A 461,373-nucleotide genomic window follows, 5' to 3' on the forward strand; every position below is an offset into this window, starting at 1 on the left:
TCGAACGGCACCTCCGGCGGCGGCCGTCCCCTGCGGACCGTCGCCGACCCGGTCTATGTGCGCGCGCAGGTGGACCCGATGACGCAGATCGTGCGCGCGCTCCTGAAGGGGCCCACGAGCTGGCTGGACCCGGTGGTCAGGTCGAGCTTCCCGTCGGGCACGGAGCTGAAGAACAGCGACGTGTCGCTGGCGCCCGACGACCGCAACAGGGTCACGGTGCCGCTGAACGACAAGGCGGACCGTGTCGGACTTCCCAAGTGCCGTCAGATGGCGGCCCAACTCCTCCTGACGCTCCAGGATCTGACTCCCACCGGCGTCGACGAGGTGGAGTTCCAGAAGTCGGACGGCACGCAGCTGTGCGTGCTGAACAAGAGTCAGGCCGAGGGCGTCGCCTCGCACGGTACGGGCGAGCACCCGGGGTACCAGTACTTCATCGACCACGAGCAGCGGCTCGTCCGGATGCCCCGCGAGAACAGTGACAAGAAGCCCGAGCCGGTGCCCGGTGCGCTGGGCGAGGGCGGCAAGAAGCTGCGGGCGGCCGCGGTGTCGCGGGACGAGGGCAGTGCGGCCGGGGTGTCGGCCGACGGCCGGAACCTGTACGTCGGGTCGCTGGTGTCGGGCGGTTCGCTCGGCGAGCCGGTGGTGCAGAGCCAGGGCAGGACGGCGGACGACCGGCTGACGACGCCCAGCTGGGACGCGCGGGGCGACCTGTGGGTGGCCGACCGTGATCCGAAGAACCCCCGGCTGCTTCTGCTGCAGAAGGGCGCGGGCGAGCCCATCGTCGTCGGGGCCTCGCAGCTCGACGGGCGCATCGAGGCGGTGCGGGTGGCCGCCGACGGCGTGCGGATCGCGCTGATCGTCGAGAAGGACGGCAAGAGCTCGCTGCAGATCGGGCGCATCCAGCGATCCGGGCCCGACGATCCGCGCGGCGTGTTCGTCTTCGATCCGCGTTCCGTGGCACCTCAGCTGGAAGAGGTCACGGCCATGTCCTGGGCCGGGGACAGCCGGCTCGTGGTGGTCGGCAGCGAGAAGGGCGCCGTGCAGCAGATGCGGTACGTCCAGGTCGACGGTTCCACGCCGCTGGGCACCTCGCCCTCCGCGCTGGCCAACGTGAAGGAGATCGCCGCGTCCGAGGACGAGCAGCTGCCTCTGGTGGCGCACTCGGAGACGGACGGGATCGTGCGGCTGTCGGCGGGGGAGCAGTGGCAGAAGGTGGTCCAGGACGGGACGGCGCCGGTCTATCCCGGGTAGCGCCCCGGGTTCTGCGTCGGCGGGCTCGTCCGGTTTCCGGGCGGGCCCGCCGGCGTTTGCGCCCGCCTGCTCACCGGCTGCCCGTGCGCGGCCCCCGGCCCGGTCGTCCGCCCTGTCGTGTGGCGGCGTACAGCCGCTCCGGGGGTTGTCCACAAGGGTTGTCCACAGGGGTGGCCGAGCGGGGCGGGCGTTGGCACAGTGGTGGCCATGCGGGGGTGGTGGCAGGACCTCACGGATCTGGTGCTGCCGGCCGAGTGCGGAGGCTGCGGGAGGCCTCGCGCGGTGCTCTGCCCCGAGTGCCGTGCCGCCCTGAGCGGGGCCGCTCCGTGCCGGGTGCGACCGGTGCCCGAGCTGGCGGGGTTGCCTGTCGTGCACGCGGCGGCTCCCTACGAGGACGAGGTGCGGGCCGCGCTGCTCGCCCACAAGGAACGCGGTGCGCTGGCACTGGCGGCACCCCTGGGAGCGGCCCTCGCGGGGGCCGTGCGGGCGGGTCTGGGTCCGGTGCGACGTCCTGGTCCGGAAGGGCGGCCCACGGCTTCGCAGGGGCGGCTGGAGCTCGGGAAGGGGGAAGCGTGGGGCGGGCCGGGGCGGCCCGGGACCGGAGGCGCGGTGGACCGGGGTTCGGGAGCGGGACGCGGGCCCGTGCTGCTCGTCCCCGTGCCGTCGGCGCGGAAGGCGGTCCGGGCGCGGGGGCATGATCCGGCGCGGCGGATCGCGCTCGCGGCGGCGGGCGAACTGCGGCGCACGGGAACGCCTGCCCGGGTCCTCGGGGTGCTGCGCCAGCGGCGTGCCGTGGCCGACCAGTCGGGGCTGAACTCCCGGCAGCGGCTGGCCAATCTGACGGGGGCCCTGGAGGTCGTCGCCGGGGCCGAGCGGCTGCTGGCCGAGGGCGGCCGGGTCGTGCTGGTGGACGACCTGATGACGACGGGGGCCTCGTTGGCGGAGGCGGCGCGGGCCGTACGGGTCGCGCAGTCGGGTGTGCGGGCGGTGCGATGGACGGGTGACGGCACGGAACTGTCGGAAGTGGAGGGGCGGATCGTGGGTAGGGAGCAAGCCGGAGGAACGAGCGGTGACACGGTCTGCTCGGCCGTGGTCGCCGCACCTCCGGACGCTTTCGAAATAAACCGGAACTGACCGAGAACTTGCATCGTTGCAGGTAATGAGTGGGTCAATTCACCTGAACGGAGGTACGTCTCAGTAGAGGGTGACGACATCCGTCCAGGCGAGATATGTTCGGTTGTGAGGGAATGGCGCAGGCCGTCTCTCGCGCATCCGAGTGCCGTACCGCGGGTTTTCAGCAATCACCCGCATCGGTGGGGTGGAGATCTTGTCCTTGGGGGAGGAGGAGGTGAAAGTCACCGAGTCCGAGGTTCCGGTGCTCACCGGAACCTGGTGCAAAAGGGAGATGCTCCGCCAGTGGAGCGGGGCTATCCGGGAACGGAGTTCTGCGTGGACATCGTCGTCAAGGGCCGCAAGACCGAGGTGCCCGAGCGGTTCCGCAAGCACGTGGCCGAGAAGCTGAAGCTGGAGAAGATCCAGAAGCTCGATGGCAAGGTGATCAGCCTCGACGTCGAGGTGTCCAAGGAGCCCAACCCCCGACAGGCCGACCGCAGTGACCGGGTGGAGATCACGCTCCATTCCCGCGGACCGGTGATCCGGGCGGAGGCAGCGGCTAGCGACGCGTATGCAGCACTCGACCTGGCCGCGGACAAGCTCGAGGCCCGGCTGCGCAAGCAGCACGACAAGCGCTACACCCGCCGTGGCAACGGCAGGATCTCGGCAGCCGAGGTCGCCGACCGCGTCCCGGGCGCAGCGACGCTGAACGGCGACGGCAGCGTCGTCCACGAGGACGAGCCGGACGCGGTACCGACGAAGAAGATCGGCTCTCTCGAGATCATGGGCGAAGGCCCCTGTGTCGTCCGCGAGAAGACCCATGTGGCCGCACCGATGACGCTCGACCAGGCGCTCTACGAAATGGAGCTGGTCGGGCACGACTTCTACCTCTTCGTCGACTCCGAGACGAAGGAGCCCAGTGTCGTCTACCGGCGGCACGCGTACGACTACGGCGTCATCCACCTCAGCACGGACCCGATGGTCACCCAGGGCGGAGCGGACGCGCCGGGCGGCGCGCTCGGCGGCTGACCACCCCCGGTGACGGCTGAGCCGGTGCCCCTGGAGCGCGAGTGCGCCCCCAGGGGCACCGGTGTGCGACCACTTCACGTTCCGCGATGTCACCGCACTGACGTCCCGGCATGGAATCATGGCCGCACCGGCTCAACCGGTGGGCCGTTGCCTTGGGTTGGCGATGGCACGGAAACACAGGCCACGGCCTTCAGGGGGAGGAACGATGGCGGACAGCTTCGGACCGATGCGTGACCGTGATGCCGACGACGGCGTCGTCACCACCGGCCTGGACGCGGACTCTCCGCGCAAGGAGCCGATCAGGGTCCTTGTCGTGGACGACCACGCCCTCTTCCGCCGAGGTCTGGAGATCGTTCTCGCGGCCGAGGAGGACATCCAGGTCGTCGGCGAGGCGGGGGACGGGGCGGAGGCGGTCGACAAGGCCGCCGACCTGCTGCCCGACATCGTGCTGATGGACGTACGGATGCCCAAGCGCGGCGGTATCGAGGCGTGCACCTCCATCAAGGAGGTGGCCCCCAGCGCGAAGATCATCATGCTGACGATCAGCGACGAGGAGGCCGACCTCTACGACGCGATCAAGGCGGGCGCGACCGGGTATCTCCTCAAGGAGATCTCCACGGACGAGGTGGCCACGGCCATTCGCGCGGTGGCCGACGGGCAGTCGCAGATCAGTCCCTCTATGGCGTCGAAACTCCTCACCGAGTTCAAGTCGATGATCCAGCGGACGGACGAGCGCCGGCTGGTGCCCGCGCCGCGGCTCACCGATCGCGAGCTGGAGGTCCTCAAACTCGTGGCCACGGGGATGAACAACCGGGATATCGCCAAGCAGTTGTTCATCTCCGAGAACACCGTGAAAAACCATGTGCGCAACATCCTGGAGAAACTGCAGCTGCACTCCAGGATGGAAGCCGTGGTGTACGCGATGCGGGAGAAGATCCTCGAGATCCGCTAGGCGTTCCCCGAGGACCCGTTCCGCCAAGAGCTACCCGAGGACGCGGACGAGTTCCCCGATGAGCGGCTCGCGCAGTTCCGGGGCGTCCACCCGCTCGACCCGCACATCCGTGCAGTCCACCCAGCTCGCGGCCTCCGCCAGGGCCTGGGCCACCGCCGGGACCGCCTTGGCGTCGTCCAGGCTGACCTGCCTCGCGACCAGCGTGCGGCCCTCCCGGGCCGGGTCCACCCGGCCGACGAGCCGGCCGCCGGCCAGGACCGGCATCGCGAAGTAACCGTGGATCCGCTTCGGCTTGGGCGTGTACGCCTCCAGACGATGCGTGAAATCGAAGATCCGCTCCGTGCGCGCCCGCTCCCAGATCAGGGAGTCGAACGGCGACAGGAGCGTCGTACGGTGGCGGCCGCGCGGAACCGTCTCCAGCGCCACCGGGTCCGCCCACGCGTCCCCCGCCGGTCTTCCGCCGAGGCTCCTGGCGCCGCCCTTCTGGGCCGTGGGCCTGCCCCAGCCCTCCACCGTCACCGGGACCAGGCCCGAGTCCGCGATCACCGCGTCGACCTGCTCGCCCCTGAGGCGGTGGTAGTCGGCGATGTCCGCGCGGGTGCCGACACCGAGGGACTGGCCGGCGAGGCGGACCAGACGGCGCAGGCACTCCGCGTCGTCCAGTTCGTCGTGGAGCAGCGACTTCGGGATGGCGCGCTCCGCCAGGTCGTAGACCCGCTTCCAGCCGCGCCGCTCCACGCACACCACCTCGCCGTACATCAGCGCGCGCTCGACGGCGACCTTGGTGCCCGACCAGTCCCACCACTCGCTGGTCTTCTTCGCCCCGCCCAAGTCCGTGGCCGTGAGGGGGCCTTCGGCGCGCAGTTGCTTGACGACCTGGTCGTAGGCGCCGTCGGGCAGGTCGTGGTTCCAGTGCGGGCGGGCGCGGTAGGCGCGGCGGCGGAACGCGAAATGCGGCCACTCCTCCACGGGCAGGATGCAGGCCGCGTGGGACCAGTACTCGAAGGCGTGCGGTGCCGGGGGTGTGTCGGCGGCCGGTGACGACGTCCAGTAGGCCTGCTCGACGGTCTTGCGGCCGACGGCGCCGAGACGGGCGTACGGAATGAGTTCGTGGGAGCGGGCGAGGACGGAGATGGTGTCGAGCTGGACCGCGCCGAGGTGCCGAAGGACTCCGCGGACGCCCGCCCTGCGGTCAGGGGCGCCCAGGAACCCCTGGGCCCGCAGGGCGATGCGGCGGGCTTCGTCCGCCGAGAGTTCGGTGATGGGAGGCGGAAGACTCGTCATGCCCACACGTTAGGCGGTGCCACTGACAATGGGGCCCGGCCGGGCGACCGAGCCGATGACCGGACGTCGTGGCCGAGCCCGTGGCCGAGCCTTGTGTCCGAGGACGGCGACCGAGCCGGTGAGCGATGCCGGTGACGGAGCCCTTGACGGAGCCCGGTGACGGAGACCTTGAGCGAGCGCGGTGGCGGAGCCCTTGACCGAGCGCGGTGACTGAGCATGGTGACCGAGCGCGGTCGCCGGCGCTCGTCGCCCGCGCCCGTCGGGCTCACCTGGCCGGCAGGTAAGGCGCCGTCGACGGCAGGCCCAGGTCCGACGGGAGCAGCGAGCCCACCCAGCAGTCCCTGCGAACGCCCTTGTTGTTGATGGCGGAGCGCAGGGTCCCCTCGATGGTGAAGCCGGCGCGTTCGGCGACCGCGCGGGAACCGGTGTTGCCGACTTCGGCACGCCACTCGACCCGGTCGACGGACAGGTCCGTGAAGGCCCAGCGGGAGGCCGCGACGGTGGCTTCGGCGATGTAGCCGTTGCCGCGGTGCTCCTTCGTCGCCCAGTAGCCGACCTCGCCGACGCCCAGGGAGCGCATGGTGACGGAGAGCATGCCCACCAGCTCCCCGGAGGGGAGGAAGACGCCGAACGCGAAGGCGGAGCCGTCCGCCCAGCCCTCGGGCACCATCTGGTCCGTGAAGCCCGTCGCGTGCTCGCGCAGATAGGGCGACGGGATCGTGGTCCAGCGCTGGATGTCGGGATCCTGGGCGGCCTCGTAGACGGCGTCGGTGTCGTCCACCCCCACGATGCGCAGGAGGAGACGGTCGGTGGTCAGCGTGACGGGGTCCATCGGCCGATTCTGCTCGGGCATCCGGACGGACGCCATTCCTTTGCCGTGAGTGAGGGGTTCGCTACTTTTCGCTGTGCGGACGCGGCACCTTCATCAACCCCAGTCCGTTGTCCTAGTGGCTGTCACCGGCAGACCTCCCGGCGCGGTGTGGTCCTCGCTTACGATGGCCGTTGCTCAAGCTGTGATTTGAAACTGCCATTGAAACCGACCGTCCCAGGCCCGACCGGCAAGGAGACAAACCCCCGTGTCCGTCCTCTCGAAGATCATGCGTGCAGGCGAAGGCAAGATCCTGCGCAAGCTGCACCGCATCGCGGACCAGGTCAACTCCATCGAAGAGGACTTCGTCGACCTCTCCGACGCCGAGCTGAGGGCCCTCACCGATGAGTACAAGCAGCGGTACGCCGACGGCGAAAGCCTCGACGACCTGCTGCCCGAGGCGTTCGCCACCGTCCGTGAGGCTGCCAAGCGCGCCCTTGGCCAGCGTCACTACGACGTGCAGATGATGGGTGGCGCCGCGCTCCACCTCGGCTATGTCGCGGAGATGAAGACCGGTGAGGGCAAGACGCTCGTCGGCACCCTGCCCGCGTATCTGAACGCTCTCTCCGGCAAGGGCGTCCACCTCATCACGGTCAACGACTACCTGGCCGAACGCGACTCCGAAATGATGGGCCGCGTCCACAAGTTCCTCGGGCTCGAAGTCGGCTGCATCCTCGCCAACATGACCCCGGCCCAGCGCCGCGAGCAGTACGCGTGCGACATCACGTACGGCACGAACAACGAGTTCGGCTTCGACTATCTGCGCGACAACATGGCGTGGTCCCAGGACGAGCTCGTCCAGCGCGGCCACAACTTCGCGATCGTCGACGAGGTCGACTCCATCCTCGTCGACGAGGCCCGTACGCCGCTGATCATCTCCGGCCCGGCCGACCAGGCCACCAAGTGGTACGGCGACTTCGCCAAGCTGGTCACCCGTCTCAAGAAGGGCGAGCCCGGCAACCCCCTCAAGGGCATCGAGGAGACCGGCGACTACGAGGTCGACGAGAAGAAGCGCACCGTCGCCATCCACGAGCCCGGCGTCGCCAAGGTCGAGGACTGGCTGGGCATCGACAACCTTTACGAGTCGGTGAACACCCCGCTCGTCGGTTACCTGAACAACGCCATCAAGGCCAAGGAACTGTTCAAGAAGGACAAGGACTACGTCGTCATCGACGGCGAAGTCATGATCGTCGACGAGCACACCGGCCGTATCCTCGCCGGCCGCCGCTACAACGAGGGCATGCACCAGGCGATCGAGGCGAAGGAAGGGGTGGACATCAAGGACGAGAACCAGACGCTCGCCACGATCACCCTCCAGAACTTCTTCCGCCTCTACAAGCGCCACGACCACAACGACAAGGAAATGCCCGGTCTCTCCGGCATGACCGGTACGGCGATGACCGAGGCCGCCGAGTTCCACCAGATCTACAAGCTCGGTGTCGTCCCGATCCCGACCAACAGGCCGATGGTCCGCAAGGACCAGTCCGACCTGATCTACCGCACCGAGGTCGCCAAGTTCGAGGCGGTCGTCGACGACATCGCCGAGAAGCACGAGAAGGGCCAGCCGATCCTGGTCGGCACCACCTCGGTCGAGAAGTCCGAGTACCTCTCGCAGCAGCTCGCCAAGCGCGGTATCCAGCACGAAGTGCTGAACGCGAAGCAGCACGACCGTGAGGCGCCGATCATCGCCCAGGCCGGCCGCAAGGGCGCCGTGACCGTCGCCACCAACATGGCCGGCCGTGGTACCGACATCAAGCTCGGCGGCAACCCCGACGACCTCGCCGAGGCGGAGCTGCGCCAGCGCGGCCTCGACCCCGAGGAGCACATCGAGGAGTGGGCGCACGCCCTGCCCGCCGCCCTGGAGCGTGCCGAGAAGGCGGTGAAGGCGGAGTTCGAGGAGGTCAAGGACCTCGGCGGGCTCTACGTCCTCGGTACCGAGCGCCACGAGTCGCGGCGTATCGACAACCAGCTGCGCGGTCGTTCCGGCCGTCAGGGCGACCCGGGTGAGTCCCGCTTCTACCTCTCCCTGGGCGACGACCTGATGCGCCTCTTCAAGGCGCAGATGGTCGAGCGCGTGATGTCGATGGCGAACGTCCCGGACGACGTGCCGATCGAGAACAAGATGGTCACGCGCGCGATCGCGTCCGCCCAGTCGCAGGTCGAGCAGCAGAACTTCGAGACCCGCAAGAACGTCCTGAAGTACGACGAGGTGCTCAACCGGCAGCGCGAGGTCATTTACGGCGAGCGCCGCCGCGTCCTGGAGGGCGAGGACCTCCAGGAGCAGATCCAGCACTTCATGGACGACACCATCGACGCCTACATCGGGGCCGAGACCGCCGAGGGCTTCGCCGAGGAGTGGGACCTCGACCGGCTGTGGGGCGCCTTCAAGCAGCTCTACCCGGTGAAGGTCACCGTCGACGAGATGGAGGAGGCGGTGGGCGACCGTGCCGGTCTGACCGCCGAGTTCATCTCCGAGTCCATCAAGGACGACATCCACGACCAGTACGCGGCCCGCGAGGAGCAGCTCGGCTCCGAGATCATGCGTGAGCTGGAGCGCCGGGTCGTGCTGTCGGTCCTGGACCGCAAGTGGCGTGAGCACCTCTACGAGATGGACTATCTCCAGGAGGGCATCGGCCTGCGCGCGATGGCCCAGAAGGACCCGCTGGTCGAGTACCAGCGCGAGGGCTTCGACATGTTCAGCGCCATGATGGACGGCATCAAGGAGGAGTCCGTCGGCTACCTGTTCAACCTGGAGGTCCAGGTCGAGCAGCAGGTCGAGGAGGTCCCGGTCGACGACTCCGCGCCGTCCCTCTCCAAGCGGGACGCCGTTCCCGCGGGCGCGATGCGGCCCGAGATCCGCGCCAAGGGGCTCGACGCCCCGCAGCGGCCGGACCGGCTGCACTTCTCCGCGCCGACCGTCGACGGCGAGGGCGGCATCGTCGAGGGCGACTTCGCCAACGGCGACGAGCCCGTGCGCTCCGAGGCCGACGGCCTCACGCGCGCGGAGCGCCGCAAGCAGCAGAAGGGCGCCCGTCGGCGCAAGAAGTAGGGCGTGAGGGTCGCGGGCGGGCGGTGACCGCCGCCGCGCGCGACCGGTGACACGTCGGAAGGGCCGGGCACCTGGTGCCCGGCCCTTCGCGTTCGCCGGGGGACGGAGGCGGCGTGAAATCAGTCGCCGTTCAGTCGTTCGGGCGGGGCATGCGGGGGCCGCCGAGTTCGATCGCCGTGCAGCGCCAGCGGAGGTCGGGGCCCTGCTCCAGCCGGAAGGCCATGGCGCGGAGCTGGTCGCCGGCGCCGATGCGGGCGAAAGCCTCGACGGCGCCGGGGCGCGCGACGTAGTAGCCGATGTCCCGGACGACGGGACGGGTGCCGCGGGTACGGAGGGGGCCGCGCTCGGCGAGCCAGGCCAGTTCGTCGTACGCGCGGCCCGCGGTGTGGCGCAGCATGCAGTGCACGGGACGCGCGCCGCTGAGTACGGCCAGCAGACGCTCGGCGAAGACGTCGGTGGGTCGGGGCTGGGGAGCGGGCGGGCGAGGCGCTTCGGTGGACGTCGCGCCGAGCGGCCGGGCCCCGCCTCGCGCCGTTGCCGGGGCCCGGCTTCCGGCCGGTGCCGCCGACGGGCTGCCCGTGGTCCCCGCCGTTCGCGTGTGGCCGGCGGGCCGGGCGGCCGACGGATGGCCCGTGGTCCGTGCCGCCGACGGGTCGCCGGTGGCCGGAGTCGCGTACGGCCCCGGAGTCGCGTACGGCCGGCTCGGGTTTCCTGGCGTCGACGGGCGGCCGGTGGACGGTGTCGTGGACGGGCGGCCTGTGGTCGGAGCAGTGGTCGGGAGGCCCGCGGGGAGTGTCGGGGACGTGGCCGCGTCACCCGGCGCAGGGCTGCCGCCCGGAGGCCTGGCGGGAGTGCCCGTACCCGGGGTGCGGGGTGGGGTGCTGCCGGGGCGGCGGGTGTCCTGGCGACCGGGCGGACGGGTGCCCGGGTGGCGCCGCGTCCTGGTCATCACCTTGTTCATACGTCGTCCCCGCTCGTCGGGACCGGTCGACACCGGTCGCTGGAACCGATCTCTACCGGTCGGTAACTTTCGTGTTGGGGATCTTGTACGAGGCGGGAGCGGCCCTCCGCAAGGACGGCGGGCGCGCGTCACGGTGCCGGGAGAGTTCACCTATCAGGGTGGCCGGGAGAGGCGGAACCCTTGGCGGCACAGGGGTGCACCGGGTGAATCGCGGGCCCGGGGTGGACGTCACGGAGGGTGCGGCCGGGAACTCGAAAGGGGACGCCCGCACGTATCCTGAAGGCCCTCCCCGGAGGCGCGGGACCGCTCTCCCCGGAGCGCCGGGACCGCGGACCCTCGGAGCCCCCGACTACGAAAGCGGCCAGCCATGCGCGTCTACGTCCCCCTGACCCTCTCCGGTCTCGCCGAGGCGTACAAGACGGGAGAGCTGGAGGCGGGACCGTTCGTCGCGTACGCGGTGACGCCCGCCCTGCGCGAGTGGTATCTCTCCGACGACATCGAGGAGCTGGAGTACGCGGCGCTGAGCCGTGCCGCGCTGGCCTCGCTGCGGCTCCTGGCGGTCGACCCCGAGGCCGTGCGGCGCCGGGTCGTCGTCGCGGTCGACGTTCCGGACCGGGCCGCGGTCGCCGACCCCGACCGGGGGCTCGATCCCGTGGCGCTCGGCGAGGTGCGGGTCGCCCAGGCGGTGCCGTTGGCCAAGGCGGCCGCCGTGCACGTGGACTCGGACGACGCGGAGGCGGATGTGACCGCGGCCGCGGCGGCGCTGGGCGCGGCGGACGTCGGGGACGACGACGCCCAGTTCGTGGTCGACGGGGCCGAGGACCACGAACTGCTCTGGTTCGCCAGGCAGGAGATCCCCAACCTGGTCGGGCTCGGGGAGTAACCGCTCGGTCCCGCCCACGATGAGGCGTTGTCGGTGGCGGCGGGTAGTTTCTTGGTATGGGGAAGCAAGGAAACGCGCACATTGTGTGGGACTGGAACGGCACGCTGTTCCACGACAATGTCGCGATCATCGGGGCGACGAACGCGGCATTCGCCGAGCTGGGTCTTGAGCCGATCACGCTGGAGCGGTACCGCGCGATGTACTGCGTGCCCGTGCCGAAGTTCTACGAGCGGCTGATGGGGCGGCTGCCCACGGACGCCGAGTGGCAGATCATGGACGAGACTTTCCATCGGTACTACGCCGAGCACCGCAGAACGTGCGAGCTCACCGCCGGGGTGCCCGCGCTGCTGGCCGGATGGGGAGCGGCGGGTCGCAGCCAGTCCCTCCTGAGCATGTACGGCCACGAGGAGCTGGTCCCGCTGGTGCGGGACTTCGGCATCGAGCCCCACTTCGTCCGGGTGGACGGGCGGACCGGGCCCTCCGGCGGCAGCAAGGCCGAGCACATGGTGCGGCACCTCGGGGCGATCGCGGGTGTCGAGCCGTCCCGCGTGGTGGTGATCGGCGACGCCGCGGACGACGCGATCGCGGCACGGCACGTCGGAGCCGGGGCGGTCCTCTACACCGGCGGTTCCCACAGCCGAGCCAGCCTGGAAGTGGTCGGCGTTCCCGTGGTGGACAGCCTGGAGGAAGCGGTCGAGGAGGCCGAGCGACTGGCGGCCTGAGCGGTCCGAGAGGCCTGACGGAAGCTAGAGGGCGGCCTGAGCGGTCGTGAGGCCTGACGGAAGTCAGAGGGCGGCCTGAGCGGTGGAGAGGCCTGACGGCAGTCAGGGGCGGTCGGAGCGTTCCGAGGCGGGTTCTGGCGAGGGGACCCTCTCGAGCCCCTCGCCCGGTCCGCACGTCCTGCCCGTGAGCCGGCCGTGCCCCCTCAGCTCACCGGGGCCTTCGCGCGCAGAACCTTGAGGAACTCGCGCATCCAGGCGGAGTGGTCCGGCCAGGCACGGGCGGAGACGAGGGTGCCGTCGACGACGGCCTCCGCGTCCTGGAAGGTCGCGCCCGCCGCCTGCATGTCGAGTTCCAGCGCGGGGTACGCCGTGACGCGGCGGCCGCTCAGGCTGTCGACGGCCGCGGTCAGCAGGGGGCCGTGGCAGATCTGCGCCACCGGCTTGTCCGCGTCGAAGAAGGACTTGAGGATCTTGCGGAGCTCGGGGTCGTTGCGGAGGTACTCCGGGGCGCGTCCGCCGGGGATGACGAGGGCGACGTACGCGCCGGGGTCGACCTCCGAGAACGCGAGGTCCGCGGGCCAGGTGTAGCCCGGCTTCTCGGTGTAGGTGTCGAAGCCCGGCTCGAAGTCGTGGACCACGAACTGGAGCTTCTTCTGGGTGGGGGCGGCGATGTGGACGTCGTAGCCCTCCTCGCGCAGGCGCTGATAGGGGTACAGGACCTCCAGTGACTCCGCCGCGTCGCCGGTGACTATGAGGATCTTCGCTGCCATGATGCTGCGCTCCCGTCGGCCGTCTTGCGTGTTCCGTTGGTCGTCCCGGTCAACCTGCCTCCGGGAGAGGTGCTTGCCAAGGGGGCGTGCGCTCTTCGGGGCACCCGCGGTGGGGCCCGCCCGCGCGTCCCGGCCGCCACAGGACTCCGCGGCCGCCGCAGAACACCGCCTGTAGTACGACGGTAGCCCGCAGTCGGCCCGCGCTGCATGTCATCGCCCCATTCGTCCCTGTGCATAGTGTCAAAGTTCCACCCCCGGTTTTGTACACATACGGCTCATGACGGGGGCCGGGTAGGGGGCGATAGCCTGGTGGCGTGATCAGCGCGATATCTCGCGGGGGCATCGTCGCCCCTGCCCCGCGCCCGGAGCGCACGGACGACATCCGTGACCGGGCGTCCATCGCTGATCTTCGCGGGCGGGACGGGATGACGGCGGACGCCGTGTGCGGCTACGCAAACACGGCGAGCGCCGACGGCAAGGCATCCCGTGCGTCGATGGCACCCCGGGAACGGACGTCGCCGAGAGCAGCGTCACAGTCTCCGAGGGCGTCGAGAATGACCGATAACCCCCCGCTCATCTCACCTTGCGGCATAGCGTCGAAGCAGACCGGACACCCCGCGTCACGGCGTTGCGTCGGGAGCGACGAGACCGTACTTCCTTCAACGTCACGCAACGGCGCGCGACAGGAGCCAGAGGACAATGCAGACCAAGCTGGACGAAGCCAAGGCCGAGCTGCTCGAACGGGCCGCCCGGGTAGCTGAGAACAGCCCGGTCGGGGGGCACCTACCGACTGGGACGACGGGCGAGGGCACCCCCGACCGGGACAACGTGCTCGCGTTCCTCCAGCGCTACTACCTGCACACGGCCCCGGAGGACCTCACCGACCGAGACCCGGTCGATGTCTTCGGAGCGGCCTTCTCCCACTACCGACTGGCCGAGAACCGCCCTCAGGGCACGGCCAACGTGCGCGTGCACACCCCCACCGTCGAGGAGAACGGCTGGACCTGCAGCCACTCCGTCGTCGAGGTGGTCATGGACGACATGCCCTTCCTCGTCGACTCGGTGACCAACGAACTGTCCCGGCAGGGCCGCGGCATCCACGTCGTCATCCACCCGCAGGTCGTCGTACGACGCGACCTCACCGGCAAGCTCATCGAGGTGCTGCCCACGCGGCCCTCCGCCGAGGACCTGCCGCACGACGCGCACGTCGAGTCGTGGATCCACGTCGAGATCGACCGCGAGACCGACCGCGCCGACCTGAAGCAGATCACCGCCGACCTGCTGCGCGTCCTGTCCGACGTCCGTGAGGCCGTCGAGGACTGGGAGAAGATGCGCGACGCGGCGCTGCGGATCGCCGAGGAGCTCCCCAAGGAGCCGACCGCCGACGATCTGCGCGACCAGGAGGTCGAGGAGGCCCGCGAGCTGCTGCGCTGGCTCTCGGGAGACCACTTCACCTTCCTCGGGTACCGCGAGTACCAGCTGCGCGACGACGACTCGCTGGCCGCCGTCCCCGGCACCGGGCTCGGCATCCTGCGCTCCGACCCGCAGCACGGCGAGGACAGCCACCCGGTCAGCCCGTCCTTCGAGCGGCTGCCCGCCGACGCCCGCGCCAAGGCCCGCGAGCACAAGCTGCTGATCCTGACCAAGGCGAACAGCCGGGCCACCGTGCACCGGCCGTCGTACCTGGACTACGTCGGGGTCAAGAAGTTCGACGAGAACGGTGACGTCATCGGGGAGCGCCGCTTCCTGGGCCTGTTCTCCTCCGCCGCGTACACCGAGTCCGTGCGTCGTGTGCCCGTCGTCCGCCGCAAGGTCGACGAGGTCCTGCGCGGCGCCGGGTTCTCGCCCAACAGCCACGACGGGCGCGACCTGCTCCAGATCCTGGAGACCTACCCGCGCGACGAGCTGTTCCAGACCCCCGCCGACGAGCTCCGCGCGATCGTCACGTCCGTCCTGTACCTCCAGGAGCGGCGCCGGCTGCGGCTCTACCTGCGCCAGGACGAGTACGGGCGCTACTACTCGGCCCTCGTCTACCTCCCGCGCGACCGCTACACCACCGGCGTGCGCCTGCGGATCATCGACATCCTCAAGGAAGAGCTCAACGGCACCAGCGTCGACTTCACGGCCTGGAACACCGAGTCGATCCTGTCCCGGCTGCACTTCGTGGTCCGGGTCGAACCGGGCACCGAGCTGCCGCAGCTGTCCGACTCCGACAAGGAACGCATCGAGGCGCGTCTCGTCGAGGCCGCGCGCTCCTGGGCCGACGGCTTCGGGGAGGCGCTGACCGCCGAGTGCGGCGAGGAACGCGCCGCCGAACTGCTGCGCCGGTACGGCAACGCCTTCCCCGAGGGCTACAAGGCCGACCACTCCCCGCGCTCCGCCGTCGCCGACCTGGTCCACCTCCAGGCGCTCGGGCAGGAGACGAGCAAGGACTTCGCGCTCAGCCTGTACGAGCCGGTCGGCGCGGCACCCGGCGAGCGCCGCTTCAAGATCTACCGCACCGGCGAGCAGGTCTCGCTCTCGGCGGTCCTGCCCGCCCTGAACCGCATGGGCGTCGAGGTCACCGACGAGCGGCCGTACGAACTGCGCTGCTCGGACCGTACGACGGCGTGGATCTACGACTTCGGGCTGCGTCTGCCGAAGTCCCTGAACGGCAACGGCGACTACCTCGGCGACGACGGCCGCGAGCGGTTCCAGGAGGCCTTCGCCGCCACCTGGACCGGGCAGGCCGAGAACGACGGCTTCAACGCCCTCGTGCTGAGCGCCGGGCTGACCTGGCGGCAGTCGATGGTGCTGCGCGCCTACGCGAAGTACCTGCGCCAGGCCGGTTCCACCTTCAGCCAGGACTACATGGAGGACACCCTCCGCAACAACGTCCACACCACCCGGCTGCTCGTCTCGCTCTTCGAGGCGCGGATGTCGCCGGAGCGCCAGCGCGCCGGTCTCGAGCTGACCGACGCCCTGCTGGAGGAGCTGGACGCCGCGCTCGACCAGGTCGCCTCGCTGGACGAGGACCGGATCCTGCGGTCCTTCCTCAACCTGATCAAGGCGACCCTGCGGACGAACTTCTTCCAGGAGACGGCCGGCGGCACCCCGCACGAGTACGTCTCCATGAAGTTCGACCCGACGGCCATCCCGGACCTTCCGGCGCCCCGCCCGGCGTACGAGATCTGGGTGTACTCGCCGCGCGTCGAGGGTGTGCACCTGCGCTTCGGCAAGGTCGCGCGCGGCGGTCTGCGCTGGTCCGACCGGCGGGAGGACTTCCGCACGGAGATCCTCGGCCTGGTCAAGGCGCAGATGGTGAAGAACACCGTCATCGTGCCTGTCGGCGCCAAGGGCGGATTCGTCGCCAAGCAGCTGCCCGACCCGTCCGTGGACCGCGACGCCTGGCTGGCCGAGGGCATCCGCAGCTACCGGACCTTCATCTCCGCGCTGCTCGACATCACCGACAACATGGTGGCCGGCGAGGTAGTCCCGCCCGCCGACGTCGTCCGGCACGACGAGGACGACACCTACCTCGTGGTCGCCGCCGACAAGGGCACGGCGACGTTCTCGGACATCGCCAACGAGGTCGCGGAGAGCTACAACTTCTGGCTCGGTGACGCCTTCGCCTCCGGCGGCTCCGCCGGGTACGACCACAAGAAGATGGGCATCACCGCCCGCGGCGCCTGGGAGTCCGTGAAGCGGCACTTCCGGGAGCTGGGCGTCAACACCCAGACGCAGGACTTCACGGTGGTCGGCGTCGGAGACATGTCCGGCGACGTGTTCGGCAACGGCATGCTGCTCTCCGAGCACATCCGCCTGGTCGCCGCGTTCGACCACCGGCACATCTTCATCGACCCGACCCCGGACTCGGAGACCTCCTACGCCGAGCGCCGCCGTCTCTTCGAGCTGCCGCGCTCCTCGTGGGCCGACTACAACACCGAGCTGATCTCGGCCGGTGGCGGCGTCTTCCCGCGTACCGCCAAGGCCATCCCGGTCAACGCGCACGTCCGCGAGGCCCTCGGCATCGAGTCCGGCGCCGCGAAGATGACGCCGGCCGACCTGATGAAGGCGATCCTCCAGGCCCCCGTCGACCTGCTGTGGAACGGCGGCATCGGCACCTATGTGAAGTCGGCCGCCGAGTCGCACGCGGACGTCGGCGACAAGGCCAACGACGCGATCCGCGTCGACGGCGCCGACCTGCGCGTCAAGGCCGTCGGTGAGGGCGGCAACCTGGGTCTGACCCAGCTCGGCCGGATCGAGTTCGCCCAGCACGGCGGCAAGATCAACAGCGACGCCATCGACAACAGCGCGGGCGTGGACACCTCCGACCACGAGGTGAACATCAAGATCCTGCTCAACGCGGTGGTGGCCAACGGCGATCTGACCGTCAAGCAGCGCAACAAGCTGCTCGCCGAGATGACCGACGAGGTCGGCGCCCTGGTGCTGCGCAACAACTACGCGCAGAACACGGCGATCGCCAACGCGCTGGCCCAGTCCCCGAGCATGCTCCACGCCCAGCAGCGGTTCCTCCGTCATCTGGTCCGGGAGGGGTACCTCGACCGGGCCCTGGAGTTCCTGCCCAGCGAGCGGCAGATCCGGGAGCGGCTCAACGCCGGTCAGGGGCTGACCGGTCCGGAGACGGCCGTCCTCCTCGCGTACACGAAGATCACGGTCTCCGTCGAGCTGCTCGCGACCTCGCTGCCCGACGACCCGTATCTGCAGAGCCTGCTGCACGCGTACTTCCCGACGGCGCTGCGCGACAAGTTCCGTGAGCAGATCGACGGGCACGCGCTGAGCCGCGAGATCGTGACGACCGTCCTGGTCAACGACACGGTCAACACGGGTGGTACGAGCTTCCTGCACCGACTCCGTGAGGAGACGGGTGCCTCGCTGGAGGAGATCGTCCGGGCGCAGACCGCGGCCCGCGCGATCTTCAACTCCAGCGCGGTGTGGGACGCGGTGGAGGCACTCGACAATGTCGTCGCCGCCGATGTCCAGACCCGGATCCGGCTGCACTCGCGCCGCCTCGTCGAGCGCGGCACGCGCTGGCTGCTCAACAACCGGCCGCAGCCGCTCCAGCTCGCCGAAACGATCACCTTCTTCAGCGACGGTGTCGAGCAGGTGTGGTCGGAGCTGCCCAAGCTGCTCCGCGGCGCGGACCTGGAGTGGTACCAGCAGATCTACGACGAGCTGTCGAGCGCCGGCGTGCCGGACGAACTGGCCACCCGCGTGGCCGGGTTCTCCTCCGCCTTCCCGGCGCTGGACATCGTCTCGGTGGCCGACCGCATGGGCAAGGACCCGATGGCCGTCGCCGAGGTCTACTACGACCTCGCCGACCGACTGAGCATCACCCAGCTCATGGACCGCATCATCGAGCTGCCGCGGGCCGACCGCTGGCAGTCCATGGCCCGCGCGTCGATCCGCGAGGACCTGTACGCGGCCCACGCGGCGCTCACCGCCGATGTCCTCGCGGTGGGCAACGGCTCCTCCACACCCGAGCAGCGCTTCGAGGCCTGGCAGGAGAAGAACACGGCGATCCTCGGACGGGCCCGCACCACCCTGGAGGAGATCCAGGGCTCGGACTCGTTCGATCTCGCCAACCTGTCGGTGGCGATGCGGACGATGCGGACGCTGCTGCGCACGCACTCCTAGGCGGTAGGCGGTAGGCGAACGGGGGCGCACCGGGCCATCACGGCTCGGGGCGCCCCCGTCGCTCGTGCGCCGCATCCGCTGTGCGAACGGAGCCCCTCGAGCACGGGGTGCCTCGCCTCTCTTCGAAGTGCCCGGGCCGTGCGGTCCGGGCACTTCGCCGTTCCCGCGCGCTTCTCTGGCGGTTTTCTGGTGAAACTCCGGCTCGCGATTTACCTATACCTGGTAAATAGGACATTTAGCTTAAGGTGAGTTCGACCGACGGACAGACGTGTGGAGGACCCGGACCCGTGACAGTGCACCTCTCCGAGAGGCCGGCCCCCGTGGCGGCCCTGCCCGTCCTCCACCCCCGGTACGCCCCGAAGGCCCCGAGGGTCCGTCGGCTCGCCCTGGAGGTGGCCCGCTTCTCGGTCGTCGGCGGCAGCGGAGTCGCCGTCAACGTCCTCTTCTTCAACCTGGCGCTGCACGGCCTGATGTGGGCCCCCATGACCGCCACGGTGGTCGCCAGCTGTGTCGCCATGGGGACGAACTACCTCGGCTTCCGCTTCTTCGCCTACCGGGACCGGGCCTCGCGCACCCGGCGCCAGATCGCCCTCTTCTTCGCCTTCAGCGGGCTCGGTGTCGCCATGGAGAGCGCGCTGTTCTATCTCGGCTATCACGGCCTGGGGATGAGTGGCCCGCTCGGCTCGAACCTCGCCAAGGCGCTGTCGATCGTGCTGGCCTCGGGGTTCCGCTTCGTGGCGTACCGGACATGGGTTTTCCAACACGCGAAGAACGCACGATAAGGCTACAAAAAGGGTCACAGTCTCTACGATTAATAGGATGAATGTGGATCAGCACCGCGCGTCCGAGAACGGGACCGAGTTCGACGAACACGGGACCGAATCCGCCGAGCCCGGGGCCCGGTCCGCCGAGCACGGGACCGCGTCCGGCGCGCGACGGCCGGCCGTCTCCGTGATCGTCATCGTCTACAACGACGCCGCCAGGCTGCCCACGGCCGTGCGCTCAGTCCTGCGGCAGACGCTGCACGACGTCGAGGTCGTCGTCGTGGACGACCGGAGCACCGACGGCTCCTACGAGGTGGCGCGGGGGCTGGCCGCCGCGCACCCCGACCGCGTCCGCGCCTACCGGCTGCCCGAGAACAGCGGCGGCTGCGGCGCCCCCCGCAACCGCGGCATCACCGAGGCCCGGGGTGACTACGTCCTCTTCCTCGACAGCGACGACGTCCTGGAGCGCGACGCCTGCCGCAACATGCTGGAGGCCGCCGAGGCCACCGGTGCCGACCTTGTCTCCGGGCTGTGCGTGCGCGTGCACGTCGACTCGCGCGCGGGCAAGGAGGTCAAGTGGTACCCCTGGCTGTACGAGCGCACCCGCACCCTGGAGTCGATCTCCGAGCTGCCCGACCTGATGGTCTTCGACACCCTGTCGACCAACAAGTGCTATCGCCGGCGGTTCCTGCTCGACGAGGGGCTGCGCTTCGCGGTCGGCATCCACTACGAGGACCTGCTCTTCTCCGCCCAGGCGTACGCCACCGCCCGCCGCATCACCCTCATCCCCAACCGGGTGTACGACTGGAGGGTCGCGGACAAGGCGGCGGCGAAGTCCATCAGCAACCGGCGTGACGAGATCGCCAACTTCACGCACCGCATGGAGATCCACCGGCGGGTCGACCGACTCCTCGCGGACAAGGGGCTCCTGGAGCTGAAGTTCGCCAAGGACGTCAAGTTCCTCAAGCACGACCTCGTGCTGCATCTGCGTGAGCTGCCCTTCCGGGATGAGGCCTTCCGCGAGGAGTTCGCGGCGATCGCCCGGCAGTACCTGGAGTCGATCGACCGCGCCGCCTTCGACGAGGCCGAGCCCATCCACGCCATCTGCGCCTATCTCCTCCAGGAGAGCGACTGGGACAATCTGCTGCCCGCCGTGGACACGCTCACCAACCGCGACAAGATCTCCTCGCCGCTCGTCGAGCGCGACGGCCGCGTGTACTGGTGCGCCGAGCATCTCGACGACCCCTTCGGCCGGCACATCCTGGACGTCACCGACCTCGGCCACCACGCCAAGCCGGTCGAGAAGATGTTCCTGCGCAATGTGCTGACCTCGTACGAGAGCACCGCAGCCACCGTCCGGCTCACCGGGCGCGTCACCAACCCGCTCGGTGTGATCCCGCCCGGCGCCCGGCTCGCCGGACAGCTGGAGTTCTACGCCCGCCGCCGCGGGGTGCGCTTCCAGACCTTCCGCTTCCCCGTGGCGAACGTGTGGCACGCGGGCGGGTCCATCGCCTGGGAGGGCTCGGCGGACCTCGCGTCCGTGCGGCCGCTGGGCATCGTGGACGCGGTGTGGGACGTACGGCTCCACCTCGACGTCGACGGCGTGCGCACCACCACCCGGCTCACCGCGGCCGAACCCGGCCTGGCCACCGGCCAGCTGCCCGTCCGGCCCCGGCTCACCCGGCTGGTCGCCGACCGGATCGAGCCGGTCGTCTCCTCGCGCGGGCACCTGTCCTTCCGGCTGGTCCCCGACAAGAAGGCGAACGCGCTCGTGCAGCGAGGCGTGCACGGCCGGGCCGGAACGCTCGCCAAGTCGGGCTACCGCAAGGCCCGTTCCCTGCGCAGGGAACTCACCTCGGGGGAGAGCAAGATCCGCCTCTACCACGAGGTGTTCAGCCGGCTGCCCGTCAGGAAGGGCCTCGTCGTCTTCGAGAGCCACCTGGGCCGCCAGTACAGCGACAGCCCCAGGGCGATCTACGAGGAGATGCGCCGCCAGGGCCTGGAGTTCCAGGCGGTCTGGTCGTACACGGGCGGTCCGGCCGGGTTCCCGGAGGACGCCACTCTCGTACGCCGCTGGTCGCTGCCCTACCTCCGGGCGCTCGCGCAGGCCGAGTTCTGGGTCGACAACCAGAGCTACCCGCTGAAGCTGACCAAGCGGCCGAGGACGAAGTACATCCAGACATGGCACGGCTCCGCGCTCAAGCGGATGGGCTTCGACGAGCCCGAATGGAAGCTCAAGTCCCGTGAGGAGCAAGCCGAGCAGCAGCGCACCCTGGACCGCTTCGACCGGTTCCTGATCCGCTCCGAGCACGATGTGCGCACCCTGGCCCGGGCGTTCCGGCTCCAGGAGCGGACCCTGCTGCGGGTCGGCTATCCGCGCAACGACGCGCTCGCGCAGGCGAGGCGGCGGGAGGAGGCCGAGGGGCGACGTGAACGCGGACCGCTGGCAGCCGAGTTGGGCATCCCCGGGGACAAGCAGATCCTCCTGTACGCCCCGACCTTCCGGCAGCGCGGCAACGGAAAGCGGCGGTTCGAGCTGCCCTTCGACGTGGAGCGCTTCGCCGACGCCTTCGGCGACCGCTACGTCCTCCTCGTCCGCTCCCACTACCTCAACCACGTCGTGCTCCCGCCCTCCGTACGCGGCCGGGTCATCGACGTCACCGCGCACCACGACATGACCCCCCTGCTCGCCCTCGCCGACGGGCTGATCACCGACTACTCGTCCGTGATGTTCGACTACGCCCTCCTCGACCGCCCCATGTTCTTCTTCGTGTACGACTACGACGCGTACGTGCACGAGGGGCGAGGCACCTATTTCGACCTGCTGGAACGGGCCCCCGGACCCGTCGTGCGCACGGAGGACGAACTGCACGCGGTCCTCGGTTCGCTGGAGGAGCAGGCCGTCAAGTACGCGCCCAAGCGTGAGCAGTTCACGGCCGAATTCGGCGAGTACGACCAGGGCACCGCGGCGCGGAGCGTCGTCGACGAGTTCTTCGCGCAATGGAGGCGCTGATGACCGGCCGTCCGCAGCGGGACATCTTCTTCGTCTCCAACAGCGTCGACGAACTGGGCGGGGTGACCAGCTGGTCGCACCAGATGGCCCGCCTGTTCACCGAGCGGGGTCACCGCGTGCACGTCATCGGCGTCACCGAGCCCGCCGTCCCCCAGGAACTGGGCGAAGTCCCGTACCCCACCACGACGTTGTACGACGCCCACCCGCCGCACGTCGGACCGCCGCGCGGACTCAGGGGACGGCTCGACGTCGCCGAGCGGAGGCTGCGCGCCGAACGGGTGGCGGGCATGCGTGAGCGGGCCGCCGAGCTGACCGCGCTGTTCCGGGCCGCGCGGCCCGGCGCCGTCGTGATCGTCACCCAGGTGTGGGCCATGGAATGGGTGGAGCTCGCCGACACCAACGGGCTGACCGTCATCGGAATGAGCCACGAGTCCTTCGCGTACGCCCGGACGACCTCGCGCTTCCGGCGGGTCCTCAAGCACTACAAGGACGTCGACCGGATGCTGGCGCTCACCCGCGAGGACGCCGACCTGTGGATCAGGCAGGGCATGAACAACGCGTCCTTCATGCCGAATCCCCTTCCGTTCGTGCCCGAGGTGCCCTCGCCGCGCACCGGGAACGTCGTCGTCAGCGTCGGCCGGCTGCACGACCAGAAGGGCATCGACATGCTCCTCGACGCCTGGGCCGAGACCGCGCCGCGCCACCCCGAATGGCGGCTGCGGATCTACGGCTCCGGCGAGGACGAGGAGATCCTGAAGAAGCAGTGCACGGCGCTCGGGCTCGACGGTTCCGTGGACTGGATGGGGCGGACGAGCGATGTGCCGGGGGCTCTGCGGGGCGGCTCGGTGTTCGTGCTCTCCTCACGGGGCGAGGGCTTCCCGCTCGCCCTCATGGAAGCCATGGCCGCCGGTCTGCCGTGCGCCGCCTTCGACTGCGCGCCCGGCGTCCACGAGATCGTCCGGGACGGCGAGGACGGCCTGCTGGCCACCCTCGGCAATACCGGTGAACTGGCCCGCCGGCTGGACACGCTGATGTCCGACAAGGCCCTGCGGGACGCCATGGGCGAGGCGGCGCGCGTGAACGTCCAGCGCTTCACGACGGAGGAGATCGTCCGCAAGTGGGAGGAGCTGTTTGCGTTCCTGGAGCGCTGAGCGAGCGCCGGTGCGCGGAACGGCCGGAGGCGGAGCCGACCCACGGCTCCGCCTCCGGCGTCGTTCGAGCACTACTTGCCCGTGAACTTCTCGTACTCCTTGAGAACCTCGTCGGTCGGTCCGTCCATGCGCAGTTCGCCGCGCTCCAGCCACAGCACCCGGTCGCAGGTGTCGCGGATCGACTTGTTGTTGTGGCTGACCAGGAAGACCGTGCCCGCGGTCCTGCGCAGCTCGCGGATGCGGGCCTCGGACCGCTTCTGGAAGGAGCGGTCGCCGGTCGCGAGGGCCTCGTCGATCATCAGGACGTCGTGGTCCTTGGCCGCCGCGATGGAGAAGCGCAGCCGCGCTGCCATGCCGGAGGAGTACGTCCGCATGGGGAGCGTGATGAAGTCGCCCTTCTCGTTGATGCCCGAGAAGTCGACGATCTCCTGGTAGCGCTGCCTGACCTGCTCGCGGGACATCCCCATGGCGAGGCCGCCGAGGTGGACGTTCCGCTCGCCCGTGAGGTCGTTCATCAGGGCCGCGTTGACGCCGAGCAGCGAGGGCTGGCCGTCGGTGTAGATCTTGCCGTTCTCCACGGGGAGCAGACCCGCGACCGCCTTGAGCAGCGTGGACTTGCCGGAACCGTTGGTGCCGATCAGGCCGATGGCCTCGCCCCGGTACGCGGTGAAGGAGACGGACTTGACGGCGTGCACCTTGCGGACCCCCGCCGCCTTCTCGCTCTGCTTGCGGCGCAGGATGCGGTTGAGGGCGGCGGTCGCGCTGCCCCGGCCGGCGCCGGTGCCGTTGACGCGGTAGACGATGTCGACGCGGTCCGCGATGACGGTGGGGATGCGCTCGGCGCCGGTCACGGCGGTGTCCTCGGCCGTGACCTCGGCGCTCCGCGGCCGGATGTCCTGCGTGATGATGTCAGCCACGGCCGTACGTCTCCTCAGCCTTCCAGAAGTAGATGAAGCCGCCGACGCCGGCGAGCAGCGCCCAGCCGACCGCGAGCGCCCAGACGTGGTGCGGCAGCTGGTGCGCGTGGAAGCTGTCGATCAGCGCGAAGCGCATCAGGTCGATGTAGACGGCCGCGGGGTTGCTCTCCAGCAGGACCATCGCCCAGCGCGGCAGGTGGCTGCCGCTGAGGACCTTGTCGATGCTCCACATGACACCCGAGACGTACATCCAGGTGCGCAGCAGGAACGGCATGAGCTGCGCGATGTCCGGCGTCCTGGCGCCCATCCGCGCCACGATCATCGCGACGCCCGCGTTGAACGTGAACTGGAGCACCAGCACGGGCACCGCGAGCAGCCACGAGACGCTGACCGGGACGCCGAAGCAGAGCAGGATGACGGCCAGCGCGGCCATCGAGAACAGCAGCTGCTGGAGCTGCTGGAGGGCGTACGACACCGGCAGCGCGGCGCGCGGGAAGTGCAGGGCGCGGACCAGGCCGAGGCTGCCGGAGATCGCCCGGGTGCCGGCCATGATCGAGCTCTGCGTGAAGGTCCAGACGAAGACGCCGGTGACCAGGAACGGGACGTAGTCCGGGACACCGTGCTTGGTGCCGAGCAGGACACCGAAGATGAAGTAGTAGACCGCCGCGTTCAGCAGCGGGGTCATCACCTGCCACACCTGGCCGAGCTTGGCCTGGCTGTACTGCGAGGTGAGCTTGGCGGTGGCGAACGCGGTGATGAAGTGGCGCCGTGCCCACAACTGGCGGACGTACGCGGGCAGGGTCGGGCGGGCACCGCTGACGGTGAGGCCGTACCGGGCGGCGAGGGCCGCGGCGTCGTCGGCGGGGGTGACCGGCGTCGCTGTCGGGGGCGGGGTGTGGAGGACCTGACTCACATCCGTTGCTTTCGCTCGGGGGTGGGGTGCGCGAGGTCCGTCCGTGACGCTTGCTGCGCCGTTCTTGCCGTTTTCTTACGTCGGGACGGGACCGTATCGTCGCAACGCGAGCGTAGGCCTTCTCGACGTCGGAACGCAACCGTTTCGTCGTAACGGCCTATGCTGGGCCGTATGACGACGAACGCCGACAACGCCGCGAGTGCCGCCACGCCCGCGCCTGCCGCCGGGAAGGCCCCGCGTCGCCGGGCTCCCGCCGGTGCGGCCGTCCTTCGTGAGGATGTGACCGAGGCCATCCGCGCCGCCGTCTTCGAGGAACTCGCCTCCGTCGGCTACGCCCGGATGTCGATCGAGGGCATCGCGCGCCGCGCGGGGGTCGGCAAGACCGCGGTGTACCGGCGCTGGCGCTCCAAGCTCCATCTCGTGCTCGACCTGGTCTCGGCGGTCGCCGTCCAGGGGCTGCCCGCCCCGGACACGGGCTCCCTGGAGGGCGACCTGCGACTGCTGTACGAGGTCACCTCGCGCGCCCTGCGGCATCCGGTGGCCGGCCAGATCATCCCCGACCTCCAGGCCGAGGCGGCCCGCAACCCGGAGATCGCGGACGCCATGCAGAAGGCGCTGCGGGAGGGCCAGCAGGGCGTCGCGAGCGGGATCGTCGCGGCGGCGACCGCCCGGGGCGAGGTGCGCGAGGGCGTCGACCTCGACCTCGCGCTCGACCTGATGTCCGGGCCGCTGTACTGGCGCGCGGTGGTGGTCCGCGGCCCCAAGGTGCCGAAGGGCTACCTGGCGAGCCTGGCCCGCGCGACGGCGGCGGCGCTGAAGGCGCTGTGACCTGGGTGGTGCCGGTCCCGCGGAACTGAGCGCTGCCGGTCCTGCGGAACTGAGCGCTGCTGGTCCTGCGGCCTTGGTGCTGCTGGTCCTGCGGATCTGGGTGCTGCCGGTCCCGCGGACCTTGGCGCTGCTGGTCCTGCGGATCTGGGTGCTGCCGGTCCTGCCGACCCGGGTGCTGCCGGCCCTGCGGACCTGGGCGCTCCGAGGTTCCGGCGCTTCAAGGCCCGGGCGCTCCACGGTCCGGCCGGTTCTCCGGCCGGGCCGGTTCTCTGTTCCCCCAGTTCCCCCAGTTCCCCGGTTCCGCTGGCTCCCCGGTTCTCCGGCTCCGCCGGTTCCTCAGTCCTTCACGGCCGCGAGGCCGAACAGGTCGGGGACTCCGCCCGGGCCCGCCTCGGCGGTGCGCACCAGCCGGAGGCCCGCCGCGGTGGTGGCGTTGAGCAGGTCCGCGAGCGGCAGGTGCCAGGCGCCGACGCGGGCCCGGACGCCCGCCGGGTTCCACGCCTCGAAGCTGCGGGCACGGTCGGCGTACCGCGCGTCGACCACGATCCTCGGACGCTCGCTCCAGTCGGCGAACGAGCCGATGTAGCACGGGTGCACCCCGAGGTGCACGAAGCGTCCGCCGGGCCGCAGCACCCGGGCGACCTCCCTCAGCACGGCGGCGTAGTCCGGCACGTCGGTGTGGGCGAGCACGCACGCGGCGGCGGGCAGGGAGCCGTCACGGAACGGCAGCGAGATCGCGTCGGCCCGCGCCACGGGCAACCGCCCCACGGCATGCCTCAGTTGGCCACCCGACAGATCCACGCCCACGGGTGTCCAGCCCCGTTCGGCCAGCGCGGACGCGTGGGCTCCCGTACCGCAGCAGACGTCGAGGCAGGTCCCCGTGCCGGGGTCCAGCAGCTCCCCGATCGTGGCGTGCACCCGCGCCATGTACTCCCCGGCCGTGCCCGCCGACATGAAGTCGTTGTACCAGTCGGCGTGTGCGTCGTAGGTCGCCCCGGATCCCATGGTGCCGATGGTAGGGAGGCGGCTCCGCGCTCCGAGCGGCGTTCGCTCAGGGCGTGGGCTGCCGGCCGGACCGCCGCTCGGTCAACCGGCCAGCGAGATCGACGAGTTCGGCCGCCCGCAGCACCCGCCCGCCCGACCCCGGCAGGGGCACGTGCAGCACCTCGGTCCACCGTTCGGGGATGGATCCGTCGCCGTGCACCGCTCCGGCGAGCGCGCCCGTGACCGCCGCGACCGTGTCCGTGTCGCCGCCGAGGTCGATCGCCGCGCGCACGGCGTCCTCGTAGGAGTCCGTGGTCCGCAGGGCCCACACGGCCGAGCCGAGACAGGGCCACACGGCGCCGTTGAACTCCGTGGCCCTGTCCGGGTGCCAGTCACCGGCGAGAACGGTGGCGTAGCGGGCCCGGTGGTCCGGGTGGACGGCGTCGAGGGTGTCCGGAAGCGCGGTGAGGGGGTCGTGCCCGAGCAGGGCGACGCGGATCAGTTCGTGGAGGATCGCCGTGCCCTCCCAGGCCGCGCGGTCGCCGTGGGTGAGCGCGGCGATGCGGCGGGCGGCGGACATCGTGGCGTCCCGGCCCTGCGGGGGCGAAGAACACGGCGGACGTCGAGGCCCGCATCAACGAGCCGTTCCCTGCCGCGCGTTGGTTGACCTGGAAGTGCAGGGCGGCCGCCTGGTCCCAGGGGTCGCCGCTGGTGAGGACGGCCTCGGTCTGGAGGCCGATGTCCTTCGGGTCGGACGCCGCCCACCGCCGGAACTCGCCGAAGATGTCGGGGAGTTCGAGGCGGCCGTACCGGATCAGCGACTCACCGACCAGGACGGCCATCTGCGTGTCGTCGGTCGCCTCGCCCGGGTCCCAGCCGCCGCCCCCGCACATCTCGCCGCCCTGCCCGGGTACCGGGAAGCGTTCCGTGAACGCGCCCTCCGGGCCGAACTCGAACGGGGCGCCCAGGGCGTCGCCCACCGCGGAGCCGAGGATGGTGCCGGTGGCGGTCATGGGGCGAGCGTACGGCGGCGACCGGGAGCCCGGTTCCGGGAGTCGGAGCGGGTCGGCCGGTGCACGGGGTGATCCGCCTCCCGCACCGGCCCCGGTCCATGACCGGTGCTACGACCGGCTCGCTCCCGGGTGGTGGCGTACCCAGCCCGACCAGGCCGAGGTGATCATGTCTTCGACGTCGTAACGGGCCTTCCAGCCCAGTTCGGTGGCGATGCGGTCGGCGGAGGCGACGACGCGGGCCGGGTCGCCGGGGCGGCGCGGGGTGGTGACCGGGGGGCGGTCGTAGCCGGTGAGGGCGTTGATGCGGTCGATCATCTCGCGGACCGAAACGCCCTCGCCGCGGCCGATGTTGAGGGTCAGGTCGGTGCCGGGGGAGGACTGGAGGGCGCGGGCCGTGACCACGTGCGCCTCGGCCAGGTCGACCACGTGGATGTAGTCGCGGACGCAGGTGCCGTCGGGCGTCGGGTAGTCGTCGCCGAAGATGCGCGGCGCCGCGTCGTCCGTCAGCTTCTCGAAGACCATGGGGACGAGGTTGGAGACGCCCACGTCGGCCAGCTCGGGGGCGGCGGCTCCGGCCACGTTGAAGTAGCGCAGGGAGGCCGTCGACAGGCCCGTGGCGCGGCCGGTCGCCCGCACCAGCCACTCGCCCGCCAGTTTCGTCTCGCCGTACGGGCTCATTGGCGCGCACGGGGTCTCCTCCGTCACCAGGTCCACGTCCGGCATCCCGTACACCGCGGCCGAGGACGAGAAGACGAAGGCGGACACGGACGCCGCGGTCACGGCCTCCAGCAGGACGCGCAGGCCCTCGACGTTCTCCCGGTAGTAGTGCAGGGGCAGGTCCACGGACTCGCCGACCTGCTTCTTCGCCGCCAGATGGACGACACCGGTGACCGCGTGTTCCGTGAGCGTCCGGGACAGCAGCTCGCCGTCCAGGGTCGAGCCGACCACCAGCGGAACCTCCGGGGGCACGCGCTCGGCGAAGCCCGTGGACAGGTCGTCGTAGACCACGGCCTGTTCGCCCGCCTCGCGCATCGCGCGGACGACGTGCGCTCCGATGTAACCGGCGCCGCCGGTGATCAGCCAGGTCATGTGCGGCCGTTCCCCTCGTCAGTGATCACGTGGTGCTCCGTGGTCCGTGTTCCCTCGTTCCGGGCGGTCGGAGACGGGTGCGCGCTTACGGTGTCCGCGTTCGCGCGTCGCGTCTCCGCGTCCGCGTATCAGTGAAGCAGGCGGCCGAGCCTCCGGTACACCACTTCGGTCATTCCTCGCCAACCGGACGCCGTGCGCAGGGCCAGCGCCCCCGCGTGCGTCCGGTACGGCTGCACGAGGAGGACGCCGGGAACGCCGAGAACCCCATGGTGGACGTCGGGTATCGCGCGGCGGCGCAGCAGTCCGGGGCCGCCGCGCGCGTGCGCCGTCACCTCCCGGCTCGCGCCGTCGCGAAAGCGCACGGTCAGGCGCAGGTCCCAGGTGCCCGCGCCCAGTGCCGGCAGTTCCACCGGTGCCTCGGCCGACCAGGTGTCGCCATGGCGGTCGGCCAGCAGGGGCGCCGTGCCGCGCAGGCCCACCCGTCCGTCGTCCCGGTGGATGAACTCGACGTCCACCGAGGTCGGACCGGCCTCCGCCACCCGCCCGTACAGCTCGTGCAGGCGCAGCCGCAGCAGGGTGCCCCGCGCGCGGGGCCGCAGTTCCGCGTCGACGGCGGCCGGCAGCAGGTGGGCCGGGCGGTGCAGGACGTGGTCCAGGGTGACCTGGGGGAGGTCGGAAGACCAGACGGGGGTGCCGTCGGAGGCGCGGGTGTAGGGCGGGAGCAGCCGTGCGGGGCGGGCCGCCAGCTCCCGGAGGCGGGGCAGGTCGCGCGGGGCGGGGGAGGCGAGGAGCACGCGTGCCACGAGGCGGCCGGGGGCGGCCGGGTTGACGGTGAAGTCGGTCGCGTCGAAGGTCGCCAGGTACGCGCGCGTGAGGTCCCACCAGGCGCGCCGGTACTCGGGAGCGCGCAGTTCCAGTTCGCGCGTGTACATCCGCAGCTCGTGGTCGAGGAACTTGGTGTGCACGGCTCGCGCGAGTTCCTTCTCCCCGGCGCTCAGGAGGATCTCGTAGGCCGCCCGGTTCGCCTCGGTCCGTGCCCGCCAGTTGCCGATGTCGGCGCGGTCGAGCGATATGGACAGGCGGTCGGCGGTGCGCCGGACGTTCCAGACGTACACCGTGTCGGGTATCAGCGCGATGCGCGGCGCGGCGGCCAGCACGCGCGCGGTGAACACGAAGTCCTCGTAGGGGTAGCGGCCTTCGGGGAAGCGGATGCCGTGCTCGCGCAGGAAGTCGGTGCGGTACAGCTTGTTGACGCAGAGGGTGTCGTGCGCGAGACGGAGGCGACGCGAGGGGTGGGGGATCAGGGCGCGCCGCGCGTAGAGCGCGCGCTCCCAGGGCATCTCGCGGCCCGAGGGCAGTTCGCGGCGCACGCACAGCCCGGCCGTGACCGGGACGCCGTGTTCCTCGGCGGCGCCGAGCAGCGCGTCCACCGCGCCGGGCGGCAGGACGTCGTCGCTGTCCAGGAACATCACGTACGGGGCCGTGGCCGCGTCGATGCCGTCGTTGCGCGGGCTGCCGCAGCCGCCGCTGTTGGCCGGGCGGTAGATCACCGTCAGGCGCGGCTCTTCGGCGGCGAGGGTGTCGAGGAGGGCCGCGCTGCCGTCCGTCGAGTGGTCGTCCACGGCGATCACCTCGCGCACGGCCGTGCCCTGCGCGAGCGCCGAGCGCACGGCGTCCGCGACATGGGCGGCGTCGTCGTACCCGATGACGACGACGCTGACCTTCGCGTGGTGAGGGTTCATGGGATCCATGGGGCGAAATCGTAGGTATTGCGGGTAATTCTCTGTTAAGAGGTGCTCACTGTCCTGTTCGGAGAGTGGTCGGAATCCGGTGTGGCTCCGCGCCGGTCCGTCCGGCGCTGTGCGGGGCCGCTGCGGGCAGGCCCGACCGCCACAGCCGTACGAGCGACACTCCCGCCGCCGTGGCCAGCAGGCCGTTGCGTACGAGCATCAGCAGGCAGCCCGTCCAGGTGCTGTGGATCACCTCCCCGTACAGCCCCGGGTACACGGCCGTGCTGACCGCCGTCGCCGCCACGATCAGCGCGGCGACGGGGCGCTGTGTGGTGTGCCGCGAGGTCAGGCAGACGGCGGCGAGGCCCAGCAGCCACACCATGTACTGGGGGCTGATCACCCGGCTCGTCACGGTGAACAGCAGGACGGCCGTGAGCGCCGCGTCGTACGGGGTGGCCGTGGTCCAGCGCCGTGCCCGTACCCGCCACAGCAGCACGAGCCCGAAGGCGGCGACCGTCAGGGCGAGCGAGCCGGCCGCGACCAGGCCGACGTACGGCCCGACGAACTCCATCGCGCCGTACTGGTAGCGGACCGTCCCCGGCCATCCGGCGCGGCGCGCGAAGCCCAGTACGGTGCCGCCGAGGGACTCGATCTGCACGCCCCGGCCGCTCTGCTGGCGCAGGAAGTCGAACGGGCCGCCGAAGGCGGCCGCCAGGACGGCGAGCAGCGCGGCCGCGGTGACCGCCGCCGACGTCGCCGCCTCCCGGGTGGTGCGGCCCCGCGGTGTGCCGATCAGCGCCAGCGCGGGCCAGACCTTCACCAGGGCCCCCATCGCGGCGAACGCTCCGCACGCGCGCGTGGAGCGCGAGAGCGTCAGCAGGGAGACGACGGCGAAGGCGGTGACCTGCACGTCGTACCGGGCGAGCGGGATGTGCAGCAGCAGGGGCAGGCCCAGCACCCAGAGCGCGGCGCCGCGCAGGCTGCGGCCGGGCCGCCTCCCCGCGCGCGTGAGGGCGACGGCGATCACCGCGTCGGCGGCGAGCGTGAGCGTCACGAACGCCGTGAAGTAGGTCAGCGACGGCAGCAGCGCGGGCGCCAGCAGGACCGGCCCGGCGCCCGGCGGGTACTGCCACAGCCGGTCGCCCACCGGGAACGCGCCCTGGGAGAGCACGCCGTACCAGCGGAAGTACAGCTGACCCACCTCGCGTGACACCCCGCCCCGGCCGAGCGGGGCCAGATGGTCGTGGGCGAGGAGCCAGAGCATCAGGGCGCGGGTGGCGAGCCAGGCGGCGGCGAGGGCAAGCGGGCGGTGGTTCCTGAGGGCGCTCATCAAGCCCGGATCGTAAGCCGCATGGATGGGTCATAACGTCAGATACGCCGTCAATACCAGTCGAAGGTTCTTTAATAGCAAAAAATCACGCCCATGACGCATGCATGGGTGAGACGGTCGGCGGCTCGGCGCGCGGAGGCGGTGGCCGTTCTCCTGCCCGTGCTCGTCATGCTCGTGATCGGGCTCTGGGGGCTCGACCGCGGCGGCATGTGGCGCGACGAGGCGGTGACCTTCCAGGTCGCCCGGCGCTCGGTGCCCCAGATCTGGCACCTGCTGCACTCCGTGGACGTCGTGCACGGCCTGTACTACCTCCTCATGCACGCGGTCCTCGCTCCGCACCCGGGCGAGGTCGCCCTGCGCCTGCCCTCCGTCTGCGGCGCCGCCGCGGCCGCCGGTTTCGTGGCAGCCCTCGGTGTCCGCCTGTGCCGCCCGCGCGTCGGCCTGTGGGCGGGGCTGCTGTACGCCGTCACGCCGATGACCAGCCACTTCGCCCAGGAGGGCCGCTCCTACGCGCTCGTCGCGGCCGGAGCGGCGGGGGCGACCCTGCTGCTGGTGCGGGCCGCCCGGTCCACCCGGCCGGGGCCGTGGTGCGCGTACGGAGCGACGGTCGCCGTCACCTGCCTGCTGCACGAACTGGCCCTGCTCCTGCTCCTCGCCCATGCCGGGACGCTGGTGCTCGCCCGCGTACCGGCGCGGGTGTGGCGGGCCTGGATCACGGCCGCCGCGGCCGTGGGCCTGGTGCTGCTGCCCCTCGTCCTGGTCTCCCAGGGCCAGTCCGCGCAGGTCGCCTGGCTGTCACGGCCGGGCCTCGGAAGCGTGAAGCGTCTGCTCGGGCTGTTCACCGGCCCGGCACGGCTCGTGACAGTGCCGTACCTCGCCCTCGTCGTCCTCGCGCTCCGGCCGGCGCGCACCCGGCCCGGCACGTTCTCGCTCCAGGCCGTCGCCCTGCCCCTGGTGACCGTGCCGCCGGCGGTGCTGCTGGCGGTGTCGCGCTGGTGGCCGCTCTACGACGAGCGCTACGTCCTGTACGCCCTCGCCGGGGCCCCGCTGCTCGCGGCCGCCGGGGCCGAACGGCTCGCGGCGAGACTGCCGCGGCTGCTGCCCCACGCGGCCCTCAGCGGCGTCCTCGCCGTGACCCTCGTCTTCGCCGTCCAGCTCCCGCTGCTGCGCCGGGACCGCGTCCCCGACCGCCGTCCCGACAACCTGGCCGCCGTCTCCGTCGTCGCCCACCGCGAACTGCGTCCCGGCGACCCGGTGCTGTTCCTGCCGTCGATCGCGAGGCGCTCGGCCCTGGCGTACCCGAAGGCCTTCCGCGGGATCCGCGACATCGCGCTGAGTGTCCCGGCGCCCGCCTCCGGCACGCTGTACGGCAGGGAGGCGGACCCCGGTGAACTGCGCCGGAGGCTGGACCGGCTCGACCGTGTGTGGCTGGTCGCCGCACCCTTCGCGACGGCCCCGGCCTGGTACCCGGGCAGCGCGACCGAGCGCGCCAAACTCGCCGTGGTCGACGAGCAGTTCGTGCCCCGGGAAGAGGTCGTACGCAAGGGAGTGACGCTGCGCCTCTATGTGCGCAGGCCTACATACACCCCGGTGATTCCGACAGCGCAGCCTCGTCCAGAGCGGCCGTCAGCCGGTCGAGCCGGGCCCGGAGCTCTCGGATCTCCTCCAGGTCCGCGCCGGTAGCGGCCGCGATCCGGCGCGGTACGGACAGCGCGCGCTCCCGGAGCGCGGTCCCCTCCTCGGTGAGCCGCACCCGCACGGACCGCTCGTCCCGCGCGCTGCGCTCCCGCAGGACGAGCCCCGCCGCCTCCAGCCGCTTCAGCAGCGGCGACAGCGTCCCGGAGTCGAGCCGCAGATGCTCGCCGACCTTCTTCACGGGCAGCTCGCCGTGCTCCCACAGCACCAGCATCACCAGGTACTGCGGGTAGGTGAGCCCGAGGTCCTTGAGGAGCACCCGGTAGACACCGCCGAAGGCGCGCGAGGCGGCGTTCAGCGAGAAGCAGATCTGCTCGTCGAGGCGGAGGAAGTCCCCGTCCGCGGGGGCGTGGGGGCTCGGGGCGGGTGTCGCGGTCATGCCCCCAGAATAGCTCTTGTCGCCAATTAAGTTGTGCACAACTGAATTGTGTGCTCTAATTCTCGTCGCGGGTCGCCGGACCGGTGGCCCCGCCAGGTTTTTTTGACTTGAGAGGGATGGTCCCCATGGACGCGATCTACACCGCTGTCGCCACCGCCACCCACGGCCGCGAGGGCCGCGCCGTCAGCTCCGACGGCACGCTCGACCTCCAGCTGGGCATTCCGGTGGAGATGGGCGGCAACGGTCAGGGGACCAACCCCGAGCAGCTGTTCGCCGCCGGTTACGCCGCCTGTTTCGCGAGCGCCCTCGGCCTGGTCGGCCGCGCCGCGAAGGTCGACGTCACCCAGGCCGCCGTGACCGGCGAGGTCGGCATCGGCAAGCAGGGCGAGGGCTTCGGCCTGGCCGTCACGCTTCGCGTCGAGCTGCCCGACACCGTGGACGAGGCCACCGGCCGCAAGCTGGTCGAGCAGGCCCACCAGGTCTGCCCCTACTCCAACGCCACCCGCGGCAACATCCCCGTCGAGCTCGTCATCGAGTAGGACGCACCTTCGTACCGGCCGCCGTGCCCGTGCGGGGGGTGGGAGCGGGGCGGGTTCCGGTGCCCGCGCGGGGGCGGGCACCGGCGTCCGTGACCGGGCCGGCCCCCGTGCCGACCCGGGCCAGCACCTCCCCGGTCTCCCGGCTCCACGCCACCACCGTCGCCTCCTCGGGCACCTGCCGCCAGCGCGTCAGCAGCAGCCAGCGGACGTGGTACCGGCGGGCGACGGCGGTGCGCTCGGCCCGGGTCGAGGACGGGGAGAGGTAGGCGCGGACCGCCGCGAGCCGGCGCAGCCGCTCGCCCTCGTCGAGAGCGGGGTCGGGCCAGGCGGGCGCGGCCAGGTCCGGGCCGTACCCCGCGATCAGATGGACGGAGTAGTACCCGTCCGTGATGACCGCCTCGCCGGGCCGGATGTGCCGGGCCGCCCAGTCGTACGTCGGCCAGCGCGGCGGCTGGTCGAAGCCGACCGGCACCACCGCCCCGGCGTGCACCGTCAGGAAGCCGGTCAGGGCGCAGGCGGCCGCGGTCCCGCCCAGCAGCCGCCGCCCCGGTCCCCACGGCCGCGGCGCCGCCAGTTCCACCCCGAGCGCGAACTGCGGCGGCACCAGCGTGAGTCCGAGGATCCTGCCGTACGTGTAGTGCCCGCTCACCCAGCCGTACGCGACCACCGCGCACTCCAGCGCGAACATCAGCACCAGGGGATCGCGCCACCCGTGCCCCTCGCTCCGCCGGGCGCGCCGGGCCCGCAGCCAGAGCGCGGGCACCCCGGTCAGCGCCAGCCAGAAGTGCCCGGGCATCCCGTCGTACAGCCGCTCGTGCATGGCGTCCACGCTGCGGTCCCCGGTCAGCCCGAAGACGTCGAAGTACGGCCAGCAGGCCGCGACGAGGAGCGCCACCGCGCCCGTGAGCAGCCACCGGGCCGCCACGGCCGGACGCCATCCGCGCTGCCCGCCCGCCACGAACGCCACCGCCCCGAGCACCGCCGCGATCGACGTGATCGGGTGCACGAGCAGGATCAGCCCGTACAGGGCGCCGAGAGCCGCGTACCCCCACCAGCTCCTGAGGCCGCTCGGGCCCACGTACCGGACGGGGCCGCCGGTGCCGGCCGCGCGCGTGGCCGTGAACGCCCAGGCCCAGAAGGCCAGTCCGATGGCGAACGTCGAGGGGTAGCCGAGGTTGCCGGTCATCGACATCAGCCCGAGGTAGCCGCTCCACCAGGCCCGCTCGGTGCCCCACAGCAGCACCATCGCGAACAGGCAGAGGACCGGCGCCCAGGGGCGGGGCGACAGCACCCGCGCGAAGCGGCCGATGCCGGTCAGCAGCACCAGCAGGTTCACGGGGCCGGACAGCCGCACCACCGCCCAGCCGCCGAGACCGGTCAGCTGGGCGAAGGCGCCCTGCGCCACCGCGTACGGCGAGTAGTACGGGCTGCCCGCGCCCGGCAGATCCGCCATCGGGTGCAGCGGGTGGAGCAGGTTCGCCCGCAGGCGTTCGACGACCGCCGCGTGCTGTCCCGCGTCGCAGCACAGCGGGATCCGCCAGTAGGCGAGCGTCATCACCAGCCAGAACAGGGCGCCGAAGAGCTGGTACGGCGTCGGGCGCCAGGTGCCCCTGCCGCGCAGCGCGGTCGAGCCGCGGACGGCACCCCGCCGGGCGAGGACTTCGGCGCTCATCGGGCGGTGGGGGAGGCAGGGGTGGCGGTTTCCGGCATTTGCGGTATATGCCCGCCACGATCGATGCCCTAGCCCAAGATCACCTCATCGGGCGACCCCGGCATTCCTCCGCGACGGCCCCGGAACCGTGCCGGCCGGAGCCCGCCCGCCCGGCCGGACGACCTCGTCGAGGAGCAGCGGAAGGCCCACCACCGGGAGCAGCCACAGCAGCACGATCAGCCGGTCGCCCCAGATGTTGATGTCGGGGTGCCCGGCCTGGTTGAGCACCCCTGTGAAGGCCGCCGCCAGCAGGAACGGGGCGAACGCGCGATGCCGGCGCAGCGCCCCCCATCCGGCCGCCACCAGGGCCGTCAGGAACAGCGGCTCCCAGAACTGGCGGCGCAGCCACTCCACCCAGAAGGCCACCTCCAGATGGAGGAACTCCGACCACGGCCGGGCGCGGTCCGGGCGGGCGAAATGCCCCGTGAGCAGGTCCTGAAGACTCTCCGACTCGGACGGGTAGTGCAGCGCCTTCGCGAGCAGCACGGTGGCCACCGCTCCGCAGCCCGCCACCACCCCGAGCGTGCGCAGCGGCCCGTCCCACCGGCGCCCGCGCACCAGGAGCACCGCGCAGGCACCGGCCAGGCACAGCCCGAGGAAGAGCGACTGCGAGTGCTTCACCGTGAAGAGGACCGCCAGCGAGCCGCCGACCAGCCAGGCCCCGGCCCTCGCACGGCCCTCCAGCACCAGGGCGCAGCCCCACAGCGCGGCCAGGGTCACGGTCAGCAGCAGGCCCTCGGTCATCGGGCGCATCGCCGTCGTCCCGCACGGCAGGACGTAGAAGAGCGCCTGCCCGGCCAGGGCCGCGCCGGTGGAGGCGCGCAGGGTGCGCAGGACGAGGAAGACGAGGACGCCTCCGGCCACCGTGACGACGACGCTCGACGCCCACAGGCCCCAGGTCACCCCCAGCACGGTGACGAACGGCACCAGCAGGACCGGATACCCCGGCCGCACCTCGAAGATCCGCATGAAGCGGGGCGGCATGAACGGCACGGTGTGTCCCGCCGTCTGCCCCGCCCCGAGCCGCGCGGACACCCCTCGCCACTGCTGGCGCCGGCACTCCTCGATGACCCGCCGCGTCGGACTCGCCCGGTGGAAGCGCACCACGTCGACGGCCTGGTTGCGCCGTGCGATCGACGCCTTTCCCGCGCAGGCGTAGTCGATGGTCAGCGCGGCGGCCTCGTGCTTGCTCTCGCCGCGCAGACTCAGCGCGTACGAGAGGTAGTTCTTGGTGTCGGGGGTGTCCCGGCCGGTCAGGTTGGCGAGCTGCAGGACGGCGAAGACCGCGGCGATCAGGATCACCCCGGCGCGGGCGGAACGCGGTCGGCGCAGGGCCCGCGCCCAGGCCCGGGGGGAGCGCGCGGTCACGGGGGCGCTCACGAGGACGCGAGGACGTCGTGTCCCGCCTGCGCGGGCACCGGGGCGGCCGGGGCCGGCTCCTCGGCCCGCTCGCCGAGCATCAGCGTCCGCACCACCCGCTCGGCGGCCCGGCCGTCGTCGAACTCGCAGAACCGCGCCCGGAACCCGGCGCGCAGCCGCGCGGACTCACCGTCCCGCCAGCCTCCCGACGCGAACAGCCACGCCAACTCCCGCTGCGAGCCCGCCACATGGCCCGGCGCGTCGGCCGTGATGTCGAAGTAGGCGCCCCGGCTCGCCGCGTACGCGCCCCAGTCGTCGGCGAGGAGCACGATCGGCCGGTCCAGGTTGGCGTAGTCGAACATGAGGGCCGAATAGTCGGTGAGCAGGGCGTCGGAGGCGAGCATCAGATCCTCGACGCGCGGCTCGTCCGTCGCGTCGACCACGACACCGCGCCGATGCAGTTCGGACAGGCCCATCCCGCGGGCCGGACCGTCGGCGAGCGACGGATGGAGCCGCACGACGACGGTGTGGTCCCCGCCGAGATCGTCCGCGAACCGGGCCAGGTCGAGACGGTCGGCATGGCCGCCGCGGACATAGTCGCGGCGCGTCGGCGCGTACAGCACCACCCGGTTCCCGGCCGGGACGCCGAGGCGTGCGCGGACCGCCTCCCCGTCCTCGGGCCGGGCCCGTACGAGGGCGTCGTTGCGCGGGCTGCCGCTGCGCAGCGAGGTGAAGTGACAGGGGTAGGCGCGGTCCCAGACCAGCTCCGAGTGGCGGTTGGCGACCAGGCTGTAGTCCCAGCGGTCGGCGCGGCGCAGCATCTGCGGCACGTCGAGGCCGTGTCGCGCGCCCGGCTTGTGCAGCAGGTCCGCGGCCATGAACTTCAGCGGGGTGCCCTGATGGGTGTGGATGTGGACGCTGCCGGGGCGCTTGGCCAGGGAGCCGGGCCAGTTGACGTTGTTCACGAAGTACGTCGCCCGCGCGGTGACCTGGCGGTAGCGCAGCGAGTCGAGCAGGACGTGCTCGGTCTCCGGCGGCAGCAGCGCCGCCTGCTCCTCGTCGCGCACCACCCACACGCCACGGATGTGCGGGGCGAGTTCCCGCGCCGCGGCGTACACCGCCGCGGGATCGCCGAGTACCCCCTTGTGCGAGAACGCGGAGTACACGGCCAAGTTCGGGTCCAGCGAACGGTGTTCGTGGAGCGTGGACCAGCCGCGCCCGACGCGCGTGGCGGCCGCCCGGCGCACCTGCCGGCCGCGCCGGACGAGTTCCCGGCCCGCGCGGCCCGCCTGCCGCCGCATCCGGTAGCGCGTGAACCCGCCCTCCAGGACCCGCAGTTCGGAGGGCACCTGACCGCTTCGGTGCTTCCGGAAGAGCGCGGCCGTCAGCCGGAAGAACTCGGCCTTGTCCTCTTCGGGGAGCCGGTCGTTCTTGGAGAGGATGTCGAGGCAGTGCTCGCCCATCTTGTGGTGCAGATACGGGCGCCAGCCCGACAGCTCCGGGCGGGAGTCGACGAACGCGAAGACCCGCTCGTACTGGTCGTGGATGTCGAAGTGCTTGCGGCTGGTGGTGGACAGGATGTTGCCCTGGCGGCGCTGGCGGTAGGCCAGGCAGATCCGGTCCAGCGTCGCGATCCGCTCCGCGCTGAGCATCACCGGGAACGTCCAGGGCGTGTCCTCGTAGTACCCGGGCGGGAAGGCGAAGCCCTCCCGTTCGACGAACGCCCGGCGGTAGACCTTGTTCCACACCACCATCAGCAGGTCGAGGATCTCCGGGTGGTCGGCCGCCGAGAAGGTGTCGGCACCTGCCTCCGTGAGCACCCGCGCCAGGACGTTCCTGCGCGTGCCGCCCCACCAGTAGGTTCGCGCGTAGTCGAAGACCAGCACATCCGGGTCCGCCGTCTCGTCCAGCCGGTCGGCGACGGCGCGCAGCGCCCCGGGCGTGAGGGTGTCGTCGCTGTCCAGGAAGAAGAGGTAGTCCCCGGTGGCGAGCGGCATTCCGGCGTTGCGGGCGCGTCCGAGCCCCACGTTCTCCGGCAGGTGCAGCACCCGTACGCGCGGGTCGCGGGCCGCGTAGCCGTCGAGGATCGCGCCGCAGCCGTCCGGGGAGCAGTCGTCGACGGCGATGACCTCGACGTCCGTGTACGACTGCTCCAGGACCGAGTCGAGGCACTCGCGCAGAAAGCCCTGCACCTTGAAGACGGGGACGATGATGCTGAAGCGGGGCACGTCAGCTCCTTACGAGGGTGGACGCGGCGGGAGCCGGGACACGTTCGGCGAGCGGCAGGACGGGCGGGATCGCCTCGGGGGGTTCGCCCAGCAGCACCCTGCGGACGACCCGCTCGGCGGCCCTGCCGTCGTCGAACTGGCAGAAACGCTCACGGAACCGGGCCCGCAGGTCCGCCGCGGCCGCGGCGGCGTACGAACCGTCCGTGAAGAGGCCGGCCAGCTCGCCCGGGGTGCGCGCCACCCGGCCCGGCGGCTCCTGCATCACGTCGAAGTAGACGCCCCGCGTCTCCCGGTAGACCTCCCAGTCGTCCGCGTACACGACGATCGGGCGGTCGAGGTTGGCGTAGTCGAACATGATCGACGAGTAGTCCGTGATCAGCGCGTCGGCGGCCAGGCACACGTCCTCGGAGGACCGGTGCCCGGTCACGTCGATGATCCGGCCGCCGCTCCGCCCGCGGCCCTCGTCGTAGAAGTAGTGGGCGCGCAGCAGGACGACGAACTCCTCGCCGATCTCCTCGCAGAAGGCCTCCAGGTCGAGCCGTGCCTCGAAGCCGGTGCTGTAGTCGCGATGCGTGGGCGCGTACAGCAGCGCCGTCTTGCCCTCGGGGACCCCGAGCCGCTCGCGGACCCGGGCCACGTCCTCGGCGGTCGCCGTGCAGAAGGCGTCGTTGCGCGGATAGCCGTACTCCAGGGCCTCGTAGGTGCCGGGGAAGGCCCGCTCCCACATCTGGGTGGAGTGCCGGTTGGAGGAGAGGTTGTAGTCCCAGCGGTCCACCCGGGACAGCAGCTTGGTGAAGCTGCCGGACGCGGCGGCCACCACCGGATACGTCGACTGGTCGACGCCCATCTTCTTCAGCGGCGTCCCGTGCTGGGTCTGGACGTGCACGCTGCCGGGGCGTTTGACCACCCCGTCCGCGAAGTTGGCGTTGTTGACGAGGTACTTGGCGCGGGCCAGTACCTCCCAGGCACGCCGGCTGCCGATCACCGCGTGCTCGACGTCCTTCGGCAGCGCCGCCACCGCCTCCGGCTCGACCAGGAACACCGAGCGGATGTGCGGGGCGAGTTCGCGGGCCTTGGCGTGGATCGCGGCCGGGTTGCAGGCGTAGCCGCGGCCCCAGTACGCGCAGTACACCGCGAGGTTCTCGTCGAGGGGGCGGCGCAGCTGGGCCGCGTAGAGCGCGCGGGTGCGCAGCATCCTCGGGCGCGGCACCCGCCGGACCACCCCCGAGGCGGCCCGGTTCGCGCCGCGCAGCGCACGGAACGCGCCGTAGGCGCCGACCGCGAGCAGCCGGTGCTGCACCCCGAGACTGCCCGCCGGCACCCGGAACCCGGCCGGGCGGTGGCGTCGGTAGAGCGTGCCCGCCCGGCGGAAGAAGGCCCGGCGGCGACGCGCGGGCACCCGGGCGGGGTGGGCCGCCGTCTTCAGGACCAGGGAGAAGAGCTGGCCGAACAGCGCCTTCGACCGGGCCGCGGGCACGGTCCGTTCCGACACCCGGGTGAGGACCCGCTCGACCTGGTCGAGGAGTTCGAAGTGGTGCCCGCCCGGCGCGTTGAGCCGGCTGCCCTGGCGGCGCAGGTGGTGCCGTACGCAGACCGTGCGCAGCAGGGCCGACCGCTCGGCCGCCACCGTCACCAGACCGCCCCAGCCCGCGTCCGTGAAATGCCCCTCGGGGAAGGTGAGCCCGTGCTCGGTGAGGAAGCCGCGGCGGTAGGCGGCGCTCCACGCCGGAACGTGCGCGCCGAGGACCTCCGGGGCCTTGTCGAGCGGAGGCGTGCTCGGCTCGCCCTCCCACCAGTGCACCCGCTGATGCCCGAAGTAGAGGACGTCCACGCCAGCCGGGAGCCCCGCGTCCAGGGCGCCCAGCGCGCCCGGCACCAGGTCGTCGTCGCCGTCGAGGAAGAGCAGATAGTCGCCGGTCGCCGCCGCGATCCCGGTGTTGCGCGCCCCGCTCAGCCCGCCCGAGGGCGGCGAATGGACCGGGGCCACCCGGGGGTCCCGCGCGGCGTACGCGGCGGCGACCGCCGCGGCCGGGGAGTCCGGCGCGTCGCAGACCGGGATCAGCTCGACGTCGCCGAAGGACTGGGTCAGGACCGAGTCCAGCGCGCGGGCCAGGTGCCCGGCGACTCCGAAGGTGGGCACGATGACGCTGAAGCGGGACATTCTGCTCTTTCTCTCAAGAGGCGCCGGACGGGCGGTTCATCGCCCGGGGCGCCCGGTCGGCCGCCAGGTGGTGGGCCGGGTGGGCGTGGGCCGCGACGGGCTGGAGGGCACGCGGACTCCGGTTCAGAGGGTCTCGGTCAGGGGAACGGCACCACCCGGAGCCGGAACGGTCGTGCGCGGCGCGGCGGCCGGCGCCCCCTGCGGCGGGGCGGAGCCGGCGGCGCGGGGGAGGGCCGCCGCAGCTGACGGGACCGGGTGGCGCTCGGCGAACGGGACGAACGGCGGCAGACCGGCCGTCTCGCCGAGCACCACCCGCCGTACGACGCGCTCGGCGGCGCGCCCGTCGTCGTACGGACAGAACCGCTCACGGAACGCGGCCCGCAGCTGCGACGAGCGCGAGCCCCGCCAGTGACCGGTGGCGAAGATGTCGATCAGCTCGTCCTCGCTGCGCGCCACCGCGCCCGGCGGGAAGGCGCGCAGGTCGAAGTAGGTGCCGCGGGCCGCCTCGTACGCCTCCCAGTCGTCCGCGTGGACGACGATCGGCCGGTCCAGGCCCGCGTAGTCGAACATCAGGGACGAGTAGTCGGTGACCAGCGCGTCCGAGGCGAGGCACAGCGACTCGATGCTCGGATGGCCGGACACGTCGATGACCCGGCCGCCCGCGGTGTCCGGGAGCGGGGCCCCGAACGTGGGGTGGGCGCGGGTCAGCACCACGAAGCGCGGGCCCAGTCGGCGCAGCACGCGGTCCAGGTCCAGGGTGCCGTGCCGGCTGCTCCGGTAGTCCCGGTAGGTCGGCGCGTACAGCACGGCGATCGCGCCCGCCGGGATGCCGAGCGTCTCGCGCAGCCGGGCCACGTCGGCCGAAATCGCCTTCAGGAACACGTCGTTGCGCGGCATCCCGTACTCCAGCGTCGTGTACGAGGAGGGGAAGGCGCGCTCCCAGACCAGCGTGGAGTGGCGGTTGGCGGACAGGCAGTAGTCCCACTTGTCGGTGCCGCGCAGCAGCTCGGCGAAGTCGGTGCCGCGCGCGGCGGCCGGGCGGTCCTGGAGGTCGAGGCCCATGCGCTTGAGCGGCGTCCCGTGCTGCGTCTGGATCATGATCTGGCCGGGCCGCTTGACCAGCCGCCGGTCGAAGTTGACGTTGTTCACCAGGTACTTGGAACGGGCGAGCGCCGTCCAGTACCCGGCCGTGCCGGGCCGCACCCGGCGCGTCGCGGCCGGGACGGTGTGGTGGTGTTCGAGGTGCGCGATCCACGCCGTGCGGACATGCGGCGCGAACGTGCGGAACGCCGACTCCAGAGCCCCCGGATTGCAGCCGTGGCCCCGGCCCCAGTAGCTGGAGAAGACGGCCCGGTCGGCGCGCAGCGGGAGACGGAGCTGCACGCGGTAGTGGAACTGGAGCACCGCCCCGCGCGCCCCGCGCAGCAGCCCGGTGGACAGCCGCAGGGCTCGCTTCCGCGTCCGCGACAGGAAGGAGAGCAGGCGGTACGTGCGATGCGCACCGAACCTGACCAGCGCGTGCCGCAGCCGGGCACCGCCGCCGGCCGGCACGCCGCCCGGGACACGGTAACGGCGGTAGTGCGCACGGGCCTTGCGCAGGAACTCGGCACGCGCGCCGCGCGGCAGCCGCCCTCGTTTCACGAACACCGTGGAGAGGTGGTCGACCATGCGCCGGAACAGCACCGGGCGCCACCGGTCCAGCTCCGGGTGCGCGTCGACATGCGCGAAGACACGGTCGTACTGCGCGAAGACGTCGAAGTGCTTCCGGCTGCTGGTGCCGAGGATGCTGCCGTGCCGCCGCTGGCGGTAGTGCACGCAGACCCGGTCGAGGGTGGCGATCGTCTCGGCGGACATCAGCGCCGGATAGGTCCAGGGCGTGTCCTCGTAGTACCCGGGCGGGAAGGCCAGGCCCGCGCGCTCGACGAACTCCCGGCGGTACGCCTTGTTCCACACCACCATCAGCAGCCGGAGCAGTCCGGGCCGCTCCTCGAGCCGGAACGGCGCGGGGCCCTCCTCGGTCAGCTGCGCCGAGACCTGGTTCCGTACGACCTCGCCCGACCAGTAGGTGCGCGCGTAGTCGTAGACCAGGACGTCCGGCTCGTCGGTCTCCTTCAGCCGGTCGGCGATCGCGTGCAGTGCGTCCGGGGTGAGGCTGTCGTCGCTGTCCAGGAAGATCAGGTAGTCCCCGGTGGCGCGTTCGAGGCCGGCGTTGCGGGCGCGGCCGAGTCCCACGTTCTCCGGAAGGTGCACGGGGAGCACGCGCGCGTCGCGGGCCGCGAACTCGTCGATGATCGCGCCGCAGGCGTCGGGCGAACAGTCGTCGACCGCGATGAGCTCGAGGTCCGGGTACGACTGTCCGAGCACGGATTCGAGGCACTCGTGCAGGTACGCCTGAACCTTGTACGCGGGGACGATGACACTGAACCTGGGCAAGGGACATCCATGGGTCGGCACGGGCATACCTGCCCGGGAACGGCCGAAGGGGTGACTTGGTTACGCCAGATGTGGCATACGGGGGATGCCCGGTGAACGCCGAGGGGCCGCCCGGTGTCCGGACGGCCCCTCAAACGCTTCTGGAACCCGCTTATTTGACCGCGCCCGCCATCACCCCGGACACGAACTGCCGCTGGAACGCGAAGAACACGGCCAGCGGGATCACCATCGAGATGAAGGCACCCGGCGCCAGCACGTCGATGTTGTTGCCGAACTGGCGTACCTGCGTCTGGAGCGCGACCGTGATGGGCTGGCTCCCCGAGCCGGAGAAGACCAGCGCGACCAGCATGTCGTTCCAGACCCACAGGAACTGGAAGATGCCCAGCGAGGCGATCGCGGGACCGCCGAGCGGCATCACGACCCTTACGAACAGGCGCAGTTCACCCGCGCCGTCCAGCCGGGCCGCCTCCAGGAGCTCCCGCGGGATCTCCGCGAAGAAGTTCCGGAGCAGGAACACCGCGAAGGGCAGGCCGTATCCGACGTGGAAGAGGACCACGCCGGTGATCGACCCGAAGACGCCGATCTTCCCGAAGAGTTCGGCGATCGGGATCAGCGCCACCTGCACCGGCACGACCAGCAGCCCCACCACACCGAGGAACCACCAGTCCCGGCCCGGGAACTCCATCCAGGCGAAGGCGTAGCCCGCGAGCGAGCCGATGACCACGACCAGGAGGGTCGCCGGCACGGTGATCAGCACCGTGTTGACCAGCGAGTCGGTGATGTCGCCGTTCTCCAGGAGCTTCTGGTAGCTGTCCACCGTGAGCTGCGAGGGCTCACTGAGGACCTTCCACCAGCCGCTCGCGCTCATGTCCTCCGGCCTGCGCAGCGAGGACAGCAGCAGACCGATCGTCGGCACCAGCCAGAACAGGCCGACGAGCAGCAGGAAGACGCGGACGACGCCGCCGCTGACAACGCTCGCGAGCCGTGAACCGAGCGAGGGCCCGGCCCGGTCCACCGCCGTGGCGGGTGCCGTCTCCGTCAGACGTCCGGCCTGCGTGGTCATCGCCGCACCTCCCGCCTGAGCCTGCGCACATTGAAGAGCATCACCGGGATCACGAGCAGGAGCAGGAACACCGCGATGGCGCTCGCGACGCCCGGCCGGCCCTCCGAGAAGCCCTTGCGGTACAGCTCCAGGGCCAGCACGTCGGCGTCGTCCTGGGAGGAGCCCGGCGCGATGATGAAGACCAGGTCGAAGACCTTCAGCACATTGATCATCAGCGTCACGGCGACCACCGCGAGGACCGGCGCGAGCAGCGGCACCGTGACCCTGCGGAACACCTGCCACTCGTTGGCCCCGTCGACCCGGGCCGCCTCGAGGAGTTCGCGCGGCACACCGGCCAGACCCGCCGCGATCAGCACCATCGCGAAGCCGGCCCACATCCAGATGTACGAGCCGATGATCGCGGGGGTGACCAGGGACGGGCCGAGCCAGTCGAGGCCGTTGTACGGCTCCTTGAAGTTGCTCGCCGGGAGCCGCAGCCGGGCCCCGTCCGCCTTGTCCGAGAGCGTGAACGTGCCGTCGTCGCCGACCTTCGCCGAGTCGACGACCTTGCCGTCCCTGACCGCCTCGATCCGCATCCCGGAGTAGCCCAGCTCGCTCGGGTCGACCTGCCCGAGTCTCCCCACGCCCTTGCCGCGGGTGAAGTCCTGCCAGGCCGTACCGGTGACCTTGCCGGGCTCGGACCCGGCCTGAACGGCCCTCCCGGCGCTGTCCGGCATCTGGTCCGGGGCGACGCCGACGAGCGGGACGGCGACGGACTGCCCCGTGTGCACGGCCCCCCGGGTGATGAAGCCGCCCTTCTCGGCCTGCAGCGGCGACTGCCGGCCCAGGTGGGCCTTCGGGAACGCCGACGAGGAGGCGAAGGTGTCGTGCACGCCCACCCACACCGCGTTCGCGACGCCCTTGTCCGGGTCCTGGTCGTACACCAGCCGGAAGATGATGCCCGCCGCGAGCATCGAGATCGCCATCGGCATGAAGACGACCAGCTTGAACGCCGTTCCCCAGCGCACCCGTTCGGTGAGCACCGCGAAGACCAGCCCCAGCGCGGTCGCGACCGTCGGGGCGAACACCACCCAGATGACGTTGTTCTTCAGGGCGGTGCGGATGCCGTCGTCGGTGAACAGCTCCTTGTAGTTGTCGAGTCCGGCGAACCCGTCGCCCGACTGGTCGTAGAGGCTGCGGACGACCGAATACCCGATCGGGTAGACCACGAGCGCGCCGAGCAGCACCAGGGCGGGCAGCAGGAAGAGCGCCACCACGGCCTTGCGGGTTCCGGTCACGCTCTTGCGCGTACGGGCCGGAGGCACCGGTGCGGTGCCTCCGGCCGTTGCCGACGTCATCGCCGGATCAGCCCTTGTAGGCGGCTGCGGCGTCCGATTCGAGCTTCGCCTGCGTCCCCGCCACGTTCTTCGGGTTCTTCAGGAAGTCCTGGAGGTCCTTCCACTCGCCCTTGCCGGGCGTTCCGCCGAAGGCCTGGGGGGCCTGGTCGGACATGTCGAAGCGGAAGTCGTCTCCGGCCGCGATCAGCGCCTTGGCCATGGACTGCTGAACGGCGTTCGGATAGGCGGAGTCGGACACGCTCTTGTTCGGTGAGAGATAGCCGCCGAGCTTCGCCCAGATCGTCGCCGCGTCGGGCGAGGCGAGGAAGGTCAGCAGCGCCTGGCCCGCCTCGGACTCCTTGAGCAGGACGGCCGCGTCGCCGCCGCTCACGACGGGCGCCTTGTCACCCACGGCCGGGAACGGGAACACCTTCGCGTCCGTGCCGATCTTCGCCTTGGTCTCCGCGATGTTCACGCCCACGAAGTCGCCCTCGAAGACCATGCCCGCCTTGGGCTGGTCGCCGCCGGTGAACGTCTGCGTCACGGACGCCGGGAACTCCGTCTGGAGCGCGCCGTCCGGGCCGCCCGCGATGTAGTTCTTGTTGCCCCACACCTGGGCGAGCGTGGTCAGCGCGTCCTTCACGGACGGATCCGTCCACTTGATCTTGTGCTGGGCGAGCTGGTCGTACTTCTCCGGTCCCGCCTGGGACAGATAGATGTTCTCGAACCAGTCGGTGAGCGTCCAGCCGTCCGCGCCGCCGACCGAGACGGGCGTGACACCGGAGTCGTAGATCGTCTGCGCGGCGGTCAGGAACTCCTTCCAGGTCTTGGGTTCCTTGGCCCCCGCGTTCTCGAAGACCTTGGTGTTGTACCAGACCAGCGACTTGTTGGCGGCCTTGAAGTAGACGGCGTACTGCTTGCCGTCGACCTTGCCGAGGTCCTGCCAGCCCTGCGCGTAGTTCTTCGTCAGCTGCGCCTGCGCGTCCGCGCCGACGGGCTTGGCCCACTTCTTGTCGACGGCCTGCTTGATCGCGCCGACCTGCGGGAGCAGCGCGACGTCCGGCGGCGCACCGCCCGCGATCTTCGAACCGAGGAAGTTGATGATGGGGTCCTGCGCCGGTACGAAGGTGACCTTCGCGCCCGTGCGCTTCTCGAACTCCGCCAGCACCTTCTTGAAGTTGGCCTGTTCGGCGCCTGTCCACACGGCGGCGACTTCCAGAGTGGCGCCGTCGAGCTTGGGGAGGGTGACGGAGCCCGCGCCGGTGCCGCTGCTCTCCGTGCCCTTGCCGTTGTCGTTTCCCTTGTCCTTGTCACCGTCGCCGCCGCACGCGGTGAGCGTGAGAGCGCCTGCGACGACGGCGGCCGCGGCGGCCTGCGCGGCCCTGCGCGAGCGGTGCGTGGAGTGATTGGGCGACCTGCGTATACGAGGATTGCTGCGCATCACTGCCCCGTTCTTCGTTCTTCGTCGAACGTCCGAGCGGTTGTCCCGTGCGCTCTGGTCTACGCCCGGTCACTCGGGGGCGGCAAGACCGCCGGTACTGTCAAGTGAGCGATCGTGATTGGGTCGTGACGTGGGGTCACCGAGGGTGAAGGGCGCCGACGGGGTGATCCGAAGGGCGGCCGGGCCGCCTGCCGGCGGCGGCCGACCCGGCTTCGCGGCGCGTCGGGCCGCGGCGGCGGCAGCACCGACCCGCGCCGGGCCGGGTGCCCCCGAGCGGCCGCGCAGGGGCCGCCCACCGCACCGGGGCTGCGCACGGCGCCTGGGTCGCCCACCGCATCGGGGCTGCGTACGGCGCCGGGGCTGCGCACGGCGCCTGGGTCGCCCACCGCATCGGGGCTGCGTACGGCGCCGGGGCTGCCCACGGCGCCTGGGTCGCCCACCGCACCGGGCTGCCCACGGCGCAGGGGCCGCCCATCGCACCGGGGCCGCGCACGACGCCTGGGTCGCCCACCGCACGGGGGCTGGGCACGGCGCCTGGGTCGCCCACCGCACGGGGGCCGCGCACGACGCCTGGGTCGCCCACCGCACGGGGGTCGCGCACGACGCCTGGGTCGCGCACGGCGCGGGGGCCGCCCGTCGCACCGGGGCTGCGAACGGTGCCGGGGTCGCCCACCGCGCCGGGGCCGCGCACCGCGCCTGGGTCGCCCACCGCATCGGGGCTGCGTACGGCGCCGGGGCTGCGCACGGTGCCTGGGGCGCCCACCGCACTGGGCCGCGCACGGCGCCGGGGTCGCGCACGGCGCCTGGGTCGCCCACCGCACCGGGCTGCCCACGGCGCAGGGGCCGCCCACCGCACGGGGGCCGTGCACGGCGCCTGGGTCGCCCACCGCACGGGGGCTGCGCACGGTGCCGGGGTCGCCCACCGCACCGGGCCGCGCACGGCGCCGGGGCCGCGCCTGTTTCGGCCCCGGCGCGGTGACGCCCGGGGCCCGAACGAGTCTCGCGCCGCGCGGGCTAGAGCAGGGACGGCACCTCGGTCGCGGAGACGGAACGAGCGGCACGCTCCAGGGCGCTGGCGAGCAGGGCCAGGTCCGTGGGTCCGTTGCCCAGCTCGCGGACCGGGCGGCGGGCCGGCGGGTCGCCCATGCGCTGCCACTCCAGCGGGACGACCGTGGGGCGGAGCGTGGCCGTACGGGGGATGCGCCCCGTGACCCGGCCGCCCTGGAAGGGAGTCTCCCGGCCGTCCGGGCGGAGCAGCCGGCCCCGCCCGGGAGCGGGTTCCTCCGGTCCGGGCGACGGTGTCTCGAGCGTGACGCGCAACGCGGCGGAACGCGCCAGTTCCGATCCCGCCGTACGGCCACCGGTCCCGGACGACGCCACGAGGTGCACCCCGAGCCGGTCCCCTTCCCGGGCGACGGCCTCCAGCGCCCGTACGACCGAACCGGCCGCGGGACGCCCCGGGGACCCCAACGACGGTGACAGCAAGGCGTCCAGGTCGTCGACGACCACGACCAGCCGGGCCAGCGGCGGCCCCGGCTCGATCCGCTGCCGTGCCGCGGCCGGCCGCAGCCGCATGGTCGAACTGGGCGGTGAGTCGAGGTCCGAGGCCCCCAGGGACGAGGTTCCGCTCGACGAGGTGCCGGCCGATCGCTGCGACACGATCCGGCCGGACGCCGCCCGACCGGCGTGCCACTCCGCGAAGCCGAGCCGGCCCAGCAGTTCGGACCGCCGCTTCAGCTCGGCGCTCAGGGACTGGGCGAACTCCCGCATCCGCACGGGGTCGTTGGCCGTCAGGTGCGTGGTGACATGCGGCAGGTCCGTGCAGACCTGGAGCCCTTCCCCGCCGTTCCCCGCGCCATGGCCTCCCGTGCCGTCGCGTCCGTCCAGCAGGACGATCCCGAGCCGGTCGGGCCGTTCGGCGGCGGCGAGGGACGCGGCCACCGAGCGCAGCAGTTCGGTACGGCCGCTGCCCGGCGGGCCCTCGATCAGCAGGTGTGGTCCCTCGACGGGCAGGTCGACGGCGACAGGCCCGCGCGGGCCCGCGCCGAGGACGGCCCGGGCCCGTCCGCCGAGCGCCTCGGTGTCGTCCGCGGCATCCGCCCAACGCGCCATCAGGGAGGCGGGGGTGGCCCGCGCCAGCCCCAACTCGTCGAGCAGGCGCGCCAGGTGAGGCAGCGGTGCGGACACGCGCGCGTGGCGGTCCCCGTGCGCTCCGTCCGTCCGCAGCGGCGCGAGGGCGCGGGCGAACCGCTCGGCCCAGGCGACCGACACGGCGTCCACGGCGGCGACGGTGCCATGCCCCACGGGGCCGCGCGGCAGCTGTCCGGCGGCACCGGAGGCGCGGCCCGCGCGCGGCGCGGCGGCGTGACCGGTTCCGTCTCCGGCTCCGGGGCGAGGAATGCCCGTGTGGGTGGATCCCTCGTGCCGGGGACCGGAGTGCGACGGCCCGGAGCGCGTATGCCCGGCCGGACCCGCTCCGGTGCGGTCGCCACCGGGGGACCCGGCGTGCGGCGCCGCCTCCGGGGCGGGCTCGCCGGTCCCGCCCGGGGCGACCCGCATCAACCGCAGCGCCGTGGCCACGTCCCCGCTGAGCAGCGCCACCGCCCCGCACTCACGGAACGCCGGCGATGCCTGGCAGGCGGCTTCGTAGGTGTCCGTCACCGGAGACGCGGGCGACGCCGCCGCGGTCTCGGCGAGACACACCAGATGGATTCCGGCCCGCGAGCCCTCGTGCGCGAGGCGCACCACGGCCTCCCGTACGTCGGCGCCTCCGGGGTCCCCGTCCACGACGACCACTGTGTACGGACCGTCGTAGCCGTCGTCCGTTTCCTCGGCCCTTGCCCAGGAGGGCCGCCGCGCCGCGCCCCGCGGACCGTCGTCGCCGGCGCGCTCGCCGTCGTGCGTCCCGGACCGGGCGGCCGGAACAGTCGCTCCGGTGCCTGCGGACCGTGCGCCCCGGCCGCCCGGTGCGCCTTCCGTCTCGGCGAGGTGGTCCTCGAGGCGGCGCAGGAGTTCGTCGGTGCGCGCCGCCGCCTGTTCGCGGTCGTACGCGAGGAGGAGACGGCAGTCCTGCCCGTGGGCGGGGCGCAGATGGGGGAGCCAGCCGAGCCAGGACCACTCGGAGCTGCGTTCCTCCACCGTGCGGGCGCGGTCCGTGCTGATGAGGACGATTTCCAGGGTGTCGGGGGAGTGCAGCGCGGCGAGCTGGGCGACGACCGCGCGGGCCAGCCCCGCGAGACGCGCGCGCGGTCCGGCCAGGCCCAGTGAGCCGACCTCCCGCAGCCCCGCGGTCACCGGCACCGCCGGGAGCAGGCCCGAGCCGTCCGGTGCGGCCCGGTCGGCCGTGCCCAGACGCACCGTCAGTGCCTCGGGGTGTCCGGGGCCCCGCTCCCACAGCCGGGGACCCGGTCCCAGCGCGGTGAGCAGCAGGGTCGCCGGGTCGGGCCAGCTCTCGGGCGACCGCCGCACGGCGGGAAGGGATTCCTCCACCGCGACGGTTCCGTCGTCGTACGCCTCCCGCGCGGTCCCCGCCGGTTCTCCGCGGCCGCCGGTCAGCCGCCGGGCCCAGGCGCCGATACCGCCCCGCCTGCGCACCCCCGCCGGGATGTCCGTGCCCCGTGTCGGCGTGCCTTTGCGCGCACCCGGGATGCCCGGTCCGTCGAAGCCGGACGCGTCGGCGGCCCCGGTGCCGAAGGTCTCCGCGGCTTCCGTCCCGGCCCGCCCGTCGGGAGCTCCCGTGGGTCCGCCCGGGCCCCCCGGTGCGTCCCCGCGCGGGGACGCACCGGGGGCTGAGCCGTTGTCCGCCGCCGCCCCGCCGCGCGGCCTGCTCTCGATCCGGGGTGCCCCGCCCTGCTCCGGCACGGCCGGGGGCACCGTCCGTCCGTGTTCCAGCGCTCCGGGGACGCCGCCACCGGAGGCACCCCACTCCGCGGTCCCGTAGGCGTGATGCGTCTCGCCCGAGGGAGGGAGGGCGCCCCGCTGCGCGAGGGAGGCGCTCTCCCCGCGCGCGTGGGGCACGGCGCCGTGCGGGTGGGGCGTGCCCGGTGAGGAGGCCTGCGAGGAGAAGGAGGCCTGCGTGCTCGGACCGGTGGCGGATCCGCCCCGCGAGCCGTTCGAAGGGGAGCCGGCACCCTGCGCGGGGGTGGCGTCCGGCCGGTCGGCGGTGCCCGCCCGGTCGCCGGACCCGGCGAGTCGGAACGCGCCGTCCTCGGCCGCCCCGGCCTGCACCCGTACATGGCCTTCGCCGTCCGGTGCCGTCCGTACGGCGCCCGGTCCTCCGGGCGGCGCGAGGCGCAGGGCGGACTCGCCGACGCGCAGCAGCGCGCCCTCGGTGAGGCGGACCGGCCGGCTGCCCACGCGGGAGCCGTCGAGTGTCGTGCCGTTCGTGGAGCCGATGTCGGCGACCGAGACGCGGCCCTCGGGAGTGACGGTGACCGCGCAGTGCAGGCGGGACACGTCGGGGTCGTCCAGGGGCACGTCGGCGTCCGCGGAGCGGCCGATGTGGATCTGACCGCCGTGCAGCAGGTGGACGCCGCCGGCGTCGGGGCCCGCGACCACGTGCAGCTGGGTGGAGACATCGTCCAGGTCGGGACCCGGCTCGGCGGGTGCGCCGAGGCACAGCACGGCGCCGTCGGTCAGGGGCGGCTCGCCGAGGGTGCAGCGCTGGGCGTCGAGCCGCTCCGCGCCCGCGTAGAGCACGATCTGGCCTCCGCCGGGCTCACGGCCCCGCTCGCCCTGGGAGGTGCCCCCGCTCCCCCCGACCGCCGCGGCCAGCCCCGACGCGACCGCGGCCAGCGCCGTCCCGGCGGGCGCGGTGACCAGCACATCGCAGGCCGTGGCTCGCCCCCGCGGCTCCGATGGCGGGCCCAGCGGGTCTACGACGGTCAGCCGGATCTGCATCGCCGTCCGGGGTCCCTTCCGCGCAGGTGTCCGCGACGAGGACGAGGCTGCGCTGCGGTCCCCCACCGCAGATTTCCCCCACCGCACACGGGCACGTCGGCCAGTACTGGAGGCATCCTCGCACCTGCCACCGACAACACGCCCGCCCCCCACCCGTAAGTGATCTTGATTGGTCGGCTCTGCCCGTAAAAGTGCCTGACCAGTGCCCGCCCGCTGTCCGCTTGAGATCGGTCACGCCCGCCCCGCGGCAACCAAGTGACCGGACTGAGCGTCTTTCCGTCGAACATGAGCGAGCGTCTTTCGGGCGTCTTCCTGTCGAACATGTACGGGAACGCGTACGTAAGCGCTTATGCGGACCACAGGCCTGCATGGGACCTATGGGGAAGCACACGAGGACGACAGCCCGGTGCCGCCTGCAGCGGCACTACAGTGGGTCGGAACACCTGTACCACGGTGATCACGGTGGTCGGACCAGGCAAGCAAGCAACAGGGAGCGCATGACGTGCGGCCGGTAGGGAGCAAGTACCTCCTTGAGGAGCCGCTGGGGCGCGGCGCCACAGGCACGGTCTGGCGAGCCCGCCAGCGGGAGACCGCGGGCGCCGAGGCGGCCGTCGCCGGGCAGCCCGGCGAGACCGTGGCGATCAAGGTCCTGAAGGAAGAGCTCGCAAGCGACGCAGACATCGTGATGCGGTTCCTGCGGGAGCGGTCGGTGCTGCTGCGCCTGACCCACCCGAACATCGTGCGCGTACGCGACCTCGTCGTCGAAGGCGATCTCCTCGCTCTGGTCATGGACCTGATCGACGGGCCCGACCTGCACCGCTATCTGCGCGAGAACGGGCCGTTCTCGCCCGTCGCCGCCTCCCTCCTGACCGCCCAGGTCGCCGACGCGCTCGCCGCCAGCCACGCCGACGGCGTCGTGCACCGCGACCTGAAGCCCGCGAACGTCCTGCTCAAGCAGGACGCCGGCGGCATGCACCCGATGCTGACCGACTTCGGCATCGCCCGGCTCGCCGACTCCCCGGGCCTGACCCGCACCCACGAATTCGTCGGCACGCCCGCGTACGTCGCGCCGGAGTCCGCCGAGGGGCGCCCGCAGACGTCCGCCGTCGACATCTACGGCGCCGGCATCCTGATGTACGAGCTGGTCACCGGGCGCCCGCCGTTCGCCGGCGGGTCCGCCCTCGAAGTGCTCCACCAGCACCTGAGCGCCGAACCGCGCCGCCCCTCGACCGTGCCGGACCCGCTGTGGACCGTCATAGAGCGCTGCCTGCGCAAGAACCCGGACGAGCGGCCCAGCGCCGAGAACCTCGCCCGCGCGCTGCGCGCCGTCGCCGCGGGCGTCGGGGTGCACGCGAACGCCGCGCAGATCGCCGCGGCCGAGGGTGTGGGCGCCCTGCTCGCCCCCGACCCGGCCCCGGCACCCGTCCCGGACATGCCCGGCGCGGCCGACCCCACGCAGGTCCTGCCCCACAACGCGGGCTCCTACGACCCGTACGGCGCGACCAGCGTGCTGCCGCACACCTCCGGCGCCGCCGACGCCACCTCCGTGCTGCCGAACCGCGGCGCGGCCGACCCGACCGCCGTGATGCCGCCGGTGCCCCCGCACCAGCCGGGCGGACAGCCCGGCCAGGGCGAGGACCCGCACCCCTGGCAGAACCAGCTCCGCGCGGCCCGCGACCGCAACGAACAGACGCAGGTCCAGTACCTCGACCCGAACGAGGACCCGCTGCGCCGCCGCCCCCAGCGGCAGGTCGCCAGGCCGCAGCAGCAGCCCCAGCGGCAGCGTCCGCAGCAGGGCCAGCAGCCGCCGCCCGGATACGGATATCCGCAGCAGCAACAGCCGCAGCAGTACGCGCCGCAGCACCAGCAGCCGCAGCGCTACGCCCCGGCGCCCCAGCAGCAGCCCCAGCCGCAGCGGTACGCGCCGGAGCCGCAACGGCCCCAGCAGCCCGCGCCGCGCGAGCCCCGTCAGCGCAGCTCCAACCCCATGAAGATCCCGGGGCTCGGCTGCCTCAAGGGGTGCCTGTTCACGATCGTCATCCTGTTCGTCGCCGGCTGGCTGGTCTGGGAATTCAGTCCTCTCCAGGACTGGATCGGCACCACCAGGTCCTTCTGGGGCCAGCTGACCCACTGGTACAACGACGTGAGCGACTGGATCGGGGAACTCGGCGGAAACAGCCCCTCGGGCAACTGACTCTGGGGATTTGTCGATATCTGACGGGTGATTTCGGTCTCGGGAGTGAAGGTTGGCTCCTCGGGCGCGTACTTTAAGCGGCAACACGCGTCTGTAGGAGCAGTCTTGGCACGCAAGATCGGCAGCCGGTACACCGCGAACCAGATCCTGGGGCGGGGGAGCGCCGGCACGGTGTGGCTGGGCGAGGGACCCGAGGGGCCCGTCGCCATCAAGCTGCTGCGCGAGGACCTCGCGTCCGACCAGGAGCTCGTGGGGCGCTTCGTGCAGGAGCGCACCGCACTGCTCGGTCTCGACCATCCCCACGTGGTGGCGGTGCGCGACCTGGTGGTGGACGGCAACGACCTCGCCCTCGTCATGGACCTCGTACGGGGCACCGACCTGCGTACCCGGCTCGACCGGGAGCGGCGGCTCGCCCCCGAGTCCGCGGTCGCGATCGTCGCCGACGTCGCGGACGGACTCGCGGCCGCGCACGCCGCCGGGGTCGTCCACCGTGACGTGAAGCCCGAGAACGTCCTGCTCGACATGCAGGGCCCGCTCGGCCCCGGCGGTTCCCACCCGGCCCTCCTGACCGACTTCGGTGTGGCCAAGCTCATCGACTCGCCGCGCCGGACCCGCGCCACCAAGATCATCGGCACGCCGGACTACCTGGCGCCCGAGATCATCGAGGGCCTGCCGCCGCGCGCCGCCGTCGACATCTACGCGCTGGCGACCGTGCTCTACGAGCTGCTCGCCGGGTTCACGCCCTTCGGGGGCGGACACCCCGGCGCGGTCCTGCGCCGCCATGTCACGGAGACCGTGGTCCCGCTCCCCGGCATCCCGGACGAGCTGTGGCAGCTGATCGTGCAGTGCCTGGCCAAGGCGCCCGCGTCGCGGCTGCGGGCCTCCGAGCTGGGCGCACGGCTGCGGGAGCAGTTGCCGCTGCTGGCCGGGATGCCCCCGCTGGACGTGGACTCGCCGGACGCGGAGTCCGCGGACGAGGACGAGGAGTACGAGGAGACCGCGGAGCCGGCCGAGCCCGCCGCCGCCCGGGTGCGACGCGGCGCCGTGCCGCTCGTGCCGGGGGCCGCGCCGGACTCGAACCGGGACACGCACACCTCGATGCGGGTGCCCGCGCCCGACGAGCTGGCCGGCGGCGCCCGGGGCACCGCCCGGGCGCCCCGCGCCGCGGGCGCGCCCCGTCCGGGATCCGCCCGGCACCGCGCCTCCGCCCGCCGACGCCGGATCACCCTGGGTACGGCGGCGATCGCCCTCGTCGCCGCGGTGGGCGTCGGCACCTGGCTCGCCACCTCCGGCGACGACGCCGACGCGACCCCCCAGGACACGAAGAACTCGGCCCCGGCCTCCCCGTGACCCCCCAGGGCCGACGGAGGTCCACGGCGGGCGGAGTCACGGCACCGGGGGAGTGCGGAGGCCCCTCAGGGGTGAGGGGCGGGCCCCGGTTGCCGTAGCCGTTACGCTGGAGGCGTGGCAGTCGTCGATGTATCCGAAGAGCTCAAGTCCCTCTCCTCGACCATGGAGTCGATCGAGGCCGTCCTGGACCTCGACAAGCTGAGGGCAGATGTCGCCGTGCTCGAGGAGCAGGCGGCCGCGCCGTCCCTGTGGGACGACCCGGACGAGGCGCAGAAGATCACCAGCAAGCTGAGCCACCTCCAGGCGGAGGTCAGGAAGGCCGAGGCGCTCCGCGGGCGTATCGACGATCTGAGCGTGCTCTTCGAGATGGCCGAGGAGGAGGACGACCCGGACACCCGTGCCGAGGCCGACGCAGAGCTCGTCGCCGTCAAGAAGGCGCTGGACGAGATGGAGGTCCGCACGCTCCTGTCCGGCGAGTACGACTCCCGCGAGGCCGTCGTCACCATCCGTGCCGAGGCCGGCGGCGTGGACGCCTCCGACTTCGCCGAGAAGCTCCAGCGCATGTACCTCCGCTGGGCGGAGCGCCACGGCTACAAGACGGAGCTCTACGAGACCTCGTACGCGGAAGAGGCGGGCATCAAGTCCACCACCTTCGCCGTCCACGTCCCGTACGCCTACGGCACGCTCTCGGTGGAGCAGGGCACGCACCGGCTGGTGCGCATCTCGCCCTTCGACAACCAGGGCCGACGCCAGACCTCGTTCGCCGGTGTCGAGATCCTGCCCGTCGTCGAGCAGACCGACCACATCGAGATCGACGAGTCGGAGCTCCGGATCGATGTGTACCGGTCCTCCGGTCCCGGCGGTCAGGGCGTCAACACCACGGACTCCGCGGTGCGTCTGACCCACCTCCCCACGGGCATCGTCGTCTCGTGCCAGAACGAACGGTCGCAGATCCAGAACAAGGCCTCGGCCATGAACGTTCTGCAGGCCAAGCTCCTCGAGCGGCGCCGGCAGGAGGAGCAGGCCAGGATGGACGCCCTGAAGGGCGACGGCGGCAACTCCTGGGGAAACCAGATGCGTTCGTACGTCCTGCACCCGTACCAGATGGTCAAGGACCTGCGCACCGAGTTCGAAGTCGGCAACCCCGAGGCCGTGTTCGGCGGCGAGATCGACGGCTTCCTCGAGGCCGGAATTCGCTGGCGCAAGCAGCAGGAGAAGTAGACGCGCGAGAAGCGCGGTGCGGACGGGCGGTTTCCGCCCCTCTGAAAACCTCTTTGTCGACAAGGCAACTGCCGTCCACCGGACGGCAGTTGCCTTTGTTGTGGGGGTTGTCTGGGTTTTATGTCACAGTCACAGGTCCACACGGCAGGCAAACGATGTTGTTCCGGACATCGCGTACGCAACGACCTTGACGATGCTTTGGAAACTGGGAAGGGTGACGGGTGGCATGCGTATTACCGGGGCGCATGTGAACCGGGGGGCCGAGCGAAGCCGCCTGTGACGCCGTGGCCCCGGGCGCTGCTCCATTGACGATCAGCTACTGGGGGTAGCAGGCAGATGACCAAGAAGACGCGGATCCGTGTGGCGCGGATAGCCGCCGGCGCGGTGATTGCCGCCGGCGCTTCGCTGACCGCGGCGGGTGCCGCCTCGGCGCTCGACCTCAACGTCGGCGTCAGCGTGAACGGCGCCGACGACCCGACCCCGACGCCCACCGACACGGGCATCCCGACCGAGCCCACGGAGGAGCCGACCGAGCCCACCGAGGAGCCCACGGAGCCCACGGAGGAGCCGACCGAGCCCACCGAGGAGCCCACGGAGCCCACGGAGGAGCCCACCGAGCCCACCGACGAGCCCACCGAGCCGACCGAGGAGCCCAGCTCCGGCAGCAGCTCCACGCCCTCCGAGGGCGGCACCGGCGGTACGGGCGGCGGCGGCAACAACAACGACCCCGACGGTGGCTCCTCCACCCAGGAGGAGGGCTCCTCGGCCCTCACCGACACGGGCTCGGACACCACCGCCCAGGGCAGCAACGACGGCGAGCTGGCCGAGACGGGTGCGGGTCAGACCACGTTCCTGATCATCGGTGCCGCCACGATGATCGCCGGCGGTATCGGCTTCCGCCTGCTGCCGCGCCTCGCGGGCGGCCGCGGCGGCGCCGCCGCCTGACGCACACGCGCACGACGAAGGGCCCGGAGCAGCTCGCTCCGGGCCCTTCCCGTGTCAGGGGCGGTCCGGCGCCGCTGCGCCGTCCGCGTGGCTCTCACACCGTCTGGTGGGCCACCAGCGCCAGCGCCGCGATCAGTACCGCGAGCAGGGCGATCAGTGCCATGGGGTTCATTCCGGCGAAGGGGCTCTCCTGCTGGAGCCGCTCCCGGTTCGCGCGGCACACGCGGCAGCGGCCCTCGCTGACGGGCGACGCGCAGTTAGCGCATACCAATCGGTCGTACGTCATGCGCTGGCCCTCCTTGCGCCGTCTCCGCGTACGCACCGTTCTCGCGTACGCGGCGCTCTCTTAACGCTGCGGGGAACGCAACCGTTCCCCTACCACTGTGCCAGGTTCCGCGGATTTCGGCGCGGCTCGCCTTATCCTGCCCCGCCCGGACGCCCGCCAGCCGCTCGGATCCGAGGCGAAACGCACCTCAGATCCGTGACAAAACGTGCAAGCCTCGCGCAACCCCGTACGCCGACTGCGCTTGCACACCCGGTTCGCGTATGGTCACGCACACCTACCCCCGGCGACCCGTGGTGCATCCGTGATCCGATTCGACAACGTCTCCAAGGTCTACCCCAAGCAGACCCGCCCCGCTCTCAGGGATGTCTCCCTGGAGGTCGAGCGCGGAGAATTCGTGTTCCTCGTGGGGTCCTCCGGCTCCGGAAAGTCCACCTTTCTGCGGCTGATCCTCCGCGAGGAGCGGACCAGTCACGGTCAGGTGCACGTCCTGGGCAAGGACCTCGCGCGCCTCTCCAACTGGAAGGTGCCGCAGATGCGCCGCCAGCTGGGGACCGTGTTCCAGGACTTCCGTCTCCTGCCCAACAAGACGGTCGCCGAGAACGTGGCCTTCGCCCAGGAGGTCATCGGCAAGTCCCGCGGCGAGATCCGCAAGTCCGTGCCCCAGGTGCTCGACCTCGTCGGCCTCGGCGGCAAGGAGGACCGGATGCCCGGCGAGCTGTCCGGTGGTGAGCAGCAGCGTGTGGCCATCGCGAGAGCCTTCGTGAACCGGCCCAAGCTCCTGATCGCCGACGAGCCGACCGGAAACCTCGACCCGCAGACCTCCGTCGGCATCATGAAACTGCTCGACCGGATCAACCGGACGGGCACGACGGTCCTGATGGCGACGCACGACCAGAACATCGTGGACCAGATGCGCAAGCGCGTCATCGAGCTGGAGCAGGGCCGTCTCGTCCGCGACCAGGCACGCGGCGTCTACGGCTACCAGCACTGATCATCGTCCACGGAAAGGTCTGAGGAAGACGCCATGCGCGCGCAGTTCGTTCTGTCGGAGATCGGTGTAGGTCTCCGCCGCAACCTGACCATGACCTTCGCGGTCGTCGTCTCGGTCGCCCTCTCGCTCGCCCTGTTCGGCGGGTCGCTCCTGATGAGCGACCAGGTGAACACCATGAAGGGCTATTGGTACGACAAGGTCAACGTCTCGATCTTCCTCTGCAACAAGAGCGACGCCGAGTCCGACCCCAACTGCGCCAAGGGCGCGGTGACCAGCGACCAGAAGAAGCAGATCCTCGCCGACCTGGACAAGATGTCCACGGTCGTCCAGAAGGTCGCCTACGAGTCCTCGGACCAGGCGTACAAGCACTACAAGGAGCAGTTCGGCGACTCCCCGCTGGCCAGCTCCCTCACGCCGGACCAGATGCAGGAGTCGTACCGGATCAAGCTGAAGGACCCGGAGAAGTACCAGGTCATCGCGACCGCCTTCGACGGCCGTGCCGGCGTGCAGTCCGTGCAGGACCAGAAGGGCATCCTGGACAACCTCTTCGGGCTCCTCAACGGCATGAACTGGGCGGCCCGGGCGGTGATGGCGATGATGCTCGTCGTCGCGCTGATGCTGATCGTCAACACGGTGCGCGTCTCGGCGTTCAGCCGGCGGCGTGAGACCGGCATCATGCGCCTGGTCGGCGCCTCCGGCTTCTACATCCAGGCGCCGTTCATCGCCGAGGCCGCGGTCGCCGGACTCATCGGCGGCGGTGTCGCCTGCGGCTTCCTGCTGATCGCCCGGTACTTCATCATCGACCACGGGCTGGCCCTGTCCGAGAAGCTGAACCTGATCAACTTCATCGGCTGGGACGCCGTGTTGACCAAGCTCCCGCTCATCCTCGCGACAAGTCTGCTGATGCCCGCGCTGGCCGCGTTCTTCGCGTTGCGCAAGTACCTGAAGGTGTGACGCATGCCCCGAGGGCCGTACCGTCAACCGGCGGTGCGGCCCTTCGCGTTGTCCTAGACTCACCGGCATGTCAGGCCGTGACCTGTTCTGCGAGCCCCGCCGCATCCGCCGCGGGGCGGCCCTGACATTGGTGTTCGCGACTGTCCTCGTCGCCGGAGCGGCGACCGGATCCTTCTCCGACTCCGACCGGAAGACCGAGGCCGGCACGCCCCGTTCGACGTCGGCACGCCACCACGACGAGGTCACCGACGCCGCCGCCCGGGCGATGGCCGACGGAAAGTCCCCCATGGAGGCCGCCGCGCGCGCCGTCAGCCGCAGCGGCGACCGCTGGGGCGCCGTCTACTCCCAGGGCGACTACGAGGAGTTCGAGGAAGCCCTCGACGGCCAGTACACCGGCGTCGGTCTGTGGGCCCGCCGCGAGCGCGACGGACGGATCGAGGTCACCCGCGTCAGGACCGGCTCGCCCGCCGCCGCGGCGGGCATCCGCGAGGGCGACCGGCTGCGCACCGTCGACGGCGCGAAGGTGGACGGCCGGCCGGTCACCGAGGTCGTCTCCTTACTGCGCGGCGACGCGGACGACGCGGACGCGGGTACGAAGGTCTCCCTCGGCCTGGAGCGCGGCACGCGGACGTGGAGCAGGACCCTGCGCCGCGCCAGGCTCTCGACGGACTCCGTGACCGTCAGCAGGCTCACCGGCGATGTCACCATGATCAAGGTCGACGCCTTCACCAAGGGCGTCGGCGACGCCGTACGGTCCGCCGTCGGCCGGGCGGGCCGCGCCGGGATCGTCCTCGACCTGCGCGGCAACTCGGGAGGCCTGGTCACCGAGGCCGTCACCGCCGCCTCCGCCTTCCTCGACGGCGGCCTCGTCGCCACGTACGACGTGAACGGCGCCCAGCGCGCCCTGCACGCCGACTCCGGCGGCGACACCACCAGACCCCTGGTCGCGCTGGTCGACGGCGGCACGATGAGCGCGGCCGAGCTGCTCACCGGGGCCCTCCAGGACCGCGGGCGCGCGGTCGTCGTGGGTTCCAGGACCTTCGGCAAGGGCTCGGTGCAGATGCCGAGCCGGCTGCCCGACGGCTCCGTGGCCGAGCTGACCGTCGGCCACTACCGCACCCCCGCGGGGCGCTCCGTCGACGGCCGGGGCATCACCCCCGACCTGGAGGCGGACAAGGAGTCGCTGCAGCGGGCCGAGACCGTGCTGAGCGGACTCGGGGACCCTTCGTGACCCGCGGAGACCGGGCCCGTTAATCGGCTTTCCCCCGAGCCCCTCTGTAGTGCGAAAATGGCCAGCACTATGAGCAAGGGAATGTACGTACCGAAGGAGTCCCAGCCCAAGCAGGGCGGCCAGGGCTCCGGCAAGGCCAAGGACGGCAAGCGCAAGATCGTCGCGCAGAACAAGAAGGCGCGGCACGACTACGCGATCATCGACACCTACGAGGCCGGGCTCGTTCTGACCGGCACCGAGGTGAAGTCGCTGCGCCAGGGCCGCGCCTCCCTGGCCGACGGCTTCGTCCAGATCGACGGGAACGAGGCGTGGCTGCACAACGCCCACATCCCGGAGTACAGCCAGGGCACCTGGACGAACCACACCGTGCGGCGCAAGCGCAAGCTCCTCCTGCACCGCGAGGAGATCGACAAGCTGGAGGCGAAGACCCAGGAGACGGGTCACACGATCGTTCCGCTCGCCCTGTACTTCAAGGACGGCCGGGCAAAGGCGGAGATCGCGCTCGCCCGAGGAAAGAAGGAGTACGACAAGCGGCAGACCCTGCGCGAGAAGCAGGACCGGCGCGAGTCGGACCGCGCGATCGCGGCGGCCAAGCGGAAGCAGCGCGGCGAGTAGAGCGGCGGGCGGAGCCGGACCGCAGGAAGGCGGGCACGGCCGGCCCGCGGGAATAGGCTGGCACCGTCGTGCGTTGGTCACGTACGATGGCAACGCACCCCACAGCGGGTGCGGACCGGTTCCTCCTCGGAGGGGCCGGGCTTTGAAAAATCAACATGGGGATGATCGGTTTCGACAGCGGCTGTTGAAGCAGGGGAAGCGTGTCGAGGAAGCGGCAATGATCTCGTAAACCATATGTCGCAAAAAATAATCGCCAATACCAAGAGCGATTCCCAGTCCTTCGCCCTCGCTGCCTAATAAGCAGTGAGTGAGGGACCCTTAATGGGTGTCAGCCCGGGAGTGTTCCCGACCCGGATCCTGGCATAATCTAGGGGACTAAACCACCGAGCCCGGTCACGGGGTTCGGTGGGAAATCAAACAGTGACTGAGCCCGTCGGCGACTTGTTCGCGTGATCACCGGGGCTGAGAAAATCGCAGCGAACTGCACACGGAGAAGCCCTGATTTTGCACCGTTGGACGCGGGTTCGATTCCCGCCATCTCCACTCATCCCATGTGGGCACAGGCCCCGCCGCTTTCGAGCGGCGGGGCCTGTGTCATGCCGGGTCCGGCGGCGGGACCGTGAGGCGGGAGCGTCCGCCGGACACGACCGGTGAGGGCGCTTCCGGTACGCCGTGAGAGGCATCGAAGACCGGAGGGGACGACTGTGACGGGACGGCAGGAGCCGTACTACCTCTGCTACGACGGGGACTTCGGGCTCAGTGGGCTGGCGGAGGCGTTCGCCCTCTCACCCGCTCCCGAGAACGCCCGCGCGGCACTCGGCCTCGTCACGGCGAAGCTCGACGCGTACGACCGTGAGATGCCCGTGGACACCTTCGACCATCTCAGCGCGGATCAGCGGAGCATCCTCGGCTATGACACCAGCCACGACGAGTGGGGGTACGCCGACGATCTGCGGCACGACGTGCGCACGCTCCTCGAGGCGCGGCTGCCGGACGAGGCGATCCGGACCGTGTGGCGAGTGGCCGCCGGGGGCGTGTGGGATCCGGCGGCGCACGGCATGAGCACCCGTGACTGGCTGCGGTGCGTCGAGGAGACCTGTGCCGCCCGCCCGCCCCGGAAGATCCCCGGGCGGCGCCCGGCACCTTCCCGGATGTGGAACGCCCGGCCGCCGTCGGCCGACGAGGTGCGTGACGACGTCGTCGCGGAGATCCGTTCCTGCCGCGAGCGGCCGGCAGGTTCCCGCCCTTCCCCCGACACCCTGTCGGCCCTCGAGGAGGTGGCCGTCCACGCTGATCCCGAACTCGCCTTCCGGCTCTTCCTGCGCGCGCTGAAGGCGTGCTCCGTGCGCATCGACAAGGAGCGGTACGACCGGTTCCAGGTGCTGGGTGACAGGTTCGGCTACCACGGCTTTCTGATCGACACCGGCCTCGACGTCGCGTGGCCGCCCATCGACACCGCCCGCCGGGATGCCCTCTGGGACTTCGGGCTCTCCCGCCTCGCCGGGCAGGCCCACTGGGAATGGCATGGAAGCCGGGAGGACATCTGGAGGGCAGCCGAGGGCGACGACGTCGGGCAGACCCCGGGCTCCGCGGCGGCCGTCCTCCTGGAGGACGCGCTCCGCCTGCTGCGCTCAGCGCTGCCCGACGCGGCGGTCTCCGCCCTGTGGTCCGGGGCCTCGGACTGGTCAGGGACCGGCGACGGCCGGGACTGGCTTCGGCTGATCGCGGACGTGTGCCGTGAGCAGCTGAGGGAGGCCGTCCCCACGTACAGACCCGTCGTGGCGCCCGCTCGTACCGAACTCGCCGACCTCGTGCTGCGTGAGGTCCGGGAGACAGCGCCCACGGTGGCGGACAAGGTCGTCAGCCCCCACTGGCGCCCCGTGCCCGCGACGGAGGTCATGGACGCGCTGGAACACGTGGTCACCCGGATCGATCCCGATCTCGGATTCCGGTTGTTCCTCCGTGTCCTGAGCCACCTGCGGGTGTCCCTCACGCAGGAGCAGTACGACCGGTACCAGGCGATCGGTGAGCGCTTCGGGTACGGCGCGTATCACGTCTCGGACGTGGACCACCTGATCGGGACCGGTTGACCGGCCCCGGCACAGGGTGAACGTGGTGGGCGGAGGCCGCCGTCGCGCGGTCGTACGGGTTGCCGTCCCGCGCGCCTTCGACCGCCCTCCCTCGTGCCATGGTTCCTCAGGCGTTCAGCGTGCGCGGTGCCGTACTCGCGCGTTCCGTCAGCCGGGGAGTCAGCAGAGTCGCCTCCGCGACCGGCGTGCCCGCCAGCTTCCGCATCAGCAACTCCACCGCCCGCGCGCCCACTTCGGCGGACGGGATGGCGATGGAGGTGACCGGGACGCGCAGGCTCTCGGCGAGCTCGTCCGGGCAGATGGCGGTGACGGACAGATCGGCCGGGACCCGCAGGCCGAGCTGCTCGAAGGCATCGATCAGCGGCTCCAGGACCGGCTCGTTGTGGACGACGACGCCGGTCAACGCGGGCTGCTCCCGCAGAAGTTGCTCGGCGAGCCGGCGTGCGGCGGCGGGCGAGGGCTCGCAGGGGTGGACGGACGAGGCCAGGCCGCTGCGGTCGGCGGCGGCCGTGAAGCCCTGCACCACCCGCTGCGCGAACGCCGTGCCCCGCACATACACCTCGGGCGGCGACCCGACCAGCGCGACGACCCGGTGCCCGAGCCCCGCGAGCCGCTCCACGCACAGCTCACCGGCCGCCTTGAAGTCCAGATCGATGCAGGTGAGTCCGTCGGTGGCGGCCGGGAACCCGATGAGCACCGACGGCCGGTCCAGCGCGCGCAGCAGCGGCAGCCGGGGATCGTGGAGCTGGACGTCCATCACGATCAGCGCGTCCACCAGCGCGGTGTCCGCGACCCGGCGCAGCCCGTCCTCGCCCTCCTCCTGTGTGAGCAGCAGGACGTCGTGGTCGTGCCGGCGGGCCGCCGTCACCACCGACACCGCGAACTGCATCACCACCGGCACATGGATGCCCGCCCGCAGCGGGATCACCAGCGCGAGGACGTTCGACCGGCTGCTGGCGAGCGCCCTGGCCCCCGCGTGCGGGCGGTAGCCCAGCCTGCGGATGCTCTCCTCGACACGCCGCCGGGTCGCCTCGGAGATCGGCCGCTTGCCGCTGAGGGCGTAGGAGACGGTGCTCGGGGAGACCCCGGCGTGCCGCGCCACATCGGTGATCTTGACCATCACTCGGACTCCAGGTCCAGGGAGAGGAAGCCCGTCCCGGCCCGGGCCCGCACCTCGCGCCCGCCCGCGGCCAGCCCCCAGGGCGCCGAGGGATCGGCGCAGGAGGCGCGAAGGGTGTCCCCCTCGCGCACGACGGTGAACGTCACATCGCCGACCGGCACCGTCACCTGGGCACCCCGCTTCAGGCCGTAGGCGCGCAGGGTGACCCCGTCGGCGTGGTCGTAGTCGGGCCGGTCGTCCACCGCGCCCACCGGGATCACCGCGCCCGGCCGCACGAGCAGCGGCACGCTTCTGAAGCCGTGCCGCTCGCGCACCCAGCGTGGCCCGGTCACCGGCGCCCCGCCGAGGTAGGGGGTCCAGGTGCCCTCGGGCACGTAGTACGAGACGTCCCCGTCGTCGCTGAAGACGGGCGCGACCAGCAGATCCGGGCCGAGCATGTACTGCCGCTCCAGATGCGCGCACCCCGGATCGTCCGGGAACTCCAGGACCATCGCCCGCATCATCGGCACCCCCTCCGCGTGGGCGGTGCGGGCGGCCTCGTACAGATACGGCATGAGGCCGAGCTTCAGCCGGGTGAACAGCCGCAGGACGTCCACGGCCTCCTCGTCGAACAGCCAGGGCACCCGGTACGAGGAGGAGCCGTGCAGCCGGCTGTGCGAGGACAGCAGCCCGAAGGCGATCCACCGCTTGAACAGCGCGGGCGTCGGGGTCCCCTCGAAGCCGCCGATGTCATGGCTCCAGAACCCGAACCCCGACATGCCGAGGCTGAGCCCGCCGCGCAGCGACTCGGCCATCGAGGCGTACGTCGCCTCGCAGTCGCCGCCCCAGTGCACCGGGAACTGCTGGCTCCCCGTGGTCGCCGAGCGGGCGAAGACGACGGCCTCGTGCTCCCCTCGGTGTTTGCGCAGCACATCGAACACGGTCTGGTTGTAGAGGTACGTGTAGTAGTTGTGCATCCGCTCCGGATCGGCGCCGTCGGCGTACGCCACATCCACCGGGACCCGCTCGCCGAAGTCGGTCTTGAAGCAGTCGACGCCCTGCTCGAGCAGAGCCTCCAGCTTCGACGCGTACCACTGCCGGGCATCCGCGCTGGTGAAATCGACCAGCGCCATGCCCGGCTGCCACAGATCCCACTGCCAGACACTTCCGTCGGGCCGCCTGAGCAGATGCCCGAGAGCCCGCCCCTCCGCGAACAGCGGGGAGCGCTGCGCGATGTACGGGTTGATCCAGACGCAGATCCGCAGCCCCTTGTCCTTCAGCCGCGCCAGCATCCCCTCCGGATCGGGGAACACCCGCGGATCCCACCGGAAGTCGCACCAGTTGAACTCGCGCATCCAGAAGCAGTCGAAGTGGAAGACGGACAGCGGGAGTTCGCGCTCCCGCATGCCGTCGATGAAGGAGGTGACGGTGTCCTCGTCGTAGGAGGTGGTGAAGGACGTCGACAGCCACAGCCCGAAGGACCACGCGGGCGGCAGGGCCGGACGCCCGGTGAGTGCCGTGTACGTGCGCAGGATGTCCTTCGGGGTCGGGCCGTGGATGACGTAGTACGTCAGCTGCTGGGTCTCGGCGCTGAACTGGACCCGGGAGACCGCCTCCGAACCGACCTCGAAGGAGACCCGCCCCGGGTGGTCGACGAACACGCCGTAGCCCGCGTCCGTCAGATAGAACGGCACGTTCTTGTAGGCCAGTTCGGTGGCCGTGCCGCCGTCCGCGTTCCACATGTCCACGACCTGGCCGTTCTTGGCGAGCGGCCCGAACCGCTCGCCGAGGCCGAAGACCTGCGTGCCGACACCGAGGTTCAGCTGCTCGCGCAGATAGTGGGCGCCCGACGCGTCCCGCATGATGCCCATGCCTTTGGGGCCGCTGCTGGTGAGGACGCGGCCGTGCGCGAGGAAGTCGATGTGCCACGGGGTGGTGCGAGAGACCCGGACGGACAGGGCGCCCGAGGTGAGGGTGGCGAAGCTGTCGTCGTACTCCGCGAGCGGTGTGAACTCGGTTCCGCGCACCTCGAACCGGGGCCCGCGCGGCTCCTCGCCCTGGAAGTGGGTGAACGTCACGCCGATGACGTCGGGCATCGGCGCATGGGCGCTGATCGTCACGACCGGTCCCTTCAGCAGGTCGCCGCGGTGCCGGATGGGCTGCGTCGGCGCGTGGATCTCCAGGCCGCCGGGATCCGAGGTCACGTCGAGGACCTCGACCGGGTGGGCCGCGGTGACGCCCTCGCGCAGCAGCCAGTAGCCGTCCGTGAACTTCACTTTCCTACCCCTTACTTGACTGCGCCGGCGGCGATGCCGCGGGTCAGGGTCCGCTGGAAGAGCAGGAAGAAGACGATGGCGGGCAGGACACCCAGCAGGGCGGCCGCGTTCGTCATCGTGGCGTCCATCAGACGCTGGCCCTGGAGGACACCGAGGGCCACCGACACCGTCTGGTTGTCGTTGGAGATCAGCATGACCAGCGGCAGCAGGAACTCGTTCCAGGTCCAGATGAAGAAGAAGACGAGGAGCACGCCGATCGTGGGGCGGCTGACCGGGACGACGATCCGCCACAGCACCTGCCACCGGTTCGCGCCGTCTATCCGCGCGGCCTCGATGATCTCGCGCGGGAACCGCCCGAGGACGGAGGAGAGGAGATAGGTGCCGAAGGCCGCCTGGATCACCGTGAACACGATGATCACGCTGAGCCTGGTGTCGTAGAGGCCGGCCTGCTTGCTCAGGTAGTAGACCGGGTAGACCAGTGCCTCCTGCGGCAGCGTGTTGGCGAGGACGAAGAAGGCGAGCACCCAGGTGCGGCCCCTGATCCGGCCGATGCCGATGGCGTACGCGTTGAGGACCGACAGGACGGCGGCCCCGACCGCCACCGACCCGGAGATCAGGACCGAGTTGAGGAGCTTCCGCCCGAAGTCCACGCGCTGCCAGAAGTCCTTGAGACCGTCGAGATAGAGGCCGCGGGGGAGGCTGAGCGGTCCGTGCTCGGAGTACTCGGCGGGCGACTTGACCGCGTTGACCGCGACGACGGCGAAGGGCAGCACCATGAACAGCGCGCCGATCACGAGAGCCACCAGCACCGGGTAGCGGCGGAGGGCTGTCATACGCGGACCCCTTCCTCAGCGTCCTCGGCGCGCGTCTGGAACTTCAGCCCGATCAGCGCCAGGGCCAGGATGATCACGGTCAGGACGGTGGAGATCGCGGCGCCGTAGCCGACCTGCGTCTTCTCGAAGAACGTCGTGAAGGAGAAGTACGACGGCACATCGGTGGCGCCGCCCGGACCGCCCTTCGTCAGGACGTACACCGCCCCGAACACCTTCAGCGCGGCGATCGTGCACCACAGGAGGACGACCGAGATCTCCGGGCGGATCTGCGGCAGCGTGATGTGCCAGAACCGCCGCCACCAGCCCGCGCCGTCCAGCTCGGCGGCCTCGTACAGCTGCGGGTCCACGCGTTGCAGCCCCGCCATGAAGACGACGAGCGGGAAACCGATCTGCACCCACACCATCACGCCCATGACGCTGTAGAGCGCGAGGTCGGGGTCGCCCAGCCAGTCCTGCTGCCAGGATCCGAGGCCTACGGCATCGAGCAGTTCGTTGAGCGATCCGTTGTCGGGGGCGAGGATCCAGCTCCACACGATGCCGGCGACGGCGATGGGCAGGACCTGGGGGAGGTAGAAGCAGGCGCGGAGCACGGCCGCCGTCCGCGTCCCGAAGTGCTTGGCGACGAAGTCGAACAGGGCGGCGGCGAGGACGAGTCCGAGGACGGTCGGCACGACGGCCATCGCGACGACCATGAACAGGCTGTGCCGGAAGGACGCCCAGAACTCGGAATCGTCCATCAGCTCGCGGTAGTTGGCCAGACCCGACCAGTGGGGACTGCCGACCCCCTGCCAGTCGGTGAAGCTCACACCAGTGTTCATCAGGAAGGGGACGACGACGACCACGAGGAACGCGATGAACCCGGGGAGCAGGAAGAGAGCGTAGGAGGTGCGGGGACGGCGCGGGCGGGTCGCGTCGCTGTGCTGCCCGCGCACGACCCGGCGGCCCCGCTCGACGGTGACCGTCATGTCTTCGGTACGCCCTTGTCGTACGCCTTCTGCAACGCGGACAGATAGGCGTCCGGGGACTCGCTCCCGGTGATCAGCTTCTGTGTCTCCGAGACGAGGACGTCGTAGAAGCCGGGGACGGGCCAGTCGGGATAGAAGGCGAGACCGTCCTTCCCGGAGAGGGCGTTGAAGTCGGCAATCAGCGTCTTGGCCTGGGGATCGGTGACGGCCTCGGGGTCGGCGGCCACCGGGACGCCGCCCTGGTTGCCCAGCAGGTTCTGGATCTTCTTCGACAGGGTGATGTCGATGAAGTCGTAGGCGAGGTCCTTGTTCTTCGCGCCCTTGGGGACGACCCAGAGGTTCCCGCCGGAGCCGAGGGTCAGATTGCTCCCGGGCCACAGGAAGGTGCCCCAGTCGAAGGTGTTCTCCGTCTTGAAGCGGCCGTACCACCAGCTGCCGGAGAACAGGATCGGGCTCTTGCCCTGGATGAAGGAGACGCCCGCGTCCTCGGCCTTGAGCCCGCTGGACTTCTTGCCGATGTAGCCCTTCTTCACCCAGTCGGCGAACGTGGTCGCGGCGTACGTCCAGGCCGCGTCGTGGAAGTCGGTCCTGCCCTCGTAGAGCTCGTAGCTGTCGACCCAGGACCGGTCGGCCTTGGACAGGGCCAGCTGGTAGAGGTACTGCTGGGCCATGTACTCGGCACCCGCGTTGGCGAGCGGGGTGATGCCCTTCGCGACGAACGTGTCCATGGCGGCCGTGAGTTCGGCCGGCGTGCCGGGCTCCGCGATGCCGTACTTCTTGAAGAGGTCCTTGTTGTAGAACACCATCGTGTACTCGGCGTAGTCCGGCACGCCGTACCACTTGCCGGAGCCCATGACCCCGTTGGTGTCGTACCGGCTGATGGTCCGCACCCCGCCGCTGATCTTCTTGTCCCAGCCGCGCTCGGTCACCTGGGCGGTGAGATCGGTGAGGAGCCCCTGCTTGGACAGGAGTCCCGCGGTCGCGTTGCCCTTGTTGTACTCCATGAGGTCGGGGGCGTCGTTCGAGTTGAGGACCATGGGCGCCGTTTTCTGGATCTGCTCGAAGCCCTTCTCCTCGAACTTCACCTTCACGCCCGGGTGTTGCGCTTCGAATTCCTTGATGGCCGCCTTCCAGGCCACCCCCATCGCGCTGTCCGGCCCTTCGTAGTGCCACAGCTTCAGCGTCTTGCCGTCCGACGAGCCGCCGTCGGAGCCGCCGCAGGACGTCGCCAGCAGGGCGCCCGCCAAGGCCACCGCCACCGTCGCCGCCCCACGCCTTCGTGTCGTCAACATCCACTGCCTCCAGAGGAGTTGGATGGGGATCGGGACCGCCACGCAGCGTTCGTCGAATCGTTTCGATGCGTGACGTCGAAGCGCTTCGACGGGGGAAGGTAGGTGGGGGCCGCGGGTGCGTCAATGGGGTGCGCCGGAATTGGGGCAGGGGTTCGACAGGTCGGACGGTGAGGTGTCCGCCGAGCGGACGTCACGGCGTCTGCCCGGCGGGCGGCCGCCGGGCTTCCGGTCCCGGGGTTACGCCCCGCTCCCCGTCCCCTGCGTGGCAGGAGCGGGGACGGGGGCCTCCCCGGCTCGTTCCGTCCTCACGCCCGGCACGGCGGGGACGGTGCCTCCCCAGCTCGTTCCGTCCTCACGCCCGGCACGGCGGGGACCCGGCGTCGCTCCTGGCGCACCACACGTGTCCCCGCACGCGTCCCCCCACCCGTCCTCGCGCCCAGCGCCGCGATGACGAACGCGACCGCCGCCGCCGTGACCGGCACGGTGTATCCCGCGGCCGCTGAGACGTGCTCGACCATCCACCCGCCGGCCGCCGAGCCCCCGGCTATCCCGCCCAGCAGGCCGGTCACCGCGAGGGTCATGCCCTCGTTCAGCCGGCCCTCGGGCGTGCGCCGCTGGACCAGCGTCATCCCGGTGACCATCGTCGGGGCGGTCGCCATGCCCGCCACGAGCAGCGCCGCCGCGAGAACCGTGAGCGAGCCGGTGAGCCGGACGGCGAGCAGGGGCAGCGTCAGCAGGACCGCCATCACCCCGACGCACAGCACATACCGCCGCACGGGGCGCGAGGCGTCGGAGGAGGCGCTCCCCGCGACGGCTCCGTAGAGCAGACCCGCCCCGCACGACCCCGCCGCCTGGAGGGCGAGGACCGCGCCCGCGGCGGACCTGTGCCCCTGCTCGTCGGCGAACGCGACGGTCACCACCTCCATCGCGCCGAAGACCGCGCCGGTGGCGAGGAAGGAGAGGAGCAGCGGGGGCATTCCGGGCGCGAGCACGGGCGAGGCGGACGTCGTACGCGGCTGGGGCGGCGGCTCCGTCGAACGCTGCGCGGTGAAGAGCAGGACGCCCGTCATCAGCAGGGCGGACCCCACCAGCATGCCCGCCTCCGGGGAGAGCGTCCCGCACAGCAGGGCCGCGAGCACCGGGCCCAGCATGAAGCACAGCTCGTCCGCGGCCTGCTCGAAGGAGTTCGCGGTGTGCAGCGCCGCCGCGTCGCCCTCGAGGAGGTGGGCCCAGCGCGCGCGGGACATCCCGCCCGTGTTGGGGGTCGTGGCGGTGGCGGCGTACGCGGCGAAGAGGGTCCAGTCGGGCGCGCCGAGACGCACACACACCACCAGTCCGATCCCGCCCAGCAGTGCGAGCGCCGTGGCGGGCACGGCCACCCGGGCCTGCCCGTGCCGGTCGACGAGACGCGCGGTCCAGGGAGCGACCACCGCCGTCGCCGCCAGACCGGTCGCCGTGACGGCGCCGGCGAGGGCGTACGAGCCCCGCGAACTCGCGATCATGATGACCGCGCTCACGCTGAACATGCCCATGGGCAGCCGTGCGACGAGATTGCCGAGGGTGAAGGCACGGGTGCCGGGCAGTGCGAAGAGACGGCGGTACGGGGTGAGCGGTGACATGGGTGAACCGTCGCCCGGCACCGCGGCAGCGGTCCAACACTTACTCCGTCGCGATTGACGCACCTGGGTTGTAGGTTCGCGTGATGCCTGGCCATCGCCCCCTCCCCGGTCACCTGGACCCCCGTCTCCTGCGCGCGTTCCTCGCCGTCGCCGAGGAGCTGCACTTCACGCGCGCCGCCGCCCGGCTGTACGTCGCCCAGCAGTCCCTGAGCCGCGACATCCGCCGGCTGGAGCGGGAGCTCGGTGCGGAACTGTTCGTGCGGACGACCCGGCAGGTGACGCCGACGGTGGACGCCGAGCGGCTGCTGCCGTACGCGCGCCGCGTGCTGGAGGCGCACGACGCGCTGCTGGACGCCTTCGCGGGGCGAGGCGGCGAGGAGCGGCCGCTGCTCGTCGATGTCAATACGCCCGGCCTGGTCTCCAGCCGCGTCCTCGACCGGGCCCGCGAGCTCGCCCCCGGCAGTGAACTGATGGCCCGCTACGAGACGGGGCTCACCGGCGCTGCGGCGGAGCTGCTCGCCGGACGCCTGGACGCGTCGTTCGGCCGGTTCGCCGGACTCGACCCGGCCGTACGGGCCCGGCTGGAGCAGCGGATCGTGCGCTACGAGCCGATGGCCGTCGTCCTGCCCGAGGACCACCACCTCGCCGCCCTGGACGCGGTGCCGCTGGCCGCGCTCGCGGGCGAGACGGTGTACGCCGGAGCGGGAAACCCCCGGACGCTGGAGTGGACCGACCTGGCGCGTCACCTGTTCGAGGGAAGAGGGATCACGCTCGCTTCACCCGCTCCGGTGGCTCTCGGAGCCGAGGAATTCCAGCGGATCATGGCGAAGAAGCGGACGCCCGTCCTCGCCGTGGTGGAGTTTCCGGCCATGCCCGGAACGGTGACGAAGCCGCTCGTCGATCCCGTTCCTCTGTCACCCGTGTCACTGGTGTGGCGAAAGGGACTTGTGCACCCAGGGATCGATGCGCTCGGGCGAGCAGCCGTCGAACTCGCGACCGAGGAGAAGTGGCTTCTCAGCCCGGAGGAAGGGTGGATTCCGGCCACCGATGCACTCGTTTTGATGAGCTGTACATGAGACGTAACCACACGAGTCCCACCCATGCGCTACATTCTTCGTCCGGGCACGGTGTGATATTGGGGGCGCTCGGGCCGGGTGGGGGCTCGGTCCGGACGACATGGTGAGTTTTGCCCGGAGTCGTCGCGCACCCGTGAACTGTCCCGTGGGGGGAAGCACGTGCGCGTTGAGAACTGGCGGAAAGACGCCCAACCGGCTCGACAAGATGTCGCTCCGCCGGACGGGCGGCTGAACGATTCGTCACCTGGGCTGGAAGCCAAGGAGTCGATCGCCTGGCCGAAGGCCGGCGGTGAAACGGCTTCGTGGCCGGATATGGGAGTTGGCATCAGTCCTGAGCGTGGGGAACGCGCCGAGCGAGCAACCGGCGGACGTTCCGAGCGAACCCCGGAGCCGGAGACCGAGCTGCTCGCTGGTCTCGTGACGGAGGACGAGGCGTTCTCCGGCCGTGCATCCGAGGCGGGATCGCCCTCCGGCCGCGCGCCCGGGGCGTGGTTCACCTCCGCCGGCTCGGCGGACGCCGGGTCCTCCCTCGCCGCCCGTACGGCGGAGACGCGGCCCTTCTTCGACGACGGCCCGGAGACCGAGCTGCTCTCCGGACCCGTGCCGGACCTCGACGGCCCTCTGTCTTCTTCCTGGGAGCGCCCCGACGACCCGGAGCACACGCACGACCCGCACGAGGTCACGGTCCAGCTCGACGGCGCGGGCCGTCGGCTCGACGACTGGCTGGTCCAGCAGGCCAAGGGCGCCCCGACGACCCAGGAGGCCTCGGACGGCCCCGTCTTCGTCGACGAGTCCGGCCGCCGCAGCCGCCGTTTCCGCCGCCTCGGCATGCTCGTCGCCGTGGCCTGCGCGGTCTACGCCGTCGTGATCGTCGCCACGCTCCTGTCCGGCAACTCCAACGCGCCCTGGCTCCCGGTCCCGGGCCAGGAGAAGGACCAGCCCGCCGGCCAGGTCGACACCTCGCCGCTGCCCTCTCAGTCGGTGGACCCGTCCGGCACCGGCGACGCCACCGCGCCCGGCGCGGTGGCGACGGCCAGTGACGGCACGACGCCCTCGCCCGGGTCGACCCCCGCGCCCGGAGCCTCGGACAAGGCCGCCTCCCCGGGCGCGTCCAGCGACCCCGAGCCGACCACGTCGACGACGAAGAAGCCGAAGCCCGGCGCCACCACCAAGGACCCCGACCCGGACCCCGACCCCAGCAACCCGGTGGTCGACCCGCCCACGGACACCGCCCCCGCCACCACCCCCGGCGCCACGGCCGATCCCACGGAGACCGCGGGCACCGGCGGTTCCGCCGGAGCCGGCACCGACGTGGTGGCCTACTCCGTCGTGGTGGCGCCCGTCGCCCAGATCCGCGGGGAGTCCATGCAGTCGGGCGTCCTCAGCTCCCCGTACGCTCTCTCCCTCTCGTCCCCGGAGAACCTCCTCTGATGTCCCGCACCAGCCGTCACGGTCCTGCGCCCAGCGCGCCGGGCCGTGACTCCCGCACCACCCCGAAGCAGGGACGCAACGCCCGGCGCCGACGTCTGCCCATGCGCTTCCTGCTGCCCACGCTCATCCTGGTCGCGCTGATGGCGATGCTGATGCTGCGCGGCTACGTGCACAGCGAGATCCTCGCCGACCACCGCATCCAGCCCGAGGCGGCCACCGACAAGGTGCCGGAGAAGATCCTCGACGGCGGCCCGGTCATCGACACCCGCAGCGGCCGTACGACCAGCCTGAGCGTCCCGGACCACCGTCTCGTCCTCACCTTCGACGACGGCCCGGACCCCACCTGGACCCCGAAGGTCCTGGACGTCCTCAAGGCGCACCACGCCCACGCGGTCTTCTTCGTCACCGGCACCATGGCCTCGCGCTACCCGGAACTCGTCGAGCGCATGGTGAAGGAGGGCCACGAGGTCGGCCTGCACACCTTCAACCACCCCGACCTGTCGTACCAGTCCAAGAAGCGCATCGACTGGGAGCTGTCGCAGAACCAGCTGGCGCTGGAGGGCGCGGCGGGCATCCGTACGTCCCTCTTCCGCCCCCCGTACTCCTCCTTCGCCGACGCCATGGACGACAAGTCCTGGCCGGTGACGCAGTACATCGGCACCCGCGGCTACATCACCGTCGTCAACAACACCGACAGTGAGGACTGGCAGAAGCCGGGCGTCGACGAGATCATCCGCCGGGCCACGCCCAAGGGCGGCAAGGGCGCCATCGTCCTGATGCACGACTCGGGCGGCGACCGCCACCAGACCGTGCAGGCGATCGACAAGTTCGTGCCCGAACTCCAGAAGCAGGGCTACGACTTCCAGAACCTCACCGAAGCGCTGAACGCGCCGAGCGCGCACACCCCGGTGACCGGCCTCGACCTCTGGAAGGGCAAGGCCTGGGTCTTCCTGGTCCAGGCCTCGGAGAAGACCACCGACGTCCTGGTCGTCGGCATCGCGATCATCGGCGTGCTGGTCTTCACCCGCTTCGGCCTGATGCTGCTGCTCTCCGCGGCACACGCCCGCCGGGTCCGCCGCAAGGGCTTCCGCTGGGGCCCGACGACGATCACCGAACCGGTGTCGGTACTGGTCCCGGCGTACAACGAGGCCAAGTGCATCGAGAACACGGTGCACTCCCTCATGGCCAGCGAGCATCCCATCGAGATCATCGTCATCGACGACGGATCGAGCGACGGCACCGCCCGCATCGTCGAGGACCTGCGCCTGCCGAACGTACGCGTCGTGCGCCAGCACAACGCCGGCAAGCCCGCGGCCCTCAACCGGGGTCTGGCGAACGCCAGCCACGAGATCATCGTGATGATGGACGGCGACACGGTCTTCGAACCGGAGACCGTCCGCGAACTCGTCCAGCCCTTCGCCGACCCGCAGGTCGGCGCGGTCGCGGGCAACGCCAAGGTCGGCAACCGCGACTCCCTCATCGGCGCCTGGCAGCACATCGAGTACGTGATGGGCTTCAACCTGGACCGTCGTATGTACGACATCCTGCGCTGCATGCCGACGATCCCGGGCGCGGTGGGAGCCTTCCGCCGCTCCGCCCTGGAGCGCGTCGGCGGCATGAGCGACGACACGCTCGCCGAGGACACCGACATCACGATGGCCCTCCACCGTGACGGCTGGCGCGTCGTCTACACCGAGAAGGCGCGGGCCTGGACGGAGGCGCCGGAGTCCGTCCAGCAGCTCTGGTCGCAGCGCTACCGCTGGTCGTACGGCACCATGCAGGCGATCTGGAAGCACCGCCGAGCCCTGGTCGAACGGGGTCCGTCGGGCCGCTTCGGCCGGGTCGGCCTGCCACTGGTCTCCCTGTTCATGGTCCTGGCCCCGCTGCTCGCGCCCCTGATCGACGTCTTCCTCCTGTACGGCGTCGTCTTCGGCCCGACCCAGAAGACGATCATCGCCTGGCTCGGCGTCCTCGCCGTGCAGGCGGTCTGCGCGGCGTACGCCTTCCGCCTGGACAAAGAACGCATGACCCACCTGATCTCCCTCCCCCTGCAGCAGATCCTCTACCGGCAGTTGATGTACGTCGTCCTGCTCCAGTCCTGGATCACCGCCCTCACCGGCGGCCGGCTGCGCTGGCAGAAGCTGCGCCGCACGGGCGTGGTGGAGGCGCCGGGATCGGTCCCGCGGCAGCGGGCGTCACAGAGCGGGAACGAACGGAGGCCGGTCGGATGACCACGCACGAGTACCCGGTGGGGGCGACTCCGCCGCTGGGCTCCCCGAGGGCGGCGGTCCCGCATCCGTATCCGGGAGCACCGTCGCAGCCGTGGCTGCCCTCGCAGCCGGAGACCTCGCCGGAGCCGGGCCAGAGGCCGGAGCCGGAGTCGTCGGGCCAGGGGCCGGAGCCGGAGCAGAAGCCGGCTCCGCGCCGCCCCGGCCGTGACCGCTACCTGGACCTGCTCCGCTCCATAGCCCTGGTCCGCGTGGTCGCGTACCACCTGTTCGGCTGGGCGTGGCTGACGGTCCTCTTCCCCTCCATGGGCGTGATGTTCGCGCTGGCGGGCTCGCTGATGGCCCGCTCGCTGAAGCGTCCGGCGTGGGGTGTGATCAGGGGCCGCGTGCGGCGACTGCTGCCCCCGCTCTGGGCCTTCAGCGCGGTGGTGCTGGCCCTGATGTTCGCGGGCGGCTGGAACCCCGTGAACGACCCCGACCACGGCGGCACCTGGGGCCTGGTCGACCTGCTCAACTACATCGTCCCGGTCGGCGCCCCGCCGTTCCCCTGGAAGATCGGCTCCGAGTCGGGCCTGCTGGAGGACACCTGGGCGGTCCAGAGCGCGGGCGTGCTCTGGTACCTGCGCGCCTACCTCTGGTTCGTCGTCGCGTCCCCGCTCCTGCTGTGGGCGTTCCGCCGCGTGCCGTGGGCGACGTTGCTGGCTCCGCTCGCCCTCACGGCCGTGGTCGGCACCGGGATCGTCACCATCCCCGGCGAACTGGGCAACGCCATCACCGACTTCGCCGTCTTCGGCGGCTGCTGGGTCCTGGGCTTCGCGCACCATGAGGGGATGCTCACGAAGATCCCGCGGTACATCGCGATCTCGTGCTCGACCCTGATGATGGCCTTCGCTCTGTGGTGGGCCTCGGGCCATCTGGGCCCCGACGGCTGGGACTTGAACGACATCCCGCTCGCCGACGCGATGTGGTCCTTCGGGTTCGTGGTGATCCTGCTCGTGTACAGCCCGTCCTGGCAGACACTGCCGGGCCGCCTCGCCAAGTGGGACAAGCTGGTGACGCTGTCCAACAACCGCGCGGTGACGATCTACCTGTGGCACAACATGCTCATCATGGCCACGGTCCCGATCCTCGACCAGCTGTACAACCTCCCCTTCATGGAGAACGACCGCGCGGTGGCGGCCCTCGACACGACGTACATGCTGTGGATGTTCGTCCTGGTGTGGCCGTTGATCGGTCTGACCATCCTGGCCCTCGGCTGGATCGAGGACATCGCGGCGAAGCGAAGCCCACGGCTCTGGCCGAACGGCTCCCGCGGCCGCAAGCCCGCGGGACGCTCGACGCGGGGGCGTCGGGCTGGGCGACGGGGCTGAGTAACGGGGCTGAGTTGCGAGGCTGAGCAACGAGGTTCTGCCGGGGGCGGTCGAGCAGGTGACCGCCCCCGGGCGGATCCCGGCATCGGCTTCTGCCGGGGTTTCCAGTTTCCAGTTGCAGTCCTTCACGACCGCGGGGCTTTGCGGTGGCCAACTCGGTGACGCCTCCCACCCGCAGGATCACTCAATCGAAGGTTCTGGCCGACCAGTTGGTCACCCTATGAACCGCTATGACCAACTCCTGTTCCCCGCTTCGCACTGGTGTCGTCACACGGGCCCCCGATAGCGTGTTGTTGCCCTCCCGCACCCCACGCCGCACAGGAGCTCGCCGTGAACCGCCGTCCCCGCCTGCTTGTCACAGCCGCCGTCGGAGCGACAGCGGCGCTGCTTTTGACCGCGTGCGGCGGCGGTGACGAGAAGCCGAAGGCCAATGACAAGATCGCCGGGGCGGACACGGGGGGTGGGGCGTCGGCTTCGGCTGAGGCGAGCGCGACGCCATCGAAGGAGGGCGCGGCAGGCCCCGAGATCGCTTTTCCGTCCGGGGTCGAGAACGTCTTCGAGGGTCAGAAGACGGGCAATGCCACCAAGGACGCGGTACTCGCAGCCAACGCCCTAAGCGTCAACTCCATGGATGACGCGATTTTCCAGGGCAGCGTCGATACGAAGGCGCTCGGCTTTTACAACACCGGCAAGGCTCTTGAGGCGGCGATCGCCTACGTCCAGGGGTACCTCGACAAGAACGACACCTGGGTGGGGACAACCCGGTACTTCAACCGCCAGGTGACCCTGTCGGGGGGTGCTGGGGCGAGCGTCGTCTACTGCTCGGACGAGAGCAAGTCGTTTCTCAAGAACCGAAAGACCAAGAAGGTCAAGAACACCCCGACGACGGCCGACAGTTACGTGCTCTACAACGCCAAGCTTGTGAAGAACGGCCAGGGTGTTTGGCAGACGACGAACATCATCTCGGACCGGGGGGCCAAGGTATGCCAGCCGTGAAGCGATCGTCCAAGGTAGTGACAGCTGCGACGTTGATGGCCTTGGTGGCGTTGACGCCCGGCGCCGCGCACGCCGGTGGACGTGGCGGTGACGGCAACGTGGGCCAGACGGATACGCGTGGCGACTCGGACGGCGACGGCAATCTCTCCGCGACGGCGGGCGCTGTCGTGTTCGATCGTTCGAAGAACGGGTCGGGTGGTTCTGCGGGTCCGGTGACGTCTTCGTCGGGTACGTGGACTCCGCCTGCGTGTTACTACGCTCCGAAGTACACGCCGGATCAGCTGCAGAAGTATCTGGAGCCGATCTGGAATGCGGAGTCGACGGGACCTCAGTGGGACTTGGAGCAGCGCGACAAGTACGTCAATGGCGGCGAGGCGAAGGATTTCAACAAGGCCAAGGCCGGTAAGGGCTATTGGTGGGACTCGTACGTCACTGAGGGTCGTGAGGGTGATCCGGGCGCGTTGAAGTGCACCAAGGACATCTTCTGGGTGGACACGGGTGAGGCTCCGCCGGCGGATGCCCCGGAGGCGATCACCCCGGAGATGTTGGCGCAGCTGGCGTATGCGGAGATACGGGTGCCGTCGACGAAGGTGGACCTCGCTCCGGAGGGCACGACGAAGGTGAATCTGCCGACGTGGGCGTGGCTGGACACCGCGAAGTTCAAGCCGGTGTCGGTGACGGCGTCGGTGCCCCTGCTGAACGTGACCGCGACGACGACCGCGGAGCCGGTCTCACTGGAGATCGACCCGGGGACGGACGACGCCACGACGTATCCCGCCTCGGGCGTCTGCCCGATATCGGGCGATCACATCGGTGAGGCGTACGCGAAGGGCAAGGCGAAGGAGACACCCCCTTGTGGGGTGAAGTACCTCCGCTCTTCGGGCGATGGCTCTTACCAGTTGAGGGCGACGATCACCTGGAAGATCCACTGGACGGGCACCGGTATACCCGACGAGCGAGACCTGCCGGACGGCACGTTCGGGGCCGATCAGGACGTCGTCGTGCAAGAGATCCAATCCGTCAACCGTTGAGTCCGGCCCTCCGGACTCACTGAGATCCGGAAGAGGCAGAGGGCGTGGCGGAGCGGTTGGCCGTTGACGGCGATGAGCTGTCGCACTTCATGAAGATGCTCAGGTTGTCGACCGACTCGTTGAAGGGCCTGCGCAAGGCGTTGGAGGACGCCACGGTCAGCGGTCTGGGCACGGACGATCTCGACTGCGCCTGCGAGGACTTCCAGGACAACTGGAAGTACGGAGCCGATCAGATCGGTGAGCAGACCGAGGACCTGGCCAAGATCATCGGCAAGAGCAGGGACAGCTACCGTGAGGTGGACAAGGCCCTGGAACAAGCCCTGAAGAAGGCCGGCGCCGGCAGCGGCAGGGGCGGCGGTACGAGGTGACGTACCCGCCCGGGGACACAGGGGCGGCGCTCGATCCGCAGTCCCGCACCGACCGCGCGAAGCCACAGGGCCTCAAGTCGGCCCCGCACATCCCCAACCCCGACTACCCGCACCTCGGGTTCAATCCGGTGCCGGGCAGTACGGAGACGGTGAGCGACCTGCGCAAGAAGCTCACGGGATGCGCGAAGGTCCTCGAAGAGACGCACGACCTCGTCACCAAGCTGATGGACGGCAGCTACTGGAAGGGCGACGCCGCCGTCGCCTTCCGCGAGCAGCTGGACGGCGGTCCGCTCCCCCTGAACCTGAGGAACGCCGCACGCTCCATTCGCAAGGCGGCCGGACAACTCGACCGCTGGGAAGGCGAACTCGACGACTTCCAGCGGCGAGCCAAGCGGCTCGAAGAGGACGCGAAGGAAGCGCAGGCCGCCGTGGACCGGGCGAAGGGCCACGCCACCGAGGCGGGTGACAGCCCCGACCTGGACAAGCAGGGTGCGGGGCGCGACGAGGCACAGAAGGCCCTGACCAAGGCGAACGCGGCGGTGGAGGACGCCGAGGACGCCCTCCGGAAGATCCGCGGCAGGGCGCGGAATCTCGCGGACGAACACGAGCACCAGGCCCAGCACCGAGCGGGCAAGATCCGTGACGCCACGAAGAAGCTGGCCCCGCATGAGCCGGGCTGGTTCGACTCGGCACTCGACTGGCTGAGTGAGAATCTGCCGGACATTCTGAGCACGGTAGGTGCCGTGATCGGGCTGGTCGCGTTGTTCGTTGTGTCGGGGGGTACGGCTGCGGCGGTGTTGTTGCTTGCTGCGGGGGCGTTGAGCGCGACGGCGTTGACTCTCCGCATCGCTGAACACCCCACGGTGTGGGCGTCGCTGAGAGACGGCTTCGCCAAGGGCGAGCTCGATACCGACTTCTGGAGCAATCTCGTGACCGTCGGCGGCGACGCCCTCGGCATGGTTCCCGGCATCGGCGCGGTGGGCAAAGGTGCCGCTGCCGGTCTTCGGGCCACCGGCGAGGCGGGAGAAGCGGTCTCGCTCGGGCAACGGGTCATCCGATTCGGAAGCAGCACCATAGAACATGCGAAATCCATTTCGGACCTGGACAATGCGCTGCTCGGTTTCACGATTCGCGGCGCCAGAGCGGCACAGATCACGAAGGCGGTTGAGTTCACCTCCGCCTCGATGGGTGTGGGCACTGCGGGCTTCGGCCTGGTCATGACCGCTGTGGACACCGATGACGATGGGATCAAGGACGGCTCCGTGGCGAGTATCGACGGCGCAAGGCTTGGCCTCGACGTCGGAGGGCTCGCCGATATCGCCCGCCATGTTTTCTGAGATCCGAACAGAGAGAGCCAATGGCATGGACCCGACCGACTGCCCCACCGCATGGGACCACCCGCCGACCAGGAGGGCCTGGACTCAGCACATGGTTTTGATCGTCCTGCGTCTGGTGGGCTGGATCTCTGTCTGGATCGGGTCGTTGGCTGTGCTGGTGGTGTTCCTGTCTCCGGGATTCACCCCGCTCTTCATCCCTTTGCTGGGCTATGCAACCTTCCGAGCCGTCCTCCAACTCGCCTACATCCGCCCCTCCATCCAGATCCAGCGCGTCCTCTGGCAGTACCCCTGGCAATTCCTCACCGGCGTTCCTCGGGGCCGGAACAAGCATCCGCAGGCTCAAGAGGACGAGATGTGGCTGGAGGTGCCCAATCCGGAGGACCCGGGAGAGCAGATCCCGCTGCTGTTCCTTTCCGGCATGCGTACCTTCTGGTGGATGCGACGCTTCGGTACGGCTCGTACGAAGCCGGAACTGAAGGCGCAGATCGAGCCGCTCTGGTTCGCCGGTGACCCCCGCTTCATTGCCGTCATCGCTGCCAGCGGCCGCAACCGCGAGGCACCCAAGAGGCTTCATCTGCTCTATCAGCGCGCAGCGACGGGCCGCCGGGGCGTCGAGCCGACCGACTGGAACGCAAGCCCGGCCGCCCTCGAACGTGCCCGCCGCTCCGGCGCTCATGTTCCCGACGTGGTGCGCCCGCACCCGCGTACGTACTGACTCGTACCTGGCAGGACTCGATGACCACGGTCCCCCATTTCACCGTCGCGGACTCGGCCGAAGACCCCGAGGCCGATGTCTGGTTCGCGGAACCCGCAGGCTTCACCGCCGTGCCTCTCGATGCGCTGCTCCCCTTACCGGACTCCGCAGCTGCCGGTGATCTGCGCACCGCTCTCGCCCCGTTTCTGGAGTCGGCTCCCGACGACGTGGCCCGACAGCGGTTCATCGCTGAGTTCGCACAGGGGCAGCAACTGCTCGGCGCTCTGCGGGAAGCCGGAACCGTCCATTGCTCGATCGGGTTGCACCGCGACGACGTCGATGAGGGGGCTGCGAGCAGCGGCCGGCCGCTCTTGTCGTTCTTCACCGTGTCCTGGCGGGCAACGGCGGTGTCGCCGCGAGCTGTGACAGCCGCTCGGGCGGTGAGCGGCCTCGACGCGCAGGCGCGCGTCGCATACGCCGAACTGCCTTGTGGCCCGGCCACGTTCAGCGAAACCATGCGTACTCCCAGGGCCGGCAGCAGCCTCCCTCAGCTGCCTCTGGTCCAGTTCCATGCCCACCTGCCGCACCCGGACTGCAGACGACTGGCGGTGTTCACGTTGAGCACGACGGCTGTCGGGCACCGTGAGCAGTACCGCGCGATCCTCCGCCACATCACCGCCCTGGCCACCTTCGACAATCCTCTGGCCCCCGGCAGCTGAGGCGTTGCGTGTTCGCAGGTGGGAGGTCATGGCGGTCCGTCAGGAACCGAGAGGACCACGGTTGTTACGCCGAGGGGGCTACTGAACGGAGGGCTTTGCGGACGCCAACTCGGTGATGTGCCTCACGGTGCAGCGTCACTCGATCGAAGGTTCTGAGCGGCCGGTTGGCCACGCTATGAGGCTCTATGTGCAGCCCCTGTGCTCTGCGATGGCGCCATTCGCACTGGTGTCGTCGCACGAGCCCCCGATAGCGTGTTGTTGCCCTTCCGCACCCCACGTCGCACAGGAGTCTGCCGTGAACCGCCGTCCCCGCTTGTTTGTCACAGCCGCCGTCGGAGCGACAGCGGCGCTGCTTTTGACCGCGTGCGGCGGCGGTGACGAGAAGCCGAAGGCCAACGACAAGATCGCCGGGGCGGACACCGGGAGTGAGACGTCGGCTTCGCCTGAGGCGAGCGCGACGAAATCCGCGGGGCGCCCGAAGATCGAGCTGCCGTCGGATCTCCACTACAACTTCGAGTGGCGTAAGACGGGCGACAAGGACAAGGACGCCGTGTTGGCGGACAGCGAGCAGTCCATCAAGGCTGTCGATCTGGCCATCGCCAACCAAGACGCCCTAGACAAGGCATATCTCTTCTACTACGAGGGTGAAGCAGCCGCTGAAACTCAGAAGTTTATCGAAGCCTACGTCAAGGCTAAGGCTCGCACGACTGGGGCCTATCGATATTACGACGCGGCGGTAAACGTGGATAGCTCTGGCAGTGCATCGCTTGTGTACTGCGAGGACCAGAGTAAGGCGTACGACATGTATCTGAAGCCGAAGAAGGTCGATAGGACGGCTGTCACGAAGAACAGCTACGTGCTCTACAACACCCAGCTACACAAGGACGACAGAGGTGTATGGACCATCGAGAAACTTCTTTCCCAGAGGGGGAGTGCAAAGTGCCAGCCCTGAGCGCGGGTTCACGAGTTCTGATCTCCTCTGCGCTGGTCGGTTCCATCTGTCTGAGTGCCGCTCCCGCCATGGCCGATAACAAGATCGGCGGCGGTGCTCAAACGCCTCCTTCCAGTGGCAAAGCATCCGGGGATTCGGACGGCAAGGGCAACCTCTCGGCGACGGCGGGTGCTGTCGTGTTCGATCGTTCGAAGAACGGGTCGGGTGGTTCTGCGGGTCCGGTGACGTCCTCGTCGGGTACGTGGACTCCGCCTGCGTGTTACTACGCTCCGAAGTACACGCCGGATCAGCTGCAGAAGTATCTGGAGCCGATCTGGAATGCGGAGTCGACGGGGCCTCAGTGGGACTTGGAGCAGCGCGACAAGTACGTCAATGGCGGCGAGGCGAAGGATTTCAACAAGGCCAAGGCCGGCAAAGGCTATTGGTGGGACTCGTACGTCACTGAAGGGCGTGAGGGTGATCCGGGCGCGTTGAAGTGCACCAAGGGCATCTTCTGGGTGGACACGGGTGAGGCTCCGCCGGCGGATGCCCCGGAGGCGATCACGCCGGAGATGTTGGCGCAGCTGGCGTATGCGGAAATACGGGTGCCGTCGACGAAGGTGGACCTCGCTCCGGAGGGCACGACGAAGGTGAATCTGCCGACGTGGGCGTGGCTGGACACCGCGAAGTTCAAGCCGGTGTCGGTGACGGCGTCGGTGCCCCTGCTGAACGTGACCGCGACGACGACCGCTGAGCCGGTCTCACTCAAGATTGATCCCGGTACGGCAGACGCGGAGACGTATCCCGCTTCCGGCGTGTGTGAGATCACCGGCGATCACATCGGTGAGGCGTACGCGAAGGGCAAGGCCAAGGAGACGCCGCCCTGTGGGGTGAAGTACCTCCGTTCCTCGGGCGATGGCTCGTACCAGTTGAGGGCGACCATCACCTGGAAGATCCACTGGACGGGCACCGGCGTCCCTGAAGAGCGAGGCCTGCCGGACGGCACGTTCGGGGCCGATCAGGACGTCGTGGTGCAAGAGATCCAATCCGTCAATAGGTAGGGCCGGTTGGCAGCGGAGGTGTGGGCGGACCGTGATGACGGCCCGCCCCCTCTGGGGCGGCATTTCACACACCCCCGCGGGTCGGGGTCTCGCCGATCGGAAGATAATGTTCCGTCTCCGCGGGTGTGCGATCGAGGAGTAGGACGCGTGGCAGAGCGCTTGGCCGTTGACGGCGATGAGCTTGAGCACTTCATGAAGATGCTCAACAAGTCGGCCGATTCGCTGAAGGGTCTACGCAAGGCATTGAGCGACGCGACCGTCACAGGACTTGGTACCGATGATCTGGACTCCGCCTGCGAGGACTTCCAGGACGACTGGAAGTACGGCGCCGAGGAGGTCGGTCAACAGACCGAGGACCTGGCCAAGATCGTGGGCCAGAGCAAGGACAGCTACCGCGAGGTCGACAAGGCGCTGGAGGAAGCGCTGAAGAAGTCCAGGAGTGCGAAGGGAAAGGGTTCGCAGTGACGTACGCCCCGGGGATCGAGACCACCCCGCCCTCCGACTCCGCAGCGCGGCGCAATGGCGATCTCCCGCAGGGTATGAAGTCCACGCCGTACGACCCCGCCATTCCGAACCCCGACTACCCTCATCTGGGGTTCAATCCGGTGCCGGGCAGCACCGAGACCGTACGGGCTCTGCACAAGAAGCTCGCCAACTGCGCCAAGGTGCTCGAAGAGACACATGGCCTCGTCACGAAGCTGATGGAGGGCAGCTACTGGAAGGGTGACGCGGCCGTCGCCTTCCGGGAGCAACTCGACGGCGGCCCGCTGCCGTTGAACCTGAAGAACGCGGCGCACTCGGTGCGCAAGGCGGCGAGGCAGCTCGACTGCTGGGAAGGCGAGCTCGACGACTTCCAACGGCGTGCAAAGCGCCTGGAGGAAGACGCCAAAGAGGCACAGGCCGCGGTGGATTCGGCTCAAGGTCGCGCGAGCAAGGCGGGCGACGATCCCGACCTGGACAAGGCAGGCTCCCGACACGACTCCGCCCAGAAGGCGCTGACCCACGCGAACAGCGCCGTCGACGACGCCAAGGATGAACTGGAGAAGATCCGGGGCAAGGCGCGGAAGCTCGCGGAGGAGCACGAGCACCAGGCTCGCGTCCGGGCCGGCAAGATCCGCGACGCCACGAAGAAACTCGCGCCCCATGAGCCGGGATTCTTCGACGAGGCACTGGACTGGATCACAGACAACCTGCCGGACATCCTCAGTTGGACTGCCGCTGCGCTCGCGATCATCGCGCTGTTCGTGGTCACGGGTGGCACGGCGGCCGCGGTGCTGTTGCTGGTCGCTGCCACGCTGAGCGCGGGAGCGGTTGCCACACGCCTGATGGATCCCGTGGTCTGGGAGTCCTTGAAAGACGGTTTCACCAAAGGTGAGCTCGACGCGGACTTCTGGAGCAACCTGATCGGTGTAACGGCTGATGGGCTCGGAGCTCTGCCGGGAATCGGGGCTGTTGGCAAAGGCGCCTCTGCGGCGTGGCACGTGGCGGGAGAGGCAGGTGAAGTCCTCACCGTCGGACAGAGGCTCGCTACGTTCGGAGGCAAGACGATGGGGGCCGCTCGTGAACTTGCCGACCTGAAGAACCCGTTCACAGAATGGGCGGTCACCAAAGCGCCTCGTCTGACAAAGGCTGTAGAGATGGCCGAGAAATCGGCTCCTTGGGCCGGTCTCGCAACCGCCAGTTATGGGCTTTCCGCGAGCTTGGCGGACTCCTTGGACAACGATACGGTGGCCAACGTCGGTACGGCGATTGACGGCACATTCCTGGGGCCGATTGACGGCGCTGAAACAGTGGATCTGATCCGTCGCTTCTTTCAGTGATGTTCGTATCTGTGGCCCGGATTGTTCTCATCGGATGAGGAAGCGCGCACTGCACATGAATCCTGTCGAGTACCCTACCGCTTGGGATCACCCGCCCACCCGGAAGGCATGGAAGAAGCACATGCTGATGAATGTGATCGGGCAGGCCGGTTGGGTTGCGGCGTTCCCTGGACTCCTGTACGTGATGGTGGTGTTCACATCTCAGGCGTACGTGCTCATTTTCGTGCCATTCCTTCTCTATTCGCTTTACCGGGCTGTCACGCAGATCAGTTATTTTTCTTGGGCCGCACGTATGCGCTGCATTCTGCAACAGTATCCGTGGCAGATTATGAAGGAGATTCCTCGTGGCCTGGCCAAGCATCCTGAGGCAACGGATGAGGCGGCTTGGTTCGAATTCCGGGATCCAGATCATCGTGAGCGGAAGGTGCCGCTGCTTTTCATTCGGCATCAGCGTGCGCACTGGTGGCTGAAGCGCATTGGCAATGTCAGGACCAAGCCTGCCCTGAAGGCCGAGATCGAGCCTCTGTGGTTCGCGGGCGACCCCAGGTTCCTCGGCGTGATCGCGGCGTCCACCGCCGGCGCCGATGAGCCGAGGCGCCTCCACGTCCTCTACCAACGACCGGTGTTCGACAGTCGCCGCCCGCTTGACACCCGGGGAGCAGGGATCGCGGACGTGGATCGGGCGCGCCGTGCTGGTGCCAGGTATCTGGACGGCGCCAGTCAGTCCCCCGCGTAGAGAGGGGAACGTCATGACCACTCCAGCACCTCGGTTCACGGTTCATCCGAGCGCCCGCGAGCCGGGTGACGGCGTCTGGTTCGCCACCCCGGCGGGTTTTCTGGACCTGCGTCTTGACGCCTTCACCGGGCGCCCGGATTCGCCGTCGGCGAGGAGCACCGCCGAGGCATTGGCTTCGGTCCTGAGCGCGGCTCCCGACGATGTTGTCCGAGAGGTATTGGTCACCCAGTTGACGGCCGCCCAACAGATGCTCCGAGCGCTTCGCTCGGAGGGGGCTTCCCATTGCTCCCTGGGGTTGCACCGGGATGACACCGGCGGGGCAGACAAGATGCCGCTCGTATCGCTCTTCACTGTCACGTGGGTAGACGTGGAGTGGGCCCCGCGCGGAATTACTGTGGGCCGTGCCGTGGTGGCGGCCGAGGGGCACACCAATATCGAGTACGCGGAACTGCCCTGTGGTCCGGCCACGTTCAGCGAACTGCTGCGCCTCCCCGTCCAAGAGTCGGGCCTTCCGCAGAATCCTCTGCTTCAGGTCCATGCGCATCTTGCTCACCCGGACGGCAGGTCATTGGTGCTCCTCACGCTGAGCACGACGGCTTTGGCGCATCGCGAGCACTATCGCGCGATTCTCCGTCAGATCGCTCAGTTGGCCAGTTTCGACGACCCATTCGACAGTGCCGTCCCTGAGGTGGCTGACCAGTGGAGCTGAGGACTTCGTGAGTAAACGGCAGATCCGGCAGATGTTCCGGCTGATGGCCGCGGGGGAGGCGGTGCAGCTCACGAGCCCGATGGCCTCCGTGAAGAAGCTGGCCCGACTCGCCTTCATCGCCCAGCAGTTCGGCTACGAGTACGCGGACGTTCGCCAGGGCGGCGGGCGCAACAACGCGCTCACGATGCTCATCGTGCCCGACCCCGGCCCGCAGGCTCAGGCGCGTGCCGCGCAGAACTGGGCGCAGTATCCGCAGGCCGGCGACGGGGTCTCGTTGCCGCCTGTCGTCCCTGACGCGCTCGAACTCCTCAAGGCCCGCATCAACTTCGACCTCACCGGCAAGAACGCCGAGAAGCGGATGGTGTACGCGGCTGTCGGCCTCACCGTCGGGTGCGTCGTGCTCGGGGTGCGGGCGGGCGGGGACTCCGTCGCCTACACCGTGGCCGGAATCCTGTGGGCGGTGGTGATGGTCGTCCTCGGTGTCGGCCTCGTCGTCACGCGCAAGCGGAACGCCAAGTTCGCGGCGCTGCTGCGGGCGGCCGGGTTCGCGCCCGTGACGGAGGAGGGCGGGCGGGTGCGGTATCTGCCGCCGACGGCGGGGTACGGCGCCGCACCGGGGGCTGCCGGTCCGTACGGCCCCTACACCCCGTACGCCCCGCAAGCCCCATACGCCGGTCAGCCCGGCAGTGCCCCGTATGCCGGTCAGCCCGGCAGTGCCCCGTACGCCGGTCAGCCGGGCAGTGCCCCGTACGCCGGTCTGCCGGGGAGTACCCCGTACGCCGGTCAGCCCGGCAGTGCTCCGTACGCCGGTCAGCCCGGTGGTCCGCACGTCGGTCTGCCGGGCGGCCCCTACGCCGGTCCGGCCCAGGAACAGGTCCACCTCCCGGCCCAAGCGCCCGCCCAGCCGCAGAGCCAGTCGCAGAGCCGGCCGCAGAACCAGCCCCCGGCTCCGGCTCCGGGCTCCTACGCGTCCCCAGCACCCGGCCCGCACGGCCCGCAGGCCTCGTACTCAGCCCAGCCCAGTGCCGGTCCTTACGCCCAGCCCGGCGCTGCTCCCTACACCCAGCCCGGCGCTGCCCCTTACCCCCAGCCCGGCGCCGGTCCCTACTCCCAGCCCAGCCCCGTACCGCAGCAGCCGCAACATCCCCAGCATCCCCAGCACCCCCAGCACCCCCAGCACCCCCAGCACCCCCAGCACCCCCACCCCCAGCACCCCCACAGTCACCAGCAGCACCCCCAGCAGCCCCCGTCTCCCAACCCCAACCCCGACCCCCACCAGAGCCCGCCGCAGTCTCAGCCCCAGTCCCAGCCCCCGGCGGAGTAGGCCGCCGCCTAGCTGCCCCAGGCCTCCGGAAGCCCGAATGCCCTGAATACCGTGGGCAGTTGGAAGACCACCGTGTGGCTCACCGCGCCCCGGTCCGTTGTGAAGACCTGCAGCGTGTGGAGGCGGTGCGTGTCGTCGCCCGGTGCGCGGACGTACGCCGCCAGCGCGGGCTGTCCGTTCGCCGAGGTGGGCCGGAGGCGCCAGTCCGTGCCGCGCATCGCGAAGACGCGGGCGATGAAGGCGACATAGGCGTCGGGGCCGATGTACCAGTTGAGGACCGGGGGCATCTCCAGGACGACGTCCTGGGTGAGCAGCGTGCGCAGGGTGTCGAGATCGGCGTCCTCGAAGGCGCGCAGATAGCGGTCGACCACCGCGCGCTGATCCTGGTCCGGCGGCTCCGTCACCTCGTCCTCCGTCAGCCCGGCCTCGGCGAGCCGTGCGCGGGCCCGCTGGAGCGCGCTGTTCACGGACGCGGTCGACGTGCCGAGGGCTTCGGCGACCTCCGCCGCCGGCCAGGCCAGCACGTCCCGCAGGATGAGGACCGCCCGCTGACGCGGGGGCAGCAGCTGCATCGTGGCGATCAGCGCCAGGCGCAGGCTGCCCCGGGCGGCGACCACTCCCGCGGGATCCGGGGCCGCAGCCCCGGTGCCGAAGGCGAGCCCGGCTCCGCCTCCGTCCGGGAACGGTTCCAGCCACGGCACCTCCGTCCCCGTCTTCATCGGCGCCGCCGGATCCTCCAGCGCGCCGACCAGGCCCGACGGCAGAGGTCTGCGGGCGCGTCCGCGCAGAGCGGTCAGACAGGTGTTGGTGGCGATGCGGTACAGCCAGGTGCGCAGGGACGCACGCTCCGCGTCGTAGCGGTCGTACGCGCGCCAGGCCCGCAGCATCGTCTCCTGGACCAGGTCCTCGGCCTCGTGCACCGAACCGAGCATCCGGTAGCAGTGGGCCAGCAGTTCGCCGCGGTAGGGGGCCGTCCGTTCCTCGAAGCCGTCGCGTCCGCCCCGTCCGTCCCGTCCGTCCCGTTCATCGCGTCCATCACGTCCGTTGCGTTTGTCGTGGTCGCGCGTCGTCATGGTCTTCTCCTCGGCGGCTCGGCTTCTTGGCCTGTCGGCCTGTCGGCGGCTCGGTTCCTCGTGTCCGTGTTCTTCGGGACCCGTCGCTCACCGGTACGTACCTCCGGGACCGCCGGAACTCATCGCTCCCGGCACCGATGAGTTCCGGCGTCCGCGGAGGTACGTACCGGCACCGAACGCATCCGAGGAGAAGGATCATCATGAACGCAACGGACCACAGCCAGGACGTCCGCACCGTCCTCGACCGTCTCTACGCAGCCTGGGCGGACCACGACGCCGACGCCTTCGCCGATCTCTACACCGAGGACGCGACGGTCGTGATGCCGGGTGTCTTCCACGACGGCCGGGAGGAGATCCGTGCCTATATGGCGGCCGCCTTCGACGGACCGCTGAAGGGGTCCCGGCCGCTCGACGAGCCCCGGCGCATCCGCTTCCCGCGGCCCGGCACCGCCGTCGTGGTCAGCGAGACCGGGATTCTCCTGGCCGGTGAGAGCGAGCTGCCCGCCGACCGGCTGCGCCGTGCGACCTGGGTTCTCGTCCGCGATCCCGCCGGCGGGAGCTGGGCCATCACCTCGTACCACAACGCCGCCGCCTGAGGGGCGGGCCGGCCGGCCCTGCCCCCGACCTGCCGCACCCGTTCCCGCCCCGTCCTCACCGTCGGGTCCGGGAGCGGGTGAGAGCAACGTTCCCTTCCGGTCATTCACAGGCACAGCGCGGAAACGCGCCCTCCCTACCTTCGGGAAACAGCAGCCCAGTAAGCCCGGAGAACCAACGGAGGCGTGAGATGACTGCCCCAGCCACGAGTACAGCCCCTGCGCGGGGTGGTCGCTGGATCGAGGAGTGGGATCCGGAGGACGAGGTCTTCTGGGAGGAGAAGGGGGAGAAGGTCGCCCGGCGCAACCTGATCTTCTCCGTGCTGTCCGAGCACATCGGGTTCTCCATCTGGACCCTGTGGTCGGTGATGGTCCTGTTCATGGGGCCGGAGTACGGGCTCACCCCGGCCGACAAGTTCCTGCTGACCTCGATGGTGACGCTGGTCGGCGCCGTCGTGCGGGTCCCCTACACCTTCGCGGTCGCGCTCTTCGGTGGCCGGAACTGGACCATCGTGTCCGCGAGTCTGCTGCTCGTGCCGACCGTCGCCGCCTTCGTGGTGATGGAGCCCGGAACCTCGTTCAACACCTTCCTCGTGGTGGGTCTGCTGGCTGGCATCGGCGGCGGAAACTTCGCCTCCAGCATGACCAACATCAACGCCTTCTTCCCGCTGCGGAAGAAGGGCTGGGCGCTCGGCCTCAACGCGGGCGGCGGCAACATCGGCGTCCCCGTCATCCAGCTCGTGGCGCTCGCCATCATCGGGGCGAGCGGCGGGCCCCGGGTACTCCTCGGGATCTACATCCCGCTCATCGTGGTGGCCGCCGTTCTCGCCGCCCTCTTCATGGACAACATCGCCTCCGTGAAGAACGACACCGGCGCCGCCAAGGACGCGGCGAAGGACGCGCACACCTGGATCATGTCGTTCCTGTACATCGGCACCTTCGGGTCGTTCATCGGCTACGCCTTCGCCTTCGGGCAGGTGCTCCAGGTCCAGTTCGGGCGTACGCCGCTCCAGGCCGCCTACCTCACCTTCATCGGCCCGCTGCTCGGTTCGCTGATCCGGCCCGTCGGCGGATGGCTCGCCGACCGCTACGGCGGCGCCAGGATCACGCTCTGGAACTTCGTCGCCATGGCCGCGGCGACCGGGATCCTCGTGTTCGCCAGTATTGAGAAGTCGCTGCCGCTCTTCGTCAGCGTCTTCGTGGTGCTCTTCGTGCTCAGCGGACTCGGCAACGGGTCGACGTACAAGATGATCCCCGGGATCTTCCAGAAGAAGGCCGTGGACAAGGGGCTCGAAGGGGAGGAGGCCGCGCGGTACGGGCGCCGGCTCTCCGGCGCCTCCATGGGGCTCATCGGTGCCGTGGGCGCGCTCGGCGGTGTCGGCATCAACCTCGCCTTCCGGCAGTCGTTCCTCAGCTCCGGCTCCGGCACCGGCGCCTTCGTCACCTTCCTCGTCTTCTACGCGGTCGCCTTCATGGTCACCTGGGCCGTATACCTTCGCCGTCCGGCCGCCTCCGGAGCGCGGGCCACCGCCACCGCCGAGGCGAAGTCCCAGCTCAGCTACGCCGAGGTGTGACGTAACACGCCCGACATCACGTTGATCCGAGCCTGTCACGGTCCGTTGACAGGCTCGGCTCAGCCACGGACGTACGACAGCACAGACCCGTACGACGACTCGACGAGCGCGAGACGAGAGCCATGCACGACGAACAGCAGCGACCCGACCACGGTCCTCTCTCGGGATTCACCGTGGGAGTGACCGCCGCGCGCCGGGCCGACGAGCTCGGCGCGCTGCTCCAGCGGCGCGGGGCCACCGTCGTACACGCGCCGGCCCTACGCATCGTGCCCCTCGCCGACGACAGTGAACTGCTCGACGCGACCAAGGAGTTGGTCGGCAACGCACCCGACGTGGTGGTGGCCACCACCGCCATCGGATTCCGCGGATGGGTCGAGGCCGCCGACGGATGGGGCCTCGGCGAGGACCTGCTCGCCCGGCTGCGCGGGGTGGAACTGCTGGCCCGCGGACCCAAGGTCAAGGGCGCCATACGGGCCCAGGGCCTGACCGAGGAGTGGTCGCCGTCCTCCGAGTCGATGGCCGAGGTGCTCGACCGGCTGCTCGACGAGGGCGTCGACGGCCGCCGCGTCGCCGTACAGCTGCACGGTGAACCGCTGCCCGGTTTCGTGGAGTCGCTGCGCGCCGCCGGCGCCGAGGTGATCCCCGTGCCCGTGTACCGGTGGATGCCGCCGGAGGACATCGGGCCCGTGGACCGGCTGCTCGACGCGGCTCTCACCCGCGGTCTGGACGCGCTCACCTTCACCAGCGCGCCCGCCGCCGCCTCCCTGCTGTCCAGGGCCGAGGACCGCGGCCTGCACGCGGAACTCCTCGCCGCGCTGCACCACGACGTCCTGCCCGCCTGCGTCGGACCGGTCACCGCGCTGCCGTTGCAGGCCCACGGCATCGACACCGTCCAGCCCGAGCGCTTCCGGCTCGGCCCCCTCGTCCAGCTGCTCTGCAAGGAACTGCCCGGCCGGGCACGGACGTTGCCCATCGCCGGGCATCAGGTGGAGATCCGGGGACACGCGGTGCTGGTGGACGGGGCGCTGCGGCCCGTGCCGCCCGCCGGGATGTCACTGCTGCGGACGCTCGCGCGACGGCCCGGCTGGGTGGTGGCGCGGGCCGAACTGCTGCGCGCGCTGCCCGGGGCCGGGCGTGACGAGCACGCCGTGGAGACCGCGATGGCCCGGCTGCGTACGGCACTCGGCGCGCCCAAGCTGATCCAGACGGTCGTCAAGCGGGGCTACCGGCTCGCGCTCGACCCGGCCGCTGACTCCAAGTACGCCGACGTCTGAGGCCGCCGGTACAGGAACAGGGCACGGGCGAGGCAGGCCAGCGCGAGCGTCGACAGCAGGGCCCGTACGACGTTCCAGGCCACCCAGGTGTCCTCGAACCGGTCGCGCACGGCGGCCGGGTCGGCGATCCGCGACGGGTCGCCGGCGTCCGCGAGGCCGTTGTTGAGCGGGATGTTCACGGCCACGGTGACGAGGAACACGAGCGTGTAGGCGGCGAGGGCGGTGAACACCCACCACCGGTTCGGCTCGCCGCGCGACTGCCGGGCGGAGACCGCCGTCAGCACCAGGGCGCCCAGGAAGCTCAGGAAGAACACCGGGTTCTGGATGACGTCATTGATGTTCTGCATGACCTCGATGAAGACGCGGTCGTCGCTGCGGGCGAGCGCCGGCATGATGGCGCAGGCGAAGATGTAGAAGACCCCGGCGATCAGGCCCATCGCGACCGTGGCCGCACCCAGTACACCCGCGGCGGTGCCGCGCCGTTCCGTGCTGTTGTCCGTCATGTCCCTCAGTCAACCGGCGCCGCGGCACAGGTGACATGGCCGAGGCGCGCGGCCGCATACGTGGGCGTCCACGACGTGATCGGCCACGGCTTCCCCCCGTTCCGCCGTGTGTTCCACCGCGCGACCGGCCCGGCGGTCCGCCGCGACGCCGACGCCGACGGCGCCCTTCGCCGCCCCCGGCCGGTGTGCGTCCGGTAAGGGGCGGTACTGAGTCTTCCGGCGGGGCGTCGGGGCATGCACTGTAGGGAGTACGACGGCGGGTAACCCCAAGGCGGTGACAGGCGCATGGCATCGGGCATGGCCACAGCCTCGTACGAGCTGCGGTTCGACTCCGGGCGGATCTGCCTGGATCTGACGGCGACCACCCATCCCGAGGAACGCCTCGACTCGGCCGCCCAGTTGGGTGCCTGGGTCAGCGCGTCCGGGCTGGTGCCCGCGGGAACCCCGCTGACCGCCGTGGACACGGCGTGGCTGCTCGGCTTCCGGGAACTGCGCGGACATATCGCCCAGTTGGTGCGCGGCGAGCTGGACGCGCGGCCCGCCGACAGCGCGCTCGCCCGCGTCAATGCCGTCGCCCTCGCCGCACCGCCCGCGCTCCGGGCCGTCCGCGCCGACGACGGCTCGCTGCGTCGCGCCCCGCACACCCCGCCGCGCTGCGCCGAACTGCTCTCCGTGGTCGCCCGGGACGCCCTCGACCTGCTCACCGACCCTCCGGCGAGGGCTAGTCTGCGACAGTGCGAGGGAGACAACTGCCCGATCGTCTACCTCGACACCTCACGGGGCCGGCGTCGGCGCTGGTGTTCCAGCGAAGTGTGCGGCAACCGGGAGAGAGTGGCCCGGCACCGACGGCGCGCGGCTCTGGCACGCGCCTGATCACACCCGTCCGTGAGGATCCAGTGACGTGAGGTGATCGATACGCATTCTTTTCGGTGTCTACACATCTTCAACAGAAAAAATCCTGAACACTTTGAACACCCGCGTACCAACACACGTACCCGGTGATGAGCGACCGACTGGGGGAACCCCCGGACACCGGAGGTAGGCGTGCGCAAGGATTCAGCCGTGGCTGATGAACACAGGCCAAGGGCCCGACATCGCATGTCTCAGCAGTCCTCGTCGACAGAACCCGACGAGGAGCTGATGCGTGCGCTGTACAGGGAGCACGCGGGGCCGTTGCTGGCCTATGTGCTGCGCCTGGTCGCCGGAGACCGGCAGCGCGCCGAAGACGTTGTGCAGGAAACACTCATCCGTGCCTGGAAGAACGCCGGTCAGCTCAATCGAGCGACCGGTTCGGTACGCCCCTGGCTGGTGACGGTCGCCCGACGCATCGTCATCGACGGCCACCGCAGTCGGCAGGCCCGGCCGCAGGAGGTCGACCCGTCGCCGCTGGAGGTCATCCCCGCGGAGGACGAGATCGACAAGGCGTTGTGGCTGATGACACTGTCGGACGCGCTGGACGACCTGACCCCTGCTCACAGGGAAGTACTGGTCGAAACATACTTCAAAGGGCGTACCGTCAATGAGGCGGCCGAAACGCTCGGCATTCCCAGCGGCACTGTGCGCTCACGGGTGTTCTACGCCCTGCGTTCGATGAAGCTGGCGCTGGAGGAGCGGGGGGTGACGGCATGAACACGTACGGGGGTTACGGAACAGGTGGGCCGGGAGCCATGCAAGGTCCACGCGGACAGCAGGGGTCCGGCGACATCCACGAGACGGTCGGCGCCTACGCCCTCGGCATCCTCGACGACGCCGAGGCGACAGCCTTCGAGGAGCACCTCGCCACCTGCGAGTGGTGCGCCCAGCAGCTCGACGAGCTCGCCGGGATGGAGCCGATGCTCGCCGCGCTCGCGGACCTGCCCGCCTCGCAGGGCAGCCCGGCCATCGGCGAGTCCCTCTCCGCCCGCCCGAGCCCACGGCTCGCGGAGCGGCTGGTCGACGAGGTCTCGGCGCGGCGCGCCCAGAAGCGCCGGCGCGGCATGTACCTGGTGGCGGCCGCGGCCGCGCTGATCATCGGCGGTCCGCTGACCGTCATGGCCGTCAACGGCGGCAGCGACGGCGGGACGAACGTGCCGGAGGCGCACCCCACCAGCCCCGCCAAGGCCGCCTTCAAGGTCATGACCGACAAGACGGAGGCCACGGACGCGAGCACCAAGGTCAACGCCGTCGTCGCCGTCGAGCCGAAGGACTGGGGCACCCACGCGGTCCTCCAGCTGAAGAACGTCAAGGGCCCGCTCAAGTGCTCCCTGATCGCCGTCGGCAAGAACGGCGAGCGCGAGACGGTCACCTCCTGGGCGGTCCCGAAGTGGGGCTACGGCCTCCCCGACGCCAAGACCGAGGAGGCCAAGCAGCCCCTCTACGTGCACGGCGGCGCGGCCTTCACACCGAACCAGATCGACCACTTCGAGGTCATGACCTTCGACGGGAAGCGGCTGGTCGAGGTGGACGCGTGAGCGAACCCCGGGCGCGCACGTAGCCTGTCGGGCCTCCCTTCGCGTACGGTTGACGGCTGCCCAGCACGTCAGAAGGGGGCCCGGTGGCCGCTCAGGCTCAGCAGGAAACCGCGCGCGGCTCGGTCCACTCATCCGTACCGGACGACTCCGTCAAGGACGACTCCGTACGGGACAGTGAGATCGGTGTCGAACAGGAACATCTCGACCGGGTCTACCGGCGCCTCGAGGAGAAGATCCACGAGGCCGAGTTCCTCATGCACGACGCCGCCCAGCGCGGTCACGTCGGGACGCCGGGGGCGCTCGCGGAGCGGGACGCCCAGGTGTTCCGTGCGGGAATTCACCTCAACCGTCTGAACAACGAGTTCGAGGACTTTCTCTTCGGCCGGATCGACCTGCTCCGCGGGAAGGACGGCAAGAAGGGGCCCGACGGCGCCTACACGGCGGTGGAACCCGCCGAGGGCGTGGTCCGCGAGGACAACACGGCCGACATCGCGGAGACGCTCCACATCGGCCGTATCGGCGTCCTGGACGCCGACTACGCGCCGCTGGTCATCGACTGGCGGGCGCCCGCCGCGGCCCCGTTCTACCGCTCCACCCCGGTCGACCCCGGCCGGGTCGTACGCCGCAGGGTCATCCGCTCCAAGGGCCGCAGGGTCCTCGGCGTCGAGGACGACCTGATGCGCCCGGAGGTGAAGGCCTCCCTCGACGGCCGCGAGCTCCCCGTCATCGGCGACGGCGCGCTCATGGCCGCGCTCGGACAGGCCCGCAGTCACACCATGCGGGACATCGTGGCGTCCATCCAGGCCGAGCAGGACATGGTGATCCGTGCGCCCGCCGCGTCCGTGACCTACGTCGAGGGCGGCCCCGGCACCGGCAAGACGGCGGTGGCCCTGCACCGGGCCGCCTACCTCCTCTACCAGGACCGCCGCCGGTACGCGGGCGGCATCCTGATCGTCTCCCCGACCCCGCTGCTCGTCGCCTACACCGAGGGCGTGCTGCCCTCGCTCGGCGAGGAGGGCCAGGTCGCGATCCGTGCGATCGGTTCGCTCGTCGACGGCGTGGGCGCCACGCTGTACGACTCCCCGGCGGTGGCCCGTGCCAAGGGCTCGCACCGGATGCTGAAGGTGCTGCGGAAGGCGGCACGCGGGGCGCTGGAGGCGCCGGCCGGTGCGGCAGGGAACTCTTCCGGCCAGCTCGCTCTCGGGGAGCCCGAGACGGCCCCCGCCGGTCCTCCCACCCGCCTGCGGGTCGTCGCCTTCGGGCGCCGGCTGGAGCTGGAGTCCGCCGAGCTGAACCGCATCAAGAACAACGCGCTCAGCGGGACCGCGCCGGTCAACCTGCTGCGGCCGCGCGCACGCAGGCTGCTGCTCGACGCGCTGTGGGCGAAGTCGGGCGCCGGGACCCGGCACACCGACCCGGAGCTGGCCGCCGAGCTGCGGTCCTCGTTCGACGAGGACGTCACCCTGGAAGACAGCTTCCTGGCCTTCCTGGACGCCTGGTGGCCGGAGCTGACCCCGCGCGGGGTGCTGACCGCCATGGCCGACGAGCGGCGGCTCGGGCGCTGGGCGCGCCGGATCCTCAACCCCGGCGAGGTCCGCCGGGTGGCGCGCTCGCTGAAGCGGGACGGGTTCTCCGTGCACGACGTGGCGATGCTCGACGAGCTCGAGGCGATCGTCGGGACGCCCGCCCGGCCGAGGAAGCGGCGCGATCTGGACCCGCTGGACCAGCTGACGGGGCTCGAGGAGCTCATGCCGGTGCGCGAGGAGACGCAGCGCGAGCGCGCCGAGCGGCTGGCGCAGGAGCGGACCGAGTACGCGCACGTCATCGTCGACGAGGCGCAGGACCTCACGCCCATGCAGTGGCGGATGGTCGGCCGGCGCGGCCGGCACGCCACCTGGACGGTCGTGGGCGACCCGGCCCAGTCCTCGTGGTCCGACCCCGACGAGGCGGCCGAGGCCCGTGACGAGGCTCTCGGCACCCGGCCCCGGCGCCGTTTCACCCTCACCGTCAACTACCGGAACCCGGCCGAGATCGCCGAGCTGGCCGCCAAGGTCCTCGCCCTCGCCATGCCGGGCTCGCAGTCGCCGTCCGCCGTACGGTCCACAGGTGTCGAACCCCGGTTCGCGGTCGTGCGGGACTCCCTCGCCCAGACCGTGCGCGCCGAGGCGGCCCACCTCCTCGACCGCGTCGACGGCACCGTGGGGGTCGTCGTCGCCATGAACCGGCGCGAGGAGGCCGCCCGCTGGCTCGCCGGGCTCGGGGACCGTGTGGTGGCCCTCGGAAGCTTGGAGGCCAAGGGGCTGGAGTACGACGCGACGGTGGTCGTGTCGCCCGCGGAGATCGCGGACGAGTCGCCCGCCGGGCTGCGTGTCCTGTACGTCGCCCTGACCCGGGCCACGCAGCAGCTCACCGTCGTCTCCAGCGACCGCGACGACCCCGACCCGAACGGAGTCCCCGATCTCCTGCGGGACTGACCCGGTCTCCCGCGGGACCGACCAGGTCCCTTCCATGTCCGTGCCCCGGCCGCCCCGTCCCGCCGAAAAGAACTCTCGGGACGGGAATTGCCTTACGAGGATCGTTTGTTACCTTTGACGTGGCACCGGCCCGATCCAAGCCCCCGGGCCCAACCTTCGTCGCTACGAGCGACCACTTGCCGCGAGGCGAGCATGGCGGGTCGGTGTCATTGAACGTCGTCCTTCACCGAAGGACCTGAAGAGGCCCACGTCACCCTGTGACGTGGGCCTCTTTCGTTGCCCGAACCCTTCTCGTAGAGTGGAATCCGTTTTCCGAAACCGCGGGCGCCCCGTGAACAAAACGTTCGCAATCAGGGGCGACTACCCCGTACTCAGGGGTAGGTGCGACGATCGGACGGCACAAAGCAGTGACACGGTGAAAGCAGAGGAAGTCGGCCATGGCAACGGCGCCCAGCGTCTCCTACTCGATGACGGTCCGGCTGGAGGTGCCCGCGAGCGGAACCGCGGTCTCGCAGCTCACCACGGCCGTCGAGTCCCACGGAGGCTCGGTGACCGGCCTCGACGTGACCGCTTCCGGCCACGAGAAGCTCCGGATCGACGTCACCATCGCGGCGACCTCCACCTCGCACGCCGACGAGATCGTCGAGCAGCTGCGTGACATCGAGGGCGTGACCCTCGGCAAGGTGTCCGACCGTACGTTCCTCATGCACCTCGGCGGCAAGATCGAGATGCAGTCCAAGCATCCGATCCGCAACCGTGACGACCTCTCCATGATCTACACCCCGGGTGTGGCCCGGGTGTGCATGGCGATCGCCGAGAACCCCGAGGACGCCCGCCGCCTCACCATCAAGCGCAATTCCGTTGCGGTCGTGACGGACGGCTCCGCCGTGCTGGGCCTCGGCAACATCGGCCCGATGGCCGCGCTGCCCGTCATGGAGGGCAAGGCGGCCCTCTTCAAGCGCTTCGCCGGTATCGACGCCTGGCCGCTGTGCCTGGACACCCAGGACACCGACGCGATCGTCGAGATCGTGAAGGCGATCGCCCCCGGCTTCGCGGGCATCAACCTGGAGGACATCTCCGCGCCGCGCTGCTTCGAGATCGAGGCCCGGCTGCGCGAGGCCCTCGACATCCCCGTCTTCCACGACGACCAGCACGGCACGGCGATCGTCGTCCTCGCCGCCCTGACCAACGCACTTCGCGTCGCGGGCAAGGCGATCGGCGACATCAGGGTCGTCATGTCCGGTGCGGGCGCGGCCGGTACGGCCATCCTCAAGCTGCTCATCGCCGCGGGTGTGAAGAACGCCGTCGTCGCCGACATCCACGGTGTGGTGCACGCGGACCGCGCCGACCTCGTCGAGGCCGCCGCGGACTCGCCGCTGCGCTGGATCGCGGACAACACCAACCCCGAAGGCCTCACGGGCACGTTGAAGGAGGCGGTGCGCGACGCCGACGTGTTCATCGGTGTCTCCGCCCCGAACGTGATCGACGGCGACGACGTGGCCGCGATGGCCAAGGACGCCATCGTGTTCGCGCTCGCGAACCCCGACCCCGAGGTCGACCCGGCAATCGCCCGCCAGACGGCGGCAGTTGTGGCCACCGGCCGCTCCGACTTCCCCAACCAGATCAACAACGTCCTGGTCTTCCCGGGCGTCTTCCGTGGCCTCCTGGACGCCCAGTCGCGTACCGTCAACACGGAGATGATGCTCGCCGCCGCGACCGCGCTCGCGAACGTGGTGACGGAGGACGAGCTCAACCCGAACTACATCATCCCCAGCGTCTTCAACGACAAGGTCGCGGGCGCGGTCGCCGGAGCGGTGCGTGACGCCGCGAAGGCGGCGGGGGCGACGGAAGCGGCCAACGCGACCGTGTAGTACGGGTCGAGCCGGGGCGCACGACCGCGTGAGAACGGTCGTCGTCACGCCTGTGACGGGCGCCACGACCGCCTGGAACCCGGCGCGTCGCGGAACGCGGGGCCAGTGGCCGCCTCTAGGGTGGCGGCCAGGCTCAGGCCTCGCAGGCCTATCCGTGTGACCCCCAAGGGTGTTCGTTTGACTCCCAGGGGTGCCGGATTGGCTTTCCCGCCGCAGGTGGGGGCAGGATGCGTCTTCGGGCGCGACGGTCTGGCTACGGACCCGGGTCCGGGGGCCGACCGAGGACCCTGGCAGCATCGGCTTCACTGTGCCCGATATGCGGCTCCGCCGCGTGGCACGCCTCAACAGCAAGAAGAACACGGGAGTAACAACATGAACCGCAGTGAGCTGGTGGCCGCGCTGGCCGACCGCGCCGAGGTGACCCGCAAGGACGCCGACGCCGTTCTGGCCGCTTTCGCCGAGACCGTCGGCGAGATCGTCGCCAAGGGCGACGAGAAGGTCACCATCCCCGGCTTCCTGACCTTCGAGCGCACCCACCGTGCCGCTCGCACCGCGCGCAACCCGCAGACCGGCGACCCGATCCAGATCCCGGCCGGCTACAGCGTGAAGGTCTCCGCGGGCAGCAAGCTCAAGGAAGCCGCCAAGGGCAAGTAAGGCCGGCCGGTACGTTCCCGCGGGCGCGGGACGCGTACAAGGCACAGCAACGCCAATGGGGCGGCCCCTTTCAGGGGGGCCGCCCCATCGTCGTACGTGCGTCCGCCGCGCGCCCGGCCGAGCACCGTGCCCGGCAGTTCGAGCGTCAGCCCAGTGCCTTGCCCGGCAGTTCGACCTTCGCGCCCAGCTCGACGAGCTTGTCCATGAAGTTCTCGTAGCCGCGGTTGATGAGCTCGATGCCGTGGACGCGGGACGTGCCCTGCGCCGCCAGCGCCGCGATGAGGTACGAGAAGCCGCCGCGCAGGTCGGGGATGACCAGGTCGGCGCCCTGGAGCTTCGTCGGGCCCGAAACGACCGCGGAGTGCAGGAAGTTGCGCTGGCCGAAGCGGCAGTTGGAGCCGCCGAGGCACTCGCGGTAGAGCTGGATGTGCGCGCCCATCTGGTTCAGCGCGGAGGTGAAGCCCAGCCGGGACTCGTACACCGTCTCGTGGATGATGGACAGGCCGGTGGCCTGCGTCAGCGCGACGACCAGCGGCTGCTGCCAGTCCGTCTGGAAGCCGGGGTGGACGTCCGTCTCCAGGGCGATGGACTTGAGCTGGCCGCCCGGGTGCCAGAAGCGGATGCCCTCGTCGTCGATCTCGAAGGCGCCGCCCACCTTGCGGTAGGTGTTCAGGAACGTCATCATCGACCGCTGCTGGGCGCCGCGGACGTAGATGTTGCCTTCGGTCGCCAGGGCCGCGGAAGCCCAGGAGGCGGCCTCCAGGCGGTCCGGGAGGGCCGCGTGGGTGTAGCCGCCGAGCGTGTCCACACCGGTGATGCGGATCGTCCGGTCGGTGTCCATCGCGATGATGGCACCCATCTTCTGCAGGACGCAGATCAGGTCCTCGATCTCCGGCTCCACGGCGGCGTTCGAGAGCTCCGTGACGCCCTCCGCGAGCACCGCGGTCAGCAGCACCTGCTCGGTCGCGCCCACGGACGGGTACGGCAGCTGGATCTTGGTGCCGCGCAGCCGCTGCGGGGCCTCCAGGTACTGGCCGTCCTCCCGCTTCTCGATCTTCGCGCCGAACTGCCGCAGCACCTCGAAGTGGAAGTCGATCGGCCGGCCGCCGATGTCGCAGCCGCCGAGCCCCGGGATGAAGGCGTGGCCCAGCCGGTGCAGCAGCGGGCCGCAGAAGAGGATCGGGATGCGCGACGAGCCCGCGTGGGCATCGATGTCAGCGACGTTCGCGCTCTCGACGTGGGAGGGATCGAGGACCAGCTCGCCGGGCTCCTCACCCGGACGGACGGTCACACCGTGCAACTGCAGCAGCCCGCGTACGACACGCACGTCGCGGATGTCGGGGACATTGCGCAGCCGGCTCGGCCCGCTGCCCAGCAGGGCGGCGACCATGGCTTTCGGTACGAGGTTCTTCGCACCGCGGACACGGATCTCGCCCTCAAGCGGGGTTCCGCCATGGACAAGCAGGACATCGTCGTTGACGGTCATGTATCTCGCGTTCCGATGAGTTGGGCAGGTGTGGGTCGTCGGCAGGCCGGTCGTACGGGAGCCGAACAGCAAGGGTAATGGCCGCCCACCCCGGCGTAGGAAGCCCACGGAGGACTCAGCTGCGTCATAGCTTGGACACAACACGAACCGTTCCGAATCGGGCACACGGGGTCACCGGTCCCGGCGTGCGCGGGCAACGCTTCGTTGCGCCCTGAGCTGCGTTCACTCCCGTACGGGTATTGGGTCCCCACATGAAGGGAATGTGCGGGATCATGTCTGGCATGACCGAGGTGTCCTCGCTCACAGGGCGGCTGCTCGTGGCCACGCCCGCCCTGGCGGACCCGAACTTCGATCGCGCGGTGGTGCTGCTCCTCGACCACGACGAGGAGGGCTCCCTCGGTGTCGTCCTCAACCGTCCGACCCCGGTGGGCGTCGGGGACATCCTGGAAGCCTGGGCCGGTCTGGCCGGGGAACCGGGTGTCGTCTTCCAGGGCGGCCCGGTCTCGCTGGACTCGGCGCTGGGAGTGGCGGTCATCCCGGGCGGCGCGGCCGGTGAGCGCGCGCCACTCGGCTGGCGGCGGGTGCACGGAGCGATCGGTCTGATCGATCTGGAGGCCCCGCCCGAGCTCCTCGCCTCGGCCCTCGGCTCGCTGCGCATCTTCGCCGGATACGCCGGCTGGGGCCCCGGCCAGCTGGAGAACGAACTGGTCGAGGGAGCCTGGTACGTCGTCGAGTCCGAACCCGGAGACGTCTCCTCCCCGTCGCCGGAGCGCCTGTGGCGCGAGGTCCTGCGCCGCCAGCGCAGCGAGCTGGCGATGGTGGCGACCTACCCCGACGACCCCTCCCTGAACTGACCGTCGTACCGGCCCCGGACCGGCACGCGACCCTTCCCTCATCTGATGGCCGTGACCCCCAGTACCCTTGGCTTCATGAGCACTCTTGAGCCTGAGACCCAGCCCCAGCGAGGCACGGGGACGGGGACCCTCGTAGAGCCGACGCCGCAGGTGTCGCACGGCGACGGGGACCACGAGCGCTTCGCCCATTACGTCCAGAAGGACAAGATCATGGCGAGCGCGCTGGACGGCACGCCCGTCGTGGCGCTGTGCGGCAAGGTGTGGGTACCGGGCCGCGACCCGAAGAAGTACCCCGTGTGCCCCATGTGCAAGGAGATCTTCGAGTCCATGGGCGCCGGTGGCGACCAGGGCAAGGGCGGCGACAAGAAGTAACGCCGAGGCTTCTCCCGGCGCAGTACGCCGCGTGGACCGAGCACGGCCGCGACACCCCTGGCGAGGGGCGTCGCGGCCTTGTCGTTCCCGGGGTCGGCCGTGCACCGCGGCGACAGCTCCACGCCCGCCCCTTCGCGCCCGAACAGGACCTCCCCCTGCCGCTCGGCCGCGTGCCCCGAGCGCCGATAGGACGACCCCTCCGAGGAGGGTCCCGCCGGTGACGAGCTCCACCTTCACCGGCGCTGGGGCAGGGCAAGGGCGTCGCGCAGGCCGGTGAAGGCGCCCGCGAAGGCCTCGCGAGAGGTCGCCGGGGGCTGAGCGTTGCACGGAGTGCGTCCCGTGGTCACAGAGTGGTTGAGACCTCTTGTGGGCACGTTCCTGTACTCCTTAGCCTCCGGAGTGTTGTGCAGAGCAAAACCGCCATTGCGCATGTTGCAACGCACCCCACCGGAGGACGCTCGATGAAGCTCTCTGCCCCCACATCCCTCGCGGCCCGGACGGTCACCTCTCTCGCGACCCGGACGGCGGCCGCCCTCGCGGCCCTCGTGGTCGCCACCGCCTGCGCTCCCCAGACCGCCGACAACTCCGGCTCCGGCAAGGACGAGAAGGCCGGCACGCTGCGGGTCTGGCTCTTCCAGGAGGTCGACAACGGGCCCAAGGCGAAGGTCGTCGACGCGGCCGTCGCCGCCTTCGAGAAGGCCCACCGGGGCACCGAGGTCACCGTCGAGTACATCCCCGTCGAGACCCGCGCCCAGCGCGTGAAGGCCGCCTTCAACGACCCGAAGAGCGCCCCGGACGTGATCGAGTACGGCAACACGGACACGGCCGGCTATGTGAAGGACGGCGGACTCGCCGACGTCACCGAGGAGTTCACCGCCTGGAGCGAGTCCAAGGACACCGACCCGACGGCCCGGCAGTCGGTGACGGTGGACGGGAAGATCTACGGCGCCCCCTACTTCGTCGGCGTCCGCGCGCTCTACTACCGCACGGACGTCCTCGAGGAACTGGGCCTCGACGTCCCGAGGACCCAGGCCGAACTGGCGGACACCGCCCGGCGGATCCACGCCGCGAAGCCCGACCTGTACGGGCTCGCCGTGGGCGGCGCCTACACGTACGGCGCGATGCCGTTCATCTGGGCCAACGGTGGCGAACTCGCGCAGGGCAAGGGCGGTTCGTACACCGCCGCCATCGACAGCGCGAACGCCCGGAAGGGCATCAAGGCCTACACCGCGCTCTTCGGGGACGCGAACTGTCCCGCCGCCAAGTGCGCGGGTATGGGCGGCAACGACACGGTGACCGCGTTCGCGTCCGGCAAGGCGGGCATGGCCATCGGCGGCGACTTCAGCCACGCGGCGATCGAGGCGGGCAAGGTGAAGGGCAAGTACGCGGTGGTGCCGCTGCCCGGTGTGAAGGCGGGCTCCGTGGCACCGGCGTTCGCGGGCGGCAACAACATCGGAGTCCTGAGGAGCACCTCGCACCGCACGCTCGCCGTCGACCTGATGGAGCGGCTGGCGTCCAAGAAGACCCAGGGCGAACTCTTCGACGCGATGGGCTTCCTGCCGACCTACACCGACGTCCGTGAGCAGGTCGCCGCCAGGGAACCCTTCGTCGCCCCGTTCGTGAAGACCCTCGCCGCGGGTGCCCGGTTCGTGCCGGCCTCCCCGGCCTGGGCGCAGATCGACGCCTCGCTGGTCCTGCCGACGATGTTCCAGGAGATCGTCAGCGGCAAGAAGGACGTGGCCGGGGCGTCGAAGGACGCGGCGAAGAAGATGAACGACGCGTTCGGCTCCGTGGGCTGAGCGGATGGCGACGCAGGACACACGCGCCGAGCGCGCCGGGCGGGGGACGGCCACCAAGGCGGGCCCCTGCACCCCCGGCTCCCGCATTCCCGGCTCCCGCATCCCCGCCTCCGCCCGCCGGAGCCCCGGGCCCGCGGCCGGTCCCGCCTGGCGCGGGCGCGCCGGCTGGACCCCCTGGCTCTACCTCGCCCCCGCCCTGGTCGTCCTCGGCGGTCTGCTCGTCTACCCGATCTACCAACTCGGCCTGATCTCCTTCCTGGAGTACACGCAGGCACAGGTCAGCGGCGGCGAACCGACCACGTTCCAGGGCTTCGGCAACTACACGGAGCTCTTCGCCGACGAACAGTTCTGGCAGGTGCTCCTCGCCACCGTGCTGTTCGCCGCGGCCTGCGTGGTGTCGACCCTGGTCACCGGATGCGCGCTCGCGGTCCTGCTCACCCGCGTACGGGCCGTCCCGCGCCTCGCCCTGATGCTGGCCGCGCTCGGCGCCTGGGCGACCCCGGCCGTCACCGGCTCCACGGTCTGGCTGTTCCTCTTCGACCCCGACTTCGGACCCGTCAACCGGGTGCTCGGGCTCGGCGACCACTCCTGGACGTACGGCCGCCTCAGCGCCTTCGCGCTCGTCCTGCTCGAAGTGGTCTGGTGCTCCTTCCCGTTCGTGATGGTGACGGTGTACGCGGGAATCCGCGCCGTACCGGCCGAGGTCCTGGAAGCGGCCGCCCTGGACGGCGCCTCGCAGTGGCGGATCTGGCGATCGGTGCTCGCGCCGATGCTCCGGCCGATCCTGGTGGTCGTCACCATCCAGTCGGTCATCTGGGACTTCAAGGTCTTCACCCAGATCTACGTCATGACGAACGGCGGCGGCATCGCCGGCCAGAACCTCGTCCTGAACGTCTACGCGTACCAGAAGGCGTTCGCGGCCTCCCAGTACAGCCTCGGCTCCGCGATCGGCGTCGTGATGCTGGTGCTGCTGCTCGGGGTCACGCTGGCGTATCTGCGGCTGCTGCGCCGACAGGGGGAGGAACTGTGAACGTCCTCGGACGTGTTGTCCGGCGGCCCTGGCGGCTGGCCGCCGAGACGACCGCTCTGCTCGTCGCGGCCGTCGTCGCCTTCCCCCTCTACTGGATGGTGCTCGGCGCCTTCCGGCCGTCCGGGGAGATCCGGTCCACCGAGCCCCGGCCCTGGACGCTTTCGCCCTCCCTGGATTCCTTCCGGCGCGTCTTCGGGCAGCAGGAATTCGGCCGGTACTTCCTCAACAGCCTTCTCGTGGCGGGCTCCGTGGTGGTGGCCTCGGCGCTCATCGCGTTTCTCGCGGCGACAGCGGTGACCCGATTCCGCTTCCGATTCCGGACCACCTTGCTGATCATGTTCCTGGTGGCGCAGATGGTGCCCGTCGAGGCCCTGACGATCCCGCTCTTCTTCCTGATGCGGGACTTCGGTCAGCTGAACACCCTGGGCTCCCTGATCCTGCCGCACATCGCCTTCTCGCTGCCCTTCGCGATCTGGATGCTGCGGGGTTTCGTCAAGGCCGTTCCGGACGCGCTGGAGGAGGCCGCGTACATCGACGGTGCGAGCCGCGCGCGATTCCTCTGGCAGATCCTTTTCCCGCTCGTCCTCCCCGGGCTCGTGGCCACCAGCGTGTTTTCCTTCATCTCGGCCTGGAACGACTTCCTGTTCGCCAAGTCCTTCATCATCAGCGACACCTCGCAGTCCACCCTGCCGATGGCCCTCCTCGTCTTCTACAAGCCGGACGAGCCCGACTGGGGCGGTGTCATGGCCGCCTCCACGGTGATGACGATTCCGGTGCTGATCTTCTTCGTACTCGTACAGCGACGACTCGTCTCCGGCCTCGGCGGAGCGGTAAAGGACTGATGGACATGATGGATACGGGTCTGATTCCGGCGCCGCGCGTCGTCGAGAGCGCCGCGCGCGGGGCGTTCGCGCTGGACGCGGCCACCACCCTGTGGGCCGCGCCCGGCACGGACACCACCGAACGCTGGCTGCGCTCGGCGCTCGGCGCGGCACTCGGACTACCGCTGCGACCTGGGACGCAGGACGCTCCCGGCGGCGTACGGCTGCTCCTCGACGACCGTCTGGGACCGGAGGCCTACCGGCTCGTCGTCGGCGACGACGGAGTCGAGATCCGGGGCGGCGACGCGGCCGGGGTCTTCTGGGGTGCGCAGACGCTGCGTCAACTGCTCGGCCCCGACGCCTTTCGCCGTGCCCCGGTCCGTCCGCGGACGACGTACGAAATCGCGCACCGCGTCATCGAGGACGCACCGCGATTCCGCTGGCGCGGTCTCATGCTCGACGTCTCCCGGCACTTCATGCCCAAGGAAGGCGTCCTGCGCTACCTCGACCTGCTGGCCGCGCACAAACTCAACGTCTTCCACTTCCATCTCACCGACGACCAGGGATGGCGTGTCCAGATCAACCGTTACCCGAGGCTGACGGAGGTCGGGTCCTGGCGCGCCCGCACCAAATTCGGCCACCGGGCCTCACCGTTGTGGGAGGAGAAGCCGCACGGAGGCTTCTACACCCAGGACGACATCCGCGAGATCGTCGCGTACGCGGCCGAGCGGCATATCGCCGTCGTCCCCGAAATCGACATCCCCGGCCACTCGCAGGCCGCCATCGCCGCGTATCCGGAACTGGGCAACACCGACGTCATCGACACGACCTCCCTGACCGTCTGGGACAACTGGGGCGTCTCCAAAAACGTACTCGCCCCCACTGACAACACCCTGCGCTTCTACGAGGGGGTCTTCGAGGAACTCCTCGACCTGTTCCCCGCGGACCCCGCGCGCTTCCCGGAGTTCTCGGGCTTCTTCCACATCGGCGGCGACGAGTGCGCCAAGGACCAGTGGAAGCGGTCGGCCACCGCACAGGCGCGCATCAAGGAACTCGGGCTCGCCGACGAGGACGCGTTGCAGTCCTGGTTCATCCGGCACTTCGACAACTGGCTCTCCGAGCGCGGGCGTCGGCTGATCGGCTGGGACGAGATCCTGGAGGGCGGTCTCGCGCCGGGCGCCGCGGTGTCGTCGTGGCGCGGGTACCAGGGCGGGGTGACGGCCGCGCGCGCGGGCCACGACGTCGTCATGTGCCCCGAGCAGCACGTGTACCTGGACTACCGCCAGGCCGCGGGCGAGGACGAGCCGGTGCCCATCGCCTACGTGCGCACCCTGGAGGACGTGTACCGCTTCGAGCCGGTTCCGCCGCAGCTCACCGAGGCGGAGGCGCGGCACGTGCTGGGCACACAGGCCAACGTGTGGACCGAGGTGATGGAGGACCACGCGCGCGTGGACTACCAGGCGTTCCCGCGGCTCGCCGCTCTCGCGGAGGTCGCCTGGAGCAGCCTGCCGGCCCCCGCGGAGCGGGACTTCGCCGGTTTCGAGCGGCGGATGGGCGCCCACTACGCGCGACTCGACGCCCTCGGGGTCGCCTACCGGGCGCCCGCGGGACCTCGGCCGTGGCAGCGGCGGCCCGGTGTGCTCGGACGCCCGATCGAGGGGGCGCCCCCGAACGTGTGAGACGGCTCACGACGGGCGTGCTCCCGGGCCAGTGCCCTGGCACCGTTGCCCCGCAAGGAAAAAAGGCCCCCAAGGGTCACCGAAGAGTGACAATTCGAGCTCACCGGTGATGCCGTGCGAAAACCGGCCATCTCCCTGGTGAGAGGGGCGAATGCCTCCTAGCGGACCCCCGCGTCGGGGGCCGGGGAAGATGTGCCAGAGTTGCCACGTCCGCCCTGTCAGCACGTACCGTACGGCAGCACAGGTGGGACCAGGTGGGGCAGCGGGAAGGGGCAACCGGTTTGACCACGCACGCACCGCAGGCGGCGCAGGCCGTGACGCTGCCCGTCTCGCTGGACGAGGCGGTGGCGGCACTGTCCGCCATGCCCGCGGCCGTTCCGGTGGCAGGCGGCACCGATCTGATGGCCGCGGTCAACTCCGGACAGCTGAGGCCGGCCGCGCTCGTCGGCCTCGGCCGGATCAGCGAGATCCGCGGCTGGCAGTACCAGGACGGCCACGCGCTGCTCGGCGCCGGCCTCACGCACGCCCGCATGGGCCGCCCCGACTTCGCCGCCCTCATCCCGGCGCTCGCCGCCGCAGCGCGGGCGGCCGGACCGCCGCAGATCCGCAACGCCGGAACCCTCGGCGGCAACATCGCCACGGCCGCGCCCACGGGTGACGCGCTGCCCGTACTGGCCGCCCTGGAAGCCACGCTGATCATCGCCGGCCCGGGCGGAGCCCGCCGCGAGATCCCGGTGTCGCACCTGCTCGCGGGCGTGGACATGCTCCGCGGCGGAGAACTCATCGGCTACGTGCGCGTGCCGCTGCTGCACGCCCCGCAGGTCTTCCTGAAGGCCACCGGGCGCACCGGACCCGGGCGCGCGATCGCCTCCGTGGCGCTCGTCCTCGACCCGGCCCGGCGCGGTGTGCGGTGCGCCGTCGGCGCCATAGCGCCGATGCCGCTGCGGCCCCTGGACGCCGAGGCGTGGGTGGCCCAGCTGATCGACTGGGACAACAGCCGCGCGATCGTCCCGGAGGCGCTGACCGCGTTCGGGGAGTACGTGGCCGCGGCCTGCATCCCTGACCCCGTCCCCGCCGAGGACGGATCCGTGGTGCCGCTCCCGCCCGCCGTACTGCACCTGCGGCGCACCGTCGCCGCGCTGGCCCGACGAGCACTGGGGAGGGCACTTTCGTGACCGACGACCAGCACGAAGAGAGCGCTCCGCGCAGCGGCGGCCGCTGGGATCCGCTGCCCCAGGGCGACTACGACGACGGCGCGACCGCCTTCGTCAAACTCCCCGAAGGGGGCATCGAGGCCCTCCTCGCCGCCCGGGAGCCGCTCGCGGCGCCCGGACACGGCTATGTGCCCCCGCAGATCGCCGTGACGCCCGCGCCGCCCGAGGCGGCGGACCCGGCGGCCACCGGAACGTGGGCCGCCCAGGGCGGCGCCGCCCCGTGGCCGGATCCGAACGCCGCGCAGCCCGGTGCCGACGGTCACGACGACCGGTTCTCGTACCACCCGGGGTCCACCGGGCAGTGGGAGTTCAACGACGCCCGGGACGGCGGCGCCGGACACGACGTCACCGGGCAGTGGTCGATCCCGGTGGCCGGAGGGGATCTTCCGGACGAATCGGGCGAGTTCACCACGTCGGCGCTCGTCGAGCAGTGGGGCGGCACACCGCCCGCCACGCTCCCGGGCGGCGCGTCCGCGCCCTGGGCCGGCGAGATCGGCCAGGCGTGGACCGCCGAGGCGCCCGAAGCGGCCCCTGAGGCCCCCACCGGGCCCGTACCGCAGCCGCAGGCCGAAACGCCCGCACAGGCCGCCCAGCGGCCCGTACAGCCCACCCACGAGGCCCCTGAGCCCGTCGCCGGCCCCGAGCCGGTGACCGCGGGGACCCACGAGGCGCCCGAGGCGGATCCCGCGCACGAGGCGGCGGGCACGGACGACGGGACGCGCGACGCGGACCACCCCGTCCAGGCCCCGCACAACGAACACCCCCTCGCCTCCTACGTCCTGCGCGTCAACGGCGCCGACCGGCCGGTCACCGACGCCTGGATCGGCGAGTCGCTGCTCTACGTGCTGCGCGAGCGGCTCGGCCTCGCGGGCGCCAAGGACGGCTGCTCGCAGGGCGAGTGCGGCGCCTGCAACGTCCAGGTGGACGGCCGGCTCGTGGCGTCCTGCCTGGTGCCCGGCGTCACCGCCGCCGGCAGCGAGGTACGCACCGTCGAGGGCCTGGCCACCGAAGGACAGCCCTCCGACGTCCAGCGCGCACTGGCCAAGTGCGGCGCCGTGCAGTGCGGTTTCTGCGTCCCCGGCATGGCCATGACCCTGCACGACCTGCTCGAGGGCAACCCCGCGCCGACCGAGCTCGAGACCCGCCAGGCCCTGTGCGGCAACCTGTGCCGCTGCTCCGGCTACCGCGGCGTCCTGGACGCCGTGCGCGAGGTCGTCGCCGAACGCGAGGCGCACTCCGCCGCCGCGGCCGAAGCCCCCGAGGCGGACGAGGCCCGCATCCCGCACCAGGCGGGTCCCGGCGCGGGCGGTGTCCACCCGTCCGCGTACGAGGACAATGCCGCGTACGGCTCCCGGGCGCAGCACGAACAGCCGTACGGCCAGGACGGAGGCCAGGCGTGACCAACCAAGCAGCGACCGCGACACCGGCGGTGCCCGAGACGGGCACCGAGCCCCTGCCGCACGGGCTCGGCGTCTCGCTGCCCACGGCCGAGGCCCGCGCCAAGACGGAGGGCACCTTCCCCTACGCCGCCGACCTGTGGGCCGAGGGCCTGCTGTGGGCCGCCGTGCTCCGCTCGCCCCACCCGCACGCCCGCATCGTGTCCATCGACACCAGCCACGCGCGCGAGATGCCCGGCGTACGTGCCGTCATCACCCACGAGGACGTGCCCGGCACCCCGCTGCACGGCCGCGGCCGTGCCGACCGCCCGGTGTTCGCCTCCGAGCTCGTACGCCACCACGGGGAGCCCATCGCGGCCGTCGCCGCCGACCACCCGGACACCGCGCGGATGGCCGCCGCGGCCGTCATCGTCGAGTACGAGGTGCTCGAACCGGTCACCGACCCCGAGCAGGCCTTCGAGGCCGAACCCCTGCACCCCGACGGCAACCTGATCCGTCACATCCCGCTGCGCCACGGCGACCCGGACGCCGTCGGCGACATCGTCGTCGAGGGCCTCTACCGCATCGGCCGCCAGGACCCCGCGCCCATCGGCGCCGAGGCCGGACTCGCCGTGCCCCGTCCCGACGGCGGCGTCGAGCTCTACATCGCCTCCACCGACCCGCACGCCGACCGCGACGCCGCCGCCGCCTGCTACGGCCTGGAACCCGCGCGCGTGAAGGTCGTCGTCACCGGCGTCCCCGGAGCCACCGCAGACCGCGAGGACCAGGGCTTCCAGCTCGCGCTCGGCCTGCTCGCCCTGACCACCGGCTGCCCGGTGAAACTCACCGCTACGCGCGAGGAGTCCTTCCTCGGCCACGCCCACCGGCACCCGACTCTGCTGCGCTACCGGCACCACGCCGACGCCGAGGGCACGCTGGTCAAGGTCGAGGCACAGATCCTGCTCGACGCCGGCGCCTACGCCGACACCTCCGGCGAGTCCCTGGCCGCCGCGGTCTCCTTCGCCTGCGGCCCGTACGTCGTCCCGAACGCCTTCATCGAGGGCTGGGCCGTCCGCACCAACAACCCGCCCTCGGGGCACGTGCGGGGCGAGGGTGCCCTCCAGGTCTGCGCCGCCTACGAGGCCCAGATGGACAAGCTGGCCAAGAAACTCGGCGTCGACCCCGCGGAACTGCGCCTGCGCAACGCGATGGCCACGGGAGACGTCCTGCCCACCGGCCAGACGGTGACCTGCCCGGCCCCGGTCGCCGAGCTGCTCCAGGCCGTACGCGACTTCCCGCTGCCCGCCCTGCCCAAGGACACGCCCGAGGACGAGTGGCTGCTGCCCGGCGGCCCCGAGGGCGCGGGCGAACCCGGCGCCGTACGCCGCGGTGTCGGCTACGCGCTCGGCATGGTGCACATGCTCGGCTCCGAGGGTGCCGACGAGGTTTCGACGGCCACCGTGAAGGTCCACGACGGCGTCGCCACCGTGCTCTGCGCGGCGGTGGAGACCGGCCAGGGCTTCACCACACTGGCCCGGCAGATCGTCCAGGAGACGCTCGGCATCGACGAGGTCCACGTGGCTCCCGTCGACACCGACCAGCCCCCGGCGGGCCCGAGCTGCCGCGGCCGGCACACCTGGGTGTCCGGCGGAGCGGTCGAGCGCGCCGCCAAGATGGTCCGTACACAGCTCCTCCAGCCGCTGGCCCACAAGTTCGGCATGTCCACCGAGCTGCTCCAGATCACCGACGGCAAGATCACGTCGTACGACGGAGTGCTGTCGACCACGGTCACCGAGGCGATGGACGGCAAGGAACTGTGGGCGACCGCGCAGTGCCGCCCGCATCCGACCGAACCGCTGGACGAGGCCGGCCAGGGCGACGCCTTCGTGGGCCTCGCCTTCTGCGCCATCCGCGCGGTGGTGGACGTCGACATCGAGCTGGGCTCGGTACGGGTCGTGGAGCTCGCGCTCGCCCAGGACGTCGGGCGGATCCTCAACCCGGCGCAGCTGACGGCCCGCATCGAGGCGGGCGTCACCCAGGGCGTCGGCGCCGCGCTGACCGAGAACCTCCGTACGGCCCGCGGCCTGGTCCGGCACCCCGACCTCACGGGCTACGCCCTCCCGACGGCCCTGGACGCGCCCGACATCCGCATCGTCAAGCTCGTCGAGGAACGCGACGTCGTCGCCCCCTTCGGCGCCAAGGCGGCCAGCGCGGTGCCGGTCGTGACGTCGCCGGCGGCCATCGCGTCCGCCGTGCGGGCGGCCACCGGCCGACCGGTCAACCGTCTGCCGATCCGCCCGCAGGCGGCGGTGGTGACGGCGTCGTGACCGCGCGGGAGCCGGCGGCCGGCGAAGCCGTGCCGGGCCGTGGACTCCCGTCGAACGCCGACGCCCCCGCAGTGAGCGGCGGCGAGCCCGGACAGCCGCGCTACGAACCCGCGCCCGGCGTCGGGAAGCTGCTGCTCTGGTTGCTGCTCTTCGTCCTGGCGGCCGTGGTGGTCGTCGTGGGCGGCGTCTACTTCGGCTGATCTCCGCCGGTCTCCTGCTTCGGCTGATCTCCGCCGGTCTCCGGCCCACCCTGTTCCGTGGGAAGCCTGTTCCCGCGTGTTTCTGGCGTTGTCAGTGGGGCGGCGTATGGTTCTGGCTCAATGGGGAACTGCCGTGGGACGACCGGCCGTTCATCCGTGGGGGAAGCACAATGCGTTCACATGCGCGGGGGAGCCATGAGTACGACTGACACCGATGTCGGCGGCGCGATCACGCTGGCCGACGACGAGCTGGATCCGTTCATCACGCACGCGGGCACGCGGGACCGCCTCACCGGCCCCGGACTGCCCGGCGACGGCACGCTCCTCGGGTTCGGCGCGCTGCGGGAGCACGGCCTGCGCACCGTCGCCGACCTGGCGGGCGGTGCCGACAAGCTCGCCGAGGAGCTGCGCGACCGGCTCGTCATCGGGGCGCTGCGCAGCCTGGACCGGGACCTGGAGTCGATCGTGCTGGACGGGACGACGGGCGAGGTCTCCTCGACGCACGTCCTGCGGAACCCGGCCCACCTGGACCTCTCACCCCTGGCGCCCTCCCTGGAGGCCCTGCTGCGCTTCGCGGCGGCCACCGAGGAACTGACCCTGTCCCGGGGCGGGCCGGGCCCGTTCGGCCCGAAGGCGGTCGCGGAGGTGTCGGACCGGCTGAGCGCCGTCTTCGAGGACGGTGTGGGCGGGCACGTACCGCCGTACTGGCGGATGGCGGCCCTGATCCGCCCGCTCGCCCGGATCGCCGGACCCGGTGAAGGACTCGTCCTCGGCCTGCCCAAGCGGCTGCTGGACGAGGAGTTCGGCGCGGGCGAGATCATGCGCTTCGAGGACGTCGACTTCCCGCCCGCGCTGACGCACGAACCGACCCGCCGCTTCCTGCGGGAGACCGGCCTGCCCGAGGACGGCTTCCTCTTCCAGCTGGACACGGAGGTGCCGCTGCCGGCCCTCACCGAGTACTACGCGGACGAGCGCCCCGACGAGTTCTCCGCGGGCCTGCTCCCGGCCGCCGCCGACCGCCTGATCCGCCTCGGCTACCTCCTGGAGGACACCAGCCTGGTCGTGGACGGCGTCACGGGCGCGGTGCTGGCCTGGAGCGAGCCGGACCTCACCCTGCGCCCGCTCAACGCGGACATCTCCACGCTCGCGTTCACCCTCTGGCTCCTCCACCGTGAGAAGTCGGTGGACGCGGCCCACGGTCTCAGCGGCTCCTACGAACAGCTCGCCGCCACTCTGACCGAGACCCTCGCCGCCGTCGACCCCGCCGCCTGCGACCCGACCCCGTCCCTCCCGGGCGACGACGGCCGACGCCACTGGCCCGAGATATTCGAAAACCGGGCGGGCGGCACCCTGTACGCCTAGCAGCACCGGCCCCGCTCCGGCGGGCGCGAACCCGGGCAGGGCGCACCCCGCTCGGGCGGCAGCTGCCGCCCGAGGAGACGGACGTCCAAGGGGCGGCACCTTCGCACCAGTTGTGAGCGGAATTATTGATTCTTTGCCGTTTTGCCGAGGAAATAGTTGACCGTGATCCGGTAATTGCTCCAGGTGCTTTCCCGTCTTGCTTGGGTGACAATCGGTATGGACGTACGGCTTCTCTGCTGTGAAATGAGGGAATGCAGTGGACCTCTACACTGACTTGACCGACGCGCAGAAGAAAGCGCTCAAGGAGAACGCGGACGACCTGGAAAATCTGCAACCTCAGCTAGATGAGGTACACGAAAAGGTGCTGTCTCGCCTGGAGAGAGCAGGGCTAGGGAATGGAATGGACATACTGAACTGCCTGGCCTGTATTGCGTGCGAGGGATGGACCCGTGGCAGTAACGGTAGGTGCGGCAGTTGCTCCCATGGCTGGTTCTCTCACAACGTGAAATAGCAGTCCCTGCGGCGACGCCAGGGGAAATGGTGCGTCCCGGCTTCTCCAAGGAGGCGCTGGCGTGCGCTCCGGCCGTCGCGCCGCGAGCCGGTGATCAGCCTTCGGTGGCACGCGCTCAAGGTCCACTGGCACAGGGCAATCGGTTCTGGCCGTCACCCGTCTATTGCCCAGTGTGTCAAGAAGAATTGGCTGGCATCTGTGTACCGGTGATCCTGGGTGGTACCGCCTGTGGCCAGCGTGACCGCACACCCGTCACGGCGCTCACGTAACTGGGACTGCACAGGACACGCTTCAAGCCCTGGCGCGCCCGTATAGGGCGGCGTCAACTGAGACGGAAACTAAGACGGGCGAACAGAAATGGAGGCACCCCCTCGGGGTGCCTCCATTCCATTTTGCCTGTTCAGGCACTGGAGGCCGTGGCGGGAATTGAACCCGCGTAACTCGCTTTGCAGGCGAGTCCCTGAACCACTCGGGCACACGGCCGTTCTCAGGTGCGGCACGGCTCACTCGTTCCGAACCTGATGGCTCGACCGTAGGGGGGTTCGGGGGCGGGCTCAAGGGTTCCGGCGCCGCCGCAACGCGACTGCCACATGCCGTTCATGAACCGCGGTGCGGCCGGGTCGGAGCGGGGAGGGCCGGGGCGCCGGGGGAGTGGTCGTACGACCAAAGGACCGGTTGATCACCGTCTTCGGACAGGAGTCAGTGCGGGCTGCGCACCTTACGCTGGCGGCCATGACAGCAGTGGAAGCGCGCGACGTCGCGACAGCCTTGTCCGAGCGGGCGGGCGGGGTGCTGAGCCGGCCGTACCGGGCGCTCAGCATCGGCATCGTGTCCGTGGTGCTGGTGATCGCGTTCGAGGCGACCGCCGTGGGGACCGCGATGCCCGTCGCCGCGCGGGAGCTCGACGGGGTCGCCCTGTACGCGTTCGCGTTCTCCGGGTATTTCACGACGAGCCTGTTCGGGATGGTCCTCGCCGGGCAGTGGTCCGACCGCGACGGGCCGCTGGCCTCGCTGGCCTCGGGCATCGGCGCGTTCGCGGCGGGGCTGCTGCTGTCCGGGACGGCCGGCGGCATGTGGGTGTTCATCCTCGGGCGGGCCGTCCAGGGACTCGGCGGCGGGCTCGTCATCGTCGCGTTGTACGTCGTCGTCGGGCGGGCCTACCCGGAGCGGCTGAGGCCCGCGATCATGGCCGCGTTCGCGGCGGCCTGGGTCGTGCCGTCCGTGGTCGGACCGCTCGCGGCGGGCGCGATCACCGAGCACCTCGGCTGGCGCTGGGTGTTCATCGGGATTCCGGCGCTGGTCGGCGTTCCGCTCGCGCTCGCGCTGCCCCAGATACGGCGGCGGGCCTCGGGACCCGCGGGGGCGGGCGACCGCGCGCCGCTGGACCGGCGGCGCATCCGGCTGGCGTTCGGGATCGCGCTGGGCGCGGGGCTGCTCCAGTACGCCGCCCAGGATCTGCGCCCGCTCTCCCTCGTACCCGCCGCGGCCGGTGCCGCGCTGCTCGTCCCGGCCGTGCGCGGACTGCTGCCGCACGGCACATGGCGCGCGGCGCGTGGGCTGCCGTCCGTGGTGCTGCTGCGCGGGGTCTCCGCGGGCGCCTTCATCTCCGCCGAGTCCTTCGTGCCGCTGATGCTCGTCACCCAGCGGGGGCTGTCGCCGACGCTCGCCGGACTCTCCCTCGCGGCCGGCGGCGGCACCTGGGCGCTGGGCTCCTGGGTGCAGGCGCGGCCGCGTGTGGAGCCGTACCGGGACCGTCTGATGTTCGTCGGCATGCTGCTGGTCGCGGCGGCCGTCGCGACCGCGCCGAGCGTGCTGATCCCCGCCGTGCCGGTGTGGACCGTCGCCGTCGCCTGGGCGTTCGGCTGCTTCGGGATGGGCCTGGTGATCGCCTCGACCAGCGTGCTGCTGCTCCATCTCTCGGCCCCCGAGGAGGCCGGCAGCAACTCGGCCGCCCTACAGATCTCCGACGCCCTGTCGAACGTGCTGCTGCTCGCCGTGGGCGGAGCCGCTTTCGCGGCCCTGGGCGGCGGCGCGGTGGCCCACGCGACCACCGACGCGGGCTCCGGCGCCCACAGCTCCCACCCGGCCGCCTTCGCCGCGGTGTTCCTGCCGATGGCCGCGGTGGCGCTGGTGGGGGCGTGGGTGACGACACGGTTGCGGGAGCGGTAGGACGTATGACTTCGACCCCCGGGTCCTGGGCCCTGCCGAGCCGGTGTGCGGGCATCGGACGCGGATCGCCGTGCGCCGCTCGGGCGGATCGCCGTGCGCCGCTCGGGCGGATCGCCGTGCGCTGCTCGGGCTGATCGCCTCGCGTCCGGGGGTGCCGTACGAGGCGATGTGACCTCAATCCCATCCGCCGGTGACCCGGCCTCGTCCGCACCTCGGGACGAGCCGGGCGCCGGTAGGGTGGCCCGGTTGTCATACGTAGCCGAGCCGCCCACCCGTCACCGCTGACGCGTCGCGCGTGGACCCGGACGCTCCCATTCGACACCCAGACCGGAGACCGTGACTACCACCGCCGCCAGCGCCTCCTCGCACTCGCATCACCTCTCGCCCGCCTTCCCCGGCCGCGCCCCCTGGGGCACCGCCAACAAGCTGCGTGCCTGGCAGCAGGGGGCGATGGAGAGGTACATCCAGGAGCAGCCGCGCGACTTCCTGGCCGTCGCCACCCCCGGCGCCGGCAAGACGACGTTCGCGCTGACACTCGCGTCCTGGCTGCTGCACCACCACGTCGTGCAGCAGGTGACCGTGGTCGCGCCGACCGAGCACCTGAAGAAGCAGTGGGCCGAGGCGGCCGCGCGGATAGGGATCAAGCTCGATCCCGAGTACAGCGCCGGGCCGCTCAGCAAGGAGTACCACGGCGTCGCCGTGACGTACGCCGGTGTCGGTGTGCGGCCGATGCTGCACCGCAACCGCTCCGAGCAGCGCAAGACCCTCGTCATCCTCGACGAGATCCACCACGCCGGTGACAGCAAGTCCTGGGGCGAGGCCTGCCTGGAGGCGTTCGAGCCCGCCACCCGCCGGCTTGCGCTCACCGGTACGCCGTTCCGCTCCGACACCAACCCCATCCCCTTCGTCACGTACGAGGAGGGGAGGGACGGCATCCGGCGGTCCTCCGCCGACTACACGTACGGCTACGGGTCCGCCCTCGGCGACGGCGTCGTGCGGCCCGTCATCTTCCTCTCCTACAGCGGCAACATGCGCTGGCGCACCAAGGCGGGCGACGAGATCGCCGCCCGGCTCGGCGAGCCGATGACCAAGGACGCCATCAGCCAGGCCTGGCGCACCGCGCTCGACCCGCGCGGCGAGTGGATGCCGAGCGTGCTGCGCGCCGCCGACCAGCGGCTCACCGAGGTGCGCAAGGGCATCCCGGACGCCGGGGCCCTCGTCATCGCCTCCGACCAGGACTCGGCCCGCGCCTACGCCAAGCTGATCCGCGAGATCACCGGCACCAAGGCGACCGTCGTGCTGTCCGACGACTCCGGAGCCTCGAACCGCATCGACGAGTTCAGCCACGGTGACGCCCGGTGGATGGTCGCCGTGCGCATGGTGTCCGAGGGCGTCGACGTGCCGCGCCTGGCCGTCGGCGTGTACGCCACCACCATCTCGACACCCCTCTTCTTCGCACAGGCCGTCGGCCGTTTCGTGCGGTCCCGCAGGCGCGGCGAGACCGCGTCCGTGTTCCTGCCGACCGTCCCCGACCTCCTCACCTTCGCCAACGAGATGGAGGTCGAGCGCGACCACGCCCTCGACAAGCCCAAGAAGGAGGGCGAGGAGGACCCGTACGCCGAGTCCGAGCAGGAGATGGAGGAGGCGAACAAGGAGCAGGACGAGGACACCGGCGAGCAGGAGCAGTTCTCCTTCGAGGCGCTGGAGTCCGAGGCCGTCTTCGACCGGGTCCTCTACGACGGCGCCGAGTTCGGCATGCAGGCCCACCCCGGGAGCGCGGAGGAGCAGGACTACCTCGGTATCCCCGGGCTTCTCGAACCCGACCAGGTGCAGCTGCTGCTCCAGAAGCGGCAGGCCCGGCAGATCGCGCACAGCCGCAAGAAGCCGGACGAGGAGGCGGACCTCCTCGAGCTCCCGGCCGAGCGCCGACCCGTCGTCTCCCACAAGGAGATGCTGGAACTGCGCAAGCAGCTCAACACCATGGTCGGCGCGTACGTCCACCAGAGCGGCAAGCCGCACGGCGTGATCCACACCGAGCTGCGACGCGTCTGCGGCGGCCCGCCGAGCGCGGAGGCCACGGCGGGACAGCTCCGTCAGCGGATCGCCAAGGTCCAGGAGTGGGCCACCCGGATGCGGTGATGTCCGGGCGGAGCTTCTGCCGGATGCGTGCGGTCCGTACGGAGTGAGTTTCGGATCTGTGCGGTCCGGTCGTGGTGCCGTCCGGGTGTGGTGCCGTCCGGTCGTGGTGCCGTCCGGGTGTGGTGCCGTCCGGTCGTCCCATCGTGATGTCGTCCCGTCGTGTTGCCGTCCTGTCGTGATGTCGTCCGGTCGCGCATGACATCAGGGCGTTGTGACGTCCGGAAGTGGTGACGTCCGGACTTGGTGACATCAGGCTTGGTGCGTCCGGTGCGGTGATGTCCGAACGTCGTGACATCCGGATGCGGTGGTTCCGGGGGAGGTGGCCGTTTCCGGGACCGGGCCATGGGCGGGGAGTCCGCCGGGCGGGGTGACATGGCGAACCGGTTACCTCCGGAGCCGCTGGTATCCGGAACTCGTGACACGGGGTGCGAGCCCCGTACCGAGGGGGCGCGCTCCCTCCGGGGAGGCGTGCACCGCGGCCTGTGCGCTGCGTGCATGGGCGGTGTACGCCGCGTGGCGCGCGCCCCGCGTTCTGGGACAAACGGAATCACTCCGTACCAGCTCGTGCCCGGATTCTGGACGGAGGCTTCCGCTGAGCGGGACCGGCTCGCTACTGTCCCGCTACGCACACGCCCCGTGGCAGCGCCGCCGCGGAGCGCAGCCGTGAAGCGACTGCACCCGGGAAGAGCCCGGGTTGCCGGCCGACCGGCGGCCTCTGAAGCGCGTCGCCGACGGGACTCGGTGACGCATCCGCCGAGAGAGGGCCGTCGACCTCACCACTAAGGAGTGGGCGTCGTGACCGCGGAGACCTCTCAGACGCTCGACCGGGGACTGCGCGTCCTCAAGCTGCTCGCCGACACGGATCACGGGCTGACCGTCACCGAGCTTTCGAACAAACTGGGCGTCAACCGGACCGTGGTGTACCGGTTGCTCGCCACGCTGGAGCAGCACGCCCTCGTACGCCGTGATCTGGGCGGCCGTGCCCGGGTCGGGCTCGGTGTGCTGCGCCTGGGCAGCCAAGTGCATCCGCTGGTACGGGAGGCCGCGCTGCCCGCGCTGCGAGCGCTGGCCGAGGACATAGGGGCGACGGCTCATCTGACGCTGGTCGACGGGACGGAGGCGCTCGCCGTCGCCGTCGTCGAGCCGACGTGGACGGACTATCACGTGGCCTACCGCGCCGGTTTCCGGCACCCCCTGGACCGGGGGGCCGCGGGCCGCGCGATCCTCGCCGCCCGGCAGGCGCCGGCGGGGGAGCCCGGGTACACGCTCACCCACGGGGAACTGGAGGCGGGCGCGAGCGGGGCGGCGGCGCCGCTGATCGGGGTGACGGGGGTCGAGGGCAGCGTGGGCGTGGTCATGCTGGCGGACGCCGTGCCCGAGCGGGTCGGACCGCGCGTGGTCGACGCGGCCCGGGAGGTCGCGGACGCCCTGCGCTGACCGCGGCAGCCGGCCGTCGGCACTCCGGCCCACGTGACCCAGCGCCCGTGTTCCACCCCGTGACCGTGCCTCGTGACGCCGACCCGTTGGCTCCGACCCGCGTGAGGTCGGCCCATGTGCCGCCGGCCCACGTGGCATCGGCCTACGTGGCATCGGCCCATGTGCCACCGGCCCACATGGCACCGGCCCATGTGCCACCGGCCCACGTGCCACCGACCCACGTGACGCCGCGGCTCATGACAGGGGCCCACGTGACGTCGCCCACGTGACGCCAAGCCCCACACCGCCGACCCTCAGGACGCCGACCCTCCTGCCGCCGGGCTCATGGGCCGCCCGGTGGGACCTGTACGGAGGGCTCGACCGGCGGTGACGTTAGATTGAACCCGTGCTCTCTCGCCTCACGCGCCCCAAGGCCGTCGCTGTCTGCGCCCTCCCCGTCGTGGCTCTGCTCGCCACGGCGGCGTTCGCGCCGCTGCCGTTCTCCCTGGCGCAGCCCGGCCTGACGGCGAACGTCCTCGGCGAGAACAAGGGCGACCCGGTGATCACGATCACTGGCGCGCCCACCCGGGACACCAGCGGTCAGCTGCGGATGACGACGATCGAGGCCACCGGCCCGGACGCGGACGTCTCCCTCGGTGACGTGCTCAAGGGCTGGTTCGCCACCGACAAGGCCGTGATGCCCCGTGACTCGGTCTACCCGAGCGGCGGCAGCGTCAAGGAGATCGAGCAGCACAACGCGAACGAGATGAAGAAGTCCCAGGACACCGCCACCGAGGCGGCGCTCGGCTATCTGCACGAGAAGGGCGACGTCAAGGTCACGCTCAAGCTCGCCGACGTCGGCGGACCGAGCGCGGGACTGCTCTTCTCGCTCGGCATCGTCGACAAACTGGACGGCGACGGCAGCGGCGGCGACCTCACCGGCGGCCGCGTTGTCGCGGGGACGGGGACGATCGACGCCGACGGCAAGGTCGGTGCGGTCGGTGGCGTGGCCCTCAAGACCCAGGCGGCCCGCCGCGACGGCGCCACCGTGTTCCTGGTTCCGAAGGCGGAGTGCTCGGACGCGAAGTCGGAGCTGCCGAAGGGGCTCCGGCTGATCCCGGTCACCACTCTTCAGGGCGCGGTGAACGCGCTGGTGGCCCTGGAGAAGGGTAAGGGCTCGGTCCCGAGCTGCTAGGGCGAGTCCGCGGACACTAGAACGCGGCCGCCGCCTTCGGCGCGGAGGCCAGCCGGAGGCCGACCTCCACGAGGGTCCAGCCGACGCGGGCGCGCAGCCGGCGGGGGTTCCTGGTCTCGGCCGTGAGCCGGTACGCGTCCGCCTCGGCGCGCAGGTCGGCCGCACGCAGGTGGTGCAGCTGGAGATGGGTGTCCGGGTGCATCAGGGTGACCTCTCTTCGATGTGATCGTGCGAGCTGAGCGGTCGTGCGGGCCGAGCGGTCGTGCGGGCGGAGCGGTTGTGCGGGCCGAGCGGTCGTGCGAGTCGTGTCACGTGAGCGGGCCGGCTGTGAACCGGCCCGGTCAGTCGGAGGCCTGCGGGAACACGTGCGTGTGGAAGCGCACCTGCGCCGCCTCGGGGTCGTCCTCGGGGCGTTCGACGGCGCAGTAGCTGTCGAGCAGGTCGTGCATCTTCTGGATGAGTTCCCGGGACTGCGCCGGCGTCAGACGCATCGTGAAGTCGCTCATGTCGGTGGCGCGGGTCCAGCTCTCGGACCAGTCGTCGCGGGTGCCGAGCCAGGTCGACAGTTCACGGGCGTGGCTGGTGGCGACCTCGTGCAGGAACATGTCGGCCGCCCCGCGCACCGCCGGGTCCGGGTCCTTGAGCAGCTCCTCGTCGAAGCCCAGACCCTGGTCGGCGGCCTGCCACCAGCGCTCCCGCCCCTTGCCCCGCTCCGGCGCGTCCTCGACGAAGCCGTGCGCGGCGAGCTGCCGCAGGTGGTAGCTGGTGGCTCCGCTGGACTCGCCCAGCCGCTCGGCGAGCATCGACGCGGTGGCCGGTCCCTTCCGGCGCAGGGTGCTCAGCAGCTCCATGCGCAGGGGATGGGCGAGGCCGCGCAGTGAGCGGGCGTCGAGGCGGCGGTGCCGTGGGGGCTCGGGTGGCAGGGGTGGCTGCGGGGGTTCCGGGGGAAGCGGGGGCTGCTCCGTCATGCGTACAAAGATAGCGTTGCAAAGAACCCCTTGCAACGGTTTCTTTGCAACTACTTCTTTGGATCAGGGCCAGGCTCACCGGACACTCGCCGGACCACTCACCGGACCGGCGGCACCCGCACCCACCGGACCGATCCGATAGCCCTCGGCGGACCGACCGGCCGTCCTCCATGGACCGACCGGCAACCCTCCATGGACCGACCGGCCACCTTCCAGGGACCGGCCGCCCTCCAGGACTGATCGCCCTCCAGGGACTGGTCGCTCTCCACGGGCCGCGCTCGCCGCCGGATCAGTCCTGTGTCACGAAGCCCTCCGACGTCATCCAGTCCAGTGCCACCTCGTGCGGGTCCTGGCCCTGAACGTCCACCTTGGCGTTCAGCTCCTGCGCCACCGTGTTGTTCAGCCTCTTCGTCACCGGCTCGATGACCTCGGCGATCTGCGGATACTTCTTCAGGGCCTTGGAGTTGATCACGGGCGCCGCGTTGTAGTTGGGGAAGAACTTCTTGTCGTCCTGCATCACCTCCAGGTTCATCGACTTGATGCGCCCGTCGGTGGTGAACACCTCCCCGTACGTACAACTCCCCTTCGCCACCTGGGTGTAGATGATCCCGGTGTCCATCTGCGTGATGTTCTTCGCGGGGATGTCCATCCCGTACGCCTTCTCCATGCCCGGCAGTCCGTCGGCCCGGTTGGCGAACTCGCTCTCCACGCACAGGGTGACCGCGCTCGGGTCCGACTTCGACAGCGCGGCCACGTCGGACAGCGTCTTCGTGCCGTACTTCTTGAAGTTGGCCTGGTTCATGGCGAGCGCGTAGGTGTTGTTCAGGGTGGACGGCGGCAGCCAGGTGACCCCGTTCTTCGGGTCGGCGTCGTGCACGGCCTGCCACTGCTTCATCGGATCCGGGATCGGCTCGCTGTTGCCGAGGTAGGTGATCCACGCGGTGCCCGTGTACTCGTACATGGCGTCCGCGTCACCGTTCTTGACCGCCTCGCGGGCGCCGATCGACCCCTGGATGCCGGTGCGGTCGAGCACCTGGGCGCCGGCCGCCTGGAAGGCGACGCCCATGATCGCGCCGAGGATCAGCTGCTCGGTGAACTCCTTCGACGCCACCGTGAGGCTGGCCCCCTTGAGCGGCTCGCCCCGCCCGATCGTGCCGGGCTTGACGTCGTCGGTCATCGGGGAGCCGCTCGTCAGCCCGCACGCGGACGCCAGGACGAGGACGCCGGCCAGCGCCGCGTGGGCGCGGGTCCTCCTCATGTCCCCACCTCCAGCCCGCGCGGCCTCAACACCAGTTCCGCCAGCGACGCCAGCCAGTCGACAAGGAGCGCGAGCGCCACAGTGAGAATGGCGCCGAGGACCAGGACCGGCATGCGCTGGGTGGTGATGCCGGTGGTGATGAGGACGCCGAGGCCGCCGCCTCCGCCGAAGGTGGCGAGGGTCGCGGTGCCCACGTTCAGGACCAGCGCCGTACGGACGCCCGCGAGGATCAGCGGTACGGCCAGCGGCAGTTCGACACGGGTGAGCACGCCCAGCGGTGACATGCCGATGCCGCGCGCCGCCTCCAGCAGGGTCGGGTCGTTCGCCTTCAGACCGGCGATCGTGTTCGAGAGGACCGGCAGGATCGCGTAGATCGTGATGCCGATCAGGGCCGACTTCTCGCCGGTGCCCAGCCAGATCACGAGGAGGGCCAGCAGACCGATCGCCGGGGTCGCCTGCCCCATGTTGGCGATCGTCATCGCGATCGGGGTCAACTTCCGGAACGCCTTGCGGGTCAGCAGGATGCCCAGCGGGATCGCGATGATCAGCACGAAGAACGTGGAGATCAGCGTCAGCTGGATGTGCTGCCACAGGGCCTTGGACACCTGGCCGTTCGACAGGGCGTTCTTGGAGATCGCGTCGAGGTCCGCCTGCTGGAACCAGATCCAGGTGGCCAGCAGCAGAGCGATCAGCACGGCGGGCAGAAAGGTCAGCTTCTGCCAGCTGATCCGGCGCCTCGGGGGCGCGTGCGGCGGCGGAGCCTCCCGCTCGCCCTCGCCGTCACCGTCGCTGTCGTCGCGGAAGGGGACGCCCTTGACCTCATGCTCGCCCTCGGGGCGCCGGTCCGTCGGCGGCGTGCTCACGCCTTCGCCTCCCCGCCGTCGACACCCTCCTGCTCGAACTGGGTCTGGTGGGCGCGCGCCTCCTCCAGCTCGTGCTGGTGCTCCATGGCCTCCAGCCGGTCGGCCTCCAGGAGTTCGTGCACGGAGTTCATCAGGGTCTCCATGTCCACCACCCCGGTGTACTCGCCGCGCCGCCCGGTGACCGGGACCCGGCCCGAGTTGTCCGTGAGCACCGCCTCCAGGGCGTCCCGCAGGGTGGCGTCCCGCGTCACCGTGTCGTGCACCAGCGTGCCCGCCCGCGCCAGCGAGCCCTTGGCCCGCATCAGATCGCCGCGCCGCAGCCACTTGTAGGGGCGGCCCCGCTTGTCGAGGAGCAGGATCTCGTTCGTACCGCTGGAACGGAGCTTGCCGAAGATCTCCTGGAGCGGGTCGTCGACGGTGACCGTCGGACAGCCGGTGATCTCCACATCCCGTACGCGGCTGAGGTTGAGCCGCTTCAGTGCGGCGCCCGCGCCCACGAACCCCGACACGAAGTCGTCGGCCGGGTTGGTGAGGATCGCCTCCGGGGTGTCGAACTGCGCGATGTGCGAGTGCTCGCGCAGCACCGCGATCCGGTCGCCGAGCTTGATGGCCTCGTCGAAGTCGTGGGTGACGAAGACGATCGTCTTGTGCAGCTCGTGCTGGAGCCGGATCAGCTCGTCCTGGAGGTGGTCGCGGGTGATCGGGTCCACCGCTCCGAACGGCTCGTCCATGAGCAGGACGGGCGGGTCCGCGGCCAGCGCCCGCGCCACGCCCACGCGCTGCTGCTGACCACCGGAGAGCTGGCGCGGATAGCGGCCCTGGAACTCGCCGGGGTCCAGCCCGACCAGGTCCAGCATCTCCTCGACCCGCGCCTTGACCCGAGCCTTCGGCCAGCCGGTCATCTTCGGCACGAGCGCGATGTTCTGGGCGACCGTCATGTGCGGGAAGAGCCCGGACGACTGGATCGCGTACCCGACCTTGCGGCGCAGTTTCACCGGGTCCATGTCGGTGACGTCCTCGCCGCCGATGCGGATGCGGCCGCCGCTCGGCTCGATCAGGCGATTGATCATCTTCAGGGTGGTCGACTTGCCGCAGCCGGACGGGCCGACGAAGACGACCAGCTCGCCCGCCTTGATCTCCATGTTGACGCTGTCCACGGCGGCGTCGCGGCTGCCGGGGTAGCGCTTGGTGAGGTTCTCCAGCTCGATCGTGGCGCCCGTGGTGGACGACGCGCTCCCGGCCGCGGAGTCCTCGGGGCGCTCGGTGGTGTCGGCGGTCTCAGGCACGGATCCCCCTCGGAATGGTCAGCCGGCCGAGCAGGACGTACGCGGCGTCGAAGAGCAGCGCGAGGATGATGATCCCGACCGTGCCCGCGAGCACCTGGTTGAGCGCGTTCTTGCTGCCCAGCGAGCTGATGCCGCGGAAGATCTCGTTGCCGAGGCCGGGCCCGGAGGCGTAGGCCGCGATCGCCGCGATGCCCATCAGCATCTGGGTGGAGATCCGGATGCCGGTCAGGATCGGCGGCCAGGCCAGCGGCAGTTCGACGCGCACCAGCCGGGCCGTCCGCGACATACCGATCCCGGTGGCCGCGTCGACCAGCGAGGGATCGACGCCGCGCAGGCCGACGATCGAGTTGCGCACGATCGGCAGCAGCCCGTACAGCGTCAGGGCGATCACCGTCGGTGGAACGCCCAGGCCCACGATCGGGATCAGCAGACCGATCATGGCGAGCGAGGGAATGGTCAGAATGGCCGAGGTCGTCGTGGTGGCGAGGTTGCCGGCCCAGTCGCTGCGGTAGGTGACGATGCCGATCAGCACGCCGATGAGGGTCGCCACGACCATGCACTGGAAGACCGCGCTGGCGTGTTGGTAGGCGTCCGTGAGCAGCTGCTCGTGGCGGCTGCTCAGGTACTCCCAGAAGTTCACGCCACGTCACCCCGCTCATCGGTTCAGTGCTCGGTCGCCGCCTGTTCCACGAGCGGGATGATCCGCAGCGGAACCGGGTTCTCCATGACGATCGCCGTGGAGGCCCGGACGATGCCATCAAAACCGACAACCCGGTCGATCACACGCTGGAGATCGGCGTTCGAGCGGGCCACCAGCCGGCAGAGCATGTCCCCGCTGCCGGTGGTCGTGTGCAGCTCAAGGACCTCGGGCACGGTCGCCAAGTGGGCCCGTACGTCGGCGCCTTGCCCCTGCCTGATCTGGAGCGTGGCGAACGCCGTGACCGGATACCCGAGCGCCGTCGGGTCGACCTGCGGACCGAAGCCCCGGATGACTCCGTTCGACTGAAGACGGTCCAGCCGGGCCTGCACCGTTCCCCGCGCGACCCCGAGCCGCCGCGACATCTCCAGCACCCCGATGCGCGGCTCCTTCGCCAGCAGCACCAGCAGCCGCCCGTCCAGATGATCGATCGCCATGCGGACCTCCGAGATGGTCATCATGTACAGAAAGCCTGTCGCTACGCACTTCTCACTGCACACATTGTTCAGTCGACAGGCGAACTATTGCGCACCTTGCGGAACGGAGGGAGCCTGCGGCCATGACGCAGACCACACACCACACTCCCGACACCGCCCGGCAGGCCGACCCCTTCCCGGTCAAGGGAATGGACGCGGTCGTCTTCGCCGTCGGCAACGCCAAGCAGGCCGCGCACTACTACTCCACGGCCTTCGGCATGCGGCTCGTCGCCTACTCCGGACCGGAGAACGGCACCCGCGAGACGGCGTCGTACGTCCTCGAGAACGGCTCGGCGCGCTTCGTCCTCACCTCCGTGATCAAGCCCGCCACCACCTGGGGCCACTTCCTGGCCGAGCACGTGGCGGAGCACGGCGACGGCGTCGTCGACCTCGCCATCGAGGTCCCGGACGCGCGCGCCGCCTACGCCTACGCCGTCGAGCACGGCGCCACCTCGATCGCCGAGCCGTACGAGCTCAAGGACGAGAACGGCACGGTCGTCCTCGCCGCGATCGCCACGTACGGCAAGACCCGCCACACGCTCGTCGAGCGGACCGGCTACGACGGCCCCTACCTGCCCGGGTACGTGGCCGCCGTGCCGATCGTCGAGCCGCCCGCCCAGCGGACCTTCCAGGCCATCGACCACTGCGTCGGCAACGTCGAGCTCGGCCGGATGAACGAGTGGGTCGGCTTCTACAACAAGGTCATGGGCTTCACGAACATGAAGGAGTTCGTGGGCGACGACATCGCGACCGAGTACAGCGCGCTGATGTCGAAGGTCGTCGCGGACGGCACGCTCAAGGTCAAGTTCCCGATCAACGAGCCCGCCATCGCCAAGAAGAAGTCCCAGATCGACGAGTACCTGGAGTTCTACGGCGGCGCGGGTGTCCAGCACATCGCGCTGAACACGAACGACATCGTCCGGACCGTGCGGGCCATGCGCGCGGCCGGGGTCCAGTTCCTCGACACCCCCGACTCCTACTACGACACCCTCGGCGAGTGGGCCGGCGACACCCGCGTCCCCGTCGACACCCTGCGCGAGCTGAAGATCCTCGTCGACCGTGACGAGGACGGCTATCTGCTGCAGATCTTCACCAAGCCGGTCCAGGACCGTCCGACCGTCTTCTTCGAGATGATCGAGCGGCACGGCTCGATGGGCTTCGGCAAGGGCAACTTCAAGGCCCTGTTCGAGGCGATCGAGCGCGAGCAGGAGAAGCGCGGCAACCTGTGACCCCGTAGAACGGGCAAGTTCTGAGGGCCCGTTGGGCCTCATGTGTCCGGTGGACGCCCCGGTGGCGTCCCCCGGACACACCTGTTCCCGTGCCTACCGGCACACATGCCCGCGGGGGCGGCGGCACACGTGCCCCGGGGTCGGCGGCACGCACGCTCCCGGCTCGGTGATGCACGTGCCCCGGGGTCGGCGGCACGCACGCTCCCGGCTCGGTGATGCACGTGCTCCGGGGTCGGCGGCAAGCATGCTCCCGGCTCGGTGGCGCACGTGCCCCGGGGTCGGCGGCACGCGTGTCTCGGGGGCCGGCGGCACACGTGCTCCGGGGTCGGCGGCAAACGTGTCTCCAGGGCCGGAGACACGACGCTTGTGCCTACGTCCACCGCCCACGCGTGCTCCGGCGTTCACCGTGCCGCTGAGGGCCTCGAGGCGGGAGCCGACGGCCGCCCCGGCGCGGTCGACGGGGCCGCCGGGCCGGGAGAGCCGGACCCGGGCGACCCCGCCGTCCCGGGAGCCCCGGCCGCGCCCGTCGCCCCCGCCGATTCGTCGGACTCCCCGGACTCCCCGGACTCCCCGGACGGTCCGGACTCCTCGGACCCGTCCGACTCCTCCGACGGCTCCGGCAGGCCCGTGGCCGGTGGCTCGCCCAGGGCCGCCAGGGCCTCCCGGGCCGCGGGTGCCAGCAGCGGCGAGAAATGCGGATTGATCCGCAACGCCTCCGCGAGATGACGGCGGGCCGGCCCGGACCGCCTCAGATCCCGCTCGATCTGCCCCCGGTGATACGCGTACAGCGCGCTCCGCACCTCGCCCCCGTGTTCCTTGTCCATGGCCCGCTCGGCGAACTTCAGCGCCTCCGCGTCGTCCCCGGAGCGGTGCAGCGCCCAGCCCAGCGCGTCCGCCACCGCGATGCCGGGATGCCGCCGCCACTCCACGCGCAGCGTTCGCACCGCGGCCTGCGGATCGCCGTGGTCCGCCTCGAAGACCCCGAGGACCAGCTCGTCGTCCACACCCGCGCTGGCGTCACGCTGCACCAGCTCCCGCACCAGGTCGTACTGCTCGCGCGCGGCCCCGCCGAGCCCCACCTTCTCGTAGAGCTCGCCCAGCTCCAGCGCGTAACGCGGCGCGGGCCGCTTGGCGAGCGCCGCCCGGTACGCGCGCAGCGCCTCCGAGGTGCGCCCGAGCGCCGCCAGCGCGCGCCCCTGTCCGGCGAGCGCGCCGTGCTCGTCGGCGTCGGTGTTCACCGCGGCCCGGTAGTAGTCCAGCGACTCCTTCAGGTCGCCGCGTTCCCACGCGAGATCACCGGCCTGCTGGAGGAACACCGCCCGCTCGGAGGGGGTCGCCGCACCCGCCGCCGCGTCCGAGATCGCCGCCGCGGCGTCCTCACGCCGGCCGCGGTCCCGGAACACGCGCGACGCCACGGCCTGGGCCGCCGGTCCGGAACGCAGGCCGAGCAGCTTGTCGAGGGCCCTGCTCGTGGCCTTGTGGTCACCGAGCCCGGTGTACGCGTCGATGAGCGACGGATACGCCGTCCACCGCTTCGGCGCCAGCTTCACCGCCGCCTCGCCCCACTCCTTCGCGGCCCGGAAGTCACGCCGCGCGGCGGCCAGACCGGCGAGACCGTCCAGCGCCTCCGCGTTGGCCTTCGGCCGCACCCGCAGGGAGGTGCGCAGCGCCTTCTCGGCCCTCGGGTAGTACGCGGCCGCCGCCGTCCGCCGCGCCTGCTCCGTGTACGCGACGCCGAGCACCGCCCACGACCGGTCGTCGCGCGGATGGGCCCGCAGATGGCTCTCGTGGTCGTCGATGAGCGCCTCGAGATCGGGCAGCGCGGCCGGAACCCCGGAGCCCACCGCGGTCACCGCCCGGGCCACCGGACCCGGGGCGGGCCGCGCCGCCCCGTCCCGCCCCAGCGAGGGCAGCAGCACCAGCAGGCCGCCGAGCGCGGCGCAGCCGGCGACCGCGCCGATCAGCGCCCGCCGGGTGAGCGGGGAACGGCGCGGACCGGAGGGTTCCGGGGGCTGCGGGCCGACGGGCTCCGCGGGCCCGGACCCGGCGGGCACCGGCTGTCGCTGTTCGATCTCCATGCCGCTCACTGTGCGTCAATACGAAGACCGCACCCCGGCAGGCCAAGCCTCGCGCGGATGGGGTTCACACCGATGGCCCCGAGTGCGACGCTGTGATCATGAGCCGTATCGAAGCCCCGCGCGACGAAGCGACCGGCAACCTTCTCGACCGTCTGCGGAGCGGTCTGCCGGACGAGGCCGTCCTCACCGACCCGGACGTCACGGCCTCCTACGCCAACGACATGGCGAGTTTCTGCGAGGCGGGCACGCCCTCCGTGGTCGTCCTGCCGCGCACCGTCGAGCAGGTCCAGCACATCATGCGCGTCGCGACCGAACTGCGTGTCCCGGTCGTCCCGCAGGGCGCCCGCACCGGCCTGTCCGGAGCGGCCAACGCCTCCGACGGCTGCGTCGTGCTGTCCCTGGTGAAGATGGACCGCATCCTGGAGATCAATCCGGTCGACCGCATCGCCGTCGTCGAACCCGGCGTCATCAACGCCGCGCTCTCCCGCGCCGTGGGCGAACACGGCCTGTACTACCCGCCGGACCCCTCCAGCTGGGAGATGTGCACCATCGGCGGCAACATCGGCACGGCCTCCGGCGGCCTGTGCTGCGTGAAGTACGGGGTGACGGCCGAGTACGTCCTCGGCCTGGACGTCGTCCTCGCCGACGGGCGGCTGATGTCCACCGGGCGCCGCACCGCCAAGGGCGTCGCCGGATACGACCTCACCCGGCTCTTCGTGGGCTCCGAGGGCTCGCTCGGCATCGTCGTACGGGCGATCCTGGCGCTGCGGCCGCAGCCGCCCCAGCAGCTGGTCCTGGCAGCCGAGTTCGGGTCGGCGCGAGCCGCGTGCGACGCCGTCTGCCGGATCATGGAGGGCGGCCATGTACCGTCCCTCCTCGAGCTGATGGACCGTACGACCGTCAAGGCCGTCAACGACCTCGCGCACATGGGCCTCCCGGAGACCACCGAGGCGCTCCTGCTCGCCGCCTTCGACACCCACGACCCGGCAGCCGACCTCGCCGTGGTGGGCGCGCTCTGCGAGGCCGCGGGCGCGACACAGGTGGTCCCGGCCGAGGACGCGGCCGAGTCCGAACTCCTCCTCCAGGCACGCCGGTTGTCGCTCACCGCGCTCGAGGCGGTCAAGGGCACCACGATGATCGACGACGTGTGCGTGCCGCGCTCCCGGCTCGGCGACATGCTCGACGGCATCGAGCGCGTCGCCGAGAAGTACGCCCTGACCATCGGCGTCTGCGCGCACGCGGGCGACGGCAACACGCACCCCACCGTCTGCTTCGACGCGACCGACCCCGACGAGTCCCGCCGGGCCCGCGAGTCCTTCGACGAGATCATGGCCCTCGGCCTGGAACTCGGCGGCACGATCACCGGCGAGCACGGCGTGGGCGTGCTGAAGAAGGAATGGCTGGCCCGCGAGATCGGCCCGGTGGGCGTGGAGATGCAGCGGGCCATCAAGACGGCGTTCGACCCGCTGGGCATCCTGAACCCGGGCAAGCTGTTCTGAGACGCCAGGGCTACTCACCGTCCGCGGACTCGTCCGACGGCCACGGGTCGCGCAGCCACAGGTCGTCGGGCGACGGGGATCCCCCCTGATCGAGCGAGGGCGAGAGCTTCGGGGACGGCGCGAGCAGCTCGGCCAGGCCGGCGTCGATGCCGAGCCGATCGGCCTCGGAGCCCGGCGGGACCGCCCTGAGCGTGCGCTCCAGCCAGGCCGAGATCTGCGTGGCCGGCGCTTCGAGGAGCGCGTCGCCGTCCGGTGAGCTCAGCGCCATCAGGACGACGCCCCGCCCGGCGACCTTCGTCGGCCACACCCGCACATCGCCGTGGCCGCACGGCCGGAACACCCCCTCGACGAGCAGCTCACGGGCGAAGGTCCAGTTGACGGGATGGTCGGAGCCGATGTGGAAGGTGATGTGGACGGCGTACGGGTCCTCGGTGCGGTAGCTGAGGCGTGCCGCCACAGGGATGCTGCGCTCGGGCGACAGGACGAGCTTGAGCTCCAGCTCGCGTTCCACCACGGTGTGCATGTCGATGCGCTTCCTCTCGTCGTACGGGCTCCTGTGGGCGGGCCCGTACGAGTGGAGAGCGCCTCGCGGCGGAACCATTACGCGGGTTCGGAGAAATTTTTCGGACCCGTTCCGTCCCTCCTTCGGGCACACCGCGCACAGGCTCGGAAGCCCGCTCGCAAGAGGGGGCGGAAGCTTGCCCGAAAGGGGTGGGTACCGCGGGACCGGCCGTGACGCGTGCGCCGGTCTGATAGATGTGGACCCTCAATCAGACCCCCGAGCAGATACGGGACGACGGACATGAGCGCCCCAACCCCGGCCCCCGGTGACGACAAGCCCCGCGAAGGGTATTACCCGGACCCCTCCATTCCTGGATATGTCCGGTACTGGAACGGTGCCGCCTGGGTGCCGGGCACGAGCCGCCCGGCGCCCTCGGGCGGCGAGGCGCTCGCCCCGCCGGCCGGCGTGCGCTCCGCGCATGTGCCCGCTCCGGCGCCCTCCCCCGAGTTCTCGTCGGCGCTCGGACACGGAGGCACCCCCACGGCGGAGGAGACGGGCCCGCACTTCTTCGACGAGGACCCGCAGCCCCGCCGGGCCACCCCCGCCGAGGCGCAGCACGGCAGCCGGCCCGAGCCTGCCACCGCGTGGGGTGCCGACCGCTCCCAGCAGTCCGGCTTCGGCGGCGACCAGGACCGCCGGGTGTCCTGGGGCGCGCCGCAGGGATCCGACCCGCGCGTCGCGCGCGCGACGCAGCCCGCCGACGCGGTGAGCCGCCCCGACGGGGCGGCGGCGCGCACGGACGGTACGGCGACGATCCCGCCCGCCGACTCCGGCGGCCCCCGGCCCCCGGTGTCCGGAGGGCCCGTGGTCTTCCGCCGCCCCACGGGACCGGTGCCGCCCACGGGACCCGAGGGCGCGGCGGACGCGGGCGGTACGGAGGGTACGAGCGGTACGGGTGACGCGGGTTCAGGCGGAGCCGACGGTCTGAGCGGGGCCGGGACCGGGGTCGCCGCGGGCGCCGGGCAGCCCGGCGCCGGACACTCCACCGCCACGCCGGGCGCCCAGAACCCCGTCCCTTCCGGGGGCGCCCCCGATTTTGGTGCGCTCTCCCCGCGCACGGAGCAGCAGAGCGGGGCGCGCGGCGGGGGCACGGGTCCGGCGGCGGCTCCGCCGGGCGCACCCGCCCCGTCCGGTCCGTCGGCCGCGTCCGGTCCGTCCGTCGCGTCCGCCGCGTCGGCCGGAGGCGGCTTCGGAGCCGGGCAGGCGGCCCAGGCATCGGCAGCCCAGGCGCCGAGCGGCCCAGGCGCCGCAGCGGCCCAGGCGCCGGCGGCCCAGGCGGCCGCCGCGCAGGCCGCTCCCGCCCCCGCCGTCCCCCAGCAGTCCGGCGGTTCGACGCCCATGGCCTCCGGAGTCGGCGGCGGTCAGCCCTCCTGGGCGCAGCAGGTGCACCGGCTCGCGGGGGACCCGGCCGAGGAGGGGCAGCGGGTCACGCCGTGGAAGCCGCCCGTCGACGACGTGTTCCAGGCGGCCGCTCGCCGGCACTCGGCGGCCCGTCCGGCCGGCCTCGGCCGACGGCTGGCCGCCCGGCTGGTGGACACCGTCGTCCTCGCCGGTGTCACCGCGGTGGCCGCCGTGCCGCTGGGCACCAGGGCGGTCGACCATGTCAACGAGAAGATCGACGCGGCCGAACTGTCGGGCGAGAAGGTCACCGTCTGGCTGCTCGACGGAACGACCGCCACCTGCTTCGGCATCATCCTCGCCGTACTGCTCCTCTTCGGCGTCCTCTACGACGTCCTGCCCACCGCCAAGTGGGGCCGCACCCTGGGCAAGAAGCTGTGCGGCGTCGAGGTGCGCGACATAGAGGGTCACGAACCGCCGGCCTTCGGACGGGCCCTGGGCCGCTGGCTCGTCTACAGCGTCCCGGGTCTCCTGCTCGTCGGAGTCGTCGGTGTCCTGTGGTGCCTGTTCGACAGGCCCTGGCGTCAGTGCTGGCACGACAAGGCGGCCCACACCTTCGTGGCGGCCTCGGAACGGTGATCCCGTCCCCCGGACGGCCCTTCGCCGGATGCGGATCCGGAGGGTTCGCGGTCGACTCGGGCCATGAGCAGCGAACCGCCGCCCCCGGGCCCCGGCCAGCCACCGGACGACGACCCGTTCAAGAAGCAGCCCCCGCCCGCCGAGGGCGGGGGTTCCCCGTACGACCCGCCGCCTCCCGGCGGTCAGACCCCTCCCTACGGCAGTCAGCCGCCCCCGTTCGAGGGGCAGCCGCCCCCGTCCGGAGGCGGCGGCCCCTACGGAGGGGGCGGTGACCCCTACGGCGGTGGCGGCCCGTACGGCGGCGATCCGCTCGCCGGGATGCCGCCGCTCGCGGAGAGCGGGAAGCGGGTGCTGGCGAGGATCCTGGACATGATCCTGGTGCTCATCGTGGTGTGGCTGCTGTCCTGGGCGTTCGGGGTCACCGAGTACAACGTGGACTCGGACAAGATCGAGTACGGCAAGTCGTTCGGGCAGTCCCTGGTGGCCGCCGTCTGCTTCGTCGCCTACGACACCGTGATGATCAGCAAGTCGGGCCAGACCCTCGGCAAGAGGCTGTTCAACCACCGGGTCGCCAACCTCGACAACGGCTCGACCCCCTCCGTGCAGACCTCCCTGGTCCGGGCCCTGGTCCTGTGGATCCCGTTCGCGTTCTGCTGCGCCTGCATCTGGACGGCGATCGCGGGCGGCTGGAGCTTCTTCGACAAGCCCTACAAGCAGGGCCTGCACGACAAGGCGGCCAAGACGGTGGTGGTCGACTCCAGAGCATGACCGGCCGGGCGGCGACGGCGCACGGACGAACGGCGGGCCCGCGATGCGCGGGCCCGCCGTTCGTGCACGAGGTCGGAGCGTTGCGTGCGCCGGGGCCGCGGCGTCCTGGGTGCCGGGAGTCCACCGGTCCCGAAGGGCACCGCGGCCCGCAGGTCGCGTCGCGGCTTCAGGGACCCGCGGGTTCGCGTACCGGCTCGGGTGCGGAGGAGGCGGAGACGGACGCGGTCTCGAACTGCACCGGTACCCGCTCGCGGACGAGGGGAGCGGCGGCGGACGGTGCGGGCTTCGGCAGCGGGACCGTCATGGCCACGAGCAGTCCGAGCGCGAGCGCCGAGAGGGTGATCAGCACGATCCCCAGGCTCGAACTCGTCTGTGACAGCAGCAGCATGGCGAGGGTGGAGAAGATCACGGTGCAGGAACCGTAGGCGAGCTGTGCGGCGGTCGGACGAGGCATGGCAATCGTGTCCTCGGATGGGGGTTCTCCCCCCGGGGCCTCTCGCGATGGGGGAGGGTGCGGATAGAAATCGGGGGTGAGACAACGGTGTCGACTTGGCTTTTCGCCGACTTCCGACGCTTCGCCCAATCGACTCTATTCGCCTGCATGCCCGAGTGGAACGACCGGTAAGCGTGACCTTACCCACGGTGCCGGTGCACAGGGGGCGCACGGAGTCATCACGTCCACCAAGTGGACATTCGGGCGCGCCCGTTGAGGGGTTTCGGGGGCGTCCGGATAGCGAACGGAGGCTCCGCATAATGCACTTGCCAGGTTCAAGTCAAGATCTGTTTTTTCTTTGGTAACTCCGGTCAACTGTCGTCACTTGAATCGCGATAGCGCGCGCGGACCTCCATGACCCGGAACCCCCTCCGCGTGAACGCACGCGGGGGAGGACATCAAGTGACCAACAGACCATGGACGTTCAGAGCAGCCGCAGTGGGCGTAGCCCTCGCGGCGGCCACCGCCACGTTCTCGACGTACGCCGTGGCGCAGGCCGACTCGGCCGCCGCTTCACCGGTCGTGGACCGCCACGACCCGCAGCCGGTCAAGAACACGGTCGACCACGACCTCGACGGCCCGCTGAGCAAGACCCAGAACGCCCAGCGCCAGGAGGCGCTGAACCAGGTCATATCCGGCGACGCCAAGGTGCAGAACCGCAACGGCTCGCAGGTCGTCCAGCTGAAGAGCAAGAAGGGCGACAGCAAGTACGTCGAGCTGGGCCGCGAGAAGACCGACAAGATCTTCACGATCCTGGTCGAGTTCGGCGACAAGACGGACCCGAAGTACGGCGGCACCGCCGGCCCGAAGCACAACACGATCGCCAAGCCGGACCGCAAGAAGGACAACAGCACGGCCTGGCAGGCGGATTACAACCAGAAGCACTTCCAGGACCTCTACTTCGGCACCGGCAAGAACGTCGAGTCGATGAAGAAGTTCTACGAGACGCAGTCCTCGGGCCGCTACTCGGTGGACGGCGAGGTCGCCGACTGGGTCAAGGTGCCCTTCAACGAGGCCCGTTACGGCAACAACGCCTGCGGCGACACGAACTGCCCGAGCGTGTGGAACGTCGTCAAGGACGGCGTCACCGCGTGGGTCGCCCAGCAGAAGGCGGCCGGCGCGTCCGACGCGGCCATCAAGGCGGACCTGGCCGGCTTCGACCAGTGGGACCGCTACGACTTCGACGGCGACGGCAACTTCAACGAGCCCGACGGCTACGTCGACCACTTCCAGATCGTGCACGCCGGTGAGGACGAGTCCGCGGGCGGCGGTGTACAGGGCGAGGACGCCATCTGGGCCCACCGCTGGTACGCGTTCGGCACCGACGCGGGTGCCACGGGTCCGGGCGACAACAAGCTCGGCGGCGCCCAGGTCGGCGACACCGGCATCTGGGTCGGCGACTACACCATCCAGCCGGAGAACGGCGGACTCGGCGTCTTCGCCCACGAGTACGGTCACGACCTCGGTCTGCCGGACCACTACGACACCGCCGGCGGCGACAACTCCACCGGCTTCTGGACCCTGATGTCCTCGGGTTCCTGGCTCGGCAGGGGCAAGGACTCCATCGGCGACCTCCCCGGCGACTTCAACGCCTGGGACAAGCTCCAGCTCGGCTGGCTGAACTACGACACCGCCAAGGCCGGCAAGCAGTCCACGCACAAGCTGGGTGTCGCCGAGTACAACACCTGGAACAAGCAGGCGCTCGTCGTCACGCTGCCGGAGAAGGCGGTCACGACCACGGTCGTCACCCCGGCGCAGGGCTCGACCCAGTGGTGGAGCGGCAGCGGTGACAACCTGAAGAACACGCTGACCCGGTCCGTGGACCTCACGGGCAAGTCGTCGGCGACGCTGACCCTCGACGGCTGGTACGACATCGAGGCGAACTACGACTACCTGTACACCGAGGTCTCGACCGACGGCGGCGCCAACTGGACCGCTCTCGACGGCACGGTGAACGGCGCCGCGATCCCGCGCGACGGCAGCGACAAGCCCGTCCTCACCGGCACCATCGACTCGTACGCGAAGCTGGCGTACCCGCTCGACGCCTACGCGGGCAAGAAGATCGACGTCCGCTTCCGCTACCAGAGCGACGGCGGTGTGGCGCTGAAGGGCTTCGCGGCCGACGAGATCACCGTCACCGCGGACGGCACCGCGCTCTTCTCGGACAACGCCGAGACGGCCGACGCCGCTTGGACCGCCAGTGGCTTCTCCCGCATCGGCGCCTCCTTCACCAAGGACTACGCGCAGTACTACCTCGCGGAGAACCGCCAGTACGTCTCGTACGACAAGACCCTCAAGGTCGGCCCGTACAACTTCGGCTTCTCGACGACCCGTCCGGACTGGGTGGAGCACTACGCCTACCAGAACGGCCTGTTGATCTGGAAGTGGGACACCTCGCAGGCGGACAACAACACCAGCCAGCACCCGGGTGTCGGCCTCGCGCTTCCGGTCGACGCGCACTCGAAGGCCCTGTGGTGGGAGAACGGCACGCTGATGCGCAACCGCATCCAGGCCTACGACTCCACCTTCAGCCTGTACCGCACGGACGGCATCACGCTCCACAGCGCCGACGTCGCCACGAAGATCCCGTCGAAGAAGGGCGTGTCGGTCTTCAACGACCACACCAGCGACTACTACGACAACAGGAACCCGACCGGCGGCGTCAAGATCACTGACACCAACACCAAGATCCAGATCGTCAAGGAGGCCAAGGACGGCTCGACGATCTCCCTCAAGGTCGGTCCCGCAGTGAAGTAGTCAGTATTTCCGCAGGTCAGAAGCGTATCGGCGGCAACCCTCTGGCGGGTTGCCGCCGATCGTGTTTAGGTGCGTCCTGTGCCCGGCTTATTGACACTGACTCGCACGGGGGTGTGACCGCATGGCCGCAGGAGGTTTCTGCAGATTGCCGAACGGCAGCGTCGTGGTGGCGCTGAACCTGCCCAGTCCGGCAGGTTCCGGCGCCGGCTGCATACGGTTCCTGGTCGTCGCCCAGAACCGTGCCCGCGCCCTGACGCGCCTGCGCAATCTGGGCCTGCGCGCCGTCTACCTGCGGGGCAACGCGTCCCCGCCCACACCCGACGAGATCACCGCGGTCCTGCACCACCCCGACGGGCTCATATGGCGCACGGCACCCGACGCCGGCGTCCCGGGCACCGGCGTCACCGGCATCGGTGTCCCCGAGCTCCCCCAGGAGCTGTGGCACCCGATCAGGACGCTGCTCAGACGCCCGGCACCGCAGCCATGACGAACCGGACGGGACGGCGAGTGACGTCGTACGACCCTGTGTGATGCGCGGGGCGTCCCGGCTAGACCACGGGCTTGCCCGTGAGCTCCACCCCGGCCGCGCGCAGCTCTTCCAGCGCGCGTTCCGTCGTCTCCTCGGCCACTCCGGCCGTCAGGTCGAGCAGGACGGTCGTGCGGAAGCCCTGCTCCGCGGCGTCCAGAGCGGTCGCCCGTACGCAGTGGTCGGTCGCGATGCCGACCACGTCGACCTCGCCGATCCCGCGGGCGCGCAGCCAGTCGCCCAGCGGCATGCCGTTCTCGTCGGCGCCCTCGAAGCCGCTGTACGCCGCCGCGTAGGCGCCCTTGTCGAAGACGGCGTCGATCGCGCCGGAGGCGACGGCCGGGGCGAAGTTCGGGTGGAAGCCGACCCCTTCCGTACCGGCCACGCAGTGCGCGGGCCAGGAGTGCACGTAGTCGGGGTTGTCGGCGAAGTGGCCCCCGGGGGCGATGTGGAGGTCGCGGGTGGCGACGACATGCCGGTAGCCGGCGGGTGCCTGCCCGATCAGCTCCGTGATGGCGGCGGCCACATCGGCGCCCCCGGACACCGCGAGGCTGCCTCCCTCGCAGAAGTCGTTCTGCACGTCTACGACGATCAAGGCGCGGCGCATGGGCGGTGTCCTTCGGCTATGGGTGCGGCAGACAAGGGTGCGGGCCCGGCCGTTGAACTTCCGAGCCTAGAGACTTCGAGCGCGGTGCGGGAGGGGGTATTCGGCTTCCACGGCCCGAGCGGGCACGCTGCCGTTGCATTCCCGCTCACCCGGGGTTCATGCGCGGCGCCACTCCTGCCCCGCCCGCCTCCCGCGCCTCAGACGTATTCGGTGGGAAGCACCGGCTCTCCGCGCGACAACTGTGTCGCCGACAGCGGCAGCCGGGCCCGGACGTCCGCGTGCCGGTCGCGTACGACGTCGAGCGGCTCGCGGGACAGGACCTGTCCGCCCTTGACCAGCTGGACCAGGAGCTGCTGGTCGGCCAGCTCGCCGGGCACCGGCCCGACGCCGATCACCTCGGCCTCCGCGACCCCGTGCTCGTCCAGCCGCCGCGCGGCCCACTTGCGCCCGCCGATGGACGTCTTCCCGCCGGTGGACTTCTTGGCCACCGCCACCATCGGCGCCTTCGGGTCGGCGGACTCGGCGCGGGCGACCAGTTTGTAGACCATCGAGCAGGTCGGATGGCCGGATCCCGTCACCAGCTGGGTGCCGACGCCGTACGCGTCCACGGGCGCCGCCGCCAGCGAGGCGATGGCGTACTCGTCGAGGTCGGAGGTCACGACGATCTTCGTCCCGGTCGCGCCCAGCTCGTCCAGCTGCTGGCGCACCCGGTGGGCGACGAGCAGCAGGTCGCCGGAGTCGATGCGCACCGCGCCGAGCTCGGTGCCGGCCACCTCGACGGCCGTCCGGACCGCCTCGGCGACGTCGTAGGTGTCCACGAGCAGCGTGGTGCCCCGGCCCAGCGAGTTCACCTGGGCCTGGAAGGCGTCCCGCTCGTGGTCGTGCAGCAGGGTGAAGGCGTGCGCGGAGGTGCCCACGGTCGGGATGCCGTAGCGGAAACCGGCGGCCAGGTCGGAGGTGGTGGTGAACCCGCCGATGTACGCGGCCCGCGAGGCGGCCACCGCGGCCAGCTCGTGGGTGCGCCGGGCGCCCATCTCGATCAGCGGCCGCCCGCCCGCCGCGGAGGCCATCCGGGAGGCGGCGGCCGCGATGGCGGAGTCGTGGTTGAGGATCGACAGGATGACCGTCTCCAGGAGCACGCACTCCGCGAAGCTGCCCTCGACCCGCAGGAGAGGGGAGCCGGGGAAGTACACCTCGCCCTCGGGGTAGCCCCAGATGTCCCCGCCGAAGCGGTACGAGGCGAGCCACTCGATGGTCGGCTCGTCCACGATCCCGCGCTCGCGCAGAAAGCCGAGGACGTCCGCTTCGAACCGGAAGTTCTCGACCGCGTCGAGGACGCGTCCGGTGCCCGCGACGACTCCGTAGCGCCGCCCCTCGGGCAGCCGCCGGGTGAAGACCTCGAAGACCGAGCGCCGCTCGGCGGTTCCGGCCGCGAGCGCGGCCTGCAGCATCGTCAGCTCGTACTGGTCCGTGAAGAGCGCCGTAGAAGGAACGTCCATCCGTCGCCCGCCACCACCCTTCTGGGGAAGCGCTTCGCGCCCTTCTTCTTCCGGCAGCCCAAGGTCCGCTGTGTTCATGGCAGGGATCGTACCCCCATCTCGTCACTTTGACGATTTCTGGGGACCCGGAGATTCCCGGGGGAGTCGCCCCCCTTTTCGGGGGTCCGTTTGTGCGGGTGACCCCCTCTGGTGGCAGCATGGGCGATGTGACGGCTCCCGCACCTCTAGAGATCGAGAAGACCGAGTCGGCGGAGGAGGTCTTCGCCGTACCCGAGCCGGACGTCCCCTGGGTCACGATCGTCCACAACGACCCGGTCAACCTCATGAGCTACGTGACGTATGTCTTCCAGTCGTACTTCGGCTACTCCAAGGACAAGGCCACCAAGCTGATGATGGACGTCCACCACAAGGGCCGGGCCGTCGTTTCCAGCGGCACGCGCGAGGAGATGGAGCGCGACGTGCAGGCCATGCACGGCTACGGTCTGTGGGCCACCCTTCAGCAGGACCGGAAGTAGCCGGACCCCTGTCACCCACCCGCGAGCAGGACCGGAAGTAGCGAACTCACTCCATGCCTGGACACTTCGAACCGCTCCCCGGCGGCGGCGCGGCCGTCGCGCTCGACGAGGTCGAGATCTCCATCATCCGCTCCCTCGCCGTCCAGCTCCTGGAGCTCATCGGTCCCGGCCCCGCGGAGAACGCCGCCGCCGACCCGCTCGCCGAGCTGTTCGCGGAGGGCCCCAGCGAGCCGCCGAGCGACCCGGTGCTCAGGCGGCTGTTCCCCGACGCCTACAGCGGCCCCGACGTCGAGGCCGCCTCGCCCGAGCAGGCCGAGGAGCAGCGAGCCCACTCCGCGGAGTTCCGCCGCTTCACCGAGAACGACCTGCGCGCCGGCAAGCGCGAGAACGCCCTCACGATGATCCGCTCGCTGGACGGCCTGACGCCCGGCGGTGACGGCGGAGCGGTCCTCAAGCTGACCACCGCGCAGTCCGAGCAGTGGCTGCGCGCCCTGAACGACCTGCGGCTCGCGATCGGTTCCCGGCTCGACGTCGTCGACGAGGAGGACACCGACCTCCTCTACCGCCTCCCGGACGAGGACCCGCGCAAGCCGATGGTGATGGCGTACCTCTGGCTGGGTGGACTCCAGGAGACCCTGGTCGAAACCCTTATGCCTTGATCTGTCGGGACATAACACCTCTCGTGTTCGCTCAGCGGACGCTCAAATCCGGATAACGATCGCGTCACCGTGACCGCGCCCTATGGGGCGCGGTTCGACGTTTTGTCCGGTTCTTCCTGTGGTCTGCGCGACACGACCCTCAACCGATCAACGCCGCCGCCGTGATAGATCTTCACGACCGCCCGGCAGGACACCACCCATGTCCCGCCGGGTGCGCCACCGAGCCGGCGGACCGCCGGCCAGGCACAGCTCCACCTATCCGGGGGGATCGGAAACCGATCCGAAGCCAAGGGACTGGCTCGGACCGGCATGGAGAAAGGCGCACCAGACATGACCTCATCGCAGGTCGGCAAGCAGTACGACGGCAGTGAGGCCGTGGGCGGCGACGCCCCCGAAGAGGGGTACGAGCGCGGGCTCGGCAGCCGTCAGGTCCAGATGATCGCGATCGGCGGCGCCATCGGCGTCGGCCTGTTCCTGGGAGCCGGGGCGAACATCGCCAAGGCCGGCCCCAGCCTGATCATGATGTACGCCCTCGCGGGCGTGATCATCTTCTTCATCATGCGGGCGCTCGGCGAGCTCCTGCTCTACCGCCCGGTCTCGGGCTCCTTCGCGGAGTACTCCCGCGAGTTCCTCGGCCCGTTCTTCGGCTACTTCACCGGCTGGACGTACTGGCTGATGTGGGTGGTCACCGGCATGGCCGAGCTCACGGCCGCCGCGATCTACGTCCACTACTGGTTCCCGACGGTCCCCCAATGGGTGACGGCACTCGTCTTCCTGGTCGTCCTGTTCGTGGCGAACCTGATCTCCGTCAAGCTCTTCGGCGAGATCGAGTTCTGGTTCTCGATGGTCAAGGTCACCGCCCTGATCGGCATGATCGTGATCGGCCTCGGCGTCCTCACCTTCGGTTTCAGCTCCGCCGGTGACACCGCCTCCGTCGCCAACCTCTGGCAGTTCGACGGCTTCTTCCCCAAGGGCGTCGGCTCGTCCCTGATGACCCTGCAGGGCGTCATGTTCGCCTACCTCGCCGTCGAGCTCGTCGGCGTCACGGCGGGCGAGTCCGAGGACCCCGAGAAGACGCTCCCGAAGGCCATCAACACGCTCCCGTGGCGCATCGCCCTCTTCTACGTCGGTGCCCTCTCGGTCATCCTCTGCGTCGTGAAGTGGACGGAGTTCGCACCGGGCGTGAGCCCCTTCGTCGCGGCCTTCGCGAAGATCGGCATCCCGGCCGGCGCGGCCATCGTCAACTTCGTGGTCCTCACCGCCGCCCTGTCCTCCTGCAACTCGGGCATGTACTCCACGGGCCGCATGCTGCGGAACCTGGCCGACAGCGGCGAGGCCCCGAAGGTCTTCAGCAAGCTGTCGTCGACCAAGACGCCCGCGCTCGGCATCACGATCTCCGTGCTCTTCATGGGCATCGGCGTGATCCTCAACTACGTCGTCCCCGAGAAGGCCTTCGGCTACGTCACCTCGGTGGCCACTGCGGCCGGCATCTGGACCTGGCTGATGATCCTCGTCAGTCACATCCTCTACCGCCGCGCGGTCGACGCCGGCCGGCTGCCGGCCTCGTCCTTCCCGGCCCCCGGCGGCGCGAAGTGCAGCTGGGTCGCGGTCGTGTTCCTCCTCTTCGTCACCGGCCTGATCGCGTACGACTCCGAGTCCCGCATCTGCCTGTTCGTGATGGCCGGCTGGGCCGCCGCGCTGGCCATCGGCTGGGCGATCCTCAAGGCACGCAACCCGCAGGTCACCGAACGTCACGAGCAGGAGTTCGAGACCGTCGGCTGACCGCCCCCACGGACGTCCGGCCGCTCCGGCCACCGCTCAGGACGTCCGGCATTCGGGCCGTCCCGTACCACACCTCGGTACGGGACGGCCCTTCTGTCTATCCTGACCAGCATGCTGACCATCACCGAGGCCCTGTTCGACCAGATCGTCGCGCACGCGCGCCAGGACCACCCCGACGAGGCGTGCGGCGTCGTCGCGGGGCCCGCGGGCACCGACCGCCCCGAGCGGTTCATCCCGATGCTGAACGCGGCCCGATCGCCCACGTTCTACGAGTTCGACTCCGGCGACCTGCTGAAGCTCTACCGCGAGATGGACGACCGCGACGAGGAGCCCGTCGTCATCTACCACTCGCACACCGCGACCGAGGCCTACCCCTCCCGCACCGACCTCTCCTACGCGAACGAACCGGGCGCGCACTACGTGCTGGTCTCCACGGCGGACACGGACGACGCCGGCCCCTTCCAGTTCCGCTCGTACCGGATCGTGGAGGGCGAGGTCACGGAGGAGGAGGTCAAGGTCGTGGAGAGCTACTGATCTCACCCGTCGAACCAAAAGCGTCCGGAATGCGAGATCACACACCGGGACCCGTACCGGGAATCGATACGATGAGCCCATGGTTTTCCACGACGTGAGCGAAAAGACGCCGGGCACGCTGCTCGTGGCGCGGCTGCACGTCGACCTGTGCAGGCTGCAGAGCGCCATCTGTACGCGCTGACCTGCCGCCGCCGTACGGCCGAGAGCCGCGGCACCGCAACCGGCGTACCCCCTGCCTTGCCCGCGCCGCCGCGCGTCTTCCGACCTGACTTTCCTTCCGACAGGAGCCCGCAACCATGGCCATCGAGGTCCGCATCCCCACCATCCTCCGCACCTACACGAACGGCGAGAAGGCCGTCGAGGGCGGCGGGGCGACCCTTGCCGAGCTGTTCACCGACCTCGACACCCGTCACGCGGGCATCCGGGCCCGGATCGTCGACGGCGGCGAGCTGCGCCGCTTCGTCAACGTCTACCTCAACGACGAGGACGTCCGCTTCCTCGACGGCATCAACACCAAGCTGACCGACGGCGACAGCGTCACGATCCTGCCGGCCGTCGCCGGTGGCATGGCCTGATCGGCCGCTGGTCCCCATGCGCTACGACTCCCCGCTCGCCGCGGTGGGCAACACCCCTCTGGTGCGCCTGCCGCGGCTCTCGCCGTCCGCGGACGTCCGTATCTGGGCGAAGCTGGAGGACCGCAACCCGACCGGTTCGGTCAAGGACCGGCCGGCCCTCCACATGATCGAGCAGGCGGAGAAGGACGGCCGTCTGACGCCGGGCTGCACGATCCTGGAGCCGACCAGCGGCAACACCGGCATCTCGCTGGCCATGGCGGCGAAGCTCAAGGGCTACCGCATGGTCTGCGTGATGCCCGAGAACACCTCGCAGGAACGCCGTGACCTGCTCGGCATGTGGGGCGCCGAGATCATTCCCAGCCCGGCCGCCGGCGGTTCCAACACCGCCGTCCGCCTGGCCAAGGAACTCTCCGCGCAGCACCCGGACTGGGTGATGCTCTACCAGTACGGCAACCCGGACAACGCCGGCGCCCACTACGCCACGACCGGACCGGAGATCCTCGCCGACCTCCCGTCCATCACCCACTTCGTGGCGGGCCTCGGCACCACGGGCACCCTCATGGGCGTCGGCCGCTTCCTGCGCGAGAACAAGCCGGACGTCAAGATCGTCGCCGCGGAGCCGCGCTACGACGACCTGGTCTACGGGCTCAGGAACCTGGACGAGGGCTTCGTGCCGGAGCTGTACGACGCCTCCGTCCTCACCAGCCGCTTCTCCGTGGGCTCGGCGGACGCGGTCACCCGCACCCGGGAACTCCTCCAGCAGGAGGGCATCTTCGCGGGCGTCTCCACCGGTGCCGCGCTGCACGCCGCGATCGGCGTCGGCAACAAGGCTCTCAAGGCCGGCGAGTCCGCCGACATCGCCTTCGTGGTCGCGGACGGCGGCTGGAAGTACCTGTCGACGGGCGTCTACACGGCGGCGACGACGGAAGAGGCGATCGAGGCGCTGCAGGGCCAGCTCTGGGCCTAGCACCCCGATGACCCGGACGCAGGGCGTGGAGGCCGAGGAGCGGCCCCCGCGCCCTTCGCCGTTCTTGAGGAGATGCCTCTGTTCCGGTGCGTGCCGCCCGGAACGGCGAGCCCGGCAGGGCCTCGGCCCGGCGGTGCCGGCCCGGTGGTCTCAGCCCGCCAGGTAGCGGACCTGGTCCCACAGGACCGGGTCCATCACACCCACCCGCCGACGGAAGTCGCCCACCGGTACTTCGCGCAGCTCGTCCGTCTCGAGGAAGCTCGGCCGTCCGTGGGCGTCCCCCACGGCTCCCGGGGGCAGCGGGATCACCCCGGGCCGCTCGTCGTGGTACTTGCTGGTGATCTTCGCGACGGTCACCCGTTTCCCGCGCACCACCAGCACCAGACAGGGCCGGTCCTTGGCCCCCGGCCCGTCCTCGTAGGGGACGTTCGCCCACCAGATCTCCGACGCCCGCGGAAGCGGCTCGCCGCGCCGGGTTCCGCCCCGGCGGGGTCCGCGGGGCCGGCTCGGCGGACGCGTCCGCCCGGCCGGCCGACGCCCGCGGCGCCCCCAGCCGTCCACCAGCGTCGCGACCAGCGCGAGCAGTACCACCGCCGCCAGGGCGAGCCACCAGGACGTGTCCATAGCGAAGAAGGTACCGGCGCGCATGTGCCCCCGCCCGCCCCGCGCCGACCCTCTGTGCCCCAAGGTCCATCCGAACCGGTGACAGCACAGGTGAGTTCGCCCACAACAGCCCCTGGCGGAGGAGCGACCGGCCCTTTTGCGCCTTACGCTCGATGGACCGCACGACCCCCGTTCCCGTATCTGCAACCGAGTACCTGCACCCCGCATCTACTCTCTGCACTTCCTGTCAGCGCGGAGGTTCCAGCTCTTATGAAGCTCACCGTCGTCGGCTGCTCGGGGTCGTTCCCGTCCGCGGAATCGGCCTGCTCGAGCTACCTCGTGGAGGCCGACGGCTTCAGGCTGCTTCTCGACATGGGCAACGGTGCCCTGGGCGAGCTGCAGCGCCACTGCGGTCTCTACGACCTCGACGCGATCTTCCTCAGCCATCTGCACGCCGACCACTGCATCGACATGTGCGCGTACTTCGTCGCGCGCTACTACCGTCACGACGGCGGTCGCTGCGACCCGATCCCCGTCTACGGACCCGAGGGCACGGAGCATCGCCTGACCACGGCCTACGCCGACACGCCGTCCGCGTCCTCGATGAGCGAGGTCTTCGACTTCCACACCGTCAAGCCGGGCACGTTCGAGGTGGGCCCGTTCACCGTGCACACGGAGCGGGTGCGCCACCCCGTCGAGGCGTACGGCATCCGGGTGGAACACGACGGAAGGTCCCTGACGTACTCCGGGGACACCGGGGTGACCGAGACCCTGGACGAACTCGCCCGCGACACGGACCTGTTCCTGTGCGAGGCCGCGTTCACCCACGGCAAGGAGGACATCCCCGACCTCCACCTCACCGGCCGGGAGGCCGGCGAGACCGCCGCCCGCGCCGGCGCCCGCCGCCTCGTCCTCACCCACATCCCCCCGTGGACGGACCCCGGGACCAACCTGGCCGACGCCCGCTCGGCGTACACGGGTCCGGTGGAACTGGCGGCGCCCCGGGTGACGTACGAGATCTGACGGCTTCCGCGCACACGAAGGCCCCCGGAACCAGGTGGTTCCGGGGGCCTTCGGCCGTATGGAGGGACGGCTCACGCCTTCGTGAGGTCCTCGATCTCCTCCTCGGGCTCACGGCCCGGGGTGGCGAGGTTGAACCTGATGATCGCGAAGCGGAAGACCACGTAGTAGATCACCGCGAAGACCAGGCCGATCGGGATGATCATCCAGGGCTTGGTGGCCAGGTTCCAGTTCAGGAAGTAGTCGATCGCACCGGCCGAGAAGCTGAAGCCGTGGTGCACGCCCAGGGCCCAGGTGATGGCCATCGACAGGGCGGTCAGGACCGCGTGGATCACGTACAGGACCGGCGCGATGAACATGAACGCGAACTCGATCGGCTCGGTGATGCCCGTGACGAACGAGGTGAGCGCGAGCGACACCATCATGCCGCCGACGACCTTGCGGCGCTCGGGGCGGGCGGTGTGCGTGATCGCCAGGGCGGCGGCCGGCAGCGCGAACATCATGATGGGGAAGAAGCCGGTCATGAACTGCCCGGCGGTCGGGTCGCCGTGGAAGAAGCGCGGCAGGTCGCCGTGCCACAGGGCGCCCGTGGAGTCCTTGTACGAGCCGATCTCCTGCCAGGCCACCGTGTTGACGAACTGGTGCATGCCGACGGGGAGCAGCGCGCGGTTGATCGCGCCGAAGATGCCCGCGCCGACGGCGCCGAGGCCGGTCATCCACTCACCGAAGTTGGTGATGACGTCGCCGATGGGCTCCCAGACCAGGCCGAAGAACACGCCGACGGCGGTGCCGATGAAGGCCATCAGGATCGGGACCAGGCGGCGGCCGTTGAAGAAGCCGAGCCAGTCGGGCAGCTTGGTGCGGTGGAACCGCTGCCAAGTGACGGCGGCTATCAGGCCCATGATGATGCCGCCGAAGACCTTCGGGTCGTTGTACGTCGCGGCGACGTCCGCGCCCTTGGTCACCTTGGCGTCGGTGATGGGGAACGCGGTCAGCACGTTCTTGTAGACCAGGAAGCCGACCAGCGCCGCCAGCGCCGTGGAGCCGTCGGCCTTCTTGGCGAAGCCGATGGCGATGCCGACGCAGAACAGCAGCGGCAGGTTGCCGAACACCGCGTCGCCGGCGGTGGCGAACACGGAAGCGACCTTGTCCCAGCCGAGGCCGTCCTTGCCGAACACGTCGGGCTGGCCGAGGCGGAGCAGAATGCCCGCCGCCGGCAGCACGGCGATCGGCAGCTGCAGGCTGCGGCCGACCTTCTGCAGGCCCTGGAACAGGCCGGATCCCCGCTTCTTTGCGGGTGCCGCCGATGCGGTGGCGGTGCTCATAGTTCCTCCATGTGCTGGCGCTGCCGGGGGACGGGAAGGGCGAAACAGGGGTGGGCAGCGGCCGCGTGGTCTACACCACTCAGTGGTGTAGACCTGTTCTAGCACGGTGAAGGCTGGATAAGGAAGGCACGAATTTTGTGGCCTCGGCCATAACGGGAACAAGTGGTTCCGGTCATGCCGAAGGGCCCCCGGACCGACAGGTCCGGGGGCCCTTCGCCAAGCGGTCTCCGCGGCGGAGGCCCGGGCGGGTCTCCGCCGCGGAGACCGCCGTCCTGGCGCGGAGCTCTACGCCTTGGTGGTGTCCTCGACCTCCTCCTCGGGCTCCCGCCCCGGAGTCTTCAGATCGAACTTCGTGATCGCGAACCGGAAGATCGCGTAATACACGGCGGCGAAGCACAGCCCGATCGGCACGATCGCCCAGGGTCTCGTCGCCAGATTCCAGTTGATGACGTAGTCGATCAGACCCGCGGAGAAACTGAAGCCGTCATGCACGCCCAGCCCCCACGTCACCGCCATCGAAACGCCGGTGAGCACCGCGTGCACCGCGAACAGCAGCGGCGCGATGAACAGGAACGAGTACTCGATCGGCTCGGTGATGCCCGTGACGAACGACGTCAGCGCCACCGACAGCATCAGACCGCCGATCTCCTTGCGGCGATGAGGCTTCGCAGTGTGCGCGATCGCAAGCGCCGCCGCGGGCAGCGCGAACATCATGATCGGGAAGAAACCGGAGAGGAACTGACCCGCGTTCGGATCGCCCGCCAGGAACATGTTGATGTCCCCGTGCACGACCTGGCCGTCGGGCTTGGTGTAACTGCCGAACTGGAACCAGATGGGCACGTTCAGGAACTGATGCAGGCCGATCACCAGCAGCGCCCGGTTGGCCAGACCGAACACGCCCGAACCCCACGCTCCCAGCCCGACCAGCCAGTCGCTGAAGTTCTCCAGCGCGGTACCGATCGGCGGCCAGACCCACACACACAACGAGGCGAACGCGATCGCCACGAACGCCATGATGATCGGCACCAGACGGCGGCCGTTGAAGAAGCCGAGCCAGTCCACCAGCTTCGTCCGGTGGTAGCGCTGCCAGAAGAACGCCGACAGCAGCCCGATGACGATGCCACCGAAGACCCCGGGGTTCTGGTAGGTGAACTCCACGACGGAGTTGTCCTCCAGCTGACAACCCAGCTTGATGGCGGCACTCCCGGACGGACAGTCCTCCGGGAACGCCCGCAGCACGTTGTAGTAGACGAGGAAGCCCACGACCGCCGCGAGCGCCGTGGAACCGTCCGCCTTCTTCGCCATACCGATGGCCACGCCGACACAGAACAGCATCGGCAGCCCGAGCTGACCGTCCAGCAGCGCGCCACCCGCCGCGCCCATCACCTTGGAGAGGTTGTCCCAGCCGAGCCCGTCCGCGCCGAACACGTCCGGCTGCCCCAGCCGGTTGAGGATGCCGGCGGCCGGCAGCACGGCGATCGGCAACTGAAGGCTGCGGCCCATCTTCTGCAGACCCTGGAAGGCCTTGTTCCAGCGGGCGCGCGCTGGCGAGACAGCGCTGACGGCACTCATGGGCGTCCTCCGGGCCGGGCCGGTTTGGCGACTCCAGGCCGACTGGTGTAGACCAGTTGACGACGGGTCGCTCTGTCGTGATCGCCATCATTCGGCACCCACGACACGGCCGCTCGCGAAGATGGGCCAACTGTGGGTTACTGCGACAAAGCGGTTCTGATCAGGGAGTAGGACATGGCCACGAAGGCTGAGAAGATCGTCGCCGGGCTCGGCGGCATCGAGAACATCGAAGAGGTCGAAGGCTGCATCACCCGGCTCCGCACCGAGGTCGCCAACCCGGACCTGGTGAACGAGGCCGCCCTGAAGGCCGCCGGCGCGCACGGAGTCGTCAGGATGGGCACCGCCATCCAGGTCGTCATCGGCACCGACGCCGACCCCATCGCGGGCGAGATCGAAGACATGATGTGAGCGACCGGACCCACTGAAGCCGGCCCGGCCCCCCGCGAGCCACGCACCGCTTCAAACACTCCGGCTCACCCTTGAGGGGCTGTTTCCGCCACCGGCGGGCAGCCCCTCACCCCTGTGCGGATAGGCTCGACGCCATGTCTCGAATCGACGGCCGCACCCCCGAACAGCTGCGCCCCATCACCATCCAGCGTGGCTGGAGCAAGCATGCCGAGGGCTCCGTCCTCGTCTCCTTCGGCGACACCAAGGTCTTCTGCACGGCCTCCGTCACCGAAGGCGTCCCGCGCTGGCGCAAGGGCAGCGGCGAGGGCTGGGTCACCGCCGAGTACTCCATGCTGCCCCGCGCCACCAACACCCGCGGCGACCGCGAATCGGTCCGCGGCAAGATCGGCGGCCGCACCCACGAGATCAGCCGCCTCATCGGCCGCTCGCTGCGCGCCGTCATCGACTACAAGGCGCTCGGCGAGAACACCATCGTCCTCGACTGCGACGTCCTCCAGGCCGACGGCGGCACCCGCACCGCGGCCATCACCGGCGCGTACGTCGCCCTCGCCGACGCCGTCACCTGGGCCCAGGGCAAGAAGCTGATCAGGGCCGGCCGCAAGCCGCTCACCGGCACCGTCTCCGCCGTCTCCGTCGGCATCGTCGGCGGCGTCCCGCTCCTCGACCTCTGCTACGAGGAGGACGTGAAGGCCGACACCGACATGAACGTCGTGTGCACCGGCGACGGCCGCTTCGTCGAGGTCCAGGGCACCGCCGAGGCCGAGCCCTTCGACCGCAAGGAGCTCAACGCCCTGCTGGACCTCGCCGTCGGGGGCTGCGACGAACTCGCCGCCATCCAGCGCGCGGTACTCGAAGAGACCGGTGAGGCAACCGCGCGTTAATCTTTCGCGTTCTTAGGGGTACGGGCGTACGGTCCAGCCGTGCGCCCGCCGGCCCTGTCGGGCGGTCCGGGCCTCCCGCGCAGCGGGGTGCACCGGCCACCGGCGCGGCCGCGCCACTTCATGCCCACGGGGAGGGACCGTTCCATGGCCGCGCGCCACCGCCATCGTCGCCGTACCGCAGCACTCGCCGTCGTCGCCGCACTCGTCGCCCTGCCGGCGGCCGTCGGCTGCGACGCCGTGAGCAAGGCGCTCGACTGCGTACAGACCGCCGACTCGATCGCCGACAGCGTCACCGACCTCCAACAGGCCGTCGAGAACGCGGCGAACGACCCGACGCAGACCGATGAGTCCCTCAACTCGATCGAGAACAACCTCGACAAGATCGGCGACAAGACCGACAACGCGGACGTCAACAAGGCGGTCGACGACCTCAGCAAGGCCGTCGCCAACGTCCGCACGGCCGTCAAGAACGGCGACAGCACCCCCGACATCAGCCCCGTGACGGACGCGGCGGGCGAACTGACGAAGGTGTGCACGCCGTAGCGGGTGCGGGTGGATCGGGCGGACCCCGGGCGTGGCAGGGGGCCTGGCTCGGGACCTGACCCGGGGTCTGGCAAGGGGCCTTGCCCGGGTTCGGACAGAGGCCCTTGCTCGGGGTCTGACGGGGGACCCGGCCGGGGCCCGACGCGGGGTCGAACAGGGCCCGGACTCGGAGATACTGGCGACCATGACCCGCCTGATCCTCGCCACCCGCAATGCCGGAAAGCTCACCGAGTTGAAGGCGATCCTCGCCGACGCAGGGCTCACCCATGACCTCGTCGGCGCGGACGCCTACCCCGACATCCCCGACGTCAAGGAAACCGGCGTCACCTTCGCGGAGAACGCCCTGCTGAAGGCCCACGCGCTGGCGCGGGCCACCGGCCTGCCCGCCGTCGCCGACGACTCGGGCCTGTGCGTCGACGTGCTGAACGGCGCGCCCGGCATCTTCTCCGCCCGCTGGGCCGGCCGCCACGGCGACGACCGGGCCAACCTGGACCTGCTCCTCGCCCAGCTCTCCGACATCGACGCCCCGCACCGGGGAGCCCACTTCGCCTGCGCGGCGGCCCTCGCCCTGCCGGACGGCACGGAACGCGTCGTCGAGGGCCAGTTGCTCGGCACCCTCCGCCACACCCCCGCCGGCACGAACGGCTTCGGCTACGACCCGATCCTCCAGCCCGAGGGCGACACCCGCACCTGCGCGGAGCTCTCCCCGGCGGAGAAGAACGCGATCAGCCATCGCGGCAAGGCGTTCAGGGCGCTGGTGCCGGTGGTGCGGGAGTTGTTGGGCTGACGCAAGCGAGCCGTGGACCCGTCCTTGGCGGACTGGATCCACGGCTCGTCGGCAGTGCGGCCGGTGGGATTCGAACCCACACGGGTGTGAACCCACTGGGACCTAAACCCAGCATGACTGCCATTCCATCACGGCCGCTCAAAAACGGTCACAGCCTTCGACCGGCGGCGTTCAGTCTACGGGGGGAGCAGCTCGCCCGGCGAGTGGCATTCGCCCCTTCTGGCGGCACCACGTCTCCGTCAGGGCATGACAGTTGGGACACAGATACCGCAGATTCTCCCTGCGGTTGTCCCGCCAGTCCCCGTTGACATGGTCGATCTGCAAGGTGATCCGGCGGCCCAACCACTCACCGGTGTTGCCGCAGCTCGTACATGCGTAAGGCACCCCGATCTCGGTCATGGCCCGGTGGAGCCGGATTCTGTTGGTCCGCCCGGCTTTGTTCGGCATGACGACGAGCACCTGGTGCGCGATCGATGGAGGTGCTGGGCGCTCCGGCCGCCCCCAGGCCCGGCGCTTGAAGTGACTGGTGTCGAGACCGAGGCGGGAGGCTGCGCGCCGGACCCGGCGGTGATTGGTGTCCGTAACGTTCATCCCGAGCCTGCGCATGACGTCGGCGTAGCTGGTGGAACGTGCTACGAGACTGCGGAGCTCGTCCTCGGGAATCCGTGCGCGCTGGTGCGAGAAGTGTCCGATGTCGACGCCATGGGCCGCCAGCATGCGGCCCAGTGCCGCTCGCGAGCGGCTGTCGTCCGGGACTCCCAGTACGCGTGCCACACCACGCACGCTGGCGGTCGTGGCTGCGGCGTTCCGCAGTTCTTCTGGGGTGAAGGGCAGATCCGGCTCGGCGCGACCCATTCCGGGGAAGTGGGTGATGTCAATCCCTGCCGCGCTGATGCGGCGTCGGATGTGGGAGAGGGTTCCCGTGGCCAGCGAGGCGCCCAGCTTCAGAGCCACTTCGCGCAGGGAGGACGAGGAGGCGGCAGCTTCGGCGATGGCGGCATCGGGGTATTTGCGCCACGGGCTGCGCTTGGCGAAGTGGCTGGTGTCGAGTCCGTGATTCGCTACTTTCTTCTGGAGCACACGGCGTTGGCCCCCACTCGACCTGAGACCGAGCCGTCGCATCAGATCAGTCCAGTTGCGCGCGCCTCGGCGACGACCGGCGCGAGTTGCTCCCTGCTGTACGGGTCTGGTTTTGGCACGGCACGGCCGGAGGCGGCCGTCGCTGCCGGATCTGCTGTACTCCGCATGCTCATGTACCCCTGTCTCGACTGCGCGTTCGCAGCCTCGTACGGAATAACGAGCCGTTGATCGGATGGTCACCTCCCCTGATGTCCTGCTGACCCGGCGGTCATGCCTCCCGGGGCTTTTGACGCGGCTGCGGCGGGTGCGTCAGTGCCCCGACGTGGCCTTCAGTCCCACCACCGCCACCAGGAGCAGGCAGACGAAGAAGATGCGGGCGGCTGTTGCCGGTTCGCCGAGGATGGTCATGCCGAGGATCGCCGCGCCCGCCGCTCCGATGCCGACCCAGACGCCGTAGGCCGTGCCGATCGGGAGCGACTTCGCGGCGTAGGAGAGGAGGATCATGCTCGCGATGATGCCCGCGCCCGTCAGTACGCTCGGGACCAGGCGTGTGAAGCCGTCGGTGTACTTCATTCCGATCGACCAGCCCACTTCGAGCAGACCGGCGACGATCAACAGGACCCAGGCCATGGGAGCACCTCCGAGAGACAACGGCTGGACGGCGATGCGTCGTCTTTGCGGAGCCCGGTACGGCGCGTCTCGTCGGGGTCCCTCCACGGTAGCAAAAGGATGACAAAAGGGGCCGGTGACCATGGTCACCGGCCCCTCTGGACGACGTATGCCCTACAAATACAGGCCGGTCGAGTCCTCGGACCCTTCGAACCGGTCAGCGGCCACGGCGTGCAGATCCCGCTCGCGCATCAGCACGTAGGCGGTCCCGCGCACCTCGACCTCGGCACGGTCCTCGGGGTCGTACAGGACCCGGTCGCCCGGTTCGACCGTCCGGACGTTCTGTCCGACCGCGACGACCTCGGCCCAGGCGAGCCGACGGCCGACGGCCGCCGTCGCGGGGATCAGGATGCCGCCGCCGGAACGCCGCTCGCCCTCGGCGGCGTCCTGCCGTACCAGCACGCGGTCGTGCAGCATCCGGATGGGCAACTTGTCGTCATGGGTGCTGTGCTTTTCCCGATTGGCGCTCACGCCCCGAACCTACCTGTCCCGGCCGGTTTCGTACGCGGGCGGGTCAGCCCTTGCGCCGCTGCGTGCCCACCACGAGCAGCCCGACGAGCCCGACCGCGACCAGAGCCACCGGCACGATGCGCCCCAGTCTGGGCGCGCCCTCCTCGGTGACGAACTGCCCCTTCACATCGCCGACGACGCGATTGACGCCGACGTAGGCGCGCCCCAGCGTGTGATCGATGTTCGAGGCGACCTTGGCCTTGGCGTCTCCGACGATCGTCTTCGGGTGCACCCGTACGCCGATCTCGTCGAGCGTGTCGGCGAGTGTTGCGCGGCGGGTCTTGATGTCCGCCTCGATCTGCGCCGGAGTCCTGGTATCCGGCGTTCTCGACGTATCCGACACCGCGATGCCTCCGTGGTCGTGTTGTGACTCCCTGATTCGGACAGTCTGTCAGTTCGGACCGGACCGCACCCCTCGGCACCCCCCATTACGCTCGTTCCGTATCCATTCCATCCCCCGGCCACGTGAGGTTCCGATGAGCGAGCGACTCCAGCCCGGCGACACCGCCCCCGCCTTCACCCTGCCCGACGCCGACGGCAACGAGGTCTCCCTCGCCGACCACAAGGGCCGCAAGGTCATCGTCTACTTCTACCCGGCCGCCCTCACTCCAGGCTGCACGAAGCAGGCCTGCGACTTCACGGACAACCTCGACGTGCTGGCGGGCGCCGGCTACGACGTGATCGGCGTCTCGCCGGACAAGCCCGAGAAGCTCGCCAAGTTCCGCGAGAAGGAGTCGCTGAAGGTGACCCTGGTCGGGGACCCCGACAAGACGGTCCTTGAGGCGTACGGCGCCTTCGGCGAGAAGAAGCTGTACGGCAAGACGGTCGTCGGTGTCATCCGCTCCACGGTGGTCGTGGACGAGGAGGGCAAGGTCGAGCGGGCGCTGTACAACGTGAAGGCGACCGGTCACGTGGCGAAGATCATCAAGGATCTCGGGATCTGACCGCGGGGATCCGCCGCAGGAAATGTGACTGCGGGATCCGACCGCAGGAAGGTGACCGCGGGGATCCGACCGTTCAGGGGCTTCCTGGACGGGAGCCGCCATGACTTGCCGGGCGGGAGCCTGCTCAGGGTTTTCTGGACGTGAGCCCGCTCAGTGGGTCCACGCCCGGTGTCGTGCCCGTGGTGCCGCCGTTCGTGGCTCCGCCCGTCGTGCCGCCGCTGGTGGGGGATCCGGTGGTGCCGCCGCCCGTGGTGGCACCACCGGTGGTGCCGCTGGGGGTTCCGCCGGAGCTGTTGGTGCCGCCGTTGGCCGGACTCTGGGTCTGGCCCTGTGTCTGGCCGTTCGTCGGCGCCGGTGTGCTGCCGTTCGTTCCGCCCTGTGTCCCGTCCTCGTCCTCGTCGCCGTCCGTGCCGCCGTCGTCCTGGCCGTCGGTGGCGTCCGGTTCGCTGGGCTCGTAGCTCGGGTAGTCCGGTTCCTCGGCGCCGGGCTGGAGCCGGAGGTCGAAGTCCGCCGCCTCGGTGTCCTCGAGGGCGTCCCCGGTGAACTGGGCCCAGATCTGGGCGGGGTAGCCGCCGCCGTTGATGCGGGGCTGTCCGAGGGCGCCGTACAGGGACTTGTGGGCGCCGGTCTCGGGATCCTGGCCCATCACGGAGACGACGGTGGCGAGGTCGGGGGTGTAGCCCGCGAACCAGGCGGCCGTGTCTTCCTCCGCCGTGCCGGTCTTGCCCGCGGCGGGCCGGCCGGCGGCCTGCGCGGCCTGACCGGTGCCGCCGTCGACGACGCTCTGGAGCATCGAGGTGGTGGTGTCGGCCGCCTCGCGGCTCACCGTCTGCCGGACGCTGCGGGCGGGCAGCTCCACATCCTCCTCGCCGTCCTTGGTGACCTTCTCGACGAGTGTGTACGTGCCGTGCCTGCCGTGGTTGGCGAGCGTGGCGTACGCCTCCGCCATGTCGAGGACGCTGGCGGTGGCCGGACCGAGGGCGATGGAGGGGGAGGCGGTCAGGTCGGGGGTGCCGGCGGGGAGGCCGAGGGCCACGGCGGTCTTCTCCACCTTGGCGGGGCCGACGTCGACGGCCATCTGCGCGTACACCGAGTTGACCGACTTGTCGGTGGCGGTGCGGACGGTGATGTCGCCGTACGAGACGCCGTCCTCGTTCTCCGGGGCGTAGAGGCCGCCGTTCCAGCCCTCCACGGAACGCTGGTCGGTGCCGTCGTAGATCGTGTTCGGGGTGATGGCGCGGCCGTCCTGGGTCTGCGAGTCGTTCTGGACGGCCGAGGTGAAGACGAACGGCTTGAAGGTGGAGCCGACCTGGTAGTCGCGGCGGGTCGCGTTGTTGACGTACTGCTGGGTGTAGTCGATGCCGCCGTACATCGCGAGGACCTTGCCGCTGGACGGGTCGATGGCGACGCCGCCGGCGCGGACGTACGTGTCGACCTTGCGGTTCTTCTTGTCGAGCTGGTCCATCACCTGGTCGTTCACGGCCTTCACGAAGGCGTCCTGCTTGGGCTTCTGGAGTGTGGTGGTGACGCGGTAGCCGCCGGTGGTGAGGGTGTCCTCGTCGATGATCCTGTTCGAGGTCAGATAGTCGTTGACGGCCTGCACGAGGTAGCCGCGCTGGCCCGACATGCCCGCCGAGCCCTTGGCCTGCTTGGGCGGAGCGAAGGTGATGCGGGCGCGTTCCGCCGGGGTCAGCCACTTCTTCTTGACCATGCCGTCGAGGACGTAGTTCCAGCGGGCGAGGGCCGCGGCCTTGTTCTCGGGGTGCGCGATCACGTCGTACTCGCTGGGCGCGTTGAGCAGGGCGGCGAGGTAGGCGCCCTGGGCGGCGGTCAGACGCCGGGCGTCGACGCCGTAGTAGGCCTGCGCGGCGGCCTGGATGCCGTAGGCGTTGCGGCCGTAGTAGCTGGTGTTGAGGTAGCCCTCCAGGATGTCGTCCTTGCTCTTCTCCCGGTCGAGCTTGATGGAGATGAAGAACTCCTTCACCTTGCGGGTGACGGTCTGTTCCTGGCCCAGGTAGTAGTTCTTCACGTACTGCTGGGTGATCGTCGAGCCGGACTGCCTGCCCTTGCCGGTGACGGTGTTCCAGCCGGCGCGGAGCATGGCCTTCGGGTCGACGGCGGACTCGGTGTAGAAGTCGCGGTCCTCGGCGGCGAGGGTGGCGTGCTGGGCGTCCTTGGAGATCTGGGCGAGCGAGACGTTCTCGCGGTTGACGTCGCCGTCGCGGGCGAGCTGGCTGCCGTCGGCGTACAGGTAGACGTTGCTCTGCTTGGTCGCGGCGGCGTTCGCGGGCGGGATCTTGACGAGGAAGTAGCCGAGCGCGAAGAGGCCGATCACGAGCAGCAGCGCGCCGAGGAGCGTGCCGAGCAGCATGCGCCAGGTCGGGACGAACCTGCGCCAGCCGGTCCGTTTCCGCTTCTGCTTCTTGCCGGGCTTGCCCGGTGCTGTCTGTGGTCCCGCCGCGGGGGCCGGGGCCGGGCGGGGGCCCGGTTCCGGTTCCCTGGGTGCCCAGCCCTGGCTGCGTTGCTGCGGCTGCGGCTTGTCGCTCATCTGTTCGCCGAACTCCTGTTTATGGTCGTACGTTCCCATACGGCCTCGTACGCCTGATGCGTCCCCTCTTGAAGACTCTCGCACCATGCGTTCCGTTCCCGGATCCCGGCACGTGTCGCGCCGGAAAATGCCTGGCGGGTCACACGGGGCCGGGGCTAGGCTCCTGCGCTTTGGCTCAACGCGGAGGAAGGGGACGGGTTGTGGGCACAGCGCGGTTGTACGCGTCCGTCGCGGCGAGCGGGTTCCGGCGCTACGCCACCTATCGGATCGCCACCGCGGCGGGTGTCTTCACCAACACCGTCTTCGGGCTGATCCTGGCGTACATCTTCATCGCCCTGTGGGACACCAAGCCGCACCTCGGCGGCTACGACCAGGCGCAGGCGCTCAGCTATGTGTGGCTCAGCCAGGCGCTGCTGATGGTGGTCGCCGTGATGGGCGGCGGCTTCGAGGACGAACTGATCGAGCGAATCCGTACGGGTGACATCGCGATCGACCTGTACCGGCCGGCCGACCTCCAGATGTGGTGGCTCGCCCAGGACATGGGCCGGGCGCTGTTCCATCTGATGGGCCGCGGAGTGGTCCCGCTCGTCTGCGGCGCCTTCTTCTTCGACCTGGCGCTGCCCTCCGATCCGCTGACCTGGCTCGCCTTCCTGGTCGCGGTCGTGCTCGGGGTGGCCGTCAGTTTCGCGATCCGTTTCCTGGTGGCGCTGTCCGCGTTCTGGCTTCTCGACGGGGCGGGCGTGGCGCAGCTGGCGTTCATCGCGGGGATCTTCTGCTCGGGGATGCTGCTGCCGTTGAACGTCTTCCCGGGTGTCCTCGGCGAGGTCGTACGGGCCCTGCCCTGGTCGTCGCTGATCCAGGCGCCCGTGGACGTCCTGCTCGGCACGGCCGATCCCCTGAGCACGTACGTGTCCCAGGCCGCCTGGGCCCTCGGGCTGCTCACGGCCGGGCGGCTGGTCCAGTCGGTGGCGACGAGGAGGGTGGTGGTGCAGGGTGGCTGACCCGGTGGAGCAGGGGGCGCGGGTCGTGGCCGGTCCGGTGGGGGAGGGGGCGGGCCGGTGGGCCGGTCCGGTGCGGGAGGTGGTCCGCGCGGCGGACTTCCAGCCCTTCGAGCGGCAGGGGGCGTACGAGCGGCTGCGCGACGGGCTGCGCGCCTACCGTCTGATCACCGCGATGTGGATCCGCTCCACGATGGCCTACCGGGCCTCCTTCGCGATGACGGCCTTCGGGAACTTCGCGGCGACCGCCCTCGACTTCGTGGCGATCCTGCTGATGTTCTCGCAGGTCGACCGGATCGGCGGCTACAGCCTGCCCGAGGTCGCCCTGCTCTACGGAGCGGCGGGCACCGCCTTCGGGCTCGCGGACCTCGCGCTCGGCTCGATGGACCGGCTCGGGCGCCGGGTGCGCGACGGCACGCTCGACACGCTCCTGGTCCGCCCCGTGCCCGTGCTCGCGCAGGTCGCCGCGGACCGCTTCGCGCTGCGCCGCCTCGGCCGTGTCACCCAGGGGCTGTTCGTCCTCGGATACGCCCTCGCCGTCCTCGACATCCACTGGACGCCGCTCAAGGTGCTGCTGATCCCGCTGATGCTGCTCAGCGGCGGAGCGATCTTCTCGGCGGTGTTCGTGGCGGGCGCGTCCTTCCAGTTCGTCGCACAGGACGCCGCCGAGGTGCAGAACTCCTTCACGTACGGCGGCAGCACGCTCCTGCAGTACCCGCCGACCGTCTTCGCCAAGGACCTGCTGCGCGGGGTGACCTTCGTGCTCCCGCTCGCCTTCGTCAACTGGCTGCCCGCGCTGTACGTGCTGGGGCGGCCCTATCCGCTCGACCTGCCGAAGTGGGTCGCGTTCACACCACCACTCGTGGCGGCGGGCTGCTGCGCGCTGGCCGGGATCGCCTGGCGCGCGGGGCTGCGCGCGTACCGGAGTACGGGAAGTTAGGGGAACGGGCGTGGCCATCGCCGGGGACAGCGAATTCACCGAGCAGGAGCGGGACTTCACCGGTGCGGACCGTGACATCAAGGGTCCGGACCATGACTTCATCGAGCTCGACGGCGTCGAGAAGGTCTTCGACGTGCGCAAGAAGACGGGCTTCCTGCGCAGTGAGCGCCGGCAGGTGCGGGCCGTCGACTCGATCTCCTTCACCGTGCGGCGCGGCGAGATGGTCGGCTACATCGGCCCGAACGGCGCCGGCAAGTCGACCACGATCAAGATGCTGACCGGCATCCTCACCCCGTCCGGCGGCCGGCTGCGGGTCGCGGGCCTCGACCCGTCCCGCGAGCGCACCCGTCTCGCACGCCGGATCGGCGTCGTGTTCGGGCAGCGCACGACCCTGTGGTGGGACCTTCCGCTGATCGACTCCTACCGGCTGATGCACCGCATGTACCGCATCCCGGACGGGCGTTACCGGGAGAACCTCGACCGCTGTGTCGAACTCCTGGAGCTCGGTGACCTGTTGGACGTCCCGGTGCGGCAGCTGTCGCTGGGGCAGCGGATGCGCGGCGACATCGCGGCGGCCCTGCTGCACGACCCCGAGGTGCTCTACCTCGACGAGCCGACGATCGGGCTCGACGTGATCAGCAAGGCGCGGGTCCGGGAGTTCCTGCGGGACCTGAACGCCGAGCGGGGTACGACGGTTCTGCTCACCACGCACGACCTCACCGACATCGAGCAGTTGTGCCGCCGGGTGATGGTCATCGACCACGGGCGGCTGATGTACGACGGTCCGCTGAGCGGGCTGCACGAGGTGGGGGAGAGCGAGCGGACCCTGGTGGTGGACCTGGAGCGGGAACTGCCGCCGATCGAGGTGGAGTCGGCGCGGGTGGTGAAGGTGGAGGGGCCGCGGCAGTGGCTGGCCTTTCCCGCCGCCGGGTCGGCGGCTCCGCTGGTGGCGCGGATCGCGGCGGAGTATCCGTTGATGGACCTCTCGGTGCGGGAGCCGGACATCGAGGCGGTCATCAGCCGCATGTACGCGGGGAAGGCCGGTACGGCGGGGAAAGCGGTCTCGCAGCGGGAGGCGCCGGAAGGGCGGGCCGGATAGCCCACGGGCGGGGGAACTCGTAGGCTGCTGTCCATGACCGACGACGAACTCCCGGAGCTGCGCGCCTCCGACGCCGATCGTGAACGAGTCGCCGAACAGCTGAGGGACGCCCTCGCCGAAGGCCGCCTCGACATGGAGGAGTTCGAGGAGCGGCTGGAGGCGACGTACAGCGCCCGTACCTATGGTGAGTTGACGCCGATCACCCGCGATCTGCCGGGCGCGGCCGCGAGTGCCCCCATATCCATGGTCAAGAAGCCGGTGGGCGACGGGAGTTGGGCTGCTCGTATCGTCGGCGGCGAGGGCTCGTCCTCGTGGGGTGTGGCGATCCTGTCCGGATTCGAGCGCAAGGGCCGCTGGACGGTGCCGAAGCGCTTCAACTCCTTCGCCTTCATGGGCGGCGGTGAACTCGACCTGCGTGAGGCGAACTTCGCGGACCACGAGGTCGTCGTCAACTGCGTCGCGATCATGGGCGGGATGAACGTGATCGTGCCGCCCGGCGTCGAGGTCGTCGTCCGCGGCATCGGCATCATGGGCGGCTTCGACCACCGTGAGTCGGACCAGGCCGGCGAACCCGGGGCACCCCGGGTGATCGTCACGGGCTTCGCCTTCTGGGGCGGTGTCGGCGTCGAGCGCAAACTCACCCGCGCGGAGCGGCAGCGCCTCAAGGAGGAGCGCCGCCAGGAGAAGCTGGAGCGCAGGGCGGCCCGCAAGGAGTTGCAGGGTTCCCGGGGCGGGGGCCTCGACGACGTGTTCGACGTGCTCGACGACGCCCGCGACCTGATCCGGGACCGTCACGAGGAGCGGCACGAACGCCACGAGGAGCGCAGGGAGCGGCACTGGGAACGCCGCCAGCACCGCCACCGGCGGAGCGACGGCGACGGCGACTACTGAACGACGGCGCCGTCCGGGCCGCAGGCCCCGGCGTTGTCCGGTGCCACCGATGTCCGGTGCTGTCCGGTGCCACCGAGACCCGGCGCCGTCCGGTGCCACCGAGGCCCGGTGCTGTCCGGGGCTGTCGAGGGCCGGCGGATCACAGGTCCGCCGGAGCCGTACCCTTCAGGTCTCCCAGGTCGAACACGTCGGCCATCCGCCGGTACCCCTTGTCGCTGGGGTGCAGGTGATCGCCCGAGTCGTAGTCGCTCCGCAGCCGGCGCGGGTTGTACGGGTCCCGCAGGGCCGCGTCGAAGTCGACGACGGCGTCGTACACCTTCCCGGACCGGATCTCCGCGTTCACGGCCCGGCGTACGGCATCCCGCGCGTCCGTGTATCCCCGGTGTCCCTGGAAGGGCATCAGCGTGGCGCCGACGACGCGCAGTCCACGGGAGTGCGCCTGCCGCACCAGGGTCCGCAGGCCGTCGGTGATGGTGCGCGGATCGACCTGGTTCGGGTTGCGCAGGATGTCGTTGACACCGAGGTCGATGACGACAGCCCTGACGTTCGTACGGTCGAGCACGTCCCGCCCGAAGCGGCTCAGCCCGCTGGGGTTGTCGGCCGGCCGGCCGAGTCCGGCGGCGAGGATCTGGTTGCCGCTGATGCCCTGGTTGACGACGCTGTAGCGGGGTGTTTCGCCGCTTCCGGCCGAGGCGCGCAGCCGCTCCGAAAGGACGTCCGTCCAGCGGTGGTTGGCCCCCACGGTGGAGGTGATGCCGTCGGTGAGCGAATCGCCGAGGACGACGACGGTGCCCGCGGCGTCGTCGCTCAGCACGTCGAGCGCGGTCAAGTAGCGCCAGTACGGGCTCTGTCCGGTGTACGGGACACCGCTCACGTCCTCCGTACGGTCGCCCTCGGCGACGTACGAGAGCTGCCGTGCGAACGGGTGGTAGGTGACCGGGCCGGACGGGGTCGGCGAGAAAGTCGTCACCAGGACGTCCGCGCCGTGCGGGATGCGCACCCGCACGGCGTCGCTCATCATCTGTCCGCCGGCCGGGATCACGGCGGTCGTGGCGCCGCCGAACGTGAGGCGGCGCATGGTGCCGACCGCGGCGGTGGCGTTGTTCGCGGTCGCGGCCACGGCGATCGTGGCGTGCGTGACGGTGAGCGGCTGCTGCCCGTAGAGATTGGACAGCGTGATGCGGGCACTCGTACCCCCGGCGGCCGAGTGCACGACGTTGCGCACGGAGCGGCCCGCCAGTCCGCTCGTCTCCGTGCCGGGCTCGGCTCCGGCCGGGGAGGCCGACCAGGCGCCGACCCAGGTGCCGGTCGAGGCGGGGGCGGCGGCGTTGTGCGTCGTGCGGCCACCGGCGACGTCGGACCGGGTTCCGGTGCCGTCGTCGGCCGCGACACCGATGTATATGGCTGCGGAAAGGACCAGGACCACGGCAAGGACCGCGGCGAGCAGGGCATAACCGTGACGCTTGGTCATGCGATGCGTTTCTCCTCCGACGAGTGGGAGCCCGAGACTCCGAAGTGATCACCCCATGATGCGTCATGGAGTGGACGAGCGACGAAGCACCCCCTACGGGACCCCCCGGTCGATTCCCCATCCGAACAGACGCCGGGAACTCCTGTGTCGTTCCAGGAGTCGATCAGGAAGAGAGGGAGAAAGGGACAATGTGCACGGGGTGTGACGCGGCTCGCGAACGGGTGGAGTGAATGGAACGCACGAATTCGGGTGAACCGGACGACATGGAGCAGCATGCCCGTCCCGGCACCGCCGCGAACGCGACGACGGCCGCCGGGACTCCGGGCCGGGCGATGAACACCTTCAGCCCCGCCGACGAGGAGAAGCGCCGCGGAGTACGCCGGATGAAGGCGACCGCCACCGGCCTGCTGCTCTTCGTCGCCCTCGTCTACGTGCTGGCCAAGTGGGCCTCGCACGAGGGCGCGGGCGCCTGGGCCGGCTACGTCGCGGCGGCCGCCGAGGCGGGCATGGTCGGCGCGCTGGCGGACTGGTTCGCCGTCACGGCCCTCTTCCGGCATCCGCTCGGCCTGCCCATCCCGCACACCGCGATCATCCCCACCAAGAAGGACCAGCTGGGCGTCTCGCTGGGCGAGTTCGTCGGCGAGAACTTCCTCTCCGAGGACGTCGTCCGGCAGCGGCTGCGCGCCGTGGGGATCGGCAGCAGGCTGGGCGCCTGGCTCGCCGATCCCGAGCACGCGGACCGGGTCACGGCCGAGCTGGCCGCCGCGCTCCGAGGCGCGCTGACCGTCCTCAGGGACTCCGATGTCCAGGCCGTCGTCGGGGAGGCGATCACCCGGCGCGCCGACGCCCAGGAGATCGCGCCCGGCATAGGGAAGATGCTGGAGAAGATCGTCGCGGACGGCGGCCACAGACGGGTCGTCGACCTGGTGGTCACCCGCGCCCACGACTGGCTGGTGTTCCACGACGAACAGGTCATGGACGCCGTCCAGGGCGGCGCGCCCGGCTGGACGCCCCGGTTCGTCGACAAGAAGGTCGGCGAGCGCGTCTACAGGGAACTGCTCCGCTTCGTCACCGAGATGCGCGACTCCCCGTCCCACCCGGCCCGCGGCGCCCTCGACCGGTTCCTCACCGACTTCGCCTCCGACCTCCAGTCCGACACCGACACCCGCGCGCGCGTGGAGCGCCTCAAGGGCGAGGTGCTGGGCCGGGGCGAGGTCCAGGACCTGATCGCCTCCGCGTGGACGGCCGTACGGTCGATGATCGTGTCCGCGGCCGAGGACGAGCGCAGTGAGCTGCGGCTGCGCGTGCGCGCCTCCCTGCTGTCCCTCGGCGCCCGGATGGCCACCGAACCCAAGCTCCAGGCCAAGGTCGACGGCTGGCTGGAGGGCGCCGCCGTGTACGTCGTGACCACGTACCGCAAGGAGATCACCTCGCTCATCACGGACACCGTCGCGGGCTGGGACGCCGAGCACACGACCAAGAAGATCGAGGCGAACATCGGCCGGGACCTCCAGTTCATCCGGATCAACGGCACGGTGGTCGGCTCACTGGCCGGACTCCTGATCTACGTGGTGTCACGGGCGCTGGGGGCGTAATCGGCCGGGGCGAGGGCACCCGGGCGGGGTTCGCCCGAAGAAGAGGGAGCCCATGTCAGCCCCAGCCTCGCCGGTACCAGCGCCCGCCTCCACCGATACCGTCACGACGAACGTGCCCGCCCGCCTGGACCGGCTGCCGTGGTCCCGCTGGCACTGGATGATCGTGATCGGCCTCGGGACCGTCTGGATCCTGGACGGCCTCGAGGTCACCACCGTCGGCAACATCGCGGGCCGGCTCTCCGAGGAGGGCAGCGGCCTGGCCATCTCCTCGGCGCAGGTCACCGGTATCGCGGCGGCGCTCTATGTGGCGGGCGCCTGCGCGGGCGCCCTGTTCTTCGGGTGGCTGACCGACCGTCACGGCCGCAAGAAGCTCTTCATGATCACCCTCGTCGTCTACCTCTCGGCGACCGCGCTGACCGCGCTGTCCTTCGACGCCTGGTGGTTCTTCACCTTCCGCTTCCTCACCGGCTTCGGCATCGGCGGCGAGTACGCGGCCATCAACTCGGCGATCGACGAACTCATCCCCGCCAAGTTCCGCGGCCGCGTCGACCTGATCATCAACGGCAGCTACTGGCTCGGCGCGATCGGCGGCGCGCTGCTGTCGATCGTCATGCTGAACACGGACATCTTCCCCAAGGACCTCGGCTGGCGGCTGACCTTCGGCCTCGGTGTGGTCCTCGGTCTGGTGATCCTGCTGGTCAGGCGCCATGTGCCGGAAAGCCCGCGGTGGCAGTTCATCCACGGCCGCGGCGAGGAGGCGGAGGGGCTGGTCACATCCGTCGAGCAGGAGATCGAAGAGGAGAAGGGCGCACCGCTGCCGCCCCCCGCGGGCGAGATCACCATCGAACAGCGCAAGAGCATCGGCTTCGGCGTGATCGCCAGGACCGTCTTCGGGCGCTACCCGAAACGGGCCGTGCTCGGCCTCGCCCTCTTCATCGGTCAGGCCTTCCTCTACAACGCGATCACCTTCGGCTTCGGCTCGATCCTCACCACGTTCTTCGACGTGCCCACCGGCGGCACCGGCTACTACTTCGCCGTCATCGCGGCCGGCAACTTCCTCGGCCCGCTGCTGCTCGGCAAGCTCTTCGACACCGTCGGCCGCCGGGTGATGATCTCCTCGACCTACCTGCTCTCGGGTGTGCTGCTGTTCGGCACGGCCTGGCTCTTCGACCAGGGCTCGCTCAACGCGGTGACGATGACGGCCTGCTGGTGCGTGGTGCTCTTCTTCGCGTCGGCGGGCGCCTCCAGCGCCTACCTGACCGTCTCCGAGGTCTTCCCGATGGAGACCCGGGCGATGGCCATCGCCTTCTTCTACGCCATCGGCACCGCCGCCGGCGGCATCAGCGGGCCGCTGGTCTTCGCCGACCTCACCAAGTCCGGCGTCGTCGGCGACACGGTGCTCGCCTTCCAGATCGGCGCCGGCCTGATGTGCGCCGCGGGCCTGGTCGCCGTGTTCCTGGCGGTCAACGCCGAGCGCCGCTCCCTGGAGGACATCGCCGCGCCGCTGTCGACGGCACCCGCCCCGACCGGCACGTCCTCGTCGGCATCGTCCGCGCGGGCGACCTGAGTCGGGCACCGGGCGCCTTCTGAGTATCCCGTTCTGAGTACGCGTACTCTGTCGCGCCCCCGCCGCGCACGGAACCCTCGTACGCATGACCGAGAAGCTGCTCCGCCCCTTGCGAACGTGCCCCTGGCCGGAACGCTGGCTGACGCGCGTGCTCGGCGCCGCCCTGTCCTGCGCGGCGTACCTCATCTGCCTTCCCTGGGACCTGCGCAACCGCCCCGAGACCCCGGACTCCGTCGTGGAGACCACCCCGGTGACCGGCACGGGAGTCCTCGCCCTCGGCGCGGCCCTGCTGCTCCTGGCCGTCCACTTCGGGCACCGGGACGCGCTGGCCTGGCCGTTGCTGCTGGTCGTGGCACCTCCGGCGACCCTGCTGTACGTGTCACTGCGCACCCACCCGGGACCCCCGGACGGCTTCGCCGACGCGTGGCCGCTGACCTGGGCGTTCCTCACCCTGGTGGGGGCTGCCGCCGTGCTGTTCGTGGCCGCGGTGGCACGCCAGTTCCGGGCGGACCTGGCGGACGCGTGGGAGGAGGAGCTGAGTCTGCCCGCCCGGTCGTGAGACGGTTCGTCCCATGGTCCGTGCCGCGCCGGTCGACCGCTCGTCACGCACCGCGCCCGCTGTGCGTCACGGACTTCGGCCGCTGTCTGTCACGGACGTCGGCCGCTGTCTGCCAAGGCGTCGGCCCCTGCCCACGCGTCGCGAGGAGGACACCGGTGACCATCCGCAGGATCGTCCCCGACATCCAGGTCGGGTCCGAGCGGGACATGACGACGAACCGGGACTTCTACGGTCTGCTCGGCTTCGAGGAGGTCATGAACCAGGGCTGGGTCATGACCCTCGCGTCCCCGTCCAACCCCACCGCCCAGATCAGCTTCCTCACCGAGGAACGCACCGCTCCCGTCGTCCCCGACCTGAGCGTCGAGGTCGAGGACGTCGACGCCGTGTACGCGCAGGTGATCGCGTCGGGTGCGGAGGTCCTGCGGGAGCTGCGGGACGAGGAGTGGGGCGTACGGCGGTTCTTCGTACGGGATCCGAACGGGCGGGTGGTGAATGTGCTGGGGCATCGGGGCCCGTAAGTCCCGCGCCCTCACTGGCCGTAGAAGTACCGGGAACCCTTCTCGTTGAAGTACGAGGCGTAGACGCGTCCGAGGACCGGCTTGCCGCGGTACATCCCGACGTACTGGCGCGAACTGTCGACCACGACGGGCCGGGTCATGCAGGCGAACTTGACCCGCTGCTGGGCCTCGGCCCACTGCACGGCCGCCGGATCGACCCGGTCGCTGACCAGCAGCGGGAAGGCGCCGATGCCGTTCTGCATGCCGACGGGCAGACCGCCCTTGGTGTCCTTGGCGTACCGCATCACCTGGTCGGTGAAGGCGGAGACGGCCGGCACGGTTATCTCCGGGACGGCCGCGGCCACCGTGAACAGATGCAGCTTCGTCGCCATCCAGCGCATCCGGAACTCGGCCCGCCGTCCGACGAGTACGGGCACCCCGGCCCAGTCCTCCCACCGCGTGACGCAACCGTCCTCGGTCAACTGACGTTCCACGAAGGCCAGGTAGGTGCCCGGCGCCGACTGATCCTGTTGTGCGTGCATGAGCGGGATCCTAGGCGCCCGGAGGCGGCGCGCTAAGCCCCTGTGGTGGACCCCGGCCGGATGATCATCAGGACGGTGACGGTGGCCCACAGCAGGTTGAAGATCCCGGTGAACATCGCGAGCCGCACGGTCGCCGCACGGTCTCCCGCCCCCTCCGAGGTCAGGCTCTCCGGGGTCAGGCCCTCCAGGATCGCGCTCTGGCGGGGCAGCACCAGCGCGGCGAGGACCACGGCCGCGAGCGCGGTCAGCGCGATCGAGACGATCAGCCAGGTGTCGCCGAGCACGCCCATGGAGCTCGCCGTGGCGAACCCGAAGACGGGGACGACGACGCCCACCACGGCGTACACCCGGCAGATGCGGTGCAGCAGCCGTGTGGTGGCGAGGGCGTCCGCGCCGTCCGGCGCGTCGAGGACCTTGCGCGCGGAGGGCGGGAACATGCTCGCGGCCACCGTGACGGGCCCGATGGCGATGATCGCGGCGATGACATGGACGGCAAGGAGGAACTTGGTCACGGGGTGACGGTAGGGGCCGGGGAGGATCTTGGAGAAGTGGCACTTCTGCCAGGGAGCAACGGATTCCGGCCAGCGCCTGACGACTGTTCCGGGCTGGGTTCCATGGCTGGGCCGAACTGAGCTGAACTGAGCCGAACTGGGCTGTATGGCTGGTCCGCGCCAGGCTCCGGGGCTGGTCCGGGCCGGGCTCCAGGGCTGGTCCGAACCGGGCTCTCGGGTTGCGTGGCTGGTCCGGGCCGGGCTTTGGGTTCTGTTCCTGCTGGTGTATGCCGGGCTGCTCGGTCGCTTCACCGGGTGACGGGAATCCGGCGTAGGCCTAGGCTCCAGCCATGCACACCGTGGCCGTACTGGCACTGGACCAGGTCATCCCGTTCGACCTCTCCGCCCCGATCGACACCTTCGGCTGGGCCCGGCTGCCCGACGGGCGGCCGGCGTACCGGACCCGGGTGTGCTCGGTCACCGCGGACGCGGAGGTGAGCGCGGGCCCGTTCACGCTGCGTGCCCCGTACGGTCTGGAGGCGCTGGCCGAGGCGGACACGATCATCCTGCCCGGGCGGGCCGACCCGTCGCTGCCCCTGCCGCCGGGGGTCGCTGAGGCGCTGCGCGCGGCGGCCGCGAACGGTACGCGGATCGCGTCGATCTGCGTCGGCGCGTTCGTCTTCGCCGCCACGGGCCTGCTGGACGGACTCCGGGCGACCACGCACTGGCTCGCGGCCGGTGAACTGGCAGCGAAGTACCCGGCGGTGACCGTCGACCCGAACGTTCTCTACGTCGACAACGGCCAGTTCCTCACCTCGGCGGGCGCGGCGGCGGCCCTGGACCTGTGCCTGCACATGATCCGCAAGGACCACGGCTCGGCGGTCGCCGCACACGCGGCCCGGCTGTCCGTCATGCCGCTCGAACGGGAGGGCGGCCAGGCCCAGTTCATCGTCCACACACAGCCGCCGGTACCGGCCGGGACGACCATGGAGCCGCTTCTCGTCTGGCTGGAGGAGAACGCGGACCGCGAGCTGACCCTGGAGGACATCGCGGACCACGCCGGCATGAGCACCCGCACCCTCAACCGCCGCTTCCGCGAACAGACCGGCACGACACCGCTCCAGTGGCTCCACCGGGCCCGGGTGCGGCGCGCCCAGTACCTCCTGGAGACGACCACGTACCCGGTCGAACGCATCGCCACCCAGGCGGGCTTCGGCTCACCGACGGCATTCAGGGAACGCTTCAAGAGGGTGGTGGGGACGAGCCCGTACGCGTACCGGCGGGCGTTCCGGGGGGTGGGGGTGTCTTGACGGGTCCCGTGACCGGGCTCCCTGACCCTGATCCCTGACCCGGCTCCCTGAAGGGGGAGGGGAGCCGAGTCGTTCCGGCCCGTCGGCCGACGAAGGGCCCGGCCCGCCGGTCGGCGAGCCGCTCGGGCCCGCCGGTCGGCGGATTGTTCAGGCCTGCCTGCCGTTCGGCGGATGGCCCGGGTGTGTCGGCGGGGCGTCGCAGAGCCCGCCGGTCGGCTAGTTGCTCGGGCCTGCCGGTCAGTAGATCGTTCAAGCCCGCCGATCGGCGAGCTGCTCGGGCCCGCCGGTCAGCAGATCGTTCAGGCCCGCCGGTCGGCGACGGCCCAGGAGGCGACGGCCATGGCCCCGGCGACGCCGAAGACGGCAGGCCAGGCGCCCACCTTCTTGGCCAGCGGGTGCGACCCGGCGAAGGCGGCGACGTACGCGGCGGTCAGCGCCCCGGCGGCCTTCCCGCCGGCCTGCTGCTTCCACTGCTGCGCGGCGACAGCCCCGGCGGCGGCCAGCACGACCCCGCCCAGCTGCCGCTTCCTCGTCCAACGGGCGACGCCGTACCCACCGACAAGCCCGCCGGCGGCCACCATCGCGGCCGGAACCTTCGCCATCACTGCCTCCTCGTTCGTCACTCGAGGCTAACGCCCTGCCGGAGCCCGGCGGGCCCGGCCCCGGGCGCGGAGCTCGGTCACATAGCCCGCGGAGACGGCGCACCCGGCACCGGCGAGGGCGAAGCCCAGGACGGCGGGACCGATGTAACCGGGGACGATGTCGTAACTCCCGCCGTCACTTGTCTCGCACACGAAGCCCGGGGGGACGTAACTCACGGAGTAGCCGGAGATCTCGATTCCCCCCTCATGCCGCTCCAGCCACCCCGACGTACGGCAGGGCCGGGCCGGCGCCGAGTCGGTGCCTCCGTCCTCGGCCTCCATGAGCGAACCGGCGACGTGGAGCAGTCCCCACGCGTACACGGCGATGGCGGCGGCACCCGAGAAGGCGGCAAGCGTCCGAAGGGCCACGGTCGCCTCGATGCGCCGCTCGCCGCGCCGCGCGAGGACGCTACAGCCGTACCCGACGAGGCCGAAGGCGGTGACGGCGGCGATGACGAGGAACAGCAGAGTCAGAAACCACATCGCGGCCCCACATGTCGATCGGTCGGTGAATCCGCCGAGTTCAGCACGGCGATCGCGGCGCACCTGTGGCGGAGCCCACAGTTCCGGCAACAGCGGCGTCACAGTTCACGGGGGTCACCGCCAGGCCGACTGTCGGTGGCACCCGCTTGGATGGGCCGCATGACAGCCCAAGACATCGCCGACGCGCTGCCCGACATCGGCTCCCTGAGAGATCTCTGCCGATCGATGGCCATGGCGGAGGCGATATTGAACCCCGGGGGCGAGTGCTCCTACTCGTACAGCGCGCGATGGTCGGAAACCGAGGAAGCGGCCTCGATGAGAAACGGATCCGGCGACGAGTACGACATCGTCTTCGCCCCCACCGGCGCGTACATCCGCGGCTTCGACCACGAGTCCCCCCTCAGCCCGTACCACCACGAGGACGTGCCGGCTCCCTGGCCAGGCGTACTGGACTCCGTACCGGAGGCCTTCCGGGCCTATGTCGACGAGCCCGCCTTCACGGACGAGGCCGGCTGCCCGGTGGTGACGGTGTGCCTGTGGCGGACCGCGGACGCCCCGTCCTGGGAGGCAGGCCGGATCACCTTCCCCGAAGGACACCCGGACCCCGACGGCTCGGCCTGGCTCTTCCCACTCCTCGTCGACCCGACCCCCGAGGCGTTCCAGGCCTTCGCCGAGGACTACTACGAGACGTCCGTGAACATCGAGGCGGTACGCGACCTCTACGAGCTGCGCCCGCTCGGCCGCTCGCACATCACCGCGCTGAATCCTTCGGCCGGCGTCGAGACGGTGATTGCTGAGGCCAGATCGATCGGCTACCCGCTCGGGACGGACTTGGTGTGATGCCAGGAGAGTCTGCCGCGACTGTCGTGATCTAACCCCGGCGCCGCTTCGGTGCCGACTCCTCTGCGATGCCGGTCTACGCCGTGCTGGAGGAATCGACCGCTGGCCTCATCGCGGATCTGTGAATCAGGGCCCGCAGCGCATTGGGAGTGCGCCAGGATTCTCCGGGTGAGCTCCTGTGGCACATGCGGTGGCAATTGGCGCACAGGCATGCGAGGTCGCTGAGCCCGGTTTCCTGGGGCCCGGATATATGGAGAGGTGTGACGTGGTGCACTTCGATGTAGTCCTCGCCGAGTCGCCCGTAGACGTGAGCAAAGTCGAAGTCGCAGACTTCACACCGAAGTGCCTGGCCCAGGCGCCGCACCTGCTGAATCTTGAGCTTGCGGAGCTTGGGGTCGCGCTCCCGGATGAGGGCCCGGCGGACGAGCAGGCGGCCCTCGATGGCCGTTGTTCCTGTGTCGTCGGCCTCGTCGAGCTGCTTCGGGAGGAGCTGGAACTCACCGGAACCGATGCCGTCCTCGATAGCTTGCGCCGCCTGCAGCATCTCGGTCTCACGCTCAGTGAAGGCTGTGATCATCAGACGCGTGGGTTCGCCGCACCGGGTGCGCTTGCCAGTGTAGGAAGGGTAGTTGGTGGCAAAGTCGGTGGTCTTGCGGCTGACGCTGTCGGGAGACCGGAAGCCTGGGTGGCTCAGGATCTCGGGACCGTGGAGGGGGAGCGCCCGCAGCAACTCGGACAGTGCCTCGACCTCCCGGTCACCGGTCCGCAGTTCATGCCAGCCGTTCTTCACGACCAGCGCTCCAGCCAGCACGAGCTCATCCTCAGTCCACGCAGGGCTCCGCATGGGCAATATCGTATGAGTGTTCGTTGTGGCGGAGGGTGTGTTCAGCGAACCGAGGAGCGTGCTGCACACTTGGTCAGGTCTCGTTGTCAGTGGGGTCTGTCACCCTCAGTGATGGTGGATTGCAAGATGCGTCTGCCGCTGCACGTCTGTAAGGAGGGGGCATGACCCGCACGAACGAACCAGAGCGCTCCGCAGAGGAGATTGAGGGGCCTAAGTTCACCTCGATCGAGATCTGTGCTGGAGCCGGAGGCCAGGCCATCGGCCTGCACCAGGCAGGTTTCGGGCATCTGGCGCTGGTGGAGATCGACAAGCACGCTGTTGAAACGCTCGGGCTGAACATCGACGACCACGAAGTGTGGGCGTGGGAGCGTGAGCACTGCGACGTCCTATCGGCTGACGTCAAGGAATTTGAGCCCTACCGGGACTTGCGCAAGGGCGCCGACCTGCTGAAACAGGACGACCTGGATCTCCTCGCCGGTGGTGTGCCGTGCCCCCCGTTCTCGCATGCAGGCAAGCAGCTTGGCAAGGACGACGAGCGAGACCTCTTCCCTCGCATGCTGGAGCTCGTCGACACCCTCAAGCCGCGGGCTGTGATGATCGAGAACGTCCGCGGGATCATGGACCCGAAGTTCTCGGACTACCGCGACCTGATCAGGGCGAAGCTCCAGGGCGGCACGTATCGGGGCGACGACGGGCAACTCGTCTCTGAGAAGGGACTCGGGTACACCGTTTCCAAGTGGGATGTCTTGGAGGCCAGCGACTTCGGAGTGCCGCAGCTTCGCCCCCGGGCCGTCCTTGTCGCATTCCGGGACGATGTCATCAAGGACCTGAAGTACGAGTGGCCCACGGCTACACACGAGGATCCGGTAAGCGTTGCGGTGGCTCTTGAGCCGTCCATGCGTGAGCGTTACGGCCAGTACTTCACGGGAGTGCACGCGGAGCGGGCTCATAAAACCTTCGATCGCTGGCTCCAGAAGGCAACCGACCGCGACGTCGAACTCATGGGCAGGGGTGGAGGTATTGCGCCCACGCTTGTCGGTGGATCGAAGAAGCATGGCGGCGCAGATCTCGGGCCGAGCCGGGCCAAGGCGGCGTGGAAGCTGCTGGGTGTCTCAGGTCTGGGCGTTGCCAATGACACCGAGACCTGCGCGAAGAAGCAAACCGAAGACCGTGACCTATTCGGTCCTGATGGGCCGATGCTGACCGTGCGGCAGGCCGCCATCATTCAGGGGTTTCCCGCTGAATGGGACTTCGCGGGTGGCAAAACTGCGCAATACCGACAGGTGGGGAATGCCTTCCCGCCGCCTGTTGCCAAGGCTGTAGGTAGGTCGATTATCGACGTGCTGAAAGCGGCGCGAGAGCGCGACCGGAAGCGCTGATTACGTTTCCGTCCTGTTCCTTCTGGTTGTGCTGCGGTGCTTCTCAACTTCGGCAGCAATACGTGCGGCACAGACTTCAGAGGGCTCGTGTTCCCAGAACCGGAGCACCGTCCAGCCGGCTTCTTCCAAGCGCTGGTCGGTGTCCCGGTCCCGGGCCATGTTCCGAGCCACCTTGTCGGACCAGTAGCCCGGGTTGGTCTTCGGCGGAACGTAGTGCTCAGGGCAGCCGTGCCAGTAGCAGCCGTCGATGAAGACCGCCACCTTTGCTGGGCGGAAGACCATATCGGCAGTTCGGCGAAGGCTTGGAAGCGGCTTGGCGGCGACCCGGTAGCGCAGGCCCCGGGCGTGCACGAGCCTCCGGATGAGCCACTCCGGCTTTGTGTCCCGGTTCCGGATGGCCTGCATGTTGCGGCGACGGGCGGCGGACGATGCCCACGAGCCCTCCGGTGGGAGCCATTCGCTGTCCGGCTTCGCCGGTGTACCTGAAGGCGTACTCATAACGCTCTGACTCTTACCAGGTCGTCAGCGTCGTGGCGAGTTCGTCGTACAGCCTGAGGTGTCCCTGGCGACTCTGCCAGGCGCTGGTTCGGCCGTCACAGCAACCAGGTGTGACAGCCGACCGCGTCGATGCCTGCGCACGAATTCCTACTTTGTGTGAGAGGGGAGCGACGGTGCAATATCAGAAGGATCGCTGGGAGCCGCAACAACCCAGGCCTCGCCATCCAGTGTCACGAACCGCGCGTTGCGGTGATGCGGGCCGTACTTAGCGACGCGCACGCTGACAAACTCGCCCTCCCGTGGGGGCAGGATGCCGAGCTGCTCCGCTACCGCGCGGTGACTGTCGTAGTCGCCCATGATGAGGATTCCCTCGGGCTTGAGCGCAGAACGTGCACCCCCGTTACCGCGGACCCGTTTCATGTAGTCCTTCTGCTGGGCCACGGTTCGCACTACGTTGCGGCTTATGCGCCGTTTCTGTGCGCGCCGGAACAGTTCATTGAGACGCTGCTGGCCAGAATGCTGTGCGAAGACAGCCGCGCGGTCTGATGGGTCCATGTGTAGGAGCGTGTTCTCGGGAAGCTCCGCATCGCGCCACAGCCAGAGAATCTTGTCCCGGTGCCTGGCCTTCACCGTCATCTTTGCATCGCGGTTGCTGCCTTGGTTAAGCCACTCCTCCCGTACCCGGAAGAGGCCGGCGCTCCATCGGCTTTCGCTGTCGTTGGCCCATACGAGCAGACAGAGGTGTCCTCTGGCTTCCGGAGGGATCATCCAGCCGCCGAAGCTCTGTGAGTACTTGCAGTCCACCTCGATGCCCGCGATCCGGTAGTCCATTGCGTCACCGTCCGCGAACTTGAACTCACGCTGCAAATTGATCTCGACGAGGGTGCCAGCGTGCGTCCTCTCGGTCTTGTACAAGGATTCCCAGGCGTACCGGCCTGTGGTCTCACCGTTTAGCAGCTGATCGATGGTGTCCCGCAATACGGCCGAAAAGCGCTCCCCGGAGGGATCCACGCCCATCAAATCCGCGTGCACTGCCTGGAGCTCGGCGTCGCGCCTGAGCTCGTCAGTCAGAGTGACGTTCTGTGCTGCATGGACGTCGATGGGCAGCAAGTGGATCCCCCTCAGGATGAACTGGCCGGAATAGTAGCGTCGTTGGTGTGTCGTGAATTCTTGGCACGGAAGCGCACCAGGCGACGGTCCGTGCTCGCTGCCGAAGTCGGCGGGATCAAGGTAAAGGCCATTACGATCTTCGACGGGTCGGCGGCACCGCTCCGGACGACCGCCTGGACGTCGCTGTGGGTGTCTCCCTCCACGACGGGGTACAGCAGCATCACTCCCGTCGTCGAGCCGACCCCGGCGCTGTGAACTGGCTGGATCTCCGGTGACGAGGATGCTCCGTCGATCAGTCGTTGAGCCGCGGTGCGGTGTTCGACGCTGGCGATGCGGCCGAAGGAGATCTTGCCGGTCTGCCGGCTTCGGCGGACGAGAGACAACGGCAGCGAACCGAGCACGCTGGCCTCCACGCGTGTGCTGGCGGCCAGACGAGGTGAAATGAGCAGCCAGTCGTCCACCTTGGCGAGCGTGCCGTCAAGCTGCCTGAGATAGGTCAAATGTGGGTCGAAGTGCCCTTCGCGCTCCCATTCGAGCTGAGAGAGCGCGCTGACAAGCTCGTTGTGGGAGACCGTGCCCGTCAGTGCCTCGAAGGTCCGAGTGAGCGAACTGGAGTCATCCGGTGGATTACTGAAGGTCGTCGGGGATGCGCTGAGCGAGTTCAGCAGGGGACGCCAGCGCTCACTATTCCGCTTCAGCGTCGCATTGTTCACGGGGTACGCCGCAGGTTCAATGGGGCGGCCAGGAGAGCGGATCTCCACCAGCTCGGCATTGAACATCTTGTTGCGGGCCGAGGGCCTGATCCAGGGCAGGTGTTGTGCCACGAGCGGCGGCACCTGCATAGGCGTGAGCTGAGGCTGTCCGTCGACACCCGCGGCGTACTGGGCCAGCTGCTCCCGGAACGTCTCCTCGTCACGGCAGATCGCTTCGTAGGCCTCGTACAGATCGGCGTAACGGTCGCGGCCGAAAGGCTCCTCCCGCCCGATGTAGAGACGGACCAGGTCTCTGTAACCAGGCCGGAAGCCGAACCAGCGTCCCATCTGCATCAGGGTGTCCGCCTGCTGCGTGGTGCGCCGGTAGTAGGTGATGGTCAAGCCCTCCACGGTGAAACCGCGAGAGAGCTTCGTTCCGCCCACGAGGATCTTCCAGACGTGCGGGGTCCGGTCGAAGTCGAGGTTCAGCTGGTCGAAGTAGCGGTCTGAGTCGCCGTTCACGACGATGACCGGCTGACCGCCCGAGCCGATGAGGTGATGCGCCTTGTGCACATAGGTGCGCAGTTCTTCATAAGAGGGGGGAGCGGGGAGATCCGAGGCGCGTGCCTCACTGACCGGAGCGAAGTCCGAAGCCCATAGTGCGGCAAGACGTTCGTGCCCGGCGGCTGAGCTATAGCCCGCCTGATGCCACATGGAGTTGATGAGGAGCGCGAGATCCGCGTGATCGTCCCTCCGCACCGACTGATGAGCGAGCATCGTGTGATGCCGGAACGGACCGTCAGGAACGCCGTGGTCGGCCCGGTACAGCTTCAGCGCGCCGGACAGGACGAAGGCGTCCATGGCTTCCTGCAGACGGTCCCCCGTCGACTCGTAGATGTCTCTGATGTGCGCCTTCTCCTGAGAGTTGGCGTATGTGCGCTCTTCCCTGGGTATCGCCGAATCCAGATCGTGGAAGTCCTGGGCGCCCATGTACCCGGACGGACGAGGAAGGGAGATCAGGAAGTCGCTGGGGAAGATGTCATCGTCGTCGCCGGGATCGATGAAGACGTTGGCGAAGGGCGTGGCCGTGTAGCCCACATATTGCGCGCGCGGGAGCAGCTTCAGGAGCTGAGAGATCAACCCGTTGATGGACGTGCGTTCCGTGCTGCCTTGTTCCCACTTCTTGGGGTCCAGGGTGTTCACGGACGCCTGGTCGGACTCGTCATCGATGACCAGGGCAGGCAGCTCTCCGAGCAGTCCGTGAATCTGCTTGAGGTCCTTGACGAGTTTGGTCAGAACGGACTTGTTCTTCTTCACCACCAGGATGCGGGCGGCCGCGTGGTGGAGGTTCGCTTCATCATGCAGCGGCCGGGTCGGTTCACGCTTCTCGAACTCAAGGGCCCGGATACCTTGTGCCAGGCTCTTGTAGTCGTTGTCCCGAGTCGTGAGCCGCTCGATGTCGAAGGCGCCGAGCACGGACGGGCGTGCTCCGTGCTGGACGAACTCGTGCCAGTCCGAATCGTCGTCGCCGATATAGTCCACGCCGACAAGGGAGTCGAGGTCCGTGATATCGGCGCCCCGCAGGATGTTCTCCTGACCGATCAGCTCCATGTCGAGACGGCGCTGGGTCTGGGCGCGCAGCAGGTTGAGGGTGCCGCCCAGCACGATGACGAGGCGGTAGCCGGCGTCGATAGCTTTGGCGGCGACACCAGTGAAGTTGGCAGTCTTGCCTGACTGGACATATCCGACGACCAAGCCCTTTGCCTGCCGGGCCGTCTCTTGCTCCGGGTCGGTGAGGCGTTCAACGACTGCCCGGCTCGCCTCGTCGAGGCTTGCGACCGCCGCGTCGGACCAGCCCTTGCCGCGCAGTTTCTGCTCGTACGACGTCCAGTAGAAGGAACGGGCGGCGGCACGTTCTGGGGTGTACCAGGGGGTGAACTTACGTGTGATCACGGTGGGGCCCGGGATCTTCGCCACTGGTACGGCGTGGTCCAGCGCCTTCCGCAGGTCACTTCCGAACCGGAGCCGGTCGTACACGGCCGTACGCCGTTCGTCGGTGCGAGCGGGGATGGCCAGTGACCACTGAGGATCCTCGGCGAAGTCCCAGGCTGTGAGGTGGCGACTCCACAGAGCGCTGAGGGCCTCGTGGCCGTCGGCGAGATAAGCGTGAAACAGGTCCTCGCTCAGGTCGGCGTCCGGATAGTCCTCGTCTGCGGCAAGGGCGGCCCAACGCGCGAAGTGCCGGGGGATGCTCCCCATCCCTGCCAGGGCATGGGTGTGAATCTCAAGGAGCACGGTGGCTGGGGTGTCGCTCATCTAAGGTCCTCAGTCCGGATCAGTGGTCAATCAGGATGGCTGTGCCGCAGGTGTCAGGAGAGTGGCTGCGCACGCCGGATGCGCTGCGCTTCCACTGAAGACAGGAGGATGGTGTTCCAGTAGTCCAGGCGGTCTTGACGGCTGCGCTCCCAGCGCCCGAGCCCGAAGCAGTCCTCAAGAAGCAGATACAGCAGGGTCTTTGTCACGGGAGCGTCATTCGCTCCACCATGCCTGCCGTCGTTGAAGTCGTCCCGGTAGATCTTGTTGAGGATGACCGTATTGTCCTCGCGGTCCAGGCCGAAGAACTGGTCGCGGGGAAGAGTGCCCCAGGTGAAGGTGATCGGCTCTTCGCCCGGCTTCTCCGGCAGCTCTTCCTTGATGATGCGCTTGACCCTGGGATCCAGACCCTTCCCCGGGGGAGTGACGGGCTTGCGTACGATCTCGGTACGCCTCGAACCGTCTCTGTAGGCAGTCTCGGCGTCGGCCAGGAAACTCCGGAAGTGGCTTCCCCTGGAGTCAGTTGCCTTGTCCAGGCCGTCAGTGAAGGCCGGGGTGACGGTGACTCTCTCCTTCTTCACATCGAGGCTCAGGACATTGTTCTCGCGAGACGGAAGATCTACGGCGATGCGCGCTAGAACATGGTGACCCTCCGGATTCCGCCAGCCATTCCACCCTCCCGCCTGCACGAGGCGGTCGTTCCGGTAGAAGTAGAATCCTTGCCTTTCGGCGAGCGAGCCGATCTGGCGGAAGCCCGCCTGCTTCGACTTGGCCGGCCAGATATGAGCGGTCAGGCGGAGGTCCCCCAGCCCTTCCACCGGGGCCGTGAAGTCTCTGGGGTAGCCCGCCTTGCCCGGCACCTTGTACCCGAAGGGGTCCAGGGCTTCAACAGCGATGTGATCCACTTCCTCGCCGAGGCCTTGCTCCCCGCTTCCCACGTCCCACACGGCGATGTCGAGCTGGAGGCCCCGCTGCAGATACCGGTGGAGATAGAGGCCGAGGTGGGTCTCAAGGCGAGCAATGGCCTTCGACAGGAACTGGTCGCTCTGGCCGCGCGCGACCGTCTCGAAGGCCCGCACGCCATCCCAGCGCACGATCGTTCCCTGCCACTCGATGATCCCGTCGTAACGGTCTACGAGATCCTGCGCGTAGCGTGGGTCGACGGTGTCGCAGCGGAAGCTGTCTGCGATGCCCTCAGCCGTGAGGCGGCGCCCCGCCGCGCGGCTTCGCCTCGTGCGGCTGGCTATGGTGAGTGAAGAGGCGTGAGAAAGCGAAGCGGCTTTCAGGCCAGTGCCGTACATGCCTAGGGCGCGCTCACCGTAGTCACGGCGGTGCCCCACCGTCATCGCGGCGTCGAGCCCCTTTTCGTCCATGCCCTTGCCGTTGTCGATGACCAGCAGCGTGAGGATCCGGCCGGCGTCACGAAGGAAGTGGACGACGATCTTGTCGGCTTCGGCATCGATGGAATTGTCGATGAGGTCAGCGACGGCGACCTCGAAGCCATAGCCCTGATTGGTCAGAGCCCTTCCGTAGCCGGCATCTGGCGGCAGGTGCGTGCTGCCGGTCGTGGGGACGTCGTACTGCCAGTTGGCGCTGGACTCGTAGGGCATGCTTCCTCAAATGCACAGGTCAGGGCCTGCTTCACGAGTAGCAGCCCCTTACATCCAACAGACGGAGAGTGTGACCGTACTGCAAAGGTTGGACATAGAGGGAGGTGGATGGCGAACGGGGGCGATAAGTCCCTTATTTGGCAGAGGCTTTGGCCATGGATGTTCTTCATTTATCTGTGCTTTGCGGGCATCACGGATCTGTGTCGGAACATGTGGATCCGGCTGATTCTGGGCGGGGTTCGTCAGAGGAGCGCCCATACCGCCAACCCCACCCCGAACAAGCAGAGCAACAACCCGTTCATCACGTACGTTCCGGGGTTGAACGTCTTCTGTGTGCGTACCACGACCACCCGGCGTGGGTCCTGCGGGTCGTATCGCGCCACCACCTCGAAGCCCACCCACAGCGAGTGCTGATCCGCGTTGAGTGGCGCTCGGCGGTAAGTCTGGTTCCTCGGGCCCGCCTGGTAGCGGATCTGGGCAGGGTGAGAGGTCGGGCCCTCGCGGCGGGGCCCGCGGACGACCTCGCCCTTCGTGAGGGAACCCCGCACGCCGAGCAGGCGCACGCCCCGGTGTTCGCGCAGGCCCCGGCGGACGACGCGGAGGCCGTAGGCCAGCCACCCGGCCGCGAAGAGGAGGGCGAACGTCAGCCAAGGCTGGGACATGTCCGCCTCTCCCCCCGGTGCTCCTGAAGTCGGGTGCTGCTACGCCCCCACGCCGTGACACTCCCCATATACCCGCCCTGACCCGCACCAGCACTCGCTCGTCCTCTGCGGCGGCCAAGCCACCGCCAACCCCCGGGCCGCCAGCGTCGTCGCGTACTGGGGGAGCAGGGTCGTGTCCGACGGGGACGAGGCTTCTGAGGCTGCGAAGGCCTCGTAGGACGGGACCGTGGCGGTGACGATGCCGAGGTTCGGGGTGCCGGAGGCGGCCAGTTCGCGCAGGGACGCCTCTATCGTCGCGAGGTGCTCCTCGTGGGAGGGGTACTCGGCGGTGAGATCCGGGTACGCGGCGACCAGTTCCGCGAGTTCGGGCGCCGACCAGTGGAGGACCGCCACCGGGAAGGGGCGGGACAAGGCCTCGCGGTAGGCGCCCAGTTCGGCCTGGAGGCGGGTGATCTCGGCCTGGAGTTCCGCCGGGTTGTCCGAGCCGAGGGACCAGACCCGCTTCGGGTCGTGGAGTTCGTCCAGGGAGATCGGGGACGAGTGGAGGGTGTCGGCCAGGGCGTCCCACTCGTCGTGGGCCGCGCCCAGCATGCGGCGCACGCGATGGCGGCCGAAGAGGAGGGGGAGCGTGGAGTACGGGGGCTCCGGTACGTCCGTCAGGAGCAGGACCGCTCCCTCGGTGAAGGTGTCCTGCGCCGCTTCCAGCTCGTCGTGCGACTCCAGGGCCTCCGCCACGATCACCCAGGGGGCCGGGTCACGGGGGGCCGCGGCCCTGACTCCGTCGATGATCGCGCGTGCCTCGGCCTCGTGGTCGTACTCCCACAGGTTCGAGGCCTTGAGGGCGCGTACCAGATACGGCCCCTCCAAGGGGGTGTCCGAGGCGAGGAGGCGGTCGTAGAGAGTGGTGGCGCCGGGGCGGTCGCCGGCCAGTTCGAGGTGAGCCGCAGCCTGCAGAAGCAGGTGCTCGGCGTCCTCCGGATAGAGGCCGGCGGTCCGCTCCAGGCGAGCCGCTTCGGCGGTGTGGTCGACGTTCTCGGCAGGCGTGTCGGGGCGCATGGTGGACACCGTACTGCCGCCGGGCCGCCAAGAAGAGAGACCTGCAGGCCAGAGACGCGGGAGTCCCCGACGGCATATTCCGGAACGCGTCATCGCGTCATCGCGTTGGCCGGGCGACCGGTCGGCCGACGGGCCGCTGCGGCTCGTGCCGCAGCGGCCCCTCACCCCCGCCTCAAACCACCACCCCGTCCACCTGCACCGTCTGTACCGCCCCCGCCGCGAAGGGCACCGCGAGGGACTTGCCGGTCAGGTAGGTGTCCGAATGGGGTGTGTAGAGGTCGCCGCCGCCGGAGGTCAGGGTGTTCCAGCGGGGGACCAGGCCGCCCGTGCCGCCGGTGACCGTGGTGAAGCGGGAGAGGTCGAAGGTCAGGGTCTGGGCCGACGCGGCCTTGTTCGCCGCGACGATCACCAGACGCTTCGCCGTCGCGTCGTACGCCGCCACCGCGTAGTCCACGCCCGTGTCCACGATCGTCATCCCCGGGCGGATGTGGCGGCTGAACTGGGCCATCACATAGAGCTTCGTCTCCACCGCGCCGGCCGTCAGGGTGCTCGCGTCGTACTTGATCATGCCCCAGCCCGCCGTCGGGTCCATCACCTGCCAGTAGACCCAGGCGGTCGGGTGCAGCCAGCGGAAGTCGAGGAGGAGGTTGCTCGCCAGGGTCAGTCCGGTGCCGTCGCCGTCGCCGTACTCGGAGTTCCACAGCGCCTTGCCGGAGGAGGTCACGGCATCCGTGTAGAGGAGGTCCCGGCGGCCGCCCGAACCCTGGTAGCCGTGCACGTTGACCCGGTTGACCAGGCCCTTGGTCGTCGAGCCGAAGGAGTTCCACGTCGTCCGGGCCAGGTCGTAGCTCGTCTCGTCCGACGCGGAGATCTTGGTTCCCGTCAGGCCCCGCTTGTCCAACTCGCTGCGCAGATAGGGGAGTACGGCCGCCTGGACGGACGCGTCCATGTGGCAGCCCTCCTGCGTGCCGGTGGACGTCCACCAGCTGGAGGCGGGCTCGTTGAACGCCTCCACGGTGGCGAAGTTCACGCCCCAGTTCGTCTTCGCGTAGAGCGCGACCGCCGCGAGGTGGGAGGCGTGCTGGCGGTAGTTCCAGGACTGGAGGTTGTTGCCGCCGCCGGACGCGCCCGACGGATTGTGGTTCAGACACATCCACCACATCGGGGAGTTGGCGAACAGCTCGCTCGACGCGCCGCGTGCCGTCGCCTTGGTGAGGGCGGCGCGCTGGGTGGCGTCCGCCGTCCATTTCCAGGCCGCCGATGTCGGGTCCTCGTTGTTCCAGTCCTGCCAGTAGCCCTCGATCTGCTTGAAGGAGGGGATGTTGGCGGAGGCGGTCATGCTCTCGCCGCCCACGGTGTTCCAGCTGCAGGCGCCGAGGTTGTAGCGGGCGATGGTCATCCCCAGGCCGGGGCGTGAAGCGCCGTTGTACGTGGTCGACTTGGTGGTGAAGAAGAGGTCGGCGAAGTCGTCGCGGGCGCCGAAGACGTTGGCCCACCAGGCCAGGGAAGTGCCCCAGCCCTCCCATTTCCCGTACGTCGTGGCGGGGTTGACGGCGATCGTCGCGTCCGCGCGGGCGGTGCCCGTCGCCAGGGCGCCGCCGAGGGCCGTACCGCCCGCGGCGGCCAGAAGTGTTCTGCGTCGGATCATGGCTGGCTTCTCCGTCCGTCTGAAGCGCAACTCCCGGTCGTCCCACCGGAGTTGGCCGTCGGATTACGACTCGACTTCGGCTCGGCCGCCGGTTCGTCCCCACCGGCGCTCGCCCGTCCCGCTGATGCCATCAGGAAGCATCGGGTGTGGCGTGTGGGGTTGTCGAGAGTTGTGACAGCCCTTTCTAAAACCGGTGGAGAAAGCATGCGCGGGAGCGGCGGCTCTCATGGGGAGGGCTCATCCGTGGGGCGCCGAGCCTCTTCGTCCGGCGGCTCTCCTGGGGGAGGGGCCCGTCCGTGGAGCGCCGAGCCTCTTCGTTCGGCGCCTCTTCGCCAGGAGCCCCGGTACCGGGCGCCGGGGCGTCGCCGCGTACGGATGCCGCGCGGGGCTGGTGAGTTGGCGGGGTGCCGCCTATCGTGCGGCCCGGCGAAGGGGGCGTACGGATGCGGGCTCCGGGGATCGTGCACCACGGCACGCGGCGACGGCGGGCCGCGTACCGGCGCGCGGTCTGGAGCGGCGCCGAGGTGCTCGTCACCGTCGGAGTGGTGCTGCTCCTCCTGGTCGTGCACCAGGTGTGGTGGACCAACCGGCAGGCGCAGCACAACGCGGAGCGCAAGGTGCAGGCGCTGGAGCGGGAGTGGGGGGCTCCGGCCCCGGGGAGCGGCGACCCCGACGCGAGCGCAGGTCCGGGCGCGGGGAAGAACGGGGAGGGGAAGAGCGCGGAGGGGAAGAGCGGTGCCGGGCGGTCGACCGGACGGCTTTCCTCGTCCGGTGCCGGGCGGGCAGGGGCCGACAGTGGCCGGACGCGGCCCCGTTGGTCGCAGGCCTACGCCGTCCTCGGCATTCCCCGCCTCTCCCTCCGGGTGCCCGTCGCCGAGGGTGTCAGCAAGCCGGACGTCCTCAACAAGGGCTACGTCGGCCACTACAAGGGCACCCAACAGCCGGGTCAGGCGGGGAACTTCGCGCTCGCCGGGCACCGGAACACGCACGGGGAGCCGTTCCGGTACCTCCCGAGGCTCCGGCACGGCGACACGATCACCGTCGAGACGAGGACCGCCGTCTACACGTACACCGTCGACCGGACGCTCCCGCAGACCTCCCCGCGGGACGGCGGGGTGATCCGCCCGGTGCCCCGCAGCACCGTCCGGCCGTCGTACGGGTACAGCGAGCCCGGGTACTACATCACGCTCACGACGTGCACCCCCGAGTACACCTCCAGGTACCGCATGGCGGTGTGGGGGAAGCTCACCGCCATGCGGCCCCGCTGACCCGGACCCAGCCCTGCTGACCCGGCCCCGGACCCGGCCTGCTGACCCGGCCCCGCTGTCCCGGTCCCGCCGAGTCAGGCCAGAGCCGCCGACTCGAGCAACCCCGCCGACGCAGGCCAGGCCCCCTGACTCGCGCAGGCCTGCCGACTGACGCGACCCTGCCGACCGACTCCAGGCCCGCCGAATCGCGCCAGACCTCGCGATTCACGCCGGCGCGGCCGGCCTACGCCCGGTCCCGCAGCACCAGCACGCTCGCCGCCGCCAGTGCGGCGAGCCCCGCCGAGACGGCGATCGCGATGTCCGCGCCGTGCGCCGGTCCGCCGGTGGAGGTGACGAGGGCGATCGTGAGGGCGACCCCGGCGCACGAACCGATGTAGCGGAAGGTCTGCTGGGCGCCCGAGCCCATCGCGGCGCGGGTCGCGGGCACGGATTCGACGGCGAGCAGTGGCAGTGCGGCGTTGAGCAGGCCGCTGCCCACCCCGGAGATGACGAAGCCCGGGAGCAGACGGGCCCAGGAGTCGGCCCCGACCGCGCCCAGCATCGTCAGGACACCGGCCGCGTGCAGCGCGAAGCCGAGGGCGAGCTGATGGCGGTGGGAGACCCGGCCGGCGAGACGGCGGGCCTGGAGAGCGACGGTGAAGGAGAGGCCCGACCACAGCAGGAACAGCCACGCGGTGTCCATCGCGGAGAGCCCGAGCGTCCGCTGGAGCAGCGCCGGCAGGAAGCTGAACAGGCCGATCACCGCGAGCCCCATGAAGAGCCCGCCCGCGGACGAGGCGAGGAAACGGCGGTGGCGGAGCAGACCGAGGTCGATCATGGGCGTCCCGGTACGGCGTTCGACGGCGACGAACACGGCCATCAGGACGAGGAACGCCGCCAGCAGCAGGCCCACCGGCGCGCGCAGCCAGCCGTCGCGGCCCAGCGTCAGCGCGGCCACCAGTGACACCAGCGCCAGGCCGAAGGTCAGCGCCCCCGCGAGGTCGGGACGGCCGCCGCGGGGTGCGCGGGACTCGGTCAGGGCCCGGGTTCCGAGAAGGGCGACCACCAGGGCGGCGGCGCCCAGGACGGCGTACGCCATCCGCCAGTTCCAGCCCGCTATGGCCCCCGCGAGGAGCGGGCCCACCGCGATGCCGCCGCTCACGAACGCGCCCCACACCCCCGTCGCGTGCAGTCGGCCCCGCGGCGTCGGGAAGGCGTGCACGATCAGCCCCAGGCTGCTCGCGAGGATCGCCGCGCTCGCCGCGCCCTGCGCGATGCGGGTCAGGGTGAACAGCCAGGTCGAGCCCGCGAGCGCGCCGAGGGCTGTGGTGACGCCGAGGGCGACGGTGCCGGCCAGGAAGATCCGGCGGCGGCCGTAGTCGTCCGCGAGACTCCCCGCGACCAGGAGCAGCGCGGCCAGGCCCAGCGGGGTGCCGTTGAGCAGCCACGCCTGGGCGGAGACCGAGGTGTGCAGCGCGGCCGCGGTGTCCGGGAGCGTGACCATCGGGGCCGTGTACGTCATCAGGGCCACGGCGGTGGCGGCACTGGTCAGGGCGAGGGTCGGGGTGGCCCGCGGAGACCTCTCCGCCGGAGCGGCCACCGAGGACGCCGACGCCGGAGAGGCCGGGGCGGCCGGAGAGGGCGCGGAGCCCGAACCGGTCGGCGGGGTCGCCGTCACGGCGCCCCTGGAGGACGCGGTGGCGTGGTCGGGCTGTGTGCTGGTGTCGGTCCGGTCGAGCCGGGTCATGGCCTGCCCCTTCGAAACGGCGGAACATCCGTACGGTGGCGCTGTAAGTTCGGTCATTGAACCTACCGCTGGAGTAGACCGTAACACCCAAGGTTCGTTCACTGAACCAACATGTCGAAAAGTGGCTACAGTGGGGTCATGGCTCTGGGCAAGGACTACGCGACGCAGGAGTGCTCGATCGCCCGCGCGCTGGAGATCGTCGGCGAGCGCTGGACGCTCCTCGTCGTCCGCGACGCGCTCTACGGCGTACGGCGCTACAACGACTTCCTCGTGCACCTCGGCATCCCGCGCGCCGTGCTCGCGGCCCGCCTCCAGACGCTCACCACCGAGGGCATCCTCGAGAAGCGCCGCTACCAGGAGTCGCCGCCGCGCGACGAGTACGTCCTCACCGATCGCGGCATCGCCCTGTGGCCCACTCTGCGCTCGCTCGGCCTGTGGGGCCGCGAGCACTTCGACGAGACCCGGCTGCGTTACTTCCGGCACGCCGCCTGCGGTACGGAGCTCGGCCCGTACGGCGAATGCCCCGCCTGCGCCATGGTCGTGCCCGTCCCCGACGTCGAGATGACACCGGGCCCCGGGCTCGACCGTGACCCGGCGGATCCGGTCAGCCGGGCCCTGCTGGGGCCGAAGCGGCTGCTGGAGCCGATCGAGACGGACTCCCAGAAGCAGGCCGGGGCGGTTGCCGCCCGGAGGTCTGCCGGGGAGGGGCTTCGGGAATCGGCCGGGGAGGGCCTTCGGGAATCGGCCGGGGTGGGCCATCGGGAGTCGGTCGGAGCGGACCGGCGGGAGTCGGCCGGAACCGCCCACCGGGAGTCGGCCTGAACTGACCAGCCGGTGTCGGTCGGAACGGACCAGCCGGAGTCGGTCGGGGTGGACCGCCGGAAGTCGGTCGGGGTGGACCGGCGGGGGTCGGCCGGGGCCGAATCCGGGGGGTCGGTCGAGAGGCATCCTGTATAACGAACGGAAGGGCACGCGCACCACGTACGAGAGGAGGGGCAGCCGATGATCCGGACCTGGGCCGACGCCCGCCCCGCCGGCGTACTGCTGCTCCTGCTCCTCGAGGTGGCCCTGCTCGACACCGGCAGCCTCACCGCCACCGTCGCGCTCGCCGCCACCGCCGCGGCCGGGTCCGCCTTCGCCGCGTGCTCCCTCATCGTGTCGCGCTGCGCGTCCCCCGTGCCGCCCACCCGGGTGCGCACGGCCATCCGTGACCGCGCCCGACGCACGGCCTTCCTGTCGCAACGCGATCCGGACGCCAGTGGCCGGCCGCGGCCCAGGGCCCCGGGGCACGCCCTCCCGGCGACCGCGTAGGGCACCCCTTCAGCTCTCCACCCCCGGTGACTCTCCACCCGGGTGGGCTCTCCATCCCAGGTGACCCCGCGCGGGTCGTCATGCCGCATTCCGTCATCCCGGCACGACGAGACCCCCGGAGGGCTCACCCATGTCCACGTTCATGTCCGCTTTCGCGCACCTGGTCGAGCGGTTCGCCGACCTGCTCCAGCCGTTGTTCCACGCCTCGTCGGCCGCTGCCGCGATCGTCCTGTTCACCGCGCTCGTGCGACTGCTCGTGCATCCCCTGTCGCGGGCGGCGGCGCGGGGGCAGCGGGCGCGCGCGGCGCTTCAGCCGCAGATCGCACAGCTGCGCAAGAAACACGGGAAGGACCCCGAGAAGCTCCAGAAGGCGCTGATGGAGCTGCACGCCGCGGAGAAGGTGTCGCCGCTCTCCGGATGCCTGCCCAGCCTGCTCCAGATGCCGGCCTTCTTCCTCCTCTACCACCTCTTCTCCAGCTCGACGATCGGCGGCGAGGCCAACGCCCTGCTCGGGCACACGCTGTCCGACGCGCCGCTCGGGGGCCGGTGGGCGGACGCGCTCGGCGACGGCGGGCTCTTCGGGCCGGCCGGCCTCGTCTACCTGGCCCTCTTCGCCGTCGTCGCGGCCGTGGCCACCTTCAATTACTCCCGGACGAAGCGGATGACCGCCTCCGCGCCCGTGGTGGGCGACGGCGAGCAGGTGCCCGGGCTCGCCTCCGTCACCAAGCTCATGCCGTTCATGTCCTTCTTCACGCTGTTCACCGTGGCCGTCGTGCCGCTGGCGGCCGCGCTGTACGTGGTGACCAGTACGACCTGGAGCGCGGTGGAGCGGGCGGTGCTCTACCGGGACATGCCGGGGGCCGCGCCCGCGACCGCGGCTCTCGTCTGACGGGGTTTCCTCGGTGCTGGTCTGACGAGTCTTCCTCCGCAGGCCGGGCGCAGGTGCGGCGCAGGTGCGAGCGGTCCAGTCCGTGAACGGGGTCTTGCGGACTGGACAGCATGCTTGGAGGATCGACCAGTCCTCCGATGGCTGCACCCGTCGGTCGACGGCCCGCGATCGAGGGAGATGGTGACCATGAAGCTGCTGCGAGTCGGTACGGCCGGGGCGGAGCGGCCCGCGTTGCTCGACACCGAGGGGACCCTGCGGGATCTGTCGGGCGTCGTCGCCGACATCGACGGGGCGCTGCTCGCCGACGGCGCGGCGCTCGGTCGCGTCCGGTCCGCCGCCGAGGCCGGTGAGCTGCCCGCGCTGGACCCGGCCGGACTGCGCGTCGGACCGCCGCTGGCCCGGATCGGCAAGGTCGTGTGCATCGGGCTCAACTACCACGACCACGCCCGGGAGATCGGCGCCAAGGCGCCCGCCGAGCCGGTGATCTTCTTCAAGGCCGCGGACACCGTGGTCGGGCCGAACGACACCGTGCTCGTACCGCGCGGGTCGGTGAAGACCGACTGGGAGGTCGAGCTGGCGGTCGTCATCGGCCGTACCGCCCGCTATCTGGAGTCCGAGGAGGAGGCGCTCGCCCATGTCGCCGGGTACGCGGTGGCGCACGACGTCTCCGAGCGCGAGTTCCAGATCGAGCGGGGCGGCACCTGGGACAAGGGCAAGAACTGCGAGACGTTCAACCCGCTGGGTCCGTGGCTGGTGACCGCGGACGAGGTCCCGGACCCGCAGGCCCTGTCGCTGAAGCTCTGGGTGAACGGTGAGCTGAAGCAGGACGGCACGACGGCCGAGCAGATCTTCCCGGTGGCCGAGGTCGTCCGCTACGTGAGCCAGTTCATGACGCTGTACCCCGGCGATGTCATCAACACCGGTACGCCGGCCGGGGTGGCGCTCGGTCAGCCCGAGCCGAAGCCGTTCCTGCGGGCGGGTGACGTGGTGGAGCTGGAGATCGGGGGGCTGGGGCGGCAGCGGCAGGAACTCAAGAACGCGTAAGCGCTCCGCTTGGTTTGCGGTTGGGGTCCGCTGGGGCGGGGGTGTGCTGTCCGCCTCGGGACCGCTGTGGCTGGGTGCGCCGTTCCCCGCGCCCCCTTGGGGGTCTGGTGTCCGCCTTCGGCCACGGGTGTGTTGTGGCTGGGCGCGCAGTTCCTCGCGCCCCTCGGGGGGCCTGGTGGCTGCTTTCGGCCGCGGGTCCGTCGTGGCTGGTCGCGCCGTTCCCCGCGCCCCTTGACGAGGCCGCTGTCCGTGGTGATCTGCGGGCTCCCCGCGCCCCTGGTCGGGGCGCGGGGGTGGCGTGCTAGGCGGAGAGGAACTTTTCCAGGGCCTCGATCACCATCTTGTGGTCCTCGACCTGGGGGAGGCCCGATACGACCACCGTGCCGATGACGCCCGCGTCCGTCACGGCGATCGGGAACGCGCCACCGTGGGCCGCGTACGTGTCGGGGTCCAGGCGCGAGGACTCCTCGAAGGTCGTGCCCTTGGCGCGGAAGCGGGAGCCGACCAGGAGCGAGGAACAGCCGTAGCGCTCGACGACGCGGCGCTTGCGGTCGATCCAGGCGTCGTTGTCCGGGGTCGAACCCGGCAGCGCCGCGTGGAAGAGCTGCTGGCCCCCGCGGCGGATGTCGACGGCGACCGGCGCCTCGCGCTCGCGGGCGAGCTCGACGAGGAGCGTGCCGAGGGCCCAGGCGTCGTCGTGGGTGAAGCGGGGGAGCGTCAGACGGCGCTCCTGCTCCTCCAGCTCGGTGATCAGCTCGGCGATCTCCGGTGCGGGCGCGTTCACAGGGACACCACCACTCCCTCGTGGGCGGAGCGGCGCGCCGCCTCCAGGACGTCGAGGGCGGCCGCGGCCTCGTGCGCGGTCACCGGGTTGGGGCCGCCGTCACGGATGGCGGCGGCGACGGCCGCGTAGTACGCCGGGTACGCGCCCGGGACCGTGGGCTCGGGGCGGCCGCCGCCGGTCAGCGGGGACTCGCCGGAGCCGACGCGGCCCCACAGGGCCTCCGGCTCGATGCCCCACTCGGCCGTGGCGCCGGGCCGCTTGCCCTCGCGCAGGTCGGCCTCCTGCGGGTCGAGGCCGTACTTGACGTACCCCGCCTGCGAGCCGAGGACGCGGAGGCGCGGGCCGAGCTGCGCGGTCGTCGCGGAGACGTAGAGGTGGGAGCGGACCCCGCTCGTGTGCGTGATCGCGAAGAACGTGTCGTCGTCGGTGAGCGCGCCGGGGCGGCGGATGTCCGACTCGGCGTACACCGAGGCCGCGGGGCCGAAGAGGACGAGCGCCTGGTCGACGAGATGGCTGCCGAGGTCGTAGAGGAGACCTCCGATCTCTGCCGGGTCGCCGGACTCGCGCCAGCCGCCCTTCGGCTGCGGGCGCCAGCGCTCGAAACGCGACTCGAAGCGCCAGACGTCGCCCAGCTCGCCCTCGGCGATCAGCTTGCGGAGCGTCAGGAAGTCGTTGTCCCAGCGGCGGTTCTGGAAGACGGAGAGCAGCAGGCCGCGCTCGTCGGCCAGGGCGGCCAGCTCGCGGGCCTCCGCCGCCGTACCGGCGATGGGCTTGTCCACGACCACGGGGATGCCGGCCTTCAGGGCGGCGGTCGCGATCGGGACATGGGTCTTGTTCGGGGTCGCGATGACGATCAGGTCGAGCTCGTCGGCGCGTGCCAGCAGTTCGTCCGGCGTGGCGGCGAAGCGGAGTCCGTCGCCGAACTCGGCGCGGGCCTGCGCCTGGCGCTCCGGATGGGAGGTGACGACCGTGTCGAGGGTGAGGCCCTCGGTCGTGGCGATCAGCGGGGCGTGGAAAACGGAACCCGCGAGGCCGTAGCCGACGAGACCCACGCGGAGGGGCGTACCAGTCATGCCTGTCATGGGTCCTACTTTCGCAACGCTGTTGCCAAAGTGCAAGCGCGGGGGACAATGGGTGATGTGAACAGGACCAAAGTGGGTGGGGCCGGGGTGTCGGGGATTCCAGGGAACCAAGGTGTTCCCGGAAATCCGGGAACCGGCGCGGGTGCCGGGGCGGCCGGGGTGAATCTGCCCGCCCTGCGCAGTCACAACGCCGCGCTGGTGCTCGATCTGCTGCGCACGGCGGGGGCCGCCGGCATCAGCCGTCTCGAACTCGCCGAGCGGACCGGACTGACCCCGCAGGCCGTCAGCAAGATCACCGCGCGGCTGCGGGCGGACGGTCTCGCGACGGAGGCGGGGCGCCGCGCGTCCACGGGCGGCAAGCCCCGTACGGTGCTGCGGCTGGTGCCCGAGGCGGGGCACGCGGTCGGGCTGCACCTCGACCGGGACGAGCTGACCGTGGTGCTCTGTGACCTCACCGGCGCCGTGGTGGCCGAGCGGCGCGCACCGCTGGACCTGGGGGCCGGGGCCGACGCGGTGGTCGATGGGGCGGCCGGGGAGGTCTCGGCCCTGCTCGGCGGGGTGTCGCCGCTGGGTGTGGGGGTCGCGCTGCCGGGGCCCCTCGATCACAGCTCGGGGGTGCTGCACCGGGTCACGGGTTTCCCCGAGTGGGACGGGTTCGCGCTGCGGGACGCGCTGGCCGGGCGGATCGGGCTGCCGGTGGTGGTGGACAAGGACACCAACGCGGCGGCACTCGGCGTCGCGGTGGGGTCCGGCACCGGCGCCGGCACCGGCTTCTCCGGCGGCGGATCCTTCGCGTATCTGCATCTCGGTACGGGCCTCGGAGCCGGGCTCGTGCTCGGTGGGGTCGTGCACCGGGGGACCCGTACCGGGGCCGGGGAGTTCGGGCACCAGGTCATCCAGCTGGACGGGCCGCTGTGCGAGTGCGGGAACCGGGGATGCATCGAGGTGCTGTGTCTGGACGCGGTGGGGCGCGGGACCGTGGACGAGGCGGCCCGGGTGCTCGGCGCCGGAGCGGCGAATCTGGTGGGGCTGCTGGACATCGACCTCGTCCTGCTGGGCGGGCGCACGGTCGCGGCCCACGAGGAGGTCTTCGTGCGCGGCGTCGGCGCCGTCCTGGAGGAACGGGCCCGGCGCGAAGGGGGCGGCGCCGCGGTGCCGGTCCGGGTGGCCCCCGGTGGGGCACGCGGAGTGGCCGAGGGCGCGGCCCAACTCCTGCTGGCCCCGCTGTTCGGCCGGGGAGAGGGCTGAGCGAGGGGGTGCGGGCGGCCGGGCCGGTGGGACGGCCGGGCGGACGAGGATGCGGGCAGCTCGGTGGGGAGCCGACCAGGCGGAGGGGATGTGGGTTGGGCCTCGCGGGTGGCCGGGCGGAGGCCCCGCGCTTGAGCCCCGGGCACGTCGGCTGAGCGGAGGGGATGTGGGCTCGGGGAGGGATGCGGGCGGCCGAGTGCGGGGACGGCCGGGATGCGCGCGGCCGGGTGCGGGGACGGCCGGGATGCGGGTTGAGTGCGGGGCGTGTGGACTGGGCGAGGGGGATGGGGGCCGTGCGGAGGGCGTGTGGGCTGAGCCAGGGGGAGATGGCTGGGCTGAGGCGGTGCGGGGCCGGTGAAGGGGGTCGGGGTCGGGGTCGGTGGAGGGGGATGCGGGCCGGGTGAGGGGATTTGTGCGGCCGAACGGGGTGACTCCGCGCGTGGCGGTCCGCCGGTGGGGGTGACGCGTGGCAGGGTCACGAGGCCATTGCCCGGTACCGACTGACGCTTTCGATCCTCCCGATCCCCGCCCCCTCCGATCGGCCAAAGGCTCCCCATGCGACTGCGTACGTCCCACCCGCTCGCCCCGACCGCCCTCGCCCCGACGGCCCTCGCCCTGTGCGTGACGCTCACGCCGACCCCGGCGCACGCGCTGGAACCCCGGCCCGCCTGCGTCTCGTCCGACACCCGCGACTTCCCGATCAAGACCCGTATCCACGGTGGCCCCGACGCCTACGAGGCCGGCGGAGGCTTCGGGACCTGGTACATCGACCTCACCAACACCACGGCGCACACCTGCGGCGCGATCCATCCGGTGGTCGTCCTCGTCGACGCGAAGCGGACGCTGCGGCCGGAGCAGGCACGGCTGGAGTTCTTCGAGGGGGAGCGGGCGCACGCGGTGACGTTCGTACGGAGCGACGAGGACGAGAACGTGGGGCCGTTCGACGACGGGTTCCCCGGGTTCACCGTGGCGCCCGGCCGCACTCTCACCGTGAAGGTGCGGCTCTCCCTGACCTCCGGCGCGACCGCGCCGAACACCGTCGTCGCGAACGCGGCCGTCGTGCAGCGGCACGAGGACGACGGCGACTGGGTGGGGGAGTCGAACGACTACCGGTTCCGCGTCGAGGACGACGGCACGGGCCAGGGCGAGGAGACGGGCCAGGAGACGGGCGGCGCCGCGGACACCGGTACCGACGCCAGCGCCAGTGCCGGTACGGGCACTCCGAGCGGCGGGACCGGCAGCGGGACGACCGTCGGCGGGACCGCGGGGACCGGTGCGGCGGCGCCGTCCGCCGACCAGCTGGCCAGCACCGGACCCGGTGCCTCGAACCGGCTGGGACTGGCCGCGCTCGCGCTCACCCTGCTCGCCTCCGGAGCCGGACTTCTCGCCCTGGCGCGGCGGGTGCGTCCGCGCCGGCCCTCGGCCTGACCGGCCAGGGACCGCGTGATCCCGGCCGGGCCGGGATCACGCCGCCCTGACTAGGCTGGGGGCGTCGGCACAGCGTCGTTCCGGCGCCCCCGGATCGAGTGCGTACGTACGCCAGGACGGCAGGAGACCCCGTACATGTCAGAGCGCAAGCCCATCGAGTCCTGGCTCACCGACATGGACGGTGTCCTCATCCACGAAGGGGTGCCGATCCCCGGCGCCGACGCGTTCATCAAGAAGCTGCGGGAGTCCGGAAGGCCGTTCCTGGTCCTGACCAACAACTCGATCTACACGGCCCGCGACCTGCACGCCAGGCTCCAGCGGATGGGCCTGGACGTGCCCGTCGAGAACATCTGGACCTCCGCCCTCGCCACGGCCAAGTTCCTGGACGACCAGCGGCCCGGCGGCACGGCTTACGTCATCGGCGAGGCGGGCCTGACCACCGCGCTGCACGACATCGGGTACGTCCTGACCGACCACGAACCGGACTACGTGGTCCTCGGCGAGACCCGTACGTACTCCTTCGAGGCCATGACCAAGGCGGTCCGGCTGATCAAGGGCGGCGCCCGGTTCATCGCCACCAACCCGGACGAGACCGGCCCGTCCACCGAGGGACCGCTGCCCGCCACCGGAGCGGTCGCCGCGCTGATCACCAAGGCCACCGGCAAGCAGCCCTACTTCGCGGGCAAGCCGAACCCGCTGATGATGCGGACCGGGCTGAACGCCATCGGCGCGCACTCCGAGACGAGCGCGATGATCGGCGACCGCATGGACACCGACGTCCTGGCCGGTCTGGAGGCGGGGATGCAGACCTTCCTCGTCCTGACCGGACTGACCACGCCGGAGGAGATCGAGCGCTACCCGTACCGGCCGTCGAAGATCGTCGACTCGATCGCGGATCTCGTCGACCGCATCTGAATCCCGGAGCGCGCCGAGCGGATCCGAAACCCGCACCGCCGCGGACTGACCCGTACGGAGCAGCGGCGGCCCCCTGAAGATGCGGGCCGCCGCCCCGAGGGGGAGTCTCCAGATATCTGGAGGTTTCACGATGCGCTCAATGCGACTCACTCTCTGTGCCGGGGCGGTGGTCGCGGCCGCGTTCACGCCCGCCGCGTACGCGGCCGACGCGGGACCGGCCGGTATCTCCGTGACACCAGCGTCCCCCGGCCCCGGCAGCGACATCCGGTTGCGGGTCATGGGCTGCGCGGGCCGGACGGGCACCGCCGTGTCCGACGCGTTCGTCTCGGACGCGCGGCTGACCGGCGGGGGCGGCGGCGGACTGACCGGGGAAACCCGCGTCCGCACCTCGCTCCACCCCGGCAGCTTCCCCGTCGAGGTCGACTGCGACGGTCACTCCGGCCGGGTCAAGGGCACGGTCACCGTCGCGGCGCCGGACTCCACCCAGAGCGTCTCCCCGCCCGCCTCGCCGATCGCCCCCGTGCACGCGGGCGGCGGCGGCACAGCCCACCTCGCCTCGGCGGACGCCAGGGCGGCCGGACCCGGCACCGGACAGGCCGTGGTCGGCCTGGTCCTCGCGAGCGTCGCCGCGGCCGCCGTCGCGGTCCGCAGCGCGCGCCGGGGCCACGACAGCCGCGACTGACATGGCCGAACGGGAGCGTTCCCCGGGCGCCGGCCGCCTGCTGACCGGCGTGGCCTGGCTGGTGCTGCTGCTCGGACTGTGGCTGTGGGGCCGTCAGGTGACGGACCTGCGGCTGGGGATATCGGCGCCGACCACGGGGGACATCGCGGCCGTCGGACGGCCGCCGGAGGTGCGGCTGCCGCCCGCGCTGAAGCCCCTCGGGAACGCCCGGCCGCAGCGCGTCGACATTCCCTCGATGGGCGTGCAGGCCCCCGTGGTGGCCCGCGGGCTCGACCGGCGGGGCGGGATCGATCCGCCGCCGTACGAGCAGCCGGGCGTCGTCGGCTGGTACGCGGCGGGGGCGAAGCCGGGCGCCGCCGGGACCGCGCTGATGGTCGGGCACGTCGACACCGAGACCCGGCCCGCGGTGTTCTACAAGCTCAGCGCCGTCAAGCCCGGCGACACCGTCAGGGTCGTCCGCGACGACGGGACGGTCGCGGAGTTCACCGTGGACGACGTCCAGGTGCTCGCGCGCGACCACTTCGACGCCCGACAGGCTTACGGTGAAAGGCAGTCGGGCCGGGCCGAGCTGCGGCTGATCACCTGCGGCGGAACCTTCGACCGGACCAGCGGCAGCTACACGGCCAACGTGATCGTCTCGGCGTATCTCACGGGGAACGGGCCGTGAGCGGGGATACGGACGCGGCTACCGGGCCCGGTCGACGACCCGCTCCCCCGAAGCCGCCGACCGGGCTGGTCCTCGACCGCGCGCGCACGGGTTGCGGGAGTAACCCGGCGCCGGCGCGGGAGGTCTGGAGCCCGTCCGCCGGTGCGGGGCGGTCGGGCCGGAGCAACTGGCCGGGGGCCCGGGCCGCTCGAGGCCACCTGGGAACAGGTGAGCGGCAAGGCCCAGAGGCTGTCTGACGCCAAGTCCGAGACGGACGGCGCCGGGTCCTGCCCGCAGGTCGGGCGCGGTCGCTCCGGAAGCCTTCCCGGAACCGCGGATGACTATGCGTTCCGCCCACCCCGGTCCATGGCGCGGTCCGGGACCCGCGTCGCCCGTCCGTGGGGAGCCGGTGCCGGATCGCGCGCCTTCGGAGGCGGGGCTGTAACAGCTCGCCGACAAGGGCCGGGCGGCCTCGTGGGCCGCGCGGCGGGTATGTCACGATTGAGACTTAGGACGGTGCACCCGAGGGGGAGTTGCATGTACGGCAAGAGGGGTGCCGGGGCACGGGCGTCCACGGCGGTGCTGGGGGCGGCACTGCTGCTCGCGGGGTGTTCCTCCGGGGGCGACGGCGACAAGGACGAGGGTTCCGGAGCCAAGGTCACACAGCAGCCGAAGAACGCTGACCCGTTCTGGGTGAACCCGGACGGGAACGCGGCTGAGCAGGTCGCCACCTACGCCAGAGCGGGCAAGGACAAGGACGCCGAGCAGATCCGCAAGATAGCCGAGCAGCCCACCGGTGAGTGGATCGGCGCGGAGAACCCGGAGCAGGAGGCGCGCGGCTTCACCGAGGCCGCCGAGAAGGCCGACCGGGCCGCGATCCTCGTCCTGTACAACATCCCGCACCGCGACTGCGGCCAGTTCTCGCAGGGAGGTGCCGCCGACGGCGAGGCTTACCGGACCTGGATCGACGGGGTGGCGAAGGGGATCGGGGACCGCCCCGCCACGGTGATCCTGGAACCGGACGCCATCCTGCACCTGGTCAACCAGTGCACTCCGGAGGAGTTCCACGAGGAGCGTTACGACCTCCTCAAAGGCGCCATCGGCAAGCTCAAGTCCCTGAAGAACACGAAGGTGTACCTGGACGCGGGCAACGCGGGCTGGGGTCACCCCGACCAGATCTTCCAGCCGCTGCAGTGGGCGGGCATCGCCGAGGCCGACGGCTTCTCCGTCAACGTCTCCAACTTCTACTCGACCAAGGACTCCATCGCCTACGGCAAGCAGCTGGCCGCGAAGGTCGCGGGCAAGCACTTCGTCATCGACACCAGCCGCAACGGCAACGGCCCGTACACGGGCGGCAAGGCCGACGAGAACTGGTGCAACCCGCCGGGCCGCGCGCTCGGGGAGAGCCCGACGACCAAGACCGCCGACCCGCTCGTCGACGCGTATCTGTGGGTCAAGCGGCCGGGCGAGTCGGACGGCACGTGCAAGGGAGGCCCGAAGGCGGGCGAATGGTGGGCGGAGTACGCCCTGAAGCTCGCGAAGGCGTCCAAGTAGCGGCGGTTCGTACGTGAAAGGGGGCGCCCTCCGCTTCTCGCGGAGGGCGCCCCCTTTCACGTACAGGTGCGCAAATCCCCTGGAATCAGGGGACCTTGACCCACTGGGCCTTGCTCGGAGTGCCCTGGTCGTCCGTCACGAACAGCATGTACCAGCCGGACTCGACGAGATTCCGGTTCTTCGGCACCGTCACCGAGATCCCGGTCTTCGTCTTCGTGAAGTCCAGGGCGATGGACCGCTGGTCGACATCGGTGACATGGGTGGACGCGCTCGGCCGGATCAGCCGGGCCGTCTTGATGGACGAGGTGTGCGCCGAGGTGAAGTCCGCCGAGGCGCCGCGGGCGATCGTCTTCGGTCCGCCGGACAGCGAGGGCCGCGAATCCCGGTAGAGGTACGGCGGCGTGTAGATCTCGATGCGCTGCTCGAAGGTGGCCGGCTTGGTGTTGGCCTTGTCCGCGTAGAGCGAGTTGGAGCCGAAGAACATCACGCGCCCGTCGGGCAGCAGGATCGAGCCCGAGTGGTAGTTGCGGCCCACCAGCGGGTCGGCCACCCGGTCGAAGCTGTTCGACCCGGGGTTGTAGATCCGCGCCTGGAGGATGTTGGAGTCGCCGCGCCCGCGGTAGTCCTCGGAGCCGCCGGAGACCAGGACGGTGTCGTCGGGCAGGATCGAGGACTGCGGGTAGCGGGTGCCCTTCTCCAGCTCGGGACCGTCCACGAACTTCGGATTCTTGTCCAGGAGGCCGATCAGCCGGGTCTTCTTGCTGGACAGCTTGGACTCGCCGACCCCGCCGCCGCCGATCACCAGGTACTTCTCGTCCTGCGCGGGCGGCAGCAGGACGGTGCCGGACGTCTCCATCATGTTCGGGTCGCTCAGGCCCTTGAGCTTGCTGAACTTGTTGCTCTCCAGGTCCCAGACGCCGGGGTCGCGGCCCACGTCGTCGGGGCCGTAGCCGGCGTTCGCGCCCGAGTAGAAGAGCTTGCCGTTCTGCATCAGGGAGATCGCCGGGTAGGTCGGGAACTGGCGGATGCCCTTGGCGTACGTCCACTTCTTGGTCTTCGGGTCGAAGACCTCGTTCTTGCCCGGGACGAGCTGGCCGATCTCGTCCAGGCCGGAGAGGCTGAGGATCTTGCCGTCGCCGAGAGTGGTCAGCGTCGGGTACCAGCGCGCCTCGTTCATCGGGTCGACCTTGATGTACTTCTCGGCGACCGGATCGAACTCGTAGGCGTCCCGGATGCCCTGGAAGTCCTTCTTGTCCAGGGCGAGCTTCTGGGCAATGCCGTAGGTGTTGCGGGCGTCGGTCCCGGTCAGCCCCTGGACCCGGTAGTTGTCCTGGGTGCCGGTCTCGTGCTTCTGGCCGCTCTGGTGCGCCTCGACATAGATGCGGCCGAGGCCCGGGTCGTTGCGCACGAACGCGCCGGTCGCCTTGTCGAAGACCTTCTTGGCGCGCGGGACGAGCACCGGGTCCTTCGACACGAAGGTCTTGCCGTTCTTCTTGCCGGTGAACTTGGTGCCCGCGGGCAGCGTGATGGGCTTGTCGGGGTTCTCGTTGTGGACGACCATCAGCCCGCCGGCCTTGGTGACGTCGCCCTTCAGCGTCTCGTACCGCTTGGTGCCGCCGGCGATCAGCAGATTGCCGTTGGCGAGCTGCGTGTGTCCCGTGCAGAACAGGTCGGCGGGCGTCGGGATCTTCTTGATCGTGCCCTTGACCGGGTCCCAGATCCGCGTGTCGAACTTCTTCGCGTCGAAGTTGTCCTGGTTGTTGCCCGAGCCCGCGATCAGCAGGATCTTGCCGGTGTGCAGCAGGGCCGCGTGGATCGTGTTGAGCCGGTACTCCTCCGGGAAATCGATGATGTCCCAGTGGCCGTTGGCGGCTTTGTACTCCGGCTTGTTGATCGTGTACTGGTGGTACTTGTTCGTTCCGAAGCGATACAGCCACGGCCCGTTCATTCCGGCCAGCGCGAGCACCACCACCCCGGTTATGCCGAGGCGGCGGGCGCGGCGGCGACGGGCACCGTCTTTCATTTCTTACGTCCCCCAAGGGCGATCTGCATGGTCTGGTCGTTCCCCCCGTTCGCGGCGGCCCAGCTGGGCTTCTGCTGCGCGTGCGGGGCGTGTTGTTCCTGCTGCGGCGCGGGGGCCTGCTGCGGAACGTGGACGTCCTCGGGTGCCGCCGGCGGCTTCTTGCGCTCCTGGCGCATGGACCAGCGCCAGGCGAAGATCGGCGAGGCGGTGATCAGCAGGGCGAAGATCCCCCAGGTGATCATCGCGGGGTGGGAGTGCCCGAAGACGAAACCGGCGGTGATCGAGCCGGCGAAGACCAGGATGAAGAACAGGTGGATCCGGAAGGTCCCGAACAGCGTGTCGGGGCTCGCCGAATCGCCCTTGGGCGTCACCACGAACTTGCTCTTGCGGCGCAGCACGGCGTCCATGAGCGACCGCGCGTAGATCGGTGCGGACAGCGCCGACATCACCATGCCGGCGACACCGCCGGAGCCCTCCGGCTCGTGCGGCGAGACGTTGTGCCGGCGGTTCCAGATGTACAGGCCGATCTGGAGCGCCGAGGCGTTGCCGTACAGCATCAGCCAGACCGTCGGGTCGATGTTCACGCCCGATGCGCCGAGCCCGAGGAACAGGGCGCAGCTCAGCGCCGCGAGGATCCAGTTGAGCGCGGACATCGGGTAGAAGATGATCATCATCGTGTAGTTGAAGAGCTTGCCCGGAGGCATCGAGAAGAAGCCCTTCCAGTACTGCTTGAGGATCGTCTCGTAGGTGCCCCGCGACCAGCGCAGCTGCTGGGTGAAGAAGTCCGTCCAGGCGCCCGGCCCCTCACCGACGGCCAGCACGTCCGGTGTGTACACGGACTTCCACTTGCGGCCCGTCGCCGGGTTCTTGGCGCGGTGCATCTCGAAGCCGGTCGCCATGTCCTCGGTGATCGAGTCGTACAGGCCGCCGATCTGCTTCAGCGCCTTGATGCGTACGGCGTTGGAGGTGCCCACGAACATCGGGGAGCCGTAGAAGTTGCCCGCCCGCTGGATGAGGGCGTGGAAGAGGAACTGCTGAGACTCCGCGGCCTTGGTGATGGGGTTGTCGTAATTGCCGTACACCTGCGGGCCGATGACGAATCCGACATTCGGGTCGCGGAAGAAGCCGAGCATCCGCTCCAGGTAGTTGGGCAGCGGCACGTGGTCGGTGTCGACCGAGGCGAAGTAGTCGTAGTCGTCGCCGTGGGCTTCCAGCCAGGCGTTGTAGTTGCCGTGCTTGGTCTTGGCGCGGTGCGGGCCCTTGGCCTGGTTCCACTTCGCGACGCCCTTGCGGGAGAAGTGGTGCACGCCCAGGCGCGCGCAGACCTCCTTCACCTCCGGGTCGTCGCCCTCGTCGAGGAGCCAGATGTGCAGAAGCCCCCGGTGGCGCAGCTTGACGGCCGCCTCCAGGGTCTTCGTCACCATGGCGAGGGGTTCCTTGCCGGGTACGAAGGAGGTGAGGAAGGCGACTCTCGTGCCGGTTTCGGGCACCACCGGGACCGGGTCGCGGGCGACCAGGGTGGCGTGCGCGTTGGACAGCACGTTCATGCAGCGGAAGAACTCGATCAGGCCGATCGAGACCAGCATCACGATGTCCAGCGCCGGCAGGAAGTCGTAGGCGGGATAGTCGCGTTCGGTCCAGTGCTCGGGCTGGAGCAGCCAGCCGAGCAGGACCAGCGAGAGAAGCGGTGCGGCGCCCAGCATCAGGGCCGCGCGTATGCGGTGCGTCTCCTGCGACAGCAGGGAGCGGTACTGCACCTTGTACGGCTTGCCCGGATCGGGCTGCGTGAGGGGTCCCGCGAGTCGGCTGTAGTGCTCGTAGTCGTACCTCGGCAACGACTTCTTGATCCTGCGGAAGCTGCCCGTCCGGTGCGATGGCACACGAAGCTGGGTCGTCTCCGATCCGTCGAAATCCTGCCGGGCGCCCGTCGGCGTCGACGTCATGAGTCATCCCCCCGCACGCACCGTCGGGTGCGTGTTCGTCGGTTCTTTCGTTCGCTCGGGTCCCCCTCGACCCTCACGGACGCAGTCACTGGCCGGCCGGCGTCACCACATCATTCACACCATATAGACATGGAACTATGGCCTTCCGGTTGCATGATGCCCCCCTCGGCATCGTTCACGAATGGGCCCCCAGCCCCTCGTGGCCGCAACCGGTCCCGCCCCCACCTGTCTCAACTGCCGTAAATCGACAGTCTTTTGAAGCCCAGGGTTCTACGCCGTCCGTCATGATCGCAAGATGCGAAACGCGGTGTTAACCGGTCATACGCGCTCATTGGGATGTGAGTGCGAAAAGAGGATCGGCGTCCGGTCCCGGTGGCGGACATTCCGGTATGACGACGGGCCCCCTCGTCGCTGCGAGGGGGCCCGTCGGTCTGTGCGCCGCCAGGGACTCGAACCCCGGACCCGCTGATTAAGAGTCAGCTGCTCTAACCAACTGAGCTAGCGGCGCCTGCTGACGCGAAAACTGTACCCGACCCGCGGGGGTGCTCCCGACCGGGAGGGGTGCTCCGTGGCAGGTGGGAGCGGTCCCGTACATCATTCGGACCGTCAACGTGCGACACCGGATGACAGTTGAGAAACTGACGAATGTGCAGAAATGCGGACATTTCCATCTGGAGTGTGAGGGGCAGCGCATGGAGACTCCGGTATTCGAGGAACTCGATCCCGCGAGTGACTGCGACTGCCCCGGATGCGTTCACTGGCGGCGCGTCCTGCCCTTTTCCTCACGATCCGGGCCGTCCGGCCCGGTGGGCCATCCGGCGGCCCTCGCCCATGTTCGCGGCCTCGCCCGGGTGGGGCGGGCCCCCATGGCCCTCGCGCTGGCCGCCACGGCGGGCACCGTCCTCGGCGCGGTGCCCGCCGTGGCGGCCGTGCACGGTCCCGTCCGGCCCGGCCTGCCCGCGGCCGACGAGCCCGACACCCCCCAGGGCAGCAAGGAACCGCTGCACGGCCCCGCGGGGAAGCCGGCGCAGCCGGGGCAGACGGTCAAGCTGCCCGCCACCACCCGGGCCGAGATCATCAACCGGGCCAAGGCCTGGATCGACGCGCGGGTGCCGTACAGCATGAGCGAGTACTGGCGGGACGGGTACCGCCAGGACTGCTCCGGCTTCGTCTCGATGGCCTGGAGCCTGCCGGGCAACGAATGGACGGGCAGCCTCGACAGCTTCGGGGTGCGGATCACCCGCGACGAGCTCCAGCCGGGCGACATGCTGCTCTTCCACAATCCCGCCGACCCGGAGAAGGGCTCGCACGTCGTCATCTTCGGCGGCTGGACGGACTACACGCACAGCTACTACGTCGCCTACGAGCAGACCCCGCCGCAGGCCAGGAAGCAGTCCACCCCGTACGCCTACTGGACGAACTCGAGCCACTACGTGCCCTACCGCTACAAGGGGCTGAGCACGGGCGCGGGCGGTCCGGCGCCGAGCACGACGACCCGCTATCCGGGGGCCGCGTACTTCGGGCCCGGCGCGAACAACGCGTACGTCACCCAGCTCGGCCGGCTCCTGGTGGACCGCGGCGCGGGCCGCTTCTACACCACGGGACCGGGGCCGCGCTGGTCGAGTGCGGACCAGCGGGCCACCCAGGCGTTCCAGCGGGCGCAGGGCTGGACGGGAGCTGCCGCGGACGGGCTGCCGGGGCCGACGACCTGGTCCTACCTGGTCGGGAAGAAGGGCAGGAACATCCCCGGAGCGACGGGGAGCCCCGGGTCCCCGGCGCCGTCGGTGCCCGGCACCTCGCCCACCGTGCCCGCCTATCCGGGACGCGCGACGTTCCGGCCCGGAGCGAACAGCGCCCAGGTCACCCAGCTCGGGAAGCAGCTGGTCAAGAAGGGGTTCGGCACGCACTACACGACCGGTCCCGGGCCGCGCTGGGGCGAGGCGGACCGGCGCAACGTCGAGGCGTTCCAGCGGGCGCAGGGCTGGCGCGGCGGGGCGGCGGACGGCTATCCGGGACCGGAGACCTGGCGGCGGCTCTTCTCCTGAACCGGCGGTCCCGCACGGCTCGTGAACACACTTCCAGGCGCGGAGGCATGGAGGCAGCTATGAGTACGACGACGTCACACACCCCGGAGTCCGAGGGGACGCCCTCGGCGGAGCCCCGGTCCGAAACGGCGGCCGAGGGCGGCGGTCCGCGGTCCGCCCGGCTCATCCAGAACGAGGCGACCACCGAGATCCCTGTCCACCTGCTCTTCCGCGACGACCCCGAGCCGGTGTCCGTGCCGCTCGCGCCCGCCGTCGTGGGCCGCCGGCGCGGCACCGGCGAGCAGCCGAGGGTCCGGCGGCCCGCCACCGGCAGACCCCCGCGCCCGGTGCCGGAGGTGGACCCCGAGCTGGTGGAACGGCCCGCACGGGTGCTGCCCGGAGCGGCGGGTGCGCTGGCCGGGGCCTGTGGTGTGGCCGGATGCGCCCTCACCACGTGGTGGGCGGGTGTGCTGCCGCCTCCCGTGCTGGAGGCGCTGGACCTGCCCGGGGCCGCGGGTGCCGGGCTCGGGCCCGCGCAGTGGGCGGCGTACGCAGGGGCGGGCGCCCTCGGCCTGTTCGGCTTCGGCGGTCTCGCCCGCGGCCGGACCGGGCGGGCCTGGGTGCTCGGTCTGTTCGGACGCTATCGCGGCACGGTCCGGCGCACCGGTCTGATGTGGGTCAACCCGCTGGTGCTGCGCCGCCGGGTCGACGTACGGCTGCGGCACTGGCGCAGCGAGCCGATGTCCGTGGTCGACGCGAACGGGGTCGCGCTGCGGGTGGTGGTGCTCGTGGTGTGGCGCGTGAAGGACACCGCGCGCGCCACCCTCGCGGTCGACGACCATCAGGCGTATCTGCGCGAGTGCGTGGAGGCCGCCCTCTCGCGGGTGCTCTCGCAGCTGCCGGCCGAACTGCCGCCCTCCGTGGTCAAGGACCTGACCCTGCGCAACACGGACGCGGTCGGTGAGTCGCTGACCCGGATGGTGGCCGCGGACACGGCCCCGGTCGGTCTGGAGGTGTTCTCCGCGCAGCCGACCCGGATCGAGTACGCGCCCGAGATCGCCGCGGTGATGCAGCGCCGCCGGATCGCGGCCCTGGACGCCCAGCACCGCGACAGCGTGCTCGGCTCGGTCGTCGACTCGGTGGAGGACACGGTGACCCGGCTGACCCTGCGGGGGCTGGTGGAACTGGACGACTACGAGCGCAAGGCGTTGGTGAAGGACCTGACGGTGGCGTTCTGCACGGGACGCGGGGAGGTGTCCTCGTAGCGCCACCGGCGGGACGGACAGGTTCGCTATTGGTATGGACATGTTCAACTACCCGCAATAATCTGGGACTTGGTCTAGACCTGAACGACGCGCGCACAGCTCACGGGAACATCCCCCACGTCCTCCAGGAGCGCCAGCATGCGCATTCGGACGAACCAGTCCCTCACCAGCAGAAAAGCAAGGATGTACGCGGCGGCGCTCGGCCTCGCCACGGCGGGCACCTTCGTGCTCTCCACCGGCGGAGCCAGCGCCCACGGCTACACCGACCAGCCCCTCAGCCGGCAGAAGATGTGTGCCAGCGGCGGAAGCGTCGCCAACTGCGGTGACATCCAATGGGAGCCGCAGAGCGTCGAGGGCCTCAAGGGCTTCCCGGCGGCGGGCCCGGCCGACGGCCGGATCTGCTCGGCGAACCACACCAACTTCAGCCAGCTCGACCAGCCCAGGACCCCCGCGGGTACGGCCTGGCCGACGACCAGGGTCAGCGCGGGGCAGAGCTACAGCTTCCGCTGGCAGTTCACCGCGATGCACGCGACGACCGACTTCAAGTACTTCATCACCAAGACCGGCTGGAACCAGAACCACGCGCTGACCCGCGCGGACCTGGAGACCACCCCGTTCCTGACGGTCCCCTACAACGGACAGCGCCCGCCGTCCACGCTCTCGCACACCGGCACCCTGCCGAGCGGCCGGAGCGGACACCACATCATCCTCGGGGTGTGGACGGTCGCGGACACGACGAACGCGTTCTACTCCTGCGCGGACGTCACGTTCTGAGGCCCGCACGCCCAACGCCCCGGTTCTGAGCCTTCTTTGAGGCGCGGACGCCTCCGGTGCGGGTATGGTCCCCGCACGCCGACTCGACCAGGTCGGCGTGCGGGGAGCTGTTTCCGACCGACGGGGGATCGTCATGAGTGTGCTCTTCTATGTCCCGCCCAGCCTGATCATCGCCTTGATGCTGTTCGTGGTGGCCAAGCTGGTCCGCCGCACACTGGAGGTGCGCAGCGCCTGGAGCAGCGGACTGACCGCGGAGGCGCGCTGTCTGCGCTCGTACACGACGGTCAGCGGGGGCGGCCACGACACCTCCGTCACCACGACCCTGCACCACGTCTACGAGTTCACGACACGCGACGGCCGCGCCATCCGCTTCGAGGAGAGCAACGGACGCCCGACGGTCCTCGAGGGCGACATCGTCACCGTGCACTACACCGCCCAGCATCCCGACAAGGCCACGGCCCACGCGCCGAGACCGGTCAGGGCGGCCGTGGGCACCATCGTCCTGGTGGCGTTCTGCGGTGTGATCGTCGCCTTCTGCGTCGGCTTCATGGTCGTATACCACGAGATGTCCGCAAGCGGTGACGCGCTCTTCGGCGGGATCTGAGGCGCGCGCACCTGAGCTGAGGCGCGTACATCTCTCTACATCTGACGATCCGTCAATTATTGTGCGCTGCCATGGATTCCAGCAGGCGCACCGTCGGGGAGCTGGTACGGGAGCGGTGGGGCGACCACCGGCCGGGGCTGTGGTTCGAGGGCCGGGTCATCAGCCACCACCAGGTGGCGGCGGGCGCGGCGGCGCGGGCGGCGCTGCTCGCCGAGCTGCTGCCGTCCGGCGCCGAACCGCATGTGGGGGTGCTGCTCGACAACACCCCCGAATATCCCCTGTGGTTGAGCGCGGCCGCCCTCGCCGGTGCCGCCGTCGCCGGGATCAACCCGACCCGGCGCGGCCCCGAACTGGCCCGCGACATCCGGCACACCGAGTGCCGCGTCCTGATCACCGAGCGGGCCCACCTGCCCCTTCTCGACGGACTCGAACTCCCCGGCGTACGCGTCCTGGTGACCGGCACGGACGCCTACGCCGACCTCCTGAAGCCCTACGAGGGCGCGAAGCCCGGCGGCGGCGGGGCCGGCCCGGACAGCCGCTTCCTGCTGCTCTTCACCTCCGGTTCGACCGGCGCGCCCAAGGCGGCGATCTGCACCCAGGGCAGGATCGCCGCGGCCGGACTCTCGCTCGTCGACCACTTCGGGGTGCGCTCGGACGACACCCACTACATCTGCATGCCGATGTTCCACGGCAACGCGGTGATCGCCGACTGGGCCCCCGCGCTGGCGGCAGGCGCCAGGATCGCGCTGCGCCGCCGCTTCTCGGCCTCCGGGTTCCTGCCCGACGTACGGGCCTGCGGGGCCACGTACTTCACCTACGTCGGCCGTGCCGTGCAGTATCTGCTGGCCACGCCCGCCCGTCCCGACGACCGCGACAACCCCCTGCGCACGGGATTCGGCACGGAGGCCGGCGCGGTCGACGCGGCCGCCTTCGAGAAGCGCTTCGGGGCGCGGCTGATCGAGGGGTACGGCTCCTCGGAGGGCGGCGCCGCCATCCAGCGCACGCCCGGCACCCCGGCCGGGGCGATCGGACGGGCGGCGCCCTCCGACGACCTCGCCGTGATCGACCCGGCGACCCGGCGCGAGTGTCCGCCCGCCGTCTTCGCCGAGGACGGACGCCTGCTCAACGGCGCCGACGCGATAGGGGAGTTGGTGAACCGCGGGGCCAGCCCCTTTGAGGGGTACTGGCGTAATCCCGACGCCGACGCGGCCCGCCGCCGGGGGGAGTCCCCGCGGCAGGGTGACGCCGGGGCGGAAGAGGACTGGTACTGGACCGGAGACCTCTTCTACCGCGACGCCGACGGTTTCCTCTACTTCGCCGGCCGCACCGACGACCGGCTCCGCGTCGACAGCGAGAACCTCGCCGCCGCGATGATCGAGAACATCCTCGCCCGGTACGAGGACGCCGCCGCCGTCGCGGTGTACGCCGTGCCGGACCCGGTGGCGGGCGACCAGGTGATGGCGACCCTGGCCCTGAAGGAGGGGGCCCGCTTCGACCCGCTGTCCTTCGCGGAGTTCCTGCGTGCCCAGCCCGACCTGGGCACGAAGATGGCACCCCGGTTCGTGCGGATCGTGGAGCGGATGCCCGTGACGGCCACCAACAAGATCCACCGGGTGGGCCTCAGACGCGAGGGCTTCCGCTGTCCGGACCCGGTGTGGTGGCGGCCCCCGGGGGAGCCGGCGTACCGGACACTGCCGGCGGCGGACGTGGACGGACTGGTGGCCCAGTACCGGGCGCACGGGCGGGAGGAACTGCTGGCGCGGTAGGCACCGGGCGGGCGGGCCGGGCGGGCAGGTGCCCGACGGGTGGGCGGCCGGACGGACGGGAGCCGGTTCGGGCAGATGGTCGGCCGGGCGGTTGTCCGGTCGGCCGGGCGGCGGGCAGGCAGGCGCTCGGGCAGGGGGTTTCGAAGGCAGGTGGGTGCCCGGCGAACAGGTGCCAGGACAGGGCGGCCCCGGGACAGGTAGGGCCGGCCCCACCCCGCGGACACCCCCTGGCCGGATGGTCCGCGGTACCGGCGCGCGCCTACGGTGGCCGCATGATCCGTCCGGTGGCGTACGCGGGATATCTCGTGGGCGGGGTGCTGGTCGGCGCCCCCCTGTCGGTGGGGCTGCTCGCCCTCGGTGCCGTCGGCGCGGTGCTCACCCCCCTCCTCGTGGGGCTGCCCCTGCTCGGGCTGCTCGCGCTGACCGGCATACCCGTGGGAGTGGTCGAACGGTGGCGGCTGCGACAGGTGGACGCACCGGCCGCGACGGGCCCCGCCACCACGTCCTCCCCGAGCCCGGGAGACCCGCACCGCACCCCGGACCGGCCCGGACTGGCGGCCTGGGCCGGACTCCGGTTCGCCGAGCAGGCGACCTGGCGGGAACTGGCGTACGCCGTGCTGCTCGCGTTCGTGCTGTGGCCGCTGGACCTGGTGGTCCTGGCCGTGGTCCTCGGCATCCCCGGCGCCATGATCGGAGCACCGGTCCAGCTCGCGCTCCTCGGCGGCGAGACCCGGATCGCCAAACTGTGGCTGGTCGACTCCTACGGGACCGCGTTCCTGTGCGCGGCCTGCGGACTCCTGCTGCTCCTCGTCCTGCTGTGGCCGCTCACGCTCTACGGCCGGGGCCGCGCCGCCCTCGCCCGGCTGCTGCTCGCCCCGCGCGAGGCGGAGCAGCGCCTCGCCGAGGTGACGGAGTCCCGGGCCCGGCTGGTCGCCGCCTTCGAGGCCGAGCGGCGGCGGATCGAACGGGATCTGCACGACGGGGCCCAGCAGCGGCTGGTCGCCCTGAGCATGACGCTCGGGCTGGTCCGCCTCGACGCCCCGCCCGAGCTGGCCGGCCGGCTCGCGGCCGCCCACCGGGACGCCGACCAGGTCCTCGGCGAACTGCGGGAGTTGATTCACGGCATCCATCCCCAGGTGCTCGCGGACTACGGTCTCGCGGACGCGATCGCGGATGCCGCCGACCGGTCCGCCGTACCCGTGGAGGTGGCGGTCGCCCTGCCCCGGTTCTCCGAATCCGTCGAGTCCGCCGCGTACTTCGCGGTACGGGAGGCGCTCGCCAACGTGGGCAGGCACAGCGGCGCGGACCGGGCGTGGATCAGCGCCGGATGCGGGGAGGGGGACCGGCGGGGGCGGCGGCTGTGGATCGAGGTGCGGGACGACGGGCGGGGAGGCGCGCCGCAGCCCGGCACCCGTCATGCCACGGGCTCCGGCCTCACCGGACTCGCCGACCGGCTGGCCGTCCTCGGTGGAACACTGACCGTCGACAGCCCACCGGGCGGCCCCACCGTGCTGCGTCTGGAGATCCCTTGCTGAGAGTCGTGCTCGCCGAGGACAGCGTGCTGCTGCGGGAGGGGCTGGTGGGGCTCCTGCACCGCTTCGGCCACGAGGTGGTGGCGGCCGTCGGAGACGCGGAGGCACTGCGGGACGCCGCCTCGGCGTACGCCCCCGACCTCGTCGTCACCGACGTACGGATGCCGCCCGGTTTCCAGGACGAGGGGCTGCGCGCGGCCCTCGCGCTGCGCGCCGCCGACCCGCGCCTTCCGGTGCTCGTGCTCAGCCAGTACGTCCAGCGCGCGTACGCCGCCGAACTCCTCGACACCGGGGACGGCACAGGCGTCGGCTACCTCCTCAAGGACCGCGTCGGGCAGGTCGAGCAGTTCGCGGAGGCGGTGGAGCGGGTCGCGGCGGGCGGGACGGTCGTGGACCCCGAGGTCGTACGGCAGTTGCTCCGCCGGCGGCGTGACCCGCTGGAGGCGCTGACACCCCGCGAGCGCGAGGTCCTCGCCCTGGTCGCCGAGGGCAGGTCCAACGGCGCGATCGCGCGGGAACTGGTCGTCACCGAGGCCGCCGTCGGCAAGCACATCGGCAACATCCTGGCGAAGCTGGAGCTGCCTCCGGCCGAGGGCACGCACCGCCGGGTGCTGGCCGTACTGGCGTATCTGCGGGGGTAGTCGAGGCCCGCCCGACATCTTTCGAACGACGTCGCGGCGAGGCATCCCGGCCGCTTCCCGCGGGGAGGATATCCGGGCACGTGTGCCGAGGAGGGCCGTGCGCGGCGCGCGAGCCGACACGAGCGCGAGCCGGGGAAGGCCCGAGCCGAGGGAAGAAGGACCTGCGTTGCCAGATCCGGGTCGCGGACACGGAAGCCGACGGGCCGTCCCGCCCCGGCTCATGTCCGGACCGGTGACGACGGGGACCGGGACCGTCCACCAGCTTGTCATGCCCCTGAAGGTCAGACCGCCTCCCGCGCCGACCGCCTCCCGCGCGGACCGTCGCCCCGGGCGGACCGTGCGCCGGCCGGGCGGTCCGACGGCACCCGCCCCCACCCTCGACAAGCACCCGAAAGGCACTCATGTCCCCCACGCATGACACGCTCGACCGCGGACACAACGACGATCTGCTCACCTTCGTCAGAGCCAGCCCCTCGCCCTATCACGTGGTCGCGAGCGCGGCGCAGCGCCTGGAGAAGGCGGGCTTCGCGGAGTTGCGTGAGCGGGACGACTGGACGGCCGGAGCGGAGGGAGGCCGGTACGTCGTCCGCGGGGGAGCGCTGCTCGCCTGGTACGTCCCGCCGGGTGCTCCCGCCCGCACCCCGTTCCGGATCGTCGGCACGCACACCGACTCACCGAACCTGCGGGTCAAGCCCACGCCGGACACCGGCTCGGCCGGGTGGCGGCAGATCGCCGTGGAGGTCTACGGCGGCGTGCCGCTCAACACCTGGCTCGACCGCGATCTGGGCGTCTCGGGGCGGCTGGCCCTGCGCGACGGTTCGACCCGGCTGGTCTGCGTCGACAAGCCGCTGCTGCGGGTGCCGCAGCTCGCCATCCACCTCGACCGGACCGTCAACGAGGGACTCGCCCTGGACCGGCAGCGGCACATGGCCCCGCTGTGGGGGCTCGGCGACCCGCGGCCCGGCGCCCTTCTCGGCCGGATCGCCGACGAGGCCGGCGCCGACGCCGCCGAGGTCCTCGGCTGGGACCTGATGCTGCACGACATCCAGCCGCCCGGGTACCTGGGCGCGGACGACGAGTTCATCGTCGCTCCGCGCCTCGACAACCAGATCTCGGTGCACGCGGGCGTCACCGCACTGGTCGCCGCCGCGGGCGCCGAGATGCCGCCCGCGCACATCCCGGTGCTCGCCGCCTTCGACCACGAGGAGGTCGGCAGCGGATCGGAGTCCGGCGCCCAGGGACCGTTCCTGGAACGGGTGCTGGGCCGCGCCGTGACCGCCCGGGGCGGCGGGGCGGAAGACTTCCACCGTGCCCTCGCCGGCGCGCTGTGCGTCTCCTCCGACATGTCCCACGCCGTCCACCCCAACTACGCCGAGCGCCACGACCCGGATCACCGCCCGCTGCCCAACGGCGGTCCCGTGATCAAGGTCAACGTCAATCAGCGGTACGCCACCGACGGCACCGGTGCCGCGGCCTTCGCCGCGGCGTGCGAACGGGCCGATGTGCCGTGGCAGCCGTTCGTCTCCCACAACGCGATGCCGTGCGGGACGTCGATCGGCCCGATCACCGCGGCCCGGCTCGGCGTGCCGACGGTCGACGTGGGGGTGGCCGGACTGTCGATGCACTCGGCGCGGGAGCTGTGCGGGGCGCGTGATCCGGGGCTGCTGGCGCGGGTGCTGACCGAGTTCGTCACGTCGGAGTAGGCCGGGCGTTCCGGGGATCGTGCGAGATTCCCGGGAATGCGTGAAGGCCCCCCACATGCGTGGAGGGCCTTCACCAAGGTGCGCCGCCAGGGACTCGAACCCCGGACCCGCTGATTAAGAGTCAGCTGCTCTAACCAACTGAGCTAGCGGCGCATGACTCTCGCCTCCCGCTTCCGCGGGCGGCGACAAAAGAAATACTACCTGGTCCGTGGCGGTGCTTCCGACCACCGCGCGGCCACCGGTCCGACCGCGTGGCCGACCCCGGACCGGCCACTGGGCGGGATCGGGCCGCCGGCCCGGTGCGGGCCCGGGATGCGCCCGGTGCGGCCGCTGTCAGATCGCGAGGGAGAGCAGTACCGGAGTCGCGCCGCGGTTCAGCGTGTCCGCGGCGCGGCGCAGCCGGTGGGCGTGCTCGACCGGGAGGGAGAGGGCGAGGCAGCCGACGGAGGAGCCCGCGGTGATCGGGACGGCCGCGCAGACCGTGCCGATCGCGTACTCCTGGAGGTCGAGCACCGGCACGGTGGCCGGCTGGGAGTCGAGGCGGGACAGCAGGAGCCGTTCGCTGGTGATGGTCCGCGAGGTGAGGCGGGCCATCTTGTGGCGGGCGAGGTGGTCACGGCGGCCGTTGTGGTCGAGCTGGCCGAGCAGGCTCTTGCCGACCGCGCTGGCGTGCGCGGAGGAACGGAAGTCCACCCATTCGTTGACCGCGGGGGCCGCCGGGCTCTCCGCGCACTGGGTGACGTGCACCTCGCCGTCGATGTAGCGGCTGAGGTAGATCGCGGCGCCGACCGAGTCGCGGAGCCGGTCGATCGTCTGCTGGAGCTTCTCGCGCAGGGCCTGCTCGCGGCCCTCGGCGGAACCGAGGCGGCTGAGGGCGGCGCCGGTGACGTACGCGCCGTCCGCGACCTGCTCGACGTAACCCTCCCTGCGCAGCATGCGCAGCAGTGCGGTCAGCCGGTCGGCGCCGAAGCCGGCCTGGCGGGCGAGTTCGGCCTCGGTGACGCCGGTGGTGTGCCGCGCCACCGTCTCCAGGACGCGGAGGGCGTCCTGGGCCGAGTGGTACGGCGCGGTCGGCTCGTTCATCAGCGCCACGGTTTCCCCCTGCGCTTCATGGCCCGGCTCAAAAAAGACGTCGGCCCGGACAGCTGGCCTCACTCCACGATAGCCGTCAAGAAGCCTTCTGTGAGCGTCTGTTGACGAGATTGGTGGTGCGCTCCATGCCTCTCAGCAGGAGCGCACCACCCTGGCATATGCCAGAGGAATGGCGCGTCGGGCATGTCCCAGGGGTCGGACCTCGCGCCTTCCCGTACGTGCTCCCCCTCCGCCCCTCGTTCACTCCCGGACGTCAGAGGACCGCGCTGAGGAATTCCCTGGTCCGCTCGTGCTCCGGGTCGCCGAAGATCCTCTCCGGCGGGCCGGACTCGATGACATGGCCAGAATCGAACATCAGAACCTGGTCCGAGATGTCCCGGGCGAAATTCATCTCGTGGGTCACGCAGAGCATCGTGATGTCCGTGGTGTGAGCGATGTCTCGCAGGACATCGAGGACCCCCGCGACCAGTTCGGGGTCGAGCGCCGACGTCACCTCGTCCAGCAGCAGCACCTGCGGCCGCATCGCCAGCGCGCGGGCGATCGCCACGCGCTGCTGCTGGCCGCCGGACAGCCGGCCCGGCCGCTCGTCGCATTTGTCCGCGAGGCCGACCAGGTCGAGCAGTTCACGGGCCCGCTCCTCGGCCTCGTCCTTGGACAGGCCGAGGACGGTGACGGGCGCCTCGGTGACGTTCCTCAGCACGCTCATGTTCGGGAACAGGTTGAACTGCTGGAAGACCATCCCGATCTTCTTGCGGACCTCGCGGACCCGCTTCTCGTCCGCGGGGAAGAGCGGGTCCCCGGCGACCGTGATCGTGCCCTCGTCCGGCTGGGTCAGGGTCATCAGCAGCCGCAGGATCGTCGTCTTGCCGGAACCGGACGGGCCGATCAGCGTGACGTGCTTCCCGGAGTCGACGCGGAAGTCGAGCCCGTCGAGGACGGTGTTGTCGCCGAAGCGCTTGGTGACCTTGTCGAACCGGATCAGCTCGCTGCCGTCCACGGGGGGATTGGCGAGGTCCTTCAGGGGGCCGGTGTCGGTGTTCGTGTCAGCGGACAAGGCGTCGCTCCAGGGCTCGCAGCAGCAGGGAAGCCGGGTAGGAAATGAGGATGAAGGCCACACCGATGACCGTGAGCGGCTCCGTGAACTGGAAGTGCTGCTGCGAGTACAGCCGCGCCTCGCCGAGCATCTCCAGCACGGTGATCGTCATCAGCATCGGGGTGTCCTTGAGCATCGCGATGACGTAGTTGCCGAGCGCCGGCACCACACGGCGGAACGCCTGCGGCAGGATCACCGCCGTCCAGGTGCGCCGCACGGGCAGGCTGAGCGCCGTGGCCGCTTCCCACTGGCCGGCGGGCACGCCCTCGATGCCGGCCCGGTAGACCTGCATCGTGTACGTCGAGTAGTGCAGCCCGATCGCGACGACACCGGTGGTCAGCGCGGAGAACGTGATGTTCCACTCGGGCAGCACGTAGAAGAGGAAGAACAGCTGCACCAGCAGCGGGGTGTTGCGCACGAACTCGGTGACCACCCCGACCGGCCAGCGCACCCAGCGCGTCGGTGTCCGCATCAGCAGGGCCCACACCAGACCGAGAACGAACGAGATCACCGAACCGAGGGCGAGTGCCTGAAGGGTGATCAGCAGGCCGTCCCAGAAATACGGCATGAAGTCGCCGACCGCGTTCCAGTCCCACGTCACGAGGCACCTCCGGTCGTCGTCTCCATGAGGTCCATCAGGTCTATGGGGTCTATGGGGTCTATGGGGTCTATGGGGTTCATCGGGTTCATCGGGTTCATCGGGGCCATGACGCTCATGAGTCGCCTCCGCCCGCGGCGGCACCGGCACCGGCGCCCACGCCCGTCGTCAGGGCCCGCTTCTGCGCTCGCGCCACCTTGTAGCTCTGCGGCTCCTTGCCGATCCCGGCCTTGAGCCGCTTCTCCAGCCCGCGCATCAGCCGGGTGAGCAGGAAGGCGCTGGCGAAGTAGATGAGCAGGACGTACGTGTAGACCTCCGCGCTCTGCTGGAGCGCGAGCCGCACCAGGTTGGCGCTGAACGTCAGATCGCCCATGCCCATCACGGAGACCAGCGCTGTGCCCTTGAGCAGCTCGATCAGCAGGTTGCAGAACGACGGGATCATCTCCGGCACCGCCTGCGGCAGCAGGATCAGCCGCATCCGCTGCCAGGGCGTGAAGCTCAGCGCGATACCGCCCTCGCGCTGCGCCGGATCGACCGCGTTCAGCGCGCCGCGCACGATCTCGGAGCCGTACGCCCCGTACGTCAGCCCCAGCGCCAGCGTGCCCGCCCACAACGGGACGAGCTGCCAGCCGAAGGCGAGCGGCAGCACGAAGTACACCCAGAAGATCATGATCAGTGCGGAGGTCCCGCGGAACACCTCGGTGTAGAAGCCCGCGAGGAAGCGGACGATCCACCGTCGCGAGGTGCGCGCGATACCGACCAGGAAGGACATGGCACCGGCCAACAGAGCGCTGAAGAACAGCAGTTGGACGGTGACCCAGATCCCTTCGAGTACGAGTTCCCAGAGTCCCGATGTCATCCGCGGCACAGCTCCTTCGCGGTCATGTCGGTCATCTCGGCCTGGGTGAAGCCGAACGGCCGCAGGATGCGGAAGAGTTCACCGCTCTCCTTCATCTTCCGCAGCTCGACGTTGAAGGCGTCCCGCAGCCTCGTCTCCGGCGTACGGAACGCGAAACCGCCGCCGTCGACGTGCGGCTTGCCCTTGACCAGCGGCGCGAAGGGCTTCGTGCTCTCGGCTTTGCCGGACTTCTTCACCACCTCGCGGACGGTCAGTGCCGTCCCCGCGAAGACGTCGGCCCGCCCCGCCTCGACCGCGTTCAGCCCGGCGACCTGGTCGGGCACGATCAGGATGTCGCTCTCCTCGTACCCGGCCTCGACCGCGTACTGGATCTCCGCGTAGCCGGTCCCCGTCGCGAACTTGGCCTTCTTCGCCACGACGTCCTTGTAGTCGTGCAGCCCCTTCGGATTGCCCTTGCGCACGATGAACGCGTCGAGCATCCGGTAGTCGGGGTCGGCGAAGATGACCTGCTCGCAGCGCTCGGGGTTGATGTACATCCCGGCCGACACGACGTCGAACTGCTGCGAGTTGAGCCCGGGTATCAGCGAGCCGAACTCGGTCGGCACCGGCTGCACACGGGCGACGCCCAGACGCTTGAAGACGGCCTTCGCGAGCTCCGGTGCCTCGCCGGTCAGTTCACCGTCCCGGTCGATGTAGCCGAAGGGGATCTCGCCCGCGATACCGAGGCGGACGACGCCCTGCGCCTTCAGCCGGTCGAGGAGATCACCGCCGTCCGTCGCGGACGCCGTGGCCACGCGACTGCAGCCGGCCGCGCCGAGCGCGCCGAGCGCCGCGGCCCCCGCGAGCAGCGACCGGCGGGTCGTCCCGGACGGGTGTCTGTCATTTCCACGTGCGTTTCCACGTGCTTTCCCAAGTGGTGGAGCCATGGCCGCGCGGCTACCCGGGACCATGCGATGTATTCGGACCGATTCCGGCCCCGTACGCGCCCGGTGCGCTCTTGACCGCCGGGGGACCATGGAGTGCATGGCTGATCGATTCATCGAAGTCTCGCTGGTCAAGCGCGATGTGCACTGCACCGCGAAACTCCTCGACGACCGCGCGCCGATCACCTGCGCGGCGGTCTGGGACGCGCTCCCGCTGAGCGGCGACGTGTACCACGCGAAATACGCGCGCAATGAGATCTACGCACTCTTCCCCCCTTTCGCGACATCGGAGCCACCGCTGGAGAATCCGACAGTCACCCCCATTCCCGGAGACCTCTGCTATTTCGCCTTCGCGGGAACGGAACTGGGCACGCGGGCCTACGGCTACGACACCGACGTCCGCCCCGGCACCACCGTCGTCGACCTCGCCCTGTTCTACGAGCGCAACAACCTGCTCCTCAACGGAGACGTGGGCTGGGTCCCGGGCATCGTCTGGGGGCAGGTGGCCGACGGCCTCGACGCGATGGCCGAGGCCTGCAACGACCTGTGGCGCTCGGGCGCCGCGGGGGAGACGCTCAGCTTCCGGCGGCTCTGACCCGGACGCGGTCGCGGAGCGCGACTAGGGCAGCGGCGACGGGGGTGCCACCCCGGCGGCTCCCGCCTCGTACAGCGCGTGCGCCGTCCGCAGGACGAGGTCGTCCCGGTGCCGGGCGGCGACGATCTGCAGGCCGACCGGCAGACCGTCGCCGTCCATCCCGACCGGGACCGTCGCCGCGGGCTGCTGCGTCAGGTTGAAGGGGTACGTGAACGGGGTCCAGCCCGTCCAGCGGCGCAGGCCCGACCGGGCCGGGACCTCGGTACCCGCCCCGAAGGCCGTCAGCGGCAGGGTGGGCGTCACCAGCACGTCGTACGAGGTGTGGAACAGACCCATCCGGCGGCCGAGCGCCATCCGGACATCCGTCGCGGCGAGATAGTCCAGCGCGCTGAAGCGGGCGCCCCGGCCGCAGATCTCGAGCAGTCCCGGATCGAGCAGGGCGCGCTGCTCGGGGCCCAGCCGCTGGGTCACCCGGGCCGCCCCGCTGAACCACAGGGTGTGGAAGGCGTCCACCGGATCGGCGAAGTCGGGGTCGGCCTCGCTGACATGCGCGCCCAGGCCCGCGAGCCGCTCCACCGCCCGCCGCACCGCCGCCGCGACGGCCGGGGAGACCGCGACCTGCCCGCCGAGCGAGGGCGAATAGGCGACCCGCAGACCCCGTACCCCACCGCCGAGGGCGTCCACGAAGGAGCCGCCGGCCGGCCCCAGCGCGGACCAGTCGCGGGCGTCCGGCGTGCCGATCACGTCCAGCATCAGCGCCGCGTCGGCCGCGTCCCGGGTCATCGGGCCCACGTGCGCGAGCGTCCCGAAGGCGCTGGCCGGATACAGCGGGACCCTGCCGTACGTCGGCTTCAGCCCGAAGATCCCGCAGAACGCGGCCGGGATACGGACGCTGCCGCCGCCGTCCGTGCCGAGCGACAGCGGGCCCGCGCCCAGCGCCACGGCCGCCGCGCTGCCCCCGCTGGAGCCGCCCGCGGTGCGCGTGACGTCGTACGGATTGCGCGTGACCCCCGACAGCGGCGAGTCCGTGACGCCCTTCCAGCCGAACTCGGGCGTCGTCGTCTTGCCGAGGAACACCGCGCCGTGCTCCCGCAGCCGGGCCACGGACGGCGCGTCCTCGTCCCAACGGCCCCGCGCACTCGTGGTCCTGGAGCCGCGCAGCGTCGGGTGCCCGCGCAGCAGCAGGATGTCCTTCACGGTGACGGGCACGCCGTCCAGCAGGCCCACGGGCTCGCCCCGCCGCCAGCGGTCCGCCGACTCCCGTGCCCGGGCCAGGGCCTCGTCCGCGAGGAGACCGACGAAGGCGTTCACGGCCGGCTGGACGCGCTCGGCCCGCTCCAGGGCGGCGCGCGTGACCTCCTCGGGGCCGAATTCGCCCTTGCGGTACCCGTCGACGAGTTGTACCGCGGTCAGCTCGGTGAGTTCCGGCATCGGCCCCTCCCAAGGCAGTTCAGTGTCCGGGCACGTACCCGCGCTTCTTGTCGACCACGTTCGTCAGCGGCTTCCCCGCGGCCCAGCGCTCGTACAACTCCACGAACTGCTCGCCCAGTTCGTCCCGCCAGCCGACCGTGTCCCCGCTCATGTGCGGCGACACGATCAGACCCGGGACCTCCCACAACGGGTTGTCGGGGCCGAGCGGTTCGTGCTGGAAGACATCGAGGGCGGCGCCCGCGATCCACCGCTTCGACAGCGCCTCGGCGAGCGCCTCCTCCACGACGAGCTGCCCGCGCCCGACGTTGATGAAGCGGGCCGAGGGCTGCATCATCCCGAAGCGCCGCGCGTCGAACATGCCGCGTGTCTCCTCGGTGAGCGGCGCCGCGGACACCACCCAGTCGGCGCGCGCCATCAGCCGGTCCAGCTCCTCCGGACCGTGGATACCGGTGCGCGGGGTACGCCCCACCAGGGCGGTGGTGACATCGAGCGCCTTGAGGGTGCGGACGATCGCCCGCCCGATCGGCCCGGACCCCACCACGCAGGCCCGGGTCCCGGCCACGCGCTGCGACTCCCGGTGCCGCCACTGGTGGCTCCGCTGCAGGTCCCAGGTCCGCGGCAGGTCCTTCGCCATGGCGAGCACCAGGGCCGCGACGTACTCCGCGATCGGCCGGTCGAAGACTCCGCGCGCGTTGGTCACCACCGTGTCGGAGGCGGCGAGCTCGGGGAACATCAGATGGTCCACGCCCGCGCTGGCGGTGTGCACCCAGCGCGGCCGCGGCCCCTCGCCCGGCCAGGCGCGGCGCACGGCGTCCGAGGTGAAGTCCCACACGAGCAGCGCGTCCGCGTGCGGCAGCCGCTCCGCGAGCGTGGACGCGTCTGCGTGCTCGATCCGTACGCGACCGGTGAGCCGGCCGAGGCGGGGGAGCGGGTCGGCGTCCAGGACGAGCAGGGTGACGGGGGCCGACGGGTGGGACGGGCCAGGGGACATACGGGCGTTCATCGGGGGAAACCGTTTCGCAATGCGAGTCCGCTTTTCTGGTGGGTCCTGAGGCGAAATGACCGGGGAGACGTGCGGGCGCAGCCGGCCCGAGCCGTCTGAGATGCGCGGATTGACCACGCTCGCACCCGAACCTACCTTCGTCAACACGGGCCCGCATACGGTCCGTTGCCCGCCTGTTTCCCTTCGTGAGGCCGGTGCCTGCCATGGACGTTTCCTTTCTCGGCGGTCCGTATCCGCAGCGCGGGGTCGGCGTCGTCGCCCCGTTCGACTTCGCCCTCGACCGTGAGCTGTGGCGGTGGGTCCCGGACGACGTCTCCCTGCACCTGACCCGCACCCCGTTCGTGCCGGTCGAGGTGGGCCTGGACCTGGCCCGCCTGGTCTCCGAGCACGAGACGCTCGGCGACGCGGTCCGCGCCCTGAACGCGGTCGCGCCCGAGGTCGTCGCGTACGCCTGCACGTCGGGCAGCTTCGTCGGGGGAGTCGCAGGGGAGCGGGCGATGTGCGAGGCCATGACCCGGGCGGGCGCGCTTCCCTCGCTCACCACCTCCGGGGCCCTCCTCGCCGCACTGGAGGAACTCGGTGCCCGCCGGGTCGCCCTGGTCACCCCCTACACCGTCTCGGTCACCGAGTCCCTGGAGGCGTATCTCGCGGAGGCCGGCATCACCGTCACGGCGCGCGCCTTCATGGGCCTGACCAGGCACATCTGGAAAGTCCCGTACCGCGATGTGGCCGAGATGGCCCGCCGGGCGGCACGCGGCGCGGCGGACGCCCTCTTCGTCAGCTGCACCAACCTTCCGACGTACGACGTCATCCCCCAGCTGGAGGCCGAGCTGCGGATCCCGGTGATCTCGGCCAACCAGGTGACGATGTGGGCGGCACTGCGCCAACTGGGTACCCGGGCGGTGGGCCCCTATCAGCGGCTGATTGATCAGGCCGCCCGCCGGGGACCCGTACTTCCCGAAGAACAGGAAGGTTGGGCATGACCTCACTCGGATTCCTCTACCCGGGCCACTCGGCCGAGGACGACTATCCCCGCATCGAGCAGCTGCTCGGCAGCGACGTCCGCCTGACCGTCGTCCACACGGACATCGGGGAGGACGCCCACCGCGTGGACGCGCTCCTCGAAATGGGCTCGGCGCACCGCCTCGAGGCGGGCGTCGAGGAGCTGCGCCTGGCCGGTGCGGAGGCCGTGGTCTGGGCGTGTACGAGCGGCAGCTTCGTGTACGGCCTGAAGGGTGCCCACGAGCAGGTCCGCGGCCTCGCCGTGGCGGCCGGCCTGCCCGCCTCCTCGACGTCCTTCGCCTTCGCGCACGCGGCGCGGGAGATCGGGGCCACCCGGGTCGCGATCGGGGCGACCTACCCCGACGACGTGGCCGCGCTCTTCGCCGCGTTCCTGAAGGAGGCCGGCACGGAGGTGGTGGCGGTGCGCGGCTCCGGTGTCGTCACCGCCGCCGAGGTCGCCGGCTGGGACTACGACCAGGTCCTCTCGCTGGCCCGCGCGGCGGACCGCCCGGACGCCGACGCGATCCTCCTTCCCGACACCGCCCTGCACACCGCGTCCCACCTGCCGGCCCTGGAGAAGGACCTCGCCAAGCCGGTCCTCACGGCGAACCAGGTCTCGGTCTGGGAGGCCCTACGCCTGACCGACCGCCGCGTGAACGCCCCGGAACTAGGCACCCTCTTCACGAGGGAACCCATCGTCCAGGCGTGAAATCTCAGTCCGCCCCGGCAGGATCCGGTCCGCCGCGCCGAAATCCGGCCCCTCCGGCGTTCGAGGTGCGGGGTCCGGGGCGGAGCCCCGGGGACGAGGGGTGCCCCTGGTCGAGCGAAGCCGAGACCTTGGGGGAGGGCAGGGGCGGAGGGGACGAGACAAGTCGCCCCCAGCCCCGCTCCGGGGGAAGTTCCCGACAGGGAGAGCCTCCCACCGGAGAAGCCCCTGCCCGAGGCAAGCCCCCGCCCCCGGGGAATAACCGGAGCCACCCTCCTGTTCGTACGCCGAGGACACCAACGCGTACGCAACAGGAGGCACCCCGGTGGACGAGACAGCCGAGACGGGCGAGATCCGAGGCACGGCACAGGGCACCGCCCCCGTACCCCTCTCCGTGCTGGACCTGGTCACCGTGGGCGCGGGCCGCACCGCGACCGACGCACTGCGCACCAGCGTCAAGATCGCCCGCCTGGCGGAAGCCCGCGGCTTCCACCGCTACTGGGTGGCCGAACACCACTCGATGCCCGGCGTGGCCAGCTCCTCGCCCGCGGTGATCCTCGCCCACCTGGCCGCCCACACGGACCGCATCCGGCTGGGCTCCGGCGGAGTGATGCTCCCCAACCACGCCCCGCTGGTCATCGCGGAACAGTTCGGCACGCTCGAGGCGATGGCCCCGGGCCGTGTCGACCTGGGTCTCGGCCGCGCCCCCGGCACGGACGGCGCGACGGCCGCTGCGCTGCGCCGCACCCAGCGTCTCAACGAGGGCGCCGACGACTTCCCCGAGCAGCTCGCGGAACTCATCCGCTTCCTGGACGACGACTTCCCCGACGGCCACCCCTACGCCCGTATCCACGCCGTTCCCGGGCCCGTCCAGTCGACCTCGCCGGGCGGGGTCCAGTCCCCGCACCGGCCCCCGGTCTGGCTGCTCGGCTCCTCCGGCTTCAGCGCCCGTCTCGCCGGATCCCTCGGCCTGCCGTTCGCCTTCGCGCACCACTTCTCTGCGCAGAACACGATCCCGGCGCTCGACCTCTACCGCGACTCCTTCCGGCCGAGCGCGGTCCTCGACGCCCCGTACGCCCTCATCGGCGTCTCCGCCCTCGCCACGGACGACGAGAAGGAGGCCCGCCGCCAGGTGCTGGCCGCCGCGCTGAACATGGTGCGCCTGCGTACCGGCCGGCCGGGTCTCGTGCCGACCCCGGAGGAGGCGGAGGCCTATGAATTCAGCCCGATGGAGCGGGAGTTCATCGATTCCTGGAACTCCAACGTCATCCACGGCACCGCCGACGAGGTCCGCGCCGGCCTCGACGACCTCCAGAAGCGCACCGGCGCCGACGAGTTGATGATCACGGGCAACGCGCACAGCGGCGACGTACGCCTGCGCTCGTACGAACTGATCGCGGACGCCTACGGGTTGCCGAAGGAGCAGGGCGCTCAGGTCTGAGGGCAGAGGCGCTCAGGTCGGAGGAGCGAGGCACTCAGGTCTGAGGGCGGGGGCTCGGCGCTCAGGTCGGAGTAGCCGGACACTCAGGTCTGCGGGCAGGCGGCCGACATCAGAAGCGCGGAGATGCGGTCCGGCGTCACCGGCCGGGAGTACAGCCAGCCCTGGCCGGTGTCGCAGCCGATCCCGCGCAGCCGGGACGCCTGCGAGGCGGTCTCCACGCACTCGGCGGTGACGGTCAGGCCCAGCCGGTGGGCGAGTTGGATGAGCGCCTCGACGATGACCTCGTCGGCGGGGTTGGGGTGGGCGGACGAGCCGTCGGCGTTCTCGTACTGGAAGCCGCGGACGAAGGAGCCGTCCAGCTTCAGCACGGACACCGGGAGCCTGCTCAGGTAGGCGAGGTTGGAGTAGCCGGTGCCGAAGTCGTCGATCGCGATGCGCACGCCCATGTCGCTGAGCGCCTGGAGGGCCTGGAGCGGCCGGCCCGCCGAGCCCATCACCGCCGACTCCGTCAGCTCCAACTGGAGCAGATGAGGGGCCAGTCCGGTCTCCGCCAGGATCTCCGCCACGTCCGCCACCAGATCGGAGTCCCAGACCTGACGCACGGCGACGTTGACGCTGACGAAGATCGGCGGGGCGTCCGGATGGTCGAGCTGCCAGCGGCGGGCCTGCCGGCAGGCGGTGGCCAGCACCCAGCGGCCGAGCTGGACGATCGAACCGTTCTCCTCGGCCAGTCCGATGAACCGATTCGGCGTCAGCATCCCGAACCGCGGGTGGTTCCAGCGGACGAGCGCCTCGACCCCGTGCACGCCGCCGTCCTCCATGCCCACCAACGGCTGGTACTCCAGGGCGAATTCACCCCGCTCGACGGCCGCGCGGAGGGTGGACGACAGGGCCTGGCGGGTCATGCGGTGCGCGTTGCGCTCCGGGTCGAAGAGCGTCCAGCGGCCCTTGCCGTCCGCCTTCGCCCAGTACAGCGTCGTGTCCGCGGCCTGCATCAGACCGGTCGCGGTCGTGCCGGTGGCGCGCCGCTCGACGACCCCGATGGACGCCGACAGCGACAGCCGCTGTCCCGACAGGTCGAAGGGTGCCTGGAGCGCCTTCAGCACGGACTCGGCGAGGTCCGCCAACTGGTCGGTGCCCGTGGAGTCCTCGACGAGCAGGGCGAACTCGTCCCCTCCCAGCCGCGCCACCAGGGGAGTGGTCGCCCTCGTCCGGCCGGCCTCGTCCGCGCAACGCGTCAGACGTTCGCCGACGGCGGCGAGCAGCCGGTCCCCGACCCGGTGGCCGAGGGTGTCGTTGACCGCCTTGAACCCGTCCAGGTCCAGATAGCAGAGTCCGATCCGGCCGGTGCCGCCCTCCTCGTACGCCTCCGTCTCCAGCGCCGCCGACAGGCGCTCGAAGAACAGCGTGCGGTTGGGCAGCCGCGTCACCGGGTCGTGCATCTGCAAGTGGCGCAGCCGCGCCTGGAGTTCACGCCGGGCGCCGATGTCCGCGACCGAGATCAGGACCGCTTGCTCCCGCGGGGGCAGCGGCGCGACCGTGACCTGCACCCAGATCGCGTGGCCGTCGGGGTGCTTGAGCCGGCGGGTGCAGCGCAGCCGTGCCTGCCGGCCGCCCAGCACCTCGCGGTACGCGTGCCAGGTGCGGGTGTCGGAGGCGAGGTCCACCAGGTCGGCGGCGATCCGTCCGGTGAACGTCCGCGTCTCGGCGCCGAGCAGGGTGCCCAGTGACTCGTTGGCCGTGACGACGAGACCCTCGCGGTCCACGACGGCCATGGCGAGGGGAGCGGTGGCGAAGGCCGCGTGGAAGGTGTGGGGTGACGTTCCGTCGGGAAACGTGCCGGGCGTGGACGCCCCGGGAGGTGGCCCCGGTGGCACGGGCGATACGGAAGGGACGGGTGGGCCGGAAGTTGCGCCGACGGACGTACGAGGAGGTGCGTCGACGTGACGCTTTGTGACGGCCGGCCGGACGAGGTCTCCCGCGGGCGCCGGCCCTTCGGACGTTCCGCTCACCGCTCGCTCCCGCAGTGCACTCGTTCTTCGTATGGGTCTCTCGGGGTGGTCGGCCGGGTGATGGACGGCCGCACAAGCCGTGTCGGTGCAGGAAAGTGTGCCGATCATAGAGGCTGACCTCCGGACGGTGCAGCCACTGTCCAGTGTCCCGGAACAACCGCCCGTTCTGACAGATCGTTTCTGCCTGTATCTGGACGGGTTCCCTCCCCCGCCGACCGCATGTGACGTTCCGTGAAGGTCCGGGGGTGTCGGGGCGCACGCCCTCTCACTCTTCCGGTGCAGACAAACAGGGCGAAATAGTACAAATTGAATCAGGCTGGGTGCGGTGTCCCGAAATCCGCATCCGGAGGTCGACGTGCCGCGTCCGCTCCCCCTGAGGGCTCTCGCTCGCGAGGCCCTGCGCGGTCTCGCCCGTGACGGGGCGCCCCGCTGGCGCAGCACCGCGGCCGTGTTCACCTCGATGACCGCGCTCGCCGCGACCTCCCTGGTGCCGGGCCCCGCGCTCGCCGAACCCTTGGCGACCCCCTGCGCCCTGACGCGGACCGACGCGCACCACTCGGAGGGCGTCGACACCTGGAACTCCGCCTATGTGCGCCCCACCCGTCCGCTCGACGCGGTGATGGTCTTCCTGTCCTTCCCCGACTCCACCCCGCGCACCACGCCCGCCGAGCTGACCGGCGACTACTTCCCGGCCACCAGCCGCTTCTTCGAGCGTGCCTCGTACGGCAGGTTCACGGTCCGCCCGCATCCGCAGCGCGCCTGGATCCAGATGCCGCACCCCTCGACGTCGTACGCCATACAGCGCGACTGGGACGCCGCCGACCGTGCCGCCTATCTGCGCGACGCCCTCGCGGTGGCCGACCCGCGGGTCGACTTCTCGCGTTACGACGTCGTCTACTTCGTCGCCGACCCGGACGCGCCGGGCGTCGACTCGGACGCCACGAAGGTCGTCAATCTGGACGCGCCCCTGCGCGCGGACGGCAAGGACATCCGCCGCGTCGTCACGGTCTTCGAGAAGCACCCGCCGGACCGTCTCGTCCTCGCGCACGAGACCGGTCATGTCTTCGACCTGCCCGACCTCTACCACCGCCCCTCCGACGGCAAGGGCGACTGGGACACCTACGTGGGCGACTGGGATCTCATGGGCAGCCAGTTCGGGCTGTCGCCCGACCTCTTCGGATGGCACAAGTGGCGGCTGGGTTGGCTGGAATCGCATCAGGTGGCGTGCGTGCAGGGCTCCGGCGTCACCCGGCTCACGCTGGAGCCGCTCGGTGCCGGCCCCGTGAGTGCCGCGGCGGGCGCGCGGGCCGCCGGGGCCCCGGGCGCCGGGGTGCTGGCCGCCGGGGTGCCGGCGTCCGCCTCGGCCGCGCCGGATGGGCCGCGGGCGTCCTCCTGGCACCGGCCCTTGGCGTCCTGGCGCGGGTCGGAGGCCGCCATGTACGGGCCCCGGGCGCCCTCGCGCGGCCCGGGCGCGTCGACGTCCTCGAACGGGGTGGGCGTCGCGGCCCTCCCCGGCTCGCAGAGCTTCGGCTCCGGCCGCGGCACCAAGCTGGCGGTGGTCCAGACGGGCCCGGACAGCGCGCTCGCCTTCGAGGCGCGCGGCTCGGCGGGCAACGACGACGCGACGTGCACGGAGGGCATTCTCGTCTACCGGGTCCGCAGCGAGACCGAGTCGGGCAGCGGTCCCATCCAGGTCCTCGACGCCCACCCCCACACCGAGGCCTGCTGGGAGGACTCGGTGTACCCGCCCCTCGCGGACGCGCCGGTGGGCCTCGGCGAGAGCTTCACGGTGCCGGGCGCGAAGGTCCGCGTCGAGGTGGAGGACCGGACGGTGTCGGGAGCCTGGACGGTGAAGATCACGACAGGCTGAGCCCGCGTGGCACCGGTCCCTGGGAGGGGGACGGGAGGCGGGGCGGGAGTCGGGCGTCGGGTGGTGCGAGGGGGCGACGTGAGAAGGGAGGGGCGACGTGAGGGGGAGGGGCATGACGCGGGCGGAAGGGTGCGGAAACGACGAGAGCGGGATGCTCGCGTCTCCGCGAATCATCCCGCTCTCGTTGGCGTGCGCCGCCAGGGACTCGAACCCCGGACCCGCTGATTAAGAGTCAGCTGCTCTAACCAACTGAGCTAGCGGCGCCTGCTGACGTCGTAGACCTTAGCATCCTGATCGGCGGGAGGAAAAATCGATATCCGCACCGCCGTCGAGGCCACCGCGCGGGCCGCCCGTACGGCCGCCCAGAGCAGGATCTCGGGGCCGGGAAGCCAGGGCTGCCGCGTGTCAGGGGCGACCAGCCAGCGGGAATCGGGCCGGACGTCATCCGGCCCGCCGCCGGCGTTCAGCGCGGGCACGGTGACCGCGTCCCCCATGCCGTGGCAGAGCAGCGGCGGCACCTCACGGCACCGACCCACGTGCCCGCCCCGCCCCGCGGCCTCGCGCTCCCCGGCCGCACGCCCCGCGGAGGCGCCCGAGCCCCACTCCTCCCACTCCATCAGCGAGGGGAGCCGCTGGGCGGTGCCGGGCGCGGCGAACAGCAGCATCCGCCCGCGGTACGCCGCCACCGGGCCCGAGCCCGGTCCGTCGTCCCAGAGCCGGTCGAGCATCCGCCGGCCGAAGAGCGCCGGCGCGCTGACGACGTCGAAGGTGCTGCCGCAGGGCAGCACGACCGGGGCGCCCGGCCGCTCGCTCCAGAGGGCCAGCGTGCTGCGCGGATACGGTCCCGCCGAGGCGAGCCAGGCGGCTCCCTCGGAAGTGACACCCGAGACGTCCAGCCGCTCGGGAAACGGCGCTCCGGGGCTGTGGGGGGTGCTGCTTGCCGGGTTCCGTGTGCTGCTCATGCCGAGTACATCTACCGGTGGTGAGCGCTCCGTCCCGGAGGGTTGCCGGAAACCGGGACAGGACCGGGTGAGGTGGAGTATCTTGCCCGGCTGGCATATGCCACGGGGGTGCCGAGAGGGCTTGGGCAGACGGGGGCGGAACCCTCCCTGTGCCGGTCTCGATCCGCCCCCGGTCCCGGTCCCGGGCGCGAGGTCAGATCGGGTCGGTCACACCGTGACCGTGTCCGTTGCCCTCCGCGCCCCGAAGCAGGTCCTGGCCGAACTCGACCATCTTCTTCGCGTAGTCCTCGGTCCACTCGGCTCGCTCGGCGATCGAGGCGGCGGTCAGCCGGTCGAAGCGGCGCGGATCGGCGAGCTGCGCGGCGGCGATGGCCTGGAACTCGACCGCCCGGTCCGCGGCGGCACGGAAGGCGTGCGTCAGCTCCGTGGCCCGGTCCAGCAGCGCGCGCGGATCGTCGATCGACTCCAGGTCGAAGAAGTGCTCCGGATCCCCCGCGGCCTCCGCGGGCTCGAAGAGCAGGGGCGCGGGGCGTAGCCGCGGTTCGTTCCGACGCGGCGTGGGCTCCGCCATGTCTTCTCCTCCTCGTACGGTTCAGGGGCCCCTCTCGGTAAAGGGCCACCGTCCATTCTCCCCCGCTCGCGCAAGTGGGCCCGAAGGGCCGCGTGCGCCCCCTCGGCCGGGATTCCGCCGGCCCGGTGTGCCTCGAGCGGGGCTCAGGGCCGCCACGCCACCCGATGCTCCGCCAGATGGGACAACACCGCGTGATTGGCTTCCCAACCGTCCGGGAATTTCACGGTGACTCCCAGCTGTACCGGCTCGGTCGACGGATGGTCGTCCAGCAGCTCGGTGACCCCTTCCCGGCAGACCACGATGCAGGCGTGCCGGTGCCGGGACGCGAGCACGCACAGCCGCCCCGTCTCCAGATGGAACGCCGTGGCGTCCGGCCGCCCCGACAGCGGATGCAGGACGACGGTGACGTCGAACTCCCGCCCCTGGAGCCGGTTGGCCGTGTCGACGGTGACATCCGCGACACCGAGGGCGGTCAGCGCCGCTCGTACGGCCGCGGCCTGGTCCCGGTGCGCCGTGCCGACGGCGATCCGGTCGGCCGTCAGCGGCACCGGATCCTCCGCCCGCTCCGACGTGGCCGCGCCACCCCGGTCGAGCAGCCGCCGTACGACCCCGGCCACCGCGCGCACCGCCTCCGGGTCCGTACGCGGCGTGTGCCGGGCGGGCAGCTCCAGCAGTCCCCAACCGGACTCGGCCGCCTCGTCGATGACCCGGTCGGTCCCCGAACCGTCCGAGGGGACACCGAAGTTCAGCCGTCGGTCGCCGTGGCCGGTGCCGCTGCGGAACGGCGTGTACGGATAGAAGGCGTGCGAGACCAGGGGCGCCGCCGACGCGGGCAGCCGCCAGGACACCGGAAGCCGGTGCTGCGGCAGCTGCGGATTGTGCGCGAGCAGGGTGGTCACCGCGGACGCCGACGGGTCGTACGACAGACCCGCCCACTGCTCCGAACCGACGATCGCGAACGGGTCCAACTGCCCCGGATCGCCCACGAACAGCGCCCGCTCGAAGAGCCCGGCGACGGCGAGCAGCGCGTCCGAACGCATCTGGTACGCCTCGTCGACGATCGCGTGCCGCCACGGCTCGACGCCCTTGACGTGGGCCCACTTCGCGGCGGTGGAGATGACGACGTCGAGGCCCGCCAGGTCGGCCGCCTTCGTCGACTTGCGCACCTGGTCCAGGCCGTCGAGCGCCTTGTCGTACGGGTCGGAGTCGCTGCTGTGCAGCCGCCCCACGGGCAGCTCCGGGGCCTTCTCGGCGAGCCGCAGCACCAGATCGTCGACCTGGGCGTTGGTCTGCGCGATCACCATCAACGGGCGCCCGGCGGCCGCCAGTTCGAGTGCGGCCCGGACGACGAGGGTCGACTTGCCGGCGCCCGGCGGGGAGTCGACCACGACGCCGCGGTCGGTGCCGTGCAGGGTGTCGCGCAGGATCGCGTCGGTGGCGCGGCCGGCCTCGGCACCCGGGTCGAAGACGGCGGTCACAGGACGTCCTCCTCGGTCACCGGGTCCGGCAGCGGCAGGGCGTCGGGCTCACCCGGCGGCCCTCCGTGCGTCCACGGTGTCTCCTCCGGGTCGGGCAGCTTGGCGCCGCCCCGCTGCTCGTGCTCGAAGAGGGTGAAGCAGACGAGGTCCCCCTTCTCCGGCACGGACCCGGCCTCGGGTTCCTTGCCGCGCCCCATCTTGTCGACGATCCGCAGCACCAGGGCCGCGCCCTCGTCGTCGGCCGCCACGAACTCCGCCGCCTGCGGCTTCCCGCCCAGCGAGCGGTACACCTTGGCCCGTTCCCCCAGGTGCGGTCGGTCGTCCGTGCGGACGGTCACCAGCGGGCGGGGGCTCGGCCGCTTGCCCTCGCTGTACGCCATCACGACATCGGTGACCTCTCCCGCGAACGCCTCCCCGGCGAGCCGCCGGCCCGCCATGACCAGCGGGTCGTCCAGGGCCTCCTGGGCTTCCAGGCGGGCCTGTTCGCGCTCGCGCGTGGCCAGTTTGTTCGCGGCGGTGACCGCGTCGTCGCGGCGCGGCTGCGGCGGCTCGCCCGCCACGACCCGGTCACGGTGTCCGGTGAACGACCAGCGGTCGCGGGTCCACCGGTCGGCGGCGTGCGCCCCTTCCGGCAGCGTGCGCAGCAGGTCGAGCCCGTGCCAGACCGCGTCCCAGGTGGGCCGTGCGACGCGCTCGACGAGAGCGCGGATCTCGCGCTCCGCGGCGGTGAGTTCACCGAGCCGGTCGTCCGCCTCGATGCCGTCCTCGGCGGCGGCCAGCGCCGTGCGCGCGCGGTCGTAGCGCTCGATGGCCGGGGCCAGCAGCTGGTTGTCGAAGGCGGGATCGGTGGCGGGTCCGGCGGGCGGGCAGACGAGCTGGCCCCGCGCGTCCCGCTGGAGCTCGGCCCGCACCGCGGCCTCGGCGCCCGGCTCGCCGTCCGGCGGGTCGATCCAGGCGAGCAGCGCGCCGAGGTGCTGGTCCTCCAGACTGCTCTGCCCGGTGGCCCAGTGCCGGGACACGACATCGGTGAGGGCGAGGAGCAGGGCCGAGCCGGGCACCCGGGCGCGCTCGCCGAAGTGGGTCAGCCAGCGCCCGAACAACGGCACCCGGGGCGGTGCCGGATGCGGGGTCTCGGGATCCTGCTCGGCAGTGCGGCGAAAGCGCGTGGAGCGCCCGAGGAGGCGGACGAACTCGATGCCCGCCCGGCCCGGCACGATCAGCTGCGGCGCGTCCGCGCACAACTCGACCTCGACCTTGACGCGCTTGCCGGTCTCCGGGTCGGTCTCGCTGCGCTCGGCCGCCTCGACCACGTCCGCGTACGTGTCGATGTACGGCAGGACGACGTCCGCCAGCTCGGCGAGGAACGCGAAGCGCAGGTCGCGGTCGCGGGGCTGCGGCACGACCAGCAGCCGGGGAGCCTCCCGGTCCGTGCCGACCAGCGCGCCGAGCGGGGCTCCCGCCTCACCGGCGGTGGTGAGCGGCACGAACACCAGCGGCCGTTCGGCGAGATGACGGTGGAGCACGGTGGCGGCGGGCTGTGCCCGGCCGCTCTCGACGGCCTCCAGCCGGGCGAGGGTGGCGATCAGTGACATGCGGTCGCCTCCCGTCCGTCCGAGACGCCGGCCACCGGCACCGGGACATCGCCGCCCACCGGCCCCGGGGTGCCGGACGCCTGGCTCCGCGGCACCGCGGCCTTCCAGGCGCGGGCCTCCGGAACCGTGCCGCTCAGGGCCTGTGCCCGCAGCAGCGCCGCTCTCCTGAGCGCCGCGACGGCCGGGTCCCCGGGGTCGCCGGCCTCCCCGTGCGCCGCCGCCAGTACGTCCGTGACGGTCGTCAGACCGCCCAGCTCCGCGCGCAGTGAGCGGCCCAGGGACGTCACCGCGCCCTCGGCGCGCGAACGGGCGCGGCAGTGGAAGGCCAGCTCGCAGGCGGACAGGCACTCAGGCGCGTAGGTCGCGGGGACCGCCTCGACGGCGGTGATCAGCTCCTCGGCGGGAAGGCCGGGGGAGAAGCAGCTGCCCTCGGGGAGGGCGGCCGCGATGTCCTCGACGCGGGTGAGCCGGTCGAGCTGACGGCGGGTGACCGCCCGCTGCTTGCGGACGTCGACGGTCGAGGCCGTGGGCAGGTTGGAGAAGTCCTTGGGGCAGACCAGAAGGATGCGGTGGCGGACCGCGGGGGCGGGATCGAGGCGGGCGGCGACCTCCTCCAGGGCGAGGACGTACACCGCGGACTGCCGGGCGGCGGCGCCCACCTTGGCCGGGTCGGCCGAACCGTCCAGCATCGGGAACGACTTGATCTCGACGACCGTCCAGTCGCCGTCCGGGTGCACGACCACCCCGTCCGGCTCCAGGAAGGCGGCGGAGCCCGCGACGTCCAGGGCGAGCATGGGGTGGTCGAGCAGCGTCCAGGCGCCGGCCTCGGTGGCCTCGCGCAGCGCCAGCTCCGTACGCTTCGCGCGTCCCTCGGGGCCGGCCGCGCTCAGGTCGGGCACCGCACCCGGGCCGGGCGGTTCGGCGCCGGGGTCCAGCTTCTCGTGCACCAGCCGCAGCAGCTCGGCACCGCCGTCGGCCTTGACCCGCGCCTCGAAGGCGTTGCCCCGCATGAACGCGAACTGCGACATCCCGAACGCGGACGGCGCGCCGAGCGCGCTCGCCAGCTTCGCCTTGTCGACACCCGCGCCGTCCAGCAGGGCGCGGCGGTCGCACCCGGGGTTGGCGGCGAGCGCCGCCAGGGCGCGCGCGTCGAGCGCCTTCGGTGCGACGTCCGGACCGCGCAGCTCAGTGAGCTGCTGCCGCAGCGCCGTCCCCCGCGTCCGTGGGAGAGGCACCCGGCTCGGCTCCCGGCCCGGTTCGGGACTCGCGCTGTCGGGGAATTCGTTCACCCGTGGAAGTCTGGCATCCCGCACTGACAATCGCGGAACCCTCGCCCCGGGAGGCACCCGCGACCCACGGGGCGCGGACCGCCAGGAACGTCCGCAGGCGGTTCGCCGTCCGCATCACGAACGGGGTCAGCAGCAGTCCGGCCCCCATGACCGCGGCGCCCGCGACGGCGTCCAGGAAGTAGTGGTTGGCCGTGCCCATCACGACGATCGTGGTGACCAGCGGATACACGACACCGGCGATCTTGGCGGCGGGTGTGCGGCCGTAGCGCCACAGCATCACTCCGCACCACAGCGCCCAGCCCACGTGCAGGCTCGGCATCGCCGCGTACTGGTTCGTCATCCCGCCCAGCCCGCGCGGCGCGCTCGCCTCGCCGCCCCACCAGCCGTAATCGCTGTACTGGGCCATCGTGTCGACGAAGCCGTGGCCGGACGACAGCAGCCGGGGCGGGCAGGTCGGCAGCAGGGTGAAGCCGATCAGGCCCAGGAAGGTGGAGGTCATCAGCCATGTGCGGGCCGCGCGGAAGCGCACGGTCCGGGAGCGGAAGAGCCAGATCAGGATCGCGGGCGTCACCAGGTAGTGCAGCGACGCGTACCAGAAGTCGGCGGGGACCCCCAGCCAGGCCTGACGTGTGAACAGCCGGTTCAGCGGGTGTTCCGCGTTGAGGCGGAGGACCTTCTCGATGCGCAGGATCTCGAGGCCGTGACCGACCGCGCCGGCGGTGTCGCCCCGGGCGAGGAGCCGGCCCGCCGAGTACGACGCGTACACGAGCAGGATCAGCGGGAGCTCGGTCCACCAGCGGAGCCGGGCGGAGGCCGCCGCGGACGTGCGCAGCTCCGTCCACCGGCGCAACCGGGCGCGTGGCGCCGCTTCGGTACGCGGTGCGTCGGTCTGCGGCATCCGATCGCCCTCCCCCATCTGTTCTGTGGTGGCCCGACAGTACGCAGTCTGCTGACGACGGTCCGTGGCCAACCGGATTTTACGATGAACGCGAATGCCCCGATGGGGCGCCCCCGGTCCTCAAAGACGCGGAGATCGCCCCCCGGGTTGCCCCGGGAGGGGGTGAGCGATGATGGAGTGACCCACTCCTCAGTCGTCATCGAGTGAGCCGACCCCTCACTCGTGCCGCCCGTTCCGGAAAGGCTCCTCTTCATGGCACCGCGCATCCTGCTGGCCCGGCACGGACAGACGGAATGGTCGCTGTCCGGAAAGCACACCGGCAGGACCGACATCCCGCTCCTGGAAGAGGGCCGGCGCGGCGCCAAGCTGCTGGGCGAGCGGCTCCACCGGGCGCCCTTCGACGGGCTCTCCGGTGTCGAGGTGCGCACCAGCCCGCTGTCGCGCGCGCGGGACACGTGCGAACTCGCCGGTTTCGGGGAGCGCGCGACCACCTGGGACGCGCTCATGGAGTGGGACTACGGCGCCTACGAGGGCATGACCCCGGCGGAGATCCAGGGAATCCGCCCGGGCTGGTTCATCTGGCGCGACGGTGTCCCCGAGGGGGAGACGCTGGAGCAGGTCACCGCGCGCGCGGACGAGGTCGTCTCATGGGCGCGCTCGGCGGACCGCGATCTCCTGATCTTCGCGCACGGCCACATCCTGCGTTCCATAGGCGCCCGCTGGCTGGGCCTTCCGCTGGACTTCGCGGCCCGCATCCGCCTCAACCCGACCTCGCTGTCGGTGCTCGGCTGGGCCTACGAGGAGCCCGCGATCGAGGTCTGGAACGACTGCGGGCACCTGAGCGTCTGACCGGCGTTCACGGCACCCGTCACGCCGTGCGCGGCAGGCTCGCGTGGCGGTCGAGGAACGCGGAGACGCCCGAGGCCCTGCGGTGCGGGAGCAGAACGCGGGCCGTCGCCGCCAGCATGGTCTGGATGCGGGAGGACTGGACCTCGTTCAGCAGGTCCAGGACGCGCAGACCGGCCGCGGCGGCCTCGTCGGGACGGCCGCCGCGGGCCAGGTCGTCGGCGAGTTCCGCGGTGTACAGGGCGATGTTGCGGGTGAAATGCGGGTCCTGGAGGTGGGCGGCGCGGCGTGCGTGGCGGGCCGCCCGGGGCCAGTCACCCAGCGTCGACCAGCACTGCGCCTCGAGACCCTCCAGTTCGGCCTCTCCGTAGAAGGTCATCCACTCGGGGTCCGTCTCCGAAGGACCCCGCTCGTAGAGAGCCTGCGCGCGCGCCATCGCCTGCTCGCACCCCTTGCGGTCGGCGAGCCCGGCCCAGCCGCCCGCCTCGCGCAGCGCGAGCAGCGAGAGCAGGCGCGGGGAGCCCAGGGGCCGCGCGGCGCGCTGTGCCGCCTGGGCCGCGCGCACGGCCTCGCGGGGGCGCCCCGCGTCGCGCGCCAGGAACGCCGTGTTGCAGAAGGCGTGGGCCTCCAGGCCCGGGTCGCCCGCCATCCGGGCGGTCGCGAGGGCCTCCGCGTAGTGCGAGCGCGCGTCGTCGAAGCGTCCGGAGTCGTGTGCCAGCCAGCCCACCGAGATGGCCAGTTCGCCCGCGCCGGCGTACAGCCGGTCGGCGGTGGCCTGCCGGGTGGTGCCCGCGTCGAGCAGCGCGTACGCCGTGCGCAGCGGTGCCGCCGCGCGCCGGTAGAGCCCGTCGGCCCCGTGCCGGTCGTCGAGCAGCCGGATCTTGCGGACGGCCTCTTCGAGGGTGCCCGCCTCGGACGTACCCGCCCGGTGGACGCGTCGTTCGGCGGCCGCGGCGCTGCCGCCGAAGGCACCCGCGAAAGGTCCCATCGAGGCAGCCGCCACGGTGGCGGTGCCTCCCGTCATGAATGCGCGACGCTGCACGTCGCTCTCCTCGTGGTTCTGATCGCGTTTCTCGTACGTGTCGTACGGGTCGCACGAGCGGTGCGGGTCGTACGGATCAAGCGGATCGAGCGGGTCGTGCGGGTGGTGCGCGGTGTACGGCGGCGGGACGTGATGCGGGTCCGACGTCTCATACGTCTCGTACGCCCCGCCCGTCTCATAGGGGGCATGCGAAGGGTTCGTGGAGTGCGCGAGGGGTGCCTCGTCCATGTCGCGCGCCCCGCGTCCGCGTACCCATGAGCGGGGCGCGAAACCGAGGTCGGTCAGCGTGCGGCCGGGGAACATATGCAGGAACACCCGCTCGTACGCGTAGTTGGGACAGCGGATCTCGCCCGCTTCGACGCGCCCGATGTAGCGCGCGTCGCAGCTGACCCGCTCGCCGATCTCGCGCGCGGCCCGCCGCACCGCCGCGGCGAACTCGCCCGGGGAGCGCTGGCCGCGCAACCGCCGGAAAGCGAGATTCGGCCGTGGTGGCCGGGGGGACGGGGACGAGGTCACCGTAGACGACGCCATGGCCGGGCCCTCTCTTGCGAACCGTCGAACCATGCCGGAAAGCGGGGCGAGTTGACCGGGTTGTGCCCAGTAGGTGCCCTGCGTCCGGCGGGGCAAGAACGTACCTGCTGTGACAACGCCACCACGCTGGGTTTGGCTACAAACCGGATATCTCATCCACGATCTGCCATGAACTGCCATCCTTTGTGGCGGAGTTTCGCCGTAGCCGTTGACGTCCTGCCGCGTTGAACCCGGTGGACCGGGAGCCGCCCGAACTCCCGACCCACTCGTCATGAGGAGGGGTTCCGTTGGAGGCCGGGATGCAGACCAGACAGAGCATCGAGTTCCGTACACCGCCGTCGACCACACAGCACGGACCGTCCCAGGAGAGCGGTGTCCCGCTGCGGCCGGTCACCGAGTGCGAGCTGGTGACCGTTCCGGCACGCCAGGGACTGGAGGCCGTCGACATCCTGCGCCGTGGCGCGGGCGAGGCGGTGGGGCCCGTCCTGCACGACGACGGATGCGACACCCTCGGCTTCCTGGTGCCGCCCGGCACCGCCGACGCCTGGGACGTTCCCGGCAGCACCTGTACCCAGACCGACGGCCGAGGCCTGCGGATGGCCCCCGAGCCCCCGGTCGAGGGCTCGGACTGGCTGCTCCCGCCCGGTGAGGCGGATCTCGCGACCGACCCGGCGGTGCTGCGGGCCGCGCTGGGCGAGGCGGCACGGCTGATCGAGGCGGCGGACGGCTGCCGGTGAGCCCGCCGGGCGGACGCCGGGCGGTGACCCGGCGGACGTCGGGGGGCGGCCGGTGACCACCCTCATCGATGCCCATCGATGCCCTGGGCGACGGGATCGGGCCTCGGGCACGGCGCCGGTGAACCCTGTCGTCGCCCGTCGGGGAGCCCTGGCGAGCGGTCGCTGAGCCGACCCGCCCCCGCGCCCCGATAATGGCGGGATGGCGAGGGCGAAGAATCAGCGGGTGGACGACGGCCGCGACACGGGGCGGGGCGGGCGGCGCGGGCAGGCGGCGGCCGAGGCGGTCGTCGAGGCCGTCGACGGCGGGCTCGCCGAGCTGCTGCCCGACCGCGACCGGGCACGTGCCTGGACCCTGCTCATCGACGGTGCCCCGCAGTCCCACGTCGACCTCGACGACCCCTCCTTTCTGAGCTTCGAGTACCAGCGCCGCCTGGGCCATGTCATCGACCTCGTCGCCCCGCCCGGCAAGCCCGTGCACGCCGTGCACCTCGGCGGCGGCGCCATGACCCTCGCCCGCTACACCGCCGCCACCCGCCCCCGGTCCACCCAGCAGGTCGTCGAACGCGACGCGGCCCTCGTGCAACTGGTGCGCCGGGAGCTTCCGTTGGATCCGAACGCCCGGATCAGGGTGCGTTCCACGGACGCCCGGGAGGGTCTCGCCAAGGTGCCCGACGGCTGGGCGGACCTGGTCGTCGCGGACGTGTTCAGCGGCGCGCGCACACCGGCCCACCTGACGTCCGTCGAGTTCGTCACGGAGGTCCGCCGGGCGGTGAGGGACTCCGGGATCTACGCCGCGAACCTCGCCGACGGACCCCCGCTCGCCCATCTCCGGGGCCAGATCGCCACCGTGGCCTCCGTCTTCCCCGAACTCGCCCTGGTCGCCGACCCGACGGTGCTGCGCGGCAAACGCTTCGGGAACGCGGTCCTCGTCGCCTCCGGCCGACCGCTGCCGATCGCCGAACTGACCCGCCGCGCCGCCTCCGACCCGCATCCCGCCCGGGTCGAACACGGCAGGGAGCTCCTGGACTTCACGGGCGGCGCGTCCCCGGTCACGGACGCGGTGGCGGTGGCGTCACCGGCACCGCCGCCGTCGGTGTTCCGCTGACCCGGCGTCAGCGCTCCCCGGCCGCCTGCGCCGGCCCTGCCGGCGCGGCCGTCCGCAGGCCCGCCCGTCCGCAGGCCCGCCCGTCCGCAGGCCCGCCCGTCCGCAGGCCCGCCCGTCCGCCGTGTCCGGCGGTCAGTACGTCCCGATCTCCACGCGCGGCGGCCCGTCGTGCCAGGTGCAGAACACCGAGACCCGGTCCGCGCCCGAGGTGAACTCCACGCGGATCCACGACTCCGTCTTCCACACCTGCATCGACCAGCTCGTGTCCGGCGTCGCGGACACCAGGGTCGCGTAGGAGCTGCCGATGTCGAAGACCACCCGGCCGCCGTCGGTGTCGTAGCTCTTGACCTGTCCGGAGGACGGCGGGGAGGTCGCCGACGTCGGGGCGGCCGCCGAGGGGCCGCCGCTCGGGGACGCGGTCCGCGAGGGTGCCGTGCTCGGCTTCGCGCTCGTGGAAGGCCTGTTCGACGCGCTCCTGGACGGCTCGGCCCGTCGCGTCGAGGACGCCAGTGGTTTCGACTCCTGCGTCGCCCCGGCGGCCGTGATGGGCAGGGCCCGCGGCGGGTCGTACGCGGTCCCCGTCATCACGGTGTGGACACCCCACCACGACAGCGTGACCGCCGCGCCCGTGGCGAGCGACCACGCGAGTACGTGTACGAGTCCTCTGCGCATCGCGGCCATACTGCACCACGAGCCCCACGGGTGTCTCATGGCCCTGCCCGGAGCCGAGTTGTCCACAGCGGGCGGGCCGGGATTGTCCACAGGCGCCCGTCAGGGGTTGTCCACAGGCACCGGACTGCATCGCCCGGATGGCGTACGGTGCCGCCCATGGCAAGTGTGCTCGTTGTCGAGGACGATCAGTTCGTACGCTCGGCCCTCATCCGGCATCTGACCGAGGCCGCGCACATCGTGCGCAGCGTCGGCACCGCCCTGGAGGCGCTGCGCGAGGTCGCCCATTTCTCCTTCGACGTCGTGATCCTCGACCTCGGACTGCCCGATCTGGACGGGTCCGAGGCGCTGAAGATGCTGCGCGGGATCACCGACGTCCCGGTGATCATCGCCACCGCGCGGGACGACGAGGCGGAGATCGTCCGACTGCTGAACGACGGCGCCGACGACTACCTGACCAAGCCGTTCTCGGTCGAGCACCTGTCCGCGCGGATGGCGGCGGTGCTGCGCCGTGCGCGCACGAGCGCGGGCGACGCGCCTCCGTCGACGGTCATCCGCGTCGGCGGGCTCGCCATCGACCCGCTGCGCCGTCAGGCGGAGCTGGACGGCGTACGACTCGACCTCACCCGGCGCGAGTTCGACCTGCTCGCCTTTCTGGCCGGGCGCCCCGGCGTCGTCGTGCCGCGCAAGGAACTGCTCGCCGAGGTCTGGCAGCAGGCGTACGGCGACGACCAGACCATCGACGTCCATCTGTCCTGGCTGCGCCGGAAGTTGGGGGAGACGGCGGCGCGACCGCGCTATCTGCACACCCTGCGGGGCGTCGGCGTGAAGCTGGAGCCGCCGAGAGCGGAGCGGCCGCTATGAGGTGGGCGCTGGTCAAGGTGTGCGTGGCGGTGACGACGATGGTCGTGGTCGCCTTCGCGGTCCCGCTCGGCCTGGTGATCAAGGAGATGGCGCGGGACCGGGCGTTCTCGAACGCCGAGCGGGAGGCCGCCGCCGTCGCGCCCGCGCTCTCCATCACCACCGACCGGGACAAGCTGGAGCGCGTCCTCGCCTCGGCCGGGGCGGACGCGGGGATCGGCGTGCACATACCCGCCGCCGACGGCAGTCCCGCGGTCGAGATCGGCAAGCAGCGCGCCGCGGGCAAGGCCATCGCCATGACCCGCAGGCTGGGCCGGGCCTCCACCACGGAGGTGCCCGGCGGCTCCACGCTGCTCCAGCCCATCGCGCTCAGCTCCGGCGAGTTCGCGGTCGTCGAGGTGTACGTCCCCGAGGCCGAGGTCAGCAACGGCGTCGGGACGGCGTGGGCGGTCCTCGCCGCGGTCGGCGTCGCCCTCATCATCGGCTCCGTCGCGGTCGCCGACCGGCTGGGCGTGCGGATGGTGCAGCCCGCGCAGCGTCTCGCCGAGAGCGCGCACGAACTGGGCGAGGGGCAGCTGGGCTCCCGGGTGCCCGAGGAAGGGCCGACCGAACTGCGGCTGGCCGCCGTCGCCTTCAACTCCATGGCCGACCAGGTCGTCCAACTGCTCGCCAACGAGCGGGAGCTGGCCGCGGATCTCTCGCACCGCCTGCGTACCCCGCTGACCGTGCTCCGCCTCAACACCGCCTCGCTCGGCGACGGGCCGGCCGCCGAGCAGACCCGGGCCGCCGTCGCGCAGCTGGAGCGCGAGGTCGACACGATCATCCGGACGGCGCGGGAGGCCAAGCCGCAGACCGCGGCGATCGGCGTCGGCGCCGGGTGCGACGCGTCCGAAGTCGTCCGGGAGCGCATGGACTTCTGGTCGGCGCTCGCGGAGGACGAGGGCCGCAAGGTGCGGGTGGCCGGTGTGGACCGGCCGGTCCGCATACCCGTGGCCCGCGCCGACCTCGCCGCCGCGCTCGACGCCCTCCTGGGCAATGTCTTCCGCCACACCCCCGAGGGCACGGCCTTCGCGGTCGACGTGCACAACGCCGAGGACGCCGTGATCATGCTGGTGTCGGACGCGGGACCGGGAATAGTGGACCCGGTCGCCGCGATGGCGCGCGGGCGGGGCTCGGGCAACGACGGGTCGACGGGCCTCGGCCTGGACATCGTGCGCCGGCTCGCGGAGTCGACGGGCGGGGACGTACGGATCGGGTCCTCCGTGCTGGGCGGAACCGAGGTGCGTATCTGGATCCAGCTGGACGGAAGGGCACCGGTCCGGCGCGGGCACCGGGGCAGCGTACGGCGCCGGAGGCGTGGCGCGGGCGTGAGCTGAGCCCGTGGAGGCGGCGCGTGCCGATCCGCGGCGCCGGGAGCGCGGCGCGGGTGTCAGCCGAGCCCCGGGGGCCCGGTCCGGCGGGACGCGGGGTGAGCCGAGTCCGCGTCCGCGTGGTCCGCGGAGCCGGTCGGCGCGGAGCCGGTCGGCGCGGTGCGCGGAGCCGGTCGGCGTGGTCCGCGGAGGCGGTCCGCGGGGCGCCCATCCGCCCACATTGGTCTCGACCTTTAACCGCTCCCGATGCCTTCCTTAAGCGCACCCTAAGTTCCTCGATCTCCGTCCGGATGAACCGGTTTGACCGATTCCGGGTCGCTAGCGTGATGCCGCACTCCCTGGGACGTCCCCAGCGAACCCCCGTGAATCCGCGAAGGCAGGCACGCGATGAGCAGTACGCACCGGCGCAAGGTCAGTGGCAGGAACAAGGCGATAGGCGGCGTCGTCGCGGCGGCCGTGGTCGGTGGTGGCGCCCTCCTGTTCACCGGTACCGCGCAGGCGGCGAGCGTCGGTGCCGCGTACACCAGGACCAGTGACTGGTCCACGGGTTACACCGCGCAGTACGTGGTCACCAACGACACGGACCGGACGAAGGCGGACTGGACGCTGGAGTTCGACCTGCCGTCGGGCGACAAGCTCAGCTCGCTGTGGAACGCCACGTCGACGGTCAGCGGGCAGCACGTCACCGTGAAGCCCCCGTCCTGGGACAAGGACGGTCTGGCGGCCGGAGAGTCCGTCACCGTCGGCTTCGTCGTGAACGGCACCGCGAACCCGACGGGCTGTCTCATCGACAGCACCAAGTGCTCGGTGGACGACGGCGCGACGCCCGAGCCGAGCGGCCGCCCGACGAATTCCGCCACCCCGACGGCCACGCCCACCCCGACCGCCACCGCCTCGCAGAGCGCGACCCCGAAGCCGACCGCGACCGCGACGCCCACCGCCACCGCGTCTCCCTCGCAGAGCTCCGGCAGCGGCGGCACGGCGAGCGCGGGCTTCGCGCCCTACGTCGACACCTCCCTCTACCCGGCCTTCGACCTGGTCAAGTCCGCCGACGCCACCGGCGTGAAGAACTACAACCTCGCGTTCATCACCGACGGCGGCGGCTGCACGCCGAAGTGGGGCGGGGTGAGCGACCTCGCCAGTGACGCGGTGGCGGCACAGATCGGCGCGCTGCGCGCCAAGGGCGGCGACGTCCGGGTCTCCTTCGGCGGAGCCTCCGGCACGGAGCTGGCCACGACCTGTTCCTCGGCCGACGCGCTGGCGGCGGCGTACGGAAAGGCCGTGGACGCCTACAAGCTCACGAAGGTCGACTTCGACATCGAGGGCGGCGCGCTGCCGAACACGGCCGCGAACACCACCCGCGCCAAGGCCATCGCCAAGCTCCAGCAGCAACACCCGAACCTGGACGTCTCCTTCACCCTGCCGGTCATGCCGGAGGGCCTCACCCAGGACGGCGTGAACCTGCTCTCCAACGCCAAGTCCAACGGCGTGAAGATCAACACCGTGAACATCATGGCGATGGACTACGGTCCCGCGTACAGCGGTGACATGGGCACCTACGCCGAGCAGGCCGCGACCGCCACGCAGGCGCAGGTCAAGAGCGTCCTCGGGCTGTCCGACAGCGCCGCGTGGAAGTCCGTCGCCATCACCCCGATGATCGGCGTCAACGACGTCGCGTCCGAGATCTTCAAGGTCGACGACGCCTCGCAGCTGGTGAGCTTCGCGCAGTCCAAGGGCATCGGCTGGCTCTCCATGTGGTCCGCCACCCGTGACAAGCAGTGCGCCGGCGGCGCCAAGAACTCCGCCGACGCGGTGTGCAGCTCCATCGTCCAGAGCGAGGGCGCCTTCTCGAAGGCGTTCGGCGCCTTCAAGTAGCCCGCACCGGCTCAAGCGGCCCCATCACCCCCATCACCCCCATCGGCCCAGCAGGTGCGAAAGCCCGAGCGGCTCGAGCAGCCCGATGGGCCCGACCAGCCATCGCGAAACGGGGGTTGCGCGCCCCGGCCGGATCTCTCCACCCCCCACCCGGCCGGGGCGTCGTAGCGGGCCGAAGACCTGGGCTGTGTCCGGTGAACGCCTCCCGGACACGGCCCGGACCCCTGCTCACCGGTCCTGGCCAGGCCCCCAGGAGCCGTCCTTGAGCATGTGGAGCAGGCCGGCCACCGCATGGGGGGTGGAGGTGGCGATGTCGCCCGGCCGGTCGCTCTCGCGGAGGTGGATGCGACCGGACACCGCTGCCGCCAGTTCCACGCAGTTGCCCTCGCCGCCCGTGCTGAACGAGGACTTCTGCCAGATGAGTCGGGGCATGCGGGAGGTTCCTTTCACAGGGCGTACATGACGTGCTGGACCAGGCTCAGTGAGTCACGGGACGCGTGCGACTCCGGTGTCGACTCGGGGTCGACCGGCGCCAGCGCCAGCTCCGACAGCCGCTCGAACATTTTCGTGTACTGATCGAGATGGTTCGCGTCCCGGAGGAAGAGGGAGTGCGTCGGGTGTTCCAGGTAGACCGTGTCCAGTTCGGGCGCGGTGCTTCCGTGGAGGACGAACGACTGGGAGTGCGCCGAGTAGATCCCGGCCTCGAACGGGTAGACCTGTACGGCGACGTTGGGCAGCCGCGAGATCTCCATCAGCCGCAGCAGTTGCCGGCGCATGACCGCGGCGCCGCCCACCTGGGTGTGCAGCGCGGCTTCATGGATGACGGCCCGGTACGTCACCGGTGAGTCGCCGGTGAGCACGCGCTGCCGGGCCAGGCGGAACTCGGCGTAGCGGTGGGCGCGTCGGCGGTCCCTCTCGGTGGCCTCCAGGACCGCGCGGGCGTACTCCTCGGTCTGGAGCATCCCGGGGATCACCAGGGGCTCGTGCGTCCGCAGCACCGTCGACCGGGATTCCAGTTCCGCCAGGTCCCGGGCCCCCGGCCCGATCGTGTCGTTGAACTCGTCCCACCAGCCCTTGCCGTTCTCCTGGGCCATCGCCATCAGCCCGTCGAAGTAGGCCCCGGGCGGACAGCCGTACTCCTGGAGAACCTTGTGCAGGCGGTTGCGCGAGACATCGATGCGTCCGGTCTCGATGTTGCTGATGCGGGCGCGGTCCGCGCCGAGGATGGCCGCCGCGCGCTCGCCGGAGAGCCCGGCGCGGACGCGCAGTCCGCGCAGTTCCGCGCCGAGCCTGCGCTGGCGCTCGCTCGGGTTGCTCCTGGGTGCCATGGCCGACCTCCTCGCGGAGAAGTCTGCCGATCTCGGCGTCCGCGGGTCGCCGACCTGTCTCCACGTCACTCACGTGGGTGACATCGGCGGGAGATGCTTGCGTCGGAGGAAAACATTTCCCTACGGTCGAGGCGATCCACCTCGCCCCCGCGCCCCCGCGGAAGTGCGCCCGGACTCAACGGAGTTGAGGAACCGGGGCCTGGCTCACCGCGGTCGCGCGCAACCCGAAGGAGCCCCCTCCGATGGAGGATCAACGACGCCCCACCGACGTCTCCCTCGTCTTCCCGCCCCACCCCGTCTGGGTCCGCACCGCCCGGGACACCGTCCGCACCCTCCTGGCCGTGTCCCACCGGCCCGAGCTCACCGACATCGCGGTGCTTCTGACCTCCGAGGCGGTCACGAACGCCATCAAGGCCTCCGCCGGCCGGGGCCGCCCGACCCCCGTCACCCTGCACGCGGGATGGGCCGGCCCCCGTCGCCTGCGTGTCCTCGTCCACGACGAGGCGCCCGGCCTTCCCGACCTGCGTATCCCCGGCCCCGATGAAGAGGGGGGCCGGGGGATGCAGCTCATCTCGAACCGTGCCGACGCCTGGGGCGTGTGCGGGCGCGGGCCGGGGCGGGGCAAGGCGACCTGGTTCGAGCTGGGGCGGTCAGACCTCGGCGGGTGACCGTCCCGGGTCGGCGGACCTGTCCTCGGGGGAGTCGGGGGAGTCCGCGGGGGACGAGCCCTCGCTGAGGCCGAGCCGTCCGTGCACGGCACGCAGGGGCTTCGGCGCGTACCAGGCGGCGCGGCCCAGCAGCCGCATGGCGGCCGGGACGAGCACTCCTCGTACGGCCACCGCGTCGATCAGGATCGCCAGACCGCTGCCGAGGCCGAACATCTGGATGAAGCTGACGTGAGCCGTGCCGAAGGCGAAGAAGCTCACCGCGAGCAGCCCGGCGGCCATGGTCACGATCCGTCCGGTGTGCGAGAGCCCACTGGTGACCGCGGTCTCGGTGTCGGCGCCCGCGTCGTGGAGCTCCTTGATGCGGCTGGTCACGAAGACCTCGTAGTCCATGGACAGACCGAAGGCGATGCAGAACATCAGCACGGTCATCGAGGTGTCCATCGGCTGCGGCGTGAAGCCGAGCAGGGAGGACAGATGACCGTCCTGGAAGATCCACACCATGACGCCGATGGCCGCGGTGAGGCTGACCGCGTTGAGGACCAGGGCGCGCAGCGGCTGGACCACGCTGCCGGTGAAGAGGAACAGGATCAGGAAGGTGCTGCCCGCCACCAGGCCGATGGCGGCCGGGAGCCGGTCCGCGATCGAGGACTTGGAGTCGACCAGCCGGGCGTCACCGCCGCCGACCAGCGCCTCGCTCCTGCCCGGCACGTCGACGGCCCGTACGCCCTCGACCAGGTCCTGGGCCTCATCCGACTTGGGGGTCAGGCCCGTGACGACGGTGATCCGCTGGGCGTCGGGGCGGCCGAGCGCCGCGGCGGCGGGGCCGGGCGGACCGGACCGGCCGTCGGTGTAGGTGCCGGCGGAGGTCTCGACGCGGGCCGCGCCGTCGAGCCGCGAGAGCGTGAGGGCGTACGCGCTCAGCTCGCCCGGTGACACCGGACCGGTCGTCACGATCTGCACCGCCGACTCGTCGCTGCCGGTGAAGTCGCTCTGCACGGCGGTGGCGACCTGCCGGCTCTGCGCGCTCTCGGGCAGGACCCGTTCGTCGGGGGTGCCGAAGGTGACGCCGAGCAGCGGGGAGGCCGCGAGCAGCAGGACGGCCAGGACGGGGAGCGCGGTCAGGGCGGGCCTGCGCATGACCGTGCGGGAGAGCCTGGCCCACAGCGGGGCCTCGGCGCTGCGCACCGTCTTCGCCCAGGGCAGGCGGCCCTTGTTGACACGGTGGCCCAGCACGGCGAGCAGTGCCGGCATGACCAGCAGCGCGCTCAGGGCGGCGACGGCCACCACACCGATGCCCGCGTAGGCGAAGGAGCGCAGGAAGAACTGCGGGAAGACCAGCAGCGCGGCGAGCGCGGCGGCGACGGTCGCGGCGGAGAAGGTGATGGTGCGTCCGGCCGTGCGGACCGTGTGCCGCAGGGCGTCCGGGACCTCGGCCCCCTCCGCGAGATGCTCGCGGAACCGGCTGATCATGAGCAGCGCGTAGTCGATGCCGAGGCCCAGGCCCAGCGCGGTGGTGAGGTTGATCGAGAACACCGACACGCTCGTGAGGCTGCCCAGGACGAAGAGTTCGGCGAAGGTGCCGACGATCGCGATCAGCCCGATGACCAGCGGGAGCAGCGCCGCGACGACACTGCCGAAGGCGATCACCAGCAGGACGAGGATCAGCGGTACGGCGATGGACTCGGCCACCGCGAGATCCTTGGCGACCTGGGTGGGCACCTCGTCACCGACCGCGGCCTCGCCACCCGCCCGTACGGTCAGCCCGTTCCGGTCGCCGGTGTACCGGTCGATGACCGCCGACGCGTTGTCGCCCTGCTCGGTCTCGTCGCCCTTGACGTGGGCCAGCACGAGGGCCTGCTTCCCGTCCCGGGAGGTCAGCGCGGAGGCGCCGGTGTCCCAGTACGAGATCACGTTCGACAGGGCGGGCTCGGCCTTGAGCCGGGCGGTCAGGTCGTGCCCGGCGCGCTCCGCGGCGGGGGAGCCGATGGCCCCGCCGTCGTCGGACCGCGCGAGCAGGACGAGGTTGCTCTCGCCGCCGAACTTCTCGTCGATGACGGCCTGCGCGCGGGCAGAGGGCGCGCTCGGATCTTCGAAGCCGCCACTCTGGAGCTTGCCGAACGCCCCCAGCCCGACGGCCGCCATGGCGACCACGGCCATCACGGTGAGGGTGAGCAGGAGCCGGCTCCGATGGAGGGCCAGCTGCGCGATGCGGTCGAACACGGTGATCGCCTCCGGATGTTTACGCCATTAACATCGACGATGGCATACGATGTTAACGGCGTCAACTTTAAAAGTTCGGCGACATGGTGGAAGGCGGGACGGGGGCGGGCGGGACCACTGATTCGGGCAGGATGGAGTCATGGAATCGATCACGGACGGCAGGGCGGACACCGGCGGTGAGGTGGGCGCCGGGTCCGGCGCGGGGAGCGACGGCGCCTCCGGCGTGAACGGTGGCTCCGGTGCGGACGTCGGCCCTTCCCGTGCGGGTGGTGCCGGTGGGTCCGGCGTGGGTGGTGGCTCCGGTGAGGACGGCGGCTCGGGTGCGGGGGGCGATGGCTCCTCCGGTGGGGACGGCGCCTCCGGCGTGGGTGGCGGGTCCGGTGGGGGCAGCCGTTCGGGTGCGGGTGGCGGCGGTGGCTCCGAAGCGGACCGCGGCGCTGGTCGCGGAGGGTCCGGTGCGGACGGCGGGCCTTCCGGTGCGGGTGGCGACATCGGCCTCGGTGGGGACGGTGGGTCCGGTGCGGGTGGCCGGGGGAGGGCGGGTGCCCGGACGCGGACGAGTGGCGGCCGGTCGCGGTACCACCACGGCGACCTCCGCAACGCCCTGATCGAGGCGGCGGTCGAACTCGCGACGGAGGGCGGCCCCGAACGGGTCGTGCTCCGGGAGGCGGCCCGCAGCGTCGGGGTGTCGCCCACCGCCGCCTACCGGCACTTCGAGGGGCAGGGGGAACTGCTGGAAGAGGTGAAGATCCACGGTCAGCGGGCGCTCGCCGCCTCGATGTCCGACGCCGTCCGCGCCCTGCCCGCGGCCGACGACCCGGGCGAGGAGGCGGTGCGCAGGACCGAGGCCATCGGCCGCGGTTACGTCCGCTTCGCGATCGAGCACCCCGGCCTCTACCGCACCGCCTTCTGCCGCACCACGGCGGCGGAGGAGAGGGACTTCACCGGCCTCGAAGCACCCGACGCCGGGGCGGAGTTCGCCGCGTTCAGGGAACTCTCCGACACCCTCGACACCCTGGTGGCGACGGGCCGGATGGCCCAGGAGAACCGCCCCGCCGCCGAGGTGGCCGCCTGGTCGACCGTGCACGGTCTGTCGCTGCTCATCCTCGACGGCCCGCTGGCCCTGCTGCCCCCGGACCAGCGCGACGCGGTGGTGGACCGGACGCTGACCGCGATCGTCGCGGGACTCATCCGGTAGGCACCGCGAGGCCTGCGGGCCCGCGTGCGGGGCCTGTCGGCCGGGGTCGCGGAATCGGCGCTCCTGCCGTGGGGCTCGCTGCTCAGGAGCCGTGCAGTCGACGGCCGTTCGTGGCGGACTCGCCGCCCGGCGACGGTCGTGAGCGCGGTGGCCCGCGCTCGTACGCGCGGTCCCGCACCGGTACAGGCGGAGCCCGGACCCGCAGGCGGAGCCCGTCCGGCCGACCGGGACGCGGTGGGGCGCGGCACCCCCCTCGGGTGCCGCGCCCCCTCCCCCGTGTCCCCCGTGTCCCCCGTGTCCCCCGTGTCCCTGGGTGGGCCTACTCGGCGGGCGTCACCGGTGCCAGCGTCCCCGTGCGGGCCGCCTGGCTGTACCAGTGGGCGCTCGACTTCGGGGTGCGGATCTGGGTCGCGTAGTCGACGTAGACCGCGCCGAAGCGCTTGCCGTAGCCGTAGGCCCACTCGAAGTTGTCCATGAGGGACCAGAGGTAGTAGCCGCGGACGTCCGCGCCGTCGGCGATCGCGCGGTGCACGGCGGACAGATGGCCGTTCAGGTAGGCGATGCGCTCGGGGTCGTGGACGCGGCCGTCCGGGTCCGGCTTGTCGTCGTAGGCGGCGCCGTTCTCCGTCACGTACAGAGGCAGACCCGGAACCTCCCGGGTGTAGCGCATGATCAGGTCGTGCAGGCCCGTCGGGTCGATCGTCCAGCCCATCTCGGTGCGCTCGCCCGGGGTCTGGTGGAACGCGACGTCGTCCGCGCCCGGCCAGGGGGAGTGCGGGCTGGCGCCGTGGCCGTCCGCGCGCGGACCGTCCGCGGGCGCGGCGGCCGCCGAGACCAGCGTCGGCGTGTAGTAGTTGAGGCCGAGCGCGTCCAACGGCTGGTGGATCGCCGTGAGATCGCCGTCCTGGACGTACGACCAGTCGGTGACCGACCGCGTCGCCGCGAACAGGGTCTGCGGGTAGGCGCCGTGCAGCATCGGGCCGTGGAAGACACCGTTGGCCAGGTCGTCGATGCGCTGGACGGCGTCGAGGTCCGCCGGGTCCTGCGAAACGGGCCTGACCACCGAGGAGTTGAGGCTCACCGCGACGGAGTTGCGGGACGGCATCACGGAACGCAGCGCCGAAGTGCCCAGTCCGTGCGCCAGGTTCAGATGGTGCGCGGCGCGGAGCGAAGCCGCCGGGTCCGTCCGGCCGGGGGCGTGCACCCCGGAGCCGTACCCCAGGAAGGCGCTGCACCAGGGCTCGTTCAGCGTGATCCACTGCTCGACGCGGTCGCCCAGCGCCTCGCCCACGATCTGCGCGTACTCGGCGAAACGCAGCGCCGTCTCGCGCTCGGGCCAGCCGCCCGCGTCCTCCAGCTCCTGCGGCAGATCCCAGTGGTAGAGGGTGACGGCCGGCTTGATGCCGTGCGCCAGCAGCTCGTCGACCAGGCGCCGGTAGAAGTCGAGGCCGCGCTGGACCGCGGGGCCCCGGCCGGTCGGCTGCACCCGCGACCAGGAGACCGAGAAGCGGTACGCGCCCAGCCCGAGCTCAGCCATCAGGGCCACGTCGTCGCGGTAGCGGTGGTAGTGGTCGACAGCGATGTCACCGTGCTCGCCGCCGGCCGTTTTGCCGGGTGTATGGCTGAAGGTGTCCCAGATCGAGGGTGTGCGGCCGTCCTCCCGTACCGCCCCCTCGATCTGGTACGCGGAGGTCGCCGCGCCCCAGAGGAAGGCCGGAGGGAAAGTCACGGGCGTTACGGACTCAGGCATGGAAGCGCTCCCAAGGGGGTCGTGAAGACCGACGGGTTGGAGGAGGGGAGGAGAGGCGGGACGGAGGGGCCGAGGCGGCGGTGACCCGGCCCCCGGAAGGGCGGTCAGCCCTTGATGGCGCCCTGCATGATCCCGCCCACGATCTGCTTGCCGAACAGCAGGAAGGCGATGAGCAGCGGCAGCGTGCCGAGCAGCGCGCCCGCCATGATCACGGCCTGATCGGGGATGTAACCGGTGCCCAGCGACATGAGAGCGACCTGCACGGTCGGGTTCTGCTGGTTCAGGGCGATGATCGGCCACAGGAAGTCGTTCCAGGCCATCACGAACGTCAGCAGGCCGAGCACCGCCATGGCCGGCCGCGCCGCCGGGAAGACGACGTGCCACACCACGCGCAGACTGTTCGCGCCGTCGACCCGCGCCGCCTCGATGAGCTCGGAGGGCAGGGCCTGCACCAGGTACTGGCGCATGAAGAACGTACCGAAGGCGCTCACCAGGGTGGGCAGGATGACCGTCTGGAGCTGGTTGGACCAGCCCAGGTCGCTCATCCACAGATACAGCGGTACGACGGCCAGCTGCGGCGGGATCATCATCGTGCCGATGGTCAGCAGCAGCAGAAGACCGGAGAACCTGAACCGCAGTTTGGCGAAGGCGAACCCGGCGAGCGTGGAGAACACGACCGTACCGACGGTGATGGTCCCGGCGACGATCGTGGAGTTGACCATCGCGGTGCCGAGCCCGGCCTGCTCCCACGCGGCCTGGAGGTTCTTGAACAGGTTCCCGCCGAACCACAGCGGCGGCGGCGACTGCGCCAGCCGCACGTTGTTGCGGGAGGCCGCGACGGCCGTCCAGACCAGCGGAGCGAGCGAGACCAGCGCGAAGACGGTCAGGACGACATAGGTGACCGGACCCGCGTGCATCTGCTTGCCCGCGCCGAGCACCCGGCGGCGTCCGGGGCCCCGGGCGCCCGTGGTCGTCTTCGCCTCTGCCTGAGGGGCAGTCAGTTCAGTCGTGGTCATTGGGATTTCCTCAGCCGTCGGGTGATCAGCATGTTGATCGCGGCGACGATCAGCAGGATCAGGAACATCGTCCATGCGATCGCTGACGCCTTGCCGAGGTTGCCGATGCCCCAGCCCTGGTCGTACATGTACAGGCCGAGCGTCTGGTACTGGTGCGCGGAGCCGCCCTTCGAACCGCTGACCCCGCCGAACAGGAGCGGCTCACCGAACAGCTGCGTCGCGCCGATCGTGGACACGACCACCGTGAACAGGATCGTCGGCCGCAGCATGGGGATCGTCACGTGGCGGAACTGCTGCCAGCGGCCCGCGCCGTCGAGAGCCGCCGACTCGTACAGGTCGGCGGGGATCGCCTGCATCGCCGCGAGGTAGATCAGCGCGTTGTAGCCGGTCCACCGCCAGATCACGATCGAGGAGACGGCGAACTGACCGCCCCAGTCGGACTCGCGCCAGTTGATCGGGTCGACCCCGACGAAGTGCAGCAGCCAGTTGACCATGCCGCCGTCCCACGAGTACAGCAGCGTGAAGACCAGCGTCGCCGCCGCCACCGAGGTGGCGTACGGGACGAGCATCACGACCCGCCACATGATCGAGCCGCGCAGCCGGTAGTTGAGCAGGTGGGCGATCCCGATGGCCATGAGCAACTGCGGCACCGTGGAGATCACGCCGATGGTGAAGGTGTTCCCCAGGGCGTTCCAGAAGAACTCCGAGGACAGCAGGTTGGTGTAGTTGTCCAGGCCGGCCCAGGTCTGGTGGTCCAGGCCGGACAGCTGCACGTTGTGCAGCGAATACCAGGCCGTGTAGAGCAGCGGCACGAGCCCGAAGGCCCCGAAGATGACGAAGAAGGGGGAGATGAACGCGTACGGCGACGCCTTCATGTCCCAGCGGTACAGCCGGCTGCGCCAGGAACCGGGGCCCGGCGGCGGCGTACCGCGACCCTGAGCGCCCCGGGCCGCGCCCGGCTGGGAGCCGGGCGCGGCGTCGGCGCTCGTCGCGGGGTGCGCGAGAGCCTGCTTGGAGCTGGTCACTGGCCGAGCACGTCCTTGACCTCAGCCTTTGCCGCGTTCCAGCCCTGGTCGGGGGACTTGCCCTTCTGCTCGACCTGGAGGATGCCCACGTCGGAGATCGCGGTGTTGATCGGCTGGTCCTTGGTGCCGAAGTACTGGACCGGGATGGTCTTCGCCGAGTCGCCGAAGATCTGCGTGATCGGCGCGTTCGAGAAGTACGTCGTGGTGGCGGCGGCCGGCTTCAGGTCCGCGTACGCCGCCGGGGTCGACGGGAAGCTGGCCTGCTTGGCGAAGACCTTCGCCTGCTGCTCGGGCGCCGTCAGCCACTTGGCCAGTGCGACGGCCTCCTTCTGGTGCTTGCCCGCCGTCGGCACGCCGATGAACGAACCGCCCCAGTTGGCCGCGGTCGGCGCGGCCGCCACGTCCCACTTGCCCTTGCCCGCGTCACCGGACTTCTCCTGGATGTAGCCCATCATCCAGGCGGGGCAGGCCACCGTCGCGAACGAACCCTTGGCGAAGCCCTGGTCCCACGTCGGGTCGAACTGCTTCAGCTTCGCCGACATGTTGCTGGTCGCCACCGTCATCGCGGCGTTCCAGGACTTCTTCACGCCCGAGGACTTGTCCCAGATGACGTTGCCGTCCTTGTCGTAGTACCGCTCGCTCTCGCCGCCGAGCGCCGCGTTGTAGACCGAGGAGGCGGAGTCCACGAACTTGGTGCCGCTCGGCGCCTTCTTCATGTAGTCCTTGCCGACGGCGACGTACTTGGACCAGTCGCCCTTCCACTGCTCGGCGAGCTTGGCGCGGTCCGTCTCCAGGCCGGCCTTCTCGAACAGGTCCTTGCGGTAGCAGATCGCCATCGGACCGATGTCGGTGCCGAGCGCGATCGTCTTGCCGTCCTTGGAGGTGGCCTGGGAGGTCTTCCAGTCCAGCCACTGCGACTTGTCGACGTCCTTGCCGAGGTCGACGAACTTGTCGGCCTGCGTCTGGACGGCCTCGGTGATGTTGCCGACCTCGATCGCCTGGATGTCGTCGGTACCGGAACCGGCCTGGAGGCGCGTGAGGGTCTTGGGCCAGTAGACGTCGGTACGGGTGGTGACGTTTTCCTTGATCGTGATGTCGGGGTGCAGCTTCTGGTACTCGTCGTAGAGGCCGGCCTGCTTGTAGCCGAAGACGCCGAACGTGCCTATGGTCAGGGTCGTCTTGCCCTTGCCACTTCCACCGTTGTTCGCGTCCGACGAGCCGTCGTCCGGGTCGCTGGAACAGCCGGCCAGCAGTCCCGTAGCCAGCGCGGCGACGACCGCGATGGCCCCCAGCCTGCGGGACCGGCGGGTACTCGTGCGCATTGCGTCCTCCTGTTGCCTGACGTGCCGACCCCCCGGCCAACTGCATTGGTGGCGCCCGTTGTTTCTCGCTGCGGCTCGGGCGGGGAACGTGCGGGATGTGTATGTGTCAGGTACTGTGGGAGCGCTCCCACAGGTGATGTGTTGAAGAGTCGTCGGTTCCAGCGGGGGTGTCAAGGGTGGGGGAGCGGAGAGATGCGTTCAGTTATCGGCCTGTTAGCTGAAGATGTCATTCCGCCACATGGCCAGAAGAGTCTTATAGCTTGTTCGGCCTCCGAAGACGAGCGGCCGGTGCGACAAGGGCTCCTGGGGTGGCGGCCCAGTGGCGCTCGCCTCCACGGGTGAGGCTGTTACATTCCAGGCCACTTGGTGTCGACGGGAGGCGGAGCCCATGGCAGTCCACGGAGCGCGGGGCCGCAGCGGCGGGCGGCCGACCCTCGAAGAGGTGGCCGCACGCGCCGGAGTGGGCCGTGGCACGGTCTCCCGGGTGATCAACGGCTCCCCGCGGGTCAGTGACGCGACCCGTGCCGCGGTCGAGGCGGCGGTGGCGGAGCTCGGGTACGTCCCGAACACGGCGGCCCGCGCCCTCGCGGCCAACCGCACGGACGCGATCGCCCTGGTCGTCCCCGAACCGGAGACCCGGTTCTTCGCGGAACCGTACTTCTCGGACATGCTGCGCGGTGTCGGTGCCGAACTCTCCGAGACCGAGATGCAGTTGCTGCTGATCTTCGCGGGGAGCGACCGGGAGCGCCAGCGCCTCGCCCAGTATCTGGCGGCGCACCGCGTGGACGGCGTCCTGCTGGTCTCGGTGCACGCCGACGACCCGCTCCCCGACCTGCTCTCCCAGCTGGAGATCCCGGCGGTGATCAGCGGCCGGCGCTCGGCGGAGGAGACGCTTCCGTCGGTGGACTCGGACAACTACGGCGGCGGGCGCGCGGCCGTGGAGCACCTGATCGCCCGGGGCCGTCGTTCGATCGCCCACCTGGCCGGCCGCATGGACGTCTACGGTGCCCAGCGCCGCGTCGACGGCTACCGGCAGGGCCTGCTCGACGCGGGCCGCCCGGTGGACGAGCGGCTGATCGTCCCCGGCGACTTCACCGAGGAAGGGGGCCGGCGCGCCATGTCCCTGCTCCTGGAGCGGTGCCCCGATCTCGACGCCGTCTTCGCCGGCTCCGACGTGATGGCGGCGGGCGCCCGCCAGGTCCTGCGGGAGAGCGGCCGCCGCATCCCCGACGACGTGGCGCTCATCGGCTACGACGACTCGGCCATAGCCCGCCACATGGACCCGCCCCTGACCAGCGTCCGCCAGCCCATCGAGGAGATGGGCCGCGCGATGATCGACCTCCTCCTCGGTGAGATAGCGGACCGCCGTCCCGCGATCTCCCGGGGCCTGGAGAAGCGCCAGCTGGTGCTGCCGGCGGAACTGGTGGTGCGGGCGTCGTCGTAGGGCGCCCGGCTTCACGGGGAACGTCTGGTCTGCGGCTTCTGTCCTCCTGGGGCGGCCGGGTAGGGCAGGCTGGCGTCCATGGTCCTCCACCCCTTGCTCGGAGTCGATGAAGTGCCCGCCGTGGAGCCGTACTTGGGCCGGGTGGGTGAGGTGTTCAGGGTGTTCGGGGATCAGGACTCGGGGTGTGTGTCGTACGGAGTGCGGCTGCTCGACGGCGCCCGGTGGTTCGTCAAGGAGGCGGTCAACGAACGCGGCCGCCGGTCACTCGACCGAGGATGGGCATTTCACCGGGCCGTACGGCACACGGCGATCGTGCCGCAGGTCCACCGGATCGCCGTGCGCGGGGGCTGGGCGGTGGTCATGCCCTGGCGCTCGGGCGAGGTGCTGTACCACGCCACCGTGGGTGGACCCCGTGACCGTACGAGCCCGGGCAGCCCGATGTCCCGCTTCCGGTCCCTGCCCACCGCCGCCGTCCTGCGCGCCTTCGACCGGGTCCTCGACGCCCACCTCGCCGTGGAGGCCGCCGGCCACGTGGCCGTCGACTTCTACGACGGGGCGCTGCTCTACGACTTCGCCGCCGGAGCGGTCCATCTCATCGACCTCGACGAGTACCGGCCCGGCCCCTTCGTCCTCGACGGCGAACGTCTGCCGGGCTCACGCCGCTTCATGGCCCCCGAGGAGTTCGTCCGCGGCGCCGTCATCGACACCCGTACGACCGTGTTCACCCTCGGCCGCGCCGCTCGCCTCCTGCTCGACGCGGGGGACGAGGAGCGCGCCTGGCGCGGGACCGGGCGGCAGCTGGCGGTCGTCGAACGCGCCACGTTTCCCGCGCCGGACGACCGATTCCCCGACGTGCACCGCTTCGCGGCGGCGTGGCGCGCCGCCGACGGAACCCGGGACGGGGCCGGAGGGGCCCGGGAGAGGTGAGGTCACCGCCGTACGGTCAGCTCCCAGCGGACCTCGCCGTCCTGGACGGTGCCGGTAGGGGAGAGCCCCGCGGCGGCGGCGACGGCGGCGGACGCGTGGTGGGCGGGGTGCACATGGGCCACGACCGTGCGGACGGGGAAGGCGCGGATCACGTGGCGGACCAGCGACCGCGCCGCCTCCACCGCGTATCCCCGCCCCTGCCAGGGCGTGCCCACCACCCAGGCGATCTCGGCGACGTCTCCCGAGACGGTCGCCTGGACCGTTCCCACCAGGAATCCCTCCGTACGCTCCCGCAACACCCAGTTGCACCAGAGCACGGCGGGATCGGGGGACCCCGCGACGAGGCGTTCGTACCGCGACCGCAGCGCCTGCGGCGTGGACGGTTCCCCGCCGATGAACGTGTGCAGCGCCGGATCCGACAGCACCTCGGCCATCTCCTCGGCGTGCTCGACCCGCAGCGGCACGAGATCGAGCCGCGAGGTGTTCCCGGCCTCCATCACCACCCCCGTCCCGCCCGCTGACAGCGGACCGATGTCTCCTGGAACGCAATCAGCCGGTGACCTGTTCAACAGGTCACCGGCTGATTACTCAGGGTGAGTGACGGGACTTGAACCCGCGGCCACCTGGACCACAACCAGGTGCTCTACCAACTGAGCTACACCCACCGCGTCCGGTCTTCGGGATTTCCCTGACCGGCCGAGAAAAAGTGTACAGGGTCTGAAGGGGTGCTCGCGCACGCCTTTTTCCGGGGCCCATCAGGGCCCCGTCAAAGGCCTATTCGGCGGGCAGGACGTGCTTCGCCGCGATGGTGCGGGCGGTGTCCGAGTCGGGGCCGGGCTGCGGGACGAAGATCGCCTCGCGGTAGTAGCGGAGTTCGGCGATGGACTCGCGGATGTCGGCCAGCGCGCGGTGGTTGCCGTTCTTCTCCGGACTGTTGAAGTAGGCCCGCGGGTACCAGCGGCGGGCCAGCTCCTTGACGGAGGAGACGTCCACGATGCGGTAGTGGAGGTAGTCCTCGAGCGTCGGCATGTCGCGCAGCAGGAAGCCGCGGTCCGTGCCGACCGAGTTCCCGCACAGCGGGGCCTTGCCCGGCTCCTTGACGTGCTCACGTACGTAGGAGAGGACCTGCTCCTCGGCGTCCGCCAGGGTCGTACCCCCGGCGAGCTCCTCCAGCAGACCGGAGGCCGTGTGCATCTGGCGCACCACGTCCGGCATCGTCTCCAGGGCCGCGTCCGGCGGGCGGATCACGATGTCCACACCTTCGCCGAGCACGTTCAGCTCCGAGTCGGTGACCAGTGCGGCCACTTCGATGAGCGCGTCATCCGACAGCGAGAGTCCGGTCATCTCGCAGTCGATCCACACCATGCGATCGTTCATGTGTCTCACCCTACGGCCCGCCCCGGTCGGGTGGACCCGCCCGTGCGCCCCGCCGGGTCGCTCAGGGGCCGGGCCCACGTGCGAAGAGGCCCGCACCCGAAGGTGCGGGCCCCGCGCGTCTTCCTGTCGCCCGCTACGGCGCGCTGCGCTGCCCGGGCAGGCTCGGCCTGCCCGCGACGTACAGCTCCGGGCGTTCCCGCATCGCCTCCGCGGAGAGCGACGCCGCCGCGCCCAGGGCGCCGGCCGCCGCGGTGCGGCGGGTCTGCATCGGGACCGGGCCCGGGTGCTCGTGGTGCACCGACGGTGGCGGTCCGACGTGGCCCGCCGGTCCGTCCGGCTCCGACGAGCGGTCGGCCTGTGGCCTGCGGGCGCGATACGCCGCCCGGTACGCCGCCGGGGACGAACCCAGCTGGCGCCGGAAGTGACCCCGCAGCGCCACCGGCGAACGGAAGCCGCAGCGGCCCGCGACCTCGTCGACCGAGTAGTCGGAGGTCTCCAGGAGGCGCTGCGCCTGCAGGACGCGCTGAGTGATCAGCCACTGCAGGGGAGCGCTTCCGGTGAGCGAGCGGAACCGGCGGTCGAAGGTGCGGCGGCTCATGTAGGCGCGCGCCGCCAGTGTCTCGACGTCGAACTGCTCGTGGAGATGCTCCAGCGCCCAGGCGACGACCTCCGCGAGGGGGTCGGCACCGATCTCCTCCGGCAGTGACCGGTCGAGATAGCGCTCCTGGCCGCCGCTGCGCCGCGGCGGGACCACCAGCCGCCGGGCGAGCGCACCGGCCGCTTCGTTGCCGTGGTCCGTCCGCACGATGTGCAGGCAGAGGTCGATTCCGGCCGCCGTACCCGCCGATGTCAGCACGTCGCCGTCGTCCACGAAGAGCTCGCGGGGGTCGACGTGCACCGACGGATAGCGCTTGGCCAGGGTCGGTGCGTACATCCAGTGGGTGGTCGCCGGACGGCCGTCCAGTAAACCGGCCGCAGCGAGCACGAAGGCGCCGGTGCACAGTCCGACTATCCGGGCGCCCTCCTCGTGGGCGCGGCGCAGTGCGTCGAGCGCCTCCTCCGGTGGTGGCGAGGTGATCGACCGCCAGGCGGGCACGACCACCGTGCCTGCCCTGGAGATCGCTTCCAGGCCATGTGGTGCGGTGAGTTCCAGGCCCCCTGTGGTCCGCAGAGGGCCTTCCTCGCCGGCACACACCAAAAGGCGGTAGCGCGGCACGCCGGCGTCCTGGCGGTCAATCCCGAACACCGACAACGGTATGGAACTCTCGAAAATGGGGCCGCCGCTGAACAGCAGCACCGCGACGATCTCCTTGCGGCGTCGCCCGGACAGCTTCCGGGCCGCGGCTTCCGGCGCGGCAGTGGAGTCGTGGCTCATCCTGCTAAGCCCCCCTCGGTGGTCGCGGCTCCTCGGTTGTGTCGCTCCTGCACGTTTCCCCTCGGTCCTGCACGAGTCCCCCGCCGTAAGACAAGATCGAATCTACTGTGTCCCGTGGCGCCAAGGTGACCAGTTCGGTACTCCGCAGAATGTCGACATGGCAACTTGGCGTGAAGCATTCGATCACGAAGCGTTGCACTCGTGGGCCGTGCAGGGAAGTGCGCCTCGTGGCAGTGGCCAATCCACGTAGGGTGTGCGCGCCCTCCGTACCCCTTTCGGTGCAGGTGGAACGGGGGTTGGGGGGTCGTTCGAGCAAGGGATGCGCCACATCCAGAAGTTGGCTGAAAAGAAGCGCAAGCGTGCGCGCAAACCGGTCAGTCGACCGGCTTGTTCCCCGTACTGTGCCGGCCGCCACGGTGAACTCCCGCGCCGCTCGCGCCGCGTGGATCGGCCCCCGCCCCTGTTCCCGCTCCACTCCCGCGCCAGGCGTCCCCCGGGCCGGTCCTCCCGTGCCGTCCGCGCTGCTGCGGTGCCCGCTGCCGCACGCGCGAGCGGGACGCGCCCCGCCGCTCCTCGGCCAGGAGCGCCGCGCCCCGCTCGGACCGGCGCAGCAGGACCAGACAGGCCCCGGTCACGGCCGCGAGACCGAGGGCCGTTCCGGCCGCGCCGGCGAGCGAGGTGCCGTACCAGAGGAGGACCACCGGGACCAGGACACAGCTGAAGGCCGCCCAGCGGACCACCTCGCTCACCGTGTCCGCCGCCGGCGGCGCCGGGGGGCGCGCTCCGGGGCGCGATCCGGACGGGGGTGTCGCGGGGGCGGCGGGAGGTGCCGAGGGGGCGGTGGAGCGGGGGGCGGTGCCGGGTCCGGGCACGTGCTGCTCCCTGGTACTCACGTGCTGCTCCCTGGTGCTCCGGTGTTCTCCATGCTCTCCATGGCGGTGGCCGCGACCGGTTCAACGCGTGTTCGACCGGCCGGTCACTGCCCGGCCGGCGGTGGGTCTGTCCGGAAGAGGCGCGCCCGACCCCGTACGGCGATGGAAGTCCGGCCGCCGGGTGAACCCTGTGCAAACCGCCTGTACGGGGCAGCAACCATTGCGTTACGGGCGCCCTCTCATGCATGCTCCCTGGAACGCCGTACAAGGCGCGCAGGATCTGGGCAGAGGAGGAGTGCCGCCGTACCCTTGGGGGTATGGGGTTGGGAAGATGTTTCCCAGACACAGCTCTGCCGATCGTTGTCGTCCCCACCACGAGGATCCAAACGCCGAGACACCCATGGCCGGTCACGAATTCTTCGATAACGCGGACCGCAAGCGCCCGCTCGCCGATCCCACGGCGGCCGAGCCCCTGGCGGCGGAAGAACCCCGCCAGCCCTGCGATCCCGCCTTCAAGCACGGCGTCGTCGTCGGTTTCGACGGTTCGACGTCCAGCGAGCGTGCCCTCGCCTACGCGATCGGGATGGCCCACCGCTCCGGCTCGGGCCTGATCATCGTCCATGTGGCCAACCGGCTGCCCACCACGGTGTGGGCGGGCTGCGAGCCGCCGGTCTTCGTCGACGTTCCCGACCACCGCACCGAGGTGCTGGGGCTGGAGCTCGCCTGCGCCGAATACCTCTCCGAGGTGCCCTGGATCCTGGTCGAGCGCGGCGGTGACATCTGCCACGAACTCGAAGAGGTGGGCCGGGAGTACGAGGCGGACGCGATCGTCGTCGGCTCCACGCACGGCATCGTCGGACGGATCTTCGGCTCGGTCGCGGGCCGGCTGGCCAAGCGCGCCAAGCGCCCTGTCGTCGTCATTCCGTAACGCGCCGTCACCCCCGGTGGGACGAGCCCCGGGAACGGACGGCCTTCCGTGTGCGGTGAGTGAACCTACCCGCGCGTAGAGGTGTTTGTGCCTTTGTGAAGGGCATATACGGGACGCCGGTCCTTCAGCGGCGACCGGTACGACACAGCACAACCGCACAGGCATGAAGGGAGCCCGCCGTGGACAACGACGTCTCTGCGGGAAGCACCACCACGATCGTCGGCCGACTCGCGCTCGGCGTCACCCTGCTGGCCTTCGGCCTCGGGTACACCGACCTGATCGACGGCGTGACGGCGGCCGACGCCGTATCACTGGCCCACTACGTAGGCGGCGTTGCGCTGTTCGTCGCCGGACTGCTCGCGTTCCGCGACCGTGACCCGGCCACCGGTACGGCCTTCACGGGTCTCGGCGCCCTCTGGTTCACCTGGGCCGTCTCGGCCGGTGGCCAGGTCTCCGACAACGCGGCGGGACTCTTCCTGCTGCTCTTCGCACTCGTCGTCCTGTCGCTCACCCTCGCGGGTGGCGACGTGCTCGGCCGGGGCACCTACGGGCTGTTCTTCGTCTCCCTGCTGCTCCTCGCCATCGGCCGGTTCGCGGACAACTCCGAACTCGCCAAGGCGGGCGGCTGGTTCGCCGTGGCGGCGGGCGCGGTCGCCTGGTACGCGGCGACAGCGGCTCTCGCCCACTGGCCCACGGCACTTCCACGACGCGCCGCCGGCCGGGGAGTGACGGCCACCGGCTGACATCGGCGCGGGCCGGAGTATTGGGCGGCTCCGGCCCTTCACGAACGATCCCCGTGCGCGGGTGGCGCGCACGGGGATCGTTCATGTCCGTTCCACGGCAAGGGACTTGCCGGACGGGGTGCTACTCGACGGTGACCGACTTGGCCAGGTTGCGCGGCTTGTCGATGTCCCGGCCGAGCGCCAACGCCGTGTGGTAGGCGAGGAGCTGGAGCGGGATGCCCATCAGGATCGGGTCCAGCTCGTCCTCGTTCTTCGGGACGACGATCGTCTGGTCGGCCTTCTCCTGGTGCTGGTGCGCGACCGCGAGGATCTGGCCGCTGCGGGCCTTGATCTCCTCGAGGGCGGCGCGGTTCTTCTCCAGCAGGTCGTCGTCGGGGACGATCGCGACGGTGGGCAGCGCGGGCTCGATGAGCGCCAGCGGGCCGTGCTTGAGCTCGGAGGCCGGGTAGGCCTCGGCGTGGATGTACGAGACCTCCTTCAGCTTCAGGGAGGCCTCACGGGCCACCGGGTAGCCCCGGACGCGGCCGATGAAGAGCATCGAGCGGGCCTCGGCGTACTGCGCGGCCAGCTTCTTGATCTCCTCCTCCTGCTCCAGGATCTCGGCGATCTGGGCGGGCAGCTTGCGCAGGCCCTCGATGATCCGCTTGCCGTCGCGGACCGACAGGTCGCGGGTGCGGCCGAGGTGCAGGGCGAGCAGCGCGAAGGCGACGGTCGTGTTGGTGAAGCACTTCGTCGAGACGACACAGACCTCGGGGCCCGCGTGCACGTACATGCCGCCGTCCGCCTCGCGGGCGATCGCCGAGCCGACGACGTTGACCACACCGAGGACCCGCGCGCCCTTGCGCTTGAGCTCCTGCACGGCGGCCAGCACGTCGTACGTCTCACCGGACTGGGAGACCGCGATGTACAGGGTGTCGGGGTCGACGACCGCGTTGCGGTAGCGGAACTCGGAGGCCGGCTCGGCGTCCGCGGGGATGCGGGCCAGCTCCTCGATCATCTGGGCGCCGATCATGCCCGCGTGGTACGAGGTGCCGCAGCCGAGGATCTTCACGCGGCGCACGGCGCGCGCCTCGCGGGCGTCCAGGTTCAGGCCACCGAGGTGGACCGTCGAGAACCGGTCGTCGATGCGGCCGCGCAGCACGCGGTCCACGGCCTCGACCTGCTCGTGGATCTCCTTGTGCATGTACGTGTCGTGGCCGCCCATGTCGTACGACGCCGCCTCCCACTCCACGGTGGTCGGCTCGGACGTCGTACGGGTGCCCTCGGTGGTGTACGTCCGGAAGTCGTCGGCCTTGAGCGTGGCCATCTCGCCGTCGTCCAGCGTGACTATCTGGCGGGTGTGGGTGACCAGCGCGGCGATGTCCGAGGCGACGAACATCTCCTTCTCGCCGATGCCGAGCACGACGGGGGAGCCGTTTCGCGCCACCACGATGCGGTCGGGGAAGTCGGCGTGCATGACCGCGATGCCGTAGGTGCCCTCTATGACGCGCAGCGCCTCGCGGACCTTGTCCTCCAGCTTCTCCTGCTGGGAACGGGCGACGAGGTGGGTGAGGACCTCGGTGTCGGTCTCGGAGAGGAACTCGACGCCGTCGGCTTCGAGCTTCTTCCGCAGGTCGGAGGCGTTGTCGATGATGCCGTTGTGGACGACCGCGACCTTGTTGTCGCCGGACATGTGGGGGTGCGCGTTCACGTCGGAGGGGGCGCCGTGCGTGGCCCAGCGGGTGTGGGCGATACCCGTGGTGCCGGCGAAGCGCTTGGGGACCTTCGCCTCCAGGTCGCGGACCCGCCCCTTCGCCTTGACCATCTTCAGGCCGGCCGACTTCGGGGAGGTCACGACTATGCCCGCCGAGTCGTAGCCGCGGTACTCCAGGCGCTGAAGGCCTTCGAGGAGCAGCGGCGCCACGTCACGCCTGCCGATGTATCCGACGATTCCGCACATATACGTAAGGTTCCTCAGCCGTAGACGATGCGGCGCAGCTGCCTGAGCGAGAGCTCCGGCGGTGCGACCGCGCGGTATTTCAGGTCCGCCTCGATCCGTTCGAAGATCGACTCGTTCACCAGGCCCTGGGCCTGGAGCTCGCGGTGGCGGCGGCGGACGAACTCCTGGGTCGTCTCGTCGAAATAGGCGAGAACGTCCTGGATCACCCGCAGCGCCTCACCCCGGTTCAGGGGGGTCGACCGCGTCAAATGATCAACGAGTTCGTCGTGCACCCGTTGATCCTGGGGTACCGGAAGGTGATTCGCAAGAATCCTGCCCGATATCGGGCACGTGCGTGTTGAATCTCTTATGGGCGGCTGTTTGCGAGCTGTCCATCCTGTGTCTTGCGGCGCGTCGATTGCCCGGAGCAACTTCTGGAGCCATGGACACTCCACGTATGGGCGTACCCGAGCAGCTCGCCGAGAAAATGACCATGGCCGAGCAGCACGAGTACCTTCGCGCCACGTTCTCGCGGCGCAACATGATCAGAGGCGGCGCCGTGACCATCGGCGCCGTCGCGGGCGGCGCCTTCGTGCCCGGCGTCGCACAGGCCGCCGCCCCGGCGCAGCGGACCTCCGCCCCGGCCTCGGCGGAGAAGGCCGACGGCGCGCTCGTCGCCCCCTTCGGCCGCCACCTCGCCTTCGGCAACGACCCGCGCACCGAGATGACCGTCTCCTGGCAGGTGCCGGCCGCCGTCAGCAGGCCCTACATCCGCATCGGCGCCCACCCCTGGGACCTCTCCCGCAAGATCGAGGCCGAGGTGCGCACCCTCTACACCCCGGCCGGCGTGGGCGCGAGCGGCGACCACACCCAGTACTACCTGCACGCCAAGCTCACCCACCTGCGCCCCGGCAGGACCTACTACTACGGCGTCGGCCACGCGGGCTTCGACCCCGCCGCGCCCCACCTCCTGGGCACGCTCGGCACCTTCACCACCGCGCCCTCGCACGCCGAGCCGTTCACCTTCACCGCCTTCGGCGACGAGGGTGTCGGCTACCACGGCCTCGCCAACGACGCCCTGCTGCTCGCCCAGAACCCCGCCTTCCACCTGCACGCCGGCGACATCGCGTACGCGGACCCGGCCGGGCAGGGCAAGACCGCCGACACCGGCTTCGACTCGCGCATCTGGGACCAGTTCCTCGCCCAGACCGAGACGGTCGCCAAGCAGGTCCCGTGGATGCCGGCGTACGGCAACCACGACATGGAGGCCTGGTACTCGCCCAACGGCTACGGCGGCGAGGAAGCCCGCTGGACGCTGCCGGACAACGGCCCCGACAAGGCCAACCTGCCCGGCGTCTACTCCTTCGTCCACGGAAACACGGCGATCATCTCGCTGGACGCCAACGACATCTCCTTCGAGATTCCGGCCAACCTCGGCATCTCCGGCGGCACCCAGACGAAGTGGCTGGAGACGCAGCTCAAGAAGTACCGCGCCTCGAAGGACGTCGACTTCGTCGTCGTCTTCTTCCACCACTGCGCGTACTGCACCTCCACGGCGCACGCCTCGGAGGGGGGCGTGCGACAGGAGTGGGTGCCGCTGTTCGAGAAGTACACCGTCGACCTGGTGATCAACGGCCACAACCACCAGTACGAGCGCACCGACGTCATCAAGGACAACGCGGTCACCAAGAAGCTGCCGATCGGCGGCACGGCGTACCCGGAGACCGACGGTGTCGTCTACGTGACGGCGGGCGCGGCCGGCCGCAGCCTGTACGCGTTCACCGCCCCGCAGTCCTACGAGGGCCACGAGAACGAGGTCGAATCCGTCGCCTCCTTCATCAACCTCAAGGACGGTCGGCAGAACGAGACGGTCACCTGGTCGCGCGTGCGCTACCTCGACTACTCGTTCCTGCGCGTCGACGTCACCCCGGCCCCGAAGGGCCGCCTGGCCACGCTGAAGGTCCGCGGCATCGCCGAGACCGGTGAAGAGGTCGACCACTTCACGGTGGCGCGCCGGGCCAAGTAGGTCCCGGCTCGGCGGTACGCCCGGAAGGCGGGGCGTACCGCCTCCCTGGCCGGCGGCCGGTCCCGCGAGCGGCGGCCCTCCAGCGCCCGTTCCTACAGGCGTTTGAGGACCGCCTGCTTGGCCAGGGCGAACTCCTCGTCCGTCAGGACGCCTTCCCTGCGCAGCTCGCCCAGCTCGCGCAGCCTGCGCAGCAGGGCGTCGTGGTCGGCCTCCGACGCGGGCCCCGGGACCGCCGCCCGGGCCGGCTCCTCGGCCGGCGGCCGGTCCTCCACCGCCGCGGCCGGATGCGGCAGCCGCGCCTGCACGGCCGCGGCGACCAGCGCCATCAGCGGGTCCTTCTTGAAGCCCCACAGCTCCACGGAGTTGGGGTCGTACTTCGCCGGCGCCTTGGTCTCGGCGCCGCGCACGACGAAGCGCAGACAGCCGTTCTCCAGGCCGGCCGCCGGATGCCACTCGACGGCCGTGATGTCGCCGAGGGCGAGCGTGCGGGCGCCCGCCGCCGACTTCGCGTCCTCCGTCTTCCAGTTCCACTCCAGGCGTACGCGCTCGCCGTCGAAGCTCGCCGTGCCGTCACCGGCGGAGGCGGACAGCGGCACCGCCGGACCGGGGAGCAGATAGCCGTCGACCGGGTCGGACGGCACCTGGTCGAGAAGCAGCGCGCTCCGGACCTCGTCCACGAAATACTCGGCGACGCCGAAACGGTCGGCCTCCACCGTGAGCTGGTACGGGTCGTTCGGCTCCGTGAGCTTGCCGCCCGTCGCCTGGAGCAGCGGGTCGGCGCCGTCGCGCAGCCGGAGCCTGAGCCGCCCGGCCTTCCTGCCCTGCTCCAGTGAGACACTCGCCAACGCGTCGAGCGGCACGGTCAGTTCACCCAGTGCCTTGCGCAGCAGGCCGACGTTCTTGTCCCGCCCGGGGGTCAGTCGCAGAGCGTCGCCGTCGAAGATCCACGTGCCGTCCCGCTGGATGATTTCCGCCATGAGGAGGATTGTTTCACCGCGTCTGCGGGAGAGTGGTCTCGACCAATTCGAAGGGCACGGCGAAGGGCGCGGCCAAGGGCAGGCCGCGGGCCTTTGCCGGGCAACGAAGGGAGCGCGTGTGAGACAGCACCACAGAACGCCCCGCCTTCTCGGTACGCTGCTGCTCGTGGCGGCAGCCGGTATCTCCCTCGTCGGCGCGACGCCGCCCGCCGCGACCGTCACTCCGCTGGGCCGCGTCGTACCGGCCCCCGCCTCGGTCGACCCGGGCGGATCCCCGTACCGCGTCACCGGTGACACCCGCATCCGCGTCGACGACTCGCGCGAGGCCCGCACGGTCGGCGCGTACCTCGCGGACATCCTGCGGCCCTCCACCGGCTTCCGGCTTCCCGTCACCTCGCAGGGCGGGGGAGCGATCCGGCTCCGGCTCGGCGGCAAGGGACTGGGCGAGGAGGGCTACCGCCTCGACAGCGGCCGGTCGGGCGTCACCATCACGGCCGGACGCCCCGCGGGCCTCTTCCACGGTGTCCAGACCCTGCGTCAGCTGCTGCCCGCCGCCGTCGAGAAGAAGTCCGTGCAGCCGGGCCCCTGGCTGATCGCCGGCGGCACCATCACGGACACCCCGCGCTACGGCTACCGCGGCGCCATGCTCGACGTATCCCGGCACTTCTTCACCGTCCCCCAGGTCAAGCACTACATCGACGAACTGGCGCTCTACAAGGTCAACAAGCTGCATCTGCACCTGAGCGACGACCAGGGCTGGCGCATCGCCGTCGACTCCTGGCCGCGGCTGACGGCCCACGGCGGCTCCACCCAGGTCGGCGGCGGACAGGGCGGGTTCTACACCAAGGCCGACTACCGGGAGATCGTCCGGTACGCCGCCTCGCGCTATCTGGAGGTCGTCCCGGAGATCGACATGCCCGGACACACCAACGCGGCCCTCGCCTCGTACGCCGGGCTGAACTGCGACGGCGTCGCGCCGCCGCTCTACACCGGCACCGAGGTCGGCTTCTCCTCGCTGTGCGTGAACAAGCCGCTGACGTACGACTTCGTGGACGACGTGATCCGCGAGCTGGCCGCGATCACCCCGGGGGAATACCTCCACATCGGTGGCGACGAGGCCCACTCCACCAGCCACGCCGACTACGTGACCTTCATGGACAAGGTGCAGCCCGTCGTCGCCAAGTACGGCAAGAAGGTGATCGGCTGGCACCAGCTGACCGGGACCACCCCGGCGAAGGGCGCCATCGCGCAGTACTGGGGTCTCGACGACACCGGCGCCGAGGAGAAGGCGCAGGTCGCCCGGGCCGCGCGGAACGGGACCGGGCTCGTGCTGTCGCCCGCCGACCGGCTGTACCTCGACATGAAGTACACCGCCGACACCCCGCTCGGCCAGGACTGGGCCGGACTCGTGGAGGTGCGCCGGGCCTACGACTGGGACCCGGGCGCCTACCTTCCGGGAGCACCCGCGTCGGCCGTCAAGGGCGTCGAGGCGCCGCTGTGGACGGAGACGATCGTGACCTCCGCCGACATCGACGTCATGGCCTTCCCGAGGCTGCCCGGGGCCGCCGAACTCGGCTGGTCGCCCGCGTCCACGCACGACTGGGACACCTACAAGGTGCGGCTCGCCGCCCAGGGCCCGCGCTGGGACGCGCTGGGTATCGCCTACTACCGCTCGCCCCAGGTCCCCTGGCCGGCCGGCTAGGAGGAATGCCGACGGGCGCCCCGGAGGACCGTCTCCGGGGCGCCCGCCTGTTCTGGGGGCTCCGGGGGCGTGTCCGCCTGCCCCGGAGCCCGGTGCTCACAACCCCGCGATCGGGTTCTTCAGCGTGCCGATCAGCTGGAGCGCTCCCGACGGGTCCGTCAGGTCCACCATCTGCCGGTTGTCGCGCAGCTGGAGCCGGTTGAGGCAGGACAGCGCGAACTCGGGCGCGAACATGTCGTACTGCCGGAACTTGTCGTCGAGTTCGGGAGTCGCCTCCTGGTACGCGCGCACCGACTCGGCGACCGTCCGCCAGAAGTCCTCCTCGCCGAGGATGCCCTCGTCCGCCAACTGGGCGGCCAGGAAGCGGAAGAAGCAGTCGAAGACGTCCGTGAAGATGGACAGCAGCTTCGTGTCCTCGGGGACCTCGACCCGGATCCGCTCGACCGCGGGCGGCAGCACCGCCTGCGGGTCCATGACCGCGATCTCCTCGGCGATGTCCTTGTAGACCGCCCGCCGCACCGCGCCGTCCTCGAGGACGAGGATGACGTTCTCGCCGTGCGGCATGTAGACGAGGTCGTACGCGTAGAAGCTGTGCAGGAGCGGGGTGAGGTAGGCGCGCAGATAGTCGCGCAGCCACTCGACCGGCGTCTGCCCCGACCGCTCGATCAGCGCTCCCGCGAACGAGGCGCCCTCGTGGTCGACATGGACGAGGGACGCCATCGTCGCCAGGGTCTCGCCGTCCTGGAGCGAGGGGACCGGGCTCTCGCGCCACAGCGCGGCGAGCATCTTGCGGTACGGGGAGTAGCGGTCGGTGGCCGCCTCGTACTCCAGGTGCCGGTAGCCGACGGCCGCCCGCTCACGGATGATCGACAGACCGGTGGACTTCAGCACCGGGTCGTTCTCGACGAGCTGGGCCAGCCAGTCGTTGATGGCCGGGGTCGCCTCCATGTACGCGGCGGAAAGACCGCGCATGAAGCCCATGTTGAGGACGCTCAGCGCCGTCTTCACATAGTGCTTCTCGGGGCTGCTGCTGTTGAAGAACGTCCGGATGGACTGCTGGGCCAGGTACTCGTCGTCGCCCTCGCCGAGACAGACCAGACGCCGCTCGGCCACCTCGGCGGCGAAGGTCACGGACAGCTTGTTCCACCACTGCCAGGGGTGGACGGGGATGAGCAGGTAGTCCTCGGGGTCGAGGCACTGACCGGTCAGCGTCCGGGCGAACCGCTCGACCGTCTCCGCGCCCAGCTCCTCGCGCACGAAGGACTCGTACTCGATGCCGACGCCGGCCGTGAAGGCGGCCCGCGAGCGGTGCGCGGCCAGCCAGACCAGCCGGACCGGGCTCGCGGTCTCGGGCGCGTAGGCGAGGTACTCGTGCACCCCGAAGCCGAGCCGCCCGTTGTTGGCGACGAAGCAGGGGTGGCCTTCGGTCATGCCGGTCTCGATGGCCTGGAATCCGGCGCCGGCCAGCTCGCGGACCGGGATCTGCGGTTTGGTCAGTTTGAAGCAGGTGCCGGAGAGTGTGGAGGAGATCTCCTCCAGGTAGACCGGCAGGACCTCGTCGCTCAGGCCGAGCGACTTCCTCAGCTCGACGAAGAAGTCCAGCGCGGACAGCGGGAGTTCGTTCCCGTCGCGGTGCCGGGTGATCGACTCGGCGGCCACCTGCCAGTGGTCGAGGGAACGCCGCACGGCGGTGAAGCGGTAGCGCGTCAGCCCGTCGTCGCCGCGGACCTCGTAGCGGCCGTCCGGCAGGCTCTCCGGGGTGATCAGCCGCTCGTGGGCGAACTCGGCGAGCGCCTTGCGGACGAGGAGACGGTTGGCGAGGGCCCAGCGCTCGGGGGAGAGGTGGGCGACGCTGTCGGCGAGGGTCATGCCGCCACCGCCTTCGCGAACTGCTCCCGGGTGCAGAAGCTCAGCAGCGCCTTCTTCTCCGGCTTCTGGATCTCCCGCTCGGGCACGAAGCCGACGGCCTCGTTGAGGGCGTGCACGGCCGTGTTGCTCACATCGGGCTCGACGACCACCCGCTCGGTCGCCGGGTCGGCGAAGAGGTGCTCCATCACCGCGGTGATCACGGCCCGGGTGAAGCCGTGCACGGGGGTGTCGCTCGGCGCGACCAGGAAGTGCATGCCGACGTCGCCGGGTGCCGGCTCGTACAGGCCGACGAGTTCGACGTACCGGGGGTCGTAGCGCTCCATCAGGAAGACGGGCTCACCGTCCAGCAGCCCGAGCAAGGCGTCGTGGTGATCGCTGGCCGCGATGGCCATGTACTCGCGCTCCACGTCGTGCAGTTTCGCCTCCTGCATCATCCAGAAGGCGGCCTTGGGGTGCGTCACCCACCCGTGCAGCGTGGGGGCGTCCTCGACGGGGTCGAGGGGGCGGACGGTGAAGGTGCCGATGGCGGTTGCGGTGGTGGTGGCGGTGGTCATACGGCGAACTCCTGGAACGCGATGGTCTTCTCGACCGGGTAGTACTCGGTGCCGAGCAGCTCGCGGATGATGTACGCGTTGCGGTACGGGCCCATGCCGAGGTCCGGCGAGGTGATCGAGTGGGTGTGGACGCCCGCGTTCTGCAGGAAGATCCCGTGCCCGGTGGTGTCGATGGCGTAGTTGCGGGCCACGTCGAAGTTGCCCTGGTCGTCGTAGCGCAGCCGGTCGCGGACCGGTGCGAGGAACTCGGGCTCGGCGTACCGGTAGCCGGTCGCCAGGATCAGGCCCGCCGAGCTCAGCTCGTAGTCCTTGCCCTGCTCCTGCTGGCGGAGGCCGAGGGTGTAGGTGTCCCCCTCGTGGCGCACCGATTCCAGCGAGGAGTTGGTGAGGAGCCGGGCGGGGACCGGGCCGCCGAGGTTCTTCTGGTAGAGCAGGTCGAAGATCTCGTTGATCAGATCGCCGTCGATGCCCTTGAACAGGCCCTTCTGCTCCGACTGGAGGCGGTAGCGGGTCTGTTCGGGCAGCGCGTGGAAGTAGTCGATGTACTCCGGGGAGGTCATCTCCAGAGTCAGCTTGGTGTATTCGAGCGGGAAGAAGCGCGGCGAGCGGGTCACCCAGTTCAGCCGGTAGCCGTGGACGTCGATCTCGCTCAGCAGGTCGTAGAAGATCTCCGCGGCGGACTGGCCGCTGCCGACCAGCGTGATCGACTCCTTGGCCTGCAGCTCCTGCTTGTGCTGCATGTAGCGGGAGTTGTGGATGAAGTCGCCGCCGAGGTCCGCGCAGGCGTCCGGGATGTGGGGCGAGGTGCCGGTGCCGAGGACCAGGTGCCGGGCGCGGAACAACTCGCCGGCCTCCGTCCGCACGACGTACACCTCGTCCTCGTACGTCACCCGCGCGACCGTCGTGCCGAAGCGCACGCTGCTCAGCTTGTCCGCGGCCCAGCGGCAGTAGTCGTCGTACTCGACCCGCAGCGGGTAGAAGTTCTCGCGGATGTAGAACGAGTAGAGCCGGCCGGATTCCTTCAGGTAGTTGAGGAAGGAGTACGGGGACGTCGGGTCGGCGAGGGTGACCAGGTCCGACATGAACGGGGTCTGGAGGTGCGCGCCCTCCAGGAACATTCCGGAGTGCCACTCGAAGTGCGGCTTCGTCTCCAGGAACACGCCGTCCAGTTCGGCGATCGGCTCGGTCAGGCAGGCGAGGCCGAGGTTGAAGGGCCCGAGCCCGATCCCCACGAAGTCGTAGGTCTTGTTCGTGGATTCAGCAAGCGCGGTCAAGGGACTCTCCCAGGTACTGCTCGGCGTGGCCGGCGATCAGGTCGAGGACGGCGGCGATGTCGTCCGTCGTGGTCTCGGGGTTGAGCAACGTGAACTTCAGGTAGTGGCGTCCGTTGACCTTGGTGCCCGCGACGACGGCGTCACCGGAGGCGAACAGGGCCTTGCGGGCGTACAGGTTGGCGCGGTCGATCTCGGCCGGGTCGGTGACGGCGGCCGGGATGTGGCGGAAGACGAGGGTGGAGAGCGAGGGCTGCACGACGACGTCGAAGCGCGGGTCGGCGGCGAGCAGTTTCCAGCCTTCCGCGGCCAGGTCGCAGACCTCGTCGAAGAGTTCACCGATGCCGTCGGCGCCCATCACGCGCAGCGTCATCCACAGCTTCAGCGCGTCGAAGCGCCGGGTGGTCTGGAGGGACTTGTCGACCTGGTTGGGGATGCGCTCCTCGACCATGCGGCGCGGGTTGAGGTACTCCGCGTGGTAGGTGGCGTGGCGCAGTGTCGAGGCGTCCCGGACCAGCAGGGCCGAGGAACTCACGGGCTGGAAGAAGGACTTGTGGTAGTCGACCGTGACGGAGTCGGCCCGCTCGATACCGTCGATGCGGTTCCGGTTCTTCAGTGAGGTGAGCAGTCCGCAGCCGTAGGCCGCGTCCACGTGCATCCAGGCGCCGAACTGGGAGCACAGTTCCGCGATCTCGGGCAGCGGGTCGATGGAGCCGAAGTCGGTGGTGCCCGCGGTGGCGACGACGGCCATGGGGACGAGGCCGTCCTGCTCGCAGCGCTCCAGCTCACGGGCGAGGGCGACGGTCTGCAGGCGCTTGTCGTGGTCGACGGGGATCGAGACGACAGCGTCGGCGCTCAGGCCGAGGAGTTTGGCCGACTTCTTGACGCTGAAGTGGCTGACCTCGGAGGCGAAGATGCGCAGGTCGGCCAGGTCGTCGGTCTTGGCCTCCTCGCGTGCCAGCAGCAGCGCCTGGAGGTTGGACTGGCTGCCGCCGCTGGTGAACACGCCGTCGGCGGAGGGCCCGAAGCCGATGCGCTCGTTCGTCCAGTCGATGAGCTTGCGCTCGATCAGGGTGCCGCCGGCCGACTGGTCCCAGGTGTCCAGGGAGGAGTTGACGGCGGAGAGGACGGCCTCGCCGAGCACGGCCGGGATGACGACCGGGCAGTTGAGGTGGGCGAGGTAGCGCGGGTGGTGGAAGTAGATCGCGTCCCGGAGGTAGACCTCTTCCAGCTCGTCGAGGACGGCCGTGGTGTCGTGCAGGGGCTGGTCGAGGTCGATGCCGTCGATGCGGGGGGCGAGGTCGTCGACCGTGACACCCGTGAACGGGCGGTCGGTGGTGGCGAGTTTGGCAGCCACCCGCTCGACGCCTTCGATCACGGAGCGGCGGTACCGGTCCGCGGTGGTGTCGTTGAGCAGGTGCGAGCGCATGTGGGGGTCCTCCGTGCGGGGGAGAGTCCGAGCGGGACAGGAGAAAGGGCGGAGTCGCGAGGTTCGACTTAGGTTAGCCTAACCTAAGTGGATCACGCGTTCCGCCCTGCCCCCGCCTTTCGTGACGTACGCCTCGTTCCGGAGTGCCGGAGGGCGTGCGCCGGTCCCGCGAACTACTCGCCCCGCTCCCGCAGTTGCTCCTCGCTCAGCCCCTGCCGCCAGTAGCCCACGAAGGTGACCCGCCTGCGGTCGATGCCGCGCTCGCGCACGAGGTGGCGGCGCAGTTCCTTCACGCAGCCGGACTCGCCCGCGATCCAGGCGTACGGGGCCTCGGCGGGCGGGAGTTGAGCGGCCCGCAGGGCGTCGAGCGCCAGTGGGGCGCTCCCGGTGCCGTGTTCGTCCCGTACGAGCCAGGTGATCTCGGCGTCGGCCGAGGTCGCCAGATCCAGGATGTCGCCGGGGTGATGGACCTCCAGCCAGGCCCGGACGCGCAGGCCCGCCGGGAGCGATTCGAGGATCGCGGAGACCGCCGGGACGGCCGTCTCGTCGCCCCACAGGACGACGAGGTCGGTGTCCGCGGGCGGCCGGAAGCGGATGGCCCGGTTGTCCTCGACGGCCGGGCCGAGCAGCACGACACGGTCCCCGGCCCGCGCTCCGGACGCCCAGCGCGAGGCGGGCCCCGCGGGGGCGGCCGCGCCCGGCTCCATGCCGTGCAGCGCGAAGTCGATGTCGATCTCGTCGGGCTCGCGGCGCAGCGCGCGCAGGGTGTACGAGCGCATCACCGCCCGTACGTCGTCGGGCAGTTCACGCCAGCCCTGCCACCAGCCGTCGCCGAGTTCGACCGGTACGGCCGGCTCGCTCTGGCCGGGGTGCGGCAGGAAGAGGGACAGGGACTGGTCGCGCCCGTCGGAGTGGAACGCGCGCAGATCGGACCCCGCGAAGGTCACCCGGACCAGAGACGGACCGAGCCGCCTCGTCCGTACGACCCGGAGGGAGAAGAAACGGAACGGGGCGGCTACGGCCGTCGTCATAAGTGCTCCTGAGTCATCGTCAGGCGGTCACGGAGGGGGTGTCAGGCGACCTTCTTCGCGTTCTCGATGGCCTCGGCGAGGTTGTCGAGGATCGGGGTGCACTTGTCGTACGACAGGATCGGCTCGGGCGTCCGGGCGATGACCTGGCCGGCCTTGACGGCGGGCAGCTTCTTCCAGGTGGCCTCGGTGATGTCGGCCGGCTGGATGGTCGAGGTGCGGTCGTCCATGATGATGACGTCGGCCGCGTACTTGTCGACGTTCTCCCAGCTCAGGTTCTCGAACCAGCCACCGCTGGCCTTCAGGGCCTTGGCGGAGGGCTCGACGATGTTCACGCCGAGCGCCTTGAAGTACTCCAGGTCGATGGAGAAGTTGGAGCCGGAGACGTAGAAGATGTCCTGGCTCGCGCTGCCGGCGAGGACCTTGATCTCCGGGCGGGCCTTGGCGGCCTTGCGCAGCCGCTCGGCGGCCGTCTCGAACTTCTTCTTCGCCTCGACGATCTTCGCGGACTTCACGTCGGCGCCGAGGGACTCGGCCAGTTCGAGCATCCGCTGCAGGGGCTTGGGCATCTGGATGTCGAAGACGGAGACGCCGACGCTCGGGGCCAGCTTGAGGATCTTGTCCTTGGACTCCTCGGGGACGTACCAGAGGGTGCCCGCGTTGTCGAACATCGTCGAGACCAGGACGTCGGGCGCGAGACCCGCGTACTTCTCGATGTTGAACTGGCCCCACTCGTTGCCGAGGATCGTCAGCTTGCTGATGTCCATGTCGCCGGCCTGGACATCGGCCTTGCCGTCCTTGGTCCTGGTCGGGCCGAACACGCCCTTGACCTCGATGCCGTAGTCGAACAGCGCGGCGGCGACACCGGTGAAGGCGACGATGTTCGCCGGGGCCTTGTCCAGCTTCACCGTCGTGCCGCGGTCGTCCTTGAACGTCCACGGGCCGGACTTCTCGGCGGCCTTCGTCGAGTCCGAGCCACCGTTTTTCGAGGCGTCCTCGTCGCCGCAGGCGGCGAGGACGGCACCGAGGCCGAGGGCGCCGCCCGCGGCGAGGATGCCGCGACGGGTGAGGTGAGTGGCACGGGCGTTGGGCATGAGTGTGGCTGCTTTCGGCACGGGGCGGGGAGCGCCCGCCGGACAAGTTCGAAGGTAGGTTAGCCTAACCTCATCACTTGTCCAGTGGGTGGGGGTGCACCGTGATCGAAATCGCGGACCGCCTCTGGTCTGCGGAGATGCGCCGACGCCGCGGTTCCCGGCTCGGATCCGGAACTGCTGCACCTCAACTCACAAGCCCCTGCTGACCAGTTCGGCGAGGCGACGGCCGGTCGGGCCTCGCCCCCGGTGATCGCCCGGCGGCCCTCGGTCCGGCTGCCGACGGTCTCGCGGATTCCGGCGCGGCATCTGTCGACGGATGCCAGGGACCTCGGGTGGGAGTGGCGTGCCGGACGCGCCGCGGCCACCACCGGGCGGGTGCCCGGCGGTGGCCGCGGTGTTCCGGCTCAGCCCGAAGGGTCAGCCCGTGAGCCCCAACTCCCGGGCGATCAGCATCCGCTGGACCTCGCTCGTGCCCTCGCCGATCTCCAGGATCTTGGAGTCACGCCACATACGGGCGACCGGGTACTCGTTCATGAAGCCGTAGCCGCCGTGGACCTGGGTGGCGTCACGGGCGTTGTCGACGGCGATCGTGGAGGAGTAGAGCTTGGCGATGGCCGCCTCCTTCTTGAAGGGCTCGCCCGCCACGAGACGGGACGCGGCGTCGCGCCAGCCGACGCGGGCCATGTGGGCCTTCATCTCCATGTCGGCGATCTTGAACTGGATCGCCTGGTTGGCGCCGATCGGACGCCCGAACGCGTGCCGCTCCTTGGCGTACTTGACCGACTCGTCGACACAGCCCTGCGCGAGCCCGGTGGCCAGCGCGGCGATGGCGATGCGGCCCTCGTCCAGGATGCGCAGGAACTGCGCGTAGCCGCGGCCCTCCTCGCCGAGCAGGTTGGCCGCCGGGACGCGCACGTCCGAGAAGGACAGCTCACGGGTGTCGGAGGCGTTCCAGCCGACCTTCGAGTACGGGGCGGCGACCGTGAAGCCCGGGGTGCCCGAGGGGACGATGATCGCGGAGATCAGCGGCTTGCCGTCGGGCTTGCGGCCGGTGACCGCGGTGACCGTCACCAGACCGGTGATGTCCGTGCCGGAGTTGGTGATGAAGCACTTGCTGCCGTTGATGACCCACTCGTTCGTCTCGGGGTCGAGGCGGGCCGTCGTACGGGTCGCCCCGGCGTCCGAGCCGCCGTCCGGCTCGGTCAGGCCGAAGGCGCCGAGGATCTCGCCGGAACACAGCCGCGGCAGCCACTCCGCCTTCTGGGCGTCGGTGCCGAAGAGATGGATCGGCATGGCGCCCAGCGAGACGCCCGCCTCCAGGGTGATGGCCACGGAGGAGTCGACCCGGGCCAGCTCCTCCAGGGCGATGCCGAGGGCGAGATAGTCGCCGCCCATGCCGCCGTACTCCTCGGAGAACGGCAGCCCGAACAGGCCCATGCGGCCCATCTCCCGCACGATCTCGTACGGGAATTCGTGCCGCTCGTAGAAGTCGCCGATCTTCGGCGCCACGACGTCATGGGCGAACGCCTCCACCGTACGGCGGAGTTCTTCGAGTTCGGGGGAGAGGCGGTGGTCCAGGGACATGCGGATCACTCCTGGTGGGACTGAGTCGTTTTACCGAGTGCTTTGACGGTGCGGGACGGGCTGGGTCGGCCCAGTTGTCCGGCCATCCACACGCTTGTGGCGGTGAGGCGGCCGAGGTCGACCCCGGTGTCGATACCGAGGCCCTGGAGCATCCATACGAGGTCTTCCGTGGCGAGGTTGCCGGTCGCGGACTTCGCGTACGGGCAGCCGCCGAGGCCGCCCGCGGAGGCGTCGACGGTGCTGACGCCGTGCTGGAGGGCGGCCAGGGTGTTGGAGAGCGCCTGGCCGTAGGTGTCGTGGAAGTGCACGCCGAGCGCGCTGGTGGGCAGGCCCTCCTCGTTCAGCTCGGCGAGCAGGGCCTGCACATGGCCCGGTGTCGCCACGCCGATCGTGTCGCCGAGGCTCAGCTCGTCACAGCCCATGTCCATCAGCGCCTTGCAGACGCGGACGACCTGATGGACCGGGACCGGACCCTCCCAGGGGTCTCCGAAGCACATCGAGATGTAGCCGCGGACCGTGAGGTTCGCGGCCTTGGCGCGGTTCACCACCGGGTCGAACATGGCGAGCGACTCGTCGACCGTCCGGTTGAGATTGGCCTTGGCGAAGGACTCCGTCGCGCTGGCGAAGACGGCCACGTGCCGGGCGCCGAGCGTCAGCGCCCGCTCCAGTCCGCGTTCGTTCGGGACCAGTACCGGGAGCGCCACCGGCAGATCGGCCACCTGCGGGAACAGCTGCTCCGCGTCGGCCAGTTGGGGAACCCACTTGGGGTGGACGAAGCTGGTCGCCTCGATCGTGGTCAGCCCCGAGTCCGCGAGGCGCCGGATGAACTCCGCCTTGACCTCGGTCGGAACGGTCCCCTTCTCGTTCTGCAGCCCGTCACGCGCGCCGACCTCGTAGATCCGCACCCGGGCGGGCAGGTTCTGAACCGGTACAGCCTGGGCCGGTACGGCCATCGGCAGGCCGAGTTCGGACGTGCTCATTCCGTCTCCTCCGCGGGAGTGATGACCGCCAGGATCTGGTCCATGGCGACCGTCGTGCCCGGCGTGACGTCCAGCTCGCTGACCGTTCCGGCGTGCGGCGCGGAGATGACGTGCTCCATCTTCATCGCCTCGACCACCAGCAGGCTCTGCCCGGCGGTCACCTCGTCGCCGACGGCGACCTTCACGACGGTCACCGTGCCCGGCATGGGGGCGGTCAGCGAATCGGCACCCGCGTGGGCGGAGCCGGTGAGCGACGCGGCCACCGGGTCGTGATCGCGCACATGCCAGGCGTCGCCGTCGCGGCCGATCCAGTCGGCGGCGCGGTGGAAGGTGTGGCGCACCCCGTCGAGGGTCACCGCGACCCGGTCGGCGGTGACCGTGTGGGTGCCACGCGGGGTGTACTCCACGGGGTCGGCCACGCGCAGGGAGAAGCCCACCGGCCTGGGTGTGCCGCCGAGCCGCCATCCGCTCGGCACGGAGAACGGGTCGGTCCAGCCCTCGCCCGCCGGAGCCAGCCCGGCGAGCCGGACGGCCGCGGCCGCCTCGTACACCTCCTCCGGCACCTCCGCCGGGACCAGACCGGCCGCCTCGCGCTCGACCAGGCCGGTGTCCAGGTCGCCCGCCACCACGTCCGGGTGGGCGAGCAGACGGCGCAGGAAGCCCGCGTTCGTCTGGACCCCGAGCGTGACCGTGTCGGCGAGAGCGGCCCGCAGTCTGCGCAGCGCCGTCGGGCGGTCGGGGCCGTACGCGATGACCTTGGAGAGCATCGGGTCGTAGAGGCTGCCGACCTCGGTGCCCTCGGACAGGCCGGAGTCGGTGCGCACTCCGTCGCCCTGCGGCTCGCGCAGGGAGAGGACGGTGCCCCCGGAGGGGAGGAAGCCGCGCGACGGGTCCTCGGCGCAGATCCGGGCCTCCACCGCGTGCCCGGTCAGGGTGATGTCCTCCTGCGCGTACGGCAGGCGCTCGCCGGCGGCGACCCGCAGCTGCCACTCGACGAGGTCGAGGCCCGTGACGAGTTCGGTGACCGGGTGCTCCACCTGGAGGCGGGTGTTCATCTCCATGAAGTAGTACGACGACGGGTCGCCGCCGGGGACGATGAACTCCACCGTGCCCGCGCCCCGGTAGCCGCAGGAGCGGGCCGCCTGGACGGCCGCCTCACCCATCGCGGCGCGCGTGGCCGGGTCGAGGAGCACGCTGGGCGCCTCCTCGATGATCTTCTGGTGGCGGCGCTGGAGGGAGCACTCGCGCTCGCCCAGGTGCACGACGTTGCCGTGCCCGTCCGCCAGGACCTGGATCTCGATGTGCCGGGGGCGGTCCACCCAGCGCTCGACGAGGAGGGTGTCGTCGCCGAAGGAGGCACGCGCCTCGCGCCGGGCGGCGGCGATCTCGTCGGCCAGGACCTCGGTGTCCCGCACCAGGCGCATGCCCTTGCCGCCGCCGCCGGCGCTCGGCTTCAGGAGCACCGGCACGCCGATCTCGCGGGCGGCGGCGATCAGTTCGGCGTCCGTCAGACCGCTGCCGGAGGAACCGGGGACGACCGGGACCCCGGCCTTCTTCACCGTCTCCTTGGCGCGGATCTTGTCCCCCATGAGGGAGATCGCCTCCGGGGACGGCCCGATGAAGGCGAGTCCGGCCTCCGCGCAGGCCCGCGCGAACGCGGCGTTCTCGGCGAGGAAGCCGTAGCCCGGGTGCACCGCCTGGGCGCCGGTCCGGGCCGCCGCCTCCAGCAGCCGCTCCACCGACAGATAGCTCTCCGACGCGGGCGCCGGTCCGATCCGTACGGCCGTGTCGGCCTCCCGGACGTGCCGGGCGTCGGCGTCCGCGTCCGAGAAGACGGCCACCGAGCGCACGCCGAGCGCGCGCAGGGTACGGATGACCCGTACGGCGATCTCGCCCCGGTTGGCCACAAGCACCGTGTCAAACATGGGTCCCCTCACATCCGGAAGACGCCGAACTGGGGGTCACCCAGGGGCGCGTTGGCGCAGGCGGTCAAGGCGAGTCCGAGGACCTGCCGGGTCTCCATCGGGTCGATGACTCCGTCGTCCCACAGCCGGGCCGTCGCGTAGTAGGCGTTCCCCTGCCGCTCGTACTGCTGCCGGATCGGCGCCTTGAAGTCCTCTTCGTCCGCGGCGGGCCAGGACTCGCCGCGCGCCTCGATCTGGTCGCGCTTGACGGTCGCGAGGACCGAGGAGGCCTGCTCGCCGCCCATCACGGAGATCTTGGCTCCCGGCCACATCCACAGGAAGCGCGGTGAGTACGCCCGGCCGCACATCGAGTAGTTGCCCGCGCCGTACGAGCCGCCGATCACGACGGTCAGCTTCGGCACGCGGGTGCAGGCGACGGCCGTCACCATCTTCGCGCCGTGCTTGGCGATGCCGCCTGCCTCGTACTGGCGGCCCACCATGAACCCGGAGATGTTCTGGAGGAACACCAGCGGGATGCCGCGCTGGTCGCACAGCTCGATGAAGTGGGCGCCCTTCTGGGCCGACTCGGAGAACAGGATGCCGTTGTTGGCGACGATCCCGACCGGGTGTCCGTGGATCCGCGCGAAGCCGGTGACCAGGGTCTGCCCGAACTCGGCCTTGAACTCGGCGAAGCGCGAACCGTCGACCACGCGCGCGATGACCTCGCGCACGTCGTAGGGGGTGCGGGAGTCGACCGGGACCGCGCCGTACAGCCCGTACGGGTCGACCTTGGGCTCGGCCGACGGCTCCACGGACCACGGGAGCGCCCCGCGCGCGGGGAGGGTGGCCGCGATGTTCCGGACGATCCGCAGCGCGTGCGCGTCGTCCTCCGCGAGATGGTCGGTGACACCCGACACGCGCGCGTGGACCTCGCCACCGCCCAGCTCCTCGGCCGTGACGACCTCGCCGGTGGCTGCCTTCACCAGCGGCGGACCGCCGAGGAAGATCGTGCCCTGGCCGCGCACGATCACGGCCTCGTCGCTCATCGCCGGGACGTAGGCGCCGCCCGCCGTGCAGGAGCCGAGGACGGCCGCGATCTGCGGGATCCCGGCGCCGGACATCCGCGCCTGGTTGTAGAAGATCCGCCCGAAGTGCTCGCGGTCGGGGAACACCTCGTCCTGCATGGGCAGGAAGGCGCCTCCGGAGTCGACGAGATAGATACAGGGCAGGCGGTTCTCCAGCGCGACCTCCTGGGCGCGCAGGTGCTTCTTCACCGTCATCGGGTAGTAGGTGCCGCCCTTGACGGTGGCGTCGTTGGCGACGACCACGCACTCGCGCCCGCTGACCCGGCCGATCCCGGCGATGACGCCGGCGGCCGGGGCCGCTCCGTCGTACATCCCGTCGGCGGCGAGCGGCGCCAGCTCCAGGAACGGGGAGCCGGGGTCGAGGAGGGTGTCCACACGGTCACGGGGCAGCAGCTTTCCGCGCGCGGTGTGCCGCGCGCGTGCCTTCTCGCCGCCGCCGAGCCGCGCCGCGGCCAGCTTCTGGCGCAGCTCCTCGCTCAGCGCACGGTGTGCCGCCTCGTTGGCCCTCCAGGCCTCCGACGCGGGATCTGCCGCGCTCGTCAGCTCCGGTGCCTCTTGCATCCTGCGGTCCCCTCACCAGTGGTCGACCAGTTAATGAGCGTTAACGCATTTCCTTCAGGTTAACGACCGCTAACCTCCCTGTCTAGAATTGTTTTCATGGCCACCAGAACCGACGCCCCCACCCGCCGTGAGCAGATCCTCAAGGAAGCCGCCCGGCTCTTCGCCGAGCGCGGCTTCCACGGTGTGGGAGTGGATGAGATAGGAGCGGCGGTCGGCATCAGCGGCCCCGGGCTCTACCGGCACTTCGCCGGCAAGGACGCGATGCTCGCCGAGCTGCTGGTGGGGATCAGCGGGCAGCTGCTCACGGGCGGCAAGCGCAGGGTGGCGGAGGCCGGCGGAGGCGCGGAGGCCCTCCTCGACTCGCTCATCGAGGGGCACATCGACTTCGCGCTCGACGACCGCCCCCTGATCACCCTGCACGACCGCGAGCTGGACCGCCTCCGGGACAGTGACCGCAAGCTCGTGCGGCAGCTCCAGCGGCAGTACGTCGAGCTGTGGGTGGAGGTGGTCCGTGAGGTGTACCCGGAGCTGACGGAGCCGGCCGCCCGGTCGGCCGTGCACTCGGTCTTCGGCCTGCTGAACTCGACCCCTCACCTGGGGCGGCCGGGCGCGCTCCCGGGGCGCGCGGGGACCGCCGAGCTGCTGCACCGGATGGCGCGGGGGGCCTTCGGTGCGGCGGCCGTGGCTCCCGGGGCGGCAGTCGTGGCCCCTGAGACTCCCGTGGTTCCCGGGGTGGCAGTCGTGACCCCTGAGGCTCCCGCGGCTCCCGGGGCGTGACGAGCGTCTCGGGGGGCGACCTCTGGACGGCGCTCGTGACCGGCGGGTAACCTCGTATCTGAGCAAGCGCTTAGAAATGACCCAGGCAATCAGGCGGAGGTGGCGGCGGTGCGCCGTACTGTGTTCAACGAGGACCACGAGGCGTTCCGGGAGACCCTGCGCGCCTTCATCGAGGCCGAGGTCGTCCCGGTCTACGACGAGTGGTTCGCGGCCGGCCAGGCGCCGCGCGACTTCTACTACAAGCTCGCCGAGCTCGGCGTCTTCGGCATCCGCGTCGACGAGGAGTTCGGCGGCGCCGGCATCGACTCGTACAAGTTCGAAGCCGTGATGTACGAGGAGACCTCGCGCGCGGGTGTCCAGTTCGGCGGCTCCGGTGTGCACGTGCTGCTCGGCCTGCCCTACATCAAGTCGCTCGCCACCGACGAGCAGAAGAAGCGCTTCCTGCCGAAGTTCGTCAGCGGCGAGGAGATGTGGGCCCTCGCGATGACCGAGCCGGGCACCGGCTCCGACCTCGCGGGCATGAAGACCACCGCCAAGCTCTCCGAGGACGGCACGCACTACGTCCTCAACGGCTCCAAGACCTTCATCACCGGTGGCGTCCACGCCGACCGCGTGATCGTCTGCGCCCGCACCTCCGCGCCCACCGCCGAGGACCGCCGCTTCGGCATCTCCCTCTTCGCCGTGGACACCAAGGCCGAGGGCTACTCCATCGGCCGCAAGCTGGACAAGCTCGGCCTGAAGACCTCCGACACCGCCGAGCTGGCGTTCGTCGACGTGAAGGTGCCCGTCGAGGACCTGCTCGGCGAGGAGAACAAGGGCTTCTACTACCTCGGCCACAACCTCGCCTCCGAGCGCTGGGGCATCGCCTTCGGCGCCTACGCGCAGGCCAAGGCCGCCGTCCGGTTCGCCAAGGAGTACGTCCAGGAGCGCACCGTCTTCGGCAAGACCGTCGCGTCCTTCCAGAACACCAAGTTCGAGCTGGCCGCCTGCCAGGCCGAGGTGGACGCGGCCGAGGCCGTCGCCGACCGCGCCCTGGAGGCCCTCGACGCCGGTGAGCTGACCCCGGCCGAGGCCGCCAGCGCCAAGCTGTTCTGCACCGAGGTCGCGCACCGCGTCATCGACCGCTGCCTCCAGCTGCACGGCGGCTACGGCTTCATGAACGAGTACCCGATCGCCCGCCTGTACGCGGACAACCGTGTCAACCGCATCTACGGCGGTACCAGCGAGATCATGAAGACGATCATCGCCAAGGACATGGGCCTGTAAGGTCCGCGAAAAGACTGCACGGTACAACTGCCCCATGAGTGAGGCACTTGAGTCTCTCCTCGATCTGCTCGACATCGAGCGGATCGAGGAGAACATCTTCCGCGGTCAGTCCCGGTCCGCCGTCGTTCCGCGCGTCTTCGGCGGACAGGTGGCGGCGCAGGCACTGGTCGCCGCCGGGCGCACGGTCCCCGAGGACCGGCTCGCCCACTCCCTGCACGCGTACTTCTTGCGGATCGGTGACCCCGGAGCACCCATCGTGTACTCCGTGGACCGCATCCGCGACGGCCGCTCCTTCACCACCCGCCGGGTGGTCGCGGTCCAGCACGGACAGCCGATCTTCCATCTCTCCGCGTCCTTCCAGACGTACGAGGAGGGCATGGAGCACCAGGCCCCGATGCCGCCCGCGCCCGACCCGGAGACCCTGCCCACGGCCGCCGAACTGCTTCCCCGGTACGCCGAGGTCCTCTCCGACCCCGTCGTCGTGGAACGCATCCTGGAGGCCCGCGAGTCCGTCGACCTGCGCTATGTCGACGCGCCGCCGTACGGCACCGTCGGCGAGGTCCGCGAGCCGCGCTCCCAGGTGTGGTTCCGCACCAACGGCAAGCTCGCGGACGACCCCCTGCTGCACGTCGTCCTCGCGACGTACGTCTCGGACATGACGCTCCTCGACTCCATCCTGCTCGCCCACGGGCGCGGCGGCTGGGTGACCGGCGACGTCGTCGGGGCCTCGCTCGACCACGCGATGTGGTTCCACCGCCCGTTCCGCGCCGACGAATGGCTGCTCTACGACCAGGAGTCGCCGTCGGCCTCGGGCGGCCGCGGCCTCGGCCAGGCCCGGATCTACACCCAGGACGGCAGGCTGGCCATCTCGGTGATCCAGGAAGGTGTGGTCCGCGTCCCGCGGTAGACGGCCTTCCTCGGTAAGACTGAGGCATGACCGACACAGCGCAGGACGGCGGCGGCGAGAGCGTCTTCACGGTGATCGTCGCCGCCGTCGCCAATCTCGGGATCGCCCTCGCCAAGGCGGTCGCCGGTGTCATCAGCGGATCCAGCGCCATGCTGTCGGAGGCCGCCCACTCCGTCGCCGACACCGTCACGGAGCTGCTCCTGCTCACCGCGCTCAAACGCAGCGAGAAACCGGCCGACGAGGACCATCCGCTGGGCTACGGCCCCGAGCGCTACATCTGGGCCCTGCTCGCGGCCGTCGCCACCTTCGTCGGCGGCGCCGTCTTCTCGATCTACGACGGCATCCACACCCTGGTGGCGGGCGAGGAGCTCGGCGACCCGCTCGTGTCGTACATCGTGCTGGCCGTCGCCTTCGTCCTGGAGGGCTTCTCCCTGCGGACGGGGCTGCGGCAGGCACGCGGCGAGGCCGCCCGCGTCGACGCCTCCTTCAAGACCTACCTCCGGCGCACGCCCGACACCGCCGTGAAGGCCGTCGTCATGGAGGACTCGGCGGCCCTGGTCGGACTGGTCCTCGCGGCGGGCGGCCTGCTCGGCGGACAGCTCACCGGATCGGGCGTCTGGGACGGCGTCGCCTCGCTGCTCATCGGGCTCCTGCTGCTCTACGTCGCCTGGGTGCTGGGCCGTTCCAACGCGGAGCTGCTGATCGGACGGCCGCTGCCCAAGCCGATGCGGGAGCGGATCAGGGCGGAGCTGCTGGCGCTGGAGCACGTGGAGGCCGTACTGGAGCTGATCACGCTCATGCAGGGACCGCGCGAGGCGCTCATCGCCGCCAAGGTCGACTTCCGGGACGCCTCGACCGCGGCCCAGATCGAGTGGGCCTGCGAACAGGCCGAGGACCGGCTCCGGGCGGTGTTCCCCTCGGTGAGCAGGGTGTATCTGGACCCGACGCCTGGGTACGCCCAGCGGCGGTCCGAGGGGCTGAACCCCTGGCCGTGAAAGGCGGTTGAGGCGGTCCGGCGGTGCGGGTTGGATGGCGGTCATGACCCATACGGAAGAGTCGTGGAGCCGGCGCGGGACACGCGTCCGGGAAGTTTTCCTGGAGACCGCGGGCACCGTTGTCGGGCTGCTCGCCGAACCCGCCGTCGCCGCCGCCTGGGAAAAGCCCAGCGCGCTGCGGGACTTCAGTGTCCAGGGGCTGGCGGGGCACACCGTCTGGCCGGAACTCGCCCTGCCGGACCTGCTGGCGCGGCCGGTTCCGGTGGAACCGGTGGTGTCGCTGCGGGAGTACTACCTGGAGCGGGTGACCTGGCTCGACGCCGGTGTCGACGGCGCGGTCAGCGTCCGTATCCGGCGCGGCGGAGAGGCCACGGCGGCGGGCGGCCACGAGGTGCTCGTGGAACGGGCCCGGGAGGCCGTCGAACGGCTGCGGACCGAGCTGCACCGGACCCCCGCCGTACGGCCCGTCAGAATGCCGTCCTGGGGCGACTGGTCCCTCAACCTCGACGACTTCCTGATCACCCGGCTGATGGAACTCGTCGTGCACGCGGACGACTTGGCGTACAGCGTGGGCCTGCCGGCACCGGACTTCCCCGAGCGGGTGACCGCGCCGGTGGTCGACCTGCTCGCCCGCCTCGCGGTCCGGCGGCACGGGCCGCTCCAGGTGATCCGGGGACTCGCACGCGCCGAACGCGCCCCCGGATCGATCGCCGGGATCTAGGACCTGTCCGGTCGATCACGGAGGAGACGCGGGGTGTGGCACGCCCTCCCCCAAGCTCTTCGAGCAGGGGGGACCGCCAGCGGCGTTGTCGTCGGTCGACGACGCTCCGCGTCGCCTCCCTCCTCCGCCTTGCAGCTGCACGCACCCAACCCGCTCACCGGCACCGACCAGCCGCCGTCGGTGTCCTCCACCGTGATCGACCGGACAGGTCCTGGGCGACGCCGGGGCTCAGGCCAGGCCCGCCGCGTCGAGCAGGTACGCCGTCATCGGGTCGTAGTGGCGCGGGCTGAGGACGTGGTCGTCGAGCGGGACCACGACCTGGAGCGTGCCCTCCGACTCGGCGAGGAAGAGGGCCGGGTCGTTGCAGTCGGCGTAGCCGACGGAGTCCAGACCGTGCCGGCCCGCGTAACCGGCCCAGCCGTGGTCGGCCACGACCAGATCGGGCAGCGCGCGCCCCTCGCGCTCCAGGCCGGTGAGGATCGCGCGCATCGGCTCGCCCGAGTGCGTGTGCCACAGGGTGGCACCGTGCTCCAGGACCGCCACGTCCGCGAACTGCATGACATAGCCCTCGTCCGTCTGCAGCCCGTCCGGGATCACCACGATCTCGCAGCCGGCGGCGCGCAGGGCGGCGGCCGTGGCACGGTGCACGTCCAGCAGACCGCCGGGGTGGCCGGTCGCGAACAGCACCCGCTGCCGGTCCTCGGCCGCCTTGCGCAGCCGGGCCGCGAGGCGGTCCAGCGCGTCCACGGTCAACTCGGGGTCGATGGTGTCCTGGCCGTACCGGTACTCCGGGTCGTCGTTGACGCCGACCCGCTCCGCCATCACCGCGAGCACGTCCTGCTCGTCGGTCCAGCGGTCGCCGAGTTCCAGGCCGAGCCACCAGTTGCGCTCGCCGTTCGCCAGCTTGCGGTAGTGGGAGAGGTTGTTCTCGCGGGGCGTGGCGACATCGCCCGCGATACGGGTCTTCACGAGATGGTCGACAAGTTCGGCGCGGCTGGGAGTCCCGGGTATCGGCATACGCCCATTGTGCCGGTGCGTTCCCGCCGAGGGCGCGGCTGTCCCGCTCGCTGGGATGTGCGTCACTCGGGTGTGCGGGACCCGGGGCGCGGCGGCGACGGCCGACGGGCGGTCGGCTCCGTGCCTGCCCCGCGCGGTCCGGCGGTCTCCGGCGGCACGGAGGCCGGGACCGGCACGTCGTCGCGGCGCCGGATCCCGGGTCTTTGGCTCAGTCGTCCCTGAGCGCGAACCACAACTCCATCCGTACGTCGGGGTCGTCGAGGTCCGTGCCCAGCAACGCCGCACAACGGGCGATGCGTTGGCGGACGGTGTTGCGGTGGACCGAGAGGGCCACCGCGGTGCGGTCCCAACTGCCGTGCAGGGAGAGCCAGGTGCGGAGGGTCTCGGTGAGGGCCGGGGTCCCGGCGACGGGAGCGAGGAGGGCGTGGGCGTGAGCCTCGGCGTCCTCCGAGGGGACGAGGTCCGCCAGCGCGGGCCGGTCGCCGTGGCGGACCAGGGGTGCCCGGGTCGCGCGGGCGCGGGCCAGCGCGCGGGCCGCCTGGGTGTCGGCGGCCGCCCACGCGTGCGGGCCCGCGGGCGCGCTGACCCCGCAGGTCCAGCCCGGCTGCGGGGTGGGCTCGCGGTCGCCGGGGACGAGGACGCGGACGACGTCGCCGCTCACGTCGACCAGCGCGGAGCCCAGCGCGGCCGCCAGCGCGGACGCGGTGACGGCGTCCGGGGCGGGGCCGTCCCCGGCGGGGCGCGCGTGCACGACCACCCACCGCTCGCCGCCGAGAAGCGGTGCCACCGCTTCCGGCGCGGCCCCGAGCAGCAGCCGCACCAGGGCCGCCGACCGCGCGGCCCCGCTCCGGCTCTGGTGCTCCCCGGTGAGGAGGGAGAGCAGCACGGACGCGACGGAGGCGATCGTGTGGTCGCCGGGGTCGCGGCGCGGCGCGGCGACCCCGAGGACGAAGCCCTGGCCGCTGCCGAGGGCGTAGGCCGCGAGGTGGACGCCGCCCACGGTGTCGGTGGCGGAGGCGGGCGTGGGGCCCTCGGCGGCCCCGGGCCGCACGACACCGGCCAGCTCGGCGAGCACCTCCTCGGGAGGCGCGGGGACGGGGGGTGCGTCGAGGGGGGTACCGGCCGAGGTCGCTCCGGCCGAGGGCACCTCGAGGGAGGGTGTGCCGGGCGAGGGCGCCCCGGGCGAGGGCGCTCGGACCGAAGGAGCTCCGGGCGACGGTGTGCCGGGCGAGGGCGCTCCGACCGAAGGTGCTCCGGGCGAGGGCGCTCCGGGCGAGGGCGCTCCGGGCGAAGACGCTCCGGGCGAAGGTGCTCCGACCGAAGGCGCTCCGACCGAAGGCGCCCCGACCGAAGGCGCTCCGGGCGACGGTGTGCCGGGGGCGGGCGCCTCGGTCCGAGGCGCCGGGCCCGGGACGGTCCCGGACGCGGGTGTCCTGTCCGCGGGTCCCGCGAACGAGGGCGCTGATCCTGTCGGGTGCGCCGGGTGTGCCGGGTCCGTAGGGCTGCCGAGGTGCGCCGGGTGGGCCCGGGGCGCCGGCCGTGCCGTCTTCGGCCCGCCGGACGGCGGGATCCTTCCGGCCTGGGCCAGTTCCGTGCCCTCCGGGCCGTACAGCACGGCCCAGCCCCCCACCCGCCGGGCCAGCTGCCGGAGCACCGCCGGTACCGGATCGGGGCGGGCCGCGGCCGCCGCCAGGCTCTGCTGGGCCTCGGTCACCCGGCGGAGTTCGGCCAGCCGGGCCTGGGCCATGAGCTGCCACACCGCGCGGGCGACCCCGGAGAACGTCGTCTGGGGCGGGACCTCCAGGAGGGGCAGCCCGTACGTGTCGCAGGCCGCGACGAGGGCGCGGGGGACCGTGTCGTGGACCGGGGCCAGACCGAATCCCAGCGCCGCGCCGCCCGCCGCGACGATGCGGGAGACATAGCCGTCGAAGTAGTCCGCCGAGCTCTCGGCCTCGTTCGGGCCGGGGGTGTCCCCGTCGGAGCGGGCCGCCTCGGGCACGTGGACCCCCGCCGTCAGCAGCAGCTCACCGCCCAGCAGATAGGGATAGAGGTCGGCCATCTCCGACGTGTGCGCCCAGTGGATCACCGTGTCGGGCTCCGCCGGCCCGGCGATCAGGCGCAGGGCCAGGTCCTCGCGGGCGAGCAGCGCCGACAGCGGCACCGGAGGCGTCGGTGGTACGGCCGGTGCGGACGGTGACTGTGGGTCCGGCACGATGGACGATCCCTCCATCCCGTTCGGATCGAATGGATGAAACGTACACTTCGCAGTCGCTTTCCGGCCACCTAGTGTCGGTCCCGACCGGCAGCCGTGGGTACGGGCGGATGTCCCCGCGATCAGTTGCCGGCTCGTCCCCCACATCCCCGCACGACACGCCACAGAGCACCCCGAGGAGACCCATGGCCGTCGACTACGCAGTCATCGTCGTCTATCTGGCCGGCATGCTGGCCATGGGCTGGTGGGGCATGCGCCGCGCCAAGTCCAAGAGCGAGTTCCTCGTCGCGGGACGCAGGCTCGGGCCCGTCATGTACTCCGGCACCATGGCCGCCATCGTTCTCGGCGGCGCCTCCACCATCGGCGGTGTCGGCCTCGGCTACCAGTACGGGCTCTCCGGAGCCTGGATGGTGTTCACCATCGGCCTCGGCCTGCTGGCGCTCAGTGTCTTCTTCTCCGCCCGCATCGCCCGCCTGAAGGTCTACACCGTCTCCGAGATGCTCGACCTGCGCTACGGCGGCCGGGCCGGTGTCATCTCCGGTGTCGTCATGTGGGCGTACACCCTGATGCTGGCGGTCACCTCGACCATCGCGTACGCCACGATCTTCGACGTCCTGTTCGACATGAACCGCACGCTCGCGATCGTCCTCGGCGGTTCCATCGTCGTCGCGTACTCGACGCTCGGCGGCATGTGGTCGATCACCCTCACCGACATGGTGCAGTTCGTGGTCAAGACCGTCGGCGTGCTGCTCCTGCTCCTGCCCATAGCGGTCGTCAAGGCCGGCGGGTTCAGCGAGATGAAGGCCAAGCTGCCCACCGAGTACTTCGACCCGCTGGGCATCGGCGGCGAGACGATCTTCACCTACGTGCTGATCTATACGTTCGGCATGCTGATCGGGCAGGACATCTGGCAGCGCGTGTTCACCGCGCGCGGCGACAGGACCGCCAAGTGGGGCGGCACGGTCGCCGGTACCTACTGCCTGGTCTACGCCGTGGCCGGCGCCGTCATCGGCACCGCGGCCAAGGTCATGTACCCGAAGCTGCCCAGCGCCGACACCGCCTTCGCGACCATCGTCAAGGACGAACTCCCGGTCGGCGTGCGGGGACTGGTGCTCGCCGCGGCCCTCGCCGCTGTGATGTCCACCTCCTCCGGCGCCCTGATCGCCTGCGCCACCGTCGCCAACAACGACATCTGGTCCCGGCTGCGCGGCGCCGTGAAGCGCGACGCCGAGGACCACGACGAGGTCAAGGGCAACCGCGTCTTCATCCTCGTCATGGGCATCGCCGTGATCTGCACGGCGATCGCGCTGAACAACGTCGTCGAGGCGCTGACCGTCGCCTACAACCTGCTCGTCGCCGGCCTGCTCGTCCCGATCCTCGGCGGTCTGCTGTGGAAGCGCGGCACGGTGCACGGCGCGCTGGCCTCCGTCGTCGTCGGCGGTGTCGCCGTCATCGGCCTGATGGCCTCGTACGGCATCCTCGCGAACGAGCCGGTCTACTACGGACTGCTCCTCTCGCTGGCCGCGTACGTGATCGTCTCGCTGGCCACGCCGGCGACCGACGCCGCGGTGCTGGCCGCCTGGCGGGAGCGGCTCGCGGGCCGCGTCGCCGAACCCATGTCCGAGCCGGTCCCGGTTCACCAGTAGAGTCGTAGTACTTGTACTTAGTTGTACATACGCGACGAAGCGTAGGAAAGAAGGCAATACCCCATGAGCAGCAACGAGACGCCCCGCGGACCCGTCGACTCGTCCCGCATCCCGCGGTACGCCGGTCCCGCGACCTTCGCCCGGCTGCCGCGCCTCGACGAGGTCGGCACCACCGACGTCGCCGTGGTCGGCGTGCCGTTCGACTCCGGTGTCTCGTACCGGCCGGGCGCCCGCTTCGGCGGCAACGCGATCCGCGAGGCGTCCCGGCTGCTGCGCCCCTACAACCCGGCGCAGGACGCCTCCCCGTTCGCCCTCGCGCAGGTCGCGGACGCCGGTGACATCGCGGCGAACCCGTTCAACATCAACGAGGCCGTGGAGACGGTGGAGGCCGCCGCCGACGAGCTGCTCGGCACCGGCGCCCGCCTGATGACCCTGGGCGGCGACCACACCATCGCGCTGCCCCTGCTCCGCTCCGTCGCCAAGAAGCACGGCCCGGTCGCGCTGCTCCACTTCGACGCGCACCTCGACACCTGGGACACGTACTTCGGCGCCGAGTACACGCACGGCACCCCGTTCCGCCGCGCCGTCGAGGAGGGCATCCTCGACACCTCCGCGCTCTCCCACGTCGGCATCCGCGGCCCGCTGTACGGCAAGCAGGACCTCACCGACGACGAGAAGATGGGCTTCGGCATCGTCACCTCGGCGGACGTCTACCGCCGAGGCGCCGACGAGGTCGCCGACCAGCTGCGCCAGCGCATCGGCGACCGCCCGCTGTACATCTCCATCGACATCGACTGCCTCGACCCGGCGCACGCGCCCGGCACCGGCACCCCGGAGGCGGGCGGCATGACCTCCCGCGAACTCCTGGAGATCCTGCGCGGCCTCTCGTCCTGCAACCTCGTCTCCGCCGACGTGGTCGAGGTCGCCCCGGCGTACGACCACGCCGAGATCACCGCGGTGGCGGCGTCCCACACCGCCTACGAACTGACCACCATCATGTCCCGCCAGATCGCGGAGGCCCGAAGCAAGTGACCCACGACCACGACCTGGTGCTCCGTCCGTCGGCGGCACAGACGGAGGCCGCGCTCAACCCGCCCCCCGGCCGCAACGGCGGAGACCTGGTCGTGGAGACCCTCTCCGGTCTCGGTGCGACGACCGTCTTCGGGCTGCCGGGCCAGCACGCGCTCGGCATGTTCGACGCGCTGCGCCGCTCCTCGCTTCAGTACGTCGGGCTGCGCGTCGAGAACAACGCCGGGTTCGCGGCGGACGCCTACGGCCGGATCACCGGTGAGGCCGCGCCGCTGCTGCTCTCCACCGGCCCCGGGGCGCTGACCTCGCTCGCCGCGCTCCAGGAGGCGCGCGCCGCCTCGGCGCCCGTCCTCGCCATCAGCAGCCAGATCCCGACCGCCGGCCTCGGCGGCGGCCGCCACGGCTATCTGCACGAACTCCCCGACCAGCAGGCCTCGTTCCGGGGCGTGGTCAAGTCGGTCCACACGGTCCGTACGCAGTCCCAGATCCCCTCCGCGATCGCGGCGGCCTGGGAGTCGGCGCTGACCGCCCCGCACGGCCCGGTCTGGGTGGAGATCCCGCAGGACGTCCTCCTCGACGAGACGAGCCTGCCGGTGGTCACGGCGATGGACGCGACCCCCGAGGACGTGGTCCCGCGCCCCGAACTGACGGCGCTGGCAGCTCACTTGCTGTCCTCTGCCGAACGCCCCGCGATCATCGCGGGCGGCGGTGTCGTCCGGTCGGACGCGTCCGGCAAGCTGCGCGCGCTCGCCGAGAAGCTGAACGCGCCGGTCGTCACCACCTTCGGGGGCAAGGGCGCCTTCCCCTGGGAGCACCCGCTCTCCCTCCAGTCCTGGCTGGAGGACCGGTACACGACCGACTTCCTGGAGGACGCGGACGTCCTGCTGGTGGTGGGCTCGGGCCTCGGTGAACTCTCCTCGAACTACCACACGTTCAAGCCCCGGGGCCGGGTCGTCCAGATCGAGGCCGACCTCGGCAAGCTGGAGTCCAACCACCCGGCGCTGGGCATCCACGCGGACGCCCGCCTCGCGCTGTCCGCGCTCCTGGAGACGGTGGAGGAACGCCCCGACCCGTCGGCGGCGGACCGCGTGACCTCGGTGCTCGCCCGGGTCGCGGACCGTATCGCCGGCCAGGAACTCACCCTGGAACAGGACGTGCTGGCGTCCGTGCGCCGCGCCCTGCCGGCCACGTCGCCGTCCTTCTGGGACATGACGATCCTGGCGTACTGGGCCTGGTCGGCCTTCGACCCGCGCGGCGCCAACACCATGCACTCCGCGCAGGGCGCCGGCGGCCTCGGCTACGGCTTCCCGGCGGCGCTGGGCGCGGCGGCGGCCGACCCCTCCCGCCCGGTCCTCGCGGTCTCCGGCGACGGCGGCGCGCTGTATTCCATCGCGGAACTGGCCACGGCGAAGCAGTGCGACCTCCCGGTCACCTGGCTCATCGTGGACGACGGCGGATACGGCATCCTCCGCGAGTACATGAACGGCGCCTTCGGCCGGGCGACCGCCACGGAGCTGTCCCGCCCGGACTACGTGGCCCTCGCCGAGTCGTTCGGCGTGCCGGGCGTTCTCACGAGCCCCGAGACGCTGGAGGAGGACCTGGCCAAGGCCCTGGCCGCCCCCGGCCCCTCGGTGGTCGTCCTCCCGGCGGTGCTGCGGATGTTCGCCCCGACCCACCTGGACTGACCGGGCGGACCCGGACGGGCGGTCACGGGAACGCGAGAGCGCCGGGGAGTGTGCGGCACACTCCCCGGCGCTCCGTCGTGCGAGGCCGCTCAGCGCAGGGACGAGCCGAACAGCGCGTTCGTGTAGGGCGCCGAGAGGGTCCTCGGGCCGAACGCCAGGGCGGACGTGGTGGTCAGGCCGGCCGTGGTGCCGCGCAGGACCCAGACCGCGCCGGCGGAGGCGTTCTCCGCGGTCGAGGACGCGGCGAGGTCGAGCCGGCCGTTGCCGTTCACGTCCAGCAGCGCCGTGGCCACGCCGAACCGGTCGTCGGTCTCGGCGACACCGGGCACACCGGCGGTGTCCTGGTGGAAGACCTGCGTGCCGGCACCCGTGACGCCGGAGGCGCCGCCGTGGACGAGGGCGACGGAGCCGGCGTCGACGACACCGGCGACGTCCTCGCCGGCGATGCCGAGGGCGATGTCCGCGTAGCCGTCACCCGTGACGTCGGCGACCGAGACGGCCGAACCGATCTCGTCGCCCTCCTCCTGGACGCCGGGGAAACCGGCCAGGTCCTGGTCGAAGGTCTGCACGTGATCGGTGAGGCCGGCGACGGAGCCGTACGAGATCCGCACCGTGTCGTTCCAGCCGACGGCGCCGGAGACGACGTCGTCGAACCCGTCGCCGTTCACGTCGCCGACGCCGGTGTTCAGGGTGATGCTCGAGCCGCCGCCGGGGGCGTCGGCGCGCTTGAAGCCCGACGGGCTGCCGTACAGCAGCCGGTTGCCCCATTGTCCGTCGCCGGCGTAGTACCACTGGACGAGGTCGTCCCGGCCGTCGCCGTTGATGTCGCCGACCTGGCCGGAGGTGACGGGACCGGTGACCGTGTCGCCGTCCTCCTCGCAGCCGTGACCGGTTTCGCAGGAGGCGTCGTTCTCCTCGTAGCCCCACCAGGAGGACTTGTCGAGGATGTTGAGGACGGCGGCCGGCTTGCCGGCGCGGGAGACGGGGCCCTTCCACAGGGCGGCCGAGGTGGGTATCGGGTCGTCGCCGGCGACGGACTGCGCGGAGAACAGGGCGAGGTCCGTGGTGCCGTCGCCGTCGAAGTCGCCGGCCGCCGGGGCGGCGCCGTAGCCGGCGAGGGCCGTGCCCCCGGTGAGCCCGGAGGCGGAGCCCCACAGGACGACCGAGCCCTCCTTGCCGCCCGCGATCACGAGGTCGCTGTAGCCGTCCTTGTCCAGGTCGGCCCTGGTGAAGGAGGACCCGAAGCGCTGGTTCGCGGTGGCGGAGCCGGGGACCCCGCCGGTGGAGCGGCTGACGATCTTCTTGTTCGCGGTGGACAGGCCGCCCGCGGAGCCGTACACGACGGCCACGTAGCCGGCCCGGGCCTTGCTCGACACGGTCGCGGTCGGGGCGCCGACGACCAGGTCGGCGTAGCCGTCCCCGTTGAAGTCGTCCCGGGCGTCCGCCGATCCGGTTGCGGCCTGGGCGGTGGCGCCGGTGAGGGCCCAGGTGCCGAGCCCTCCGGCCAGCAGCGCGGCGGCGGCCAGGGGCGCGGTCAACCGCGCGGAGCGGCTCCTGCGTCGTGCTCGGGGCATCGGGTGCCTTTCGTCGTTCCGGTGGGACGCGGTGGTCCGACGCGTCCAGGGAGTGCGACTCGGGCGGGGCGTCACTGGTTGTACGCCCTGAGGCCGTTCATTTGTCACCCGCCGGTGCCCGACGGCCCCGGCAGTCGCCTGAACTCCCTTTACTGCGGAGGGAGTTCAGGCGATTACTCTGCCTACCAGATCGCTTCCACCCATTCCGGGTGGTCGATGAACGGGTTGCGGTTGTGCTGGTAGGTGTCGTAGATGGCCTGGTTGCGCTTCTCCTCGAAGGCGCTCGGCGGGTCCGCCTCGTTCCACGCCTTGAGAACGGAGAGCTTGCCCATGTACGGGTTGCTGCCGTTGCCGACCTTCTCGTTGGGTTCCAGGTCGGCGAAGCCGTCGTCGCCCTCGTAGCGCACGGCCATGTAGAGGATCATGCGGGCCACGTCGCCCCGGTCCGCGGCGCGCGGCTGGAAGGAGTCGGAGTCGACGAGGCTGCCGCCCCCGTTGGTGACGGTGCTGCCGCCGTTGTCGAAGTCCAGATTGCCGCGGATGCTGTTGACCTGGACGTCCGCCGGGCGCAGATGGTGCAGATCCGTGCCGGGACCGGTCACCTCGCCGAAGTCTCCGTGCGACTTGGCCCAGGTGTGCTCGCGGTTCCAGTCGCCGACGTCGCCGCCGTTGAGGGACTTGCTGCGCGAGACACCGCTGTACAGCAGGATCACGTTGCTGCTGTTGTTCGGGTCCTGGTCGGTGACCTTCAGCGCGTTCCAGACCGCGGAGTACGAGATCTTGGTCTGGCTGCTGATGATGGTGTGCAGCGAGGACTTCAGGGTCGTGCCGGTCTTGCCGACCGCGTTCTTGTAGTACGTGCTGTCGTACGCGGTCGTCGTGGCACTCGCGGGGGTGGCGGCCACGGTCGGCAGGGTGAGGCCGACGAGGACCGCGGAGGTGCTCAGCGCCAGGGTCTTCCAGCGGCGTATGTGCGTGGCGGGCATCGTGGGGTGTCCGTTCTACGCGGGTTGAATGGAGCGGGTAACCGGGAGAGTGACATGCACATGAGGTTCTTGGGGTTAAGGGGAGGTGTCGGTTCAGTGTCGGGATTCAACAACTCGTGCAGTCCACGCGAGACATGACAGAACGAACGAGCGGCCCCTGACCGGACATGTGGTCAGGGGCCGCCGGGTGTCGGGCGGTTGGGTCGTCCGACGTCGGACGGGTGGGTCAGCCGACGTCGGACGGGTCCAGCCGGTAGAGCGTCGAGGCCGACTGGCCGCCACTGCGCGCGGCGGATCCGGAGTCGGATGCGGATCCGGTGTCGGACCCGGCGCCGGATGCGGATCCGGTGTCCGAAGTGGATCCTGACTCCGAAGTGGACCCGGACGACGCGGACTTGTCGTAGGTGCTCTCCTTCACCGCCGTGCCGTTCTTCTCCACCCACGTGGTGATCTGCGAGCTGAGCGTGTTGTTTCCGCCCATCCCGCCGCCCATGCCGCCGCCGAGCTGGATGTAGTGCAACTCGCCCTTGCGCACGAGCTCCTTGAGCTTGGCGAGGGTCATCGCCTTGTCGGAACCGGTGAAGCCGAACATGGAGATGACGGGCTTGCCGGTGCTCACGATCAGCTGCGCCGCGCCCTGCGAATTCGACACCGCCAGCAGCCACTTGGCGCCGTCCTGGTGCTTCTCCAGATAGGAGACCAGGGCGCTGCCGGCGGTCCCGCCCATGCCGCCACCGCCCCCGCCGGAGCCGCCCGCGCCGCCGGGCCCCTCCGCGGTACCGCCCGGGGCGCCGCCGTTCCCGCCTTCGGTCTGGCCGCCACCGGGGAACTCCCCGTTTCCGCCGCCTTGCTGGCCCGCGTCCTGGCCGCCGCCGGGGAAGCCGCCCTGGGGCTGCTCGCCGTTCCCGCCGGATGCCTGGCCGCCACCGCCGGGCGCCTCGCCCCCTCCGGGGAAGCCGCCCGCCTGTCCGCCCGCCTCGGCGTTCGGACCGCCCTGCGTGTTGCCGCCGGGCGCCTCGCCACCGAAGCCGCCCCGGCCACCGCCTGGACCGCCGCCGAAGCCTCCGCTGCCGGTGGTCGGCCCCGCCGTCGGGTTGGTGCCGCCCATGCCGCCGCCCGGGCCACCACCGGCTGCCGCGGGTTCGGCGATCGCGTACGCCGCCGGGCCGGCGAGGGCCGCGACGACCGCGGCGGCCACGGAGGCCATGAGCAGCCGGGCACGGTTGCCGGAGCGGAAGAGGAACAGGCCGGCGATCGCCAGCGCCATGACCACCGCGACGGCCGGCCACAGCCAGCCGTTCCAGTCGGCGGCCCGGCGCAGCAGCACGACCGCCCAGATCGCGGTGACCGCTAGTCCGGCCGGCAGCACCCACCGCCACCGGGCGTCCTGGCCGCGGAAGGCGCGCAGCAGCATGACGCCGCCCGCGCCGGTCAGGGCCGCGATGCCGGGGGCCAGCGCGGTCGTGTAGTAGGGGTGCATGGTGCCCTCGGCCATGCTGAACGTCAGATAGTGCAGCAGGGTCCAGCCGCCCCACAGCACCAGCGCGGCGCGCTCGGGGTCGGTGCGCGGCGCACGTCCGCGCAGCATCAGGCCGCCGACGAGCGCGATCCCCGCGAAGGGCAGCAGCCAGGAGATCTGGCCGCCGAGGATGTCGTTGAACATCCGGCCGAGGCCCGCGGTCCCGGCGAAGGTGCCGCCTCCGCCGCCCCCACCGCCTCCGCCGTTGCCCTCGCCGCCCAGCACCCGGCCCAGGCCGTTGTAGCCCATGATCAGGTCCCAGGCGGAGCCGTCCGTGGAGCCGCCGATGTACGGGCGCTCGTCGGCCGGTACGAGCGAGACGGCGGCCGCCCACCAGAAGCTCGCGACGGCCAGGGCCACGGTGGCGAGCAGCAGGTCGCGGACCTTCTTCGCCCAGCCGAGCCGGGAGGCGTACACGTACACGGCGAAGACGGCGGGCAGGGCGATGTACGCCTGGAGCATCTTGGTGTTGAACGCGAGCCCGAAGCACACCGCCGAGCCGAGCAGCGGCAGCAGCCGGCCGTCCCGGGTGGCCCGCAGACCGAGGGCCGCGGCCGCGACCATCAGCAGGACCAGGGTGGTGTCGGGGTTGTTGTCGCGGTTGATGGCGACCGTGATCGGGGTGAGCGCGAGGACCAGCGCGGCCACCGCGGCCGCCGCGTGGCCGAAGGCCCGCTTCACGGAGGAGTGCAGGATCCAGATCGTGCCGAGCGCGGCGGCGATCATCGGCGCCATCATCTGCCAGGTCCCGAAGCCGAGGACCCGGCAGGACAGACTCATGATCATGAGAGCGAGCGGCGGCTTGTCGACCGTGATGAAGTTCCCGGCGTCGAGCGAGCCGAAGAACCAGGCCTTCCAGCTCTCGGTACCGCTGAGCACCGCGGCGCTGTAGAAGCTGTTGAGGCCGGCGGCCGACAAGTTCCAGGAGTACAGGACCGCGGCCAGGGCGAGGATCGCGAGCAGCGCGGGCAGCGACCAGCGCGGCGCGGCCGGCGCCGCCTCCGCGGGCTCCGCGTGCGCGGGCGCCGGCGGCGCGGCGTGGGGAGTCGTGGGGGCGTCGGGCAAGGGGTCAGTGGCAGACGTCACCACCGCACCATGACGCGAAGTGATGGGTGCGGACTGTGGTCCGCCTGGGGGTGAGCTGTGCGTCCGGCTCCGCCGCCGGATCACCAGGACATCCGCCCCGCCGCCGGATCACCAGGACATCCGCCCCGCCCTCGGATCAGCGGGGCATCTGCCCCCGCCCTCGGGGCACCGGGGCATCTGCCCCCGCCCCGGATGAACAGGACATCCGCCCTCCGCCGCCGGATCACCAGGACATCCGCCCCGCCGCCGGATCACCAGGACATCCGCCCCGCCCTCGGATCAGCGGGGCATCTGCCCCCGCCCTCGGGGCACCGGGGCATCTGCCCCCGCCCCGGATGAACAGGGCATCCGCCCTCCGTCGCCGGATCACCAGGGCATCCGCCCCTCGCCCCGGAGCACCCGAATCCCCGCCGCCGGAACACCGGACGCCCGTCTCTGGAACACCCGTACAACTTTCGGACCCCCCTGCGAGTCATCTGGGGCGAGCGCGCCGGGGGCGCGTTCGTATCGCTTCAAGGGGATGGGAAGCCTCCATGACTCACCGGATATCCCGGGCTGCCCGTGTGCTCGCGACGAGCCTCGGTGCCGCGGTGATCGTGCCGATCGCGATCGCCGCGGCCCCGGCCGGTGCCGCACCGGCGCCGACGGTCAGCTGTACGTCGAGCAAGGCCGGTCTGGCCGCCAAGCTGCAGACGGACATCACCGCGGCGCTCGCGAACCGCAGGGGCACCGTCGCGGTCGGACTGTACGACCGCTCGACGAACACGACCTGCACACTCCGCGCCACCACCTCGTTCGACTCGGCCAGCACGGTGAAGGTCACCGTCCTCGCCACGCTGCTGTGGGACGCGAAGAAGCACAACCGCTATCTGACGAGCACCGAGACCTCGCTCGCCACCAAGATGATCACCCAGTCGGACAACGCCTCGACCACCAAGCTGTGGAACCAGCTCGGTCTGACGAAGATCAAGGGCTTCCTGACCGCGGCCGGGATGACGAAGACCACACCGGGCACCGGGGGCTACTGGGGTCTCACCCAGATCAACGTCACCGACGAGCAGAAGCTGCTCAAGCTCGTCACCGCCAAGAACACGGTGCTGAGCGACAACTCCCGCGCGTACATCCTGAAGCTGATGGGCAAGGTCGTCTCCTCGCAGCGCTGGGGGACACCGGCCGGGGCGCCCTCGACGGTCGCCGTGCACGTCAAGAACGGCTGGCTCTCGCGCTCCTCGAACGCATGGCGGGTGCACAGCCTCGGCACCTTCAACGGGGGCGGCCGCGACTACATGATGTCGGTGCTCACCGTCGGCAGCAGCACCATGGACTACGGCGTCGCCACCATTCAGGCCGTCGCCAAGGTCATCCACAAGGACCTCGTGCCGGTCACCGTCGCCCCCCAGCGGTTCACGCCGACCTCGCAGCCGACGGAGGCCTTCCCGGCCGTCCCGGCGGGCTGACCGGGTCCGGAGACCCGCGCCGTCACCTTCGTACACCTTTTCGTACTCCGTCGTCCGCCCGCCCGGCCCCCTGGCCCGGCGGGCGGACTGCTGTTGCGTGGATGGGCGGGCGAATTGTTGCGGAGGGATGAAATCCGTTCCTTCCGGCGTTGGTGACTTCCGGCGGAGTGAGATCTACGGAAGGCACCGGAGTGGCAGCGGAGCGGGGATGGGCACGGCGGCTCGCCGGGTACGCGTGGCGGTACCCGAAGGACGTGGTGCTCGCGCTCGGCTCCTCACTGGGCGGCATGGCCGTGATGGCGGTGGTCCCGCTGATCACCAAGGTGGTCATCGACGACGTCATCAGTGATCACAGCCGCGGCATGGCCCCCTGGGCGGGCGCGCTGCTCGGCGCGGCCGTCCTCGTCTACGTCCTCACCTTCATCCGCCGCTACTACGGCGGCCGGCTCGCCCTCGACGTCCAGCACGATCTCCGTACCGACATGTACGGGACGATCACCCGGCTGGACGGGCGGCGCCAGGACGAACTGTCCACCGGGCAGGTCGTGGGCCGCGCGACCAGTGACCTCCAGCTGATCCAGGGCCTGCTCTTCATGCTCCCGATGACCATCGGGAACATCCTGCTCTTCCTGATCTCCCTCGGGATCATGGCCGCGCTGTCCCTGCCGCTCACCCTGGTGGCGCTGGCCGTCGCCCCGGCCCTGTGGTTCGTCGCCAAGCGCAGCCGCTCCAAGCTGCACCCGGCCACCTGGTACGCGCAGGCGCAGGCCGCCGCCGTGGCGGGGGTCGTCGACGGCGCCGTCAGCGGCGTCCGCGTGGTCAAGGGCTTCGGGCAGGAGGACCAGGAGACCGGCAAGCTGCGCGAGGTCGGGCGGCGGCTCTTCGCCGGGCGGCTGCGGACCATCCGGCTGAACTCCAAATACACCCCGGCCCTCCAGGCCGTGCCCGCCCTCGGCCAGGTCGCGATGCTCGCCCTCGGCGGCTGGCTGGCGGTGCGCGGCCAGATCACGCTGGGCACCTTCGTGGCGTTCTCCACGTACCTCGCGCAGCTCGTCGGACCGGTGCGGATGCTGGCCGTCGTCCTCACCGTCGGGCAGCAGGCCCGCGCCGGCGCCGAGCGGGTCCTCGAGCTCATCGACACCGAGCCGTCGATCAAGGACGGCACCAAGGCCCTGCCGGCCGACGCGCCCGCCACCGTCGAGTTCGACGACGTGTCCTTCTGGTACGAGGAGGGCCGGCCGGTCCTGGACGGGCTGAGCTTCGAGATCCGGCCCGGCGAGACCGTCGCCGTCGTCGGCTCGTCCGGCTCCGGCAAGTCGACGGTCTCGCTGCTGATGCCCCGCTTCTACGACGTGACGCACGGCGCCGTCCTCATCGGCGGGCACGACGTCCGCGAGCTGACCACGGAGTCCCTGCGCGCCGCGATCGGCCTCGTCCCCGAGGACTCCTTCCTCTTCTCCGACACCGTGCGCGCCAACATCGCCTACGGCCGCCCCGACGCCACCCAGGACGAGATCGAGACCGCGGCCCGTGCCGCCCAGGCCGACCGGTTCATCGCTGAGCTGCCCGGCGGCTACGACACCACGGTCGGCGAGCACGGACTCACCCTCTCCGGAGGGCAGCGCCAGCGCGTCGCGCTCGCCCGCGCGATCCTCACCGACCCGCGGCTGCTCGTCCTCGACGACGCCACCTCCGCCGTGGACGCCCGGGTCGAGCACGAGATCCACGAGGCGCTGAAGCACGTCATGGAGGGCCGCACGACCCTGCTGATAGCGCACCGGCGCTCCACCCTGAACCTCGCCGACCGCATCGCCGTCCTGGACGGTGGCCGGCTCGCCGACATCGGCACCCACGACGAGCTCCAGTCCCGCTCCGCGCTCTACCGGCGGCTGCTCACCGACCCCGACGAGCTGGGCGGTGTCTCCCCGGGGCACACCCGGCCGGCGGTGCCGCAGGAGGACACCTCCGTACGCGACGAGCTGGACGCCGAGTTCGACGCCGAGCGCGGGGTGACGCCGCGCCTGTGGACCGGTGACCGCGAGCCCAGGGACAACGCGCTCGCCGGGATGCCCGCCACCCCGGGACTCCTCGCGCAGGTCGAGGCACTGCCCCCGGCCGTCGACGTCCCGGATGTCGACGAGGCCCGCGCGGTCGCGGCCGAGGAGTCCTACGGACTGCGCAGACTGCTGCGCGGCTTCGGGGCCCCGCTGCTCATCAGCCTCGCCCTGGTCGCCGTCGACGCGGTGATGACGCTGCTGCTGCCCATCCTGATCCGGCACGGCATCGACCAGGGAGTCACCCGGCTCGCGCTCGGCGCGGTGTGGGCGGCGGCCGCGCTCGCGCTGGTCACCGTGCTCGTCCAGTGGGCGGCGCAGATCGGTGAGACCCGGATGACGGGCCGGACGGGCGAGCGGGTCCTGTACGCGCTGCGCCTGAAGATCTTCGCGCAGCTCCAGCGCCTCGGCCTCGACTACTACGAGCGGGAGCTCACGGGCCGGATCATGACCCGGATGACGACCGACGTCGACGCGCTGTCCACGTTCCTGCAGACCGGGCTGGTCACCGCGTTCGTCTCCGTCGTCACCTTCTTCGGCATCATGGTCGCCCTGCTGGTGATCGACGTACAGCTGGCGCTGGTCGTCTTTGTGACGCTGCCGCCGCTGGTCATCGGCACGTTCTTCTTCCGCCGGGCGAGCGTCAAGGCGTACGAACTGGCCCGTGAGCGGGTATCGGCGGTCAACGCCGATCTCCAGGAGTCGGTGTCCGGGCTGCGGATCCTCCAGGCGTTCCGGCGCGAGGACGCGAGCGCCCGGCGGTTCGCGGAGGGCAGCGACAGCTACCGCAGGGCCCGGATCCGCGGGCAGTGGCTGATCTCCGTCTACTTCCCGTTCGTCCAGCTGCTGGCCTCGGGGGCCGCGGCGGCCGTGCTGATCGTGGGCGCCCACCGGATCGACTCCGGCACGCTCACCACCGGCGCGCTGGTCGCCTATCTCCTCTACATCGACCTGTTCTTCGCTCCCGTGCAGCAGCTCTCGCAGGTCTTCGACGGCTATCAGCAGGCCACCGTCTCACTGGGCCGCATCCAGGAGCTGCTCCGGGAGCCGACGTCGACGAAGGCGGCCGACGAGCCCCTGGAGGTGCCGTCGCTGAGGGGCGAGATCGCCTTCGAGGACGTCGGCTTCGCGTACGGACCGGCGGACGAGGCCGAGGAGGCGCTCAGCGCGGTGTCGTTGCGCATCCCCGCCGGGCAGACCGTGGCCTTCGTCGGGGAGACCGGCGCGGGCAAGTCGACGCTGGTGAAGCTGGTCGCGCGGTTCTACGACCCGACGGGCGGCCGGGTCACGGTCGACGGCACGGACCTGCGCGACCTCGACATCACCGCCTACCGGCACCGGCTCGGTGTCGTCCCCCAGGAGGCCTACCTCTTCCAGGGCACCGTCCGCGACGCCATCGCCTACGGCCGTCCGGGCGCCACCGACGCCGAGGTGGAGGCCGCCGCCCGCGCGGTCGGCGCCCACGACATGATCGCCACACTGGACGGCGGCTATCTCCACGAGGTCGCCGAGCGCGGCCGCAACCTCTCCGCCGGCCAGCGCCAGCTGATCGCGCTGGCCCGCGCGGAGCTGGTCGATCCGGACGTCCTGCTCCTCGACGAGGCGACGGCCGCGCTGGACCTGGCGACGGAGGCCCTGGTCAACCAGGCCACCGACCGGCTGGCGGGCCGCCGTACGACGCTGGTGGTCGCCCACCGGCTGACGACGGCCGCCCGAGCGGACCGGGTCGTGGTGATGGACCACGGCCGCGTGACCGAGGACGGCACCCACGACGAACTGCTCCGGCTCGACGGCCGCTACGCCGCGTTGTGGCGGACGTTCGTGGGCGCCCCGGAACCCGAGGAGCCGGTCAGCTCCTCTGCTTGATGTCGGAGATCTTCTTCGTCGCCAGATCCGACTGCACCGTCAGATAGGTGTACGTCGGATGCCGGTCGGAGCCCCAGGTCAGCCGGACCGTCGACCACGTGTGCCCGGCGCCGCTGTCGCCCGCTGTCACCTTCCAGGCGCGCGGCACGTCCTGGGCGCGCAGCACCCCGTCGGCGTGCCGGCGGTTCTCCCAGGTCGTCAGGCGGGAGCGGAGCCCCGAGGTCAGGTAGAAGGACCGCAGTTGGGTGCTGAGGCGGCCCGAGCCGGAGTCGGTCACGGCGTCGATGTAGGAGCCGTAGAAGTCGGCCACGCGGTCGTAGGCGGGGCCGTTGCTCCCGCTGCGGGCGGGCGGCGGGGCGGTGGAACGCGCGACGGCCGGTACGGAGGCACCGGCGGTGATCAGAAGGGCCGCGGCGACGAGTGCGCGGCCGGTCGTGCGGGAGGGCTTGATGCCGGACATGAACTACCGCCTTTCGTTTTCTGATCAGTTGGACCCCGGGTAAACGGGCACGGTTGCCCTGAAAAAGGAAAAAACCTCGCATGGGTGAAGCGAGGATCGACATCGGCGTCCCCGCGGTGCGCAACCATCCGCCGTACGTCCTGCGTCCGTACACCAGTACGCTGATTGCTGCGGGAGGGACGACAGTGGACAGTGGTGCGATACGCCGACGGCTGGCGCTCGGCGTGGCCGTGCTGACCGCGTCCGGGCTGCTCGCGCTCGTGAGCCCCGGGAGCGCCCAGGCCGCCGCCTCCTCCTGCTCGGGCCGCAAGGTCCGCACACTGCCCTTCACGACCGGTTCCGTGCACGTGTACAAGCGCGGCGGCTATGTCTGCGCCGTGACCTTCCCCAAGGCGCACGGCTCCCGCAAGCGGATGTCCGTCAGCGTGCAGGCGCGCGGCGGCCGGCCGGTGATCGACTCGGGGCACTTCGCGCATCACGCGGGCCCGGTGACCGTGCACGCGGGCCACCGTTGCGTCCGGATCAAGGGCTCGGTCGGCTCGGGCTCGATGAGCTCCGGCTGGATCCTCTGCTGAGCCGTACCGCCCCGGAAACCCTCACGTCCCGACGCCGCCGGCCGGCCCGGCATTCTCCGCCGCTTCACCGAAAGTCCACAGCGTTGGCCCAAGAACCCCTGGTGTCACGGGAGTTGCTCCGCTAGGTTCCGGCGGACATCTGCGTATTCCCAGGGGAGGGTGCATGCGCAAGGCGCTCAGATGGCTGCTGGCGCTCACCGTGCTCATAGGCACGATGAGCACGGCCGGGGCGGCCACCGCCGCCCAGCCGGAGGCCACCGCCACGACCGGTACGACCGGTACGACCGACGAGGACATCCTGGACCGGCTTCTCGCGATCCCGGGCATGAGCCTGATCCAGGAGAAGCCGTACACCGGCTACCGGTTCTTCGTCCTGAACTACACCCAGCCGATCGACCACCGGCACCCGTCCAAGGGCACGTTCCAGCAGCGCATCACGGTGCTGCACAAGGACACCGCGCGCCCGACGGTCTTCTACACGGGCGGCTACAACGTCTCCACCACCCCGAGCCGGCGCGAGCCGACCCAGATCGTGGACGGCAACCAGGTCTCGATGGAGTACCGCTTCTTCACGCCGTCCCGGCCCGACCCGGCCGACTGGTCCAAGCTCGACATCTGGCAGGCGGCCAGCGACCAGCACCGCATCTTCCAGGCCCTGAAGCCGCTCTACGGCAAGAAGTGGATCTCCACCGGCGGCTCCAAGGGCGGCATGACCGCCACGTACTACGAGCGCTTCTACCCGCGCGACATGGACGGAGTCGTCGCCTACGTCGCGCCCAACGACGTCGTCAACGACGAGGACTCGGCGTACGACCGCTTCTTCGCGGGTGTCGGCACCAAGGAGTGCCGCGACAAGCTGAACGCCGTGCAGCGCGAGGCCCTGGTGCGCCGGGAGCCGCTGGAGAAGAAGTACGCGGCGTACGCCGCCGAGAACGGCTACACCTTCACCACCGTCGGCAGCCTCGACAAGGCGTACGAGGCGGTCGTCCTCGACTACGTGTGGGGCTTCTGGCAGTACAGCCTGCTGGCGGACTGCGAAGCGATCCCGGCGGACGCCAAGTCCGCCACCGACGACGAGATCTGGACCTCCGTCGACACGATCTCCGGCTTCTCCTTCTACACCGACCAGGGGCTCGAGCCGTACACCCCGTACTACTACCAGGCGGGCACCCAGCTGGGCGCGCCGACGATCCACTTCCCGCACATCGAGAAGAAGTACCTCCGCTACGGCTACCAGCCCCCGCGGAACTTCGTGCCGCGCTCCATCCCGATGACGTTCCGGCCGTCGGCGATGCGTGACGTGGACGGCTGGGTCCGCCACCACGCGCACCACATGCTGTTCGTCTACGGCCAGAACGACCCGTGGGGCGCCGAGCGCTTCCGCCTCGGCTCCGGGGCGCGCGACGCGTACGTTTTCACGGCGCCGGGCCTGAACCACGGCGCCAATGTCGCGGGGCTCGTCGCCGACCAGAAGGCGCTCGCCACCGCCCGCATCCTCGCGTGGGCGGGTGTCGCCTCCGCGACGGTCCAGGCGAACCCGTCGGCGGCCAGGCCGCTCGCGGCGTTCGACGCGAAGCTGGACCGGCGTGACGTCGAACGCGACATGACGCTGCGTCCGTAGCGTCCCGGCTGCGCCCGCCCCCGGTTCACAGCGGGCGGGCGCAGCCCACCGGCCTGGTACCGCCGAGTTCGACGTAGAGCTCCGTGGTGGACGGGCAGTCGGAGCGGGCCGTGACCGCCGACGTCACCTTGTACTCCGGGCGCTTCTCGCCGGTGCCGTCGCACGCCGTCTCGCGGACCTGCCCGCGGCCCGCGCCGTGGACACAGTCGCCGACGACGGTGCGGGGACCTCCGCCGCCGCCCGGGTCGCCGGGGTGCGGGGGTTCGAGCTTGCGCATGCAGGCGTAACCCCGCGGGACGGCGCCGTCGCCGTCCTCGTCGGAGGCGGGCCCGGACTCGCTGATGTGCAGGACGAAGTCCGTGATCGCCGGGCAGGACGGGCCGTCCGCGACCTTGCCGTCGTAGCGGGCGATCACCCGGGCGGCGGCCCGTTCGCTGGTGCAGGACACCTCCGTGAAGCTGACCGTGCCGAAGGAGCTGCACTCGTCGCGGGCGAGGAAGACCGATCCATAACCGGAGGGGCGCGTCGAGGCCGGTGCCGGGCCGGGTCCGGCGCCCGAGCCGGACCAGCGGTCGCAGCCCGCGAGGGCGGCCGAGGCCAGCAGCAGGGCGCACACCATTCCCCCGGAACGCCGACACACCGAGCTGGCCCGCATGGCTTCCCCCCAACCCCCGGCCAGCGTGACCCGCCGAGGCGGGCACACGCCAGACACGCGGCTTCCTTTGGCTCACTTGGGGGTGGAGCGCCGGGTGGGCTGCGTACGGCTAGTACGTCAAGCCGTACCCGATCGGATACAGCACCTGCGCCGGGTCGTCCGCCCGCTGCACCGGAACCGGCAGCTTGCCCCGCGGTTCCACCCGGCCGGCGATCACCCGGGCGGCGGCGCGCAGTTCGACGTCGGTCCAGGAGTAGGCGGCCAGACAGGCACCGACGCCGGGGAGCTGGGCGACGTCGTACGGGTTGCGGATGGCGACGGCGATCACCGGGACACCCGTGGCGAGGAGGCCCTCGACCAGGGTCTTCTGGGACCCGGTCGCCGTGACGTTGTACGTCCCGACGACCACCGCGTCCACGTCGGCCGCCGCCGCGACGGCCTTGGCGATCGTCGCCGCCGAGGGTGCCGTACCCGTGGACAGGGCCGTCGCCGTGAAGCCCAGTTCGGTCAGCGCACCGGCGAGAACGGCGGTGGGCGGCCCGTCGGACAGCGAGGGGGAGGCGGGATCGGCGCCCACCACCAGCACCTTCGGGGTGCGCCGCCGGGACAGCGGGAGCAGCCCCTCCTTGTTGACCAGCAATGTGGTGGTGCGCTCGGCGATCCGGTCGGCCGCCCGGAGGTGTGCCGGGGTGCCGACCACGCGGTCGACGGCCGCGTCCCGGACGTACGGGTCGGTCAGCAGCCCGAGCTTCGACTTGAGCCGCAGGACGCGCAGGATCGACTCGTCGAGACGGGCCTCGGTCAGCTCGCCGCCGCGTACGGCGTTGAGCACCGCGTTCCACGCGACGTTCAGGTCGGGCGGGTTGAGGAGCTGGTCGACACCGGCCTTGAGGGCGAGGACGGGGACGCGGTCGTCGCCGTACTTCGTGCGGACGCCCTCCATGCCCAGCGAGTCCGTCACCACGACGCCGTCGTAGCCGAGTTCCCCGCGCAGGATGCCGGTGAGGATCGGGTGCGAGAGGGTCGCGGGGTCGCCGGCCGGGTCGAGCGCCGGGACCATGATGTGCGCGGTCATGATCGAGTCGATGCCGGCGCGGATCGCCGCCCGGAAGGGCACCGCGTCGAGGGTCGACCACAGGTCGCGGCTGTGGGTGATGACGGGGAAGCCGAAGTGGCTGTCGACGGCGGTGTCGCCGTGGCCGGGGAAGTGCTTGGCCGTGGCCGCGACGCCCGAGCCCTGGTAGCCCTTCACCTCGGCCGCCACCAGGCCCGCCACCGCTTCCGGGTCGGCACCGAAGGAGCGGACACCGATCACCGGGTTGGCCGGGTTGACGTTCACGTCGGCGACGGGGGAGTAGTCCTGGCGGATGCCGAGCGCGCGCAGTTCGGCCCCGCCGATGCGGCCCACCTCCCGGGCGTCGGCCCGCGAGCCGCCCGCGCCCAGCGCCATGGCGCCCGGGAGCAGCGTCGCGGGCTTGCCCACCCGAGCCACTATCCCGTGTTCCTGGTCGGTGGAGATGAGCAGGGGCAGTCCGCGCGGCTGCTCCAGCGAAGCCCGCTGGATCCCGTTCGACAGCGCGGCGATCTGATGCGGATCGCGGGTGTTGTGCGCCCAGGCGAAGTAGATGATCCCGCCGACGCGGTACTTGGCGATCAGCTCGGCGGCCGTGCGGACGCCGATCTCCTTGAGGTTGGCGTCGATGTCGGCCTGGTCGGGCGCGGTGGCCGAATGGCCGTACACCCGCATCACGAACAGCTGGCCGACCTTCTCCTCCAGGGTCATACGGGAGATGAGGGCGCGCAGTGCCTTGTCGCCGTGCGGGCCGGCTTCGGCCGCGTGGGCGTGGGGGCCCGCGGCCAGCGCGGCGGTGACGCCCGCGGTGGCGGCGAGAACCGTACGCCGGGAGGGTCTTGACGGTCTGTCCGGCTCGGTCGGCCCGGACGGTCTTGCGGTGCTTCCCGTGCTGGAGTCGCGCACAAGCGCTCCTTCCCTCGTGAAGGAAACTTCCGAGGAGTCACGAATATCCGGGAAGTTTCTTCCAGTCAAGGGTGTGCACAGTATCCGGGAAGGGGCCGTCACCGGCGCAGTTGGAGGGGGGCGCGCCGGTGACGGCGTACTGCCGGCCGCAGGCGGCGGAGAGGGTTGGTCAGCGATCGCAGCCAGCAGCGAAGCCGACACCGCACTGCGGTGACTCATCCGGCAGCATGCGGATGGGACGAAGCGGGAGCGGCCCGGGTTCCCCGGATTCGGGGGATCGCCGCAAGTCGGTAAGGCTGGGGTGGATGAGGACGGTGGGTCCCTCTCAACCGCGCGCCGACACCGCCGGCCAGTGCGACCGGAGGGTGCGGACCGTCTCGGCGATGGCCGGCCGGCGCGCCGCCCCGGAGCGCCACAGCGCGTACAGACGGCGGACGGGCAGGGGATCGAGCGGCACCTCCACGACCCCGGCGGGCAGGGGGCCCCGGCCGAGGCGGGGGATGAGGGCGACGCCGAGGCCGGCGGCGACGAGGGCGACGAGGGTCGGGTTCTCCTCGGCTTGGTGGGCGATGTCCGGCTCGTGGCCCGCCTCGCGCAGGGTGCGGACCAGCCAGTCGTGGCAGACCCGCCCCGGCGGCTGGCAGATCCACCGCTCACCGCCCAGCTCCTCCCGCCGTACGGAGGACCGCCCGGCGAACGGGTGCCCGGCGGGTACGAGCAGATCGCAGAGGTCGTCCCCGATCACCGCCTGCTCCACCCCCGGCGGGGCGGGCAGCGGGGCGATGTCCCAGTCGTGCGCGACGGCCATGTCGACCGCGCCCTTGGCGACCAGGTCGACGGACAGATGCGGGTCGATCTCCGTCAGGCGGGTGTCCAGGGCCGGGTGCCGCACGGCCAGATCGGCCAGGACGGCCGGCATCAGACCGCGCGCCGCCGAGGCGAACGCGGCCACTGTCAGCCGCCCCGCCGGCATCCCCCGGCGCTCTTCCAGCTCGGTCTCCGCCCGCTCCACGATCGCCAGCAACTCCTGTGCCGTGGTGGCGAGTTGTTCGGCCTGCTCGGTGAGCCGGACACCGCGTCCGCGCCGTTCCAGCAGGACGGTCCGGGTCTCCCGCTCCAGTTTCGCGATCTGCTGGGACACGGCGGACGGGGTGTAACCGAGCGCGGCCGCGGCGGCGCCGACCGTGCCGTGCACCGAGACGGCGTGCAGGGCGCGCAGACGCTGGAGATCGAGCATGGGGGCCTCCCTGGTCGCGGCATCGCTCACCTCCCAGCTTACGTAAGCACTGCTTCATCCATCCATGCAGATATTCGCGCTGGTGCTACACGGTGGTGCCGTCCGATGCTCGACACATGCGACCCGCCCACATCAGTCTCGCCGTCCTCGTCGCCGCCGTCTGGGGCGTGAACTTCACCGTCATCGAGGTCGGCCTCGACCACTTCCCGCCCCTGCTCTTCTCGGCCCTGCGCTTCCTGGTGGCAGCCCTGCCCGCCGTGTTCTTCGTCGGCCGCCCCAAGGTCGCCTGGAAGTGGATCGTGGCGGTCGGACTCGCCCTCGGCGTCGCGAAGTTCGGGCTGCTGTTCATCGGCATGGACGCGGGGATGCCCGCCGGACTGTCGTCCCTCGTGCTCCAGATCCAGGCCGTCTTCACCGCGATCGTCGCCTTCGCCTTTCTCGGCGAACGCCCCACCCGCGTCAAGCTGTGCGGCATGGCGGTGGCCCTGTGCGGAGTGGGCCTGGCCGCCGTCGACGAGGGCACGGCCGGCCCCCTCGGCGCCTTCGCCCTGGTCATCGCGGCGGCGGCCTGCTGGGGCCTGTCCAACGTCCTCACCCGCAAGGCGTCCCCGCCCGACCCGCTGAACTTCATGGTGTGGGTGAGCACCGTCCCCGTCCTCCCGCTGCTCGGCCTGTCCCTGCTCACCGAGGGCCCCTCCCGCGACCTCGACGCCCTGCGCGCCCTGGACTGGCAGGGCGCCGGAGTCGTCGTCTACGTCGCCTGGATCACCACCGTCTTCGGATTCGGCGCCTGGGGCTGGCTGCTGCACCGGCACCCCGCGTCCACGGTCGCGCCCTTCTCGCTCCTCGTCCCGGTCTTCGGGATGTCGGCGGCGGCGCTGTTCCTGGGGGAGCCCATCGGCCCGCTGCGGTGGGGAGCGGCGGCCCTGCTGGTGGGCGGGGTGGCACTCACCTCGCGCGCGCCCCGCAGGGTCCAGTCGGCGGACGCTCCAGCGCGGGAGCGGGTCGGGACGCCAGCATGACCACATGGCCGTTGTCGACATTCCCGGTTCCAAGTCCATCACCGCCCGCGCGCTCTTCCTGGCGGCGGCGGCCGACGGGGTCACCCGCCTCGTCCGCCCGCTCCGCTCGGACGACACCGAGGGCTTCGCCGAGGGCCTGACCAGGCTCGGCTACCGCGTCGGCCGGACCCCGGACACCTGGCACATCGACGGCCGCCCGCAGGGGCCGGCGGTGACCCGGGCGGACGTGTACTGCCGGGACGGCGCGACCACGGCCCGCTTCCTGCCGACGCTCGCCGCCGCCGGCCACGGCACCTACCGCTTCGACGCCTCCGCGCAGATGCGCCGCCGCCCGCTGGGACCCCTGTCGAAGGCGCTGCGCGACCTCGGCGTGGACCTGCGGCACGAGGAGGCGGAGGGCCACCACCCGCTGCGGATCGCGGCGTCCGGGGTGGAGGGCGGCACGGTCACCCTCGACGCCGGTCAGTCGTCCCAGTACCTCACCGCCCTCCTCCTGCTCGGCCCGCTGACCCGCAAGGGCCTGCGCATCGAGGTCACCGACCTGGTCTCCGCGCCGTACGTGGGGATCACCCTCGCGATGATGCGCGCGTTCGGGGCGGACGTACGGGTGCAGGGCGACGTCTTCGAGGTGGCGCCCGGCGGCTACCGGGCCACCACCTACCCCGTCGAGCCCGACGCCTCCACCGCGAGCTACTTCTTCGCGGCGGCCGCCCTGACCGGCCGCGAGGTCACCGTCCGCGGCCTCGGCGCGCGGGCGCTCCAGGGCGACCTCGGCTTCGTGGACGTCCTGCGCCGGATGGGCGCGCACGTGGAGAGCGGGTCCGACCGCACGACGGTGCGCGGCACCGGTGAACTGCGCGGTCTCACCGTCAACATGCGGGACATCTCCGACACCATGCCGACGCTCGCCGCCATCGCGCCCTTCGCCTCGGGCCCGGTCCGGATCGAGGACGTCGCCAACACCCGGGTCAAGGAGTGCGACCGGCTGGAGGCCTGCGCGGAGAACCTCCGGCGGCTCGGCGTCCGCGTGGAGACAGGCCCCGACTGGATCGAGATCCACCCGGGCACCCCGGCCGCCGCCGAGATCACGACATACGGCGACCACCGCGTCGTCATGGCCTTCGCGGTGACGTCGCTGCGCACCCCGGGCATCGGCTTCGACGACCCCGGATGCGTACGCAAGACCTTCCCGGCCTTCCACGAGGTGTTCGGGGCGTGGGCGGCCGCCGGAGCCGCGGGAGAGGGCGGCTGAGCGGGACCGGTGGGCGCCGCGGGCGTCTTGTCGCGGAGATCCAGGGCGGCTAGCTTCGCGACGGACGGCGCCAACCGCGCCTGCTACCCGACTGGGAAAGCGGTCCACAGATGTCCTCCGTCGCCTCCGTTGTCACACTCGCCGTCGTCGGTGCCGGAGACCGGGGCACCGGCCACGCGCGCTGGGCCCTGGACAGCCCGGAGCGGGCCAAGGTGGTGGCCGTGGCCGAACCGCGGGAGACCCGGCGGCGCCGGTTCGCGGCCGCCCACGCCCTGGAACCGGACGCCGCGGTGGACGACTGGCGGGTGCTGGCCGCCCGCGGCCGGATCGCGGACGCCGTGCTGATCTGCACCCTCGACCGCGAACACCTCGAACCCGTACTGGAGTTCGCGGCCCTCGGCTATCACATCCTGCTGGAGAAGCCGATGGCCCTGACCGAGGACGAGTGCCGGCGGATCGTCGACGCGGTGGAGAAGGCCGGGGTGATCCTCGCGGTCGGGCACGTGCTGCGCTACACCCGGTACACCCGCGCCGTGAAGGAGGTCGTCGACTCCGGCCGGCTCGGTGACGTCGTCAACGTCCAGCACCTGGAACCCGTCGGCTTCTGGCATCAGGCGCACTCCTTCGTCCGCGGCAACTGGGGCCGTACGGACCGGGCGACGTCCATGCTGATGGCCAAGTCGTGCCACGACCTGGACTGGTTGCAGTACATCCTCGGGCAACCGCCCGTACGCGTCTCCAGTTTCGGACGGCTCTCGCACTTCCGGCCCGAGAACAGGCCCGAGGGCGCCGCCGACCGCTGCCTGGACTGCGCGGTGGAGAACGCCTGCCCCTACTCCGCCCGGCGCGAGTACGGCGACCGGCTCGCCCGCGGCGAACACCACTGGCCGCTGAGCGTGCTGGTCGACGACTTCACCCCCGAGGCCCTGGAGACCGCCCTGCGCGAGGGCCCCTACGGGCGGTGCGTGTACGCCTGCGACAACGACGTGGTCGACCATCAGGTGGTGTCGATGGAATTCGCCTCCGGGGCCACCGCCACCTTCACCATGACCGCCTTCACCGAACAGGCCGACCGCCGGACCCGGATCTTCGGGACGCGGGGCGAACTGCGCGGCGACGGCGGCAGCGTGAGCGTCTACGACTTCCTGACCCGGACCGAGGAGGCCGTCGACCTCGCGGACATGGGCGGCATGGACGCGGCGGGCGGCCACGGGGGCGGCGACGCAGGGCTGATGGACTCCTTCGTCGCCGCCGTCGCCACCGGGAACCCCGACCTGGTGAAGTCCGGCCCGCGCGAGTCCCTGACCAGCCATCTCACCGTCCTGGCCGCCGAACGAGCCCGGCACGCGGGCACCGTCGAGGACGTATAACCGCTGGACACGGGCCGCTCCCACCGCATAGGAATCGCAGCTCGGACACATACCGGGCGGCAAAGGGGTGCGGGGCGTTGGGTTTCCAGATGAAGGGGCCGGTTCTCGAGGGTGTGCTGGTACGGCTGGAGCCGCTCGGCCACCGGCACGCGGCCGGCCTCGCCGAGGCGGCGGAGGAGCACCGGGACTCGTACGCGTTCACCTGGGTGCCCCGGGCCCACGAGATCGGGGACTACGTCGACGCGCAGCTCGCCCGCGCCGCGACGGGCATGCTCGCGCCCTACGCGCAGGTGTCCCTCGCCTCCGGACGGGTGGTCGGCGCCACGGCGTACTGGGAGCCGCGGTGCTGGCGTTCGGACGACCGGCTCGACGCCGTCGAGGTCGGCTTCACCTGGCTCGCGTCCTCCGCGCAGGGCACGGGCGTGAACGCCGAGTCGAAGCTCCTGCTGTTCCGGCACGCCTTCGAGGAGTGGGGCGTCTCCCGCGTGGACCTGAAGACCGACGCCCGCAACTCCCGCTCCCGCGCCGCGATCGAGCGCACCGGCGCCCGCCCGGAGGGTGTCCTGCGCAATTGGTCGCGCTCCTGGGCGCCGGGCGAGGACGGTCTGCTGCGGGACTCCGCGATCTATTCGGTGACGGCGGCGGAGTGGCCCGCGTGCCGGGACCGGCTGTCCGAGCGGGTGCGCGGAGCGGCCCGCGCGGCCGGGGCGACGGTGCGGTAGGGCGGGACCTCCGTCGCGGCGTTCACCCGAACAAGTCGGCAGCCGTGAGCCGCAGTTGATCGAGTACGGCGGTCAGCACCGGGTCCGACTCGGCGCCCGAGCGGACGGCGGCGAAGACGTTCCGGGACGGTGGCGTCCCCCGCGTGGCCGGCAGGGCGAGCCGGCGGTGGGCGTACAGCGGGCGGACGAGCCGGGGGATCAGCGCCACGCCCCGGCCCGCCTCGACGAGAGCGGCCAGGGCGCCCCAGTCGTCCACGGCATACCGGATGTCCGGCGTGAAACCGGCGGCCGCGCAGACCGAGCGGGTCACCGCACCGCAGCAACTGGCCGCGTCGCCCACGATCCAGGGGTCGGTGGCGAGCTCCCGCAGCGCGACCCGCTCGCGGTCCGCGAGGCGGTGGCCGGCCGGCACGGCGAGATCCAGGACGTCCCGGAGCACGTCGACGCGGTGGTAGCGCCGGTCGGTGTGCGGGGGCGCGGCCGCGAAGTCGACGGCCACGGCGAGGTCGAGCTGCCCGGCGTCCAGCGCCGTGAACAGGTCCGGCGGCTGCGCCTCGACGACGTCGATCCGGACGTGCGGGAGCCGCTCGGCCAGCGCCGTCAGCGCGTCCGGGAGGAGGCCGAGGATGCCGCTGGAGAAGCAGCCGATCGTCACCGACCCGCGGCCGCCCCTGCCGTAGGCCGCCAGATCGGCGCGCGCCCGCTCCAGCTGGGCGGCGATCAGATCGGCGTGCGCCAGCAGGACCTGCGCCTGCCCGGTCAGCCGGACGCCGCGGCCGTCCCGCTCCGTCAGCGGTGCGCCCAGCTCGCGGGCCAGCGCGGCGATCTGCTGCGAGACCGCCGAGGGCGTCAGATGCAGGGCCTGCGCGGTGCGGGCCAGACTGCCGCGGCGCCGCAGTTCGCGCAGCACGGTGAGGCGACGCAGATCGACGGTGAAGGTCTCGCTTACCGGTTCCACCAGGAAAGATTAACTGGACCGAAAGACCGGGAATCGTCAACCATCGGCTCATGAACACGCCCATGAACACGCCCACGAACACGCGCGACACCGATGACCTGGCGGAACGCCGGCGCGCCTTCCTGATCCTGCACGGCTGGCAGAACCACCGTCCGGAAGGCCACTGGCAGCACTGGCTCGCCGGCCGGCTGGGAGAGCTGGGCCACCACGTCACCTACCCGCAGTTGCCCGACCCCGACGACCCGGACCTGGAGGTCTGGCTGACGGAAGTGGCCCGTCATCTGGACGCGTTGCCCGGTGCCGAGCGGGTGGTCGTCGCCCACAGCGCCTCGGCCGTGCTGTGGCTGCACGCCGCCGCCCGCGGGCTGCCGGGCCCGGCCGGCGTCGACCGGGTGCTGCTCGTCGCCCCGCCGTCCGCCTCGGTCCTCGCGGGGCTGCCGGAGATCGCCGCGTTCGCCCTGACCGAGCTGGACTTCACGCTTCCCGGCCCCACCCTGCTGGTCGCGGGCGACGACGACCCGTACTGCCCCGAGGGCGCCGACACCGCCTACGGCGACCCCCTGGGCGTACCGACGCGGATGCTGTCCGGGGCCGGGCACCTCGACCTGGAAGCCGGGTACGGACCGTGGCCCGCCGTGCTCGACTGGTGCCTGGACGGAACGGCGGAACTCACCGCCCGCGCGGGCTAGTGTGCCGGCCCGTCCGCCGGTCCCGGGGATCGAACAGGGAGTCGGGCTGCCGGGGGCGCGCCGCGGGGCCCTCGGGCGTGGTGGCCGCGACGGCGCGCCGACGAGGGGCCGCCCGGCTCCAGTCCCCGTCGCCGAGGACGAGCTGGGGATCGAACATCACCACCACTCCGGCCAGGATCAGGAAGACGACCGGGCCGATGAGCAGGGGGAGCAGCGTCGAGGCCGGCGAGTCACCGCCGTACGACCCGGTGACGTACGACGCGTCGGCCGCGCCGTGCAGGTGCACGCCGAGGGCCGCCATGCCGGTGTAGTGCATGCCGGTCAGGGCGACACCCATGAGGAGACTGGCGCCGAGGGCGGCCAGGAAGCCCCGGTACGACGCGGCGGCCCACAGCGCGGCGGTCGCGGCGACGACCGCGATGAGCACGGAGAGCGCGACCGTGATTCCGTCGTACTGGAGGTACCCGTTCAGCTGGAGTGCCGCCATGCCGAGGTAGTGCATGGCGGCCACGCCGAGCCCGGTGAAGATCCCGGCGGCGGTCAGGGTGGTGTTGGTGGCGCCGCGGTATCCCACGGTGAAGACGCCGACGCCGACCACCGCGATCGCCACGGCGAGGCTGAGCGCCGCGAGGCGGACGTCGTAGTCGATCCCGATCCCCTGGACCCGGAAGCCGGTCATCGCGATGAAGTGCATGGTCCAGATGCCGCAGCCGATCGTCGCCGTCCCCAGCGCCAGCCAACCGGGCTTCCACGACTGCCGGTTGTTCAGGGAACGGACGACGCAGCGCAGCCCCAGAGCGCTGCCCAGACAGGCGATGAGATAGGAGGCCACCGGGGTCACCGCCCCGTATCCGAAGCCGTCCACCGTGCCTTGCATATATGCCAACTCCCCCTGGGGACAGGTAACTTGAAGGAGAAAGGTCTCGTGCCGAGGTTGCGTCAGCAGTTTCTTGTCATGGGTTTTGAGTTAACTCTGTGATGCGGCTTCGCTCAGCAGACGGGCGAGATGCTCGCGTCCCGGGCCCAGCAGTGTGTCCAGCGGCGCCGCCGCCTCGTACCACCGCTTCTCGTACTCCCAGCACAGCCACCCGTCCCACCCGCCGCGCGCGAGCGCGTCCACGCACGCGCCGAGCGGCAGAACCCCCTCGCCGAGCGGCACCGGGGTCGTGTCCTCGGTCGACGCGATGTCCTTGACCTGCACATACCCCAGGAACGGGGACAGCGCGGGGAAGGTCTGCGCCGGACTCTCGCCGCCCAGCCAGGTGTGCATCACGTCCCACAGCGAGCCCGCGTGACGATGGCCGACCCGGCCGAGGACGCGGATCGCGTCCGCCCCGGTGCGGTGCGAGTCATGGGTCTCCAGCAGGATGCGCACCCCGAGATCGGCGGCGTACTCGGCTGCGGTGCCGAGCCGTCGCGCGGCCGTCGCGTCCGCCTCCCCGGCGTCGCTCCCGGGGTCGCCGCCCGGGAAGACCCGGACGAAGGGGGCGTTCACGTCCCGGGCGAGTTCGAGGAGTTCACGCATCTCGGCGAGGACGGGACCGTCGTCCCCCGGCGCCGCCACCCGCGTGTATCCGGCGATCCCGAGCACCTCGATGCCGCCCGACCCGAACTCCGCCGCCACGGCGGCCCGTTCACCCGGGCCGATCCCCGGATGCACGGGCTCCTCCGGATGCGCCCGCAGCTCGACCCCCTGATAACCGTGGGCGACGGCCAGCCGCACGACGTCGGCGACGGGGAGCCCGGGGACACCGAGAGTGGAGAACGCCAGCTTCATGGGCCGGACCCTACGGGGTGGGGCCACGCCGTCACAGGGGTCGCCCGTGTCGCCCGGGGGGCGCGCCGGACACCCGCCCCCGCCCCCGGCCCATGCCATTCCGGGGCCGTGTCACTCCGGGCCCGTGTCACTCCCGACCCACGTCACCGCCGGCCCGTGTAACTCCCCGTCCGTGTCATTCCGGCCCATGCCGCTCGTGTCCTTCCCGGCCTGTCCGGTCCGTGCCGCTCCGGGGCGGTGTCGCCCGGGTCCACGTGGGTCCGCGTCACTCCGGGCCGGCGCGCAGGTCCAGCCGCCAGTCCTGACCCACCAGATCCGCGCCGAAGGACCGGTGCGGTTTCTCGGCGACCAGGACGAAACCGTGGCGCTGGTAAAGGCGGCGGGCGGCGGCGAGGACGTCGTTGGTCCACAGGACGAGCTCGCGGTAGCCGACGCCGCGCGCGAAGCCGGTGACGGCCCCGACCAGACAGTCGCCGATGCCGAGACCCCGTGTCTCCGGCTCGACGAGCAGCAGACGCAGGCGGGCCGTGCCGGGAGCGTCGTCCCGTACGCACATCACGCACCCGACGGGCCGCCCGTCGAGCTCGGCGATCCACACCCGCTCCAGGTGGGGGTCGTGATCCTCGGCGAAGTCGGCGACGATCCTGGCGACCAGGCCCTCGTAGTCGGTGTTCCAGCCGTACTCGGCCGCGTACAGCGACGCGTTGCGCTGCACGATCCAGCCGAGGTCGCCGGGGCCCGGTTCGCGCAGGACGACGTCCTCGCGGCCGGGCGCGGCCCGCCCGTCGCCCAGGAGCGTCCGCACCGTGCGCATCGCCTCCGCGAGCCGCGGTCGGTCGGCTGGGGGCACGGTCGCCAGCAGTGAGCCCACGGTCTGGCGCGCCCGCTCGTCGAGCAGCGCGGCGGCTTCCCGGCCGCGCGCGGTGAGCGTGATCCGCCGGCGTCGCGGGTCCTTCTCGGACGCGGCGCGTTCGATCAGCCCGTCCTGCTCGAACCTGTTCAGGATCCGGCTCAGATAGCCGGAGTCCAGGGAGAGTTCGGCCCGGATGTCGGCGGCGTCCGTCCGGGGGGTGTGCGCCAGTTCGTAGAGGACGCGGGACTCTGTCAGCGTGTACGGCGCGTAGAGATGGCGGCCGTAGTCGAGCGCGCCGATGACGTTCGTGTAGAAGCGGTTGAAGGAGCGGATGTCCTGGACGGTCATGATCGGCCCCGGAGGTCGGCTCTGGATGGTCACGGTGGCCCGCTCGGCCCGGATGACTGACTCAGTCAGAGGTATTGCCCGCCTCGAGCATAGAACCCCCAACCGCGCACCGCCTACCCCCGACCACCCCCCGATCCGCCCCGCCCCGCACCCGAAGTCCGCCCCACTCGGCAACCCGCCTAGCCCGCCCCGGAGTCCGCGTCGCCCCGCCCAGCCCGCGTTCCGCCTGTCCCGCGCCCGTGTGCCCAGCGCCACGGCCTGCCCAGCGCCCCGGTCCGTCCAGCGCCCCGGTCCGTCCCGCGGCCCTGCCCGGCCCGTTCGGCTCCACCACGGGGCCTGGCCCGACGCCCTGGACTCCCAGGGCGCCGTACGTCAGCCGTGGGCGACCCCGGGGGAGCGGCACGTCAATTCGGGGCGCTCGGAAACCCTGTGCACCCCGGGCACCCCGGGACCCTGTGCACCTCGGGAACCCTGGCCCCTCCGGAACCCCGGCCCCTCGGGAACCCCGGCCCTCGGGAACCCCGGCCCCTCGGAACCCCGGCCCTCTCGGGAACCCCGGGAACCCCCGGAAACCCCGAGCCCCCGGAAACCCCGGGGACAGCGGACGTCAGTCCCGGGGAACCCCGGTGGACCCCCGTACCATCAGCTCCCCGCGCACCGTCGCGATCCCGCCCGGCGGCGGCTCCTCGCGGCCCATGGCGATGCGCCCGGCGCGGGCGCCCGCCTCGGAGAGCGGCAGTCGTACGGTCGTGAGGGCGGGCACCGCGTCGATGCTGAACGGCAGATCGTCGAAGCCCGCGACGGACACGTCGGCCGGGATGCGCAGCCCCGAGTCGCGCAGAGCCGCGCACGCGCCCAGCGCCACGGTGTCGTTCGCGGCGACGACGGCCGTCAACGACGGGTCGCGGCGCAGGAGTTCGAGCGTCGCCTCGTAACCGGACCGGCGGTCGTAGCGGCCGTGCACGGTGCGCCGCGGGTCGTCCTCGATGCCGTGGGCGCCGAGCGCGGCGCGGTGGCCCTCCAGGCGGTGGCGGGTCGTCGTGCGTTCCTCGGGGCCCGCGATGTAACCGAGCCGCCGGTGGCCGAGCCCGATCAGATGCTCGGTGAGCTGCTTGCCGCCGCCGCGGTTGTCGAAGGTGAGCGCGATCGCCTCCGGCGCCTCGGGCGCGGGCGGCCGCCCGCACAGCACGACCCGGGTCCCCGCCTCCGTCAGCCTGCGCAGCTTCGCGGCGACGGCGGTGGCATGGGCGGCGTCCTCGATGGCCCCGCCGGTCAGCACGACCGCGGCGGCGCGCTGGCGCTGCAGGAGCGTGAGGTAGGTGAGTTCGCGCTCCGGGGAGCCGCCGGTGTTGCACACGACGCCGAGCCGCTCCCCGCCGGCGCGCCCACCGGGCCCGCCGATCTCGGACTGGATCGCCGCCGCCATGATCCCGAAGAAGGGGTCGGCGATGTCGTTGACCAGGATGCCGACGAGGTCGGAGGTCGCCGCGGCCAGCGAGCTCGCGGGCCCGTTCAGCACATAGTCCAGCTCGTCCACCGCGCGCAGCACCCGCTCACGCGTGGAGGAGGCCACGGGATAGTTCCCGTTCAGCACGCGCGACACCGTCGCGGGAGAGACCTGCGCGCGGGCCGCCACGTCCGCCAGGGTCACCGTCATCTCGTCGTCCTCCGGTCGCGCATCTCGTCGTACCTCTTCGTACGTCTCGTACGTCGTCGTGCCTGGTCATGCCTCGTCGTACGGCGTCGAACACGGAGTCGAAGGCCGAGTGCGCCGCGTCCCGTGGCCAGGGTCCGTGCAGACCATACGGCCATCAGCCCCCGTTGTTCGCCCCCTCGAACAACTCGTCTTCGCGGTGGTCTTGTCCGGACCGCTGCAGAGAGGCTAGCTTCTCAGCAGTAGAAAGCGCTTGCTGTCACGCTCACCTGTAAGCGTGCGCGGCGCCTGACGCGTACGAAGGGAATGACGTGACACGCAAGACGGTGCGTATCGCCATGAACGGCGTGACGGGACGCATGGGCTACCGCCAGCACCTCGTCCGCTCGATTCTCGCCCTGCGTGACGAGGGCGGCCTCGACCTCGGCGACGGCACCGTGCTGTGGCCCGAGCCCGTCCTCGTCGGCCGCCGCGAGCGCGCACTGAAGGAGCTCGCCGAGCGGCACGGCCTCGAGCACTGGTCGACGGACCTGGACGCGGTCCTCGCCGATCCGGCCGTCGACCTCTACTTCGACGCCCAGGTGACGTCCGCCCGCGAGGAGGCCCTCAGGAAGGCCGTCGCCGCGGGCAAGCACGTCTACACCGAGAAGCCGACCGCCACGGGCCTCGACGGGGCGCTCGAACTGGCCCGCCTCGCGCACGCCGCCGGCGTCAAGCACGGTGTCGTCCAGGACAAGCTGTTCCTCCCCGGCCTGCTCAAGCTGAAGCGGCTCATCGACGGCGGCTTCTTCGGGCGGATCCTGTCCGTCCGCGGGGAGTTCGGCTACTGGGTCTTCGAGGGCGACTGGCAGCAGGCCCAGCGGCCCTCCTGGAACTACCGCGCCGAGGACGGCGGCGGCATCGTCGTCGACATGTTCCCGCACTGGGAGTACGTCCTGCACGAGCTCTTCGGCCGCGTCACCTCCGTGCAGGCGCTCACCGCCACCCACATCCCGCAGCGCTGGGACGAGGGGGACAAGCCGTACGACGCCACCGCCGACGACGCCGCCTACGGCATCTTCGAGCTGGAGGGCGGCGCGGTGGCCCAGATCAACTCCTCCTGGGCCGTGCGCGTCAACCGCGACGAGCTCGTCGAGTTCCAGGTCGACGGCACGGAGGGATCGGCCGTCGCCGGACTGCGCAACTGCCGGGTCCAGCACCGCAGTTCGACCCCCAAGCCGGTCTGGAACCCGGACATCCCGGCCACCTACTCCTTCCGCGACCAGTGGCAGGAGGTCCCCGACAACGCCGAGTTCGACAACGGCTTCAAGGCCCAGTGGGAGCTGTTCCTGCGGCATGTCTACGCCGACGCCCCCTACCGCTGGGACCTCCTCGCAGGCGCCCGCGGCGTGCAGCTCGCCGAGCTGGGCCTGAAGTCCTCGGCCGAGGGCCGCCGCCTCGAGGTGCCGGAGATCTCACTGTGACGATCCGACTCCCGGGCGCCGACGGCCGGTTGCGGACCTACGAGCCGCGTACCGACCCCCTCGCCGTCCTTCCCGACGGCGCGCCCCTCGCCTCCCGCACGGTCTTCTCGGCCGCGCACGTCGTCGCCGACCCGTACGCGGACGTCTCGCCCGACGCGCCCGCCGCCGTCGACTGGGACGCCACGCTCGCCTTCCGGCGCCATCTGTGGTCGCACGGCCTCGGTGTCGCCGAGGCGATGGACACCGCCCAGCGCGGGATGGGCCTGGACTGGGCCGGGGCGGCCGAACTCGTCCGGAGGTCCTCGGCCGAGGCCCGGGCCGTCGGCGGCCGGATCGCCTGCGGCGTCGGAACGGACCAGCTCACCGGCCCGGCCACGCTCCACCAGGTGCGGGCCGCGTACGAGGAACAGCTCGCCCTCGTCGAGGAGTCGGGCGCGCGGGCGATCCTGATGGCCTCCCGCGCGCTCGCCGCGGCCGCCGCCGGACCCGAGGACTACCTCGACATCTACGGCCACCTCCTGCGCCAGGCCGCCGACCCGGTGATCCTCCACTGGCTGGGCCCGATGTTCGACCCGGCGCTGGAGGGCTACTGGGGGTCGCCCGACCTGGACGCGGCGACGGAGGTGTTCCTGGAGGTGATCGCCGCCCACCCGGACAAGGTGGACGGCATCAAGGTCTCGCTGCTGGACGCCCGCCGGGAGGTCGAGCTGCGCCGCCGCCTCCCGGACGGCGTCCGCTGCTACACCGGCGACGACTTCAACTACCCCGAGCTGATCGCGGGCGACGAGCAGGGCTTCAGCCACGCGCTGCTCGGCATCTTCGACCCGCTGGGTCCGGCGGCCGCCCGGGCCGTACGGGTCCTGGACACGGGCGACGTCAAGGGCTTCCGTGAACTCCTCGACCCCACCGTCGAGTTGTCCCGCCACCTCTTCCAGCCCCCGACCCGCTTCTACAAGACGGGCGTCGTCTTCCTGGCCTGGCTCGCGGGTCACCAGGAGCACTTCGCGATGGTCGGCGGCCTCCAGTCGGCGCGCTCGCTGCCGCACTTCGCGCGCGCCTACGAACTGGCCGACGGACTGGGCCTGTTCCCGAGCCCGGAACGTGCCGAGGCACGGATGAAGACCCTGCTGGCCCTGTACGGAGTGACCCCATGAGCAGCCTCGCCCGATTCTCCGTCAACCAGATGACGGTCAAGCAGCTCCCGATGCCCGAACTGGTCGAGGCCTGCGTGGAGATGGGCATCCCGGGCGTCGGTCTCTGGCGCGAACCCGTGCGGTCGTACGGCCTCGACGCCACCGCGAGACTCGTCCACGACGCGGGCCTGGCCGTCACCACCCTGTGCCGGGGCGGCTTCCTCACGGCGATCGACCCGGGGGAGCGGAAGCTCGCCCTGGACGACAACCGGGCGGCCGTCGACGAGGCCGCGACCCTCGGCACCGACACCCTCGTGCTGGTCTCCGGCGGTCTGCCGTCCGGCTCGAAGGACCTGCGCGGCGCCCGTGAGCGCATCGCCGACGCGCTCGGCGAACTGGGCCCGTACGCGGCCTCCCGCGGCGTGCGCCTGGCCATCGAGCCGCTCCACCCCATGTACGCCGCCGACCGCTGTGTGGTCTCCACCCTCGCCCAGGCCCTGGACCTCGCGGAGCGCTTCCCGGCGGAGCAGGTGGGCGTCACCGTCGACACGTACCACCTCTGGTGGGACGACACGGCGCCCGCGCAGATCGCCCGGGCGGGAGCCGGGGGCCGCATCCACACCTTCCAGCTCGCCGACTGGACCACCCCGCTTCCCGAGGGCGTCCTCAACGGCCGCGGCCAGCTCGGCGACGGCTCGGTCGACTTCCGCGCGTGGCGGGGTCACGTCGAGGCGGCGGGGTACGCCGGACCCATCGAGGTCGAGCTCTTCAACGACGGGCTGTGGGCCCGGGACGGGCGGGAGGTGCTGGCGGAGACGGCGGCGAGGTTCGTGGAACACGCCGGGTAAAAGAATCTTCAGAAGTCCGTGCAACCCTTCCCCGACCTCGCGGGTCGTACATGGCATCAGGACTTCTGGAGGGGGATCTGGGGGGATCGCGGGGGTTCTGATACGGAGGGGAAAGCCGAGGGGCCCGGTCGACGGACCGGGCCCCTCGAATGCTTTCGCGCGCCGCGACCGGACCCGGGGCGACCCGGACCGGCGCCACCCCCGCTCGTCCACAGTGCCCGGTCGCTGTCGGAGGCGGGCGGTACCGTCGGATCATGTCCAATCAGGCGGGGGCCGCCCAGACCGGCGAGCGGCGACTGGCCACGCTGGAAGGCGTGCTCGAACGCATCACGTACGCCAACGAGGAGAACGGATACACGGTCGCCCGGGTGGACACCGGCCGCGGCGCCGGCGATCTGCTCACCGTCGTCGGATCGCTTCTCGGAGCCCAGGTCGGCGAGTCCCTGCGCATGGAGGGCCGCTGGGGCTCCCACCCGCAGTACGGCAAGCAGTTCACGGTGGAGAACTACACGACGGTGCTCCCGGCCACCGTCCAGGGCATCCGCCGCTATCTCGGCTCCGGCCTGGTCAAGGGCATCGGCCCGGTCTTCGCCGACCGCATCACCCAGCACTTCGGACTGGACACCCTGCGGATCATCGAGGAGGAGCCGAAGCGGCTCATCGAGGTCCCGGGACTCGGCCCCAAGCGCACCGGGAGGATCGCCGACGCCTGGGAGGAGCAGAAGGCGATCAAGGAGGTCATGCTCTTCCTCCAGACCGTCGAGGTGTCCACCTCCATCGCGGTCCGCATCTACAAGAAGTACGGCGACGCGTCGATCTCGGTCGTGAAGAACCAGCCCTACCGCCTGGCATCCGACGTCTGGGGCATCGGCTTCCTCACCGCCGACAAGATCGCCCGGTCCGTCGGCATCCCGCACGACAGCCCGGAGCGCGTGAAGGCCGGCCTTCAGTACGCCCTGTCCCAGTCCACCGACCAGGGCCACTGCTACCTCCCCGAGGAGCGGCTGATCGCGGACGCGGTGAAGCTGCTCCAGGTCGACACGGGCCTGGTCATCGAGTGCCTGGCGGAGCTGGCCGCCCCGGCGGAAGAGGGCGAGGACCCCGGTGTCGTACGGGAGAAGGTCCCCGCTCCGGACGGCGGAGACCCGGTGACGGCCGTCTACCTGGTGCCCTTCCACCGCGCGGAACTCTCGCTCTCCGCCCAGCTGGTGCGCCTGCTGCGCAGCGACCGTGACCGGATGCCCGGCTTCCACGACGTGGCCTGGGACAAGGCCCTGGCGTGGCTGAAGGGGCGTACGGGCGCGGAGCTGGCCCCCGAGCAGGAGGCGGCGGTCCGGCTCGCGCTCACCGAGAAGGTCGCCGTGCTCACCGGAGGTCCGGGCTGCGGCAAGTCGTTCACGGTCCGCTCGATCGTGGAACTGGCCCGCGCCAAGGGGGCCAAGGTGGTCCTCTCCGCGCCCACCGGCCGTGCCGCCAAGCGGCTCGCCGAGCTGACCGGAGCCGAGGCCTCCACGGTGCACCGGCTCCTGGAGCTCAAGCCGGGCGGTGACGCGGCCTATGACAAGGACCGGCCGCTGGACGCCGACCTGGTGGTGGTCGACGAGGCCTCCATGCTCGACCTCCTGCTCGCCAACAAGCTGGTCAAGGCAGTGCCCCCGGGCGCCCATCTGCTCTTCGTCGGCGACGTCGACCAGCTGCCGAGCGTCGGCGCGGGCGAGGTGCTGCGCGATCTGCTCGCCGACCGCGGCCCGGTCCCGGCGGTCCGCCTCACCAAGGTCTTCCGCCAGGCCCAGCAGTCCGGGGTGGTGACCAACGCGCACCGGATCAACTCCGGGCAGCACCCCCTGACCGACGGCATGAAGGACTTCTTCCTGTTCGTCGAGGACGACACCGAGGAGGCCGGGCGGCTCACCGTGGACGTGGCGGCCCGGCGGATTCCGGCCAAGTTCGGGCTCGACCCGCGCCGGGACATCCAGGTCCTCGCTCCCATGCACCGGGGCCCGGCCGGCGCGGGCCACCTCAACGGCCTGCTCCAGCAGGCCATCACCCCCGGCCGTCCCGACCTCGCCGAGAAGCGGTTCGGCGGCCGGGTCTTCCGGGTCGGGGACAAGGTCACCCAGATCCGCAACAACTACGAGAAGGGCGAGAACGGCGTCTTCAACGGCACCGTGGGCGTCGTCACCTCGCTCGATGCGGTCGAGCAGCGTCTGACGGTGCGGACGGACGAGGACGAGGAGGTGCCGTACGAATTCGACGAACTCGACGAGCTCGCCCACGCCTACGCGGTGACCATCCACCGCTCCCAGGGCAGCGAGTACCCGGCGGTGGTGATCCCGGTGACCACGGGCGCGTGGATGATGCTCCAGCGCAATCTGCTCTACACGGCGGTCACCCGGGCCAAGAAGCTGGTCGTCCTCGTCGGTTCGCGCAAGGCGATAGGCCAGGCGGTGCGTACGGTGTCCGCGGGACGCCGGTGCACGGCCCTGGACTTCCGGCTGTCCGGCTCATGAACCACGGCCTCACGGCCGTCCGGTGGTGTGGACCGAGCACGTTCGGTGGCCGAACGGGGCCTTTCGGGCGCGGGACACGCTCCGTCACAAAAAATGATCGATCAAATGAGTCACGAAGGTCACAGAGCACTTCCAGTTGCGGGACGAACGGGGCAGGATGAGCAGGTTGGCGGCACTGAGTGCCGCCGATAGGCCCAATGGTCGACCCCGAGTGCACTCTCCAGGGCCAAATGGGGGATGGTAGAGACAGTCAGGGCACCTCGAAGAAGAGGCACAACGTCGGTGAGGGATGACGTGAGCGACAACTCTGTAGTACTGCGGTACGGCGATGGCGAGTACACCTACCCGGTGATCGACAGCACCGTCGGCGACAAGGGCTTCGACATCGGCAAGCTCCGCGCCCAGACCGGTCTGGTGACGCTGGACAGCGGGTACGGCAATACCGCCGCCTATAAATCCGCGATCACCTATCTCGACGGTGAGCAGGGCATCCTTCGGTACCGCGGCTACCCGATCGAGCAGCTGGCCGAGCGTTCCACCTTCCTTGAGGTGGCGTACCTGCTGATCAACGGTGAGCTTCCGAACGTCGACGAGCTCTCCACCTTCAAGAACGAAATCACGCAGCACACCCTGCTGCACGAGGACGTCAAGAACTTCTACAGGGGCTTCCCGCGCGACGCCCACCCGATGGCGATGCTGTCCTCGGTCGTCTCGGCGCTGTCGACCTTCTACCAGGACAGCCACAACCCGTTCGACGAGAAGCAGCGCAACCTCTCCACGATCCGGCTGCTCGCCAAGCTTCCGACGATCGCGGCGTACGCCTACAAGAAGTCGATCGGTCACCCCTTCGTCTACCCGCGCAACGACCTCGGGTACGTCGAGAACTTCCTGCGCATGACCTTCTCGGTCCCCGCCCAGGAGTACGAGCTCGACCCGGTCGTCGTCTCCGCGCTGGACAAGCTGCTCATCCTGCACGCGGACCACGAGCAGAACTGTTCGACGTCCACCGTGCGTCTGGTCGGCTCCTCGCAGGCGAACATGTTCGCCTCGATCTCCGCCGGCATCTCGGCCCTGTGGGGCCCGCTGCACGGCGGCGCCAACCAGTCGGTCCTGGAGATGCTGGAGGGCATCAAGGCCAACGGCGGCGACGTCGACTCCTTCATCCGCAAGGTGAAGAACAAGGAGGACGGCGTCCGCCTGATGGGCTTCGGCCACCGGGTGTACAAGTCCTTCGACCCGCGCGCCAAGATCATCAAGGCCGCGGCGCACGACGTCCTGTCCGCTCTCGGCAAGTCCGACGAGCTGCTGGACATCGCGCTCAAGCTGGAGGAGCACGCGCTCTCCGACGATTACTTCGTCTCGCGCAACCTCTACCCGAACGTCGACTTCTACACCGGCCTGATCTACCGCGCCATGGGCTTCCCGACCGAGATGTTCACGGTCCTGTTCGCCCTCGGCCGGCTGCCGGGCTGGATCGCCCAGTGGCACGAGATGATCAAGGAGCCCGGCTCCCGCATCGGCCGCCCGCGTCAGATCTACACGGGTGTCGTCGAGCGCGACTTCGTGCCGGTCGAGGCTCGCTGACGCCTGCACGACAGATCGCCGGGTCCCGTACGCGGGGCCCGGCGAACTCGTACCGCGGCAGAAAAACGGAAAGCGCCCTGCTACTGGTCCCCCCACGGGCCGGCAGTCAGGGCGCTTTCCTTGTCCCGGTGCGGATTCCCCCCACGGGATCCGGCCGGGCGTCTGTGGGACAGCGCCTGAATCGCTGTGTGCCGGCACGGGGCCGGCGGTGAGCCGAGCGAGCGGAGCTCGCTGTACTGCGGTGGTGCGGTGCGATCTGCCGGGACGCGTACGGATCGGGAGGGCCGCTCAAAGCTCCCCGGTGTACGTGCCCCGGCGACGCAATTTCCGGGAACGTCCCCCAAGACATCCCCAGATGCCAGTCACGCCCCCCAAGACGCTTCTGACATCGCCAACTTAGACTGACGAACCCCTTCGATGGTTACGTTCACGTCACTGTGATCTGTGTCTCTTGCATATGTCCTGAAGATAGGCAAGAGCCCCGATATGGGAATCGGGAACCAAGCGTAAGGAAGATGCGCGAGCCTTGTGAAGAGCTTATGTGAGGCTCCCGTTGGACTCTAGGGGGACTCATGCATCGTCGTCACGAGAATGCTCTGAGTCGAAGGCTGTTCGTGACCACGAACACGGACGAGAAGGCCATCGCCGCCCCCGCGATCATGGGGTTCAGCAGGCCCGCCGCGGCCAGCGGCAGTGCCGCCACGTTGTAGCCGAAGGCCCAGACCAGGTTTCCCTTGATCGTCGACAGGGTGCTGCGGGCCAGCCGGATCGCGTCCGCGGCCACCCGCAGGTCCCCGCGCACCAGCGTCAGATCGCTCGCCTCGATCGCCGCGTCCGTCCCCGTGCCCATCGCGAGGCCCAGATCGGCGGTGGCGAGCGCGGCCGCGTCGTTCACCCCGTCGCCGACCATCGCGACGGTCCGGCCCTCGCCCTGGAGCCGTCGCACCACGGCGACCTTGTCCTCGGGCAGCACCTCGGCGATCACCTCGGCGGAGCCGATGCCGACCGCCCGCGCCACTGCCTCGGCGACCGCCCGGTTGTCCCCGGTCAGCAGCACCGGTGTGAGCCCGAGGGCGCGCAGTTCGCGTACGGCCTCGGCGCTGGTCTCCTTGATCGTGTCGGCGACGGTCAGGATGCCCACCGCCGCGCCGTCCCGGGCGACCACGACCGCCGTACGGCCCTCCGCCTCGGCCGCGCTCTTCGCGCCTGCAAGCGCCTTCGGGAGCTCGTCCGGGAACCGGCCGACGGTGACGTCGTGGCCGTCCACCCGCCCGCGTACGCCGCGGCCGGGCACGTTCTCGAAGTGTTCCGGTACGGGAAGGGCTCCCACGCGCTCCTGAGCGCCTGCCGCGATCGCCCGGGCGACCGGATGCTCGGAGGCGTGTTCCAGGGCTCCTGCGAGCCGCAGGACGTCCTCCTCGGCGGTGCCGTCGGCGACGTACACCTCGTGGAGGCTCATGCGCCCCGTGGTGACCGTGCCGGTCTTGTCCAGCACGACGGTGTCGACGCGGCGCGTGGACTCCAGGACCTCGGGGCCCTTGATGAGGATGCCGAGCTGGGCGCCGCGGCCGGTGCCGACCAGCAGGGCGGTCGGGGTGGCCAGGCCGAGCGCGCACGGGCAGGCGATGATCAGCACGGCGACGGCGGCGGTGAAGGCCGCGACGGTGTCGCCGGTGACCGCGATCCAGGCCCCGAAGGTGCCGATCGCGACGAGCAGCACGACGGGCACGAAGACCCCGGAGATCCGGTCGGCGAGGCGCTGCACCTCGGCCTTGCCGTTCTGCGCGTCCTCGACGAGCCGTGCCATCCGCGCGAGCTGGGTGTCCGCTCCGATCCGGGTGGCCTCGACGACGAGCCGGCCCCCGGCGTTCACGGTCGCACCGGTGACGCTGTCCCCGACGGTCACGTCCACCGGCACCGACTCGCCGGTCAGCATGGACGCGTCGACGGCCGACGCGCCCTCCACGACGGTCCCGTCGGTGGCGACCTTCTCGCCCGGCCGTACGACGAACCGGTCGCCGACCGCCAGCCGTTCCACGGGGACGCGGACCTCACGGCCGTCCCGCAGGACGGCGACATCCTTGGCGCCGAGCTCCATCAGCGCCCGCAGCGCCGCCCCCGCGCGCCGCTTGGAGCGGGCCTCCAGGAAGCGGCCGAGCAGGATGAACGCGATGACGCCCGCGGCGACCTCGAGATAGAGCGTGGACGCCCCGTCCGTACGGGAGACGGTGAGCTCGAAGCCGTGCCGCATGCCCGGCATCCCCGCGTCGCCGAAGAACAGCGCCCACAGGGACCAGCCGAACGCGGCGAGCGTGCCGACCGAGACCAGGGTGTCCATGGTGGCCGCGCCGTGCCGCGCGTTCGTCAGGGCGGCCCGGTGGAAGGGCAGCCCGCCCCAGACCACGACGGGGGCGGCGAGCGTCAGCGAGAGCCACTGCCAGTTGTCGAACTGCAGGGCCGGGATCATCGACATGAGGACGACGGGCAGGGCGAGCGCCGCGGAGACGGTCAGGCGCTCGCGCAGCGCGGCCGTCTCGGGGTCGTCGTCGGCGGGCGGTGCCGTCTCCTCGGGCGCCAGGGGCGGCGGGGGTTCCTCGGCGGTGTAGCCCGTCCTCACCACGGTGGCGATCAGATCGGCGACCTGTACCCCCACGGGGTACGAGACCTTGGCCTTCTCCGTCGCGAAGTTGACGGTGGCGGTGACGCCGTCCATCCGGTTGAGCTTCTTCTCGACGCGTGCCGCGCAGGAGGCGCAGGTCATGCCGCCGATGGAGAGCTCGATCTCCGAGGTCGCGCCTATGGGTGTCTCGGGTGCTGCGGTGGTCATGATCCGGCTCCAGGAATGAGCCGGGCCGTGCGGAGCCGGTATCAGCCGGTCGGCACGGCCCGGTACGGAGGAGAGGGGCTGCTGAGTCCGCTCAGGCCGGGCCGACGAGCTCGAAGCCCGCCTCGTCCACCGCGGCGCGGACGGCGTTCCCGTCGAGCGCGGTCTCGGAGACGACGGTGACCTCGCCGGTCGAGGCGACGGCCTTCACCGAGGTGACGCCGGGGATCTCGGAGATCTCGCTGCTGACGGAGCCTTCACAGTGTCCGCAGCTCATCCCGCTCACCTGGTAGACGGCGGTGACGGAACCCGGGGTGTCGGTCTGCGCGGTCATGGCGTTGCTCCTCGTCGAGGCGTCCGGTGCGTGCGTGCGGGGAGGGGCCCCTGGGAACCCAGGGTTCTCCCCGATGGTCACCACACTATACCCCTAGGGGGTATTTATCCAAGCGAGCCCGGGTGTGCCCGGCGGCTGATTCCGGGTCGAGGATCACTGATTGATTTGTCCGAACCTTATGGCAAAGATCCCTGATGTCGCAGACGGGAAGACTGGTGCCGTCGATGCCCGGTGCGTTTGGCGTGACTCAGTGGCCGACGGGGTGCTCGTCCCCGAGGATCGGCTCCAGGTAGCGGTGCATGACCGTCTTCAGCTCCGCGACGTAGGCGTCCCGCTCGGCGCCCTCGTGGGACATGATCAGGGTGAGGCCGGCCTTGAAGAGGTGGAGCGTCATGTTCGCCGTGCGGGCGCGCTCGCCGGGCGGGAGGTCCGGCACACGGGTCGCGATCATCTCCTCGACGCGGGCGAGGAGGGCGCAGTGCACACTGCCGATCTCCTCGGCGATCGGTCCCGGGATGTCGGGACCGTGCATCAGGACGGCGAAGGCCGGGTTCTCGACGTTGAACGCGATCAGCGGGTCGAGGACCGCGTCGAGCATCCGGTCCAGCGGGAGGCCGATGTTCTCCGGCGTGAGCGCCTGTCCGTGCGACCGGGCCCAGTGCTCCAGCAGCTGGTCGCCGAGGCCGACCGCGATGGCTTCCTTGTTCGGGAAGAACTGGTAGAGCGTGCCGGGTGAGACGCCGGCCTCGCGGGCGATGGCGTTCGTGCTCGCCGCCGTGTAGCCGGACTGGCAGAACACGGAGGCCGCCGCCTCCAGGAGCTGGGCGATGCGGCGCTCGCCGCGGGCCTGCCTGCGGCGCGGCTTCTCCTCGGAGCGCTGCTGCCGCGTCGGTGACTCCTCGGCCTGCTGCTTCTCGGGCACGGTTATCCCCAGCTTCTCGGGACGCGATTGACAAACACGAGTGGTCGCTCGCATTCTTGAAAAACGCGAGCGATGGCTCGTGTTTGCCATTCTATGGCAATGGGCGATCCATGCTGCCTGCACGGGTGCGGGCCATCAGGATCACGGTGAAGGGGACACCGCATCATGTCCGAAGTCGACGACGCGGGTGACGGACCCGGAGCGAGGTCCGGCGAGGGCTCGGAGGCAGGCTCGGGCGGGGGTGGGCGGCTCGGCGGATGGACCCGGTTCGTGACCGCGCGGCCGCGGCTCTCCCTGCTCGTGGCCCTCCTGCTGACCGCGCTCGCCGTGGTCGCGGGCAGCGGGGTCGCCGACCGGCTGGGCAGCGGAGGCTGGGAGGACCCGACCGCGCAGTCGACGTACGCGACCAAGGCGCTGGAGCGGGAGTTCCCCGCCTCGCAGCCCAATCTGCTGCTCCTTCTCGACGCGGGCGCCGCCTCGGTCGACGACCCTTCCGTCGCCGCCGAGGCCAAGCGGCTCACGGCACGCCTGGCCACCGAGCGGGGTGTCACGGGCGTCGGTTCCTACTGGCAGTCCGGTTCCCCCGCGCTGAAGGCGCGTGACGGACACGAGGCGCTGATCGCCGCGCGCATCACCGGCGACGAGAAGACCGCGTCCGACACCCTCGACCGACTCGCACCCTCCTTCCGCGGAAGGAGCGGCCCCGTCGAGGTCGAGGTCGGCGGACCGGTCGCCGTCCGGCACGAGATGCAGACGACCATCCGCGAGGACCTGACCCGGGCCGAGATGATCGCCCTGCCGGTGACCCTCCTGCTGCTGGTCATGGTCTTCGGGAGCGCCGTCGCGGCCCTGCTGCCGCTCGGGGTCGGCATCATCGCGATCCTCGGCACCAACGCCGTGCTGCGCGGCCTCACCGAGGTCACGGACGTCTCGGTCTTCGCGATGAACCTGACCACGGCCCTCGGTCTCGGTCTCGCCATCGACTACGCCCTGTTCATCGTCCGCAGGTTCCGTGAGGAGCTGGCCACCGGCGCCCCGCCGCGCACCGCGGTCGGCACCACCCTGCGCACCGCGGGCCGCACGGTGCTCTTCTCCGCCCTCACCGTCGCGGTGTCCCTGGCCGCGATGCTGCTCTTCCCGCAGTACTTCCTGCGCTCCTTCGCCTACGCCGGCATCGCCGTCGTGCTGCTGGCCGCGGCCGCCGCCCTGATTCTGCTCCCCGCGGCGCTGGTGCTCCTCGGCGACCGGGTGAACTCCCTGGACCTGCGGCGCCTGTTCCGCCGCGGAAGGCCGCGTCCGGCCGACGGCGGGGCCGCCTGGGGACGCATGGCCTCCCTCGTGATGCGCAGGGCACCGCTCTTCGCGGTGGCCACCACGGCCGGCCTCATCGTCCTCGGACTGCCCTTCCTGGGCGTGAAGTTCGGCACGGCCGACGACCGCCAGCTGCCCTCGGGCGCGGAGTCCCACATCGTCCAGCAGCACATCCGCGACGGCTTCCCGGGCAGTCCCGGCGGCGGTCTGGAGGTCCTGGCCGAGGGAGCGGCCACCCCGACCCAGTACGCCCGGTACAGGGAGCGGATCGCCGCGCTGCCCGAGGTGCTGCGTGTGGACGGGCCCCTGGTGAAGGGCGACGCGGCGTACTTCACGGTGCTGCCGAAGGGCGAGGCCGTGGACGAGGGGGCCCAGCGGCTGGTGGGCGAACTCCGGGCGGCGGACGCTCCGTTCGAGACCTCCGTGACCGGCACGGCGGCCGTCCTGGTCGACTCCAAGCACGCGATAGCCGACCGGCTGCCGTGGGCGGTCGCGTTCATCGCGATCGTCACGCTGTTCCTGGTGTTCCTGCTGACCGGCAGCGTGCTGATCCCGGTCCAGGCGGTGCTGCTCAACGCGCTCAGCCTGACCGCGATGTTCGGTGCGGTGGTCTGGGTCTTCCAGGACGGCCATCTCTCCGGCCTCCTCGACTTCACCAGCTCCGGTTCGATCGAGACGACCCTCCCGGTCCTGATGTTCTGCGTCGCCTTCGGCCTCTCCATGGACTACGGCGTCTTCCTCCTCTCCCGTATCAAGGAGGAGTACGACCACACCGGCGACCACCGGGAGGCGGTCCGCTTCGGGCTCCAGCGCACCGGCGGGCTCATCACCGCCGCCGCGGTCATCCTCGCGGTGGTGATGGTCGCCATCGGCACCTCCCGGATCGCCAACACCAAGATGCTCGGTCTGGGCATCGCGCTCGCCGTGCTGATGGACGCGATGGTCGTCCGCAGCCTGCTGGTCCCGGCGGTCATGCGCCTGACCGGCCGGGCCACCTGGTGGGCGCCCGGACCGCTGCGGCGCTTCCACGACCGGTTCGGACTCAGCGAGGGGGAGGCGCCGGAGGCGGCCCCGGTACCGGCGACCGAGCCCGGCCGGGACAAGGCGGGCGCGCGCGGATAGCGTTCCCGGGGAAGGTGATCTCCGGGCGGAGGGCGGAAGCCGATGCGGGCAGTGGTGTTCGAGCGGTACGGGGAGCCGGCCGAGGTGCGGGAGGTGGCGGACCCGGCGCCCGCGGAGCACGGGGTCGTGGTGCGCGTCGAGTCCACGGGGCTGTGCCGGAGCGACTGGCACGGCTGGATGGGCCACGACCCGGACATCACGCTGCCGCATGTTCCGGGGCACGAACTCGCCGGGGTGGTCGAGGCGGTGGGCGCCCGGGTGACCGGCTGGCACTCCGGCGACCGGGTCACCGTCCCCTTCGTGTGCGCCTGCGGAAGCTGTCCCGCGTGCGCGGCGGGCGACCAGCAGGTGTGCGAGCGGCAGACCCAGCCGGGGTTCACGCACTGGGGTTCCTTCGCCCGGTACGTGGCGCTCGACCACGCCGACGTGAACCTGATCGCGGTGCCGCCGGAGTTGTCCTTCGCGACGGCTGCCTCGCTGGGCTGCCGGTTCGCCACGGCGTTCCGGGCGGTGGCCGCCCAGGGAAGGGCGGCCGCGGGGGAGTGGGTCGCGGTGCACGGCTGTGGCGGTGTCGGCCTCTCGGCGGTGATGATCGCGGCGGCCTCCGGGGCCCGGGTCGTGGCCGTCGACGTGTCACCCGCGGCGCTCGACCTCGCGCGGAAGTTCGGGGCGGCGGAGTGTGTGGACGCCTCTGCCGTGGCCGACCCGGCGGAGGCGGTCCGTGAACTGACCGGCGGTGGCGCGCACGTGTCGCTGGACGCCCTCGGATCGCCCGCCACCTGCGCGGCCTCGGTGAACGGTCTGCGCCGTCGCGGCCGGCACGTCCAGGTCGGCCTGCTGCCCTCCCCGACCGGTACGACCCCGGTCCCGATGGCCCGTGTGATCGGCCTCGAACTCGAACTCCTCGGCAGCCACGGCATGGCCGCCCACGCCTATCCGGCGATGATGGAACTGGTCCGTGCCGGGACGCTCCGGCCCGACCTCCTGGTGACGTCCACCATCACACTGGACGCGGCACCGGCCGCACTGGCGGCCATGGGTTCGGCACCGGGCTCGGGGGTGACCGTCATCGAGCCGTGGAGCTGACGGTCCCGTGGAGCTGACGGTCCCACGGGCCGGTGGTCAGTGAGCCGTGGGGCCGGCGGGGTGTCCCCGGTGGGCGGCCCACTCCTGGGCGAGGACCGACATCCGTAGAGCGTCGATCCACTCGCCGTCGTGCAGGAGCGTCTGGCGCTCGACCCCCTCGGCCACGAAGCCGGCCTTCTCATAGGCGCGGCGGGCCCGGGGGTTGAAGGCGAAGACGTACAACGAGACGCGGTGCAGGGCCAGTTGCTCGAAGGCGTGTCCGACGATCAGCCGGGTGGCCTCGGTGCCCAGACCCCGGTCCCGGCCCCGGGGGCCGACGAGGATGCGGAACGTGCAGTTGCGGTTGTGCCGGTCCCACTCGTTCAGGACGGCCTCGCCGACCAGTTCACCGGTGGCGCGGTCCACCACACCGAGGTCCAGCCTGTCCGGCTGTTCGCCGCGCGTCCCGTACCAGGAACGCAGCCGCTCCGGCCCGAACTCCTCGTCGGGGCTGCCGGTGAGCCGCAGGACCTCGGGGTCGGCCAGGATCTCCGCCATCACCGGGGCGTCGTCCGCGGTGAAGGGTCGCAGCAGGGTCTTCTCGCCGGTGAGGACGGGTTTCACGGAGAAGTTCACCGGTGGATCATCGGCGGGCGACCGGCACGGCGGCAAGCGAATTGGGGCGGTGCCCAACCCGTAGGCAAGGCACCCGGACATGAAGGACCCGGAGATGAGGCCCCCGGAGGCGGGGCACCCGGAGATGAGGCGCCCGGTGGAAGAGGTCACTCGTCTCTGCGGCTCCGGTTTCCCGGTCGCGAGGCGACCCAGGACCGGACGGTTTCCGCGTACCAGTAGGGCTTTCCGCCCTCGACATGGTCGGGCGGCGGCAGCAGCCCGTGCTTGCGGTAGGACCGCACCGTGTCCGGCTGCACCTTGATGTGCGCCGCGATCTCCTTGTACGACCAGAGCCTACGGTCGGTCATGAGTGGCACCTCCCTGCGCGCGCCGCGGCGGCGGCCTGGGGGTGGCCGTCGGGGGAGCCGGGCGCTGCGCTGGTGATCACAAAGCCTGTGCCCCGTGAACGACGCGGCGTGAGGGCAGGGCAGCGGCTGTTGACCGGGTGTGACGCAAAACCCGCGTACACGCGACATGTGTGACACGAAGGTGTTTTTTGTGACACGAGTGACGCATTGGTCGCCAGGGGCGGAAGTTCGTCGTGCCGGTGATGCCGGTGATGCCGAGGGGGTGTGTCGACCTGAGCGGAGGCAGGGCCGGAAGGGCCGGAAGGGCCGGGCCCTTTCCCGAACGCTCATCGTCGTTCGAGCGGAGGGACGCCCCCGACGCCCCTGCCGGCGGGCCCGGCCCACCGGCTCCCCGCGCCCCGCATCCCCCGGGGTCCGCGGCCGGAAACCACAGCCTGCCGTCGGCGCCGGCCGGTGGTCTTGGAGAAAATCGCCCTCCGGCCGATCGCGTTCCGCTCCGGAGCGGGTGTGCTCCGGGCCGTTCGGGCTCAGCCCGGGAGCGGGCGTGCTCCGGGCCGTTCGGGCTCAGCCCGGGAGCGGGCGTGCCCGGCCCGCCGCACCGAACAGGGGAGCGGGCGGCGCGCTCCGGCCGGGGGAGAGCACCAGACTGGTCGCCTCGCCCGCCATCCGCTCGTCCCCCGGCGGAGCGGACGGCGCCGCCCGCGGAGCCGTCCGCGCGGTGGTGAACCCGCGCGGAGTGCACCCGGTCATCGCCCTGAACTCCCTGCTCAGGTGGGCCTGGTCGTAGTAGCCGCAGGCCGCGGCCGTATCGGCCTGGGAGCGGCCCGACGCGAGCAGCCGCCGCGCCCGCTGGAGCCGCAGCACCCGGGCGGCGGCCTTCGGCCCGAGCCCGATCTGCTCCCGGAAGCGTTTCTCCAACTGCCGTACGCTCCAGCCGACCTCGTCGGCCAGGCGCGGCACCGGGATGACGCCCCCGGTCCCGCGCAGCCGGTCCCAGGCCCGCACCACCCGCGCCGAACTCGGCGTCCCCGCCCCGGCCCAGCGGGCGAGCGCGTCGTCGAGCAGCCCGAACCGTTCCGCCCAGCCGGGCAACGCGGCCAGCGCGGCGCAGAGTTCGCCGACACTGCCCCAGCGGTCACCGCCCGCGGGCGAGCCCAGCGGGTGCGGCAGCTCGTCGGGGTCCACGGTCCGGTCGGTCAGTTCGTACTGCGGGGTGCCGAACAGGGTGAACGCCGCCCACGGCATGAGCAGCACCTCGATGCCCGACAGCCGTCCGCCGTGCTCGCCCACGGCCGCGGTGGTGGCCGGCCCCGAGAAGACCGACACAAGGGTGGCCGGAGGCCGGCCCGAGCGGGTGACGCGCACCGGCTGGTCGAACCCCAGGAGCAGTGTCGCCGCACCGATCGGGGCCTCCAGCCGGCCCCGCGGGCCGTCGAGGGCGAGCCGGATGCCGCGGTATCCGATCACGCCGGGCCGCAGGCGCGGGTGGGGCGGCGCGACCGCGGTCTCCCAGGAACCGCCCGGTCCGTCACCCGCCCGCAGGACGAGTTCCGCCGCCGCCCGGGTGACAGCCCCTTCCAGGGTCCGCGTGACGGCCCCCGCCGGCGCCCGGTCGGCAGCCCCTTGCGTCACCCGTGTGGCGGCCCCCGCGCGGCGGGGGCGGCCGGGCGGCCCCGAGGACCCGCCGGGCCCAAAGCGCTCGTCGGGTCCTGGGGACGCGGAGGTCATGCCCCGCAGGACCTCAGGAACGCCCGGGTGCGCCGGGCGATCGGCAGTGGCTTGTCCGGCGGACACGGGTACATGTCCTGCTCGACGATCGCGAAGAGCTCGACACCGAGCTGCTGCGCGGCGGCGAGGACGGGCTCCAGCGCCGGCACGCCGGACGGCGGCTCGCACATCACGCCGCGCGCGACGGCCGGCCCGAACGGCACCTCCTCGGCACGGACTCCGGCCAGCACCAGCGGGTCAACCTGCTTGAGGTGGAGGTAGCCGATGCGTTCGCCGTACGTCTCGATGAGCTTGACGCTGTCGCCGCCGCAGTAGGCGTAGTGGCCCGTGTCCAGACACAGCGAGACCAGGGAGGAGTCGGTCGCGTCGAGGAAGCGCGTCACGTTCTCCTCGCTGTCGATGTGTGTGTCGGCGTGCGGGTGGACGACGATCCGCAGCCCGTAGCGCTCGCGCACCTCATGGGCGAGCCGCTCGGTCTGGGCGGTCAGATTGCGCCACTGGGTCGGCGTCAGCGTGCTGTCCTCCAGCACCGCGCCGGTCTTGTCGTCACGCCAGAAGGCCGGGATGACGACGAGATGCTCGGCACCCATCGCCTGGGTGAGCGCCGCGATGTCCGAGACGTGCGCCCAGGTGGACTCCCAGACGTCGGGACCGCGGTGCAGCCCGGTGAAGACCGTGCCCGCCGAGACGGTGAGCCCGCGCCGCGCGGTCTCTTCCTTGAGGACGTCCGGATCGGTGGGCAGATAGCCGTACGGGCCGAGTTCGATCCACTCGTAGCCCGAGCCGGAGACCTCGTCGAGGAAGCGCTGCCAGGGGACCTGCTGCGGGTCGTCGGGGAACCAGACGCCCCAGGAGTCGGGAGCCGAACCGATCCGGATGCGCGACAGTGAGGGCGGAGGCGACGACCGCGGTGACGACTCCGGCGAGGGCCCGGACCCGGGCCGCGGCGATGACTGAGGTGGCAACGACGTCATGGGCGTCAGCTTCCGGCGGCTCCGGAGAGGTGTCAAGGGCTCGTCCGAATGTCTGGACAAAACGTTGACAGGCTCCGCGTGCGGGACTAGACCTGGGGACAGCCGTAGGGAAGGGAACTCGATGGCGTACGAGCTGATCACCATGGGGCGGATCGGCGTGGACCTCTACCCGTTGCAGACGGGAGTCCCGCTGGCCCGGGTGACGTCCTTCGGCAAGTTCCTCGGCGGCTCGGCGACCAACGTCGCGGTGGCGGCCGCGCGGCTCGGACGGCGTACGGCCGTCATCACCCGGACGGGTGCGGATCCCTTCGGGGCCTATCTGCGCGAGGCGTTGCGCGACTTCGGCGTCGACGACCGCTGGGTCACCGAGGTCCCCGGGCTGCCGACCCCGGTCACCTTCTGCGAGATCTTCCCGCCGGACGACTTCCCGCTCTACTTCTACCGGCAGCCCAAGGCCCCCGACCTGGAGATCGACGCCCATGAACTCGACCTCGACGAAGTACGCGCCGCCCGCGTCTTCTGGATGACGGGCACGGGGCTGAGCGCGGAACCGAGCCGCACGGCCACGCTCGCCGCCCTGGCCCACCGGGCCCGGTCCGGTACGACGGTCTTCGACCTCGACTGGCGCCCCATGTTCTGGGGGGACGCGGCCGGGAAGAGCACGGCCGGGAGGAACGCGGCCGGGGAGAACGGAGCTCCGTACGACACGGCGCGGCAGGACCTCGCCGCCTCGGCGCGCCCCTTCTACGCGGAGGCCCTGCGCCACGCCACCGTCGCCGTCGGCAATGTCGACGAGGTCGAGATCGCGACGGGCGAGCGCGAGCCGCACGCCGCCGCCAAAGCCCTCCTCGAAGCCGGTGCCGAACTCGCCGTGGTGAAGCAGGGCCCCAAGGGTGTTCTCGCCGTCCATCGCGACGGCACCCGGGCCGAGGTCCCGCCCCTCCCGGTCGAGGTCCTCAACGGCCTCGGCGCGGGAGACGCGTTCGGCGGCTCCCTCTGTCACGGACTGCTCGCCGGCTGGGACCTGGAGCGGGTCATGCGCCACGCGAACGCGGCGGGCGCCATCGTCGCCTCCCGACTGGAGTGCTCCTCCGCGATGCCGACGCCGGACGAGGTCGACCAGGCCCTCGCGGCGGGAGCGGTGCGGTGAGAGCGGGCCACGTAGGGGGAGCCCGCCACGAACAGGGCGGCGACGCACCCCCGCCCCACGAGGCGGTCGAACACGCCCGGACGGGCGCGCCGGAGAACACCGGGCCCGCCGGTGCCCCGCCCGGCGGACCGCTCTCCGCCACCCCCGTCACCCCCACCACCTACGACCGGCTGCGCCCGGCGTCCCCCCGTGTCGACGTCCACGCGCTCGTCCAGGTCCGTGCCCGTCACCCCGAGGCGATCGCGGAGGCCGCCGCGCGGCGGGTGCGGCGGCCGCTGGTCGACGGCTCCGGGCGGCTGATGATCGTCGCCGCGGACCACCCGGCGCGCGGCGCGCTGGCCGTCGGCGACCGGAAGCTGGCCATGGCGGGGCGCGCCGACCTGCTGGAGCGGCTGTGTCTCGCGCTCTCCCGCCCCGGAGTCGACGGCGTGCTCGCCACCGCCGACATCCTCGACGACCTGCTGCTGCTCGGCGCGCTCGACGGCAAGGTGGCCATCGGGTCGATGAACCGGGGCGGACTCGCGGGTTCGGTCTTCGAGCTGGACGACCGGTTCACCGGGCACCGCCCGAAGGACCTCGAGCGGCTCGGGTTCGACGCGGGCAAACTGCTGCTGCGCATCGACTACGACGACCCGGGCTCGCTGCGCACCCTGGAGTCCACGGCCCGGGTGATCGACGACATGGCCGAGCGTCAACTTCCGGTCTTCGTCGAACCGTTCCTCTGCCGTCGCCGGAAGGACGGTACCCTGCGCAACGATCTGAGCGCCGAGGCCGTCACCAAGTCGATCGCCATCGCCGGCGGCCTGGGCGGCAGTTCGGCGTACACCTGGCTGAAGGTCCCCGTCACCGAGAACCCGGACGACATGGCCCGCGTCATGGAGACCTCCACGCTGCCCGCCGTCCTGCTCGGGGGCGATGTCGGCGAGGACCAGGAGGGCGCGTACGAGAAGTGGCGCGGGGCGCTCCGGCTCCCCACCGTGCAGGGCCTGGTGGTGGGCCGTTCGCTGCTGTACCCCGCGGACGGCGATGTCGCCGCGGCCGTGGACACCGCCGTAGGACTGCTGTGAGGGCCGCATGAGTCGTCCGAGCAACGAGCTGTACGTGCCCAGGGGCACCGCGGCCGACGCGTACTACGCCCTCGACATCGATCCCGAGCGGGCCGGCTGGACCCACAGCAGTCTGCGGGTCGTGGAACTGGCGCCCGGTGGCACCCACACCTTCACCACCGGGGACAGTGAGTGGATCGTGCTCCCGCTCAGCGGCGGCTGCACGGTGCGCGCCAAGGACGGCATGGAGCAGGACGAGTTCCAACTCCTGGGCAGAAGGAGCGTGTTCGACGGAGTCTCCGACTTCGCGTACGTGCCCCGTGAGGCCCGGGTCCAGATCGCCTCCGGCGTGGGAGGCCGCTTCGCCCTGGCAGGAGCGAAGTGCGAGCGCCGACTCCCCGCCCGCTACGGCCCCGCGCCGGAGGTACCCGTCGAGGACCGCGGCAGCGGCGACTGCGCCCGCCAGGTGCGCAATTTCGCCGCCGCCGACGTCTTCGACTGCGACCGGCTGATCGCCGTCGAGGTGATCACCCCCGGCGGCAACTGGTCCTCGTATCCGCCCCACAAGCACGACGAACACCTGCCCGGTGTCGAGTCGCGGCTGGAGGAGATCTACTACTTCGAGATCGACGGCCCGAACGGTTTCGGCTATCAGCGCGTATTCCCTTCCCGTGAGGGCGGTTCCGACGTCCTCGCCGAGGTCCGCACCGGCGATGCCGTCCTCGTCCCCGACGGATGGCACGGTCCGTCCATCGCCCAGCCCGGCCACGCCATGTACTACCTGAACGTCATGGCGGGACCGGGCGGGGACAGGGAGTGGCGGATCCGCTTCCACCCGGGACACGTAGAAAGCACAGGGGGATACCGATGACCTCGACGACGAGGCTGACGGTCGCACAGGCGCTGGTGCGGTTCCTGACCGCGCAGTACACGGAACGGGACGGCGAGCGACGCCGCCTGATCGGCGCCACCTGGGGCATCTTCGGCCACGGGAACGTCGCCGGGATCGGCCAGGCGCTCGTCGAGTACGCCGACGAGATGCCGTACCACCAGGGGCGCAACGAACAGGCCATGGTGCACGCGGCGGTCGGCTACGCCCGCCAGTGCGGCCGGCTGTCGGCGCACGCCGTGACCACCTCCATCGGACCCGGCGCCACCAACCTCGTCACCGGCGCCGCGCTCGCCACGATCAACCACCTCCCGGTGCTGCTCCTGCCCGGCGACGTCTTCGCGACCCGCCCCGCCGACCCGGTGCTCCAGCAGCTCGAAGTCCCCTTCGCCGGGGATGTGTCGGTCAACGACTGTCTGCGCCCGGTGTCGAAGTACTTCGACCGGATCACCCGCCCCGAAGCCCTGATCCCGGCGGCCCTCCAGGCGATGCGCGTGCTCACCGACCCCGTCGACACCGGCGCCGTCACGCTCGCGCTGCCCCAGGACGTGCAGGCGGAGGCGTACGACTGGCCCGAGGAGTTCTTCGCCGAGCGGACCTGGGCCGTGCGGCGCCCGGCGGCCGACGCCGGTGAACTGGCCGGCGCCGTCGCGGCGGTCCGCGAGGCCCGGCGTCCGCTGATCGTCGCGGGCGGCGGCGTCCACCACAGCCGCGCGGAGGAGGCGCTCGCGGAGCTCGCCTCCGCCACCCGCATCCCCGTCGCCTCCACCCAGGCGGGCAAGGGCTCGCTGCGCTGGGACCACCCCCAGGACGTCGGCGGCATCGGCCACACCGGCACGGCGACCGCCGACGAGCTCGCCCGCACCGCCGACCTGGTGATCGGCGTCGGCACCCGCTACACCGACTTCACCACCGCCTCCGGCACTCTCTTCGGCGCCTCGGGTGTCCGCTTCCTCAACCTCAACATCGCTCCGTACGACGGCCACAAGCTCGCCGGCAGACCGCTGATCGCCGACGCGCGCGCCGGTCTCGAGGCCCTCACCGAGGCGCTGCTGATGCACAAGCACCGTGCCGAGCCGGCGTACGTCACCGAGTACACGGACGACAAGGAGCGCTGGGAGTACCGCGTCGACGCGGCCTACGAGGCCGAGGACGTCGACATCCGGCCCACCCAGCCGCAGGTCCTCGGCGTCCTGGACGAGCTGGTCACCGAGGACGACATCCTGATCAACGCGGCCGGCTCGCTCCCCGGCGACCTGCACAAGTTGTGGCGGGCGCGGTCGCGGGACCAGTACCACGTCGAGTACGGCTATTCGTGCATGGGCTACGAGATCCCGGCGGCGATCGGCGTACGGATGGCGGCCCCGGACCGGCCCGTGTGGGCGCTGGTCGGCGACGGCACCTATCTGATGATGCCGACCGAGATCGTCACCGCCGTCCAGGAGGGCGTCGCGATCAAGGTGATCATCCTCCAGAACCACGGGTACGCCTCGATCGGCGGTCTCTCCGAGTCCGTGGGCGGCGAGCGGTACGGCACGGCGTACCGCCACCGCGCCGAGGACCGTACGTACACCGGGGCGCCGCTGCCCGTGGATCTCGCGGCCAACGCGGCCAGCCTGGGCATGCGCGTCCTACGCGCGAAGACCGTGCGTGACCTGCGTGCCGCCCTGGCCGAGGCGCGCGACGCGGACACTCCCACTTGTGTCTACGTGGAGACCGAAACGGCAGACACAGTGTCGGGCGCGCCCCCGGCCCAAGCCTGGTGGGATGTACCTGTGGCCGAGACCGCGACCCGATCGTCGGCGGTCAAGGCACGTGAGGAGTACGACCGGCACGTCGCCGCCCGACGCCGCCATCTGTGAAGGAGTAATTGGCCATGACGAAGACCGTCGACCACTGGATCGGTGGCAAGACCGTCGAGGGTGCGTCGGGTACGTACGGGCCGGTCACCGACCCGGCGACCGGCGCCGTGACCACCAAGGTCGCGTTCGCGAGTGTCGAGGAGGTCGACGCCGCGGTCGCCGCCGCGAAGGACGCCTACGCGACCTGGGGCCAGTCCTCGCTGGCCAGGCGGACCACGATCCTCTTCAAGTTCCGTGCCCTGCTCGACGCCAACCGGGACGCGATCGCCGAGCTGATCACCGCCGAGCACGGCAAGGTGCACTCGGACGCGCTCGGCGAGGTCGCGCGCGGTCTGGAGATCGTCGACCTGGCGTGCGGGATCACCGTGCAGCTGAAGGGCGAGCTGTCGACCGAGGTGGCCTCCCGGGTCGACGTGTCCTCGATCCGCCAGCCGATCGGTGTCGTCGCGGGCATCACGCCGTTCAACTTCCCGGCCATGGTGCCGATGTGGATGTTCCCGATCGCCATCGCGTGCGGCAACACCTTCGTCCTCAAGCCGTCCGAGAAGGACCCGTCGGCCGCCATGAAGCTCGCCGAGCTGCTGGCCGAGGCCGGTCTGCCCGACGGTGTCTTCAACGTCGTGCACGGCGACAAGGTGGCCGTCGACCGCCTCCTGGAGCACCCGGACGTCAAGGCGGTGTCCTTCGTCGGCTCGACGCCGATCGCCCGCTACATCCACACCACCGCCGCCGCGAACCACAAGCGCGTCCAGGCCCTGGGCGGCGCCAAGAACCACATGCTCGTCCTGCCGGACGCCGACCTGGACGCGGCCGCCGACGCCGCCGTCTCCGCCGCGTACGGCTCGGCCGGCGAGCGCTGCATGGCGATCTCCGCGGTCGTGGCGGTCGGCTCCATCGGCGACGAGCTGGTGGACAAGATCCGCGAGCGCGCCGAGAAGATCAAGATCGGTCCCGGCAACGACCCGACGTCCGAGATGGGTCCGCTGATCACCGCCGCCCACCGCGACAAGGTCGCCTCGTACGTGACGGGCGCCGCCGGCCAGGGCTCCGAGGTCGTCCTCGACGGCACGGGCTACACGGTCGAGGGGCACGAGGACGGCCACTGGATCGGCCTCTCGCTCCTGGACCGCGTGCCGGTGACGGCGGACGCGTACAAGGACGAGATCTTCGGCCCGGTGCTGTGCGTGCTGCGCGTGGACACCTACGAGGAGGGCGTGGCGCTGATCAACGCGTCGCCCTTCGGCAACGGCACCGCGATCTTCACCCGGGACGGCGGCGCCGCCCGCCGCTTCCAGCTGGAGATCGAGGCGGGCATGGTCGGCGTGAACGTGCCGATCCCGGTGCCCGTCGGCTACCACTCCTTCGGCGGCTGGAAGGACTCCCTCTTCGGGGACCACCACATCTACGGCAACGACGGCACGCACTTCTACACCCGCGGCAAGGTCGTCACCACCCGCTGGCCGGACCCGTCGGAGGCGCCCACGGGCGTCGACCTGGGCTTCCCGCGCAACCACTGAGGCGCCCCCGGTGCCCCGCCCCTCGTCCGGGGGGCGGGGCACCGTCGCGTTCCGTGCCTGCTGCTGTCCAGGCCTACCGCTGCTGCGCGCCCTTCTTCACCAGCTTGGTCAGGTCACCGGTCTGCGCGGCCGGCGGGGCCTTCACATCGGCGGTGGCGCCGAACTTCTCGAAGTCCATGGTGACCGTCACGGTGCCGAACACCTCCTTCAGGCGGACCGGCAGGTCCTTGGCGTCGACCCAGACGTCCATGGTGATCGAGTCGGTGCCGCCGGTCACCGAGTTGAAGAGGGTGTCCTCGTGCCCGGACGACAGGGCGTCCTTGGCCTTGCCCATGTGGTCCTTGTCGATCACGGCCCGGTAGTGGGTCGTGGCCTTCCCGCCGACGGTCTCCTTGCCCAGGTCCTCGACGTCGTTCGCGTACTTCAGGCCCCTCATGGTGGCCGCCGGGCTGCCGCTGTTCGAGCTTCCGCTCAACGCCTGGGCGCCCTTCTCGCCGAAGACGGCGGACGCGTCGACCTTCATCCACTCCTTGCCCTCGAGCGGGCCGGAGGGCTGCGGGTCGGTGTCGTAGTAGTAGACGCCGTCCACGAGGAGCGTGCGGATCGACGGGTCGGCCGTCAGCAGCTCCATCTTCGCGGCCCTGGTGTCCATCTCGACGTCGTACGCGAAGCCGTCTCCCCAGGAGTAGGTGCCCTCCGCGGCTATGGGGGCGGCGCCGTTCACCTCGGTGGGCAGGCAGTGACACGGTTACGCGCCGGTAGCCGTCCGGAGTGCGGACCAATTCTGACGAGTTTCAGCTCGCAGACTGCTGTTCTCGTCATGCGGTGATGAAACGGGTGATGCAGGCAACCGATTGATATGGCCTTTGAAAGCAAGGTCACATTCAATATGGTCCTGATGATTGCGGCATGGTGGCCTCGTTGCCTGGGAAAGTGATGTGAAGTGCGTCGCTCCGATGCTGCGGATTCCGTAGGTAAACGGCCATTGACGCAACGGTTTCCGTCAAGGTTCCATCAGCGCGGGAGCGGACGAGAAGCAGCACGACGCGAGCCGCCGGAGGCGATAGCGCTCCCGCCCGAACCACCTGACGCACGAGTCGATCGGAACCGCTTCATGACCGACACGCTCCGCCCTGTCGAGACGGCCGTCCCGGACGCCGCCCCCACGGCGACCGGGAACCCCCAAAAGCTCAAGCGCTCCATCGGCATCGTCGGCGGCACCCTGCTGACGCTCTCGTGCGTGACTCCTGCCTCGACGCTGTTCGTCGTGGTTCCCGACCTGTTCTCCTCGCTCGGCACGGCGACCGCGCTGACCATCGCGATCGGCTCCCTGCTCTGTATCGCCGTGGCGTTCTGCTACTCGGAGCTGGGCACCCTCATCCCCAGCGCGGGCGGCGAGTACGCCATGGTCTCCACGATGGCCGGACGTCTCGCGGGCTGGCTCGTCTTCGTGCTCTCCCTGCTGGTCGTCATGATCGTGCCGCCGGTGATCGCGATGGGCACGGCCGACTATCTGGCGCCCATCGTCCATCTGAACCCCTCCGTCGCCGGCGCCGCCGTGATGATCCTGGCCACCCTCGCCGGCCTGCTCGACCTGCGCGCCAACGCCTGGATCACCGGAATCTTCCTGGTGCTCGAGGTCATCGCCGCGGCGCTCGTGGCGGTCCTGGGCTTCGCCCACAGCGAGCGGGGCGTCGGCAGTCTGGTCTCGATGCAGGTCGCGGACTCCGGCGGCCACCCGGACACCGTGACGGCCATGCTGGTCGTCTCCGGGCTCGCCATCGCCCTCTTCATCACCCAGGGCTTCTCGACCGCGGTCTACCTCTCCGAGGAACTGGAGAACCCGCGCCGCAACGTCGCCCGTACCGTCCTCGCCACCCTCGCCATCTCCACGGTCATCATCCTGGTCCCGGTCGTCGCGATCACCATGGGCGCCTCCGACCTGTCGGCCCTGACCGGCGGCGACATCAGCGCCATGGTCACGGCCTGGTCCAACTCGGCCGTCGGCACCTTCGTCAGCCTCTGCGTCGCCCTCGCGATCATCAACGCGGGCATCGTCATGGTCATCCAGAACTCGCGCGTCCTGTTCGCCTCGGCCCGCGACAAGGCGTGGCCCGGCCCGGTCAACGAGGGCCTGTCCCGGCTCGGCCGGTTCGGCTCCCCCTGGGTCGCCACGCTGCTGGTGGGCGTCCCCGGCGCCGCCCTCTGCTTCGTCAACCTGGACACCCTGTACGGCGTGACGGGCGTATCGGTGACGGCCATGTACCTGCTCGTCGCGGTCGCCGCGCTGCTCGCCCGGCGCGGCCACCACCGCCACACGCCCGCCTGGCGGATGCCGCTGTGGCCCGCGGTACCGGTCCTGCTGATCGCGGTCCTCGCCTACATCCTCACCCAGCAGGAGACGGTCTACCTGCTGTGGACCGGCGGCATCACCGCGGTCGCCACCCTCTACTGGGCCTTCTACCTGCGGCCCCGCCGCGACACCCGCTGGCTGGTGTCGATCCCCGAGGACGCGGAGGCGTAACCGCGCGGCACGCCCCGCCGGACCCGGACCCGCCCCGGCGGCCTCAGCCGAAGTCCCACGTCACCACCGTGCACGTCCCGTCGTCCTTGCCACCCGCGCTGCGGTAGGTGGCGAGGGCGACGTCGTTCCCGGTGTCCACACCGACCCACATCCCGTAGCAGCCGCGCTCCCGGGCCAGGGCGGAGAGCTCGCGGATCAGCGCCCGCCCGGTGCCACGCCGCCGGAACACCTCGGCCACCGCCAGCTCGTACAGGAACATCTCGGTGCCCTTGTCGGGGTGGACCGTCTCCACGCCGCTGATGAAGCCGACGGGGACCTCGCCCTCGTAGGCCAGGTAGAGGTGATGGCCCCGGGTGTCCAGGAACCGCCGGGCCCACTCGGGACGCACGGGATGGTCGAAGAGGTACTCGGCGGCGGTCAGTTCCTCGACAGTGGTGGCGCGGCGCATCTCCATGGGGCGTTCGTACCACGGACGCGGTACGCGGGACCCGTGCCGTACTCCCGTGGGAGGGGCACGGGTTCAGCCCGGCGGCTGCCCCGGTCGCCGGCGGGCGCCCGTACCGTTGAGGCATGGATCTTCGACTGCCCCGGCCGCGCGGGCCGCTCCGCGGGCGCCTCCCCGCTCGCACCACGGCGCGAGCCCGCGGGAGATGGGCGGCCGCCGCCGCGGCCGTCGCGCTGCTCGCCGGAGCGGGCACCTGGACCGCCGTCGCCGGCGACGGCGCTCCCGCCGTGCACCGCGCCGACCAGGTCGTGGCCATGGACGGCGGGGTACGGCTCGACACCTCGTACTTCACCGCGGGCCCCTCCTCGCAGCGCCGCCCCGCCGTCCTCCTCGCGCACGGCTTCGGCGGCAGCAAGGCGGACGTACGCGGCGAGGCGGAGAAGCTCGCCCGCGACGGGTACGCGGTGCTGACCTGGTCGGCGCGCGGCTTCGGCGAGTCCACAGGCAGGATCGGGCTGAACGACCCCAAGGGCGAGGTCGCCGACGTCTCCCGGCTCATCGACTGGCTCGCCCGGCGGCCCGAGGTCCGGCTGGACGGGAGCGGCGACCCGCGCGTGGGCGTCACGGGCGCCTCGTACGGCGGGGCCGTCTCCCTGCTGGCCGCCGCGAACGACCGGCGCGTCGACGCGATCGCCCCGTCGATCACGTACTGGAACCTCGCGGACGCGCTGTTCCCGAACGGCGTGTTCAAGAAGATCTGGACGGGCCTCTTCATCAACTCCGGCGGCGGCTGCGGCCGGTTCCGGCCCGAGCTGTGCGCGATGTACAACCGGGTCGCGGAGGCCGGGAAGCCGGACGCGGCGGCGACGAAGCTGCTCGAGGAGCGCAGCCCCTCCGCCGTCGGCGACCGCATCAAGGTGCCCACCCTCATCGTGCAGGGCCAGTCCGACTCCCTCTTCCCGCTCGGGCAGGCCGACGCCATGGCCAAGGCGATCAAGACCAACGGCGCACCCGTGGACGTCGACTGGATCTCCGGCGGCCACGACGGCGGCGACAAGGAGACGGACCGCGTCACCTCCCGGGTCGGCTCCTGGTTCGACCGCTATCTGAGGGACGACAAGAGCGCCGACACCGGCCCCGCCTTCCGCGTCACCCGCACCGGAGGCATCGACTCCACCGACGGCGCCGCCCTGCTGCGCGGCGCGAGCGCCGACACCTACCCCGGGCTGGACAGCGGCCGGCACGCGGTCACGCTGACCGGCCGCGAGCAGAGCTTCGAGAACCCGGCCGGCGCCAGCCCGCCCGCCATCTCCGCCCTGCCCGGCCTCGGCGGCTCGGGCGGCCTCACCCAGTTCTCCTCCCTCGGCGTCGGGGTCTCCCTCGACTTCCCCGGCCAGTACGCCCGGTTCGAGTCCGCGCCCTTCCGCGACGACCTGCGGATCACCGGCTCGCCGACGGTGACGGTGCACGTCAGGTCGAGCACCGACGACGCGGTCCTCTTCGGGAAGGTGTACGACGTCGGTCCGGGCGGCACCCAGCAGGTGCTGCCCTCCCAGCTGGTCACCCCGGTCCGCGTCGAGGGCGTGAAGACCGGCAAGGACGTGAGCCTCACCCTCCCCGCCGTCGACCACGAGGTCCGGAAGGGCCACCGGCTGCGCCTGGTCCTCGCCTCGACCGACCTCGGCTACGCCTCCCCGGCGGCCCCGGCGACGTACACCGTCTCCCTGAAGGGCGACCTCCGGGTGCCGACCGCCCCCGGAGTGACGACCGCCGCCGCGCCGCTGCCCTCGTGGGTGTGGTGGCTGCCGCTCGCCGGCGCGCTGACCGCCCTGGCGCTGCTGGTCACCGGCCGCCGCCGCACGAGCGCCATGGCACCCGATCCCGGGTCGGCCGAAGTCCCGCTCCAGATCACCGGCCTGAGCAAGCGCTACGCCAGGTCGGCGGACCGGTACGCGGTACGGGAGCTGTCGTTCCGGGTGGAGAGGGGCCAGGTCCTCGGTCTGCTCGGACCGAACGGCGCGGGCAAGACGACCACCCTGCGCATGCTCATGGGCCTCATCAAGCCCGACGACGGCGAGATCCGCGTCTTCGGGCACGCGATCCGCCCTGGCGCGCCGGTCCTCTCGCGGGTCGGGGCCTTCGTCGAGGGCGCGGGCTTCCTCCCGCACCTGTCCGGCCGCGAGAACCTGGAGCTGTACTGGCGGGCCACCGGCCGTCCCCCCGAGGACGCCCATCTGGAAGAGGCCCTGGAGATCGCCGGACTCGGCGACGCGCTGGCCCGCGCGGTGCGCACGTACTCCCAGGGCATGCGCCAGCGTCTCGCCATCGCCCAGGCCATGCTCGGCCTCCCGGACCTGCTGATCCTGGACGAACCGACCAACGGCCTCGACCCGCCGCAGATCCGCGAGATGCGCGAGGTGATGATCCGGTACGCCGCCGCAGGCCGCACGGTCATCGTCTCCAGCCATCTCCTCGCCGAGGTGGAGCAGTCCTGCACCCACCTGGTGGTCATGGACCGCGGCCGGCTCGTCCAGGCGGGCCCGGTGTCCGAGATCATCGGCTCCGGCGACACCCTGCTCGTCGGCACCGGCTCACCCGTCGACGAGCCGGTCGTCGAGAAGGTGGGCGCCCTGCCGGGCGTGTCCTCGGCCGTCGCGACCGACGACGGACTGCTGGTCCGTCTCGACGCCGACGGCAGCGCACAGCGCCTGGTCGTGGAGCTCGTACGCCTCGAAGTGCCGGTGGCGTCGGTGGGCCCCCACCGCCGTCTGGAAGACGCGTTCCTCACCCTGATCGGAGGCTCCGCATGAGCACGCTCGTCGAGCGGACCGAGACCGCGGACGGGTACCGCGCGAGCCGCACCCTCCCGCTGCGCGTCGAGCTCCTGCGCCAGTTGAAGCGCCGCCGCACCCTGGTGATGGGGGCGATTCTCGCGGCCCTGCCGTTCGTCCTGCTCGTGGCGTTCGCCATCGGCGGCCAGCCCGGCGGGCGCAACGGCCGGGTCACGCTGATGGACACGGCCACCGCGTCGGGCGCCAACTTCGCCGCGGTGAACCTGTTCGTCTCAGCGGGCTTCCTCCTGGTGATCCCGGTCGCGCTGTTCTGCGGCGACACCATCGCCTCCGAGGCGAGCTGGTCCTCGCTGCGCTATCTGCTGGCGGCCCCCGTCCCGAGAGCCCGGCTGCTGTGGTCCAAGCTCACCGTCGCACTCGGGCTCAGCCTCGCGGCGATGGTCCTGCTGCCGGTCGTCGCGCTGGCCGTGGGCACCGCCGCCTACGGCTGGGGACCGCTGGAGATCCCGACCGGCGGCGCGCTCCCCGCGGGCACCGCCGCCCAGCGGCTGCTCGTGGTGATCGCGTACATCTTCGTGTCCCAACTGGTCACCGCGGGGCTCGCGTTCTGGCTGTCGACGAAGACGGACGCCCCGCTCGGCGCGGTCGGCGGCGCGGTCGGCCTGACCATCGTGGGGAACGTCCTCGACGCGGTCACCGCCCTCGGGCACTGGCGCGACTTCCTGCCCGCCCACTGGCAGTTCGCCTGGGCCGACGCCGTCCAGCCGACCCTGGAGTGGGGAGGGATGATCCAGGGCACGGCGATTTCGGTAACGTACGCACTCGTCCTGTTCGCCCTGGCCTTCCGCGGTTTCGCGCGCAAGGACATCGTGTCGTAGGTCTCCGGAAGATCACCGACCGGTCTCGAAGGCCCTCCGCCGTGGCCGCTTCGAAATCCTTCCGCAATGCTTCCGAGCGCTCATCCCGGCCCCCTCGGCCGTCACAGTCACACATGTCGGCCCACACAAGGGCCGTACGCCGAGGGGGCACAGATGGGGATGAACCACATAAAGACGGCGGCGGACGCAGGCCGCCCACGCGGGGGCGCGCGGAAGGCGGGCCTTCGACGGCTCAGTGCCTCGCTGCTCGCCCTGACGGCGGCGGGCGCGGTGCTGCTCACCGGATGCGGCGCGGGCAGCGGCGACAACTCCTCGGACGGCGGTGGGAACAAGTCCGGCGACCGCCGCAACCTCCCGCTGCCGGCCCCCGTCCAGCCGTCGGGCGGCGCGGCCGAGCGCGACCAGCAGGGCGAGCAGTCGGACGCCCCCGATGTCGCGCCGTCGCCCGACTACCTCTCCACCTTCGCCCTCGACGTCGACACCGCGTCGTACGGCTACGCCCGCCGCACCCTCGAGGGCGGCCGCGTCCCGGACCCCGCCACGATCCGCCCCGAGGAGTTCGTCAACAGCTTCCGTCAGGACTACGAACGCCCCGACGGCAACGGCTTCTCGGTCACCGTCGACGGCGCCCGCACCGACGACGAACGCTGGTCCCTCGTCCGGGTCGGCCTCGCCACCCGTGCCGCCGAGAGCGAGCGCGAACGCCCGCCCGCCGCGCTCACCTTCGTCATCGACATCTCGGGTTCCATGTCCGAGCCCGGCCGCCTCGACCTGGCCCGGGAATCCCTGGACGTGATGACGGACCGGCTCCGCGACGACGACTCGGTCGCCCTGGTCACCTTCAGCGACGAGGCCGAGACCGTGCTGCCGATGACCCGCCTCGGCGACCACCGCGGCCGTGTCCACAAGGCGATCGACCGCCTGGAACCGACCGACTCGACGAACCTCGGCGCGGGGGTGAGGACCGGGTACGCGACCGCCGTCGAGGGGCTGCGCGAGGGCGCCACCAACCGGGTCGTACTGATCTCCGACGCTCTCGCCAACACCGGTGACACGGACGCGGACAGCATCCTCGAACGGATCTCCTCCGCCCGCCGTGAGCACGGCATCACCCTCTTCGGCGTCGGCGTCGGCAGCGAGTACGGCGACGCCCTCATGGAGCGCCTCGCCGACAAGGGCGACGGCCACACGACGTACGTCTCCAGCCGCGACGAGGCCTTCACCGTCTTCTGCGACCAGCTTCCGCGGAACATCGACCTCACGGCACGCGACGCCAAGGCGCAGGTCGCCTTCGACCCCGAGACGGTCGAGCAGTTCCGGCTGATCGGCTACGACAACCGGAAGGTCGCCGACGAGGACTTCCGGAACGACCAGGTGGACGGCGGAGAGGTGGGCCCCGGCCACACGGTCACCGCGCTCTACGCCGTCCGCACCCGCCCCGGCGCCTCCGGCCATCTCGCCACCGCGACCGTCCGCTGGCTCGACCCCGGCTCCCGCGCCCCGCACGAGGAGTCCGGCCGCCTGGAGACGGGCTCCCTCCGTGACGGTGTCTGGACCGCGTCCCGCACCTTCCAAGTCACCGCCGCGGCCGCCTACTTCGCCGACGCCCTGCGCTCGGGCGACGCCCGCTGGAGCTCGCTGCCCGGTGGCCTCCCGCTGGGCGAACTCGCCTCCCGCGCCCGCGATCTGGCGAACGACACCGAGGACAAGGACGTCGCTGCTCTCGCCACCGCGATCGGCCAGGCCGACGAACTGGACGTCTGCGACGCGGACTGCGCACGGTAGCCGCCCTGCCCGGCTGCCTGCGCCCTGCCCGGCTGCCCGTCCGCCCTGGCCGCCGTCCGCCGGGCGGCCGCCGGTGTTCGTCCGCCACCTGCCCGTGGGCCGCCCGTCAGGCGCGGGATCGGCCCACGGGGACGGATCGTGCGCGATCCATTGAATTTCCGTTACGCGCGGGTAAGTTGACTCCGGAGTAAGGACCCTGCGACCGGGAGCCGTGATGGGTGTACGCAAGGATCTGAAGCGGGCGAAGCGGCACGCCGGCCTGGCGAACCGCAGCCGGGTGGAGCTGGTCAGGGACGAGAGCGGTACGGTCCGCGAGGCGCGTACCGCCACCCTGGCACCCACCCCCACCACCGGCAGCACGGCCGACCTGCCGTTCACCAACGCGGCCGAGGCGCCCGACGCGATCGTGCTGCGCCGGCCACGGCACGGCGCCTGGACCCCGGTGACCGCGGCCGCCTTCGCCCGCGAAGTCACCGACACGGCCAAGGGGTTGATCGCGGCCGGCCTCGAACCGGGCGGCCGGGTCGCGGTGATGTCCCGTACGCGCTACGAGTGGACGGTCCTCGACTTCGCCGTCTGGGCGGCCGGCGGCCAGACCGTCCCCGTCTACGCGACCTCCTCCGCCGAGCAGGTGGAGTGGATCGTCCAGGACTCGGACGCGCGCTTCGTGATCGTCGAGACCGCCGGGAACGCGGACACCGTGGCCACCGCGACCGCCCGCCGGTCCGAACCCCCACGCGTCTGGCAGCTCGACGCGGGCGCCCTCGCCGAACTCGCCTCCCTGGGAAGGGACATCAGCGACGAGGAGGTCGTCAAGCGGCGAGCCGCGCTGACCCCCGAGACCGTCGCGACGATCTGCTACACCTCCGGGACCACCGGCAGACCCAAGGGCTGCGTCCTCGCCCACGCCAACCTGTACGCCGAGGCCGCCAACACGGTAGAGCTGCTGCACCCCGTCTTCCAGGCGGTCACCGGCCGGACCGCCTCGACGATCCTCTTCCTCCCGCTCGCCCACATCATGGGCCGCACCCTCCAGATCGCCTGCCTGATGGCCCGGATCGAGCTGGGCCACTGCCCGAGCATCAAGCCGGACGAACTCCGGCCCGCACTGCGGGAGTTCCGTCCCACCTTCCTGGTCGGCGTCCCGTATCTCTTCGAGAAGATCCACGCCACCGGGCGCGCCACCGCCGAGAAGATGGGCCGCGCCGCCTCCTTCGACCGCGCCGACCGCGTCGCCGTGCGCTTCGGAGAGGCGTATCTGAACAAGTTCCTCGGCACGGGCAAGGGCCCCGGGCCCGGCCTGTACGCGGCCTGGGCGCTCTACGACCTGCTGGTCTACCGCCGTATCCGCAAGGAACTCGGCGGCCGAGCGCACTACGCGATCAGCGGCGGCTCCCCGCTCGACCGCGACCTCAACCTCTTCTTCTACGCCGCCGGAATCCTCGTCTACGAGGGCTACGGGCTGACCGAGACGACCGCCGCCGCCACCGTCGTCCCGCCTCTCCGGCCCCGCCCCGGAACCGTCGGTCCGCCGGTCCCGGGCACCGCCGTCCGTATCGCCGACGACGGCGAGGTGCTCATCAAGGGGGGTGTCGTCTTCGGCGCCTACTGGAACAACCCGGCGGCTACCGACGCCGTCCTGACCGACGACTGGTTCGCCACCGGCGATCTCGGCGCCCTGGACCAGGACGGCTATCTCACGATCACCGGCCGCAAGAAGGACATCCTCATCACCACGGGCGGCAAGAACGTCTCGCCCGCCGTCCTGGAGGACCGGCTGCGCAGCCGCGCGCCCGTCGGCCAGTGCCTCGTCGTCGGCGACAACCGCCCGTTCGTCGCGGCCCTGATCACCCTCGATGCCGAGGCGGTGGCCCACTGGCTGGCCGTCCGTGGGCTCCCCGCTGACACTCCCCTCGCGGACGTCGTCCGCGACCCCCGGATGCGCGCCGACGTCCAGAAGGCCGTGGACCACGCCAACCAAGCCGTCTCCCGGGCCGAATCCATTCGCGGGTTCGCCTTGGTGGAAGGCGAGTTCACCGAGGACAACGGCCTGCTCACACCGTCCCTCAAGGTGAAACGGCACGCGGTGACGGCGCTGTACACGGCCGAGATCGAGGCGCTGTACGGGAAGTGAGGAAGTCCCTGCCCCGGGCGGGGGAACGAGAGCCCCTGCCCCGGACACGGGAACAGCGGGCCGCTCCGAGGAGCGGCCCGCTGTCCGTGGTGCCGAGGTGATCAGCTGCCGACGGCGCCGTTGCCCGACAGGACCGGGATGTTGTCCAGGATGTGCGAGAGCGGCTCGTCGCCCTTGGCCTGGGTGGAGTTCTCGGTGCACTGCTGGTTCTGCGGGGCCGAGAGGACGGGGACGTCCTGCAGGCCGATCTGCGCCAGGCCGGCGATGTTCTGGACGTTGAGCTTGGCCGGCAGGCCGACGCAGGGCTTGTTCAGCGAGCCCTGGACCAGCGAGAGCTGGGGGCTCTGGTCGCCGAACGTGGCCTGGTTGCCGTACTTCTGGACGGCTCCGTTGCCGTTGACGGTGGTGACACCGTCGTCGTTGCCGATGGCGAGCGCCTGGGGCGCGGCGGCGGCGGAGACGCCGGCGATGGAAGCGGCAATGGCCGCGGTCGCCCAGAGCTTCTTCATGTTCGTTTGCCCTTTCGGAGAGCGACTCCGAACGGAGCCGCGTCATGATCAACAGTGCTGCGGATGGAGTGGTTGCGGGGTATCCCCCGGATGGCTCACGGGGGTCTCGGGCCGACGCGTCGCCGCCGCTGTCGTCGTGGAGGTGACAGCGGCAGCGGGCCACCGGGAGTGCCGGCGGCCCGCTGTGCGCGGCGGTGGGTCAGCTGCGGCTGGCGCCGTTGCCCGACAGGACCGGGATGTTGTCCAGGATGTGCGAGAGCGGCTCGTCGCCCTTGGCCTGGGTGGAGTTCTCGGTGCACTGCTGGTTCTGCGGGGCGGACAGGATCGGGACGTCCTGGAGGCCGATCTGCGCCGCGCCGAGCACGTTCTGGGCGTTGAGCTTGGCCGGCAGGCCGATGCAGGGCTTGTTCAGGGAACCCTGGATGAGCGCCATCTGCGGGCTCATGTTGCCGTACGTGGCCTGGTTGCCGTAGATCTGCGAGGCGGCGTTGCCGTTGACGGTGGTGACACCGTCGTCGTTGCCGATGGCCAGCGCCTGCGGCGCGGCGGCAGCCGAGGCTCCGACGACGGAAGCGGCGATCGCCGCAGCAGCCATAACCTTCTTGATCACTTGCTGATCCCTTCTGGAGAAACCCCGTCCACCGGAGCGATCTGGACAACTGACCCCGGGCCGCATAGTTGCTCCGATTCACCCCAATGGCCGATGTGAGGGGCGTGGCGGTCAAATCCTCGGGCCAGAGGTTCCGTGAATTCAGGAGGGCCTTGCAGTCCGATCGGGTGACCTGGCGCAACCAATCCCCTCGGCTCCGGTTGGGGTGGAGGCAGGAATATGGTCACAGGCAGAAAAGGAACCCGGAGAAATGTTCAAGAAGGCAATGGCCGTGGCAGCGGTCGCGGCTTCCGTCGTCGGCGTCTCGGCGGCGGCCGCCCCGCAGGCGCTGGCCATCGGCAACGACGGCGGCGTCACCACGGTCAACGGGAACGGTGCCAAGCAGACGTACGGCAACGCGCTGACCAAGGGTGACCAGAGCCCCCAGCTCTCGGTGGTCCAGGGCTCGCTGAACAAGCCCTGCATCGGTCTGCCGGCCAAGGTCAACGTCCAGAACGTCCTCGGCGTGCTGGCGCAGGCCGGCCTCCAGGACGTCCCGGTCCTGTCCGCCCCGCAGAACCAGCAGTGCACCGAGAACTCCACCCAGGCCAAGGGCGACGAGCCGCTCTCGCACATCCTGGACAACATCCCGGTCCTGTCGGGCAACGGCGCCAGCCGCAGCTGACCCACCGGCCTCGGCCCGGGTCGCGCGTCGTGTTCCGGCGGGCGGCCCGGGCCTTGCTGCGCGTCCGTTCCCGTCGTTTGTGTGAAATCCATTTCTGCCGTGTTGACATCTCTCCCGGGTGAAACGCTTCTTCTTCGAGAGGACCGTTTCGCCTGGTGTGAAGCTTCCGTGCTCATTGGGTGCGGGGCGATTCGAGTGAATTCCCAATTGGCCTACGTTACGCAGTTTCTTGGACCATCCATCCCTCGTTTACAGCCTGCAGGTCATGGTGCGAGCCGCTCAAGTTGTGCTCGCTCGGCTTCGGCCGACAAAGGGGCATGACCGCAGAGAAGGGAAAGCACGTGAAGCACAAGAAGAGCGCTGCTGTCGTCGCCGGCGCGATCATGGCCATGGGCATGGCTGCCCCGGCCTTCGCGGACTCGGGCGCCCAGGGTGCCGCTGTCCACTCGCCCGGCGTCCTCTCGGGCAACGTGGTCCAGGTCCCCGTCCACATCCCCGTCAACGTGTGCGGCAACTCGGTCAACGTGATCGCTCTGCTGAACCCGGCGTTCGGCAACCGCTGCGCCAACGACTGACGTTTCGGCACTTCAGCCGCTCCGGCTGTGCCACGGCCGGCCTTGGGACCGCCTCACGGTCCCGAGGCCGGCCTCCTCACTTCTACCAGCAGGAAGAAAACAAGAGTGCGACAGAACCTGAGTAGGGGAGTGGTCGTGGCCGCCGCCGCGACGGGCTTCGTGTCCCTGTACGCCAGTCCGGCCCTCGCGGACTCGAACACGACCGCGACCGCCTCGGACTCGCCCGGCGTGGTGTCGGGGAACAACGTCCAGGTCCCGGTGAACGTGCCGCTGAACGTCTGCGGCAACACGGTCGACGTCGCCGCCGCGCTCAACCCGGCGTTCGGCAACTCCTGTGCCAACGGCTCGGGTTCGCACGGCCGGCATGCCGCGCCGCAGCACGCCGTCCATCACGAGGCCGGCTCCGGACAGCACTCCGGACAGCACCCCGGACACGGCTCGGGACGCGTCCCGGGACAGGGCGCCCATCACGGTGCCACCGACCACTCGGGCGGCAGCCACGGTGAACATGGTGGCTACGGCGGTCATGGCGGCGGTTACGGCGGTGAACATGGCGGCTACGGCGGGCATGACCGCGGCTACGGCGGGCACGACGGCGGCTACGGCGGTCACAACGGCGGTTCCGGTTACGGAGACTCGGGATACGGGGACTCCGGCCACGGCCACTCCGGGTACGGGGGCTCCGGACACGAGGACTCCGGCCGCGGTCACTCCGGACACGGAGGTTCGGAATACGGCAACTCCGGCGGCCACCACGGCGGTTGGAGCGGCTCCTCGTCCTCCGGCGGCGCGCACGGTTCGCCGGGTGTCCTGTCGGGTGACCACGCCGCGGCACCGGTGGACGTCCCGATCGAGCTCTGCGGCGACACCGTGGACGTGATCGGCCTGGGGAACCCCGTGTTCGGCAACGCGTGCGGCGACCGGCACCCCCACGGGACGCCCCCGCACGCCCCTTGCCCCCCGCCGCACACGCCCCCGCCGCCGGTTCACGAGCACCCGCCGACGGAGACTCCGTACACGCCCGTCTCGTACACCCCGCCCGTCAAGGTCCACGAGCAGCCCCCCGCCCCGCCCACGGTGCACCGCCAGTACACCCCGCCCACGCTGGCGGAGACCGGCGGTGAGGGCCTGCTCGCGACCTCGGCGGCCAGTGCCGCCCTGCTGGCGGGCGGCGCCCTGCTGTACCGGCGAGCCCGGGTCGCGTCCCGTCCGTGACGCTCCGCTCCCGGGTGCCGGACGCGTCCCCGCGTCCGGCACCCGGGAACGCTCCACCGGTCCGCCCGGTGGTCGCCGGTGTCAGTGCCCGGCGCCGAGTCCCAGGTCAGACCCCTGTCGACGGCGTCCCCCGGGCGCCGGAATCCGCCCGCCGGTCGGCCCCGTGCGCAGCCGTCGCCGTACGCCCCGCACGAGCGTGTCCGCCGTGAAGCCGGCGCCCTGCACGAAGCGCATGGCGGGACCGAAGCCGGACGCGGTGATCAGGCCCGCCATGAAGAGGCCCGGCACCGACGACTCGAAGTCCCGGCCGAGGTACGGGGAACCGTCGGGCAGCGCCGCCAGGTTCGCGCGCAGATCGTCCGCGAGCAGGCCGAGCCGCTCGCGCCGCGCCCTGAACCCCGTGGCCGCGATGACGTGGTCGGTCTCCAGACACGTCGGCGTGCCGTCCCGGTCCACCGTTTCGAGCCGTACGCCGATGCCCGAGCCGTAGGCCGACGTGACCTCGTGCCCCAGCATGAGCTCGACCACCGGTTCGACGCGGTCGCGCACCCACCAGGCGCCTGCCGGGCCCAGCGCGGTGGCCGCGATCCGCGTCCGGGTGGGTTCCGGGAGCCGGCGGAAGAGGCCGGGGCGCTCGGCGTAGAACCAGTTGCGCCAGCCGCAGCCCAGACCGCTGTGCGGAGCGCGTGCGGACCGCCACCACGACCGCTCCAGGGCGGGCGGCACGTCGTTCCAGTTCAGCCGGTCGGCGCGCGCCAGGACCCTTGCCCGGGTGCCCTGTTCGGTGAGCAGGGCCGCCGTCTCCAGGGCGGCCTGGCCACCGCCGATCACCGTGACGTCACGGCCCCGGAAGCGGGAGAGCTCACCGTGGTCGCTGCTGTGCGACGCCTGCTCGGGGCCGAGGCCGCTCAGCGCGGCCGGCATCTCGGCGAAGGGCAGCACGCCGATGGCCAGGGCGACCGTACGGGCGCGCAGCACCTCGCCGTCGTCGACCAGGGCCTCGAAGCCCCCGGGGCACGTCCGCACGCGTACGACCATGCGTTCGTCGACGTCGGGCACGGCGTTGCGGGCGAACCACAGGCCGTAGGAGGCGAACATCTCGACCGGGATCGGCTCGCCGTGCCGGACCGTCACACCCCGGCCCGCGCAGTACGTCTCCAGGCGCCTGCGGCCGTCGGGATCGGAGAGGCTGGACGCCCACGGCTCCGACTTCAGGAACATGCCGCGGGGCATGTGGTCCCGCCAGGACGCCATGGGCCGGCCGAGGACGCGCAGGCTCAGCCCGGTCGCCGCGGCGTGGGACGCGATGGACAGGCCGTAGGGGCCGGCTCCCACCACCAAGAGGTCGTACATCAGCAGCTGCTCGCTTTCTCTTCGTCGGCAGGGGAGTGGGCCAGGGACCCCGAGGGCAGGGCGGCCAGGGCGGTGGGCACCTGGGCGGAGCGGGGGTCCTTGCGCGGAACCGGCTCGCCGCGCGGTCGTACGACGGTCGGGTCGGCGCGGATCGCTCTCTCCACCGCGGCCGCCGTCACCCGGGGCGCCCGGACCACCGTCCCGGCCGCTTTCCGCGGTGGCCCGACCACCGTCCTGGCCGCCTCCCGCGGGGGCCCGACCACCGTCCTGGAGGCTTCCCGCGGCGGCCCGACCACCGTCCCGTATGCCTTCGCCGCCCCGTCCGTGTCCGCTGTCCCGTCCGGGTCCGCGGCGGCCGGTCCGCGCACCAGCCGGCCGGCGCGCTGTGCCAGGCGCAGTGGCACATGGCGGGCCCACAGGCCCCACATCGCCCGCCCGGGGGCGCGGTCGTCCACCGCGTGCCAGGCCAGTTCGCGCCCCGCGGACCGGGGACGCAGCGCCCCGAACGGCGCGTAGTTCTCCACCACGAACGCGCGGCCCGGCAGGGGCACCGGAGTGGGCAGCGGACGGTGGGTCAGATCCAGGTGCTGGGCGCGTACGACGTCCAGGCCCGCCCCGTCCTCGAAGAGCCGGAACTGGGCGCCGGGGCGGGGGTTGAAGTCGAGCAGGTGGTAGCGGCCCGCGGCGGCGTCCCTGCGGAAGTCGAGGTCGAAGATGCCGCGGTAGCCGAGGATCTCGGTGAGCCGTTCGACGAGGTCCTGGAGCTGCGGGTTGGGCGTCCAGCGGCCGACCACCGTGAGGCCCGCGCCGCGGGGCCAGGCACGGTGCTTGCGGCCCGGGCCGCCGCCGTGCGTCACCCCGCACCGGTCGACGTATCCGTGGAAGAACCAGTCGCGGTCGGGCCCCGGCGGCAGGAAGGCCTGGAGCAGCAGCCGGCTGCCCGCCTCCTCGGTGCGCGAGTACAGCGCGCGTGCCTCCTGCGCCGAGCGGACCACCACCGTGCTGCGCAGGCCCGTTCCGGCCGGGACCAGCCACGGGCGGCTCCACTTGGCCACCAGGGGCAGCCCCAGCCGCCGGGCCGCCGCGGCCGCCTGCGCCGGGCTGTCGGGAATCAGGGTCACCGGGTGCGGAACGCCCACGCTCTTGCAGACGGCGGCCAGTTCGGCCTTGTCGGCGACGCGTTCGGCGAGGGCGCCGGGCTGCTTCGGCAGCAGATACCCGGCGGCGAGTTCCTCGCCCAGACGGCTCACCGCCAGGGCGCTCGCGTCATCCATCGGGACCAGTACGGCGGGGCGGGAAACCCGGGCGGCCACTCGGCGCAACACGGCGGCGATCTCCGCGGTGGACGAACCGGGCGGTGGCGGGGGGTGCATCGCGCACACAAAGCGCGATCTGCGGACGGGACTTCCCTCGGAATCGGCGACGAGGTGCACCTCCACACCGGCTCTGCCGAGTGAGCGTACGGCCCCCAGCGTTCCGTGGTGAAAGGGATTCCGGTCGATGCGCAGCAGGACGGCGGGGACCCGGGTGTCGAGAATCGGCACGGGCTTTCCTTCGGATCGGCGACAAGGTCGGCGACGGGATCGGGAACGGATCGGGAACGGATCGGGAACGGGATCGGGCGCACGGCCGGGAGGAATCGGGAAGGACGTGGTGACCGCGCGGGTCACCCTTGCGAGTGATCATCAGAGGTGCGTGCCGAAGCCTCGGTTGGCTGAATGGGAATTCATATGACTGAGTGTCAGTAATCGGAAAGGAAAATCCGAGGAACAAGAGGGAGAGAGGAGCAGGCATGGCCCCACAGCAGCCGCGGCCCCGGAACAGAAGGCTGGCGTTCGTCGCGGCCGGCATCGTCACGTCGGTCGCCCTTGCGTCGGGTCCGGGATACGCCGTGGGCGCCGGGGTGGCGCGGGTCGGCGACCCGCCGGCTCCGACACCCACGGTGGTGACACCGCCCGCGACTTCCTCGACCGAGGCCGGGAGCGGGACCGCGACCCCGCCGCCCACACCCGCTCCCACCCGGCCGGTCACGGCTTCCGCCGGGGCGGCGCGGCCCGTCGCGACCGGCGTGAAGCCCGCGCCGGCCGTCAAGCAGGCCCCGGTCGAGCCGCCCGCCTTCGGCGCCTACCTCGACTACGGGACCAGGGGTATCGCCCGGATGGAACAGTTCAGCCAGTGGCTGGGCGGCACCGAGCTGCGGGTCGGGCACACGTATCTGCCGGGCGACCTCTGGAGCAACATCGAGGGCGCGCACGGATTCCTGGACGCCTGGGCGGACTGGCGCCGTGCGAAGGCCGACCGGATGCTCGTCCTCAACGTCCCGATGATGGAGCGCAACGAGGAAGGGCTCTCCGACGGCCACGTCGGCCTCCTGCTGCGTGAGGCCGCGGCCGGAGAGTTCGACCACCATTTCCGCGCGCTCGCCGAGCGGCTCGTCGAGCTGAACGTGCCCGACACCGTCATCGTGCTCGGCTGGGAAATGAACGGCATCACATACACCCATCGCTGCGGTCCCGACCCGGAGGCCTGGAAGAAGTACTGGAACAGAATCGTCGCCGCCATGCGGTCGGTGCCGGGACAGAAATTCCGGTTCGACTTCGCCCCGAGCCGCGGCCGGGACGCCATTCCCTGGACCGAGTGCTATCCGGGGGACGACACGGTCGACATCATCGGCATGGATTCGTACGACCAGCCGTCGGGGCTCTCGTTCGACGAGCAGGTGAAGGAGCCGTACGGGCTTCAGGAGCAGGTCGACTTCGCGAAATCCCACGGGAAGGCCATTTCCTATCCCGAATGGGGACTCTTCCACAACGGCGACAACGCGGAGTACGTGAAGCGCATGCTCGCGTGGATCGACGAGCACAAGCCGCTGTACCACACGCTCACGGACTACTGCCCGCACGGCGTGTGGCAGTGCGAGGACAACCCGCAGGCCTCCCAGGTCTACCGTGCCGCGCTGTCCCACCTCACCGACCCGGCAACGGACCCGGTCACGGACCCGGTCACGGACCCGGTCACGGACCCGGCAACGGATCCGGTCACCGATCCGGCAACGGATCCGGTTACCGATCCGGCAACGGACCCGGCAACGGACCCGACACCGACACCTGAACCGGCCTCGACGCCGACGCCCGAGCCGACCCCGACGCCGACTCCCAAGCCGACCCCGACGCCCGAGCCGACTTCGACGCCGACCCCGACCACTGAGCCGGCTTCGACCCCGACACCTGAGCCGACGCCGACCAAGACGCCGACGCCCGAGCAGCCTTCGGTACCGACTCCGACTCCGACGCCGACGCCGACGCCCGAGCCGGCTTCAACCCCGACCCCGACCCCGACCCCGACTCCGGCCAAGACGCCCACGCCCGAGCCGGCCTCGACGTCGACACCTGAGCCGGCTTCGACCCCGACGCCGACCCCGACACCCGAGCCGACCCCGAATCCGACCTGTTCCTCGCTGGATCTCGGCGACTGGGTGGAGTACTGGATCGGCGGGAAGGTGTGCGTGGACCTCGACTGGTGGTCGCGCGACTGGTGGTCGGGCGACTGGTGGTCGGGCGACTGGTGACACCCTGGTGGCGGCGGGTCGTTCAGGGCCCGCCGCCATCGCGCTCCCTCCAGCTCCGCAGCAGCTCCTTGCCCCGCCGGCGCACGATGACGTCGCAGACGACCGCCGACATCAGCGGCGCCGAACGCCGACGGGCGAGGAGCAGCCTTTGGTTGACGACGGGATCCGGGCGCCAGTGGTGCTTGTAGGGCTCGTCGCCGCGCAGCAGGCTCAGCGCCCCGCGGGCGCCCGTCTCGGTGTGCCGGGAGCAGGCGTCGAGCAGCATCACCGCCACGTCCGCCTTGCGCTCGCGCAGTTGCGGATGGGCACCGTACAGATAGCCGCCCGCCAGGCGCCGTGACAGCAGGGTGAGATCCACGGCCAGCACGGCGCCGTCGAGCCGGAACTCGGTGACCACCGCGTCCCCGGAGCGCACCATCGGGCCCACCGAGCGGACCAGATGCTCCGAGAACCGCTCGTGGAGGTGTTCGGACGTCACTTTCCGGCCCTCCCACTGCAACCGGTGCAGTTCGAGCAGCCGGTGCAGCGCCGCGTCCACCTCGTCGTGGGACACCACCCGCTGTTCGACCCCGAGCGCGGCGAGTTTGCGCAGCTTGGCCCGTACGCGCTGGGCCTTGGCCGAGGGGAGGCGGTCGACCAGCTCACCCATCGAGGTGGCCGGCAGCTCCAGGCACAGCGAGTCCAGGACCCGGCGGCGCGGGCCGCGCCAGCGCTCGTAGATCCGCTCCATCGCGCCGCCGGGGCGGACCTCGCGGAAGTCGATCAGCGCGGTGCGGGCGGCGGCCGACAGGCCCTCCGCGAGCATCGCCGCCGCCCGGTCGGCGTGTTCGTCGTCGAGGAGCACGTCCGCGTAGTCGGAGATCGCCCCGCCGAGCGGCACGAGCGCGGGCAGGAGACGGCGGACCCGCATCAGGGGTGCGACCGCGAGCAGTTCATCCCCCTCGCGCACGACCACCAGACGCAGCCGCCCCGGCGTCCCGTACGACAGCCACCAGGAGTGCAGCCACGCGTGGCTCTGGAACGAGGTGGCGGCGGCACACCGGCGGTACAGGCGGCCCCAGGCCGGCCCCAGCTCAGCGAACTCCCGTTCGTCGGTGACGAGTTCGGTCCGGGCCGCCCTCCGTACGCCGGCGTGGAGCGTCCCGCTCACAGCTGTCCGTGCACATCGGCCGCGGTGGCCGGGCCCGGCACGGAGGCCGGGCGCGCGGTGTCGGTCGACCGCCGGGGGCGGACGAGCAGCACCAGCCCGCCGAGCAGGCCGCCCGCGCTCGCCCCGACCAGACCCGTGACCGTCGCGGGCGCGGAGGACGCCGAGGTCGGCTTCACCGCGCGGGAGAACGACATGAGTTCGACGTGGGTGCTGTTCCGGCTGTCGTTGGCGTGCCGGGTCAGCGAGCGGGTGACGGCGTTGGCCATGTCGGCGGCGCGGTCGGGGCGCGAGGAGGTGGCCGAGACGGCGACCATCGGAGCGTCCGGGGAGGTCGCCGTCCGCACGCTCGTCTGCAGCGTCTTCACCGGCACACCGGCCCACACCTGCGCGTCCCCGAGCACCGCGAGCTGCGTGGCGACCCGGCCGTACGCCTGGGCGAAGCCGAGCGCGGCCGACGGGTCGCCCTTGTCGGTCGGTACGGCGATGACGTAGCTCGTGGCCGTGTAGGTCGGGGTCTTCACCACGCCGTACGCGCCGCCGAGCAGGCCGCCGAGCACGACCCCGGCGGCGAGCACCGACCACGGCGGCACGGTCTTCACCCGGGCGAGGGCCGGTCCCGAGGCGCGGTGGCCCCTGGTGAGGTTTTCGGACATGAGGAACTCACTCCAGTCAGGTGCGCGAGACAGCGGCCGCGTACACGTCCATGAGCTGTGCGGCGCTGCGGGTGATGCAGTAGTGGTGGGCGGCCTCCGCGGCCGAGCGGGGGGCCGGAGCCTGCGCTCGGACGCCGGTCAGGGCGCGTGCGAACGAGTCGGCGCCGCCCTGGATCCGGACGGCACCGCGGGCCGCCTCGGGCGGCAGGTCCTCGACGGCCGGGCAGGAGACGTACAGCACCGGAAGCCCGGCCGCCATCGCCTCCACGACGGCCAGCCCGAACGCCTCTTCGGGGCTGGGCGAGGCGAGGACGTCCATGGCTCCTATCAGCGACGGCAGATCGGCGCCGGGAGCGCCGCCGGTGGGGCGCTCGCCGGTGAACAGCACCCGGTCCGCGACACCGGCGTCGTGCGCCGCGCGCCGCAGCACGCTCTCCTCGATACCGCCGCCGACCAGCAACAGCCAGCAGTCGAGAGGCAGTTCGGCCAGCGCGCGGATCAGGACGTCGAACCGCTTGCCCGCCGCGAGCCGCCCGACGCCGCCGATCACGTACGCGCCCTCCGGCAGCCCGAGCCTGCGGCGGGTGCGTTCGCGCAGCACCGGGTCGAACCGGAAGCGGGCGAGGTCGACGCCGTTCGGCACGATCTCGATGCGCGGTCCGGGCACACCCCAGCGGCGCAGCCGTTCGGCGACCGTGGGCGAGACGGCGACGGTGGAGCGGCCGAGCCGCTCGCTGGCCAGATACAGGGCGCGCACGCCCGAGCTGAGCCGGCGGCCCTCCATCTGCGAGTCGCCGAGCGAGTGTTCGGTGGCCACGACGGCCTTCACCCCGGCCAGCCGGGCGGCGAGCCTGCCGTACACGCAGGCCCGGTAGAGGTGGGTGTGCACGAGGTCGTAGCGGCCCGCGCGGATCACCTTCACCAGGCGGGGGAGCGCGGCGAGGTCGCGGTTGCCGGTCATGCCGAGATGGATGACGCGCACACCGTCGTCGGTGAGCCCGTCGGCGACCGAGCCCGGGTTGGTGAGCGTCACGACGTCGCATTCCACGGGCAGGTGCCTGAGCAGCAGTCGCAGTTGCTGTTCGGCGCCGCCGACGCCGAGACCGGTGATGATGTGCAGCGCCTTCATCAGACCCCCTCGACCGGGCGCCGGCGCAGGCGGTGCAGCTTGTGCTTCAGAAATAGGCGTACGGGGGTGTCGTTCTCGCCGATGTGGACGCGGGGGAGGGCGTACGGGCCGGTCAGCGGGCCGGGGTCGATCGCGCAGCCGTAGCTGTATCCGGCGTCGCGGACGGCGTCGACGACCCGGCGGTCGATGGTTCCGTACGGGTAGCAGAAGCCGTCGACGTCGGCGCCGATCAGCTCCGAGAGCACCGCTCTGCTCTCCGCGACCTCGGTGTGCAGCACGGTGTCGTCGGCCTTGGTCAGATCGACATGGGTGAGTCCGTGCGAGCCGACCTCGATGCCCTCGGAGGCGGCGGCGAGCCGGATGCCCTGCTTGCTCAGCAGCGGCTTGCGGGGGCCCAGCGGATCCCAGGCGTTGTCGCCGCCGAGCCGTCCGGGCAGGACGAACAGGGTGGCGCCGAAGCCGTGGCGGTGCAGGAGGGGCAGGGCGGTCTCGACGAAGTCGGCGTACCCGTCGTCGAAGGTCAGGCCCACCAGATCCTGCCCCTGCCCGCGGGCGCGGGCCGCGAGCAGCTCCGTCATACGGACCCCGCGCAGGCCCCGCCGTCGGAGCCAGCCCAGCTGCCGGTCGAGGCGGTCCGGCGAGACCGTGATGCGGTACGGGTCGTCGGAACAGTCCCCGACGGAGTGGTACATCGCCACCCAGGGAGGCGCGTCGAGGGAGCTCGTGCCGGTACGTCTGCTGCTGTCAGCGGAAACGGGCATGCGAAACCCTTCGTGTGACGGAACGGAGTGCGGATGCGAACCCTTCGACCCGGAAGACCCAGGCCAGCAGGGCGAAGACGACGGTCACGACCGTGCCGCCGACGACGAGTCCGAGCAGCGGGGAGTCCACGCGGCTCGCGCACAGACCCCCGGCCGGCGCGGCGACCAGCGCGGCCCGCAGGGGTTTGCCGATCTCGGCCACCACCCGGCGGGTGCGGATCGGCACACTGCGCGGCCCCATGCCGTACAGCAGGAGCAGTGCGCTGATGGTGATGCCGGTCGCGTTGGCGACGGCGATGCCGCACACCCCCCAGGGACCGACGGCCAGGACGCCGATCCAGGAGGTCGCGATGATCCCGGCGGTCATCGCGAACAGCGGGTACCAGGTGGGCCGGCTCGAGGAGAAGTAGGAGCGCACGAGCGCGCCGACCAGGGTGTGGCCCAGCAGTCCGAGGGCGTACACGCGCATGACCGTCGCCGTGGCCGCCGTGTCCTCGGCGGTGAACGCGCCCCGCTGGAACAGGAGCTGGATGATCTGCGGGGCACACGCGACGACCGCGGCCGTGCCCAGGAGCACCGTGCAGGAGACGAGCGCCAGATCGCGCTCCACCCGGTCGCGGGCCCGCTCGGTGTGGCCCTCGGCGATGGCCTGCGCGACCACCGGGAAGGTGACCGTGCACAGCATCAGCGAGAGCACCATCGGCATCTGGGCCACTTTCTGGGCGTAGTTCAGATGCGAGATGGCTCCGGCGGGGAGCGAGGAGGCCAGGAAGCGTTCGACGAGGACCTGGGACTGCCGGCACAGCGCGAAGAGCAGGACCGTGCTGACGAGGGTCAGATCCATCGGGCGGGCCGGCTCGCCGTCCAGGCCGTCGCTCGTCGACCGCCCGCGCCGGAGCTGCCGCCACAGCGAGGGCCCCTGGGCCACCACCATGAGCGCGCCGCCCACCGCGACACCGAGGGCCGCCGAGCGCACGCCCCAGCGGCCGCCGAGGACGAACATCGCCGTGATGATGCCGGCGTTGTACGCCACGTAGATCGCCGCCGGCGCCACGAAGCGCCGGTGCGCCCGCAGGGCGGCGCTGCAGTATCCGGCGAGTCCGAAGGAGAACACACAGGTCGCGGTCAGCCGTGTGCAGTCCACCGCGAGGCGGGGATCGGGCAGGCCGGGCGCGAGCGCCTCGACCAGGTACGGCGCCCCCGCGATCAGCAGCACGCCGACGCCCGCGAAAGCGAGCGTCAGCCGGGGCAGGGTGGCGGCGACCACCGCGCGGACGGGATCACCGGCGGCTCCCCGCGCGCGCCGCGTCACGGCCACGCTGAACGCCGGGATCAGCACGAAGGCCAGCCCGTCCTCGATCAGCAGCGTCGCCGCGAACTCCGGCACCGTCCAGGCGACGAGGAACGCGTCCGTGTCCGACCCGGCCCCGAACAGATGCGCCAGCGCCTGATCCCGGCCGAGCCCCAGCAGGGCTCCGGCGATGGAGAGCGCGACGGTGACGAGAGCGGCCTTGGCGAGAAACCGATTGGAGGCCGCCTCGGGCCGGCCCGCTCCCTTCCGGGGGGTGTGGTGCCCGCCCCGGGGACCGGGAGGGTCGGCGGAGCCGGGGGGAGCGGTGCGGGCGGAGGGCAGCGGGAGGGAAGAGAGGGAGGGACCGGCACCGACCCCGGTCCCGGTGCCGACCCCGGTCCCGCTTCCGACCGCGGTCCCCCTGTGAACCCCGGTGCCGGGATGGACACCGGCGTCAGCCGTGACCCCGAAGCCGGCTGCGGCCCCGTCGGCTGCGCCCTCCCAGCCGGCCCCCAAGCCGGCCGAGGTCCCGAAGCCGGTTGCGGTCGTGCTGTCCGGTCCGGTTCCGGTGGCGGTCGCGATGGCGAGGTTCGCCGCAGAGTCGATGCCGGGTGCGGAACCGGTGTCCGCCGCGGTGCCGATGGCCGCTGCGGTGCCGCCGTCCGGTCCGGGGCCGAGAGCGGTGGCGATGTCCGGCGTGGGGGCGATGCCGGGTGCGGAACCCGTGCCGGTCGCTGTGTCGATGGCCGTCGGGGGGCCGATCGCTGCCGCCGTGCCGGTGCCCGCTGTGGTCGCGGAGGGGAAGGCGGGTTCGTTTCCGGGGCCTGGCCCGCTGCCCGTGACCGGCCGTGCGGTCCCGCCCGTGTGCGTGTCCGCGACGGGCCGAGTGGTCGGGTCTGTGTTCGTGTTCGTATCCGTGACGGGCCGGGTGTTCCGGTCCGCGTCCGTGTCCCGTTCAGGGCCCGTGCCGGTGTCTGCGCCTGTCCCCGTGCCCGTGTCCGGGCCTTCCCCCGCCCTGGGAGGCGTCACCGTCATCGCGCCGCGGCCTCTTCCGGTACGGAGGAGGCCGGCGCCCTCGCGTCCACGTCGGCCGACGGCGACGGATCCATCAGCGCCCACCAGCCGACGAGGCCGAAGAGCACCGCCGTCAGGACCGTCGAGGGGCCGCCGATGTCCGCGTACACGAAGTCGACCAGCTGCCAGACGAGCAGCCCGCACGCGACGAGCGCGCAGTCCGTGCCGGGCGGGGTCCGGCCCGAGGGGAGCCGGGGACCCGCGTTGTCCGGTGGTGTGCGGCGCACGCGGACGAGCCCGCGCAGCGTGCGGACCAGGAGCGCGAGCCAGCTGCCCGCGAGGGCGAGCAGCCCGATCAGGCCCTGTTCGCCGAGGACGAGGAGGTACATGTTGTGGGGCGAGAGCAGCGGCTGCTTGTGGTAGGCGGCGCCCGCGCCCGCGATGTCGCTGCCCGAGGAGAGGGCGAGCGAGGCGTGACCGTCCCGGTTGTCGGGGAAGCCCTTCAACCCGACGCCCGTCAGCGGGTGTTCGCGCCACATGTCGATGGCCGCCGCCCACATCGTGTACCGGTCGACGACCGACTGGTCCGGGGCGTCGGCGACCTGCGTGATGCTGGTGATGCGCTCCTGGAGCATCGCGGTGCCGACGCCCAGCCCGCCCACGAGGATCACCCCGGCCGCGGCCAGCGCCGCGCCCACCTTCACCGCGCGCCGCAGTCCCGCCAGCACCAGTTGCGCGCCGCAGGCCACGGCGGTGGCGATCCACGCGCCCCGGCTGAACGACAGCGCGAGCGGCGGCAGCAGTGCCAGCGCGCACAGCACGGCGACCGCGCGCTGCCGCGCGGCACCCGTCCCCAGCGCCAGCGCCACCGCGCACACCAGCCCGAACGCGACCACCGACGCCATTCCCATCACGTCGGTCGGCCCGAAGGTGCCGACCGCCCGGACGTCCTCGCCCTGGTACGAGGCGCCGGTCCCGGTGACGTACTGGTGCACCCCGATCGCCCCCTGCCACAGCGCCAGGGCGACGAACGACCAGGTCAGCAGCCGGAAGTCACGCCGGTCGCGTACGAGCAGCAGGACCGCGGCCGGCACCAGCACGAAGATCTGCAGGTAGCGGGCCAGGCCGGTGATCCCGGCCGCGGGGTCCGCCGCCCCGGCCGCCGCCACCGCGATGCCGATCACGGGGAGCCCGATGACCAGCGCGGCGGTCGCGGACAGCGGGCGCCGGCGGGCCCGTACGAGATGGATCGCGCAGCAGACCACCACGAGACCGGACATGGCGTCCGCGAGGTTCGCGCCGCCCTCGTCGGTCGGAGCGATCGGCAGCCCGAGCAGCGCGATCACCGCGACGACGGGCAGCACGGGCAGCGCGCGCCGCAGAGCGGCGGTCAGGGTGTCCAGGGGAGTGACGGGCAGGGCGTGGCTCATCGGCTCAGCTTCCCGTCGGGCGGACGAGCGCTGCGGCCGTGCGCAGCAGGATGCAGATGTCCTGCCACAGGGACCAGTTGTCGATGTACGCGTTGTCGAACCGGCAGCGGTCCTCGATCGAGGTGTCGCCGCGCAGCCCGTGCACCTGGGCGAGCCCGGTGATCCCGGTCTGCATCCGGTGACGGGCCGCGTAACCGGGATAGGTCTGACTGAACTGGGCCACGAAGTAAGGCCGTTCGGGGCGCGGTCCGACCAGGCTCATGTCGCCCCAGAGGACGTTCAGGAGCTGGAGCAGCTCGTCGAGCGAGGTGCGTCGGAGGAACTGGCAGAAGCGGCTCATCTCCTGTTCGTTGGCCACGCTCCAGCGGGTCGCGGCCTCGTGGGCGTCGACCGGGCGGTGGGTGCGGAACTTCAGCAGGGTGAACGGCTGTCCGTCCTTGCCGATGCGCTCCTGCCGGAACACCACACCGGGTCCGTCGCTCAGTCGCAGGACCGCCGCGCACATCAGCAGCAGCGGACTGACCAGCAGCAACAGCGTCCCGGAGACGGCGACATCGAGGAATCGCTTGCCGAGGCTGGTGTGCCGCCGGAGGATCGACAGCCGTCGGCAGGAGAAGCCGGCCAGCGTGTGCCGGACCTCCCGGTCGTACGAAGGGGAGTCCGCGTCGACCGCCCACAGCTCGCACCCCGCCTCGGCCAACGCCCGCAGCATCGGCCCGCGTTCGCCGCGCGGCTCCACCACGAGCACGGTTCGCACACTGTTCTGGATGAGCGCCCGCTGCACCTCCTCGCCGGTGGTGAGGACGGGCAGTCCGTCGAAAACGGCCGGCTGGTCCGCGACGACGCCGACCGGCCGTACCCCGCAGCTCGGGTGGCGCAGAAAGGCCGCGGCCACCCGCTGGGCCGTCCCCGCGGGACCGATCACGAGGGCGGCGCGGGGGCGCAGCACGAGGGCACGGCGACGCCGCCACTGCACCGTGCCGCGGCCCGCGCAGCTGATCGCCGACTGCGTGGCGCACCCCAGGACCAGCGTCCGGGCCGACAGTGTGCCGTCCGGGGCGAACGCGGCGATCACGGCGGCCAGCGCGCACCAGGCGATCGCGATGCGCGCGCAGACGGTGGGCAGTTCGTCGAGTAAGGCGGGCACGGGTGCGGGCCGGTACAGCGACGCCCGCGCGTTCAGGGCGACCACGCCGAACAGCAGCGCGACGATGAACAGGGGGTACCGCTGGATCTCCGCGAACGCCTGCCCGGTCGCGAGCGCGGCGACGGCGTCCACGGCGGCCGGCGGCAGCCAGGAGGCGCGCCGGGCGGCGGTCCGCTGCCCGGCCGGGAATCCGAGACCGCCGCCGGCCTCGCGCGGAGGGATGACCGAGACGGTCGAGAATCCGTACTCCCGGGGCTGTCCGCCGGGGGAGGGAACGGTGCTTTCCGCAGTCACGAGTGGATGGACTCCCTGCACTCGGTGTGGTCCCCGCACATGGCGCCCTCGGCGTGCCGCGCCGGTCGGCCGGCCAGCAGCTCGCGGTACACCCCCGCGACCGCGTCGGCCGTGAGGCGCACGTCGTGCGTGGTCAGTACGTGGCGGCGCCCCTGGTGGCCGAGTGACTCGCGCAGCAGCGGATCGGACAGCAGCGCGCCGATCGCGTCGGCCAGCGGCTCCGGATCCCGCGAGGGCACCAGACAGCGGGCGTCGTGATCCCGCGGCAGGCTCTCGCGGGCGCCGTCCACGTCCGTCATCACGACCGGGCGTCCGCAGGCCATGGCCTCCAGCGGGGCCAGGGCCATGCCCTCCCAACGGGACGGCAGCACCACCAGATCGGCGGACTGGTACCAGGGCACGGCATCGGCGGCGGCCCCGGCGAACAGCACGTCACCCGGCGCCCCGGCGCGCAGCCGGGCGGCGTCCGGACCGTCCCCGACGAGCACGAGCCGGGCGCCGGGCACCCGCCGCAGCACCGAGGGCCACGCCTCCAGCAGTACGTCCTGCCCTTTCTGCCGGCACAACCGCCCCACGCACACCACCAGCGGAGCCGCCGGATCGACCCCTTCGAGCAGCGGAATCCCGGCTCGTACGGTGTCCACCGACGCGGGGTGGAAACGCTCCGGGTCGACGCCGTTGGGGATCACCCGCCAGGGGGCGCGAATTCCGGCGCGTACGCCGGTCGCGCGCTCCGCCTCACTCACACACACCAGCCGGGACGCCCAACGCGCCCCCCACCGCTCCCACCGCAGCGCGAGCGCGGCTGCGGCACCGTCGACGGCCTCGAACGACCAGGCATGCGGCTGGAACACCGTCGGCACCCGTCCGCGCAGCGCCAGCCGGGCCGCCAGCCCCGCCTTGGCGCTGTGCGCGTGCACCACGTCGGGCCGCACCCGTGCCATGACCCGGCCGAGCCGCCGTACCTCCTGAGCCAGCTGCGGCCCCGGCGCCCGCGTCGCGTGCCAGGGCCGTACGTCCGCGCCGAGCGCCCGCACCTCGCGGGCGAAGTCGTTGCCGTCCGGGCAGGCGAGGGTCACCCGTGTTCCGGCGGCGAGTTGGGCCCTGATGAGGTCGGTGACCACCCGGGCGACGCCGCCGTCGACCGGCTGCGTGACATGAAGGACCCGCGGCGGAGGGTCTGTTGACAGATTCATGCGCGGTTCCTTGCTCACGGGCGGCGCGCCGGGGCGCGCGTCACTGCTTCGCGTCGACGGCGGCGAACAGTGCTCCGACCCAGGCCGCGTCCCGCTGCGAAACGATCCGGAAGGCCAACTGGTCACCCCCGCGGCGGATCCCCTTGCCAAATTCGAGGACGTCCGAGTCATAACCGAGCGTGTTCGAGTACGCGGGCACCCGTTCGATCGCGGCGGGGCCGGACCCGCCGATGGTCGAATTCAGCACGTCGTCCCGGGGGTTGGCGGAGTCGCCCAGCACGGTCGGCGCGCCGGAGCCCGTCGAGACGGCCAGCGAGTCGCCCCTGCTTCCGCGGTCGCCGTTGTACGCGACCAGGCCCACCCGGCCCTTCACGTTCTCGGGGAGGGCCATCGGGCCGAGCGGGACGACCTGCCCCTCACGCGGGCCGAGCGCCTCGAAGCCGTCCCAGATCGCCAGATGCCTGAGCGGCTCGGCCTTCTTCTCGTACGCCACCATCAGCGTCCAGCCGCCCCACGCTCCGGCGGCCGACCGGCCCTTCGCCACATTGACCTGGGCCACCGTGTAGAGCCCCGAACCGTTCGCCCGCACCAGCTTGGTGACGTCCGCCGAGGCCTGGAACGCGTCGGCCCCGTGCGCCACCCGGTGCCCGACCATCCTGTCCGCGAGCAGATCCTTGTAGGCGCCGCCGGGCTCGGCGATCAGCACCCGTCCGTTGTCCTTCGGTGGCTTCTGCTCGCCGACGCGGAGGTTGCCGCCCCAGTACAGCCGCGCGTACGTGACGCGCGCGCCCTTGGGCAGACGGACCTCCGCGCGGCTGGAGTTGTAGGTGTTCGGGTCCTTGTCGACGTCGATGTAGAGCATGTCGAAGTCGCCGTTCGCGGCCGGTCCGCCCGCGCGCGCCCCGGGGCACGTGGGTGCCGTGGCACGGGCGGTCCCGGCCGTTCTCACGGGGCCGTGGGGCCGGGTGGACGTCGAGGAACTCCGGCAGCTGATCGAGGAGTTCGCGGCGCGCACGATTCCGCCGTGCTGGAGGGCGCGGTACCGCTGCGTGAACGCCAGCCTCTCCGCCTCCGCGGCGGGTGCCTTCGCGGCGGGCGGCGCCGTATCGGGCGCCGCCGCGGTCGCGGGGCCGCCCGGCGCCCAGAAGGTGGCGAGGGCGGAACAGCCCACGATCGCACGGCGCAGCAGCAGGCCCGGGGAAATACGCATGACCGGCGGTGCCCTTTCGGGGGAAAAGGTTCTGGACCAGCGGACGGACGGAGATCTGCGGATCGGATGGGTGTGCGCCGGCTCCCCGTCCGCTTCCGACGCCGGTCGGCGCCTGCTTCCAGGCGCCTCGGAGGTGCCTGACTCTAGCGGCTGTCCGTATTTATGCGTGAAAGTTGTGATGTGTGTCGGAATCGTGAAGCTCGACCACGTGCGAGATCACCCCTTTGGAGGCACAACCCCGCGTGGGCGCCGCGCGTTGAATCCAGAGCCGGGCATCCCGCCCGGATGTTTGATCGACTTCCAAGGAGCACTTCTCCATGTCGCGTATCGCGAAGGGCCTGGCCCTGACCTCCGTTGCCGCCGCCGCTGTGGCCGGCACCGCCGGCATCGCCGCCGCCGACAGCGGCGCGCACGGCGCGGCCGCCCACTCCCCGGGCGTCCTGTCGGGCAACGTCCTGCAGGTTCCCGTTCACGTTCCGGTCAACGTCTGCGGCAACACCGTGAACGTCATCGGTCTGCTGAACCCCGCGTTCGGCAACACCTGCGTCAACGACTGACGTCAGCGCGGACCCTTCTGCCGGCCGCCCTCCCGAAAAGGGAGGGCGGCCGGTCGCATGCCCCGAACGGGGAGGCGGGCATCCGAGCCCCGTCCGCCCGCACGGCGCATCGCGCCCTCCGCACTCCGCACTCCGCACTCCGCGCCACGCTTCTGATCGCCTTCGGTGCACCGGCCGCGACAGCCACCGACATCGACTTGCCGCGCGGCCACGCCACGCGGCGGCCTCCGTACCCGGCGCGGACGCGCTTCTGGCGCAGGTCCGTTCCCTGGCGGACATGGGCGGTGTCCTGACACCCGGTCACCGCCCTGCTCGACGCCGACGAGCACCTTGCCCGCAACGGCTCTCCCCGCGAGCACCTTGACTACGAACACGCGTCCGACGAGCTCGTTGCCGACCGGCTCGCTCCTGTCGGGCGCCTGACCCGTCCCGCCGGGTAGCCGCCCACCGGGCAGCCACCCTCCGGCCGCAGTGCCGACCGTATCCGGGCGGCACGGCGGCCGTTCGTTTGCGGGGGCTTATATGAGGATGCGACACACCGTTCATTCGGGTGGGGTGCAGGAAATTTCTGCACGCGGAGTTTCCGTCGCGTTCGGGGCTCGTTAGGCAGCGCAAAGAGAAATTCCCTCGGGTGACATGAGTCGCCGAAGAAAGGAACACGATGAAGTCGCTCAAGGCCGCCGCTGTAGTCGCAGGGTCCCTGGTCGTCGCCGGTGCCGCCGCGCCCGCGTTCGCCGCCGGAGCCTCCGACCTCACGCCCTCCAGCCTCAACGGCGCCCTGGAGACCCTCACCAGCCAGCGTTCGCTCAGCGCGCAGGACGTGATGCCCCTGCAGCACCAGTCGAACGCGCTCGACACCGAGAACAAGAACTCCCTGCTCAACACCGTGAGCGGCGCGACGAAGACGCTCAACACGTCCGGCGGCCCCGCGCAGCTTCTCGGCGGGCTTCCCCTTCAGGGCTAGTCGCATTCCTTCGGCGCGTGTCTTTCCGCGTCGCTTGCGGGCATTTCCCTAGGCTCTGGATAAACCTCCGATGAAAGGGCTGACAATGAACACTGCCAAGAAGGCCGCGCTGATTTTCGCCACCGCCGGAATGGCCGCGGGTGCCGCCGCCGGCAGCGCTGTCGCGGACTCCGGGGCCGAGGGTGCCGCGGTCAATTCCCCGGGCGTCGCCTCCGGAAACGTCATTCAGGTCCCCGTGCACGTTCCGGTCAATCTCTGCGGCAACACGGTCTCCGTCATCGGTGCGCTCAACCCGGCATTCGGCAACGCCTGCTTCAACGACTGACGTCGTACGCCGATGTGGCGAAAGGGCCGATTCCGCACCCGCGGAATCGGCCCTTCGCGCTGTTCGAGCCGCGTCCCTCGTTCGTGTGGTCACCCGTCCGGTCATCGCCCGGGCGGGTGAGATCGGGGCCGGACCCGAACGGGTGCGTCGATAAGGTTCCGCGGTGACCTCAACCTCAAGCGGAATGCGCCCTCTTCGCGGTGCCGACCTCGGCACGCTCGCCGTCATGGCTTTCAGCGGTGAAGCCCCCGACGGCGACATGCCCTATCTCCTCGCCTACTCCCTGGGCGACGGCGAAGGAGGCCCGGAAGGATCAGCGGCCGCCATCCGGCAGCTGCTGATCGACAACGGACTGCCGGTGGGCGACACGCTCATCGACGCCTCCCGGCAGCCGAGCCTGCCGCTCACCCTGCTCGTCGAGGCCGGCCAGGCCGTCGTCACGATGCCGCACCTCAACGCCCAGTGCGTCGCCCCGCCGGAGTGGCTCGCCGCGGTGAGTGAACGCGGCTATGCCTACTTCCTGTTCGCCACCCGCGCCTGGCCCGTGGCCGAGCCCGGCAAGCCCGTCGCACCGGAGAGCCTGACGGCCTTCGCGGGCGACGAGGAGACCCTGCTCAGCGCGTCGCACGTGCTGCTGCCCGCGCGCAGCCTGCGCGGCTGATGACGGCCGCCGCGGGACGGGGGGCGGGCGGCGGCAGCGGTGCGCACGGGCGCACCGCCGGCGGCAGCCGCGCCCTCGCCCTGCTGCTGGTGATCACGGGGGCGGCCGGCCTGCTGGCCGCGTGGGTCATCACGATCGACAAGTTCAAGCTGCTGGAGAACCCGAACTTCGTCCCGGGCTGCAGCCTGAACCCGGTCGTCTCCTGCGGCAACATCATGAAGAGCGACCAGGCCTCGGCCTTCGGGTTCCCCAACCCGATGCTGGGCCTGGTGGCGTACGGCGTCGTGATCTGTGTCGGCGTGAGCCTGCTGACCGGTGCGGGATTTCCGCGCTGGTACTGGCTGACCTTCAACGCGGGCATGTTCTTCGGCGTCGGATTCTGCACCTGGCTGCAGTTCCAGTCGTTCTACCGGATCAATTCCCTGTGCCTGTGGTGCTGTCTTGCCTGGATCGCCACGATCATCATGTTCTGGTACGTCACATCGTTCAACGTACGGAATGATTTTCTGCCTGCACCGGAATGGTTGAAGGGATTCCTCGAGGAATTCACCTGGGTTCTTCCGGTGCTGCACATCGGTGTCATCGGCATGCTGATCCTCACCCGCTGGTGGGATTTCTGGACGAGCTGATTCTCCGTAGGGACGACTAATGAGTCCGTCGGGGGAATCTTGAGCTGATGGCGTTCCCGGAATCGTTACGCGGTACGGACGCTGAGCCCCCGAATCCTGAAAGGGACCGTACCTGAGATGAAGCCGACCACACGAGGAACTCTCGCCGCCGTCATGACCGGTGTGGCGGCGGTGGTGGGTGCCGCCGCCGCGACCCCCGCCGTCGCGGCCGAAACGGTCCCCATCCCCGTGCCGCTGAACGGTGTCGAGCAGGCCCTCGGCCTGCAGGCGCCCAGGATCGCGGGTGAACTGCCGGTTCCCCTCCCGGGCGGGCTCGAGGGGCCCCGGTACGTCGAGGGACGGATGATCCCCGACCGGGCGGTTCCGCAGGTGCCGCTCAGCGGCGGGCTGCCCGGGGCGGACGTCCGTGCGCCCCTCCCGCACGTCCTCGGTGACGGCTTCGACCACCTCGGTCTCGCCGCACCGGCGGCCGACCTGCGGACGCTGACCCCCGGACTGTCCCTGGACTCCCCGCTCGGCGCGCCGAACCCCGACCGCCTCGGCCTTCCCGGCCTGAAGCTGCCTCAGGCCGCCGTGCTCGCACCGCTGCTGAAGACCGTGCCGGGGGCGAACCTGGAGATGGGCTCGGGGGCCTAGCCCTCCCGGGGGAGCAGGCCCGGGTGTCCGGACCGGGCCTGCCGACCGAACCATCGGGGGCCGCCGTCGTTGAACCCTGCTGAAGCCGGCCGAATCCGCCTGAATCCGTCGAGGAGAGAAGCATGTTCGTCAGCTGGGTGTCGAGCAGAGTGCCGAGGCGTGAGCCAGGTGTCCGGGGACGCGGCCGCGGCGCGGCGCGTGTGGCGGGTGGAGTGGCGGTGACCCGGCGCGGCGCGCTGCGTGGACTGCTCGTGTCCGCCGTCGGCGTGGCGCTGGCCCCGGTCGTCGCGGCCTCGCGGCCGCCGCACCCGCTCCGGTCCGACGACCTCTCCTTCGACGAGGTGTACCGCGGCAGGCACATCCTCGGCACGAAGAGCGGTTCGGACGGCACGGCCGCGTTCTCCGGCGGCGAGTGGCAGGTCACGGTGGACGGCCGGCCGCTGCATCTGATGCGCCGCGCGGACGGCGGCTATCTCAGCATGGTGGACCACTACGAGTCGTATCCGACTCCGCTGGCGGCGGCGCGGGCCGCCGTCGACGAACTGGGCCCCGCCGAGCGTCTGCGGACCACGGAGGACGAGGAGGCCGGCGCGGACGCGGGCGGCGCGCGGGGGAGCGACGCGGAGGAACCGGGCCTCGGCGGACGGGGCGTCGGCGGAAGCGGCGAGCGGGAGAGCGGTACGGAGGGGAGCGGCCACCACCATGGTGTACACGCGTAAGAACGTCAGCAAGCTCACGAGCGCGGAGCGGCGCCGCTTCGTCACCGCGATGCTGGAGATCAAACGCCGCGGAGAGTACGACGAGTTCGTCCGGATGCACATCGAGTACTACGTCTCGGACGGAGACGGCGGACTGCGCTCGGCTCACATGGCGCCCTCCTTCCTGCCCTGGCACCGGCGGTTCCTGCTGGACCTGGAGCGGTCGCTGCGCCGCGTGGACTCCGGGGTGAGCGTCCCCTATTGGGACTGGACGCGGGATCGTACGACGAAGTCCGCGCCGTGGACCAAGGATCTGCTCGGCGGTGACGGGCGGCGCTCGGACCGGCAGGTCATGACCGGACCCTTCGCCTACGCGCAGGGCAACTGGACGATCAAGGAAGGGGTGACCGACGGCGAGTTCCTCACGCGCGAGTTCGGCCGCCCGCGGCAGCCGCTCCAACTGCCCACGCAGCGCGACCTGAACACCGCCCTGGAGGACCCCGTCTACGACACGGCTCCCTGGAACTCGACATCCACGCGGGGCTTCCGGAACCGGCTGGAGGGGTGGGGGCGCGGGTCGGGCAACTCCGCGTGGGGCAACCACAATCGCGTCCACCGCTGGGTCGGCGGCCACATGCTGGGCGGAGCCTCCGTCAACGACCCCGTCTTCTGGCTGCACCACGCCTTCGTCGACCTCCAGTGGTCCCGCTGGCAGAAGCGGCACGCGGGCGCGCGCTATCTGCCCGAGCGGCCCCCGGGTCTCGGCAACTCCCAGCACGGCCGCATCGTCGCCCGGCACGAGAAGATGCCCCCGTGGGGCGTGACGCCGGACTCGATGGAGAGCCACAGCCGCATCTACCGCTACGCGTAGCGGCCACGACTAGGCCCCCGGCAGCGACTTCCCGCCGGGGGCCTTTCGCGTACGTGGGCTCAGTTGCCGTAGCCGCCGTGCTGCTCCTTGTGGTGGCCACCGTCGTTCACGCAGGTGTTGCCGAACGCCGGGTTCAGCAGACCGACGATGTCGATCGTGTTGCCGCACACGTTGACCGGCACGTGGATCGGGGCCTGAACGACATTGCCCGAAAGAACACCGGGCGAGCCGACGGCCTCGCCCTGGGCGCCGGCGTCAGCCATGGCCAGACCGGCCCCGCTGAGCGCCACGGCACCCGTGCCCACGACGACTGCGGCGGCCTTCGCGATGCGAGACATCACGTTCTCCTTTGAATCGATGAGTGCGGTGGCTCGGACGCGACCGCACTCCCCCTTCAACGCGTCCACCCACGCCTGGTCACGGGCGTTCACCGGAGGATCACCCTTAGATCGCGGCCGGCCGGGCGGTCGTACACGCGCTCGGGCCCGCACCGCCCCTTCAACAGGCCTGTCAGGCAGGGCGACCCGAAGAATCGGCCGACCGGGCAACCGGCCGGCCGTGCCCCGTCAGCCGAGGCGGCGCAGTGGTGTGCCCGCCAGGTACGCCTGGATGTTCTCGACCGCCGCGCCGTAGTACGTCTCGTAGTTGGAACGCGACACATAGCCGAGGTGAGGCGTGGCCAGCAGACGGGGAGCCGAGCGCATCGGGTGGTCGGCGGGCAGGGGTTCGACGTCGAACACGTCGAGGCCCGCTCCGGCGATCCGCCCCGCGTGCAGCGCGGCCAGCAGCGCGTCCTGGTCGACGATCGCCGAGCGCGAGGTGTTGACGAGAAAGGCGGTCGGCTTGAGGAGGGCCAGTTCGGCGGCGCCGACCAGGCCCCGGGTGCGGTCGCCGAGCGCGAGGTGGACGGAGACGAAGTCGCTGCCCGCCAGCAGCTCTTCCTTGGAGGGGGCGAGTTCCACCCCGACCTCGTCGGCCCGCTCCGTGCCGAGGTTCTGGCTCCACGCGCTGACCCGCATGCCGAAGGCGAGGCCCACCCGTGCCACCTGGCCGCCGATCCTGCCCAGCCCGAGCAGGCCGAGCCGACGGCCGTGCAGATCGGCGCCGACCGTGCTCTGCCAGGGGCCGCCCGCCCGCAACCCGTCGTGCTCCGCGACGATCCCCCGCGCCAGACCGAGCAGCAGCGCCCAGGTCAGCTCCACCGGGGGCGTCGAGGAACTCGGGGTGCCGCACACGGTCACCCCGTGCGCCTCGGCGGCCGCGTAGTCGATCACCGTGTTGCGCATACCGGAGGCGATCAACAGCTTCAGCCTGGGCAGCCGGGCCAGCAGAGAGGCCGGGAAGGGCACGCGTTCGCGCAGGGTGACGACGATGTCGAAGTCCGCCAGCGCGGCGGCCAGCGCGTCCTCGTCGGCGAAGTGCCGGTCGAACGCGGTGACTTCCACGGTGTCCGCGACGGGCGACCAGTCGGCGATCTCGGTCGCGACGCCCTGATAGTCGTCCAGCACGGCACAGCGAAGTCGCATGTCAGGTCCCTCCGAGGTTCAGCCGGACCCTACCCGAGCGCCGGCCCCGGGGAGCCGGGCGGTCCGTGACCGATGCCTCGGGGGGTAGGGGGAAGCCGACACGGTCAATCGCTCCCCATGGCAGTATCTGGGCTTCATGAGGGCGTCCCTGGCGGTACGGAGCTTGCGCGCGGCGGTGTTCGCCGCGCTGTGCGTGCTGCTGGCCGCAGGGGGGCATGTGCTCGCCACCGGACAGGCGCCGCCGAACTGGGCGGACGCTGCCGGACTCCTCGCCGTCTTCGCCGTCGGCTGTCCGCTGGGCGGCCGGGAACGGTCCCTCTTCGGGATAGGCGGCGCCATGCTCGCCGCGCAGGCCGGGCTCCACCTCGGGTTCGAGGCCGCCCGCCCGCGCATGGCGATGACCATGCACGGGTCATACATGACGCATCCGCACACCCACGCCCTGACGCCCCATGCCACGGCCGCGCATGTCGCCGCCGCCGTGCTGGCGACCTGGTGGCTGCGGCGCGGCGAGGCCGCCCTGTGGTCCCTGCTGCGCCGGGCGGCCACGTTGGTGCCGGGGCTGGCCGCTTGGTGGAGGGTGCGGAGGGGGCTGTCTCCCCTCCGGCCGCGCGAGGACGCCGCGGGCCGGACACCCGCCGAGCCGTGGTCGCTTCGGCAGGCGCTGCTGCGGCACGCCGTCTCCCGTCGGGGACCGCCGGCAGGGCTCGCGTACACGCCCTGACCACGTTCCCCTTCCGTACGGAGTTCCCCAGATGTCCCCGATGAGCACCACCCTGCGCCGGACCGGCACGCTCGCCGCCCTCACCACCGCGGGCGTCCTGGCCGCCGCCGGCGCGGCCTTCGCGCATGTGACGGTCCACCCCGAGAGCTACGCCAAGGGAGCCACGGACGGTGTCCTGAGCTTCCGCGTCCCCAACGAGGAGGACACCGCCAGCACCACCAAGGTGCAGGTCTTCCTGCCCACCGATCACCCGGTCCTGGGCGTCCTGGTCACCCCGCAGGCGGGCTGGACCGCGAAGGTGACGACCATCAAGCTGAAGAAGCCGATCAAGACGGACGACGGCACGATCAGCGACGCCGTCTCCGAGATCACCTGGACCGGCGGCAGGATTCGCCACGGCGAGTTCCAGGACTTCGACGTCGCCTTCGGCCAACTGCCGGACGACACCGACCAGCTGACCTTCAAGACGCTCCAGACCTACTCGGACGGCAAGGTCGCGCGCTGGATCGAGGAGGCGAAGAAGGGCGGCGAGGAGCCGGAGAACCCCGCTCCGGTACTGGCCCTCACCGCCAAGGGCGCGGCCGAGGAGAACTCGGACGGGGCCGCCGGATCCGACGCGTCCTCGTCGTCCTCGTCGTCCTCGTCGTCCTCGTCGTCGTCCTCGGCCTCCTCGGAGGGCGAGGAATCGACCGCGAGCGACAAGAGCAGTGACTCCACCGCGCGCGCTCTGGGCACGGCGGGCCTCGTCGTCGGCGTCCTCGGCCTGATCGCGGCCGGATTCGCCGTCGTGCGTGGCCGGAGCACCCGCTCCTAGCACCTGTCCGGTGCGTGGCCGCCGCCCCGCCGGTGTCGACTCCCGTCGGCGGGGCGGCGGCCCCCACGGTCACGCTCCGGCACCCCGTGGATCACCACATGAGCCGCCGTGCCGTGGCCGGAACGCTGCCGCGTGACCGCGTGACCGCGTGACCGCGTGACCGCGTGACCGCGTGACCGCGTGACCGAGTGACCGGTCGGCTGGGGCCTGGGGCCCGGGCCGTTCAGTCCTGCGGCGGAGTCTGCTTCCTGCGGAGGAGGACCACCACTGCCCCGCCGATCACGACGAGGGCGATGGCCATGCCCGCGATGACCGGAGTCGCGTTGGAGCCGCCTGTCTCGGCGAGGTCGGTGCCCCCGCCGGAGCCGCCGACCGACGCCGGGCTCGGCTCACTGAGCGTCTGGGTCGAGATGTCGCTCGTCGCGCCCTGGGTCTTGCAGTCCAGCACGCCCTTGAAGCGCTTCTCGACGCCGTTCGGGCCGGCGATCGTGAAGTCGTACGCCTGGTCCTCCTGCAGCGGGATGGTGATCCGCTGGGCCACGCCCGCCTCGATGGTGTGCTCGATCCCCATCAGCTCGAACGTGAACGGCTCGTCGCCCTTGTTGGCGGCCGTGATGTCCACGCCGCCCTTGGCGCAGTTCTTCTGGGCGGACAGGGCGGGTATCGCGCCCGTCTCCGCCCAGTCGGCGACCGCCGTGGCGGAGACGGTGGACTCGCTGGAGCCCGCGAGGATCTGCGTCTGGCTACGCGTCTCCGAGGCGAAGGCGCGGCCGACCGGCACGGTCGTGGAGGCCTGCACGCTGAGCGAGGCGGAACCGTCGGGGCTGTCCTCCGGGACGTCGAAGAAGAGCTTGCCGCCGTCGGCGGCGGAGGTGACCGCCCTGCCGTCCTTGTCGACGACCTTCACGCCGCTGGCGGCGGTGTCCGCGGGCGGCGTCACCGTCACGCTCTCCGCGTTGGTGTGCACCGTGACCGGGCCGAGCCGCTCGCCCGCGTGGCCGGAGACCGCGGCCGGGTCGAGCGTCAGTGAGGCCGCGGGCTCCGGAAGGTTCCGCGCGTTCTTCTGCAGATAGTCCGCGAGCTTCTCCGCCTGCGGGTCCGCGGCGTCCACGTCGGCGCCGTCCGAGTACCGCCAGATGGCCACCTGAGTGCCGGCCGCCGCGTCCTGCTCGGTGAGGCCGGTGACACCGGCCTTCTCGGCCAGCGCCGCCAGGTCGTTCACCTGCGGGTAGGAGTTCTGCAGGATCCAGCGGATCCTGCCCGCGTCCTTGTTGCCGTTCAGCGACGTGCCGCTCCAGGAGGTCTCCTGGTACTTGGCGTCCCGCTGCGTCGGGTTGTGGAGGTCGACGCAGTAGGTCTGCAGCATGCCGCCGTCGTCGACGGACATCTCGAACAGACCGGCCGAGACCCAGGAGTCCTCGCCGTTGTCGTGGACGACCGCGGAGCCGTAGGTCTTCAGCTCGCCCAGGGTGGCGGTCGCTCCCCCCGGGCTCTGCGGTGTCCCGTCGGCGACGGCCGTACCGGCGGCGGCGATCGTCCCCGCGGCGGCGAGTCCCCACACCAACGCCGCGGCGGCGAGGCGGGCCGCCCCTCGCCCGCGCGTGGACGACACCGAGAACGCAGAAGACACAGAATTCCCCTTCAGGCAGGACCCTTTGACATGGGGGACGGTCCCGCCAGCAGAATCAGAAGCCCCGAGAGCTGTGTTGGGCATCCTAAAGAAGCGCCGCATCGCACTCCCCGGTCATGTCATCCGATAACCGATCCGACTCGTAATCGTTATCGCGACCACGCCCGTGAGCTGCGCCTATCGACAAATCCACGAGAAGCGACGGAGCGTATTTGTCGATAAGCCGCAGTTCGGTCAGATCGTTGCTGCCTCTGACATCACGTCACCCCGGCCGGTTCGGGACGCTGTTGGGACGCGTCGTCCGGCCGAGCGTCCGGCGCCGATTCCCAACTGGGTTCAGGCCGGTGCGCCGAAGCCGGCTCGCTCTCCTTGGACGCACGCCGGAAGGCCGACGTACCGCGGGAGAGGTCGTGGCCGATCGCCACCGCGTCGATGTCCGCCGACGTCCAGCTCTGCCCGTCGCGTGTCTCGGTGCGCACCTTCAGCCTGCCCTGCACGATGACGGGATCGCCCACCGACACCGAGGCCCCCACGTTCGTGGCGAGCGCGCGATTGGCCCACACCGTGAAGAAGTTGGTGTGCCCGTCCGTCCACCCGTTCTTCTCGCGGTCCCAGTACCGCGAGGTCACCGCCAGCCGGAACCGCGCCGACGCGCCGTTCGCCAATTCCCGGTACACGGGCCGTGTCGCCACATTGCCCACCGCGCACACCATCGTCTCGTTCATCGTGAATCCCTCCCGTGCGAATGCGTCTGCCGCGGCGAGCGCATGCGCTGCGATCGCCGCGGGATCAGACTGCCTCCGCCGGGCCGGGCCCGCCGAGCGCTGTGTACTACCCGCCGGTTGTGGAAAACCGCGTCACCTGACCGGGGCACCCGCCGGCGCCGTTCCCATGACCCGCCCGTACTGCTCCCGTACCTCGCGGTACCGCAGCAGCTCCGCGGCCACGGGGTCCAGTACCCGGGCTCTTCCGCATCCGGAAGCCGCCTCGCGCAATCGCCGTTCCGCTTCGAGGCCGTAGCGCCGGGCCGGCCCGCGCGCCGCCATCCTGCTGCTCCACTCCACGGCCGGGCCGCCGATGATGCCCGCCACCATCAGCAGCACCGGAACCCCGAGATTCGGCGACATGACGCCGACGATCTGCCCCATCAGCCAGAGCCCGCCGATGACCTGGAGGATCGTCATCGAGGCCTGTGCGAGCACCGCGACGGGCCACCAGCCGGGCCGCGGCGGCCGTCCGCCCGGTGTCGTCGCGCGCGTCGCCATGTCGTCCAGCGCCTCGGGCAGCCCCTGCGCGCCGCGTACGGCCGCCTCGCGGACCGCCTGGGCCCAGGGCGCGGGAAGCCCGTACGCGGCCCGGTCCGCGACCGTCCGCACCGCCTGCTCGACGCGCTGGCGCGCGGTGGCCTCCTCGTCCGCGGGGGTGCGCACGGGCAGACGACCGGTCTGGGGTTCGCGCCGGTCCTGGTACCAGCGCCACAGCCGCAGCCAGGGCGTACCGCACGCGCGGTTGGCGTTGCGGCGCCAGGCCCGCTCGGCGGCCTCACCGGTCGCGACGGCGCCCACCGCGTCCGCGAGCCTGTCCGCGAACTCGTCGCGCGCCTCCTCGCTGAGCCCGACCCGCCTCCCCGTCGCGTAGACGGGCCGCAGCCGTGCGGCGGCCGCGTCGAGATCGGCCGAGATCCGCCGTGCGGCGGCACCGCGTTCGGCCACGAACTGGCCGAGACACTCGCGTAGTTCGGGGATTCCTTCCCCGGTGAGCGCGGACAGCGAGAGGACGGTCGCGCCCGGTTCGCCGTACTCGCCGAGCGCGATGCCGTCCTCGTCGAGCAGCCGCCGCAGATCGTCGAGCACCTGGTCGGCGGCTTCGCCGGGAAGCCGGTCCACCTGGTTGAGGACCACGAAGGTGACCTCCGCGTGCCCGGCCAGGGGCCGCAGATAGCGCTCATGGAGGACGGCGTCCGCGTACTTCTCCGGATCCACCACCCAGATGACCGCGTCGACGAGCGCCAGGACGCGGTCCACCTGTTCGCGGTGCTGGACCGCCGCGGAGTCGTGGTCGGGCAGGTCGACCAGGACCAGGCCGCGCAGCTGTGCCTCCGCCTCCGCGCTCTGCAGCGGGCGTCTGCGCAGCCGCCCGGGGATGCCGAGCCGGTCGATGAGGGTGGCCGCGCCGTCGCTCCAGCTGCAGGCGATGGGGGCCGAGGTCGTCGGCCTGCGCACGCCGGTCTCCGAGATGGCCACGCCCGCGAGCGCGTTGAAGAGCTGCGACTTGCCGCTGCCCGTGGCCCCGGCGATCGCGACGACGGTGTGCTCGCCGGAGAGCCTGCGGCGGGCGGCCGCCTCGTCCAGGACCCGGCCCGCCTCCGCGAGCGTCCTGCTGTCGAGCCGGGTGCGGGAGAGGCCCACCAGCTCGCGGAGCGCGTCCAGGCGCGAGCGCAGCGGCCCGTCGTACGCGAGGGGGGAGGGAAGGGCAGGGACGGCGGTCGCGGTCTCCACCACCGGCGTCTGGTACCTGCCGGGGGCCGTCTCGGTCACGCGGCGTGCGATGAGGCCGTCGTCCCAGACCGGGCCGTCCTCCGCCCGCGCGGGGTCGTCGCCCTCCCCGCGCGCGCGGGGTTTCACTTCGGAGGCCTCCTTCGGGGCTTCCTTCCCCGGCGCGTCGTCGCTCCGAGCGGCCCGGCCGCCGTCGCCGCTCGTGCCGCTCTCGGTCTCTTCGGCGCCGTCCGGGGACCCGGCCCCGGAACTCGCCGCATCCGGGCGCCCGTTCTCCGGAGTGTCCTCGGCGCGGTCGTGGCCCTCGGCGCCCGCGGCACCCGTCGCGGAGGGAACGTTCTCGGGGGCGCCGTCCTCGGAGCGGTCCTCTCCGGGACGGCCGTCCCCGGGTCGCTTGTCTCCGGGACGGTCGGCCTGATCCGTGTGGTCAGTGACGGCAGTCACCGCGGTCACCTCTCCTTCTGCAGTACGGACAGCGCGGCGATGAGTTCGGCCTGGGGTTCTGGATGGACGTCGAGCGCTTCGAGGGGCGCGAGACGGCGCTCGCGCTCGGCGTGCAGGGCCGTGTCGATGAGGTCCGTGAGCAGCCGGCCGCCCTTGTCGCGCAGCCGCAGCGCGCCGTGCGCCCCGATCCGCTCGGCGAGCCCCTCACCCGCGCTGCGTGCCCTGCGGCCGCCCAGGAGCGCGGTGGCGACCAGCGCGGCCACCACCGCGGCGTCCGGCGCGACACTCTTGTCGAGGTCGCGCACTTCCTCCTCGGCGTACTCCTCCAGGACGCGCCGCCAGCGTCGTACGGCCAGGCCGATCCGGTGCTCGGCGCTCTCCAGGGCCGGGTCACGATCCGTCAGCCCCGGCGCTCCCGAGGCCGGTTCGCGGCGCCAGGCCTCGTCCACGCGTTCGTCGGCGGCCGTGACGGAGCACAGCAGCAGGGCGGACAGGCTCTCCACGAGCGCGTCCAGCAGTTCGTCGGCGGTGCAGTCGAGGGGATAGGCGCGCCAGCGCTTGAGGGCGTCCCCGGAGAGCACGGCCCCGGCCTGCAGACGCCCCTTGGCGCGCGTGTGTTCGCTGTCGTACGCCCCGTCGACGGCGGCGGTGAGCCGTGTCGCGGCGGCGTACTGCGCGGCGGTGGCGCCGGCCAGTTCCGGCATCCGCGACTTCAGGGAGTCGAGGACTCCGTGGGCCGTACGGGCCATCGCGCTGTGCCGGGCGCCCGGGTCCTGGGCCTGGTGCGTGAGCCAGGTGCGCAGCGGTGCGACGGCGGTGGCCGGCAGCAGGCCGCCGCCCCAGGCGGACTCGGGCAGTTCGGGCACGGTGAAGCGGGGTACCTCGCCGAGTCCGGCCTTGGCGAGCAGCGCGCCGTACTGCCGCGAGACCTCGGAGACCACCTGGTGCGGAACCCGGTCCAGGACCGTCACCAGGGTCGCCTTGTGTTCCTTGGCGGTGCGCAGCAGATGCCACGGCACGGCGTCGGCGTACCGTGCGGCCGTGGTGACCATCACCCAGATGTCGGCCGCGCAGATCAGTTCGGCGGCCAGCACGCGGTTGTCGGCCACCAGGGAGTCGACGTCGGGCGCGTCGAGGAGGGCGAGGCCGCGGGGGAGTGTGTCGGCGGTCTCGATGCGCAACACCCGCTCCCCGCGGTCGGTGAGGGCGGGGAGATCGTCGCCGGGTTCCCGATGGGGCACCCACACGCGCGTGAGCTGGGGCAGTACGCGCATGCCGCTGAACCAGTGATGGTCCTCCGGATGGCACACGAGCACCGGCGTACGGGTCGTCGGGCGCAGCACGCCCGCCTCGCTGACCCGGCGCCCCACAAGGGAGTTGACGAGGGTCGACTTGCCCGCACCGGTGGATCCTCCGATGACGGCGAGAAGCGGTGCTTCGGGTTCTCTCAACCGGGGCACCAAATAGTCGTCGAGCTGTGCGAGCAGTTCGTCGCGGTTGGCACGCGCGCGTGGAGCCCCCGCCAGGGGCAGCGGAAAGCGTGCGGCGGCGACACGGTCGCGCAGGGCGGAAAGTGCATCGAGCAGCTGAGGCCGTACGTCCAAGGTCACCACATGTGAAGAATGCCCAATTTTGGAGTCTTTCTGAAGCATATGGGTATGTCTGCGCGCCGACAGGACACACGGGGCGGAAGGGATGACTGGGGCGCAGGCATAACGAGTGCACAACACCCGATGCGCGAGACGCCAAAAGCGGTGCACGATTCGTACCTGCCTGCGATTATCAGGACCGCTTCACTGAACCTCCACATCGAGCCACGGAGGCGAAGCACGAGGGACAGGGATGCGGGAGCTCTATCCTTGTCCCCGGCAAGGTCACGGATCAGCCCACACCCGGGCACCAGGACACAGGCCGACACACCCGGCCCCCGTAGCTCAGTGGATAGAGCAGGCGCCTTCTAAGCGCTTGGCCGCAGGTTCGAGTCCTGCCGGGGGCGCCAGTCTCCGCCCTCCCCTTTGGGAGGGCTTTTTGCTGGTCAAGGCATGTTTTGACTCCCGGCACGGGGAACCGGACCGCCTCCAGGCGATTACGGAGCGGGTCCGGCGCTGTCCGTCTGTCACCGGGTTTCTGCGGGTCGCCGTGTCGCATACGTGCCGAAGTTCTCGTAGGCCCGTCAGAGGAAGCGCGGCGTGGTGTGGCTCGGTCTCGCCGGTGTTGTCGCCGGTTCGCACACGGTCGAAGTCCTGGAGATCGCCGCGCCGGAAGGCGACAACCGGCCTGCCCGAGGGTCCTTCCGCGGGCACCGCATCGGTCCTTGCCCTGTCGCGTCCGAGACGTGGAGTAACGCAGGCCGGAAGCGCAGACGCCGTTCCGGGGGTCCGACGCACACCAGACGCTTCCCCAAGGGAAGTTCTTCGCTTGTCGGCCCGTCCTGTCCCTGTTGGCGAGCTGTCCTGTAGCTGTCCCAGAGCGTACGTACAACCATTCGGCCGCCGCGTACGTCGTAGGGCGCAGTTGATCAGATCAATTGCAGGTTGCTCACAGCACGCGCTCGACAACGGAGACCCATGCACGCCAGACGTACCACCCTCGCTGCTGCCGTGGCCCTCGTGGCAGCGGTCTGCACACCGCTCCTGACGGCCCCCGGGGCGTCGGCGGCCCCCGCCAAGCTGTCCGACGACTTCAACGGCGACGGCTACCGCGACCTCGTCATGCTGGGCGGCTCGCACGGCAAGGACGGCCGGGTCACCGTCGTCTACGGCACGTCGTCCGGTCCCGGCACCCGCGTCCAGGTCATCCACCAGGACTCGGCGGGCATCCCGGGCGTGGTGGAGGCGGAGGACGGGTGGGGAACCGCCGCCGCCACGGCCGACCTCGACCGCGACGGGTACGCCGACCTGGTGGTCTCCTCGCCCGGCGAGGACGTCGGCGACGTGCAGATGCGCGGCGGGCTGACCGTCGTCTGGGGCAGCGCGACGGGCCTCGGCTCGGGCACGGTCTTCAACTCGCCGGTCCCGCAGGAGTACGAGGGCTCGGGTGATGTGTTCGGCGAGGACGTGGTGTCCGGCGACTTCGACGGCGACGGGGACCAGGACCTGGCCGTCACCAGCAACAGCCGGGCGGGCGTGGTCCTCTTGAAGGGTCCCTTCACGCGTACCGGCGGCAAGAGCGGCTGGGACTCCCTGGGCGGCTCCTACGGCTACCTGTGGGCCGCCAACCTGGTCGCCGGCCGGGTCACCGCGGATGCCGCCACCGACCTGTACATCCTCGGCCGCGACCTCCAGGGCGACACCGGCGACCTGGACCTGCGGGCCTACTTCCACCGCGGTGGCGGCACCTTCACCCAGCGCGCGGGCGGGCTGCGGGTGCCCGACGACGGGGGCCACCAGGGCGGCGACATCCTCTCCGTAGGCGACTTCGACAAGGACGGCCACGGCGACCTCGCCATCGGCCGCGGCTACGAGCCGGGCGACGGCGAACGCGGTTACGTCACCGTCCAGTACGGCGGCCCGAACGGTCCCGACACCGCCCGCAAGCCGGTCAAGTTCACTCAGAACACCACCGGTGTGCCGGGCTCCTCCGAGAGTGAGGACTACTTCGGCTCCGCCATCGCCGCCGGCGACGTCAACGGCGACGGCTACGCGGACCTCGCCGTCGGAGCCCGCGGCGAGGACCTCGGCACCAAGCGCGACGCCGGCTCGGTCACCGTCCTGTTCGGCCGCGCGGGCGGCCTGTCCGGCACCGGCGCCAAGTCCTACACCCAGGACACCTCCGGCATCACCGGCACCGCCGAGACCCAGGATCAGTTCGGCGCCCACCTCAAGTTCACCGACTACACCCGCGACGGCCGCGCCGACCTCATGATCGACACCAACGAGCAGCTGGGCTACGAGGACCGCTGGGGCCTCGTCCACCTGCTGAAGGGCTCCGGCTCGGGCATCACGACGACGGGCTCGAAGTCGTACTCCGTGACGTCGCTGAAGCTGTCGTATGCGCGCCTGGGCGGGCCGTTCGCACGCTGACCCACTGACCGCCGATGAGCGACCCACAGCCAGGCCCGTCGGTCGCGGCGTCCACCGACTGTCGCCGTGCCGGTCATCGGCCCAGGCCGTTCGGGGGACACGCGGGCCTCGGCCGGCGCCTTCCCCGCCCCGCGGGGGCATCCCTTGATGGAACGAAAGGGAGACATGATGGCGCTCTATCTATCGAGGTTCAGCTACACCCCTGAGACTTGGGCGAGACTGACCGGCCATCCGGAGGACCGCGCACAGGCCGCTCGGTCGTACATCGAGTCCGTCGGCGGGAAGCTCCATGGCTTCTGGTACGCCTTCGGCACGCACGACGGCTACAACCTTTGGGAAGCTCCGGACAACGTGTCCATGGCCGCGGTTGCGCTGGCGATCAGCGGAGGCGGCGCGCTCAACTCGTTCGAGACGATTGTTCTCCTGACCGTCGATGAAACGATGGAGGCCCTGCGCACAGCCGAGCAAATCCAGTACCGGGCTCCTGGCGCGTAGCGGTCCAGATCAGCTACAGATCCGGGTTCAGGCTCAGGCTGCGTACAGCAGAGAAGTCGTTGCGCGAGTCGCCGTGGGGTCAATTCCCACACCCACCGCAGACGAGGCAACGGTCCCCGACGTGGATACCAGGTCGGGGACCGTTGCCTCGTCTGCCGTCCGTGAGTGCCACGGTTCACCGTGGGGGTCAGGGCATCGGCTCGGGCAGCCGGACGGCGCGAAACGACGCCCCGGGTCACCTCAGTGTGTGTGACGTCCTGCCCGATGCCGCGTCGATCTCGTCGTGGGCCTTGGTCAGCAGTTGCATGGCGAGTTCGTTCAGGGCCCTCGCGCCCGCGACCTCCTCGCCGACCCTGGGCTGGTTCGAGTCGGACGGGTGGCGGCTGGCGTACCCGTGGGCACGCACCTCGCTTCCGTCGGGGAGCCGCAGAAGGGCGGCCGCGCGGGTGCGGTGCTCGTCCTCCTGGAATTCCATCTCGACGTGCCAGCCGACCGTGGTCCGTGTCTGCGTCTGTGTCATCGCGATCACCTCCGAAGCCGCCGCCCCCTGGTGAAGCCCCTAGGAGAAGTGTGCTCCTCCGGCCGTCCTGGCACGAGGCGAGGGCGCGGAGGGTCACGCGACGTGGTGTGCCGGTATCTGTGCTGCGACCGCGACGCCGTCCGATCCGCCGTCCTCGCCCGAGCGATCGCGACCGGCCGGAGTGGACCGGGTGGAGCGGACCGGCCGGAGCGGACCGGCCGGAGTGGACCGGGTGGAGGCCGGCGGCGACGGCCGGTGGCGGCATCGCCACCCGTGCGGCCGGAGAACGTCCAGGGTCACGGGTTCCCGATGAGACCGGCGGCCCGGTACATCCGCCGCGTACCGCCGGCCCCTCTCCCAGGGGAGTCACGGCCGTTTCCGGGTGGCGAGCGGTCGGCAGGCCTTCGCGCCGCGAACCGCTGACTGAATGCCGTGTCCGAAAAGTGCAACCTCGCCAGGACGTGCGCGGTTTGCGGTCGGCAAGTCCTTGCCATGGCGGTGACTTGCCGTCATCCGGCCTTCACGTCGGCGTGAACCGGCCGATAGACCCATGGCATGTCCTCCCCCTCTCAGTCCTCCGCCGTCCGGCGCGGGCGCCGGCGGCTTGTCTCGGCCGCCCTCGCGTTGCCGCTGCTGGCGTCGGGGCTCGCGCTTCTGCAAGCGCCCGCACAAGCGGCTCCGAGCAAGCCCTCGGTTCCCGCCAGGCCCTCGGCGACCCACAAGGTCACCCTGGTCACCGGCGACGTCGTCACCGTCACCACGATGGCCGACGGCAAGCAGACCGCCGACGTCCACCGTCCGGACAGCGCCGTCGGCGGCGTGAAGATCCAGGAGATCAAGGGCGACCTGTTCGTCATCCCGGACGAGGCGGCTCCGCTGCTGGGCACCGAGAAGCTGGACCGGCGGCTCTTCAACGTCACCGACCTGATCGAGATGGGCTACGACGACGCGAAGTCGGCCGCGGTGCCGCTGATCGCTGCGTACGCCCAGCCGAAGTCCCGCTCCGCCGTCGAGCCGACGGCCCCCCGCGGCAGCAAACTGACCCGCGAGCTCAAGGGCATCCACGGTGCCGCGCTGAGCACCGAGAAGCGGCGGGCCCGCACCTTCTGGACCACCGTCGCGCCGCGGGGCAGCGCGAAGTTGGGCGCGGGTGTGTCGAAGCTGTGGCTCGACGGACGAGTGAAGGCCAGCCTGAAGGAAAGCGTGCCGCTGATCGGCGCGCCCGAGGCCTGGAAGGACGGCTACACCGGCAAGGGCGTCAAGGTCGCGGTGCTCGACACCGGCATCGACGTCGACCACCCCGACTTCGCGGGCGTGATCGACGGCACGACCAGCTTCGTGCCGGGCGAGGGCGTCACCGACGTCAACGGGCACGGCACGCACGTGGCCGGCACGATCGTCGGTTCCGGCGCCGCCTCAGGCGGCGACAACAAGGGCGTCGCCCCCGGCGCCGACCTGTTCGTCGGCAAGGTGCTCGGCGGCGCGGAGGGCTCCGGCCAGGACTCCTGGGTCATGGCGGGCATGCAGTGGGCCGCCGAGTCCGGTGCGGACGTCGTCAACATGAGCCTCGGCGACTCCTACCCGACCGACGGCAGCGACCCGATGTCGCAGACGGTCGACGCGCTCTCCGAGCAGTACGGCACGCTGTTCGTCATCGCCGCCGGGAACGCGGGCCCGGAGAGCATCTCCGCCCCGGGTGCGGCCGCGTCGGCGCTGACCGTGGCGGCCACGGACAAGCAGGACCAGCTCGCGTCCTTCTCCAGCACCGGCCCGCTGGCCTACTCCGGCGGCATGAAGCCGGACATCGCGGCGCCCGGCGTGGACATCACCGCGGCCCGCTCGCAGGACATGACCGACGGCGGTGAGGGCCTGTACCGCACCCTCAGCGGCACCTCCATGGCCACCCCGCACGTGGTCGGTGCGGCGGCGATCCTGGCCCAGCGCCACCCGGACTGGACCGGCGCGCAGCTCAAGGAACACCTGATGAGCACCGCGAAGGGCCTGGACGGCGGGTACTCGCCGTACGAGGTCGGAACCGGCCGTGTCGACGTGGCCGCCGCCGTGCGCACCACGGTCCGCGGCACCGGATCGCTCTTCTTCGGCAACTACACATGGCCGCACGAGCCGAGCGACGCCGCCGTCACGAAGGACCTGACCTTCACCAACACCGGCTCCGCCGACGTCACACTGAAGCTGGCGCTGACCGACGACGGCGGCCCCTTCTCGCTGGGAGACACCACGGTGACCGTCCCGGCGGGCGGCACCGCCGCCGTCCCGGTGACCGGTGACCCGCGAGCCGCCTCGGCAGGCCGGCACGTCGCCTACGTGATAGCCACCGACAAGGCCACGGGGAAGCCCGTGACCCGCACGTCCGTGGCGCTGCTCAAGGAGGAGGAGCGCTACGACCTGAACATCGAGCTGGTCGGCCGGGACGGCAAGCCCGCCTCCGGCTGGGTCACGATCAACCTGGCCGGCGACTTCTGGCCGTGGAACGTCTACGTCGACGGCTCGACCACCATGCGGATGGCACCCGGCCTGTACACCGTCGCGGGGTACCTCGACGTGGCCGGCGAGAAGGCGGACCGCTCCGGTGTGGCCGTGCTGGTCGACCCGGAGACCGTGCTCAAGGACGGTTCCGCCGACGTGGTGCTGGACGCGCGCACGGCACGCCTGCTGCGGACCGAGGCGCCGCGGCGCACCGAGGACCGCCAGCGCAAGGTCGACTTCAACGTCCACTACAAGGGCCTCGACCCGTACATGGACTACCGCAGCGCGTACGTGCTGCCGCCCACGTACGACGACGTCTACGTCGCGCCGACGAAGCCGATGAAGCAGGGCGAGTTCATCCTGACCACCCGCTGGCGCAAGGGTGAGCCGCCGCTCAGCCTGAGCACGCCGGGCGGACGGCTCCGCTTCGAGACGCTGGTGCAGGCAGGCAGCGCCCTGGGCACCCGCACGGACACGCTGGACGCCGTCTACGCGGGCAACGGCGCGGCGGCCGCTTACGAGAAGCTCAGGGCGAAGGGCAGGCTCGTCGTCGTCGAGCGCAGCGACGAGGTCTCGCCGCAGGAGCGAGCGGAGGCCGCGGCCGCGGCCGGCGCGAAGGCGCTGATCGTGGTCAACGACGGTGTGGGTGCCCTGATGGAGTACGTCGGCGAATCGGCCGTCCCGGTCGCCACCGTGCACCGCGACGCGGGCAAGGCCCTCATCGCGATGGCCAAGGCCGGCAAGGTGAAGCTGACCGCGAAGCAGACCGAGTACACGCCGTTCGTCTACGACCTGACCCGGAACTACCCCGGCCAGGTGCCGGACCGGCCCCTGGTCTACAAGCCGACCCAGAGGGACCTCGCCCGGATCGATGCCCGCTACTACTCGGCTACGGACGGCAAGGCGGCGGAAGGCTACCGGTCCGACTTCACCCTCAGCCCGTCGTTCAACCTCCCCGAAGCCGAGTGGCACCCGGGCACCCGTACCGAATGGGTGACCCCGGGCCAGAACTGGAGGGAGTTCCACGCTCAGGGCGTCGACGGAGACCTGCCGTGGGTGATGGTGTCGGGCGACAACACGTATGCCAAGGGCAGCACCACGCGTCTGGACTGGTTCGCTCCGGCGACCCGGCCCGGCCAGGGCGAGTCCTTCGGTGTGTACAACTCCCGGTGGCAGAACTACATGACCTGGAACGTGCAGGCATGGGCCTCCGCCAGCGACAACATGCGGCTGGGCGGCTTCCTGGACTGGGGCGAGACGCCGACCCACCTGCAGGTCTTCCAGGGCGACCAGCTGATCCACGACAATCCGAACAGCACGGACATGCAGTGGGTGGAGGTGCCGGCGGGCAACCTGCCCTACCGCGCCGTCCTCGACGCGGAGCGGCCCGGTGACGTCTTCCGGCTGTCGACGCGCACCCACACCGAGTGGACGTTCATGTCCGACACCGTCGACTCGGACTTCTTCGAGCCGTTCTCGGTGCTGAACCTGAACTACAAGCTGGAGTCGGACCTGCACGGCGACGTGAAGGCCCATGCGACCCAGCGGATCGCGCTCAAGCCGGTGTCGATGGGCCTCGGCACCGTGCCGGGCAAGGTCACCACGGTGAAGCTGGACGTCTCGTACGACGACGGTGCCACCTGGCAGAAGGTGACCCTGTCCAAGGGCGCCGACGGCTACTGGAAGGGCTCGTTCAGGACGGCGAAGAAGCCCGGCGGCTTCATCTCGGTCCGCGCGAGCGCCGGGACGGACCGCGGCTTCGGCGTCAAGAACGAAATCATCCGGGCGTACGGCCTGCGATGAACCGCACTGCCGGGCCCCGGGGAGTCACCTCCCCGGGGCCCTTCCCGTCACACCTGCTCCCAGCAGGCACTATTCAGGGTCCGCCGCCATGGCACATACTCTCCCCGCTGCGGCAAGTGGAAGAAGGTCGGTCGCCGATGCTGGACGTTCTGGGCCTCGAACCCGATGACGAGCGCGTCTACCGGACGCTGGTCGGGCAGCCGGACTCCACCGCGGTGCTGCTGTCGGATCTGCTCGCCGTACCGCGGGCCCACGTCGACAAGGCCTTGTCCCGCCTGGTCGAGTGGGGACTGGTGATCGGGTCGGCGGACGAGCGGTTCACCGCCGCGCCGCCTGCCATGGCGTTCGGCGCTCTCATCGCCCAGCGCCGAGAGGGGCTGCGGATGGCTGAGCAGGCACTGGTGACCCTCGCCGAGGAACACCGGGCGGCGATGACCGGGAACAGCATCAACGATCTGATCGAGGTCGTCACGGGCCGCGACGCCATCCGCCATCGCTTCCTCCAGGTGCAGCAGGCGGCCCGCACGCAGGTCCGCAGCTTCATCACCGCACCGTTCCTCGCCGTCCCGCCCGACGAGAACACGGCCGAACCCATGGCCATCGGCCGCGGCGTGCACTTCCGGGCAGTACTGGACCGGGCCGTGCTGGCAGAGCCGGGCATCATCGCCGACGCGATCGACTCCCTGCGCAACGGCGTGCAACTGCGTGTCACCGACCAACTCCCGATGAAACTCGTGCTGGCCGACGCCGACCTCGGCCTGGTCCCGCTCGCGGTCACACCGGCCGGAGAGCCCGGCGCCGTGCTGCTGCACCGCAGCGGCCTGCTGGACGCGTTGGACGCGCTGTTCGAGACGGTCTGGCGCACCGCCCACCCGCTCGAGCTGTCGGGCACCGGCACAGAAGCCGAAACCACCGTGGAGCTCGGCGCGGAAGGCCCGACCGACCTCGACCGAAGGATCCTCGCGCTCCTGCTGGCCGGCCTGACCGACCAGACGACCGCCGCACAGCTGGGCCTGTCACCGCGCACGCTGCACCGACGCCTGCGCCACCTCATGGACATGGCCGGGGTCCGTACCCGGATGCAGCTCGGCGGCCACGCCGTCCGGCACGGCTGGGCAGCGCCACCGGCGCCGAGCCGGCAGGCGTCCTCTCCAGCGCCGGCGACGGCCGGTGACAGGTCGGCTACCGGCGCGGCCGGGGAAGCGGCAGGTCACAGCGCCCCGATGAGACTGGTTTCCCCCGAGGGGTAGCCGTCAGGCAAGATGGGGTGTTACTTGCCGAACGAGGGCATGAAACAGCCCCTCACCAGCGGGTTTCCCGTCGATGAGGGGCCGTGTCAGGCGGCTTGGGCCGTCTGTGGGCCGTCATGGGCGTGACCGGCGGCCCGGTACATCGCGCTGATGGCTTTCCGGGTCCGGGTCTCGCTGCTCGGCATCAGGTGCGTGTACACGCGGAGCGTGAAGCCCGGGTCGCTGTGGCCGAGGTAGAGGCTCAGCGCCTTGATGTTCTCCCCGGCGTCCAGGAGGACCGAGGCGTAGAAATGCCTCAGGGCGTGCATCCCGTGCGCGCGAGCCGCCGCGTACCGGTGGCCCTTTTCGGGGGTCGGGATGAGGCCGGCCGAGGCAAGCGCGGGCTTGGTCGCTAAGGTGCCCCTCATGACAGAGCCAGGGCAGGCCAGGCGAAAACCCAGTCACCTGAGCGAGCTGACCGACGTGTACGACTTCTTGGACCAAGTGCGACTGCGTCCGGGCGTGTGGGTGCGCGGGGGCTCGCTTCTGCATCTGGAGTCTGTGCTGTTCGGATACCAAGCCGCCCTGAGTGTCCACGACATCGAAGAAGACTCCGACTTCTCCACCGGGAGCCAGGGACCATTCGCTGACTGGTTGTGGACCAGACTGGACATGCAATTCCCCAGCGCGCTGGGCTGGGCAGTGGAGATTGAGCGAGCGGCGGAACAGGCCGACAAGCCCGCCCTGGAGACGTTCTTCGACTTCCTGGACGAGTTCCGCGCTTCCAACCACGGCGCCCAACCCGAGTCGAATCCGCGCCGTCAAGCACCAAGCGGGATACGACAGCCTCGCGCGACTGACTGAGTTACAACTTTCTCTACTGGTTCAAGTGCCCGCGCGAGCGCGGGCTGGCCCTTGGGCTTTGGCCCCTCTGCGCCTTCGGCGCCGGGGCCAAGCCCTGGGCCGCAGCGAGTGCGGGCCCGAGTGGAGAACGGTAAACACGCTGATGGGCCGGTTGGCTCCGAGACTTTAGGCAGCCACCATGGGGCGAGCCTCGAAGATCATGGCCCCAACGTCGTGCTTTAACGGGCAGGTCCACAGACTGCCCGACTCGCCGGAAGCTTAAGGGGCCATGATCACTCGCCCCATGGCAGCTCCCGCCCAAAGTCTCGGAGCCAACCTCTCAGCGTCGTCGACCGCAGACCGCCGTGCGCCGGTGGTCCGACTAGTCTCCGACAAAGATCAGGTAGCTGCCCGGCGTCGTGGCGCAGTCCTTCAAGTAGGCCGCGAGGTCCTGGACCGCTTCAACTTGGGCGTCGTCGGTGCAGCGGTCCAGGAGTTCTGGGATCTCGCGGAGGGCAGCCTCGGCCACTTGCTCGTTGAAAGCCGTGTCGTTGTAAGGGTCGACCATCCAGAGCTTGCCCGAGGTGTTTACGGGGAGCTTGGCAATCAGCTCGGCCAGCGCTTCGCCGTTGCCAAAGGACTGACGGATTAGCGTTGGCTTGCGCTTCGAGCGCCGGCTGGGCCAGTGCGGGCGGCCGTCGTGCAGCTGTAGGTCGATCCCCATGGTGGGATGCTCTCAGGTGCGCCTGGGTTCTCCAGCATGGGTATCCGCTGTTGAACGACCACTCGCACCGGATCGCCCGGGGCGGAGCGCCGAGACCTCCTCCAGAAGCAACCGAGCGACCTGTATGACTGGCACCGCCCGATCCGCAAGCTACGGATCAGAAGCGCCGTGCCCCAGTTGTGCCCGATCGAGCGGGAAACCACGGTGAACCGCGGGCACTCCCGGGCAGCAGGCAACGCTGAACCCACGGTGACATCGCTGTCACGACGGTTTTCAAGACCGTTCGTCAGATCGCGCTGGGCATGTATCTCGCTGCTGTGAGTCCGGCCATCATCCGCAGCCTCGCATAGTAGGACCTGCAGTACTCGTCGCCGATCAGCGGAAGGATCTTGTCGAGGCCCGTGATGCACGCCCAGAGGATCGCGACGCCCTCACCATCGAGCCCGCCCTTGAGCTCCCCTTGGGCGAGGCCAGCGACATCCGCATCGAGCAGGATCAACTCCACGCCTTCAATGTCCACACCGCGGAAGCCTGCAGGGAACGGTGCCCGCATGTGCTCCTCATACAGTCGGGGAAGTTGGTCGTCACGGTGCGGTCCGTTCATGTCGGTGATCATTTCCTCCAGGGCAGACGGTGCGGAAGAGCGCGGGACAGGCGGGGACGCGACGAGTGCCCGGGTCTGGGTTGAATCATCGCGGCCGGGGCCTTCGTGGTTCTAGTGCCTCTGGCGAGCAGTTCGCGACGACGGGCTTCGATGACACGGCGCCTGACGGCAACGGAGCCGAACGCACGTAGACCTTGGCGGCTGCCGAGGGCCCGCTTGGGCTCCTGTCGTAGCAACGTGGCCGCGCGCCTGCAGCTATGAACGAACTCCTAAAGCGGCGGTCAGCGCAAGCCCTGTACAGCAGGGAAGTACAGCAACCACCGCAACCACTCCCGACCAGTGGCAGCCCCAAGCGGCCGTTCGACGTGCCCAGCAGACTTCAGCGACCACCATGCCCATAGTTCGCAGCGAGGGGGACTGGGGTTCAATCCCTACAGGTCCACCGAACCGCAGCTCAGAGCCCCAGAGAGAGATCCGTCTGGGGCTCTGAGCCGTCGTGCAGTCGTGTACCGCGAAGACGATGTCTACGGCGGGGAATCGGCTGGCACCGGGGAGGGATGATGCGAGGACGGACTGCTTGGTTCGACTGAGCGAGCAGCTACCGGTCTCGCAGTGCCCAGCTCAGCACCGCCTTTCGCACTGGTTCTGGAAGCATGAGCACCTGTGGTTCAGCCTCCACCCAGCCCGGTTCCTTCGTCCGCTTGGCATGCTCGATGTGATCGCGATCGATGGGAAGACTGTGGTCCAGTCCTGCCCCGTCTTCACCTCTCACGGTGACCCAGAACAGATGGTCCTCGCCGTTTTCCCGTAGCCGGAACACGATCTCGATCGCCATCCGTTCGCGATCCAGCGTGGCTATGCTTTCGTCGAGTCGGTCATTGAGCATGCGCATCCATCTGTCGGCCTCAGCCTCGGCGCCGGGTTTGACCTTGGCACGTGACAGTTCAACGACCAGACCGGAAGGGATGCTCGCAGGGCGATCTTCACTCATGAGCGGGCAGTTTGTCAGAACGCTCTTCCGAGGTACCTGGGCGCGATGGGCGGTCTGTCAAGAGAGGCCCTGGCGCCTGACATCAGCAACTGACACCAACAGCGATGGACCGGCCCGGACGAGCGCGGCCTCCAACGGTCACCCCATCCTCGCGAGGCTGACACCCCTCCGACCTCCAGGGGGACCGCGATCGACCTGATAAGGATGAGGCCACAGGTCCAAATCCTGTGCCCAGCATGGTGGGCTTTCCGCGACCTATGAACGTCGCCCCGCATCAGCGCTCCCTCGACCACGTGAGCTACCTTCGCCCCAGGTCACGACAACTGTAGGGATCTACCTCAGCCGCGGAGCCGGGAGGGCACCACCCGATGACGGATTCTGATCCGACCCCAAGCAGGCCACCCGGCCCATACAGGGGCTCAGAATGGCATGCTGCGTCCGGCCCTTACCCCTCGCCCGGCGGACCAATGCACCCGCCGACAGCATGGAACGGTGCAGCCATCGCCGCGCTGGTCCTCTCGCTGCTGTCGTTGCTGTTGCTTCTCGGTCTCGGCATCCTAGGGCTGCTTGTGTCGTTGCTCGTCTTCACGCCGCTGGCGCTCGTTTTCAGCATCACCGCCAGCGTCCAGCTGGCCCGACGGAGCCAGCGCGGCATGGGCCTGGCCGTCGTGGGATTCCTCCTCGTGCTACCAGGATGGCCGATCACCGCTTTCCTTTTGTGGTGATCGCGCTACCCCTGCCGAGCGAAAGAGGTCGTCCACGAGCCCGGACGGCGGCAATGCAGCAGCACCCCCGTACGACCGCTGGACCTGCCGACGACGGCGCCAGGGGCGGGTGTCGATCGAACTCCTAAAGCGGCGGTCAGCCAGCTGTACAGCAACGAAGTACCGCAACCACAGCAACTGTTCCCGGCCCGTAGCGTCCATCTAGACCCGGAGCATGGCCTGTATGACCGCCGCTGACCGATCTATCTAGAGCTACGGATCAGGAGGCTTCTGACATCCACGGCGCCGGGCAGAGGCGTACACCAGCATCTCTATCCGGCCGTCGCACCAATCGTCGGCAGCAGCCGGAGCGGGCCCGGGTTGAGCTTGTGAAGCGAGGACTTCACCTCCTGGTAGCCAGGCGGAGGAGGGGACGCGGGCGCGGGCCGTAGGGGTAGAGCCACGGGCTCCAGTCACCTTCCTGAAGGTGGGAGATCGCGATGAGTGCGTCGGCGGCGTTCTTGCAGCGTGGGTGGCGTGCCGTGAAGGACGCGATACGGGGTCGCTGCGTGAGCAGCCAGTCGGCGACGGTTCGCGGGTCGCCGTCGTACCACCACGTGAAATCGAACTCCTCCCACAGGAAATCCGTCCCCCAGCCCAGTGCCAGTCGGACGAGGCCGGCATCCGCGGCGGGGCCGGAGAGGCCGGCGATGTGGTCCAGCCATGGCTCCAGGCCGCCCGTGGCGTGGGCGACGCCTTCCACGAGGTCGCGGATGTCCGAGGGGGACCGACCGTCGGTGAGGGCGAGGGTGAGCAGTGCCCGGAACGCCTGCTCGACCGCGGTGCGCTCGGCGACCGGCCAGCCGATCAGTTCGGCCCCGTACCGGCCGAGACCGCGCAGCTCATGGGACGGGTCGGTGCCAGGGCCTTCCGGGCCCCAGTAACGCAAGGCACGCGGTATGAGGCGGCGCCACAGGACCGGGTACTGGTCCGCGTCCCAGTGATCGACGACCTTGCCTATGAAGCCTTCGAGGACGTCGTCCGGCACATCCCGCGGATCACCGCCGAGGATGCGCAGTTCCGCTTCCGTGAAGCAACGAGTGCACCCCTCCACCGGCCGGTCGAGCTCCGGAGGGGAGGCGAAGATCCGGTCCACCTCGGCGAGGGCGAGCCGCCACATCGTGTACGGGTCGGGGACAGGCTGATCGAGCATGGCGGCTACCTACCGGGACTCCGCACCGTGGGCCGGGCGAAGAGCGTGACGCTACACCGGTTCCCGCCCGGCGGGTACCCGTTTCCCGACGCAGGCGAGGTCAAGATCCGCAAGGCCAGGCCGACTGCCCGCCCCTGAAAGCCATGCATGGGCTGCCGGGCCATCTCTGGGCCGTGAAAAGTTGACCAACGTCGACAGGGGACACCAGGAGGTGACCGGGCCCTCACCCGTCTGACCTGGGCGCGACTTGTTGATCCGCGACACTGGAACCACCATGCCTGCACCCGGAGAACTGAGCTGACGTGCGCTGTTCCACACATCGGGTGAGTGTCTAACTGCGTGACAACGCCGACGAACAACTACGAACGAGCGCGGACACCTGCGGACCAAGCGCACTGGTGAACGGCACGGCCTCCCAAGGCGGCACGCCTATCGAAGTTGCTTCGGGACGAAGAGGTCGGGCTGCAATTCGATGCAGATCCACAGTCGCGTTCCGTTAGGGTGCGCCACGTGATCAGCGATGTCCCGGCCTGTCCTGAGTGCCGCCAGCCGATGAGGTCTGGTGGCCTCGTGCTCTCCAGGCGCGAGCACGACGGCCGGCGGACCTGCCGATCACTGTGGCGGTGCGCCAGTCGGCACGTCTGGTGGAACTGGGCGGATCGGCCGGACGATCCCTTGGAGATCTGCCCCGTGCCGGAGTTGTTCCGCTGACATCCAACGCTGACATCAACGACCATGCACAGCCGCAGCCTTGGACGGTTGCAGTGGCTCCTGCGCGCACAGCTGGGCCCAGCCAAGGCCGAGTTGGATCGAACTTACAAGGCGGATGTCGGCGGTTCGAAACCGTCCGCGCCCACCAGTCTCAGGACACGAACAAAGCCCAGGTCAGCCGGTGTGAAACCGGCGATCTGGGCGTCTGTCGTTTCCGGTCGTTTGGGGCCGTCGTGCCACTTACGCGAGGAGTTGCACGCAGCGGCATAAGGAGAACCCTCAACACTGCTGTCCTTAGAAGCGCAGGGCCCCTCAGTCAGGTGCCGCGGCGCTGTTCCTGGACGGCCCTCATAAGGTCCTCGATGGCGGACTGGGTGTCGCGGTCACGCCCCTCGTCAATCGCTCCGAGAGCGGCGGCCGCGGCCTCACGAATCTGATGGGGAAGCCCGTCGGCGGCCGTGAGTTGGTAGGCGGCCTTGCGGCGCGCCATGCGCTCAGCGGCGTCTACTGCGTTGGGGCCGGACAGCGGAAAGACGGAGGCCCTGTATGTGGATATCCCCAGCACCATCATGTCCGCGATGCCGTCGGCGTACCCGAGCGCGGCGGCCTTCCCCTGGCCTTCCCGAATGGTTGCGACGATGCGACGGCGGGACAGGGCCGTGCCCACGGCGGCGCCGCCTCCCACGGAAAGGCCGCAGGTGACGGCGAGGAACGGTCCGCCCCAGGCGAAGCCGGTGAATCCTCCGAGGACCGCGAGCGCGACCGTCCATGCGGCGGCTGTCCGGGAGCTTATTTGCTCGGGCGTGGTGTCCATGGTGGCAGTGTGCCAGCCGGGACGGACAGCACCGGTACGGGATGGCCCGCCGGTCTCGGATCTTGAGCAGTTACGCCCGGAGGGCAAACCGCACGGGCCGTTGTCGTTCACGTCCGTGCCACAGCCGTGCCACATCGGGCGGTCAGCCACGGTCAACGACGGTTCATCGCAGTCGACATGACTTGCTGAGCTGGGGACTCCTCAAACCTGACTTGACCTGCACACCCTCGACGACCCTGACCACCAGGCTTACAAGGCAGCACTCCCCGCAGCCTGACGGAACAGAAGACGAAGGTGTCGTGGCAGGGATCAGCAGGGTGAGGGGGGTGGGTACGGAGCTTTCGGTATCCCGCGGACTGTGGACATGGACACCTGTGACGAGGCGACCGGCGTTGCCCTCGTCGTCGATGCCCAGCAGGGACCCGGCGGCCGGTGACCGACTACCCGGACTTCTCACATCTGGAGCGAGCCGATCAGGTGGTAGCCGCCATACCGGGCGGCGGCTGACGCGCGTACGGGAAAGACAGCTGGTCGGCGGATGGAGATCGGTCGGCGGGGAGTCCGTGCCGTAATCACCGATATCCAATGTCTTCCGAACGGGTCGAGTGTTCGACGAAGGCCTCGAATTTTGGTGAGGTCACCACATCGGCAATGATCGCCTGGACCATGACGTTGGCCGCCCCACGAGCGGCTGAGAACCCGCGCCGAACGAGAAAGACCATAGGAACGCATGCAAGGAGCCATCGCGGATCGGACAGACTGGAGGAGGCGACGCAGCTCAACACACTTCCGGAAATCCCGACGTTCACTTTGAGATCTGCCTCCGCTGCCAGACGGTCGTAGTCCGCGTACAGCTCTTTACTTGCCATGAAAAGTCGAGTTCGTAGCGAATACAACTCGTACACCAGAATATCGTAACCGGGCCTCACTCGGGCGTCGTTGTCGGGGATTCGGTCTCGCACATATCGCACCAGCATCTCAACTGAGCCAGGTGACAGCATGCTTCCGCCGCGCAAGACTACTTCTCCAGCACCTGTCTTGACCTTAGTGCTCCTTTTGTAAGGCCAGTGAAGATGCCTTCGCCATTGCGGGCGACTATAGGGGTCATCCACGGGCGGAAAGTACTCACGCCGTTTAGCTCGGATTCGCCTCCTCAAGGAAGACACTCGGGGCAGTGACAGTACGGACAAGATCGCAGAAACACGGAGCCAGCTCAAGAAACCGAGAACCGTTCCTGCGTTTACTTCGAGCAAGCTTCCCAAGAAATACGCAGCAAATACACTGGCTCCAAGGAGGGCAGGCTTTCCAAGCCACCCCGCAATCTCGTACAGCGGCTCCAGAGGAGCAGGTGCATTTTCCTTCGACGGGAATCTATCGCCCACCACAAGGATGATTGCCAGCAGATATACGTATCCGATTGTCAACGGCGTACGCAGTTCGCGGAGTCCGGGCAGAAGAGTCAACAACACAGGATAAATTTCCTATCCCGTGTTCGGCTGCGCCGCAAAGGACACGACGCTTTCGGTCATGCGCTACGGCGTTTCCGGCTGGTGGTCTTCTTCTGCGTCTTTTTGGCGGTCTGCTTCTTCACCGTCGCCTTCTTGGCCGTGGCCTTCTTCCTCGGCCGCTCGTGCTGCGGGGCCGGCTCTTCACCGCGGGAGGCCCTGGCCTGGTTGGACCGAAGGTCCTGGGCCACCGCGCCCGCCACATGGAGCTGCAAACAGAAGCGTTGGTCTGACGGTAGTCGTTGACGGCAACGCGAACGCACCTAGCCGTATCAGGAGAACCAGCCAAGCACTCACGGAGTAGGCGGGGAGGCATCACCCCTACTCCTGCGGCCGCCCGGATGATCTCCTAAAGCGGCGCTCAGCCTCTACACCGCTCAGGACGAGGACGTGAAGCCAGGGGACTGGTCGAGGTGGAACGAGGAGCCCAGAGCCGTCGGAGTCCAACCCTCACGCAAGGCAAGCCGAACAGCCGCGGCTACACCGGACGGCAGTACAGGCTCAGCCTCGCGGCCGATCCAGTTGCTCGGATGCGGCTGGTCGGTGATGACCATCGAGCGTCGTCCCCGGAGTGTTCGCATCCTCCACCGCGAACGTACACGGCGACCAAGCCAGCCCCTGGCAGTACGTCGGCCGGCCCTGCAGCCGCCAGCGGTAGGCCGAACTCCGCGGCGCTTGGTCGCCGTTGCCGCCAGTAGGGGTGGAAGAGCAGCTGCGCCGACAGCCGGTACAGATGTCGGCGCAACTCGGTTCTGCCGGGCTGCTCCGCAAGCTGTCGGTAGGTGGCACTCCACTCCTGCTGCGCCTGAGCGAGGTCGGCGGGGAACGGTCACATGCACAAATTCAATTATGTGTTTGATTTATGGTCCAGCGAGGAGCGGAGGGACCTCTTCGCCTGCGATGCTGTGACTCGGCTACCCGACCACGGCTCGCGTGAGCTGGTCCTGGTCAGCGTGGCCATCTATCGGTGAGCGAACACACTCGCGCCCCCCTTTTTGCACCTCGCTCTCGCTCCGGCTGCAGTCGAGGGAGGAGCATAGGAGTTGAGCGAGCAAGGGAGGCCTGCCATGAAGACCGGAGCCTCGGATTACGACCGCTGGCTGTACTCTCACACGCCCTCTCAGGCCGAGGGCGAGCGTGACGAACCGGCCGAGAGCGCGGCCATGGAGCAGCACCCCGACGTCCCCAGGACCGAGCCGTCCCAGGCAGAGGGCGAGCGGGTGGACGACACCAGGACCACCTGACCGTCGAACGGCGCCTGAGTGTCTATCTGCGTGACAACGCCAACGTAGGCGGCGGACAACGGCGCACGCCTGCGGACAGCCGCGGCAGGTGAGCAACCCGCCGTCCTAGGTGGAGCGTGCGCTCAAGTTGCTTCGGGCCGAAGAGGTCGTGAGCTAAAGGCTGTCGCGCTCAATCAGTGAGCCGTCAGGGCTCAGTGTGTAGAAGCGCGGCGGGGCCATGGCTTCCACGGCTCTGCGCAGCTCCGCTTCCTGTTCCGCACGAGCAGGCCCGTGTGGCTCCCGCACATGGAATCCGTGCAGCTCGATGGCATCCGCGTCGACGTCATCTGGCTCGGGACGGCCCTCCTGGATAAAGCCGCAGAGTGCCCGCAACGCGTCTTCGCCCAGATCCAAGGGGTGAAAGGGCAGGGCGTAGGGCTCTTCCTCCTCGCCAGGCCACGGGACGATGCCGGCCGGGCGGTCTCCGGCCCAGTAAGGCAGCTCAAAGGGGAGTGGCTCGCCGATGTTCTCGATGATGCCGCTGTCCGGGGACAGGCTCAGGGAGCGGACGAGGCGCCCGTCCTCCCATACGGCGAACGCCAGCCAGTCCGCGACGCTGTGCATGGCGTGCAGGACGAGCCGTCGGCCGGCGCTCGCTGCGACGAGGTGCTCCGGGAGCTGAGAGGGGGCGTCGATCATCACCCTCTGATCACCGATGACCTCCACGCCCGGCCAGCTGGCTGCGTACGCCGTTCCCTTCGAGGGGTAGACGCCGTCCCAGAGATTCGAGCCCTCGCACTCCTCGATCTCCCAGCCCGGGTAGAGCTGCCGCATCATGCTGATCGTCCGATCAAGATCTGCCGCGCCCACACGCCGCAGCAGCTCCGGCACGTCGCCGTCGGCGTACACCAGAAGTCCTGTCTTGGCTCCCAAAGCCCCTCCCCAGGGTGTCGCCCTCGCTGGCGGATGCACCGTAGCCGCCCCCACTGACCAAGGAAGCGACTCAGTCCGCGGGTCCGGCTGAGCCGTCTCTGGGCCGTCTCTGGGCCGTCCGAGGCTGGCCAAGGCCGACCGACGGCGACCGACAGTGACAGACGAGCCACAGACGTCGGCGATAGAACCCCAGGTCGGAGCCCCCTGACCGAACGGGTTTCCCCCGAGGGGTAGCCGTCAGGCAAGATGGGGTGTATCTGCCCACTGCCGATTTCAAGCGTCCGGACGGTTTCTCTTGGCTGAGTTCATTTACACCATGCGCAAGACGCGCAAGGCGCACGGCGACAAGGTGATCCTCGACGACGTCACCCTGAGCTTCCTCCCGGGTGCGAAGATCGGTGTGGTCGGTCCGAACGGTGCCGGTAAGTCCACCGTTCTCAAGATCATGGCGGGCATCGAGCAGCCCTCCAACGGTGACGCGTTCCTGTCGCCCGGCTTCAGCGTCGGCATCCTCATGCAGGAGCCGGAGCTGGACGAGTCCAAGACGGTTCTGGAGAACGTCCAGGACGGTGCCGCCGAGCTGATGGGCAAGCTCAACCGCTTCAACGAGGTCGCCGAGCTGATGGCGACCGACTACTCCGACGCGCTCATGGAGGAGATGGGGAAGCTCCAGGACGACCTGGACCACTCCAACGCCTGGGACCTCGACGCGCAGCTCGAGCAGGCCATGGACGCGCTGGGCTGCCCGCCCGGCGACTGGCCGGTCACCAACCTCTCCGGTGGCGAGAAGCGCCGCGTGGCGCTCTGCAAGCTGCTGATCGAGGCTCCGGACCTGCTCCTCCTTGACGAGCCCACCAACCACCTCGACGCCGAGTCGGTGAACTGGCTGGAGCAGCACCTCACGAAGTACGCGGGCGCCGTCGTCGCCGTCACTCACGACCGGTACTTCCTGAACAACGTCGCCGAGTGGATCCTCGAACTGGACCGCGGCCGCGCGATTCCCTACGAGGGCAACTACTCCACGTACCTCGACAAGAAGGCCTCCCGCCTCAAGGTCGAGGGCCGCAAGGACGAGAAGCGCGCCAAGCGGCTCAAGGAAGAGCTGGAGTGGGTGCGGTCCAACGCCAAGGGCCGTCAGACCAAGTCCAAGGCCCGCCTCGCCCGCTACGAGGAGATGGCGGCCGAGGCCGACAAGATGCGGAAGCTGGACTTCGAGGAGATCCAGATCCCGCCGGGCCCGCGGCTGGGCTCCATCGTCGTCGAGGTCCAGAACCTCTCCAAGGCGTTCGGCGACAAGGTCCTCATCGACGACCTCAGCTTCACGCTGCCGCGCAATGGCATCGTCGGTGTCATCGGCCCGAACGGCGCCGGCAAGACCACGCTGTTCAAGATGATCCAGGGTCTGGAGACGCCGGACACCGGCGCGATCAAGGTCGGCGAGACGGTCAAGATCAGTTACGTCGACCAGAGCCGCGCCAACATCGACCCCAAGAAGACGCTGTGGGCCGTCGTCTCCGACGAGCTCGACTACATCAACGTCGGTCAGGTCGAGATGCCCTCGCGGGCCTACGTGTCCGCCTTCGGCTTCAAGGGCCCGGACCAGCAGAAGCCCGCGGGTGTCCTCTCCGGTGGTGAGCGCAACCGGCTCAACCTGGCGCTGACCCTCAAGGAGGGCGGCAACCTGCTGCTCCTCGACGAGCCCACCAACGACCTCGACGTGGAGACCCTGTCGTCGCTCGAGAACGCGCTGCTGGAGTTCCCCGGTGCGGCCGTGGTCATCTCCCACGACCGCTGGTTCCTGGACCGGGTCGCGACGCACATCCTCGCGTACGAGGGTGAGTCGAAGTGGTACTGGTTCGAGGGCAACTTCGAGTCGTACGAGAAGAACAAGGTCGAGCGGCTCGGCGCGGACGCCGCGCGCCCGCACCGCGCCACCTACAAGAAGCTGACCCGGGGCTGATCGGTCTTGCGCCACATCTACCGATGCCCGCTGCGCTGGGCGGACATGGACGCGTACGGCCACGTCAACAACGTGGTGTTCCTCCGCTATCTGGAGGAAGCCCGTATCGACTTCCTGTTCCGCCCGGAGAAGGACTTCAAGCAGGGGTCCGTGGTGGCGCGTCATGAGATCGACTACAAGCGGCAGTTGGTCCACCGGCACGCGCCGGTGGACGTCGAGCTCTGGGTGACGCAGATCCGGGCGGCTTCCTTCACGATCACCTACGAGGTGAAGGACCCGGACCAGGTCTACGTCACGGCCTCGACGGTGATCGTGCCGTTCGACTTCGAGCAGCAGCGTCCTCGCCGGATCACGGCCGAGGAGCGCGACTTCCTGGAGTCGTACCGCGACGACGAGGACGAGGCCGTCGCGGCATGACGGTCCTGCACCTCGCCGACGCGGGGGAGGCGGCGGATTTCGCCGCCTTCCTCTCCCGGCTCGTCCACTACGACCGCGCGGCCGCCGTGCGCCTCCAGGCGCACGGCACCACGCTCGCGGTCTTCGGCCGCCCGCCGTCGTTCGAGGTCCTCGCGATCCGCACGGCGCGTCTGGCCAAGCCGTACGAGAACGGGCTGGAGGTCACCCTCGACGTGACCGTGTCGGCCGGTGAACTCCTGGAGTCCGTCGACGAGTCGGCGGCCACCGCCGCCGTGCCGGGCGCTGTCACCGGGCCACCGTGGGCCGGCGTGCTGCCGCCCCGCGGCGGCTGGCGGCAGGAACCGGGGCTGCCCGCCCCGGACGCCGTACGGGCGATGGTCGCCGCGGCCGTGGCCGAATTCCGGGCGCGTACCGAAGAGTTGGCGCCCGAGCGGCGGACCCGTGCCGAACTCGACCGTGTCGGGCGGGAGATATGGTCCCGGTCGATCGGTGACACCGGACTTCCCGTGCGGGCCGCGCACGCCGCCCAGTCGATGGGATTCCTGCGACCCGTATCGCCCGCGGTCCCGTCCGCCGCACAGCAAGCCCCCTCCGGCGAGAGCCCGTTGGCGCTCTACTCGTCAGGTGCCTGGCTGCGCCTGCGCACGCCGTTCGGGTCGGTCGCCGTCCGCAGGGCGGGACTCGGGGCCCTGGACATCAGCGTCCACTGACCGGGCCGTTGCGCACGCGGTCGTGGCGTGGGCCTTCTCGTTCGCGTGATCTGCCCCTGGTGGCGGGCCGTCCCGTCCGTCCCGTCCGTCCCGTCCCGCGACGGTGTCACTCGGGTGGGCGCTCGTCCGGCCATACGCCGATGTGGTCCGGCTCCAGTTCCAGTGCCACGCGGTCCCGCATGCCGAGCGCCCGGGTGTACTCGGCGGGGAGCTGGAGACGGCCGGCCCGGTCGAGCATCGCGTACTCGCGGGCCACGACCGCCTCCTGACCGGTCGCCGCGTCGACCTCCGTGCGGCGCAGGACCTCCGTGGAGGTGCGGCCGTCGCGGATGGCGACCGTGCGGCGCACCTCGGAGGCGACCGCCTGGTCGTGGGTGACGATCACGACGGTGGTGCCGAGGAGCTCGTTCGCGGTGCGGAACGCGGCGAAGATCTGCTCGGCGGTGTGGGAGTCGAGCTCGCCGGTGGGTTCGTCGGCGAGCAGGACGGCGGGGGCGTTGGCGAGGGCCACGGCGATCGCCGCGCGCTGCTGCTGACCTCCCGACATCTCGTACGGGCGGCGATCGCGGCAGTCGGCGACCTTCAGCAACTCCAGCAGCTCCAGGGCGCGTTCGGACCGCGCCCGGCGGCTCGCGCGGCCACCGGCCAGCTGCATCGGGAGGGTGACGTTCTGGGCCGCCGTCAGGTACGGCAGGAGGTTGCGGGACGTCTGCTGCCAGACGAAGCCGACGACCTCCCGCTGATAACGCAGGCGCTTCTTCGCCCCCATCGTGAGGAGATCACGGCCCGCGACGCGTGCCGCGCCCGCGGTGGGGGTGTCCAGGCCGGCCAGGATGTTCATCAGCGTCGACTTGCCGCTGCCCGACGCACCCACCAGCGCCATCAACTCGCCCTTCCGGACCAGCAGATCGAGCCCCTGGAGCGCCTGCACCTCCACACCGTCGGTGGAGAAGATCCGGACCAGACGGTCGCAGGTGATCAGGGCGTCGTGGCCGTAGGCGGGAAGGTCGCGGCGGGCGGCCGCGCGATCGGCGAGGTCGGCGAAGGAGGGGTCGGCGGGGTTCGCGGGGCCGGTGGCCTCCGTGGGGCGGGCGGTGGTCATGGCCGACTCCTGGTGACGCTGGTCGATCGGGGGCCCGAAGCGGTGCGTGAAGCGGTGCGTGAAGCGGTGCCGGGAGCGGCAACTGGAGCCCCCGGAGTGGCGCTCGGAGCAGTACCCGATGCGGTGGCCGGAGCAGCACCCGGAGCCGTGGCCGGAGCGGTCCCCGGAGCCCCACCGGGAGCAGTACCCGGGGCGGCGCTCGGAGCCGCACCCCGAGCGGTGGCAGGAGCGGTAACCGGAGGAGCACCCGATGCGGTACCCGGAGCGGCGCTCGGAGCGGTGGTCGTGTGTCGGTTCGAGGCGTGGGTGTGGGCGGGCGGAGCGTCGCCCGTCCCGGGGTGGGCGGTGAATCGGGCCGCCCGCGTGTCCGCGACCGCGACGGACGCCGGACCGCTCCGCGTCGGCTCATGCGCCACGGCGACGGACGTCGGACCGGTCCGCGTCGGCTCATGCGCCACGGTGACGGACGTCGGACCGGTCCGCGTCGGCTCATGCGCCACGGTGACGGACGTCGGACCGGTCCGCGTCGGCTCATGCGCCACCGTGACGGACGCCGGACCGCTCCGCGTCGGCTCAGAGGTGCTGCGCATCAGTTGTCCCGCCTCTCCCTATCAGGTGCTCCCCGTTCCGTCTCGTCACGCGTCCTCGGCTCCTCCGCATCGGTCGTCCCCGGCCTCTCCTCGTCCGTTGTCCCCCGCGCGCTCATCGGCTGTCCCCCGCCCTCAGCTCCCGGACCGAGCCGCGTCTCCCCGTCCACCACGCCTGCGCCGCCGCGATGCCCGTCGCGAGAGCCAGGACGGTGGCCGACGGCACGAGCAGCGAGAGCGTGTCCGTGCGGAGCCGGGCGGTCCCCGCGGGCGTGCTGTGGGCGGCGAGGGCGATGGCCGTCAGGTCGATGCCGGGGGACAGGAGGCGGATCGCCGCCCAGCCGGTGAGCGCGCCGCCGGCCGCCGCGAGCAGGGCCTGGGGAAGGGACTCCAGAACCAGCAGGCGGCGCCCCTGGGCACGGGTGAGACCCATCGTGCGCAGCCGGGCGAGGAGGGCGGTGCGTTCGGGGGCGGCGCGTACGAGGGCCAGCAGCAGTGCGAGAAGGGCGTAGCCGGCGCCCGCCGCGACCGCCGCCGTGTAGATCCGCTCGGCGCCGGCCTGCAGGGGTGAGTCGACGTACCGCGCCCGCGCCTCAGCCCGCAGCCGTACGTCCACGCCGGTGCCCGCCGCCTCGCGCAGCGCGCCCCCGTCGAGGTGGTCGCCGGTCACGAGCAGCGCGGTCGGGCGTGCGGCACGGGGGGTGAGGCCGCCCCGGTCCACGACCAGGAAGTCCAGGTCGGACACGGCGGGCGTCAGCTCCCGCACCGCCGCGATCCGCACGGTCACCTGACTGCCGTCCTCCATCAGCACGGGGACCGGGTCGGTGCCGTAGAGATCGGCGACCGCGGGGGAGGCGATGGCGGGAAGCACAGTGTCACCGGAGCCGGCAGTGGAGCCGGCAGTGGAGTCGGTTTCGGTGCCGGTGGAGGCGTCGGTGCCAGTGCCAGTGCCCGTGCCGCTGGAGGCGTCGGTGCCAGTGCCCGTGCCGGTGGAGGCGTCGGTGCCGGTGCTGGTCCCGCTCCTGCCCGAGCCGGACCGTGGTGCCCGCAAGCTCTCCTCCGGGAACCCTCCGAGTCCGACCTCCCGGGCCAGGCGTCCGTATGCCCCCGGCTCCACACCGACCACCGCCACCGTCTCGCCCGCCGTGCCCGACCACACTCCGGTCTGGGCCCGGTAGGCGACGCTCACCGGTGTGACCTCGCGCACGCCCGGTGTCCGGCGGACCCGGTCCGGGAGGGAGGCGGGCAGGGCGTGGGTCGCCTCGACGCGGGCGTCGGCTCCGGTGGCGAGAAGGGCCGCGTGGTCGCGGGCGTCGTGGACGCCCGCGAGGACCGAACCGCCGAAGGCCGCCGTGGTGAGAGCGGTGAGAAGCGCCAGCAGCGGCAGCGCCGTGGAGGTGGACGTGCGGCCCGCGCGGGCCAGCGAGAGATGGGCGACCGCTCCCCGCAGCCGCCCGGCGGGACGGGACAGGCGCCGCAGGGGCAACGGGTAGAGCCGCACCAGGACCAGCGCCGCGATGACCCCCACCAGCACCGGTGCCAGGGCGACCAGGTGATCCCCGGAGCCTCCGGCGGAATCCGTGGTGCCGGTTCCGCTGCGCCGCAGGGCCGCGACCGCCCCTGCCGCCAGTACCAGGAGGGTGAGTTCCGCGACCGTGCGGCGCCGTGAGGGACGTACGGACGTGATGTCCCCGCGCGCCCCGTGGACGCTCACCGCGCGGTGGGCGAGCGCGGCGCGTACCGGCAGGGCGGCGCAGGCCAGGGCCGTCACGGCGACCGCGGCGGCCACCGCGTGGCCGGCCCGGCCGTGCGGGACGGCGAGCAGGGCGGCGACGAGACCCAGGGCTCCGGCCGGGACGGCGACGACCGCCGTCTCGGCGAGCAGACGCCCGAAGACGCCGCGCAGCGAACCGCCGCGGGCACGCAGCAGGAGGAGTTCGGCGCGGCGGCGGTCCTCGGCGAGGCCGCTCGCCATGAGAAGCACGACGGCGGCGACCGTGCCCGTGCCGAACGCGGCCACGGCCACCAACGGGGCTATGCCGGAGCGCAGTTCGGTGAAGGACTTCAGGACGTCGTCCAGATCCGTCGTCGCGTCGGCCTGCGGGTCCACGCGTTCACGGACCCGCCCCAGGCCGGGGCCCGACTCCAGCGCGGCGATCGCGGAGGCCAGCCGGGGCACGTCGTGGGCGGCCGGAGCGGAAGTGTCGGGGGCCACCTGCCAGTACCGCTCGGGCCGTGCGAGCGTGCCGAGCAGGGCGGGCGCCGCGTCCGGCGGCAGCAGCAGGGCGCCGAGCCAGTACTTGTCCGCGTCGCCGCCCTGGTCGGGCAGCTGGACGAGGGACGGTTCGCGGAGCACCGGCTGGGCCGTCCAGTACGCGCCGCCGGGCTCGCGCGGTTCGACGACACCGGTGATCCGTACGGCCAGCGGCGCGCGTTCCACGGCGGGCACATGGATCACCGAACCCGCCTTGATGCGCAGGGTCCTGGCCGTCTCGGCGGTGACGGCGCCCTCCACCTCGGGCGTCGCCGCGGTCACCGTGCCCGTCGAGCGCGGAAGACGCCCGGAGACCGGCCGGGAGTGATCGCCGAGGCCGTTCTGCGCGACCAGCGCGATACGGGTGGGCAGCCCGGTCGGCCGCGGCAGCCAAGGGTCCAGCGCGGCCGTGGGGTTGGTGGTGAGCACCCCGTACGAGGACTGCTCGGGGTCGACGGCCAGGGGCTCGTCCACCGCGGCCAGCACGTCGGCGTACCCCTTGCGCAGGGCGGCCGCGCGCAGGGCCTTCTCCCGCTCCTCCTGCGGGAGTTCGACACCGGGCTGCGGGGCGAACAGGTGGATCGTGGTCCGCCGGGCCGAGGCGTCGTCGAGGACCCGGCGCAGCCCCGCGTCCTCGTACCGGTCGAGCGCGCGCGGGAAGGCGGCGGCGAGGCAGGCGGTGAGCGCGACGAGCAGGGCCAGGGCGAGGGCCGCCCCGGGCGCGGCGCGCAGCCGGGTGCGCACCCAGGGTGCCGCGACCCTCGTACGGCCCCCGCGGGCCGCCCTTCCCTCACCGGTCCCGGCCACGTCACTCACCTCCCAGCCGGCGCACCGAACTCGCCGCGTCCGGGCGGCGCAGCGCGAGGAACGCCGTGATGGCCAGCGGTGTCACGGCCACGGCCGCCAGCAGCACGGCGACGTGCGGAAGCGGGAGCCGGACCAGCACCCCGGGGACCGGACGGCCGGCCTCCGACGTCAGCACGATCAGCGGGACGACCGCCCGGGTGAGCAGCGTGCCGAGGGCGACCCCCACCACCAGGGCCAGGGCGACCAGGACGCCCTGCTCGGCGGCGATCAGACGGGCCAGCTGGCGGCGCGGGGCACCCAGCGCCCTGAGCACCGCGAACTCGGCGCCGCGCTCGCGCAGCGATCCGGCCGTGCTCACCGCGAAACCGACCGCGGCCAGCGCCGCGGCCACGACGGCCGCCGCGGCGAACGCGGCCTGCGGGCCCGCCCCGAACGGGTCGTCGCGCAGCCCTTCGGCGATCTCGTCGCGCACGACGACCTGCGAGGGATCGATGCCGGGCAGTGCCCGCAGAGCCGCCGCCACCCGTGCCGCGTCGCCGGGCGCGGAGTGCAGCCACCACTCGGTGGGCGCGACACTCAGTCCCTGGCGCGCTTGAAGCACCCGGTTCACGGACCGGAGATCGACCAGCAGCGCCCCGCCCCCGCCGTCGCTGTCCGAGGTGGTCGGCAGCGCCCGTACGGTGTCCACGATCCGTACCGGGACCTTGGTACCGGCGAACGGCACGTCGAGGCGCTGGCCCTTCCGCGCGCCCGCCGACTTCAGGAAGCGGTCGGTCGCGATCGCGCCGATCTGCGGAGCCGGTGGCCTGTGGACCTGCAGACGGACCGTCAGCGAGGTGATCTGCCAGCCGAGGTCGTGCGGGACGTAACCGGTGCCGTAGCGGACCGAGAGGTCCTTGTCCGAAGCCTGCGCCGTCTCCGGGGGTGCGGGACGGGTGGACGCGTCCGGTGACGCCGCCGTGCTGTTGGTCGCCGAGGTGGTGTCCCAGGCGGTCGGCAGCGGGAGCCGCCGCCGCGCTCCGCCGCCGTCGGTCACACTCAACTCCTCCACGTCGAGCCGGTGTTGCCGCGCCTTGTCGACGGGCTGGGTCATGTCGAGCTGGAGTCCGGTGAACTTCAGCGGGCCCGGCGGGAGTTCCAGCGACAGCGGGTGCCGTCTTCCGTCGCCGGGCAGTTCACCGATCCGTACGGTGTAGGGCGTCCCGAAGCCGTCCTCCAGCGTGACCGACACGTCCACGGTCGCCCCCTCCCCGGAACCGCGCAGCCGCATCGTCAGGCCGAGCCGCGTCGAGCCCTTCGGGATCTCGGTGCCCTCGGTCGCGTCCTTCGGGGCGAGCCCCGCCAGCAGCGGTTTCACCGGCCGCCGCCCGGCCAGATCGCCGCGCAGCAGGACCCCGTCCGCCGCGTGCGTCGTGTCCAGCGCGAGGACCGTCGCCGTACGGCTGCCGGACAGCGGCAGGGTCGTCCGCGCGGCGGGCGCCGCGCGGACGTCCCGGAGCGCCGTGTACGTGGCGGCCTGGCCCGGGCCGGCGTCGTCGCCGGCGGACACGCGCACGGACGTACCGGCCCGGAAGTCCGCCTGGTCGTCCTGCGAGCGGTCCCAGGAGGCGCCCTGACCGATGGCGAGCATCCCCATCGCCACGGCGAGCACCAGGAGCAGGACCGGTCCCGCGCCGCGCATCGGGCGGCGGCCGATCTGCCATCCCGCGAGGGCTGCGGGCAGCCCGCGGCCGCGCGCCGCCCGGTGCTCGGCGAGCCGGGCCACGGGGGGCAGCAGCCGCAGGGTGAGCACGGTTCCGGCGAGCAGCGCGAGGGCGGGCGCCGAGACCAGGAGCGGATCCACGCCGAGGGCGCCCCGGCCGGTGCCTGCGGCCCGGGAGGCGTCGCCGCTCAGGGCACCCGAGGTCTGCCGGTCCAGCTGCCAGTAGGCGACCGCGGCGATCACCAGCAGGCCGACGTCCGCGCCCGCGCGCACCGGGGCGGGCAGTGGACGCGCCCGTCCCGCCGGCCCGTTCCCGGAGGTGAGCGCCGGGACCGTCACGGCCAGCGCGCACCCCAGCGCCACCCCCGCCGAGACCAGCCACACCCCGCCGCGCCCGGCGGCGAAGTCGAGGTGCAGTCCGATCCGGGCCGGTGCGCCCAGTCCGGCGAGCAGCCGGGTCAGCGGCCCGGCGGCGAGGGGCGCGCAGAGGGCCGCGGGCACGGCCAGCAGCAGCGCCTCCAGGGCCGCGAGCCCGGCGATCCGGCCCCGTGAGGCGCCCCGCGCCCGCAGCACCCGTGTCTCGCCCGCCCGTTCGGCGCTCAGCAGCCGGGCGACCAGCAGCAGCGCGTAGCCGGCGAGCAGTGCCAGTTGCAGCGCGACGATCAGCAGGGTGGAGCGCGATACGAGCAGTGAGCGATCGACGCTGTCGAGGACTTCGGGGAGTGAGGTCGTCACGGCCGTGGCCCTGCTGAGGGCGGGGTCCTTGCGCAGCCCCGACTGGCCCGCACGGGCCGCGTCCCGCAGGGCACCGATCCCGCCGGGCGTCAGGGCGGAGAAGTCGGCCGACGCCAGCCACGCGGACTCCCCGGCGCTGACCCGGTCGCCGGTGAGGGTGCCGGGATCGGTGAGCAGGGGGCCGTACGTCGTGAAGTCGACCTTCCTGATCCCGCGTCCGCCCAGTTCGTCCAGCCGCCAGTAGGCCGCGGCGGGCCGGGCGGGCCGGTACAGGCCGGTGATCCGGACGCGCACCTTCGGACCGCCGAGCCGGTCGACGAGGGTGAGCCGCGCTCCCGGTCCCAGACCGAGCCGGTCGGCGGCCGTGGCGGGCAGGGCGACGTCGACGACAGAGCCGCCGGACCGCGCGGGCAGCCGCCCCGCGGTGATCCGGACCTGGGCGCGGTCGAGGGCGGCGAAGTGGGTGAGGTCCGGGTCCCCGGCCCGTTTCGCGGGTTCCTGGAGGGAGCGGGGGAGCGCGTACGGGCCCGAACGCACCAGGGTGCGCACGGCGACCGGGAAGCGGTCGAAGGTGCGCCGGGCCCCGGCGCGGACCGCGTCGTCGGCGGCCGCCCGCCGGTCCGACGGGACGTCGGCGCGGACGATCAGCGAGGTGCCGGCGGCGTTGGCGGGGTCCTGGAGCGCGTGGCGCAGTGAGGCGTCGCCGATGGCGCCCGAGTACGCGGTGAGCGTCGCGAGGACCGCCGTGGTCAGCAGGACGGTGAGCAGCGCGGCGGTCAGCAGCAGACGGTGTGCCCGCGCGCGCAGTAGGACGAACCCCGTCACCCGGCCCCCCGCCGTTCGTTCCGGATCTCGGACTCTCGCGGCGATGCTTTCAGAGGGGAGGGCCCGGGGGTAAGCGCTTGTAGGGCGGCCTTGACCGGATTGTGACCGGAATCCGGCGTCGCGCGACCGGAATGCGCGCGTCAGTGATCAGCCTGTTGCGTTCACCGTCGGACCGGCGATCAGCTCGCCGTGTTCACCATCGAAGCGGCCGCGTACGTCAGGTAGTTCCACAGGGTGTGCTCGTGCTCCTCGGAGAGGCCGAGCTCGTCGACGGCGGCGCGCATGTGCAGGAGCCAGGCGTCGTGCGCGGCCTGGTCGACCTTGAAGGGCGCGTGCCGCATCCGCAGCCGGGGGTGGCCGCGGTTCTCGCTGTACGTCGTCGGACCGCCCCAGTACTGGATCAGGAACAGGGTGAGGCGTTCCTCCGCCGGGCCCAGATCCTCCTCGGGATACATGGGCTTCAGCAGCGGGTCCCCGGCGACACCCTCGTAGAAACGGTGCACGAGGCGCCGGAAGGTCTCCTCGCCGCCGACCTGCTCGTAGAAGGTCTGCTCCTGAAGCGTGCCGCGCCGAATCTCTTTCACGTCCCCATGCTCTCAGACGGGGTGACCGAGGACTCAAGGCTTAGGACCACGCGCAGCGCGGGACGGACCCGCTCCGGATCGGCCGGGTCCGGCGCTCGCCTCGCGGCCCGTCCCGCAGCACAGTGGAGGTATGGGCGCGCACGCTCTCGACACCGACCCCGAGGACCTCGCCGACCTGGCGCGGGCGTCCCTGGTGCGCGAGATCGAGCGGAGCGGCGCCTGGGAGAGCGACCCGGTCTGGCGGGAGGCCTTCGAAGACGTCCCGCGCCACGTCTTCGTGCCCTACTACTACATCGGCGTCACCGGCGGCTTCGAGCGCGTGTGGGGCGAGGACCCGGACCCGCGGGCCAGGGACCGCTGGCTGCGCGGCGCGTACGCGGACGCCCCGCTGGCGACCCGGGTGCGGGACGGGGAACTGGTCTCCTCCAGCAGCCAGCCGTCGCTGATGGCGAAGATGCTGACCGAGCTGGCGGTACGGGACGGGGACGCCGTCCTGGAGATCGGCGCAGGGACCGGCTACAACGCGGCCCTGCTCGCCCACCGCCTGGGCGACGACCTGGTGACCACCATCGACCTCGACGTGGAGATCACCGAGGCCGCGCGACGGCATCTGGCCGTCGCCGGGTACCACCCGACCGTCGTCACCGGAGACGGCGCCCGCGGGGTGCCCGAGCGCGCTCCGTTCGACCGGATCATCGCGACCTGCACCCTGACGACGATCCCGCGCGCCTGGCTGCCCCAGTGCGGCCCGGGCGCCCGTATCCTCGCGCCGCTGGCCACCGGCCTGATCGCGCTGCGGGTGCGGGACGCCGAGCACGCCGAGGGACGCTTCCTGCACACGCCCGCCTTCTTCGTGCCGCTGCGCGGCGCCACTCGGTCCGAGCCGGAGCCGGCCCGGCTCGGCGGGGTGCCGCGCCGGGCCCGCGGGCACGACCTGTTCCGGTTCCTGGTGGCCCTGACGGCGGGCAGCCTGGACCCGCACGACGCCTACGCGCTGTGGGAGCGCGAGGGACAGCCGACGCGCGAGCGGTACGGGATCACGGTCGGCGAGGAGCGCGCCTGGGCCTGGCTGGACGACCCCGAGGGGCCGTACGCCTGGCCGCTGCCGTGAGCCCGCAGGGGGCCGGGGTCCGGTGCGCGGACCCCGGGAGCCCGCTCAGCCCCGGCGGATCGTGATCGTCGTCCAGGCGCCGACGTGCACCCGGTCCCCGTCCTGCAGCGGCACCGGCACGAACGGCTGGATGGGCTCCTCGCCGCCGTTGACCGTGGTGCCGTTCGTCGAGTTCTGGTCGACGACCGCCCAGGTGCTGTCCGGCTGCTGGACCAGGACCGCGTGCTGGTGCGAGACGCCCGGGTCCTCCGGGGGCACCGACAGGTCGATGTCCGGGGTGTCGCCGGTGGAATGCCGGCGGCGGCCGATGGTGATCTGGTTGCCGACGAGCCGGCGCTGCTGCTCCGGCGAGTACGCGGGCAGGTTCAGGCCCGCGGCCTCGGGCCCGGAGCGCTGCATCATCGCCATGAAGTACTCGCGGTCCGGCCCGATGGTCGCGCTCCAGGACAGCGGCTGCTGCTGTTGCTGCTGTTGCTGGTAGCCGGGCGGGGCCTGGGTGGGGCCGGGCTGCGGGTAGCCGTAGCCGGCGCCCTGACCCGGGCCGCCCTGACCGCCCGGGCCGCCGGGCGAACCGGACGACGGCGGGGGGATCACCCAGTCGTCGTCACCGCCGCCGAAGCCCGAGGGGCCGCCGGACTGCGGGCCGCCCTGCTGGGGCGGTCCGCCCTGCGTGAAGGGCGCGGCGGGCTGCTGGGTGTAGGCCTGCTGCGGGGCACCGGGGCCGCCGGGCGTGGGCCCGGGCGGCGGCGGGACCGGACGCGACGGGTCGCCGCCGAAGCCCGAGGGGCCGCCGTACGGCTGGGCGGGCGGGCCCGGCGGGATCGGTTCGGCGGGCCGGTTCATCTGCGAGGGCCGCGAGCTCTGGTACTCGAACGGGTCGTGACCGGGGCCACCGGCACCCGGACCGCCCGGCTGTCCCGGCCCCTGCTGCTGGAACCGCCCCGCGGGGTTCGGGCCACCGGGACCGCCCGGACCACCGGGGCCGCCGTACGGCGAGGGCCCGCCGGGACCGCCCGGCGTGGAGGCGGGCGGACGCGGTGCCGCCGGTGTGTACGACGTCGCGGTGTTGGTCAGGAAGTTCCACCGGCACTCCTCGCAGAACGGCGCCGCGCCCTCACGGGGCGTACGGCACTGCGGGCAGAGCTCCGGCTCGGATTCCGGCACGGCGGACAGGTGCGACCGGCCGCCGGGGCCGGGAGGCGGCGAACCGGGCGCCGGATAGCCGTAACCGGCGCCCTGCGGCGGCGGGGGAGGCAGCGGGGGCACGGCACCGGCCATGCGGTGACCGCAGACCTCGCACCAGTCGTCGGAACCCGACTGGTGTCCGTTCGGGCATGTCGGCATGTCGGTGCTTCCCCCTTTCCTTTTCCGGCCGTTGTGACCGGATTTCTCCGGTTCCCCGCGGGAACCGGGCTCGCTACTTCTTTACACGAACAGTCTTTGTGGACCGTGTCTCGAGGGTCATTTCGTCAGCCTCTTCGACCCTTGCCTTCAATCGCACAGTACCTGCCGCGGCGTCGACCACGTCCACCACCTTCGCGAGCAGTTTCGCAGTATCGGCGTTGCCGGAGGCGCTGGCGAGCTGAACGGCCCGTCCCAGCTTGGCCGTTGCTCCATCGACATCTCCCGATTTGCGGAGATCGAGACCCTGTTGGATGACTTGCGCGAGTTCGGCCTGACCTGTGTAGTGCGCGACCTGAGGGTTGATGGACGTCGAGGCGACCATGTCGTCGGTCCACACGGCCCGTACGAGCCCCTGCGCGCCGAGGTTCTGGGCGCTGCCGTCGCCCTGCGGGATCACCAGCGACACCCGGGCGGCGAGCATCTCCTGACCCAGTGCCGCCGTCGGGACCTGGACGCACACGTGGTAGTCGCGGGACTCGTCGCCCCAGGAGCCGGTCGGGTAGTCGCCCGCGCGAGGGCCGGCCTCGGTGCGACGGTCGGTCAACTCCTCTACCGTGGGCGCCACTTGCTTGACGAACTTGATCTCGGTGCCGACCGGCGTCCACAGCCGCAGGGCCACGTCGGCGACCTCCTTGCCCATGGCCGTCTCCATCATCTGCGTGAAGTCGGCGGAGAGGGCGGCAGGGTCGGCGACGATGTCGGCGGTGCCGAGCAGCGCCGAGGCGATCCCGGTGACCTCCTTGACCTCCCAGTCGGTGCCGACTCCACGCGCGTCACACGTGAAGCGCCCGGCACAGGAGTCCAGGGCGGCCTTCAGATCCTCGGGCGACTCGTGCTCGTTGCGGCCGTCGGTGAGCACGATGCCGTGCCGGATCGACACCTCGGCCGAGGACAGCAGCCGGTCGGCGAGCCGCAGCCAGGTGCCGATCGCCGTACCGCCGCCCGCGCTCAGCTTGCGCAGTGCCTGCTTGGCCTGGTCGCGGGTGGCCGTGCCAGCCACCGCGAGCCGTCCGCCCCCCGGATAGACCTCCTTGGCGACGTGCGTGCCGCCGATCACCGCGAAGTGGACTCCGTCGCGCAGGGTGTCGATCGCGGCGGCCGTCGCGTCGCGGGCGTTGCGCATCTTGGTCGGCGGGTAGTCCATCGAGCCCGAACAGTCGACCATGATCGCCACGGCGGCGTCCGGGCCCTGACCCGCCGTGTACAGGTGCGGCGCGCCGACCGCGCTTCCGATGGTGCCGCCGCCGGTCGAGCTCACCGTGACGATCGCGTTGACCTCGCGGCCGCCCTCCGGCAGGTACTCGTTCTGGTACACGTCGACCGAGAACTGCGGCACGTTCGACTTCGAGAAATTGGCCATGCCTTCTCTGTCCCCCTCGGGCCTCCGGCTCTGGCGGAGGTGATGACTGTGTGCGGACCGGTCCCCTCCGGTCCGCGGCCGCCCCCGTTCGTTCGCGGCCTCAGGCCGATCCTGCCCCCTGAGAGGGGGCGGGGAACGGCATGACGGCCACTGTTACGTTGTCGTGGCCCCCGCCGTCCAGGGCGTGGCCGACCAGGACCTGGGCGCTGTGCAGCGGCCTCTCGGCGGCGTCGAGGGGAACGACCTCGGCCATGTCCTCCGCCGCCTCCGCGTAGTTCCACAGGCCGTCGGTGCACACCACGACCACACCGGGCCGGTCCGGCTTGAACGAGACGGTGTGAGGCTCCAGTTCGTAGGCGTCGGCGCCGAGCCAGCCGGTGATCGCGTGGGCGCGCTCGTCGGCGTACGCCTCGGCCTCGTTCATCAGACCCGCGGCGACCATCTGGGCGGCCCACGAGTCGTCCTCGGTGAGCCGGGCGGGCAGCGAGGAGCGGTCGACGGGAACCCAGTAGACGCGGCTGTCGCCGACCCAGCCGACGATCAGCAGGGTGGGCGTGACGACGGCGCCGACGATGGTGCAGGCGGGCGCGTTCACGTGCGGGGCGTGGTCGCCCTGCGCGGTGGACGGGTCGGCCAGCGCGTTGACGGCCTCCGCCGCCGCGACGATCGCCTCGTGCATGGCCTGCTGCGGATGCGTGCCCAGCGGAAGAGCGGCCAGGAGCGACTCGTTCGCCGCACGGGACGCGGCGAGCGAGGCCTCGTCCGGGCGGGTCGCGGAGGAGACCCCGTCGCAGACGATCGCGACGACCGCGGGGGAACCGTCGGGCAGCGCGGTCGAGGAGATCGCGAAGGCGTCCTCGTTGCGGTGGTGGCGCAGACCCCGGTCGCTGACCGCGGCGACCGCGCCCAACTCCTGTTCCATGTGATCCCGTTCCCGTGGCTGCGCGTGCCCGCAGTTCTCGCAGTAGCCGTCCATGTCGACATGCCCCTCACGGCAGGCCACACACAGCTTGGCACCCGCGGGGGGCGCGGGGAGATCGCCGGTCCGGGGATCGGCGGGGATCTCGGGGTCCGGGCCCTCGGCCGGACGGCCCTCGGCGGGACGGCCCTCCGCCGTCCTCGCCTCGCCGGCCGGTGGAGCGAGCGGGTACTCGTCGGGCTCCGACGGCCGGTCGAACCGTACGCCCGACGGCTGCCCGCCGGACCGCTTGGGGACGGACGGCCGGACGCCCGCCGGATCCCCGTGCGGGTGCTCCGGACGGGGGAGTTCGGAACCACCCGAATCGGTGCCATGGATGTCGGTGGCGCGGTGCACGGGCGCGGGCAGGTCGGAGCTGTCGACCTCCGGCGCGACGGGCCAGTCCACGGACGGGCCGGCGGGCGGAGGACCCGCCGGGGTGCCGTTCATGGCGATCGTGGGGTGGTCCGGCGGCGGTGCGGGCACCGCCGACAGGTCGTAGCCGCACGCACCGCAGAAACGGTCAGCCGCCTCCAGCGGCTCCTCGCAACTGGGGCACCGCGAAAGGGCCGTCGGCTGGGGCATCTGGGACATCAATCACACCCACGTCCGGGGGCGGTAACGGTTGGCACGTTCCACCAGGTCGATCCTCTCCTCGCCGCCCCGCGCGAGCCGGGCCAGCGTGCGGTACGAACGTTCGAGGCCGAAGCGGAGGCCGCGCTCGTCCAACGCGCTGCCGAGCAGCGCGGGTCCGCCTCCGGAGGCCGGAGCGGAACCCTGGCTACCGGAGAGTACCCAGTCCAGCGCACAGCCGAGGACCTCCGTCGACAACTGCTCGCGCCGCACCGCGTCCAGGCCGAATCCGTCCAGGGCCTCGACCTGCCCGGCGGCCGCCGTCAGATCGTCCAGGAACGGCGGAGCGGCCGCCTCCGCCGCCGGCCGCTGCCGCAGCCGCGCCCGTACGGCCGCGACCCGCGCCGCCGTGTAGTGGATCGACGACTCCGGTACGGACTCCAGGGTCTGTACGGCGCCACGGCGGTCCCCCGCCGCGAGCTGCACCCGGGCCAGCCCGAACGCGGCGCTCACATAGCTGGGGTCGGTCGTCCACACCAGGCGGTAGTACTCGGAGGCGTTGTCCAGCTGGCCGAGCACCTCGGCGCACAGACCGAGCGCCAGCTTGGGCGCGGGCTCGCCGGGGAACGCGTCGTAGATCGCGTCGAAGGACAGCGCCGCGATCTCGTTCTGTCCGGTCGCCAGCGCCGTGACACCGCGGTACCAGACGACCCGCCAGTCGTCCGGGTGATCCGCCTCCAGCGCCTCGACGGCCCCGCCCGCACCGGCCAGTTCGCCCATCTCCAGCCGGGCGCGCAGCTCCCGCAGCCGCAGCTCCGGCGAACCGGCCGGCGCCGAGTGCAGCGCGGCGATCAGCTCCGCGGGAGCGGACGCGATGAGTCCCGCGAGGAATCCCGCGTTCGGGTCCGAGGGGTCCACCCGCGGAATGGGCAGCGCGAGTGCGGTGACCGCCGCCTGGACGGGCTTGACCAGGGCGGTGGCGGAGGCCGGAGCCGCGGTCGGCGGCAGAGCCCCGTTCGTCCCGGCGGGCGGCCGGGGAGCGCCCTTCCTCCCCCGTCCGGGGACCACGCGGGCCCCCAGCCGCGACACGTCCGCGGTCGCCTTCCCGAACAACTCCGTGTCCGTGACCTTGGTCTCCGGTCCGAACAGCGTCGACAGAGCCGGCCGCGCCCGCCCCGTCTGCAGGGAGACCACCTCGCGCAGCACACCGGTCAGCTGCTCGGACATCTCCTGCGCGGAGGCGAAACGGCGGGCCGGGTCCGGGTCGGTGGCCCGCACCAGGAGCCGGTAGAAGGACTCGTACCGGCGGAAGACCTCGATGTTGTCCGGGTCGGGCAGAGAGTCCACGAAGACGTTCGTGTAGCCCTGGAAGTCGAAGGTGAGGACGGCGAGCGTACGGGCGACGGTGTAGAGATCGGAGGCGACCGACGGTCCTGCCTCGGCCACCTCGGGGGCCTGGTAGCCCACCGTGCCGTAGATGGCCGACTCGTCGTCGTCCATCCTGCGCACCGCGCCCATGTCGATCAGCTTGAGCTGGTCCTCGGTCTGGATCGCGTTGTCGACCTTGAAGTCGCAGTACAGCAGGTTGCGGCTGTGCAGATGACCGAGGGCCTCCAGAGCCTCGATGCCGTAGGCGCAGGCCTGCTCCACCGGCAGCGGGTCGCGCTTGCCGTCCGCCGTACGGCGTCCGTTGGCGATCTCCTTCAGCGACTTGCCGCCGACGTACTCCATGACGATGTACCCGTCCAGCGAACCCGTCCGCTGGTCCAGGTGCTCGACGAAGTTGTAGATCCGCACGATGTTGGCGTGCTCGATCTCCGCGAGGAAGCGCCGCTCGGAGATCGCGGCCGCCATCGCGTCCTGGTCGCCCGTGTCGAGCAGACCCTTCAGGACCACCCAGCGGTCGGACACCGCGCGGTCGACGGCGAGGTAGACCCAGCCGAGCCCGCCGTGCGCCAGACAGCCCACCACCTCGTACTGGCCGTGCACGATGTCACCGGTGTGCAGCTTCGGCACGAACGAATACGGGTGGCCGCACTTCGTGCAGAACCCCTCCGTGCGGCCGGGCCGGTCACCGCGCGAACGCCCGACCGGGGCACCGCAGTCGGAGCGCGAACAGAACCGTTTGCGCTCGGGCACCTCCGGGTTCTCCAGCACCATCTCGCGCGGAGCGGGCCGCGGCACGTCCGGGACCTGGACGAGCCCCGCACCGAGCCGCCCCCGGCCGGAGGACGACGTCGTCGAACCGGAGCTGCGCACCGACACCGAACGGCCCGTCGAACTGCCCGACAGCGACCGCGACAGCCGGCCGGAGACCGAGCGCCGCGACTGCGAGGAGCGCGACGACGTACGCGAACTGGCACGTGAACTGCTGCGCGCACTGCTGCTGTTGGAGCCACGCGAACCCTTGCCGCCCGCCGTCATGCCGGTCGGCGGCGAATTCAGCGTGCCCTTCGACGACACGACCGGGGCGAGCCCGCACGTGTCGCAGTACAGCTCGCCGCCGCCCATGTCCTCGTACGACCCCTCGCAACCGGGCCGCTGACACTTCCGCTCTTCACTCACAGCCTGCTCACTCACGCCGCATCCCCTTCAACGCTCACGCGTCGGGCCCCCTCCGGTCCGCACGGTCATGAGGCCCGCCCTGCTCGGGCACCCGCGGGCTCAGCAGCTCGGCGGCCGCCCGCTGGTAGCGCAGCACCGCCTCCTCCGCCACCCGCAGATCGCAGGGAGCGCTCCACAGCATGCGCCGGGCCGCGTCGTAGCGCTCCACCAGGAACGGGTCCTCGGCGAGGCCGTGCCGGGCGACCTTCGCCTTGTACGCGTCGAGACGGCCGCGCAGCTCCGCACGGACCGCCAACGGCTGGGTGACCGCCGACAACGACTCACGGGCGCGCAGCAGTTCGTCCTCCGCCTTCTCCTCCAACGCCTCCAGGAGCGGCGACAGACGGTGCCACTGCGCGTGCCTGCGGTACTCCGCGGCCGCCGCCAGCTGCTCCTGCAACACCGTCGGCGGACCGCTGACGGCCGGCACCTCGGACGCGGCGATCTTGGCGAGCACCTCGCCGCGGGCACTCCTCGCCTCGGCGAGCGTGCGGTCCGCGCGGCTGAGCACGTCCCGCAGCTTCACCAGCCGCGCCTCCGCGTCCTGCCGCACGGTGAGCACCGCGTCGATCTCCCGGCGCACCTCTTCCAGGGCGCGCGCCTCACGGTCGTACACCGTGGTGTCCGGGCGTCCGCCGCCCGGGGCCGAACTCCCCTGCGCGGGAACCCAGAAGGCCAGCGGGTCGGAGACGACGCGCTCGCGCAGGGTGGTCAGCGTCCGGGTGATCCGCTCCAGGTCGTCGCCGGAGGGGTGCTCGCCGGGGCGCACACCCACGGAGTGCGCGAGTGTGCGGGTGCGCTGGAGCTCCGCGGCCAGTAAATCTATCCGGGCGGGCAGCGCCGACCACACGGCGTCCGCGGTGACCACCATGTCGAGCGAGGACGCGTACAGCTCGTTCATCCGGTCCACCAGGGCGGCCAGCGAGAACCGCTCGCTGAGCTTGCCGGTGCCGGCCAGGGTCGGCGCGTTCGCGGTGGCCGTGGTGGAACCGGCGACCGTGATGCCCGCACCGCGCAGCAGCTCGGTCAGCTCGACCAGGTCCTCACGGCTGGACCAGCGTCTGCGGGAACGGATCTCGCGCGCGGAGCGCAGCGCGTCCGTGTACGCGTCGAAGTACGCCCACAGCAGGGTGATCGAGGCCTCCGCGGAGGTCCAGCGCTCCTTGGTGGTGCCGGTGAGTTCGGCGCCTTCCAGGAGTCTGCGGCCCGCGTGGTCCTGCAGGGCGAGGAGCGAGGTCTCGATCGCCTCGTACTCCGCGCCGAGACGCGCCAGCGCACGGTCCGCCTCGTCCCGGTCCATCACCGGCCCGGAGGGTCCCGTGACGCCCATCGATCACCTCTCGTTCTCGTGCGTTGCCCGCGCGCTCGATGTGCGCGTCCGGGCAACTCTCCAGTGGTATCAGGTCGGTCACTTGTACCGGGCGGGGGGCGGGATCTCCGAGGGGGAGTTCGCCCCGAGGGTCGGAGCGAGCCACTTGTCGTACGACTTCCGCCAGCCGTCCTCGCGGTAGTCCGCGAGGATCCGGTTGACCCGGCGTACCAGATCGTCGGTGCCCAGTTTCATCGCCACGCCGTAGTACTCGGTGGTGAAGGGCGGGCCCTTGAGCTCGACCGTGGGGTCCTGGGCGGCCTGGCTCGCGGCGAGCGCGCCGTCGGTCACCACCGCGTCGGCCTCGCCCAGCTGGAGGCGCACCAGACAGTCGAGCTGGTTGGGCACGGGAGGGGCGATGACGGCGGAGGAGACGAGCTTGCGCGCGTCCCGGTCCGCCGTGAGCCGCTCGTACGCGGTGGAGGTCTTCGCCGAGCAGATCCTCTTCTTGGCGAGGGTCTCGTCGTACCCCTTGATGTCGGACTTCGTCGGGGCCAGCACCTGCTGGCCGGTCTTGAAGTAGGGCGCGGAGAATGCGACCTGCTGGAGACGGTCACAGGTGATCGTCATGGTGCGCACCACCATGTCGACCTTGCCGCGCTGGATCGCGGGGATGCGCTGGCTGGTCGGGACGGCCCGGAACTGGACGGCGTTCTCGTCGCCCAGGATGTCCTTGGCGATCGCGTGGACCAGGTCGATGTCGAAGCCCTCCAGGTCGCTGCCGGCCTTCGGGTTGTTCGGGTCGCGGTAGCCCCAGTGGTAGCTGTTCTGGTCGACGCCGACGATCAGCCGCCGGTCCTTGCGGTTCTTGATGGCCTCGATCGTCGCCCCGTCCGCGCCCGAGGGGGCGGGACTCCGGTCCTGCGGGTCGGTGCACTGGGCCGCCCTGGCCTGGGTACCCCGGGCGACGCCCTGCCCGCCGATGCCGGTGCTTCCGTTCCCGTGCGCGTCGCCGAGCGGGAGCGTCAGGGCGAGGACCAGGGCCATCACGCAGGCCACGGCCATCGCGCCCACGCCGCCCCAGCCCTTCAGGCGTGTCCTCAGGCGTCGTGCGGTCATCGCCGCTCCCCCTCTCACCGGTACTCCGAAAGCCTGCGTCCGATGCCGAGCACCGCGCCCGCGGCGGCCAGCACGGCGAGGACCGCCGCACCGGCCGGGAGCCCGGTCATGGCGCCCAGTCCGTCGCTCGCCGCCCGCTGGAACTCGCTCTCCTCATGCGTCAGCGCGAGCCTCAGGTTCTGGTCCACGCCGTCGAAGCACTGGCCCGTGGGCTTTTTGTCGGCAGTGCCGATGACCCGGTCCAGGGCGAGCTGGTACTTGCCGTCGTTGTCGGCCTTGCGGGCGTCCTTGTGGCGCAGCTTCCATTCCTCCATGTTGGACGTCGCGGCCAGTACGGGCTTCGTGCCCGACTGGTCGTCCGCGAGGTCCGCCGCCTCCGCGAGGCGCGTGGTGAGCGCCTTCATGTCCTGTTCGAAGTCGTAGTCGTACAGGTCCACGGACGTCTTGTCGGCCAGGGTCTTGGTCTCGGCGCCCCGGCTGACCAGGGTGAGGTTCTCGTTGCCGCGGGCCTTCAGGGACGCGATCTGGGCGTTGTGCAGCACGTTCAGGGAGCGGACCCCGTGGTCGTAGGACTCGCTCAGCCCGGCTCGGGCGACGCTGTGCCCGACGACGAGCCACAGCAGCACGACCACGGACGCCGCGGTGGCGGCGGCCATGCCCTGGTTCAACACCCGGTTCGTACGGTGGTAGTTGCGCCGCTGGGCCCACACGAGGCCGCCGAGCGCGACGACACCCAGGGCGATCGCGGCCCACGGATAGGGCTTCGCGTCGGCGTAGTCGGCGCTCAGCCGCTGGTTCTCCCGCTGGTAGAGGTTCTCGGCCTTCGGGAGCATCTCGCGCTGCATCTTCTCGTTCGCGTACCGCAGATACGCGCCGCCCAGCGGATAGCCCTGCCGGTTGTTCGCGCGGGCCCGCTCGACCAGGCCCTTGTACTCGGGCAGCAGCTTGTTCAGCTGGGAGATGGTCTCGGCCGAAGGGGAGCCCGGCTCCGAGCTGTTGGCGGCGGTGATCAGCTTCGCGGCCGCCCTCCTGATGTCCCCCTCGTAGCGGTTGCGGGAGTCATTCGTCTCCTGACCGCCCGCCAGGAAGCCGCTGGAGGCGGTGGTGTTGGCGTCGGCGAGGGAGCGGTAGATGTCCGCCGCGCTGGCGCTCAGCGGCTGGCTGCTGTGCAGCACGTTGTCCGCGGCGTCCGAACGCTCCGTCATCTGCCAGGCGGTGACCGCGCCGAACGCGACGACCAGCAGGGCGAGGACGGCGCCGATGATCCGCAGCCGCCCCGGCTCCGTCGTCGCCGCGGCCCGCAGCCGGTCCACACCCTCCGCCCACGCCGTACGCCGCGGCGCCGTGCCGGGGGACGGGGAGAGGCCCTGCGGGGCACCGAACTCGGTCTGTGGCACGACGGATCCGCCCGGCGGCACGGGAGGCCCGGCCTGCGAAGGCACGGCAGGCATCGTCGGCGCGCCCCGCCCCGGTGGCGCCGCGTTGCCCTTCGGCGGGTGTGTCACTGTTGACCTCCCCCATGGTCATCCGGTCGGTCACGCTCGCCGCGGGCGCGGGAAGCGCGGCCGGCCGGCGTACGTGCACGGCGGCAAGTATCGCCGCCGGGACCGGCATCCGCACAGGCCTTGCCTGGATCTTGTTCGGATCACGGCGCAGCACGATTCCCCCGCGCCACCCCCCTTCCCATGAACACGTGTTCCTGTTCTGTTTGGTTCCCGCCCCTCGCGGCAGGTCATGAAGGGTCCGGGGCCTCCGCGCACCCGCGTCGGCCCCCCGCGTCCCGCATGCCTCATCGACCCCGTTCGTAGAACGCCCGCACCCGCGCGTGGATCTCGTCCCCGGCCCGGACACGGTCCAGGCCCAGGAGCGCCGCCCCCAGCACCGGAGGGACCGTGACCACCCGGGGGACCGCCTTGGGCGCGCGGGCGGCCAGGAGTTCGTGGATGCGGTCGTCGAGCTGGGGATGGCGGGCGGCGAGGATGCTGCCGCCGAGGAGGACCGGGGTCTCCTCGGTGAGGAGACCGAGGCGGGTCAGGGCCACGGTCGCCATCGCGACCACCTCGTCCGCGAGCCGGTCGACGAGTCCGCGGGCCACCGGATCGCCGTCCACCGCCGTGGCGAACAGGACCGGGGTGAGCTCGTGGCGCCGCGCGTTGCCGATGTGCTCCAGGTGGAGCGCCTCGATGAGCGCGTACATGGAGTCCAGGCCGAAGTGCGCGGGCAGGGTGCGGGCCAGGGCGGTCGGTCCGCCCCGGCCGTCCTCGGCCCGCGCCGCGTGCCACAGGGCCTCCTCCGCCAGCCCCCAGCCGCCGCCCCAGTCGCCGGAGATACGGCCGATGGCGGGGAAGCGGGCGGTGCGGCCGTCGGGCCGCATGCCGACGCAGTTGATGCCGGCCCCGCAGACGACGGCGACGCCGCGCGGTTCGGCGATCCCGGCCCGCAGGATCGCGAAGGTGTCGTTGCGCACCTCCACCTCCGCGCCCCAGGCGCGCGCGTGCAGCGCGGCCGCCAACTGCTTCTCCTCCACGGGCAGATCGGCGTTGGCGAGGCAGGCGGAGACATGGTCGACCGAGGTGACGCCCGCCTCGGCGAAGGCCCGCCGGACGGCGTCGGCGACCGCGTCGACCGCCGCCTCCACGCCGACCGCCGGCGGCCGGAACCCGCCCCCGCGCGCGGTGCCGGTCACCCGGCCGTCCGCGGCCACCACGGCGACGTCGGTCTTGCTGTTCCCCGCGTCGATGGCCAGCACGAGGCCCGCGGTCGCGGGGCCGGACCCGGCGGCCGTCCCGGCGCCGGATTCCGTTGACGTCATGCCCACGCGAGGTGCTCCCGGTTGTGCGCGATCAGCTGGTCGGTCAGGGTGTCGGCGTAGGCGTACTGGCCGACCAGGGGGTGGGCGAGCAGGGCCCGGAAGACCCGGTCGCGGCCGCCGCGCAGGGCGGCCTCCAGGGCGAGGTCCTCGTACGCCGTCACATTCGCCATCAGGCCCGCGTACAGCGGGTCCACGGCCTGCACCGGAAGAGGCGTCGGCCCCTTGGAGCTGACCGCTGCCTGCACCTCGATCACCGCGTCGTCCGGCAGGAACGGCAGGGTTCCCCGGTTGTACGTGTTCACCACCTGGTAGGGGCTGCCGCCCCCGCCGAGCAGCGACGCGGCCAGGTCCACGGCGGCCTCCGAGTAGAAGGCGCCGCCGCGGCGGGCCAGCAGCTCCGGCTTCTCGTCGAGCGCCGGGTCGCCGTACATCGTCAGCAACTCCCGCTCCATTGCCGCGACTTCGGCCGCGCGTGAGGGCTTGGTGCGCAGCTCCTCGACGACGGCGTCGTGCGCGTAGAAGTAGCGCAGGTAGTACGAGGGGACCACGCCGAGGCGGTCGACGAGGCTGCGGGGCAGCCGGAGGTCGTCGGCGACGGCGTCACCGTGCTCGGCGAGCAGCTTGGGCAGGACGTTCTCGCCCTCGGGACCGCCGAGGCGCACCCCGGTCTCCCAGGTGAGGTGGTTGAGGCCCACGTGGTCGAGGTGCACGTCGGCCGGGGAGACGCCGAGCAGGCCGGCGAACTTCCGCTGGAAGCCGATCGCCACGTTGCACAGGCCGACCGCCTTGTGGCCCGCCTGGAGCAGGGCGCGCGTCACGATGCCGACCGGGTTGGTGAAGTCGATGATCCACGCGTCCGGGTTGGTGCGGCGGACCCGCTCGGCGATGTCCAGCACCACCGGAACCGTGCGCAGCGCCTTGGCCAGACCGCCCGCGCCCGTCGTCTCCTGTCCGACGCAGCCGCACTCCAGCGGCCAGGTCTCGTCCTGCTGCCGCGCGGCCTGGCCGCCGACGCGCAGCTGCAGGAGCACCGCGTCGGCGCCCTCCACGCCCGCGTCCAGGTCGGAGGTCGTGACGATCCTGCCGGGGTGGCCCTGCTTGGCGAAGATGCGGCGCGCCAGACCGCCCACCAGCTCCAGGCGTTCGGCGGCCGGGTCGACGAGGACCAGTTCCTCGACGGGCAGGGTGTCCCGCAACCGTGCGAAGCCGTCGATGAGTTCGGGGGTGTAGGTCGACCCTCCGCCGACCACGGTGAGTTTCATGGTTAACCCTTCACTCCGGTGAGCGTGACACCCTCGACGAACGCCTTCTGCGCGAAGAAGAACACGAGGATCACGGGGGCCATGACCAGTACGGTCGCGGCCATGGTGAGATTCCAGTCGGTGTGGTGCGCGCCCTTGAACGACTCCAGGCCGTACGAGAGGGTCCAGGCGCCCTGGTTCTCGGAGGCGTAGATCTGCGGGCCGAAGTAGTCGTTCCAGGCGTAGAAGAACTGGAACAGCGCGACGGCCGCGATACCGGGCTTCGCCATCGGCAGGACGACCTTCAGCAGCGTCCGCAGATCCCCGCACCCGTCCACCTTGGCCGCGTCGAGGTACTCGTTCGGGATGGTCATCAGGAACTGGCGCAGCAGGAAGATGGAGAACGCGTCCCCGAACGCCATCGGGATGATCAGCGGCCACAGCGTGCCGGACAGGTCCAGCTGCTTCGCCCAGAACAGGTACATCGGGATGATCACGACCTGCGGCGGCAGCATCATCATCGAGATGACCAGCATCAGTGACAGATTCCGGCCGCGGAAGCGGAACTTGGCGAGCGCGTAGGCGACCGGGATCGACGAGACGACCGTCAGAACGGTGCCGAGGCCGGCGTAGAGCAGGGTGTTCTTCCACCAGGTGAGGAAGCCCGGGGTGTCGAAGACCTTCTTGTAGTTGCCCCACTCCCAGGTGTGCGGGATCAGATCGCGGCTGAGCGCCTGGGTGTCGCTCATCAGCGAGGTCAGGAACACGAACACGAAGGGCAGCACGAAGAAGAGGGCGGCGGCGACGCCGAGCGCGTGGACGGCGACCCATTCCAGAAGAGCCTTGCGGCGGGCGGTGCGCTCGGCGGGGGAGACCTGTGCGGTCAACTCCACCGGCTTGTCGAGTACTTGAGTCATCGGTCAGTCACCTGCCTGGATGAGACCGCCCCGGCGCCGCATCAGGAACGCGGTGAACACCATGGACAGGGCGAACAGCACGAGCGCGACCACACAGGCGGAGCCGTAGTCGAAGCGCTGGAAGCCGAGGTTGTAGACGAGCTGCGGCAGGGTGAGCGTCGACTTGTCGGGATAGCCGGGCTCGAACTGCGTACCGGCGCCCTGGATGACGCCCGAGGCGACCTTCCCGGCGATCAGCGGCTGTGTGTAGTACTGCATGGTCTGGATCACGCCGGTGACCACGGCGAACATCACGATCGGCGAGATGTTCGGCAGGGTGACGTACCGGAAGCGCTGCCAGGCCGAGGCGCCGTCCAGCTCGGCGGCCTCGTACTGCTCGGTCGGCACGTCGAGCAGCGCGGCCATGAAGATGACCATCAGGTCGCCGATGCCCCACAGGGCCAGCAGGGTCAGGGCGGGCTTCGACCAGGTGGGGTCGTTGAACCAGCCCGGAGCCGGGATGCCGGCCTTCTCCAGGAGCGAGTTGACCGGCCCCGTACCGGGGTTGAGCAGGAAGGCGAAGGCCATGGTGGCCGCCACCGGCGGGGCGAGGTAGGGCAGGTAGAAGAGCGTGCGGAAGACACCCGTGCCGGTCTTGATCTTCGTGATCAGCAGTCCCACGCCGAGCCCGAACAGCACGCGCAGGGTCACCATGACGAGGACGAGCCACAGGGTGTTGCGCAACGCGGGCCAGAACAGCGGGTAGTTCTCGAAGACGTACGTCCAGTTCTTCGTCCCCACCCACGTCGGCGGCTTGAAGCCGTCGTAGTGCATGAAGGAGAAGTAGACGGTCGAGATCAGCGGGTAGGCGAAGAAGACCGCGAAGCCGATCAGCCAGGGCGACATGAAGGCGAGGGTCCGAAGCGCCGAGCGCCGGCGCTTCGAAGCGAGCGTGACAGTACTCATGTCCGTGCGGCTACTTCGCCTGCGCGATGTCCGTGTCGATCTGCTTGGCGGTGGATTCCAGGCCCGCCTTCAGATCCTTGGTCTTGCCGCTCTCGTAGTCGTATCCGAACTGCTGGAGCGTCACGAGGTAGGTGCCGCCGTTGATGGACGCCGGAGTCGTCGTCGAGTTCGGGTTCGAGGCGATGTCCAGGAAGGTCTTGAAGCGCGGGTCGTACTTCAGCTTCGGCGACTTGAGGGCCGCGAGCGTGGAGGGGACGTTGTGGATGGCGTTGGCGAAGCCGACCACCGCGTCCGTGTCCGTGGTCATGTATTTGACCAGCTCCCAGGCCGCGTTCCGCTTCTTGCTGGTGGCCGCGACGCCCGCGATCGTGCCGGTGATGTAGCCCTTGCCGTACTGGTCCGCCCGGTCGTCCGGGACGGGCAGCGGGGCGACGCCGATCTCGAAGCCGGGCTTGGCCTCCTCGGCCATGCCGAGCCGCCACTCGCCGTCCAGCTGCATGGCGACCTGACCGGTGTGGAAGGGGTGCTTGGGGCCCCATTCGTCACCGAGCTTGGAACGGTAGGTCTCCAGCTTCTTGTAGCCGCCGAGTGCGTCGACCAGCTTCTTCTGGAGGGTGAACCCGGCCGTGAAGGCGGGGTCCTTGGCGATGTTCGACTTGCCGCTGCTGTCGAAGTACGTCGGCGAGAACTGCCCGAAGTAGTGCTCGGTGGTGGACTCCCAGCCGTGGTAGTTCGGCATGAAGCCGAGCTGGGAGTAGGAGTCGCCCTTGGCGATGGTGAGCTTCTTGGCGTCCTTCTCGAACTCCGACCAGGTCTTCGGAGGTGAGGTGATCCCGGCCTTCTCGAAGGCGGTCTTGTTGTAGTAGAGCCCGTACGCGTCACCGAGCAGCGGCACCGTGCAGCGGTTGCCGTCGAACTGGGTGTACTCGTTCATCGCCTTCGGAAACGTCGTCTCCGGGTCGATGCCCGCCTTCTTGAAGAAGGGGTTCAGGTCGACGAAGGCGCCGGACGAGCAGAACTTGCCCACGTTGTTGGTGGTGAAGGAGGAGACGACGTCGGGAGCCTTGTCGCCGCCCGCGCGCAGCGCCTGGTTGATCTTGTCGTCCGTCATGTTGCCGACGACGTTGACGTGGATGTTGGGGTGCGCCTTCTCGAAGCCCGCGACCAGCGACTTCACGGCCTTGACCTCGTTCGGCGCGCTCCAGGCGTGCCAGAAGTTGATCGTCTGCTCCTTGGACGCGTCGTCGCTCGCGCCGGAGTCGGACTGGCCGGTACAGGCTGTGGCGAGGAGGGCTATCGAGGCGGAGGCGGCGAGCGCGGCAGCCGCCTTTCGGGACATTCCGGGCATGGCGAGGTCTCCCTGCGAAGGACGGGGCGGGACGGGGGAGTTGCGGGCTTGGGGCGGATTCAGCGGGAGGTGTCGAAGACCTCGTCGCGGGTGGCTGCCAGGGCGCTCTCCAACGCGCCGCGCAGCACGGGGTGTTCGTGTACGTCGCCGACGACGAGCCGTGGCCGGGACGCGGCCAGCTCCTCCAGCTCGGCCTGGACCAGGGCGCGCAGCGGTTCCCCGCCCGCGGTGAGCGACGATCCGCTGAGGACGACGAGTTCGGGGTCGAGCACGGAGACGAGGGAGGCCAGACCGGTGGCGAGCCCGGTCGCGTACGTCTCCAGGAGCCGCCGGTAGGGGCCCTCGTCGACGGCGGCGGCCCGCTCGACGACGGTGGCCGCGACCTCGGCGTACGGACCCGTGGGCAGGTCCTTGATGCCGAGTTCGCGCGCCAGCTTGGGGATGGCCTGCGAACCGGCCAGTTCCTGGTAGCCGCCGCTGTTGGCCTTGGTCACCTGGCGCACCAGGGGCGCGCCGGGCACCGGCAGGAAGCCGACCTCGCCCGCGCCGCCGGTCCAGCCGCGGTGCAGCCGGCCGCCGAGGACGAGCGCGGCACCGAGACCGCCCTCGTTCCACAGCAGGACGAAGTCCTCGTGGCCCCGGGCGGCACCGAGCCGCTGCTCCGCGATGGCGACGAGGTTGACGTCGTTCTCGTACTCGACGGGCATCGGCAGCGCGGCCGCCAGCTCGTCGAGGAGGGTCGGGGTGTGCCAGCCGGGCAGGTGGGAGGCGTAGCGCAGCCGGCCGGTGTTGGGGTCGAAGGCGCCGGGGGTGCCGATGACCAGGCGGCGGACGTCGTCCCGGGCGAGCCCGGCCGCCTTCACCGCGCCGTCGAGGGCGTCGGTGACCTGGCGTACGACGGGCTGGGCCGGGCGGCGGCCCGGGGTGGGCAGCTCGTACTCGCCGACCGTGCGGCCGGTGATGTCGGCGACGGCGGCCAGGATGCGTTCGGGCGTGACGTCCAGGCCCGCCGCGTGACCGGCGCCCGGATTGACCACGTACAGCTGGGCGTTGGGGCCGGGCCGGCCCTCGCTCGTGCCGGTGGCGAGCACGAGTCCCGCCGCTTCCAGGCGGGCGAGGAGCTGTGAGGCGGTGGGCTTGGACAGCCCGGTGAGCTTCCCGATCCGGGTCCGTGAGAGCGGGCCGTGCGCGAGCAGCAGATCGAGAGCGGCGCGGTCGTTCATCGCGCGCAGGACGCGCGGAGTGCCCGGCGTACCGGCGGATCCTGCCATGTCTGTCGCCACCTGCCCTTCTTGGCCGACCAGCTTCCCAGGGGTGCCTTCGGGAAGTCCACCGCAAGATCATTGTTAGGAAAGTTTCCTATTGCTGGTGCGAGGAAAGTAGGCCGGGGGAGGCGGGGGCGTCAAGAGAAACCGCCCCCGAGGCAACAGAGTCGTTACCTGCGAGGGCGGTGTGTCGGTGCTGGGCAGCGCGCGTTCGTGGCGCGCCGCGGCCTACTTCACGTCGACGTAGTCACCGGTGGCCGTCTTGGTCCCGGTGGTGGACGTTCCGGCGAAGGAGAAGCGGTAGGTGCCGTCGGCCGAGGCCTTGACGGTGGTCTTGAGCGCGCCGGAGGTGCCGGACGTGACCGTCTTGACGGTCGTGTAGGCGCTCGCGCCCTTGGCCTTGAACTGGAGGGCGACCGGCTGGCCCGTGTAGCCCGCGTACTCGCTGCTGTACCAGTTGGCGCGGGTCAGGCTGCCGGTGACGGTGAGGGTCTTGCCCTTGGTGACCGGCTCCGGGCCCGCGTTGACGGTGAGCTTGGCGGCCCGCTTGATCTGCACGGAGGCCAGGGGGCCCCACATGTCGTCGGCGTAGTTGACGCTGACGTGGCCGTCGGAGTCGTCCTCGTCGGCGTCGAGGCGCCCGTAGTAGCCGGCGGCGTGCCAGGTGGTGGCGTCCGCGGCCTCGTACAGCGAGGCCCACGGGTCGAGGGGGATCGTCTCCTCGCACGACTCGGTCACCGTGGCGGCGGTCGTCGCGGTGGTGGTGCAGGTGGGCTTCTTGTCGTTCCCGAGTTCGTTCGCGATCCTGGAGAGCGAACCCCGGTAGAGGACGATGCCCGCGGCCTTCGTCTCGTTGTCGAGCACGATGTCGGAGGGGCGGGTCAGGGTGTACGTGACCGGGACGTTCACCACGTTCGTGGTGCCGACGACGATCGGCTTGCCGCCGTTGACGACCACCTTCGAGAAGGTGAAGTCCGGAGTGGTGGCCGACGCGGCCGGCACGGCCAGGGCGGACAGGGCCAGGGCGCCGGAGACGACGGCGCCTATGGCGAACTTGCGCATGGATTACCCACCTTCGAAGCGGACCCCTGGGCATTGCGCTCCAGAACAAGGGCCCCGCTGTTGAAGGTGACCATATGGGGCGGGTGAATGTGACCGTCATGCGGGTGACCTGTGAAGACGAGCGATATCGGCCGAGGGGGCGCGACGGCTTCGGACCGGGCCCGGCGGGCGTCACGAGTTGATCACGATCACCCGTCGGCACAGGTCAGGGGCCCCGCCGCCCGTTGCCGCCCATCTGTCCGGTGTTGCGGTGGATTGCCGCGGTGCCGAAGCACAGGTCCGTCACAGACGTGAAGGGGGCGAGTGGGCTCCCGGCGCGCGGGTCAAGGGTGTTGACGCTGCCGTAGATCACCAAGTGATGACGCGGGCCCTGCCGCGCGGACCCTCGCACAGGTCGCCGCTTCCCTGGTGACGTACGGTGCCGGGCCAGGGCCTCGGCCCTGCGCAACCTGGGCCGAACCATCCGGAAGTGACTTCATGAAAGCGAACCCTCGGACGACACGGGAGGCGCTGACCCGTCTGCTCCTGGCCTGCTGGGGCACGGCCGCGGGCCAGTGCTTCCCGCTGGCCGCCACCAAGATGGTCATCGACCTGCTGGACGACGACCTCACCTGGCCCGCCCTGGGCGGGGAGATCGCGGGCACGGTTCTGGTGTGGGCGGTCGGCAGCCTCGTCGTCGCGGCTGTCGCGGTTCTGCTGCTGCGGCGGCGGGCCCGGACTTCCGGTCTGCTTCTCTCCGAGCGTGCCCTGGGCAAGCGGCAGCGGCATCTGCTGCGGCCGATGCTTCCCGGGGCCGGGTGGCGGGAACGGGTGCGCGAGGAACTGACCTCGTCGCAAAGGGTGTTCCTCGTCGCGGAGAAGGGCGACGAGGAGATCCACTTCCGGTGGCGCCCCGGACGGGGGGACGGCTCCGTGTGGGGATCGATGACCTTCGACGCCACGGCGGGGACGGTGCTGCTCGACCTCCGTGAACAGGAGGGGCTCATGGGCGTGGCCGGACTGAGAAGGGGCTCCGCGTTCGCCGCGGCCTGCCAGATAGCGCGGCTGACCGCACTGGAGTCGCCGGTGACGGCTCCGGCCTGACCTCCCGTCGGGGGGACGTCTCCCTCCCCGCGACCGCGCGCGGGCGGCATCGGCCTTCCGGCGCGCGGGAGAAGGCACCGGAAGCACCACGGCGGAAGGCGGCGCCCGGAGAATCCCGGGCGCCGCCTTCCGCTCGTTCGGTCGAGTCCGCGCGCCTACTTCGGAACGGGCGTCGGTGTGATCGGCGAGGCCGCCATGGCCTGCGGGGACGCCGGGTTCGCCTGGGCCGACGGCGCGGCCACGTTCTCCGTCGGGTCGGGGGCCGGCTCCTCCTCCGGCTCGGCCACAGGGCCGCCGACGATGCGGATGTCCGCCGCGTCGAAGGCGCGCTTGATGCGCCAGCGGATCTCGCGTTCCACGGAGAGTGCCTTGCCGGGCATGGTCTTCGCCGAGACGCGGACCACCATGGAGTCGAGGAGGACGCTGTCCAGGCCCAGGATCTCGATCGGGCCCCACAGGCGCTCGTTCCAGGGCTCTTCCTTGCTGAGGGTCTCGGCCACCTCGTCGATGACGGACCGGACGCGGTCCAGGTCCTCCGAGGCGCGGACGGTGACGTCCACACCCGCCGTGGCCCAGCCCTGGGAGAGGTTGCCGATGCGCTTGACCTCGCCGTTGCGGACGTACCAGATCTCGCCGTTGTCGCCGCGCAGCTTGGTCACGCGCAGGCCCACCTCGATGACCTCGCCGGAGGCGACGCCCGCGTCGATCGTGTCGCCGACGCCGTACTGGTCCTCGAGGATCATGAAGACGCCGGAGAGGAAGTCGGTGACCAGGTTGCGGGCACCAAAACCGATCGCGACACCGGCCACACCGGCCGAGGCGAGCAGCGGGGCCAGATTGATCTCGAACGTGCCGAGGACCATCAGCGCGGCCGTACCCATGATCAGGAAGGACGCGACGGACCGCAGGACCGACCCGATGGCCTGGGAGCGCTGCCGGCGGCGCTCCACATTCACCAGCAGACCGCCGAGCGCCGTGCCGTCGACGGCCTCCGCGGTGCGGCTCATCCGGTCGATGAGCTTGGTGATCGCCCGCCGCACGAACACTCTCAGTGCGGCGGCTATCACCAGGATCAGCAACACGCGCAGACCTATCGAGAGCCAGGTCGACCAGTTCTCCTCGACCCAGCTGGCTGCGTTGGTCGCACTTTCCTGGGCGTCCTGAAGCGTGGGGGTCACCGGAGCGGTCGACGTCGAGGGAGACGGCGACGGGGTCGAACCGGTGGCCAGGGCCAATAGGACGGGCAGGGACACAGCAGGTACCTCCAGGCGTAGCGGTCTGCCCACGGCCGGGGACATGAGGGGCGCCGATAGGGCAGAACCACCACACTAACGGGGCATCGTGTGTGGATTGTTGCGATGTTCGGGGGAGAGGCGGTGCTCACCTGGGGATGTAGGGGGTGTGGTCGAAAACACTCCCAGCCCGTTACCGGGACATGGTGGCGCTTCCACCAGGCATGAGGGGAGACTGACTGCAGATCGTCCCGGCGCGAGCCACGCGCCGCCGGCGTACAAGGAGGCATCCGTGCCGCATGTCCTGGTCCTCAACGCGTCGTACGAGCCCCTCGGCGTCGTACCGCTCCGCCGCGCGCTCGTCCTCGTCCTTGAGAACAAAGCCGTCTCTCTCGAGGAATCCGGCGCCTTCATGCACAGCGCGACCGTTACTGTCCCCGCACCCAGCGTGGTCCGGCTGAAGAGGTTCGTACGGGTTCCCTACCGAGGGCCCGTCCCGCTGACCAGGCGAGCTCTGTTCGCCCGCGACGGCGGCCGGTGCATGTACTGCGGTGGCGTCGCAACCAGCGTCGACCACGTCATCCCGCGCTCCCGCGGGGGTCAGCACGCCTGGGACAACGTGGTGGCGTCCTGCCGCCGCTGCAACCACACCAAGGCCGACCGCCACCTGGTCGAGATCGGCTGGCGCCTGCGCCACAAACCGGCCCCGCCGTCGGGGCTCGCATGGCGCATCATCGGAACCGGGCACCGGGACCCACGCTGGTTGCCCTACCTGCAGCCGTACGGCGCGGACGACGCGATGGCCCGGATCGACGGCATTTCCGCCTGACGATCCGGGCTTTTGCGTCGGCTCGCGGCACCCGTGGCCGTGGCCCTGTTCCGGCTCCCCAGGAGGACCCTCGTGCCTCCCGGGGAGCCGGCCGTGCCCGTGGGCCGGACAGGGCGCCGTTCAGAGGTGGCGCAGCTCCGCCGGGTGCACCGAGCGCCGCAGCAGGGGCAGGGACGTGGCCGCGGCCAGCAGGCAGGCCGCGTAGACGGCCACGGGGACGACCACCGGCAGCACCGGCACCGTTCCACCGCCCGCGAGCAGTCCGTACCCGACGCTGATCCCGAGGCCTCCCGCACCGGCCAGCGCGACCGCCGGGGCCAGCGGCAGGGCTGTCTCCAGGAGCATGGCCCTGCCGAGCACGGCCTGCGGCACCCCGGCGGCGGCCTGCGCGGCGAGGCCGCGGCGGCGGGTGGCCAGCGATTCGGCCGTCCCCACGGCCAGCCCGGACAGGGTGATGGCGAGGGCGAGCAGGATCGCGGCGCCCGTGAGGTCGATACCGGTGGTGTAGAAGGACAGGCTCTCTGAGAGCGCGTCGGGGTCGCGCCCGGTGATGTCATCGAGCAGCACCTGCCGTACGCCCACGAAGCCCGTCCCCACGACGGTCACCAGCAGCACCGCCGCATGGGTGCGGGCGCCGGCCCAGGGATCGTCCCGCAGCCGCTCGGCCGCGATCAGGGTCGCCGGGTTCCCGGTCCGCCCGGCGAGCACGCGGCCCGTCAGGCGGGCGCTCGTGCCGACGGCCCAGATGGCCCCGAGTCCCGTGAGAATCACCACGGAAAAGACGAGTACCGGGGCCGGGGCGAGCCTGCCGAAGCTTCGCGGAGCGATGGCGAGTCCGGTGAGAAGCATCACGAGGGCCGCCACGAGGACGGCGAGCCCCGGACCCCGCCCGCCGCTCGGGCGCACCCGGCGTACCCAGCCCAGGGGTGAGGTGACCACCCGGCGCAGGGCGAGCGTGCTCACCAGGGCGCCCAGTACGGGCACGGCGACCGCGACCCCCGCGCATCCTGCCCAGACGGCGGCAGGCGGGTTCTGCCACTGGCGCAGGAGGATCCACACGGAGAGGAGGGTGGCGACGGCCGTGCCGAGGAGGCACGCGAGGCCCGCCTCCAGAGCGGCGATCCGCCGCACCTGCGCCGGGGTGGCCCCCGCGAGGCGCAGTCCGGCGAGCCTTCGGTCGCGGTGCACGGCACCGATGCGGGCGCACTGGCCGAGGAAGCCCAGCACCGGCACCAGCAGAAGCAGCAGGGTGAGGACCACGCCGGCGCGCTGGCCGGGCTGCTCGAGCAGGCCGTCGGCGAGGGGCAGGTGGTACTGCCCCTGGAGCGAGGCGATCGCGACGGCGGCCAGGCAGAGCCCGGCGGCGAGGGCGGCTCCCACGGCCGTGAGGGCGACCCGCCACCATTCACGCCGGTCGGAACCGCTGGTCAGGAGCAGCGCGAGCCGGAGGTCGGTTCTCACAGGGACACCCCCGCCGCGGCCGGGCCGGCCGACAGGATGCCGGAGTCGGCCACGGCGCCGTCCCGCAGGGACACCTCCCGGTCCGCGTACGCCGCCACCTGGGCGTCGTGCGTGATCAGCAGGACCGCCGTGCCGGCTTCCCGGGCGGTGTGGATCAGGGCGGTCATCACCTGCTCCCCGGCGAGGGAGTCGAGCGCGCCGGTGGGCTCGTCCGCGAAGACGACCTTCGGAGCCGTCACGAGGGCCCGTGCCAGCGACACCCGCTGGGCCTGGCCGCCGCTCATCTCGCCGGGCCGCAGCGCTTCCTGCCCCTTGACGCCGAACCGCTCCAGCCACTCGCCCGCCTGCTCCCGGGCCGCCGCGCGGGAGGTGCCCGCGAGCAGCAGGGGCAGCGCCACGTTGTCGGCGGCGGTGAGCTCGGGGATCAGCTGCCCGAACTGGAACACCACCCCGAAGTCCGTGCGGCGCAGCTCGCTCAGCCGCTTCTCGGGAAGCAGGTCGAGGCGCTCACCCCCGTACTCCACCGTGCCGCTGTCGGGCTTGACGATGCCCGCCAGGCAGTGCAGCAGCGTGGACTTGCCACTGCCGCTGGCCCCCGTGACGGCGAGCACCTCGCCCGCGGCCAGCTCCACCGAGGCACCGCGCAGCGCCGGGGTGGCACCGTGCGTCTTGACCAGGCCCCGGGCGGCCAGAAGTGGGTTGCTCATGCTGCGTCGACCTCCGCGGTCAGGGTGGTGAGCCGGGCCGCCGTGGTGTTCATCCAGCGGAGGTCGGCGTCGAGGTGGTTGAGGGCGTAGTCGGCCGAGAGGACGGTCGCGAGGTCGGCGGCGGGCGCCGTCTTCACCGCCGTGAGTTCACGCATCCGCGCCATGTGCGCGGCGCGCTGGGCCCGCAGATAGCCGGCCGGGTCCGCCGAGGCGAGGATCGAGACGACGACCTTGGCGAAGATCTCGTTCGTCACGAAGGGCGCGGGCGGCGCGATCTCGCCCGCCCACTGGGTCAGTTCGCGCGATCCGTCGTCGGTCGAGCGGTACATCGTCCGCTCGGGACCGCCGTCCGAGTCGGTGCCGTCGACTTCGGCGAGCCCGTCGCGGACCAGGCGCTGCAAGGTTGTGTAGACCTGCCCGTAAGCCAGCGGGCGGGCCTGCGGGAAACGTTCGTCGTGCCGTCGCTTGAGGTCGTACCCATGGCTGGGACCTCCGGCGAGCAGCCCCAACAGGATGTGACGGGTGCTCATGGAGATCAGTATGTACTCAAGATATGTACTGAGTGAATAGCTGGCGGAGGATTGCTGAAGATCGATCGCGGAAGGGGCGCTGCCCCGAAGGCGGTCCGGACCGGGCGTCAGTCCGCGACCGCGTACGCCTCCACGGACCACAGCGAGTACCCGTACCGCGTCGCCCGCTCGACCCCCTGGACGCGTACGTAGCGGACGTCGCTTTCGTCGAAGCGGAGGGATTCGCGGCCGCCCCGGCCGTCGGTCACGGTCGTCGCCGTGCGCCAGACGCGGCCGTCGGCGGAGACCTGGACGCGGTACGTGGAGGGGTACGCGTCCTGCCAGCTCAGCACGAGCCGGCCGAGGCGCGCCGGCTCCGCGAGCCGCACCTGCCACCAGGCGCCGTTCTCGACGGGGGAGGACCAGCGGGTCCCCGGGTCACCGTCGTTGGCCGCCGGCGCCGGGAAGTCGGGGGTCTCGTCGCCGGACGAGGAGGCCGTGCCGGTGCGGGCCAGGTCGGGGCCCGCCGTGCGCGGGAAGGCGCGGACGGTCAGCGCCCGGGTCTGCGAGCCGAAGGCGACCGTGACGTCGTACGAGCCCGACGGCGTCCCCGGCGGGACCGTGACCTCGACGAGGCCGTCGACGACGGCGCCGCGCGGGAGGGTCGGCGAGGGCTGCGAGACCTTGACCTCGATGCCCTTGGGGGCCCGCGCGGTCAGTTCACCCCTGATGTCGGAGGGACGCAGCGACGTCAGCCGGGCCGTCACCCGCTGCGTACCGCCGATCTCCACGTCCGTCACGGAGCGGGCCAGCTCCAGCGCCACGGCGGGGGAGTCGGCGAACCACGGGACGAGATGGCGGACCTGGGAACGCGTGGGACCGCCGACCCGGAGCGCGTCCGCGCGCACACCCGCCGCGCCGATCTCCGTGGCACCCCCGGCATCCAGCGCGCCGAGGTACCGCCAGCCCTCGCCCGGGACGTGCGCCTCGACGGAACCCGCCGTGCCCGGATCGGTGAGCACGCTCACCGCGGTGAGCGTGCGGGGGCGCGGGAGACGGACGACGCGGCCGTCCTGACCGGCGCCGCCGTCCTCCCGCGTGCCGTCGTCCTGCGGCAGGCCGTCCCGCGGAGTCCCGCCGTCGTCCGGGGTGCCGCCGTCCGCCGCCGAGTCGTCCCCGGTCCTCGCACCGTCGTCCGCCGTAGCTCCGGTGTCCTTCCCGGCGTCGCGGCCCGTGGCGGGCTCGTTGTCGAGGCCCGCCCACTGCTCGTACGCCGTGCGGGCCTTCGTCAGGAACGGGTCGAGCACGCCCTTGCCGACCGTCACCCCGCTCGCCGCGAGTTCGGCGCGCTGCCGGTCCAGAGTGCGGTACGCCGTCCAGGCGGCCGTCGCGTCACCGCTCGACTGGGCACTCAGCAGGGCGACGGCCGTCTCGCCGGCCGTGCCGTAGCGCGCCAACTGCTCGGTCCAGGGCTGCACTTCGGTGGCGATCGGACGCCCCGCCAGCCGCCGGGGCGTCTCGCGCATGACCGTGAACGCCGCGCGCAGCCGCTCGGCCGCGCTCTCGTTCGCGGCCCGGTCCGTGGTCGTCCGCGCCTGCCAGAACGCCTCGATGAGCGGGCGCAGATACGCCGACTCCTCGCCGCCCAGAACGGAGGAGGCGTCGTTCCCCGCCAGCGCGCGCAGCGCGTCCGCGCTCCGGGCGTCGCCGTCCGCGAGGTCCTCGATCGCGCCACCCCAGGACTCCTGGGGCCGGTAGTCCCGCGGGTTCCACGCGTAGTCGGCCGCCGTGAACAGCGGGATGCGGGAGGCCTCCGCCTGGGGCATCGCGTTCGCCAGCAGCGCCGCCGAGCCCGTGGCCACCGCCGGTTCGCGCCCCTGGTAGGGGCCGAGGAACACCCGGTCCTGCGCGTAGTCGTTGACGGGGTAGTTGTCCATGGTGACCAGCGGGTGGCTGCCGAACACATCGCGGGTGCGCGCCAGTTCGCCGCCCGTGATCGTCTTCGGTACGACACCGACGCCCGTCCACGCGACCTCGACGCCCTCGTCCAGGGCGCTCGCCAGCTGCCGGCGGTAGGCGGTCGAACCGTCCTCGTAGTACTCCGTCGGCATCAGGGACAACGCGGCCACGTCCGGGTGGCGCGCGGCGAGATGCCGGGCCACGGCGTTCGCCACCCGCGCCTGCGCCTTCGCCGCCGACTCGGAGCCGGAGCCGAACGCGTCCGCGTCCGCCTCGCAGTGCCACTCCGTGTAACTGACGTCCTGGAACTGCAGCTGGAAGGCGCGGAATCCGAGAGCCCACATGGCGTCGAGCTTGCGCGTGAGTGCCTTCACATCGGCGTCCGAGGAGAAACACATCGCCTGCCCGGGAGCCACCGCCCAGGTCGGCGCGACGTGATTGCGGCGCGCGCGCTCCGCCAGGTCCCGGAAATGGGCGCGCTGCCCGGCCGGGTACGGCTCACGCCAGCGCGCCTGCCGGTACAGGTCGTCACCGGGTGCGTAGACATAGCGGTTCTGCTTGGTCCGCCCCATGAAGTCCAGCTGCGCGAGGCGCTGTTCGGGGGTCCAGGGACTGCCGTAGAACCCCTCGGTCGTGCCGCGCACGGCGGTGCCGGGCCAGTCCCGGACGACGGCCCCGGCGATCCGGCGGTCGGCTCCGAGAAGCTGACGCAGCGTCTGCACCGCGTGGTACAGGCCGTCCTCGCCGACGCCCGCGAGAGCGACGGTGTCGCGGCCGTCGGCCCGGCCGACGGCCAGCCGGTATCCGCCGGAGGGCAGATCGGCGCGGGGCGCGGCGCCGAGCGCCGTGAGCGCCCGCTCCAGGGAGCCCGACGCGGCCGGTGCGCCGGAGAAGGAGCTCGCGCCCGGCGCGCCCCGCCCGCCGGCGTTCGCCGATTCCGTACCCGCGCGCACCACCAGGGCGTGCGCCGGGAGAGCGTCGCCGTCGCGCGCCGTCGTGATCCTGCGGGCTCCGGCCTGCCGCAGCAGGCCCCGCAGCGCTTCGAGGGCGTACGGGTCGAGCGGGGTGTCCGAGGCGTGCGGGTCGATGGCCACACCGGGGGCGTACGGAGCGAGGGGAGCGCCGGGAGAGTACGAGCCGGCCGGAGAGCCGGACGCGGCCGGGCCCGTCGTGCCGGTGATCAGGACGACCTCGTCCGTCACGGCGACCGGAGTGCCGTTCGCGCGCAGGGACTGCGGGCGGGGCCAGACGGCGGGCACCCCGCTGCCGATGGGCTCGCGGTCCTCCGCGGTGGCCGTCGGGCCGGGCGGCGCCGCGACGGCGGCGGGAGCCGTACCGATCGCGCTCGCGACGACGGCGAACGCGAGCGCGGTCGCCCCTTTTCCACGCCGGAGCCGCACGTTCCCCCCTGGTGTCTCGCCGCCCCGACCGCAGCGTCGGGGTGGCGTCGAGCCCACCATCCGGGCGGTGAAGGTGTCAACGAGAGTGGCCGAAGTGCCGGGATTGCCCCAGCCTGGAGGGGCGGCCCGGAGGTGTGGGACGGCGACAGAATGTGACCAGAAGCACGTTGTTCGTCCGTGTGCGTCTGCCGTCGCGCCCACGGGGTAGGGCTGCGGTAACCGCCAGGGCATCCGTTTCCGGCACGATCTGCCGGAATGCCCTCGGCCGCCGTAACCGACCTCGACAAGGAGGCCCCCGTGGCCGCATCGGCACACCTTCTCCTCTCGGCCCTGTCCAAACGCGGAGCGGAGCCGTCCGTCCCCGGCCAGCGCGCGGGACGGGCGTCCGCCGAACCCGAGGGCGCGCATCCGATCCTGCTCAGCGCGGAAGGCGCCAGCGCCGAGGTGCCGCTGACCAGCGAACCTCCGCTGCCCGACGCGGAACCGCTGACCAGCGAGCCGCCGCTGGCCGACGCCGCGCACCTGACGAGCGAGCCCACCTCGACCGGCGCCGCGTCGGGGGTCTGATGGCACCCAGTGGGCCCGCCGACCCGTCGCGGACGCCATCGGAGCCGGCGCCGCGGACCTCCCTGTCCCGGCTCGCCGAGCTGCACGGCGTCGCCCCCGCTTACAGCCCCTCCCCGGACCGCACGGTCGCGGCCTCGGACGCCGCGCTCGTCGCGATCCTGGCGTCGCTCGGTGTCGACGCGAGCACCCCGGACGCCGTACGCGCCGCCCTCGCGCACCATGAGGCCGAGACGGCCGATCGGCTGCTGCCGCCGACGCTGGTGAGCTGGGACGGCCACGCGCCCGCCGCGCTGGCCGCACTGCCGGACGGCGCCCGGCTGCGCGTCACCACCGAACAGGGCGAGACCCGCGCCTCCGCCGAACAACTCCCGCCCGGCGTCCACGCGCTGCACGCCACCGCACCCGACGGCCGCACCGCCGACGTCCACCTCGTCGCGGCTCCCGCCCGGCTGCCCGCGCCGCCCGGACGCACGTACGGCCTGCTCGTCCAGCTCTACTCCCTGCTCTCCCGCCGCTCCTGGGGCATGGGCGACCTCGGCGACCTCGCCGAGCTGACCGCCTGGGCGGGCCGGGCGCTCGGCGCCGGATTCGTCCAGGTCAACCCCCTGCACGCGGCGGTGCCCGGCGACCCCACCGACCCCTCCCCGTACCGGCCCTCCTCCCGCCGCTTCCCCGACCCGGTGCACCTGCGTGTCGAGGACATCCCCGAGTACCCGTACGCCGAGGACCGCGACGGTCTGCGCACGGTGCTGGAGCGCGCCGGACAGCTGCGCGACTCCGTCCTGGGCAAGGACGCGCTGATCGACCGCGACGCCGTGTGGGACCTCAAGCGCGAGGCACTCGAATCGGTCCGCGCGGTGCCGCTCGGACCCGGACGGCGGGCCGCGTACGCCGACTTCCTCGCCGAGGAGGGCCAGGCACTGGAGGACCACGCCACCTGGTGCGCGTTCGCCGAGGTGCACGGCTCCGACTGGCGGAGCTGGCCCGCCGGCCTGCGCGACCCCCGCTCGTCCGAAACCGCCCGCGCGCGGGCGGAACTGATGGACCGAGTCGACTTCCACAGCCGGCTCGCCTGGCTCACCGACGCCCAGCTCGCCGCCGCCCAGCGCTCCGCGCGCGACGCGGGCATGACCATCGGGCTCGTCCACGACCTCGCCGTCGGCGTCCACCCCGACGGGGCCGACGCCTGGGCCCAGCAGGAGTACTTCGCGGCCGGCATGTCCGTCGGCGCGCCCCCGGACGCCTTCAACGCGCGCGGCCAGGACTGGGGCCTGCCGCCCTGGCGTCCCGACCGGCTCGCCGCCTCCGGATACGCCCCCTACCGCCGCCTGCTGCGCGCGCTCCTCCGGCACGCCGGCGCCCTGCGCATCGACCACGTCATGGGCCTGTTCCGGCTCTGGTGGATCCCCCAGGGGCAGCCGCCCACGGAAGGCTCGTACGTCCGCTACGACGCCGAGGCGATGCTCGCGATCCTGGTACTGGAGGCCTCGCGGGCCGGAGCGCTGGTGATCGGCGAGGACCTCGGCACGGTCGAACCCGGGGTGCGCGAGACGCTCCAGGAGCGCGGAGTGCTGGGCACCTCGGTGCTGTGGTTCGAACGCGACTGGGACGGCGACGGCATGCCCCTGCCGCTCGACCACTGGCGCGCCGACTGCCTGGCCACCGCCACCACCCACGACCTGCCGCCCACCGCGGCCCGGCTCACCGGCGAACACGTCGAACTCCGCGACCGGCTCGGCCTGTTGACCCGCTCCCTCGACGAGGAGCGGGCGGCCGCCGCCGCGGACACCCGGGAATGGCTGGCGCTCCTCTCCCGGCTGGGGCTGCTGCGGGGCGCGAGCGGTGGAGCCCCCGCTACGGCCGAGGAGGCCGAGATCCAGGCCGTGCACCGCTTCCTGCTGCGCACCCCGGCCCACATGATCGGTGTCTGGCTCCCGGACGCCGTCGGTGACCGCCGCCCGCAGAACCTCCCCGGCACCTCGGACGAGTACCCCAACTGGCGCCTGCCGATCGCCGACGCCGAGGGCCGCCCGGTGACCCTGGAGGAACTCGCCGCGTCGCCCCGGCTGCACGCCCTGATCGACGTGGTGCGGGCGGAGAGCGGCCTGACCGGGGCACCCGGGAGCCCTCCGCGCCGTGCCCCGTGACCTCCGTACGGCACCCCCGGGCGCGCGGCTCAGTCAGGTGTTCGCTACGTTTGCACCGTGGACAAGAAGAACGCTCTGCGCGCCGGTGCCCTGGCCGCCGGTACGACGCTGATGATGCTGCTCATGTCGTCCCCCGCGCTCGCGCTGACCCGCGACGACGGCGACGACCCAGGCTCCCACCTGAGCGTGATCGAGACGCTCGGCCTCTACGTCGTGCTGCCGATCGCGCTGTTCCTCGTCATCGCCGGCCTCGTCATGGTCCTGGACAAGTCCCACAAGCAGCCGAACCAGGGCTGAGCCCCGCTCTTCGCCCCAACTCCATCTCTTCGTCGAGGGAGTCCCCGCACCCACCGGTGCGAGGACTCCCTCGACGCGTTTCACGGCCACCGTGTCCGCCCGGACGGGTGGTGCCGGACGGGTTCTAGGGGTGCGGCGCCGTCAGATACCGCTGCACCGTCGGACCCAGCCACGCCACGATCTCCTCGCGGTGCAGCGCGACGGCCGGGGCCAGCCGCAGGATGTAGCGGGCCAGCGCGAGTCCGAGCAGTTGCGATGCGCAGAGCGCCGCGCGGGCCGGGGCCTGTTCGGGGTCGGGGCAGGCGCGCCGCGCCACCGGCGTGAGCTGGTCCCTGAAGATGCTCTGCATCCGTTCGGCGCCGGTCTGGTTGGTCACGCCGACCCGGAGCATCGCGGTGAGGACCTCGTTCTCCTCCCACAGGTCGAGGAAGTGGTCCACCAGGACGCGGCCCACGTCGTCCGGGTCGAGGGCCGCCGGATCGGGCAGCCGCAGATCGACGTCGAGCACGGCCGCGAACAGCCCCTCCTTGGAGCCGTAGTAGCGCATGACCATCGAGGGGTCGATGCGCGCGTCCTTGGCGATGGCGCGGATCGTGGCGCGCTCGTAGCCGTCGGCCGCGAAGCGCTCGCGGGCGGCGGTGAGGATCGCGCCGCGGGTGGCGTCGGAGCGGCGGGGTGCCGCCGCGGGCGCGGTGCCGGCTGCCGGGCGCGCTGCCGGGCCGGCGGCGGACCCGGGCGTCGCCGGCGTCGCGCCGGACCCCGGTAGCGCCCCGGAGCCGGACCCCGGCAAAGCGCCGGACCCGGACCCGGACCCGGACTCGTGCTGTTCCTTGACTGGCATGCCAACGACCGTAGGCCAACAGGTGTTGACAGTCCAGTGGTGCCCTCCTATGTTGGCCAACAAGCGTTGGCCAACAGGTGTTGGCATCATGAGGAGGCCGTCATGACCGGCAACACGCACACGCCCCCCACCACCCCGACCCGCACCGCCCCCACCCCCCGTCGGGTGGTCGTCGTCGGCTCGGGTCCGACCGGCCTGCTGCTGGCCGGCGACCTCGCTGCCGCCGGCGTCCCGGTCACCCTCGTCGAGAAGCGCCCCCGCGGGATCAGCAATCTCTCCCGCGCCTTCGTCCTGCACGCCCGCACTCTGGAGCAGCTCGACGCCCGTGGGCTCGCCGACGACCTGGAGCGCAAGGGCCAGGCCCTCGACCGCATCCGGCTCTTCGGCGGACTCGCGCTCGCGCTGGACACGCTGCCCTCCCGTTTCAACCACCTGCTGGTGATTCCGCAGTACGAGGTGGAAGAGGTGCTGCGGCACCGGGCGGAGGAAGCCGGGGTGCGGTTCGCGTACGGGACGGAGGTGACCGGGCTGCGGCAGGACGCGGGCGGGGTGACGCTGGAAGTCCGGGGCGCGGGCGGGGAGCCGGACGAGTTGACCGCCGACTACGTCGTCGGGACGGACGGGATGCGCAGCGCGGTGCGGGCGGCGATCGGGCTGCCGTTCCCCGGCAGGTCGGTCATCCGGTCCGTCGTGCTCGCGGACGTCCGGCTCGACGAGGAACCGGAGTCGCTGCTGACCGCCAACGCCGTCGGTGACGCCTTCGCCTTCATCGCGCCCTTCGGCGACGGCTTCTACCGTGTGATCGGCTGGCACCGCGGCCGGGACATCCCGGACAGCGAGCCGGTCGGACTCGACGAGGTCAAGGAGATCGCCCGGCTCGCACTCGGGCGCGACTACGGCATGCGCGACGCCC

General features: G+C 71.1%; 378 protein-coding genes, 7 tRNA genes, 1 other RNA gene, 5 pseudogenes and 1 riboswitch (2 of these 392 cut by a window edge). Of the genes and pseudogenes, 199 read left to right on the forward strand and 192 right to left on the reverse strand.

Going from position 1 to position 461,373, the window contains the following annotated elements; translation table 11 throughout:
• The 4 genes from OOK38_RS17340 to OOK38_RS17355 form a co-directional block, all read left to right on the forward strand.
• A protein-coding gene (locus OOK38_RS17340; protein ID WP_266765710.1) for an LpqB family beta-propeller domain-containing protein crosses the window boundary here: on the forward strand, positions 1-1,251 show its 3' portion. The gene continues 594 nt to the left of window position 1, outside the view; 1,251 of the gene's 1,845 nt are visible here — the last part of the coding sequence; its start codon lies off the left edge, out of view; its stop codon occupies positions 1,249-1,251.
• A 207-nt stretch (positions 1,252-1,458) separates the two neighbouring features.
• Entirely contained in the window at positions 1,459-2,385 is a 927-nt protein-coding gene (locus tag OOK38_RS17345) for a ComF family protein (protein WP_266759418.1), read from the forward strand.
• Between the two features lie 282 nt (positions 2,386-2,667).
• Positions 2,668-3,393 (forward strand): ribosome-associated translation inhibitor RaiA, encoded by a 726-nt coding sequence (gene raiA, locus OOK38_RS17350; RefSeq protein WP_266759416.1) that lies wholly within the window; start codon positions 2,668-2,670, stop codon positions 3,391-3,393.
• Positions 3,394-3,598: 205 nt separating this feature from the next.
• A complete protein-coding gene (locus OOK38_RS17355; RefSeq protein WP_266759414.1) occupies positions 3,599-4,345 on the forward strand; it encodes a response regulator transcription factor in 747 nt (248 codons plus the stop codon).
• A 30-nt stretch (positions 4,346-4,375) separates the two neighbouring features.
• On the opposite strand, the gene OOK38_RS17360 is transcribed toward OOK38_RS17355, so the two are convergent.
• On the reverse strand, positions 4,376-5,629 hold the full coding sequence (locus OOK38_RS17360; RefSeq protein WP_266759412.1) for a winged helix-turn-helix domain-containing protein: 1,254 nt from the start codon (positions 5,627-5,629) through the stop codon (positions 4,376-4,378).
• A 265-nt stretch (positions 5,630-5,894) separates the two neighbouring features.
• On the reverse strand, positions 5,895-6,461 hold the full coding sequence (locus tag OOK38_RS17365) for a GNAT family N-acetyltransferase (protein ID WP_266759410.1): 567 nt from the start codon (positions 6,459-6,461) through the stop codon (positions 5,895-5,897).
• A gap of 244 nt (positions 6,462-6,705) precedes the next feature.
• Between OOK38_RS17365 and secA the strand changes: the two genes are divergently transcribed.
• Positions 6,706-9,546, forward strand: coding sequence for a preprotein translocase subunit SecA (gene secA, locus OOK38_RS17370; protein WP_266759408.1), 2,841 nt, complete (start codon positions 6,706-6,708; stop codon positions 9,544-9,546).
• Between the two features lie 130 nt (positions 9,547-9,676).
• Here the strand turns inward: secA and OOK38_RS17375 are convergent, their stop codons facing one another.
• The gene (locus OOK38_RS17375; protein WP_266759406.1) at positions 9,677-10,507 is read right to left on the reverse strand and encodes an Rv3235 family protein; all 831 of its coding nucleotides are present in this window, start codon (positions 10,505-10,507) and stop codon (positions 9,677-9,679) included.
• A gap of 367 nt (positions 10,508-10,874) precedes the next feature.
• On the opposite strand from OOK38_RS17375, the gene OOK38_RS17380 reads away from it, so the two are divergent.
• Together OOK38_RS17380 and OOK38_RS17385 are read left to right on the forward strand one after the other, a co-directional pair.
• Positions 10,875-11,390, forward strand: a complete 516-nt coding sequence (locus tag OOK38_RS17380; RefSeq protein WP_266759405.1) for a hypothetical protein — start codon at positions 10,875-10,877, stop codon at positions 11,388-11,390.
• 56 nt (positions 11,391-11,446) lie between these two features.
• A complete protein-coding gene (locus tag OOK38_RS17385; protein WP_266759403.1) occupies positions 11,447-12,112 on the forward strand; it encodes an HAD family hydrolase in 666 nt (221 codons plus the stop codon).
• Between the two features lie 203 nt (positions 12,113-12,315).
• Here the strand turns inward: OOK38_RS17385 and OOK38_RS17390 are convergent, their stop codons facing one another.
• Positions 12,316-12,882 carry a DJ-1/PfpI family protein gene (locus OOK38_RS17390; protein ID WP_266759401.1) on the reverse strand — a complete coding sequence of 189 codons (567 nt, stop codon included), beginning with the start codon at positions 12,880-12,882 and terminating at the stop codon, positions 12,316-12,318.
• A gap of 699 nt (positions 12,883-13,581) precedes the next feature.
• Here OOK38_RS17390 and OOK38_RS17395 point away from each other — a divergent pair.
• The 4 genes from OOK38_RS17395 (at position 13,582) to OOK38_RS17410 (ending at position 23,447) form a co-directional block, all read left to right on the forward strand.
• Entirely contained in the window at positions 13,582-18,519 is a 4,938-nt protein-coding gene (locus OOK38_RS17395) for an NAD-glutamate dehydrogenase (RefSeq protein ID WP_266759399.1), read from the forward strand.
• A gap of 287 nt (positions 18,520-18,806) precedes the next feature.
• Positions 18,807-19,301 carry a GtrA family protein gene (locus OOK38_RS17400; RefSeq protein WP_266759398.1) on the forward strand — a complete coding sequence of 165 codons (495 nt, stop codon included), beginning with the start codon at positions 18,807-18,809 and terminating at the stop codon, positions 19,299-19,301.
• 37 nt (positions 19,302-19,338) lie between these two features.
• Entirely contained in the window at positions 19,339-22,296 is a 2,958-nt protein-coding gene (locus tag OOK38_RS17405) for a CDP-glycerol glycerophosphotransferase family protein (RefSeq protein WP_266759397.1), read from the forward strand.
• Entirely contained in the window at positions 22,296-23,447 is a 1,152-nt protein-coding gene (locus OOK38_RS17410) for a glycosyltransferase (RefSeq protein WP_266759396.1), read from the forward strand. Before OOK38_RS17405 ends, OOK38_RS17410 begins: the two co-directional genes overlap by 1 nt.
• A gap of 71 nt (positions 23,448-23,518) precedes the next feature.
• On the opposite strand, the gene OOK38_RS17415 is transcribed toward OOK38_RS17410, so the two are convergent.
• Both OOK38_RS17415 and OOK38_RS17420 read right to left on the reverse strand, forming a co-directional pair.
• Positions 23,519-24,340 (reverse strand): ABC transporter ATP-binding protein, encoded by an 822-nt coding sequence (locus OOK38_RS17415; protein WP_266765709.1) that lies wholly within the window; start codon positions 24,338-24,340, stop codon positions 23,519-23,521.
• 16 nt (positions 24,341-24,356) lie between these two features.
• Positions 24,357-25,277 carry an ABC transporter permease gene (locus tag OOK38_RS17420; protein WP_266759395.1) on the reverse strand — a complete coding sequence of 307 codons (921 nt, stop codon included), beginning with the start codon at positions 25,275-25,277 and terminating at the stop codon, positions 24,357-24,359.
• Positions 25,278-25,448: 171 nt separating this feature from the next.
• On the opposite strand from OOK38_RS17420, the gene OOK38_RS17425 reads away from it, so the two are divergent.
• The gene (locus tag OOK38_RS17425) at positions 25,449-26,105 is read left to right on the forward strand and encodes a TetR/AcrR family transcriptional regulator (protein WP_266759394.1); all 657 of its coding nucleotides are present in this window, start codon (positions 25,449-25,451) and stop codon (positions 26,103-26,105) included.
• Positions 26,106-26,441: 336 nt separating this feature from the next.
• Here the strand turns inward: OOK38_RS17425 and OOK38_RS17430 are convergent, their stop codons facing one another.
• The 5 genes and pseudogenes from OOK38_RS17430 to OOK38_RS17450 all read right to left on the reverse strand — a co-directional run bounded on the left by OOK38_RS17430 (position 26,442) and on the right by OOK38_RS17450 (position 32,251).
• A complete protein-coding gene (locus OOK38_RS17430) occupies positions 26,442-27,110 on the reverse strand; it encodes a class I SAM-dependent methyltransferase (protein ID WP_266759393.1) in 669 nt (222 codons plus the stop codon).
• Positions 27,111-27,156: 46 nt separating this feature from the next.
• Positions 27,157-28,102: pseudogene (locus tag OOK38_RS17435) on the reverse strand (ADP-ribosylglycohydrolase family protein).
• 108 nt (positions 28,103-28,210) lie between these two features.
• Complete coding sequence (gene galE / locus OOK38_RS17440; protein WP_266759392.1) at positions 28,211-29,191, reverse strand: UDP-glucose 4-epimerase GalE; 981 nt, start codon at positions 29,189-29,191, stop codon at positions 28,211-28,213.
• A gap of 128 nt (positions 29,192-29,319) precedes the next feature.
• Entirely contained in the window at positions 29,320-30,942 is a 1,623-nt protein-coding gene (locus OOK38_RS17445; protein WP_266759391.1) for a glycosyltransferase family 2 protein, read from the reverse strand.
• A 46-nt stretch (positions 30,943-30,988) separates the two neighbouring features.
• A complete protein-coding gene (locus OOK38_RS17450) occupies positions 30,989-32,251 on the reverse strand; it encodes a glycosyltransferase 87 family protein (protein ID WP_266759390.1) in 1,263 nt (420 codons plus the stop codon).
• Positions 32,252-32,344: 93 nt separating this feature from the next.
• Between OOK38_RS17450 and OOK38_RS17455 the strand changes: the two genes are divergently transcribed.
• Entirely contained in the window at positions 32,345-33,934 is a 1,590-nt protein-coding gene (locus OOK38_RS17455; protein WP_266759389.1) for a glycosyltransferase family 39 protein, read from the forward strand.
• Here the strand turns inward: OOK38_RS17455 and OOK38_RS17460 are convergent.
• Complete coding sequence (locus OOK38_RS17460; RefSeq protein ID WP_266759388.1) at positions 33,828-34,325, reverse strand: MarR family winged helix-turn-helix transcriptional regulator; 498 nt, start codon at positions 34,323-34,325, stop codon at positions 33,828-33,830. The genes OOK38_RS17455 and OOK38_RS17460 overlap by 107 nt on opposite strands.
• Positions 34,326-34,450: 125 nt before the next feature.
• Between OOK38_RS17460 and OOK38_RS17465 the strand changes: the two genes are divergently transcribed.
• Complete coding sequence (locus tag OOK38_RS17465; protein WP_266759387.1) at positions 34,451-34,864, forward strand: organic hydroperoxide resistance protein; 414 nt, start codon at positions 34,451-34,453, stop codon at positions 34,862-34,864.
• On the opposite strand, the gene OOK38_RS17470 is transcribed toward OOK38_RS17465, so the two are convergent.
• The 9 genes from OOK38_RS17470 to OOK38_RS17510 form a co-directional block, all read right to left on the reverse strand.
• Complete coding sequence (locus OOK38_RS17470) at positions 34,854-36,536, reverse strand: hypothetical protein (RefSeq protein ID WP_266759386.1); 1,683 nt, start codon at positions 36,534-36,536, stop codon at positions 34,854-34,856. The two genes, OOK38_RS17465 and OOK38_RS17470, sit on opposite strands and share 11 nt — an antisense overlap.
• A gap of 84 nt (positions 36,537-36,620) precedes the next feature.
• Positions 36,621-37,877 carry a hypothetical protein gene (locus tag OOK38_RS17475; RefSeq protein WP_266765708.1) on the reverse strand — a complete coding sequence of 419 codons (1,257 nt, stop codon included), beginning with the start codon at positions 37,875-37,877 and terminating at the stop codon, positions 36,621-36,623.
• Positions 37,878-37,951: 74 nt separating this feature from the next.
• Complete coding sequence (locus OOK38_RS17480) at positions 37,952-40,162, reverse strand: bifunctional glycosyltransferase/CDP-glycerol:glycerophosphate glycerophosphotransferase (protein WP_266759385.1); 2,211 nt, start codon at positions 40,160-40,162, stop codon at positions 37,952-37,954.
• 1 nt (position 40,163) lies between these two features.
• The gene (locus OOK38_RS17485; RefSeq protein ID WP_266759384.1) at positions 40,164-42,323 is read right to left on the reverse strand and encodes a bifunctional glycosyltransferase family 2 protein/CDP-glycerol:glycerophosphate glycerophosphotransferase; all 2,160 of its coding nucleotides are present in this window, start codon (positions 42,321-42,323) and stop codon (positions 40,164-40,166) included.
• A gap of 123 nt (positions 42,324-42,446) precedes the next feature.
• Positions 42,447-44,756, reverse strand: coding sequence for a bifunctional glycosyltransferase family 2 protein/CDP-glycerol:glycerophosphate glycerophosphotransferase (locus OOK38_RS17490; protein WP_266848574.1), 2,310 nt, complete (start codon positions 44,754-44,756; stop codon positions 42,447-42,449).
• Between the two features lie 151 nt (positions 44,757-44,907).
• A complete protein-coding gene (locus tag OOK38_RS17495; RefSeq protein ID WP_266759381.1) occupies positions 44,908-45,819 on the reverse strand; it encodes a carbohydrate ABC transporter permease in 912 nt (303 codons plus the stop codon).
• Positions 45,816-47,156 carry a carbohydrate ABC transporter permease gene (locus tag OOK38_RS17500; protein WP_266759379.1) on the reverse strand — a complete coding sequence of 447 codons (1,341 nt, stop codon included), beginning with the start codon at positions 47,154-47,156 and terminating at the stop codon, positions 45,816-45,818. The genes OOK38_RS17495 and OOK38_RS17500 overlap by 4 nt, the downstream gene beginning before the upstream one ends.
• A gap of 7 nt (positions 47,157-47,163) precedes the next feature.
• Complete coding sequence (locus OOK38_RS17505; RefSeq protein WP_266759377.1) at positions 47,164-48,576, reverse strand: ABC transporter substrate-binding protein; 1,413 nt, start codon at positions 48,574-48,576, stop codon at positions 47,164-47,166.
• A 1,014-nt stretch (positions 48,577-49,590) separates the two neighbouring features.
• Positions 49,591-53,475: an FHA domain-containing protein gene (locus OOK38_RS17510; protein WP_266759375.1), complete on the reverse strand. Its 3,885-nt coding sequence runs from the start codon at positions 53,473-53,475 to the stop codon at positions 49,591-49,593.
• Positions 53,476-53,977: 502 nt separating this feature from the next.
• Between OOK38_RS17510 and OOK38_RS17515 the strand changes: the two genes are divergently transcribed.
• The 4 genes from OOK38_RS17515 to OOK38_RS17530 all read left to right on the forward strand — a co-directional run bounded on the left by OOK38_RS17515 (position 53,978) and on the right by OOK38_RS17530 (position 59,185).
• Positions 53,978-55,669, forward strand: a complete 1,692-nt coding sequence (locus OOK38_RS17515; RefSeq protein ID WP_266759373.1) for a serine/threonine-protein kinase — start codon at positions 53,978-53,980, stop codon at positions 55,667-55,669.
• A gap of 105 nt (positions 55,670-55,774) precedes the next feature.
• The gene (locus OOK38_RS17520) at positions 55,775-57,019 is read left to right on the forward strand and encodes a serine/threonine-protein kinase (protein WP_266759371.1); all 1,245 of its coding nucleotides are present in this window, start codon (positions 55,775-55,777) and stop codon (positions 57,017-57,019) included.
• A 114-nt stretch (positions 57,020-57,133) separates the two neighbouring features.
• Positions 57,134-58,240, forward strand: a complete 1,107-nt coding sequence (gene prfB / locus OOK38_RS17525) for a peptide chain release factor 2 (RefSeq protein WP_266759369.1) — start codon at positions 57,134-57,136, stop codon at positions 58,238-58,240.
• A 336-nt stretch (positions 58,241-58,576) separates the two neighbouring features.
• Positions 58,577-59,185 carry a hypothetical protein gene (locus OOK38_RS17530; RefSeq protein WP_266759367.1) on the forward strand — a complete coding sequence of 203 codons (609 nt, stop codon included), beginning with the start codon at positions 58,577-58,579 and terminating at the stop codon, positions 59,183-59,185.
• 94 nt (positions 59,186-59,279) lie between these two features.
• Here OOK38_RS17530 and OOK38_RS17535 read toward each other — a convergent pair whose 3' ends face one another.
• Positions 59,280-59,471 (reverse strand): hypothetical protein, encoded by a 192-nt coding sequence (locus OOK38_RS17535; RefSeq protein WP_266759365.1) that lies wholly within the window; start codon positions 59,469-59,471, stop codon positions 59,280-59,282.
• Positions 59,472-59,772: 301 nt separating this feature from the next.
• On the opposite strand from OOK38_RS17535, the gene ftsE reads away from it, so the two are divergent.
• From ftsE to OOK38_RS17565, 6 genes are all read left to right on the forward strand, one after another.
• Positions 59,773-60,462: a cell division ATP-binding protein FtsE gene (gene ftsE, locus OOK38_RS17540; protein WP_266759363.1), complete on the forward strand. Its 690-nt coding sequence runs from the start codon at positions 59,773-59,775 to the stop codon at positions 60,460-60,462.
• Between the two features lie 33 nt (positions 60,463-60,495).
• Complete coding sequence (gene ftsX / locus OOK38_RS17545) at positions 60,496-61,416, forward strand: permease-like cell division protein FtsX (RefSeq protein ID WP_266759361.1); 921 nt, start codon at positions 60,496-60,498, stop codon at positions 61,414-61,416.
• 67 nt (positions 61,417-61,483) lie between these two features.
• The gene (locus OOK38_RS17550) at positions 61,484-62,647 is read left to right on the forward strand and encodes a S41 family peptidase (RefSeq protein ID WP_266759359.1); all 1,164 of its coding nucleotides are present in this window, start codon (positions 61,484-61,486) and stop codon (positions 62,645-62,647) included.
• A gap of 81 nt (positions 62,648-62,728) precedes the next feature.
• A complete protein-coding gene (gene smpB, locus OOK38_RS17555; protein WP_266849351.1) occupies positions 62,729-63,262 on the forward strand; it encodes an SsrA-binding protein SmpB in 534 nt (177 codons plus the stop codon).
• Between the two features lie 157 nt (positions 63,263-63,419).
• Positions 63,420-63,808, forward strand: a transfer-messenger RNA (tmRNA) gene (ssrA, locus tag OOK38_RS17560).
• 158 nt (positions 63,809-63,966) lie between these two features.
• Positions 63,967-65,352, forward strand: coding sequence for a hypothetical protein (locus OOK38_RS17565; protein ID WP_266759356.1), 1,386 nt, complete (start codon positions 63,967-63,969; stop codon positions 65,350-65,352).
• A gap of 106 nt (positions 65,353-65,458) precedes the next feature.
• Here the strand turns inward: OOK38_RS17565 and OOK38_RS17570 are convergent, their stop codons facing one another.
• From OOK38_RS17570 to OOK38_RS17595, 6 genes are all read right to left on the reverse strand, one after another.
• The gene (locus OOK38_RS17570; protein WP_266759354.1) at positions 65,459-66,472 is read right to left on the reverse strand and encodes a LacI family DNA-binding transcriptional regulator; all 1,014 of its coding nucleotides are present in this window, start codon (positions 66,470-66,472) and stop codon (positions 65,459-65,461) included.
• Entirely contained in the window at positions 66,472-68,727 is a 2,256-nt protein-coding gene (yicI, locus tag OOK38_RS17575; protein ID WP_266759351.1) for an alpha-xylosidase, read from the reverse strand. The genes OOK38_RS17570 and yicI overlap by 1 nt, the downstream gene beginning before the upstream one ends.
• A gap of 11 nt (positions 68,728-68,738) precedes the next feature.
• Positions 68,739-69,560 (reverse strand): carbohydrate ABC transporter permease, encoded by an 822-nt coding sequence (locus OOK38_RS17580; protein WP_266759349.1) that lies wholly within the window; start codon positions 69,558-69,560, stop codon positions 68,739-68,741.
• Positions 69,557-70,525, reverse strand: coding sequence for a carbohydrate ABC transporter permease (locus OOK38_RS17585; RefSeq protein WP_266759347.1), 969 nt, complete (start codon positions 70,523-70,525; stop codon positions 69,557-69,559). Before OOK38_RS17585 ends, OOK38_RS17580 begins: the two co-directional genes overlap by 4 nt.
• The gene (locus tag OOK38_RS17590) at positions 70,522-71,817 is read right to left on the reverse strand and encodes an extracellular solute-binding protein (protein ID WP_266759345.1); all 1,296 of its coding nucleotides are present in this window, start codon (positions 71,815-71,817) and stop codon (positions 70,522-70,524) included. The genes OOK38_RS17585 and OOK38_RS17590 overlap by 4 nt, the downstream gene beginning before the upstream one ends.
• A 305-nt stretch (positions 71,818-72,122) precedes the next feature.
• Positions 72,123-73,436, reverse strand: coding sequence for an MFS transporter (locus OOK38_RS17595; RefSeq protein ID WP_266759343.1), 1,314 nt, complete (start codon positions 73,434-73,436; stop codon positions 72,123-72,125).
• A gap of 83 nt (positions 73,437-73,519) precedes the next feature.
• On the opposite strand from OOK38_RS17595, the gene OOK38_RS17600 reads away from it, so the two are divergent.
• From OOK38_RS17600 to OOK38_RS17680, 17 genes and pseudogenes are all read left to right on the forward strand, one after another.
• Entirely contained in the window at positions 73,520-74,512 is a 993-nt protein-coding gene (locus OOK38_RS17600; protein ID WP_266759341.1) for a LysR family transcriptional regulator, read from the forward strand.
• Between the two features lie 417 nt (positions 74,513-74,929).
• Complete coding sequence (locus tag OOK38_RS17605; protein ID WP_266759340.1) at positions 74,930-75,943, forward strand: hypothetical protein; 1,014 nt, start codon at positions 74,930-74,932, stop codon at positions 75,941-75,943.
• Positions 75,944-76,044: 101 nt separating this feature from the next.
• Positions 76,045-78,174, forward strand: a complete 2,130-nt coding sequence (locus OOK38_RS17610; RefSeq protein WP_266765707.1) for a glycosyltransferase — start codon at positions 76,045-76,047, stop codon at positions 78,172-78,174.
• Positions 78,171-79,541, forward strand: a complete 1,371-nt coding sequence (locus tag OOK38_RS17615) for an acyltransferase family protein (RefSeq protein WP_266759338.1) — start codon at positions 78,171-78,173, stop codon at positions 79,539-79,541. Before OOK38_RS17610 ends, OOK38_RS17615 begins: the two co-directional genes overlap by 4 nt.
• Before the next feature lie 330 nt (positions 79,542-79,871).
• Positions 79,872-80,537: a hypothetical protein gene (locus OOK38_RS17620; protein WP_266759336.1), complete on the forward strand. Its 666-nt coding sequence runs from the start codon at positions 79,872-79,874 to the stop codon at positions 80,535-80,537.
• Complete coding sequence (locus OOK38_RS17625) at positions 80,525-81,568, forward strand: hypothetical protein (RefSeq protein ID WP_266759334.1); 1,044 nt, start codon at positions 80,525-80,527, stop codon at positions 81,566-81,568. Before OOK38_RS17620 ends, OOK38_RS17625 begins: the two co-directional genes overlap by 13 nt.
• A gap of 44 nt (positions 81,569-81,612) precedes the next feature.
• The gene (locus tag OOK38_RS17630; RefSeq protein ID WP_266759332.1) at positions 81,613-81,936 is read left to right on the forward strand and encodes a hypothetical protein; all 324 of its coding nucleotides are present in this window, start codon (positions 81,613-81,615) and stop codon (positions 81,934-81,936) included.
• Positions 81,933-83,273 (forward strand): hypothetical protein, encoded by a 1,341-nt coding sequence (locus OOK38_RS17635; RefSeq protein WP_266759330.1) that lies wholly within the window; start codon positions 81,933-81,935, stop codon positions 83,271-83,273. The genes OOK38_RS17630 and OOK38_RS17635 overlap by 4 nt, the downstream gene beginning before the upstream one ends.
• Before the next feature lie 25 nt (positions 83,274-83,298).
• A complete protein-coding gene (locus tag OOK38_RS17640; RefSeq protein ID WP_266759329.1) occupies positions 83,299-83,988 on the forward strand; it encodes a hypothetical protein in 690 nt (229 codons plus the stop codon).
• A gap of 20 nt (positions 83,989-84,008) precedes the next feature.
• Positions 84,009-84,686 carry a hypothetical protein gene (locus tag OOK38_RS17645; protein ID WP_266759327.1) on the forward strand — a complete coding sequence of 226 codons (678 nt, stop codon included), beginning with the start codon at positions 84,009-84,011 and terminating at the stop codon, positions 84,684-84,686.
• Positions 84,687-84,981: 295 nt separating this feature from the next.
• Positions 84,982-85,638: a hypothetical protein gene (locus OOK38_RS17650; RefSeq protein ID WP_266759325.1), complete on the forward strand. Its 657-nt coding sequence runs from the start codon at positions 84,982-84,984 to the stop codon at positions 85,636-85,638.
• Positions 85,626-86,678, forward strand: coding sequence for a hypothetical protein (locus OOK38_RS17655; protein WP_266759323.1), 1,053 nt, complete (start codon positions 85,626-85,628; stop codon positions 86,676-86,678). Before OOK38_RS17650 ends, OOK38_RS17655 begins: the two co-directional genes overlap by 13 nt.
• Positions 86,679-86,825: 147 nt before the next feature.
• The gene (locus tag OOK38_RS17660; RefSeq protein WP_266759321.1) at positions 86,826-87,143 is read left to right on the forward strand and encodes a type VII secretion target; all 318 of its coding nucleotides are present in this window, start codon (positions 86,826-86,828) and stop codon (positions 87,141-87,143) included.
• A complete protein-coding gene (locus tag OOK38_RS17665; RefSeq protein WP_266759319.1) occupies positions 87,140-88,498 on the forward strand; it encodes a hypothetical protein in 1,359 nt (452 codons plus the stop codon). The genes OOK38_RS17660 and OOK38_RS17665 overlap by 4 nt, the downstream gene beginning before the upstream one ends.
• Positions 88,499-88,619: 121 nt before the next feature.
• Positions 88,620-89,234, forward strand: a complete 615-nt coding sequence (locus OOK38_RS17670) for a hypothetical protein (RefSeq protein WP_266759318.1) — start codon at positions 88,620-88,622, stop codon at positions 89,232-89,234.
• A 13-nt stretch (positions 89,235-89,247) separates the two neighbouring features.
• On the forward strand, positions 89,248-89,943 hold the full coding sequence (locus tag OOK38_RS17675) for a hypothetical protein (protein WP_266759316.1): 696 nt from the start codon (positions 89,248-89,250) through the stop codon (positions 89,941-89,943).
• 7 nt (positions 89,944-89,950) lie between these two features.
• Positions 89,951-90,904, forward strand: a pseudogene (locus tag OOK38_RS17680) (hypothetical protein); the annotation flags it as partial.
• A 371-nt stretch (positions 90,905-91,275) separates the two neighbouring features.
• Here the strand turns inward: OOK38_RS17680 and OOK38_RS17685 are convergent.
• Complete coding sequence (locus OOK38_RS17685; RefSeq protein WP_266759314.1) at positions 91,276-92,340, reverse strand: sigma-70 family RNA polymerase sigma factor; 1,065 nt, start codon at positions 92,338-92,340, stop codon at positions 91,276-91,278.
• A 200-nt stretch (positions 92,341-92,540) separates the two neighbouring features.
• Between OOK38_RS17685 and OOK38_RS17690 the strand changes: the two genes are divergently transcribed.
• The 3 genes from OOK38_RS17690 (at position 92,541) to OOK38_RS17700 (ending at position 95,781) form a co-directional block, all read left to right on the forward strand.
• Positions 92,541-92,936 (forward strand): SgcJ/EcaC family oxidoreductase, encoded by a 396-nt coding sequence (locus OOK38_RS17690; RefSeq protein ID WP_266759312.1) that lies wholly within the window; start codon positions 92,541-92,543, stop codon positions 92,934-92,936.
• 188 nt (positions 92,937-93,124) lie between these two features.
• A complete protein-coding gene (locus tag OOK38_RS17695; RefSeq protein ID WP_266759310.1) occupies positions 93,125-94,507 on the forward strand; it encodes a NarK/NasA family nitrate transporter in 1,383 nt (460 codons plus the stop codon).
• Positions 94,508-94,629: 122 nt separating this feature from the next.
• Positions 94,630-95,781 carry a uroporphyrinogen-III synthase gene (locus OOK38_RS17700; RefSeq protein WP_266848576.1) on the forward strand — a complete coding sequence of 384 codons (1,152 nt, stop codon included), beginning with the start codon at positions 94,630-94,632 and terminating at the stop codon, positions 95,779-95,781.
• Here OOK38_RS17700 and OOK38_RS17705 read toward each other — a convergent pair.
• Positions 95,730-96,284, reverse strand: a complete 555-nt coding sequence (locus OOK38_RS17705; RefSeq protein WP_266759307.1) for a DUF1772 domain-containing protein — start codon at positions 96,282-96,284, stop codon at positions 95,730-95,732. The genes OOK38_RS17700 and OOK38_RS17705 overlap by 52 nt on opposite strands.
• 285 nt (positions 96,285-96,569) lie before the next feature.
• On the opposite strand from OOK38_RS17705, the gene OOK38_RS17710 reads away from it, so the two are divergent.
• The 6 genes from OOK38_RS17710 to OOK38_RS17735 all read left to right on the forward strand — a co-directional run bounded on the left by OOK38_RS17710 (position 96,570) and on the right by OOK38_RS17735 (position 103,733).
• The gene (locus OOK38_RS17710) at positions 96,570-97,157 is read left to right on the forward strand and encodes an ABATE domain-containing protein (RefSeq protein WP_266759306.1); all 588 of its coding nucleotides are present in this window, start codon (positions 96,570-96,572) and stop codon (positions 97,155-97,157) included.
• A gap of 225 nt (positions 97,158-97,382) precedes the next feature.
• Positions 97,383-97,913 carry a sigma-70 family RNA polymerase sigma factor gene (locus OOK38_RS17715; protein WP_037619265.1) on the forward strand — a complete coding sequence of 177 codons (531 nt, stop codon included), beginning with the start codon at positions 97,383-97,385 and terminating at the stop codon, positions 97,911-97,913.
• A gap of 38 nt (positions 97,914-97,951) precedes the next feature.
• On the forward strand, positions 97,952-98,734 hold the full coding sequence (locus tag OOK38_RS17720; protein WP_266759304.1) for an anti-sigma factor: 783 nt from the start codon (positions 97,952-97,954) through the stop codon (positions 98,732-98,734).
• A gap of 83 nt (positions 98,735-98,817) precedes the next feature.
• Positions 98,818-101,208 (forward strand): UvrD-helicase domain-containing protein, encoded by a 2,391-nt coding sequence (locus tag OOK38_RS17725; protein ID WP_266759302.1) that lies wholly within the window; start codon positions 98,818-98,820, stop codon positions 101,206-101,208.
• A gap of 437 nt (positions 101,209-101,645) precedes the next feature.
• Positions 101,646-103,079: an NAD-dependent malic enzyme gene (locus tag OOK38_RS17730; protein ID WP_266759300.1), complete on the forward strand. Its 1,434-nt coding sequence runs from the start codon at positions 101,646-101,648 to the stop codon at positions 103,077-103,079.
• 372 nt (positions 103,080-103,451) lie between these two features.
• Entirely contained in the window at positions 103,452-103,733 is a 282-nt protein-coding gene (locus tag OOK38_RS17735; RefSeq protein WP_007382399.1) for an HU family DNA-binding protein, read from the forward strand.
• A gap of 145 nt (positions 103,734-103,878) precedes the next feature.
• On the opposite strand, the gene murA is transcribed toward OOK38_RS17735, so the two are convergent.
• Positions 103,879-105,219, reverse strand: coding sequence for a UDP-N-acetylglucosamine 1-carboxyvinyltransferase (murA, locus tag OOK38_RS17740; RefSeq protein WP_266759298.1), 1,341 nt, complete (start codon positions 105,217-105,219; stop codon positions 103,879-103,881).
• Positions 105,220-105,500: 281 nt separating this feature from the next.
• Between murA and OOK38_RS17745 the strand changes: the two genes are divergently transcribed.
• Positions 105,501-106,073 (forward strand): YqgE/AlgH family protein, encoded by a 573-nt coding sequence (locus tag OOK38_RS17745; RefSeq protein ID WP_266759296.1) that lies wholly within the window; start codon positions 105,501-105,503, stop codon positions 106,071-106,073.
• 75 nt (positions 106,074-106,148) lie between these two features.
• Positions 106,149-106,445, forward strand: a complete 297-nt coding sequence (locus tag OOK38_RS17750; protein ID WP_103554931.1) for a DUF3039 domain-containing protein — start codon at positions 106,149-106,151, stop codon at positions 106,443-106,445.
• A 233-nt stretch (positions 106,446-106,678) separates the two neighbouring features.
• Here OOK38_RS17750 and OOK38_RS17755 read toward each other — a convergent pair whose 3' ends face one another.
• A complete protein-coding gene (locus OOK38_RS17755; RefSeq protein ID WP_266759292.1) occupies positions 106,679-106,819 on the reverse strand; it encodes a hypothetical protein in 141 nt (46 codons plus the stop codon).
• An 87-nt stretch (positions 106,820-106,906) separates the two neighbouring features.
• On the opposite strand from OOK38_RS17755, the gene OOK38_RS17760 reads away from it, so the two are divergent.
• The 9 genes from OOK38_RS17760 (at position 106,907) to OOK38_RS17800 (ending at position 118,253) form a co-directional block, all read left to right on the forward strand.
• Entirely contained in the window at positions 106,907-108,244 is a 1,338-nt protein-coding gene (locus OOK38_RS17760; RefSeq protein ID WP_266848578.1) for an extracellular solute-binding protein, read from the forward strand.
• 4 nt (positions 108,245-108,248) lie between these two features.
• On the forward strand, positions 108,249-109,274 hold the full coding sequence (locus OOK38_RS17765; protein WP_266848579.1) for a carbohydrate ABC transporter permease: 1,026 nt from the start codon (positions 108,249-108,251) through the stop codon (positions 109,272-109,274).
• Positions 109,271-110,116: a carbohydrate ABC transporter permease gene (locus OOK38_RS17770; RefSeq protein ID WP_266759286.1), complete on the forward strand. Its 846-nt coding sequence runs from the start codon at positions 109,271-109,273 to the stop codon at positions 110,114-110,116. Before OOK38_RS17765 ends, OOK38_RS17770 begins: the two co-directional genes overlap by 4 nt.
• Positions 110,116-111,774 carry a beta-N-acetylhexosaminidase gene (locus OOK38_RS17775; protein ID WP_266759284.1) on the forward strand — a complete coding sequence of 553 codons (1,659 nt, stop codon included), beginning with the start codon at positions 110,116-110,118 and terminating at the stop codon, positions 111,772-111,774. Before OOK38_RS17770 ends, OOK38_RS17775 begins: the two co-directional genes overlap by 1 nt.
• A gap of 281 nt (positions 111,775-112,055) precedes the next feature.
• Positions 112,056-112,949 carry a xanthine dehydrogenase family protein subunit M gene (locus OOK38_RS17780; protein ID WP_266759283.1) on the forward strand — a complete coding sequence of 298 codons (894 nt, stop codon included), beginning with the start codon at positions 112,056-112,058 and terminating at the stop codon, positions 112,947-112,949.
• Positions 112,946-114,388: a 2Fe-2S iron-sulfur cluster-binding protein gene (locus OOK38_RS17785; protein WP_266759281.1), complete on the forward strand. Its 1,443-nt coding sequence runs from the start codon at positions 112,946-112,948 to the stop codon at positions 114,386-114,388. Before OOK38_RS17780 ends, OOK38_RS17785 begins: the two co-directional genes overlap by 4 nt.
• Positions 114,385-116,691, forward strand: coding sequence for a xanthine dehydrogenase family protein molybdopterin-binding subunit (locus OOK38_RS17790; RefSeq protein WP_266759280.1), 2,307 nt, complete (start codon positions 114,385-114,387; stop codon positions 116,689-116,691). Before OOK38_RS17785 ends, OOK38_RS17790 begins: the two co-directional genes overlap by 4 nt.
• Positions 116,688-116,891 carry a hypothetical protein gene (locus OOK38_RS17795; RefSeq protein WP_266759278.1) on the forward strand — a complete coding sequence of 68 codons (204 nt, stop codon included), beginning with the start codon at positions 116,688-116,690 and terminating at the stop codon, positions 116,889-116,891. The genes OOK38_RS17790 and OOK38_RS17795 overlap by 4 nt, the downstream gene beginning before the upstream one ends.
• Positions 116,892-117,086: 195 nt before the next feature.
• Positions 117,087-118,253, forward strand: a complete 1,167-nt coding sequence (locus tag OOK38_RS17800) for an SUKH-4 family immunity protein (RefSeq protein ID WP_266848580.1) — start codon at positions 117,087-117,089, stop codon at positions 118,251-118,253.
• Between the two features lie 919 nt (positions 118,254-119,172).
• Here OOK38_RS17800 and OOK38_RS17805 read toward each other — a convergent pair.
• Positions 119,173-119,247, reverse strand: a tRNA-Cys gene (locus tag OOK38_RS17805).
• 249 nt (positions 119,248-119,496) lie between these two features.
• Between OOK38_RS17805 and OOK38_RS17810 the strand changes: the two genes are divergently transcribed.
• The 4 genes from OOK38_RS17810 to OOK38_RS17825 all read left to right on the forward strand — a co-directional run bounded on the left by OOK38_RS17810 (position 119,497) and on the right by OOK38_RS17825 (position 125,683).
• On the forward strand, positions 119,497-120,933 hold the full coding sequence (locus tag OOK38_RS17810) for an MFS transporter (protein ID WP_266759274.1): 1,437 nt from the start codon (positions 119,497-119,499) through the stop codon (positions 120,931-120,933).
• 336 nt (positions 120,934-121,269) lie between these two features.
• The gene (locus tag OOK38_RS17815; RefSeq protein ID WP_266759272.1) at positions 121,270-123,072 is read left to right on the forward strand and encodes a DEAD/DEAH box helicase; all 1,803 of its coding nucleotides are present in this window, start codon (positions 121,270-121,272) and stop codon (positions 123,070-123,072) included.
• 795 nt (positions 123,073-123,867) lie between these two features.
• The gene (locus tag OOK38_RS17820) at positions 123,868-124,509 is read left to right on the forward strand and encodes an IclR family transcriptional regulator (protein ID WP_266759270.1); all 642 of its coding nucleotides are present in this window, start codon (positions 123,868-123,870) and stop codon (positions 124,507-124,509) included.
• 385 nt (positions 124,510-124,894) lie between these two features.
• Positions 124,895-125,683 (forward strand): S16 family serine protease, encoded by a 789-nt coding sequence (locus OOK38_RS17825; RefSeq protein ID WP_266759268.1) that lies wholly within the window; start codon positions 124,895-124,897, stop codon positions 125,681-125,683.
• A 16-nt stretch (positions 125,684-125,699) separates the two neighbouring features.
• Here OOK38_RS17825 and OOK38_RS17830 read toward each other — a convergent pair whose 3' ends face one another.
• The 7 genes from OOK38_RS17830 to OOK38_RS17860 all read right to left on the reverse strand — a co-directional run bounded on the left by OOK38_RS17830 (position 125,700) and on the right by OOK38_RS17860 (position 131,192).
• A complete protein-coding gene (locus OOK38_RS17830) occupies positions 125,700-125,885 on the reverse strand; it encodes a hypothetical protein (protein WP_266759267.1) in 186 nt (61 codons plus the stop codon).
• A gap of 139 nt (positions 125,886-126,024) precedes the next feature.
• Positions 126,025-126,651 (reverse strand): transcriptional regulator, encoded by a 627-nt coding sequence (locus tag OOK38_RS17835; protein WP_266759265.1) that lies wholly within the window; start codon positions 126,649-126,651, stop codon positions 126,025-126,027.
• A gap of 289 nt (positions 126,652-126,940) precedes the next feature.
• On the reverse strand, positions 126,941-127,909 hold the full coding sequence (locus OOK38_RS17840; protein ID WP_266759263.1) for a glycine betaine ABC transporter substrate-binding protein: 969 nt from the start codon (positions 127,907-127,909) through the stop codon (positions 126,941-126,943).
• On the reverse strand, positions 127,906-128,772 hold the full coding sequence (locus tag OOK38_RS17845) for an ABC transporter permease (RefSeq protein ID WP_266759261.1): 867 nt from the start codon (positions 128,770-128,772) through the stop codon (positions 127,906-127,908). Before OOK38_RS17845 ends, OOK38_RS17840 begins: the two co-directional genes overlap by 4 nt.
• On the reverse strand, positions 128,769-129,980 hold the full coding sequence (locus tag OOK38_RS17850) for a betaine/proline/choline family ABC transporter ATP-binding protein (protein ID WP_266765706.1): 1,212 nt from the start codon (positions 129,978-129,980) through the stop codon (positions 128,769-128,771). The genes OOK38_RS17845 and OOK38_RS17850 overlap by 4 nt, the downstream gene beginning before the upstream one ends.
• A 70-nt stretch (positions 129,981-130,050) precedes the next feature.
• Entirely contained in the window at positions 130,051-130,698 is a 648-nt protein-coding gene (locus OOK38_RS17855) for an ABC transporter permease (RefSeq protein ID WP_266759259.1), read from the reverse strand.
• Between the two features lie 23 nt (positions 130,699-130,721).
• Entirely contained in the window at positions 130,722-131,192 is a 471-nt protein-coding gene (locus OOK38_RS17860) for an Lrp/AsnC family transcriptional regulator (protein ID WP_266765705.1), read from the reverse strand.
• 122 nt (positions 131,193-131,314) lie between these two features.
• Here OOK38_RS17860 and hppD point away from each other — a divergent pair, with 122 nt between their 5' ends.
• The gene (gene hppD / locus OOK38_RS17865) at positions 131,315-132,460 is read left to right on the forward strand and encodes a 4-hydroxyphenylpyruvate dioxygenase (RefSeq protein WP_266848582.1); all 1,146 of its coding nucleotides are present in this window, start codon (positions 131,315-131,317) and stop codon (positions 132,458-132,460) included.
• A 401-nt stretch (positions 132,461-132,861) separates the two neighbouring features.
• On the opposite strand, the gene OOK38_RS17870 is transcribed toward hppD, so the two are convergent.
• Positions 132,862-134,538, reverse strand: coding sequence for a lipopolysaccharide assembly protein LapB (locus OOK38_RS17870; RefSeq protein WP_266848584.1), 1,677 nt, complete (start codon positions 134,536-134,538; stop codon positions 132,862-132,864).
• Between the two features lie 92 nt (positions 134,539-134,630).
• Here OOK38_RS17870 and OOK38_RS17875 point away from each other — a divergent pair, with 92 nt between their 5' ends.
• Positions 134,631-136,037, forward strand: coding sequence for an FAD-binding oxidoreductase (locus OOK38_RS17875; protein WP_266759253.1), 1,407 nt, complete (start codon positions 134,631-134,633; stop codon positions 136,035-136,037).
• 10 nt (positions 136,038-136,047) lie between these two features.
• Here OOK38_RS17875 and OOK38_RS17880 read toward each other — a convergent pair whose 3' ends face one another.
• On the reverse strand, positions 136,048-136,560 hold the full coding sequence (locus OOK38_RS17880) for an SsgA family sporulation/cell division regulator (protein ID WP_266759251.1): 513 nt from the start codon (positions 136,558-136,560) through the stop codon (positions 136,048-136,050).
• Between the two features lie 279 nt (positions 136,561-136,839).
• Here OOK38_RS17880 and OOK38_RS17885 point away from each other — a divergent pair, with 279 nt between their 5' ends.
• Positions 136,840-138,576, forward strand: coding sequence for an RDD family protein (locus tag OOK38_RS17885; protein ID WP_266848586.1), 1,737 nt, complete (start codon positions 136,840-136,842; stop codon positions 138,574-138,576).
• Positions 138,577-138,639: 63 nt separating this feature from the next.
• The gene (locus OOK38_RS17890) at positions 138,640-139,344 is read left to right on the forward strand and encodes an RDD family protein (protein WP_266759247.1); all 705 of its coding nucleotides are present in this window, start codon (positions 138,640-138,642) and stop codon (positions 139,342-139,344) included.
• Between the two features lie 166 nt (positions 139,345-139,510).
• Here OOK38_RS17890 and OOK38_RS17895 read toward each other — a convergent pair whose 3' ends face one another.
• Positions 139,511-139,798 carry a hypothetical protein gene (locus OOK38_RS17895; protein ID WP_266848588.1) on the reverse strand — a complete coding sequence of 96 codons (288 nt, stop codon included), beginning with the start codon at positions 139,796-139,798 and terminating at the stop codon, positions 139,511-139,513.
• A gap of 441 nt (positions 139,799-140,239) precedes the next feature.
• On the opposite strand from OOK38_RS17895, the gene OOK38_RS17900 reads away from it, so the two are divergent.
• Positions 140,240-142,594 (forward strand): immune inhibitor A domain-containing protein, encoded by a 2,355-nt coding sequence (locus OOK38_RS17900; protein WP_266759243.1) that lies wholly within the window; start codon positions 140,240-140,242, stop codon positions 142,592-142,594.
• 121 nt (positions 142,595-142,715) lie between these two features.
• A complete protein-coding gene (locus OOK38_RS17905; protein WP_266759241.1) occupies positions 142,716-143,081 on the forward strand; it encodes a hypothetical protein in 366 nt (121 codons plus the stop codon).
• A gap of 61 nt (positions 143,082-143,142) precedes the next feature.
• Here OOK38_RS17905 and OOK38_RS17910 read toward each other — a convergent pair whose 3' ends face one another.
• Both OOK38_RS17910 and OOK38_RS17915 read right to left on the reverse strand, forming a co-directional pair.
• Positions 143,143-143,727 carry a nicotinamidase gene (locus OOK38_RS17910; protein ID WP_266759239.1) on the reverse strand — a complete coding sequence of 195 codons (585 nt, stop codon included), beginning with the start codon at positions 143,725-143,727 and terminating at the stop codon, positions 143,143-143,145.
• 197 nt (positions 143,728-143,924) lie between these two features.
• Positions 143,925-145,226 (reverse strand): nicotinate phosphoribosyltransferase, encoded by a 1,302-nt coding sequence (locus OOK38_RS17915; protein WP_266765704.1) that lies wholly within the window; start codon positions 145,224-145,226, stop codon positions 143,925-143,927.
• A 197-nt stretch (positions 145,227-145,423) separates the two neighbouring features.
• Between OOK38_RS17915 and clpS the strand changes: the two genes are divergently transcribed.
• The 7 genes from clpS to OOK38_RS17945 all read left to right on the forward strand — a co-directional run bounded on the left by clpS (position 145,424) and on the right by OOK38_RS17945 (position 150,258).
• The gene (gene clpS, locus OOK38_RS17920) at positions 145,424-145,741 is read left to right on the forward strand and encodes an ATP-dependent Clp protease adapter ClpS (RefSeq protein WP_266759237.1); all 318 of its coding nucleotides are present in this window, start codon (positions 145,424-145,426) and stop codon (positions 145,739-145,741) included.
• 53 nt (positions 145,742-145,794) lie between these two features.
• Positions 145,795-146,400, forward strand: coding sequence for a DUF2017 domain-containing protein (locus OOK38_RS17925; protein WP_266759235.1), 606 nt, complete (start codon positions 145,795-145,797; stop codon positions 146,398-146,400).
• A gap of 330 nt (positions 146,401-146,730) precedes the next feature.
• Complete coding sequence (locus OOK38_RS17930) at positions 146,731-148,182, forward strand: amino acid permease (protein ID WP_266759233.1); 1,452 nt, start codon at positions 146,731-146,733, stop codon at positions 148,180-148,182.
• A 111-nt stretch (positions 148,183-148,293) separates the two neighbouring features.
• Positions 148,294-148,716 carry a M67 family metallopeptidase gene (locus OOK38_RS17935; protein WP_266759231.1) on the forward strand — a complete coding sequence of 141 codons (423 nt, stop codon included), beginning with the start codon at positions 148,294-148,296 and terminating at the stop codon, positions 148,714-148,716.
• A gap of 79 nt (positions 148,717-148,795) precedes the next feature.
• The gene (locus tag OOK38_RS34520) at positions 148,796-148,897 is read left to right on the forward strand and encodes a putative leader peptide (protein WP_323178808.1); all 102 of its coding nucleotides are present in this window, start codon (positions 148,796-148,798) and stop codon (positions 148,895-148,897) included.
• 115 nt (positions 148,898-149,012) lie between these two features.
• Complete coding sequence (locus OOK38_RS17940) at positions 149,013-149,291, forward strand: MoaD/ThiS family protein (protein WP_266759229.1); 279 nt, start codon at positions 149,013-149,015, stop codon at positions 149,289-149,291.
• A 16-nt stretch (positions 149,292-149,307) separates the two neighbouring features.
• A complete protein-coding gene (locus OOK38_RS17945; protein WP_266759228.1) occupies positions 149,308-150,258 on the forward strand; it encodes a PLP-dependent cysteine synthase family protein in 951 nt (316 codons plus the stop codon).
• Between the two features lie 150 nt (positions 150,259-150,408).
• Here OOK38_RS17945 and OOK38_RS17950 read toward each other — a convergent pair whose 3' ends face one another.
• On the reverse strand, positions 150,409-150,882 hold the full coding sequence (locus OOK38_RS17950) for a type II toxin-antitoxin system PemK/MazF family toxin (protein WP_266759226.1): 474 nt from the start codon (positions 150,880-150,882) through the stop codon (positions 150,409-150,411).
• 249 nt (positions 150,883-151,131) lie between these two features.
• Between OOK38_RS17950 and OOK38_RS17955 the strand changes: the two genes are divergently transcribed.
• Entirely contained in the window at positions 151,132-151,884 is a 753-nt protein-coding gene (locus tag OOK38_RS17955; protein ID WP_266759224.1) for an MBL fold metallo-hydrolase, read from the forward strand.
• Between the two features lie 71 nt (positions 151,885-151,955).
• Here OOK38_RS17955 and OOK38_RS17960 read toward each other — a convergent pair whose 3' ends face one another.
• A complete protein-coding gene (locus OOK38_RS17960) occupies positions 151,956-153,206 on the reverse strand; it encodes a PTS transporter subunit EIIC (protein ID WP_266759223.1) in 1,251 nt (416 codons plus the stop codon).
• 285 nt (positions 153,207-153,491) lie between these two features.
• A complete protein-coding gene (locus tag OOK38_RS17965; protein WP_266759222.1) occupies positions 153,492-154,778 on the reverse strand; it encodes a PTS transporter subunit EIIC in 1,287 nt (428 codons plus the stop codon).
• 174 nt (positions 154,779-154,952) lie between these two features.
• Here OOK38_RS17965 and OOK38_RS17970 point away from each other — a divergent pair, with 174 nt between their 5' ends.
• From OOK38_RS17970 to rdgB, 4 genes are all read left to right on the forward strand, one after another.
• Complete coding sequence (locus OOK38_RS17970; RefSeq protein WP_266759220.1) at positions 154,953-155,186, forward strand: PTS glucose/sucrose transporter subunit IIB; 234 nt, start codon at positions 154,953-154,955, stop codon at positions 155,184-155,186.
• 134 nt (positions 155,187-155,320) lie between these two features.
• On the forward strand, positions 155,321-156,067 hold the full coding sequence (gene rph, locus OOK38_RS17975) for a ribonuclease PH (RefSeq protein WP_266759218.1): 747 nt from the start codon (positions 155,321-155,323) through the stop codon (positions 156,065-156,067).
• 144 nt (positions 156,068-156,211) lie between these two features.
• Positions 156,212-156,610, forward strand: coding sequence for a hypothetical protein (locus OOK38_RS17980; protein ID WP_266759216.1), 399 nt, complete (start codon positions 156,212-156,214; stop codon positions 156,608-156,610).
• Positions 156,611-156,794: 184 nt separating this feature from the next.
• Positions 156,795-157,397 (forward strand): RdgB/HAM1 family non-canonical purine NTP pyrophosphatase, encoded by a 603-nt coding sequence (gene rdgB / locus OOK38_RS17985; protein WP_266759214.1) that lies wholly within the window; start codon positions 156,795-156,797, stop codon positions 157,395-157,397.
• Between the two features lie 55 nt (positions 157,398-157,452).
• On the opposite strand, the gene OOK38_RS17990 is transcribed toward rdgB, so the two are convergent.
• The 5 genes from OOK38_RS17990 to OOK38_RS18010 all read right to left on the reverse strand — a co-directional run bounded on the left by OOK38_RS17990 (position 157,453) and on the right by OOK38_RS18010 (position 159,999).
• Positions 157,453-157,535, reverse strand: a tRNA-Leu gene (locus OOK38_RS17990).
• A gap of 33 nt (positions 157,536-157,568) precedes the next feature.
• Positions 157,569-158,477 carry an HNH endonuclease signature motif containing protein gene (locus OOK38_RS17995; RefSeq protein WP_266759212.1) on the reverse strand — a complete coding sequence of 303 codons (909 nt, stop codon included), beginning with the start codon at positions 158,475-158,477 and terminating at the stop codon, positions 157,569-157,571.
• A 309-nt stretch (positions 158,478-158,786) separates the two neighbouring features.
• Positions 158,787-159,107: a multidrug efflux SMR transporter gene (locus tag OOK38_RS18000; protein ID WP_266759210.1), complete on the reverse strand. Its 321-nt coding sequence runs from the start codon at positions 159,105-159,107 to the stop codon at positions 158,787-158,789.
• Positions 159,108-159,140: 33 nt separating this feature from the next.
• Positions 159,141-159,211: riboswitch (guanidine-III (ykkC-III) riboswitch) on the reverse strand.
• A gap of 49 nt (positions 159,212-159,260) precedes the next feature.
• Entirely contained in the window at positions 159,261-159,563 is a 303-nt protein-coding gene (locus tag OOK38_RS18005; RefSeq protein ID WP_052454563.1) for a co-chaperone GroES, read from the reverse strand.
• Between the two features lie 97 nt (positions 159,564-159,660).
• Complete coding sequence (locus OOK38_RS18010; RefSeq protein WP_266759209.1) at positions 159,661-159,999, reverse strand: DUF3618 domain-containing protein; 339 nt, start codon at positions 159,997-159,999, stop codon at positions 159,661-159,663.
• Between the two features lie 133 nt (positions 160,000-160,132).
• On the opposite strand from OOK38_RS18010, the gene bcp reads away from it, so the two are divergent.
• Complete coding sequence (bcp, locus tag OOK38_RS18015; protein WP_266759207.1) at positions 160,133-160,600, forward strand: thioredoxin-dependent thiol peroxidase; 468 nt, start codon at positions 160,133-160,135, stop codon at positions 160,598-160,600.
• 124 nt (positions 160,601-160,724) lie between these two features.
• Here the strand turns inward: bcp and OOK38_RS18020 are convergent, their stop codons facing one another.
• Positions 160,725-163,148, reverse strand: coding sequence for a transglycosylase domain-containing protein (locus OOK38_RS18020; RefSeq protein ID WP_266849352.1), 2,424 nt, complete (start codon positions 163,146-163,148; stop codon positions 160,725-160,727).
• A gap of 200 nt (positions 163,149-163,348) precedes the next feature.
• Here OOK38_RS18020 and OOK38_RS18025 point away from each other — a divergent pair, with 200 nt between their 5' ends.
• The 4 genes from OOK38_RS18025 to OOK38_RS18040 all read left to right on the forward strand — a co-directional run bounded on the left by OOK38_RS18025 (position 163,349) and on the right by OOK38_RS18040 (position 167,076).
• A complete protein-coding gene (locus OOK38_RS18025; RefSeq protein WP_266759205.1) occupies positions 163,349-164,149 on the forward strand; it encodes an ABC-2 family transporter protein in 801 nt (266 codons plus the stop codon).
• A gap of 79 nt (positions 164,150-164,228) precedes the next feature.
• Positions 164,229-165,086: an ABC transporter permease gene (locus tag OOK38_RS18030; RefSeq protein ID WP_266849354.1), complete on the forward strand. Its 858-nt coding sequence runs from the start codon at positions 164,229-164,231 to the stop codon at positions 165,084-165,086.
• Between the two features lie 76 nt (positions 165,087-165,162).
• On the forward strand, positions 165,163-166,185 hold the full coding sequence (locus tag OOK38_RS18035) for an ATP-binding cassette domain-containing protein (RefSeq protein WP_266849356.1): 1,023 nt from the start codon (positions 165,163-165,165) through the stop codon (positions 166,183-166,185).
• A 33-nt stretch (positions 166,186-166,218) separates the two neighbouring features.
• On the forward strand, positions 166,219-167,076 hold the full coding sequence (locus tag OOK38_RS18040) for a DUF1707 domain-containing protein (protein WP_266848590.1): 858 nt from the start codon (positions 166,219-166,221) through the stop codon (positions 167,074-167,076).
• Positions 167,077-167,215: 139 nt separating this feature from the next.
• Here OOK38_RS18040 and OOK38_RS18045 read toward each other — a convergent pair whose 3' ends face one another.
• Complete coding sequence (locus OOK38_RS18045) at positions 167,216-168,547, reverse strand: SGNH/GDSL hydrolase family protein (protein ID WP_266848591.1); 1,332 nt, start codon at positions 168,545-168,547, stop codon at positions 167,216-167,218.
• A gap of 230 nt (positions 168,548-168,777) precedes the next feature.
• On the opposite strand from OOK38_RS18045, the gene OOK38_RS18050 reads away from it, so the two are divergent.
• The 4 genes from OOK38_RS18050 (at position 168,778) to OOK38_RS18065 (ending at position 172,786) form a co-directional block, all read left to right on the forward strand.
• The gene (locus OOK38_RS18050) at positions 168,778-170,142 is read left to right on the forward strand and encodes a DUF445 domain-containing protein (RefSeq protein WP_266759199.1); all 1,365 of its coding nucleotides are present in this window, start codon (positions 168,778-168,780) and stop codon (positions 170,140-170,142) included.
• 52 nt (positions 170,143-170,194) lie between these two features.
• Positions 170,195-171,709, forward strand: coding sequence for an MFS transporter (locus OOK38_RS18055; RefSeq protein WP_266759197.1), 1,515 nt, complete (start codon positions 170,195-170,197; stop codon positions 171,707-171,709).
• Between the two features lie 85 nt (positions 171,710-171,794).
• Positions 171,795-172,268, forward strand: a complete 474-nt coding sequence (locus tag OOK38_RS18060) for a hypothetical protein (RefSeq protein WP_266759195.1) — start codon at positions 171,795-171,797, stop codon at positions 172,266-172,268.
• Positions 172,269-172,423: 155 nt separating this feature from the next.
• The gene (locus OOK38_RS18065) at positions 172,424-172,786 is read left to right on the forward strand and encodes a VOC family protein (RefSeq protein ID WP_266848593.1); all 363 of its coding nucleotides are present in this window, start codon (positions 172,424-172,426) and stop codon (positions 172,784-172,786) included.
• Between the two features lie 11 nt (positions 172,787-172,797).
• Here OOK38_RS18065 and OOK38_RS18070 read toward each other — a convergent pair whose 3' ends face one another.
• Both OOK38_RS18070 and OOK38_RS18075 read right to left on the reverse strand, forming a co-directional pair.
• Positions 172,798-173,307: a levansucrase gene (locus OOK38_RS18070; protein ID WP_266759191.1), complete on the reverse strand. Its 510-nt coding sequence runs from the start codon at positions 173,305-173,307 to the stop codon at positions 172,798-172,800.
• A 32-nt stretch (positions 173,308-173,339) separates the two neighbouring features.
• Positions 173,340-173,819 carry a DUF2269 family protein gene (locus OOK38_RS18075; protein WP_266759189.1) on the reverse strand — a complete coding sequence of 160 codons (480 nt, stop codon included), beginning with the start codon at positions 173,817-173,819 and terminating at the stop codon, positions 173,340-173,342.
• 329 nt (positions 173,820-174,148) lie between these two features.
• Here OOK38_RS18075 and OOK38_RS18080 point away from each other — a divergent pair, with 329 nt between their 5' ends.
• Entirely contained in the window at positions 174,149-175,108 is a 960-nt protein-coding gene (locus tag OOK38_RS18080) for a GlxA family transcriptional regulator (RefSeq protein ID WP_266759187.1), read from the forward strand.
• Positions 175,109-175,407: 299 nt separating this feature from the next.
• On the opposite strand, the gene OOK38_RS18085 is transcribed toward OOK38_RS18080, so the two are convergent.
• Together OOK38_RS18085 and OOK38_RS18090 are read right to left on the reverse strand one after the other, a co-directional pair.
• The gene (locus OOK38_RS18085; RefSeq protein WP_266759186.1) at positions 175,408-175,710 is read right to left on the reverse strand and encodes a hypothetical protein; all 303 of its coding nucleotides are present in this window, start codon (positions 175,708-175,710) and stop codon (positions 175,408-175,410) included.
• 27 nt (positions 175,711-175,737) lie between these two features.
• Positions 175,738-176,232, reverse strand: coding sequence for a hypothetical protein (locus OOK38_RS18090; protein ID WP_266848595.1), 495 nt, complete (start codon positions 176,230-176,232; stop codon positions 175,738-175,740).
• Between the two features lie 159 nt (positions 176,233-176,391).
• Here OOK38_RS18090 and OOK38_RS18095 point away from each other — a divergent pair, with 159 nt between their 5' ends.
• Entirely contained in the window at positions 176,392-177,072 is a 681-nt protein-coding gene (locus OOK38_RS18095) for a hypothetical protein (RefSeq protein WP_266759182.1), read from the forward strand.
• A gap of 76 nt (positions 177,073-177,148) precedes the next feature.
• Here OOK38_RS18095 and OOK38_RS18100 read toward each other — a convergent pair whose 3' ends face one another.
• Positions 177,149-177,883 carry an HNH endonuclease gene (locus OOK38_RS18100; protein ID WP_323178809.1) on the reverse strand — a complete coding sequence of 245 codons (735 nt, stop codon included), beginning with the start codon at positions 177,881-177,883 and terminating at the stop codon, positions 177,149-177,151.
• Positions 177,884-178,077: 194 nt separating this feature from the next.
• Here OOK38_RS18100 and OOK38_RS18105 point away from each other — a divergent pair, with 194 nt between their 5' ends.
• Positions 178,078-179,295 carry a DNA cytosine methyltransferase gene (locus OOK38_RS18105; protein ID WP_266759178.1) on the forward strand — a complete coding sequence of 406 codons (1,218 nt, stop codon included), beginning with the start codon at positions 178,078-178,080 and terminating at the stop codon, positions 179,293-179,295.
• On the opposite strand, the gene OOK38_RS18110 is transcribed toward OOK38_RS18105, so the two are convergent.
• The 7 genes from OOK38_RS18110 to OOK38_RS18140 form a co-directional block, all read right to left on the reverse strand.
• Positions 179,296-179,793 (reverse strand): very short patch repair endonuclease, encoded by a 498-nt coding sequence (locus OOK38_RS18110; RefSeq protein WP_266759176.1) that lies wholly within the window; start codon positions 179,791-179,793, stop codon positions 179,296-179,298.
• 147 nt (positions 179,794-179,940) lie between these two features.
• On the reverse strand, positions 179,941-180,903 hold the full coding sequence (locus OOK38_RS18115; RefSeq protein ID WP_266759174.1) for a NaeI family type II restriction endonuclease: 963 nt from the start codon (positions 180,901-180,903) through the stop codon (positions 179,941-179,943).
• Between the two features lie 11 nt (positions 180,904-180,914).
• Positions 180,915-183,911, reverse strand: coding sequence for a Z1 domain-containing protein (locus tag OOK38_RS18120; RefSeq protein WP_266759173.1), 2,997 nt, complete (start codon positions 183,909-183,911; stop codon positions 180,915-180,917).
• A 53-nt stretch (positions 183,912-183,964) separates the two neighbouring features.
• A complete protein-coding gene (locus OOK38_RS18125; RefSeq protein WP_266759171.1) occupies positions 183,965-185,518 on the reverse strand; it encodes an ATP-binding protein in 1,554 nt (517 codons plus the stop codon).
• Positions 185,519-185,760: 242 nt separating this feature from the next.
• A complete protein-coding gene (locus tag OOK38_RS18130; RefSeq protein WP_266759169.1) occupies positions 185,761-186,180 on the reverse strand; it encodes a DUF3592 domain-containing protein in 420 nt (139 codons plus the stop codon).
• A 39-nt stretch (positions 186,181-186,219) separates the two neighbouring features.
• Complete coding sequence (locus OOK38_RS18135) at positions 186,220-187,236, reverse strand: SEC-C domain-containing protein (protein WP_266759168.1); 1,017 nt, start codon at positions 187,234-187,236, stop codon at positions 186,220-186,222.
• A 172-nt stretch (positions 187,237-187,408) separates the two neighbouring features.
• Positions 187,409-188,884, reverse strand: a complete 1,476-nt coding sequence (locus OOK38_RS18140; protein ID WP_266759167.1) for a beta-1,6-galactanase — start codon at positions 188,882-188,884, stop codon at positions 187,409-187,411.
• 443 nt (positions 188,885-189,327) lie between these two features.
• Between OOK38_RS18140 and OOK38_RS18145 the strand changes: the two genes are divergently transcribed.
• Positions 189,328-190,152 (forward strand): class E sortase, encoded by an 825-nt coding sequence (locus OOK38_RS18145; protein ID WP_266759166.1) that lies wholly within the window; start codon positions 189,328-189,330, stop codon positions 190,150-190,152.
• A gap of 223 nt (positions 190,153-190,375) precedes the next feature.
• Here OOK38_RS18145 and OOK38_RS18150 read toward each other — a convergent pair whose 3' ends face one another.
• Positions 190,376-191,878, reverse strand: coding sequence for an MFS transporter (locus tag OOK38_RS18150; protein ID WP_266759165.1), 1,503 nt, complete (start codon positions 191,876-191,878; stop codon positions 190,376-190,378).
• A gap of 138 nt (positions 191,879-192,016) precedes the next feature.
• On the opposite strand from OOK38_RS18150, the pseudogene OOK38_RS18155 reads away from it, so the two are divergent.
• The 4 genes and pseudogenes from OOK38_RS18155 to OOK38_RS18170 form a co-directional block, all read left to right on the forward strand.
• A pseudogene (locus tag OOK38_RS18155) lies at positions 192,017-192,529 on the forward strand (winged helix-turn-helix transcriptional regulator); the annotation flags it as partial.
• A gap of 351 nt (positions 192,530-192,880) precedes the next feature.
• Positions 192,881-193,189, forward strand: a complete 309-nt coding sequence (locus OOK38_RS18160) for a DUF6412 domain-containing protein (RefSeq protein ID WP_266759164.1) — start codon at positions 192,881-192,883, stop codon at positions 193,187-193,189.
• A gap of 130 nt (positions 193,190-193,319) precedes the next feature.
• Positions 193,320-194,078 (forward strand): membrane protein insertase YidC, encoded by a 759-nt coding sequence (locus tag OOK38_RS18165; protein WP_266759163.1) that lies wholly within the window; start codon positions 193,320-193,322, stop codon positions 194,076-194,078.
• 186 nt (positions 194,079-194,264) lie between these two features.
• On the forward strand, positions 194,265-195,122 hold the full coding sequence (locus OOK38_RS18170; RefSeq protein ID WP_266759162.1) for a fumarylacetoacetate hydrolase family protein: 858 nt from the start codon (positions 194,265-194,267) through the stop codon (positions 195,120-195,122).
• Positions 195,123-195,423: 301 nt separating this feature from the next.
• On the opposite strand, the gene OOK38_RS18175 is transcribed toward OOK38_RS18170, so the two are convergent.
• Together OOK38_RS18175 and OOK38_RS18180 are read right to left on the reverse strand one after the other, a co-directional pair.
• Positions 195,424-195,906: a heme-degrading domain-containing protein gene (locus tag OOK38_RS18175; RefSeq protein WP_266759161.1), complete on the reverse strand. Its 483-nt coding sequence runs from the start codon at positions 195,904-195,906 to the stop codon at positions 195,424-195,426.
• Entirely contained in the window at positions 195,903-196,988 is a 1,086-nt protein-coding gene (locus OOK38_RS18180) for a Gfo/Idh/MocA family oxidoreductase (protein WP_266759160.1), read from the reverse strand. The genes OOK38_RS18175 and OOK38_RS18180 overlap by 4 nt, the downstream gene beginning before the upstream one ends.
• 48 nt (positions 196,989-197,036) lie before the next feature.
• Between OOK38_RS18180 and OOK38_RS18185 the strand changes: the two genes are divergently transcribed.
• The 6 genes from OOK38_RS18185 to OOK38_RS18210 all read left to right on the forward strand — a co-directional run bounded on the left by OOK38_RS18185 (position 197,037) and on the right by OOK38_RS18210 (position 203,461).
• Positions 197,037-198,236, forward strand: a complete 1,200-nt coding sequence (locus OOK38_RS18185) for an ROK family transcriptional regulator (RefSeq protein ID WP_266759159.1) — start codon at positions 197,037-197,039, stop codon at positions 198,234-198,236.
• Positions 198,237-198,791: 555 nt separating this feature from the next.
• Positions 198,792-199,664: a hypothetical protein gene (locus tag OOK38_RS18190; RefSeq protein WP_266759158.1), complete on the forward strand. Its 873-nt coding sequence runs from the start codon at positions 198,792-198,794 to the stop codon at positions 199,662-199,664.
• Positions 199,665-199,799: 135 nt separating this feature from the next.
• Positions 199,800-200,579: an HAD-IIA family hydrolase gene (locus OOK38_RS18195; RefSeq protein ID WP_266759157.1), complete on the forward strand. Its 780-nt coding sequence runs from the start codon at positions 199,800-199,802 to the stop codon at positions 200,577-200,579.
• A gap of 130 nt (positions 200,580-200,709) precedes the next feature.
• The gene (locus OOK38_RS18200; RefSeq protein WP_266759156.1) at positions 200,710-201,261 is read left to right on the forward strand and encodes a hypothetical protein; all 552 of its coding nucleotides are present in this window, start codon (positions 200,710-200,712) and stop codon (positions 201,259-201,261) included.
• Position 201,262: 1 nt separating this feature from the next.
• Positions 201,263-201,928: a class F sortase gene (locus OOK38_RS18205; protein WP_266759155.1), complete on the forward strand. Its 666-nt coding sequence runs from the start codon at positions 201,263-201,265 to the stop codon at positions 201,926-201,928.
• 516 nt (positions 201,929-202,444) lie between these two features.
• Positions 202,445-203,461 (forward strand): glycoside hydrolase family 6 protein, encoded by a 1,017-nt coding sequence (locus OOK38_RS18210; protein ID WP_266759154.1) that lies wholly within the window; start codon positions 202,445-202,447, stop codon positions 203,459-203,461.
• Between the two features lie 85 nt (positions 203,462-203,546).
• Here the strand turns inward: OOK38_RS18210 and OOK38_RS18215 are convergent, their stop codons facing one another.
• From OOK38_RS18215 to OOK38_RS18225, 3 genes are all read right to left on the reverse strand, one after another.
• Positions 203,547-205,484 (reverse strand): kelch motif-containing protein, encoded by a 1,938-nt coding sequence (locus OOK38_RS18215; RefSeq protein WP_266759152.1) that lies wholly within the window; start codon positions 205,482-205,484, stop codon positions 203,547-203,549.
• The gene (locus OOK38_RS18220) at positions 205,481-207,427 is read right to left on the reverse strand and encodes a glycosyltransferase family 2 protein (RefSeq protein ID WP_266759150.1); all 1,947 of its coding nucleotides are present in this window, start codon (positions 207,425-207,427) and stop codon (positions 205,481-205,483) included. Before OOK38_RS18220 ends, OOK38_RS18215 begins: the two co-directional genes overlap by 4 nt.
• A gap of 434 nt (positions 207,428-207,861) precedes the next feature.
• A tRNA-Lys gene (locus OOK38_RS18225) sits at positions 207,862-207,935 on the reverse strand.
• 184 nt (positions 207,936-208,119) lie between these two features.
• Here OOK38_RS18225 and OOK38_RS18230 point away from each other — a divergent pair.
• From OOK38_RS18230 to OOK38_RS18265, 8 genes are all read left to right on the forward strand, one after another.
• Positions 208,120-209,472 carry a peptidoglycan-binding protein gene (locus tag OOK38_RS18230; protein ID WP_266759149.1) on the forward strand — a complete coding sequence of 451 codons (1,353 nt, stop codon included), beginning with the start codon at positions 208,120-208,122 and terminating at the stop codon, positions 209,470-209,472.
• Positions 209,473-209,531: 59 nt separating this feature from the next.
• On the forward strand, positions 209,532-210,716 hold the full coding sequence (locus tag OOK38_RS18235; RefSeq protein ID WP_266759148.1) for an SPFH domain-containing protein: 1,185 nt from the start codon (positions 209,532-209,534) through the stop codon (positions 210,714-210,716).
• 138 nt (positions 210,717-210,854) lie between these two features.
• Complete coding sequence (locus OOK38_RS18240) at positions 210,855-211,490, forward strand: lytic polysaccharide monooxygenase (protein WP_266759146.1); 636 nt, start codon at positions 210,855-210,857, stop codon at positions 211,488-211,490.
• A gap of 133 nt (positions 211,491-211,623) precedes the next feature.
• A complete protein-coding gene (locus OOK38_RS18245; RefSeq protein WP_266759144.1) occupies positions 211,624-212,094 on the forward strand; it encodes a DUF3592 domain-containing protein in 471 nt (156 codons plus the stop codon).
• Positions 212,095-212,165: 71 nt separating this feature from the next.
• Entirely contained in the window at positions 212,166-213,860 is a 1,695-nt protein-coding gene (locus OOK38_RS18250; RefSeq protein WP_266759143.1) for an AMP-binding protein, read from the forward strand.
• A gap of 272 nt (positions 213,861-214,132) precedes the next feature.
• Positions 214,133-215,395, forward strand: a complete 1,263-nt coding sequence (locus OOK38_RS18255; RefSeq protein ID WP_266759141.1) for a sensor histidine kinase — start codon at positions 214,133-214,135, stop codon at positions 215,393-215,395.
• Complete coding sequence (locus OOK38_RS18260; RefSeq protein ID WP_266759139.1) at positions 215,389-216,033, forward strand: response regulator transcription factor; 645 nt, start codon at positions 215,389-215,391, stop codon at positions 216,031-216,033. Before OOK38_RS18255 ends, OOK38_RS18260 begins: the two co-directional genes overlap by 7 nt.
• A 401-nt stretch (positions 216,034-216,434) precedes the next feature.
• Positions 216,435-217,736: a M18 family aminopeptidase gene (locus OOK38_RS18265; RefSeq protein WP_266759137.1), complete on the forward strand. Its 1,302-nt coding sequence runs from the start codon at positions 216,435-216,437 to the stop codon at positions 217,734-217,736.
• A gap of 79 nt (positions 217,737-217,815) precedes the next feature.
• Here OOK38_RS18265 and OOK38_RS18270 read toward each other — a convergent pair.
• The 6 genes from OOK38_RS18270 to ehuB all read right to left on the reverse strand — a co-directional run bounded on the left by OOK38_RS18270 (position 217,816) and on the right by ehuB (position 222,304).
• Positions 217,816-217,889, reverse strand: a tRNA-Lys gene (locus OOK38_RS18270).
• Between the two features lie 180 nt (positions 217,890-218,069).
• Positions 218,070-218,828, reverse strand: a complete 759-nt coding sequence (locus OOK38_RS18275; protein WP_266759135.1) for an IclR family transcriptional regulator — start codon at positions 218,826-218,828, stop codon at positions 218,070-218,072.
• Between the two features lie 253 nt (positions 218,829-219,081).
• The gene (gene ehuA, locus OOK38_RS18280) at positions 219,082-219,849 is read right to left on the reverse strand and encodes an ectoine/hydroxyectoine ABC transporter ATP-binding protein EhuA (protein ID WP_266765700.1); all 768 of its coding nucleotides are present in this window, start codon (positions 219,847-219,849) and stop codon (positions 219,082-219,084) included.
• 22 nt (positions 219,850-219,871) lie between these two features.
• On the reverse strand, positions 219,872-220,522 hold the full coding sequence (gene ehuD / locus OOK38_RS18285; RefSeq protein WP_266759133.1) for an ectoine/hydroxyectoine ABC transporter permease subunit EhuD: 651 nt from the start codon (positions 220,520-220,522) through the stop codon (positions 219,872-219,874).
• Positions 220,523-220,634: 112 nt separating this feature from the next.
• A complete protein-coding gene (gene ehuC, locus OOK38_RS18290; RefSeq protein ID WP_266759131.1) occupies positions 220,635-221,378 on the reverse strand; it encodes an ectoine/hydroxyectoine ABC transporter permease subunit EhuC in 744 nt (247 codons plus the stop codon).
• The gene (ehuB, locus tag OOK38_RS18295; protein ID WP_266759129.1) at positions 221,375-222,304 is read right to left on the reverse strand and encodes an ectoine/hydroxyectoine ABC transporter substrate-binding protein EhuB; all 930 of its coding nucleotides are present in this window, start codon (positions 222,302-222,304) and stop codon (positions 221,375-221,377) included. The genes ehuC and ehuB overlap by 4 nt, the downstream gene beginning before the upstream one ends.
• 97 nt (positions 222,305-222,401) lie before the next feature.
• Here ehuB and OOK38_RS18300 point away from each other — a divergent pair, with 97 nt between their 5' ends.
• Positions 222,402-222,896, forward strand: coding sequence for a DUF3830 family protein (locus OOK38_RS18300; protein WP_266759127.1), 495 nt, complete (start codon positions 222,402-222,404; stop codon positions 222,894-222,896).
• 24 nt (positions 222,897-222,920) lie between these two features.
• Here the strand turns inward: OOK38_RS18300 and OOK38_RS18305 are convergent, their stop codons facing one another.
• Entirely contained in the window at positions 222,921-224,327 is a 1,407-nt protein-coding gene (locus tag OOK38_RS18305) for an amidase (protein WP_266759125.1), read from the reverse strand.
• Positions 224,328-224,346: 19 nt separating this feature from the next.
• Positions 224,347-225,318 carry a D-2-hydroxyacid dehydrogenase gene (locus OOK38_RS18310; RefSeq protein ID WP_266759124.1) on the reverse strand — a complete coding sequence of 324 codons (972 nt, stop codon included), beginning with the start codon at positions 225,316-225,318 and terminating at the stop codon, positions 224,347-224,349.
• A 215-nt stretch (positions 225,319-225,533) separates the two neighbouring features.
• On the opposite strand from OOK38_RS18310, the gene OOK38_RS18315 reads away from it, so the two are divergent.
• The 3 genes from OOK38_RS18315 (at position 225,534) to OOK38_RS18325 (ending at position 228,479) form a co-directional block, all read left to right on the forward strand.
• Positions 225,534-226,313 (forward strand): aspartate/glutamate racemase family protein, encoded by a 780-nt coding sequence (locus OOK38_RS18315; protein WP_266759122.1) that lies wholly within the window; start codon positions 225,534-225,536, stop codon positions 226,311-226,313.
• Positions 226,310-227,041: a decarboxylase gene (locus OOK38_RS18320; protein WP_266759120.1), complete on the forward strand. Its 732-nt coding sequence runs from the start codon at positions 226,310-226,312 to the stop codon at positions 227,039-227,041. Before OOK38_RS18315 ends, OOK38_RS18320 begins: the two co-directional genes overlap by 4 nt.
• Before the next feature lie 322 nt (positions 227,042-227,363).
• Positions 227,364-228,479: an LLM class flavin-dependent oxidoreductase gene (locus OOK38_RS18325; protein ID WP_266759118.1), complete on the forward strand. Its 1,116-nt coding sequence runs from the start codon at positions 227,364-227,366 to the stop codon at positions 228,477-228,479.
• Positions 228,480-228,562: 83 nt separating this feature from the next.
• Here OOK38_RS18325 and OOK38_RS18330 read toward each other — a convergent pair whose 3' ends face one another.
• The gene (locus tag OOK38_RS18330; protein WP_266759116.1) at positions 228,563-230,491 is read right to left on the reverse strand and encodes a bifunctional diguanylate cyclase/phosphodiesterase; all 1,929 of its coding nucleotides are present in this window, start codon (positions 230,489-230,491) and stop codon (positions 228,563-228,565) included.
• A 325-nt stretch (positions 230,492-230,816) separates the two neighbouring features.
• On the opposite strand from OOK38_RS18330, the gene OOK38_RS18335 reads away from it, so the two are divergent.
• Positions 230,817-232,361 (forward strand): M6 family metalloprotease domain-containing protein, encoded by a 1,545-nt coding sequence (locus OOK38_RS18335; protein WP_266759114.1) that lies wholly within the window; start codon positions 230,817-230,819, stop codon positions 232,359-232,361.
• Between the two features lie 190 nt (positions 232,362-232,551).
• On the opposite strand, the gene OOK38_RS18340 is transcribed toward OOK38_RS18335, so the two are convergent.
• The 7 genes from OOK38_RS18340 to OOK38_RS18370 all read right to left on the reverse strand — a co-directional run bounded on the left by OOK38_RS18340 (position 232,552) and on the right by OOK38_RS18370 (position 239,151).
• Positions 232,552-232,625, reverse strand: a tRNA-Lys gene (locus OOK38_RS18340).
• Complete coding sequence (locus OOK38_RS18345) at positions 232,616-233,323, reverse strand: bifunctional DNA primase/polymerase (protein ID WP_266759112.1); 708 nt, start codon at positions 233,321-233,323, stop codon at positions 232,616-232,618. Before OOK38_RS18345 ends, OOK38_RS18340 begins: the two co-directional genes overlap by 10 nt.
• Positions 233,324-233,516: 193 nt before the next feature.
• Positions 233,517-233,894: a hypothetical protein gene (locus OOK38_RS18350; protein ID WP_266759110.1), complete on the reverse strand. Its 378-nt coding sequence runs from the start codon at positions 233,892-233,894 to the stop codon at positions 233,517-233,519.
• A 143-nt stretch (positions 233,895-234,037) separates the two neighbouring features.
• Positions 234,038-235,372 carry an AAA family ATPase gene (locus OOK38_RS18355; RefSeq protein WP_266759108.1) on the reverse strand — a complete coding sequence of 445 codons (1,335 nt, stop codon included), beginning with the start codon at positions 235,370-235,372 and terminating at the stop codon, positions 234,038-234,040.
• Positions 235,369-236,964 (reverse strand): hypothetical protein, encoded by a 1,596-nt coding sequence (locus OOK38_RS18360; RefSeq protein ID WP_266759106.1) that lies wholly within the window; start codon positions 236,962-236,964, stop codon positions 235,369-235,371. Before OOK38_RS18360 ends, OOK38_RS18355 begins: the two co-directional genes overlap by 4 nt.
• Complete coding sequence (locus tag OOK38_RS18365) at positions 236,955-238,199, reverse strand: hypothetical protein (RefSeq protein ID WP_266759104.1); 1,245 nt, start codon at positions 238,197-238,199, stop codon at positions 236,955-236,957. The genes OOK38_RS18360 and OOK38_RS18365 overlap by 10 nt, the downstream gene beginning before the upstream one ends.
• On the reverse strand, positions 238,150-239,151 hold the full coding sequence (locus OOK38_RS18370) for a phosphatase PAP2 family protein (RefSeq protein WP_266759102.1): 1,002 nt from the start codon (positions 239,149-239,151) through the stop codon (positions 238,150-238,152). Before OOK38_RS18370 ends, OOK38_RS18365 begins: the two co-directional genes overlap by 50 nt.
• Positions 239,152-239,403: 252 nt before the next feature.
• Here OOK38_RS18370 and OOK38_RS18375 point away from each other — a divergent pair, with 252 nt between their 5' ends.
• Complete coding sequence (locus tag OOK38_RS18375; protein WP_266759100.1) at positions 239,404-240,000, forward strand: histidine phosphatase family protein; 597 nt, start codon at positions 239,404-239,406, stop codon at positions 239,998-240,000.
• A 19-nt stretch (positions 240,001-240,019) separates the two neighbouring features.
• On the opposite strand, the gene OOK38_RS18380 is transcribed toward OOK38_RS18375, so the two are convergent.
• Positions 240,020-241,570 (reverse strand): hypothetical protein, encoded by a 1,551-nt coding sequence (locus OOK38_RS18380; RefSeq protein WP_266759098.1) that lies wholly within the window; start codon positions 241,568-241,570, stop codon positions 240,020-240,022.
• Positions 241,571-241,869: 299 nt separating this feature from the next.
• Here OOK38_RS18380 and OOK38_RS18385 point away from each other — a divergent pair, with 299 nt between their 5' ends.
• Complete coding sequence (locus OOK38_RS18385) at positions 241,870-242,307, forward strand: hypothetical protein (protein ID WP_266759096.1); 438 nt, start codon at positions 241,870-241,872, stop codon at positions 242,305-242,307.
• Positions 242,308-242,506: 199 nt separating this feature from the next.
• Positions 242,507-243,412 carry a spermidine synthase gene (locus OOK38_RS18390; protein ID WP_266759094.1) on the forward strand — a complete coding sequence of 302 codons (906 nt, stop codon included), beginning with the start codon at positions 242,507-242,509 and terminating at the stop codon, positions 243,410-243,412.
• A 132-nt stretch (positions 243,413-243,544) separates the two neighbouring features.
• Here OOK38_RS18390 and OOK38_RS18395 read toward each other — a convergent pair whose 3' ends face one another.
• The gene (locus OOK38_RS18395) at positions 243,545-244,084 is read right to left on the reverse strand and encodes a hypothetical protein (protein WP_266759092.1); all 540 of its coding nucleotides are present in this window, start codon (positions 244,082-244,084) and stop codon (positions 243,545-243,547) included.
• A gap of 156 nt (positions 244,085-244,240) precedes the next feature.
• On the opposite strand from OOK38_RS18395, the gene OOK38_RS18400 reads away from it, so the two are divergent.
• The 3 genes from OOK38_RS18400 to OOK38_RS18410 all read left to right on the forward strand — a co-directional run bounded on the left by OOK38_RS18400 (position 244,241) and on the right by OOK38_RS18410 (position 248,187).
• The gene (locus OOK38_RS18400; protein WP_266759091.1) at positions 244,241-244,945 is read left to right on the forward strand and encodes a response regulator transcription factor; all 705 of its coding nucleotides are present in this window, start codon (positions 244,241-244,243) and stop codon (positions 244,943-244,945) included.
• Positions 244,942-246,318 carry a HAMP domain-containing sensor histidine kinase gene (locus OOK38_RS18405; protein ID WP_266759089.1) on the forward strand — a complete coding sequence of 459 codons (1,377 nt, stop codon included), beginning with the start codon at positions 244,942-244,944 and terminating at the stop codon, positions 246,316-246,318. Before OOK38_RS18400 ends, OOK38_RS18405 begins: the two co-directional genes overlap by 4 nt.
• A gap of 381 nt (positions 246,319-246,699) precedes the next feature.
• A complete protein-coding gene (locus OOK38_RS18410; RefSeq protein WP_266759087.1) occupies positions 246,700-248,187 on the forward strand; it encodes a cellulose binding domain-containing protein in 1,488 nt (495 codons plus the stop codon).
• Between the two features lie 228 nt (positions 248,188-248,415).
• Here the strand turns inward: OOK38_RS18410 and OOK38_RS18415 are convergent, their stop codons facing one another.
• A complete protein-coding gene (locus tag OOK38_RS18415) occupies positions 248,416-248,619 on the reverse strand; it encodes a DUF397 domain-containing protein (RefSeq protein WP_266759086.1) in 204 nt (67 codons plus the stop codon).
• Positions 248,620-248,633: 14 nt separating this feature from the next.
• Entirely contained in the window at positions 248,634-249,515 is an 882-nt protein-coding gene (locus OOK38_RS18420; RefSeq protein ID WP_266759084.1) for a helix-turn-helix transcriptional regulator, read from the reverse strand.
• 242 nt (positions 249,516-249,757) lie between these two features.
• On the opposite strand from OOK38_RS18420, the gene OOK38_RS18425 reads away from it, so the two are divergent.
• Positions 249,758-250,183 carry an ATP-binding protein gene (locus tag OOK38_RS18425; RefSeq protein WP_266759082.1) on the forward strand — a complete coding sequence of 142 codons (426 nt, stop codon included), beginning with the start codon at positions 249,758-249,760 and terminating at the stop codon, positions 250,181-250,183.
• Here the strand turns inward: OOK38_RS18425 and OOK38_RS18430 are convergent.
• Positions 250,166-252,403 (reverse strand): MMPL family transporter, encoded by a 2,238-nt coding sequence (locus OOK38_RS18430; RefSeq protein ID WP_266759080.1) that lies wholly within the window; start codon positions 252,401-252,403, stop codon positions 250,166-250,168. The two genes, OOK38_RS18425 and OOK38_RS18430, sit on opposite strands and share 18 nt — an antisense overlap.
• A gap of 139 nt (positions 252,404-252,542) precedes the next feature.
• Between OOK38_RS18430 and OOK38_RS18435 the strand changes: the two genes are divergently transcribed.
• A complete protein-coding gene (locus OOK38_RS18435; RefSeq protein WP_266759078.1) occupies positions 252,543-253,601 on the forward strand; it encodes a TetR/AcrR family transcriptional regulator in 1,059 nt (352 codons plus the stop codon).
• A 319-nt stretch (positions 253,602-253,920) separates the two neighbouring features.
• Here the strand turns inward: OOK38_RS18435 and OOK38_RS18440 are convergent, their stop codons facing one another.
• The 4 genes from OOK38_RS18440 to OOK38_RS18455 form a co-directional block, all read right to left on the reverse strand.
• A complete protein-coding gene (locus OOK38_RS18440; protein ID WP_266759076.1) occupies positions 253,921-255,351 on the reverse strand; it encodes a GH1 family beta-glucosidase in 1,431 nt (476 codons plus the stop codon).
• A 104-nt stretch (positions 255,352-255,455) separates the two neighbouring features.
• Entirely contained in the window at positions 255,456-256,367 is a 912-nt protein-coding gene (locus OOK38_RS18445; protein WP_266759074.1) for a carbohydrate ABC transporter permease, read from the reverse strand.
• Positions 256,364-257,392 carry a carbohydrate ABC transporter permease gene (locus OOK38_RS18450; protein ID WP_266759073.1) on the reverse strand — a complete coding sequence of 343 codons (1,029 nt, stop codon included), beginning with the start codon at positions 257,390-257,392 and terminating at the stop codon, positions 256,364-256,366. Before OOK38_RS18450 ends, OOK38_RS18445 begins: the two co-directional genes overlap by 4 nt.
• Positions 257,389-258,714: an ABC transporter substrate-binding protein gene (locus OOK38_RS18455; protein WP_266848596.1), complete on the reverse strand. Its 1,326-nt coding sequence runs from the start codon at positions 258,712-258,714 to the stop codon at positions 257,389-257,391. The genes OOK38_RS18450 and OOK38_RS18455 overlap by 4 nt, the downstream gene beginning before the upstream one ends.
• Before the next feature lie 388 nt (positions 258,715-259,102).
• On the opposite strand from OOK38_RS18455, the gene OOK38_RS18460 reads away from it, so the two are divergent.
• The gene (locus OOK38_RS18460; RefSeq protein ID WP_266759070.1) at positions 259,103-260,158 is read left to right on the forward strand and encodes a LacI family DNA-binding transcriptional regulator; all 1,056 of its coding nucleotides are present in this window, start codon (positions 259,103-259,105) and stop codon (positions 260,156-260,158) included.
• Between the two features lie 78 nt (positions 260,159-260,236).
• Positions 260,237-261,085, forward strand: coding sequence for a serine/threonine protein kinase (locus OOK38_RS18465; RefSeq protein ID WP_266759068.1), 849 nt, complete (start codon positions 260,237-260,239; stop codon positions 261,083-261,085).
• 2 nt (positions 261,086-261,087) lie between these two features.
• Here the strand turns inward: OOK38_RS18465 and OOK38_RS18470 are convergent, their stop codons facing one another.
• The 5 genes from OOK38_RS18470 to OOK38_RS18490 form a co-directional block, all read right to left on the reverse strand.
• Positions 261,088-261,582, reverse strand: a complete 495-nt coding sequence (locus OOK38_RS18470) for a GNAT family N-acetyltransferase (protein WP_266759066.1) — start codon at positions 261,580-261,582, stop codon at positions 261,088-261,090.
• A gap of 95 nt (positions 261,583-261,677) precedes the next feature.
• A tRNA-His gene (locus OOK38_RS18475) sits at positions 261,678-261,750 on the reverse strand.
• A gap of 109 nt (positions 261,751-261,859) precedes the next feature.
• Complete coding sequence (gene orn, locus OOK38_RS18480; RefSeq protein WP_266759064.1) at positions 261,860-262,462, reverse strand: oligoribonuclease; 603 nt, start codon at positions 262,460-262,462, stop codon at positions 261,860-261,862.
• A 133-nt stretch (positions 262,463-262,595) separates the two neighbouring features.
• Complete coding sequence (locus OOK38_RS18485; RefSeq protein ID WP_266759062.1) at positions 262,596-263,837, reverse strand: helix-turn-helix domain-containing protein; 1,242 nt, start codon at positions 263,835-263,837, stop codon at positions 262,596-262,598.
• A 374-nt stretch (positions 263,838-264,211) separates the two neighbouring features.
• Entirely contained in the window at positions 264,212-264,586 is a 375-nt protein-coding gene (locus OOK38_RS18490; protein ID WP_266765699.1) for a hypothetical protein, read from the reverse strand.
• 523 nt (positions 264,587-265,109) lie between these two features.
• Between OOK38_RS18490 and OOK38_RS18495 the strand changes: the two genes are divergently transcribed.
• On the forward strand, positions 265,110-265,637 hold the full coding sequence (locus OOK38_RS18495) for a universal stress protein (protein WP_266759060.1): 528 nt from the start codon (positions 265,110-265,112) through the stop codon (positions 265,635-265,637).
• Positions 265,638-265,816: 179 nt separating this feature from the next.
• Complete coding sequence (locus OOK38_RS18500) at positions 265,817-266,380, forward strand: GPR1/FUN34/YaaH family transporter (RefSeq protein ID WP_266759058.1); 564 nt, start codon at positions 265,817-265,819, stop codon at positions 266,378-266,380.
• 121 nt (positions 266,381-266,501) lie between these two features.
• Here the strand turns inward: OOK38_RS18500 and glmS are convergent, their stop codons facing one another.
• Together glmS and OOK38_RS18510 are read right to left on the reverse strand one after the other, a co-directional pair.
• On the reverse strand, positions 266,502-268,319 hold the full coding sequence (gene glmS / locus OOK38_RS18505; RefSeq protein ID WP_266759056.1) for a glutamine--fructose-6-phosphate transaminase (isomerizing): 1,818 nt from the start codon (positions 268,317-268,319) through the stop codon (positions 266,502-266,504).
• A 14-nt stretch (positions 268,320-268,333) separates the two neighbouring features.
• Positions 268,334-268,591 (reverse strand): hypothetical protein, encoded by a 258-nt coding sequence (locus OOK38_RS18510; protein ID WP_266759054.1) that lies wholly within the window; start codon positions 268,589-268,591, stop codon positions 268,334-268,336.
• 149 nt (positions 268,592-268,740) lie between these two features.
• Here OOK38_RS18510 and OOK38_RS18515 point away from each other — a divergent pair, with 149 nt between their 5' ends.
• Complete coding sequence (locus OOK38_RS18515) at positions 268,741-270,324, forward strand: metallophosphoesterase family protein (protein ID WP_266759052.1); 1,584 nt, start codon at positions 268,741-268,743, stop codon at positions 270,322-270,324.
• A 92-nt stretch (positions 270,325-270,416) separates the two neighbouring features.
• Here OOK38_RS18515 and OOK38_RS18520 read toward each other — a convergent pair whose 3' ends face one another.
• Positions 270,417-271,301, reverse strand: a complete 885-nt coding sequence (locus tag OOK38_RS18520; protein WP_266759050.1) for a DUF4429 domain-containing protein — start codon at positions 271,299-271,301, stop codon at positions 270,417-270,419.
• 118 nt (positions 271,302-271,419) lie between these two features.
• Here OOK38_RS18520 and OOK38_RS18525 point away from each other — a divergent pair, with 118 nt between their 5' ends.
• A complete protein-coding gene (locus OOK38_RS18525) occupies positions 271,420-273,003 on the forward strand; it encodes a beta-N-acetylhexosaminidase (RefSeq protein WP_266759048.1) in 1,584 nt (527 codons plus the stop codon).
• 96 nt (positions 273,004-273,099) lie between these two features.
• Here OOK38_RS18525 and OOK38_RS18530 read toward each other — a convergent pair whose 3' ends face one another.
• The 10 genes from OOK38_RS18530 to OOK38_RS18575 form a co-directional block, all read right to left on the reverse strand.
• Positions 273,100-274,872 (reverse strand): IucA/IucC family siderophore biosynthesis protein, encoded by a 1,773-nt coding sequence (locus OOK38_RS18530; protein WP_266759046.1) that lies wholly within the window; start codon positions 274,870-274,872, stop codon positions 273,100-273,102.
• The gene (locus OOK38_RS18535) at positions 274,869-275,426 is read right to left on the reverse strand and encodes a GNAT family N-acetyltransferase (protein WP_266759044.1); all 558 of its coding nucleotides are present in this window, start codon (positions 275,424-275,426) and stop codon (positions 274,869-274,871) included. Before OOK38_RS18535 ends, OOK38_RS18530 begins: the two co-directional genes overlap by 4 nt.
• Entirely contained in the window at positions 275,423-276,700 is a 1,278-nt protein-coding gene (locus OOK38_RS18540) for a lysine N(6)-hydroxylase/L-ornithine N(5)-oxygenase family protein (protein ID WP_266759042.1), read from the reverse strand. Before OOK38_RS18540 ends, OOK38_RS18535 begins: the two co-directional genes overlap by 4 nt.
• A complete protein-coding gene (gene desA / locus OOK38_RS18545) occupies positions 276,684-278,126 on the reverse strand; it encodes a lysine decarboxylase DesA (RefSeq protein ID WP_266759040.1) in 1,443 nt (480 codons plus the stop codon). The genes OOK38_RS18540 and desA overlap by 17 nt, the downstream gene beginning before the upstream one ends.
• Before the next feature lie 173 nt (positions 278,127-278,299).
• On the reverse strand, positions 278,300-279,157 hold the full coding sequence (locus tag OOK38_RS18550; RefSeq protein ID WP_266759038.1) for a siderophore-interacting protein: 858 nt from the start codon (positions 279,155-279,157) through the stop codon (positions 278,300-278,302).
• 41 nt (positions 279,158-279,198) lie between these two features.
• Positions 279,199-280,248, reverse strand: a complete 1,050-nt coding sequence (locus OOK38_RS18555) for an ABC transporter substrate-binding protein (RefSeq protein WP_266759036.1) — start codon at positions 280,246-280,248, stop codon at positions 279,199-279,201.
• A gap of 417 nt (positions 280,249-280,665) precedes the next feature.
• A complete protein-coding gene (locus OOK38_RS18560; protein WP_266765698.1) occupies positions 280,666-281,826 on the reverse strand; it encodes an acyl-CoA dehydrogenase family protein in 1,161 nt (386 codons plus the stop codon).
• 11 nt (positions 281,827-281,837) lie between these two features.
• A complete protein-coding gene (locus tag OOK38_RS18565; protein ID WP_266759034.1) occupies positions 281,838-282,812 on the reverse strand; it encodes a hydroxymethylglutaryl-CoA lyase in 975 nt (324 codons plus the stop codon).
• The gene (locus OOK38_RS18570; RefSeq protein ID WP_266759033.1) at positions 282,809-284,737 is read right to left on the reverse strand and encodes an acetyl-CoA carboxylase biotin carboxylase subunit; all 1,929 of its coding nucleotides are present in this window, start codon (positions 284,735-284,737) and stop codon (positions 282,809-282,811) included. Before OOK38_RS18570 ends, OOK38_RS18565 begins: the two co-directional genes overlap by 4 nt.
• 8 nt (positions 284,738-284,745) lie before the next feature.
• Positions 284,746-286,362 carry a carboxyl transferase domain-containing protein gene (locus OOK38_RS18575; RefSeq protein WP_266759031.1) on the reverse strand — a complete coding sequence of 539 codons (1,617 nt, stop codon included), beginning with the start codon at positions 286,360-286,362 and terminating at the stop codon, positions 284,746-284,748.
• Positions 286,363-286,458: 96 nt separating this feature from the next.
• On the opposite strand from OOK38_RS18575, the pseudogene OOK38_RS18580 reads away from it, so the two are divergent.
• From OOK38_RS18580 to OOK38_RS18600, 5 genes and pseudogenes are all read left to right on the forward strand, one after another.
• A pseudogene (locus tag OOK38_RS18580) lies at positions 286,459-287,043 on the forward strand (TetR/AcrR family transcriptional regulator); the annotation flags it as partial.
• Between the two features lie 204 nt (positions 287,044-287,247).
• Entirely contained in the window at positions 287,248-288,405 is a 1,158-nt protein-coding gene (locus tag OOK38_RS18585) for an acyl-CoA dehydrogenase family protein (RefSeq protein ID WP_266759029.1), read from the forward strand.
• A 34-nt stretch (positions 288,406-288,439) separates the two neighbouring features.
• Complete coding sequence (gene tesB / locus OOK38_RS18590) at positions 288,440-289,312, forward strand: acyl-CoA thioesterase II (RefSeq protein ID WP_266759027.1); 873 nt, start codon at positions 288,440-288,442, stop codon at positions 289,310-289,312.
• A gap of 26 nt (positions 289,313-289,338) precedes the next feature.
• Positions 289,339-290,307, forward strand: coding sequence for a cation diffusion facilitator family transporter (locus OOK38_RS18595; protein ID WP_266759025.1), 969 nt, complete (start codon positions 289,339-289,341; stop codon positions 290,305-290,307).
• A gap of 43 nt (positions 290,308-290,350) precedes the next feature.
• On the forward strand, positions 290,351-291,028 hold the full coding sequence (locus OOK38_RS18600; protein ID WP_266759023.1) for a maleylpyruvate isomerase N-terminal domain-containing protein: 678 nt from the start codon (positions 290,351-290,353) through the stop codon (positions 291,026-291,028).
• 228 nt (positions 291,029-291,256) lie between these two features.
• Here OOK38_RS18600 and OOK38_RS18605 read toward each other — a convergent pair whose 3' ends face one another.
• Both OOK38_RS18605 and OOK38_RS18610 read right to left on the reverse strand, forming a co-directional pair.
• Positions 291,257-292,045: a phosphatase gene (locus tag OOK38_RS18605; RefSeq protein WP_266759021.1), complete on the reverse strand. Its 789-nt coding sequence runs from the start codon at positions 292,043-292,045 to the stop codon at positions 291,257-291,259.
• Between the two features lie 208 nt (positions 292,046-292,253).
• Entirely contained in the window at positions 292,254-294,275 is a 2,022-nt protein-coding gene (locus OOK38_RS18610) for a helix-turn-helix domain-containing protein (protein WP_266759019.1), read from the reverse strand.
• Positions 294,276-294,442: 167 nt separating this feature from the next.
• On the opposite strand from OOK38_RS18610, the gene OOK38_RS18615 reads away from it, so the two are divergent.
• The 3 genes from OOK38_RS18615 (at position 294,443) to OOK38_RS18625 (ending at position 298,617) form a co-directional block, all read left to right on the forward strand.
• Positions 294,443-295,903 (forward strand): sodium:solute symporter, encoded by a 1,461-nt coding sequence (locus OOK38_RS18615; RefSeq protein ID WP_266759017.1) that lies wholly within the window; start codon positions 294,443-294,445, stop codon positions 295,901-295,903.
• Between the two features lie 63 nt (positions 295,904-295,966).
• Positions 295,967-296,935 (forward strand): agmatinase, encoded by a 969-nt coding sequence (speB, locus tag OOK38_RS18620; RefSeq protein ID WP_266759015.1) that lies wholly within the window; start codon positions 295,967-295,969, stop codon positions 296,933-296,935.
• On the forward strand, positions 296,932-298,617 hold the full coding sequence (locus OOK38_RS18625) for a thiamine pyrophosphate-binding protein (RefSeq protein WP_266759013.1): 1,686 nt from the start codon (positions 296,932-296,934) through the stop codon (positions 298,615-298,617). Before speB ends, OOK38_RS18625 begins: the two co-directional genes overlap by 4 nt.
• 89 nt (positions 298,618-298,706) lie before the next feature.
• On the opposite strand, the gene OOK38_RS18630 is transcribed toward OOK38_RS18625, so the two are convergent.
• The 3 genes from OOK38_RS18630 to OOK38_RS18640 form a co-directional block, all read right to left on the reverse strand.
• Complete coding sequence (locus OOK38_RS18630; protein ID WP_266759011.1) at positions 298,707-300,191, reverse strand: FG-GAP-like repeat-containing protein; 1,485 nt, start codon at positions 300,189-300,191, stop codon at positions 298,707-298,709.
• A gap of 182 nt (positions 300,192-300,373) precedes the next feature.
• Positions 300,374-301,177 (reverse strand): endonuclease I family protein, encoded by an 804-nt coding sequence (locus OOK38_RS18635; protein ID WP_266759010.1) that lies wholly within the window; start codon positions 301,175-301,177, stop codon positions 300,374-300,376.
• 226 nt (positions 301,178-301,403) lie between these two features.
• A complete protein-coding gene (locus OOK38_RS18640) occupies positions 301,404-303,782 on the reverse strand; it encodes a glycosyltransferase family 39 protein (RefSeq protein WP_266759008.1) in 2,379 nt (792 codons plus the stop codon).
• Positions 303,783-304,315: 533 nt separating this feature from the next.
• On the opposite strand from OOK38_RS18640, the gene OOK38_RS18645 reads away from it, so the two are divergent.
• Complete coding sequence (locus tag OOK38_RS18645; RefSeq protein ID WP_266759006.1) at positions 304,316-305,239, forward strand: serine hydrolase; 924 nt, start codon at positions 304,316-304,318, stop codon at positions 305,237-305,239.
• Between the two features lie 191 nt (positions 305,240-305,430).
• Positions 305,431-309,159 carry an ABC transporter ATP-binding protein gene (locus OOK38_RS18650; protein ID WP_266759004.1) on the forward strand — a complete coding sequence of 1,243 codons (3,729 nt, stop codon included), beginning with the start codon at positions 305,431-305,433 and terminating at the stop codon, positions 309,157-309,159.
• Here the strand turns inward: OOK38_RS18650 and OOK38_RS18655 are convergent.
• Positions 309,143-309,619, reverse strand: a complete 477-nt coding sequence (locus tag OOK38_RS18655; RefSeq protein ID WP_266759002.1) for a hypothetical protein — start codon at positions 309,617-309,619, stop codon at positions 309,143-309,145. The genes OOK38_RS18650 and OOK38_RS18655 overlap by 17 nt on opposite strands.
• Before the next feature lie 185 nt (positions 309,620-309,804).
• On the opposite strand from OOK38_RS18655, the gene OOK38_RS18660 reads away from it, so the two are divergent.
• Both OOK38_RS18660 and OOK38_RS18665 read left to right on the forward strand, forming a co-directional pair.
• Positions 309,805-310,194, forward strand: coding sequence for a hypothetical protein (locus OOK38_RS18660; RefSeq protein WP_266765697.1), 390 nt, complete (start codon positions 309,805-309,807; stop codon positions 310,192-310,194).
• 163 nt (positions 310,195-310,357) lie between these two features.
• On the forward strand, positions 310,358-311,815 hold the full coding sequence (locus OOK38_RS18665; RefSeq protein WP_266759000.1) for a S28 family serine protease: 1,458 nt from the start codon (positions 310,358-310,360) through the stop codon (positions 311,813-311,815).
• A 25-nt stretch (positions 311,816-311,840) separates the two neighbouring features.
• Here OOK38_RS18665 and OOK38_RS18670 read toward each other — a convergent pair whose 3' ends face one another.
• From OOK38_RS18670 to OOK38_RS18680, 3 genes are all read right to left on the reverse strand, one after another.
• Positions 311,841-312,470, reverse strand: coding sequence for a hypothetical protein (locus tag OOK38_RS18670; RefSeq protein ID WP_266758999.1), 630 nt, complete (start codon positions 312,468-312,470; stop codon positions 311,841-311,843).
• Positions 312,471-312,579: 109 nt separating this feature from the next.
• A complete protein-coding gene (locus tag OOK38_RS18675) occupies positions 312,580-314,448 on the reverse strand; it encodes a glycoside hydrolase family 3 protein (RefSeq protein ID WP_266758997.1) in 1,869 nt (622 codons plus the stop codon).
• A gap of 325 nt (positions 314,449-314,773) precedes the next feature.
• Positions 314,774-315,685 (reverse strand): LysR family transcriptional regulator, encoded by a 912-nt coding sequence (locus OOK38_RS18680; RefSeq protein WP_266758996.1) that lies wholly within the window; start codon positions 315,683-315,685, stop codon positions 314,774-314,776.
• 116 nt (positions 315,686-315,801) lie between these two features.
• On the opposite strand from OOK38_RS18680, the gene OOK38_RS18685 reads away from it, so the two are divergent.
• The 4 genes from OOK38_RS18685 (at position 315,802) to OOK38_RS18700 (ending at position 320,051) form a co-directional block, all read left to right on the forward strand.
• Positions 315,802-316,707 (forward strand): EamA family transporter, encoded by a 906-nt coding sequence (locus OOK38_RS18685; RefSeq protein ID WP_266758995.1) that lies wholly within the window; start codon positions 315,802-315,804, stop codon positions 316,705-316,707.
• Positions 316,708-316,711: 4 nt separating this feature from the next.
• Positions 316,712-317,959, forward strand: coding sequence for a 3-phosphoshikimate 1-carboxyvinyltransferase (aroA, locus tag OOK38_RS18690; RefSeq protein ID WP_266758993.1), 1,248 nt, complete (start codon positions 316,712-316,714; stop codon positions 317,957-317,959).
• A gap of 110 nt (positions 317,960-318,069) precedes the next feature.
• Positions 318,070-319,329 carry a Gfo/Idh/MocA family protein gene (locus OOK38_RS18695; protein ID WP_266758991.1) on the forward strand — a complete coding sequence of 420 codons (1,260 nt, stop codon included), beginning with the start codon at positions 318,070-318,072 and terminating at the stop codon, positions 319,327-319,329.
• Between the two features lie 77 nt (positions 319,330-319,406).
• Positions 319,407-320,051: a GNAT family N-acetyltransferase gene (locus tag OOK38_RS18700; protein ID WP_266758989.1), complete on the forward strand. Its 645-nt coding sequence runs from the start codon at positions 319,407-319,409 to the stop codon at positions 320,049-320,051.
• A gap of 22 nt (positions 320,052-320,073) precedes the next feature.
• Here the strand turns inward: OOK38_RS18700 and OOK38_RS18705 are convergent, their stop codons facing one another.
• The gene (locus OOK38_RS18705) at positions 320,074-321,009 is read right to left on the reverse strand and encodes a LysR family transcriptional regulator (RefSeq protein ID WP_266758987.1); all 936 of its coding nucleotides are present in this window, start codon (positions 321,007-321,009) and stop codon (positions 320,074-320,076) included.
• 62 nt (positions 321,010-321,071) lie between these two features.
• Here OOK38_RS18705 and OOK38_RS18710 point away from each other — a divergent pair, with 62 nt between their 5' ends.
• Positions 321,072-321,698: an alpha/beta hydrolase gene (locus OOK38_RS18710; RefSeq protein ID WP_266765696.1), complete on the forward strand. Its 627-nt coding sequence runs from the start codon at positions 321,072-321,074 to the stop codon at positions 321,696-321,698.
• On the opposite strand, the gene OOK38_RS18715 is transcribed toward OOK38_RS18710, so the two are convergent.
• From OOK38_RS18715 to OOK38_RS18730, 4 genes are all read right to left on the reverse strand, one after another.
• Positions 321,679-322,575, reverse strand: coding sequence for an MHYT domain-containing protein (locus OOK38_RS18715; RefSeq protein ID WP_266758985.1), 897 nt, complete (start codon positions 322,573-322,575; stop codon positions 321,679-321,681). The genes OOK38_RS18710 and OOK38_RS18715 overlap by 20 nt on opposite strands.
• Before the next feature lie 90 nt (positions 322,576-322,665).
• Entirely contained in the window at positions 322,666-323,475 is an 810-nt protein-coding gene (locus tag OOK38_RS18720) for a sugar phosphate isomerase/epimerase (RefSeq protein ID WP_266758983.1), read from the reverse strand.
• Between the two features lie 265 nt (positions 323,476-323,740).
• Positions 323,741-324,676, reverse strand: a complete 936-nt coding sequence (locus tag OOK38_RS18725) for a bifunctional helix-turn-helix transcriptional regulator/GNAT family N-acetyltransferase (protein ID WP_266758982.1) — start codon at positions 324,674-324,676, stop codon at positions 323,741-323,743.
• A gap of 607 nt (positions 324,677-325,283) precedes the next feature.
• Positions 325,284-326,333: a LacI family DNA-binding transcriptional regulator gene (locus tag OOK38_RS18730; RefSeq protein ID WP_266758980.1), complete on the reverse strand. Its 1,050-nt coding sequence runs from the start codon at positions 326,331-326,333 to the stop codon at positions 325,284-325,286.
• A 308-nt stretch (positions 326,334-326,641) separates the two neighbouring features.
• Here OOK38_RS18730 and OOK38_RS18735 point away from each other — a divergent pair, with 308 nt between their 5' ends.
• From OOK38_RS18735 to OOK38_RS18755, 5 genes are all read left to right on the forward strand, one after another.
• Complete coding sequence (locus tag OOK38_RS18735; protein ID WP_266758979.1) at positions 326,642-327,793, forward strand: Gfo/Idh/MocA family protein; 1,152 nt, start codon at positions 326,642-326,644, stop codon at positions 327,791-327,793.
• Positions 327,790-328,947, forward strand: a complete 1,158-nt coding sequence (locus OOK38_RS18740; RefSeq protein ID WP_266758977.1) for a dihydrodipicolinate synthase family protein — start codon at positions 327,790-327,792, stop codon at positions 328,945-328,947. The genes OOK38_RS18735 and OOK38_RS18740 overlap by 4 nt, the downstream gene beginning before the upstream one ends.
• Complete coding sequence (locus OOK38_RS18745) at positions 328,944-329,774, forward strand: sugar phosphate isomerase/epimerase (protein WP_266758975.1); 831 nt, start codon at positions 328,944-328,946, stop codon at positions 329,772-329,774. The genes OOK38_RS18740 and OOK38_RS18745 overlap by 4 nt, the downstream gene beginning before the upstream one ends.
• Before the next feature lie 254 nt (positions 329,775-330,028).
• A complete protein-coding gene (locus OOK38_RS18750) occupies positions 330,029-332,284 on the forward strand; it encodes an ATP-dependent RecD-like DNA helicase (RefSeq protein ID WP_266758973.1) in 2,256 nt (751 codons plus the stop codon).
• Positions 332,285-332,578: 294 nt separating this feature from the next.
• Positions 332,579-333,868: a citrate synthase gene (locus OOK38_RS18755; protein WP_266758971.1), complete on the forward strand. Its 1,290-nt coding sequence runs from the start codon at positions 332,579-332,581 to the stop codon at positions 333,866-333,868.
• Between the two features lie 583 nt (positions 333,869-334,451).
• Here OOK38_RS18755 and OOK38_RS18760 read toward each other — a convergent pair.
• From OOK38_RS18760 to OOK38_RS18770, 3 genes are all read right to left on the reverse strand, one after another.
• Positions 334,452-336,695, reverse strand: a complete 2,244-nt coding sequence (locus OOK38_RS18760; protein WP_266848598.1) for a cation-translocating P-type ATPase — start codon at positions 336,693-336,695, stop codon at positions 334,452-334,454.
• 91 nt (positions 336,696-336,786) lie between these two features.
• Positions 336,787-337,026, reverse strand: coding sequence for a heavy-metal-associated domain-containing protein (locus OOK38_RS18765; protein WP_266758967.1), 240 nt, complete (start codon positions 337,024-337,026; stop codon positions 336,787-336,789).
• Positions 337,027-337,273: 247 nt separating this feature from the next.
• Complete coding sequence (locus OOK38_RS18770) at positions 337,274-337,948, reverse strand: TetR family transcriptional regulator (RefSeq protein ID WP_266848599.1); 675 nt, start codon at positions 337,946-337,948, stop codon at positions 337,274-337,276.
• Positions 337,949-338,113: 165 nt separating this feature from the next.
• Here OOK38_RS18770 and OOK38_RS18775 point away from each other — a divergent pair, with 165 nt between their 5' ends.
• Together OOK38_RS18775 and OOK38_RS18780 are read left to right on the forward strand one after the other, a co-directional pair.
• On the forward strand, positions 338,114-340,381 hold the full coding sequence (locus OOK38_RS18775; RefSeq protein WP_266758964.1) for an MMPL family transporter: 2,268 nt from the start codon (positions 338,114-338,116) through the stop codon (positions 340,379-340,381).
• Positions 340,382-340,423: 42 nt separating this feature from the next.
• Complete coding sequence (locus tag OOK38_RS18780) at positions 340,424-341,467, forward strand: zinc-dependent alcohol dehydrogenase family protein (RefSeq protein ID WP_266848601.1); 1,044 nt, start codon at positions 340,424-340,426, stop codon at positions 341,465-341,467.
• A 36-nt stretch (positions 341,468-341,503) separates the two neighbouring features.
• Here OOK38_RS18780 and OOK38_RS18785 read toward each other — a convergent pair whose 3' ends face one another.
• From OOK38_RS18785 to OOK38_RS18800, 4 genes are all read right to left on the reverse strand, one after another.
• Positions 341,504-342,082: a GNAT family N-acetyltransferase gene (locus tag OOK38_RS18785; RefSeq protein WP_266848603.1), complete on the reverse strand. Its 579-nt coding sequence runs from the start codon at positions 342,080-342,082 to the stop codon at positions 341,504-341,506.
• 146 nt (positions 342,083-342,228) lie between these two features.
• Positions 342,229-342,429 carry an AlpA family transcriptional regulator gene (locus OOK38_RS18790; protein ID WP_266758961.1) on the reverse strand — a complete coding sequence of 67 codons (201 nt, stop codon included), beginning with the start codon at positions 342,427-342,429 and terminating at the stop codon, positions 342,229-342,231.
• A 564-nt stretch (positions 342,430-342,993) separates the two neighbouring features.
• Positions 342,994-343,896, reverse strand: a complete 903-nt coding sequence (locus tag OOK38_RS18795) for a helix-turn-helix domain-containing protein (protein WP_266849358.1) — start codon at positions 343,894-343,896, stop codon at positions 342,994-342,996.
• Between the two features lie 257 nt (positions 343,897-344,153).
• Positions 344,154-345,131, reverse strand: a complete 978-nt coding sequence (locus OOK38_RS18800; protein ID WP_266758959.1) for a sugar phosphate isomerase/epimerase — start codon at positions 345,129-345,131, stop codon at positions 344,154-344,156.
• 121 nt (positions 345,132-345,252) lie between these two features.
• Between OOK38_RS18800 and iolC the strand changes: the two genes are divergently transcribed.
• The 5 genes from iolC (at position 345,253) to mmsA (ending at position 351,595) form a co-directional block, all read left to right on the forward strand.
• Positions 345,253-346,281, forward strand: a complete 1,029-nt coding sequence (iolC, locus tag OOK38_RS18805; RefSeq protein ID WP_266848605.1) for a 5-dehydro-2-deoxygluconokinase — start codon at positions 345,253-345,255, stop codon at positions 346,279-346,281.
• A gap of 170 nt (positions 346,282-346,451) precedes the next feature.
• Positions 346,452-347,348: a deoxyribose-phosphate aldolase gene (locus OOK38_RS18810; protein ID WP_266849360.1), complete on the forward strand. Its 897-nt coding sequence runs from the start codon at positions 346,452-346,454 to the stop codon at positions 347,346-347,348.
• A 7-nt stretch (positions 347,349-347,355) separates the two neighbouring features.
• The gene (gene iolB, locus OOK38_RS18815) at positions 347,356-348,198 is read left to right on the forward strand and encodes a 5-deoxy-glucuronate isomerase (RefSeq protein ID WP_266758956.1); all 843 of its coding nucleotides are present in this window, start codon (positions 347,356-347,358) and stop codon (positions 348,196-348,198) included.
• A complete protein-coding gene (gene iolD, locus OOK38_RS18820) occupies positions 348,195-350,078 on the forward strand; it encodes a 3D-(3,5/4)-trihydroxycyclohexane-1,2-dione acylhydrolase (decyclizing) (protein WP_266758955.1) in 1,884 nt (627 codons plus the stop codon). The genes iolB and iolD overlap by 4 nt, the downstream gene beginning before the upstream one ends.
• Before the next feature lie 14 nt (positions 350,079-350,092).
• Entirely contained in the window at positions 350,093-351,595 is a 1,503-nt protein-coding gene (gene mmsA, locus OOK38_RS18825) for a CoA-acylating methylmalonate-semialdehyde dehydrogenase (RefSeq protein WP_266758953.1), read from the forward strand.
• A 73-nt stretch (positions 351,596-351,668) separates the two neighbouring features.
• Here the strand turns inward: mmsA and OOK38_RS18830 are convergent, their stop codons facing one another.
• Entirely contained in the window at positions 351,669-352,319 is a 651-nt protein-coding gene (locus OOK38_RS18830) for a hypothetical protein (RefSeq protein WP_266848607.1), read from the reverse strand.
• Positions 352,320-352,709: 390 nt separating this feature from the next.
• On the opposite strand from OOK38_RS18830, the gene OOK38_RS18835 reads away from it, so the two are divergent.
• Positions 352,710-354,119 (forward strand): APC family permease, encoded by a 1,410-nt coding sequence (locus OOK38_RS18835; protein WP_266758949.1) that lies wholly within the window; start codon positions 352,710-352,712, stop codon positions 354,117-354,119.
• Between the two features lie 43 nt (positions 354,120-354,162).
• Here the strand turns inward: OOK38_RS18835 and OOK38_RS18840 are convergent, their stop codons facing one another.
• Entirely contained in the window at positions 354,163-354,573 is a 411-nt protein-coding gene (locus OOK38_RS18840) for a GNAT family N-acetyltransferase (RefSeq protein ID WP_266758947.1), read from the reverse strand.
• Between the two features lie 116 nt (positions 354,574-354,689).
• Here OOK38_RS18840 and OOK38_RS18845 point away from each other — a divergent pair, with 116 nt between their 5' ends.
• The 4 genes from OOK38_RS18845 to OOK38_RS18860 all read left to right on the forward strand — a co-directional run bounded on the left by OOK38_RS18845 (position 354,690) and on the right by OOK38_RS18860 (position 362,153).
• Entirely contained in the window at positions 354,690-357,374 is a 2,685-nt protein-coding gene (locus tag OOK38_RS18845; RefSeq protein ID WP_266848609.1) for an alpha/beta fold hydrolase, read from the forward strand.
• Entirely contained in the window at positions 357,371-358,234 is an 864-nt protein-coding gene (locus OOK38_RS18850) for an ABC transporter permease (protein WP_266758944.1), read from the forward strand. The genes OOK38_RS18845 and OOK38_RS18850 overlap by 4 nt, the downstream gene beginning before the upstream one ends.
• A 159-nt stretch (positions 358,235-358,393) precedes the next feature.
• Complete coding sequence (locus OOK38_RS18855) at positions 358,394-360,019, forward strand: VWA domain-containing protein (protein ID WP_266758943.1); 1,626 nt, start codon at positions 358,394-358,396, stop codon at positions 360,017-360,019.
• Between the two features lie 214 nt (positions 360,020-360,233).
• Positions 360,234-362,153 (forward strand): long-chain fatty acid--CoA ligase, encoded by a 1,920-nt coding sequence (locus OOK38_RS18860; protein ID WP_266758941.1) that lies wholly within the window; start codon positions 360,234-360,236, stop codon positions 362,151-362,153.
• A 101-nt stretch (positions 362,154-362,254) separates the two neighbouring features.
• Here OOK38_RS18860 and OOK38_RS18865 read toward each other — a convergent pair whose 3' ends face one another.
• On the reverse strand, positions 362,255-362,662 hold the full coding sequence (locus OOK38_RS18865) for a rodlin (RefSeq protein WP_266758939.1): 408 nt from the start codon (positions 362,660-362,662) through the stop codon (positions 362,255-362,257).
• A 199-nt stretch (positions 362,663-362,861) separates the two neighbouring features.
• Positions 362,862-363,272 carry a rodlin gene (locus tag OOK38_RS18870; protein ID WP_266758937.1) on the reverse strand — a complete coding sequence of 137 codons (411 nt, stop codon included), beginning with the start codon at positions 363,270-363,272 and terminating at the stop codon, positions 362,862-362,864.
• A 250-nt stretch (positions 363,273-363,522) separates the two neighbouring features.
• Here OOK38_RS18870 and OOK38_RS18875 point away from each other — a divergent pair, with 250 nt between their 5' ends.
• From OOK38_RS18875 to OOK38_RS34525, 3 genes are all read left to right on the forward strand, one after another.
• Positions 363,523-363,936, forward strand: coding sequence for a rodlin (locus OOK38_RS18875; RefSeq protein WP_266758934.1), 414 nt, complete (start codon positions 363,523-363,525; stop codon positions 363,934-363,936).
• 383 nt (positions 363,937-364,319) lie between these two features.
• Positions 364,320-364,511, forward strand: coding sequence for a chaplin (locus OOK38_RS18880; protein ID WP_266765693.1), 192 nt, complete (start codon positions 364,320-364,322; stop codon positions 364,509-364,511).
• A 105-nt stretch (positions 364,512-364,616) separates the two neighbouring features.
• Positions 364,617-365,726, forward strand: coding sequence for a chaplin (locus tag OOK38_RS34525; RefSeq protein WP_323178811.1), 1,110 nt, complete (start codon positions 364,617-364,619; stop codon positions 365,724-365,726).
• 81 nt (positions 365,727-365,807) lie between these two features.
• Here OOK38_RS34525 and OOK38_RS18895 read toward each other — a convergent pair whose 3' ends face one another.
• Both OOK38_RS18895 and OOK38_RS18900 read right to left on the reverse strand, forming a co-directional pair.
• Positions 365,808-367,079 carry an FAD-dependent oxidoreductase gene (locus OOK38_RS18895; protein ID WP_266758932.1) on the reverse strand — a complete coding sequence of 424 codons (1,272 nt, stop codon included), beginning with the start codon at positions 367,077-367,079 and terminating at the stop codon, positions 365,808-365,810.
• Positions 367,079-368,623: an ATP-grasp domain-containing protein gene (locus OOK38_RS18900; RefSeq protein WP_266758930.1), complete on the reverse strand. Its 1,545-nt coding sequence runs from the start codon at positions 368,621-368,623 to the stop codon at positions 367,079-367,081. Before OOK38_RS18900 ends, OOK38_RS18895 begins: the two co-directional genes overlap by 1 nt.
• A 248-nt stretch (positions 368,624-368,871) precedes the next feature.
• Here OOK38_RS18900 and OOK38_RS18905 point away from each other — a divergent pair, with 248 nt between their 5' ends.
• Positions 368,872-370,647 (forward strand): glycosyl hydrolase, encoded by a 1,776-nt coding sequence (locus tag OOK38_RS18905; RefSeq protein WP_266848610.1) that lies wholly within the window; start codon positions 368,872-368,874, stop codon positions 370,645-370,647.
• A 22-nt stretch (positions 370,648-370,669) separates the two neighbouring features.
• On the opposite strand, the gene OOK38_RS18910 is transcribed toward OOK38_RS18905, so the two are convergent.
• The 9 genes from OOK38_RS18910 to OOK38_RS18950 all read right to left on the reverse strand — a co-directional run bounded on the left by OOK38_RS18910 (position 370,670) and on the right by OOK38_RS18950 (position 381,922).
• A complete protein-coding gene (locus tag OOK38_RS18910; RefSeq protein ID WP_266758926.1) occupies positions 370,670-371,797 on the reverse strand; it encodes a GNAT family N-acetyltransferase in 1,128 nt (375 codons plus the stop codon).
• On the reverse strand, positions 371,794-372,450 hold the full coding sequence (locus tag OOK38_RS18915; RefSeq protein ID WP_266758924.1) for a lipopolysaccharide biosynthesis protein: 657 nt from the start codon (positions 372,448-372,450) through the stop codon (positions 371,794-371,796). The genes OOK38_RS18910 and OOK38_RS18915 overlap by 4 nt, the downstream gene beginning before the upstream one ends.
• Before the next feature lie 16 nt (positions 372,451-372,466).
• On the reverse strand, positions 372,467-373,579 hold the full coding sequence (locus OOK38_RS18920) for a glycosyltransferase (RefSeq protein ID WP_266758922.1): 1,113 nt from the start codon (positions 373,577-373,579) through the stop codon (positions 372,467-372,469).
• The gene (locus OOK38_RS18925; RefSeq protein ID WP_266848612.1) at positions 373,579-374,340 is read right to left on the reverse strand and encodes a polysaccharide deacetylase family protein; all 762 of its coding nucleotides are present in this window, start codon (positions 374,338-374,340) and stop codon (positions 373,579-373,581) included. Before OOK38_RS18925 ends, OOK38_RS18920 begins: the two co-directional genes overlap by 1 nt.
• The gene (gene murJ, locus OOK38_RS18930) at positions 374,324-375,973 is read right to left on the reverse strand and encodes a murein biosynthesis integral membrane protein MurJ (RefSeq protein WP_266765692.1); all 1,650 of its coding nucleotides are present in this window, start codon (positions 375,971-375,973) and stop codon (positions 374,324-374,326) included. Before murJ ends, OOK38_RS18925 begins: the two co-directional genes overlap by 17 nt.
• A 689-nt stretch (positions 375,974-376,662) precedes the next feature.
• Entirely contained in the window at positions 376,663-378,075 is a 1,413-nt protein-coding gene (locus OOK38_RS18935; RefSeq protein ID WP_266758918.1) for an O-antigen ligase, read from the reverse strand.
• Between the two features lie 4 nt (positions 378,076-378,079).
• Positions 378,080-379,516: an exopolysaccharide biosynthesis polyprenyl glycosylphosphotransferase gene (locus OOK38_RS18940; RefSeq protein ID WP_266758917.1), complete on the reverse strand. Its 1,437-nt coding sequence runs from the start codon at positions 379,514-379,516 to the stop codon at positions 378,080-378,082.
• Positions 379,513-380,712, reverse strand: a complete 1,200-nt coding sequence (locus tag OOK38_RS18945; protein WP_266758916.1) for a glycosyltransferase — start codon at positions 380,710-380,712, stop codon at positions 379,513-379,515. The genes OOK38_RS18940 and OOK38_RS18945 overlap by 4 nt, the downstream gene beginning before the upstream one ends.
• Positions 380,713-380,752: 40 nt before the next feature.
• Positions 380,753-381,922: a DUF3344 domain-containing protein gene (locus OOK38_RS18950; protein ID WP_266758914.1), complete on the reverse strand. Its 1,170-nt coding sequence runs from the start codon at positions 381,920-381,922 to the stop codon at positions 380,753-380,755.
• 317 nt (positions 381,923-382,239) lie between these two features.
• Here OOK38_RS18950 and chpG point away from each other — a divergent pair, with 317 nt between their 5' ends.
• The 8 genes from chpG to OOK38_RS18990 all read left to right on the forward strand — a co-directional run bounded on the left by chpG (position 382,240) and on the right by OOK38_RS18990 (position 387,263).
• A complete protein-coding gene (gene chpG, locus OOK38_RS18955) occupies positions 382,240-382,479 on the forward strand; it encodes a chaplin ChpG (protein WP_266758912.1) in 240 nt (79 codons plus the stop codon).
• 661 nt (positions 382,480-383,140) lie between these two features.
• Positions 383,141-383,443: a hypothetical protein gene (locus OOK38_RS18960; protein WP_266758910.1), complete on the forward strand. Its 303-nt coding sequence runs from the start codon at positions 383,141-383,143 to the stop codon at positions 383,441-383,443.
• Between the two features lie 130 nt (positions 383,444-383,573).
• On the forward strand, positions 383,574-383,768 hold the full coding sequence (locus tag OOK38_RS18965) for a chaplin (RefSeq protein WP_266765691.1): 195 nt from the start codon (positions 383,574-383,576) through the stop codon (positions 383,766-383,768).
• Between the two features lie 163 nt (positions 383,769-383,931).
• Positions 383,932-384,429, forward strand: a complete 498-nt coding sequence (locus OOK38_RS18970; RefSeq protein ID WP_266758908.1) for a DUF5949 family protein — start codon at positions 383,932-383,934, stop codon at positions 384,427-384,429.
• Entirely contained in the window at positions 384,429-385,058 is a 630-nt protein-coding gene (locus tag OOK38_RS18975; protein ID WP_266758906.1) for a vitamin K epoxide reductase family protein, read from the forward strand. Before OOK38_RS18970 ends, OOK38_RS18975 begins: the two co-directional genes overlap by 1 nt.
• 117 nt (positions 385,059-385,175) lie before the next feature.
• Positions 385,176-385,694, forward strand: coding sequence for a hypothetical protein (locus tag OOK38_RS18980; protein ID WP_266758904.1), 519 nt, complete (start codon positions 385,176-385,178; stop codon positions 385,692-385,694).
• Positions 385,695-385,906: 212 nt separating this feature from the next.
• Complete coding sequence (locus tag OOK38_RS18985; RefSeq protein WP_266765690.1) at positions 385,907-386,413, forward strand: tyrosinase cofactor; 507 nt, start codon at positions 385,907-385,909, stop codon at positions 386,411-386,413.
• Positions 386,397-387,263 (forward strand): tyrosinase family protein, encoded by an 867-nt coding sequence (locus OOK38_RS18990; protein ID WP_266758902.1) that lies wholly within the window; start codon positions 386,397-386,399, stop codon positions 387,261-387,263. Before OOK38_RS18985 ends, OOK38_RS18990 begins: the two co-directional genes overlap by 17 nt.
• A gap of 59 nt (positions 387,264-387,322) precedes the next feature.
• Here the strand turns inward: OOK38_RS18990 and OOK38_RS18995 are convergent, their stop codons facing one another.
• Together OOK38_RS18995 and OOK38_RS19000 are read right to left on the reverse strand one after the other, a co-directional pair.
• Complete coding sequence (locus tag OOK38_RS18995; RefSeq protein ID WP_266758901.1) at positions 387,323-387,601, reverse strand: chaplin; 279 nt, start codon at positions 387,599-387,601, stop codon at positions 387,323-387,325.
• A 228-nt stretch (positions 387,602-387,829) separates the two neighbouring features.
• Positions 387,830-388,789, reverse strand: a complete 960-nt coding sequence (locus tag OOK38_RS19000; protein WP_266758899.1) for a D-2-hydroxyacid dehydrogenase family protein — start codon at positions 388,787-388,789, stop codon at positions 387,830-387,832.
• A 136-nt stretch (positions 388,790-388,925) separates the two neighbouring features.
• Between OOK38_RS19000 and OOK38_RS19005 the strand changes: the two genes are divergently transcribed.
• Both OOK38_RS19005 and OOK38_RS19010 read left to right on the forward strand, forming a co-directional pair.
• Positions 388,926-389,513, forward strand: coding sequence for a hypothetical protein (locus tag OOK38_RS19005; RefSeq protein WP_266758897.1), 588 nt, complete (start codon positions 388,926-388,928; stop codon positions 389,511-389,513).
• 31 nt (positions 389,514-389,544) lie between these two features.
• Positions 389,545-390,327, forward strand: coding sequence for a YcnI family protein (locus OOK38_RS19010; protein ID WP_266758895.1), 783 nt, complete (start codon positions 389,545-389,547; stop codon positions 390,325-390,327).
• A 223-nt stretch (positions 390,328-390,550) separates the two neighbouring features.
• Here OOK38_RS19010 and OOK38_RS19015 read toward each other — a convergent pair whose 3' ends face one another.
• The 4 genes from OOK38_RS19015 to OOK38_RS19030 form a co-directional block, all read right to left on the reverse strand.
• Positions 390,551-391,957 (reverse strand): Cys-Gln thioester bond-forming surface protein, encoded by a 1,407-nt coding sequence (locus tag OOK38_RS19015; RefSeq protein WP_266758893.1) that lies wholly within the window; start codon positions 391,955-391,957, stop codon positions 390,551-390,553.
• Positions 391,958-392,214: 257 nt separating this feature from the next.
• Positions 392,215-392,682, reverse strand: a complete 468-nt coding sequence (locus OOK38_RS19020) for a single-stranded DNA-binding protein (protein WP_266758892.1) — start codon at positions 392,680-392,682, stop codon at positions 392,215-392,217.
• A gap of 132 nt (positions 392,683-392,814) precedes the next feature.
• Positions 392,815-394,896 (reverse strand): GTPase, encoded by a 2,082-nt coding sequence (locus OOK38_RS19025; RefSeq protein WP_266758890.1) that lies wholly within the window; start codon positions 394,894-394,896, stop codon positions 392,815-392,817.
• Positions 394,897-394,901: 5 nt separating this feature from the next.
• Positions 394,902-396,509, reverse strand: coding sequence for a dynamin family protein (locus OOK38_RS19030; RefSeq protein ID WP_266758889.1), 1,608 nt, complete (start codon positions 396,507-396,509; stop codon positions 394,902-394,904).
• A 310-nt stretch (positions 396,510-396,819) separates the two neighbouring features.
• On the opposite strand from OOK38_RS19030, the gene OOK38_RS19035 reads away from it, so the two are divergent.
• The 3 genes from OOK38_RS19035 to OOK38_RS19045 all read left to right on the forward strand — a co-directional run bounded on the left by OOK38_RS19035 (position 396,820) and on the right by OOK38_RS19045 (position 399,413).
• Positions 396,820-396,895 (forward strand) — tRNA-Arg (locus OOK38_RS19035).
• Between the two features lie 568 nt (positions 396,896-397,463).
• The gene (locus OOK38_RS19040; protein ID WP_266758887.1) at positions 397,464-398,918 is read left to right on the forward strand and encodes an FG-GAP and VCBS repeat-containing protein; all 1,455 of its coding nucleotides are present in this window, start codon (positions 397,464-397,466) and stop codon (positions 398,916-398,918) included.
• 168 nt (positions 398,919-399,086) lie between these two features.
• On the forward strand, positions 399,087-399,413 hold the full coding sequence (locus OOK38_RS19045) for a GYD domain-containing protein (protein ID WP_323178845.1): 327 nt from the start codon (positions 399,087-399,089) through the stop codon (positions 399,411-399,413).
• Positions 399,414-399,648: 235 nt separating this feature from the next.
• Here OOK38_RS19045 and OOK38_RS19050 read toward each other — a convergent pair whose 3' ends face one another.
• On the reverse strand, positions 399,649-399,933 hold the full coding sequence (locus OOK38_RS19050; protein WP_266758884.1) for a DUF1876 domain-containing protein: 285 nt from the start codon (positions 399,931-399,933) through the stop codon (positions 399,649-399,651).
• Positions 399,934-400,488: 555 nt separating this feature from the next.
• Between OOK38_RS19050 and OOK38_RS19055 the strand changes: the two genes are divergently transcribed.
• Complete coding sequence (locus OOK38_RS19055; protein ID WP_266758882.1) at positions 400,489-404,223, forward strand: S8 family serine peptidase; 3,735 nt, start codon at positions 400,489-400,491, stop codon at positions 404,221-404,223.
• Positions 404,224-404,360: 137 nt separating this feature from the next.
• A complete protein-coding gene (locus OOK38_RS19060) occupies positions 404,361-405,473 on the forward strand; it encodes a helix-turn-helix domain-containing protein (RefSeq protein WP_266758880.1) in 1,113 nt (370 codons plus the stop codon).
• Positions 405,474-405,559: 86 nt separating this feature from the next.
• On the opposite strand, the pseudogene OOK38_RS19065 reads toward OOK38_RS19060, so the two are convergent.
• Positions 405,560-405,859 (reverse strand): annotated as a pseudogene (locus OOK38_RS19065) (tyrosine-type recombinase/integrase); the annotation flags it as partial.
• Positions 405,860-405,878: 19 nt separating this feature from the next.
• On the opposite strand from OOK38_RS19065, the gene OOK38_RS19070 reads away from it, so the two are divergent.
• The gene (locus OOK38_RS19070) at positions 405,879-406,316 is read left to right on the forward strand and encodes a hypothetical protein (RefSeq protein ID WP_266758878.1); all 438 of its coding nucleotides are present in this window, start codon (positions 405,879-405,881) and stop codon (positions 406,314-406,316) included.
• Positions 406,317-406,677: 361 nt separating this feature from the next.
• On the opposite strand, the gene OOK38_RS19075 is transcribed toward OOK38_RS19070, so the two are convergent.
• The 3 genes from OOK38_RS19075 to OOK38_RS19085 all read right to left on the reverse strand — a co-directional run bounded on the left by OOK38_RS19075 (position 406,678) and on the right by OOK38_RS19085 (position 408,614).
• Positions 406,678-407,019, reverse strand: a complete 342-nt coding sequence (locus OOK38_RS19075; protein ID WP_266758876.1) for a hypothetical protein — start codon at positions 407,017-407,019, stop codon at positions 406,678-406,680.
• A 286-nt stretch (positions 407,020-407,305) separates the two neighbouring features.
• On the reverse strand, positions 407,306-407,635 hold the full coding sequence (locus tag OOK38_RS19080) for a hypothetical protein (protein ID WP_266758874.1): 330 nt from the start codon (positions 407,633-407,635) through the stop codon (positions 407,306-407,308).
• A gap of 586 nt (positions 407,636-408,221) precedes the next feature.
• The gene (locus OOK38_RS19085) at positions 408,222-408,614 is read right to left on the reverse strand and encodes a DUF6176 family protein (RefSeq protein WP_266758872.1); all 393 of its coding nucleotides are present in this window, start codon (positions 408,612-408,614) and stop codon (positions 408,222-408,224) included.
• Between the two features lie 467 nt (positions 408,615-409,081).
• Here OOK38_RS19085 and OOK38_RS19090 point away from each other — a divergent pair, with 467 nt between their 5' ends.
• Complete coding sequence (locus tag OOK38_RS19090) at positions 409,082-409,339, forward strand: hypothetical protein (protein ID WP_266758870.1); 258 nt, start codon at positions 409,082-409,084, stop codon at positions 409,337-409,339.
• 382 nt (positions 409,340-409,721) lie between these two features.
• On the opposite strand, the gene OOK38_RS19095 is transcribed toward OOK38_RS19090, so the two are convergent.
• The 4 genes from OOK38_RS19095 to OOK38_RS19110 all read right to left on the reverse strand — a co-directional run bounded on the left by OOK38_RS19095 (position 409,722) and on the right by OOK38_RS19110 (position 413,776).
• A complete protein-coding gene (locus OOK38_RS19095; RefSeq protein WP_266758868.1) occupies positions 409,722-410,531 on the reverse strand; it encodes a hypothetical protein in 810 nt (269 codons plus the stop codon).
• 1,027 nt (positions 410,532-411,558) lie between these two features.
• Entirely contained in the window at positions 411,559-412,056 is a 498-nt protein-coding gene (locus tag OOK38_RS19100) for a hypothetical protein (protein ID WP_266758866.1), read from the reverse strand.
• A gap of 572 nt (positions 412,057-412,628) precedes the next feature.
• On the reverse strand, positions 412,629-412,961 hold the full coding sequence (locus OOK38_RS19105; protein WP_266758864.1) for a hypothetical protein: 333 nt from the start codon (positions 412,959-412,961) through the stop codon (positions 412,629-412,631).
• A 620-nt stretch (positions 412,962-413,581) separates the two neighbouring features.
• Positions 413,582-413,776 carry a hypothetical protein gene (locus OOK38_RS19110; RefSeq protein ID WP_266758863.1) on the reverse strand — a complete coding sequence of 65 codons (195 nt, stop codon included), beginning with the start codon at positions 413,774-413,776 and terminating at the stop codon, positions 413,582-413,584.
• A gap of 852 nt (positions 413,777-414,628) precedes the next feature.
• Between OOK38_RS19110 and OOK38_RS19115 the strand changes: the two genes are divergently transcribed.
• Positions 414,629-414,805, forward strand: coding sequence for a hypothetical protein (locus tag OOK38_RS19115; protein ID WP_266758861.1), 177 nt, complete (start codon positions 414,629-414,631; stop codon positions 414,803-414,805).
• Positions 414,806-414,958: 153 nt separating this feature from the next.
• Here OOK38_RS19115 and OOK38_RS19120 read toward each other — a convergent pair whose 3' ends face one another.
• A complete protein-coding gene (locus OOK38_RS19120) occupies positions 414,959-415,717 on the reverse strand; it encodes a hypothetical protein (RefSeq protein ID WP_266758859.1) in 759 nt (252 codons plus the stop codon).
• A 295-nt stretch (positions 415,718-416,012) separates the two neighbouring features.
• On the opposite strand from OOK38_RS19120, the gene ettA reads away from it, so the two are divergent.
• Genes ettA through OOK38_RS19135 form a run of 3 tightly spaced genes read left to right on the forward strand, consistent with a single transcriptional unit; the run spans position 416,013 to position 418,804 of the window.
• Positions 416,013-417,677, forward strand: coding sequence for an energy-dependent translational throttle protein EttA (gene ettA, locus OOK38_RS19125; RefSeq protein WP_266758857.1), 1,665 nt, complete (start codon positions 416,013-416,015; stop codon positions 417,675-417,677).
• A gap of 6 nt (positions 417,678-417,683) precedes the next feature.
• Positions 417,684-418,094: a thioesterase family protein gene (locus OOK38_RS19130; RefSeq protein ID WP_266758855.1), complete on the forward strand. Its 411-nt coding sequence runs from the start codon at positions 417,684-417,686 to the stop codon at positions 418,092-418,094.
• A complete protein-coding gene (locus OOK38_RS19135; RefSeq protein WP_266758853.1) occupies positions 418,091-418,804 on the forward strand; it encodes a hypothetical protein in 714 nt (237 codons plus the stop codon). Before OOK38_RS19130 ends, OOK38_RS19135 begins: the two co-directional genes overlap by 4 nt.
• 106 nt (positions 418,805-418,910) lie before the next feature.
• Here OOK38_RS19135 and OOK38_RS19140 read toward each other — a convergent pair whose 3' ends face one another.
• The 4 genes from OOK38_RS19140 to OOK38_RS19155 all read right to left on the reverse strand — a co-directional run bounded on the left by OOK38_RS19140 (position 418,911) and on the right by OOK38_RS19155 (position 427,400).
• Complete coding sequence (locus OOK38_RS19140; RefSeq protein ID WP_266758851.1) at positions 418,911-419,906, reverse strand: ABC transporter ATP-binding protein; 996 nt, start codon at positions 419,904-419,906, stop codon at positions 418,911-418,913.
• 702 nt (positions 419,907-420,608) lie between these two features.
• Positions 420,609-423,554 (reverse strand): FtsX-like permease family protein, encoded by a 2,946-nt coding sequence (locus tag OOK38_RS19145; RefSeq protein WP_266758849.1) that lies wholly within the window; start codon positions 423,552-423,554, stop codon positions 420,609-420,611.
• 1 nt (position 423,555) lies between these two features.
• Positions 423,556-426,816 carry an ABC transporter permease gene (locus OOK38_RS19150; RefSeq protein ID WP_266758848.1) on the reverse strand — a complete coding sequence of 1,087 codons (3,261 nt, stop codon included), beginning with the start codon at positions 426,814-426,816 and terminating at the stop codon, positions 423,556-423,558.
• Positions 426,817-426,995: 179 nt separating this feature from the next.
• Positions 426,996-427,400 carry a globin gene (locus tag OOK38_RS19155; RefSeq protein ID WP_266758847.1) on the reverse strand — a complete coding sequence of 135 codons (405 nt, stop codon included), beginning with the start codon at positions 427,398-427,400 and terminating at the stop codon, positions 426,996-426,998.
• Positions 427,401-427,530: 130 nt separating this feature from the next.
• Between OOK38_RS19155 and OOK38_RS19160 the strand changes: the two genes are divergently transcribed.
• A complete protein-coding gene (locus tag OOK38_RS19160) occupies positions 427,531-428,511 on the forward strand; it encodes a methyltransferase domain-containing protein (protein ID WP_266758846.1) in 981 nt (326 codons plus the stop codon).
• Positions 428,512-428,556: 45 nt separating this feature from the next.
• On the opposite strand, the gene OOK38_RS19165 is transcribed toward OOK38_RS19160, so the two are convergent.
• The 14 genes from OOK38_RS19165 to OOK38_RS19230 all read right to left on the reverse strand — a co-directional run bounded on the left by OOK38_RS19165 (position 428,557) and on the right by OOK38_RS19230 (position 447,428).
• The gene (locus OOK38_RS19165) at positions 428,557-429,855 is read right to left on the reverse strand and encodes an FHA domain-containing protein (RefSeq protein WP_266758844.1); all 1,299 of its coding nucleotides are present in this window, start codon (positions 429,853-429,855) and stop codon (positions 428,557-428,559) included.
• A gap of 73 nt (positions 429,856-429,928) precedes the next feature.
• The gene (locus tag OOK38_RS19170; RefSeq protein WP_266758842.1) at positions 429,929-431,275 is read right to left on the reverse strand and encodes a VWA domain-containing protein; all 1,347 of its coding nucleotides are present in this window, start codon (positions 431,273-431,275) and stop codon (positions 429,929-429,931) included.
• Positions 431,276-431,375: 100 nt separating this feature from the next.
• Positions 431,376-432,830, reverse strand: a complete 1,455-nt coding sequence (locus tag OOK38_RS19175) for a PP2C family serine/threonine-protein phosphatase (protein ID WP_266758840.1) — start codon at positions 432,828-432,830, stop codon at positions 431,376-431,378.
• The gene (locus tag OOK38_RS19180) at positions 432,831-435,317 is read right to left on the reverse strand and encodes a serine/threonine-protein kinase (protein WP_266765689.1); all 2,487 of its coding nucleotides are present in this window, start codon (positions 435,315-435,317) and stop codon (positions 432,831-432,833) included.
• A gap of 88 nt (positions 435,318-435,405) precedes the next feature.
• Positions 435,406-436,740: a hypothetical protein gene (locus OOK38_RS19185; protein WP_266758838.1), complete on the reverse strand. Its 1,335-nt coding sequence runs from the start codon at positions 436,738-436,740 to the stop codon at positions 435,406-435,408.
• A gap of 78 nt (positions 436,741-436,818) precedes the next feature.
• The gene (locus OOK38_RS19190) at positions 436,819-437,838 is read right to left on the reverse strand and encodes a glutamate ABC transporter substrate-binding protein (protein WP_266758836.1); all 1,020 of its coding nucleotides are present in this window, start codon (positions 437,836-437,838) and stop codon (positions 436,819-436,821) included.
• Positions 437,839-437,852: 14 nt separating this feature from the next.
• Positions 437,853-439,343, reverse strand: a complete 1,491-nt coding sequence (locus OOK38_RS19195) for a hypothetical protein (protein ID WP_266758834.1) — start codon at positions 439,341-439,343, stop codon at positions 437,853-437,855.
• Between the two features lie 284 nt (positions 439,344-439,627).
• Positions 439,628-440,587 (reverse strand): N-acetylglucosamine kinase, encoded by a 960-nt coding sequence (locus OOK38_RS19200; RefSeq protein ID WP_266765688.1) that lies wholly within the window; start codon positions 440,585-440,587, stop codon positions 439,628-439,630.
• 59 nt (positions 440,588-440,646) lie between these two features.
• Positions 440,647-441,912 carry a 6-phospho-beta-glucosidase gene (locus OOK38_RS19205; RefSeq protein WP_266758833.1) on the reverse strand — a complete coding sequence of 422 codons (1,266 nt, stop codon included), beginning with the start codon at positions 441,910-441,912 and terminating at the stop codon, positions 440,647-440,649.
• 2 nt (positions 441,913-441,914) lie between these two features.
• The gene (locus OOK38_RS19210) at positions 441,915-442,808 is read right to left on the reverse strand and encodes a carbohydrate ABC transporter permease (RefSeq protein WP_266758831.1); all 894 of its coding nucleotides are present in this window, start codon (positions 442,806-442,808) and stop codon (positions 441,915-441,917) included.
• A gap of 3 nt (positions 442,809-442,811) precedes the next feature.
• A complete protein-coding gene (locus OOK38_RS19215) occupies positions 442,812-443,753 on the reverse strand; it encodes a carbohydrate ABC transporter permease (RefSeq protein ID WP_266758829.1) in 942 nt (313 codons plus the stop codon).
• A gap of 10 nt (positions 443,754-443,763) precedes the next feature.
• Positions 443,764-445,101 carry an ABC transporter substrate-binding protein gene (locus OOK38_RS19220; protein WP_266758828.1) on the reverse strand — a complete coding sequence of 446 codons (1,338 nt, stop codon included), beginning with the start codon at positions 445,099-445,101 and terminating at the stop codon, positions 443,764-443,766.
• Positions 445,102-445,160: 59 nt separating this feature from the next.
• Positions 445,161-446,372: an ROK family transcriptional regulator gene (locus OOK38_RS19225; protein ID WP_266758826.1), complete on the reverse strand. Its 1,212-nt coding sequence runs from the start codon at positions 446,370-446,372 to the stop codon at positions 445,161-445,163.
• 222 nt (positions 446,373-446,594) lie between these two features.
• Positions 446,595-447,428 carry a hypothetical protein gene (locus OOK38_RS19230; RefSeq protein WP_266758825.1) on the reverse strand — a complete coding sequence of 278 codons (834 nt, stop codon included), beginning with the start codon at positions 447,426-447,428 and terminating at the stop codon, positions 446,595-446,597.
• A gap of 477 nt (positions 447,429-447,905) precedes the next feature.
• Here OOK38_RS19230 and OOK38_RS19235 point away from each other — a divergent pair, with 477 nt between their 5' ends.
• Entirely contained in the window at positions 447,906-448,511 is a 606-nt protein-coding gene (locus tag OOK38_RS19235; protein ID WP_266758824.1) for a hypothetical protein, read from the forward strand.
• Between the two features lie 155 nt (positions 448,512-448,666).
• Here the strand turns inward: OOK38_RS19235 and OOK38_RS19240 are convergent, their stop codons facing one another.
• The gene (locus tag OOK38_RS19240; protein WP_266758822.1) at positions 448,667-449,809 is read right to left on the reverse strand and encodes a mechanosensitive ion channel family protein; all 1,143 of its coding nucleotides are present in this window, start codon (positions 449,807-449,809) and stop codon (positions 448,667-448,669) included.
• Positions 449,810-450,035: 226 nt separating this feature from the next.
• Here OOK38_RS19240 and OOK38_RS19245 point away from each other — a divergent pair, with 226 nt between their 5' ends.
• Positions 450,036-450,572 carry an HNH endonuclease gene (locus OOK38_RS19245; protein ID WP_266758820.1) on the forward strand — a complete coding sequence of 179 codons (537 nt, stop codon included), beginning with the start codon at positions 450,036-450,038 and terminating at the stop codon, positions 450,570-450,572.
• Positions 450,573-450,692: 120 nt separating this feature from the next.
• Here OOK38_RS19245 and OOK38_RS19250 read toward each other — a convergent pair whose 3' ends face one another.
• From OOK38_RS19250 to OOK38_RS19265, 4 genes are all read right to left on the reverse strand, one after another.
• On the reverse strand, positions 450,693-452,033 hold the full coding sequence (locus tag OOK38_RS19250; RefSeq protein WP_266758818.1) for an FtsX-like permease family protein: 1,341 nt from the start codon (positions 452,031-452,033) through the stop codon (positions 450,693-450,695).
• On the reverse strand, positions 452,030-452,740 hold the full coding sequence (locus OOK38_RS19255; protein WP_266758817.1) for an ABC transporter ATP-binding protein: 711 nt from the start codon (positions 452,738-452,740) through the stop codon (positions 452,030-452,032). The genes OOK38_RS19250 and OOK38_RS19255 overlap by 4 nt, the downstream gene beginning before the upstream one ends.
• The gene (locus OOK38_RS19260) at positions 452,737-453,270 is read right to left on the reverse strand and encodes a PadR family transcriptional regulator (RefSeq protein WP_266758815.1); all 534 of its coding nucleotides are present in this window, start codon (positions 453,268-453,270) and stop codon (positions 452,737-452,739) included. Before OOK38_RS19260 ends, OOK38_RS19255 begins: the two co-directional genes overlap by 4 nt.
• 107 nt (positions 453,271-453,377) lie before the next feature.
• A complete protein-coding gene (locus OOK38_RS19265; protein WP_266758813.1) occupies positions 453,378-456,608 on the reverse strand; it encodes a beta-N-acetylglucosaminidase domain-containing protein in 3,231 nt (1,076 codons plus the stop codon).
• A gap of 297 nt (positions 456,609-456,905) precedes the next feature.
• Between OOK38_RS19265 and OOK38_RS19270 the strand changes: the two genes are divergently transcribed.
• From OOK38_RS19270 to OOK38_RS19280, 3 genes are read left to right on the forward strand one after another with little or no spacing between them, the layout of a single operon-like run.
• Positions 456,906-457,175 carry a hypothetical protein gene (locus tag OOK38_RS19270; protein ID WP_266758811.1) on the forward strand — a complete coding sequence of 90 codons (270 nt, stop codon included), beginning with the start codon at positions 456,906-456,908 and terminating at the stop codon, positions 457,173-457,175.
• A complete protein-coding gene (malQ, locus tag OOK38_RS19275; RefSeq protein ID WP_266758809.1) occupies positions 457,175-459,322 on the forward strand; it encodes a 4-alpha-glucanotransferase in 2,148 nt (715 codons plus the stop codon). Before OOK38_RS19270 ends, malQ begins: the two co-directional genes overlap by 1 nt.
• A 57-nt stretch (positions 459,323-459,379) precedes the next feature.
• Positions 459,380-459,619: a hypothetical protein gene (locus OOK38_RS19280; RefSeq protein WP_266758807.1), complete on the forward strand. Its 240-nt coding sequence runs from the start codon at positions 459,380-459,382 to the stop codon at positions 459,617-459,619.
• Between the two features lie 124 nt (positions 459,620-459,743).
• Here OOK38_RS19280 and OOK38_RS19285 read toward each other — a convergent pair whose 3' ends face one another.
• A complete protein-coding gene (locus OOK38_RS19285; RefSeq protein ID WP_266758805.1) occupies positions 459,744-460,460 on the reverse strand; it encodes a TetR family transcriptional regulator in 717 nt (238 codons plus the stop codon).
• Between the two features lie 102 nt (positions 460,461-460,562).
• Between OOK38_RS19285 and OOK38_RS19290 the strand changes: the two genes are divergently transcribed.
• Positions 460,563-461,373, forward strand: the 5' portion of a protein-coding gene (locus OOK38_RS19290) for an FAD-dependent monooxygenase (protein ID WP_266758803.1). 713 nt of this gene lie beyond the right edge of the window; 811 of the gene's 1,524 nt are visible here — the first part of the coding sequence; it begins with the start codon at positions 460,563-460,565; its stop codon lies beyond the right edge, outside the window.

This window comes from Streptomyces sp. NBC_00568 (genome assembly GCF_026341855.1).
In the GTDB taxonomy this organism is placed as follows: Bacteria; Actinomycetota; Actinomycetes; order Streptomycetales; family Streptomycetaceae; genus Streptomyces.

Bases quoted from the DNA above. Each gene is read 5' to 3' on its own strand.
- OOK38_RS18945 (WP_266758916.1), bottom strand. From the start codon at position 380,712: ATGAATCTGTCAACAGACCCTCCGCCGCGGGTCCTTCATGTCACGCAG.
- OOK38_RS18925 (WP_266848612.1), bottom strand. From the start codon at position 374,340: ATGCCCGTTTCCGCTGACAGCAGCAGACGTACCGGCACGAGCTCCCTC.
- OOK38_RS18775 (WP_266758964.1), top strand. From the start codon at position 338,114: ATGTCCGAAGTCGACGACGCGGGTGACGGACCCGGAGCGAGGTCCGGC.
- OOK38_RS18715 (WP_266758985.1), bottom strand. From the start codon at position 322,575: ATGCAAGGCACGGTGGACGGCTTCGGATACGGGGCGGTGACCCCGGTG.
- tesB (WP_266759027.1), top strand. From the start codon at position 288,440: ATGAGTGAGGCACTTGAGTCTCTCCTCGATCTGCTCGACATCGAGCGG.
- OOK38_RS17830 (WP_266759267.1), bottom strand. From the start codon at position 125,885: ATGCACCCGGACACCCATCTCCAGCTGCACCACCTGCGTGCGGCCGAC.
- OOK38_RS17615 (WP_266759338.1), top strand. From the start codon at position 78,171: ATGACCACGCACGAGTACCCGGTGGGGGCGACTCCGCCGCTGGGCTCC.
- OOK38_RS18110 (WP_266759176.1), bottom strand. From the start codon at position 179,793: ATGAGTACGCCTTCAGGTACACCGGCGAAGCCGGACAGCGAATGGCTC.
- OOK38_RS18305 (WP_266759125.1), bottom strand. From the start codon at position 224,327: ATGCCGGAACTCACCGAGCTGACCGCGGTACAACTCGTCGACGGGTAC.
- OOK38_RS17390 (WP_266759401.1), bottom strand. From the start codon at position 12,882: ATGGCAGCGAAGATCCTCATAGTCACCGGCGACGCGGCGGAGTCACTG.
- OOK38_RS19230 (WP_266758825.1), bottom strand. From the start codon at position 447,428: ATGCGCAAGTTCGCCATAGGCGCCGTCGTCTCCGGCGCCCTGGCCCTG.
- OOK38_RS18670 (WP_266758999.1), bottom strand. From the start codon at position 312,470: ATGCGGGCCAGCTCGGTGTGTCGGCGTTCCGGGGGAATGGTGTGCGCC.
- OOK38_RS18875 (WP_266758934.1), top strand. From the start codon at position 363,523: ATGTTCAAGAAGGCAATGGCCGTGGCAGCGGTCGCGGCTTCCGTCGTC.
- OOK38_RS19005 (WP_266758897.1), top strand. From the start codon at position 388,926: ATGAGGGCGTCCCTGGCGGTACGGAGCTTGCGCGCGGCGGTGTTCGCC.
- OOK38_RS17955 (WP_266759224.1), top strand. From the start codon at position 151,132: ATGAAGCTCACCGTCGTCGGCTGCTCGGGGTCGTTCCCGTCCGCGGAA.
- OOK38_RS18005 (WP_052454563.1), bottom strand. From the start codon at position 159,563: ATGCTGCACGACCGCGTGCTGGTACGGCAGGACGCCGCCGAGGGCGAG.
- OOK38_RS17895 (WP_266848588.1), bottom strand. From the start codon at position 139,798: ATGCCTCGTCCGACCGCCGCACAGCTCGCCTACGGTTCCTGCACCGTG.
- OOK38_RS18630 (WP_266759011.1), bottom strand. From the start codon at position 300,191: ATGCCCCGAGCACGACGCAGGAGCCGCTCCGCGCGGTTGACCGCGCCC.
- OOK38_RS17455 (WP_266759389.1), top strand. From the start codon at position 32,345: ATGACGCATGCATGGGTGAGACGGTCGGCGGCTCGGCGCGCGGAGGCG.
- OOK38_RS17915 (WP_266765704.1), bottom strand. From the start codon at position 145,226: ATGGACGTTCCTTCTACGGCGCTCTTCACGGACCAGTACGAGCTGACG.
- OOK38_RS17485 (WP_266759384.1), bottom strand. From the start codon at position 42,323: ATGTCCCGCTTCAGCGTCATCGTGCCCACCTTCGGAGTCGCCGGGCAC.
- OOK38_RS18575 (WP_266759031.1), bottom strand. From the start codon at position 286,362: ATGCAAGAGGCACCGGAGCTGACGAGCGCGGCAGATCCCGCGTCGGAG.
- OOK38_RS17710 (WP_266759306.1), top strand. From the start codon at position 96,570: ATGGCATCGGGCATGGCCACAGCCTCGTACGAGCTGCGGTTCGACTCC.
- OOK38_RS18425 (WP_266759082.1), top strand. From the start codon at position 249,758: ATGGAGGATCAACGACGCCCCACCGACGTCTCCCTCGTCTTCCCGCCC.
- OOK38_RS18570 (WP_266759033.1), bottom strand. From the start codon at position 284,737: ATGTTTGACACGGTGCTTGTGGCCAACCGGGGCGAGATCGCCGTACGG.
- OOK38_RS18410 (WP_266759087.1), top strand. From the start codon at position 246,700: ATGAGCAGTACGCACCGGCGCAAGGTCAGTGGCAGGAACAAGGCGATA.
- OOK38_RS17960 (WP_266759223.1), bottom strand. From the start codon at position 153,206: ATGAGCACCGCCACCGCATCGGCGGCACCCGCAAAGAAGCGGGGATCC.
- OOK38_RS18915 (WP_266758924.1), bottom strand. From the start codon at position 372,450: ATGTCCGAAAACCTCACCAGGGGCCACCGCGCCTCGGGACCGGCCCTC.
- OOK38_RS17425 (WP_266759394.1), top strand. From the start codon at position 25,449: ATGACGACGAACGCCGACAACGCCGCGAGTGCCGCCACGCCCGCGCCT.
- OOK38_RS17645 (WP_266759327.1), top strand. From the start codon at position 84,009: ATGACCACGGTCCCCCATTTCACCGTCGCGGACTCGGCCGAAGACCCC.
- OOK38_RS18095 (WP_266759182.1), top strand. From the start codon at position 176,392: ATGACAGCCCAAGACATCGCCGACGCGCTGCCCGACATCGGCTCCCTG.
- OOK38_RS18800 (WP_266758959.1), bottom strand. From the start codon at position 345,131: ATGACGTCGTTGCCACCTCAGTCATCGCCGCGGCCCGGGTCCGGGCCC.
- OOK38_RS18840 (WP_266758947.1), bottom strand. From the start codon at position 354,573: ATGGAGATGCGCCGCGCCACCACTGTCGAGGAACTGACCGCCGCCGAG.
- OOK38_RS18645 (WP_266759006.1), top strand. From the start codon at position 304,316: ATGACTCACCGGATATCCCGGGCTGCCCGTGTGCTCGCGACGAGCCTC.
- galE (WP_266759392.1), bottom strand. From the start codon at position 29,191: ATGACCTGGCTGATCACCGGCGGCGCCGGTTACATCGGAGCGCACGTC.
- OOK38_RS17380 (WP_266759405.1), top strand. From the start codon at position 10,875: ATGCGCGTCTACGTCCCCCTGACCCTCTCCGGTCTCGCCGAGGCGTAC.
- OOK38_RS18710 (WP_266765696.1), top strand. From the start codon at position 321,072: ATGAACACGCCCACGAACACGCGCGACACCGATGACCTGGCGGAACGC.
- OOK38_RS18205 (WP_266759155.1), top strand. From the start codon at position 201,263: ATGGCCGAACGGGAGCGTTCCCCGGGCGCCGGCCGCCTGCTGACCGGC.
- OOK38_RS19165 (WP_266758844.1), bottom strand. From the start codon at position 429,855: ATGCCGACATGCCCGAACGGACACCAGTCGGGTTCCGACGACTGGTGC.
- OOK38_RS17800 (WP_266848580.1), top strand. From the start codon at position 117,087: ATGAGTACGACTGACACCGATGTCGGCGGCGCGATCACGCTGGCCGAC.
- OOK38_RS18000 (WP_266759210.1), bottom strand. From the start codon at position 159,107: ATGGCCTGGGTCCTGTTGATCGTCGCCGGTCTGCTCGAAGTGGGCTGG.
- OOK38_RS18310 (WP_266759124.1), bottom strand. From the start codon at position 225,318: ATGTCCCCTGGCCCGTCCCACCCGTCGGCCCCCGTCACCCTGCTCGTC.
- OOK38_RS17365 (WP_266759410.1), bottom strand. From the start codon at position 6,461: ATGGACCCCGTCACGCTGACCACCGACCGTCTCCTCCTGCGCATCGTG.
- OOK38_RS18895 (WP_266758932.1), bottom strand. From the start codon at position 367,079: ATGTACGACCTCTTGGTGGTGGGAGCCGGCCCCTACGGCCTGTCCATC.
- OOK38_RS18345 (WP_266759112.1), bottom strand. From the start codon at position 233,323: ATGAGCAGCACACGGAACCCGGCAAGCAGCACCCCCCACAGCCCCGGA.
- OOK38_RS18905 (WP_266848610.1), top strand. From the start codon at position 368,872: ATGGCCCCACAGCAGCCGCGGCCCCGGAACAGAAGGCTGGCGTTCGTC.
- OOK38_RS17945 (WP_266759228.1), top strand. From the start codon at position 149,308: ATGCGCTACGACTCCCCGCTCGCCGCGGTGGGCAACACCCCTCTGGTG.
- OOK38_RS17730 (WP_266759300.1), top strand. From the start codon at position 101,646: ATGGCAACGGCGCCCAGCGTCTCCTACTCGATGACGGTCCGGCTGGAG.
- OOK38_RS18960 (WP_266758910.1), top strand. From the start codon at position 383,141: ATGAAGTCGCTCAAGGCCGCCGCTGTAGTCGCAGGGTCCCTGGTCGTC.
- OOK38_RS19170 (WP_266758842.1), bottom strand. From the start codon at position 431,275: ATGGCCAATTTCTCGAAGTCGAACGTGCCGCAGTTCTCGGTCGACGTG.
- OOK38_RS19040 (WP_266758887.1), top strand. From the start codon at position 397,464: ATGCACGCCAGACGTACCACCCTCGCTGCTGCCGTGGCCCTCGTGGCA.
- OOK38_RS18415 (WP_266759086.1), bottom strand. From the start codon at position 248,619: ATGCCCCGACTCATCTGGCAGAAGTCCTCGTTCAGCACGGGCGGCGAG.
- OOK38_RS18390 (WP_266759094.1), top strand. From the start codon at position 242,507: ATGGCGAGGGCGAAGAATCAGCGGGTGGACGACGGCCGCGACACGGGG.
- OOK38_RS18665 (WP_266759000.1), top strand. From the start codon at position 310,358: ATGCGCAAGGCGCTCAGATGGCTGCTGGCGCTCACCGTGCTCATAGGC.
- OOK38_RS18565 (WP_266759034.1), bottom strand. From the start codon at position 282,812: ATGAGCACGTCCGAACTCGGCCTGCCGATGGCCGTACCGGCCCAGGCT.
- OOK38_RS17470 (WP_266759386.1), bottom strand. From the start codon at position 36,536: ATGAGCGCCGAAGTCCTCGCCCGGCGGGGTGCCGTCCGCGGCTCGACC.
- OOK38_RS17690 (WP_266759312.1), top strand. From the start codon at position 92,541: ATGAACGCAACGGACCACAGCCAGGACGTCCGCACCGTCCTCGACCGT.
- OOK38_RS18220 (WP_266759150.1), bottom strand. From the start codon at position 207,427: ATGACGTCGACGCCGACGGGCGCCCGGCAGGATTTCGACGGATCGGAG.
- OOK38_RS18695 (WP_266758991.1), top strand. From the start codon at position 318,070: ATGTCCTCCGTCGCCTCCGTTGTCACACTCGCCGTCGTCGGTGCCGGA.
- OOK38_RS17765 (WP_266848579.1), top strand. From the start codon at position 108,249: ATGGCGACGCAGGACACACGCGCCGAGCGCGCCGGGCGGGGGACGGCC.
- OOK38_RS18720 (WP_266758983.1), bottom strand. From the start codon at position 323,475: ATGAAGCTGGCGTTCTCCACTCTCGGTGTCCCCGGGCTCCCCGTCGCC.
- OOK38_RS17385 (WP_266759403.1), top strand. From the start codon at position 11,447: ATGGGGAAGCAAGGAAACGCGCACATTGTGTGGGACTGGAACGGCACG.
- OOK38_RS18385 (WP_266759096.1), top strand. From the start codon at position 241,870: ATGCAGACCAGACAGAGCATCGAGTTCCGTACACCGCCGTCGACCACA.
- OOK38_RS19185 (WP_266758838.1), bottom strand. From the start codon at position 436,740: ATGGGCGTCACGGGACCCTCCGGGCCGGTGATGGACCGGGACGAGGCG.
- OOK38_RS17715 (WP_037619265.1), top strand. From the start codon at position 97,383: ATGTCTCAGCAGTCCTCGTCGACAGAACCCGACGAGGAGCTGATGCGT.
- OOK38_RS17930 (WP_266759233.1), top strand. From the start codon at position 146,731: ATGACCTCATCGCAGGTCGGCAAGCAGTACGACGGCAGTGAGGCCGTG.
- OOK38_RS18600 (WP_266759023.1), top strand. From the start codon at position 290,351: ATGACCCATACGGAAGAGTCGTGGAGCCGGCGCGGGACACGCGTCCGG.
- OOK38_RS18130 (WP_266759169.1), bottom strand. From the start codon at position 186,180: ATGTCCCAGCCTTGGCTGACGTTCGCCCTCCTCTTCGCGGCCGGGTGG.
- iolC (WP_266848605.1), top strand. From the start codon at position 345,253: ATGGCGTACGAGCTGATCACCATGGGGCGGATCGGCGTGGACCTCTAC.
- OOK38_RS18790 (WP_266758961.1), bottom strand. From the start codon at position 342,429: ATGACCGACCGTAGGCTCTGGTCGTACAAGGAGATCGCGGCGCACATC.
- glmS (WP_266759056.1), bottom strand. From the start codon at position 268,319: ATGTGCGGAATCGTCGGATACATCGGCAGGCGTGACGTGGCGCCGCTG.
- OOK38_RS18240 (WP_266759146.1), top strand. From the start codon at position 210,855: ATGCGCATTCGGACGAACCAGTCCCTCACCAGCAGAAAAGCAAGGATG.
- OOK38_RS18440 (WP_266759076.1), bottom strand. From the start codon at position 255,351: ATGCCTGAGTCCGTAACGCCCGTGACTTTCCCTCCGGCCTTCCTCTGG.
- OOK38_RS19240 (WP_266758822.1), bottom strand. From the start codon at position 449,809: ATGTCCCCGGCCGTGGGCAGACCGCTACGCCTGGAGGTACCTGCTGTG.
- OOK38_RS34520 (WP_323178808.1), top strand. From the start codon at position 148,796: ATGGTTTTCCACGACGTGAGCGAAAAGACGCCGGGCACGCTGCTCGTG.
- OOK38_RS18850 (WP_266758944.1), top strand. From the start codon at position 357,371: ATGAGCACGCTCGTCGAGCGGACCGAGACCGCGGACGGGTACCGCGCG.
- OOK38_RS18655 (WP_266759002.1), bottom strand. From the start codon at position 309,619: ATGTCCGGCATCAAGCCCTCCCGCACGACCGGCCGCGCACTCGTCGCC.
- OOK38_RS17550 (WP_266759359.1), top strand. From the start codon at position 61,484: ATGTCAGGCCGTGACCTGTTCTGCGAGCCCCGCCGCATCCGCCGCGGG.
- OOK38_RS18160 (WP_266759164.1), top strand. From the start codon at position 192,881: ATGATCCGGACCTGGGCCGACGCCCGCCCCGCCGGCGTACTGCTGCTC.
- OOK38_RS18135 (WP_266759168.1), bottom strand. From the start codon at position 187,236: ATGCGCCCCGACACGCCTGCCGAGAACGTCGACCACACCGCCGAAGCG.
- OOK38_RS18090 (WP_266848595.1), bottom strand. From the start codon at position 176,232: ATGTGGTTTCTGACTCTGCTGTTCCTCGTCATCGCCGCCGTCACCGCC.
- murA (WP_266759298.1), bottom strand. From the start codon at position 105,219: ATGACCGTCAACGACGATGTCCTGCTTGTCCATGGCGGAACCCCGCTT.
- OOK38_RS17835 (WP_266759265.1), bottom strand. From the start codon at position 126,651: ATGACGGAGCAGCCCCCGCTTCCCCCGGAACCCCCGCAGCCACCCCTG.
- OOK38_RS18725 (WP_266758982.1), bottom strand. From the start codon at position 324,676: ATGACCGTCCAGGACATCCGCTCCTTCAACCGCTTCTACACGAACGTC.
- OOK38_RS17750 (WP_103554931.1), top strand. From the start codon at position 106,149: ATGAGCACTCTTGAGCCTGAGACCCAGCCCCAGCGAGGCACGGGGACG.
- OOK38_RS17345 (WP_266759418.1), top strand. From the start codon at position 1,459: ATGCGGGGGTGGTGGCAGGACCTCACGGATCTGGTGCTGCCGGCCGAG.
- OOK38_RS19080 (WP_266758874.1), bottom strand. From the start codon at position 407,635: ATGATCACCGACATGAACGGACCGCACCGTGACGACCAACTTCCCCGA.
- OOK38_RS19190 (WP_266758836.1), bottom strand. From the start codon at position 437,838: ATGACCGCACGACGCCTGAGGACACGCCTGAAGGGCTGGGGCGGCGTG.
- OOK38_RS19060 (WP_266758880.1), top strand. From the start codon at position 404,361: ATGCTGGACGTTCTGGGCCTCGAACCCGATGACGAGCGCGTCTACCGG.
- OOK38_RS17610 (WP_266765707.1), top strand. From the start codon at position 76,045: ATGCGCTTCCTGCTGCCCACGCTCATCCTGGTCGCGCTGATGGCGATG.
- OOK38_RS17745 (WP_266759296.1), top strand. From the start codon at position 105,501: ATGACCGAGGTGTCCTCGCTCACAGGGCGGCTGCTCGTGGCCACGCCC.
- OOK38_RS18855 (WP_266758943.1), top strand. From the start codon at position 358,394: ATGAACCACATAAAGACGGCGGCGGACGCAGGCCGCCCACGCGGGGGC.
- OOK38_RS18685 (WP_266758995.1), top strand. From the start codon at position 315,802: ATGCGACCCGCCCACATCAGTCTCGCCGTCCTCGTCGCCGCCGTCTGG.
- OOK38_RS17465 (WP_266759387.1), top strand. From the start codon at position 34,451: ATGGACGCGATCTACACCGCTGTCGCCACCGCCACCCACGGCCGCGAG.
- OOK38_RS18080 (WP_266759187.1), top strand. From the start codon at position 174,149: ATGCACACCGTGGCCGTACTGGCACTGGACCAGGTCATCCCGTTCGAC.
- OOK38_RS18495 (WP_266759060.1), top strand. From the start codon at position 265,110: ATGGCCGGTCACGAATTCTTCGATAACGCGGACCGCAAGCGCCCGCTC.
- OOK38_RS18070 (WP_266759191.1), bottom strand. From the start codon at position 173,307: ATGCACGCACAACAGGATCAGTCGGCGCCGGGCACCTACCTGGCCTTC.
- OOK38_RS18485 (WP_266759062.1), bottom strand. From the start codon at position 263,837: ATGAGCCACGACTCCACTGCCGCGCCGGAAGCCGCGGCCCGGAAGCTG.
- OOK38_RS19085 (WP_266758872.1), bottom strand. From the start codon at position 408,614: ATGAGTGAAGATCGCCCTGCGAGCATCCCTTCCGGTCTGGTCGTTGAA.
- OOK38_RS18780 (WP_266848601.1), top strand. From the start codon at position 340,424: ATGCGGGCAGTGGTGTTCGAGCGGTACGGGGAGCCGGCCGAGGTGCGG.
- OOK38_RS17700 (WP_266848576.1), top strand. From the start codon at position 94,630: ATGCACGACGAACAGCAGCGACCCGACCACGGTCCTCTCTCGGGATTC.
- OOK38_RS19090 (WP_266758870.1), top strand. From the start codon at position 409,082: ATGCACCCGCCGACAGCATGGAACGGTGCAGCCATCGCCGCGCTGGTC.
- malQ (WP_266758809.1), top strand. From the start codon at position 457,175: ATGGCACCCAGTGGGCCCGCCGACCCGTCGCGGACGCCATCGGAGCCG.
- OOK38_RS18470 (WP_266759066.1), bottom strand. From the start codon at position 261,582: ATGGAGGCCGGGAACACCTCGCGGCTCGATCTCGTGCCGCTGCGGGTC.
- OOK38_RS18265 (WP_266759137.1), top strand. From the start codon at position 216,435: ATGTCCCCCACGCATGACACGCTCGACCGCGGACACAACGACGATCTG.
- OOK38_RS18520 (WP_266759050.1), bottom strand. From the start codon at position 271,301: ATGGCGGAAATCATCCAGCGGGACGGCACGTGGATCTTCGACGGCGAC.
- OOK38_RS17940 (WP_266759229.1), top strand. From the start codon at position 149,013: ATGGCCATCGAGGTCCGCATCCCCACCATCCTCCGCACCTACACGAAC.
- OOK38_RS18125 (WP_266759171.1), bottom strand. From the start codon at position 185,518: ATGCCCTACGAGTCCAGCGCCAACTGGCAGTACGACGTCCCCACGACC.
- OOK38_RS17885 (WP_266848586.1), top strand. From the start codon at position 136,840: ATGAGCGCCCCAACCCCGGCCCCCGGTGACGACAAGCCCCGCGAAGGG.
- OOK38_RS17760 (WP_266848578.1), top strand. From the start codon at position 106,907: ATGAAGCTCTCTGCCCCCACATCCCTCGCGGCCCGGACGGTCACCTCT.
- OOK38_RS17590 (WP_266759345.1), bottom strand. From the start codon at position 71,817: ATGTTGACGACACGAAGGCGTGGGGCGGCGACGGTGGCGGTGGCCTTG.
- OOK38_RS19010 (WP_266758895.1), top strand. From the start codon at position 389,545: ATGTCCCCGATGAGCACCACCCTGCGCCGGACCGGCACGCTCGCCGCC.
- OOK38_RS18375 (WP_266759100.1), top strand. From the start codon at position 239,404: ATGGCACCGCGCATCCTGCTGGCCCGGCACGGACAGACGGAATGGTCG.
- OOK38_RS18745 (WP_266758975.1), top strand. From the start codon at position 328,944: ATGAGCAGCCTCGCCCGATTCTCCGTCAACCAGATGACGGTCAAGCAG.
- OOK38_RS19115 (WP_266758861.1), top strand. From the start codon at position 414,629: ATGAAGACCGGAGCCTCGGATTACGACCGCTGGCTGTACTCTCACACG.
- OOK38_RS17735 (WP_007382399.1), top strand. From the start codon at position 103,452: ATGAACCGCAGTGAGCTGGTGGCCGCGCTGGCCGACCGCGCCGAGGTG.
- rdgB (WP_266759214.1), top strand. From the start codon at position 156,795: ATGACCCGCCTGATCCTCGCCACCCGCAATGCCGGAAAGCTCACCGAG.
- OOK38_RS17640 (WP_266759329.1), top strand. From the start codon at position 83,299: ATGGACCCGACCGACTGCCCCACCGCATGGGACCACCCGCCGACCAGG.
- speB (WP_266759015.1), top strand. From the start codon at position 295,967: ATGAGCAGCAACGAGACGCCCCGCGGACCCGTCGACTCGTCCCGCATC.
- OOK38_RS17705 (WP_266759307.1), bottom strand. From the start codon at position 96,284: ATGACGGACAACAGCACGGAACGGCGCGGCACCGCCGCGGGTGTACTG.
- OOK38_RS18200 (WP_266759156.1), top strand. From the start codon at position 200,710: ATGCGCTCAATGCGACTCACTCTCTGTGCCGGGGCGGTGGTCGCGGCC.
- OOK38_RS18085 (WP_266759186.1), bottom strand. From the start codon at position 175,710: ATGGCGAAGGTTCCGGCCGCGATGGTGGCCGCCGGCGGGCTTGTCGGT.
- OOK38_RS17910 (WP_266759239.1), bottom strand. From the start codon at position 143,727: ATGCGCCGCGCCTTGATCGTCGTAGACGTGCAGAACGACTTCTGCGAG.
- OOK38_RS18555 (WP_266759036.1), bottom strand. From the start codon at position 280,248: ATGCCCAACGCCCGTGCCACTCACCTCACCCGTCGCGGCATCCTCGCC.
- OOK38_RS17430 (WP_266759393.1), bottom strand. From the start codon at position 27,110: ATGGGATCCGGGGCGACCTACGACGCACACGCCGACTGGTACAACGAC.
- OOK38_RS18215 (WP_266759152.1), bottom strand. From the start codon at position 205,484: ATGAAAGACGGTGCCCGTCGCCGCCGCGCCCGCCGCCTCGGCATAACC.
- OOK38_RS17720 (WP_266759304.1), top strand. From the start codon at position 97,952: ATGCAAGGTCCACGCGGACAGCAGGGGTCCGGCGACATCCACGAGACG.
- OOK38_RS18950 (WP_266758914.1), bottom strand. From the start codon at position 381,922: ATGCGTATTTCCCCGGGCCTGCTGCTGCGCCGTGCGATCGTGGGCTGT.
- OOK38_RS17450 (WP_266759390.1), bottom strand. From the start codon at position 32,251: ATGAGCGCCCTCAGGAACCACCGCCCGCTTGCCCTCGCCGCCGCCTGG.
- OOK38_RS19095 (WP_266758868.1), bottom strand. From the start codon at position 410,531: ATGCTCGATCAGCCTGTCCCCGACCCGTACACGATGTGGCGGCTCGCC.
- OOK38_RS18530 (WP_266759046.1), bottom strand. From the start codon at position 274,872: ATGACCCTCGCCGACAGCGTCGCCCACCTCTCCCCCGAGCGCTGGGCC.
- OOK38_RS17950 (WP_266759226.1), bottom strand. From the start codon at position 150,882: ATGGACACGTCCTGGTGGCTCGCCCTGGCGGCGGTGGTACTGCTCGCG.
- OOK38_RS18460 (WP_266759070.1), top strand. From the start codon at position 259,103: ATGGCAGTCCACGGAGCGCGGGGCCGCAGCGGCGGGCGGCCGACCCTC.
- OOK38_RS19205 (WP_266758833.1), bottom strand. From the start codon at position 441,912: ATGAAACTCACCGTGGTCGGCGGAGGGTCGACCTACACCCCCGAACTC.
- OOK38_RS17580 (WP_266759349.1), bottom strand. From the start codon at position 69,560: ATGACAGCCCTCCGCCGCTACCCGGTGCTGGTGGCTCTCGTGATCGGC.
- OOK38_RS18185 (WP_266759159.1), top strand. From the start codon at position 197,037: ATGGGTGATGTGAACAGGACCAAAGTGGGTGGGGCCGGGGTGTCGGGG.
- OOK38_RS19285 (WP_266758805.1), bottom strand. From the start codon at position 460,460: ATGCCAGTCAAGGAACAGCACGAGTCCGGGTCCGGGTCCGGGTCCGGC.
- OOK38_RS18615 (WP_266759017.1), top strand. From the start codon at position 294,443: ATGGCCGTCGACTACGCAGTCATCGTCGTCTATCTGGCCGGCATGCTG.
- OOK38_RS19180 (WP_266765689.1), bottom strand. From the start codon at position 435,317: ATGGGCGGCGGCGAGCTGTACTGCGACACGTGCGGGCTCGCCCCGGTC.
- OOK38_RS18055 (WP_266759197.1), top strand. From the start codon at position 170,195: ATGTCAGCCCCAGCCTCGCCGGTACCAGCGCCCGCCTCCACCGATACC.
- OOK38_RS19210 (WP_266758831.1), bottom strand. From the start codon at position 442,808: ATGACTCAAGTACTCGACAAGCCGGTGGAGTTGACCGCACAGGTCTCC.
- OOK38_RS19045 (WP_323178845.1), top strand. From the start codon at position 399,087: ATGGCGCTCTATCTATCGAGGTTCAGCTACACCCCTGAGACTTGGGCG.
- OOK38_RS17395 (WP_266759399.1), top strand. From the start codon at position 13,582: ATGCAGACCAAGCTGGACGAAGCCAAGGCCGAGCTGCTCGAACGGGCC.
- OOK38_RS17965 (WP_266759222.1), bottom strand. From the start codon at position 154,778: ATGAGTGCCGTCAGCGCTGTCTCGCCAGCGCGCGCCCGCTGGAACAAG.
- OOK38_RS18980 (WP_266758904.1), top strand. From the start codon at position 385,176: ATGAAGCCGACCACACGAGGAACTCTCGCCGCCGTCATGACCGGTGTG.
- OOK38_RS17495 (WP_266759381.1), bottom strand. From the start codon at position 45,819: ATGACCACGCAGGCCGGACGTCTGACGGAGACGGCACCCGCCACGGCG.
- OOK38_RS19160 (WP_266758846.1), top strand. From the start codon at position 427,531: ATGGGCGCGCACGCTCTCGACACCGACCCCGAGGACCTCGCCGACCTG.
- OOK38_RS19220 (WP_266758828.1), bottom strand. From the start codon at position 445,101: ATGCCCGGAATGTCCCGAAAGGCGGCTGCCGCGCTCGCCGCCTCCGCC.
- OOK38_RS18935 (WP_266758918.1), bottom strand. From the start codon at position 378,075: ATGAGCCACGCCCTGCCCGTCACTCCCCTGGACACCCTGACCGCCGCT.
- OOK38_RS18300 (WP_266759127.1), top strand. From the start codon at position 222,402: ATGGCTGATCGATTCATCGAAGTCTCGCTGGTCAAGCGCGATGTGCAC.
- OOK38_RS18400 (WP_266759091.1), top strand. From the start codon at position 244,241: ATGGCAAGTGTGCTCGTTGTCGAGGACGATCAGTTCGTACGCTCGGCC.
- OOK38_RS18045 (WP_266848591.1), bottom strand. From the start codon at position 168,547: ATGACCAAGCGTCACGGTTATGCCCTGCTCGCCGCGGTCCTTGCCGTG.
- OOK38_RS18060 (WP_266759195.1), top strand. From the start codon at position 171,795: ATGACCGAGAAGCTGCTCCGCCCCTTGCGAACGTGCCCCTGGCCGGAA.
- iolB (WP_266758956.1), top strand. From the start codon at position 347,356: ATGAGTCGTCCGAGCAACGAGCTGTACGTGCCCAGGGGCACCGCGGCC.
- OOK38_RS17870 (WP_266848584.1), bottom strand. From the start codon at position 134,538: ATGGAGATCGAACAGCGACAGCCGGTGCCCGCCGGGTCCGGGCCCGCG.
- OOK38_RS18845 (WP_266848609.1), top strand. From the start codon at position 354,690: ATGGATCTTCGACTGCCCCGGCCGCGCGGGCCGCTCCGCGGGCGCCTC.
- orn (WP_266759064.1), bottom strand. From the start codon at position 262,462: ATGAACGATCGCATGGTGTGGATCGACTGCGAGATGACCGGACTCTCG.
- OOK38_RS18020 (WP_266849352.1), bottom strand. From the start codon at position 163,148: ATGAGCGACAAGCCGCAGCCGCAGCAACGCAGCCAGGGCTGGGCACCC.
- OOK38_RS19140 (WP_266758851.1), bottom strand. From the start codon at position 419,906: ATGACCACCGCCCGCCCCACGGAGGCCACCGGCCCCGCGAACCCCGCC.
- ehuC (WP_266759131.1), bottom strand. From the start codon at position 221,378: ATGACATCGGGACTCTGGGAACTCGTACTCGAAGGGATCTGGGTCACC.
- OOK38_RS17775 (WP_266759284.1), top strand. From the start codon at position 110,116: ATGGACATGATGGATACGGGTCTGATTCCGGCGCCGCGCGTCGTCGAG.
- OOK38_RS17510 (WP_266759375.1), bottom strand. From the start codon at position 53,475: ATGCAGATCCGGCTGACCGTCGTAGACCCGCTGGGCCCGCCATCGGAG.
- ehuB (WP_266759129.1), bottom strand. From the start codon at position 222,304: ATGGCTCCACCACTTGGGAAAGCACGTGGAAACGCACGTGGAAATGAC.
- OOK38_RS18760 (WP_266848598.1), bottom strand. From the start codon at position 336,695: ATGACCACCGCAGCACCCGAGACACCCATAGGCGCGACCTCGGAGATC.
- OOK38_RS19055 (WP_266758882.1), top strand. From the start codon at position 400,489: ATGTCCTCCCCCTCTCAGTCCTCCGCCGTCCGGCGCGGGCGCCGGCGG.
- OOK38_RS18680 (WP_266758996.1), bottom strand. From the start codon at position 315,685: ATGCTCGATCTCCAGCGTCTGCGCGCCCTGCACGCCGTCTCGGTGCAC.
- OOK38_RS19100 (WP_266758866.1), bottom strand. From the start codon at position 412,056: ATGGACACCACGCCCGAGCAAATAAGCTCCCGGACAGCCGCCGCATGG.
- OOK38_RS17505 (WP_266759377.1), bottom strand. From the start codon at position 48,576: ATGCGCAGCAATCCTCGTATACGCAGGTCGCCCAATCACTCCACGCAC.
- OOK38_RS17570 (WP_266759354.1), bottom strand. From the start codon at position 66,472: ATGGTCAAGATCACCGATGTGGCGCGGCACGCCGGGGTCTCCCCGAGC.
- OOK38_RS17530 (WP_266759367.1), top strand. From the start codon at position 58,577: ATGACCAAGAAGACGCGGATCCGTGTGGCGCGGATAGCCGCCGGCGCG.
- OOK38_RS18750 (WP_266758973.1), top strand. From the start codon at position 330,029: ATGTCCAATCAGGCGGGGGCCGCCCAGACCGGCGAGCGGCGACTGGCC.
- OOK38_RS18120 (WP_266759173.1), bottom strand. From the start codon at position 183,911: ATGAGCGACACCCCAGCCACCGTGCTCCTTGAGATTCACACCCATGCC.
- OOK38_RS18245 (WP_266759144.1), top strand. From the start codon at position 211,624: ATGAGTGTGCTCTTCTATGTCCCGCCCAGCCTGATCATCGCCTTGATG.
- OOK38_RS18635 (WP_266759010.1), bottom strand. From the start codon at position 301,177: ATGCCCGCCACGCACATACGCCGCTGGAAGACCCTGGCGCTGAGCACC.
- desA (WP_266759040.1), bottom strand. From the start codon at position 278,126: ATGCGCTCGCACCTGCTCAACGACACCACCGCGGACCGGTACCGCCGC.
- OOK38_RS19225 (WP_266758826.1), bottom strand. From the start codon at position 446,372: ATGGCAGGATCCGCCGGTACGCCGGGCACTCCGCGCGTCCTGCGCGCG.
- OOK38_RS18250 (WP_266759143.1), top strand. From the start codon at position 212,166: ATGGATTCCAGCAGGCGCACCGTCGGGGAGCTGGTACGGGAGCGGTGG.
- OOK38_RS17880 (WP_266759251.1), bottom strand. From the start codon at position 136,560: ATGCACACCGTGGTGGAACGCGAGCTGGAGCTCAAGCTCGTCCTGTCG.
- OOK38_RS17980 (WP_266759216.1), top strand. From the start codon at position 156,212: ATGGCCGCGCGCCACCGCCATCGTCGCCGTACCGCAGCACTCGCCGTC.
- OOK38_RS17695 (WP_266759310.1), top strand. From the start codon at position 93,125: ATGACTGCCCCAGCCACGAGTACAGCCCCTGCGCGGGGTGGTCGCTGG.
- OOK38_RS18040 (WP_266848590.1), top strand. From the start codon at position 166,219: ATGACCGACGACGAACTCCCGGAGCTGCGCGCCTCCGACGCCGATCGT.
- smpB (WP_266849351.1), top strand. From the start codon at position 62,729: ATGTACGTACCGAAGGAGTCCCAGCCCAAGCAGGGCGGCCAGGGCTCC.
- OOK38_RS18435 (WP_266759078.1), top strand. From the start codon at position 252,543: ATGGAATCGATCACGGACGGCAGGGCGGACACCGGCGGTGAGGTGGGC.
- OOK38_RS19020 (WP_266758892.1), bottom strand. From the start codon at position 392,682: ATGAACGAGACGATGGTGTGCGCGGTGGGCAATGTGGCGACACGGCCC.
- clpS (WP_266759237.1), top strand. From the start codon at position 145,424: ATGGGCGATGTGACGGCTCCCGCACCTCTAGAGATCGAGAAGACCGAG.
- OOK38_RS18380 (WP_266759098.1), bottom strand. From the start codon at position 241,570: ATGGCGTCGTCTACGGTGACCTCGTCCCCGTCCCCCCGGCCACCACGG.
- OOK38_RS19235 (WP_266758824.1), top strand. From the start codon at position 447,906: ATGAAAGCGAACCCTCGGACGACACGGGAGGCGCTGACCCGTCTGCTC.
- OOK38_RS18150 (WP_266759165.1), bottom strand. From the start codon at position 191,878: ATGACCCGGCTCGACCGGACCGACACCAGCACACAGCCCGACCACGCC.
- chpG (WP_266758912.1), top strand. From the start codon at position 382,240: ATGTCGCGTATCGCGAAGGGCCTGGCCCTGACCTCCGTTGCCGCCGCC.
- OOK38_RS19075 (WP_266758876.1), bottom strand. From the start codon at position 407,019: ATGGGGATCGACCTACAGCTGCACGACGGCCGCCCGCACTGGCCCAGC.
- OOK38_RS17925 (WP_266759235.1), top strand. From the start codon at position 145,795: ATGCCTGGACACTTCGAACCGCTCCCCGGCGGCGGCGCGGCCGTCGCG.
- OOK38_RS18860 (WP_266758941.1), top strand. From the start codon at position 360,234: ATGGGTGTACGCAAGGATCTGAAGCGGGCGAAGCGGCACGCCGGCCTG.
- OOK38_RS18315 (WP_266759122.1), top strand. From the start codon at position 225,534: ATGGACGTTTCCTTTCTCGGCGGTCCGTATCCGCAGCGCGGGGTCGGC.
- OOK38_RS18445 (WP_266759074.1), bottom strand. From the start codon at position 256,367: ATGACCACGACTGAACTGACTGCCCCTCAGGCAGAGGCGAAGACGACC.
- OOK38_RS17840 (WP_266759263.1), bottom strand. From the start codon at position 127,909: ATGAGGAGGACCCGCGCCCACGCGGCGCTGGCCGGCGTCCTCGTCCTG.
- OOK38_RS17905 (WP_266759241.1), top strand. From the start codon at position 142,716: ATGGCCGCAGGAGGTTTCTGCAGATTGCCGAACGGCAGCGTCGTGGTG.
- OOK38_RS18320 (WP_266759120.1), top strand. From the start codon at position 226,310: ATGACCTCACTCGGATTCCTCTACCCGGGCCACTCGGCCGAGGACGAC.
- OOK38_RS18235 (WP_266759148.1), top strand. From the start codon at position 209,532: ATGAGTACGACGACGTCACACACCCCGGAGTCCGAGGGGACGCCCTCG.
- OOK38_RS19215 (WP_266758829.1), bottom strand. From the start codon at position 443,753: ATGAGTACTGTCACGCTCGCTTCGAAGCGCCGGCGCTCGGCGCTTCGG.
- OOK38_RS18420 (WP_266759084.1), bottom strand. From the start codon at position 249,515: ATGGCACCCAGGAGCAACCCGAGCGAGCGCCAGCGCAGGCTCGGCGCG.
- OOK38_RS18395 (WP_266759092.1), bottom strand. From the start codon at position 244,084: ATGCGCAGAGGACTCGTACACGTACTCGCGTGGTCGCTCGCCACGGGC.
- OOK38_RS18765 (WP_266758967.1), bottom strand. From the start codon at position 337,026: ATGACCGCGCAGACCGACACCCCGGGTTCCGTCACCGCCGTCTACCAG.
- OOK38_RS18455 (WP_266848596.1), bottom strand. From the start codon at position 258,714: ATGCGCACGAGTACCCGCCGGTCCCGCAGGCTGGGGGCCATCGCGGTC.
- OOK38_RS18465 (WP_266759068.1), top strand. From the start codon at position 260,237: ATGGTCCTCCACCCCTTGCTCGGAGTCGATGAAGTGCCCGCCGTGGAG.
- OOK38_RS18140 (WP_266759167.1), bottom strand. From the start codon at position 188,884: ATGATCCGACGCAGAACACTTCTGGCCGCCGCGGGCGGTACGGCCCTC.
- OOK38_RS19050 (WP_266758884.1), bottom strand. From the start codon at position 399,933: ATGACACAGACGCAGACACGGACCACGGTCGGCTGGCACGTCGAGATG.
- OOK38_RS17500 (WP_266759379.1), bottom strand. From the start codon at position 47,156: ATGACGTCGGCAACGGCCGGAGGCACCGCACCGGTGCCTCCGGCCCGT.
- OOK38_RS17460 (WP_266759388.1), bottom strand. From the start codon at position 34,325: ATGACCGCGACACCCGCCCCGAGCCCCCACGCCCCCGCGGACGGGGAC.
- OOK38_RS17810 (WP_266759274.1), top strand. From the start codon at position 119,497: ATGACAGCAGTGGAAGCGCGCGACGTCGCGACAGCCTTGTCCGAGCGG.
- OOK38_RS17670 (WP_266759318.1), top strand. From the start codon at position 88,620: ATGCTGATGAATGTGATCGGGCAGGCCGGTTGGGTTGCGGCGTTCCCT.
- OOK38_RS18965 (WP_266765691.1), top strand. From the start codon at position 383,574: ATGGCCGCGGGTGCCGCCGCCGGCAGCGCTGTCGCGGACTCCGGGGCC.
- OOK38_RS18360 (WP_266759106.1), bottom strand. From the start codon at position 236,964: ATGTCACTGATCGCCACCCTCGCCCGGCTGGAGGCCGTCGAGAGCGGC.
- OOK38_RS18865 (WP_266758939.1), bottom strand. From the start codon at position 362,662: ATGAAGAAGCTCTGGGCGACCGCGGCCATTGCCGCTTCCATCGCCGGC.
- OOK38_RS19000 (WP_266758899.1), bottom strand. From the start codon at position 388,789: ATGCGACTTCGCTGTGCCGTGCTGGACGACTATCAGGGCGTCGCGACC.
- ftsX (WP_266759361.1), top strand. From the start codon at position 60,496: ATGCGCGCGCAGTTCGTTCTGTCGGAGATCGGTGTAGGTCTCCGCCGC.
- OOK38_RS18105 (WP_266759178.1), top strand. From the start codon at position 178,078: ATGACCCGCACGAACGAACCAGAGCGCTCCGCAGAGGAGATTGAGGGG.
- OOK38_RS17935 (WP_266759231.1), top strand. From the start codon at position 148,294: ATGCTGACCATCACCGAGGCCCTGTTCGACCAGATCGTCGCGCACGCG.
- OOK38_RS17685 (WP_266759314.1), bottom strand. From the start codon at position 92,340: ATGACGACGCGCGACCACGACAAACGCAACGGACGTGATGGACGCGAT.
- OOK38_RS19255 (WP_266758817.1), bottom strand. From the start codon at position 452,740: ATGAGCAACCCACTTCTGGCCGCCCGGGGCCTGGTCAAGACGCACGGT.
- OOK38_RS18595 (WP_266759025.1), top strand. From the start codon at position 289,339: ATGACCGACACAGCGCAGGACGGCGGCGGCGAGAGCGTCTTCACGGTG.
- OOK38_RS18170 (WP_266759162.1), top strand. From the start codon at position 194,265: ATGAAGCTGCTGCGAGTCGGTACGGCCGGGGCGGAGCGGCCCGCGTTG.
- OOK38_RS18535 (WP_266759044.1), bottom strand. From the start codon at position 275,426: ATGACCACCGCCACCACCACCGCAACCGCCATCGGCACCTTCACCGTC.
- OOK38_RS17860 (WP_266765705.1), bottom strand. From the start codon at position 131,192: ATGGCGATCGATCATCTGGACGGGCGGCTGCTGGTGCTGCTGGCGAAG.
- OOK38_RS18880 (WP_266765693.1), top strand. From the start codon at position 364,320: ATGGCCATGGGCATGGCTGCCCCGGCCTTCGCGGACTCGGGCGCCCAG.
- rph (WP_266759218.1), top strand. From the start codon at position 155,321: ATGTCTCGAATCGACGGCCGCACCCCCGAACAGCTGCGCCCCATCACC.
- OOK38_RS18990 (WP_266758902.1), top strand. From the start codon at position 386,397: ATGGTGTACACGCGTAAGAACGTCAGCAAGCTCACGAGCGCGGAGCGG.
- OOK38_RS18405 (WP_266759089.1), top strand. From the start codon at position 244,942: ATGAGGTGGGCGCTGGTCAAGGTGTGCGTGGCGGTGACGACGATGGTC.
- OOK38_RS18210 (WP_266759154.1), top strand. From the start codon at position 202,445: ATGTACGGCAAGAGGGGTGCCGGGGCACGGGCGTCCACGGCGGTGCTG.
- OOK38_RS18975 (WP_266758906.1), top strand. From the start codon at position 384,429: ATGACGGCCGCCGCGGGACGGGGGGCGGGCGGCGGCAGCGGTGCGCAC.
- OOK38_RS18920 (WP_266758922.1), bottom strand. From the start codon at position 373,579: ATGAAGGCGCTGCACATCATCACCGGTCTCGGCGTCGGCGGCGCCGAA.
- OOK38_RS18370 (WP_266759102.1), bottom strand. From the start codon at position 239,151: ATGCCGCAGACCGACGCACCGCGTACCGAAGCGGCGCCACGCGCCCGG.
- OOK38_RS17585 (WP_266759347.1), bottom strand. From the start codon at position 70,525: ATGACGGTCACCGTCGAGCGGGGCCGCCGGGTCGTGCGCGGGCAGCAC.
- OOK38_RS18145 (WP_266759166.1), top strand. From the start codon at position 189,328: ATGCGGGCTCCGGGGATCGTGCACCACGGCACGCGGCGACGGCGGGCC.
- OOK38_RS18180 (WP_266759160.1), bottom strand. From the start codon at position 196,988: ATGACAGGCATGACTGGTACGCCCCTCCGCGTGGGTCTCGTCGGCTAC.
- OOK38_RS18995 (WP_266758901.1), bottom strand. From the start codon at position 387,601: ATGTCTCGCATCGCGAAGGCCGCCGCAGTCGTCGTGGGCACGGGTGCC.
- OOK38_RS18605 (WP_266759021.1), bottom strand. From the start codon at position 292,045: ATGCCGATACCCGGGACTCCCAGCCGCGCCGAACTTGTCGACCATCTC.
- OOK38_RS18050 (WP_266759199.1), top strand. From the start codon at position 168,778: ATGGAACGCACGAATTCGGGTGAACCGGACGACATGGAGCAGCATGCC.
- bcp (WP_266759207.1), top strand. From the start codon at position 160,133: ATGAGCGAGCGACTCCAGCCCGGCGACACCGCCCCCGCCTTCACCCTG.
- OOK38_RS17360 (WP_266759412.1), bottom strand. From the start codon at position 5,629: ATGACGAGTCTTCCGCCTCCCATCACCGAACTCTCGGCGGACGAAGCC.
- iolD (WP_266758955.1), top strand. From the start codon at position 348,195: ATGACCTCGACGACGAGGCTGACGGTCGCACAGGCGCTGGTGCGGTTC.
- OOK38_RS19260 (WP_266758815.1), bottom strand. From the start codon at position 453,270: ATGAGCACCCGTCACATCCTGTTGGGGCTGCTCGCCGGAGGTCCCAGC.
- OOK38_RS18730 (WP_266758980.1), bottom strand. From the start codon at position 326,333: ATGACGGTGACCCTGGCGGACGTGGCGGCCCGCGCGCAGGTCTCTCCC.
- OOK38_RS17625 (WP_266759334.1), top strand. From the start codon at position 80,525: ATGCCAGCCGTGAAGCGATCGTCCAAGGTAGTGACAGCTGCGACGTTG.
- OOK38_RS17410 (WP_266759396.1), top strand. From the start codon at position 22,296: ATGACCGGCCGTCCGCAGCGGGACATCTTCTTCGTCTCCAACAGCGTC.
- mmsA (WP_266758953.1), top strand. From the start codon at position 350,093: ATGACGAAGACCGTCGACCACTGGATCGGTGGCAAGACCGTCGAGGGT.
- OOK38_RS18835 (WP_266758949.1), top strand. From the start codon at position 352,710: ATGACCGACACGCTCCGCCCTGTCGAGACGGCCGTCCCGGACGCCGCC.
- OOK38_RS17405 (WP_266759397.1), top strand. From the start codon at position 19,339: ATGAATGTGGATCAGCACCGCGCGTCCGAGAACGGGACCGAGTTCGAC.
- OOK38_RS18515 (WP_266759052.1), top strand. From the start codon at position 268,741: ATGGACACTCCACGTATGGGCGTACCCGAGCAGCTCGCCGAGAAAATG.
- OOK38_RS18550 (WP_266759038.1), bottom strand. From the start codon at position 279,157: ATGACGACGGCCGTAGCCGCCCCGTTCCGTTTCTTCTCCCTCCGGGTC.
- OOK38_RS17535 (WP_266759365.1), bottom strand. From the start codon at position 59,471: ATGACGTACGACCGATTGGTATGCGCTAACTGCGCGTCGCCCGTCAGC.
- OOK38_RS17445 (WP_266759391.1), bottom strand. From the start codon at position 30,942: ATGGATCCCATGAACCCTCACCACGCGAAGGTCAGCGTCGTCGTCATC.
- OOK38_RS17600 (WP_266759341.1), top strand. From the start codon at position 73,520: ATGCCTGGCCATCGCCCCCTCCCCGGTCACCTGGACCCCCGTCTCCTG.
- OOK38_RS17675 (WP_266759316.1), top strand. From the start codon at position 89,248: ATGACCACTCCAGCACCTCGGTTCACGGTTCATCCGAGCGCCCGCGAG.
- OOK38_RS17970 (WP_266759220.1), top strand. From the start codon at position 154,953: ATGGCCACGAAGGCTGAGAAGATCGTCGCCGGGCTCGGCGGCATCGAG.
- aroA (WP_266758993.1), top strand. From the start codon at position 316,712: ATGGCCGTTGTCGACATTCCCGGTTCCAAGTCCATCACCGCCCGCGCG.
- hppD (WP_266848582.1), top strand. From the start codon at position 131,315: ATGACGCAGACCACACACCACACTCCCGACACCGCCCGGCAGGCCGAC.
- OOK38_RS17375 (WP_266759406.1), bottom strand. From the start codon at position 10,507: ATGAACAAGGTGATGACCAGGACGCGGCGCCACCCGGGCACCCGTCCG.
- OOK38_RS17890 (WP_266759247.1), top strand. From the start codon at position 138,640: ATGAGCAGCGAACCGCCGCCCCCGGGCCCCGGCCAGCCACCGGACGAC.
- OOK38_RS17355 (WP_266759414.1), top strand. From the start codon at position 3,599: ATGGCGGACAGCTTCGGACCGATGCGTGACCGTGATGCCGACGACGGC.
- OOK38_RS18230 (WP_266759149.1), top strand. From the start codon at position 208,120: ATGGAGACTCCGGTATTCGAGGAACTCGATCCCGCGAGTGACTGCGAC.
- OOK38_RS18195 (WP_266759157.1), top strand. From the start codon at position 199,800: ATGTCAGAGCGCAAGCCCATCGAGTCCTGGCTCACCGACATGGACGGT.
- OOK38_RS18610 (WP_266759019.1), bottom strand. From the start codon at position 294,275: ATGGAGGGATCGTCCATCGTGCCGGACCCACAGTCACCGTCCGCACCG.
- OOK38_RS17595 (WP_266759343.1), bottom strand. From the start codon at position 73,436: ATGTCACCGCTCACCCCGTACCGCCGTCTCTTCGCACTGCCCGGCACC.
- OOK38_RS18255 (WP_266759141.1), top strand. From the start codon at position 214,133: ATGATCCGTCCGGTGGCGTACGCGGGATATCTCGTGGGCGGGGTGCTG.
- OOK38_RS19135 (WP_266758853.1), top strand. From the start codon at position 418,091: ATGACGGTCCTGCACCTCGCCGACGCGGGGGAGGCGGCGGATTTCGCC.
- OOK38_RS18350 (WP_266759110.1), bottom strand. From the start codon at position 233,894: ATGGCGGAGCCCACGCCGCGTCGGAACGAACCGCGGCTACGCCCCGCG.
- OOK38_RS18190 (WP_266759158.1), top strand. From the start codon at position 198,792: ATGCGACTGCGTACGTCCCACCCGCTCGCCCCGACCGCCCTCGCCCCG.
- OOK38_RS19070 (WP_266758878.1), top strand. From the start codon at position 405,879: ATGACAGAGCCAGGGCAGGCCAGGCGAAAACCCAGTCACCTGAGCGAG.
- OOK38_RS18165 (WP_266759163.1), top strand. From the start codon at position 193,320: ATGTCCACGTTCATGTCCGCTTTCGCGCACCTGGTCGAGCGGTTCGCC.